The 461,373-nt window shown below is 68.3% G+C and carries 383 protein-coding genes, 5 tRNA genes, 3 rRNA genes, 1 other RNA gene and 1 pseudogene (2 of these 393 cut by a window edge); 235 read left to right on the top strand and 158 right to left on the bottom strand.

Annotated elements, in window-relative coordinates; translation table 11 throughout:
- From TA3x_RS20015 to TA3x_RS20035, 5 genes are all read left to right on the top strand, one after another.
- Positions 1 to 1,418, top strand: the 3' portion of a protein-coding gene (locus TA3x_RS20015) for a serine/threonine-protein kinase (RefSeq protein ID WP_435016437.1). The gene continues 307 nt to the left of window position 1, outside the view; only the last 1,418 of its 1,725 coding nucleotides appear in the window; the start codon falls outside the window, past its left edge; it ends in the stop codon at positions 1,416 to 1,418.
- A 52-nt stretch (positions 1,419 to 1,470) separates the two neighbouring features.
- Positions 1,471 to 3,201 (top strand): SpoIIE family protein phosphatase, encoded by a 1,731-nt coding sequence (locus TA3x_RS20020; protein ID WP_435016438.1) that lies wholly within the window; start codon positions 1,471 to 1,473, stop codon positions 3,199 to 3,201.
- An 86-nt stretch (positions 3,202 to 3,287) separates the two neighbouring features.
- Positions 3,288 to 3,704: an SUKH-4 family immunity protein gene (locus TA3x_RS20025; RefSeq protein WP_435016439.1), complete on the top strand. Its 417-nt coding sequence runs from the start codon at positions 3,288 to 3,290 to the stop codon at positions 3,702 to 3,704.
- A gap of 457 nt (positions 3,705 to 4,161) precedes the next feature.
- Positions 4,162 to 5,745 (top strand): NAD(P)/FAD-dependent oxidoreductase, encoded by a 1,584-nt coding sequence (locus tag TA3x_RS20030; RefSeq protein WP_435016440.1) that lies wholly within the window; start codon positions 4,162 to 4,164, stop codon positions 5,743 to 5,745.
- Between the two features lie 114 nt (positions 5,746 to 5,859).
- A complete protein-coding gene (locus TA3x_RS20035; RefSeq protein ID WP_435016441.1) occupies positions 5,860 to 8,952 on the top strand; it encodes a PQQ-dependent sugar dehydrogenase in 3,093 nt (1,030 codons plus the stop codon).
- A gap of 63 nt (positions 8,953 to 9,015) precedes the next feature.
- Here the strand turns inward: TA3x_RS20035 and TA3x_RS20040 are convergent, their stop codons facing one another.
- Positions 9,016 to 9,732 (bottom strand): class I SAM-dependent methyltransferase, encoded by a 717-nt coding sequence (locus TA3x_RS20040; RefSeq protein ID WP_435016442.1) that lies wholly within the window; start codon positions 9,730 to 9,732, stop codon positions 9,016 to 9,018.
- Between the two features lie 184 nt (positions 9,733 to 9,916).
- Between TA3x_RS20040 and TA3x_RS20045 the strand changes: the two genes are divergently transcribed.
- Complete coding sequence (locus TA3x_RS20045) at positions 9,917 to 10,768, top strand: alpha/beta fold hydrolase (RefSeq protein ID WP_435016443.1); 852 nt, start codon at positions 9,917 to 9,919, stop codon at positions 10,766 to 10,768.
- Between the two features lie 7 nt (positions 10,769 to 10,775).
- On the opposite strand, the gene TA3x_RS20050 is transcribed toward TA3x_RS20045, so the two are convergent.
- Together TA3x_RS20050 and TA3x_RS20055 are read right to left on the bottom strand one after the other, a co-directional pair.
- Positions 10,776 to 11,825: a dihydrodipicolinate synthase family protein gene (locus tag TA3x_RS20050; RefSeq protein WP_435016444.1), complete on the bottom strand. Its 1,050-nt coding sequence runs from the start codon at positions 11,823 to 11,825 to the stop codon at positions 10,776 to 10,778.
- 15 nt (positions 11,826 to 11,840) lie between these two features.
- A complete protein-coding gene (locus TA3x_RS20055; RefSeq protein ID WP_435016445.1) occupies positions 11,841 to 12,881 on the bottom strand; it encodes an NAD-dependent epimerase/dehydratase family protein in 1,041 nt (346 codons plus the stop codon).
- A 166-nt stretch (positions 12,882 to 13,047) separates the two neighbouring features.
- Between TA3x_RS20055 and TA3x_RS20060 the strand changes: the two genes are divergently transcribed.
- The 4 genes from TA3x_RS20060 to TA3x_RS20075 all read left to right on the top strand — a co-directional run bounded on the left by TA3x_RS20060 (position 13,048) and on the right by TA3x_RS20075 (position 17,907).
- Positions 13,048 to 15,429, top strand: coding sequence for a PSD1 and planctomycete cytochrome C domain-containing protein (locus TA3x_RS20060; RefSeq protein WP_435016446.1), 2,382 nt, complete (start codon positions 13,048 to 13,050; stop codon positions 15,427 to 15,429).
- A gap of 18 nt (positions 15,430 to 15,447) precedes the next feature.
- Positions 15,448 to 16,794, top strand: a complete 1,347-nt coding sequence (locus TA3x_RS20065) for a DUF1501 domain-containing protein (RefSeq protein WP_435016447.1) — start codon at positions 15,448 to 15,450, stop codon at positions 16,792 to 16,794.
- A 137-nt stretch (positions 16,795 to 16,931) separates the two neighbouring features.
- Positions 16,932 to 17,393 carry an SMI1/KNR4 family protein gene (locus TA3x_RS20070; RefSeq protein WP_435016448.1) on the top strand — a complete coding sequence of 154 codons (462 nt, stop codon included), beginning with the start codon at positions 16,932 to 16,934 and terminating at the stop codon, positions 17,391 to 17,393.
- 283 nt (positions 17,394 to 17,676) lie between these two features.
- Positions 17,677 to 17,907, top strand: coding sequence for a hypothetical protein (locus tag TA3x_RS20075; RefSeq protein WP_435016449.1), 231 nt, complete (start codon positions 17,677 to 17,679; stop codon positions 17,905 to 17,907).
- A gap of 222 nt (positions 17,908 to 18,129) precedes the next feature.
- On the opposite strand, the gene TA3x_RS20080 is transcribed toward TA3x_RS20075, so the two are convergent.
- Positions 18,130 to 18,609: a VOC family protein gene (locus TA3x_RS20080; protein WP_435016450.1), complete on the bottom strand. Its 480-nt coding sequence runs from the start codon at positions 18,607 to 18,609 to the stop codon at positions 18,130 to 18,132.
- A 401-nt stretch (positions 18,610 to 19,010) separates the two neighbouring features.
- On the opposite strand from TA3x_RS20080, the gene TA3x_RS20085 reads away from it, so the two are divergent.
- Positions 19,011 to 19,244 (top strand): hypothetical protein, encoded by a 234-nt coding sequence (locus tag TA3x_RS20085; protein WP_435016451.1) that lies wholly within the window; start codon positions 19,011 to 19,013, stop codon positions 19,242 to 19,244.
- A gap of 78 nt (positions 19,245 to 19,322) precedes the next feature.
- Here the strand turns inward: TA3x_RS20085 and TA3x_RS20090 are convergent, their stop codons facing one another.
- Together TA3x_RS20090 and TA3x_RS20095 are read right to left on the bottom strand one after the other, a co-directional pair.
- Positions 19,323 to 19,742 (bottom strand): hypothetical protein, encoded by a 420-nt coding sequence (locus TA3x_RS20090; protein WP_435016452.1) that lies wholly within the window; start codon positions 19,740 to 19,742, stop codon positions 19,323 to 19,325.
- A gap of 144 nt (positions 19,743 to 19,886) precedes the next feature.
- A complete protein-coding gene (locus TA3x_RS20095; protein WP_435016453.1) occupies positions 19,887 to 20,339 on the bottom strand; it encodes a hypothetical protein in 453 nt (150 codons plus the stop codon).
- Between the two features lie 183 nt (positions 20,340 to 20,522).
- On the opposite strand from TA3x_RS20095, the gene TA3x_RS20100 reads away from it, so the two are divergent.
- The 22 genes from TA3x_RS20100 to TA3x_RS20205 all read left to right on the top strand — a co-directional run bounded on the left by TA3x_RS20100 (position 20,523) and on the right by TA3x_RS20205 (position 45,299).
- On the top strand, positions 20,523 to 21,347 hold the full coding sequence (locus TA3x_RS20100) for a sugar phosphate isomerase/epimerase family protein (RefSeq protein WP_435016454.1): 825 nt from the start codon (positions 20,523 to 20,525) through the stop codon (positions 21,345 to 21,347).
- A gap of 54 nt (positions 21,348 to 21,401) precedes the next feature.
- A complete protein-coding gene (locus tag TA3x_RS20105) occupies positions 21,402 to 22,352 on the top strand; it encodes a sugar phosphate isomerase/epimerase family protein (protein ID WP_435016455.1) in 951 nt (316 codons plus the stop codon).
- A gap of 106 nt (positions 22,353 to 22,458) precedes the next feature.
- Complete coding sequence (locus TA3x_RS20110; RefSeq protein ID WP_435016456.1) at positions 22,459 to 23,418, top strand: glycosyltransferase family 2 protein; 960 nt, start codon at positions 22,459 to 22,461, stop codon at positions 23,416 to 23,418.
- A gap of 56 nt (positions 23,419 to 23,474) precedes the next feature.
- On the top strand, positions 23,475 to 24,518 hold the full coding sequence (locus tag TA3x_RS20115) for a CDP-alcohol phosphatidyltransferase family protein (protein ID WP_435016457.1): 1,044 nt from the start codon (positions 23,475 to 23,477) through the stop codon (positions 24,516 to 24,518).
- Positions 24,511 to 25,284, top strand: a complete 774-nt coding sequence (locus TA3x_RS20120) for a glycosyltransferase family 2 protein (RefSeq protein ID WP_435016458.1) — start codon at positions 24,511 to 24,513, stop codon at positions 25,282 to 25,284. The genes TA3x_RS20115 and TA3x_RS20120 overlap by 8 nt, the downstream gene beginning before the upstream one ends.
- The gene (locus tag TA3x_RS20125; protein WP_435016459.1) at positions 25,281 to 26,003 is read left to right on the top strand and encodes a class I SAM-dependent methyltransferase; all 723 of its coding nucleotides are present in this window, start codon (positions 25,281 to 25,283) and stop codon (positions 26,001 to 26,003) included. The genes TA3x_RS20120 and TA3x_RS20125 overlap by 4 nt, the downstream gene beginning before the upstream one ends.
- Positions 25,996 to 27,489 carry a hypothetical protein gene (locus tag TA3x_RS20130; RefSeq protein WP_435016460.1) on the top strand — a complete coding sequence of 498 codons (1,494 nt, stop codon included), beginning with the start codon at positions 25,996 to 25,998 and terminating at the stop codon, positions 27,487 to 27,489. Before TA3x_RS20125 ends, TA3x_RS20130 begins: the two co-directional genes overlap by 8 nt.
- 128 nt (positions 27,490 to 27,617) lie before the next feature.
- Complete coding sequence (locus TA3x_RS20135) at positions 27,618 to 28,802, top strand: glycosyltransferase family 4 protein (RefSeq protein WP_435016461.1); 1,185 nt, start codon at positions 27,618 to 27,620, stop codon at positions 28,800 to 28,802.
- Entirely contained in the window at positions 28,783 to 30,117 is a 1,335-nt protein-coding gene (locus TA3x_RS20140) for a glycosyltransferase family 9 protein (protein WP_435016462.1), read from the top strand. The genes TA3x_RS20135 and TA3x_RS20140 overlap by 20 nt, the downstream gene beginning before the upstream one ends.
- Positions 30,104 to 30,271: a hypothetical protein gene (locus TA3x_RS20145; RefSeq protein WP_435016463.1), complete on the top strand. Its 168-nt coding sequence runs from the start codon at positions 30,104 to 30,106 to the stop codon at positions 30,269 to 30,271. The genes TA3x_RS20140 and TA3x_RS20145 overlap by 14 nt, the downstream gene beginning before the upstream one ends.
- 317 nt (positions 30,272 to 30,588) lie before the next feature.
- Entirely contained in the window at positions 30,589 to 33,561 is a 2,973-nt protein-coding gene (locus TA3x_RS20150) for a serine/threonine-protein kinase (RefSeq protein ID WP_435016464.1), read from the top strand.
- 35 nt (positions 33,562 to 33,596) lie between these two features.
- The gene (locus TA3x_RS20155) at positions 33,597 to 34,151 is read left to right on the top strand and encodes a DUF4149 domain-containing protein (protein WP_435016465.1); all 555 of its coding nucleotides are present in this window, start codon (positions 33,597 to 33,599) and stop codon (positions 34,149 to 34,151) included.
- 115 nt (positions 34,152 to 34,266) lie between these two features.
- Positions 34,267 to 35,709, top strand: coding sequence for a tRNA (N6-isopentenyl adenosine(37)-C2)-methylthiotransferase MiaB (miaB, locus tag TA3x_RS20160; protein WP_435016466.1), 1,443 nt, complete (start codon positions 34,267 to 34,269; stop codon positions 35,707 to 35,709).
- Between the two features lie 11 nt (positions 35,710 to 35,720).
- Positions 35,721 to 36,482, top strand: a complete 762-nt coding sequence (locus tag TA3x_RS20165) for an SMI1/KNR4 family protein (RefSeq protein ID WP_435016467.1) — start codon at positions 35,721 to 35,723, stop codon at positions 36,480 to 36,482.
- Positions 36,483 to 36,604: 122 nt separating this feature from the next.
- Positions 36,605 to 37,537: a formylglycine-generating enzyme family protein gene (locus TA3x_RS20170; protein ID WP_435016468.1), complete on the top strand. Its 933-nt coding sequence runs from the start codon at positions 36,605 to 36,607 to the stop codon at positions 37,535 to 37,537.
- 129 nt (positions 37,538 to 37,666) lie between these two features.
- Complete coding sequence (locus tag TA3x_RS20175) at positions 37,667 to 38,002, top strand: hypothetical protein (RefSeq protein ID WP_435016469.1); 336 nt, start codon at positions 37,667 to 37,669, stop codon at positions 38,000 to 38,002.
- A gap of 64 nt (positions 38,003 to 38,066) precedes the next feature.
- Positions 38,067 to 38,540, top strand: a complete 474-nt coding sequence (locus TA3x_RS20180; RefSeq protein ID WP_435016470.1) for a S1 RNA-binding domain-containing protein — start codon at positions 38,067 to 38,069, stop codon at positions 38,538 to 38,540.
- A 40-nt stretch (positions 38,541 to 38,580) separates the two neighbouring features.
- Positions 38,581 to 38,811, top strand: a complete 231-nt coding sequence (locus TA3x_RS20185) for a hypothetical protein (RefSeq protein WP_435016471.1) — start codon at positions 38,581 to 38,583, stop codon at positions 38,809 to 38,811.
- Positions 38,808 to 39,086: a hypothetical protein gene (locus TA3x_RS20190; RefSeq protein WP_435016472.1), complete on the top strand. Its 279-nt coding sequence runs from the start codon at positions 38,808 to 38,810 to the stop codon at positions 39,084 to 39,086. The genes TA3x_RS20185 and TA3x_RS20190 overlap by 4 nt, the downstream gene beginning before the upstream one ends.
- Before the next feature lie 201 nt (positions 39,087 to 39,287).
- Positions 39,288 to 42,443, top strand: coding sequence for a bifunctional [glutamate--ammonia ligase]-adenylyl-L-tyrosine phosphorylase/[glutamate--ammonia-ligase] adenylyltransferase (gene glnE, locus TA3x_RS20195; protein WP_435016473.1), 3,156 nt, complete (start codon positions 39,288 to 39,290; stop codon positions 42,441 to 42,443).
- Positions 42,444 to 42,511: 68 nt separating this feature from the next.
- A complete protein-coding gene (locus TA3x_RS20200) occupies positions 42,512 to 44,467 on the top strand; it encodes an ATP-binding protein (RefSeq protein ID WP_435016474.1) in 1,956 nt (651 codons plus the stop codon).
- Between the two features lie 130 nt (positions 44,468 to 44,597).
- The gene (locus tag TA3x_RS20205; protein ID WP_435016475.1) at positions 44,598 to 45,299 is read left to right on the top strand and encodes a hypothetical protein; all 702 of its coding nucleotides are present in this window, start codon (positions 44,598 to 44,600) and stop codon (positions 45,297 to 45,299) included.
- Positions 45,300 to 45,383: 84 nt separating this feature from the next.
- Here TA3x_RS20205 and TA3x_RS20210 read toward each other — a convergent pair whose 3' ends face one another.
- From TA3x_RS20210 to TA3x_RS20220, 3 genes are all read right to left on the bottom strand, one after another.
- A complete protein-coding gene (locus TA3x_RS20210) occupies positions 45,384 to 46,514 on the bottom strand; it encodes an acyltransferase family protein (protein ID WP_435016476.1) in 1,131 nt (376 codons plus the stop codon).
- Positions 46,515 to 46,693: 179 nt separating this feature from the next.
- A complete protein-coding gene (locus tag TA3x_RS20215) occupies positions 46,694 to 48,118 on the bottom strand; it encodes an L-serine ammonia-lyase (protein ID WP_435016477.1) in 1,425 nt (474 codons plus the stop codon).
- A 98-nt stretch (positions 48,119 to 48,216) separates the two neighbouring features.
- Positions 48,217 to 49,953, bottom strand: a complete 1,737-nt coding sequence (locus TA3x_RS20220; RefSeq protein WP_435016478.1) for an amidase — start codon at positions 49,951 to 49,953, stop codon at positions 48,217 to 48,219.
- Positions 49,954 to 50,439: 486 nt separating this feature from the next.
- Between TA3x_RS20220 and TA3x_RS20225 the strand changes: the two genes are divergently transcribed.
- Together TA3x_RS20225 and TA3x_RS20230 are read left to right on the top strand one after the other, a co-directional pair.
- Positions 50,440 to 50,889 carry a hypothetical protein gene (locus tag TA3x_RS20225; protein ID WP_435016479.1) on the top strand — a complete coding sequence of 150 codons (450 nt, stop codon included), beginning with the start codon at positions 50,440 to 50,442 and terminating at the stop codon, positions 50,887 to 50,889.
- 78 nt (positions 50,890 to 50,967) lie between these two features.
- Complete coding sequence (locus TA3x_RS20230; RefSeq protein WP_435016480.1) at positions 50,968 to 51,915, top strand: DUF1559 domain-containing protein; 948 nt, start codon at positions 50,968 to 50,970, stop codon at positions 51,913 to 51,915.
- Between the two features lie 84 nt (positions 51,916 to 51,999).
- Here the strand turns inward: TA3x_RS20230 and TA3x_RS20235 are convergent, their stop codons facing one another.
- The 5 genes from TA3x_RS20235 to TA3x_RS20255 all read right to left on the bottom strand — a co-directional run bounded on the left by TA3x_RS20235 (position 52,000) and on the right by TA3x_RS20255 (position 58,373).
- Positions 52,000 to 53,937: an esterase/lipase family protein gene (locus tag TA3x_RS20235; RefSeq protein WP_435016481.1), complete on the bottom strand. Its 1,938-nt coding sequence runs from the start codon at positions 53,935 to 53,937 to the stop codon at positions 52,000 to 52,002.
- A gap of 346 nt (positions 53,938 to 54,283) precedes the next feature.
- A complete protein-coding gene (locus tag TA3x_RS20240; RefSeq protein WP_435016482.1) occupies positions 54,284 to 55,006 on the bottom strand; it encodes a hypothetical protein in 723 nt (240 codons plus the stop codon).
- A gap of 148 nt (positions 55,007 to 55,154) precedes the next feature.
- On the bottom strand, positions 55,155 to 56,141 hold the full coding sequence (locus TA3x_RS20245) for a beta-ribofuranosylaminobenzene 5'-phosphate synthase family protein (protein WP_435016483.1): 987 nt from the start codon (positions 56,139 to 56,141) through the stop codon (positions 55,155 to 55,157).
- A complete protein-coding gene (locus TA3x_RS20250) occupies positions 56,138 to 56,722 on the bottom strand; it encodes a DUF447 domain-containing protein (protein WP_435016484.1) in 585 nt (194 codons plus the stop codon). Before TA3x_RS20250 ends, TA3x_RS20245 begins: the two co-directional genes overlap by 4 nt.
- 232 nt (positions 56,723 to 56,954) lie before the next feature.
- On the bottom strand, positions 56,955 to 58,373 hold the full coding sequence (locus tag TA3x_RS20255) for a DUF6513 domain-containing protein (protein WP_435016485.1): 1,419 nt from the start codon (positions 58,371 to 58,373) through the stop codon (positions 56,955 to 56,957).
- A 206-nt stretch (positions 58,374 to 58,579) separates the two neighbouring features.
- Between TA3x_RS20255 and TA3x_RS20260 the strand changes: the two genes are divergently transcribed.
- Positions 58,580 to 58,912, top strand: a complete 333-nt coding sequence (locus tag TA3x_RS20260; protein WP_435016486.1) for a hypothetical protein — start codon at positions 58,580 to 58,582, stop codon at positions 58,910 to 58,912.
- A gap of 78 nt (positions 58,913 to 58,990) precedes the next feature.
- On the opposite strand, the gene TA3x_RS20265 is transcribed toward TA3x_RS20260, so the two are convergent.
- Genes TA3x_RS20265 through TA3x_RS20290 form a run of 6 tightly spaced genes read right to left on the bottom strand, consistent with a single transcriptional unit; the run spans position 58,991 to position 63,826 of the window.
- Positions 58,991 to 59,752 carry an SDR family NAD(P)-dependent oxidoreductase gene (locus TA3x_RS20265; protein ID WP_435016487.1) on the bottom strand — a complete coding sequence of 254 codons (762 nt, stop codon included), beginning with the start codon at positions 59,750 to 59,752 and terminating at the stop codon, positions 58,991 to 58,993.
- Entirely contained in the window at positions 59,749 to 60,282 is a 534-nt protein-coding gene (locus TA3x_RS20270) for a 6-pyruvoyl trahydropterin synthase family protein (protein ID WP_435016488.1), read from the bottom strand. The genes TA3x_RS20265 and TA3x_RS20270 overlap by 4 nt, the downstream gene beginning before the upstream one ends.
- A 6-nt stretch (positions 60,283 to 60,288) precedes the next feature.
- Entirely contained in the window at positions 60,289 to 61,152 is an 864-nt protein-coding gene (locus TA3x_RS20275; RefSeq protein ID WP_435016489.1) for a triphosphoribosyl-dephospho-CoA synthase, read from the bottom strand.
- Positions 61,149 to 62,042: an ATP-grasp domain-containing protein gene (locus TA3x_RS20280; protein ID WP_435016490.1), complete on the bottom strand. Its 894-nt coding sequence runs from the start codon at positions 62,040 to 62,042 to the stop codon at positions 61,149 to 61,151. The genes TA3x_RS20275 and TA3x_RS20280 overlap by 4 nt, the downstream gene beginning before the upstream one ends.
- Positions 62,043 to 62,045: 3 nt before the next feature.
- Complete coding sequence (gene mch / locus TA3x_RS20285) at positions 62,046 to 62,996, bottom strand: methenyltetrahydromethanopterin cyclohydrolase (RefSeq protein ID WP_435016491.1); 951 nt, start codon at positions 62,994 to 62,996, stop codon at positions 62,046 to 62,048.
- Positions 62,993 to 63,826, bottom strand: a complete 834-nt coding sequence (locus tag TA3x_RS20290) for a formylmethanofuran dehydrogenase subunit C (RefSeq protein ID WP_435016492.1) — start codon at positions 63,824 to 63,826, stop codon at positions 62,993 to 62,995. Before TA3x_RS20290 ends, mch begins: the two co-directional genes overlap by 4 nt.
- Before the next feature lie 221 nt (positions 63,827 to 64,047).
- On the opposite strand from TA3x_RS20290, the gene TA3x_RS20295 reads away from it, so the two are divergent.
- Positions 64,048 to 64,767, top strand: coding sequence for an MBL fold metallo-hydrolase (locus TA3x_RS20295; protein WP_435016493.1), 720 nt, complete (start codon positions 64,048 to 64,050; stop codon positions 64,765 to 64,767).
- Between the two features lie 16 nt (positions 64,768 to 64,783).
- On the opposite strand, the gene TA3x_RS20300 is transcribed toward TA3x_RS20295, so the two are convergent.
- Positions 64,784 to 65,539 carry a tRNA(His) guanylyltransferase Thg1 family protein gene (locus TA3x_RS20300; protein ID WP_435016494.1) on the bottom strand — a complete coding sequence of 252 codons (756 nt, stop codon included), beginning with the start codon at positions 65,537 to 65,539 and terminating at the stop codon, positions 64,784 to 64,786.
- Positions 65,536 to 66,000 (bottom strand): AAA family ATPase, encoded by a 465-nt coding sequence (locus tag TA3x_RS20305; RefSeq protein WP_435016495.1) that lies wholly within the window; start codon positions 65,998 to 66,000, stop codon positions 65,536 to 65,538. Before TA3x_RS20305 ends, TA3x_RS20300 begins: the two co-directional genes overlap by 4 nt.
- 142 nt (positions 66,001 to 66,142) lie before the next feature.
- On the opposite strand from TA3x_RS20305, the gene TA3x_RS20310 reads away from it, so the two are divergent.
- The 3 genes from TA3x_RS20310 (at position 66,143) to TA3x_RS20320 (ending at position 69,300) form a co-directional block, all read left to right on the top strand.
- Complete coding sequence (locus tag TA3x_RS20310; protein WP_435016496.1) at positions 66,143 to 67,807, top strand: formylmethanofuran dehydrogenase subunit A; 1,665 nt, start codon at positions 66,143 to 66,145, stop codon at positions 67,805 to 67,807.
- Positions 67,804 to 68,703: a formylmethanofuran--tetrahydromethanopterin N-formyltransferase gene (fhcD, locus tag TA3x_RS20315; protein ID WP_435016497.1), complete on the top strand. Its 900-nt coding sequence runs from the start codon at positions 67,804 to 67,806 to the stop codon at positions 68,701 to 68,703. The genes TA3x_RS20310 and fhcD overlap by 4 nt, the downstream gene beginning before the upstream one ends.
- Before the next feature lie 99 nt (positions 68,704 to 68,802).
- Complete coding sequence (locus tag TA3x_RS20320; protein ID WP_435016498.1) at positions 68,803 to 69,300, top strand: hypothetical protein; 498 nt, start codon at positions 68,803 to 68,805, stop codon at positions 69,298 to 69,300.
- Between the two features lie 59 nt (positions 69,301 to 69,359).
- Here TA3x_RS20320 and TA3x_RS20325 read toward each other — a convergent pair whose 3' ends face one another.
- A complete protein-coding gene (locus TA3x_RS20325; RefSeq protein WP_435016499.1) occupies positions 69,360 to 70,622 on the bottom strand; it encodes a formylmethanofuran dehydrogenase subunit B in 1,263 nt (420 codons plus the stop codon).
- 34 nt (positions 70,623 to 70,656) lie between these two features.
- On the bottom strand, positions 70,657 to 71,994 hold the full coding sequence (locus TA3x_RS20330) for a Gfo/Idh/MocA family protein (protein ID WP_435016500.1): 1,338 nt from the start codon (positions 71,992 to 71,994) through the stop codon (positions 70,657 to 70,659).
- 305 nt (positions 71,995 to 72,299) lie between these two features.
- Here TA3x_RS20330 and TA3x_RS20335 point away from each other — a divergent pair, with 305 nt between their 5' ends.
- Positions 72,300 to 72,470: a hypothetical protein gene (locus TA3x_RS20335; protein WP_435016501.1), complete on the top strand. Its 171-nt coding sequence runs from the start codon at positions 72,300 to 72,302 to the stop codon at positions 72,468 to 72,470.
- Between the two features lie 51 nt (positions 72,471 to 72,521).
- On the opposite strand, the gene TA3x_RS20340 is transcribed toward TA3x_RS20335, so the two are convergent.
- From TA3x_RS20340 to TA3x_RS20355, 4 genes are all read right to left on the bottom strand, one after another.
- The gene (locus tag TA3x_RS20340) at positions 72,522 to 72,743 is read right to left on the bottom strand and encodes a hypothetical protein (RefSeq protein WP_435016502.1); all 222 of its coding nucleotides are present in this window, start codon (positions 72,741 to 72,743) and stop codon (positions 72,522 to 72,524) included.
- Between the two features lie 101 nt (positions 72,744 to 72,844).
- The gene (locus tag TA3x_RS20345; RefSeq protein ID WP_435016503.1) at positions 72,845 to 73,264 is read right to left on the bottom strand and encodes a hypothetical protein; all 420 of its coding nucleotides are present in this window, start codon (positions 73,262 to 73,264) and stop codon (positions 72,845 to 72,847) included.
- Positions 73,265 to 73,359: 95 nt separating this feature from the next.
- Positions 73,360 to 74,346: a DUF1559 domain-containing protein gene (locus TA3x_RS20350; protein WP_435016504.1), complete on the bottom strand. Its 987-nt coding sequence runs from the start codon at positions 74,344 to 74,346 to the stop codon at positions 73,360 to 73,362.
- 363 nt (positions 74,347 to 74,709) lie between these two features.
- On the bottom strand, positions 74,710 to 74,862 hold the full coding sequence (locus TA3x_RS20355) for a hypothetical protein (protein ID WP_435016505.1): 153 nt from the start codon (positions 74,860 to 74,862) through the stop codon (positions 74,710 to 74,712).
- Between the two features lie 51 nt (positions 74,863 to 74,913).
- Here TA3x_RS20355 and TA3x_RS20360 point away from each other — a divergent pair, with 51 nt between their 5' ends.
- The 4 genes from TA3x_RS20360 (at position 74,914) to TA3x_RS20375 (ending at position 78,158) form a co-directional block, all read left to right on the top strand.
- Positions 74,914 to 75,120 carry a hypothetical protein gene (locus TA3x_RS20360; protein WP_435016506.1) on the top strand — a complete coding sequence of 69 codons (207 nt, stop codon included), beginning with the start codon at positions 74,914 to 74,916 and terminating at the stop codon, positions 75,118 to 75,120.
- 175 nt (positions 75,121 to 75,295) lie between these two features.
- A complete protein-coding gene (locus TA3x_RS20365; RefSeq protein ID WP_435022401.1) occupies positions 75,296 to 76,306 on the top strand; it encodes a DUF1559 domain-containing protein in 1,011 nt (336 codons plus the stop codon).
- Between the two features lie 198 nt (positions 76,307 to 76,504).
- On the top strand, positions 76,505 to 77,233 hold the full coding sequence (locus tag TA3x_RS20370) for a hypothetical protein (RefSeq protein ID WP_435016507.1): 729 nt from the start codon (positions 76,505 to 76,507) through the stop codon (positions 77,231 to 77,233).
- Positions 77,234 to 77,339: 106 nt separating this feature from the next.
- A complete protein-coding gene (locus TA3x_RS20375; RefSeq protein WP_435016508.1) occupies positions 77,340 to 78,158 on the top strand; it encodes a PhzF family phenazine biosynthesis protein in 819 nt (272 codons plus the stop codon).
- An 8-nt stretch (positions 78,159 to 78,166) separates the two neighbouring features.
- Here the strand turns inward: TA3x_RS20375 and TA3x_RS20380 are convergent, their stop codons facing one another.
- Positions 78,167 to 78,892 carry a HisA/HisF-related TIM barrel protein gene (locus TA3x_RS20380; RefSeq protein ID WP_435016509.1) on the bottom strand — a complete coding sequence of 242 codons (726 nt, stop codon included), beginning with the start codon at positions 78,890 to 78,892 and terminating at the stop codon, positions 78,167 to 78,169.
- Between TA3x_RS20380 and TA3x_RS20385 the strand changes: the two genes are divergently transcribed.
- The 6 genes from TA3x_RS20385 to TA3x_RS20410 all read left to right on the top strand — a co-directional run bounded on the left by TA3x_RS20385 (position 78,891) and on the right by TA3x_RS20410 (position 84,733).
- Positions 78,891 to 79,970 (top strand): ATP-grasp domain-containing protein, encoded by a 1,080-nt coding sequence (locus TA3x_RS20385; protein ID WP_435016510.1) that lies wholly within the window; start codon positions 78,891 to 78,893, stop codon positions 79,968 to 79,970. The genes TA3x_RS20380 and TA3x_RS20385 overlap by 2 nt on opposite strands.
- Positions 79,967 to 81,025 (top strand): hydantoinase/oxoprolinase family protein, encoded by a 1,059-nt coding sequence (locus tag TA3x_RS20390; RefSeq protein ID WP_435016511.1) that lies wholly within the window; start codon positions 79,967 to 79,969, stop codon positions 81,023 to 81,025. Before TA3x_RS20385 ends, TA3x_RS20390 begins: the two co-directional genes overlap by 4 nt.
- On the top strand, positions 81,016 to 81,618 hold the full coding sequence (locus TA3x_RS20395; protein ID WP_435016512.1) for a uridylate kinase: 603 nt from the start codon (positions 81,016 to 81,018) through the stop codon (positions 81,616 to 81,618). The genes TA3x_RS20390 and TA3x_RS20395 overlap by 10 nt, the downstream gene beginning before the upstream one ends.
- A gap of 207 nt (positions 81,619 to 81,825) precedes the next feature.
- On the top strand, positions 81,826 to 82,695 hold the full coding sequence (locus tag TA3x_RS20400) for a helix-turn-helix transcriptional regulator (RefSeq protein ID WP_435016513.1): 870 nt from the start codon (positions 81,826 to 81,828) through the stop codon (positions 82,693 to 82,695).
- A 34-nt stretch (positions 82,696 to 82,729) separates the two neighbouring features.
- Positions 82,730 to 84,157 (top strand): serine hydrolase domain-containing protein, encoded by a 1,428-nt coding sequence (locus TA3x_RS20405; protein ID WP_435016514.1) that lies wholly within the window; start codon positions 82,730 to 82,732, stop codon positions 84,155 to 84,157.
- 186 nt (positions 84,158 to 84,343) lie between these two features.
- Positions 84,344 to 84,733 (top strand): hypothetical protein, encoded by a 390-nt coding sequence (locus TA3x_RS20410; protein ID WP_435016515.1) that lies wholly within the window; start codon positions 84,344 to 84,346, stop codon positions 84,731 to 84,733.
- A gap of 16 nt (positions 84,734 to 84,749) precedes the next feature.
- On the opposite strand, the gene TA3x_RS20415 is transcribed toward TA3x_RS20410, so the two are convergent.
- Positions 84,750 to 85,202, bottom strand: coding sequence for a hypothetical protein (locus TA3x_RS20415; protein WP_435016516.1), 453 nt, complete (start codon positions 85,200 to 85,202; stop codon positions 84,750 to 84,752).
- 545 nt (positions 85,203 to 85,747) lie between these two features.
- On the opposite strand from TA3x_RS20415, the gene TA3x_RS20420 reads away from it, so the two are divergent.
- The 8 genes from TA3x_RS20420 to TA3x_RS20455 all read left to right on the top strand — a co-directional run bounded on the left by TA3x_RS20420 (position 85,748) and on the right by TA3x_RS20455 (position 91,679).
- The gene (locus tag TA3x_RS20420; RefSeq protein WP_435016517.1) at positions 85,748 to 86,551 is read left to right on the top strand and encodes a glycerophosphodiester phosphodiesterase; all 804 of its coding nucleotides are present in this window, start codon (positions 85,748 to 85,750) and stop codon (positions 86,549 to 86,551) included.
- A 98-nt stretch (positions 86,552 to 86,649) separates the two neighbouring features.
- Positions 86,650 to 88,044: an AAA family ATPase gene (locus tag TA3x_RS20425; RefSeq protein ID WP_435016518.1), complete on the top strand. Its 1,395-nt coding sequence runs from the start codon at positions 86,650 to 86,652 to the stop codon at positions 88,042 to 88,044.
- A 1-nt stretch (position 88,045) separates the two neighbouring features.
- Positions 88,046 to 89,284 carry a tetratricopeptide repeat protein gene (locus TA3x_RS20430; RefSeq protein WP_435016519.1) on the top strand — a complete coding sequence of 413 codons (1,239 nt, stop codon included), beginning with the start codon at positions 88,046 to 88,048 and terminating at the stop codon, positions 89,282 to 89,284.
- A gap of 61 nt (positions 89,285 to 89,345) precedes the next feature.
- Positions 89,346 to 89,417, top strand: a tRNA-Met gene (locus TA3x_RS20435).
- Positions 89,418 to 89,572: 155 nt separating this feature from the next.
- Positions 89,573 to 89,644: transfer RNA gene (locus TA3x_RS20440), tRNA-Met, on the top strand.
- Positions 89,645 to 89,817: 173 nt separating this feature from the next.
- Complete coding sequence (locus tag TA3x_RS20445) at positions 89,818 to 90,504, top strand: class I SAM-dependent methyltransferase (protein WP_435016520.1); 687 nt, start codon at positions 89,818 to 89,820, stop codon at positions 90,502 to 90,504.
- Positions 90,505 to 90,585: 81 nt separating this feature from the next.
- On the top strand, positions 90,586 to 91,029 hold the full coding sequence (locus tag TA3x_RS20450) for a VanZ family protein (protein WP_435016521.1): 444 nt from the start codon (positions 90,586 to 90,588) through the stop codon (positions 91,027 to 91,029).
- Between the two features lie 389 nt (positions 91,030 to 91,418).
- A complete protein-coding gene (locus TA3x_RS20455) occupies positions 91,419 to 91,679 on the top strand; it encodes a DUF1653 domain-containing protein (RefSeq protein ID WP_435016522.1) in 261 nt (86 codons plus the stop codon).
- Here TA3x_RS20455 and dcd read toward each other — a convergent pair.
- The 10 genes from dcd to TA3x_RS20505 all read right to left on the bottom strand — a co-directional run bounded on the left by dcd (position 91,676) and on the right by TA3x_RS20505 (position 101,637).
- The gene (dcd, locus tag TA3x_RS20460) at positions 91,676 to 92,674 is read right to left on the bottom strand and encodes a dCTP deaminase (RefSeq protein WP_435016523.1); all 999 of its coding nucleotides are present in this window, start codon (positions 92,672 to 92,674) and stop codon (positions 91,676 to 91,678) included. The two genes, TA3x_RS20455 and dcd, sit on opposite strands and share 4 nt — an antisense overlap.
- Before the next feature lie 155 nt (positions 92,675 to 92,829).
- Positions 92,830 to 93,066 carry a hypothetical protein gene (locus TA3x_RS20465; RefSeq protein WP_435016524.1) on the bottom strand — a complete coding sequence of 79 codons (237 nt, stop codon included), beginning with the start codon at positions 93,064 to 93,066 and terminating at the stop codon, positions 92,830 to 92,832.
- Positions 93,063 to 94,115: a DUF420 domain-containing protein gene (locus tag TA3x_RS20470; protein WP_435016525.1), complete on the bottom strand. Its 1,053-nt coding sequence runs from the start codon at positions 94,113 to 94,115 to the stop codon at positions 93,063 to 93,065. The genes TA3x_RS20465 and TA3x_RS20470 overlap by 4 nt, the downstream gene beginning before the upstream one ends.
- A gap of 44 nt (positions 94,116 to 94,159) precedes the next feature.
- Positions 94,160 to 94,528, bottom strand: a complete 369-nt coding sequence (locus tag TA3x_RS20475; RefSeq protein WP_435016526.1) for a cytochrome C oxidase subunit IV family protein — start codon at positions 94,526 to 94,528, stop codon at positions 94,160 to 94,162.
- Positions 94,529 to 94,544: 16 nt separating this feature from the next.
- Positions 94,545 to 95,342 (bottom strand): cytochrome c oxidase subunit 3, encoded by a 798-nt coding sequence (locus TA3x_RS20480; RefSeq protein ID WP_435016527.1) that lies wholly within the window; start codon positions 95,340 to 95,342, stop codon positions 94,545 to 94,547.
- Positions 95,343 to 95,353: 11 nt separating this feature from the next.
- Positions 95,354 to 96,286, bottom strand: coding sequence for a heme o synthase (gene cyoE / locus TA3x_RS20485; RefSeq protein WP_435016528.1), 933 nt, complete (start codon positions 96,284 to 96,286; stop codon positions 95,354 to 95,356).
- A complete protein-coding gene (locus TA3x_RS20490) occupies positions 96,283 to 97,272 on the bottom strand; it encodes a COX15/CtaA family protein (protein ID WP_435016529.1) in 990 nt (329 codons plus the stop codon). Before TA3x_RS20490 ends, cyoE begins: the two co-directional genes overlap by 4 nt.
- Positions 97,273 to 97,309: 37 nt before the next feature.
- Positions 97,310 to 99,160 carry a cytochrome c oxidase subunit I gene (locus TA3x_RS20495; RefSeq protein ID WP_435016530.1) on the bottom strand — a complete coding sequence of 617 codons (1,851 nt, stop codon included), beginning with the start codon at positions 99,158 to 99,160 and terminating at the stop codon, positions 97,310 to 97,312.
- A gap of 7 nt (positions 99,161 to 99,167) precedes the next feature.
- Positions 99,168 to 99,986 carry a cytochrome c oxidase subunit II gene (locus TA3x_RS20500; RefSeq protein ID WP_435016531.1) on the bottom strand — a complete coding sequence of 273 codons (819 nt, stop codon included), beginning with the start codon at positions 99,984 to 99,986 and terminating at the stop codon, positions 99,168 to 99,170.
- Positions 99,987 to 100,113: 127 nt separating this feature from the next.
- A complete protein-coding gene (locus TA3x_RS20505; protein ID WP_435016532.1) occupies positions 100,114 to 101,637 on the bottom strand; it encodes a c-type cytochrome in 1,524 nt (507 codons plus the stop codon).
- A 375-nt stretch (positions 101,638 to 102,012) separates the two neighbouring features.
- Here TA3x_RS20505 and TA3x_RS20510 point away from each other — a divergent pair, with 375 nt between their 5' ends.
- From TA3x_RS20510 to TA3x_RS20520, 3 genes are all read left to right on the top strand, one after another.
- Positions 102,013 to 102,849, top strand: a complete 837-nt coding sequence (locus TA3x_RS20510) for a CPBP family intramembrane glutamic endopeptidase (RefSeq protein ID WP_435016533.1) — start codon at positions 102,013 to 102,015, stop codon at positions 102,847 to 102,849.
- A 24-nt stretch (positions 102,850 to 102,873) separates the two neighbouring features.
- Positions 102,874 to 103,788, top strand: coding sequence for a metallophosphoesterase family protein (locus tag TA3x_RS20515; RefSeq protein WP_435016534.1), 915 nt, complete (start codon positions 102,874 to 102,876; stop codon positions 103,786 to 103,788).
- A gap of 94 nt (positions 103,789 to 103,882) precedes the next feature.
- Entirely contained in the window at positions 103,883 to 106,903 is a 3,021-nt protein-coding gene (locus TA3x_RS20520) for a PVC-type heme-binding CxxCH protein (RefSeq protein ID WP_435016535.1), read from the top strand.
- Between the two features lie 37 nt (positions 106,904 to 106,940).
- Here TA3x_RS20520 and TA3x_RS20525 read toward each other — a convergent pair whose 3' ends face one another.
- The 4 genes from TA3x_RS20525 to TA3x_RS20540 form a co-directional block, all read right to left on the bottom strand.
- Positions 106,941 to 107,270, bottom strand: a complete 330-nt coding sequence (locus TA3x_RS20525) for a hypothetical protein (RefSeq protein ID WP_435016536.1) — start codon at positions 107,268 to 107,270, stop codon at positions 106,941 to 106,943.
- Positions 107,267 to 107,977 (bottom strand): RraA family protein, encoded by a 711-nt coding sequence (locus tag TA3x_RS20530; RefSeq protein WP_435016537.1) that lies wholly within the window; start codon positions 107,975 to 107,977, stop codon positions 107,267 to 107,269. Before TA3x_RS20530 ends, TA3x_RS20525 begins: the two co-directional genes overlap by 4 nt.
- Positions 107,978 to 108,051: 74 nt before the next feature.
- Entirely contained in the window at positions 108,052 to 108,732 is a 681-nt protein-coding gene (locus TA3x_RS20535; RefSeq protein WP_435016538.1) for a DUF2293 domain-containing protein, read from the bottom strand.
- Positions 108,733 to 108,849: 117 nt separating this feature from the next.
- Positions 108,850 to 109,437 (bottom strand): DUF2239 family protein, encoded by a 588-nt coding sequence (locus TA3x_RS20540; RefSeq protein ID WP_435016539.1) that lies wholly within the window; start codon positions 109,435 to 109,437, stop codon positions 108,850 to 108,852.
- Positions 109,438 to 109,892: 455 nt separating this feature from the next.
- Here TA3x_RS20540 and TA3x_RS20545 point away from each other — a divergent pair, with 455 nt between their 5' ends.
- Complete coding sequence (locus TA3x_RS20545) at positions 109,893 to 112,271, top strand: PPC domain-containing protein (protein ID WP_435016540.1); 2,379 nt, start codon at positions 109,893 to 109,895, stop codon at positions 112,269 to 112,271.
- Between the two features lie 47 nt (positions 112,272 to 112,318).
- Positions 112,319 to 113,695: a c-type cytochrome domain-containing protein gene (locus TA3x_RS20550; protein ID WP_435016541.1), complete on the top strand. Its 1,377-nt coding sequence runs from the start codon at positions 112,319 to 112,321 to the stop codon at positions 113,693 to 113,695.
- Positions 113,696 to 113,697: 2 nt separating this feature from the next.
- Here the strand turns inward: TA3x_RS20550 and TA3x_RS20555 are convergent, their stop codons facing one another.
- The gene (locus tag TA3x_RS20555) at positions 113,698 to 114,930 is read right to left on the bottom strand and encodes a polysaccharide pyruvyl transferase family protein (RefSeq protein ID WP_435016542.1); all 1,233 of its coding nucleotides are present in this window, start codon (positions 114,928 to 114,930) and stop codon (positions 113,698 to 113,700) included.
- Between the two features lie 194 nt (positions 114,931 to 115,124).
- Between TA3x_RS20555 and TA3x_RS20560 the strand changes: the two genes are divergently transcribed.
- Positions 115,125 to 115,661 (top strand): NUDIX hydrolase, encoded by a 537-nt coding sequence (locus tag TA3x_RS20560; protein ID WP_435016543.1) that lies wholly within the window; start codon positions 115,125 to 115,127, stop codon positions 115,659 to 115,661.
- A gap of 7 nt (positions 115,662 to 115,668) precedes the next feature.
- Here TA3x_RS20560 and TA3x_RS20565 read toward each other — a convergent pair whose 3' ends face one another.
- Positions 115,669 to 119,403 carry a hypothetical protein gene (locus TA3x_RS20565; RefSeq protein WP_435016544.1) on the bottom strand — a complete coding sequence of 1,245 codons (3,735 nt, stop codon included), beginning with the start codon at positions 119,401 to 119,403 and terminating at the stop codon, positions 115,669 to 115,671.
- 218 nt (positions 119,404 to 119,621) lie between these two features.
- On the opposite strand from TA3x_RS20565, the gene TA3x_RS20570 reads away from it, so the two are divergent.
- Positions 119,622 to 122,672, top strand: a complete 3,051-nt coding sequence (locus tag TA3x_RS20570) for a PVC-type heme-binding CxxCH protein (RefSeq protein WP_435016545.1) — start codon at positions 119,622 to 119,624, stop codon at positions 122,670 to 122,672.
- A 181-nt stretch (positions 122,673 to 122,853) separates the two neighbouring features.
- Here the strand turns inward: TA3x_RS20570 and TA3x_RS20575 are convergent, their stop codons facing one another.
- Both TA3x_RS20575 and TA3x_RS20580 read right to left on the bottom strand, forming a co-directional pair.
- Positions 122,854 to 124,989 (bottom strand): family 16 glycoside hydrolase, encoded by a 2,136-nt coding sequence (locus TA3x_RS20575; protein WP_435016546.1) that lies wholly within the window; start codon positions 124,987 to 124,989, stop codon positions 122,854 to 122,856.
- Between the two features lie 134 nt (positions 124,990 to 125,123).
- Positions 125,124 to 125,603: a hypothetical protein gene (locus tag TA3x_RS20580; protein ID WP_435016547.1), complete on the bottom strand. Its 480-nt coding sequence runs from the start codon at positions 125,601 to 125,603 to the stop codon at positions 125,124 to 125,126.
- Positions 125,604 to 125,952: 349 nt separating this feature from the next.
- Here TA3x_RS20580 and TA3x_RS20585 point away from each other — a divergent pair, with 349 nt between their 5' ends.
- The 3 genes from TA3x_RS20585 to TA3x_RS20595 all read left to right on the top strand — a co-directional run bounded on the left by TA3x_RS20585 (position 125,953) and on the right by TA3x_RS20595 (position 126,828).
- Positions 125,953 to 126,207 (top strand): SRPBCC domain-containing protein, encoded by a 255-nt coding sequence (locus TA3x_RS20585; RefSeq protein WP_435016548.1) that lies wholly within the window; start codon positions 125,953 to 125,955, stop codon positions 126,205 to 126,207.
- Between the two features lie 24 nt (positions 126,208 to 126,231).
- Positions 126,232 to 126,390 (top strand): hypothetical protein, encoded by a 159-nt coding sequence (locus TA3x_RS20590; RefSeq protein ID WP_435016549.1) that lies wholly within the window; start codon positions 126,232 to 126,234, stop codon positions 126,388 to 126,390.
- Between the two features lie 138 nt (positions 126,391 to 126,528).
- Positions 126,529 to 126,828: a hypothetical protein gene (locus TA3x_RS20595; RefSeq protein WP_435016550.1), complete on the top strand. Its 300-nt coding sequence runs from the start codon at positions 126,529 to 126,531 to the stop codon at positions 126,826 to 126,828.
- Positions 126,829 to 126,846: 18 nt separating this feature from the next.
- Here TA3x_RS20595 and TA3x_RS20600 read toward each other — a convergent pair whose 3' ends face one another.
- The 10 genes from TA3x_RS20600 to nusA form a co-directional block, all read right to left on the bottom strand.
- The gene (locus TA3x_RS20600) at positions 126,847 to 129,195 is read right to left on the bottom strand and encodes a c-type cytochrome domain-containing protein (protein ID WP_435016551.1); all 2,349 of its coding nucleotides are present in this window, start codon (positions 129,193 to 129,195) and stop codon (positions 126,847 to 126,849) included.
- A 56-nt stretch (positions 129,196 to 129,251) separates the two neighbouring features.
- The gene (locus TA3x_RS20605; protein ID WP_435016553.1) at positions 129,252 to 131,702 is read right to left on the bottom strand and encodes a DUF1549 domain-containing protein; all 2,451 of its coding nucleotides are present in this window, start codon (positions 131,700 to 131,702) and stop codon (positions 129,252 to 129,254) included.
- A 67-nt stretch (positions 131,703 to 131,769) separates the two neighbouring features.
- Complete coding sequence (locus TA3x_RS20610) at positions 131,770 to 134,247, bottom strand: PPC domain-containing protein (RefSeq protein ID WP_435016554.1); 2,478 nt, start codon at positions 134,245 to 134,247, stop codon at positions 131,770 to 131,772.
- Positions 134,248 to 134,284: 37 nt separating this feature from the next.
- Positions 134,285 to 134,893, bottom strand: a complete 609-nt coding sequence (locus TA3x_RS20615) for a Uma2 family endonuclease (protein WP_435016555.1) — start codon at positions 134,891 to 134,893, stop codon at positions 134,285 to 134,287.
- Between the two features lie 149 nt (positions 134,894 to 135,042).
- Entirely contained in the window at positions 135,043 to 136,353 is a 1,311-nt protein-coding gene (locus tag TA3x_RS20620) for a DUF1501 domain-containing protein (protein ID WP_435016556.1), read from the bottom strand.
- 416 nt (positions 136,354 to 136,769) lie between these two features.
- On the bottom strand, positions 136,770 to 137,507 hold the full coding sequence (locus TA3x_RS20625) for an endonuclease III domain-containing protein (RefSeq protein WP_435016557.1): 738 nt from the start codon (positions 137,505 to 137,507) through the stop codon (positions 136,770 to 136,772).
- 100 nt (positions 137,508 to 137,607) lie between these two features.
- Positions 137,608 to 138,018, bottom strand: a complete 411-nt coding sequence (gene rbfA / locus TA3x_RS20630) for a 30S ribosome-binding factor RbfA (protein ID WP_435016558.1) — start codon at positions 138,016 to 138,018, stop codon at positions 137,608 to 137,610.
- A 49-nt stretch (positions 138,019 to 138,067) separates the two neighbouring features.
- Entirely contained in the window at positions 138,068 to 138,343 is a 276-nt protein-coding gene (locus TA3x_RS20635; protein WP_435016559.1) for a DUF503 family protein, read from the bottom strand.
- A 92-nt stretch (positions 138,344 to 138,435) separates the two neighbouring features.
- Positions 138,436 to 141,765: a translation initiation factor IF-2 gene (gene infB, locus TA3x_RS20640; RefSeq protein ID WP_435016560.1), complete on the bottom strand. Its 3,330-nt coding sequence runs from the start codon at positions 141,763 to 141,765 to the stop codon at positions 138,436 to 138,438.
- Positions 141,766 to 141,973: 208 nt separating this feature from the next.
- Positions 141,974 to 143,593, bottom strand: coding sequence for a transcription termination factor NusA (gene nusA / locus TA3x_RS20645; RefSeq protein ID WP_435016561.1), 1,620 nt, complete (start codon positions 143,591 to 143,593; stop codon positions 141,974 to 141,976).
- 377 nt (positions 143,594 to 143,970) lie between these two features.
- Between nusA and TA3x_RS20650 the strand changes: the two genes are divergently transcribed.
- Complete coding sequence (locus TA3x_RS20650) at positions 143,971 to 144,462, top strand: Fur family transcriptional regulator (RefSeq protein WP_435016562.1); 492 nt, start codon at positions 143,971 to 143,973, stop codon at positions 144,460 to 144,462.
- Positions 144,459 to 145,271, top strand: a complete 813-nt coding sequence (locus TA3x_RS20655) for a TatD family hydrolase (protein ID WP_435016563.1) — start codon at positions 144,459 to 144,461, stop codon at positions 145,269 to 145,271. Before TA3x_RS20650 ends, TA3x_RS20655 begins: the two co-directional genes overlap by 4 nt.
- 7 nt (positions 145,272 to 145,278) lie before the next feature.
- Here TA3x_RS20655 and TA3x_RS20660 read toward each other — a convergent pair whose 3' ends face one another.
- Positions 145,279 to 145,500: a hypothetical protein gene (locus tag TA3x_RS20660; protein WP_435016564.1), complete on the bottom strand. Its 222-nt coding sequence runs from the start codon at positions 145,498 to 145,500 to the stop codon at positions 145,279 to 145,281.
- 309 nt (positions 145,501 to 145,809) lie between these two features.
- Between TA3x_RS20660 and TA3x_RS20665 the strand changes: the two genes are divergently transcribed.
- The 4 genes from TA3x_RS20665 to TA3x_RS20680 all read left to right on the top strand — a co-directional run bounded on the left by TA3x_RS20665 (position 145,810) and on the right by TA3x_RS20680 (position 151,797).
- Positions 145,810 to 147,711, top strand: coding sequence for a M1 family metallopeptidase (locus TA3x_RS20665; protein ID WP_435016565.1), 1,902 nt, complete (start codon positions 145,810 to 145,812; stop codon positions 147,709 to 147,711).
- Between the two features lie 14 nt (positions 147,712 to 147,725).
- Positions 147,726 to 149,264 carry a xylulokinase gene (gene xylB, locus TA3x_RS20670; RefSeq protein ID WP_435016566.1) on the top strand — a complete coding sequence of 513 codons (1,539 nt, stop codon included), beginning with the start codon at positions 147,726 to 147,728 and terminating at the stop codon, positions 149,262 to 149,264.
- 3 nt (positions 149,265 to 149,267) lie between these two features.
- Positions 149,268 to 151,355: an ArnT family glycosyltransferase gene (locus tag TA3x_RS20675; RefSeq protein WP_435016567.1), complete on the top strand. Its 2,088-nt coding sequence runs from the start codon at positions 149,268 to 149,270 to the stop codon at positions 151,353 to 151,355.
- Between the two features lie 175 nt (positions 151,356 to 151,530).
- Positions 151,531 to 151,797: a hypothetical protein gene (locus TA3x_RS20680; RefSeq protein WP_435016568.1), complete on the top strand. Its 267-nt coding sequence runs from the start codon at positions 151,531 to 151,533 to the stop codon at positions 151,795 to 151,797.
- Positions 151,798 to 151,867: 70 nt separating this feature from the next.
- Here TA3x_RS20680 and TA3x_RS20685 read toward each other — a convergent pair whose 3' ends face one another.
- A complete protein-coding gene (locus TA3x_RS20685; RefSeq protein WP_435016569.1) occupies positions 151,868 to 152,857 on the bottom strand; it encodes a YgfZ/GcvT domain-containing protein in 990 nt (329 codons plus the stop codon).
- A gap of 33 nt (positions 152,858 to 152,890) precedes the next feature.
- Complete coding sequence (locus TA3x_RS20690; RefSeq protein WP_435016570.1) at positions 152,891 to 154,045, bottom strand: lactate racemase domain-containing protein; 1,155 nt, start codon at positions 154,043 to 154,045, stop codon at positions 152,891 to 152,893.
- A 267-nt stretch (positions 154,046 to 154,312) separates the two neighbouring features.
- Between TA3x_RS20690 and TA3x_RS20695 the strand changes: the two genes are divergently transcribed.
- The 21 genes and pseudogenes from TA3x_RS20695 to TA3x_RS20795 all read left to right on the top strand — a co-directional run bounded on the left by TA3x_RS20695 (position 154,313) and on the right by TA3x_RS20795 (position 178,047).
- The gene (locus tag TA3x_RS20695; RefSeq protein WP_435016571.1) at positions 154,313 to 154,954 is read left to right on the top strand and encodes an RNA polymerase sigma factor; all 642 of its coding nucleotides are present in this window, start codon (positions 154,313 to 154,315) and stop codon (positions 154,952 to 154,954) included.
- Between the two features lie 46 nt (positions 154,955 to 155,000).
- Complete coding sequence (locus tag TA3x_RS20700; protein WP_435016572.1) at positions 155,001 to 156,158, top strand: anti-sigma factor family protein; 1,158 nt, start codon at positions 155,001 to 155,003, stop codon at positions 156,156 to 156,158.
- Positions 156,159 to 156,180: 22 nt separating this feature from the next.
- Positions 156,181 to 157,161, top strand: coding sequence for an ABC transporter ATP-binding protein (locus tag TA3x_RS20705; RefSeq protein WP_435016573.1), 981 nt, complete (start codon positions 156,181 to 156,183; stop codon positions 157,159 to 157,161).
- A 2-nt stretch (positions 157,162 to 157,163) separates the two neighbouring features.
- The gene (locus TA3x_RS20710; RefSeq protein WP_435016574.1) at positions 157,164 to 157,928 is read left to right on the top strand and encodes an ABC transporter permease subunit; all 765 of its coding nucleotides are present in this window, start codon (positions 157,164 to 157,166) and stop codon (positions 157,926 to 157,928) included.
- Between the two features lie 9 nt (positions 157,929 to 157,937).
- Positions 157,938 to 159,749 carry a Gldg family protein gene (locus TA3x_RS20715; protein ID WP_435016575.1) on the top strand — a complete coding sequence of 604 codons (1,812 nt, stop codon included), beginning with the start codon at positions 157,938 to 157,940 and terminating at the stop codon, positions 159,747 to 159,749.
- Between the two features lie 37 nt (positions 159,750 to 159,786).
- The gene (locus TA3x_RS20720; RefSeq protein WP_435016576.1) at positions 159,787 to 162,168 is read left to right on the top strand and encodes a DUF4340 domain-containing protein; all 2,382 of its coding nucleotides are present in this window, start codon (positions 159,787 to 159,789) and stop codon (positions 162,166 to 162,168) included.
- An 89-nt stretch (positions 162,169 to 162,257) separates the two neighbouring features.
- Positions 162,258 to 162,863: a peptide deformylase gene (def, locus tag TA3x_RS20725; RefSeq protein WP_435016577.1), complete on the top strand. Its 606-nt coding sequence runs from the start codon at positions 162,258 to 162,260 to the stop codon at positions 162,861 to 162,863.
- Positions 162,864 to 162,880: 17 nt separating this feature from the next.
- The gene (gene fmt / locus TA3x_RS20730; RefSeq protein WP_435016578.1) at positions 162,881 to 163,846 is read left to right on the top strand and encodes a methionyl-tRNA formyltransferase; all 966 of its coding nucleotides are present in this window, start codon (positions 162,881 to 162,883) and stop codon (positions 163,844 to 163,846) included.
- Positions 163,847 to 164,086: 240 nt separating this feature from the next.
- On the top strand, positions 164,087 to 165,259 hold the full coding sequence (locus tag TA3x_RS20735) for a GtrA family protein (protein ID WP_435016579.1): 1,173 nt from the start codon (positions 164,087 to 164,089) through the stop codon (positions 165,257 to 165,259).
- Positions 165,260 to 165,546: 287 nt separating this feature from the next.
- A complete protein-coding gene (locus TA3x_RS20740; protein WP_435016580.1) occupies positions 165,547 to 165,837 on the top strand; it encodes a hypothetical protein in 291 nt (96 codons plus the stop codon).
- Between the two features lie 114 nt (positions 165,838 to 165,951).
- A complete protein-coding gene (gene gltX / locus TA3x_RS20745) occupies positions 165,952 to 167,421 on the top strand; it encodes a glutamate--tRNA ligase (protein WP_435016581.1) in 1,470 nt (489 codons plus the stop codon).
- A 29-nt stretch (positions 167,422 to 167,450) separates the two neighbouring features.
- Positions 167,451 to 167,990: a hypothetical protein gene (locus tag TA3x_RS20750; protein WP_435016582.1), complete on the top strand. Its 540-nt coding sequence runs from the start codon at positions 167,451 to 167,453 to the stop codon at positions 167,988 to 167,990.
- Between the two features lie 81 nt (positions 167,991 to 168,071).
- Positions 168,072 to 168,974: a PfkB family carbohydrate kinase gene (locus TA3x_RS20755; protein WP_435022403.1), complete on the top strand. Its 903-nt coding sequence runs from the start codon at positions 168,072 to 168,074 to the stop codon at positions 168,972 to 168,974.
- A 46-nt stretch (positions 168,975 to 169,020) separates the two neighbouring features.
- Positions 169,021 to 169,632, top strand: a complete 612-nt coding sequence (gene thpR / locus TA3x_RS20760; protein ID WP_435016583.1) for an RNA 2',3'-cyclic phosphodiesterase — start codon at positions 169,021 to 169,023, stop codon at positions 169,630 to 169,632.
- A gap of 74 nt (positions 169,633 to 169,706) precedes the next feature.
- On the top strand, positions 169,707 to 170,813 hold the full coding sequence (gene recA / locus TA3x_RS20765) for a recombinase RecA (RefSeq protein WP_435016584.1): 1,107 nt from the start codon (positions 169,707 to 169,709) through the stop codon (positions 170,811 to 170,813).
- 131 nt (positions 170,814 to 170,944) lie between these two features.
- Positions 170,945 to 172,348 carry a trypsin-like peptidase domain-containing protein gene (locus TA3x_RS20770; protein WP_435016585.1) on the top strand — a complete coding sequence of 468 codons (1,404 nt, stop codon included), beginning with the start codon at positions 170,945 to 170,947 and terminating at the stop codon, positions 172,346 to 172,348.
- 150 nt (positions 172,349 to 172,498) lie between these two features.
- Positions 172,499 to 175,117 carry an alanine--tRNA ligase gene (gene alaS / locus TA3x_RS20775; RefSeq protein ID WP_435016586.1) on the top strand — a complete coding sequence of 873 codons (2,619 nt, stop codon included), beginning with the start codon at positions 172,499 to 172,501 and terminating at the stop codon, positions 175,115 to 175,117.
- A gap of 24 nt (positions 175,118 to 175,141) precedes the next feature.
- Positions 175,142 to 175,861 carry a Uma2 family endonuclease gene (locus TA3x_RS20780; RefSeq protein WP_435016587.1) on the top strand — a complete coding sequence of 240 codons (720 nt, stop codon included), beginning with the start codon at positions 175,142 to 175,144 and terminating at the stop codon, positions 175,859 to 175,861.
- Positions 175,862 to 175,957: 96 nt separating this feature from the next.
- Positions 175,958 to 176,380, top strand: a pseudogene (gene rplM / locus TA3x_RS20785) (50S ribosomal protein L13); the annotation flags it as partial.
- Positions 176,381 to 176,671: 291 nt separating this feature from the next.
- Complete coding sequence (rpsI, locus tag TA3x_RS20790) at positions 176,672 to 177,076, top strand: 30S ribosomal protein S9 (protein ID WP_435016588.1); 405 nt, start codon at positions 176,672 to 176,674, stop codon at positions 177,074 to 177,076.
- Positions 177,077 to 177,417: 341 nt separating this feature from the next.
- Positions 177,418 to 178,047, top strand: coding sequence for an alpha-ketoglutarate-dependent dioxygenase AlkB (locus TA3x_RS20795; RefSeq protein ID WP_435016589.1), 630 nt, complete (start codon positions 177,418 to 177,420; stop codon positions 178,045 to 178,047).
- Between the two features lie 71 nt (positions 178,048 to 178,118).
- Here the strand turns inward: TA3x_RS20795 and TA3x_RS20800 are convergent, their stop codons facing one another.
- Together TA3x_RS20800 and TA3x_RS20805 are read right to left on the bottom strand one after the other, a co-directional pair.
- Positions 178,119 to 179,204 carry an ABC transporter permease gene (locus TA3x_RS20800; RefSeq protein ID WP_435016590.1) on the bottom strand — a complete coding sequence of 362 codons (1,086 nt, stop codon included), beginning with the start codon at positions 179,202 to 179,204 and terminating at the stop codon, positions 178,119 to 178,121.
- 139 nt (positions 179,205 to 179,343) lie between these two features.
- Positions 179,344 to 180,402 (bottom strand): substrate-binding domain-containing protein, encoded by a 1,059-nt coding sequence (locus TA3x_RS20805; RefSeq protein WP_435016591.1) that lies wholly within the window; start codon positions 180,400 to 180,402, stop codon positions 179,344 to 179,346.
- 269 nt (positions 180,403 to 180,671) lie between these two features.
- Between TA3x_RS20805 and TA3x_RS20810 the strand changes: the two genes are divergently transcribed.
- From TA3x_RS20810 to TA3x_RS20845, 8 genes are all read left to right on the top strand, one after another.
- A complete protein-coding gene (locus tag TA3x_RS20810) occupies positions 180,672 to 181,568 on the top strand; it encodes an HD domain-containing protein (RefSeq protein ID WP_435016592.1) in 897 nt (298 codons plus the stop codon).
- Positions 181,569 to 181,898: 330 nt separating this feature from the next.
- On the top strand, positions 181,899 to 183,419 hold the full coding sequence (locus TA3x_RS20815) for an oligosaccharide flippase family protein (protein ID WP_435016593.1): 1,521 nt from the start codon (positions 181,899 to 181,901) through the stop codon (positions 183,417 to 183,419).
- A 147-nt stretch (positions 183,420 to 183,566) separates the two neighbouring features.
- Complete coding sequence (locus tag TA3x_RS20820) at positions 183,567 to 184,886, top strand: glycosyltransferase family 4 protein (protein ID WP_435016594.1); 1,320 nt, start codon at positions 183,567 to 183,569, stop codon at positions 184,884 to 184,886.
- Between the two features lie 48 nt (positions 184,887 to 184,934).
- Entirely contained in the window at positions 184,935 to 187,358 is a 2,424-nt protein-coding gene (locus tag TA3x_RS20825) for a hypothetical protein (RefSeq protein ID WP_435016595.1), read from the top strand.
- 554 nt (positions 187,359 to 187,912) lie between these two features.
- A 16S ribosomal RNA gene (locus TA3x_RS20830) occupies positions 187,913 to 189,422 on the top strand.
- Positions 189,423 to 190,021: 599 nt separating this feature from the next.
- A 23S ribosomal RNA gene (locus TA3x_RS20835) occupies positions 190,022 to 192,829 on the top strand.
- A gap of 192 nt (positions 192,830 to 193,021) precedes the next feature.
- A 5S ribosomal RNA gene (rrf, locus tag TA3x_RS20840) occupies positions 193,022 to 193,130 on the top strand.
- Together the 16S, 23S and 5S rRNA genes form the textbook arrangement of a ribosomal RNA operon.
- Positions 193,131 to 193,451: 321 nt before the next feature.
- Positions 193,452 to 193,970: an OsmC family protein gene (locus TA3x_RS20845; protein WP_435016596.1), complete on the top strand. Its 519-nt coding sequence runs from the start codon at positions 193,452 to 193,454 to the stop codon at positions 193,968 to 193,970.
- Here TA3x_RS20845 and TA3x_RS20850 read toward each other — a convergent pair.
- The 6 genes from TA3x_RS20850 to TA3x_RS20875 all read right to left on the bottom strand — a co-directional run bounded on the left by TA3x_RS20850 (position 193,967) and on the right by TA3x_RS20875 (position 196,969).
- On the bottom strand, positions 193,967 to 194,893 hold the full coding sequence (locus tag TA3x_RS20850; RefSeq protein WP_435016597.1) for a lactate/malate family dehydrogenase: 927 nt from the start codon (positions 194,891 to 194,893) through the stop codon (positions 193,967 to 193,969). The two genes, TA3x_RS20845 and TA3x_RS20850, sit on opposite strands and share 4 nt — an antisense overlap.
- 86 nt (positions 194,894 to 194,979) lie before the next feature.
- Positions 194,980 to 195,279: a Sec-independent protein translocase subunit TatA/TatB gene (locus tag TA3x_RS20855; RefSeq protein WP_435016598.1), complete on the bottom strand. Its 300-nt coding sequence runs from the start codon at positions 195,277 to 195,279 to the stop codon at positions 194,980 to 194,982.
- Positions 195,280 to 195,336: 57 nt separating this feature from the next.
- Entirely contained in the window at positions 195,337 to 195,555 is a 219-nt protein-coding gene (locus TA3x_RS20860) for a Sec-independent protein translocase subunit TatA/TatB (RefSeq protein WP_435016599.1), read from the bottom strand.
- Positions 195,556 to 195,613: 58 nt separating this feature from the next.
- Complete coding sequence (locus TA3x_RS20865; RefSeq protein ID WP_435016600.1) at positions 195,614 to 195,811, bottom strand: Sec-independent protein translocase subunit TatA/TatB; 198 nt, start codon at positions 195,809 to 195,811, stop codon at positions 195,614 to 195,616.
- Between the two features lie 63 nt (positions 195,812 to 195,874).
- Complete coding sequence (locus tag TA3x_RS20870) at positions 195,875 to 196,135, bottom strand: hypothetical protein (RefSeq protein WP_435016601.1); 261 nt, start codon at positions 196,133 to 196,135, stop codon at positions 195,875 to 195,877.
- A gap of 153 nt (positions 196,136 to 196,288) precedes the next feature.
- On the bottom strand, positions 196,289 to 196,969 hold the full coding sequence (locus TA3x_RS20875; RefSeq protein ID WP_435016602.1) for a class I SAM-dependent methyltransferase: 681 nt from the start codon (positions 196,967 to 196,969) through the stop codon (positions 196,289 to 196,291).
- Between the two features lie 142 nt (positions 196,970 to 197,111).
- On the opposite strand from TA3x_RS20875, the gene TA3x_RS20880 reads away from it, so the two are divergent.
- Positions 197,112 to 199,337: an FTR1 family protein gene (locus tag TA3x_RS20880; protein ID WP_435016603.1), complete on the top strand. Its 2,226-nt coding sequence runs from the start codon at positions 197,112 to 197,114 to the stop codon at positions 199,335 to 199,337.
- A 37-nt stretch (positions 199,338 to 199,374) separates the two neighbouring features.
- Positions 199,375 to 200,016, top strand: coding sequence for an iron transporter (locus TA3x_RS20885; RefSeq protein WP_435016604.1), 642 nt, complete (start codon positions 199,375 to 199,377; stop codon positions 200,014 to 200,016).
- A gap of 54 nt (positions 200,017 to 200,070) precedes the next feature.
- Here the strand turns inward: TA3x_RS20885 and TA3x_RS20890 are convergent, their stop codons facing one another.
- From TA3x_RS20890 to TA3x_RS20900, 3 genes are all read right to left on the bottom strand, one after another.
- Entirely contained in the window at positions 200,071 to 200,877 is an 807-nt protein-coding gene (locus TA3x_RS20890; protein WP_435016605.1) for a glucosamine-6-phosphate deaminase, read from the bottom strand.
- 44 nt (positions 200,878 to 200,921) lie between these two features.
- Complete coding sequence (locus tag TA3x_RS20895) at positions 200,922 to 201,872, bottom strand: PIG-L deacetylase family protein (RefSeq protein WP_435016606.1); 951 nt, start codon at positions 201,870 to 201,872, stop codon at positions 200,922 to 200,924.
- 215 nt (positions 201,873 to 202,087) lie between these two features.
- Positions 202,088 to 202,639: a Crp/Fnr family transcriptional regulator gene (locus TA3x_RS20900; RefSeq protein ID WP_435016607.1), complete on the bottom strand. Its 552-nt coding sequence runs from the start codon at positions 202,637 to 202,639 to the stop codon at positions 202,088 to 202,090.
- A gap of 295 nt (positions 202,640 to 202,934) precedes the next feature.
- On the opposite strand from TA3x_RS20900, the gene TA3x_RS20905 reads away from it, so the two are divergent.
- A complete protein-coding gene (locus tag TA3x_RS20905; protein ID WP_435016608.1) occupies positions 202,935 to 204,458 on the top strand; it encodes a hypothetical protein in 1,524 nt (507 codons plus the stop codon).
- A 58-nt stretch (positions 204,459 to 204,516) separates the two neighbouring features.
- Here TA3x_RS20905 and TA3x_RS20910 read toward each other — a convergent pair whose 3' ends face one another.
- Together TA3x_RS20910 and TA3x_RS20915 are read right to left on the bottom strand one after the other, a co-directional pair.
- Entirely contained in the window at positions 204,517 to 205,986 is a 1,470-nt protein-coding gene (locus tag TA3x_RS20910; protein WP_435016609.1) for a sulfatase family protein, read from the bottom strand.
- A gap of 47 nt (positions 205,987 to 206,033) precedes the next feature.
- Entirely contained in the window at positions 206,034 to 206,426 is a 393-nt protein-coding gene (locus tag TA3x_RS20915; RefSeq protein WP_435016610.1) for a nucleotide pyrophosphohydrolase, read from the bottom strand.
- 317 nt (positions 206,427 to 206,743) lie between these two features.
- Between TA3x_RS20915 and TA3x_RS20920 the strand changes: the two genes are divergently transcribed.
- Positions 206,744 to 207,772 carry a WD40 repeat domain-containing protein gene (locus TA3x_RS20920; protein ID WP_435016611.1) on the top strand — a complete coding sequence of 343 codons (1,029 nt, stop codon included), beginning with the start codon at positions 206,744 to 206,746 and terminating at the stop codon, positions 207,770 to 207,772.
- Between the two features lie 21 nt (positions 207,773 to 207,793).
- Here the strand turns inward: TA3x_RS20920 and TA3x_RS20925 are convergent, their stop codons facing one another.
- A complete protein-coding gene (locus TA3x_RS20925; RefSeq protein ID WP_435016612.1) occupies positions 207,794 to 208,135 on the bottom strand; it encodes a hypothetical protein in 342 nt (113 codons plus the stop codon).
- Between the two features lie 326 nt (positions 208,136 to 208,461).
- On the opposite strand from TA3x_RS20925, the gene TA3x_RS20930 reads away from it, so the two are divergent.
- Genes TA3x_RS20930 through TA3x_RS20945 form a run of 4 tightly spaced genes read left to right on the top strand, consistent with a single transcriptional unit; the run spans position 208,462 to position 213,230 of the window.
- A complete protein-coding gene (locus TA3x_RS20930) occupies positions 208,462 to 209,436 on the top strand; it encodes a hypothetical protein (RefSeq protein ID WP_435016613.1) in 975 nt (324 codons plus the stop codon).
- 18 nt (positions 209,437 to 209,454) lie between these two features.
- Positions 209,455 to 211,029 (top strand): cytochrome c3 family protein, encoded by a 1,575-nt coding sequence (locus tag TA3x_RS20935; protein WP_435016614.1) that lies wholly within the window; start codon positions 209,455 to 209,457, stop codon positions 211,027 to 211,029.
- A gap of 29 nt (positions 211,030 to 211,058) precedes the next feature.
- A complete protein-coding gene (locus TA3x_RS20940) occupies positions 211,059 to 212,384 on the top strand; it encodes a DUF1570 domain-containing protein (RefSeq protein WP_435016615.1) in 1,326 nt (441 codons plus the stop codon).
- A 27-nt stretch (positions 212,385 to 212,411) separates the two neighbouring features.
- Positions 212,412 to 213,230 carry a hypothetical protein gene (locus tag TA3x_RS20945; RefSeq protein WP_435016616.1) on the top strand — a complete coding sequence of 273 codons (819 nt, stop codon included), beginning with the start codon at positions 212,412 to 212,414 and terminating at the stop codon, positions 213,228 to 213,230.
- Positions 213,231 to 213,287: 57 nt separating this feature from the next.
- Here the strand turns inward: TA3x_RS20945 and TA3x_RS20950 are convergent, their stop codons facing one another.
- Positions 213,288 to 214,874 carry a 2-isopropylmalate synthase gene (locus TA3x_RS20950; RefSeq protein ID WP_435016617.1) on the bottom strand — a complete coding sequence of 529 codons (1,587 nt, stop codon included), beginning with the start codon at positions 214,872 to 214,874 and terminating at the stop codon, positions 213,288 to 213,290.
- A 447-nt stretch (positions 214,875 to 215,321) separates the two neighbouring features.
- On the opposite strand from TA3x_RS20950, the gene TA3x_RS20955 reads away from it, so the two are divergent.
- Positions 215,322 to 216,128 carry a 2OG-Fe(II) oxygenase gene (locus TA3x_RS20955; protein WP_435016618.1) on the top strand — a complete coding sequence of 269 codons (807 nt, stop codon included), beginning with the start codon at positions 215,322 to 215,324 and terminating at the stop codon, positions 216,126 to 216,128.
- Between the two features lie 46 nt (positions 216,129 to 216,174).
- On the opposite strand, the gene TA3x_RS20960 is transcribed toward TA3x_RS20955, so the two are convergent.
- Positions 216,175 to 216,639: a hypothetical protein gene (locus TA3x_RS20960; protein ID WP_435016619.1), complete on the bottom strand. Its 465-nt coding sequence runs from the start codon at positions 216,637 to 216,639 to the stop codon at positions 216,175 to 216,177.
- A 256-nt stretch (positions 216,640 to 216,895) separates the two neighbouring features.
- Between TA3x_RS20960 and TA3x_RS20965 the strand changes: the two genes are divergently transcribed.
- The gene (locus TA3x_RS20965; RefSeq protein WP_435016620.1) at positions 216,896 to 218,452 is read left to right on the top strand and encodes a hypothetical protein; all 1,557 of its coding nucleotides are present in this window, start codon (positions 216,896 to 216,898) and stop codon (positions 218,450 to 218,452) included.
- Positions 218,453 to 218,536: 84 nt separating this feature from the next.
- On the opposite strand, the gene purD is transcribed toward TA3x_RS20965, so the two are convergent.
- Entirely contained in the window at positions 218,537 to 220,075 is a 1,539-nt protein-coding gene (gene purD, locus TA3x_RS20970; protein ID WP_435016621.1) for a phosphoribosylamine--glycine ligase, read from the bottom strand.
- Positions 220,076 to 220,671: 596 nt separating this feature from the next.
- Here purD and TA3x_RS20975 point away from each other — a divergent pair.
- The 3 genes from TA3x_RS20975 (at position 220,672) to TA3x_RS20985 (ending at position 225,712) form a co-directional block, all read left to right on the top strand.
- Positions 220,672 to 224,340 (top strand): hypothetical protein, encoded by a 3,669-nt coding sequence (locus TA3x_RS20975; RefSeq protein ID WP_435016622.1) that lies wholly within the window; start codon positions 220,672 to 220,674, stop codon positions 224,338 to 224,340.
- Between the two features lie 17 nt (positions 224,341 to 224,357).
- A complete protein-coding gene (locus tag TA3x_RS20980; protein WP_435016623.1) occupies positions 224,358 to 224,837 on the top strand; it encodes a diacylglycerol kinase in 480 nt (159 codons plus the stop codon).
- Between the two features lie 182 nt (positions 224,838 to 225,019).
- Entirely contained in the window at positions 225,020 to 225,712 is a 693-nt protein-coding gene (locus tag TA3x_RS20985; RefSeq protein ID WP_435016624.1) for a PEP-CTERM sorting domain-containing protein, read from the top strand.
- Positions 225,713 to 225,770: 58 nt separating this feature from the next.
- Here TA3x_RS20985 and TA3x_RS20990 read toward each other — a convergent pair whose 3' ends face one another.
- The 8 genes from TA3x_RS20990 to TA3x_RS21025 all read right to left on the bottom strand — a co-directional run bounded on the left by TA3x_RS20990 (position 225,771) and on the right by TA3x_RS21025 (position 233,083).
- The gene (locus TA3x_RS20990; RefSeq protein WP_435016625.1) at positions 225,771 to 226,199 is read right to left on the bottom strand and encodes a molybdopterin-dependent oxidoreductase; all 429 of its coding nucleotides are present in this window, start codon (positions 226,197 to 226,199) and stop codon (positions 225,771 to 225,773) included.
- A gap of 21 nt (positions 226,200 to 226,220) precedes the next feature.
- Positions 226,221 to 226,562 (bottom strand): hypothetical protein, encoded by a 342-nt coding sequence (locus TA3x_RS20995; RefSeq protein ID WP_435016626.1) that lies wholly within the window; start codon positions 226,560 to 226,562, stop codon positions 226,221 to 226,223.
- Between the two features lie 92 nt (positions 226,563 to 226,654).
- The gene (locus TA3x_RS21000) at positions 226,655 to 227,683 is read right to left on the bottom strand and encodes a CPBP family glutamic-type intramembrane protease (RefSeq protein WP_435016627.1); all 1,029 of its coding nucleotides are present in this window, start codon (positions 227,681 to 227,683) and stop codon (positions 226,655 to 226,657) included.
- 88 nt (positions 227,684 to 227,771) lie between these two features.
- Positions 227,772 to 228,959, bottom strand: coding sequence for an exo-beta-N-acetylmuramidase NamZ family protein (locus TA3x_RS21005; RefSeq protein WP_435016628.1), 1,188 nt, complete (start codon positions 228,957 to 228,959; stop codon positions 227,772 to 227,774).
- On the bottom strand, positions 228,956 to 229,900 hold the full coding sequence (locus tag TA3x_RS21010; protein ID WP_435016629.1) for an N-acetylglucosamine kinase: 945 nt from the start codon (positions 229,898 to 229,900) through the stop codon (positions 228,956 to 228,958). The genes TA3x_RS21005 and TA3x_RS21010 overlap by 4 nt, the downstream gene beginning before the upstream one ends.
- Position 229,901: 1 nt before the next feature.
- Complete coding sequence (murQ, locus tag TA3x_RS21015; RefSeq protein WP_435016630.1) at positions 229,902 to 230,816, bottom strand: N-acetylmuramic acid 6-phosphate etherase; 915 nt, start codon at positions 230,814 to 230,816, stop codon at positions 229,902 to 229,904.
- Between the two features lie 37 nt (positions 230,817 to 230,853).
- Entirely contained in the window at positions 230,854 to 231,165 is a 312-nt protein-coding gene (locus TA3x_RS21020) for a CPCC family cysteine-rich protein (protein WP_435016631.1), read from the bottom strand.
- A gap of 118 nt (positions 231,166 to 231,283) precedes the next feature.
- Complete coding sequence (locus TA3x_RS21025; protein WP_435016632.1) at positions 231,284 to 233,083, bottom strand: Hsp70 family protein; 1,800 nt, start codon at positions 233,081 to 233,083, stop codon at positions 231,284 to 231,286.
- A 203-nt stretch (positions 233,084 to 233,286) separates the two neighbouring features.
- On the opposite strand from TA3x_RS21025, the gene TA3x_RS21030 reads away from it, so the two are divergent.
- Entirely contained in the window at positions 233,287 to 234,315 is a 1,029-nt protein-coding gene (locus tag TA3x_RS21030; protein ID WP_435016633.1) for a GlxA family transcriptional regulator, read from the top strand.
- 24 nt (positions 234,316 to 234,339) lie between these two features.
- Positions 234,340 to 234,981, top strand: coding sequence for an HD domain-containing protein (locus TA3x_RS21035; RefSeq protein WP_435016634.1), 642 nt, complete (start codon positions 234,340 to 234,342; stop codon positions 234,979 to 234,981).
- A gap of 6 nt (positions 234,982 to 234,987) precedes the next feature.
- On the opposite strand, the gene TA3x_RS21040 is transcribed toward TA3x_RS21035, so the two are convergent.
- Complete coding sequence (locus TA3x_RS21040; RefSeq protein WP_435016635.1) at positions 234,988 to 235,650, bottom strand: methyltransferase family protein; 663 nt, start codon at positions 235,648 to 235,650, stop codon at positions 234,988 to 234,990.
- A 367-nt stretch (positions 235,651 to 236,017) separates the two neighbouring features.
- Here TA3x_RS21040 and TA3x_RS21045 point away from each other — a divergent pair, with 367 nt between their 5' ends.
- On the top strand, positions 236,018 to 236,713 hold the full coding sequence (locus TA3x_RS21045) for a CmcI family methyltransferase (protein ID WP_435016636.1): 696 nt from the start codon (positions 236,018 to 236,020) through the stop codon (positions 236,711 to 236,713).
- Positions 236,714 to 236,747: 34 nt separating this feature from the next.
- On the opposite strand, the gene TA3x_RS21050 is transcribed toward TA3x_RS21045, so the two are convergent.
- Positions 236,748 to 237,224, bottom strand: a complete 477-nt coding sequence (locus TA3x_RS21050; protein WP_435016637.1) for a DUF2760 domain-containing protein — start codon at positions 237,222 to 237,224, stop codon at positions 236,748 to 236,750.
- A gap of 148 nt (positions 237,225 to 237,372) precedes the next feature.
- Here TA3x_RS21050 and TA3x_RS21055 point away from each other — a divergent pair, with 148 nt between their 5' ends.
- A complete protein-coding gene (locus TA3x_RS21055; protein ID WP_435016638.1) occupies positions 237,373 to 240,303 on the top strand; it encodes a hypothetical protein in 2,931 nt (976 codons plus the stop codon).
- A 7-nt stretch (positions 240,304 to 240,310) separates the two neighbouring features.
- Here TA3x_RS21055 and TA3x_RS21060 read toward each other — a convergent pair whose 3' ends face one another.
- Positions 240,311 to 240,511 carry a hypothetical protein gene (locus tag TA3x_RS21060; RefSeq protein WP_435016639.1) on the bottom strand — a complete coding sequence of 67 codons (201 nt, stop codon included), beginning with the start codon at positions 240,509 to 240,511 and terminating at the stop codon, positions 240,311 to 240,313.
- A gap of 221 nt (positions 240,512 to 240,732) precedes the next feature.
- Here TA3x_RS21060 and TA3x_RS21065 point away from each other — a divergent pair, with 221 nt between their 5' ends.
- Both TA3x_RS21065 and TA3x_RS21070 read left to right on the top strand, forming a co-directional pair.
- Positions 240,733 to 241,095, top strand: coding sequence for an STAS domain-containing protein (locus tag TA3x_RS21065; RefSeq protein WP_435016640.1), 363 nt, complete (start codon positions 240,733 to 240,735; stop codon positions 241,093 to 241,095).
- A 304-nt stretch (positions 241,096 to 241,399) separates the two neighbouring features.
- Positions 241,400 to 243,247 carry a hypothetical protein gene (locus tag TA3x_RS21070; protein WP_435016641.1) on the top strand — a complete coding sequence of 616 codons (1,848 nt, stop codon included), beginning with the start codon at positions 241,400 to 241,402 and terminating at the stop codon, positions 243,245 to 243,247.
- Between the two features lie 93 nt (positions 243,248 to 243,340).
- Here TA3x_RS21070 and TA3x_RS21075 read toward each other — a convergent pair whose 3' ends face one another.
- The 5 genes from TA3x_RS21075 to TA3x_RS21095 form a co-directional block, all read right to left on the bottom strand.
- Positions 243,341 to 243,586, bottom strand: coding sequence for a hypothetical protein (locus TA3x_RS21075; protein ID WP_435016642.1), 246 nt, complete (start codon positions 243,584 to 243,586; stop codon positions 243,341 to 243,343).
- A gap of 65 nt (positions 243,587 to 243,651) precedes the next feature.
- Complete coding sequence (locus tag TA3x_RS21080) at positions 243,652 to 244,671, bottom strand: beta-ketoacyl-ACP synthase III (protein ID WP_435016643.1); 1,020 nt, start codon at positions 244,669 to 244,671, stop codon at positions 243,652 to 243,654.
- Positions 244,672 to 244,930: 259 nt separating this feature from the next.
- On the bottom strand, positions 244,931 to 245,335 hold the full coding sequence (locus TA3x_RS21085; RefSeq protein WP_435016644.1) for a hypothetical protein: 405 nt from the start codon (positions 245,333 to 245,335) through the stop codon (positions 244,931 to 244,933).
- Between the two features lie 113 nt (positions 245,336 to 245,448).
- Entirely contained in the window at positions 245,449 to 246,858 is a 1,410-nt protein-coding gene (locus TA3x_RS21090) for a sigma-54-dependent transcriptional regulator (RefSeq protein WP_435016645.1), read from the bottom strand.
- On the bottom strand, positions 246,855 to 248,225 hold the full coding sequence (locus TA3x_RS21095; RefSeq protein ID WP_435016646.1) for a sensor histidine kinase: 1,371 nt from the start codon (positions 248,223 to 248,225) through the stop codon (positions 246,855 to 246,857). The genes TA3x_RS21090 and TA3x_RS21095 overlap by 4 nt, the downstream gene beginning before the upstream one ends.
- 162 nt (positions 248,226 to 248,387) lie before the next feature.
- On the opposite strand from TA3x_RS21095, the gene TA3x_RS21100 reads away from it, so the two are divergent.
- The 3 genes from TA3x_RS21100 to TA3x_RS21110 are packed head-to-tail and all read left to right on the top strand — an operon-like array spanning position 248,388 to position 253,169.
- Complete coding sequence (locus TA3x_RS21100; protein WP_435016647.1) at positions 248,388 to 250,082, top strand: M28 family peptidase; 1,695 nt, start codon at positions 248,388 to 248,390, stop codon at positions 250,080 to 250,082.
- Position 250,083: 1 nt separating this feature from the next.
- Positions 250,084 to 251,424: a hypothetical protein gene (locus TA3x_RS21105; RefSeq protein ID WP_435016648.1), complete on the top strand. Its 1,341-nt coding sequence runs from the start codon at positions 250,084 to 250,086 to the stop codon at positions 251,422 to 251,424.
- Complete coding sequence (locus tag TA3x_RS21110) at positions 251,421 to 253,169, top strand: glycosyltransferase family 39 protein (protein WP_435016649.1); 1,749 nt, start codon at positions 251,421 to 251,423, stop codon at positions 253,167 to 253,169. The genes TA3x_RS21105 and TA3x_RS21110 overlap by 4 nt, the downstream gene beginning before the upstream one ends.
- On the opposite strand, the gene TA3x_RS21115 is transcribed toward TA3x_RS21110, so the two are convergent.
- Complete coding sequence (locus TA3x_RS21115) at positions 253,115 to 254,269, bottom strand: glycosyltransferase family 4 protein (RefSeq protein ID WP_435016650.1); 1,155 nt, start codon at positions 254,267 to 254,269, stop codon at positions 253,115 to 253,117. The two genes, TA3x_RS21110 and TA3x_RS21115, sit on opposite strands and share 55 nt — an antisense overlap.
- A 171-nt stretch (positions 254,270 to 254,440) precedes the next feature.
- On the opposite strand from TA3x_RS21115, the gene TA3x_RS21120 reads away from it, so the two are divergent.
- Positions 254,441 to 255,238, top strand: coding sequence for an HpcH/HpaI aldolase family protein (locus tag TA3x_RS21120; RefSeq protein ID WP_435016651.1), 798 nt, complete (start codon positions 254,441 to 254,443; stop codon positions 255,236 to 255,238).
- 17 nt (positions 255,239 to 255,255) lie between these two features.
- Here the strand turns inward: TA3x_RS21120 and TA3x_RS21125 are convergent, their stop codons facing one another.
- Positions 255,256 to 255,444, bottom strand: a complete 189-nt coding sequence (locus TA3x_RS21125; protein ID WP_435016652.1) for a hypothetical protein — start codon at positions 255,442 to 255,444, stop codon at positions 255,256 to 255,258.
- A gap of 29 nt (positions 255,445 to 255,473) precedes the next feature.
- The gene (locus TA3x_RS21130) at positions 255,474 to 255,974 is read right to left on the bottom strand and encodes a MaoC family dehydratase (protein WP_435016653.1); all 501 of its coding nucleotides are present in this window, start codon (positions 255,972 to 255,974) and stop codon (positions 255,474 to 255,476) included.
- Between the two features lie 219 nt (positions 255,975 to 256,193).
- Here TA3x_RS21130 and TA3x_RS21135 point away from each other — a divergent pair, with 219 nt between their 5' ends.
- From TA3x_RS21135 to TA3x_RS21145, 3 genes are all read left to right on the top strand, one after another.
- Positions 256,194 to 256,793, top strand: coding sequence for an ANTAR domain-containing response regulator (locus TA3x_RS21135; RefSeq protein WP_435016654.1), 600 nt, complete (start codon positions 256,194 to 256,196; stop codon positions 256,791 to 256,793).
- 220 nt (positions 256,794 to 257,013) lie between these two features.
- The gene (locus TA3x_RS21140) at positions 257,014 to 257,280 is read left to right on the top strand and encodes a hypothetical protein (protein ID WP_435016655.1); all 267 of its coding nucleotides are present in this window, start codon (positions 257,014 to 257,016) and stop codon (positions 257,278 to 257,280) included.
- 88 nt (positions 257,281 to 257,368) lie between these two features.
- Positions 257,369 to 257,614, top strand: a complete 246-nt coding sequence (locus TA3x_RS21145) for a hypothetical protein (protein WP_435016656.1) — start codon at positions 257,369 to 257,371, stop codon at positions 257,612 to 257,614.
- A gap of 51 nt (positions 257,615 to 257,665) precedes the next feature.
- Here the strand turns inward: TA3x_RS21145 and TA3x_RS21150 are convergent, their stop codons facing one another.
- The 14 genes from TA3x_RS21150 to TA3x_RS21215 form a co-directional block, all read right to left on the bottom strand.
- The gene (locus tag TA3x_RS21150) at positions 257,666 to 258,364 is read right to left on the bottom strand and encodes a sensor histidine kinase (RefSeq protein ID WP_435016657.1); all 699 of its coding nucleotides are present in this window, start codon (positions 258,362 to 258,364) and stop codon (positions 257,666 to 257,668) included.
- A gap of 65 nt (positions 258,365 to 258,429) precedes the next feature.
- On the bottom strand, positions 258,430 to 259,686 hold the full coding sequence (locus TA3x_RS21155) for an NPCBM/NEW2 domain-containing protein (RefSeq protein WP_435016658.1): 1,257 nt from the start codon (positions 259,684 to 259,686) through the stop codon (positions 258,430 to 258,432).
- A gap of 19 nt (positions 259,687 to 259,705) precedes the next feature.
- A complete protein-coding gene (locus TA3x_RS21160) occupies positions 259,706 to 260,839 on the bottom strand; it encodes a prenyltransferase/squalene oxidase repeat-containing protein (protein ID WP_435016659.1) in 1,134 nt (377 codons plus the stop codon).
- 4 nt (positions 260,840 to 260,843) lie between these two features.
- Positions 260,844 to 261,830, bottom strand: a complete 987-nt coding sequence (locus tag TA3x_RS21165) for a hypothetical protein (protein WP_435016660.1) — start codon at positions 261,828 to 261,830, stop codon at positions 260,844 to 260,846.
- Positions 261,831 to 261,832: 2 nt separating this feature from the next.
- Entirely contained in the window at positions 261,833 to 265,846 is a 4,014-nt protein-coding gene (locus TA3x_RS21170) for a DUF4175 family protein (RefSeq protein WP_435016661.1), read from the bottom strand.
- 78 nt (positions 265,847 to 265,924) lie between these two features.
- Positions 265,925 to 268,327, bottom strand: a complete 2,403-nt coding sequence (locus TA3x_RS21175) for a VWA domain-containing protein (RefSeq protein ID WP_435016662.1) — start codon at positions 268,325 to 268,327, stop codon at positions 265,925 to 265,927.
- 42 nt (positions 268,328 to 268,369) lie between these two features.
- Positions 268,370 to 270,583, bottom strand: coding sequence for a BatA domain-containing protein (locus TA3x_RS21180; protein WP_435016663.1), 2,214 nt, complete (start codon positions 270,581 to 270,583; stop codon positions 268,370 to 268,372).
- A 61-nt stretch (positions 270,584 to 270,644) separates the two neighbouring features.
- Positions 270,645 to 271,508, bottom strand: coding sequence for a DUF58 domain-containing protein (locus TA3x_RS21185; protein ID WP_435016664.1), 864 nt, complete (start codon positions 271,506 to 271,508; stop codon positions 270,645 to 270,647).
- Positions 271,501 to 272,583: an AAA family ATPase gene (locus TA3x_RS21190; RefSeq protein WP_435016665.1), complete on the bottom strand. Its 1,083-nt coding sequence runs from the start codon at positions 272,581 to 272,583 to the stop codon at positions 271,501 to 271,503. Before TA3x_RS21190 ends, TA3x_RS21185 begins: the two co-directional genes overlap by 8 nt.
- An 86-nt stretch (positions 272,584 to 272,669) precedes the next feature.
- Positions 272,670 to 277,151 (bottom strand): PQQ-binding-like beta-propeller repeat protein, encoded by a 4,482-nt coding sequence (locus tag TA3x_RS21195; protein WP_435016666.1) that lies wholly within the window; start codon positions 277,149 to 277,151, stop codon positions 272,670 to 272,672.
- 436 nt (positions 277,152 to 277,587) lie between these two features.
- Positions 277,588 to 278,397: a carboxypeptidase regulatory-like domain-containing protein gene (locus TA3x_RS21200; RefSeq protein WP_435016667.1), complete on the bottom strand. Its 810-nt coding sequence runs from the start codon at positions 278,395 to 278,397 to the stop codon at positions 277,588 to 277,590.
- 121 nt (positions 278,398 to 278,518) lie between these two features.
- Positions 278,519 to 278,740 (bottom strand): hypothetical protein, encoded by a 222-nt coding sequence (locus tag TA3x_RS21205; protein WP_435016668.1) that lies wholly within the window; start codon positions 278,738 to 278,740, stop codon positions 278,519 to 278,521.
- 27 nt (positions 278,741 to 278,767) lie between these two features.
- Positions 278,768 to 280,519: a phosphoenolpyruvate--protein phosphotransferase gene (ptsP, locus tag TA3x_RS21210; RefSeq protein WP_435016669.1), complete on the bottom strand. Its 1,752-nt coding sequence runs from the start codon at positions 280,517 to 280,519 to the stop codon at positions 278,768 to 278,770.
- A 70-nt stretch (positions 280,520 to 280,589) separates the two neighbouring features.
- Entirely contained in the window at positions 280,590 to 282,284 is a 1,695-nt protein-coding gene (locus tag TA3x_RS21215; protein ID WP_435016670.1) for a permease, read from the bottom strand.
- Between the two features lie 237 nt (positions 282,285 to 282,521).
- On the opposite strand from TA3x_RS21215, the gene TA3x_RS21220 reads away from it, so the two are divergent.
- Entirely contained in the window at positions 282,522 to 285,320 is a 2,799-nt protein-coding gene (locus TA3x_RS21220; protein ID WP_435016671.1) for a hypothetical protein, read from the top strand.
- Here TA3x_RS21220 and TA3x_RS21225 read toward each other — a convergent pair.
- Positions 285,238 to 287,466, bottom strand: a complete 2,229-nt coding sequence (locus TA3x_RS21225; protein ID WP_435016672.1) for a hypothetical protein — start codon at positions 287,464 to 287,466, stop codon at positions 285,238 to 285,240. The genes TA3x_RS21220 and TA3x_RS21225 overlap by 83 nt on opposite strands.
- 272 nt (positions 287,467 to 287,738) lie before the next feature.
- On the opposite strand from TA3x_RS21225, the gene TA3x_RS21230 reads away from it, so the two are divergent.
- The 3 genes from TA3x_RS21230 to TA3x_RS21240 all read left to right on the top strand — a co-directional run bounded on the left by TA3x_RS21230 (position 287,739) and on the right by TA3x_RS21240 (position 290,567).
- Positions 287,739 to 289,394 carry a recombinase family protein gene (locus TA3x_RS21230; protein ID WP_435016673.1) on the top strand — a complete coding sequence of 552 codons (1,656 nt, stop codon included), beginning with the start codon at positions 287,739 to 287,741 and terminating at the stop codon, positions 289,392 to 289,394.
- A 62-nt stretch (positions 289,395 to 289,456) separates the two neighbouring features.
- Positions 289,457 to 289,957 (top strand): hypothetical protein, encoded by a 501-nt coding sequence (locus tag TA3x_RS21235; RefSeq protein ID WP_435016674.1) that lies wholly within the window; start codon positions 289,457 to 289,459, stop codon positions 289,955 to 289,957.
- A 76-nt stretch (positions 289,958 to 290,033) separates the two neighbouring features.
- Positions 290,034 to 290,567 (top strand): hypothetical protein, encoded by a 534-nt coding sequence (locus TA3x_RS21240; RefSeq protein WP_435016675.1) that lies wholly within the window; start codon positions 290,034 to 290,036, stop codon positions 290,565 to 290,567.
- 89 nt (positions 290,568 to 290,656) lie between these two features.
- Here the strand turns inward: TA3x_RS21240 and TA3x_RS21245 are convergent, their stop codons facing one another.
- From TA3x_RS21245 to TA3x_RS21265, 5 genes are all read right to left on the bottom strand, one after another.
- Positions 290,657 to 291,058 carry a hypothetical protein gene (locus TA3x_RS21245; protein WP_435016676.1) on the bottom strand — a complete coding sequence of 134 codons (402 nt, stop codon included), beginning with the start codon at positions 291,056 to 291,058 and terminating at the stop codon, positions 290,657 to 290,659.
- Positions 291,059 to 291,340: 282 nt separating this feature from the next.
- On the bottom strand, positions 291,341 to 291,613 hold the full coding sequence (locus TA3x_RS21250; protein WP_435016677.1) for a hypothetical protein: 273 nt from the start codon (positions 291,611 to 291,613) through the stop codon (positions 291,341 to 291,343).
- The gene (locus TA3x_RS21255; RefSeq protein ID WP_435016678.1) at positions 291,610 to 292,047 is read right to left on the bottom strand and encodes a hypothetical protein; all 438 of its coding nucleotides are present in this window, start codon (positions 292,045 to 292,047) and stop codon (positions 291,610 to 291,612) included. Before TA3x_RS21255 ends, TA3x_RS21250 begins: the two co-directional genes overlap by 4 nt.
- Complete coding sequence (locus TA3x_RS21260) at positions 292,047 to 292,367, bottom strand: hypothetical protein (RefSeq protein WP_435016679.1); 321 nt, start codon at positions 292,365 to 292,367, stop codon at positions 292,047 to 292,049. The genes TA3x_RS21255 and TA3x_RS21260 overlap by 1 nt, the downstream gene beginning before the upstream one ends.
- Positions 292,368 to 292,948: 581 nt before the next feature.
- The gene (locus TA3x_RS21265; protein WP_435016680.1) at positions 292,949 to 293,170 is read right to left on the bottom strand and encodes a hypothetical protein; all 222 of its coding nucleotides are present in this window, start codon (positions 293,168 to 293,170) and stop codon (positions 292,949 to 292,951) included.
- 101 nt (positions 293,171 to 293,271) lie between these two features.
- Between TA3x_RS21265 and TA3x_RS21270 the strand changes: the two genes are divergently transcribed.
- From TA3x_RS21270 to TA3x_RS21290, 5 genes are all read left to right on the top strand, one after another.
- Positions 293,272 to 293,691 (top strand): hypothetical protein, encoded by a 420-nt coding sequence (locus tag TA3x_RS21270; RefSeq protein ID WP_435016681.1) that lies wholly within the window; start codon positions 293,272 to 293,274, stop codon positions 293,689 to 293,691.
- A gap of 286 nt (positions 293,692 to 293,977) precedes the next feature.
- Complete coding sequence (locus TA3x_RS21275; protein ID WP_435016682.1) at positions 293,978 to 294,193, top strand: hypothetical protein; 216 nt, start codon at positions 293,978 to 293,980, stop codon at positions 294,191 to 294,193.
- Entirely contained in the window at positions 294,190 to 294,438 is a 249-nt protein-coding gene (locus tag TA3x_RS21280; RefSeq protein WP_435016683.1) for a hypothetical protein, read from the top strand. The genes TA3x_RS21275 and TA3x_RS21280 overlap by 4 nt, the downstream gene beginning before the upstream one ends.
- A gap of 169 nt (positions 294,439 to 294,607) precedes the next feature.
- On the top strand, positions 294,608 to 297,580 hold the full coding sequence (locus TA3x_RS21285; protein WP_435016684.1) for a hypothetical protein: 2,973 nt from the start codon (positions 294,608 to 294,610) through the stop codon (positions 297,578 to 297,580).
- A gap of 638 nt (positions 297,581 to 298,218) precedes the next feature.
- Positions 298,219 to 298,587, top strand: a complete 369-nt coding sequence (locus tag TA3x_RS21290; RefSeq protein WP_435022405.1) for an HNH endonuclease — start codon at positions 298,219 to 298,221, stop codon at positions 298,585 to 298,587.
- A 554-nt stretch (positions 298,588 to 299,141) separates the two neighbouring features.
- Here TA3x_RS21290 and TA3x_RS21295 read toward each other — a convergent pair.
- Positions 299,142 to 299,525: a hypothetical protein gene (locus tag TA3x_RS21295; RefSeq protein ID WP_435016685.1), complete on the bottom strand. Its 384-nt coding sequence runs from the start codon at positions 299,523 to 299,525 to the stop codon at positions 299,142 to 299,144.
- Between TA3x_RS21295 and TA3x_RS21300 the strand changes: the two genes are divergently transcribed.
- From TA3x_RS21300 to TA3x_RS21315, 4 genes are all read left to right on the top strand, one after another.
- Complete coding sequence (locus tag TA3x_RS21300; RefSeq protein ID WP_435016686.1) at positions 299,525 to 299,953, top strand: hypothetical protein; 429 nt, start codon at positions 299,525 to 299,527, stop codon at positions 299,951 to 299,953. The genes TA3x_RS21295 and TA3x_RS21300 overlap by 1 nt on opposite strands.
- A gap of 159 nt (positions 299,954 to 300,112) precedes the next feature.
- Positions 300,113 to 300,331, top strand: a complete 219-nt coding sequence (locus tag TA3x_RS21305; protein ID WP_435016687.1) for a hypothetical protein — start codon at positions 300,113 to 300,115, stop codon at positions 300,329 to 300,331.
- Complete coding sequence (locus TA3x_RS21310) at positions 300,328 to 300,585, top strand: hypothetical protein (protein WP_435016688.1); 258 nt, start codon at positions 300,328 to 300,330, stop codon at positions 300,583 to 300,585. The genes TA3x_RS21305 and TA3x_RS21310 overlap by 4 nt, the downstream gene beginning before the upstream one ends.
- Positions 300,585 to 301,154: a hypothetical protein gene (locus TA3x_RS21315; RefSeq protein ID WP_435016689.1), complete on the top strand. Its 570-nt coding sequence runs from the start codon at positions 300,585 to 300,587 to the stop codon at positions 301,152 to 301,154. The genes TA3x_RS21310 and TA3x_RS21315 overlap by 1 nt, the downstream gene beginning before the upstream one ends.
- 337 nt (positions 301,155 to 301,491) lie before the next feature.
- Here TA3x_RS21315 and TA3x_RS21320 read toward each other — a convergent pair whose 3' ends face one another.
- Positions 301,492 to 302,175 (bottom strand): recombinase family protein, encoded by a 684-nt coding sequence (locus TA3x_RS21320; RefSeq protein WP_435016690.1) that lies wholly within the window; start codon positions 302,173 to 302,175, stop codon positions 301,492 to 301,494.
- Between the two features lie 362 nt (positions 302,176 to 302,537).
- On the opposite strand from TA3x_RS21320, the gene TA3x_RS21325 reads away from it, so the two are divergent.
- Positions 302,538 to 303,032 (top strand): hypothetical protein, encoded by a 495-nt coding sequence (locus TA3x_RS21325; RefSeq protein WP_435016691.1) that lies wholly within the window; start codon positions 302,538 to 302,540, stop codon positions 303,030 to 303,032.
- Between the two features lie 53 nt (positions 303,033 to 303,085).
- A complete protein-coding gene (locus TA3x_RS21330) occupies positions 303,086 to 304,081 on the top strand; it encodes a zinc-ribbon domain-containing protein (protein ID WP_435016692.1) in 996 nt (331 codons plus the stop codon).
- On the opposite strand, the gene TA3x_RS21335 is transcribed toward TA3x_RS21330, so the two are convergent.
- The gene (locus TA3x_RS21335) at positions 304,078 to 305,412 is read right to left on the bottom strand and encodes a terminase large subunit domain-containing protein (RefSeq protein WP_435016693.1); all 1,335 of its coding nucleotides are present in this window, start codon (positions 305,410 to 305,412) and stop codon (positions 304,078 to 304,080) included. The genes TA3x_RS21330 and TA3x_RS21335 overlap by 4 nt on opposite strands.
- 256 nt (positions 305,413 to 305,668) lie before the next feature.
- On the opposite strand from TA3x_RS21335, the gene TA3x_RS21340 reads away from it, so the two are divergent.
- The 18 genes from TA3x_RS21340 to TA3x_RS21425 all read left to right on the top strand — a co-directional run bounded on the left by TA3x_RS21340 (position 305,669) and on the right by TA3x_RS21425 (position 321,213).
- On the top strand, positions 305,669 to 307,126 hold the full coding sequence (locus tag TA3x_RS21340; protein WP_435016694.1) for a phage portal protein: 1,458 nt from the start codon (positions 305,669 to 305,671) through the stop codon (positions 307,124 to 307,126).
- Positions 307,127 to 307,134: 8 nt separating this feature from the next.
- Positions 307,135 to 307,746: a hypothetical protein gene (locus TA3x_RS21345; RefSeq protein WP_435016695.1), complete on the top strand. Its 612-nt coding sequence runs from the start codon at positions 307,135 to 307,137 to the stop codon at positions 307,744 to 307,746.
- 121 nt (positions 307,747 to 307,867) lie between these two features.
- A complete protein-coding gene (locus TA3x_RS21350; protein ID WP_435016696.1) occupies positions 307,868 to 308,794 on the top strand; it encodes a P22 phage major capsid protein family protein in 927 nt (308 codons plus the stop codon).
- Between the two features lie 92 nt (positions 308,795 to 308,886).
- Complete coding sequence (locus tag TA3x_RS21355; RefSeq protein ID WP_435016697.1) at positions 308,887 to 311,022, top strand: collagen-like triple helix repeat-containing protein; 2,136 nt, start codon at positions 308,887 to 308,889, stop codon at positions 311,020 to 311,022.
- 23 nt (positions 311,023 to 311,045) lie between these two features.
- The gene (locus TA3x_RS21360) at positions 311,046 to 311,366 is read left to right on the top strand and encodes a hypothetical protein (RefSeq protein WP_435016698.1); all 321 of its coding nucleotides are present in this window, start codon (positions 311,046 to 311,048) and stop codon (positions 311,364 to 311,366) included.
- A gap of 9 nt (positions 311,367 to 311,375) precedes the next feature.
- A complete protein-coding gene (locus tag TA3x_RS21365; protein ID WP_435016699.1) occupies positions 311,376 to 311,663 on the top strand; it encodes a hypothetical protein in 288 nt (95 codons plus the stop codon).
- Between the two features lie 250 nt (positions 311,664 to 311,913).
- Positions 311,914 to 312,765: a hypothetical protein gene (locus TA3x_RS21370; RefSeq protein WP_435016700.1), complete on the top strand. Its 852-nt coding sequence runs from the start codon at positions 311,914 to 311,916 to the stop codon at positions 312,763 to 312,765.
- 83 nt (positions 312,766 to 312,848) lie between these two features.
- Complete coding sequence (locus TA3x_RS21375; protein WP_435016701.1) at positions 312,849 to 313,268, top strand: hypothetical protein; 420 nt, start codon at positions 312,849 to 312,851, stop codon at positions 313,266 to 313,268.
- 8 nt (positions 313,269 to 313,276) lie between these two features.
- Positions 313,277 to 313,627, top strand: a complete 351-nt coding sequence (locus TA3x_RS21380) for a hypothetical protein (protein ID WP_435016702.1) — start codon at positions 313,277 to 313,279, stop codon at positions 313,625 to 313,627.
- A gap of 35 nt (positions 313,628 to 313,662) precedes the next feature.
- Entirely contained in the window at positions 313,663 to 314,064 is a 402-nt protein-coding gene (locus TA3x_RS21385) for a hypothetical protein (protein ID WP_435016703.1), read from the top strand.
- Between the two features lie 101 nt (positions 314,065 to 314,165).
- Entirely contained in the window at positions 314,166 to 314,741 is a 576-nt protein-coding gene (locus TA3x_RS21390) for a hypothetical protein (RefSeq protein WP_435016704.1), read from the top strand.
- Positions 314,738 to 314,965, top strand: coding sequence for a hypothetical protein (locus TA3x_RS21395; RefSeq protein WP_435016705.1), 228 nt, complete (start codon positions 314,738 to 314,740; stop codon positions 314,963 to 314,965). The genes TA3x_RS21390 and TA3x_RS21395 overlap by 4 nt, the downstream gene beginning before the upstream one ends.
- Position 314,966: 1 nt before the next feature.
- Complete coding sequence (locus TA3x_RS21400; RefSeq protein WP_435016706.1) at positions 314,967 to 317,162, top strand: hypothetical protein; 2,196 nt, start codon at positions 314,967 to 314,969, stop codon at positions 317,160 to 317,162.
- A 17-nt stretch (positions 317,163 to 317,179) separates the two neighbouring features.
- On the top strand, positions 317,180 to 317,980 hold the full coding sequence (locus TA3x_RS21405; RefSeq protein ID WP_435016707.1) for a hypothetical protein: 801 nt from the start codon (positions 317,180 to 317,182) through the stop codon (positions 317,978 to 317,980).
- 23 nt (positions 317,981 to 318,003) lie between these two features.
- The gene (locus TA3x_RS21410) at positions 318,004 to 318,405 is read left to right on the top strand and encodes a hypothetical protein (RefSeq protein ID WP_435016708.1); all 402 of its coding nucleotides are present in this window, start codon (positions 318,004 to 318,006) and stop codon (positions 318,403 to 318,405) included.
- A 137-nt stretch (positions 318,406 to 318,542) separates the two neighbouring features.
- Positions 318,543 to 319,370 carry a hypothetical protein gene (locus tag TA3x_RS21415; protein WP_435016709.1) on the top strand — a complete coding sequence of 276 codons (828 nt, stop codon included), beginning with the start codon at positions 318,543 to 318,545 and terminating at the stop codon, positions 319,368 to 319,370.
- Complete coding sequence (locus tag TA3x_RS21420) at positions 319,367 to 320,233, top strand: DUF3431 domain-containing protein (protein ID WP_435016710.1); 867 nt, start codon at positions 319,367 to 319,369, stop codon at positions 320,231 to 320,233. The genes TA3x_RS21415 and TA3x_RS21420 overlap by 4 nt, the downstream gene beginning before the upstream one ends.
- The gene (locus tag TA3x_RS21425) at positions 320,230 to 321,213 is read left to right on the top strand and encodes a glycosyltransferase family 4 protein (protein WP_435016711.1); all 984 of its coding nucleotides are present in this window, start codon (positions 320,230 to 320,232) and stop codon (positions 321,211 to 321,213) included. Before TA3x_RS21420 ends, TA3x_RS21425 begins: the two co-directional genes overlap by 4 nt.
- On the opposite strand, the gene TA3x_RS21430 is transcribed toward TA3x_RS21425, so the two are convergent.
- Complete coding sequence (locus TA3x_RS21430) at positions 321,214 to 322,296, bottom strand: hypothetical protein (RefSeq protein WP_435016712.1); 1,083 nt, start codon at positions 322,294 to 322,296, stop codon at positions 321,214 to 321,216.
- Positions 322,297 to 322,522: 226 nt separating this feature from the next.
- On the opposite strand from TA3x_RS21430, the gene TA3x_RS21435 reads away from it, so the two are divergent.
- The gene (locus TA3x_RS21435) at positions 322,523 to 323,314 is read left to right on the top strand and encodes a sugar phosphate isomerase/epimerase family protein (protein WP_435016713.1); all 792 of its coding nucleotides are present in this window, start codon (positions 322,523 to 322,525) and stop codon (positions 323,312 to 323,314) included.
- A 13-nt stretch (positions 323,315 to 323,327) separates the two neighbouring features.
- Here TA3x_RS21435 and TA3x_RS21440 read toward each other — a convergent pair whose 3' ends face one another.
- A complete protein-coding gene (locus TA3x_RS21440) occupies positions 323,328 to 323,954 on the bottom strand; it encodes a hypothetical protein (protein ID WP_435016714.1) in 627 nt (208 codons plus the stop codon).
- A 369-nt stretch (positions 323,955 to 324,323) separates the two neighbouring features.
- Between TA3x_RS21440 and TA3x_RS21445 the strand changes: the two genes are divergently transcribed.
- On the top strand, positions 324,324 to 325,967 hold the full coding sequence (locus TA3x_RS21445) for a hypothetical protein (protein ID WP_435016715.1): 1,644 nt from the start codon (positions 324,324 to 324,326) through the stop codon (positions 325,965 to 325,967).
- Between the two features lie 185 nt (positions 325,968 to 326,152).
- Here the strand turns inward: TA3x_RS21445 and TA3x_RS21450 are convergent, their stop codons facing one another.
- Together TA3x_RS21450 and TA3x_RS21455 are read right to left on the bottom strand one after the other, a co-directional pair.
- Complete coding sequence (locus TA3x_RS21450) at positions 326,153 to 327,304, bottom strand: citrate/2-methylcitrate synthase (protein ID WP_435016716.1); 1,152 nt, start codon at positions 327,302 to 327,304, stop codon at positions 326,153 to 326,155.
- A gap of 493 nt (positions 327,305 to 327,797) precedes the next feature.
- Positions 327,798 to 328,370, bottom strand: a complete 573-nt coding sequence (locus TA3x_RS21455; RefSeq protein ID WP_435016717.1) for a GbsR/MarR family transcriptional regulator — start codon at positions 328,368 to 328,370, stop codon at positions 327,798 to 327,800.
- Between the two features lie 308 nt (positions 328,371 to 328,678).
- Here TA3x_RS21455 and TA3x_RS21460 point away from each other — a divergent pair, with 308 nt between their 5' ends.
- From TA3x_RS21460 to TA3x_RS21470, 3 genes are all read left to right on the top strand, one after another.
- On the top strand, positions 328,679 to 328,843 hold the full coding sequence (locus tag TA3x_RS21460) for a toxin-antitoxin system HicB family antitoxin (protein WP_435016718.1): 165 nt from the start codon (positions 328,679 to 328,681) through the stop codon (positions 328,841 to 328,843).
- Between the two features lie 106 nt (positions 328,844 to 328,949).
- Positions 328,950 to 329,022: transfer RNA gene (locus TA3x_RS21465), tRNA-Asn, on the top strand.
- Positions 329,023 to 329,593: 571 nt separating this feature from the next.
- Positions 329,594 to 331,816 (top strand): PEP-CTERM sorting domain-containing protein, encoded by a 2,223-nt coding sequence (locus tag TA3x_RS21470; protein WP_435016719.1) that lies wholly within the window; start codon positions 329,594 to 329,596, stop codon positions 331,814 to 331,816.
- Positions 331,817 to 331,843: 27 nt separating this feature from the next.
- On the opposite strand, the gene TA3x_RS21475 is transcribed toward TA3x_RS21470, so the two are convergent.
- Positions 331,844 to 332,764: an NAD(P)H-binding protein gene (locus TA3x_RS21475; RefSeq protein WP_435016720.1), complete on the bottom strand. Its 921-nt coding sequence runs from the start codon at positions 332,762 to 332,764 to the stop codon at positions 331,844 to 331,846.
- Positions 332,765 to 332,868: 104 nt separating this feature from the next.
- Here TA3x_RS21475 and TA3x_RS21480 point away from each other — a divergent pair, with 104 nt between their 5' ends.
- From TA3x_RS21480 to TA3x_RS21500, 5 genes are all read left to right on the top strand, one after another.
- The gene (locus tag TA3x_RS21480; protein WP_435016721.1) at positions 332,869 to 333,507 is read left to right on the top strand and encodes a DUF1990 family protein; all 639 of its coding nucleotides are present in this window, start codon (positions 332,869 to 332,871) and stop codon (positions 333,505 to 333,507) included.
- On the top strand, positions 333,491 to 334,222 hold the full coding sequence (surE, locus tag TA3x_RS21485) for a 5'/3'-nucleotidase SurE (protein WP_435016722.1): 732 nt from the start codon (positions 333,491 to 333,493) through the stop codon (positions 334,220 to 334,222). Before TA3x_RS21480 ends, surE begins: the two co-directional genes overlap by 17 nt.
- A 138-nt stretch (positions 334,223 to 334,360) precedes the next feature.
- A complete protein-coding gene (locus tag TA3x_RS21490; RefSeq protein ID WP_435016723.1) occupies positions 334,361 to 334,939 on the top strand; it encodes an FKBP-type peptidyl-prolyl cis-trans isomerase in 579 nt (192 codons plus the stop codon).
- A 148-nt stretch (positions 334,940 to 335,087) separates the two neighbouring features.
- Entirely contained in the window at positions 335,088 to 336,293 is a 1,206-nt protein-coding gene (locus TA3x_RS21495; RefSeq protein ID WP_435016724.1) for a glycosyltransferase, read from the top strand.
- Positions 336,294 to 336,450: 157 nt separating this feature from the next.
- Complete coding sequence (locus tag TA3x_RS21500; protein WP_435016725.1) at positions 336,451 to 337,560, top strand: redoxin family protein; 1,110 nt, start codon at positions 336,451 to 336,453, stop codon at positions 337,558 to 337,560.
- 85 nt (positions 337,561 to 337,645) lie between these two features.
- Here the strand turns inward: TA3x_RS21500 and clpX are convergent, their stop codons facing one another.
- The 5 genes from clpX to nth form a co-directional block, all read right to left on the bottom strand.
- On the bottom strand, positions 337,646 to 338,938 hold the full coding sequence (gene clpX / locus TA3x_RS21505; protein ID WP_435016726.1) for an ATP-dependent Clp protease ATP-binding subunit ClpX: 1,293 nt from the start codon (positions 338,936 to 338,938) through the stop codon (positions 337,646 to 337,648).
- Positions 338,939 to 339,052: 114 nt separating this feature from the next.
- Positions 339,053 to 340,030, bottom strand: coding sequence for a DMT family transporter (locus TA3x_RS21510; RefSeq protein WP_435016727.1), 978 nt, complete (start codon positions 340,028 to 340,030; stop codon positions 339,053 to 339,055).
- Between the two features lie 94 nt (positions 340,031 to 340,124).
- On the bottom strand, positions 340,125 to 341,270 hold the full coding sequence (gene queG, locus TA3x_RS21515) for a tRNA epoxyqueuosine(34) reductase QueG (RefSeq protein ID WP_435016728.1): 1,146 nt from the start codon (positions 341,268 to 341,270) through the stop codon (positions 340,125 to 340,127).
- Complete coding sequence (gene metF, locus TA3x_RS21520; protein WP_435016729.1) at positions 341,267 to 342,175, bottom strand: methylenetetrahydrofolate reductase [NAD(P)H]; 909 nt, start codon at positions 342,173 to 342,175, stop codon at positions 341,267 to 341,269. Before metF ends, queG begins: the two co-directional genes overlap by 4 nt.
- 58 nt (positions 342,176 to 342,233) lie before the next feature.
- Complete coding sequence (gene nth, locus TA3x_RS21525; protein WP_435016730.1) at positions 342,234 to 342,920, bottom strand: endonuclease III; 687 nt, start codon at positions 342,918 to 342,920, stop codon at positions 342,234 to 342,236.
- 208 nt (positions 342,921 to 343,128) lie between these two features.
- Between nth and TA3x_RS21530 the strand changes: the two genes are divergently transcribed.
- The 3 genes from TA3x_RS21530 to TA3x_RS21540 all read left to right on the top strand — a co-directional run bounded on the left by TA3x_RS21530 (position 343,129) and on the right by TA3x_RS21540 (position 347,736).
- Positions 343,129 to 343,809, top strand: a complete 681-nt coding sequence (locus TA3x_RS21530; RefSeq protein WP_435016731.1) for an LON peptidase substrate-binding domain-containing protein — start codon at positions 343,129 to 343,131, stop codon at positions 343,807 to 343,809.
- Positions 343,810 to 343,940: 131 nt separating this feature from the next.
- A complete protein-coding gene (folE, locus tag TA3x_RS21535) occupies positions 343,941 to 344,594 on the top strand; it encodes a GTP cyclohydrolase I FolE (protein ID WP_435016732.1) in 654 nt (217 codons plus the stop codon).
- A gap of 151 nt (positions 344,595 to 344,745) precedes the next feature.
- On the top strand, positions 344,746 to 347,736 hold the full coding sequence (locus TA3x_RS21540; protein WP_435016733.1) for an FAD-binding and (Fe-S)-binding domain-containing protein: 2,991 nt from the start codon (positions 344,746 to 344,748) through the stop codon (positions 347,734 to 347,736).
- A gap of 26 nt (positions 347,737 to 347,762) precedes the next feature.
- Here the strand turns inward: TA3x_RS21540 and TA3x_RS21545 are convergent, their stop codons facing one another.
- A complete protein-coding gene (locus TA3x_RS21545) occupies positions 347,763 to 348,221 on the bottom strand; it encodes a carboxymuconolactone decarboxylase family protein (RefSeq protein ID WP_435016734.1) in 459 nt (152 codons plus the stop codon).
- A 13-nt stretch (positions 348,222 to 348,234) separates the two neighbouring features.
- Positions 348,235 to 349,146: an RNA polymerase sigma factor SigJ gene (gene sigJ / locus TA3x_RS21550; RefSeq protein ID WP_435016735.1), complete on the bottom strand. Its 912-nt coding sequence runs from the start codon at positions 349,144 to 349,146 to the stop codon at positions 348,235 to 348,237.
- A 336-nt stretch (positions 349,147 to 349,482) separates the two neighbouring features.
- On the opposite strand from sigJ, the gene TA3x_RS21555 reads away from it, so the two are divergent.
- The 3 genes from TA3x_RS21555 to TA3x_RS21565 all read left to right on the top strand — a co-directional run bounded on the left by TA3x_RS21555 (position 349,483) and on the right by TA3x_RS21565 (position 352,063).
- The gene (locus TA3x_RS21555) at positions 349,483 to 350,334 is read left to right on the top strand and encodes a manganese catalase family protein (RefSeq protein ID WP_435016736.1); all 852 of its coding nucleotides are present in this window, start codon (positions 349,483 to 349,485) and stop codon (positions 350,332 to 350,334) included.
- A gap of 112 nt (positions 350,335 to 350,446) precedes the next feature.
- The gene (locus tag TA3x_RS21560) at positions 350,447 to 351,628 is read left to right on the top strand and encodes a DUF1501 domain-containing protein (protein WP_435016737.1); all 1,182 of its coding nucleotides are present in this window, start codon (positions 350,447 to 350,449) and stop codon (positions 351,626 to 351,628) included.
- Between the two features lie 54 nt (positions 351,629 to 351,682).
- Entirely contained in the window at positions 351,683 to 352,063 is a 381-nt protein-coding gene (locus tag TA3x_RS21565; RefSeq protein WP_435016738.1) for an SPW repeat domain-containing protein, read from the top strand.
- An 898-nt stretch (positions 352,064 to 352,961) separates the two neighbouring features.
- On the opposite strand, the gene TA3x_RS21570 is transcribed toward TA3x_RS21565, so the two are convergent.
- A complete protein-coding gene (locus tag TA3x_RS21570; protein ID WP_435016739.1) occupies positions 352,962 to 356,057 on the bottom strand; it encodes a carboxypeptidase regulatory-like domain-containing protein in 3,096 nt (1,031 codons plus the stop codon).
- On the bottom strand, positions 356,033 to 356,416 hold the full coding sequence (locus TA3x_RS21575; protein WP_435016740.1) for a hypothetical protein: 384 nt from the start codon (positions 356,414 to 356,416) through the stop codon (positions 356,033 to 356,035). The genes TA3x_RS21570 and TA3x_RS21575 overlap by 25 nt, the downstream gene beginning before the upstream one ends.
- Positions 356,417 to 356,676: 260 nt before the next feature.
- Here TA3x_RS21575 and TA3x_RS21580 point away from each other — a divergent pair, with 260 nt between their 5' ends.
- Positions 356,677 to 356,940 (top strand): hypothetical protein, encoded by a 264-nt coding sequence (locus TA3x_RS21580; protein WP_435016741.1) that lies wholly within the window; start codon positions 356,677 to 356,679, stop codon positions 356,938 to 356,940.
- Between the two features lie 568 nt (positions 356,941 to 357,508).
- On the opposite strand, the gene TA3x_RS21585 is transcribed toward TA3x_RS21580, so the two are convergent.
- From TA3x_RS21585 to TA3x_RS21600, 4 genes are all read right to left on the bottom strand, one after another.
- Positions 357,509 to 357,581: transfer RNA gene (locus tag TA3x_RS21585), tRNA-Met, on the bottom strand.
- Between the two features lie 96 nt (positions 357,582 to 357,677).
- Entirely contained in the window at positions 357,678 to 358,706 is a 1,029-nt protein-coding gene (locus TA3x_RS21590) for a ThuA domain-containing protein (protein WP_435016742.1), read from the bottom strand.
- An 80-nt stretch (positions 358,707 to 358,786) separates the two neighbouring features.
- Positions 358,787 to 360,100: an MFS transporter gene (locus TA3x_RS21595; protein ID WP_435016743.1), complete on the bottom strand. Its 1,314-nt coding sequence runs from the start codon at positions 360,098 to 360,100 to the stop codon at positions 358,787 to 358,789.
- Between the two features lie 121 nt (positions 360,101 to 360,221).
- Positions 360,222 to 361,211 carry an aldo/keto reductase gene (locus TA3x_RS21600; protein ID WP_435016744.1) on the bottom strand — a complete coding sequence of 330 codons (990 nt, stop codon included), beginning with the start codon at positions 361,209 to 361,211 and terminating at the stop codon, positions 360,222 to 360,224.
- A gap of 504 nt (positions 361,212 to 361,715) precedes the next feature.
- On the opposite strand from TA3x_RS21600, the gene TA3x_RS21605 reads away from it, so the two are divergent.
- The 3 genes from TA3x_RS21605 (at position 361,716) to TA3x_RS21615 (ending at position 369,014) form a co-directional block, all read left to right on the top strand.
- Complete coding sequence (locus tag TA3x_RS21605; protein WP_435016745.1) at positions 361,716 to 364,106, top strand: serine hydrolase; 2,391 nt, start codon at positions 361,716 to 361,718, stop codon at positions 364,104 to 364,106.
- Positions 364,107 to 364,378: 272 nt separating this feature from the next.
- A complete protein-coding gene (locus TA3x_RS21610; protein ID WP_435016746.1) occupies positions 364,379 to 367,501 on the top strand; it encodes a DUF1553 domain-containing protein in 3,123 nt (1,040 codons plus the stop codon).
- Positions 367,502 to 367,544: 43 nt separating this feature from the next.
- A complete protein-coding gene (locus tag TA3x_RS21615; protein WP_435016747.1) occupies positions 367,545 to 369,014 on the top strand; it encodes a DUF1501 domain-containing protein in 1,470 nt (489 codons plus the stop codon).
- Positions 369,015 to 369,029: 15 nt separating this feature from the next.
- Here the strand turns inward: TA3x_RS21615 and TA3x_RS21620 are convergent, their stop codons facing one another.
- Positions 369,030 to 369,332 (bottom strand): putative quinol monooxygenase, encoded by a 303-nt coding sequence (locus tag TA3x_RS21620; RefSeq protein WP_435016748.1) that lies wholly within the window; start codon positions 369,330 to 369,332, stop codon positions 369,030 to 369,032.
- Positions 369,333 to 369,765: 433 nt separating this feature from the next.
- Here TA3x_RS21620 and TA3x_RS21625 point away from each other — a divergent pair, with 433 nt between their 5' ends.
- The 6 genes from TA3x_RS21625 (at position 369,766) to msrB (ending at position 379,810) form a co-directional block, all read left to right on the top strand.
- On the top strand, positions 369,766 to 370,980 hold the full coding sequence (locus TA3x_RS21625; RefSeq protein ID WP_435016749.1) for an efflux RND transporter periplasmic adaptor subunit: 1,215 nt from the start codon (positions 369,766 to 369,768) through the stop codon (positions 370,978 to 370,980).
- A 48-nt stretch (positions 370,981 to 371,028) separates the two neighbouring features.
- A complete protein-coding gene (locus tag TA3x_RS21630; RefSeq protein ID WP_435016750.1) occupies positions 371,029 to 374,481 on the top strand; it encodes an efflux RND transporter permease subunit in 3,453 nt (1,150 codons plus the stop codon).
- 12 nt (positions 374,482 to 374,493) lie between these two features.
- Positions 374,494 to 377,904, top strand: coding sequence for an efflux RND transporter permease subunit (locus tag TA3x_RS21635; protein WP_435016751.1), 3,411 nt, complete (start codon positions 374,494 to 374,496; stop codon positions 377,902 to 377,904).
- 236 nt (positions 377,905 to 378,140) lie between these two features.
- Positions 378,141 to 378,389, top strand: a complete 249-nt coding sequence (locus TA3x_RS21640; protein ID WP_435016752.1) for a hypothetical protein — start codon at positions 378,141 to 378,143, stop codon at positions 378,387 to 378,389.
- Between the two features lie 112 nt (positions 378,390 to 378,501).
- The gene (locus tag TA3x_RS21645) at positions 378,502 to 379,368 is read left to right on the top strand and encodes a tetratricopeptide repeat protein (RefSeq protein ID WP_435016753.1); all 867 of its coding nucleotides are present in this window, start codon (positions 378,502 to 378,504) and stop codon (positions 379,366 to 379,368) included.
- Positions 379,369 to 379,399: 31 nt separating this feature from the next.
- Positions 379,400 to 379,810 carry a peptide-methionine (R)-S-oxide reductase MsrB gene (msrB, locus tag TA3x_RS21650; protein ID WP_435016754.1) on the top strand — a complete coding sequence of 137 codons (411 nt, stop codon included), beginning with the start codon at positions 379,400 to 379,402 and terminating at the stop codon, positions 379,808 to 379,810.
- Here the strand turns inward: msrB and TA3x_RS21655 are convergent.
- The 3 genes from TA3x_RS21655 to msrA form a co-directional block, all read right to left on the bottom strand.
- Complete coding sequence (locus TA3x_RS21655; RefSeq protein WP_435016755.1) at positions 379,789 to 381,174, bottom strand: DUF1501 domain-containing protein; 1,386 nt, start codon at positions 381,172 to 381,174, stop codon at positions 379,789 to 379,791. The genes msrB and TA3x_RS21655 overlap by 22 nt on opposite strands.
- A 104-nt stretch (positions 381,175 to 381,278) precedes the next feature.
- The gene (locus tag TA3x_RS21660) at positions 381,279 to 382,550 is read right to left on the bottom strand and encodes a threonine synthase (RefSeq protein ID WP_435016756.1); all 1,272 of its coding nucleotides are present in this window, start codon (positions 382,548 to 382,550) and stop codon (positions 381,279 to 381,281) included.
- A 15-nt stretch (positions 382,551 to 382,565) separates the two neighbouring features.
- Positions 382,566 to 383,039: a peptide-methionine (S)-S-oxide reductase MsrA gene (msrA, locus tag TA3x_RS21665; RefSeq protein WP_435016757.1), complete on the bottom strand. Its 474-nt coding sequence runs from the start codon at positions 383,037 to 383,039 to the stop codon at positions 382,566 to 382,568.
- A 135-nt stretch (positions 383,040 to 383,174) separates the two neighbouring features.
- Here msrA and TA3x_RS21670 point away from each other — a divergent pair, with 135 nt between their 5' ends.
- From TA3x_RS21670 to TA3x_RS21685, 4 genes are all read left to right on the top strand, one after another.
- On the top strand, positions 383,175 to 384,545 hold the full coding sequence (locus tag TA3x_RS21670) for an aspartate aminotransferase family protein (RefSeq protein ID WP_435016758.1): 1,371 nt from the start codon (positions 383,175 to 383,177) through the stop codon (positions 384,543 to 384,545).
- Entirely contained in the window at positions 384,542 to 385,606 is a 1,065-nt protein-coding gene (locus tag TA3x_RS21675) for a hypothetical protein (RefSeq protein ID WP_435016759.1), read from the top strand. The genes TA3x_RS21670 and TA3x_RS21675 overlap by 4 nt, the downstream gene beginning before the upstream one ends.
- On the top strand, positions 385,593 to 385,718 hold the full coding sequence (locus TA3x_RS21680) for a hypothetical protein (protein ID WP_435016760.1): 126 nt from the start codon (positions 385,593 to 385,595) through the stop codon (positions 385,716 to 385,718). Before TA3x_RS21675 ends, TA3x_RS21680 begins: the two co-directional genes overlap by 14 nt.
- A gap of 130 nt (positions 385,719 to 385,848) precedes the next feature.
- On the top strand, positions 385,849 to 386,964 hold the full coding sequence (locus TA3x_RS21685; protein WP_435016761.1) for an aminopeptidase: 1,116 nt from the start codon (positions 385,849 to 385,851) through the stop codon (positions 386,962 to 386,964).
- A 67-nt stretch (positions 386,965 to 387,031) separates the two neighbouring features.
- Here the strand turns inward: TA3x_RS21685 and TA3x_RS21690 are convergent, their stop codons facing one another.
- Entirely contained in the window at positions 387,032 to 391,747 is a 4,716-nt protein-coding gene (locus TA3x_RS21690; RefSeq protein ID WP_435016762.1) for a beta strand repeat-containing protein, read from the bottom strand.
- A 702-nt stretch (positions 391,748 to 392,449) separates the two neighbouring features.
- Between TA3x_RS21690 and TA3x_RS21695 the strand changes: the two genes are divergently transcribed.
- From TA3x_RS21695 to TA3x_RS21705, 3 genes are all read left to right on the top strand, one after another.
- Positions 392,450 to 393,628, top strand: a complete 1,179-nt coding sequence (locus TA3x_RS21695) for a potassium channel family protein (RefSeq protein ID WP_435016763.1) — start codon at positions 392,450 to 392,452, stop codon at positions 393,626 to 393,628.
- A gap of 217 nt (positions 393,629 to 393,845) precedes the next feature.
- Complete coding sequence (locus TA3x_RS21700; protein ID WP_435016764.1) at positions 393,846 to 394,325, top strand: thioesterase; 480 nt, start codon at positions 393,846 to 393,848, stop codon at positions 394,323 to 394,325.
- A gap of 554 nt (positions 394,326 to 394,879) precedes the next feature.
- On the top strand, positions 394,880 to 397,126 hold the full coding sequence (locus tag TA3x_RS21705) for a cellulose binding domain-containing protein (protein WP_435016765.1): 2,247 nt from the start codon (positions 394,880 to 394,882) through the stop codon (positions 397,124 to 397,126).
- Positions 397,127 to 397,172: 46 nt separating this feature from the next.
- On the opposite strand, the gene TA3x_RS21710 is transcribed toward TA3x_RS21705, so the two are convergent.
- The gene (locus TA3x_RS21710) at positions 397,173 to 398,099 is read right to left on the bottom strand and encodes a glycerophosphodiester phosphodiesterase (protein WP_435016766.1); all 927 of its coding nucleotides are present in this window, start codon (positions 398,097 to 398,099) and stop codon (positions 397,173 to 397,175) included.
- Between the two features lie 177 nt (positions 398,100 to 398,276).
- On the opposite strand from TA3x_RS21710, the gene TA3x_RS21715 reads away from it, so the two are divergent.
- From TA3x_RS21715 to TA3x_RS21775, 13 genes are all read left to right on the top strand, one after another.
- Positions 398,277 to 399,230, top strand: a complete 954-nt coding sequence (locus TA3x_RS21715; protein ID WP_435016767.1) for an NHL repeat-containing protein — start codon at positions 398,277 to 398,279, stop codon at positions 399,228 to 399,230.
- Between the two features lie 19 nt (positions 399,231 to 399,249).
- Positions 399,250 to 402,366 carry a glutamine amidotransferase gene (locus tag TA3x_RS21720; protein WP_435016768.1) on the top strand — a complete coding sequence of 1,039 codons (3,117 nt, stop codon included), beginning with the start codon at positions 399,250 to 399,252 and terminating at the stop codon, positions 402,364 to 402,366.
- A gap of 36 nt (positions 402,367 to 402,402) precedes the next feature.
- Complete coding sequence (locus tag TA3x_RS21725) at positions 402,403 to 403,092, top strand: Uma2 family endonuclease (protein WP_435016769.1); 690 nt, start codon at positions 402,403 to 402,405, stop codon at positions 403,090 to 403,092.
- A 38-nt stretch (positions 403,093 to 403,130) separates the two neighbouring features.
- Complete coding sequence (locus tag TA3x_RS21730; RefSeq protein ID WP_435016770.1) at positions 403,131 to 404,159, top strand: AAA family ATPase; 1,029 nt, start codon at positions 403,131 to 403,133, stop codon at positions 404,157 to 404,159.
- A gap of 16 nt (positions 404,160 to 404,175) precedes the next feature.
- Complete coding sequence (locus TA3x_RS21735) at positions 404,176 to 404,598, top strand: hypothetical protein (RefSeq protein ID WP_435016771.1); 423 nt, start codon at positions 404,176 to 404,178, stop codon at positions 404,596 to 404,598.
- Between the two features lie 100 nt (positions 404,599 to 404,698).
- Positions 404,699 to 405,103, top strand: a complete 405-nt coding sequence (locus TA3x_RS21740; RefSeq protein WP_435016772.1) for a TIGR03067 domain-containing protein — start codon at positions 404,699 to 404,701, stop codon at positions 405,101 to 405,103.
- 20 nt (positions 405,104 to 405,123) lie between these two features.
- Entirely contained in the window at positions 405,124 to 406,017 is an 894-nt protein-coding gene (locus TA3x_RS21745) for a DUF58 domain-containing protein (protein ID WP_435016773.1), read from the top strand.
- Positions 406,014 to 406,520: a hypothetical protein gene (locus tag TA3x_RS21750; RefSeq protein ID WP_435016774.1), complete on the top strand. Its 507-nt coding sequence runs from the start codon at positions 406,014 to 406,016 to the stop codon at positions 406,518 to 406,520. The genes TA3x_RS21745 and TA3x_RS21750 overlap by 4 nt, the downstream gene beginning before the upstream one ends.
- 13 nt (positions 406,521 to 406,533) lie before the next feature.
- Entirely contained in the window at positions 406,534 to 406,665 is a 132-nt protein-coding gene (locus tag TA3x_RS21755; protein ID WP_435016775.1) for a hypothetical protein, read from the top strand.
- 36 nt (positions 406,666 to 406,701) lie between these two features.
- The gene (locus TA3x_RS21760; RefSeq protein ID WP_435016776.1) at positions 406,702 to 408,777 is read left to right on the top strand and encodes a vWA domain-containing protein; all 2,076 of its coding nucleotides are present in this window, start codon (positions 406,702 to 406,704) and stop codon (positions 408,775 to 408,777) included.
- A complete protein-coding gene (locus TA3x_RS21765; RefSeq protein ID WP_435016777.1) occupies positions 408,744 to 409,730 on the top strand; it encodes a hypothetical protein in 987 nt (328 codons plus the stop codon). Before TA3x_RS21760 ends, TA3x_RS21765 begins: the two co-directional genes overlap by 34 nt.
- A gap of 213 nt (positions 409,731 to 409,943) precedes the next feature.
- Positions 409,944 to 412,883 carry a reprolysin-like metallopeptidase gene (locus TA3x_RS21770; protein WP_435016778.1) on the top strand — a complete coding sequence of 980 codons (2,940 nt, stop codon included), beginning with the start codon at positions 409,944 to 409,946 and terminating at the stop codon, positions 412,881 to 412,883.
- A gap of 60 nt (positions 412,884 to 412,943) precedes the next feature.
- Positions 412,944 to 413,615 (top strand): PEP-CTERM sorting domain-containing protein, encoded by a 672-nt coding sequence (locus TA3x_RS21775; RefSeq protein ID WP_435016779.1) that lies wholly within the window; start codon positions 412,944 to 412,946, stop codon positions 413,613 to 413,615.
- Between the two features lie 112 nt (positions 413,616 to 413,727).
- Here the strand turns inward: TA3x_RS21775 and TA3x_RS21780 are convergent, their stop codons facing one another.
- Both TA3x_RS21780 and TA3x_RS21785 read right to left on the bottom strand, forming a co-directional pair.
- A complete protein-coding gene (locus TA3x_RS21780; RefSeq protein WP_435016780.1) occupies positions 413,728 to 414,819 on the bottom strand; it encodes an Ig-like domain-containing protein in 1,092 nt (363 codons plus the stop codon).
- Positions 414,816 to 415,916 (bottom strand): hypothetical protein, encoded by a 1,101-nt coding sequence (locus TA3x_RS21785; protein WP_435016781.1) that lies wholly within the window; start codon positions 415,914 to 415,916, stop codon positions 414,816 to 414,818. Before TA3x_RS21785 ends, TA3x_RS21780 begins: the two co-directional genes overlap by 4 nt.
- A gap of 425 nt (positions 415,917 to 416,341) precedes the next feature.
- On the opposite strand from TA3x_RS21785, the gene TA3x_RS21790 reads away from it, so the two are divergent.
- Together TA3x_RS21790 and TA3x_RS21795 are read left to right on the top strand one after the other, a co-directional pair.
- Positions 416,342 to 416,560, top strand: coding sequence for a hypothetical protein (locus TA3x_RS21790; RefSeq protein WP_435016782.1), 219 nt, complete (start codon positions 416,342 to 416,344; stop codon positions 416,558 to 416,560).
- A gap of 94 nt (positions 416,561 to 416,654) precedes the next feature.
- Positions 416,655 to 417,755 carry a DUF1559 domain-containing protein gene (locus TA3x_RS21795; RefSeq protein ID WP_435016783.1) on the top strand — a complete coding sequence of 367 codons (1,101 nt, stop codon included), beginning with the start codon at positions 416,655 to 416,657 and terminating at the stop codon, positions 417,753 to 417,755.
- A 231-nt stretch (positions 417,756 to 417,986) separates the two neighbouring features.
- On the opposite strand, the gene TA3x_RS21800 is transcribed toward TA3x_RS21795, so the two are convergent.
- Positions 417,987 to 418,382, bottom strand: a complete 396-nt coding sequence (locus TA3x_RS21800; RefSeq protein ID WP_435016784.1) for a response regulator — start codon at positions 418,380 to 418,382, stop codon at positions 417,987 to 417,989.
- A 286-nt stretch (positions 418,383 to 418,668) separates the two neighbouring features.
- On the opposite strand from TA3x_RS21800, the gene TA3x_RS21805 reads away from it, so the two are divergent.
- The 4 genes from TA3x_RS21805 (at position 418,669) to TA3x_RS21820 (ending at position 422,623) form a co-directional block, all read left to right on the top strand.
- Positions 418,669 to 419,775 carry a hypothetical protein gene (locus TA3x_RS21805; protein ID WP_435016785.1) on the top strand — a complete coding sequence of 369 codons (1,107 nt, stop codon included), beginning with the start codon at positions 418,669 to 418,671 and terminating at the stop codon, positions 419,773 to 419,775.
- A gap of 182 nt (positions 419,776 to 419,957) precedes the next feature.
- Positions 419,958 to 420,941, top strand: a complete 984-nt coding sequence (locus TA3x_RS21810; RefSeq protein ID WP_435016786.1) for a hypothetical protein — start codon at positions 419,958 to 419,960, stop codon at positions 420,939 to 420,941.
- A gap of 287 nt (positions 420,942 to 421,228) precedes the next feature.
- Entirely contained in the window at positions 421,229 to 421,552 is a 324-nt protein-coding gene (locus TA3x_RS21815; protein ID WP_435016787.1) for a hypothetical protein, read from the top strand.
- A 318-nt stretch (positions 421,553 to 421,870) separates the two neighbouring features.
- Positions 421,871 to 422,623: a BON domain-containing protein gene (locus tag TA3x_RS21820; protein WP_435016788.1), complete on the top strand. Its 753-nt coding sequence runs from the start codon at positions 421,871 to 421,873 to the stop codon at positions 422,621 to 422,623.
- An 81-nt stretch (positions 422,624 to 422,704) separates the two neighbouring features.
- On the opposite strand, the gene TA3x_RS21825 is transcribed toward TA3x_RS21820, so the two are convergent.
- Positions 422,705 to 424,792, bottom strand: coding sequence for a prolyl oligopeptidase family serine peptidase (locus TA3x_RS21825; protein ID WP_435022407.1), 2,088 nt, complete (start codon positions 424,790 to 424,792; stop codon positions 422,705 to 422,707).
- A gap of 229 nt (positions 424,793 to 425,021) precedes the next feature.
- Between TA3x_RS21825 and TA3x_RS21830 the strand changes: the two genes are divergently transcribed.
- The 3 genes from TA3x_RS21830 to TA3x_RS21840 all read left to right on the top strand — a co-directional run bounded on the left by TA3x_RS21830 (position 425,022) and on the right by TA3x_RS21840 (position 433,616).
- A complete protein-coding gene (locus TA3x_RS21830; protein WP_435016789.1) occupies positions 425,022 to 426,299 on the top strand; it encodes a dipeptidase in 1,278 nt (425 codons plus the stop codon).
- A 65-nt stretch (positions 426,300 to 426,364) separates the two neighbouring features.
- Positions 426,365 to 429,157 (top strand): M16 family metallopeptidase, encoded by a 2,793-nt coding sequence (locus tag TA3x_RS21835; protein ID WP_435016790.1) that lies wholly within the window; start codon positions 426,365 to 426,367, stop codon positions 429,155 to 429,157.
- A 352-nt stretch (positions 429,158 to 429,509) separates the two neighbouring features.
- A complete protein-coding gene (locus TA3x_RS21840; RefSeq protein ID WP_435016791.1) occupies positions 429,510 to 433,616 on the top strand; it encodes an AsmA-like C-terminal region-containing protein in 4,107 nt (1,368 codons plus the stop codon).
- 94 nt (positions 433,617 to 433,710) lie between these two features.
- Here the strand turns inward: TA3x_RS21840 and TA3x_RS21845 are convergent, their stop codons facing one another.
- On the bottom strand, positions 433,711 to 434,550 hold the full coding sequence (locus TA3x_RS21845; protein WP_435016792.1) for a hypothetical protein: 840 nt from the start codon (positions 434,548 to 434,550) through the stop codon (positions 433,711 to 433,713).
- Between the two features lie 253 nt (positions 434,551 to 434,803).
- Between TA3x_RS21845 and TA3x_RS21850 the strand changes: the two genes are divergently transcribed.
- On the top strand, positions 434,804 to 435,979 hold the full coding sequence (locus tag TA3x_RS21850; protein WP_435016793.1) for a HEAT repeat domain-containing protein: 1,176 nt from the start codon (positions 434,804 to 434,806) through the stop codon (positions 435,977 to 435,979).
- Between the two features lie 344 nt (positions 435,980 to 436,323).
- Here the strand turns inward: TA3x_RS21850 and TA3x_RS21855 are convergent, their stop codons facing one another.
- From TA3x_RS21855 to TA3x_RS21890, 8 genes are all read right to left on the bottom strand, one after another.
- The gene (locus TA3x_RS21855; RefSeq protein WP_435016794.1) at positions 436,324 to 437,475 is read right to left on the bottom strand and encodes a hypothetical protein; all 1,152 of its coding nucleotides are present in this window, start codon (positions 437,473 to 437,475) and stop codon (positions 436,324 to 436,326) included.
- Positions 437,476 to 437,599: 124 nt separating this feature from the next.
- Positions 437,600 to 438,799 carry a molybdopterin-synthase adenylyltransferase MoeB gene (moeB, locus tag TA3x_RS21860; RefSeq protein ID WP_435016795.1) on the bottom strand — a complete coding sequence of 400 codons (1,200 nt, stop codon included), beginning with the start codon at positions 438,797 to 438,799 and terminating at the stop codon, positions 437,600 to 437,602.
- Between the two features lie 45 nt (positions 438,800 to 438,844).
- Positions 438,845 to 440,095, bottom strand: a complete 1,251-nt coding sequence (gene fabF, locus TA3x_RS21865; RefSeq protein WP_435016796.1) for a beta-ketoacyl-ACP synthase II — start codon at positions 440,093 to 440,095, stop codon at positions 438,845 to 438,847.
- Positions 440,095 to 440,328 carry an acyl carrier protein gene (gene acpP, locus TA3x_RS21870; RefSeq protein WP_435016797.1) on the bottom strand — a complete coding sequence of 78 codons (234 nt, stop codon included), beginning with the start codon at positions 440,326 to 440,328 and terminating at the stop codon, positions 440,095 to 440,097. The genes fabF and acpP overlap by 1 nt, the downstream gene beginning before the upstream one ends.
- A 302-nt stretch (positions 440,329 to 440,630) precedes the next feature.
- On the bottom strand, positions 440,631 to 441,410 hold the full coding sequence (gene fabG, locus TA3x_RS21875; RefSeq protein WP_435016798.1) for a 3-oxoacyl-[acyl-carrier-protein] reductase: 780 nt from the start codon (positions 441,408 to 441,410) through the stop codon (positions 440,631 to 440,633).
- Positions 441,411 to 441,506: 96 nt separating this feature from the next.
- Positions 441,507 to 442,421, bottom strand: coding sequence for an ACP S-malonyltransferase (gene fabD, locus TA3x_RS21880; protein WP_435016799.1), 915 nt, complete (start codon positions 442,419 to 442,421; stop codon positions 441,507 to 441,509).
- A 37-nt stretch (positions 442,422 to 442,458) separates the two neighbouring features.
- Complete coding sequence (plsX, locus tag TA3x_RS21885; protein WP_435016800.1) at positions 442,459 to 443,490, bottom strand: phosphate acyltransferase PlsX; 1,032 nt, start codon at positions 443,488 to 443,490, stop codon at positions 442,459 to 442,461.
- Positions 443,491 to 443,675: 185 nt separating this feature from the next.
- Positions 443,676 to 446,351, bottom strand: a complete 2,676-nt coding sequence (locus TA3x_RS21890; protein WP_435016801.1) for a M16 family metallopeptidase — start codon at positions 446,349 to 446,351, stop codon at positions 443,676 to 443,678.
- Positions 446,352 to 446,548: 197 nt separating this feature from the next.
- Between TA3x_RS21890 and ffs the strand changes: the two genes are divergently transcribed.
- From ffs to rpoN, 5 genes are all read left to right on the top strand, one after another.
- Positions 446,549 to 446,646: signal recognition particle sRNA small type (ffs, locus tag TA3x_RS21895), an RNA gene on the top strand.
- Positions 446,647 to 446,733: 87 nt separating this feature from the next.
- Entirely contained in the window at positions 446,734 to 448,482 is a 1,749-nt protein-coding gene (gene dnaX / locus TA3x_RS21900; RefSeq protein ID WP_435016802.1) for a DNA polymerase III subunit gamma/tau, read from the top strand.
- A 59-nt stretch (positions 448,483 to 448,541) separates the two neighbouring features.
- On the top strand, positions 448,542 to 448,895 hold the full coding sequence (locus TA3x_RS21905; protein ID WP_435016803.1) for a YbaB/EbfC family nucleoid-associated protein: 354 nt from the start codon (positions 448,542 to 448,544) through the stop codon (positions 448,893 to 448,895).
- A 3-nt stretch (positions 448,896 to 448,898) separates the two neighbouring features.
- The gene (gene recR, locus TA3x_RS21910) at positions 448,899 to 449,504 is read left to right on the top strand and encodes a recombination mediator RecR (RefSeq protein ID WP_435016804.1); all 606 of its coding nucleotides are present in this window, start codon (positions 448,899 to 448,901) and stop codon (positions 449,502 to 449,504) included.
- Positions 449,505 to 449,697: 193 nt separating this feature from the next.
- Positions 449,698 to 451,122, top strand: a complete 1,425-nt coding sequence (rpoN, locus tag TA3x_RS21915) for an RNA polymerase factor sigma-54 (RefSeq protein WP_435016805.1) — start codon at positions 449,698 to 449,700, stop codon at positions 451,120 to 451,122.
- Between the two features lie 106 nt (positions 451,123 to 451,228).
- Here rpoN and TA3x_RS21920 read toward each other — a convergent pair whose 3' ends face one another.
- Positions 451,229 to 451,723: a helix-turn-helix domain-containing protein gene (locus TA3x_RS21920; RefSeq protein WP_435016806.1), complete on the bottom strand. Its 495-nt coding sequence runs from the start codon at positions 451,721 to 451,723 to the stop codon at positions 451,229 to 451,231.
- A gap of 253 nt (positions 451,724 to 451,976) precedes the next feature.
- Here TA3x_RS21920 and polX point away from each other — a divergent pair, with 253 nt between their 5' ends.
- The 11 genes from polX to TA3x_RS21975 form a co-directional block, all read left to right on the top strand.
- Positions 451,977 to 453,710, top strand: coding sequence for a DNA polymerase/3'-5' exonuclease PolX (gene polX, locus TA3x_RS21925; protein ID WP_435016807.1), 1,734 nt, complete (start codon positions 451,977 to 451,979; stop codon positions 453,708 to 453,710).
- A gap of 229 nt (positions 453,711 to 453,939) precedes the next feature.
- The gene (locus TA3x_RS21930; protein WP_435016808.1) at positions 453,940 to 454,395 is read left to right on the top strand and encodes a DUF2203 domain-containing protein; all 456 of its coding nucleotides are present in this window, start codon (positions 453,940 to 453,942) and stop codon (positions 454,393 to 454,395) included.
- A 164-nt stretch (positions 454,396 to 454,559) separates the two neighbouring features.
- Positions 454,560 to 455,240 carry a (d)CMP kinase gene (gene cmk, locus TA3x_RS21935; RefSeq protein WP_435016809.1) on the top strand — a complete coding sequence of 227 codons (681 nt, stop codon included), beginning with the start codon at positions 454,560 to 454,562 and terminating at the stop codon, positions 455,238 to 455,240.
- Positions 455,237 to 455,998, top strand: coding sequence for a lysophospholipid acyltransferase family protein (locus tag TA3x_RS21940; RefSeq protein ID WP_435016810.1), 762 nt, complete (start codon positions 455,237 to 455,239; stop codon positions 455,996 to 455,998). The genes cmk and TA3x_RS21940 overlap by 4 nt, the downstream gene beginning before the upstream one ends.
- A 134-nt stretch (positions 455,999 to 456,132) precedes the next feature.
- Positions 456,133 to 456,525: a hypothetical protein gene (locus TA3x_RS21945; protein WP_435016811.1), complete on the top strand. Its 393-nt coding sequence runs from the start codon at positions 456,133 to 456,135 to the stop codon at positions 456,523 to 456,525.
- Between the two features lie 20 nt (positions 456,526 to 456,545).
- On the top strand, positions 456,546 to 457,385 hold the full coding sequence (locus tag TA3x_RS21950) for an SDR family NAD(P)-dependent oxidoreductase (protein WP_435016812.1): 840 nt from the start codon (positions 456,546 to 456,548) through the stop codon (positions 457,383 to 457,385).
- Between the two features lie 48 nt (positions 457,386 to 457,433).
- A tRNA-Val gene (locus TA3x_RS21955) sits at positions 457,434 to 457,507 on the top strand.
- 86 nt (positions 457,508 to 457,593) lie between these two features.
- On the top strand, positions 457,594 to 458,268 hold the full coding sequence (gene modB, locus TA3x_RS21960) for a molybdate ABC transporter permease subunit (RefSeq protein WP_435016813.1): 675 nt from the start codon (positions 457,594 to 457,596) through the stop codon (positions 458,266 to 458,268).
- The gene (locus tag TA3x_RS21965) at positions 458,265 to 459,362 is read left to right on the top strand and encodes an ATP-binding cassette domain-containing protein (protein ID WP_435016814.1); all 1,098 of its coding nucleotides are present in this window, start codon (positions 458,265 to 458,267) and stop codon (positions 459,360 to 459,362) included. Before modB ends, TA3x_RS21965 begins: the two co-directional genes overlap by 4 nt.
- Positions 459,363 to 459,652: 290 nt before the next feature.
- Positions 459,653 to 460,312 carry a bifunctional 4-hydroxy-2-oxoglutarate aldolase/2-dehydro-3-deoxy-phosphogluconate aldolase gene (locus TA3x_RS21970; RefSeq protein WP_435016815.1) on the top strand — a complete coding sequence of 220 codons (660 nt, stop codon included), beginning with the start codon at positions 459,653 to 459,655 and terminating at the stop codon, positions 460,310 to 460,312.
- Positions 460,313 to 460,523: 211 nt separating this feature from the next.
- Positions 460,524 to 461,373 carry the 5' portion of a hypothetical protein gene (locus tag TA3x_RS21975; protein ID WP_435016816.1) on the top strand. Its footprint extends 746 nt past the window's final position, so the window shows 850 of its 1,596 coding nt (coding positions 1-850); the start codon lies at positions 460,524 to 460,526; its stop codon lies beyond the right edge, outside the window.

Genomic DNA, 461,373 nt, shown 5'->3' on the forward strand with positions numbered 1-461,373 from the left:
CGCTGGGGAACGTCGAAGGGATCCGGTTCATCGCGATGGAATACGTCGCCGGGACCAACCTCCGCGAGTACCTCCTGCGCAAGGGGCCGCCCGACCTGGCGCTGGCCCTGTCGATCATGCGGCAGTCCGGCGCGGCGGTGGGGGCGGCCGGCGAGGTCGGCCTGGTCCACCGCGACATCAAGCCGGAGAACCTGCTGCTGACCAAGAAGGGGCAGGTCAAGGTCGCCGACTTCGGCCTGTCGCGCAACCTCGACGACGACACCCACCACGTCACCCAGCCGGGCGTGACGATGGGCACGCCCCTGTACATGAGCCCGGAGCAGGCCCGGGGCCGGGCCCTGGACCACCGCAGCGACCTGTACTCGCTGGGCGTGACCTTCTACCACATGCTCAGCGGGTCGCCGCCGTTCCGGGCCGAGACGGCGCTGGCGCTGGCCATGAAGCACGTGTCGGACACCCCGATCGACCTGTCGGTCCACCGCCCCGACCTGCCGATCGACCTGACCCGGCTGGTCATGAAGCTGATGGCCAAGAGCCCGGACCACCGGTACCAGTCGGCCGCGGAGATGCTCCGCGACCTGACCCGGATCCGCGAGACGATCGCCGTCGCCTCGATGACCAACATCCCCGCGACTCCCGGGACCGGCTCGAACCCTTCCGTCCCGATCACCAACCCGGCGCCCGCCGCCGAGGCCCCCGGCCCCGCCGCCGAGGCACCGCCCCGGCCGCCGTTCCGGCTGCCGATCGCCCGGCCCGGCAAGAAGGCCCTGGCCCTGGCCTCGGCGCTGGGGCTGCTGGCGGGTGCGGGGGCCGGCTGGCTGGCCCGCCCCCGCGACCTGCTCTCCGCGAAGGCTGGCACCCAGGGCCCCGCCCACCCGGCCGGATGGCTCGCCCCGGGCTGGCGGGACGTGCCCCGGAGGGGGAACGCCCTGGCCCAGTATCGCCACGCCCAGCTCCTGCCCACGGCCGGGGAGCGGATGCCCGCCTGGGTGGCCGTCCCGGGCTTCTTTCCCAACGACGAGTCCCTGGCCTATCGTTCCTATGGCCAGGTTGCCCGCGAGCTGTTCCGGGCCCGCGACCGCGACCGGCTCGTCGGGCTCGCCGCCATCCTGGACAACCTCCCGGCCCGGTCCCGCGGCCAGGCCCAGGCCCTGGCGCGGGTGATGCGGCTCGGCGTGCTGGCCCTGGACGGCGACGCCGAGAAGGTGCTCGGCGAGCTCTCCGCGGGCGGCCCCGGCGGCCTCGGCGGCCTCGACGACCCCGGCCTGGCCGATTTCGCCCTCGAAATCGTCCTACGTTTGGGGCGAGACGAGGCCCGGCTGAAGCTGTCCCCGGCGGCCTCCGCCAGGCTCCGGGACGCCCGGGACCGCCTGGCCCGGCACCTCGTCGAGCTCAGGAAGAAGGACGCCCAGGGCTGATCCCGCCGTCGGAACCCGCTGTCGTGGTGGCCTCGATCATGGAGCAGAGCGCATGGCGGTCCTGAAGAAGGTCGGGCCCGAACCCGCCGGCCAGATCATCGAGATCAAGGGCGATCCGTTCGTGATCGGGCGCCTCCAGGATTGCCACATCATCCTCGACTCGACGGGCGTCAGCCGCAAGCATGCCGAGATCCGCCGCGACGGGGACCGCTACGCCCTGGTCGACCTCCACTCGCGCAACTTCACCTTCCTGAACAACCAGAAGGTCAACCCCGACCAGCCCGCGCCCACGCTCTCGGCCAACGACCGGATCAAGATCTGCGAGGTCGAGTTCGTCTTCTACCCCCAGGCCCCGGCGGCCCGGCCACCGCAGCCCACCCCGCCCGGCGACGAGATGATCGTCACCGAAGGCAAGGACGACCTGTCCAACGCCGTCCACACGCTGGACGCCTCGCGCACCAGCAGCATGGCCAGCGCCGTCCGCCCGGAGGTCAAGCTCAAGGCGATCCTGGAGATCTCGCGCAACCTGTCCAGCGACCTCAAGATCGAGACCGTCGCCCCCAAGATCGTCGATTCCCTGATGGAACTCTTCCCCCAGTCGGAGCGGGGGTTCCTGATCCTGATCGACCCGGCCAGCAAGAAGCTGGTCCGCAAGGCGTTCAAGTATCGCCCCAACCGCCGATCGTCGCTGGCCGCCCCGTTCGCCGACGAGGTGCCCATGAGCATCAGCCGGACGATCGTCAACCACGTGATCGAGCAGAAGAAGGCGATGCTCAGCCAGGACGCCGGGGCCGACTCCGACCTGAAGATCACCGACTCGATCACCGAGCTGAAGATCCGGTCGGTCATGTGCGTCCCGCTGGTCACGCCCGACGGCGAGGTCCTGGGCATCATCCAGCTGGACACCAGCGACCGCCGCCAGTTCCTCCAGGACGACCTCGACGTGCTGGCCGCCGTGGCCGGCCAGGCGGCCATCGCGGTCCAGAACGCCGCGATGCACGAGAAGCTGCTCAAGAGCGTGGCCCTGGGCCGCGACCTGGCGATCGCCGAGACGGTCCAGAAGCGGTTCCTCCCGCACGACGTCCCCAAGATCCCCGGCTTCGAGTTCTTCGCCTTCTACCAGCCCACCTACGAGGTGGGGGGCGACTACTACGACTTCGTCCCGCTGCCCGACGACCGGATCGGGATCGCCCTGGGGGACGTGGCGGGCAAGGGGGTGGCCGCCGCCCTGATGATGGCCAAGTTCTCCGGCGACACCCGATTCTGCGTCTCCACCGAGCCGACGCCGATGGCCGCGATCGCCAAGCTCAACGGCCTGATGTGCGACGCCGGCATCGACGAGAAGTTCATGACCATGAGCCTGATCCTCCTGGACATCGGGGCGAGGAAGATCACCCTCTGCTCGGCCGGCCACCCCCCGCTGATGATCCGCCGCGCCAACGGCGAGGTGGAGGAGATCGGCGAGGACATCAGCGGGTTCCCGCTGGGCATCATGCCCGGCTGGCAGTACAAGTCGGCCGAGGCCACCATCGAGCCCGGCGACGTGGTGGTCGTCTACTCCGACGGCGTGACCGACGCCCGCAGCCCCTCCGAAAAAATCTACGACTCCCGCGAGCACCGCCGCCTCATCAAGCGCATCGCCGACTCCCCGGGCGGCCCCGAGGCCGTCGGCAAGTCGATCCTCCAGGAGATCCGCGAGTTCTCCCTCGGCCAGAAGCAGGCCGACGACATCACCCTGGTCTGCTTCGGGCCGAAGGCGGGCAAGAACGCGAAGTCGACCTGAAGTGGGTAGCCCGCCACTTCGGCTCGGACAGGTGGGCGGTGCTCACCCTACAGAGGCTTCGATGACAGGGTGCCGGGGGTGATTCGATGGATCTGGCGGCAATTGGAGCTGAGGTTGCCCTGAAACTGCCCGAGCAATACGAGCCGCTCTTGCTGACTTTCTATGGCGTCAGAACCCGGACGAAAGGGCAATTCGCAGTCATCGGGGATGACGAGGGCACAGAGTTTTGCATCGAACCTTCGACCGGCTCGGTCCTATCCATCGACTTCGAAGGCCAGGTGCCGACTCGCTTCGTCAATTCGAGCATCGGTCAACTATCGCGGTTCGTCGATGGCTACGCTGACTACGCGAGACGGGTAGGTCTGGTACAATCCGAGGAAGAAGCCGCCGCGATGGTTCGCGAACTACGCGAACGCCTCTTGCTGATCGACGCTGGAGCATTTGAGACCCCTGAATGCTGGTGGACACTTGTGCTGGAGCAGGCGGAAGACGGCCTGCTCTAGCCTGGGTAGGGTGGGCACCGCCCACCACGCCGACTCAAGCAGGTGGGCGGTGCCCACCCTACCTAGACTGGTCTGCTTCGGGCCGAAGGCGAGCAAGGCGTCAAGTAATCCGGATGGGGGCATCTCTCTCGCGAAGCCAGACTCTCGTCGATATCCCGCCGATTGTGTGTGGCCTCTGCGAGGCCGCCGGGAGTGCGGCAGGCCGATCGGTGATTGCCGCGCCACACGGCCCGTGGCTCGGCCGGCTTCCGGCCTCGAAGAGGCCAGCTACAAGAAACGCCGACCTCCAGACTTGATCCCTACCGTCCTTCGATGCCCGATGATTCTGCGGCCGATCAGGCTGACTTGACCCGGATCGATGACCGGCAACAATTGTCATCCCGCGCCGCGAACAACATCCATGACGGTCCCGCCTGCGAGCAACGGCATCCCCAAGCCCCAACCCTGAACGGTCATCATGTCCTGGAAAGTCGCCAACATCCGCCTGGAACTCGACGAACCCGAGCAGGCGCTGCCGGAGAAGCTGGCCGCGCGGCTGGGCGTGGGGGCCGGGGGGATCGCCCATTACCGGATCCTGCGCAAGAGCCTGGACGCCCGCAAGCATGACGACCTCCACTTCGTCTACGCGGCCGAGGTCGACCTGCCCGACACGCCGATCCACCCGGCCGGTCCGGGGCTGGCGGAGTACGTGCCCGAGCGGTTCGTCTGGCCCGCGCCCGGGGAGGCGGCGCTGGAGCATCGGCCGGTCATCATCGGCGCGGGGCCGGCGGGATTATTCGCCGGATACATGCTGGCGCTGGAGGGGTATCGGCCGCTGATCCTGGAACGGGGCCGCGACGTCAAGGATCGCGTGGCCGACGTCCGGGCGTTCGACAAGGGGGGGCCGGTCGACGCCGAGAGCAACTACCTGTTCGGCGAGGGCGGGGCCGGCACGTTCAGCGACGGCAAGCTCACCAGCCGGGGCACCGGGCCCGACGTCCAGCGCGTCCTGGAGATCCTGGCCGACTGCCATGGCAAGCCGTCGATCCTCTACGAGGCCCGCCCGCACCTGGGGTCGAACCGGCTCCCCTTGATCGTCCGGACCTTGCGGCGGAAGTTCGAGGCGCTGGGCGGGGAGATCCGGTTCTCGTGCCGGGTCGAGGACCTGGAGATCCGCGACGGCCGGGTCCGGGGGCTGATGACCAGCTCCGGGCACGTCCCGGCCGACGCGGCGGTGCTGGCCATCGGCCACAGCGCCCGGGACACGTACGGGATGCTCCTGCGCCGGGGCGTGCCGCTGGAGGCCAAGGCGTTCCAGTTCGGCGTCCGGATCGAGCAGCCGCAGACGCAGGTCAACGTCGCCCGCCACGGGGCGTTCTCGGAGCACCCCGCGCTGGGGGCGGCGGACTACAACCTGAACGTCCGCGCGGGCAGCCGGGACCTGTTCACCTTCTGCATGTGCGCCGGCGGCTACGTGATGGGCAGCGTGAGCGAGCCGGGCTACTTCTGCACCAACGGGATGAGCGAGAGCCGGCACGACTCCCCCTATGCCAACAGCGGCCTCGTGGTGACGATCACCCCGGAGGACATGGGCAGCCGCCACCCCCTGGCGGGCGTCCACTTCCAGCAACGGGCCGAGCGGCTGGCCTACCTGGCGACCGACCGGACCTACAAGGCCCCGATCCAGTGGGCCCGCGACCTCCTGGGCGGCCGGGCCAGCCGGGGCAAGCTGCCGTCGAGCTACGAGCGGGGCACGAAGCCGGTCGACCTCGGGACGATCCTCCAGCCCGTCGTGATGGAGGCCCTGGAGCGTGGCCTGCCCGCCATGGATCGCCGGTTCCGGGGGATGTTCCTGCGGGATGCCACTTTGGTCGGCCCCGAGTCGCGCGGCAGCTCGCCGGTCCGCATCCCCCGCGACGATGCCTCGCGCCAGCACCCGGCCGTGGCCGGCCTCTACCCCTGCGGCGAGGGGGCGGGCTACGCGGGCGGGATCATCAGCGCGGCCGTCGACGGCCTCCGCACCGCCCGCGCGATGGTCGCCACCTTCGCCCGCCCGGCGTAGGCGTAGGCGGGCCTCGGCTTGCCCCGGCCGACGCCATGAGCTATCGTCATCCTTGTATCCCCCAATGATGACGGGGCAGGAGGCCCGCCGATCCCGACCCGGTCGAGGCCCTCCATGCCCATCCCGCGCCGATCGCCCACGCGTCGCCCCCGGCTCGAATCGCTCGAAGGCCGCCGGCTCCTGGCCACCCTGCCGGCGGGGTTCTCCGAGGTCGCGGTCGCGGCCGGGGTCTCCAACGGCTCGGCGATGGAGATCGCCCCGGACGGCCGGCTCTGGGTGCTGGGGCAGGGGGGGACGGTCCAGGTCTTCCGCGACGGCAGCACCGCCGGGGCCTCCGCGCTGACGATCCCGGGCTCGGCCATCGACTCCCGGGGCGAGCGGGGATTGCTGGGGATCGCCTTCGACCCGGCCTATGACGTGGCGAGCCCCGCCCCCGACTACGTCTACCTGTATTACACCTCGACCGCCGGGGGCGTCCACAACCGGATCAGCCGGTTCACGGCCGACAACACCAACCCCGACCGGCCCACGCTCTCGGGCGAATCGGTGCTCGTCGAACTCGACCCCCTCTCCACGGCGACCAACCACAACGGCGGGGCGATCCACTTCGGGCCCGATGGCAAGCTCTACGTCGCCGTAGGCGAGAATGCCCGGGGCGCCAACGCCCAGGACCTGACCAACCGCCTGGGCAAGATCCTCCGCTACAACGCCGACGGGTCGATCCCCTCGGACAACCCGACCAGCTTCCCGGGCATCACCGGGACGACGACCGGGGCGAACCGGGCGATCTGGGCCGTCGGCCTCCGCAATCCCTACACCTTCGCGTTCCAGCCCGGCACCGGGCTGATGTTCATCAATGACGTCGGCCAGGCGGCTTTCGAAGAGATCAACGTCGGCCTGCCTGGCCTGAATTATGGCTGGCCGACCACCGAAGGGAATTTCGACCAGGCCACCTATCCCAACTTCACCGAACCATATTACGCCTATGGGCATGGTTCCGGCACCGACGAAGGGTTCGCGATCACCGGCGGGGCCTTCTACAACCCGTCCCCCACGGCCACGGCCCAGTTCCCGACGTCGTACCAGGGCGATTACTTCTTCGCCGACTTCGTGAATAGCTGGATCAACGTGATCGACGCCGGGACCAGGGGGGTGACCCGGTTCGCCTCCGACGCCGCCTCGGTGGTGGACCTGCGGCTGGCCCCCGACGGGAGCCTGCTCTACCTGTCCCGGGGCAACAGCGGCGTCTACCGGGTCTTCCCGACCCCGGACCAGTTGCCGAACATCACGCAGCCTCCGCAGGATCAGGTCGCGACGATCGGCCGGCCGGCGACCTTCTCGGTGGTCGCCACCGGGGCGGCCCCGCTGGCCTACCAGTGGGAGCGTGCCGGGGCCGGCTCCGATGCCTTCGCGCCGATCCCCGGCGCCACCGGGCCGGGCTATACCCTGGCCAACGCGCAGGCCGGGGACGACGGGGCCCGATTCCGGGTCGTGGTGTCCAACGGCCTCGGCTCGCGGACCTCGCCCGCCGCGACCCTGACGGCCACGGCCAACCAGGCCCCCACGGCGACGATCGCGATCGACTCGGGGCTGACGAACGACCGGTTCATCGCCGGCCGGGCGATCAGCTTCACGGCGACCGCGACCGACCCCGAGGACGGGGCCCTCCCGGCGTCGAGCCTGTCGTACCGGGTCGAGTACATCACCAGCATCGCGAGCGGCAGCCCGGCGGTCCGCCCGTTCGTGCCGGAGACGGCCGGGACGGCCTCGGCGAGCTTCACCCCGAGCACGACCGGGCCGTATACCCTGACCGACGTGGCCTACCGGATCACGGTCACGGCGACCGACTCCGCCGGCCGGACCACGGTCGTCACCCAGGACATCAGCCCCAACGTCGCGACCCTCACCGTGACGACCCGGCCGGTCGGCCTGACGGTCACGGTGGACGGCCAGCCGTTCCGCTCCCCCCGCACGTTCGACAGCGTGGTTGGGTTCGAGCGGATCATCGGGGCCGACGCCTCGCAGGCGGCCGGCGGGCGGACCTACACCTTCGCCGGCTGGTCCGACGGCGGGGCGGCGACCCACGCGATCGCGACCCCCGCGACCGCCACCGCCTACGTCGCCGCGTTCAACCCGCCGATCCCGATCGGCGGCGGGGTGCCGGCCGACTACGACGGCGACGGCCGGACCGACATCGCCGTCTACCTGCCCGTCGCCGGCGCCCTGGCCTATCGCCCCTCGTCCGGTGGGGAGGGCGTCCTGGTCCCGTTCGGGTTCGCGGGGGAGGGGCAGACCCTCCCGGCCCAGGGGGATTACGACGGCGACGGCCGGACCGACGTGGCCGCCTTCCTGCCCGGGCCGGCGATCTATGCTTATCGCCCGTCGTCGGGAGGGCCCGACGTGCTGATCCCCTTCGGAGCGGGCGGCGCGGGCGGGTCGATCCCGGTGCCGGGCGACTACTTCGGCACCGGCCGCGACGAGGTCGCCGTCTACCTGCCGGCCTTCGGCCAGTTCGCGATCCGCCCGGCCTCGGGGGGCCCCGACCGGATCATCCCGTTCGGCTTCGCGGGGTCGGGCCTCACCCTCCCGGCCGTCGGCGACTACGACGGCGACGGCAAGGACGACATCGCCGCCTACCTGCCCACGCTCGGCCTGATGGCGATCCGGCCCTCGTCCGGCGGGGCCGATCAACTGATCCCGTTCGGCGCGCCCGGGCTGGAGGCCGTCCCGATCACGGGGGATTACGACGGCGACGGCCGGGCCGACCTGGCCCTGTTCTTCCCCGGCTCGTCGATCTTCGCCTACCGGCCGTCCGGGGGCGGTCCCGACGTCCTCGCGGCGTTCGGCTCGGGGGGGGATGCGACCATCCCGGTGCCCGGCGATTATTCGGGTTCGGGCCGGACCGAACTGGCGTTCTTCTACGCCCCCACGGCCGACTTCGCCTATCGGCCCGCGGGCGGGGGGGCCGACGTGATCGTCCGGTTCGGCTCGGCCGGCGCCTCGCTGCCGGTCGCCGAGACGCCGGGCTCGCAGGCCGCCTCGTTCGTGTCGATCGCCCGTGCCCCGGGCGCCTCGGACGCGGCCCCTCCGGCCCGGAAGAACACAACGACCGTTTCCAGGCGGGCCGACCTGCCCCGCCGTCCGGTCGTCTCCGCCCTCCAGTCCGCGAAACGGGCTGGAGTTGATGGGAATCCGGGGACGGCCTGAGCGGGACGGAATCCATCCCGGGATCGATCGGGGGGCCGGCCTGGCGGGCCGGCCCCTTCGATGTCAGCGGGCGACGGCCTGGCCCTGGCGGGCCGGCGACCCGACCTCGGCGAAGTGCGGGGCCGGGATCGCCGAGGCGGGGGCGACCGCCTCGGACAGGAGGAACGGGGCCAGGCCCCGGTGGACCTTCTGGGCGACGCCTTCGAAGCCGGCCGCGGCGTACAGGTCGCGGATCCGGCGGGCCGAGGCGTGGTGGACCTCCCCCTCGATCCCGGCGACGCAGACGTCGTAGATCAGCCAGCCCCAGGGGCGGTCGCGATAGCCGTCGATCAGCATCAGCCGACCGCCCGGCTTGAGCACGCGCCGCATCTCGGCGACGGCCCCGGCCTGGTTCGGGTAGTGGTGGAAGCTGTTGGCGCAGGTCACGACGTCGAACGTCCCCCGCGCGAACGGCAGGCGCTCGCTGTCAGCCTGCACCGGGAACACCTTGTCGGCGTGCTGCTTCCAGCGGGCCTTGCCCTTGGTCAGCATCCCGGCCACGAGGTCGATGCCCACCACCTCGGCCCGGGGGAACGCCTCGCGGATCCGGCCGGCGAACACGCCCGTGCCGCAGCCCACGTCCAGGATCCGGAGCGGCTTGTTGTCGCCGTGTTCCCGCTTGATCTTGGCGATGATCGCCCGGTGCGACGGCCCGAACAGCATCCACTGGAGGACGCTCCGGTCGTAGCTCTCGCTCCAGCGGGTGAACTCGTGCGTCGCCTGGTGCTTGTCGTATCCCATCGGAGCCTCCTTGCCCGTCATGGAAGTCGCGTCTTGGTTGTCGGCGAACGGCTTATAAAGCGCGTCCCCGATCTCCGCAAGGCGAACTTTCCCGGATTCTCGATCTCGGGCGTCCGAAACCGGCCGGGCCCGCGAGGGGTAAGCCGGGGAGAGAACAACAAAGACGGAGCGGGGACGAACATCGATGAGACGACGTGCGATCTTGCTGGCGGCGGTGACCGGGATCCTGGCGGTCGGGGCCGCGTGGGCCCGGGCCCGGCAGGCGACCGTCCCGGAGGGGGTCGCGTTCGAGCCCGACATCACCTATGCCACCGCCGGCGGCGAGGCGTTGCGTCTCGACCTGGCCCGTCCCCAATCCGGCGACGGCCCGTTCCCTCTGGTCGTCTGCATCCACGGAGGGGGCTGGCAGGCGGGCAGCAAGGCCGACTTCCGCACCGCCGCCTTCGGCCTGGCCCAGCAGGGGTTCGCGGCGGCCTCGGTGCAGTATCGGCTCGCCCCCAGGCACCCCTTCCCGGCGCAGTATGACGACGTCAAGGCGGCGGTCGCGGCGCTCCGCGAGCGGGCCAAGGAGTGGAAGATCGACCCCGACCGCGTCGCCGTGCTGGGCGGGTCCGCGGGCGGCCACCTCGCCCTGATGCTGGCGACCGACCCGGCCCTCAAGATCAAGGCCGCCGTCTCGCTGGCCGGGCCGACCGACCTGACCCGCTCGTTCCCGGAGGAGACCGACCGCATCGTCCGTACCCTGATCGGCCCGGACGCCCCCGACCCGGCCGAGGCCCGCCGCCTGGCCAGCCCGATCCGCCGGGTCGGCCCCGGCGTCGCCCCCATCCTGATGATCCACGGCGACCAGGATGAGATCGTCCCCTACGACCAGTCGACGACGATGCGCGACGCCTATCGCGGCGCCGGGCTCGACGCCGAACTGCTCACGATCCGCGGCGGCAAGCACGGCGGAGGGGGCTCGGCCGAGGACGGCGCCTCGGCCATCCTCAAGGCCGTCGAATTCCTCCGGTCGCACCTCAAGGCCGGCCCCTGATTCCAGCTCAACCCCCGAGCCACGCGTCGCGATGCTCGGCCACGAAGGCGTCATCGTTGAGGTGCGGATAGGCCCGGTAGACCCGGTCGATCTCCTCGGCCTGCCCGGGGCTCAGGCCCTCGGCCGGGTCGAGGCACCAGATCCCCTCCAGCAACCCCTGGCGGCGCAACACCTCGTGCAAGCCGGCGATGCAGCCGGCGAAGCCGTTCGCCGCGTCGAAGAAGGCCGCGTTGCAGTCCGTGACTTCCGCCGCCCTCCGCAGCATCTCGGCCGGGATGTCCGATCCCGACTCGGCCAGGCTCCGGCATTCGTCGAGCAACGCGACGGCCCGGCGGGTCCACACCGACCAGTGGCCCAGCAGGCCGCCGACGATCCGCCGGGCGGGCTCGCCGAAGGGGAAAGGCGTCAGCAGGTCGGCCACGATGGCGTCGTCGTTGCCGGTATAGAGGGCGATGTCGTCCCGGCCCGACTCCGCCACGGCGCGGACGACGTCCAGGGTCTTGTAGCGGTCGAACGGGGCGATCTTGATCGCCACCACCCCCGGGATCTCCGCGAACTCCCTCCAGAATCGATAGGACAAGGGCGGCCCGCCCACCGCTCTCTGGAGGTAGAAGCCGACCACGGGGATGACTTCCGCGACCGCCCGGCAGTGGTCCAGTAGGCGTTCATCCGATTGCCCGTCCAGGGCCGCCAGGCTGAGCAGGCCGGCATGATAGCCGAGGTCGCGGGCCGTCCCGGCCTCGGCCACCGCCTGGCGGGTCGGCCCGCAGACGCCGGCGACCCGGATCAGCCGTTCCTGGCGATGGCGGTCGGCCCGGCCCATCTCCTCGGCGGCGAGCCTCAAGATGGGCTCGAACAGGCCGTGCTTCGGGTCGCGGATGGCGAACTGGGTGGTGTGGACGGCCACCGCCAGCCCGCCCGCGCCGGCCGCCGCATAGTAGCGGCACAGGGCCCGCTGCCGCCGCTCATCGAGCTTGCGACCGGCGGTGAGGGCCAGTGGCACCGCGGGAAGGGCCAGGCCCCGGTGTAGGGCAAAGCTGATGTCGGGCGGGATCATGGGGGCGGATCCTGTTCAGAACTGTCCGTCGCGGACCTCGAAGTGGGTGGGCTTGTCCAGCGACGGGCCGCCGCGCCGGACCCAGTCGGCGATCCAGCCGATCATCCGATCGGCGTCGACCCGGGGCGGGCCGAACAGCGAGATCGCCTTCCCGGCGTCGCTCAGGAGGGCGTCGGCCGCCTCGGTCCCCCGGAAGATCGGCTCGCGACCGATCAATGATCCGAACCGTCGGGCGACCTCGCGCACGCCCAGGTTTTCCGGGCCGGTCACGTTCAGGACCAGCGGCGGCGACTCCGCGTGCTCCAGCGCCCGGAGGACCATCGCGTTGGCGTCCGCCTGCCAGATCGCGTTGAGGCGGCCCATCGCCAGCCCGATCGGCTCGCCCGCCGCCACGGCGCGGGCCAGGTCGACCAGCACCCCATAGCGCATCTCGGTCGCGTAGTTGAGCCGGATCAGGGCGACCGGGATGCCGAGCGAGCGGCTGAAATGCTCGAAGATCCGCTCCCGCCCCAGGCAGCTCATGGCGTACTCGCCGCGAGGGTCGGGCCGGTCGGTTTCCCGCGATCCCGGGCCGTCGGCCGGGGACAGGCCGTAGACGTTGCCGGTGGACAGGGCCACGATCCGCGACCGGCGGAACTTCCGGCAGACCTGGCCGGGCAGGAAGGTGTTGATGGCCCAGGTCATCGCCTCCTGGCCGGTGGTGCCGAACTTCATCCCGGCCAGGTAGATGACGTTGGGCATCTCCGGCAGGGCCTGGATCTGGTCCGGGTCGAGCAGGTCGCAACGGATCGCCTCGACGCCGTGGGCCTCCAGCCGGGCGGCCTGGTCCCCCGAGCCGAACCGGGCCACGCCCACGATCCGCCGCGACACCCCCGCCAGGTCGGAGGCTCGCCGGGCCTGCCGCGCCAGGGTCGGCCCCATCTTGCCGGAGACGCCCAGGATCAGGATGTCCCCCCGGATCCGGGCCATCGCCTCGACCAGCCCCGGGGCCGGCTCGCTGAGCAGGTCTTCGAGGTGTTCGACGTCCCGGATCGATTCGACGGCGTTCGAACTCATGGCAACTCCCCCGGCCGGTCGGCTTTGAGGTTGCCAGTAGACGGCCCGGATATGATAAAATCAATGGATCGCCTCGACCTTCCCGGGTCCGGGCCGGGCCATCCCTCTCGGCCCTCCCCACCCGACGTCCAGAGCCCGCCGGCCGACCCTCGTCGAACGGAGCCCGATGCGACCCTCAAGCGTAATCCTCGCGTGCTCGTGTGCGCTCGCCCTGATGGCGTCCCGATCCGGGGCGGCCGAGGGGCCGGGGCACGAGTTCTTCGAGACCAAGATTCGACCCGTGCTGGTCGAGAAGTGCTACCAGTGCCACGCCGCCGGACCCAAGAAGGCCAAGGGCGGGCTTTTGCTCGATAGCTCGGCCGGCATCCGCGCCGGGGGCGACTCCGGCATGGCCGTGGTCGCCGGCCACGTCGACGACAGCCTGCTGGTCGAGGCCATCGCCCACGGCGACGGCGTCTCCCCGATGCCCCCCGACAGCAAGTTGCCCGACCGCGTGGTCGACGACTTCCGCGCCTGGATCGCCGGCGGGGCCCCCATGCCCGACCACGGCGCGACCGCCGGGGACATCAAGCCCCAGAAGGGGATCGACCTCGCCGAGGGCCGCCGCTTCTGGTCGTTCCTCCCGGCCGTCGAGCAGGCGTTGCCCAACGTCTCCGACCCCGCCTGGACCCGGAACCGGATCGACCGCTTCGTCCTCAAGAAACTGGACGACAAGGGGATGCGGCCGACCGCCGAGGCCGACCGCCGGACCCTGATCCGCCGCGTCACGTTCGACCTGACCGGCCTGCCCCCCACGCCCGAGGAGGCGGACGCCTTCGCGGCCGACGCCGACCCGGCCGCGTATGAGAAGCTGGTCGACCGCCTGCTCGCCTCGCCCCGATACGGCGAGCGCTGGGGCCGGCTCTGGCTCGACGTGGCCCGGTATGCCGAGGACAACCCGACCGGCGAGGCGACCTGCAAGCCGCCCCGCAACCCGCACACCTACCGCGACTGGGTCATCAAGGCGATCAACGACGACCTCCCCTACGACGAGTTCGTCCGCCGCCAGCTGGCCGCCGACCTGATGCCCGGCCTGCCCCGGTCCGAGGTCGCCGCCACCGGCTTCCTCGGCCTCGCCCCGGTCTACCACAAGGAACCGAAGCTGTCGGCCGAGGTGATCGGCACGATCATCGCCGACGAGTGGGACGAGAAGGTCGACACGGTCTCGCGCGGGATCCTCGGCCTGACCGTGGCCTGCGCCCGCTGCCACGACCACAAGTTCGACCCGATCGCCGCGGCCGACTACTACGCCCTCGCCGGGGTCATGGCCAGCACCCAGATGGTCGAGCGCCCGTTGGCCGAGGCCGACCCCGCCGTCGTCGAGGCCCTGGCCAACCACCGCGACCGCCAGGTCCACCTGGAACTGAAGCGGGGCTTCCTCCAGGAGCAGAAGAAGGGGGCCGAGCGCGACAAGACGGACCCATCCGGGTTCGCCCGCCAGCTGGATGAGGTCGAGAAGGAACTCAAGGCCCTCAAGGATGCCCCCAAGTTCGACGGCCCGACCGCCCCGGCCGTGCGCGACGCCGGCCTCTGGGTCGACGGCTCGGACCCGTCCTGGACCGCGATCGACTATCGCCCCGGCCAGCCCCGCGACCTCCCTTTGTTCGTCCGGGGCAGCATCAGCAACCCCGGGCCGATCGTCCCCCGGCGGTTCCTGTCGGTCCTCTCCCCGGGCGACCCCGCCCCGTTCGGCTCCGAGGACAGCGGCCGGCTCGACCTCGCCGACCGGATCTTCGGCGACGCCGCGTCGCTCGCGGCCCGGGTGATCGTCAACCGGGTCTGGGGCTGGCACTTCGGCACCGGGATCGTCTCCACGCCCAGCAACTTCGGCAAGCTGGGCGACGCCCCGACCCACCCCGAACTGCTGGACGACCTCGCCGCCCGGTTCATCGCGTCGGGCTGGTCGCTCAAGTGGCTCCACCGCGAGATCGTCGCCTCGGCCACCTATCGCCATGGGAGCAAGGTCGACGCGGCGACCGTCGCGGCCGACCCGGGCAACCGCTGGCTCGGCCGGGGCCACCGCCGCCGCCTGGACGTCGAGTCCTGGCACGACGCGATCCTCCAGGCGACGGGGATGCTCGACACCACCATGGGCGGGCCGTCGGACAGCCTCGACCGCTCGATCTCCTATCGCCGGGCGGTCTACGGCAAGGTCAGCCGCCAGCGCCAGGCCGACCTCCTCAAACTGTTCGACTTCCCCGACCCGACCCGCCACGGCGAAAGCCGCGACCAGACGACCACGCCGTTGCAGCAGTTGTACTTCCTCAACAGCCCGTTCCTGCTGTCCCAGGCCGACGCCCTCGCCGGCAAGGCCCTGGACGGGGACCGGACCGCCGAGGACCGCGTCCGCTTCCTGTATCGCCGGATCCTGCTCCGCACGCCCAACGAGGCCGAACTCGGCCGCTCGGTGGCGTTCGTCGAGGAGAACGGCGGCGTCCCGGATCGCCGGGCGTGGGAGCTGCTGACGCAGGTCCTGCTGATCGGCAATGAAGCCTTGTTCGTCGACTGACCCGGAGCGGACCTCGCCATGACTCCTCCCAACCGTCGTCATTTCCTCCGGACCCTGTCGGCCGGCGTGGGCGGGCTGGGCCTGGCCAGCTTCCTCCACGCCGACGGCGTGCTGGGGGCGGACGGGTCGATCCCGGCGCCGCACTTCCCGGCCAAGGCCAGGCGGGTGATCCTCCTGTTCATGGGGGGCGGGCCGTCGCACCTGGACATGCTCGACCCCAAGCCGATGATCCAGCAGTACGCCGGGCAGAGGCCCGACGGCGTGGCCCTGCGCACCGAGCGCGTGACCGGCGGGCTCCTGCCGTCGCCGTTCGCCTTCGAGAAGTGCGGGGAAAGCGGCATCGAGGTCAGCGAGCTTTTGCCGCACCTGAAGCAACGGGTCGACGACCTGTGCGTCCTCCGGGGCGTCCACGGCAGCAACCCCAACCACGGCCCGGCGACCAACTTCATGATCTCGGGGCGGATCGACATGGTCCACCCCACGATCGGCTCGTGGGTCTCCTACGGCCTGGGGACCGAGAACCGGAGCCTGCCCAGCTTCATCTCCCTGGGCAACTACTTCAACGTGGCCCGCAACGGCTACCTGCCCGGCCAGCACCAGGGGACCCCGGTCGACGTCGGCCAGGACAGCCCGGACAAGATGATCCGCCACCTCCGCAACCCGCGGATCGACCGCGACCGCCAGGCCCGCCAGCTCGACCTCCTCCGCGCCATGAACGCCGACCACCTCGCCGAGCGCCCCGAGGACGCCCTGCTGGAGGCCCGCGTCCAGGCGATGGAGACCGCCTTCCGGATGCAGGCCGCCGCCCCCGAGGTGTTCGACATCCGCAAGGAGTCGGCCGAGACCCGCAAGCTCTACGGCGAGGGCCGGTTCGCCGACACCTGCCTGCTGGCCCGCCGCCTCTCCGAGAACGGGGTCCGGTTCGTCCAGGTGGTCAACTCGGGCTGGGACCACCACGACAAGATCAACAAGAACATCCGCGAGAAGTGCAAGGAGATCGACCAGCCGATCGCCGGCCTGATCGCCGACCTCAAGGCCCGGGGGATGCTCGAAGACACCCTGGTGATCTGGGGCGGCGAGTTCGGCCGGACCCCGGTTTCCGAGGGGGGCGACGGCCGCGACCACAACCCGTTCGGCTTCACGATGTGGATGGCCGGCGGCGGGGTCAAGGCGGGCCACGTCCACGGCGCCACCGACGACTTCGGCTTCCGCTCGGTCGACGGCCGCGTCGGCGTCCACGACCTCCACGCCACGATCCTCCACCTCCTCGGCCTCGACCACGAACGCCTCACCTACCGCTACTCCGGCCGCGACTTCCGCCTCACCGACGTCGAGGGCACCATCGTCCGCGACATCCTGGCCTGATCCGGGCTTCATCTTGTAGCTGGCTTCTTCGAGGCAGGCCGGTGTGCAGTCGGCCCGTACAGGTCTTCGCAGGCTTCGGCGATACAGGCCGCCATCAGCGAGGGTCCCACTCTCAGGCCAGTTCGGATCCTGGATTAATGATCATCAATGATGTCCTGGACAAAGAGGCGTTCGGCTTCCTCGAGTCGCTCCCCGCGGAATGGGGGGCGACCGAGGAGGAACTCCGCGAGGTCGAGGATCAACTTGGCGTTCGCCTCCCCGCTCCTCTCCGGGAGCTGATGCTCCGCACCGGTCGCGGGATGCATATGCGATGGCTCTTCTCGGACGACTCGATCCCGCCTCTGGGTCGGCTCGTCGGCTTGCAGGACTTGGCCGTCGAGATCATCGAAGGTGAGCCGCTTCCGTTGCGCCCGACATTCCCGTTCGTGACGCTCGATGTTTCCGATGGGGGTGGGTTTGCATTCGCCCGAGCCGGGCACTCCGAGGATGACGCCGAAGTCTTTTGGTATCAGGAGTTGCATGGTTTCGATTGCGGTGCGGGCTGCTCTCTGAGGCGGACCATCGTCGAGGCCGTGTGGCGGGTCTTGCATCGCGTCTAACCTGATCAGCTAAGGATCGTCCGGGCTTGTTGAGTGGCGCAGGTTCTGCTGTCGACCGACCGCCTCGAAGTGAGCGGCTCGTATTTCTCTCCGCACCCCGGCCCGGCCTCGATCCCCGCGGGCCCGGTCGGCCGTATCTGCAAATCGGAGTGACCCCGACGCCGTAGCGGGAACCTCGTGAATTCCCGCTCAGGGAGACATGACCCGTCCAATATCAGACGGGAAGACGCCGAATGTCCCGAGAAGCGTGATTCCACAAACTCAGAGGCGGAGGATTCGCCCGATGTCCCGAACCGCGGAAATCGATGACCTGGCGGCGGGAGAGGTCGGCCGCAAGCCGGACCTGCCCTGCCATCTTTGCGGTGGCCGAGACTACTCGTGGGGCGATCTCTACGCCGCCGGCCTCAACTTCATCCCCGATAGTGCCCCCCGACTGACCAGGATCCTCCGGATCGGCAACAAGCTGAGGGGCCGGCGGTGCGAGTCCTGCGGCAACGTCCAGATGTTTGCGTGATCCTCAGCCCCCGGACGGACCCAATCTCATGCCTCGGGTGGGTCGCTTCGAGAAAGAGAAAACGAACCCATCGCCAGGGTTCGGGCCGGTTTGCCGTCGTGGGTGGGCGTCCGCGTGTCGTAACCGACCTGCTGAGTGTCGATCGTGTCGGTCTCCGGGCGGGTGGCTTTGGTTGTCTTGCCAATCAAAACCACCCGGTCGCGAGGATATGCTTTGACGCCATCAGCCCCGGCGGGCCGCCTCGATCGCGGCGATGTCGATCTTCACCATGTTCATCATGGCTTCCATGGCCCGCTTCGCGGCGGCGCGATCCGGGTCGGTCGTCGCTTCGAGCAGGACGCGGGGCGTGATCTGCCAGGAGAAGCCCCAGCGATCCCGGCACCAGCCGCAGGCGTTCTCCGCGCCGCCGTTGCCGACGATGGCGTCCCAATAGCGGTCGGTCTCCTCCTGGGTCTCGGTCACGACCATGAAGCTGACCGCCATGCTCGGCTGGAAGTCCGGCCGGCCGTTCAGCCCGACATAGGGCCGGCCGAGGATGGTGAACTCGACGATGAGATCCTCCCCCTCCTTCGCCGACGGGTTGTCCACGATGGAGGGGTGGGCCTTCCCGACGCGGCTGTCGGGGAACACGCTCGCGTAGAACTCGGCCGCCTCGCGGGCCTGACCTTGTTCGAACCACAGGCAGGTGATCATCTTGTCCATATCCAGTCCCCTTGCAATCCGTTGGCGATCCCGACATCGCGGGCGATGGCCGTGCCCGGGATCCGGGCCGGCCGGGCGCATCCGCCCCCATCGGTCGGGCGACGTCCACCCGTCCGAGGAATAACGAACCCAACGGCGGTCCCACGCCGACCGCGATGCGGGGCGGCGCCGGACGAAGGCCGATGGATCGCGTTGGTCGCTTCCATGCATCTCATCGGCCGAATGACCTGTCCGCTTGAACAGGAATCCATCGCCGATCGCCAGGATGGCGTGGGCCATGAATCGGTGCGGGATCGCGTGAATTCCTGTCCGGGAGCCTGGCCCGCCCAATATTCGATGCCAAGGTCCCGAATGCCCGAAGAAGTGACACTCCACAAAACCAGAGCCGGGGGGATCGACCGATGTCCAGGACCGGGGTCATCAACGAGTTCGCGGCGGCGGACGAGGTGGGCGGCAAGCCCGAAATGCCCTGCCATCTTTGCGGCGACCGGGATTATGCCTGGGGCGACATCTACGCTAACGGCATCAACTTCATCCCCGAAGATGACCCGTGGTGGTCCAAGATCCTCCGGCACGGCAGGAAGCTCCGGGCTCGCCGCTGCGAGTCCTGCGGCAACGTCCAGCTGTTCGCCTGAACCCGGGAGCCATACGAAACGAACCCAACAATGCGGCCTGAGTTCGGCCGAACAATCGACCCACAAGAGAGTTCCGACTCAACGGTCGATGCCGCGGAGGCTCAGGTCCCAGCTCTTGCCGTCGTGGGTCGCCGTCCCGGTGTAGTAGCCTGGGTTTTGCATGTCGATCGTGAAGGTCCCCGGGAACTTGCTCTTGTCGTTGAAGGTGACCTTCGCGGCCCTCTTGCCCGCGTTCTCGGTCTTGCCGATCGTTTCCCCCGTCTCCGGGTCGTAGAGGGTCAGGTTGGTCGCCCGGTATTTGAAGGTGATCTCCTTGCCCTCGCGGGTCGTCGCCCGGAACTTCCAGAGGGCGCCGTCGATGGTGTCCTTGGTGTCCTTCTTGAGCACCGCCCTCTTCTTCTTCTGGAGGGGCTCGGCGTGGCCGGGCGTGGCCCCGCCCGGCAGGAAGCTCATCAGGAGGACGGCACACACCGACGCCAGGATCGCGATCCGCCGCATGGTTCCGCTCCGATCTCCGGGCCGCGCGCTTCGTGACCCGCCCCGGGCTGGGGCGGTCTGGCCGGCCGATGCATCGGTCAGAATGGCAGATGCGCATCTCAATGGCAAGTCGATCCAACCCGGATCTCCGGGTCGGCCGGGGGCTTACTTGGCCGGGGCGGGCGCGGGGGCGGTGACGGGGCCGATCGGGCGGCGGATCGGCTTGTTGAGCGTCCGCGTCGCGGTGGTCTCGGCGGGCTTGGGGGCCAGCATGCTGTCGACGGCCAGGGTGGCCAGGCCGGTGAGGATCAGCATCGCGGGCAGGCCGATGCCGGCGGCGTGCCAGGGCTGGAACCGGAAGATCAGGGTGAAGACGGCGAACCAGACGATCGCCTGGAGGGTGGTCCAGATGATCTCGTCGGTGAACATCGTGAGGAAGTTGGTCCTCGTCCAGGTCAGCAGGCCCGCCAGGATCGCCGTCCCCACGCCGATCTTCAGCCCCAGGGCCGGGGTCGACTCGTCGTACAGGTAGTTCTGGCCGTACTCGGTGATGATGTAGCAGGCCGCGAACAGGATCAGGTAGTTGACCAAAAACGGCCAGAGGAGCGTGGCCAGCATGGGGGCACCGGGGCGATGGGAGGTTCGGGGGAGATCGGGGCCGCGAGCCCCCGCATCGTAACCGGAGGGGCCCGCTTTGGCCACCGGCCGCTGGCGGTTTCCCCGGACGGTGGTAGGATGGCGATCCCGATCCCTCGCGATCTCACCGAGCCTCCCCAGCGTCCGCGAACCGAGACGAGTCCCATGATCCGCATCAGCGCCTTCGCCGACGAGATCGCCGCCGACCCGGTCGAGCAGATCGACGTCCTGGCCCGGCACGGCATCCGTCACATCGAATTCCGCTCGATCCACGGCATCAACGTCCTCGACCTCGACCGCTCCCAGCACGAGGCGTTCCGGTCGCTGCTGAAGGAGCGCGGCGTCGGCCTCAGCGCCATCGGCTCGCCGATCGGCAAGATCAAGGCGAACGAGCCGTTCGAGCCCCACCTGGAGCGGTTCAACATCGCCCTCGATCTGGCCGACTTCTACGAGACGCCCCGGATCCGGATCTTCTCCTACTACATCCCGGCCGGCGACGAGCCCTCCGCCCACCGCGACGAGGTGGTCCGCCGGATGGCCGAGAAGGCCCGCATCGCCGCCGACCGGGGCATCACCCTGCTCCTGGAGAACGAGAAGGGGATCTACGGCGACACCGCCGACCGGGTCCTCGACTTGCTCCGCGCCGTGGACTCCCCGGCTTTGTCGCACGCGTTCGACTCGGCCAACTACCTGGAGGTGGGGCAGGAGATCGACGAGGCGTGGGACCTGCTCCGGCCCCGGACGACCCACATCCACGTCAAGGACTTCGACACCAAGACCCACAAGAACGTCCCGGCCGGGGAAGGGCAGGGGCAGATCCCCCGGATCATCGCCGAGGCGGTGTCCGACGGCTTCGACGGCTTCTGCACGCTGGAACCCCACCTGATCGTCGCCGCCCAGAGCCACGGCTTCACCGGCCCCGAGCGGTTCGGCGACGCGGCGCGGGCCCTCCAGGACGCCCTGGACCGCAAGGGCATTGCCTACGCCTGACCGCCCATCGAAGATGGCCCGATCCCCTCGCACAACCCCCGGAGAGAACGACCCATGCGCATCAATTCGATGAACCGCCGCGATGCCCTCCGCCTGGCCGTGGCCGGCGCCGCCCCGCTCGTCCTGGGCTCGCGGTTCGCCCTCGGCGCCGAGAAGTCCGGCCAGCCGGCCGCCGGCAAGATCGGCGACTTCAAGATCTCGCTGGCCGAGTGGTCGCTCCACAAGGCCCTGCAGAAGAAGGAGATCGACAACCTCGACTTCCCCAAGATCGCCCGCGAGCAGTATGGCGTCGACGGCGTCGAGTTCGTCAACCAGTTCTTCAAGGACAAGGCCCGCGACGAGGCCTATCTCAAGGACCTCAGCACCCGCGCCAAGGACCACGGCGTGGCCTGCGTCCTGATCATGATCGACGGCGAAGGGGACCTGAGCGCCGCCGACAAGGCCGCCCGCGACAAGGCGGTCGAGAACCACAAGAAGTGGGTCGACGCCGCCGCCGCCCTGGGCTGCCACGCCATCCGGGTCAACACCGGGTCCAACTACAGCGCCACCAAGCTCGACACGATCGTCGAGAGCTGCTCGAAGCTGACCGAATACGGCGACTCCAAGAAGATCCACATCATCTGCGAGAACCACGGCGGGCCGTCCAGCGACCCCGACGCGCTGGTCGCCCTGATGAAGGGGGTGGGCAAGCCCGGGTTCGGCACCCTGCCCGACTTCGGCAACTTCCCCAAGAACAAGCAGGGCGCCTACACGATCGACGTGTATGACGCGATCGCCCGCCTGATGCCCTACGCCAAGGGCGTGTCGGCCAAGAGCTACGACTTCGGCTCCGACGGCCGCGAGACCAAGCTCGACTTCGCTCGGATCATGAAGATCGTCACCGACGCCGGCTACAACGGCTTCGTCGGGATCGAGTACGAGGGGAGCCGCCTCACCGAGCCGGAGGGGATCAAGGCCACCAAGAAGCTCCTCGAAAGCCTCCGGGGCGCCGCATACACCGGCTGATGGCCGCCACGGCCCGGCGGTCGGGGTTGACCCGCCCGCCGGGTTGGCCGTATGGTACGCCCCGATCCCGGCCAGGCGGGCCGGGGCGAACCGAGGGACGGACCCCGTGGCCGGCGACCCGAAACCTGGCAAGACCCGAATCCTGGTCCTCCACTACAACGGGCTGGACCTGCTCCGGGAGTGCCTGCCGTCGGTGGTCGAGGCCGCCCGGCGCTCGCCGGTCCCCTGCCCGGTGACGGTGGTCGACAACGGCTCGACCGACGGGTCGCTGGACTACCTGGCCCGCGACTGGCCAGGCATCGGGGTGATCCGGGAGCCGAACCGGGGCCTGGCGTCGTTCAACGCGGTGCTCGCGCGGATCGACGAGCCGGCCGTGCTGCTGCTCAACAACGACGTGAAGCTCGACCCCGACGCCGTCGGCCCCCTGCTGGCCGCGCTCGACGCCCACCCGGATGCCCTGTTCGCGGCCCCCCAGTGCTGGACCTTCGACGGGTCCGAATACGAGGGGATGCGGACGATGGTCCGCTCGCGGTTCGGGCTGGTCCAGGGGATGAGCCGGGTGCCGGGCCACGAGCGATGGGTCGATCGCCCCGACCTGACCGCCGCCGCCGGGCCGGTCCTGGCCGTGGACCGGGTGCGGTTCCTGGCCCTGGGCGGGTACGACCCGATCTTCTTCCCCGGCCGGATCGAGGACCTGGACCTCGGTTTCCGGGGCTGGATGGCCGGCTGGACCGGCCGCTACGTCCCCGAGGCGCTGGCCTACCATCGCGGCTTCGGCTCGTTCGGCCCGGCCTTCGGGCAAAAGGGCTGCGACCGACTGGCGGCCCGGAATACGCTGATCTTCGCCTGGAAGAACCTCACGGGACCGAGGCTCCTGGCCCACCTCCTCTGGCTGCCGGCCCGGCTGTTGTTCGCCCTGGCGGCGTGGCGGGTGGAGTTCCTGCTGGCCTTCGCCGAGGCCCTGGCGCGGCTCGGGGCGGTGACCCGGGCGCGGCGGGCGTTGCTGGCGGGGGAGGCCGGGTGGCTGGGCCGCCAGGAAGCTTTCTTCCGACGCTTTCGCTGGTGAGCCGAGGACGACCGACCGGGCCACGCGGCCCGCGACCGGCGCAAGGAGGCGCCCCGATGATCCGACCGACCCCGCACGTCGTGATCGACGCCCGCCCCCGCGGCCCGCGCGGCCCCCTGACCGCCGAGCGCGTCCTGGGCCGGCCGGTCCTCGACCACCTGATGGACCTGGCCGGGGCCCTCGCACCCGCCGGGCCCGTCGCCATCCACGCCCGGATCGACGAGCATGAGGGCCTCCGCTCGGCCCTCGGCGGCCACGTCGCGGGCCGCTATCGCCTGGCGACCGGGCCGCCCCCGGAAGGGGCCGCGATCCTCCGGTCGGACCGGCTCTACGACCCGGCCCGTTTGCGGCGGGCCGTGCTGAACGGCCGCGACCCCGAGACCGCCGTGATCTGGCGGCTCGACCGCCCGCGCGGGCTGGATGGGGCCGACGCCGAGCTGATCCGCCGCCGGACCTACCAGCCGATCGGCCGGTTCTGGGCCCTGGGCCCGGCCCGGCTCCTGGCCCGCCTGCTCCGGCCGACCCGGGTCCGGCCCAACGCCCTCACCCTGGGGGCGGGCGGGCTGGTGCTGGCGGCGTCGGCCCTGGTCGCCTTCGCCCCGATGCCCTGGGCCTCGCGCTGGTTGGCCGCCGGGTTCCTGGCCGCGGCGCTGGTGCTGGACACCGCCGACGGCCACCTCGCCCGGCTCCAGGGGACCGCCTCCGAGTTCGGCCGCTGGCTCGACGCCGTGCTGGACGAGATGGGGGACATGGCCCTCCACGCCGGGATCGCCTACGCCGCATTCGTCCGCGACGCCCACCCCGCCTGGCTGGGCGCGGGGATGCTCTACGCGATGGGCAAGTACGTCTTCATGGTCAGCAACCAGGACGCCCCCGCGCCCAAGCCGACCGCCGACGCCCCGGCCGCCCTGGCCCTGCCGGAAACCCCCGGCCTCTGGCGCGGGCTGCTCCTGCTGGCGGGGCACGCCGACATCCGCTGGCACCTCTGGATCGTCCTGGCGGCGGTCGGGCGGCTCGACGCGGCCCTGGTGTCGTATAGTCTCTACTTCCCGCTGCGGGCGATGGCCGGCGCGGCCCGGAAGGTGGCCCGCCATGCCTGATCGGCCCACCCTCTCCGCCCTGATCGTGGCCAAGAACGAGGCGGCCACCCTGCCCGAGTGCATCGCCGCCCTCGACTGGGCCGACGAGGTCGTGGTGGTGGTGGACGCCTCCAGCACCGACGCGACCGAACGGGTCGCCCGGTCGACGCGGGCCCGGGTCCTGGTCCGGCCGTTCGACGACTTCGCCACCCAGCGCAACGCCTCGCTCGGCCTGGCCACGGGAGACTGGGTCTTCGCCGTGGACGCCGACGAACGGGCGACGCCGGAACTGGCCGCCGAGATCCGGGCCACGCTGGCCGACCCCGCCCGGACCCACGCCGGCTACCGGGTGCCGATCCGGAGCGTGGTCCTGGGCCGTCGTTTCCGCTTCTCGGGCACGCAGCACGACCTGCCTTTACGCCTGTTCCGCCGCGACCTTGGCCGCTGGGTCGGCACGGTCCACGAGACCGTCGACCTCGCCGGCACGTCCGGGCAACTCGATTTTCACCTGGAGCATCGGACCATCCCTGATATGCAGACCTTCCTCTCCAAGATCAACCATTACACCAACCTGGAAGCGATCCGGTTCCACCGCGAAGGGCGGCCGTTCCGCGTCGTCGACCTCGCCGTCCGGCCGTTCTGGACGTTCGCCAAGCTCTACCTGGGCAAGCAGGGGTTCCGCGACGGCGTCGAGGGGCTGGCCTTCTGCGCCCTGTCGGGGCTGTCGGTGGCGGTCCGGCACTGGAAGCACCGCGAGCTGATCCGGTCGGCGGGGGGGGCGTCATGACGATCCTCCACGATGCCGAGGTCGGCACCCGGTTCGACATCCACGCGGCGCGATTCAAGGCGGCGGTCGCCCCCGACGACGTCCGCCTGCGGGCGGTCACGCGGGCCCTCGGGCCCTTGGCCGGCCGGCTGATCCTCGACCTCGGGTGCGGCAAGGGGCGGTTCGCCGCCCACCTCCGCGACCAGGGGGCCAACGTCGTCGGCGTCGACCTGTCGGCGGCCATGCTCGCCGAGGCGTCCGGCTTCCCGCGGGCCCGGGCCTCGGCCCGTCGCCTGCCGTTCGCGGCGGGGACGTTCGACGGGATCGCCGCCGTGGAGGTGCTGGAGCACGTCGGCGACGTCGGCCCGGTGCTCGCCGAGATCCGCCGGGTCCTCCGCCCGGGCGGCCGGCTGGCGATCGTCGACAAGAACGCCGGGGCCCTGGACGCCCGCCGCCCCTGGCTGCCGAGTTCGCTGGTCAAGCGGATCGACGAGCGGCGCGGCCTCTGGATGTACCCGGCCGACGGCCCGGTCCGCGAGCGCTGGTTCTGGCCGGGCGGGCTCCGCCGTGAGCTGCGCGAGACCGGATTCCGGGACGTCCGGGTGTCGCACCTGCTCCGGCCCGAGGAGGCCCGGCGGCGGATCTTCCGCGCCGTGCCCACGGCCCGGTTGTGGACCCTCTGGGCGGCGCGGACGCCGGCCGAGGCGATCGCGGTCGGATCGGACTTCGGCCATGATTGACCCGTCGGGCGGCCCCTTGCCGCCGCTGCCCTTGCTGTTGTGGGAGGCCCCGCCGGGGCTGGAACTGGCCCTGGGTCAGGAGGGGGTGCCCTTCGTCGCGATCCGCGACCGCCACCCCCTGGCGTTCCGGTCGGGCCGGTTCGTCCTGTTCGACGGCCGCCGCACGCCCGCGTCGCGGGTCCGGGAGCTGCTGACCCCGGATCAGGTCGTGATCGACATCGACGACTTCCGCCGGGGGGAAGCCGTCGACCCGTTCCTGGCCCTGATCGACGCCGAGTCCGCCCCCGCGTCGTGGGAGGTGGACGGCCTGCGGCTGGTCGAGCGGGTCGGGCGATACGACAAGGCCGCCATCCGCGCCCGCCTGATCGCCGGGCTCCGCGAGGCGGTCCGGCGCGAGGACGGGATCTGGGCCCGGCTGGCCCCGTTCCCGTTCCCCTACCGTTCGGCGTTCAACCTCCGGCTCGACCTCGACGAACCCTACCCCGATGACCTGGCCCGGTTCGCCGAGGCCCGGCGTCCGCTCGACGATTGCTCGACCCACTTCGTCAGCACGGCCGCGTATGGCGACCGGCCGGACGTCCTGGAGGCCCTCAAGCCGGTCGATGCCCAGTCGCACGGGCACCACCACTTCGTCTACCGCGACCCCGCCGCGAATCGGGCCAACCTCCGGCGGGCCCACGACCGGCTCGCGGCAGCCGGGATCCACCCCGAGGGGTTCGCCGCCCCGCACGGCCGCTGGAACCCGGGGCTCGACGACGCCCTGGAAGGGCTGGGGTACGCCTATTCGTCGGACTTCCAGCTCGGCCACGACGACCTGCCGTCCTTCCCCTGGCGCGACGATGCCGGGCGATTCTCGCGGGTCTTGCAGGTTCCGGTGCACCCGATCTGCGAGGGGCTGTTCGACGAGGCGGGCGGGCAGGGGCGGCAGATCGGGGCCCACTGGATCCGCACGGTCCGGGCCAAGATCGACGCCGGCGAGCCGGCCTTCGTCTACGGCCACCCGGAGCGGAGGCTGGGCCGATACCCCGAGGTCGTCTCGGCGCTGGCCGAGTCGATCGAGGGGGAAGGGCTGCTCTGGCGGACCACGCTGACCGAATACGCCCGGTGGTGGCGGTGGCGGTCCGAGCGGGCCTGGTCGGTCGAGGACCGGGGCAACGGCCGGTATGAGATCCAGTTCGCCGCCTGGGACGACCGCCACCCGCTCGGCCTGGAGATCGTCCGGGGGGACCTGGTGGCGACCATCCCCCTGGCCGGGCCGCGGACGCCATTCTCGTTCTCCGGGCTGGCCTACGAGCGGCGGCGGGTGCGGGCCGACCTGCCCGGGCCGACGATTTTGAAGGGGCCGAGGGGCCTCCGCGAGGCGGTGCGGTCGGCCCTGGACTGGGAGACCGTGACGCCGGTCGAGGACCTGCCGGCCGGGTCGTTGCCGGCCCTGGTCAAGCGGGGGCTGAGGCGGTGGAAGGCGCGATCCGGGGCGGGGCGATGACCAGGTTGGGGTTGACGGGACGGGCGAAACCGGCCAGATGTAGGCACCGATCATCCTGATCGGTCGTGCGACGCGCGAGGTGCCATGGATGGCGCCGTGACGCGAACCAGGGAAGGACGGGCGAACGCATGGCGACCGGAGTCGTGATGGCGAAACGGCACGCCCCACCCGCGCCGGACAGGCTCGGGGCACGGGGCGGCGTCGCGCGGACGGTGGCGCCCCCGATCGCGGCCCGGCACTGGCTGGCCGAGCGGTCGCGCGGGGAGATGGCCGCCGGTTCGGTGGTCTTCCACGCCCCCTCGACGGCGTTCCAGTCGCCCGGGGGCGGCGAGAATCAGCTCGTCCAGACGGGCCGCTACCTGGAGGCCCGGGGGCAGGCGGTCCGGCCGTTCATCCCCTGGACCGACCGGCTCGACCGGGCCCGGCTGCTCCACCTGTTCGGGATGTCGCGCGAGGGGCTGCAGCTGGCGAAGCTCGCCCGCGCCCGGGGGATCCCGGTGGTGGTCTCGCCGATCTGCTGGATCGAGCCCCGGGCGATGGCCGCGCTGGCGGTCGACCCCCTGGGGCGGCTGGCCAACCGGGCGAAGTGGCGGCTCAAGGCGCTGGCCCCGCGCTGGCCGTCCTGGCGGCGCGACCTGCTCCGGTGCGCCGACGCGATCCTGCCGAACTCCGAGGCCGAGGGCCGGCAGCTGGTCCGCTGGTTCGGGGCCGACCCGGCGAAGATCCGCCCGGTGCCCAACGGCGTCGAGGAACGGTTCGCCCAGGCCGACCCGTCGGCCTTCCACGCCGCCCACGGGCCGGACCGGTTCGTCCTCTACGTCGGCCGGATCGAGCCCCGCAAGAACGTGCTGGGGCTGGTGGAGGGGGTCCGCGCCGCCGGCCTGCCGCTGGTGGTGATCGGCGACGCCCTGCCGGGCTACGAGCGCTATGCCGCCGACTGCAAGAGGGCCGGCGCCGCGTTCGCCCGCTGGCTGCCCCGGGTCGACCACGACGACCCGATGCTCCAGTCGGCCTACGCGGCGGCCCGCGTCCTGGCCCTGCCCAGCTGGTTCGAGACCCCCGGGCTGGTGGCCCTGGAGGCGGCGCTGGCCGGCACGGCGGTGGTGGTGACGCCCCACGGCTGCACCCGCGAGTACTTCGGCGACCGGGTCAACTATGCCCGGCCCGACCGCCCCGACGAGATCGCCCGGGCCGTGTCCGAGGCCTGGCGCGACGGGCCGGGGCCCGGCCTGGCCGACCACGTCGCGGCCCATTACCCCTGGTCCGAGGTCGCCCGACGCACGGCGGAGGCCTATGACCAAGTCGCCCGCTAGCCCCCGGCCGGTCCGCACCGGGCGCTATCGCTACACCAAGTGGCGATGGCGGATCTCGGTCGGCCTGCTCGACGCCCTCGGCGGCCTGATCGTCGCCCTGTGGGGTCGGCTGCGCCCCCGCGCCGAGGCCGGCCCGACCCGGAAGATCCTGGTCGTGCAGCTCGACCACATGGGCGACGCGATCCTGTCGAGCCCGATCTTCCCGAGGCTCCGCGCCCTCTACCCGGGCGCGACGATCGACGTCCTGGCGTCGCCCAGCAACCGCGAGGTCTTCGAGGCCGACCCCGAGATCGATGAGGTCCACCTGGCCGACCGCAACTGGTTCGACCGCCGCCCCGGCCGCCGCGCCCTGGGGTCGGCGGTGTGGGCCCTGGGCCGATCGCTGCGGGGCCGGGGGTACGACCTGGGCATCGACGTGCGGGGGGATGTCCTCACCGTGTTCGTCCTGGCCCTGGCCGGCATCCCGCGCCGCCTGGGGTGGGCGATGGGCGGGGGGGGCTTCCTCCTGACCGACGTGGCCGACTGGGTGCCGGGCCGGCATGAGGTCGAGTCGCGGCTGGCCCTGCTGGCGAAGCTCGACGCCCCGGCCGACCTCCCGGCCCGGGTCCGGGTCCACGCCACCGACCGCGATCGGGCCCGGGTGGCCCGCCGGCTCCGCGACGCCTGGCCGGTCGCCCGCGCGGCGTCCCGCGTCCCGGCCCGGGTCGGGCGCAAGGGCACCTCGGACTTCCGATCGCACCCCAACCTCCCCGACGACGACGCGCCCGGCTGGCTGCACGCCGGCCGGTTCGGCGAGGCCGCGCCGATGCTGGCCGTGCACCTGGGCGCCGGGGCCGCCGCCAAGAGGTGGCCGGCCCGGCACTGGCGCGAGCTGATCGGCCGGTTCCTCCAGGACGGGTGGCGGGTGGTGATGGTGGGCGGGCCCGACGACGTGGCGACCGCCGCCACGGTCGCCCCCCACGCCGGCCTCCGCGACTGGACCGGACGCCTCGCCCTGGCCGAGACCGTGGCCCTGATGGAAAGGGCCGACCTGTTCATCGGCTCGGACTCCGGCCCGGCCCACCTGGCGGCCTCGACGGCGCTGCCCTCGGTGATCCTGTTCAGCGGGACCAACCGACCCCGGCAGTGGCGGCCCTGGTCGAGGCGGGCCCTGGTCCTGCGCCAGAAGGTCGCCTGCCGCCCGTGCCACCACAAGGCCTGCCCGCTGGCCGACCACCCTTGCATGTCCGGGCTCGCCCCGGATCGGGTCCACCGGGCGGCCCTGCGCTGGCACGCCCGGCTCCGCCGAGCCGAGGTCGCCCATGCCCCGGCCTGACCCGACGCCCGGCCCCCGGCCGTCCCCGGACTGGCGGGGCTGGATCGCCCTGGCCTGGGCCGCGGCCGCCGGCGTGCTGTATGCCCGGATGGTCCTGGAGGAGCGGGCCCCGGGGCTGCTCCGCTCGATCGGGCGGCTGGCCGGGGCGGGCTGAGCGGCCTGCGCCCTTCGCCGGTGGTAGCGGTGCCCCCGGAACCGGGCGACGTGCCGGGCCTCCCCGATCGGCAGGTCGGACGACGCCGATCAGGGCGAGCGCGGCGGAGCCGATCGGGAAGGCCGCCGGCGCGAGGTTGAAAATCAGGGCGGGGCCGGACAGGGACGGCACCTCCCGGCGTCGGATCGGGGTGCATCGCGGGATGCCCGCCCATCCGAAAATCGATTGCGAGCCTTCGGATCGCTCCGTTATCATCCATCATAGCGGACGATGGCGGTCCTCCATCCCCCAACCTCGCGTGCGCGGAGGGACCACCCATGCTTCAATCGAACGACCCCGGCTTGAAGCAGGATGGGCCCCCCTCCGGCCCGGGCGGGGCGTCGGCCGATCCCGGCGGCGCCGGGGATCCGCTCGATCCGCTGGCGACGATCCGGGACCGCCCCTCGTCGGCTGATCGTGCCGGGAGCCTGTTCACCGAGGTCGACCCGGGCGGGTGCCCGCCCACGACGCCCCCGCTGGACGAGACCTGCCAGGCGTCCATCCCGACCTGGGCCATGGACCGGACCCGATCGCACAACCCGGGGCCCCCGCCCACCTTCCACGACCTGCCGGCGGGCGAGTCGCGGGTGGGCACGCGGCTGGGCGACTACGAGATCGTCCGGTACATCACCAAGGGGGGCATGGGCTACGTCTACGAGGCGGTCCACCTCAAGCTGAGGCTGCCGGTCGCCCTGAAGACGATCCGCCCGGAGCTGACGACCAAGGCCGACGTCGACCGATTCCTGGCCGAGGCGCAGGCCGTCGCGAAGCTGCACTCGCACCCGAACATCGTCAAGATCCACGGGATCAACTTCGACCTGGACGAGCCGTACTTCGTGATGCAGTACGTCCGGGGCGGCAGCCTCCGGGGGCGGCCGGAGTTCCAGGCCGACCCGAGGCGTGCGGTCGAGGTGATGATCAAGGCGGCCGAGGCGATCACCCACGCCCACCGCAAGGGGATCCTCCACCGCGACCTGAAGCCCGACAACATCCTGATCGACGAGGACAGCACCCCGTTCGTCACCGACTTCGGCCTGGCCAAGCGGGTCGACCCGACCGAGGGGGGGACCGTGGCCCTGGCCCCGACCCTGGCCGGGTCCGCCCCCGGCGGCGGGTCGCGGATCGCCGGGTTCGACACCGGCCAGGAGCAGGAAGGCTCGCGGCTGGGGACCCCGTCGTACATGCCGCCGGAGCAGGCGCTGGGGCGGCAGAAGGACGTCACGACGCTGTCCGACGTGTATGGCCTGGGGGCGACCTTCTTCGCCCTCCTGTGCGGACGCCCGCCGTTCGTCGGCTCGGGGGTCGCCGACATCCTGACCCAGGTCGTCGAGGCGGAGGTCCCCTCGCCGCGGGCCCTCAACCCTCTGGTCGACCCGGACCTCGACGCGATCTGCCGCAAGTGCATGGCCAAGGACCCGAAGGACCGATACCCGTCGGCCGACTCCCTGGCCCACGACCTCCGGCGCTGGCTGGAGGGCAAGCCGGTCCACGCCCGCCCGATCGGCATGGCCCGGCGGGCCGCCCGGTGGGTCCGCCGCGAGCCCGCCAAGGTCGCGGGCATCGGGCTGATCGCCGCGCTCGGCGGCCTGGCCGGCTACCTGCGGTACGAGCATTACCTGGACGGCCTGGCGACCGACCTCAACGAGCGCAAGGTGGTGTCCGCCTTCCGATCGGCGGGCGACGCGGTCGCCAAGCTCACGGATACGTTCGAGCGGGAACTCGGCTCGGACACCCACCAGGACCCGATTCGGGTGAAGGTCCTCGACGCGGCCCGGAAGTACTTCGTCGGCGTGATCCAGGAGCACAAGGGCCAGCTCGAACAGAGCCCGCGCGGCCGGATCGAGCTGGCCAAGGCCTACATCAACGTCGCCGAACTGGGCAACAAGACGTCCGACTCGGGCGCGGCCAGCGACCCCAACTTCGACAGCGCCATCTCGGTGCTGGCGCCCCTGGACGGCGAGGCCGGGGTCGACCCCGCCACCCAGCGCGAGGCGATGTGGGAGCTGGGCCACGCCTATCACGAGTACGGGATCCTGCTCACCAACCGGGGCAACGACCACAAGGCCGTCGAGCAGTTCGAGCGGGGGCGCAAGACCCGCGCGGCGATCTGCGAGCCGTGCCCGGCCCACGAGGGCCGGAGGGATGGCTGCGTCGGGGACTTCCGGGCCCGGAACGCCCTGGGGCAGAGCCACGGCTGGATCGGCGACTATTACTCCAGCATCGGCGACTCCAGGACGGCGCTGGCGGAATATTCCGCCTCCCACCGGATCCGCCGAACGCTCCACGACGACCTCGCGAAGAATCTCGCCGGGGCGAAGGCGGCCCGGGCCGAGGCGGCCGCCGCGGGCGGTGCCCCGACCCTGGACGACGCCGCCTGGAAGGCGCTCGTCGAGGAGGAGGTGGACGCGGCCCTCCAGCTTTCCCGCAGCTTCGGCAACCTGGCGATGCAGGCCCGCTATGACGGCAAGCTGGGCGAGGCCATCGCCAGCCGGGAGGAAGGGAACCGGCTCCTCCGGGGCGAGCTCGCCGACCCCGAGGGACTCGGGGAGATCTCCGACAAGCTCCGGCGGGACCTCGCCGAGGACATGGCCCGGGGGCACCACCAGCTCGCCGAGCTGATCTACGAGGACGAACTCTACAAGAAGGCCGGGGACCTGTCCGCGGCCTTCGCCTCGGCCGGGGCGGCCATCAAGGGCTTCGAGGATCTGGTCCGGGCCCGGGGGGGCGTCGAGGAGTATCGCTTCCTCCAGGCCACGTCCGAGGTCCTGAACGCCACGCTCCTGTTCCACGCCGGCCGGGATGCCGAGGCGTCCGCCGCGTGCGACCGGGCCGAGGCCCTTTTCGGCATCACCCCGCACAGCCAGGAAGACAGCGAACGCCGGCTCGCCCTGGCCCGGCACCTCCTGCTCCGGGGTCGCCTCGACCTGCGGGGCGGCCGGCCGCAGGCCGCACTCGATCGGGTCCGGGCCTCGATCCAGGAACTCGACAAGCTGATCGAGCGCAGCCGCCACGTCAACGAATACCTCAGCCAGAGGGCCGAGTCCCTGTTCACGCTCGCCATGGCCTACCGCGCACTCGGACGGCCCGATGACGCGTGGCAGAACCTGATCGCCGCGATCGACGAGCAGGACAGGGTCTACTCGAAATCGAACATGACCAACCTCTATTTCGACCGGCTCACGAGCTACAAGGAAGCGCGCCGCGAGATGGAGAGGCCGCGCCGGCCCCAGCCTCCGGCCGCGACGGACTGACGCCCCCCTCCTCGAACCCCGGCGGAACGCGGCCCATGTCAGACCGGTCGATGCTGGCGATCCTCGATAGCATCTACCTGTTCGCGCTGGCCGCCTGGGTGGGCGGCATCGCCTTCTTCTCGTTCGCCGTGGCCCCGGTCATCTTCGCGGTGCTGGGGGCGGAGCAGGGGGGGCGGTTCGTCCGGGCGTTGTTCCCGAGGTACTATGCCTGGGGCGTCGTGAACGGGGCGGTGGCGCTGCCGGCGCTGGTGGGGGTGGCGTTCTGCGTGCCCGGGCTCCGCGGGCCGATGGTCGGGCTCCAGGCGGGGCTGATCCTGGCCGGGACGCTCACCATGATGTACTGCGGCAACACGCTGACCGGCCGGATCAACGCGGCCCGCGACCGGGGGCCCGAGGGCGCCGCGCGGTTCGACCGGCTCCACCGCCGGTCGGTCCGGCTGAACGGCATGGTCCTGGTGATCGGGATCGTGCTGCTGGTCCTGTTCGCGACCCGGCCCCGGCCGCCGATCCCCGGGGCCGCCCCGCCCCCGGGCGACGGCCGAATGCCGGCGCGAGCCGGTAGCCAGGCGGGGCGGGGGTTGGTAGAGTAGAACGCCCGGAGGGGGCCGGCCGGGATGCCCAGGCCCTCGACCGATGCGCGACGCCGATCAACCTCCTCCCGCGACCGCCGCTTTCCCATCGCAGGCCGGTCCAGGAGCCCCATTCATGCCGGACGCCGCCCCGCCCCGACCGAAGAAGCTGTACATCGAGACGGTCGGCTGCCAGATGAACCTGCTGGACAGCGAGCTGGTGGTGGGCAAGCTCCGCAATGACGGATACGTGCTGACCGACGACATCGACCAGGCCGACACGATCCTCTACAACACCTGCTCGGTCCGCCAGCACGCCGAGGACAAGATCTACAGCGCCCTGGGCCGGATCCGCCAGATCAAGAAGGATCGGCCCGACGTGGCCATCGGCGTCCTGGGGTGCATGGCCCAGAAGGACCAGGGGCAGATCCTCAAACGGGCCCCGCACGTCGACATCGTGGTCGGCCCCGGCCAGCTCGGCCAGGTGTCCGACCTGCTGGCCGAGGCCAAGGCCGACGGCAAGCCCCGCATGGCCGTGAGCCTGCCCCGCAACGCCGGCGCCCGCGACGCCATCACCGCCAGCTTCGCCGAGTACGACCCGCTCCGCGAGCCCGCCATGCGGCCCAACCCGTTCCAGGCGTTCGTGCGGATCATGATGGGGTGCGACAAGTTCTGCACCTACTGCATCGTCCCGTCCGTCCGCGGCCCCGAGCAGAGCCGGCCGCCCTCGGTGATCTGGGATGAGGCCCGCACCCTCGCCGACCAGGGCGTCCGCGAGATCACCCTGCTGGGCCAGACCGTCAACAGCTACAAGTTCACCGCCGGCGACGGCCGCACCTATCGCCTGTCCGACCTGCTGGCCGGGCTCCACGACATCGCCGGCATCGAGCGGATCAAGTTCATCACGAACTATCCCAACGACATGACCGACGACCTCCTGCGGGCGATCCGCGACCTGCCCCGGGTCTCGCGCTACCTCCACGTCCCGGCGCAGAGCGGGTGCGACGACATCCTCAAGCGGATGAAGCGCGGCTACACGGTCGGGCTCTACGAGGACATGATGGCCCGGATCCGGGCGATCCTGCCCGACGCCGCCGTGACCAGCGACTTCATCGTCGGCTTCTGCGGCGAGACCGAGGCCTCGTTCCAGAAAACGATGGACCTCGTCGCCCGGTCCCGGTTCAAGAATAGCTTCATCTTCAAGTACAGCCCCCGGCTCGGCACCAAGGCCGATACCCTTTTGATCGACGACGTGCCCGAGGACGTCAAGAAACGGCGGAACGCCGAGCTGCTCGCCCTCCAGACCCAGATCACCCTGGAGGAGAACCGGGCGTTCGTCGGCCGGACCGTCGAGGTGCTGGTGGAAGGGCCGAGCAAGGCCGCCCCCCGCCTCGATCCCGACGCCGACCCGCACGGCCCGGCGCAGCTGGCCGGGCGGACCGCCTGCGACCGGATCGTGGTGTTCGACGGCCCCGGGCGGCTGATCGGGCGGTTCCTGCCGGTGGAGATCGAGTCGGCCAGCGGCGTGACCCTGTTCGGCCGGGCGGCGACCGCCGAGTTCGCGGCCCCGGTCGCCTGACGGGAGTTCGGATGGGACACGAGCTGGCGAATCTGGTCGGGCGATGGTGCGACGCCGTGGGCGTCGATGCCGCGAGCCGGCCCACGCTCGCCCAGCTCGCGCTCGGCTTCCCCGGCGGCCTCGAAGACCGCCCCTGCTGCCGGCCCGGCACCACCCCGGCCAAGCTCCTGAGCTGGGAACGGCGCTACGGCTTCCTCCTCCCCGGCTCGCTCAAGGCGTGGCTGCTCCTGTCCGACGGCCTCGGCGGACCGAACGGCCCGTACATCCACCCGCTGTCGGGCATCGGCCCGATGGTCCCGTTCGCCCGGGTGCCCGGCCTGGTGATCCAGCCGGAGAGCTGGTTCGAACTGGGCAATCCCCACGTCGAGACGGTGTGCATCGACCTCGCCTATCGCTGGCCGGGCGGCGACTCCCCCCTGTTCACGTCGGGCGACGACGAGACCGGCAGCGCCCCGCGGATCATGTCCTCGGGCTTCGCCGACTGGTTCCTCCGCCTGCTCCGGGGCGGCGGGGCCGAATACTGGTTCGCCCCCGGCTTCGTCCCCCTGGGCGACCCCTGGGCCGAGCACCGGCTCCGCGCCCCCACGCCCCCGCTGGCCGAATGGCTCCGCCGCAAGCTCCCCGACGCCCTCCCCCTGGTCACCCGCGGCCTCGACGACCGCGCCCTCGCCGAGGCCCTGGGCATCGGCTTCGAGGACGCCGAGGCCATCGTCCGCCACCTCCAGCACGCCCCGCTCGGCCTGGCCACGATGGGGGCCGGGCTGGAGGACTGAATCCGTTCCATCGGGGCGGGCGGCCTATGCAGCGGGGTTGGCAGTGATCTGTCGATCAGGACGAGCGGAATCGATTGATTCCCGAGGCGATGTGCAACGGCCCTGACCTCGTGGGGTGGCGCATGAACCGAATCCCGAGGAAGGGCCTTCTCATCGCGGCTTGCGCCGTCGCCGGTCTCGCCCTCTGGTTCTGGGCAAACCTCGAGGTCATTCCGAAGCCGACCGCCTTTACGCCCAGCCCGCCCGGGCCCACGTCGCCCGATCCGGAAGGCCCGGAGCCGTCGATCGGGCCCGCCGAGGCGGATGCCGCCGGGCGAAAGCGGGACGACAACGGCCTGCGGATCGGGTTCCGCTACTGCCCGCCCGGGTCCTTCCAGGCGGGGAAGGGTCCACGGGCGACCCGGATCGTCCTGGATCGGGGCTTCTGGATCGGCGAGGCCGAGGTGACGCAGTCCCAGTGGCAAGCCGTCATGGGGACGACCCTTCGCCAGCAGCGGGCGAAGGACCCGGGCCAACCCCGGCCGGTCGGCGACGGCTCGATGAGGGAGCACGTCGGGGAGGGTCCCGACCACCCGATCTATTTCGTCAGCCAACCCGAGGCCCAGGAGTTCTGCCGCCGACTCACGGGGACGGAGCGTGCGTCGGGGCGTCTCGCGCCCGGCCTCGAGTTTCGGCTCCCGACCGAGGCCCAGTGGGAGTATGCATGCCGCGCCGGGACGACGACGGCGACGGCGTTCGGCGATCGCCTGGGCGGGGACGACGCGAACATCGACGGGACCAAGCCGTACGGGGGGGCGAAGCCCGGGCCGTATGTGAAAGAAACGACTCCGGCCGGCCGATATCGGGCCAACGCCTGGGGAGTGCAGGACATGCACGGCAACGTCTGGGAATGGTGCGGCGACAGCACGGGCGGCGAGGCCCGGCCTGCCGCCCGCGGAGGCTGCTGGCACAACTCGGGCGTCCAATGCCTTTCGACTTCGAGGTTCGAGAGCGATCCCGATACCCGGGGCTCGGGGCTGGGATTCCGCGTGGCCCTGGTCGTCGCGAAGTCCTAGTCAAGCAGGGTGGGCACCTCCCATCGTGCTAGATGGCCGGCATGGAAAGGTGGGCGGCTCCCACCCGGCGGAACTCCGGAGGTCCGGGATGGTATGGCGGTGCCCGCCTCGCAGACCTGACGGGTCGTCATGAGCCAACGTCGCCGCGAGCCGACCAACCTCGAGTTGCTCGATCAGTTCTGGCGTCGCTCGCCGTTTCACGACGAGTCGATCCAGGAGGTCATCGCGCTGAATCGGCGGGTCGTGATCCGCCTCGAACGGATGACGCTCGTGATCACCGGCGCGACGGGCCTGACGCGTTGCGACCTGCCCTGCCTCTGGCTCGACCAGTCGGTCGTCCCGAAGGGGGATCGGTTCGTCCTCGATGTGGAGACGGACGACGGGCACCTCATCGTCGCCGGGCAGGACATCCGCCTCATTCGAAACAGCGACCTTGCCGTGCTCATCCCGCCGCTCGATGCTTGACCCGTGGATGCCGGTGGTGGTGCCCACCCGGCGAGGATGGACCGTCGATCGAGGGAGATGTCGCGTGGAGGAACTCGCCCCGGGGTCGATCATCGATGCGGTCGTGGTCCAGATCGAGCCTTACGGGGCGTGGGTCGACCACGGAGGGCAACGCGGGCTGATCACCATCCCCGAGGTCTCGTGGTCCCGGATCCGCCACCCGGGCGAAGCGTTGAGCGTCGGGCAGCGGGTCAGGGCGAAGGTCCTCGGGGTGGCGGCGGGCGAGTTCTCCGCGTCGATCCGGGCCGCCCACCCCGAACTGGACCCCTGGCGCGATCCCGAGTCGTTCGGCGTGGGCGCGACGTTCGTCGGGCCGGTGGTGCTGGTGACGGACTACGGCTGCTTCGTCGAGCTGCGCCCGGATGTCAGGGGCCTGCTGCGTCGGGAGCGATGCCCGGAGGGGGTCTGCGTGGGGGACAGGCTCCGGGTCGCGATCCTGTCGGTCGATGCGGTGCGAGGGATGATCGAACTGGACCGATTGCCCCTCGACGCGGCCTGATCTGACCCACCGTCGCGGCGGACAGGCATGGGAGGGGAGGATGAACGATCACCATCAGGCCGACGACATCCCGCCGCATCGGCCCCAGAACCGATCCTCGGCGACATCGAAGCTGAGGCGTGGCCGGCGTCATTGCCCGATCTACCTGGAGCCGCTCGGCAAGGTCGCCGGCCGAACGCGGCTGATGCGGTCCTGCTCGGCCTGCCTCGCCCATCCCTCGCCATCGAAGCGTTGCCTCCGCTGCGGGGCGTCCGACGGTACCGAGCCATGAAAATACCTCGTTCGAAGCTCACGGTGCGGCGGATCATGCTCGCGGTGGCGATCGTCGCCGTGATTTCCGGCGGAGTGGCGTGGTGCGTCAAGATGCGCCGTCTTTTGCGGTCTTATCTGTCAAAATCCGCGATCTATGAGTTGCGTTACGACGCCAGCCCGAAGAACCCATCGGCCGCCGTGCGGGACTGGGAGTACGAGATGATGATGAAATACCAACACGCAGCCATGTTTCCCTGGTCTCATCTTGAGCCCGACCCGCCCGAGCCGAAATAAATGGAACGGCCGAGTCTGTGCACGCCTGGCGATTATGCTCCTTGCAACAGTCGAGATCAGGGTTCCTGGGCGGGGTCACGCAATTGTGGCCGAGCGACATGACCCCCGTTCGCCCCGGCGGGCGTCCTCGGTATGATGGGGCGAGCCGCCCAGCTTGCCCATCCCGACGGGCCCCGGATTCTACCCGAGGCAAACTCCCCGATGCCGCCGAACTTCCCGTTCGCGACCGCTGAGCGATTCTCCTCGCTGCTGGAGAACCCGCAGATGGCGGGGTTGTGGCTGTCGGGCCTGGGGGTGCGGGATGCCGAGCGGGGGCTGCGCGACCTCCGGGACCTGGTCCGGCGGGGGCTGCCGGTCGGGCTGGTCGCGCGGATGGCGGAGCAGCTCGACGAGATCCTGCCGCGATGCCCCGACCCGGGGATGGCGCTGACCAACCTGGAGCGGTTCGTCGCGGCGGCGCCCGACCCCGAGGCGATGCTCCGGTCGCTGGCGACGAACCCGCGCGCCTCGGAGATTGCCGTCCAGCTGTTCAGCACCAGCCAGTTCTTCACCGAGCTGATGATCCGCGACCCCGACCTGCTCGACTGGCTCCGCTCCGGCTCGCCGCGGCTCGACCTGTCGGAACTGATCGAGGAGCTGTGGGGGCGTTTGATCGAGGCCCCGACCGCCGAGGACCGGAAGATCGCCCTGCGGCGGTTCCGGCTCCGGGAATTGCTGCGGATCGGCTACAACGACATCGTCCGCGACCTCCCCCTGGAACTGGTCACGCTCGACCTGTCGCACCTGGCCGACGCCTGCGTCGAGGGGGCGTATCGCCTGGGCCGCCGCCTGCTCGACGAGAAGCACGGGACGCCCGTCGACCGCGACGGCCGGCCGGCCCGGTTCGTGGTCCTGGCCCTGGGCAAGCTCGGCGGCGAGGAGCTGAACTACAGCTCGGACATCGACCTGATCTTCGTCTATGACGTGGAGGGGCAGACCGCCGGGCCCCGGCCCCTGTCGCACGCCGAGTACTTCGCCCGGCTGGGCGGGGAGATCGTCCGCACCCTGTCCGACCACACCGCGCTGGGCATGGCCTATCGGGTCGACATGCGGCTCCGCCCCGAGGGGGACCAGGGCCCCCTGGCGCGGTCGCTGGCGTCGACCCTGGGCTACTACCAGAACACCGGCCGGACCTGGGAGCGCCAGGCGCTGATCAAGTGCCGTCCGATCGCCGGGGACATCGACCTCGGCGACGACTTCCTGGCCGCGATCACCCCGTTCGTCTATCGCCGCTACCTGGGGGCGGCCGAGATCGCCGAGATCAAGGCGATGAAGCGGCGGATCGAGCAGAGGACCGTCTCGGCCGGCACCTCCGGGGTCGAGGTCAAGACCGGGCGCGGGGGGATCCGCGACGTCGAGTTCGTGGTCCAGTTCCTCCAGCTCCTCCACGGCGGCGAGTTCCCCGAGGTCCGCCACGCCAACACCCTGGTCGCCCTGTCAAAGCTGGAGATCGTCGGCTGCCTGACCGCCGAGGAACGCGGGATCATGGTCGACACCTACCGCTTCCTCCGCCGGGTCGAGCACCGGCTCCAGACCATGTTCGACCGCCAGACCCACGAGATGCCCCGCGACCGCGAGGAGCAGCGCGTCCTGGCGATCCGGATCGGATACCCGCCCGCCAGCGTGTGGGAAGACCGCACCGGCCCGGCCCAGCGGTTCCTCAACGACTACCGCTCCAAGACCGAGCAGAACCGGGCGATCCTCAACCACCTGATGCACGACGCCTTCCTCGGCGGGGGCGATGAGGACGGCGTCGGGGCGATGGCCGCCGACCCGGCCGTGGACCTCGTCCTGGACCCGATCCCCGGCCCCGACCTGATCGCCTCGGCGCTGGGCCGGTATCCGTTCCGCGACCCGGTGACCGCCTACCACAACCTGATGGCCCTGTCGCGCGAGGAGAGCCCGTTCCTGTCGCGGGCCCGGTGCCGCCACTTCCTGGCCGGGATCGCCCCCCGGCTGCTCCAGGCGGTGGGCCGCGCCCCGGACCCGGACATGGCGCTGACCAACCTGGAGAAGGTCTCGGCCTCGCTGGGCGCGAAGGCGATGCTCTGGGAGCTGTTCAACGTCAACCCGCCGACGCTCCGGCTCTACGTCGAGCTTTGCTCGACCAGCCAGCTGTTGTCGGAGATCCTGATCACCAACCCGGGGATGATCGACGACCTGATGGACTCCTTGGTCGTGGACCGGTCTCAGCCGGCCTCGGCGATCCGCTGGGAGCTGGCCGAGCTGTGCCGGCACGCCGAGGAACTGGCGCCGATCCTCCTGGGGTTCCGCAACAAGGAGTGGGTCCGGATCGGCACCCGCGACATCCTCCGCCGCGAGCCGATCCGCGACGTGACCCGCGAGCTGGCCGACGTGGCCGAGGCGGTCGTGGACCAGATCGCCCGCGCCGCCTGGCGGATGAAGGTCAAGAAGTACGGCATCCCCCGCCGCCAGGCCGACGGCCGCCGCGCCAACTGGGCGGTGATCGCCCTGGGGAAGCTGGGCGGGCGCGAGCTGAACTACCACAGCGACCTCGACCTGATCTTCGTCCACGAGGGGGAAGGCCGGACCGACGGCGGGCCGGGGCGTGAGTCGGTGCCGATCGAGCAGTTCTACGGCGACGCCGCCCGCCGGGTCCTGCGGATGCTGACCGCCCCGCCGGAGACCGGGCGGATCTACGCGGCCGACGCCCGGCTCCGCCCCTACGGCAACGCGGGGCCGCTGTCCGTCCCGCTGCACATGCTGGCCGACTACCTCCGGGATCGCGCCCAGCCCTGGGAGCGGCTGGCCCTGACCCGCGCCCGCGTCATCCACGCCCGGGGCGGGTTCGGCCGGGCCGTGACCCGGGCGATCCGCGAGGCGCAGGTCATCCCGACCGACCCGGACGCGCTGGCCCGCGAGGTCGTGGCGATGCGGCGGAAGCTGGAGGAATCGCGCGGGCCCAACGACCTGAAGCGCGGGCCGGGCGGGCTGGCCGACATCGAGTTCCTGGCCCAGTACCTCCAGCTGGTCCACGCCGCCGAGGACGGCCCGGCCCGCGCCAACGTGTGGGAGGCCCTGGACGCCCTGACCCGGGCCGGCCGCCTGGCCCCCGACGACGGCCGCGACCTGCTGGAGGCCTACGAGTTCCTCCGCACGGTGGAGGCCCGGCTCCGGGTCGTCCACAACCGGGCCGCCGGCGACTGGCCCGAGAACGTCGACGACCTGGCCCGCCTGGCCCGCCACCTCGGCTATGATCGGCCCGACCCGGCCGAGGCCGGCGCCTCGATCCGGGCCGACGCCGCGAGGCTGGCGGTGCGCACCCGCTCGCTGTTCGCCCGCTATCTCGGGGCCTGAGCGGCCTCGCTGCCCCCACGGTTGTGGTAGGATGATCCCCGACGAATCGGCCCGGCGGGACCCCGGCGATGACACGCGCGACGCGGCTGAAACTGGTGATCGGCTTCCTGCTGGCGACCTCGCTGCTCGGGGCGATGTCCGCCCTGGCGCAGCTCTCGACCGCCCGGCTGGCCGCCGACGGGCGGCTGGTCGCCCAGACCCTCGGGGCGCTGGCCTCGCTCGAAGAGACGCTGTCGCTGACGCTCGACGCCGAGACCAACCAGAGGGGCTACCTCCTGGCCGGCGACCGGGCGTTCCTGGACGACTTCGAAACCTCCGCCGCGCTGGCGATCGACCGGGCGGCCGTGCTGGCCCGGATGGTCGCCGACAACCCCGAGCAGGCGAGGCGGGCCCGGCTCCTCGCCGCGGCGATCGGCGAGCGGATCGCCCTGATGCGAAGGGCGATCGCGACGGCCGGCGAGGCCGATGGCCAGGCCCGCGGCCGGGTCATCTCCGGCGAGGGCCGCGACCGGATGGCCCGCTGCCGCGCCCTGGTCGCCGAGATGCGGGCCGCCGAGCGCCAGCTCCTGGCCGACCGGATCGTGGTGTCCGAGCGGAGCACCCAGTTCGTCGCCGCCGCCCATGCCGGCCTGGTGATCGTGGTCCTCGGCCTGCTCGGGGTGGTCTACCTCCTGATCCGCCGCGAGTTCGCCGGCAGGGTGCGGATCGAGGAAGCCTTGCGCGTCAGCCGCGAACGCTACGCGGTGGCCGTCCGGGGTTCGCGCGATGGCCTGTGGGACTGGGACATCGTGACGAACCAGAGCTACTTCTCCCCCCGATGGAAGCAGATGCTCGGCTATGAGGACGGCGAACTGTCCGACGACTATGCCCAGTTCCTCGACCTGCTCCATCCCGACGACCTCGGCCGGGCGCAGGAGACGATCCGGTGCTACCTGGAAGGGCAATGCGACGAGTACGAGCAGGAGATCCGGCTCCGCCACCGGGACGGGACCTATCGCTGGATCCTGACCCGGGGGGTCGCCCTCCGCGACGGCGACGGACGCCCGTATCGCATGGCCGGGTCGCACACCGACATCAACGCCAGGAAGGTCGCCGAGGGGCTGCTCTCCGAGCAGAACCGCCGCCTCGAAGCGGCCGTCGCCTCCGAGCGCGAGGCCCACGACGAGCTGAAGCTGGCCCAGAGCCGGTTGGTCCAGTCGGAGAAGCTCGCCGGCCTGGGGCAGATGGTCGCGGGCGTGGCCCACGAGATCAACAACCCGCTGGCCTTCGTGATCAACAACGTGGCCGTGCTCGACCGCGACATCGCCGACCTCAATGCCCTGGTGGCGCTCCACGAGGAGGCGACGCCCCTGCTGGCCCGCGAGGCCCCCGACCTGCTGGCCCGGATCCGCGAGTTCCGCGACCGGGTGGACATCGACTACACCCTGGAGAACCTCCCCGGCCTGCTGGCCCGGTCGCGCGACGGCCTCTCGCGGATCGAGCAGGTGGTCAAGGACCTCCGCCTGTTCGCCCGGCTCGACGAGGGGGACATCAAGGAGGCCGACCTCAACGACGGCATCCGGACCACGATCACGATCATCCGGGGCAACGCCCGCCGCGACGACGTGGCCCTGGAGGTCGACCTCCGGCCCCTCCCCCCGGTCGCCTGCCACCCGGCCAAGATCAACCAGGTGGTGATGAACCTCCTGAGCAACGCCGTGGACGCCAGCCCGGCGGGCGGGACCGTCTCGATCCGCTCGTGGCCCGAAGCCGACGCCGTGGCCATCGCGGTCTCGGACACCGGGCCCGGCATCGACCCCGCCATCCGCGGCCGGATCTTCGACCCGTTCTTCACCACCAAGCCGATCGGCAAGGGGACCGGCCTGGGCCTCTCGATCAGCTACGGGATCATCCAGGAGCACGGCGGCACCATCGAGGTCGCCACCGCCCCCGGCCGGGGCACCACCTTCACCATCCACCTCCCCCTGGCCCCCTCCGTCCCCGCCCACCGCGACGAGCCCTTCGAGCCGGCCTCCACGGCGTGAATTCGGAAGGCCTCCGGCGGCGGCCAAATCCGCCTTGCCGGGCCGGGCAGAGCCCGTATGATGGCCGCGCCCTCGGGGCCGGGGCCAACGGTCCGGCCGTCCCGCGGGGATCACACCACCGGAGTCATGGATGATGAAGCGCCTTCGCCCTCGCCTCGCCCTCGCCTCGATCGCCCTGGCCGCGGCCCCGTTCGGATGCTCCGAGGAGGCCCCGGTCCCCGCCTCGGCCACGCCGGTCGCGACCGCCGCCCCGAGGGACGCCGAGCCCGTCTCGGCCCCGGCCCCGGCCCCGGCCCAGGTCGCCGCGGAGATCGAGCCCCTGGCGCCGGTCGAGTCCGACGAGGCGATCCGCCGGGCCGGGCTGGCCGCCGAGCGGCGTGCCGGCGAGATCAAGGAAGACCTTGAGCGGGGCGCCGGCGAGATCCGGCAGGGCGTCGAGCACGAGGCCGGCCAGATCAAGGCCAGCGTCGCCCAGGCCGCCACCGACGCGAAGGAGAAGGTCGAGGGCATCTCCGGCGGCGTCCGCGACCAGGCCACCGCGGTGGTCGAGGAGGTCAAGGGGGGCGCGACGAGTGCTTACGGCGAGGTCAAGGACGGCGCCACCAGCGTCCTCGGCGAGGCCAAGGACGAGCTGCGCCGGGCCGCCGACACGGCCAAGGGCCGCGTCCAGGATGCCGCCGATCGCGTCAAGGACGAGGCCCGCAGCTCGGTCGAGGAGGCCAAGGCCAAGGCCCGCCGCAAGGCCAAGGCGGCCCGCGAAGGGGTGAGCAAGGCGGTCGACGACCTGGGCGAGAAGGCCCTGGACGGCATCTTCGGCCCGTCCAAGCCCTGAGTCGCGCCGGCAATAAAACAGGCCACGCGGGCATCATCCCGCGTGGCCTTCTTCGTTTCCGGGCCGTCGAACCAGATCGATCGCTCAGGCCGTCGCCGCCATCCGCGCCTCGATCGGGACCACCCGCGGGCGCCTCTTCCAGAGCGTCTCGCCCAGCCGGACGCCGCTCTTCTCGAACAGGTGGTACGAGATCCAGGAGCCGAGCAGCAGGGCCGAGGCCAGGCCGACCCAGGCCAGGGGGGATCCCACCCGGGCATCGAGGGCCCGCTTCAATGGCACGACCAGGGGCTGGTGCCAGAGGTAGAGGGAATAGCTGACCAGCCCGATCGAGCCCAGCGGTCCGGCCAGGGACGATCTCCGCCACTCGCGCCGGAGGGCCGCATCGAGGACCACCGCCGCGATGCCCGCCGCCAGGGTGAAGCTGAACAGGGTGGCCGGCCGGTAGAGGGTGCTCGCCACGAACGCCGGGACCAGCACGGCCAGCCAGGCGCCGGGGGACCGGAACGCGGGCCGGTCGGCGAAGAATCGCTCGGCGACGTAGGCCCCGAGGATCCAGTCGAACCAGCACGTCAGGGGCGAGGCGAACACGGCCGAGATGACGTGATCGGGCAGCCCCCAGGCGGCGACCGCGATCCCCCGCCAGGCGCACCCGATCAGGAAGGCCACGACCAGCGCCCCCTTGGTCCCGAACCGCGAGCGGATCGCCAGGAACGCCGGGAACAGGAGGTAGAGCTGGACCTCGGCCGCGATGCTCCAGAACGACGGGTTGATCCCGAACAGGGTCTGTTCGCTGACGTTGTGCAGGAACAACGCGTGGGTCAGGAATTGCTTCGACCCGTCGGCCGTGCCGAGGTCGAGCTTGCCCAGGCAGGCGAACGCGACCAGCGCCAGGAAATAGGCCGGGTAGATCCGCCAGAACCGCCGCCAGAAGAAGTGGCCCCATCGCGTCTCGCCCGCCCGGAGGGTCGAGAAGTGGATGCAGAACCCGCTGAGGACGAAGAACAGCGACACCCCGGCCCAGCCCAGGCTGAGGGGGTAGAACGCCAGGGTCGTCGGGCTCGGCGACGGGCCGAAGTCGCGGGCCATCCCCGCCCAGGGGAAGGAGATGCCGAACAGCGAGCTGAAGGCGGCGTGATAGCCGACCACCATCAGGATGGCGACGCCCCGGAGGACGTCCGCCCCGTGGGTGTTCCTGCGCGAACGGTTGTCATCCATGACGGGGTCCGGTCATCCGGGGTGCCCCGGGCCGAGCGCGGCCCGGATCGATGGTGTGGATCGGGTCGGACTTCGAAGTCCGGGCCGGGGGACATCCTCGTCCCAGGGGCCGCGCCCAGGATCTCCGACACGCCCCGCGATGTCCAGCCCAATCTGTCAACCCTGGGCGCGGGGAGATTTCAGCATTCGGCGAGGCTGACGGGGACCTGGACCGCGAGGCCCCCCTCGGACGTCTCCTTGTACTTGGTGCTCATGTCCTGGGCGGTGGCCCACATCGACCGGATCACGGCGTCCAGCGAGACGCGGGCCTTGGCGGGGTCGCCCCCCAGGGCGAGGTCGCTGGCGGCGATCGCCTTGAGCGCCCCCATCGCGTTGCGCTCGATGCACGGGACCTGGACCAGCCCGCCGATCGGGTCGCAGGTCAGGCCCAGGTGGTGCTCCATGGCGATCTCCGCGGCCATCATGACCTGGGCGGCCGACCCGCCCGAGGTCTGGCACAGCCCGGCGGCGGCCATGGCGCTGGACACGCCGATCTCGGCCTGGCAGCCCCCCATCGCGGCCGAGATGGTCGCCCCCTTCTTGAAAAGGCTGCCGATCTCGCCGGCCGTGAGGAGGAAGTCCTCGACCAGTTCCGGCCCCCCCTCGACGAAGGCGACCCGGTACATCAGCACGCTGGGGATCACCCCGGCGGCGCCGTTGGTGGGGGCGGTGACCACCCGGCCGAACGCGGCGTTCTCCTCGTTCACGGCCAGGGCGAAGCACGACACCCAGCGCATCACCTCGCCGAACGACCGGCCCCCGGACCGGATCGCGGCCAGCGCCTCGGCCGGGTCCTCGGGCATCTCGCGCCCGCCCAGCAACGACCGGCTCATCGCCGACGCCCGCCGGGTCACGTTCAGCCCGCCGGGCAGGGTCCCGCCGATCCGGCACCCCCGGACCACGCACCGGAGCATCGCATCCCAGATCCGGGCCAGCCCGTCGGAGATCGCGGCGTCGTCGCGCCAGGCCCGTTCGTTGGCCCGGACCACCTCGGGGATCGACAGGCCATGCTCCCGGACGTGGCGGAGCAGGTCCTCGGCGGTGGCGATCGGCATCGGCAGCGCGACCTCCTGCGCGGCCGAGTCCGGCCCGCCCTCGCGGACCACGAACCCGCCGCCCACCGAGTAGTACGTCTCCTCGAATGTCGATCCGTCCCCCATCTCGGCCAGGAACCGGACCGTGTTGGGATGCCCCGGCATCGTGACCTTGCGGTGGAACAGCAGGTCGGTCTCCGGGTCGAACCGGATCGGCCGGACGCCGTCCAGCTTCAACTCGCGGCCGGTGCGGATCGCCTCGACCTCGGGGTGGATTTGCTCCGGGTCGCAGGTCACCGGGTCCTCGCCCGCCAGCCCCATCAGCACGGCGATGTCGGTGCCGTGGCCCTTGCCGGTCTTGGCCAGCGACCCGTAGAGGTCGACCTGGACCCGCGCGATCGCGTCGAACCGCCCCCGGTCCCGGCACGAGGCCAGGAACCGCTGCGCGGCCCGCCACGGCCCCATCGTGTGCGAGCTGGACGGCCCGACGCCGATCTTGAAGATGTCGAAGACGCTGATCGATTCCGCCATGGCGACCTCCCTGCCGGATCGTCCCGGGGGGAGTCGCCCGATGATCTCGGGCGTCCTCCCCATCCCTCCAGCCTATCCGGGATCCCGCCGGGCGTCGATCAGGGCCGGGCCTCCTCCTCGGGCTTCGGCGCGTCCTCGGCGAGATAACGCTCCAGGGGAGGGCGTTTGAGGTGGTGGCCGCCGGCGCGCTGGATGGCGTCGGCCACGGCCAGCAGGGTCGTCTCGTCGTAGAGCCGGCCGGTGACGGCGATCGAATCCGGGGCCTCGCGGCCGTCGCGGTCGCGGAGCGGGCCGGGGAAGACGGCGGTCGGGTGCCCGGTGAGGTTGGTGATGGTCAGGTCCTGGCCGGAGTGGACGTAGGCATCCACCGTCTCCATCAGGTCGGCCATCTTCCTCATCAGGAGCGTCCGCACCCGCGAGGCCCGGAGGTACTCCACGGCCGGGACGAACTGGGCCTGGCGGAATGAGCCCGGCCAGCTGTTCAGACCCTCGGACACGTGCGCCCGGGTCAGCGGGTCGAACACGGCGGCGGCCTCCACGCCGAGCATCAGCGAGACGGCCGACGCGGGCAGGTCGGCGGGCAGGGCGATCGGGACGACCTCGGCCCCGAGGTCGCGCAGGGCCCGCAACTCCTCGCGGTCGGCCGCGGGCCGCTTCTCGTCCTCGATGTAGCCGACCTTCAGGCCGCGGACCGTCCTCGGCGAAGGCCAGGCGAACGGGCGGTCGACGGCCGACGCGTCCAGGCCGTCGGCGCCGTGGATCGCGTCCAGGATGAGGGCACAATCCTCGATGGACCGGGCGATCGGCCCGAGCTTGTCCATCGACCACGACAGGGTCATGCAGCCGTGGCGGCTGACCCGGCCGTAGGTGGGCCGGAGGCCCGAGGCCCCGCACGCCCGGCACGGCGAGACGATGCTGCCCAGGGTCTCGCTGCCGATGGCGAACCCGACCAGCCCCGCCGCCACCGCCGACGCCGACCCCGCCGACGACCCGCTCGACCCCCGGCGCGGGTCCCAGGGGCTGCGGGTCTTGCCGCCGTGCCACACGTCCCCCATCGCCAGGGCGCCCAGGGTCAGCTTGGCCACCATCACCGCGCCGGCCTCCTCCAGCCGGGCGGCCACCGTGGCCTTCACGTCGATGGTCCGGTCCTTGAACGGGGTCGCCCCCCAGGTGGTCGGGTATCCTGGGTAGCTGATCAGGTCCTTGGCCCCCCAGGGGATGCCGTGCAACGGCCCCCGATAATGGCCCGCCGCGATCTCGCGGTCGGCCCGCTCCGCCTGTTTGATGGCCAGGTCGGGCGTCAGCGTCACGACGCACTTGAGCAGCGGGTCGAACCGTTCGAGCCGGGCCAGGTAGAGCCTGGTCAACTCGACCGAACTGACCTGCCGGTCGCGGATCAGGGCCGACAATTCGCTGACGGGCAGGAAGGCCAGTTCCTCGTCGGAGTCGGGCCGCTTCGGCGCATGCCCCTCGGCCGCGACCGCCTGGTTGCGGCGGACCGGGGCGGACGGGGCGGCCGCGCCCGGGTCGGGGACGAACGCCAGGCAGGGCGCGACGTCGTAGCCGACCTCGACCTTGCGGAGCGCCTCGAACCGGGCGAGCGAATTCCGGACATCCTTGGCCGCCTGGTCCCGCTCCTCGTCGGAGAGTTCGAGCCCGGAGATCCACTCGGCCTGGCGGATCATCTCGGGCGTCACCCGGCCCTCGTCGGCGGCGCGGGCGGCCAGGGCGCGGCGGAACGTGGCCGTGCCCAACCCCAGGGCCAACAACCCCCGGAGGATCGCCCGCCGGGTGGGGTGGGTAGCGGTCGCATCGGTCGGGATCGGTTCATGCATCGGTGGGCACTCGTCGGGGGCGGGGCGGGCGGCGAGAGGTCCGACCAGGATCGCCGATCGGCCGACGATCTTCAATCCGGCCCGGCCCTACCGGGCTCGACGCTCGACCCCGGCCCAAACCCGGTCGCGCCTCCGTGGGATGACACGGCTGTTCCGGGCATGACCGCATGGATCGTCAGCATTCGCTGACAGATCCTCGATCGAATTCCGGGAAAAGCCCTGTAAAACATCTGTACTGCCTCCGGAGCGGGCGGCAGATTCGCCCTCGACCCTACGAAATCGGGGGGTGAATACGTGGGGACTTGACAGGGATCGCCCACGAGAGCAGTTTTGAGGAGCCTGGTCCGGGATTTTGCCAGTAATGGCATTGAGGGGCACGATCGCCCCGTCTCCGGATCCCCATCGGCACGCCGGGCCCCCAATCCCTGGGGGCCCTCGTCTGCGACCTTCGGATCGATAATCCGCTGCACAGGAGGGCACTGCGCGTTGCGACACACTGATGTTCGCGGGCTGCGGCTCGGCGCGACCATCGCCGTCTGCCTGGCGTTGGCCGGTTGTACCACGGACGAATCCGGCGACTCGCTGGACCGGGAGGCCGTCTCGGGGAAGGTCACCCTGGATGGCCAGCCGCTCGACTCCGCGGTGATCCAGTTCATCTCGACCGACCCGAATTCCCAGGGGGGGACGTCGGGCCCGATCAAGGCCGGGGCCTACGAATTCGGCACGGATCGCGGCCCGGTCGCCGGCTCGTACAAGGTGGCCATCTCGTCCGTGGAGCCCACGGTCGAGGAGGCGGAACCCCCGCCACCGGGCGAGGTGCCGAAGCCGAAGCCGGATCGCATCCCCAAGAAATACAACGTCCAGACGACCCTGACGGCCGAGATCAAGGCGGGCGAGTCGAACGCCATCGACTTCGCGCTCGACTCCAAGAAATAGGCCGTCCCGGGCCGCCGACCACCAGCCCTTCGCCCCGTCCCGTCCTCGCCTCATCCCATCCCCATCGGAGTCGATCCCATGTCGAACCGCCCTCGACGCGGCTTCACGCTCATCGAACTGCTGGTCGTCATCGCCATCATCGCGGTGCTGATCGCCCTTCTCCTGCCGGCCGTCCAGGCCGCGCGCGAGGCCGCCCGGCGCTCGCAGTGCATCAACAACCTGAAGCAGATCGGCCTGGCCATGCACAACTACGAGAGCACCAACAGCTCGTTCGCCCCCGGCAAGAAGGGGTGTTGCTTCGGGACCTGGACGGTGTTCGTCCTCCCCTACATGGAACAGTCGAACTCGTACAACGCCTGGAATTTCGTCGGCGACCCGACCAACGCCGCGACGGACATCTTCCGCTACAGCGGCGTGGGCAATTCCACGGTGGCCCGCAGCCGGATCATGGCCTACACCTGCCCCAGCGACACGCCCAATGCCCCGTCCGGCGGGGTGCACTCGTATAATTATGCGGTGAACTTCGGCAACACCGGCCAGATCCAGCAGACCATCTCCGTCGGCGGCATCGATTACACCTTCGGCGGCGCCCCGTTCTCCGACATCATGAAGGGGACGACCTCCCAGGTCGGCGTATCGACGATCGCCTCGGTCACCGACGGGACCAGCAACACGATGATGCTGAGCGAGGTGATCCAGGCCCAGGGGGTCGACCTCCGCGGGTTCGTCATGTGGGGGGACGCCGCCGCCTTCGAGGCCTTCCTCGCCCCGAACAGCCCCCGGCCCGACGTCATCTACACGCCGAACTATTGCAAGTACCCCTTCCAGAACAACCCCCCGTGCACCGGCACGCCGACGGCCACGGAGCCGGCCATGTTCGCCTCGCGGAGCCGCCACCCGGGCGGGGTGAACTCCGTGTTCTGTGACGGTAGCGTCAAGTTCGTCAAGAACACGATCAACATCAACACGTGGCGGGCGATCAGCACGTCCAAGGGGGGCGAGGTCGTGTCGTCCGACGCCTTCTGAGCGCCGCCCGCCGGCCCGGATGCGGGATCCATGCGGCCCCCCGATCGCCCCGGCTTCCGGGGAGGTCGCGGGGCCGTCCCGCGTTCAGGGGACCGGCGAGTCGATCACCGGGATCTCGGGCGCCTCTTCGAGCGCCGCGGCCCGGGCCTCCGCCCCGCTCATGCCGATGTGTTCCAGGAGGATCCGCCGCAGCTCGCGGGTCACGCGGGGGTCCTGCTGCGAGAAGTGGGTGCCGGGGAAGGTCATCTCCGAGCCCGCCCCGTCGACGTGGGCGCTGGCGCGGGAGACGACCCCGTCGCTGTCGATCCGGCCGCCCACCAGCGGGATGATCGAGTGGTAGGGCACGCCGGGCCGGATCGGGATCGTGTCCAGGGCGCGGAGGATCGGGCTGTCGGTCCGGAGGTTGCCCACGGCGTTGAGCGGGGCGCGGCGGATCTCCGGGGCGATCAGGTCGGGGCCGTTCAGCTTCTCCAGCTCCTTGCCGATGGCCGTCTGCTCGTCGGAGTGCTTGACCAACGAGGCGATGGTCCGGCCGAACCACTGGTCGGCGATCGGGCTGCCCCGGTGCGGCGTGGCGATGAAGACGACCCGGGCCACCGACGCGACGGGCCGGTAGAGCAGCGCCTGCTCCAGCACCTGCCGGGTCTCGGGCGAGGCGTTGAGCCGGTCGATTGGCCGGCGGAACGCCGCTTCCCACAGGGTCGCGCCGCTGTCCTGGGCCATCATCTTGGACAGGAGCCCGCCCATGCTGTGGCCGATCAGGACCATCCGATCCAGCGCCGGGTCGGCGTGGTCGGGGTCGAACGCGTGGCGGGCCTTCTCCAGCGAGGCGCGGAGCGTGGCCGCCGAGGCCGGGATCGGCCGGCCGGTCGGGTAGAGGAAGACCCAGAACTCGAACCGCGAGGTCAGGGTCGGGTCGCTGGCCAGCTCGTTGATGGTCTGGGTATAGGCGCGGGGGCTGGAGAACAGCCCGTGGACCAGCACCACCGGGATCTTGCCCGGGACGTGGGGCCGGAACAGGTAGAGGCCCGCCTCCGCCCCTTCCCGGCGGAAGTCGGACTCGAACAGCCCGCTCATCTCCAGGTCGGAGAGGTTGCTGACGGCCAGCTGCACGGCCAGGGGCGTGGTCAGGTCCCCGGCCAGGGGGAGGTCCCGGTGCCCGACCCGGACCGCCTGGTCGACGAATGGGTCGAACAGGGCGAGCGTGGCCGGGTTCCGCCGCCACTCATAGCCCGCCAGGCCCCCGCGCGCCGAGAGGATGGCCGTGGCGGCCGTGCGGAGGTGGCGGGGGTGGAACAGGTCGAGCGGGTCGGGCGACTCGGCGGGGTCCACGGCCCGGTGGGCGACCAGCGGGACGCCCAGCCCGTCGGTCCGGTGGATCCGGTCCATCCCGGTCACGCGGATGTCGGAGGCCACGCGGAGGTCGGCGAACCGGTCGGGGGCGAGGTACGGCGCGGAGCTGCCCAGGGCGATCCCCTGTTCGCCCAGCACGTCCTGCCAGCGGACCTTCGCCGACTTCCCCTCGTCGTGGGCGATCCGGATCAGCCGGGCCACGGCCCGGTTGTGGAGGTCGAGCGCCGCCACGGGCGGGGTGCCGCTCGGCTCGGCCAGCCCCATCGAGGCCAGGGCCGCCGCGTCGCGATACCAGGCCATCGCCTGCCGGGGTTCGCCCCGCTCGCGGGCCAGCCCGGCGCGGTAGGACAGCTCGGCCAGCGCCAGGGCGCCGGCCGGCTCGGGATGGCTAATCAGGTGATCTTCCAGCGCCCTCGCGGCGCCGGCCGGGTCGTCCTGCGCCGCGTCGAGCAGCCCGAGTTGCCCGAGCAGGCCGCCCACGGGATCGGCCGGCGCCCGGCGTTCCTGGCGCCGCTCGACCCGGTCGCGGACCAGGTTGCGCAATGGGGCTTCGTTCGCCCGGAGCCCCACGCAGCCGGCCGACGCGGCGACCCACGGCAGGCACGCCAGCCAGATCGGCCAGGCCCGCAACCCCTTGCGTCGATCCGTCCCCCGCCCCGATCCGGCCATCGCACCCACCCCCCGGCCCGGTGGTCGCCCCCCGGCCGGGGATGGTATCAATTCGCCAGGATTCGGGAAGGGCGAAACCAGGCCCGGGTGTGCCCATTGATTTTGGCATGTGGCTCGGCGGTCCTGGGTGGCTGTGGTTGGCTTGCCAACCACGGCGCCGGCGCCACGATCGCGGTGTGCTGACCATCGCAGCTCCGGGCCGAGGATCATCGACGCCGGCCATCGATCGCCGGGCGGGCTCGCCGGCGCCGTGGTTGGCAAGCCAACCACAGCCACCCGAAGACCACATCGCCAAGATCAAGGGACATACCCCGGGCGTCCCGGGCGACCCGGGTCCCGCCGCCGCTCACCGGGCCCGGCCGATCGTGATCGGGATGTCGCAATGGCCGGGCAGGGCGGCCGGGCGGGCCTTCGGGGGCGTCGCGCGGGGCAGGGTGGGGGCCGGCGTCGTCAGGGCGGAGGGGGCGATCGGCCGGGAGGGGGAGGGGAAAATCGAAGCCAATTCGGCCGCTGGGGCCGGCGACTCGGCGGGCAAAGGCGCGCCGGTGGGGGCCTCCTCGGCGGCACGCAGGGACTCGGCCCGCATCCGCCGCAACTCCTTGAGGCACCGATGGAAGCCGCGTTCCGAGGCGGCCTCGTACTTCCGCGCCAGGATCGCCTCCCTCGACGCGTCGAACAACGCGCGGTTGGCCGCCTCGTTGCGGAGCGTCCGCGCGTTGTCGGCGTAGCGATCATCGGAGGCCATGAAGGCTTCCTTCGCCTCCCGGACGTGGGTGGACAGGGCGGCGGACTCCTGCACGACCGCGCGATCCATGCGGACGACGTGCACGGCCATCCGGCGGACCAGGGCCTCGCCGACTTCCCCCTCGGGATTCAACTCGGAGCGGAAGGCGTCGGCGAGGCGTTCGACCTCGGCGGCGTCCTCCTTGGGCAGGACGATCCCGGCGCCGGTCATGCCGTGCTTCAGGCTGTTGGCCCGCGAGCGGGCCTTCCCCTCCTCCGTCACCGGCCCCGTGCTCCGTGTTGCGTTCTTGCGGTTGGCCTCGATCTGCGCGGGGGTGGCGGGCATCGGCGGCGTCCTGGTGCGGGGGATGGCGGATCGGGATGGGTCTCCGCCCGATATATTCAGGACCGAGGGGGCGGCTTAAGCATAGTTTTTCCTCGGGTCGTCCAATTTTGTCCCGATCCAGGGATTCATGCCGTCCCCCGACGCCGTTTCAGGCCGGCTGCGGAGGGGGTTCGTCCGCGACCTCGGCGCCCCTGGTGCTGGCGTGGGTCCAGAATGCCTCGTCGGCCGCGAGTCGGAAACGGTCGCGGAGCCGGGCGAGGATGGCGGCGCGATCCGCCTCGGAGGGCGCATCGGCGAAGCCGTAGAGCGTGGGCCCCCACGAGCTTTGGCCGACGCCCCGGAGGCCCTCAGCCCGCAGGTGGTCGAGGATCGGCGCCGCCTCGGGACGGGCGTAGATCCCCCCCTGGGCCGGGGCGAACCCCTCGCCGACCCGGCGTTGCAGCTCGTCGAGCGCCGCGCCGAAGGCGTCGAGGTCTCGCTCCACGACGGCCGGGAGCATCCCGAGCAGGACCAGCCGGCAGAGGCGGTCGGTCAGGGATTCGGGGAAGGGGGGCAGGTCCGCGAACGCCCTTCGCTCCCCCTCGCCGTGGAGCCCGGCGGCGTGCCGGGGCACGACCAGCAGGACGAGCCAGTCGGCCGGGAACTCCAGCCGGGCCAGCAGGGGAGGGATTCCTTCCGAAGACCGCCGGCCGCCGTCCACGATCAGCCCGCCCTGGGCGAACCCGTGCAGGCCGATGCCCGAGCGGAGCCCTCGGCCGGCGAGCCGCGCCAGCTCCTCGGCGGGCGGGTCGGCCCATCCCGCCGCCCGGCAGATCAGCCGCGCCACGCCCAGCCCGACCTGGGTGCCGAGGCCCAATCCCACGTGCTCGCGGGCGACGCCCCGGACCGCGAGGTCGAGCGGGGGCGCCTCCATCCCCCGGGCTTGCAGGAGGCCGGAGACCCGCGCGGCCGTCTCCAGGATCCGGCCGGACAGCGGGCCCGAGGACGACCACGCCGGGGCGGGCGTGGCGACCAGTTCCAGGCCGGGTTCGGCGACCATCAGGCCCACCCCGCCGAACTGGCGCGGGGCGTCCGGGCCCCAGGCGAGGAGGCCGAAGTGGAGCCGGCTGGGGGCGTGGAGCGTGAGGCGCGTCATGGGCGGGCGCCGCCGTCCGGGCCGGGGTGGGCCCGGGCGTGGGCCTCCAGCAGGGCGAACGCCTCGCGCTCGGCGGGGCCGCCGGTCTTGTCCACCAGCACCGCGAGCCTGCGGAAGTCGTCGAGCACCGATTCGCGGGGCAGGAACGCGAGCCGGGTGGCCAGGATCGCCGCCTCGACCACGGCGTGCTTGCCCCGGTTCAGCCCGAACAGGTCGCGGAGCCGCCCCTCGGCCACGGTCTCGACCACGATCCGGGTGCGGTCGTTGTGGTCGTCGAGTTCGACCACCCGGAACTCGTGATACCGGGCGGCCGAGGCCAGGATCCGCCCCCGCACGACCCGCGTGGGCAGGGTGGGGGCGTCGGCCACCGTCCCGATCGCGGCGCGGGCGATCAGGAGGACGTCGTCGGAGACGTGGAGCACCCCCTCGCCGGTCGCCTTGAGGTTGCGGTAGGTGGTCGACGTGCGGAACGGTTTCAGCGTGAACCGGCGGAGGTCGCCGGGCTCGACCTCGGGGCCCATCGGGGCGACGTTCAGGGTGCCGTCTTCGGCCAGGGTGGTGACGATGCCTTCCAGGATCACGGCCGGTACGCCCCCTGATTTTGGCGATAGACTCGACGGCTCCGGGTGGCTGTGGTTGGCTTGCCAACCACGGCGCCGGCGCTACGATCGCGGGGTGATGGCCGTCGCGGCATCGGTCCGGGAATCATCGACGCCGGCCGACCCTCGCCGGATCGGGCTCGTGGGCGCCGTGGTTGGCAAGCCAACCACAGCCACCCGGAGGCCGGAACGCCACGCTCCATCGGTAAACCCATCACGGACGGGCCTCGTCGGGGTCGGCCGGAGGCTTGATCCGGGTGGGCCGGTGCGACACCTCGGGCTCGGTGAGGAAGCCCCAGTCGAGCGCCTGGTCCTGGCGGTAGTCCTTGTGGAGGGTCAACGCGGTCTTGGCCTTCATCAGTTCCAGGCCCAGGTAGAAGGCGTGCGACGGGTCGTCCACGCCCATGCCCTGGAAAATGAGGGTCGGGTCGGTGCCGACGAGGTGGTGGTCCCGGTTGAAGGCGTGGATCCGGCCGTCCTCGGCGTAGATCCGCCAGTTGGGGTCCTTCACCCGCCGGGCCATCTCCGCCAGGGCCTCGGGGCCGAACCGGTGCGGCCGGGGGCCCCGGAGCATCACCAATCGCGGCTCGACGTGCTTGGGCAGCGTCCGGTTCGTCACGGCATGATACGCCAGGCGGCGGGCCAGGTCGACCTCGCGCACCGACGACCGGGCCCAGTTGATGACCGCCGTGGTCAGCACGCTGCGGATCTCCATCTCCTGGCAGAAGCCGATCAGGAGGGTGTTGATCCCGGCCGAGTCGGCGTCGGTCAGCTCGGTCAGGTTGCCGATCCCCATCAGGATCGGCACCTCGGGCCAGCGCCTCCGGGCCTCGACGTACCGGGCCATCGAGTGGGCGAAGCCGAAGCCGATCGGCTCCAGGATCGGGTCGATCCGGAACGGGACGCGGTGGCGGTCGAGCCATTCCACCGTGTCTTCGAGCCCATCCAGCGTCCCCGGCGTGTCGGGCAGGGCCACGACCTCCGCCCCCCAGTCCACGGCCCGCTCGCGGTTGCTCGCGTTCACGCTCAGGACCAGATCCGCCCCGGCGCGGACGGCGTCGGCCACCTCGGCCGGGTCGAAGCTATCGACCGAGCACCGGATCCCCTCGTCCCGCAGCGCCCGGACGTAGTCGCCCACCCCCGCCCACGGCCCGCCGGGGTCGCAGCCGATGTCGATCCGGTCGGCCCCCTCGGCGACGAACCGGCGGGCCTGCGCCAGGAAGTCATCCAACTCCAAACGTGGGGCGTGGTTGATCTCGGCGAGGATCTCGATGTCGAACCGGCCGTAGTCTGCGGCCGGCCCGCCCTTCTGGCCGAGCGACCGGGGCAGGTCGCGCAGGTCCTCGGGCCCGAGCGCGACCGGCACCCCGGCCTTGGCCTCGACGGCGGCCAGATCCCCCCGGCAATGCCCCGGCAGGACCACGCGATCGATGCCCGGCGGGACGTCCAGGTGCCGCGCCACCCACTTCGGCGTCATCAGCGCGGCCACCGAGATCGGCAGCACGGCGACCTCGGCGGCGATCCCCGCTCGAGGCGCCACCTCGTCCAGGACGCGCCGGAGCGAGAACTCGGCCAGCCGGCCGGTCACGAACAGGACGCGGGGGATCGTCGGCGCTTCTTCGGTCGGGGCCACGATGGCCGGTCCTCGGAGGAGGGGCTGGGGATGATCCCCCGATTCTAGCAGGAACCGGGCCTCGACGGCGTGGCCGGGCGGCCAGTCCTTCTGCTAGCCTTGGTCCCGATCCTCCGTGATTCCTGGTCGGGTGGCCGCAACTCGCTTGCTGACCACCGCCACCCAACGGAAGTACGGTTTCATCGACCCTGCCAAAGCCGAATCCCATGAAAGTGTCGGACGCTCACCTCCTTGGAAAGTCGTTGGTCGGCACAACGATCGATCTGCAAGGATTGCTGCTGGGCGGGAAGGACCTTTACATCGCGGATTCCATCGAGGCATTTGATCAGGGCGTCGCCATCCCACTCCGCGTCGGGATTCTCCATGAGAACTTGGTCGGAAGTGGGATCTGGCCTGTGGCAGGGGGTCCGTTGGGGTACAGCTACCGCTGTCGAGTCATCGGCCGGCTGGGGCATGACGATGGCCCACACGGTTATTCCCTGGTCGATATCGTGTCGATGGTCGTTCTGTATGACGGGGTCGAGGTCGACGTCTTTTGATGGGACGTGGCGCTGCGGTTGGGTGGCCGGGGAGGGGGCTAGGGGCGATCCCTTCCAAATATATCCAGGCGGAGCCATTCAGCGGACGGCGCCGCCGTTGATGCGGACGATCTGGCCGGTGAGGAAGGCGGATTCGGGGGCGACGAGGAAGCGGGCGGCGTGGGCGACGTCCTCGGGGGTGCCCCAGCGGGCGAGGGGAGTCTCGCGGATCACGCGGTCCTGCCAGGTCTGGGAGGCGACGTCGCCCCACGCCGTGCGGATCCAGCCGGGGGCGACGGCGTTGACGCGGACCTCGGGGGCGAGGCTCAGGGCCAGGCTCCGGGTGAAGCTCATGATGGCCCCCTTGGTGGCGGCGAACAGTTCGCCCGAGTCCCCCTCCATGCCGGTCTCGGCCTGGTCCCAGCCCATCGTGACGATGGAGCCGTGGCCCTGCTCCTTCATCTTCCGACCGATGGCGCGGCAGAGCCGCATGGTGGCCACCACGTCCACGGCCCAGAGGCGATCGAGCTTGCGGTCGAACGGGAGCCTGGCGGCGTCGCCGGTCAGGGTGTCGGCGCCGGCGATGTGGAGCCAGGCATCGAGCCCGCCCCAGGTATCCCAGGCCTCCGCGACGAGGCGGTCGCCGGCGTCGCGGTCTTCCAGGTCGGCCATCAGGACGGCCGAGCGGCGGCCCATGGACCGGATCGTCGCGGCCAGTTCCTCGGCGGCGTCCTTCGACGATCGGCCGTGGACGATGACGTCGGCCCCCGCCTCGGCCAGGGACAGGGCCGTGGCGCGGCCGATGCCCGAGGTCGAGCCGAGGACGATGGTCCGCAGGCCGTGGAGGTTTCCCTGGCTCATGATCCCGTGGCCCCCGTCGGGTGGTCGTCGCGGCGCCACTCGGCGGTGGCGGTCTGGCCGAAATTCTCCTCGACCTCGACCCGCATCACGCGGGGCAGGGGGATGCCCCGGGCGGATAGCTCGGCGCGGAGCCGGTCGCCGATGTGGTCGGCGAGGAGTTCGGTGGTGGTGTTGGCGATGGGCAGGAGGACGCACTCGTCGCGCGGGAAGCTCCAGTAGCGGTCCTGGTAGCGGGCCCGGACGTTGTTCGGGCCGTCGTCTTCCAGGAGGATCAGCGGGGACCGCGTCGGCAGGAGCATCCGGTGGTCGAGGTCCAGCGCGATGGCCTTGGTGAGGTCGCGCAGGGCGATGAAGTCGAAGACGTAGTGGTTTTCGTCGAGGTCGTCCTCCACCTCGACGGCGGTCCGGTAGTTGTGGCCGTGGACCCGTTCGCACAGGCCGCCCGCGAAGGTGATGAAGTGGCCGGCGCTGAAGACCAGCTCATCCTTGGTGACGCGCACCTGATATCGCGCGTGGGGCACGGCGGGCATCCTCTCTCATCCGGCTTCGAATCGGTCGATCGGGAGGGCGATTGTCCCATCTCCCAGGGCGACGAACAAGGCGGCCGTCACCAGGTCGGCCGTCGCGCCGGGGTTGCGGGCGTGGCCGTCGGCCCGCAGCCAGGCGTCGAAGTCGGCGATGGCGGATGCCCCAGAATCCGTATCGGGCCAGCCCGAATCGAGGACGTCGGCCGCCCTCCGGGAAGCTTCCTCGGCGACGGCGAGGCCCCGCTTGCGGGCGATCAGGGTGTCCGGCACGCGGGCGAGGAGGCCGAGATGGGCGGCGATGATCGCGGCCTCGACCGGCCGGCCCTCGGCGATCCGAGCTTGCAAGGCGGGGACGGCGATCTCGAAGACCTCGGCATAAACATCGGCGTATTGCCGGGCCACGGCGTCGCGGTCGGCGGCGAGTTGCATGGCCTCGCGGAGGGTCACGGTGGGCTCGGCGGCCACGTCCTGATCGTCGGCCGAGCCGAGCCCGCCCGGCTGCGCGAGCCGGATCGCGCGATAGACCAGCGAGGCGTCGCGGACGGTCAGCCCTTCCAGCAAGGAGGCGATCCCTGCCCGGACCGGAACGCCCTCCGGCACGGCCGCGAGCGGGGCGAGCAGGAGGATCATCCCCAGGTTGGTGTTGCTGGCCACGAGTCGCCGCGTCGCCTCGACGCTCGCCAGGATGGTGCCGCCCACGCCAACTTCTCTCGCCCGGTCCATCGGCCCGGCGATGGCCGAGGCGCTCAGGAGGAAGTCGAGGTAATGGGTATCGGCGAAGTCCCGAAAGCGGTGGACGTTGCCCGGCTTGCGCGCGGTCGCTTCGAGCAGGCACGCCAGTTGGGCCCGGTTTCCCGGGGAAAGGGGATTCATGAGCATCCATCCCGAAGATCGGCCAGGATCGCGCCGGCGGCGTCGATCCCGGTGGTGGCCGCCAAAGCCTTCCAGCCCGGCACGGCGTTGACTTCGAGGATCACCCAGCGGCCCCGGTCGCGGTCGTACAGGAGGTCCACGCCCGCCATCCTCGCCCCGACCGCCGACGCCGCCCGGAGCGCGAGATCCTCGGCATCGGGCTCAAGCCGATATGCTTCTGCCCGGCCTCCCACGGCGACGTTGGTCCGCCACTCCCCGGCCGGGGCATGGCGACGGAACGAACCGAGGATCCTCCCGTCCAGGACGAAGGCCCGGACGTCGTGTCCGTCGTTGGGGATGTGCTTCTGGACGTAAAGCACGGCGGCCATCCGCTCCAGCGTCCGGAACGTCCGCAGGGCGAGTTCGGCGTCGGAGACGCGGACCAGCCCCCGCCCCTCCGACCCGAACAGGGGTTTGACCACCACGTCGCCCCCGAGTTCATGGAAGACAGCCTGGGCGTCGCGGGCCGATTCGCCGGCCCAGGTCGCGGGGACGGGCAGGCCGCGCGCGGCGAGCAGGCCGAGGGCCAGGTACTTGTCCACGGCGGCCTCGACGGCCCGGGGCGGGTTGAGGACCGGGACGCCCGCGCGCTCCAGCAGGTGCAACGCGTCCATCCGGAAGATCACCTGCTCCAGGCTGCCGGGGGGCATCATCCGGACCAGCACGCCGTCGACCTTGAGCAGGTCGAGCCCGCCCGCCTCGACCCGCGCCGGGCCGTCGCCGACCCGGCCGACCAGCCGGGGGAAGGGGACGGCGTCGAGCCGGACGCCGACGCGGTCGGCGGCGAGGCGGAGGTCCTGGACGTGCCAGCCCATGCCGGAGACCAGGGCGACCAGGTGCCGCTGGGCCACGGCTCAGGCTTCCAGGAACGAGCGGATGAGGATCTCGGGGGCCAGCTGGCCGAAGGCGTGGACCTTGCCCGTTTCGAGATTGTGGAACGCCACCTCGGCCGGGCTGAACAGGTGGGGGTCCACGGCGTAGAAGTCGTGGTTGTAGCGGGCGAAGATGGTGGCGAACGGGTCGCCGTAGTCGTGCGAGGCGACGGCCGGCACCTTGGGGCCCACGGCGTCCAGGCTGTCGTCGTCGCCGGTCACGAACAGGACCACCCGGGCCCCGTAGAGGATGGCGTCGTTGGTCCGGCCGATGGCGGCCATGTCGTCCTTGGCGACCGGGGGCAGGGGGGCCACGCCGTGCCCGGAGACGATCCGCGACAGGTCGAAGCCGAGCCCGTGGAGCTTGTGCAGGGCCGTCTCGACCGACCGCGCCACCACCTGGGTCCCGCCGGCCAGGCTGGCGGTGGGGGCCCCCAGCAGGGTCACGGCCGAGGGGGCGACGTTGCACGCCCGGGCGATTTTGGCCACGGCCTCGGGCGTGGGGGGCTTCCGCCCTTCCAGGACGCCGACCACCGAGTCGGGGGTCTCGCCGATGCCGAGTTCCCCGAACAGCTTCTCGGACTTGGCGGCGGCCCGCATCGGGCCCGACCCCATCGCGAAGTACTTGCCCTCGGAGATCGCCCAGCCGGCGTACTGGCTGCCCAGGCAGGCCCGGGCGGGGTGGTCGCACACGACCTGGACGCTGGGGAACGGCCGCCCGCCGACGTCGCCGGGGACGATCGACACCTCGGCCAGGTCGGCCAGGCAGATCCGGGCCAGGTCCAGGCCCGCCAGCAATCCGCCCGGGGCCTTGATCCCGCAGTCGATGAACCGGCCCCCGCCCTCGACCTCGGCGACGGCGACCCGCCGTTCCTCGGCCCGGGCAACCAACGACTCGACCAGCCGCACGGCTCGCGCATTCAAATCGATCACGGCGTCTCCAGCCCGACCACGAGGATTTCCCCCTGCCCCCCCTCGACGAGGTCACCATTGTACCGCCGCACCCCCGCCGAGGAAGCCGTCTCCGGCACGGCGAACCCCCACGCCGCCAGCTGCCGGAGGTAGATGGACAGGGTATGAGGGCAGAACGTCCCGCTCGGGGCGAAGGTCGGCAGCAATCCGCCGTCGGGGTCATCCCCGCCGAACAGGGCCAGCGTCCCCCGTTTCATCCCGGCCCCGGCCGCCCGGCCGATCGGCCCGAACGCGAAGATCGACCCCGCGATCATCGACCGCCCCAGCCCCGGCCCGGTCCGCCCCCCGACCGCGATCAGCCCCCGGCGCATCGCCAGGCCGACGTCCTCGCCCGCGTCGCCATCGACCAGGATCACCCCGTCGCGCATCCCCAGCCGGCTCCCCGGCAGGGCCGCGCCGAGGCAATCCCCGGCATCCCCCCGGATCCGGATCGATCCCCCCGCCATCTCCGCCCCGGCCCAGATCCCGGCCGAGCCGGTGACCTCGATCTCTCCCCCCGTCATCCCCGCGCCCAGCCTCGGCCCGACGTCGCCCCGGACCTCGATCCGCCCCGACGCCATGCCGGTGCCCAGCCCGGCCACCCGTCGCAGATCCCCTTCGAAGATCAGGACGCCGTCGGCCCCGTCCCCCTCGACCCGGGCGAGGTCGCCCAGAGGGGCCATGCGGTTGCCCGCCCCGACCTCCACCCGCGCCGCGCCGGCCGCGTCGAGCCCGGCGAACGCCTCGGGCCGGATCGCATCGGCGTCGATGGGCGGCCCGCCCGCGTTTTTCCACGTGAACCGCAACGCCATGATCTCGCCCCACGCCTCGGATGTCGTCGCGGCCTCTGCCCGGGTCGCCGTGGTTGGCAAGCCAACCACAGCCGCCCAGATGATCGGTCGGGCTCCACCATAGCGGGTCGCGGCATGGAGTGGTATGGCGGTCGGAACAACCCAGGCAGGGGACGCCGGCACGCCGGTCCGGTATGATCGGTGGGGCGTGGGGGCGAGGATGGGTCGGGGGAGGATCGACGATGGGCGTGAAGCCGGTGGTGCCCGATCTTTGGCAGGTGTCGCTCGGCCCGGTCAACGCGTTCCTGCTCGAAGCGGGGGACGGGCTGACGCTGGTCGACACCGGCGTGGCCGGCTGCGGCCCGAAGATCGCCGAGGCCGTCCGCGAGATCGGCCGCGAGCCGTCCGACATCCGCCACATCATCGTGACCCACTGCCACGTCGACCACGCCGGCAGCCTGGCCGAGATCAAGCGAATCACCGGCGCCACGGCGACCATGCACCCCCTCGACGCCGCGATGGTCCGGAAGGGCGAGGGGGCGCGGCCCCTCCACCGGACGCCCGGCCTGGCGAACGCCCTGATCTGCCGGTTCCTGATCGGGGCGATGCCCACCACGGTCGAGCCGGCCGAGGTCGAGCACGAGGTCGGCGACGGCGACACCCTGCCGGGCGGCCTCCGCGCGATCCACGTCCCGGGCCACTGCGCGGGGCAGATCGCCCTGCTCTGGACCCGGCACGGCGGGGTCCTGTTCGCCGCCGACGCCGCCGCGCACGCCTTCGGCCTGGCACTCAGCCCGATGCACGAGGATCTGGACGAGGGCCGGGCGAGCCTGGCGAAGCTGTCCGCGTTCGATTTCGAGGTCGCCTGCTTCGGCCACGGCTCGCCGATCCGCTCGGGGGCCTCGGGCCAGTTCCGCCGCAAGTGGCCGGCACGCCGACCCGAGGCGGCCCCGATCGGATGAACGGGGCCGGCGACGGTCACGCGGCTGTCGCCAGGATCCGCCCCAGCCACTCGTCGTAGGCCGCCTTGACCGGCAGGTCCCGGTCGACCTTGAGGCGGCGGCGGATCGCCTCGACGGGCTGGCGGCGGATCGGGTCGAATCCGAGCTTCGCGACGCTCTCCCAGTAAAGGCCGGTCCCGCGCCGTTGCCAGGCGGGGAGCCGGGCGAAGTTGATCCCGTGGCGGAACAGGAGGTCGTGCTTGAACGACACGGGCCGGCCGTGGAGGGCCGCGGTCGCCTCCGTCTTGTTGCGGCCGGCCCCGCGCAGGGTCCAGTAGCACCAGCCGTTCAGGGCGCATCGGCCGGCGTCGGCCTGGCGCCAGCGGAAGTAGTCGACCACGTCCTCGTCCCGCGCCCCGACCCAGACCCGGCCGTCGAAGTGGGCCGAGGCCCCGCACGCCAGGGTGAAGGCGGAACTCGCCAGCCCGGCCGACAGGCTCACGACCTTCTCGACCTCGCGGTCGTACAGGTCCCAGTCGCGGGGCAGGAGGAGCGAGATCTCGTCGCTCTCGGTGTAGGCGTAGAGGGCCTGGAACCGATGGACCAGCTCCCGGGCGGCGGCGATCATGTGGTCGTGGAAGGCCGGGTCGAACGGCTTGGCGAACCGGTCGGCGGTGAACCGGGTGAAGCCGTGGCCGTCCACCCGGAGGATCGCGTAGCACCCCGGAGGGATCCGGAGCCCGTGGAACGACTCGCCCGCCCTCATCCGCCTCTCGAATCCCGTCGGCTTCATGACCCCTCCCCCTCGACCTCCTCGGTCGCGAACCAGCCCGTCGCCGCGATCGTCGCCCGGACCACCCGGTCGAACCCCTCGGCCCGGCCCGGCGCGACCAGCCGGGCCCTGATCGCGAACAGGGCCACGTCGGGCACCCGCTCCCGCCCTTCCCGCTGCCGGTTCCTCGCCAGGCAATCCCCGATCGGCTCGTCGAACCAGACCGCGACCGCCCCGGCCCCGAACTCCCGGGCGATGGCGACCAGCGGGGCGCGATCCTCGGGCGTCGGGTTGGTGTTGTCGACCACCACCGACCGCCCGGTTCGGAGCGATTCGGCGATCAGGTGCATCTGCCTGCGCCGGGGCCGCCGGTTGTTCCGGAGCCGATCCAGGCTGACGAGGTCGTGCGTCGCCGCGTAAGCGAGCCGGTAGAACGTGCTCTTGCCCGAACCCTGGAGCCCGACAAAGACCACCACATCCATCGCCGATCTCCTCGCATGGCCCGGTGATCGGACACCCCGGCCGCATCCGGGTTCGCCCAGAACCTCGCGAGGCCGCCGACGCCCGGTTATGCTGGACGCCCCGGGCCGGATCGCCCGGCCGGTCGGCAGAGAGGCGGGGTCGATGACGCGGTTGCGGATCCGGGGCGGGCATGTGATCGACCCGGCGAACGGGGTCGACGGGGTGGCGGACGTCTGGATCGTCGATGGCCGGGTCGCGCCCGCGCCCGACGACCCGGGGATCCGGGCGGATCGCACCATCGATGCGCGGGGGTTCGTGGTGATGGCGGCGGGCGTGGACGTCCATTGCCACATCGCCGGGACCAAGGTCAATGCGGCGCGGGCCATGAGGCCCGAGGATTATCGGGGCTCGGCGATGCCCCGGGCCGAGGGGGGGCGGTCGGGCGTCCTGGGGGGCGTGCCCTCTACCTTCACGACCGGGGCGAAGTATGCGGGCCTAGGGTACGGGACGGCCGTCGATGCCGCGATCGCGCCGCTGGGGGCGCGGCCTGCGCACCACGAGTTCCGGGACACGCCGATCATCGACAAGGCGTTCCTGGTGCTGATGGGGAACCACCACTACGTTTTGGAGCGGGTCCGCGACGGCGACCGCGATCGCCTGAAGGCGTTCATCGCCTGGATGCTGGGGGCGACGCGGGGGTTCGGGGTCAAGGTGGTGAACCCCGGCGGCATCGAGCGTTGGAAGCAGGGCTACGGCAACGTGTCGACCCTGGACGACGTGGTCGAGCACTTCGGGGTTACGCCCCGGCAGATTTTGGGCGAGTTGGCCCGCGCCGTGGACGAGCTGGGGCTGCCGCACCCGGTCCACCTCCACGGCCAGAACCTGGGCCTGCCGGGGAACTGGGCGACCACGCTGGAGACCATGAAGGTGATCGACGGCCATCGCGCCCACCTCGCCCACATCCAGTTCCACAGCTACGGCGGGGACCCCGGCAACCTCGCCGCGTTCGACTCGCAGGTCGCCCCGCTCGCGGAATATCTGGACGCCCACAAGAACCTGACGGTCGACGTCGGGCAGGTGATGTTCGGGTCGACCACCAGCATGACCGCCGACGCCGCCGTGGGGCAGTACCTCCACAAGGTCACCGGCCGGAAGTGGCTGTCGCACGACGTCGAGTTGGAAACCGGCTGCGGCGTGGTGCCGATCACGTATGAGGACAAGAACGCCGTCCACGCCCTCCAGTGGGCGATCGGCCTGGAGTGGTATCTCCGCGTGTCCGACCCCTGGCAAGTGGCCATGAGCACCGACCACCCCAACGGCGGGTCGTTCCTGGCCTATCCCCAGATCATCGCCTTGCTGATGGACCGGGGGCATCGCAACGACACGCTGCAACGGCTGCCCGACCGGGTCCGGGCCCGCTCCGGGCTGGGGGACCTTTCTCGCGAGTTCTCCCTGAGCGAGATCGCCATCATCACCCGCGCCGGGCCGGCGCGGATGCTCGGGATGGCCCACAAGGGGCACCTGGGCGTGGGCGCCGACGGGGACGTGACGATCTATGCCCCGGACGACGACAAGGAAAGGATGTTCTCGCTGCCCCGCTACCTGATCAAGGCCGGGGAGATCGTCCTGGACGACGGCGACCTCCGCACCTGGCCCGAAGGCCGGACCCTGCACGCCGACCCCGAGGCCGACACCGACGCCGAGCCCGACATTCATGCCTTCCTCGCGAAGCGGTCGTCGATCCGCCCCGGGAACTTCCCCATGACCGACGCCGAGCTGACCAACCCGAAGGCCGTGGCCTGCCGCCCCGGGGGGACCCCGGCATGAGCACCGAACAGATCAACGGCGTCGCGATCGTCGACACCTTCGCCGAGGCGTTCCCGATGACCGCGGCGCGGGCCATCGTCACGGCCGACACCCCGCGCTGGGCCGAGATCGCCGGGCGGACCATGACGGGCTACGCCACCAGCGTGATCGGCTGCGACGCCGAGGCCGCCGTGGAGCGCGTCCTGTCCCCCGACGAGACCCCCGACGGCCGCCCCGGGCTGTCGATCCTCCTGTTCGCGTTCAGCCGCGACGCGCTGGAGAAGGCGCTGGTCAACCGCGTGGGCCAGTGCGTGATGACCTGCCCGACCACCGCCTGCTACAACGGCCTGCCGATCGGCGAGAAGACGGTGGTGGTCGGCGGCAAGCTCCGCTACTTCGGCGACGGCTGGCAGATCAGCAAGAAGCTCCTCGGCCGCCGGTTCTGGCGCCTGCCGGTGATGGATGGCGAGTTCACCTGCGAGGAGACCTTCGGCACGACCAAGGGCGTGGCCGGCGGCAACATCATCCTGGTGGGCACAGGCCGCGCCGCGACCCTCCGCGCCGCCGAGGCCGCTGCCGACGCCATGCGGCTGGTGCCCGGCGTGATCCTGCCGTTCCCGGGCGGGATCGCCCGATCCGGCTCCAAGGTCGGCAGCAAGTACAAGGCCCTGCGGGCCAGCACCAACACCGCGTTCGCCCCGACCCTGTTCGGCCTAGTCCCCTCGGAACTCCCCCCCGACGCCGCGTGCGCCTACGAGATCGTCATCGACGGCCTCACCCTCGACGCCGTCGAGGCCGCCACCGCCGCCGGCCTCCGCGCCGGGGCCCTCCCGGGCGTGATCCAGATCTCCGCCGGCAACTACGGCGGCAAGCTCGGCCCGTTCCACGTCCGCTTGCGGGATGTCCTTGGCCGATGACCTTCGGAGAAAAATGGTGATCGCGGCCCGGCCCGGTACTTTCCATCGGACCTCGGCCCCGTCATCGAGTTCAGGATGCCGGCCGAAGGAGCGACGACGATGTCTCGACTTCAAAGGGAGATCAGCAAAACCCTTCGGTCGATTCTGCTGGGGCTTCCGATCAATGCAGATATTCCGGATTCGGGAGAGTTTGGCTATGTCCTGGGGAATCTCGAATTCTTCCTCCCGGCGGTACTCAAGACCAAATATGCGGAATGGCAGAATGAGAGTTTAGATGGGGTGTGGCCTCTTGTCGCGACGAAGCGTGGCGAGCAGGAAATCGAGCTTCTCGGCCTCTGCATGATCATCACCAGCCAACGATATACGCCTATCCATTTGCGAATCCAGATTCACCCGAGTTCGGATCGAATCGTTTGGCTTGAATGCGAACTTGGCGAGAATGGCCCCGGCGGGATGCAAGTCACCCCTCGTCGATTCGTCGACTCGTTGAGAGGACGGATACGCGGCTTGGGCGCGAACATCGACTCGATCGATTGGGCTTATCGCGTGGGCTTCGATTATCGCAATGAAGTGGGTGATGCGCATGCGGGAATGTGAGTAGCTTGTAGGCTGGGTCGAGACCCAGCATACGCCCACAAGCTGGGGCTCGACCCAGCCTACGATTTCCGGACTCGATCTCCGATCGCCCGCAACACGTCCCGATCGGTCGGCCTCGGCCCCGGGGCCAGGGGGGGGCGGAGCGGGAGCATCACGCCGTCGGGGCGGGAGATGGTGCCGCCGGACTCGATGCCGGGGCGGGCGACGTCGATGGCGACCGATGTACGGGGGAGGTCGGGGCGGGTGGCGCCGGGGCCGATGAGGATGGTGGGGAGGCCGGGGAGGTCGATCGCGGGCGGGGCGGGGGCCACGACGAGGAGGGCGTCGATGGCGTCGCGGCGGGCACGGAGGGTGGCCTCGCCGGGGAGGTAGCGGGGGTAGCCGCGGGCGAAGTCGAGCGCGGTCGGGGCGCCGGCCTGCCAGGTGGCGACCGCCCCGACGCCCGATGCGTTGCCCGGTCCGCCCGGGTCCATCAGCACGAAGCGGCGGCCTTCGTTGAGGTCGCGGACCAGGGTGAGGACGGCCTCGGCCTCGGCGGCGTCGGCGACCTCGCCCCCGGCGAAGAACACGCCGTAGCGGGCGCCGAGGAGGCGGTCGGCGAGGTCGCGGATCGCGGCGAACGGCCAGCCGACGGCCCGCTCGACCCGGGAGGGATCGAGGGCCTTGCCCCGGACGAGGCCCCGGAGGATGCGGAGGAGGTCGCCCCGGCATTCGGGGGAGACGATCAGGGATAGGTCGGCGCGGGCGGAGGTCGCCGTCGGGGCCGTGCCGATCGCGATCACCGTTCGGCCGGATCGGCCGCCCGGGATGAACTCGCCAGATGCTTCAACGCATCGGTCCCAGAGCCGGGCGTGGGTGCCGATCGGGTCGCAATGCCAGAAGACGACGAGGTCGGCGCGGTCGCGGACCTCGCCGAGCGTTGCCGAGACCTTGCCGACCCTCTGGAACGCCGAGCGGCGATGGTCCGAGGAGCGCGAGCCGCCGAGGTCGACCGCCGCGCCGATCGCGTCGGCGATGGCGAGGGCCTCGCGCATGGTTTCGACCGTGGTGCCGGTCAGCCCCCGGATCAACGGCGACCGGGCCCCGCCCAGGATCTCCGCCGCGCGGGCGATGGCCTCATCGAGACCGACAGGGCGGCCGTCGATGGTGGCCGGGGGATGGCCGTCGCCGGGGTGGGGGGCGGCGAACCAGTCGCGGGCGACCGGGCAGGCGTCGCCGGCCGGGGTGGCCCGGCCGGCGACGACCTCGACCCGGAGGTCGTCGCACAGCCCGCCGCAGGCCAGGCTGGTCACGTCCTCGACGATGTTCGGCGTCTCGTGCATGGGGGCCTGGCCTTCGGCGACGGTGGGGATGGGGTCAGACTTCCAGCTTCCAGGGGGAGCGGTACTCGCGGGCGATCATGCTGTTGCCCTTGTCGGCGTCGGGGCCGGTGAAGCGCTCGGCCCTGGGGTCCCAGCGGAGCGGGCGGCCGATCCGGAGGGCGATCGAGCCGAGGTGGCAGACGTTGGCCGAGTGGTGCCCGACCTCGACGTCGCAGATCGGCCGGACGCGGGTCCGCACCCCGTCCAGGAAGTTGCCCATGTGGTCGGTCGACTTGTAGAGCCGAGTGGCGTCGGCGGGCAGTTCCTGGGCGAGGATCGCCGGGTCGCTGGCCTCGATCCTGGTCCGGCTGACGAAGATCCAGCCGTCCTCGCCGATGAAGCGGTTGCCGTTCTCGCCCAGCGACGAGGTGATCAGGCGGGTGCCGTCGGCGTACTCGTATTCGACCGAGAACTGGTGGTGGCAGTCGTACGAGTTCTTGTCCTTGGGCGGGGCGAGGCCGACCGCCGTGACGGCCACCGGGCCGGAGTCATCCATGCCCAGGGCCCACTGGGCGATGTCGTTGTGGTGGGCGCCCCAGTCGGTGAGCTTGCCGCCGGAGTAGTCGTACCACCAGCGGAAGTTGTAGTGGCACTTCTCCCGGATGTAGGGGACGTCGGGCGTCGGGCCCTTCCACAGGTCCCAGTCGAGGCCCTGGGGCACCTCGGACACCTGGAACGGGCCGCCGACGGGGTTCTCGCCGATCCGGGCCTCGACGGTGTGGACCTTGCCGATCCGGCCGTTGCGGATCAGCTCGCAGGCCAGGCGATAGCGCCCGAAGGGGTCGGACCGCTGCATGTTGCCGGTCTGGAAGATCCGGTCGTACTTGCGGGTGGCCTGGACCATCGCCTGCCCCTCGGCGATGGTCAACGCCAGGGGCTTCTCGCAGTAGACGTCCAGCCCGTCGCGCATCGCGTAGATCGAGGCGAGGGCGTGCCAGTGGTCGACCGTGCCCACGGTCACGGCGTCGAGGTCGTCGCGGGCGACCAGGCCGCGGAAGTCGTTGTACTCGGCGACATCGGCCCCGGGCTTGATGCCCTGGACCTCGGCGACGGCCTTCTTCCGCCGTTCGGCGTCGACGTCGCACACGGCGGCCACCCGGACCCCCGGGTGCCGGAGCGCCGCCTTCATGATCCCGACCCCCTGGCCGCCGACGCCGATGGCCCCCAGGGTGATCGTGTCGTTCGGCCCGATCTTGCGCCGGGATTCGGCCGCCTTCTTCTCCTGGTCGTCGGCGATCGCCCGCCGGGCGAACCAGGCGGGGATCCCGGCGGCCATCATGGCCCCCGTCGTCCGGTTGAGGAAACCTCGGCGAGACTCGTATCCCTGGCTCATCGTCTTCGGTCCTCCGTGAAGGGGCGGGCGGCGGGCGGGGCGGGGTCGTCGCACTCGGCCCCGCGCCCGCCCATGATACCACCCGGGGCGGATGCGAGAACCCCACCGGGCCGGCCGCCCGGGGCGAGGGCATCGCATGATGCGGGATTTCCCGAACTTCACTTGAATCGGCCCGCTCGATCGCCGATCCTGTGGGGCATCGGACGGAGGACGATGGGGCTCTCCCCCCCGGCCCGCAGGGATGACGGAGGTGGATCGACCGGGCCGACGCCGCGAATGCGTCGGCCGATTCGAGGGAGGCTTGGATGAGCGACGAGATGAACCGAGATCGGGCCGCCGACCGGCGCGAATTCCACCGGGACCTGCTCAGGTCCGGCCCGGCGGGCAAGCCGCCCGGCCGCTGGCGCAAGGCGAAAATCGCCATCGAGGACGTCGTGGCGACGGTGTTCGGCCGCCTGAGGCGGGCCCTCGGCTGATCCGGCCCGGGATCGAGGCGGGCGAGGATCCGGCCTCGCCCGGCCCGCCGGTCAATCGTGATCCTCCAGGAAGTGATCTTCCCGGGCCACGATGACCTTCTTCCGGGCGATGGCGTGCCGGAGGCTCGCCGTGGCGAACGCCACCAGCGCCATCTCGATGCCGTCTTCCCAGCGGCGGGTCCAGCACTTGTAGGCGGCCAGCATCAGGAAGCCGAGCGCCGCCAGGTAGGTCTTGTAGCCGTCGAGGCGGTCTCCGAGGCTCAGGTCGGACATGGCTGGCCTCGTCGGGGACGGGCTTCGGGGTGGAGGGCTCCGGCGGGGCAGGGTGCGATCGCGGGGGACGCTCGCCGGAGGCTCCCCCCGTCCGCCGGCCGTCAAGGGGACCGGTCGGACATCGTCGGAGGGTTGGAGGCGGGGGTGTTGTAGAGGACGGACCCCAGCCCGATCGGCATCAGCAAGGCCGTCACCAGCGCCACTTCCTCCCAGGTCCCCGCCGTCAGGGCGCCGATCATCGGGATGGCGAACAGGGCGGCGAAGAACGCCCGGATGAACCACGGCGGCACCCCACGCCCCGTCCAGAGCGAGCAGGACAGCCAGGCGAGCGTCCACCCGGCGATCAAGGCCGCGGCGGCGCCCCCGGCCTCGCCCCAGCTCCGATGCCGGATCGCCGCGGCGACCGCGACCGGCGCCGCGAGGAGCGTGATCAGGCCGAACGGGAAGAGGATGGCCGCGAGGCTCCGCGTGAGGAGCCTGTCGTCGCGGGGGCGGGCCGGTTCGGCGTGGGGGTGGGGCATCGCGGGGCCTCGCGACCGGGTGACGATGATTCCGGGACGAGCATAGCGGGCGCCGTCCCGGAAGTCTCGCACGCGGATCGACCCTCCGCCGGATCTCAGAAGGAATCGGCCGAGATGATCTCGCCCCCGGCGCGGGAGATCAGGTTGGCGAAGACCTGGATGGCGGTGGTCTCCTTCACGAACCGGACCGACCCGTCGGCGAACACGTGGTTGGCCCCGCCGGGGTGGAAGCTGAAGACCTCGTTCCGGTTGGTGCAGTTGGTGTGGCACGGGCCGGGGGTGGCCTTGCCATCCAGGGTGAACCCGTGCAGCCCGTAGGGGCTCTCGCGGTCGGCCCATCCCCCGCCGTCGACGTAGATCCGGCCCGGGGTGCCCGGCGGCGAGGAGCGTTCGAGCTTGTAGCCCCGGCTCCAGCGGTCGGGCCGTCCGGCGTCCTCGGAGATGACCAGCGTGTTCGAGGTCCCGTCGGTGATCTCGGCGATCGTCCGGACCACGTTGGCCTGCATCACGCCTTCGTAGTTGCCCGGGGCGACGAAGCCTTGATTGATCAGGGGCGCCTGAACGCTGTTGTTCGGGGCATAGTCGCCGCAGGCGGCCGTCCAGTTCGTGAAGGCACCGGACGTCTGCGTGTCCATCCGGTTGGGGTTCGGGGTGGACGGGCAGGCCATCACGTTCAGCTGCGTCCTCAGGAGCGTCGAGTTGCCGACGTCCCGGTAGTCGCGGGCGAAGTTGTAGGTGTTCGCCAGGCCCGACTGCTCCATGTAGGGGAGCAGCAGGACCGACCACCCGTGCAGCGTCAGGGGCTTCACGGCATTGCCGTTGGCGTCGACGTTGATGCTCAGCCGGGGGAAGGCCGCGGTGACGGCCGCCGGGGTGAAGAAGCCGTTGGCCGACTCGAAGTTGTGCATCGCCAGGCCGAGCTGCTTCAGGTTGTTGGTGCACTGGATCCGCCGGGCGGCCTCGCGCGCGGCCTGGACGGCGGGCAGGAGCAGGGCGATCAGCACGGCGATGATCGAGATGACCACCAGGAGTTCGATCAGGGTGAACCCCGGGCGGCTCGCGGAGGTTGGGGGCTTGGTCACGTGGGATCCTTCGGGGCGGTGGGCGACGGGGACGACCTGAAAACGCCGGCCCGCAGGCTAGCCCGTCGCCGAGAAGGCGCGATGAAGATCCCGCCAACTTCGTGGGGAGGTTTCGCGGCCGTCGCCCCGCCCGTCCTCCCCCGCCGATCGGGGTCGCCTCGGGCGGGCCGATCTGCGAGGGGGGAGGGGGGGCCGACGGTCGAGCGGCCGGCCGGATCCCCCCCGCCGCGACGCACGGGGGGGCCCCGGGAGGCCGGCCCGCGATCCCCCATGAGGTCATGCCGATTCCGGCCTGATCTTTTTAGGATTTAAGTTGTTGATTCCCCTCATCCAGGGCGATACTTTGTGAAGATTCCCTGAAGATCAAGTTTTGTGGATCATGCCCTCCGGTCCCTCATCCGCCGCGTCGCCGACGACGGCCCCGGACGCGTCCGCGCGCGACGTCGCGTCAACCAGGAAGACGATGGAATCCATCGATTTCGATGCGATGCCTCGATCCCGGTGCGCGTCGCCCACGGCCCCCGCTCCCGCCCTGCCTCATCGCATCCCTCGCGAGGAATCCCGCCGATGTCCATGCTCCGCCCATCCTCGGCCCTGATCCTGTCCCTCGTCCTCGGCTGCGTCGCGGCCGGGTGCGGGGGGCGTCCGACCGGCGACATCGGCGTGGCCGGGGTCACCCCGCCCGACGTCCCGAAGGATTCGGAGGCCGCCATCCAGCAGTCCCAGAAGGCGGCCGAGGAAGAACTCCGCAACGGGACCAAGAAGACGGACTGATCCGGCGGCCGGCCGGCCCTGCTCGTTCTCATCACGCCCTCATCGTCCATCCGCATCCGACGTCGCACCCCGGGGGCGGGAAGCCGCCCTCGCGGTGCATCCGGGCCGGACTAGCCTCCCTTGGAATCCCCCCATCGCCCTGATCTCATACGGAAAAGAAGGTAATCCGATGGCCATGAAGCGTCGCGGTTTCACCCTGATCGAGCTGCTGGTGGTGATCGCCATCATCGCGGTCCTGATCGCCCTCCTGCTGCCCGCCGTGCAGTCGGCCCGCGAGGCGGCCCGCCGCTCGCAATGCGTCAACAATCTCAAGCAGCTCGGCCTGGCCTTGCATAACTATGAGAGCCAGAACGGGGCGATCCCCCCGACCGGGGCCTCGGGCTCCACCAACCCCCCGACTTTCTCGATGAAGGCCCGCCTGCTCCCCGGCCTGGAGCAGCAGCCCCTGTTCAACGCCCTGAACATGAACGTCTCCTTCAGCTCGTCGTCGAGCGATGTCATCGGGCTGATGAACTCGACGGTGCGCAGGACGGCGGTCGCGACCTTCGTCTGCCCGTCCGACGACAACTCGGGGACGGCCGATCCCGACAACGTCGCGACGACCAACTACCCGAACAATCTCGGCAACAATCGCTACAACAACCCGAACGACCGGTCCGGCGGGCCGGCCTACCGGATGGGAGACGGCATCCACGGCATCCCCATCACCTTCCAGGGGATCCGGGACGGGCTGAGCAACACGGCGATCTTCAGCGAGTGGGTCAAGGGCCCGGGATCGAACTCCGGCGGGACGGGCGGGCAGACCGACGGGACCCACATGGTCTACAACGGGGGCATCGCCAACGTGAAGAACCCGGAGGCCACCGTCGCCGCGCAGTGCCAGGCCGCGACCAATCGGGTCTGGGGCTACAAGGGAGAATACTGGCTCTGGGATCACGCCGGCCGCGGCGGGGGGTATCGCCACGTCCAGACGCCCAACAAGAAGGCCTGCTTCTACAACACGGATACCGGCCCCGGCAGCTCCCTGACCACCCTGATCGGCGCCAGCTCGTATCACCCGGGCGGCGTCAATGTGCTGATGATGGACGGCTCGGTCCGGTTCGTCAAGGATTCGATCAACCCCGCCTCGTGGGTCGCCATCAGCACCATCCGCGGCAGCGAGGTGATCAGCTCCGACGCGTTCTGACCCCCGATCCGGGGCGACCTCGGATCCGGCGGCGGCCGCCGTCCCCGACCCATGAAGATGGGCCGGGGACGTGATATCCTGGTCCGACCCCCTCGCCGTCCCCGGCCCGGGATGCCGGGGCCCGGTCGCGCGGGCATCGGAGCTTGGCCCGCCCGCGCGATGATCGCGGGGCGGGCCGGACCATCGCGGGAGCCCCCCATGAGCGTCACCGAAGATCGCGACCGCCTGGTCCGGCGCGCCCGCCGCCATCTGGAGGGGCGCGGGTCGCCCCGCCTGAGGATGCTCGGGGTGCTGTCCCTGAGCATCGCCTCGGGATTCCTGGCCTCGGTCGGGCTGCTCCGCCTGGGGGTGGATCGGATGCCGGTCCGCTATCCCATCGCGGTCGGGGCCGCCTACGCGACCTATCTCGGCCTGCTCTGGTCCTGGCTCCGGGGCCAGAAGGCCGCCTACCTCGGCCCGGAGGCAGGGCAGGGGCAGGGGGGCCCGGAATCCGGCATCACGATGCTCGGGATCGCCCCCCTGCTCGACGATTCCATTGCCCCGGAGCCGAAGCGGTCCGGCAACCTCTCCTCCTCCGACGTGAGCGGGCTGGGCAATCTCTTCGAGATCGGCGATGCCGCGCCCGCGTTGGTCGTCCTCCTGCTGATCGCCGGCCTGTGTACCCTGATCGTCGGCCTCTACGCGATCGTCATCTCGCCCGTGCTGCTCGCGGAACTGCTGGTCGACGGGGTGCTCCTGGGGGCGATGTCGCGGGCCGTCGCCGCCGGCCCGGCCCCGCACTGGTCGCGGTCGGTCTTGCGCCGGACCTGGATCGCGGCGCTGGTCACGGCGATCGTCTACGGCCTGGTCGGCTTCGGGTTCGAATGCGTGGCCCCCGACGCCCGGACGCTGGGCGAGGCCTGGGCCGCCGACCAGCGGTCCCCGTGAGCCGGGAAGCACGAACCTTGACCGCACGCGTCCCGTCTGGTCCAACAGGGCCGGGGCGGGGTGCGTCGCCGGTCGTGCGCGCACTTTCCCCGGGAAGATGACCATCATGTCCGGCCCGAAAATCGTCCAGGTCGATGCCTTCACCGATCGCCCGTTCGCCGGCAATCCCGCCGCGGTCTGCTTCCTTCCGGGGGCCGTCGATGCCCGGTGGATGCAGGACGTGGCCCGCGAGATGAACCTGTCCGAGACCGCCTTCCTGGCCCCGGAGCCGGGCGAGGCGGGGACCTTCGGCCTCCGCTGGTTCACCCCCGCCGTCGAGGTCGACCTGTGCGGCCACGCCACCCTGGCCTCGGCGCATGTCCTCTGGGAGGACGGCCATCTCGCGCCCGACCTCCCGGCGCGATTCCTGACCCGGAGCGGGCCGCTCACCGCCCGGCGCGGGGACGGGGGCTGGATCGCGCTGGACTTCCCGGCCACCCCCGTCGAGCGCGAGGTCGACCCCGGGCCGGCGGCCGAGGCCCTGGGCGTGCCGGTGCGATACGCGGGCCGGGGGCGGTTCGACCTGCTGGTCGAGGTCGCCGACGAGGCCACCGTCCGGGGGCTGTCGCCCGACATGGCCCGGCTGGCGGCGATCCCGGCGCGGGGCGTGCTGGTGACCGCGCCGGCCTCGGCCGGGGGGGGCGACTTCGCGTCTCGGTGCTTCTTCCCGAGCGTCGGGATCGCCGAGGACCCTGTCACCGGATCGGCCCATTGCACCCTCGGGCCGTTCTGGGCCGGGCGGCTGGGGCGGCCCGAACTGGTCGGGCTCCAGGTCTCGGCCCGGGGCGGCGTGGTCCGGGTCCGGGTCGAAGGGGATCGCGTGATCCTGGGCGGGCAGGCCGTGACCACGTTCCGGGGCGAACTGGCCGACGGGTGCGGGCCATGATTCTCGCCTCAGCCCGATCCCCCGGCCAGGCGGCCCAGGTCGGCCCGGCCGATCCGCCCGTCGTGGAGGGCCGACCCCACCAGGGCCGCCGCCACCCCGGATCGGGCGAGGGTTCGCAACTCGTCGGGGCCGGAGATCCCGCCGCCCACCACCCACGACGCCCCGGGCACGTCCGGAGGGCGACCGGCCCCCCGCCCGGTGCCCACCCGCCCGACGTCCAGGTGGATGATCCGGCCCGCCCCCGCCGCCACGGCCAGGGCGGCGATCGCCGATGGGTCGGCGGTGCCCCACCGCTCGGCCGTCTCGACCATGGGCCGGCCGTCGCGGAGGTCCAGGCTGAAGGCCACCCGATCGGGCCCGGCTTCCGCGATGATCCCCGCCAGCGCCCCCGGCCCGGCCACGGTCTCCAGCCCGGCCACCAGCCGCGCCGCCCCGGCATCGAGCAGGCCGGCCACGCCCGAGCGGTCGCGGAGCCCGGCGTCGACCCACAGGGCCAGGCCGAGGTCGCTCAGGGCCCGGATCAGGCGGAAATCGGGACGGGCGCCGGACAGGGCGTCGAGGTCGGCGACGTACCAGGTCGACAGCCCGAGGAGGTCCCGCCCGGCCCGGGCCAGGCCCGCCGGGTCGGGACCGGGGTGCAACACGCTGCGGAGGGGGCCATAATGGGCCCGGTCGCCGCCCCGGGCGTGGACGGCCCGGCCGCCGCGGATGTCGAGGACGGGGATCACTTGCATGGCTGAGGCCGGCTCGGGAGGGGAGGGGCGGGTCATCTCGATCCTGGTCCACGAGTTCGCGACGGGGGGCGGCCTGGCCGAGCCCGACCCGCCCGCGTCGTGGATCGCCGAGGGGTCCGCGATGCGCCGGGCGATCGTCGCCGACTTCGCCGCCGTGCCCGGCGTGCGGGTCGTCTCGACCCTCGATGCCCGGCTGCCCGGCGAGCCGGACCTGCCCGGCGAGGTCGTCCGGGTCCGGGCTGACCGCGAGGAGCGGACCATCCGCGAACTCGCCGCCCGCTGCGATTATAGCCTCATGATCGCCGTGGAGACCGGGGGCGAGCTGTCCCGGCTCGCCCGGTGGCTGGAAGAAGGAGGCCGGCCGTCGCTGGGATCGAGCCCGGGCGCGATCGACCGGGCCGGCGACAAGGCCGCCCTCGGTACGCACCTCGCGGCGCTCGGGATCCCGACCCCGCCGTCGCGGGTGGTCGTCCCCGGCCGGCCCTGGGACTGCCCCTGGGGCGGGCCGATCGTGGCGAAGCCGGTCGACGGCGCCGGGTCGATCGACACGTTCGTGATCCCCGACCCCCGACGCTGGCCCGCCCCGGCGCTGGCGATGGAGAGGGCCCTGGTCCAACCCTACCTGCCCGGCGACCCGATGAGCGCCAGCTTCCTGGTCGACGCGGCCGGCCGGGCGACCCCGCTGGCCGCCGGCCGGCAGAGGATCGCGGTCGAAGGGGGGCGGGTCGAATATCGCGGCGGCTGCCTGCCGGTCGCCTGCGGCGAGGCGGACCTCCGCACGGTCGCCCGGGCGGTCGATGCGGTGCCGGGGCTCCGGGGCCTGGTCGGGGTCGACTTCCTCCGGGATGGGGAAGCGGGCGGCGTGACCATCCTGGAGATCAACCCCCGGCCCACGACCTCCTACGTCGGCCTGTCCCGGATCCACGCCCCCGGCACGATCGCCGCCGCCTGGCTCGCCGCGTGCAGCGGACCCCTGGACGGCACCCCCTGGCCCGATCGGCTCCGCCGGGTCGGGCAGGGGCCCTGCTTCCGCTTCGCCCCCGATGGCACCCTGGTCTCCGAGGAATCGCCGCCGTGAACCCCGCCCCCCGCACCTGGGTCGCCCTGGACATCGGCGGCGCCAATCTCAAGGCCGCCCACGCATCCGGCGAGACCCGCACGGTGGCCTTCGAACTCTGGAAGCGGCCGGAACGCCTGGCCGAGGAACTCCGCAAGCTGCTGGGCGGGCTGCCCCCGGCCGATGGCGTGGCCCTGACCATGACCGCCGAGTTGTGCGACTGCTTCCCGACCAAGGCGGTCGGCGTCCGCGCCGTGGTGGACGCCACCCGCGAGGCGTGCCCGGGGGACGTGCTGGCGATCTGGTGCGTCGATGGCCGGTTCCACCCGGCGTCGTACATCCGCGAGCACCCGGCCGGGGCCGCCGCGGCGAACTGGCTGGCGCTGGCCACGGTGGTCGCCCGGATGGTGCCCGACGGCCGGGGGCTGCTGATCGACATCGGATCGACGACCGTGGACCTGATCCCGTTCGCCGGTGGTGCCGTGACGGCCCGGGGCCGGACCGACACCGAAAGGCTCCGGTCCGGGGAGCTGGTCTACGCCGGCGCCCGCCGGACCCCGCTCTGCGCCCTGGCCACCGACGTCGTCTTCGGCGAGGGGTCCATCGGCCTGGCCGCCGAGCTGTTCTCGACCACGCTGGACGTCTACCTCACCCTGGGCGAGGTGGCCGAGGACCCCGACGAGCTGTCCACCGCCGACGGGCGCCCGGCGACCGTCGATCATGCCCGCGACCGCCTGGCCCGGATGATCGGCGCCGACCGCGACGGGTTCTCCCCGGAGGACGCCCGCGACCTGGCCCGCGCGTTCGACGCCGCGCTCCGGGGACGCCTGCTGGCGGCGGCGGCGCGGGCGCTGGGCGAGGCCGACTGGCCCCCGCGGGTCGTGGCCATCGCGGGTTCGGGGGCCTTCCTGGCCCGCCGGGTGGCGGAGGAGTGGCTGGCCCCCGGCGGCACGATCCTCGACCTGGAGCAGATCTGGGGACCGCACGCCTCCTCGGCCGGGTGCGCGCACGCCCTGCTCGCCCTGGCCCGCGACCGGGACGAGGCCGGCGACTTCCGGGGCGACGCATGGTCGTGATCAAGGTCGGAGGCAGCCTCCTCGACTGGCCGGGGCTGCCGGCGCGGCTGGCCGCCGAGGTCGCCGGCCGCGAGGCCGTGCTCCTCGCCGGGGGGGGCCGGTTCGCAGACGCCCTCCGCGACCTGGACCGGGTCCACGGCCTGGGGGAACGCCGGTCGCACGCCCTGGCGCTCCGCGTCCTGGACCTGACCGCGAAGATCCTCGCCGACCTGGTGCCCGGGTCGGAGGTCGTGGACGACCCGGATGCGATCTCCGATGCCCGCCGCCGCGGCCGCGTGCCGGTGCTCGCCCCCCGGCGGTTCCTGGACGCCGACGATGCCCGGCCCGATGCCCTGCCGCACGCCTGGACCACCACCACCGACGCGATCGCCGCGCGTGTGGCCGTCCGCCTCGGCGCCGACGAACTGGTCTTGCTCAAGAGCGCGGGCCTCCAGGACGGCGTCGGCCTGGAGGATGCCGCGAGGCTCGGCCTGGTCGACCCGGAGTTCCCCCGGGCGGCCGACGGCCTCCCCCTGATCCGCCTGGTGAACGCCCGCGACCCGGGGGGGACGCCGCGAACGTTCGCCGGGCGGGTCAGGGGGCCGGCTTCATGACACCGCCGCGCCCGCGATCAGAGGGGGGGGTGATCGCGGGCGGCGGCGACTCCTCGCGGTGACACGGCGGGGGGAGGCCGGGCCGATCGATGCTCTGGCTGTTCGACCCGGTTCCGGTTCAACCGCGAGGCCGTCACGATAGCCGGTCGACGGTGCCGGGGCCATTCCCTAAAATGAGGGGGTCGGATCCATCCATCGGGGTGACGCATGTCGAAATCGGGCCAACTGCGGCTGCAGGACAGCCGGGCGATCTGGCGACTCCTCGGCGAGTGCCGGGACCTCGGGGATGAGCGCGTGGCCTGGCGCGAGCGGTTGGCCTCGGGCCTGGCCGAGCTGGTCGGCGCCGACATTCTGGTGAATGGGGAGATGGGCGGCTGCCGCAAGCTGGCGCCACGGGATCTCGGGGTGACCTTCTGGTGGCGGTCCGAGGCCATCGCTCCCCCGTTCATCGCCGAATATCTCCAATCCTTCCGGATCAACCCGTCGCTGTCCCCGGCGATGATCGCCTATCACCGCTGCAACCTCGACGAGGACGGTTCGGCCCTGCGGCGGAGCGACTTCATCCGGGACGGCGAATGGTATCGGTCATTCGATTATGAGATGATCTCGCGGCCGTATGGGGTGGACGCCACGATGTGGTGCTTCCGGAAGATCGACGGGGCGCAGGGGGACGAGAGTTCGGGGATCGTGGCGCTCCGCGAGGACGGCCGGCCCGACTTCTCGCCGAGGGCCCGGACGATCATCCGCGAGACCCACCGGGCCCTATCCCCCCTGATCGGCGGCCACCTGGCCCGGTACGCCGACCCGTCCCCGGCCGACCTCCCCCCTCGCCAGCGCCAGGTCCTGGCCTGCATGCTGGAGGGGGACGGCGACAAGCAGATCGCGGCCCGGCTCGGGATCGCCCGGTATACCGTCAACGACTACACCAAGGCCATCTACCGCCACTTCGGCGTCAACGGCCGTGCCCAGCTCCAGGCCCGCTGGATCCGCCGCGGCTGGGGCGGCCAGCCCCGGTGGATCGAGGACGATTCGGCCCAATCCATCGCTTCCGGCCGTGCCTTCAGCTGGCCCGCCTGATCCCGCCCCCCTCGTCCCCCCCGGAACCCATCCCATGCCACCGATCGCCCGGATCATCACGCTTGCGGGGCTGATGGCCGCCGCCTTGCCCGCCGCGGGCGCGGAAGGACCCCCGAAGGTGTTCGACATCGCCGCCATCGATGCCTATGTCGCCGCGCAGGTCCGCGACCGCGGCTATCCCGGCCTTTCGCTCACGATCGTGACCGGGGGCGAGGTTGTGCTGTCGAAGGGATATGGCCTCCGCGACCTCGCGAAAGGGCTCCCCGTCGAGCCCGACACGGCGTTCTCGATCGGCTCGGTGACCAAGCAATTCACTTGCGCCGGGGTCCTCCTGCTGGCGGAGGACGGGAAGCTCTCGGTCGACGACCCGGTCGCCAAGTATTTCCCGGGCCTGACCCGCGCCGCGGACATCACCCTGTACGACCTGATGACGCACGCGTCGGGCTATCCCGACTACTACCCGCTCGACTTCGTCGTCACGCGGATGCGGGGGCCGATCGCCCACGACGACCTGCTCAAGCAGTACGCCGGGGGCAAGCTCGACTTCGAGCCCGGCACGCGCTGGTCGTACAGCAACACCGGCTACGTCCTGCTGGGCCGGGTGATCGAGAAGGTCTCCGGCGAGCCGTTCGGGGCGTTCCTCGCCCGGCGGATCCTCAAGCCGCTCGGCATGGACCGCTCGGCGTTCGCCCCGGCCGAAAGGCTCGCCGACAAGGCGACCGGCTACACCACGATCGCGCTGGGCCCGCCGCAGGCGGTCCGCCCCGAGGGCCCGGGCTGGCTCTATGCGGCCGGCGACCTGTGGGCCTCCGCCCCCGACCTGGCGCGGTGGGACCTGGCCCTGATGGGCGGCAAGGTGCTCCGCCCCGAGGCCTATCGCCTGATGACCGCCCCGAGGATGATCGCCGGCGAGCGGGTCCGCGACTATGGGTGCGGGATCGGATCGGCCCGGCGCGGCGGCGAGGTGGTCCTGTCGCACTCCGGGGGCGTCAGCGGGTTCCAGTCCTACAACGCGATGATCCCCCGGACGAAGTCGGCCGTGATCCTGCTGGCCAACAGCGAATATCTCGACCCGGGCTCGCTGCACGGGACGATCCTCGACCTCGTGATCCGGGGGGGGCGGCTCCCGGACGAGGCCCCGGCCGTCCCCGCCGTGGCCGGGCCGCCCCCGAAGGAGGCCGCCCTCGCCTTCTTCCGCGAGATGCAGGCGGGCCGGGTCGACCGGGCGAAGCTCTCCGACGAATTCTCCGCCTACCTGCCCGACGAGGTCGTGGCGGGGGCCGGCGAGCGGTTCGGCCCCCTGGGCAAGCCCGAAAAGGTCGAGGCCTCCCCGTCCTCCGAGCGCGGGGGATTCGAGGTGACCACGATCACCCTCACCTTCAAGGGGGGGGCGGTCCTCAAGGGGACCCTCTATCGAAGCCCGGACGGCAAGATCCAGCAACTCCTTTTCATCAAAGGGTGAAGCAGGGCCGTCGGTTCGGGGGAAGGAATTCGGTCTGGCCGGGGATTTCTCCCGGTCGCCGGGCTATCTTGGCAGGGGAATTGCCGAACAAAACGGGTCTTCAGAGCGTATGAAGCAGAACGACGGGCCAATCCACTTCTTCAACCGGCCCGAACACTCTTTCTTGCTCCCGAAAGGAGACCCGACGTGTTCACTCCAGCGCGGACGCTCATCCTCGTCGCCGCGGTCGGACTGTCCGGCATCGCATCGAATTCCGCCAACGCCCAGGGCAACGGTTCCGGATGGCAGGGCTATGCTCCCGGGTACACCTGGGGGACCTATGCCGCCCCGAACTACACGGTGGTCACGCCCGCCCCGGCACCCCGCCCGGCCGTGGGTTGGCAGGGTTATCAGCCGGCCCAGGCCTGGCAGGGTTATCAGCCGGCCCAGGCCTGGCAGGGTTATCAGCCCGGCCAGGCGGTGAGACGGGCCCCGGCGGCCCGCTCGTACTCGGCGCCCCGGGCCCCGGCGCATCACCGTGAGTTCGGCACCGGGCGGAACGTTTTCCACCACAAGCCCTGGCTACCGGGCCAGTGATCGCCCCGGCGATCGGTCACTCCGCCGCGGACCTGGACGGCCCACGGTCGGTGCCGAGTTCCACCGACTTGCCGACCTTGCCGGCCTCGTCGAACAGCCCCAGGGCGGGCGTCCCGTCGGCGCGGATGGCCAGGGCGGCCCTCAGATTCCCGTCCTCGCCGTGGATATTCACGCCGGCCGAGCCGTCATTCCCCATGTCGAGTGACAGCCTCGGCCGGTTGCCCTTATCGAACAGGCCCATGCCGGGCGTGCCGTCGGGCCGGATGGCCACCGCCGCCCTCAGGCCTTCCTCGTCGTCGAAAAGGTTCAGGCCCGGGGTGCCATCGGCCCCGAGGTCGAACGAGCAGCGGACATGCCCTTCGGGGTCCATCAACGCGAGGCCGGGCGTGCCATCGGGGCGTATGGTCAAAGCCGCCCTCGTCTTCCCGTTGTCGTCCTTGAGCAGGAACTCCTTGGATTCGATGCCCATGGACGATTGAGACGCGGCACCTGCCATGGCCAGGAGCCCGGCCCCCGCCAGCACGATCGAACCTCCGACCCGCCAACGACCTCGGCTCCTGAGCAGGCGCCGATTGGCGCATTCCAGCTTTTCAATTCGTTCCGCGAGCGATCCGATCGTTAGATGGTCCATGCCACCTCCATGGTGCTGACGGCTTGGAGAGATTCAGCGAAACGGCTAAAAGCTACCACCATGCCAAACCCCGAATCTCGAATCTGGATCGTCTTAAGTTGCTGTCTGGTTGATATTTAAGTGAACGGCGATCCGTGTCGCCCTTCTGGGTCGCCTCAAATCCATTCGCCTTGCCATCGTGCAGTGTGCCCGAAATCTCGACATGTTTTGCACGATGCCCATCGTTCCGCAGGGCTGCGCCGGCCGAGACCCACACGCCGGTCTGCCCCAAGGGTTGACCGCCCCCCGAGGCGTGGGGATCATGGCTCGATTCCCGTCGGCCTTCGCCCGCCCGCGATGGGGAGGGGAGCCGCGGGGCTGTCCGATCAGCGAGGGGATGACGCATGGTTGCTTGGATTGCCGGGGCGGCGATGGCGTGGTTTGCCGCGGGCGGGGATGTCGAGTGGGTCGCCCACCGCGGCGAGTCGGCCGACGCGCCGGAGAACACCCTCTCCGCGTTCCGCCTGGCGTGGGAGCGAGGCGTGAAGGCGATCGAACTCGACGTCCACCTGGCCAAGGACGGGACCCTGATCGTCTGCCACGACGCCGACACCCGTCGGACCACCGGCGAGCGCCACGCCATCAAGGAGAGCACCCGAGAGCAGCTCAAGGGGCTCGACGCCGGGTCGTGGAAGGATCCCAAATTCAAGGGCGAGCCCGTGCCCACGCTCGACGAGGCCCTGGCCACGATCCCCGAGGATGGCCGCTGCTTCATCGAGGTGAAGGTCGGTGCCGAGGCGATCCCGGCGCTGGTGAAGTCGATCCGCCAGTCGGGCAAGAAGCCCGGGCAGCTCGCGGTCATCAGCTTCCAGGCCGACGCCGTGGCCGAGAGCAAGAAGCAGCTCCCGGAGATCAAGGCGTACTTCCTGTCGAGCTTCAAGAAAGACGAGAAGGCCCCCGGCGGCTGGACCCCCAGCATCGACTCCCTGATCGCCAAGGCGAAGGAGCTCAAGGCCGACGGGCTCGACCTCGCGGCCAAGGGCCCCCTGGATGCCGCCGCGGTGGCGAAGATCAAGCAGAGCGGGCTGGAGATCTACACCTGGACGGTGGACGACCCGGCCGAGGCCCGGCGGCTGGCCGAGGCGGGCGTCGACGGGATCACGACCAACAAGGCGGGCTGGATGAAGTCGGGGGCGAAGGGCGAGTGATCCGGATCGCCACGGCGGCTTGACCCTCCTCGGCAACTCGCCCTACAATCAGAGTTTAGGGCGCGTCGTCGCCCTCCCCTTCCGTCGAGGAGTTTGCCGTGAACGGCGATCGCGCCATCGAGACCCTTCGCGAGGCGCTGCGCCTCTCCCCGGAGAACATCCCGCTCCGTCGGCACCTGGCGGAGAGCCTGCTCGGCCAGGGCCGCGCCGACCTCGCCGAGGTCGAGTTCCGCGAGGCCCTGGCCCTGGCCCCCGACGACGCCAGCCTGAAGGTCGGGCTGGCGGGCGCCTTCATCCAGCAGGGCAAGCACAACCTGGCGGTCGTCCTCTTGGAGGACGTGATCCGGCGGTTCGATGCCCCGCCCCGCGCGTTCGTCCTCTATGCCCGGATGCTGTTCCGGGCCGGCGACGTCGAGGAGGCGGTCGCGCAGTATCGCCGGGGGGTCGAGGCCGACCCGACCGTCGCCGACCGCGAGTTCGCCGAACGCCTGGGCATCCGCATCGAGGAGCCCGAGGACGAGGATGACGAGGACGACGAGGATGAGGACGACGAGGACCTGACCACCGACGAGATCGTCGAGGGGCGGATCCGGTCGTCCTGGGACGACGGCCCGAGCGTCCCGGGCGCCGAGGTCGAGCGCCCCTCGCTGCGGTTCAGCGACGTCGGCGGCATGGAGACGCTCAAGGAGGAGATCCGGATCAAGATCATCCACCCGATCGCCCACCCCGAGCTGTACAAGGCCTACGGCAAGGCGATCGGCGGGGGGATCCTGCTCTACGGCCCCCCGGGCTGCGGGAAGACCTACCTGGCCCGCGCCACGGCCGGCGAGATCGACGCGGCGTTCCTGGCCATCGGGATCAACGACGTCCTGGAGATGTGGATCGGCAACAGCGAGCGCAACCTCCACGCCCTGTTCGAGCAGGCGCGCGAGAACGCCCCGTGCGTCCTGTTCTTCGACGAGGTGGACGCCCTGGCCGCCAGCCGGGCCGACCTGAAGGCCAGCGGCGGCCGGCAGCTGATCAACCAGTTTTTGGCCGAGATGGACGGGATCGGCGGGCAGAACGACGGGGTGCTGGTCCTGGCGGCGACCAACGCCCCCTGGCACCTCGACCCGGCGTTCCGCCGCCCCGGCCGGTTCGACCGGATCCTGTTCGTCCCGCCCCCCGACGCCCCGGCCCGCGCCGCAATCCTGAGGCTCCTGTGCCGGGGCAAGCCGGTGCAGGACGTCGACTTCGAATATCTGGCCAAGAAGACCGAGAACCTGTCGGGGGCCGACCTCCGCGCCGTGGTCGACCTGGCCGTGGAGGCCAAGCTCCGCGACGCGATGAAGGCGGGCATCCCCAAGCCCCTGGTCACCAAGGACCTGCTCACCGCCGCGGCGACGGTCAAGCCGTCCACCCGCGAATGGTTCTCGACGGCCCGCAACTATGCCCTCTACTCGAACCAGGGCGGCATCTACGACGACATTTCCAAGTACCTGAAACTGGGTTGAGATGAGCAGCACAGCCTACGACCGCGGGGTGATCCTGCTCGGCCAGGGCCGGTTCGACCTGGCCGTCCGCGAGTTCCGCCGGGAACTCGCCCTGGACCCCGACAACGCCCGGGCCCACGCCTGCCTCTCGCTCTGCCTCGGCCGGGGCGATCAGGACGCCGAGGCCCTGCGCGAGGCCCAGGAAGCGGTCCGGCTCGACCCCGGCTACCCCTTCTGCCACTACGTCCACGGCCAGGCGCTCCACGCGCTCGGCCGCGAGGACGAGGCCGAGGCCGCCGCCATCGAGGCGATCCGGCTCGACCCGACCGACGCCGATTATCCTGGGCTGCTGGCCAGCATCGCGATCTCCCGGAGGCGCTTCGCCGAGGCGATCGCCGCCGCCGAGCGCGGGCTGGCGCTCGACCCGGAGAACGCGACCTGCGCCAACCTCCGGGCCCTGGCCCTGGTCCAGCTCGGCCGCAAGGACGAGGCGGTCCGGGCCCTCGGCTCGGCCCTGGCCGACGACCCGGAGAATGCCCTGACCCACGCCAACCAGGGCTGGGCCTACCTCCACCAGGCGGACCACCTCAAGGCGGCCGAGCACTTCCGCGAGGCCCTGCGGCTCGACCCCGACCTGGAGTGGGCCCGCGTCGGCATCGTCGAGGCGCTCAAGGCCCGGTCGCCGATCTATCGCCAGATGCTCCGGTTCTTCCTCTGGATGGGCCGCCTGGGGCCGACGGCCCGCTGGGCGGTGATCCTGGGCTTCATCTTCGGCCGGCAGGCGCTGGCCAGCCTGTCCGAGGCCGCGCCGGCCCTCCGCCCGTTCATCGTGCCCATCCTGGTGCTGGCCTTCGGCTTCCTGCTGATGACCTGGATCGCCAGCCCCTTGTTCAACCTCACGCTCCGGACCAGCCGCTTCGGCCGGCTGGCCCTGTCGCGCGAGCAGCGGGTGGAGTCGAACTGGGTGGGCGGCTCGTTCCTGGCGGCGGCGGCCCTGGGCGAGGTCTACCTGGCCACCGGCAGCCCCTTCGCCTTCGTGGGCATGGCCTACTTCGGCCTCCTGCTGCTACCCCTGGCGGTCACCTTCAACCTGCCCCCGGGCGGCTCGCGGCGGATCGCCGTGGCCTACACGGCGGCGCTGGCCCTGGCGGGCCTGGGTGTCCTGATCCCCGGGGCCCCCATCGCCACACTGGTCCAGGCCTTCGTGGCGGGCACGATCCTCTCGACCTGGCTCCCGGCCCTGATCGGCGGCCGGCGCTGATTTCCGACGAAATCCGCGGACTCGACTGGACGTGGCCGCGTCGTTCGGGTAGATTCGGAGTCGCGCCGTAGAGCACCGGTAGCTCGCCAGGCTCATAACCTGGAGGTAGCAGGTTCGACTCCTGCCGGTGCAACTCACCCGCGAAGGCCGCCCGATCCAAGTCGGGCGGCCTTCGTCGTTTCGAACGCTCCGCCTCGATCCCCCCGCGAGAATCGTGGCCGGACGCGACCCGCGACATTTCCCGAGATCAGGCTGGACACGCCCGGGGCGATCGGATAGATTCGGAGTCGCGCCGTAGAGCACCGGTAGCTCGCCAGGCTCATAACCTGGAGGTAGCAGGTTCGACTCCTGCCGGTGCAACTCACCCACGAAGGCCGCCCGATGATCCGGGCGGCCTTCGTCGTTTCGAAGATTGGCATGATTCCCGCCCGTGGGGGACCTTGGATGCGTCTTGACCAGACCCCGAGGTTGGCGTAGCCTCCGGCCGACCTTGTGGCCGGGGGCCGCATTCAAGGAGGGGAGGGATGGGCTCCATGGCGACGCTGCACGACGAGATGGGCAAGATCAACTGGTTCCACCGGATCGACCTCGGCAACGGGGTGGTGACGCCCGGTCGCGACGACACGCAGGCGAAGCTGGCGCAGGTCCACCTGCCGGCGGATCTGACCGGCAAGGAAGTCCTCGACATCGGCGCCTGGGACGGGTTCTTCTCGTTCGAATGCGAGCGCCGGGGGGCGAGCCGGGTGGTCGCGCTCGACGGCGGGGTGTGGAAGGTCGACTCGATCGGCAAGGCGGGCTTCGAGTTCGCGCGCAAGGCGTTGAACTCGAAGGTCGAAGACGTCTGGATGGAGGCGTCCGAGATCTCCCCGGAGCGGATCGGCCAGTTCGACCTCGTCCTGTTCCTCGGGGTGCTCTACCACCTGCCCGACCCCGTCTCGACGTTCATGAAGGTCGCCTCGGTCGCGCCGAAGGACATGATCATCGAGACCCACGTCGACCTGATGGAGGTCGACACGCCGGCCTGGGCCTTCTACCCCAACGACGAGTGCGCCGGGGACGCGTCGAACTGGTTCGGCCCGAACCGGGCGGCCGTCGAGGGGCTGCTCCGGCTCGCCGGCTTCCAGACCATCCGCTCGTTCCCGATGACGCCGGTCGAGTACCCGACCGTCGGCCGCCCCCAGGACCGGTTCGGCCGGATGGTCTTCCACGCCTCGCGCTGAGCCCCCGTGCCGGGGACGCGTCCCCGATCCCGATGGGATCAGGGTGATGATCGCTGCGGAGGGCAGGGCGGGGGCGATGGCATGTTCAAGCGGTTCGCGGCGGTGGTCCTGGTCGTCTACCTGGCGGTGCTGTGCCGCCTGACCCTGTTCATGTTCCTCCAGCCGGTCGCCCGGCCCAACTTCATCCCTCTCCGGACGATCCGGTTCGACCTGGCCCGGGGCGGCGAGCCGTTCGTGGTGAACATCCTGGGCAACCTCGGGGTCTTCCTCCCGATGGGGTTCCTGGTTCCGATCCTGTGGCCCCGCCGGTCGGGCTCGATGCTCACCCGGGTGGCGGCGGCTTCGTTCGGCCTCAGCCTGCTGATCGAGGTGCTGCAATACCTCTCGGGCCGGCGGATCGCCGACGTCGACGACCTGCTCCTGAACACCCTGGGCGGCATGCTCGGTTACGGCCTGTGGCTGTCGTGCCTCGGTGTGGCGAGGATCATGGGGCTCCGTATGCCGTCCCGCGAGGATTGGTCATAGGAGAAGTAAGTTGCGCATTATCCGTCTGAGGTTACTCACGCTGCTCACTGACGGAATTTTCTTGCCTGGATATCCGATCAGGCAAGACGGAGATTCTGTACAGCGAGGCTCCGGTTGGTGCCTCGTCCTGGAGGAAAGGAGATTAAGTTCCGGGGTCGGCTGCTGCCGGAATCGCTGCAATACGGTCGATAATCGAACACAATCCCGAGCAGCCTCGCGATTTTTGACCTGCCTTGAGGGCCTTATCGATACTCGCCTCTCGTGTTCAAATCGAGGTAGGATTCAGGCAAGGTAAATGAAGTACGCCAGATATCTCTGGCGTCGGGAGAGAGCTTTTCCGATATTGAGTGAGGCGGTTGAATAATCCCCCGCCAGATGAGGCATTACGAATGGCATCCATCAACGTACAACCGGGCGTCTATCGCCATTTCAAGGGCAAACTTTACGAGGTGATCGGCGTCGCACAAAAGGTCGACAGCGACGAAAGTTTCGTGATTTACCGACCACTCTACGGCGACATGCTTCTGGTCGCCCGACCCCTTGAGGAATTTTCTGGGACAGTCAAAGGCGAATTCGGCGACGAACTTCGATTTCAACTCGTCGAACTGTCGGCCGTCACTTGTGAATGCCACCCCGATTCTCAGAACTAATGCTCAGACTCGGGGTCAAGAAAATATTCGCCCGGCGGCTCAGCAAAGAACATGTAGTAAAATCCTGGCACGAGCAGAATTGCTGTGATGCTCCATAATACCCAATGAGCCCAGTAATAGGGTGGCTTTAGGAGCACGCTGATCGAAACACTCAGGGAAAAGAATGGTAGCCATTTGAAAAATGTCTGCCGTCGTGTCTTCCAATCCCTGCTATTCTTCTCTGCTACAGAAAACCGATCGATAATTTCCTGGGCATTCGTTAACTGGCCGTGAGGCAGACGTCCAAGAAACGTCGCAAATCGGTCGAGAATCCGCACGTCCTTCTTACCAAGCGTTCGTTCGAATTCGGCAAGGATGTGAGCATCAAGATCCACCTTGCCACAGGCTTCTCTGAGTTTCTTTATGCGTGCGTCCATCCAATAGCGGGATGGCTCGCCTTCTTCGTTCATGTATTTGCTGGCCAAGTCAGGCGCGTCGTAAGGCTTCGCACTTTCGCCGGTTGTCTTGACAATTAGTAACTGACAAATATCCATAAAGGGTGTAATTACGATCGGCACACGGCCGTGGTTCACTAACTGTAGTGGCATTCTACCACGCCAACCAGGGTTGATAAAATCCCCTGTGCAGTGAATCGAAAGACCAAGCCTGGCAAAAGAGCTCCGCCCTTCAAGCTTGCCTGCGAAACCGTTAGGAAGCGTAAAAATTTCGTAGGTGCGAGCAAGGATCAACTCACCGGGTTTTAGAGATATCCCCTCGCCAAGACGCATCCACCGTTTCCGGTACAAACGTTGTGTGTCGAGATGTCCAAGTGCCGGACCAAGAAAACTAATACTCTTGCCATGCGCCTTACGTGGTATCCAAAAGCAGCGATCGAGCCTCAGATCAATCGAGGCAGGTCGCACCTGTTCGTCAGGCTTGAACGGACGCTTTGCGTCTTCGGTCGCAAAGCTCATCGCCTCAAGCAGTGCGAGAATATCAGAATCGCAAAGGAGCATCTTCTATCCTTGCCGATTAAGCATCGTTCGAGCGAGCTTCGAAGAACATTTCACCTTAGTATCAGAATGCAATAAATATTCTCAAGGAGCTTTCGGAAAAACAAATTATTCAGTGGTTATCAACCTCTGTAATCCTTCTATCAGTCACAACAGCCTCACATCTCCGGCATCGCACCGCGCCGGACGGCGCGGGCGACCATCGCGACGCCCGTCCCCAGGAGGGTGAAGGGCATGGCGATCATGAACAGGATGCTCCAGGCGTAGCCGTTGGCCTGCCGGCCGGCGTCGCCCGCCTGGTTGGCCACGGCCTCGCGGCAGTTGGGGCAGGCCAGGGTGTCCGAGGCGATCAGGAGGACGACGGCCAGAATGAGCCAGGGGGTGAGGGTCTTCATGGGTTCACCGGCATCCGGTAGAGCATCCAGTAGATCACCACGCCCGTGACCGAGACGTAGAGCCAGATCGGGAACGTGACCCGGGCGATCGCGGCGTGGCGGGCGAACTGGCTGCGGATCGCATGCGTGAGGGTCAGGGCGACCAAAGGGACGACCCCGAAGGTGGCCAGGATCGTGTGCGAGAGCAGGATCGTGAAGTACAGCGTCCGCGCCGCGCCCACGCCCCGGAAGGCGACGCTGCCGACCTCGTAGTGGTAGACCAGGTAGCAGGCCAGGAAGACCGCCGAGACGACCACGGCCGAGATCATGCAGATGGCGTGGGCCTTGACCCGTTTGGTCAGGATCAGGATCCAGCCGATCACCAGCAGCAGGGCGCAGGTGCCGTTGAGCGCCGCGTTGACGGCGGGCAGGTCGCGGGCCCACGAGCCGCGCCGCTTCGCCTGCGCGACCAGCTCGGCCAGCTCGGCCTTGTCGGTCGAGTCGAACACGCCGACCACGGCGTTGCCGCGATCGACCAGGACCAGCCGGTTGCTGTGCGCCACGGCCTCGGCGCCGTGCTTCTGATCCTCCTCGGAGGAGGCGGAGACGGGGAGCTTGAATTGCTTCAGGATCAGGTCGTAGACGTCGGACTTCGGCCCGGTCAGGAACCACCAGCCGTTCGGGTCGGCCCCCAGGCCCTTCGCGTAGTCGGCCAAGACGGCGGGGGTGTCGTGATCGGGGTCGACCGTGATCGAGGCCATCCGGACCCCGGCCTGGCCGAGGGGCTGCTGCAGGCTCTTCATCACGGCCGAGATCCGCGGGCACGACGATGGGCAGCGGGTGAAGATGAACGCGGCCACCCAGACGTCGCCGGCGAGGTCGGCCTCGGTGATCGACTTGCCGGATCGCTCGTTCAGCTTGTACGAGCCCAGCGGGTAGCCGTCGCCGAGGTCGCGCCCGGCGCGGACCGAGGCGGGGCGCCGGCCCGAGCCGGCCACCACGAGCAGGAGGGAACCGAGGATCGCGGCGGCGACCAGCAGCAGTCCGAGGCGGTAGGAAGCTTTCGGCAAGGGACCGTCCGTCCGGGGCGGGGTGGGGGCGGAATTCGAAAGGTTCAGGCCGGCTTCACGACCTCGGGGGCGGCGATGCCCGCCGGGCCCTGGTCGGCGTTCTCGTGGAGGACCATGTCGGGGATCAGCCCCAGCACGACGACGATCGCCAGCAGGCAGACCGGGACCAGGATCATGTAGATCCACCGGCCCTCGAACTTCAGGTGCATGAAGTACATCCCGACCAGCGTCGCCTTGATGATCGCCATCGTCATCAGGCCCGCGACCAGCATCGTGAACGACAGGGGCAGGAACCGGGCGTAGAGGTATTCCAGCACCGTGAAGACCAGCAGGGCGTAGAACACCTTCATGTACGGGGCGTGCGACTCCACGAAGCGTTCCTGCTCGGGGGTCAGGTTCCGGGGCTCGATCATCACAGCCTCCTTCCGTTCAGATCAGGTAGACGACCGTGAAGAGCAGGATCCAGACGAGGTCGACGAAGTGCCAGTAGAGGCCGACGACCTCGATGCTGGCGTAGTTCGTCGGCGAGTACGCCCCGGTCCAGGCCCGGATCGCCAGCAGGCTCATGGCGACGACTCCCGCCGCGACGTGGGCCCCGTGGAACCCGGTCATCGTGAAGAAGCACGACGCGAACAGGCTCACGTCCGGGGTGAAGTGGCCGGTGTGGCTCACGCCGATCGGGTAATGGTGCCCGAACATCAATTGATAGTATTCGTAGACCTGGACGCCCAGGAACACCGCGCCGATCAGGGCCGTGGCCGTGATGTACTGCGCCCCCTTGCGTCGCTGGTCGCGCTGCACGGCGCTGAGGCCCAGCACCATCGTCACCGACGAGCAGATCAGGATGAAGGTGTTGACCGCCGTCAGGTCGATGCTCAGCGGGTTGGTGTCGTGGTCGTACGGGCGGGGCCAGTCGGACGCGACCAGGCCCGGCTCCTTCGCGGCCAGCATCGGGGCGATGTCGGTCGCGGGCGGATAGTGGTTGCTGTAGGAGGTCGGCGACCCGCCGGCGCGGAGGACGATGTAGGTGCCGATCAGCCCGGTGAAGAACATGATCTCGGTGGCCAGGAACAGCCACATGGCCACCTTGCCCGGCGTCAGCGGGGGGGCCTGGACCGTGGGGTGCGCCATCGACGGGCGGTCCAGCGGCAGGGCGACCGGAAACGTGGCACCATCGGCCATGACACTCACCTGGCGGCTCGGGACGAAGTTCGGTCGGATCGGCACGGCGACATCGCTCAGGCCGGCAACGGGTTGAGCAAGAGCAGCAGCAGGATGCCGGGCAGGTACAGGAACGAGGCGTAGAGCATCCGCCTGGCCGACGCGTTGGTGACGTCGAGCCAGAACCGCACGGCGGCCTGGAGGTAGAAGGCCCCCAGCGCGGCGGCCCCGGCGAAGTACCACGCCCCGGCCAGCCCGATCGCCGTGGGCAGCAGCCCGGCGGGGACCAGGGCCAGGGCATACAGGGCCGCCTGGCGGCCGGTCATCACCCCGGTGGGGTCGAAGGCCGGCAGCATCTTGTGGCCGCCCCGGGCGTAGTCCTCGCGATGGATCCAGGCGATCGCCAGGAAGTGGGGGAACTGCCACAGGAACAGGATCAGGAACAGGGCCCACGCCTCGATGCCGAGCCGGCCGGTGGCCGCCGCCCAGCCGATCACCGGGGGCAAAGCGCCCGGGATCGCGCCGATGGCCGTGTTCAGGGTCGAGACCGGCTTGAGCGGGGTGTAGACCAGCACGTAGAGGACGAAGGTGACCGCCGCCACCATCGCCGCGAGCCCGTTGGCCCCCAGCGCCAGCATGGCGACCCCGGCCACGCCCAGCGCGATGCCGAACAGCCCCGCCTCGACCACGCCGACCTTGCCGCTGGGCAGCGGGCGCCTCACGGTCCGGCGCATCAGGGCGTCGCGGTCCCTCTCCAGGATCTGGTTCCAGACGCCGGAGCCGCCCGCCACCAGCCCGGTCCCCAGCAGGGTCCAGAGCATCGTCAGCGGCGAGGCCGACTGCCGGGCCCCCAGCAGGAAGGCGGTCGCCACGGACATGAGCACCAGCATCGTCAGCCGGGGCTTGGTCATGGCGACCAGCAGCGGAAGCCGGTCCGAGAACGAGGTCAGGGTATCGCCTCCACCCGCGTCGGCGAGCATGGGGGGACCGAGAGTCACCGCCGTCTTCACGCGACCGCCTCCAGTTCGCGGCTCGGCCGGGCGGCCGGGCCTCGCTCGTCGTCGGGCGGGGCGATCTGCCCGAACGCCCTCATCGTCATCACGACCGCCGCCGCCAGCAGCAGCGCCGCGTTGGCCTGGTGGCCGGTCCGGATCAGCGCCTGGAACATGGTCACCGGCCGCAGGTTGCCGTCATACGGCCGAAGCATCCACCACGCCCCGATGCCCAGGGCCACCTGCAGGATCAGCAGGAGCCCCATCGCTCGGGCCGAGGGGATCAGCTCGCGGAGGCCCGAACCGGACCTGGCATACTTCGACGCGACCGCCCCCACATGCCCGAGGACCAGCACCGCCGCGAGCGAGTGGACCACCAGCGACATCCGCGACGGGTAGTGGCGGAGCCAGGCCCCGGCCATGATCTGCGCCGCGATCAGCCCCAGGGCCGACGCGACCATCCGCCGGGCCTTGCCGGCGCCCTCGGCCGTCCGGGCCGGGCCGAACCAGCCCCGCCCGGTCAGGACGCAGAGGGCGACCATGAAGGCGAAGAACGCCTGGCCGAAGACGCCGTGGAAGGCGGCCAGGCCGGTCCAGTTCCAGCGGACCCGCATCCCGCCCATCACGCCCTGGGCGATCACGGCCACCAGCGCCAGCACGCCCAGCCACTTGACCCGGGCCCGGCGCTCGAAGAGGAGGAAGTCGAGCATCAGGACGATCGTGAACAGCCCCACGGCCGAGGCGTAGAGCCGGTGGGCGTGCTCGCCGAAGACCCCCCAGTTGGTGTCGAACATGTTGAACAGGAACATGTTGACGCCGAACGTGGTGGGCCAGTCGGGCACGGCCATGCCCACGCGATAGGTCGTGACCAGCCCGCCCACGAACAGGAGGGGCCAGGTGAACGCCGTGGCCAGCAGGGCCATCCAGTGCGGCCCGGCGCGGTAGCCCGACCCCGGCGCGGGGCCGGCGGTCGGACTCGGTTCGGATCGGGAAGGATCGTGCATGCGGTTCTCGCGAGGCTCGGGCCCGGAGCGGATCGGGTCAGGCCATGATCGGGTCCATCGGGCCGGCGATCGGCGGCCGGGGCTCGGTCTGCGGCAGGAAGTCGCCGACCACGCCGGGGACGCTGAACTCGTAGGCGGGATGGTAGACCGTGGGGATCGTCTCGAAGTTGAAGTACGGGGGCGGCGACGCCGTGACCCATTCCAGGCTGTTGGCCTTCCACGGGTTGGCCTCGGCCTTCTTGCCGAACGCCAGGCTCCAGAAGAAGTTCAGCGCGAAGATGACCTGCACCGCCCCGAGGGCGAACGCCGAGTACGTCATGAACTCGTTCATGGCGACGGTCCCGGCCCCCTGGAGGAAGTCGTAGACCGACGAGTCGGCGGTCCGCCGGAGGAACCCGTGCATCCCGATGATGTGCATCGGGAAGAACACGGCGTTGAACGTGAGGAAGGTCAGCAGGAAGTGGACCTTGCCCCAGGTCTCGTTCATCATCCGGCCGAACATCTTGGGGAACCAGTAGGCGATCGCCGCGAAGATGGCGAACGTGCTGCCGCCGAACAGGACGTAGTGGATGTGGGCCACGATGAAGTAGGTGTCGTGGATGTGCATGTCGACCGGGGTGGCCGCCATGAAGATCCCCGACAGCCCGCCGATCACGAACATCGACACGAACGCCATGGCGTTGAGCATCGCCGTGGTGAACTGGATCCGCCCGCCCCACATCGTCCCCAGCCAGTTGAACACCTTGATCGCCGAGGGCAGGGCGATCAGCATCGTCGAGAGCATGAACGTGGCGCCCAGCGCGGGGTTCATGCCCGACTGGAACATGTGGTGCCCCCACACGATGAACCCCAGCCCGGCGATCGCGCCGATGGCGAAGACCATCGGCTTGTAGCCGAACAGGGGCTTCCGCGAGAACGTGGAGATGATGTCGGACATCATCCCCATCGCCGGCAGGATCATGATGTACACGGCCGGGTGGGAGTAGAACCAGAACAGGTGCTGCCACAGCAACGGCAGCCCGCCCCCCACGCCGGTCGAGGCGTTGGCCACCGACCAGTTGGCCGGGGTGAAGAAGTTCGTCCCCACGGTCCGGTCCAGCAGCTGCATGACCAGGGCCGAGGTCAGCACCGGCAGGGCGAACGCCTGGAGGATCGCCGTGATGAACATGGCCCACACCGTCATCGGCATCCGGAACATCTTCATGCCCGGGGCCCGGAGCATCAGGATCGTCGTGATGTAGTTGATCGACCCCATCAAGGACGACAGCCCGGCGAACAGGAGGGCGATCAGCCACCAGGTCTGGCCGTGGAGCGAACCGGGGGTCGACCAGCGGGCGGTGGCCAGGGGCGGATAGCTGGTCCAGCCGGCCTCGGGGGCCCCGCCCACCACGTAGAACGAGTTGATCAGGGCGACGAAGGCGAACGGCATCATCCAGTAGGAGAGCGTGTTCAGCTTCGGGAACGCCATGTCCCGGGCGCCGATCATCAGAGGGATCAGGAAGTTGCCGAACGCCCCGGACAGGATCGGGATGATCACGAAGAAGATCATCACCGTGCCGTGGAGCGTGAACAGCTTGTTGTAGAACTCCGGCGGCATCCGGTAGCCCTGGTCGGCCCAGAGGGCCTTGCTCAGGATCGGCATCGGCGACCACGGCCAGGCCAGCTGCCAGCGGATCGCCATCGCCAGCAGGCCGCCGAGGACGAAGAAGATCAGGCCGGAGAACAGGAACTGGATCCCGATCACCTTGTGGTCGGTGCTGAAGACGTAGCGGAGGAGGGGGTTGGACGGCAGCGCGTGGATGTGGTCCGCCTCGTCGGCGTAGTGGTGGCCCGGCGTCCCTCCGACCGGAGGATGGCCCGCGCCGGGGGTGTGGTGCTGGTGGCTCATGGTTGCCTCAATTCTCCCCGGCGGGTGCGGCGGCCGCGGCGACCTGGTCGCGGGACTGGTCCCGGGCGGCGGACCGCATCCAATCGTCGAAATCGGCCTGGGTGGCGTGCACCGTCACGTTGCCGCGCATCTTGTAGTGGCCCCAGCCGCACAGCTCGGCGCAGACCAGCTCGTACTTGCCCGCCTGATCCGTGTCGAACCAGACCGGGATGCGGAGGCCGGGGACGGCGTCCTGCTTGATCCGCAGGGCGGGCAGGAAGAAGGAGTGGAGCACGTCGGCCGACTTGAGGTAGATCAGCGTCGGCGTCCCCTTCACGAAGTGGAGGTCGTTGACCCGGTGGATGTCGTCGTTGGTGCCGATCTTCCCGTCCGGGCCGGGGTAGCGCATCGTCCACTGGAACTGCCGCCCGGTGACCTCGGCCGTCGGCGCGACCTTGGGGACGTTCCCCTTGAACTTGACGTTGGCCCACGTCCCCATCTGATACAGGGAGATGAACACCAGGACGGCCGCCGGGATGATCGTCCAGATGATCTCCAGCCGCTGGCTGCCGTGGAAGTAGATGGCCACCCGCCCGGGGGCGTCGGCGTACTTCCAGGCGGCCCAGACCAGGGCGACCTGGGTGCCGATGAACACGGCGCCGGTGATCACCAGGATGATCACGAAGAGGGCGTCGATCTCCTTGCCGACCGACGACGCCGAGTGCCAGAACCCGAGCGTCTGGTCGGGCCCGGCCGGCAGCCACCAGTCGGGGTGGAAGGGCGCGTACAGGAAGGCACCGACGCACGAGGCCGCCACCAGGGCGAAGACGAGGCTCCAATAACGCACGGAAAAAAGCTCCTCTGTCATCAAGCCCGGCGGTCGTCGGCATTCATCGGGACGACCCTGGCGACTCCCGTCCCCTGGTGGCGAAAGGGCCGGGGCCGCGTGGCCGGGTCGGGGCGGCCCGCCCGGATCATCGCGAAGCGGCCACCGACGCCTTGGCCGCTTCGGGGGCCGGGGCGGGGCGGAGCAGTTCGGGACGGTCGGGCACGGCCAGGACGAAGTTCACCACGTCCCAGATCTGATCGTCGGTCAAAAGCCCGGCGTGCGCCGGCATCTTGGCGCCGTTGATCCCCTTGGCGATCCGCCAGTAGAGATCCAGGGGGCGCCGCCCCCCCTTGTAGAAGACGCCGCGATCGGCCACGCCCACCAGGTTCGCCGGCCGGAGCGGGTTGCCCCAGGCGTCCAGCGACCCGTCGGTCCAGAGCTGGTACTTGGCGAGCAGGAACGTGCGGAACTCGGGGTCATCCAGCAGGGGCTGGGCCTTGCGGGCCGCCTCGATCACCTTGGGGCCGTTGGCCTTGGCGTACTCGGGGAAGTCCTTCGCGGCGACCTCCGGCAGCAGCTCGCGCTCCTTGACCATCTGGGCGAGCAGGGCCGGGTTCTCCTCGAAGAACTTCGCCACGCCCGCGGCGTCGGACTTGGGGGCGTGTGCGGCGGCGTGGCTCGCTTCGAGGTTCGCCCGGTAGCGCCGGGCGATCGCCTCGTCGAGCGATTTGAGGCGGAAGACGACGTCGTCGAAGATCGGCTTCTCGATGAAGCTCGGGCCGTTCCCCTCGCCGTTCGCCCCGTGGCAGCCGGCGCATTCGAGCTTGTTGCCGGTCGTGTTGGTCCCGAGGAACAGGTCCCGGCCGCGGAGGATGCTGGCGTCGGCCGCCTCGCCCCGCTTGACCGACGGGTTGACGACCTGCTCGTTGGCCTGGGTCCAGGTCGAGGCGACGGTGGCGGCGACCTCGGCGGCGACGTCCACGCCGACGGTGTTCTCGGCGTCCTCGTCGTCGGCCAGGGCGGCCTCGCCGACCAGGAACTGCTCGGTCTCGCCGCGCATCGACAGGAAGATCGTGTAGTCGATCACCTGGTCGACTTCCGACGGCGTCATGAGGGCGTCGAACGCCGGCATCGAGGTGCCGTGGAGCCCTTCATTGATCGTCTTGCGGAGGTCGTCGCGGGTCGGCTTGGCGCCGGCCGGGCTGGTCGAGGTGAATTTGAAGATCCCGGGGCGGAAGTCGCGAGGCCGGGGATAGGCCAGGAACGTCGCCGTGGGGCCGTCGCCGCCGCCGGCCACGCCGTGGCAGTGGAGGCAGTGGCGGCGGAACAGCGTATATCCCCCCTCGATCGGCCTCGACTTGCCGGTCGCGGGGTCGAACTCGGTCGCCTCTCGGGCCTTGCCGTCGGTCACGACCCGGTTGGCCAGGTAGATCCCGCCGTCGCGCAGGCCCGAGTCCTGGGGGACGTTCAGGTGGCGGATGTCGGGCCCGTACAGGGTCGCCAGCGACTTGCGGATGGCGGCCTGGAGCTTGGGCTTGCCGGCCAGTTCCCGGGTCATCCGCTCGCTGTCGCGATACGCGATCGGGCCGGGGGCATCGAAGCCGTCGCAGCCGACCAATCCCAGGAGCAGCAAGGTCGAGGGAACGAAACGTCGGAAACGCGTTGCCACGCGTCCATCCTCCCCAAGGCGGGCGAAAGTTTGGCGGCGGGCGGACTTCCGGTCGCGGATCGTCGCCGCAAGGCGGTCGGCCGGGTACGCCGGATCGATCCGGGATCGCGAGTCATCGGTCACGGAGGGGGGATCCTGCCGAGGGGCCACAAGGCCGGGATCGGGGAACGCTATTGTCGGGCGTCCGCCCCGGATCGTCAAGCGGACGCCGCCCCCCTTCATCCAGCCCATAGTATCGGCGGTACGATGCCTGCACAAGAGTTCCGACATTTCACCGATTCCGGTCGCGACAGAAATAACGACGATTTCGAAGCGGCCGTCGGAGGGCCGGGCGTTCCCCTGGAGTGGCCGCGCGGGAGGGCCGATGGAGAACGCATGGCACCCCCCAAAGCTCCCACCTCCCCCCGCCAGAAACCCGCCCGGTCGCGCTACGGCTACGACCACCGATGGTGGGGGGAGCCGGCACGGGCCGAGGGCGAGGGGCCGTCCTACTGGTCCAGCACGCGGAGGCCGATCCCGTGCCTGGTCTTCATCGCCCCGATGCTGGTCGCCTACGAGTTGGGTGTGGCCTGGCTGGGCGGGTCGTCGGCCGACAGCCTCCGGGCCGGGGCCGACGCCTGGCTGAGGCAGGGGCTGGGCGGGCTGGGGCTGACCGATCGCTGGCTCCTGCCGCTGGGCCTGGTCACCGCCCTGCTGGCCTGGCAGGCCATCGACGGGCGGGACTGGCGATTCCCGCCGATCTTCCCGGCCGCGATGCTGGTCGAGAGCCTGGCCCTGGCCTCCGTCCTGATCGGCCTGAGCCGGGTGGTCGACGCCGGCTTCTCCCGGCTGGACGGCCCCGGCCTGCTGGCCACGGCCCGCCCGCCGACCGGGCATCCGATCGCCCCCCTGATCGGCTTCCTGGGTGCCGGCCTCTATGAGGAGGCCCTGTTCCGCCTGGCCCTGGTGCCGGCGTTCTTCCGGGGCCTGCGGCTGGTCGCGATCCCGCCCCTGGCGGCCTGCACCCTGGCGATGACCGCCTCCTCGGTGCTGTTTTCGCTGGCCCATCACGCCGGGACGCCGGGCGAGGCGTTCACCTGGTTCGCGTTCATCTTCCGGTGGTCGGCCGGGGTGTTCTTCGCCTGGGTCTTCGTCGTGCGCGGATTCGGCGTCGCGGTTGGCACGCATACTGCCTACGACATCCTGGTCGGCTGGTTCGGCTGGCATCTCTGATCGACCCCTGCGTGGAGCAGGCCTTTGCGCATCATCCAACTCTCCGACATCCACGTCTGGCGATACTCCTACAACCCGATGCGCCTGTTCGGGAAGCGAGCCGTCGGGATCGCCAGCCTGATCGCCGGCCGGGCCGCGAGCTTCCGGCTGGAGCGCCTCCAGGCCGTGATGGACCGCGTCCACGGCATCGGCGCCGACCATATCCTGATCACCGGCGACCTGACGACGACCGCCCTGACCGCCGAGTTCCGCGACGCCAAGAAGGCCCTGTCCATCCTGCTGGCCGACCCGACCCGCGTGACCGTGATCCCGGGCAACCACGACCGCTACACCTCCGGCTCGGTGCGGACCCGGCAGTTCGAAGTGAACTTCGGAGCCTATGCCCCGTCGGAGCGTTTCCCGTGGCTCCGCCGGATCGACGACGAGACCTCGATCCTCGGGCTGGACCCGACCCGCTCCCACCTGTCGGCCCGGGGCCTGCTCCCGGCCGATCAGTTCCGGATGGCCCGCGACCTCCTCGCCGAGCCGTCGCTCCGGAGCCGCCGGCTGATCATCGCCTGCCACTACCCGGTGATCGCCCCGCCGACCTATGCCGAGGAGCTGTTCCCCAAGCGGATGAAGAACGCCGAGGAGGTGGCCGGATGGCTGCGGGGGATCGGCCCCCACCTGTTCTGCTGCGGCCACGTCCACGCGGCCTGGGCGTTCCAGCCGGCCACGATCCCCAACCAGCTCTGCCTCAACTCCGGCGCCCCATTGCTCCGCGACTCGACCGGGGGGCGTCCGCCGGGCTTCCTGGAGATCGAACTCGACGGCCCCTCGGTCTCCGTCAAGCATCATGCTTGGGTGGACACCGGCAAGGATACCGGCTGGGAAGTCCGCCCGTTCTACCAGGCCCCGAACCATTTTCCGGCCGCCACCTCGGCCTCCAGCCTCACCTGAGCGCCGGCCGAAGGCTTGCGTTTCCCGGCCGATCGCCAAATACTCGACCGATCGGGGTCGGATCGATCCCTCGCGAGGCGGCCGGAGAGACGAGATGCACGTTCGTAGGATGCTCATCGCCTCCGCGGCGATGATGGCGGCGTTGTCCTGCCCGGATCGGATCATGGCCCAGGGGGGGGGAGGCGACTTCGTCCCCCGCCGTCAGGACCGCCCGCCCGGGCCCGCCCTGTCGCCCGAGGAGGCGGTCCGCAAGATGACCGTCCCGGACGGGTTCACGGTCGAGGTGGTGGCCAGCGAGCCCGACCTGGTCAACCCGGTCGCCATGACCTTCGACGAGCGGGGGCGGGTCTGGGTCACGGAGAGCCTGGAGTACCCCCGGCATCCCGCCGGCCCGGGGCGGGACCGGATCAAGATCCTGGAAGACACCGACGGCGACGGGAAGTCCGACAAGTTCACGGTCTTCGCCGATGGGTTGAACATCCCGTCGGGCATCGCCGTGGGGGCGGGGGGCGTGTGGGTGGCCAATGCGCCCGACATCCTGTTCCTCCGCGACACCGACGGCGACGGCAAGGCCGACACCCGCGAGGTCGTCCTGACCGGCTTCGGCCGGGACGACACCCACGAGCTGCCCAACTCGCTTTCCTGGGGCCCGGACGGCTGGCTCTACGGCTGGAACGGGGTCTTCAACCCGGCCCACATCGTCCACCAGGGGAAGACCTATGACTTCACCTGCGCCCTGTTCCGGATCCACCCCAGGACGCGGGCCTTCGAACTTTTCAGCGAGGGGACCAGCAATCCCTGGGGCGTGACCTGGAACCAGGACGGCGACGCCTTCGCCAGTGCCTGCGTGATCGACCACCTCTGGCACCTGACCGAGTCCGGCTACTACCATCGCCAGGGCGGGCCCTATCCCCCGTTCACCTGGAAGCTGGAATCGATCGTCGGCTATCAGCACCAGCTGGCCGCCTATTGCGGCATCCAGTACTTCGACAGCGACGCCTACCCGGAACAGTATCGCGACCGGCTGTTCATGGGGAACATCCACGCCAACGGGATCAACGTCGACCGGATCGCCCGCAAGGGGGCGACCTACCAGGGGGCGCCCGACCCCGACTTCCTGCTGGCCAACGACGTCTGGTTCATGCCGGTCTCGCAGAAGGTCGGGCCCGACGGTTGCCTCTACATCCTGGATTGGTACGACCGCTACCACTGCTACCAGGACGCCAGCCGCGATCCCGCCGGGGTGGATCGCCTCAACGGGCGGCTCTACCGGGTCCGGTACAAGGACACGCCCCGGGCCCCGGCCTTCGACCTGGCCGGCGAGTCGGATGATGCCCTGATCGCCCGGCTCGGCCATGCCAACATCTATTATCGCGAGAACGCCCAGAGGATCCTCCGGGAACGCGACAACCCGGCCTCCCGGCCCAAGCTCGAAGCCCTGGCCTTCGACGCCGGGGCTTCCCGCAAGGCGCGGATGCATGCCCTGTGGACCCTGATCGGCACCGGCCGGCTCGACCCGGCCTTCCACGGCCGGCTCCTGGCCGACGCCGACCCGGTGGTGCGGGCCTGGGGCGTGCGCGCGGCCGGCAACTTCGGGGAGGTCGACCCGGCGATCCGCGACGCGGTGCGGTCGCTGGCCGCCGACCCCTCGCCGATCGTGCGGGTGCAGGTGGCCATCTCCTCGCGCAAGATCGCGGGCATCGACCCGCTCCCGACCTTGCTGGCGACCCTGTCCGGCGACGACGCGGGGGGCCTGCTCGGCCCGATCGTCTGGCAGAACCTCCACCCCCTGCTGGACGACCGGGCGGCGGAGTTCGTCCGGACGATCGCCGCGCACCCGAAGCTGGACTCGCCGATGGTCCTGGCGCTCCTGCCCCGGGCCTTCGAACGGATCCTCGCCGGCGCCCGCCCCCAGGCCGAGCCGGCCGACGCCCTCCTGGGCCTCCTCCTGGGGTTGAAGTCGCCCGAAGGCCGGGCCGCCGCCTCCCGGACGCTGCGGATGCTCGCCGACCAGGGGCGGGCCGGCCTGCCGGAGGCGATCCGACCCCAGCTCCGCTCATCGGTCGCCGCCCGGCTGGAGCCGCTGCTCAAGGGGCCGGGCGACGCCCCGATGGCCCTCGACGCGGCGATGGCCTCGATGGCCCTGGGCCACACGGCCGGGGTCGAGGTCGCCCGCGCGGCGTTCCTCTCGCCGAAGCGGCCCGAGGCCCAGCGCTCGCGGGCCCTGGTCGCTCTGATCGATGCCGGCGACCGGTCGGTGCTGGACGCCGCCGATACCCTCCTGGCCGAGAAGTCGTCCGCCTCGGTCGGGTTCCGGGGCGAGGTCATCGCTGCCCTCGGCCGGGTCGACGACCCGTCGGTGGCCGATCGCCTGCTCAAGCATTACCCCGGCCTGGAGCCGGAACTCCAGCCCCGGGTCGTGGAAGTCCTCACCCAGCGCGAGCCCTGGGGCCGGGCGCTGGTGGCGGCGATCGCGGACAAGCGTGTGCCGGCGACGGCGGTCGGGGTCAACCAGGTCCGCAGGCTCGGGGCGATCAAGGACCCCGAGACCGCCGCCCGGATCAAGGCGACCTGGGGCAGCATCCGCGAGGGCCGCAACCCGGCGCGGGAGCATGTCATCAACCGGATGAAGGACCACTTGAGCCAGGCCAGGGGCGACGCCGTGGCCGGCGCGGCCGTGTTCGCCAAGGTGTGCGGCCAGTGCCACAAGATCTACGGCGAAGGGTACGAGGTCGGGCCCGAGATCACGCGCAACGGGCGCGGCTCATTCGAGCAGCTCCTGTCCAACGTGTTCGATCCCAGCCTGGTCATCGGCGAGGCGTTCCAGGCGACCACCGTCGCCACCAGGGATGGCCGCGTCCTGACCGGGCTGGTCGCCGAGGATAGCCCGCAACGCCTGGTGCTCAAGCTCCAGGGCGGCAAGCTCGAGACCATCGCCAAGGAGGATGTCGAGGAGCGCAGCCTCAGCACGCTGTCCCTGATGCCCGAAGGGCTCGAAGAACAGATGACCCCGCGCGAGCTGGCCGACCTGTTCGCCTTCATCACCCTGGATCGGGCCCCGGCCGACCCCGAGGCCCGCCCGTTGCCCGGCACCCCGCCCGGGATCCGCAGGTAGCCGGAGGCGGGGGGCGGGGTCGGCCTCGCCGGCCGACTCAGGCCCCCCCGCCCATCTTCGGCCTCTTGGTCGACGGGCTGACCACCGGCCCGCCCGGCTTGGGCCGGTCGGTGATCTTGCCCACCGGGCCGATCGACGGCCGGGACTTCGGCTTGACCTCCTTGGTCTCCTCGGGGTCCTTCGCGGCCCTGGCCTCCTGGGCCATGCGCTGGATGGCCCGGGCGGTGTCGTCCAACTGGCGTTCGGGACGCTGGCTCGGCGGCTTGCGTTTCGGCACGGGCGGGATCTCCTGCAAGGGATGGAAACAGGACAGTATGGCGCCGGCGGCGGCGCCGGGCAACGCCATCACCCCTCGGGCGCGGGTCACTCGCGGATCCTGGCCTTCATGGCGGCGCGGAGCCGGATGTATTCCTCCAGGTCGAACCGGTCCGACCGGCAATGTTCCAGGAGCGGCCGCTCCAGCCGCTCGACCTCGGCGCAGGCGTCGGCCAGGCGGTCGGCGATGGCGATCGGGATCAGGCAGACGCCGTGCCGGTCGGCGTGGAGCAGGTCGCCGGGCCGGATCTCGACCCCGGCGATCCGCACCGGCTTGCCGAAGTCGACGATCCGGATGTAGCCGTGGCTGACGCAGGGGTTGAGGCCGAACAGGCCGAAGCCCAACGCCGACACCTCGTCGAGGTCGCGCGGGCAGCCGTCGGTCACATGCCCCACGAAGCCGAGGCGTTGGTGGATCGTGGCGGTCACCTCGCCGAACTGGGCCCCCAGGCCGGGGGGATCGTCCAGGTCCTGCCCCACGGCGATCTTGGGCCCCGGCTGCGCGGCGGCGTATCGGAAGTAGTCCGCGGCCAGATCCGGCGGGGGCCCGGCCCCGTCGTGGGGCAGCGCCCGGGTCTGCGACGTGACCGCATAGCCCACGATCGGCCCGACCTCGGGCAGGAGGCAGCGGATCTGGTGGGGCAGGAACCCGACGTGCCTCGGGCGCACGTCGAAGATCTCGATCGCGTTGGCGATCGTCGGCGTATTGTAGCGCCGCAATCCTTCCAGCGTCTCGGGCGCGAGCGGCTGCGAGGACATCGCCGGTCTCCTCAATCCGGGGTGGAGCAGGGGACCGGCCACTCTATCCGGCGCCGGCGGCCGGTGCCATCGGCTCACCCGGAGGCCAGCGCCAGCCGGAGCGGGCAGGCGGGGTCGGCCGCCGCCGTCGCGGATCGATAGCGGGCCAGGACCCGGCGGGATTGCTCGGCCAACTCGCGCCGCACGGCGCGGCGTTCCCCCTTCCGCCGGGCGATGGAAAGGTGGTCGTAGGCGGTGGTCTGGTGCCGCATCCAGGCGATCACCGCCGCCTCGGCCCTCTCCTCGACCGGGATCCGTTCGGTGCGGGCCACGGTCCCGCTGCCGATCGGCGTGGCGTGGGCGGTCACGGCGTCGGCCAGCCGCTCGGCGAGGTCGGCGTGGGCCGGGTCGAAGGCGAGGAAGGACAGCACGGACTCCCGGAACGTGCCGACGTAGGCGGTCTGCACCCGCTCGCGGCGTCGGGCCTGGGCCTCGGCCTTCTTCGCGTGGGCCGGGTCGGCCCGCTCGCGATCCAGATCGGCCCGGATCCGCGCGATCGACTCGCCGTCGGCCCACACCCCGCGCGAGAACATCCGCCGGCCCACCTTCTCCTGGACCGTCCAGGTCGGCCCCGCCGCCTTGACCCGCCGCGTGAGGGTGGCGTCCCCCGGCGGCAGCAACTCCCATCCGGCCGGGACGCGCAGGATGACGCCGCCCTCGGCCCTCACCGACCTTTCCTCGGCCCCCGGCGCGACCGTCCGCGTCTGATCGGGCATGGATCTTCTCTCCTCGTGTGCCTGCGACGGCCGATCCCGACCTCGGCCCGATCCTCCTGGCTTCGGCCCGAAGCGGGCCCAGGCTTGAATCCCGGGCCGCATCGCCGGGGGAACGATTCAGGCGGCGTCCAGCGGAACGAACGCGGCGGATGCCAGCGTCCGGGCATGGTCCCGGACGTCGGTGGGCCACGCCTCCGTCTCCGCCGCGAATCGGGACGCATCCCCCGCGAACAGGGCGCGGTTGGCCTCCTCGAAGCCGGGGAGATTGCCGCCCATGGCGGAGAGGAAGCGGTAGGCCCCCTCCTTCGCCCGGCGGACCCGGTCCTGCCCCTCGCCCGCGTGCCGGGCCTCGTCCACCAGCTTGCGGAGGGCGACCGACGCCCCGCTCGGCTGGGCGCCGAGCCATTCCCAGTGCCGGGGCAGGAGGGTGACCTCCCGCGCCACCACGCCGAGCTTGGGCCGGCCCGGGCCCCGCGGCGCCTCGGCCGGCGTCCCGGCCATCAGCCGGGCCCGGACCTCGTCCGCCGTCCCGCGCCAGTCGACCTCGACCTGCTCGCCGGTGGCGTCGTCGAAGATCAACACCGGCCCCGACTCGCCCGCCTCGACGATCGGCCGGATCGCCGTCGCCACTTCGGCCAACGACCCCGCGGCTACCCGCCGCATGCCGACAAATGCCGTACACCGCGCCCGCTCGACCTGATTCATCGTCCCGACCTCCCGAGGGCTGATCGACCCGCACGCATTCTACCCGGATGTTATTGGTCGTCAATTGACCCGGGTAAAATTCAGTGGGAGTTGGAGCCCGGAGGAGGGGGGAAAAGGTTGCGACGGGTCGCGGCATCATCGCCGCAAGCCCGTCGCCGTCCGTTCGTCGTCGGGCCCCAGATGGCGTCAGAGGGGCCGTCGTAGCGTCCTTGCTCCCGACGATCGGCATCGTTGGCGATACCGTAGCCGGGGTGCCCATGTCGTGCAAGCCCTCTTGAATGCGAATAGGGGAGGGGCCGATGATCCCGCCCCGCGACGCGGTCGGGCATCGGCTTGACAGGGGCTCCGGGGCGTGCGAGGTTGAACGGGTCGATCCCGCCCGCGTCCGTGCCCCGGTTCCCCACCCCCGCCCGGCCCTTAGAGCGTCGTGCATCCTGCCTCGGAGGCCTCCCTCCATGATCCGCCCCGTCGTCGCCCTGGCCGCCACGGCCGGGCTGGTCGTGGCCGTGGCCGCCCTGGCCGAAGCCCCCAAGATCGCCGAGATCACCCCGACCGGGGCCCGCCGCGGGGTCCCGACCGAGCTGGCCATCACCGGCACCCGGCTGGAGGGCTCGCCCCGGCTGCTCCTCCCGTTCGCGGCCGAGGTCGCGGCGATCCCCGCGCCGGATGGCAAGGCCGATGCCGCCAGATGGTCGCTGCGGATCACGCCGGCCGCCGACACGCCGATCGGCATCTACCCGGTCCGGGTCCGCACCGACGACGGCCTGTCCAACCCGTTCCTGCTGGCGGTGGGCCAGGTGCCCGAGGTGGCCGAGGCCGAGGAGAACGGATCGTTCGAGGCGGCCCAGGCCATCCCGACTCCCGTCGTGGTGAACGGCGGCGCCGCGGGCAACGACGTCGATTACTTCCGGTTCTCGGGCAAGAAGGGGCAAAGGATCGTGGTCGATGCCCAGTGCGCCCGGATCGGCTCGAACGTCGATCCGTCGATCCGCCTGACGACCGCGGCGCACGGGTTCGTCGCCTCGGCCGACGACACCCCCGGCCTGCTGACCGACGCCCGGCTCTCCGCCGAGCTGCCGCAGGACGGCGACTACGTGATCGAGCTGTCGGACACCCGCTACGCCGCCGCCGGCCGGGCCGTCTACCGCCTGCTGGTGGGCTCCGTGCCGGTGGCCGACGAGGTGTTCCCGCTCGGGGGCCGGAAGGGGGAGACGATCGGCCTGGAGCTGCGGGGCGGGACCCTGGCCGCGCCGGGCGTGATCGCCGCGACCCTGACCCCCGACCCCAAGACGCCGGAGGTCTTCCGCCCTCGCTGGGCCGGGAGCGCCCTGGGCACGGCCCTCGCCCCCGGCGACCCGGGCCTGGATGTCGAGTCCCTGATCCCGCTGGCGGTCGACGTCCTGCCCGAACTCCGCGAGCCGGCCGACCCGGCGGCCCCCCCGCTGCGGGCCACGCCCCCGGTGGTGCTCAACGGACGGATCGAGTCCAGGGGGCGGGAGGACCGCTACATCCTGGCGGTGTCCCCCGGCCAGAAGCTCCGCGTCGCGGTCGATGCCGCCGAACTCGGCTCGGCGCTCGACGGCGTGCTCCAGGTGCGCGGGCCCCAGGGCGGGGTCCTGGCCACGGCCGACGACACCACGACCCCGGCCGCGTCCAGGAAGAAGGGGGCCGCCGCCAAGAAGGCCGAGGTCACGATCTCCGCGGACCCGTCGCTGGACGTGACCGTCCCGGCCAACACCAGCGAGATCACCCTCTGCCTCCGCGACCTGCGGGGCGAAGGCGGGGCCGGCTACCCATACCGGATCACCGTCTCGACGATCGCCCCGGGCTTCTCGCTCGAACTGTCCGAATCGCAGGCCAGCATCCCCAAGGGTGGGACGTTCGTCCTGGAAGTCGACGCCGCCCGGCAGGACTTCGCCGGCCCGATCGCCCTGGCCGTGCCCGACCTGCCGGCCGGCCTCACGGCCCGCACCGGCGGGATCCGCGAAGGCCAGGCCAAGGGGGTCATCAGCCTGACCGCCGCGCCCGACGCCGCGTTCGACGTGGTGGACCTGAAGGTCGAGGGGAAGGGGGATGGCGGGCCGGCCGGGCCGCTCGCGGCGGTCGCGACCCGGGACCTCGTCTTCGCCCGCCAGGAGACGTTGCCGACCAACGTCTCGACCCAACTGGGCCTGCCGGCCGCCTCCGCCCGCCCCCTGGGCGTGACGCTCGACGCCCCGGCCGGGCCGATCGAACTGGTGCATGGCCACTCCGCGCCGATCCCGATCAAGGTGGTCCGCGAGCCGGGGGCGGAAGACGCCGCCCTCGCCATCGGCTCGCTCACGATGCCGCCCGGCCTGACCCTGGCCGCCTCCAAGATCGAGCCCAAGGCGGCGGAGGCCGCGGCCACGATCGCCTCGGCCGTCGATGGCCCGCTCGGACTCTGGACGATCGCCCTGACCGCCAAGGGGCCGATCAAGGGACGTGAGGAATTGCTGGGCATCCCCGCCGTGGCCGTGAACGTCGTCCGCCCCGCCGAGATCAGCCTGGCCGCGCCGGCCGTGGAGATCAAGGCCGGCGGCACGGCCGAGGTGAAGGGGACGATCGCCCGCAAGGGGCCGTTCAAGGACCCGGTGACGGTCAAGGTCGACGGGCTGCCTGCCGGCATCAAGGCCGATCCCCCCACGGTGGTCGTCCCGCCCGACCAGTCCGAATACACGCTCAAGCTGGTGGCCGAGCCGACGGCCGCGGTCGCCGCCGCCGAGGCCAAGGTCGGGATGGCGTTCCCGATCGCCGGCAAGGATTATCCGACGCCCCCCATACCCTTGTCGGTGAAGGTCGTGGCCGCCCCCTGACCGAACCGCCCCGCCCGACGAGATTCCCCTACCGGAGAGCCGCCGCGATGACGCGCCCCCATAGCCTGCTCGTGCTCACTTTGCTCGCGGTGGCGGCCCCGGCCCGCGCCGAGGACCCCAAGCCGGTCGGCTTCCTCAAGGATGTGGCCCCGATCCTGGCCCGCAACTGCATCGCCTGCCACAACCCGAAGAAGGCGGAGGGCAAGTACATCATGACCACCTTCGCCCAGCTGGCGAAGGGCGGTCAGCAGGGGGCCGACGTCACCCTGGAGCCGGGCAAGCCCGACGAAAGCTACTTCGTCGAGCTGCTCCGCCCCGACGGGTCGCCCCGGATGCCCTACAAGCAGGACCCCCTGCCCCAGGAGGAGATCGCCCTGATCGAGCGGTGGGTCGTCGAGGGGGCGAAATATGACGGGGCGAGCCCGACCGAGGACTGGCAGGTCGTCCTGCGCAAGAGCACCCCGGTGACGATCCCCGAGGCCTACCCGGTCGCCGTGCCGATCACGTCGCTCACGTTCAACGCCGACGGCTCGGAGATCCTGGCCTCCGGTTACCACGAATTGACCGGCTGGAAGGCCGCCGACGGCGCCCCGACGCGGCGGATCAAGGGCCTGGACGAGCGGGTCCACGACATCGCCACCAGCCCCGACGGAAAGTGGATGGCCACGGCCGGCGGCGACCCCGGCCAGGCCGGGACGGTGAAGCTGTGGGCGGTGGGCGGCGACGGGGCGCTGACGCTCTCCAAGGAACTCCTGGAATCGAGCGACAGCGTGTTCGCCGTGGCCTTCAGCCCCGACGGGGCGAAGCTGGCCGCGGCCGGCGCCGACCGGGCGGTGCGGGTCTGGGAGGTCGCCACCGGCAACGTCCTGGCCCAGATCGAGGACCACGCCGACTGGATCTTCGACGTGGCCTTCAGCCCCGACGGCAAGCGCCTGGCCACCGCCAGCCGCGACAAGACGAGCAAGGTCTTCGACGTCGAGAAGAAGGAGGCCGTGGCCACCTTCCCGTCGCACAACGAGGCGGTCTACTGCGTCTCCTTCGCCCCCGACGGCAAGGCGGTCGTCACCGGCGGGGCCGACGGGCAGGTCCGGGTCTGGAACCCCGACGAGGACGCCAAGCAGAGCAAGGCCGTCGGCGGCTTCGGCGGCCCCGTCTTCCGGCTCCAGTTCCACCCCGACGGCAAGAGGCTGTTCACCTGCGGGGCCGACAAGGGGGTGCGGATCCTGGAAGGCTACGCCATCAAGAAGGCGTTCACCGACCACGCCGACTGGGTCTATGGCCTGGCCCTGTCGCCCGACGGCAAGACGCTCGCCTCCGGGAGCTGGGACGGCGAGCTGCGGCTGTGGGACCTCGAAGCCGGCAAGCCCCTCCGCGCCATCCTGGCCGCGCCGGGCCTGACCCGGCCGGTCCAGGCGGCGAAGTAACATCACCGGGCCGCGGCGAGGGCGTCCATCATGACCTTGCCGCGGCCGGCCAGGAAGGCCCGCGATTTCTCGACGGCGGCGGCCGTCGCGTCGGGCTCGGCGTGGAGCTTGAGCAGGGCGGCGGCGACCTGGTCGCCGGTGGTGTCGTCGATGGCGAACAGCCAGTCGCCCAGGCCGGCGTCGCGCCACATCTGCCCCTTGCGGGTGTCGGTCGGCTGGCGCAGGTGGATCGCCGGGGTGTGGTTGGCGATGGCGATGATCGGCGAGTGCATCTCGCAGCTCACCACGGCCGAGGCCCGCGCGTAGGTCGAGGCCGCCTCGTCGGTCAGCCAGTAGCCGGGGCGGGCCACGACCTTCGGCTTCACGTCGTCGGGCAGCGGGTCGAACAGGAGCGGGCGGAGCAGCTTGACCTGGTAGGTCATCTCGGGGCAGAGCAGGGCCTTCTGGCCGGTCTGGCGGACCCACGCCACGATCGCGGCGCGGAGCTTGGCGGCGTCGACCTCGCGGGACTCGTCGTTGACCTTCTCCTTGCGGGCCCGCTCCTCGGCCGACACCTTCCGGCCCTCCTCCCAGTAGGGGGTCCACCGGAGGCGGGGGACGAAGCAGGCGAACCGCTTCGGCTCCAAGTCGTGGGCCCGGAGGAAGGCGTCGGCCTTCGCGTCGTCCTTGAGGTCGAGGAAGAAGGTGGCGTCCGGGCCGAACTCCATCCGGGGGCAGGGGACCTTCGCGGCCTCGGCCGCCCGGAGGGAGTCGGTGTCGCGGCAGAACAGGAACTTCGCCCCGGCGATCAGGTCGCGCTGGTTCTTGATCTGGTCATCGGTGAGGGTGACACCGCCGATCCCGTAGGGCTTGCCGGTCTTCTGCCAGCGCATCAGGTCCCGGAAGGCGACGATGCTCGGCCCCGACCCGTGCAGGCAGACGTCGTTCTCCTCCAGGGCCTTGGCCTTCTCCGCCTCGGCCTTGATGATCCGGAGCTTCGGGAACCGGGCCATGAGCATCTCTTGCACGCCGTTGTCGACGCTCGACGGCCAGAGCGTGACCTCGGCATCCGGCAGGTGCGTCTCGATCAGGGCGAGCATCCCGGGGGTGTGGGCGATGTCGCCGATGTTGATCGTCTGCCACGACGACCGGAGCAGGATCTTCCGGGGCGTCCCTTCGCGGGCCCGGGCCAGGGAGGCCAGCGCGAGCCCGAACGGGGCGGCCAGCAGATCGCGACGCGAGAGACCTTGATTCATGGGTCTATCCTTGCTTCGACGGGGAGGCGGCGAATCGATCGACATTCGCCCGGACTTTATGGCGAAATCGCGACCCATGCCACCCCCGACCGGGGATCTCCCCGGCGGATTTGGCCGGGCGTCCCCGGGACCGCTCGGCTATGCTCGTGCCGGTTGCTGGGACGACCGGCGGGCGACGATTGGGGGGAACGGACATGGTCGAGGACGCGGGCGAGGGGCAGGCCGTGCGGCGGGTGATCTATCGGGGGCGCAAGATCGACCTGGCCCTCCAGGAGATCCGGCTGCCCGGCGGGACGACCGAGGAACGCGAGGTCGTCGTGCACAACGGGGCGGTGGCGCTGGTGCCGATGGTCGACCGGGACCATGTCTGCCTGATCCGCAACTTCCGGTACTCGGTGGGCCGGACGCTCCTGGAGCTGCCGGCCGGGACGATCGACGCGGGGGAGGACCCCGACGCGACCGCCGACCGCGAACTGGCCGAGGAGACCGGCTACCGGGCCGGCCGGATCGCCCGGATCGCCGAGTGGTGGGTGTCGCCGGGGGTGATGAACGAGCGGATGTACCTCTACCTCTGCGAGGACCTGACGCCGGGGGAGACCGACCACCAGCCCGACGAGCGGATCGAGCCGGTGGTCCTGGCCTGGGACGACGCGATGGCCGCCACGAGGGACGGCCGGATCCAGGACGCGAAGACGATGCTGGCAATGCTGCTCTGCGACCGCATGCGGTGACCCCGGATCAGGCGTGGACCAGCGCCGCGAGCAGGTCGGGGGAGACCCCGAGCTTGACCTTGTTGCCCTCGCGGCAGAGTTCCTGGATCACCGTGGCGGTGTCGAGGATCGCCGAGGTGACCCGGGGGTTCATGCTTTGCCCGGCCGCCGCGGCGTGATCCCTCTGGCCGGTCAGGGCGCGGATTGCCGAGCCGTTGGCGGGGACGCCCAGGGCGGAGCATTCCTGGATCAGGCTGCCCAGGGCCCGGTCCAGGCTGGCGGCCAGCTCCCGGCGGATCTCGTCGTGGCCTTCCTTGGGGAAGGCCTCGGCCGCGTCTTGCAGGGCATGGACGATCGCCAGGTGGTTGGGCGTCTGGGCCGACGAGGCGTCGATCCAGCGGCCGTTCTCCGCCTGCCCGGGGAACAGGCCGAGGGTCAGGCGCCCGACAATCCCGCCGAGGAGCTTCTCCTGGGGCCGGGCGCGGTGCGCCAGGGAGATCAGGCGGAGCGAATATGCGTTGGCCAGGAAGTTGGGCAGGTTCGGCTGCCCCAGCGCCCAGTCGGCGGCGCGGGCGGCGGCGTCGGCCCATTCGGCCTTCCCGGTCGCGGAGGCGGCCTCGGCCAGCGCCGAGCCGCAGAAGCCGGTCTCCACCTGGGCCGCGCCGGTCGGGTCGACCGCGACGACCCACCCGTCCTTCACGGCATCGGGCTGGCGGGCGACCATCGACTCGACGACCGAGGCGAACCGGGACGCCTTGCCGCGCGGGTCGAGGAACGGGAAGTGGCCGTCGGCCTGCTGGCGGCGGGTGAGCATCAGGGCGGTGGCCTGGAGCACGCGGTCGAGCATTTCCAGGCGATCGGGCAGGTGCCGGGCCACGGCGGGCCGGGCGTCGGCGCAGGCCCCGACCAGGCAGGCATAGGTGGTCAGCGAGGTGTCCGGCGGGTTGCGGTTGGCCAGGATCGGCCGCATCAGCCAGTTCTCGCCCTCCAGGGCGTCCAGGAACAGGCGGGCGGCGTCGGCCTCGGCGATCGGGCGTTTGATCGAGGGGACGCGGCCGGGGCGGCGGATCTCCGGCAGCCCCGCCTGGTCCCCCAGGACCGTGCGCATCTCCTGGATCGACGTGCGGATCGCGTTGCGGTCCCCCTGGCGCATCGCGCGATCGAAGGCCTGGGACAGCGCCCCCAGGCTGGACAGGATCGAGGGGCTGGGCCGGAAGATCTTCAGGCCGCCGATCGACCACCCGCCCGGGTCGAGGCCGACCTCGATCTCCATGCCGCGGATCAGGGACTCCGCCAGGGTGACGTTCCGGTTGTCGATGTCGACCCGGACCTTCTCGGCCACCTTGTTGATCCGGTCGATGAGCGCCTTGTCCTTGCGCTCGCCGGCGAGCTGGCGGGCGATCCCGAGCCGGGCCTCGGCGTCGGCCCAGGTGAGCCGGGGGCCGCCCCGATCGAACATGATCCGGATGTTGGTCATGGACGCCTGGACGTCGTCGACCGATCCGATCGTCCCTTCCTCGACGCCCCTCTGGAAGTTGGAGAGCTGCTCCATCGCCTGCCGGGCCTCGGCCTCCAGCAGCTCGGCGCGGGCGTTGGCGGCCTTGAGCTTCGCCTGGGTCTCGGAGAGCCGGCGCTCGAAGTCGGCCCAGGCCCCCTTGACCGCCTCGTCCACGTCGCGGCGGCGGGCCGCCTCGGCATCGGCCTCCGCGGCGCCCGCCGGGGCGGCCGGGGCCGTCGCGATTGCCGGCGTTTGGGCCGAAAGCCGTTCGATCTCGGCCCGCAGCGCCGCCCGCTCCCGTTCGGCCTGCTCGCGGGCCTGGTTGGCTTCGTTTCGGATCTGCCCGGCCTGCTCGCGGGCTTCGTTGGCTTCGTTTCGGAACTGTTCAACCTGTGCGGCCGCCTCCGCCAATCGGGCGCGGGCCGCATCGGCCTCGCCCCGGAGTTGGTCGGCCTGCTCGCGGGCGGCGTTGGCTTCGTTCTGGAAGCGACGGGCCAGCTCTTCCACCTCAGCCAGGCGGGCCTGCGCGGCGTTGGCTTCGCCCCGGGCCTGCTCGGCCCGCTCGGCCTGCTCGCGGGCCTCGTTGGCTTCGTTTCGGAATTGCCCGGCCTGCTCGCGGGCCTGGTTGGCTTCGTTTTGGAGCCGCTCAACCTGCTCGGAGAGGTCGCCGATCCGGGCCCGGGCCTCGTTGGCTTCGTTTTGGAACTGCTGGGCTTGCTCGGCCCGGTCGCGTGCGGCGTTGGCTTCGTCCTGGAGGGCCTGGAGCCGTTCGGCGAGCCCGGCCGCCTGGTCGCGGGCGGCGTTGGCTTCGTTTCGCGCCGACGCGAGTTCGGCTTCGAGCCGGCCCACCTCCTCGGACTGGTCCCGGGGCGGGGGGCCCGCGAATTCGATCTCGGCGCGGAGCCGGGCCAGTTCGTCCTCCAGGCCGCGGGCCCGCTCGGCCTCGGCCGCCAGTTCGGCGCGGGCGGTGCCGGTCTCGGCGCGCTGGGCGGCCAGGTCGCCGTCGATCCGGGCGGCCTCGGCGGCGGCGGCCTGGCAGCGGGAGGCGAGTTCGTCGGCCTCGGCGCGGGCGCGGTCGCGTTCCTCGCGCAGGGACTTGCGGGTCTGTTCCAGCTCGACTTCGAGGGAGCGGCGCTCGCGGAGCCAGGCCGCCTCGCGATCCCGGTCCGACGCCTCGACGCGCTCGGCCGCCTCGCGGGCCATGCGGGCCATCTCGTCGCGGAGGTCGGACTCGATCGCCTCCCGGTCGGCCAGGGCGGCCTCCTTGCGGGCGACCTGCTCGGCGGCCTCGTCCCGCTCGCGGGCCAGCGCCTCGGCCTCGGACCGGAGGCGGTCGCACTCCCGGCGAAGCTCGGCGATCTCGCGGAACGGGGCGGCCGAGACCTCGTCGATCAGGGTCGACTGGTTGATCGCCTGGTCGCCGTACTTCTGCCGGAGCGATTCGATCTCGGCCTGGAGGCGGTCGCGGTCGGCGACGGCCGCGTCGTGGAGCATGCGGAGCGCCTCCGCGTCCCGGGCGGCGTCCCCCCCGGCGCGGAGCGATTCGACCTCCTCGGCGTGGCGGCGGCCGGCCTCCAGCGAGGCCATCTCGACCTCCTGGCGGAGCGTTTCGGCCTCCCGGGCCTCCTGGCGGGCGCGGTCGCGTTCCTCGCGGAGCGATCGGGCCTCGGCGCGGAGCCGTTCGACCTCGGCCGGGTCGGGGACCGGAGCGGCCTCGGCGCGGGCGCGCAGCTCGGCCAGGGAGGCGGCCATCGACCGTTCCCGCTCGGAAGCGATCAGGGCGCGGGCCTCGGCCTCCCGGATGGCCTGGTCGCGGTCCTCGCCGGCGCGGCGCAGGGCCTCGGTCGCGGCGTCGAGCCGGAGGCGGGCCGCCTCCAACTCGAGGAGCAGGGCCCCTTCGCGATCGGGGCGGGGCTCGGCCAGCCGCCGCTCCAGGTCGAGGATCAGGGCCTGGGCCGCCCGGAGCCGGTCGGCGGACTCGGCCTCGCGGGCGTCCCGCTCGCTGCGGAGCGACCAGAGCTCGGCCTCCAACGCCTCGACCCGCCGGTCGGACGACGAGGTCAGGGTCGACGACGACGGCGACGGCGCGGGCTGGGCCGCGAACGGATGCCCGGCCGACGAGGCCTCATCGTCCGCGCTGGGCTGGGCCCGGAAGATGTGGGTGCAGTGCTTGCAGGCGACCCGTCGGCCCAGCAGCTCGGCGCGGGCCTTGCCCTCGGTCCCGCAGTTCGGGCAGCGGAACTGAATCCTCTGGTGGCTGTCCACTCGCTCGATCCTCCGAGGCCCTCATCGGGCGGATTCCCGGGGTGCCGTATCGCTCGGGCCCGCGAAACAGCCATCATACCCGCGACGGCCTTTCACGCATCAACCATACGACGGGGATCGTGAGGTGACGAGGGGCCGGGGCCGGGATGGGGTTGTTTTCGCCCCGCCGAGTGCCGATCATGCGGGGATTCACCCATCCGACACCCGGGAATCCATCGATGCTCCCGACGCCGATCCGCGTCCTCGCCGCCTTCGCCTCGCTGGCCTGGCCCGCCATCCCCGCGTGGGCCCAGGCCCCGCCCGCCCCGAAACTGGTGGCCGAGACCGAGGCCCGCACCCCCGCGGAGGAGAAGGCCGGGTTCCGCCTGCCTCCCGGGTTCGTCATCGAGCTGGTGGCCTCCGAGCCCGAGATCAACAAGCCGATGAACCTGGCCTTCGACGACCGGGGCCGGCTCTGGGTCACCTCGACCGTCGAGTATCCCTATCCCGTGACGGACGGCCGGCGCCCGCGTGACAGGGTGGTCATCCTGGACGACTTCGCCGACGACGGCCGCGCCCGCAAGGTCTCCACCTTCGCCGACGGCCTCCACATCCCGATCGGGGTCCTGCCGATGGGGCGGGGGGACTCGGCCCTGGTCCACTCGATCCCCGACATCCTCCGCCTGTCCGACACCGACGGCGACGGCAAGGCGGATAAGACCGAGGTCGCCTACGAGAAGTACGGCTTCCGCGACACCCACGGGATGACCAACGCCTTCACCTGGGGCTTCGACGGCTGGATCTACGCCTGCCACGGCTTCAACAACGACAGCACGGTCCAGGGGTCGGACCGCCGGCCGATCACCATGCAGTCGGGCAACGTCTACCGGATGAAGCCCGACGGGTCGCACGCCGACTATTACTCGCACGGGCAGGTCAACCCGTTCGGGCTGGCGTTCGACCCCCTGGGCAACCTCTACTCGTGCGACTGCCACAGCAAGCCGATCTACCAGCTCCTGCGCGGGGCGTATTACCCCAGCTTCGGCAAGCCGGACGACGGCCTGGGCTTCGGCCCGACGATGATCGACCACGACCACGGCTCGACCGGGATCGGCGGGATCAGCTTCTACGCGGCCGACCACTTCCCGCCCGACTATCGCGGCACGATCTTCATCGGCAACGTGGTCACCAGCCGGATCAACCACGACAAGATCGAATACGCCGGCTCATCGCCGAAGGCGATCGAGCAGCCCGACTTCGTGGTGAGCGACGACCCCTGGTTCCGCCCGGTCGACATCGAACTGGGGCCGGACGGGGCGCTCTATGTCGCCGACTTCTACAACCGGATCATCGGCCATTACGAGGTCCCGCTCACCCACCCCGGCCGCGACCGCGAGCGGGGCCGGATCTGGCGGATCCGCTACGCCGGCGAGGGGCAGGCCCCGCCCAAAATGCCCCGGCCCGACTGGTCGAAGGCGAGCGTGGCGGAACTGGTCGAGGACCTCGGCCACCCCAACCTCGTGGTCCGGACCAAGGCGACGAATCAGCTCGTGGAACGCGGCGGCCAGGAAGTCATCGAGGCGCTGTCGGCCCCGATCGCGGCCGAGGCACCGGCCATGCGGGCCGTCCATGCCCTCTGGGCGAAGCATCGTTTGGGGGCGCTCGACGACGCAGCCTTGCGGGCGGCCACGCTTTCGCCGCGCGAGGAGGTGCGGGTCCATGCCTTCCGGGTGCTGGCCGACCGGGCCGCGGCGAGGGGCGAGGATCTCGAACTCATGCACACCGGGCTGGACGACACCTCGCCTTTGGTCCGCCGCGCGGCGATCGAGGCACTGGCCCGCCACCCGAACAGCCGGTCGATCCAGGCGCTCGTCGATCAGGTCGCCGAGGCCGATCCCAAGGACACCCACCTGGCCCACGTGGCGCGGATGGCCCTGCGCGACCAGCTCTCGTCGCCCGGCGCCTGGCTGGCGGCGAAGCGAGCCGGCCGGACGGATCCGCATCGGGCGATCCTGCTCAACGTCGCCCTCGGCGTGCCGACGGCCGAGTCGGCCCGGTTCCTCGCGTCGTACCTGCCGGCCTTCTTCGAGACGCCCGTGCCCGGCGGCGCCGCCAAATTCTTGCGACATGCCGAGCGGCATGGCGGCGAGGCGGTCGAGCCCGAACTGGCCCGGTTCCTCCGCAGCCGCCAGGATCAGTTCCGGAACGCCGTCGGCCTGTTCAAGGCGGTCCAGCAGGGGGCCCAGGAGCGCGGGGCATCGCCCGGCGAGGAGATCGTCGACGTGGCCGGCGTCGTCGCCGCGGCCGCCCTCGCCTCGGACAAGCCCGAGGATGTCCGCGCCGGGATCGAACTGGCCGGCGCCTACAAGCTGGAGCCGGCCCGCGATCGCCTGGCGGCCCTGGCCGACGACGGGAAGGGGGACGCCGGGCTGAGGTCCGCCGCGCTGGCCGCGTGGGCGGGCCTGGACCCGGCGAAGGCCGTCGCCCGGCTGACGCAGGCCCTCCGCGACCCGGCCGAGCCGATGCCGATCCGCGAGCAGGCCGCCCAGTTGCTCGCCGGGGGCGGCCGGCCCGAAGGCCGATCGGCCCTGGTCGAGGCCCTGGCCACGTCGCCGTCGCAGTTGCAGGCGGCCATCGCCGCCGGGCTGTCCGGCAGCCGCCCGGGCCTGGAGGCGTTGCTGGACGCCGTGGCCGCCGGCAAGGTCTCGGCCCGGCCGCTCCAGATCCCCGCCGTGGCCCTGCGGCTGGCGGCCAGCGGCATCCCCGACGTCAAGGACCGGGTGGCGAAGCTGCTCAAGGACCTGCCCGCCGCCGACGCCGCGACCCAGACGTTGATCGACGCCCGCCGAGCCGGGTTCGCCGACAGGCCGGGCGACGTTGCACGGGGCGAATCGGTCTTCGCCAGGACCTGCGCCGCCTGCCACCAGATGGGCGGGAAGGGGGCCCGGGTCGGCCCGCAGCTCGACGGCGTGGGGGTACGCGGGGCCGACCGCCTGCTGGAGGACGTCCTGGATCCCAACCGGAACGTCGACCAGGCGTTCCGCGTCACCAACCTGGCACTCAAGGACGGCCGGGTCGTCTCCGGCCTGCTGCTCCGCCAGGACGGCCAGGTCTTCGTGATGGCCGACGCCCAGGGCCAGGAGGTCCGCATCCCCGAGGACTCGGTCGAGGAACGCACCACGGCGCAACTCTCGCCGATGCCCGCCAACTTCGGCGAGCAGATCCCCGAGGCCGATTTCCGCGACCTCCTCGCCTACCTGCTGTCCCAGAAACCGGCCGACCGGCCCTGATTCGACCGCGGGCGGCGAGGCATCACGCCTCGCCGCCCGTCGTTGTTTGGCCACGTAGGCTGGGTCGAGACCCAGCTCCGGGGCGTTTGCTGGGTCTCGACCCAGCCTACAGGATGGCTGGCTGATCGACTCTGGTCGGACCACGGGCGGCTGGGTTTCCGGCCTTGCCGCCCGGTCCTGGTTACTGGGCCTTCTTCTTCACCGCCGAGATCAGCCAGTCGATCACGAACGGGTCGGTGTAGGCGCGGTCCCAGCTATTGTGGGGGACCGAGCGATACTCGGTCTGCCGGGGCGAGGCGCCGGCGTCGCGGAGGGCCTGGGTGAAGGCCCGGATGCTCTGCACGGTGGCGTCGCGGTCCTGGTCGCCGACCAGGGTCCAGGTCGGCACGGCCTTGACCGTCGCGGCGAGTTCCGGCTTGCCCTGGCCGCAGATCGTGACCAGCGAGGCGAACCGGTCGGGCTGGGCGGCGGCCATCTGCCACGAGCCCGAACCGCCCATCGACAGGCCGGTCAGGCTGACCCGGTTGCGGTCGACCTTGTAGTTCGCCAGGACGTCATCCAACGCGGCGAGGGCGCCCCGGGCGTCGTCGGAGTCGTAATTCCAGGTCTGCCGGGCCTGGGGGAAGACGGCGATCGCCGGGAACTGGTCGGGACGGCCGTTGATGGCCGCGCCCAGCCCCGCCTGCGCCGGCCTGATCCCGTCGCTGCCGCGCTCGCCCGAGCCGTGGAGGAACAGGACGGCCGGCACGGGCGTCTTGTCGTCATAGTTCATCGGCACGAACACGGTGTACTTCCGGTCGCCGTCGGCCGCCTTGACCGTCCGGAGGTGGAAGCCCGGGGCCTTCAGGTCGCCTTCGGCGGTCGGCCGGGGCAGGGGCTGGATGTAGAGGTCCTTGAACTCGACCTTCATCGGCCCGCCCGAGTGGATCTGGAGCCCGACCCGGCCGTCGCGGGCGATGCCGGGATCCTCCTCCTTGTAGTCGACCGACATCACCCCGTTGAGGGTCATGCGGATCTCGTTGCCGACCGCGCGGATCTCGTAGTGGTTCCAGTCGTTTTTGTGCAGCGCGGCCAGCGCCTTGGGCGACGCCTGGACCAGGGCCTTGTTGCGGCGGGACTCGTCGTAGAGCGTGCCCCAGTACCCCTCGCCGATGTCGGCCTGGTAGCCGGACATCTCGCCGCCATCAACCCGGACGCTGCGGAACTGGACGCCGCTGTTGCCCTTGCCTTCCGTCAGGCGGAAGCTGAGGCGGAGGTAGAAGTCGCCGTAACTGGCGGCGGTGGCCAGGAACGTGTTGTGCTTGATCCCGGGCGAGGTGCCCACGATCTTGCCGTCCTGGGCCGACCACAGGGCCATGTCGCCGTCCCACCCGTCGAGATTCTTGCCGTTGAACAGGGGCTGGAAGGCGGCGGTCTCCACGAACGCCGGCTCGCCGTCGAGCTGGCGGGACCAGTAGCTCACGATCGCGCAGGTGTAGGTCGCGCCCGGGTCGGCCACGCCGCCCGGCTTCGGGGCGTAGCCGCCGTCGGACTGGCGGTGTTTGGCGATGTAGGCCCGCACCTTGTCGAGGTTGGGCTTCTGCTTGAGCATCCAGAAGCCGCGCATGATCCGGTAGGTCGAGCCGAGGTCGGACGGGCCGTCCCCTTCGCCCCAGCCGCCGTCGTCCTTCTGGCCCTCGCGGAGCACCTTGAGGATCGAGGCCTCGCGGCTCTCGTCGAACTTGACCCCCATCCGCAGCAGGGCGACCGCCGCCGACCCGGTGGCGCGGGCCTGGCCGGGCCCCTTGCCGAAGGTGCCGTCGGGGTTCTTGTCGGCCTCGACCTGCTCGATCCAGCGGGGCAGGTCGGGCGAGCCCTTCTTGATCGCCTCCAGCCCGGCCACGGCGATCCGGATGTCCTCGAAGGTCTTGACGTTCTTGCCGAAGTAGCCGACCGCCGCGTCGCCATACGGGGCCGGGTCGAGCTTCAACGCGCTGATGGCCATCAGCCCGACCGCCGTGGTCGGCACGTCGGTCTTGCCGCCCGGCGTCGTGGCGAACCCGCCCGACTCCTTGTCGTGGCACGACTGGACGTACTTGATCGCCCCGGGCAGGTCCTTGATCGACCCGGCGACATACCCCAGCGTCCGGATGGCCGACGAGGTCGCCCCCAGAGTCGACGCCTTGCCCACGCCGGGCGCGAACCCGCCGTCCGGGTTCTGGAATGCCGCGATGTAGCGGGCCGTCTGGCCGATCTCGGCCGGCGTCTGCCCCCGGGCCGGTCCCGTCCCGGCGACGACGCCGAACGCCAATGCGATCGCAACAAGGGAATGCTTCATCTCGATGGAACTCCGCGACGGTGGGAGAGACGCCCGCCCATACGGGCCGGGCCATGGGCGCCCAGTCTGCCAGGCGCCGGGAGTGTGGGCAATCCGACGTCGCATTTCCGATGATCCGGGCGGGAGAGTTTTGTTTACCCTGAGATCACCTCGAAATCGATGGTCTTGATGCCCCGCTTGCCATTCTTTCGTGCCTGGACGACGACGGTCATGCGAGCCTGATCGCCCGGCTTACAAAGCTCCCGATCCCGATTCCGGCCGATGGAGAAGACGGGAGGACCCTTGCCGAACCAGTCGAGCATCGTGTCGATTTCGTGGATCCGCCAGAACTCCCGGATCTCCTCTTCATTCCGAACACGTATCCCTAGGTCCTGATCGATCGTGCCGACCACCTCGCCAAATACGGTGAGGGTGGGCTGTTGTGGAGGGTCACCGCCCGTCACGGCGACCGGCCTCGGCGGTTGGGCCGTCTTCGGTACTGGATTGGTCAAACCGAGCGGGGCCGCTTCTCCCGAGGTACTCGCCTCGGGTGGATGGGTCGCATGGTCGAATTCGACCTCGACGCCGAACAGGTTGATGCTTCGGATCCTGATCTTTCGGAACCACTCTGGCATCGGACCTCCTGGTGGCGTCTTGCCGTCAAGATGAGACGCGCGGCCGTTTTGTGGACGCACAAAACGACTTTGCCAAGATCAGATTCAAAGCAACTTAACCCATCTTTCTCAGCGTTTCACACCTCTCTGTATAAGAATCGCCCGTACTCGCCGGGCCATGAACGCCCAGCCTTCCAGCCGCCGGGGACGCGGGCAATCCGCCGCCCCGACAAGCGATGCGATCGATCCTGATCCGGGGCGTGAATCGAAGCGTGGTCAGGCGACCAGTGCTGCCGATAAGTGATGAAGATGGCCCGCATGGCGGGCATTCATGCATCCCGCACAATGGTCCTGATTCGAGGAGCCGCGGATGACGACTTTCTCGACGAAGCGGACGTTCGCCGCCAGCCCCGGCGCGATCTTCGACGCATTCCAGGATCCCGACCGACTGGCCCGCTGGTGGGGCCCCGCCGGCTTCACCAACACCTTCGAGACCTTCGAGTTCCGCTCGGGCGGCCGCTGGGCCTTCGCCATGCACGGGCCGGACGGGACGACCTATCCCAACGAATCCACGTTCGAGTCGATCGTGCCGGGTCGGGAAATCGTCATCCGCCACGCCTGCTAGCCTGTATTTACGCTCACGATCATCTTGCAGGACGACCCGGCCGGCACGCTCCTGACCTGGGATCAGGCGTTCGTCGACGATGCCGTGGCCCAAGCGATTCGGCACATCGTCGAACCCGCGAATGAGCAGAACCTCGACCGGCTGGACAGCGTATTACAGGGGGAGATTTTGCCCGTAACCTGACGGCTCATTAACGGGTTCCCCGCTGATGTGAGCCGTCGACGATTCCGGCCCTTCTCTTGCTATTTTTTGTATAATTTTGTACACTGAACGGGTCGAATTCCCGACCCCGCCAGCCATCCATCGGGGAAGTGCCGGATCATGACCCAAACCGTGCTGGAGCGAAGTGGCAAGCCGGCGGCGAAGGCCCGCCGCGTCCGGATCGACGTGACCATCGACCGGAACACCTACGAGTTGGCCCGCCTGGATTGCGACGCGTCGATCGGGCGGAAGGCGTTCCGCCTGACAAAGCGGGACGGGGTCGCGTACGACGTGGCGGAGACGGTCCACGGGCCGACCTGCGATTGCCCCGACTTCATCTTCCGCCGCGACGGCCTGGACCCGGACGGCTGCAAGCACATCCGGGCCCTGGTCGATTCCGGCCTGATCGACGAGGCCTGATCGGCCTCGCCTCGCGGGTCACTGGGCGGGCGCGGGCGTGGGGGCCGGCGCCGCGAGCCGGGTCTGGAGGAAGGCCACCTCCTCGGCCAGGGAGTTGACGCGGGCGGCCAGGGCGGCCGCGGCGGGCGCCTTGTCGGCGAGGGCCTTGGCCGCGCCGGCCGATCCGGCCTCGGCGGCGGCCAACTCCGCGGCGCGAGCCTTGGCCGCGGCATCGGCCTCGGCGGCCTTCTGCTTCGCGGCGGCCAGTCGGGCCGTCCGCTCCTGCTTGACCTTCGCGGCCTCGGACCGGGCGACGTCCGCCGGGGCGATGGCGTCGCGGGCGGCCTGGGCCTGCGCGGTCACCTCGGCGAGCCGGGCCGGCGCGGCGGCCTTGGCGGCGACGGCCTGATTCCAGGCGGCGAGGGCCGCGAGCTGCGATCGGCCCGACTTGGCGACAGCCGCGGCCAGCTCGGCCGAGCGGGCGGAGGCCTGATCCAGGGCCGTTGCGGCCGTTTCCTGGGCCTCGGGGGCGGAGGCGGCCTTGAAGGCCTCGACGGCCGAGGCCAGCGCCGGGTCGTGGCCGACCTTATCGTTGATCGCCTTATCGACGGCGGCCTTGGCCGCGGCCAGGGCGTCGGCCGCGGCCTTCTCGGCGGCCTCGGTCGCGGGGACGGCCTGGGCGGCCGCGGCCTGGGCGGCCTCGGCCTCCTTGATCTTCGCCCGGAGCGGTTCGAGGGCCTGGGTGGCCTTCGCCTCGGCGGCGGCGGCCTCGGCGACCGAAGCCTCGATCGACGCGGCCTCGGCGGCGGCCTTGCCGGCCTCGGCCGTGGCGGCCTCGGCGGCCTGCTTCGCCCGGTCGCGGGCGGCGTTCGCCGCGTCGACGGCGGCCCGGAGCGGGGCGAGGGCCTTCTCGGCGGCCTCGGCCTCGGCCCGGGATGCCTCGGCGGCGGCCTGGGCGTTCTTGAGCCGGGCGGCGACCGGGGCTGGGTTGGGATCCAGGAGGGCAAGCGCCTTGCCGTCGCCGGCGGCGGCCACGCGGACCTCGCCCGCCCAGGAGCCGGCCACGATCTTGGCATCATCCTCGACGAACGCGGCGCGGAGGGCCAGGTCGGCGAACGGCTCCAGCTCGCGCTGCTTGCCGCCGTTCTGGTCCCAGAGGCGGGCCTGGCGGTCGCGGCCGGTGGTGGCCAGGCGGCCGTCCTTGGCGAACCGGACGGAGGTGGCCCCGCCGGGGTGGGCCGCCCAGGTCTTGATCTGGGTGCCGTTCTCCATCTCCCAGAGCCGGACCGACCCGTCCTCGCTGGCCGAGGCCAGGACGTTGGAGTCGGGCCGCCAGGAGAGGTCGGTGATGGCCAGGGTGTGGCCGCGGAGGTCGAAGAACTCGCGCCCGGTCTGGGCCTCCCACACTTCCAGGCCGTTGTTGCGGTCGCCCGACGCCAACAGGACCCCGTCCGGGCTGAACTCGACGGCGGTGATCCACTCGGTGTGCTTCTTCATCTCGAACTGGAGCTGGCCGTCGGCGGTGTTGTAGACCCGGAGGACCTTGCTCGGCCCGCCCAGGGCGACCTGGCTATGATCCGGGCTGATGTCGGCGGCGAGCACCGTGTCGTATTCCTTGCCGACCTCGAAGGCCCGCTTGCCGGTCTTGACGTCGAACACCACGGCGAGGCCCGACTGCCCCCCCCGGCCCCCGCCGGCCAGGAGCAGCGAGCCGTTGCGGCTGAATTTGAGGACGTGGATCGAGCCTTCGGGGAACGGGAAGACGCCGACCAGGCGGTTGGTGCCGGACTGGTAGAGGAGGACCTGCTTGTGCCCGCCCACCGCGACCAGGGGGGCCCAGGGGCTCGCCGCCAGGGCGACGATGGGGTAAGGCCGGTGGCCGACCACGACCGGCTCGACGGGGACGGTGGCCTCGGGCATGGCCGGGGGCCCGGCCGGCTTGCCCATCGCCGACGGGTCGAGCTTGAACTCGAACTTCGGCTTCGCCTTGACCGCGACCACGCTGCCCGAGGTCTCGGGCGCCCCGGCCTCGATCCACTGCCGGATCAGGGCCAGTTCGGCCTCGGGGATCTTGGCGCCGGCCGGGGGCATCTTTGGCTCGGCGGCCTGGGTGACGAGTTCCCAGAGGTGGCTGCCGTCGACGTCGCCCGGCACGATCACCTCGCCGGAGCCGCCCCCGCGCATCGTCGACCCGTAGGTCTCGAGCGCCAGCCCGCCCTTCTGCTTGTCGGCATTGTGGCAGGAGTTGCACCGCGACTGGAAGATCGCCGCGATGTGGTCCTGATAGTTCACCTTGGGCTTGGCCGCGGCCTTCTCCTCGCCCGCGGCGGGCGAGGAGGAGGCCAGGGCGGCCAGCAGGCCGATCGCTGGGACGAGTCGTCGGGGCATGGTCGCGGGCCTCGGGAATCGGGCGGGTGTTGGGGGCGGGCTCGTGGCGGATCGGATCAGTGGTTGAACAGGAACTCGCGGCTGTTGAGCAGGGCCCAGAACAGGTCGCCCAGGGCCTTCTCCTGCTCGGCCTTGTCGCCGGCGAACATCGGCAGGAGCTTCTCCAGCTCGGTGCGGGTCGGCACGCGCGACAGGCAGCGGACGTAGAGCTCGACGATCTTGTCCTCGGGCAGGCCGGGCGCCTCCATCAGCTTCTTGACGACGCCGCCGTCCTTGATCTTCTCGTTGACCGTCCGGCCGTTGAGCAGGTGGAGGGCCTGGGACAGGGTCGGCTCCATCTTCACCTCGCACGAGCAGACCGTCTCGCGGGTGGCCCGGCCGAAGGTGGTCAGGAAGTAGGTGCTGGTGGCGCCGTCGGCGATCTGCACGGCCCGGGCCCCCAGGGGCAGCCCCTTGAACTTGTCCTTGGTCTCGGTGACCAGGCTGATCGCGTCCAGGAGGTTCTCCGCCTTGATCCGCCGGAGGCCGGCGTGGGCGAAGTTCCTCTCGTCGGTCGCGTTGCTCTCGTTCCGCTCGGTCGACCGCTGGTACGTCCGGGAGTTGCAGATGTCGCGGACCAGGGATTTGAGGTCGTAGTTGGACGCGGTGAACCGCCGCCCCAGCTCCTCCAGCAGCTCGGGGTTGCTGGGCGGGTTGGAGACCCGGAAGTCGTCCACCGGCTCGACGATCCCGACCCCGAAGAACTGGGCCCAGACCCGGTTGGCGAACGACGTGGCGAACCACGGGTTGCGGGGGGAGGCCAGCCACTCGGCCATCACCGCGCGGCGGTCCTTGCCGGCCACGTCGGGCATCTCCGCCCCGAGGAACTTGGGCTTCATCACCCGGCCGCCGACCGGGTGCTTGGTCTCGCCCCCGCCCGAGTTGAAGATGATCGTCTCGCGGTAGTCCTCGGCCTGCTTGCGGCCGATCTGGGCGAAGAACGCGGTGAAGCCGTAGTAGTCATCCTGGGTCCAGCGGTCGAACGGGTGGTTGTGGCACTGGGCGCACTGGATCCGCATCCCCATGAACACCTGGGCGACGTTCTCGGTCAGTTCGAGCTTGTCGTCGGTCCCCTGGTAGTAGTTGGTCGCCGGCTCCTTGAACGTCCCGCCGCTGGCCCCGAGCAGCTCGCGGACCATCTGGTCCATCGGCGTGTCCTTGGCGAGCTTGTCGGCCAGCCAGTTGTAGTACAGGAACATCGCCTTGTAGCTGACCCGCAGCGAGGTCTTGATCTGGAGCATCTCGGCCCAGTTCATGACCCAGACCTCGCTGAACTCCTTGCGGGCCAGCAGCTCGTCGATCAGGCGGGCCCGCTTGCCGGGCTCCGACGCGGCCAGGAACCTCCGGGTCTCGTCGGCCGTCGGCGGGATGCCGATCACGTCGAGGTAGACGCGGCGGACGAAGGTCTCGTCGGAGCAGAGGCCCGACGGGTCGATGCGGAGCTTGTCGAGCTTGGCCGCGACCAGCGCGTCGATGTAGTTCCCCTCGGGCTCCGGCTTCTTCTGGAAGGCGAGCCCCTTGGGCAGGACGATCACCTGCGAGCCCACCGTGTGGGTGTCGAACCGGGCCATCACGAACGCCTCGCCCCGCGCCCCGGCGGTGACGAGCCCCTCGGGGCTGACGGCCGCCGAGGTCTCGTTGTTGGTGAGGAAGACCGCCAGCGAGGTTACGTCGCGGTCGGTCCCGTCGGAATATTTGGCCCGGACGGTCATCTGCTGGGTGGCCTTCTCGCCGTCGAGGACCGCCTTGTCGGGCGACAGCTCGACGGAGACGACCGTGGGCAGCTTGCTGACGTCGTCGTCGGGGACCCCGGCCTCGATCCAGGCGCGGAGGGTCTGGTAGGGCTCGCTGCCCGGCTCGATCTTCTTGCCCCCGGTGTGCGGCACGGCGCCGGTGGCCTTCTCCAGCAGGGTGCTCTCGGCGGGCACGGCCAGGTTGATCCGGCGGCCCACCATCTCGCGCGTCAGCCGGAACAGGTCGCCGGCGGGGTCGTAGCCGAACAGGGACAGGCGGAACCCGTCCTTGCCCCGCGCCGCGCCGTGGCAGCTGCCGGTGTTGCACCCGGCCTTCATGAAGACCGGCATCACGTCGAGCCGGAAGCTCAGGGGCGGGTGGGCCCCGGCGTGCTCGACCTTCACCGGCACGGCGACCGTCTGGCCGCCGAAGGCCACGCTCAGCGTGGTCTCGCCGTCGGCCGCGGGGTGGAGCGTGGCGCCGTCGAGGCGCACCAGGGCCGGGTTGGCCGGGGTGATCGCCGCCTCGGCCGTCACGTCGCGGGTGATCCCGTCGGCGTAGGTCGCCCGGGCCACGATCATCTGGCGGTCGCGTGCGTCGGACAGGTGGATCGAGGCCGGGAAGGCGTCGAGCTTCACCGGCTTGGGTTCGTTCTGCTCGGCCCGGGCCCCCGGGACGGCCGGACCCAGCATGGCCAGCGTTGCCAGCAGGATGATGTTCCGAATACGGGTCATGATGGAGGTCCGGTCGGCCGTGGTTCGGGGTGGGATGGATGCGGAGGTCGGGCGGAGGTCGCGGGCATCAGGGCTGGGCGGGCGGGGCGGCGGCCGCCGCGGCGGCACGCTCCCGGCTCTCCTGACGCAGTTTCTCGAGCCGGCTCACCCGCTTCTCGGCCGGGGCGGCCGGCGCGGCGGGCGGGGGCGGCGCGGCGGCGGCGACCGGGGCCGCCGGCGCCGGCTTGGGCGGGAGCGGGGCGTCGATCCGGAGCTGGCCCGAGCCGAGGTTGTGGAGGATCGGCTCGCCGTCCTGGACGATGACGACCTGGCAGAACAGGTTCTGGTGGTTGCCGGCCGGCGAGGCGGGGTCGGTCTTGAGCTTGAACGTGACTTCCTTGGTGTCCTTGGTCACGGTCGCCGGCTCGGTCGTCACCTTGTTGGGCAGGCCGATCAGGCTGACCTTGGCCTCGCCGGCGAACGGCACCGCCTGGTTGACGGCGACCACGTAGTCGACCTCCTTGCCCTGCTCGACGCTGGTCGGGGGGAAGGCCAGGGTCAGGAACTGCGCCGCGACCGTGATCTTGGCCAGTTGCGACGAGACGACCAGGGGGCCGGTGGCGGTGTCGGCCTGGCCGTTGACCACGACCCGGTTGGTCTTGAACTCGGCCGAGCCGTCGGCGTTGACCGGGATCTCGGCGGAATCCGCCCCCTCGGGGATCGACACCCCGCCGGAGGCGCTCACGCCGGGCGGCACCCAGGGCAGCGACAGGGCGATCGGGGCCTTGAACCCTTCCTTCCGCCTGGCGACCACCTTCAGGCCCATCGACCCGCCCCGGACCAGGGGGACCTTGGGCTCGACGACCTCGATGGTGAACGGGGCCTCATCGGTCACGGCCACGGCCAGGCGGTCGACGTACCGGGACCAGTACGGGACGTTGTTCTGGCCCAGGGTCATCTCGTTGGACTGCCGCAGGTCGGTCGGGACGGGCGGGGCGGCGGGGTCGGCCGGCTTCCCTTCGATGGCGACCAGGGCGCCGGCCGGCTCGGCCTGGGGCGTGGCCGTGAACAGGATCGGGAACGAGGTCTGGCCGTTGGCCACCGGGTCGACCTCGGCCGCCATGCCGGCCGGGAGGCCGTCCACGCCGATGTTGATGGCCCCGTTGAACTCGACCCGGCGGGCATTGACCACGATCGCGTGGCGGCTGCCTCTGGGGACCGACACCTGGGTCGGCCCGATCCCGCGGACCAGCGATTCCTCGGGCAGGCTCAGCCCGAGCCGGGCGGTGATGGGCGCGACCTCGATCCGGTAGAAGTACTCGGGGCCCCCCTTGCGGAGGTGGTCGGTGATCCCGATCACGTATTCGCCGTCGTCGGGCACGGCGAACCGGATGTTGCTGTCGGGCGAGTTCCGGGCGTCGTCGTTGGAGGCCAGGTTGCCCCCGCCCTTCTTGGCGATCGTCAGGACCGAGTCGAGCGGCGAGCGGATCGTGCGGGCATGGACCCGGATGTCGAGGGTCTGCCCCTTCTTCGCCGCGAACACGAAGTGGTCGACGTCCCCGGCCTTCTCGATCGCCCCGTTGAGGGCCAGAGGGGCCTCGAACTTCGTCGCGTCGGCGGGGGCGTCGTTGGGCTCGGCCTCGATCACGTTGCCGAAGGTCGTCAGGCGGAAGGCGTTGGGGTGGGGGGCCGAGCCCAGGTCATCCTGCGCCAGCAGGCCGAAGTCGCGGGCCGGGACGCTCGGCAGGGTGACGGTGGTCGTCCGGTCGCCGAGGATGTCGCCGATCCAGCGCACCTGGAGGGTGTCGCCGAGCTTGCCGCCGGCCGGGATGATCGCCCGGGGCCGGGGGTAGTTGCCGACGTGGAGCCGGTAGAGGCACGACCCGTTGCCGTTGTACGAGGTCTCGCGGACCTGGATGATGTAGGTCCCGTCGGCCGGGGCGATCACCGAGGCGAAGGCGTCCTGCCAGATCAGGGCGGCGTCGTCGCTGGCGGTCAGCTCGAACCGCTTGGCGTCCATGATCGCGACGTAGGGGTCGAAGGTGGTGATCCCCAGCCGGGCCCCTTCGACCTCGGCCGTGATCCGGTCCCCCTTCTTGGCCTCGAAGGCGTAGTAGTCGACGTCTTCGTTGCCGGCCACGCCGTTGACCACCGAGCCGAACTTGATGGGCTGGGGCTTGGCGAACTCGTTGTTGGGCTCGACCTCGCCCGTCTCGGGATAGGCCCCCACGCTGAACGTCCGCAGGGCGCTCAGGCCGGTGGCGGTCCGGACCCGGATGTCGTGGATGCCGAGCGGGCAATCCGCCGCGATCGCCAGGGTCGCCTTGACCTGCTTCGCGTCGATCGGCTCCAGCTTCTTGGTCGTGATCCCGTCCTGGTAGAACAGGATCTCGCGGGCGTCTCCGAGCCGGTCGCCGCCGAGGATGACCTCGACCTCCGTGCCGCGCTGCCCGCCGACAGGCCGCACCGAGGCCAGCGCGGGCGAGGCGGCGTGCGCCTGCGATTCGGCCAGGCCGAGCCATCCGAGACCGATCAGGAGGAACCGACCGAAGGCGGGAATCTTCATGCGAGGGCTCTCGGGCGGGGGTAGGAGGAGGGCGGGCTCAGAAGGCCCAGCGGCGTCCGTCGATGGTCTGGTCGACGAGGATCTTGGGCGTGGGGGTGTCGGCGGTCAGGTTGAATCGGAGCGGAAGGACCCGGCTCATCAACGACCCGTCGGCGATCGCATCGACCCGTTCGAAGTGATCGCCATCGAGGCGGTAGAGTTCGAGGGCCCAGGGGTCGCGATCGACGAGGAGCAACTCGCGGACACCGACGGCGGCATAAAAGTCGAGCTTCTGGCGGGAGCGGTCGCGATGGCTGACCACCTCGACGACGAAGTCGGGCCCGCCGTGCCAAAAGGCGTCCATGTCCTCGGCGGGATTCCCGGGCAGGAACACCGCGACGTCAGGCACTCGGTAGTTTTTTTGCCACTTGACTTTGCGATCACTGACGTTGGTTCCGGCAAGCACGATGGCATTGATCTGCGGTTTCAACGCCCCATCGATGGCTATGACGAATTGCGATGCGAGCCGTTGGTGATTGTTGTCGGCGATGGGCGACATCACATAAACCCCGTCCCAGACCTCGTCGTATCGATCCGCTCCGGTTTTGCGACGACGACGGATGATCTGCTTCAGGTCTTCGGGGTCCAGCACGACCAGCTTGTGCATCGGTGATTCTCCTCGCCGCGCCATCGCTCGGGTGATCCGGGGCCGACCATCATCGCCGCGTTGGGATGATCCACGAGCGGGCCGAAGGGGTCGAGCGCGATGGTTTCCATCGTAAACGACCCTCGACGATCCCGCACCCGTGGCCGATCTCAGCCGAGCAGCTCGGTCCGGACCTTGCCGCCGTCGACGATCTCGATCGGCCGGCCGCCGGGGGCCATGAGTTCCTTGTCGGCGACGATGCCGAGCTGGTGGTAGAGGGTGGTGGCGAGGTCTTCGGGGCCGATCGGGTCGCGCTCGGGCTCGGTGGCCGTGGAGTTGGACGCCCCCAGGACGATCCCCTTCTTGATCCCGCCGCCGGCCAGCACCACGCTGAACACCTTGGGCCAGTGGTCGCGGCCGGCGTCCTTGTTGATCTTCGGGGTGCGGCCGAACTCGCTGGACACCATGACCAGCGTCCGGTCCAGCATGCCGCTGCGGTCGAGGTCGGTGATCAGGGCGGCGAACGCTTGGTCGAAGGCGGGCATCTGCTTCTTCATGCTGCCGAAGATGCCGGCGTGGAGGTCCCAGCTGCCGTACTGGAGGGCGACGAACCGGACCCCGGCCCCGACCAGTCGCCGGGCCATCAGCATCCGCTGGCCCGCGGCGTTGCGGCCGTACTCGTCGCGGATCGCGGCGGGCTCGGCGTTGATGTTGAACGCCTCGCGGGCCTTGGGCGAGCTGATCAGGCTATACGCCCGCTCGTAGAACGAGTCCATCGCCGCCAGCCCGTCGTCGGCCTTCTCCTTGGCGGTGAAGTGCTCGTTGACCACGTCGAGGACGCGGCGACGGCTCGAAAACCGCGTGTCGTCGATCCCGCCCGGGAGGTTCAGGTCCTGGACCTTGAAACCGCCGCTGGCCGGGTCGCTCCCCAGGCTGAACGGTGAGAACGACGAGCTGAGGTAGCCCGTACCGGCGTAGACGTTGGGCATCGACGGGACGCAGACGTACGGGGGCAGGTCATTCCTGGATCCGAACTCGTGCGAGACCACGCTCCCCATGCTGGGATACTGCAGCGCCGGGCTGGGCCGATACCCGGTGAACATGTTGTGCGTGCCGCGCTCGTGGGCGGCCTCGCCGTGCGTCATCGACCGGATGATCGCCAGCTTGTCGGCGATCTGGGCCGTCCTGGGCAGGGTCTCGCTGAACGACTCACCCTCGATCTTGGTGGCGATCGACGACAGCTCGCCACGATACTCGACCGGTGCATAGGGCTTGGGGTCGAACGTCTCCTGGTGGGCGATCCCGCCCGGCAGGAAGATGTGGATGAGCGAATCGGCCTTGGGTGCGATCGCCGAGTAGTTCTTGAGGTCGGCCCGGGCGCGCATCCGGAAGAAGTCGGCCAGGCTCAGGCCGAACCCGGCCGCCCCGACCGTCAGGAATCCGCGGCGTCCGAACAGGGGGCCGGCTTTCGTCTCATGCATCGATCGAACTCCCGCGGGTAGGTATGAAGGCCCACAATTCGACTTCGAACCGTCTTCACGAATCGGATGGCAAGCGGGCTGGGGAGGGCGAGCCGCGATCGACGATCCGATGGCGAAACCCCGCCCCGTTCGGGGCCGAAGGATCTCGCATGCGCCGGAAGGGCCGGCCGGGATCGCTCACGATCGGGGTCAGGTAGGGCCGGGCGGAAGGATTCGGGCGCCCGGTCGGTTCACGCAAATGTTGAACAACCGGGCGACTCTGGACAGCTTACGTGAGAAGTCGAACCAAGTGTTGGGACAAAACGAGAGAAGTTCGAAAAAGATTTCGAGCCCGGGTGGGGCGGGGGAGGATGGCCCGACGGGCCGCCCTCGCGCGGGCGGCAGCGGCCCGCGGGCGGCGGGGCGGGTTCGTCGGATCAGGCTTCCGGCGCCTTGGATTTCACGGCCCGTGCCTTGGGGGCCTTCGAGGTCGGGAGGTTGGCCAGGCGGGCCTTGCCGGTCGGGCAGACCGCCTGCAACTCGCACCGGGGGCAATCGGGCTCGCCCGGGACGCAGGTGTCGTGGGCCAGTTCCTCGATCAGGTCGGCGAACTCGGTGCCGCGAGCCTTGGGGACGGCCCGTTCCAGGGTCGACCGGAGCGTCGCCGCGTCCATGCCCGGCTCCGCGATCCCCAGGCGATCCAGGGCCCGGTGCATCGAGGCATCGACGGGGATGGCATGCCCGCCCAGCGAGAGCCGGGTGGCGGTGGCCAGGATGTAGTCGGAGGCGAACGCCTCGTAGTCTTCGAAGGCCTTGACGGCCTCCTTCTGGGGCTTCTTGGCCTGGGCGTCGAGGTTGAACCCGTAGGTCTTCTCGAACAGCTGGCGGAGGAACCGGCGGATCCGGGTGGCGCGCTCTTCCGCGCCGGGGATCCCTTCCAAGGTCTTCTGGATCTCGGCCAGGGAGCTGACGCGGAGTTCGTTCCAGTCGAAGAAGTTCGACTGGAAGCTGGCCAGCGCCTCGACGGCGCGGGCGCGGGGGACATCCTCGTGGCAAATCCCGTAGACCACCGCTTCGAGGACCGAGAGCCGCTCGGGCGACGGCTCGGCATGGTATCGCTTCTTCAAGAGCGCCAGGATGTCGGCGATGAACTGGGCTTTGCTCTGTGTGGCCATGGGCTCGGGGCGTTCGCGGGCATCGGGAAGTCGGGTTTCTCGGGGGACGCCGATCGGGAAATTCCGGGGTCTCGGAGGATCCGGGCGTCGTCCGAACGGGTCAAGGCGTGGCATCTTCCGGGGCGTCGTCCGGGTCGTCCGGGGCGGTCGTCTCGCCTCCCTCGCGATCCTTGGCGAGGGCCTCGTCGATGATCTTGGACATCTCGATCGACTTCTTGATCCCTTCGTCGCGTTTGAACGTCAGGTGGGGCGTCGTCCGGGTCTGGAGCCGCTGGGCCACCTTCGCCTGGAGGAACCCCGAGGCGCTGGTCAGCCCGCGCATCGCCTGGGCCTGCTCGGCCTCGGTCCCCATGATCGAGACATACACCGTCGCGTTGCGGAGGTCGCCGGTCACCTCGGAGCGGAGCACCGTGATGCCGGACACGCGGGGGTCGGAGACCTCGAACAGGATGGCCGAGGACACGACTTCTCGGATCGCCTCGGCCATCCGCAGACTTCGGTGCGATGGCATGGTGGATGGGACTCGCGGGGGATGGCGGGGAGGGTCGGGATGCTCGCGATCAGTGGTCGTCCCGATCGATGGAGACCACCTCGGCCCGGGGATGCGAGGCGACGGCGTCCAGGACCCGGTCCAGGACCGAGCGGATCTCGCGCCGGCCCAGGCCCAGCGCGGCGACGCCGATCACGCTCTCCGAGGGGTGGTCGGGGTTGCCAAGCTCGATGACGGAGACGTTGAAATGGCGGTGGATCTTCTCGACGATGACCCGGGTGGTTTTCTTCTTGGACCGGAAGCCGGGGGCGATCCGGACGGTGATGCGGAGCGAAGCAATCAGCATCGACCACCCGGGTGCGAAGGCCAAAGGCCGCGATGAGGGCGGGCGCCGTGGGGACGGCGCCCGCCCTCATCGCAGGCCCTCGGGTCGGTCCATCAGAGGGTGCGCCGGATGACGTCGACCCGGTACGCCTCGATGATGTCGTCGGTCTTGAGGTCGTCGAAATTGACGATTTTGATGCCGCATTCGAAGCCCTCGCGGACCTCCTTGGCATCGTCCTTGAAACGCTTGAGGGCTTCGAGCGTCCCCTTGTAGATCTCGCGCCCTTCGCGGATGATCCGCGCCTTGGCGGCCCGCTCGATCACCCCCTGGGTGACGAAGCAGCCGGCCACGGTGCCGACCTTGGAGATCTTGAAGGTCTGCCGGACCACGGCACGGCCCAGGTGGACCTCCTTGATCTCGGGGACCAGCATCCCCTCGACGGCCTTCTTGATCTCGTCGGTGACCTGATAAATGATGTCGTAGCGGCGGATGTCGATCTTCTTCTCGTCGGCCAGCGAGATCGCGCGATCCTCGGGGGCCACGCGGAAGCCGATGACGATCGCCTGCGAGGCGTCGGCCAGCAGGATGTCGCTCTCGCTGATCCCCCCGACGCCCTTGAGCAGGATCCGGATCGGCACCTCGGGGTTCTCGAGCTTCTCCAGCTCCTTGATCAACGCCTCGAGGGAGCCCTGCACGTCGGCCTTGAGGATCAAGTTGAGGTTCTTGACCTTCTGCTCGGCCATCTTGCTGTAGAGGTTTTCCAGCGTGATCGACTGCCGCTCGCCGAGCGAGACCCCGCGGGTCCGATCGCGGCGGATCTCGACGATCTCGCGGGCCCGGGAGATGTCCGGGATGACCCCGAACTTCTCGCCGGCGGTCGGCACCGTGTCGAGGCCGGAGATCTCGACCGGCGTCGACGGCCCGGCCTCGGTGACCGAGCGGCCCTTGTCGTCGAACAGGGCGCGGACGCGGCCGAAGCCGTCGCCGCACACGATCACGTCGCCCACCTTGAGCGTGCCGTCCTGGACCAGGACAGTCGCGACGACGCCCCGGCCTTCGGAGATGGACGCTTCCAGGCAGGTCCCGGTCGCCGGCCGGTTGGGGTTGGACCGGAGGTCGCACCGCAGCTCGGCCACGACGCCGAGCATCTCCAGCAGCTCGGGGATCCCCTTGCCCGTGAGGGCCGAGGTCTTCACGACCGGCGTGTCGCCGCCGTATTCCTCGGGGGCCAGGTCCTGCTGGGACAGCTCGCCGTAGATCTTGTTGAGGTTGACGTTGGGCAGGTCGATCTTGTTCAGGGCGATCACGATCGGCACGTTGGCCGCCTTGGCGTGGGCGATCGCCTCCTGGGTCTGCGGCATCACGCCGTCGTCGGCGGCCACCACCAGGACGACGATGTCGGTGACGTTGGCCCCTCGGGCCCGCATCCCGGTGAACGCCTCGTGGCCCGGCGTATCCACGAAGGTGATCTTCTGGCCTTCGTGGGTGATCTGGTAGGCCCCGATGTGCTGGGTGATGCCGCCGCTCTCCGTGTCGACCACGTTGGCGTTGCGGATCTTGTCCAGCAGCGACGTCTTGCCGTGGTCGACGTGGCCCAGGATTGTGATGATCGGCGGGCGGGGCGCCAGCCCTTCGACCTCCTCGCCGCGGTCGCTGCTGCTGACGTAGTCGTCGAAGAGGTCATCCTCGGCGGTCCGCTCGTGGACGACGTTCAGCTCGACGCCGAACTCCAGGGCGAGCATCTGGGCCGTATCGTCGTCGAGCGACGCGTTGATCGTGACCATCTGGCCCATGCTGTTCATGAGCCGGCGGATCAGGTCGTTGGCCCGGACGCCGATCGCCTCGGAGAGGGTCCGCAGCGTGATCGGCGGCTCGATGTCGGCGTGGCTCTTGCGAACGATCTGGGGCTGATTCCGGCCGCCCTTGTGGCCACCCTTGCGGCCCCCGCGACGACCCCTGCTGTCATCCTCCGACTCCCCGGTCAGGGCGGAGGCCGGCTGGGGGCCCGTGGTCCGGCGTTCGTTGGCCCGTTCGTTCCGCTTGGCGCGGCGGCCCGCGCGGTCGGCCGGAGAGCCGATCCGCCCGGCGGCCTTCTTCTCATCCTCATCGGTCGGGGGCGGCGTCATCGGCGGCGGGGCGAGCATCCCCGGCCCGCCCGGGCGACGCAGGCCCGGAGGCCCGCCGAGGCCCGGAGGCCCGCCGGGACGGGCGGGGGCCGGGGGCCGTCCGAACTGCGACGAGGGCGGCTGGCCGGGCCGGGCGGGCGGGCCGCCGGGGGCGCGGCCTTGCATGGGCGGGGCCTCGGTCTTGCCGAGCTGCCCGCCCTGCATCATCCGCCGCATCTCATCCGGGGTGAACCGGCGCTCGGGGCGCTGGGTCTTCACCTCGGGGCCGCCGGGTCCCGGGCGGGGACCATCCGGGCGGCGGGGTTGGGGCGAGCCGGTCGGCGTGGCGACCGGGGGCAGCGGGCGACGCGGGCCACCGCCCATCGATCCGCCCGGACGATTCCCATAATCGCCGCGGGGTTCGGCCAGGGGCTGGCGGCCTTCGCCGGCGGCCGGCGTGGCCGGGCGATTGCTCAGGTTCCGCACGCCGGACGGCGAGATGTAGTCGGTCGGCTTGAGCGGGGCCGGGCCGGTCGGGTTGGGCCGATAATCGGCGCGCGGCGGGGGCGCCGGCCGGTCGCTCGGGGGGCCCGCGGGGCGGGGCCCGGGCGGCGGGGCTCCCGGGCCGGTCCGATGCGGGGTATGCCGCGACAGGGGGCCGCTCCCCGCGCCCAGCCGGGGCGGCGAGGTGAGGTTGCCCGGGCGGACAGGCGCCGCGGGCTGCGAGCCCGGACCGGCCTGCGGCGGAGCCCCCAGCCCGGTCGTGGCCTGGGGGCGTGCCGGCGGCGCGGGCGACTCGGGGCGGGCCGCGGGGGCCGGGGCCGTCGCGCCGGAGGCGGCGGGCGCCGGGGTCGTCGGCGGCGCGGGTTGTGTTGGGGGGGCCGGGCGTGCCGCGGCGACGGGAGCGGGGCTCGTCGGTGCGGCTGGGGCCGGGGTATTGGGCTCGCGGGTCGCGGTCATCGGGGCGGGCTCGCTACGGGCGGGAGCCTTGGGGGCCGGGGCCGGGGCGATCGTGGACGAGCTGGCGGATGCCGGAGGGGCGGCTTCGGTCGGGGCCGGCGTGGGGGCCGGGGCCTTCTTCGCGGCGGGGGCTGACGGACTGATGGCGGACGTCTCCGGAGGGGTGGGGCTGCTGGGGCGCGCCGGCGGCTGGGAGGCCGGGGCGGGGGCCGACTCACCACGCTCGGTGTAACGGCTCCGTATCGTATCGATCTGATCGGGGGCGAGGCCCGCGAAGATGCTCGGCTTGACGTCGATCCCCCAGGCCTGGATTCGGTCGAGCAGATCCTGACTCTTCAGCCCTAATTCCTTCGCCAACTCGTGGACGCGCGTGGACAACGGCGACTCCTCCTGGAATGGCCCCCGGCCGATGATGGCCGTTCGGACCCGATCGGTATTTTGGTCACTCCCGACCGATCGTGCCAAGGCCATTTCTCAGGAACCCCCAAGTTCGTCGATCCTCGCCGAGGGGCGAGGCGGCGTTCTCAGGGGGGAGAGTTGACGCGAGCAGTGCGGCCGGGACGCAGGGGACGCCCCCATGGGGGCCTCATGGCTGGTGCATTTCCGGTTCTCTCGGTTCGTCGGCCTCTTCGTCGGTCGTGAAAGGTTCCGTGGGGGGCAGGGGGGGGGTATTGGGTCCTTCGCCCGCGGGGTTGGCCTCGGCCTCTTCCGGCGAACCGCCCGATTCCACCGCTTCGGTCACAAGCCGGTCGGTCTCGTCCTGGTCGTCATCGCTGGGGGCGGAGGTCACTTCGTGGCCGCGGTCCGAGACTTCGGCGGCCAGGGCCAAGTCCCGGGGTTCTTCGCCGGGACGGTCGGCCTCGTCCTGTTCCTCGTCGGCCGGCAGGGCATCGGCGGGGGCGGTGCCGTCGTCGCCCTCGGCGGGGCCGTCGTCGAACAGGTCGGCCAGGGTCGTCTTCGCGGGGGAATCGCCGTTGGCCGGGGCGGTTTCGGCGGCCGGCTGGGGCGGCGTGGGCGCGGCCACCGGGCGGGCCCCCTTGCGGCGGGGCATGTCGTCGGCCTGCTCCTCGGCGAGCACCTCGGCCCGCTCGACGATGGCGACGGCCAGTTCTTCGTCGAGGCCTTCGATTGTGTTCACCAGGTCGGCGATTTCCATCACCGACAGGTCGTCGTAGCTGAGGATCCCCTGCTCGACCAGCTTCTCGGCCAGGGCGGCATCCACCCCATCGATCCGGGTGAAGGTGCCGACCGCCTTCTCGATCAGCTCGTCGAGCTCCTCGCTGGTCATGATCTCGATGTCCCAGCCCACCAGCTTGGAGGCGAGCCGGACGTTCTGGCCGCGCCGGCCGATCGCCAGCGAGAGCTGATCCTCGCGGACCAGGACGATGGCCCGGCCCAGCAGCTGGCAGAGCATGACCTCGTCGATCTCGGCCGGCTGGAGGGCGTTGGGGATCAGGACCTGGAGCGACTCATTCCAGCGGACGATGTCGATCCGCTCGCCGCCCAGCTCGTCGACGATGTTCTTGATCCGGGTGCCGCGGACGCCGACGCAGGCCCCGACCGCATCGACCTTCGCGTCGATCGAGGTCACGGCGACCTTGGACCGATAGCCGGCCTCGCGGGCCAGGGCGCGGATCGAGATCACCTGGTCGGCGATCTCGGGGATCTCCAGCTCGAACAGGCGGCGGACGAAGTCGGGGTGGGTCCGGCTCAGGATGATCTTGACCCGCTGGCCGACCTTGCGGACGTCGAGGATCACGGCCCGGACCCGCTCGCCGGGGTGATGGCTCTCGCCGGGGATCTGCTCGGACCGGGGCAGGAGCGAGTCGCGCTCCTTGCCCAGGTCGACGGTGACCGCCCCGCCTTCGAACCGCTTGACGGTGCCGGTGATCAGCTCGCCGCGCTGGGTGTCGAACTCGTCATAGGTGCTGTCGCGCTCCGCCTCGCGGATCTTCTGGATGATCACCTGCTTGGCGGTCTGCGCGGCGATCCGGCCGAAGTCGGGCGGGACGACGGGCTTGCCGTCGGTGAGCGTGCTGATCTTGCCGGTGTCCTGGTCGATGGTGACCGTGATCTCTTCGGCATCCGGATAGTGCTTCTTGGCCGCGGTGGCCAAGGCCGACTCGATCCCCTCGAACAGGACATCCTTGGGGATGTTCTTGTCGCGGTGGATGCTGTCGACGATCCGGACCAAATCGACGCTCATGCGACTTCTCCGAGGCGTACAAGGCTCAGCACGAATGCGAAGCGAAACGGATCAATCAATGGGACGAGATAAGCGGAGCGGGAGCCGCGTCCGGTCGACGCCGCTCCCGGATTGATCGGTCCCGTCTCGTTCGGGCCGATACGCGAGCCAGCCTCGGCCAGGGCCGATGGCATCGGACATCGTCGATCGGCCAGCACGGTCGCGCATGCCGCGAGGAATACGGCCCCGTGCTCAAATTTAGCCGCGAGTTGACTCGACTGTCAAGGGACCCAACAATACGTGAGGGGTAATCCCTTGGCGGGGCCGACGATCGGTCGGCCCCCGCGATGAGATCGGCGGGATGCGACGGCGGCATTCCCGGAGGACGGCCTGGCCCCATGAATGCCCCCAAGAAGCCCGACGCCCCCGACATGACGGAACTCCGTTCGGCCCTGGAATCTTCCGGCCGCCGGCTCACCCGGCAACGGGCCGCCGTGTTCGCCCACCTCCAGGCCGCGGACCACCACCCGACCGCCGAGGACGTGTACCGGCGGGTCCAGGAATCGATCCCCTCGATCAGCCTGGCCACCGTCTACAAGGCCCTGGAGGCCCTGGTGGAGAGCGGCCTGGCGACCCGGCTGGCCGGGTCCCAGGGCTCGGCGCGGTACGACGGGCGGGGGGAGCATCATTATCACCTCCGCTGCCTCCGTTCCGGGCTGGTCCGGGACCTCCCCACCTCTTATGATCCGGACCTGATCGCCAGGCTCGACCCGGAACTGGCCCCATCGCTGCGGCGCGAGGGGTTCCGCGTGACCGGGTATCGCCTGGAACTGCTCGGCTACTTCGAGGAAGCCCCGGCCGGCGACGGCGGGGACGTCGACCCTTCATGAATGCCGATCTCGCCTGGGTGGACACCCACGCCCATCTCGCCGACCCGCGCCTCCGCGGCCGCCTCCCCGAGGTCCTGCGGTCGGCCCGGGAGGCCGGGGTGACACGGATCGTGGCCATCGGGACCACGGCCGAGGACAGCCGGATCGTCGCCCATCTCGCGGCCGAGCATGCCGGGATCTCGGCCGCCGTCGGCATCCACCCGAACGACGCGGCCGAACAGGGCGACGATGCCTGGAAAACCATCGTCGCGATGGCCGATCGGCCGGGGGTCGTGGTCGCCCTGGGGGAGACGGGCCTGGATCGCCACTGGGACCGGACGCCGTTCCCGGTCCAGCAGGACTTCTTCGGCCGCCACCTCGCGCTGGCCGCCGACCTCGGCCTGCCGGTCGTGATCCACGCCCGCGAGTCCTTGCCCGACGTGATCGACCAGCTGGCCGGCCTGGCCCGGCCGGTCCGGGGCGTGCTCCACTCGTTCGTCGGTGGGTGGGAGGAGGCCGAGACGCTCCTGGCGCTGGGCCTGCACCTCTCGTTCGCGGGGATGCTGACCTTCGCCAACAAGACCCTCGACCCGCTCCGCGAGGTCGCCGCCCGGGCGCCCCTGGACCGGATCCTGGTCGAGACCGACTCCCCCTATCTCAGCCCCCACCCGTTCCGGGGGAAGCCGAACGAACCGGCCCGGTCCGCCATCACGGCCATCCGGCTGGCCGAGATTCGCGGGCTCCGCCCCGAGGACCTGGCGGAGGCCACGACGGCCAATGCCCGCCGCCTGTTCGGCCTGGGGGCCGAAACGATCGCCCCGCCCGCCTGAGGTCCGCTCAGAACCGGGGGCCGACGAATTGCTGGATGGCGGCCAGCGACGCGCCCCATCCCGCCAGCGTGAGCAGGGCCTGGGTGATCGTGTCGATGGTCCTGCGCCATGGGTGTTGGCGATCCGAGGACGTTTCGAGGCCGCTGCCCAGGACGATCGCCAGCCCGAGCACGATCAGGCCCAGGATGCTGGCGACCACGAAGATGTCTTTCACCGGCATTGGCGACATGGCCGAATTCCTGTCCTGACAAGTCGTGGGTCCGTCAACGTGGTGACTCTTGAAGCAAAATGAGTGCCAGAGGGTTTTCTGGCCGCACCATCCGTATGACCGTCAAAATCGGGCCGATCTACGGTGTTTCGTGGCGACCGTGACGGCCGTCGGCGATTGCAAGAAACGGCAGGGCTGCCTTTCGGATTGACGAAAACGGCCGGGGGCCACGGCCACGAATCTCCCGGACGGCCGGCGACAACTGGTGGACCCGATCTGGCCCGGTTAAAGTCGAGCCTCGGCCGGGGAACGAGGTCGCGAGGCTCATCGATGCGATTCAGGAAGCGGGTTGGATTCGCGGGCATCCTCCTGGGTGCCTCGCTGGCGATGGGGCACGGGATCATGCGTGCGGACGAGGCGAGCCCAGCGGATCGCGATGGCCACTCCTTCTCGCGCCCGGAGGAAGTCCAGGTGCGTGACCTCGACCTCGACCTCACGGTCGACTTCGACCGGAAGGAACTCCGGGGCACGGCGACGCTCGGCATCGAGAGGCCCGCGAACGCCCGGCCCGACGCCCCGCTGATCCTCGACGTCAGGGGGCCGGTGATCGAAGAGGTCGCGGCCGGACGTGACGGTGCCTCATGGGCCCCCGTCGAGTTCGACCTCTCGCAGGGCGACGCGATCCGGGGCCAGGCCCTGACCATCCCGCTCCCCCCGGGTGCGGACCGGGTGCGGATCCGCTATCGCACCCGCCCGGACGCCGGGGCCCTCCAGTGGCTCGACCCGGCGCGGACGGCGGGCAAGGCCCACCCCTTCCTGTTCACCCAGTCCCAGGCGATCCAGGCGCGGACCTGGATCCCGATCCAGGACACGCCCGGCGTCCGGTTCCCCTACACGGCGACGATCCGCGTCCCGTCGGGCCTGAAGGCGGTGATGGCCGCCGATCACCTCCCCGCCGACGCCGATCCGACCGTCTTCCGATTCGCCATGAGGGAGAGGATCCCCGCCTACCTGGTGGCGCTGGCGGTCGGCGACCTGGCCTTCCGCCCGCTCGGCAAGCGGACCGGGGTCTACGCCGAACCGTCGATGGTCGAGAAGGCCGCCGCCGAGTTCGCCGACACCGAGGCGATGATCGAGGCGACGGAGGAGCGGTTCGGCCCCTATCGCTGGGGCCGCTATGACCTGCTGGTCCTCCCGCCCAGCTTCCCGTTCGGCGGGATGGAAAACCCCAAGCTGACGTTCGCCACGCCGACGATCCTGGCCGGCGACCGCTCGCTGGTGTCCCTGGTCGCCCACGAGCTGGCCCATTCGTGGTCGGGCAACCTGGTGACCAACGCCACCTGGCGCGACTTCTGGCTCAACGAAGGGTTCACCGTTTACCTCGAACGGCGGATCATCGAGGCGGTCTACGGCCCGGATCGGGCGAAGATGGAGGCCCTGCTCGGCTTCCAGGAACTCGGCCACGAACTCGCCGAGTTGAAGCCCGCCGACCAGATCCTCCACATCAACCTGGACGGCCGCGACCCGGACGACGGGATGACCCGGGTCCCCTACGAGAAGGGGGCCCTGTTCCTGTCCGAGCTGGAACGCGTCTTCGGCCGGGATCGGTTCGACGCCTTCCTCAAGGGCTACTTCGATCGCCACGCCTTCCAGAGCATCACCACCGCCGTCTTCGTGGCCGACCTCCGGGACCGCCTGTTCCCGCTCGACCCGGAGAAGGCGGCGAAGATCGACCTGGATGCCTGGATCGAGGCGCCTGGGCTCAAAGCGGCGTTCGTCGCCCCGACCTCGGACCGGCTCGACGCCGTGGACCGCGCGGCCAAGGAATGGATCGAGGGGAAGACCCCCGCCTCCCGGATCGCCGTGCAGGGCTGGACCACCCAGGAATGGCTTCGTTTCCTCCGGGCCCTGCCGGCCGAGGTCGGGGCCGATCGGCTCGGCGAACTCGATGCCGCCTTCGGGATCACCCGGCGAGAGAACAGCGAGATCGCCGCCGAATGGCTGGTCATCGCCATTCGCAACCGCTATGCGGCCGCCGACGATCGGCTCGAAGCCTTCCTCACCTCGATCGGCCGTCGTAAGTTCATCCTGCCGATCTATGCCGAGTTGATTCGCACCCCCGAAGGGGCCGAGCGGGCGCGGGCCATCTATGCGAAGGCCCGGCCCGCCTATCATCCGATCGCGATCGATTCCGTCGATCGCCTCCTCTCCACCACCAATCCGGTCCGCTGACGGGGGTTCGTTCCTTGAGCGTCACGCTGGGCATCGACATCGGGACATCCGGGACCAAGACGATCGCCATCGACGAGACGGGGGCCATCCTCGCCTCGTCGTCGGCCGAGTACCCCTGCGAGCACCCCCGGCCGGGCTGGTCGGAGCAGGACCCCGAGCACTGGTGGAGGGCGACCGTCGCCACCGTCCGGGATGTCCTGGACAAGGGGGGCTTCCGGCCGGCCGACGTGGCGGGGGTCGGCCTGAGCGGCCAGATGCACGGCTCGGTCTTCCTGGACGCGTCGGGCCAGGTGGTCCGGCCGGCCCTCCTGTGGAATGACCAGAGGACCGGGGCGGAAGCCGCCGAGATCGAGGCCAAGGCGGGAGGGCGGGAAGGGCTGGTGCGGCTGGTAGCCAACCGCGCCCTGACCGGATTCACCGCGCCGAAGCTGCTCTGGCTCCGGAAAAACGAACCCAGCCAGTGGGACCGGGTCCGCCAGGTCCTCCTGCCCAAGGACTATATCCGGTATCGCCTTTCGGGCACGTTCGCGACCGAGGTCAGCGACGCGGCGGGGACGCTGCTCCTGGACGTGGCCAACCGCCGCTGGAGCGACGAGCTGCTGGGCCTGCTCGACCTCGACCGCTCGCTCCTGCCCGACTGCTTCGAGAGCCCCGAGGTCTCGTCGGTGGTCTCGGCCATCGGCGCCAAGGCGACCGGGCTGGCGCCCGGGACCCGGATCGTCGGCGGCGGCGGCGACCAGCCGGCCGGCGCGGTGGGCAACGGCATCGTCCGGGCGGGGGCGGTCTCGGCCACGATGGGGACCTCCGGCGTGGTGTTCGCCCACACGGCCGAGTCGGGCTTCGACCCGCTGGGCCGGCTCCAGCGTGGCTGCCATGCCGTGCCGGGGGCCTGGTGCGTGATGGGTGTCGTCCTGTCGGCGGGCGGCAGCCTCCAGTGGTATCGCAACCAGATGGCCCAGGCCCAGGTCGATGCGGCGAAAAGCCTGGGGATCGACCCCTATTACCTGCTCCAGGACGAGGCGGCTTTGGCCGGCCCGGGCTCCGAGGGGTTGTTCTTCCTCCCCTACCTGACCGGGGAGCGGGCCCCATATTACGACTCCGACGCCCGGGGCTCGTGGGTCGGCCTGAGCGTCCGCCACGGGCGGCCCCACCTGGTGCGGAGCATCATGGAGGGGGCGTCCTACGCCATGCGGGACAGCTTCGAGCTGATCCGCGAGATGGGCGCGTCGATCGAGCAGGTCCGCCTGTCGGGCGGCGGGGCGCGGAGCCCGCTCTGGAGGCAGATCCAGGCCAACATCTACGGCGTGGACGTCCACACGGTCAACGCCTCCGAGGGGCCGGCCTTCGGCGTGGCCCTGCTGGCGATGGTCGGCGCCGGGGTCTTCTCCAGCGTCCCCGAGGCGTGCGACGCCACGATCCGGCTCGTCGACGCCACGTCCAGGGAACCGGAAGTCGCCGCGTTCCATGATCGCGGCTTCGCGATCTACCGCAAGCTGTACCAGGATTTGCGCGAATCCTACGCCGCGATCGCCCGGCTGGTCGAGGGATCCTGAGTCATGGCCCGATCGCGACCGCCCCGGCCCCGGACGCCTCCGCCCGCCCCGGCCTCGGCCCCGCCGGCGACGGTCGTCGAGCCGTCGCCGCCCCGTCCGGCCTACTGGACCCGGCCCAAGCTGGCGGTCGCGGTGGTGCTGCTGCTCGCCCTCCAGTTCGGGCTGGCCGCCGCCAGCCTGATCCAGGAGAACCCGACGATCGACGAGACCGCCCACCTCCCGGCGGGGGTCTCGTACTGGCAGACGGGGACGTTCAAGCTCTACCACCACAACCCGCCCCTGGTGAAGCTGGTCGCCGCCTTGCCGGTCGTCCTGGCGAATCCGGTCACGGCCCCGCTCTACCAGTCCGGGTTCTGGGAACAGAGTTCGCAGTCGACCTTCGGCGAGTACTTCACCCTCGTCAATGCCGACCGTTATTTCGAGCTGTTCGCCTCGGCTCGGATGATGATGCCCCTGTTCACGCTCCTGGGGGGGCTGGCGGTCTTCGCCTGGTCGGCGCGGCTGTACGGCGGGGCGGGGGGGCTGATCAGCCTGGCCCTGTGGACGCTCTGCCCCAACGTCCTCGCTCATTGCCGGCTGGTGACGACCGATGCCGCCGCCGCCTCGTTCGCCGTCGCGGCGACCTATCTGTTCTGGCGCTATCAGAACCGGCCGACCTGGGGGCGCGCCGCGTTGGCGGGGATCGTGCTCGGCCTGGCCCAGCTGACCAAGTTCTCGGCCCTCATCCTTTATGGGCTGTGGCCGACCCTGGCCGTGGTCCGGTTCCTCCTGGGCCGGGATTGGGCGGGCTGGCCGCGCCGGCTGGGCGTCGGGCTGGGGCAGGGGGCGCTGATGGTCGCCCTGTCGATGCTGGTCATCAACATGGGCTACGGGTTCGAGGGCTTCGGCCAGCCGCTCGGCCGCTTCGAGTTCGCGAGCCGGACCCTGACCCGGCCCACGCAGCCGGGGATGGCCCGGCCGACCAGCCCGAACGCGATCCTCGCTGGGGCCTGGCGCTATCGGATCAACCGGTTCCGGGGGACGCCGCTGGCCGCCCTGCCGGTGCCGCTGCCCCGGCATTATGTCCTCGGCTTCGACGAGCAGAAGATCGAGACCGAGGGGATCCCCCGGCACTTCCTCAACGATAACCTGCCGGTCGACGACAGCAAGCTGACCGGCTACCCGGTCTACCTCAACGGCGTCATGAAGCGGTCGGGCTGGTGGTATTACTACCTGGCGACCCTGGCCTACAAGGTGCCCGAGGGGACCTGGATCCTGGTCGTCCTGGCAACCGGGGTATTGCTCGCATCGCCGAGGTCGCGGGCCCTCTGGGCCGACGAGATCGCGGTGCTGGCGATCCCGGTCGGGATCCTCCTGGCGATGACCTTCCTGACCGACATCTGCCTGGGCCTCCGCTACATCCTGACCGCGTTCCCATTCGCGTTCGTCGCGACGGGCAAGCTCGCCCCCTGGGCGATCGGCCAGGCGACCGCCGTCCGGAGGAGGCTGTCCCTGGCGTCGGTGATCGGCCCCCTCCTGCTCACGGCGGCCGCCACCGCCTCGATCCATCCCCATTACCTGGCCTACTTCAACCAGGTCTCGGGCGGCCCGGGGCGGGGCTCGGAGCACCTGATCGACAGCAACCTCGACTGGGGGCAGGACCTGGTCAAGCTGAACCGATGGCTCAAGGCCAACCACCCCGGGGAGCGGGTCGGCCTGGCGTACTTCGGCCAGATCAACCCGAGCGTCTTCCGCGTGCGGGGCGAGGGACTCGACTGGTTCCTGCCGCCCACGCTGCCCGGGACGATGCACCCGATGGCGAAGCCCCCCTCCTACTGGATCGGCCCGGCGCCCCGGCTCACCCCGGGCCTCTACGCGGTGAGCGCCAACCTGGTGCGGGGCCTCCCCTGGCGATTCCACGACAGCTCCTCGCTGACCTCCCCGAGCACCGCCTGGTCGAGTTGCTGGAGTTCCGGCGAAGGGGCGTTCGCCTATTTTCAAAGCATGGAACCGGTTGCGAAGATCGGCTATTCGATCTTCGTTTACCGGGTCACGGCCGAGGACTGCGCGCGTATCAACCCCTTGTGGGAGGCCAACGTCCCCGGGAGATGAAAGCCATGTTTCATCGATCCGCTCAAGTTCGGTATGGGTTGACCCGAATCCATCGAGAGGCGATGATTCGGCGACGGACGCCGGGTTGCCGGCCGGGCCCTGTCTGCCCGCGGTCGCGCCGCCACGTGTGGGTGGCTACCGACCACCCCGCACTCGGTCTTCAGGAGGAAAACCGATGACTTTCGAGCAGTGCCAGGCGAACTTGATGACGATCCGCAACCGCCAGGGGACCCAGTGCCCGGTGGTGAAGGTCGCCTACAACGGGACGTTCTACCAGGGTCGTTTGACACGAGCCGACAGCGATCCCGAGAACCGCGGCGACTCCCCGTCGCCGTTCGGGCTCCTGGTCCTGGAAAGCCTCGGCCTCGGCCGGGGGCCCGAGACCATCCTCCAGATCGCCGACATCCCGGCCGACGGGATCCGCGACATGAGCGCCGCCTGATCGCGGCCCCAATTCACGATCGACGCAACGCGGCGGCCCCGACTCGGACGAGTCGGGGCCGTTCTTCGTTTCATCCCCCGGCGGGCGGGGTCATGGGCAGGTCGGCGACCACCGCCGCCACGGTTTGGCCGCCCACCTCCACGGCCAGCGACGTGCCCGGGTTCGCGTGGGCGACCCGCACATAGGCCAGGCCCACGACCGCACCCCCGCCGATCGCGGGGGCGGCCGAGGTCACGGTGCCGGCCGCCTTGCCGTCGGCGCCGACCAGCGACGCGCCGGGGGCCGGCGGCGTCGACCCCTCGATCCTCAGCCCCTTGAGGATCTTGTTGACGTGGCCCAGGGCATCGAGCCGGGCGACCGTCTCCTGGCCGAGATAGCAGCCCTTCACGAAGCTGATCGTCGCCCGGTCGCGGCCGACCTCCTGGGGCAGGTTGTTCGGGGTCACGTCCCGGCCGGAGATCGGCGTGCCCGCCTCGATCCTCATGGCCTCGAACACCGCCGGGTCGAGCGAGGCCGTCCCGGACGCCCGCCCCAACGCCGTCCGCACAGAGTCCGCCGCCGCGAGCGGCCCGATGAGCGTCAGTCCCGGGACGCCCGCCGGGGCTTCCCGGACGAATCGCAGCGAATGGCCGGCCCATTCCGCCTCGGCGATCGATTGGTCGGCATTGGCCAGGCCGTCCAGCTTCGCGTCATGCACGATGTCCTCGGCCAACCGGCCGAAGGCGTGGATCTCGAACGTCTGATCGGTGATCTCCTCGATCGCGACATCGTCGAAGATGCTGTATTTCTGGAGATGGCCGAGGAAGACCGTCGACTCGCCGACGTCGCTCCGAAGCAGGGTCGAAGCTTTGAGAGCGGAGAGGGCGACGTAAGCGAGCGTCTTCCCTTGCGGCGTGGTGATGAACGCCTCGCAGCCCTGGCCCTCGACCAGCTTCTTGATGTCGTTGGTGACCAGGTTGTGGAGGAACTTGGCGCGGTCGGGGCCCTGGACCTCGATGCGGACGCGGTCGGATCGGTCGATCCAACCCGACTCGGGGCGGCTGGCGGCGGGCGTGGTCATGGTGGTGGATCGATCAGTCGAGGGTATGGGGGGTTAAGCCGGCTCGTCCTGGATCACGACGCGGGCCCGCTCGGCCTGGCCGATGAAGATCGACGACGGGGAGCGATCGGCGAGCTTGCGGGCATCCTCGCGGCGGTCGACGGCGATCAGGCCGAGGTCGTCGACGAGGTCGGCGTCGAGGTTCGAATGGAGGTAGACGTCGGCCCAGGCGACCGCCGAGGCGATCCGGCGGGCGGCCAGATAGTCGGGCTCTTTTTCCAGCCCGCGCAGGCTTGCGGTCGCGGCCCGGGAGTCGTCGGCGGCGGCCATGCGTCGGATCGCGACGCCCGGCTCGTCGTCCACCCGGGCCAGGGCCACGATCTTCCCCCCCCGGCGGACCGAGCGCGAGGCGGCGGCCAGGCCGAGCGTCAGGTCGTCGATCGTGGAGGGCCGATCCGGGGTGCCGATCCCGACCACCACGAGGTCGGCGCGATCGGGGAAGGGGCGGGACCAGGCGGCATCCACGGCCTCCGGGCCGCGTTCTCGGACTGACGCATCCAGCCCGGCCACCACGGCGATCGGCCCGGCCGTCCCGGCCACCACGCCGACCTGGAACTGCGAGCCTAGCAGCCAGCTGACCTCGACCGACTCGGCGAACCCGGGGCGGGGGCGGTCGCGATCGGGTGGGTCGTCCACGGCCAGCGACCGGAATCGGGCCTGGGTGTCGCGGTCGCTCAGGCCGGGATAGAGGGTCGACCAGGGCCCGCTGTAGCCGAGCGCCGGGTCGTAGCCCATCGGCCCCAGGGCCACCACGATGTCGGCGTCGGTGAGGATCCGGTTGAGGTAGACGCGATGCCCTTCCTTGGTGCTGGCCAGGTAGGCGATCCCGTTCCGGTCGTCGGGGTCGTGGACGACCCAGTTGACCCCCTCGGTCGGGCCGACCTGCGGGCCGGGCCCGGTGGCCACCACGGTCACGTCCTCGGCGCCGGCGGAGCGGGCCGCCTCGACCAGGACGTCCAGGACCGTCGCCAGGCCGGGCATCGCCGGGTCGACCGGGATGGCGACGTGGTCGCCCGGCACGATGGCGCTGGCCATCGGGGGGAAGTCGATCGGCCGCTCGATCGCCGACCGGGTCGCGTCCGCCAGGTCCGGCGCGGCCAGCCCCTCGGTCGGGCCGTTGCCGTGGCCGACCACGCGCTCGTCGTCCACCGTGAATTCGAGGGGCCCATCCCGAGAAACGACCGCGATCCTCATAGCCCCGTCCGCCCCCGATCCCGCGCAGCGATGGCCGGCCGACCCGGCCGTCCCCGATGCGGTCATGATAGGTCGGTGGCCCCTCGCGGGGCAAGGCGTCGCGGCGGGCCGCGCCGTGCGTTACAATCGAAGCTCACATCGAACGACTTCGTCGAGATCATTTCGGGACGGTTGCCGGACGATCCGGGAACTTCGCGCCGGGGCGAGCGTCAAAGGGTTCTGATGACCGGGTGCAACGACGACAACTCCCTCATCGAGGCGTGTCGGGCAGGTCGGACGGAGGCGTTCGGGGTGCTGATCCAGCGTTATCAGGATCGGCTCTACCCGACGATGCTCCGGCTGACCGGCGACGCCGAGGATGCGCTCGACCTGCTCCAGGACGCGTTCCTTCGCGCCTTCGAGAAGCTCGACCGGTTCCACGGCGACAGCTCGTTCTACACCTGGGTGTACCGGATCGCCGTGAACCTGGCCCTGAGCGGGCGACGGCGTCGCCGCCTGGTCATCCGATCGCGGGGGGGGGCGCAGCACGACCCGGCCGAGGTGGCCGACGACCTCGACCAGTCCGACCCGACCCTGCCGATCGAGCGGAGGGAGCGGGAGGACCGGGTCCAGCGGGCCCTGGACTCCCTGGCCCCCGACCATCGCGCCGTGGTGGTCATGAAGGAATTCGACGGGCTCCGGTACGAGGAGATCGCCGCGATCCTGAACGTCCCGGTCGGCACGGTGAGGAGCCGGCTGCATCGGGCCCGCCTGGACCTCCGCGAGAAGCTTATGGGCGTCGCCGTCGAGGACCACAACTCGCCCGCGTCGGCCCGACACGCCGCCCGGCCCCTGCTCGGATCGCCCGGACCCGCGAACGGATGAGGCACGAGGCCCCGACCCCACCCCTGGCCTTCGACCATTCAATCCCATGAATCTCGACGACGACACACTCCTGTCCGCCTACCTCGACGACGAGCTCGACCCGGCCGACCGCATGGCCGTGGCCTGGTCGATCGAGTCGAGCCCGCCCCTGGCCGGCCGGCTGTCCGACCTGGCCGCGACCCGGGACGCCGTCGCCGGGCTCGGGCGGCCCGGGATCCCGCGCGACCTGGCCCCGGACCTCCTGGCCCGCATCGCCTCCCGCCAGGCGGCGCGGCCCCGGGCCGGGTCGCGGGCGGCCTCGGTGCTCCTGGCCGGGGGCTTCGTCTCGATCGCCGCGAGCCTGCTGGCCGCGATGTTCTTCGTCTACCGGGCCACGCACGACCTCGACCGCCCGACCCTGTTCGCCTTCTTCCCCAAGGCTACCCCGGCCAAGGCCCCGGCGGCCCCCCGGGCCAAGCCGCCGACCGTCCCCGAGCAGCCAGCCTCGCCCGCGGACGGCGCCCCGATGCTGGCGAGGCTGGCCGCCCCCGCGACGGATGCCGCAATCCCGCCGCCCCCGGCCTCGCCGACGCCGACGCCGGTGGCCCTGATCCGGGAGGCCGCCGATCGCGGCAAGATCGCCGGGATGCTCGAAAGGCCCGACGTCCATCGCATCCTGATCGTGACCGACGTGATCGACGCCGGGGACCGGGTCCGCTCGCTGATCCAGCGGGACATCCGCAAGCACCCCGACTTCGGCCGGATCACCGTGTCCGAGGGGATCGTGATCGACCCCCGCCACCCGGGCGAGGCCGACGTCTTCACCCTGGTCATGGACGGGCGCGAGTCCGAGCCGTTCCTGGGCAAGCTGGCCCGGGCGTTCCCCCGGACCGACGTCGTGGTGGAGCCCCGGCCCGACCCGTTCATCCTGACCCAGTTGGCGGAGGTGGGCGAGGCGTCGGTGCTGCCCGGCCTCGCGCCCAACTCGCCGAGCCTGCCCCTGGTCCTCGCCATGGAAGACACGCCGGGTACCCGGGCGTCACGGGAGGACGGGCGGGGGTCGTATACCTTGCCGGACATGGACACCATCGCCGGGATCGACGGGTCGCTGGTGGTCCAGGATCCCGACGGCGATTCGCCCCGGGGGGCCCCGACCCGGTTCCCGACCAGCCCCGGCCCGGCGACCTACCTGGTCTGGGTCGCGCGGACCACGGCCCGCCGATAATTCTCCCAGGGGACGCGACGCGATGAGCGACGGGCCGACCATGATCGATGTCGAGCGGCTGAGCAAGAGCTACCACGCGACCCGGGCCGTGGACGGCCTGACGTTCCGGGTGGGGACCGGCGAGATCGTCGGCCTGCTCGGCCCCAACGGCGCCGGCAAGACCACGACGATGCGGATGCTGACCACCTTCCTGGCCCCGACCAGCGGCCGGGCCGTGCTCGCCGGGCACGACGTCCTGGATGACCCGCTCGGGGTCCGCCGCCGGGTCGGCTACCTGCCCGAGAGCGTGCCGCTCTACGGCGAGATGCGGGTCCGCGAGTACCTCGACTTCCGCGCCCGGCTCAAGGACGTCCCCCGGTCCAAGAGGCGCTCGGCGATCGACCATGTCCTGGACCGCTGCCAGGTCCGCGACGTCGAGCGGAGGACGCTGGGCCACCTGTCCAAGGGGTATCGCCAGAGGGTCGGCCTGGCCGACGCGATGGTCCACGACCCGGACATCCTGGTGCTCGACGAACCGACGGCGGGCCTCGACCCGATCCAGATCCGCGAAGTCCGCGACCTGATCCGCGAGCTTGGCGACCGCCACACGATCCTGCTTTCCACCCACATCATGTCGGAGGTGGAGGCGGTGTGCGGCCGGGTCCTGATGATCGTCGGCGGCCGCCTGGCGATCGACGAGAAGCTCGACCAGATCGACGACGGGACGACCGTGGTCCTGGAAGCCCGGGGGCCCGCCGCCGCGATCCGCAAGGCGATCGAGAAGGTCGACCGGGTCCGCAAGGTCGCGGTGATCGAACAGGATGAGGGGCTGGTCCGAATGGAAGTCCAGGGGCGCGACGGGGCCGACGTCCGCGAGGCGGTCGCCGCGTGCGTGGTCCGGGGGGGATGGGGCCTCGCGATGCTCGACCAGAAGCGGTCCACGCTGGAAGAACGATTCGTCCGCGCCGTCCACGAGGCGAGCCTCGCCGATGACGCCGCCGCCCCCGCGATCGAGGCCGCCTGACCATGCGCCACGTCCCCACCCTGCTGCGTCGCGAGCTTTCGAGCTACTTCCTCGGCCCGATGGCGTTTTTGATCCTCCTGGCCTTCCAGGTGGTCGCCTGCCTCAACTTCTGGAACCTCGTCGATGCCCTGTCCGTGTACGGCCGGTCGTTCTCGGGGATGCGCGACCCGCTCAACTCCTACGTGACCGAGAGCATGCCGTTCTGGATCGGGATGATGGTGGCCATCCCCGCGCTGACCATGCGGCTGATCGCCGAGGAACGGCGGGCCGGCACGCTGGAGCCGCTGCTGACCGCCCCGGTGACCGAATCCGAGGTGGTGGTGTCCAAGTGGCTGGCGGGCGTCGGGATGTACCTGATGCTGCTGGTCCCGTTCGGGATCTACCTCCCCTTCCTCTATTACCAGGGGAACTATCGGTTCGATCTGGGGCCGGTGATCGCCCTGGTGATCGGGCTGACGACGATGGGGATGATGCTGGTGTCCATCGGCCTGTTCTTCAGCAGCCTGACCCGCAACCAGGTCGTGGCGGCGATCAGCACGTTCGCCGCGTTCTTCCTCCTGATCGTCCTGACGGCGATCGGCCACGGCTATGCGGTGGCGCAGAGGGCGAGCTGGGCGGACGCCATCCAGTATGTTTCGGTCCTGGACCAGGTTCGCGGCTTCGGCAGCGGCCAGCTCGACCTGCGGTTCCTGGTGCTCCACCTTTCGGCCTGCGTCCTGATGCTGTACCTGACCGTCAAGGTCGTGGAATACCGCCGCGAGGGGTGATCGTCGACCATGATGTTCCTGTCACGCATCGAAGTCTGGGCGAGCTTCCTGGGTCTGGCGGCCTTCCTCGCCCTGTTCTGGATGATCCGGGGCGCCCCCGTGGGCCAGAAGGCCCGCGACGAGCCCGACGCCGACGCGCCCGGGCCGGGCTACCGCGATCGGCTCATCGTCGCCACGGTGATCGGCTTCCTCCTGATCGTGGCCGGGGCGTTCCTGTTCGTCGCCTCGGGCGTGCCGGCCTCGCTGGCGGCGTTCACGCTCGGGTTCGGGACGATCCTCGTCGTGATCCGGACGGCCCATCGCCATCGCCACAGCAGCCCAACGATCCGCCGCGTCCTCCGGTTCTCGAACACGGCGCTCACCGCGTCTCTGCTCGGCGGGATCCTGGTCGTGGCCAACGTATTCGCCTTCAAATACGGCGGGCGGGCGATCGACCTGACCCGGGACCGCGCCTATAGCCTGGAATCGCTCACGCTCAACCAGCTCACGACGCTGGAGAAGCCGGTGACGATCATCGCCTTCCACGGCAATTCGGAGGGCTCGGTCCGCCGCCTGGAGCGGATCATCCAGCTGCTCGACCAGTTCAAGACGGCGAACCCCCGCGACGTAAGGGTCGAGACCCTGGACGTGATCCAGGACGCCCGCGAGTTCGAAGCCCTGGTGAAGCGCTATCCCGACGTGGCGGCGACCCCCGGCGACGGCGTGGTCGTGATCTACGGCGAGGGGGAGACCGCGCCCCACGCGGTGCTGGGCACCGGCGAGCTGTTCGAGCGGTCCGCCTCGCGATTCGATGCCAAATCCGACCGCTTCGTCTCGACCTTCCACGGCGAGGACGCGATCACCTCGGCGATCGTCCGGCTGCGCGAGGGGAAGCGGTCCAAGGTGGCGTTCGCGACCGGCCACGGCGAGGCCTCGATCCAGGATGTGGACCCGCGCCAGCCCGGCCCGGGGATCTGGAAGGGGCGGATGAGCGCGATGGGGACCGACGCCGTCGAGGTCAATCTACTCCACGACGACATCCCGGTGGACGCGGGCATCGTCGTGGTCGCGGGCCCGAAAACGCCGTTGCAGACCGAGGAGGTCGACCGGATCAAGGCGTTCATCGGCCGGGGCGGGTGCCTGATCGTCCTGGTCGGCAACGCCGGGCCGAGCGGGCTGGAAGAACTCCTGCGCAACTACAATGTGGAGGTCGGGCCGGGGCAGATCGTCGACCCGACCCACTGCCTGGAAGGGCGTCCGGGCCTGATCTACGCCCCGATCCTGGCCGGCAGCAACCACCCGGTCGTCGACACCCTCCAGACCCGATGGGCCCTGCTGCCGGGCGCGGCGCCGCTGTCGATCATCGGCCCGGAGGCCGTCCTGGGCCAGCCCGGTTCGGGCGCCAAGGCCAACCCGGGCGTCTCGACCGTGCCCCTGATCCGCACCACGCCCGACTCGTGGGCCGAGTCCGACCCGGTCGGCCGCCCGGCGCGCGACCCGTCCGAGAAGGCCGGGCCGCTGATCGTGGGTGCGGCCGCGTCGATCAAGCCGGCCGCCGGCGGGGAGAAGCCGACGCCCCGGCTGGTCGTGTTCTCCAGCCCGCTCCTGGCCGACAACCCGTACCTGGCCCGCAACCCGACCAATCTCGACCTGCTGATGAATTCCGTCTTCTGGCTCCGGGGCCGCCCCGAGCTGCGCGGGCTGCCGGGCAAGACGCACGAGAGCCTGATGTTCTCCGCCTCGCCCAACCTCCGAGGCCGCCTGGTCCTGGTCCCGACCCTGATGGCGATGGTCGTGGTCCTGGGGTTGGGCGTGACCATCTACCTGTCGCGGCGGGACTGACCGGGCCGCCCCATCCCAAGATTCGGACACCTTCGCGATGAAGAACCGCGGCAACCTGCTGCTGATGGGCGTGTTCCTCGCCGGGATGCTCGGCCTGTGGTGGGCCGACCGCGCCCGCATCCCGACCCGCGTGGACCGGGCCCGGGCCGAGGGCCGGGTCCTCCCCGCGCTGCTGGACACCCGCCCCGAGGAACTCCGCCGGATCGAGATCGTCGGCGGCCCGGCCCCGATCGTCCTGGAACGTCGCGGGGCGAACAACGACCGCTGGCAGATGATCTCCCCCCTGGATGTCGCGGCCGACCCGTCCAAGGCCGAGGCGCTGGCCTTCAACCTCAAGTCGTTGGCCCGCCGGCCCGAGACCGAAGCCCGCCAGGCGGGCAGCCCGGACTCGTTCGGCCTGGCCCCGCCCGAGCGGACGGTCCGGCTCTGGGGCACGGCCGCCGACAAGCCCCTGGCCACCCTGGACATCGGCCGCATCAGCCTCGACCGCCGCTTCGTCCGGCCCGGCGGTTCCGGGACGGTCGAGGCCGTGGACGCCCGGATGCTCGGCCTGGTGGACATCCCCCCGGCCCAGTGGCGGGACCGCGAGATCTTCCGCGTCCCGTCGTTCGAGGTCGACGCCGTGACCATCCAGGCGTCCGACCGGCCCGAGGCGCTGAAACTCCGCCGCGACCGCGACGCCTGGCGGGTCGTGGCCCCGATCCGAGCGCTGGCCGACGGGAGCAGGATCGACGGCCTGGCCGCCGACCTGGCCGCCCTTCGGGTCATCGACGACGGCCGATTCGTGGCCGACAACGCCAGGGACCTCGCGAAGTATGGCCTCGACAAGCCCGCCCTGACGATCACCGTCGAGGCCGGGCGCGATTCCCTCCGCCGGACGCCGCAGATCCTCCACGTCGGCAAGCCGATCCCCGGCGCGCCCGGCCAGGTCTACGCCCGCCGCGACGACCAGGACGACGTGATCGCGCTGGACGACCGCACCCTGAAGGGAATCGTCGCCAACCCCTCCGCCTTCCGGGACAACCACGTCGCGGACATCGACCCCAACCGGGTCGACGCCATCGAGATCGAGGCCAACGGCCACACGTTCGCGCTGGGGAGGCACGGCAAGAGCTGGACCCTGACCGAGCCGCAGACGGCCCGGGCCGACATCCCGGCCGTCGCCGCGTTCCTCAAGTCGCTCGACGAGTTGCAGACCGCCGCCTTCCTGCCCAAATCGAGCGTGCCCGACCCCGGGCTCGATGCCCCGTCGGTGGTCCTGCGGGTCTGGCAGGCGCCCTTGCCCGGCGCCTCGACCGATTCGGGTTCGTCCGGATCGTCCTCGCCGCCGCAACTCACGCTGAAGCTCGGCCGCCGCGACGCGGCCCGGAAGACGGTCTATGCGATGACCGAGGATGATCCCAACTCCGTGCTGGCTCTGCCGGATTCCGCGGTCGACTTCATCCCCCGGAACTCGCTCGGGTTCCGCAATCGGCTGGTGCTGGCGATCGCCCCCGACCAGATCGACCGCGTGGCCTTCGAGTCCGAGGGGAAGACGACGGTCATCAACGCGCCGATCTTCCGGATGGACGGGCCGGGCAAATCGCTGGGGTCGTGGTGGATGGGCCAGCCGATCACGGCTCCGGCCGACATGGAGTCGGTCGAGCGGCTCCTGAAACTCTTTTCCGGCCTCCAGGCCGATAGCCTGGTCGCGGACCAGGCCGACGACCCGAAGAAGTACGGGTTCGACCGCCCCTTGCTCAAGGTCACCGCCTCGCGACCGGCCGCCTCGGCCGGTGGCAAGAACCCGCCGCCCGGCGTCGGCCCGCTCCGGGTCGTCCCGGACGAGCTGACCCTGCTGATCGGCAAGGCGGTGCCCGACCGACTGGGCGTCCATTATGCGATGATCGTCGGCGAGCCGCTGGTCTTCACGGTCGGCGGCAACGTGCTGGTGGTCCTCGACTCCGAGTGGCGCGACCACCGGATCATGGCCTTCTCGGCCGACGAGGCCCGCCGGGTGAATGTCGCCTGGCCCGATCGCCGGATCGACTTCGTGGGCAACGGGGAGCCGAAGGCGGATGCCCGCGTCTGGGGCTTCGCCGGCGCCGTGGACGCCCCGGACTTCGACCCGACCCAGGCCAAGGCGCTGGTCGCGGCCCTGTCGGACCTCAAGACGACCCGGTATGTCCAGTATGAGGGGCCGATGCCCGCCGCCATGCGGCTGAATCCGCCCCTGGCCGAGATCCGGGTGGACGTGGCCGAGGGGGACGACCCGCCGCCGCTCCGGCTCGGGGCGCCGACCTCCGACGGCAAGCGGCTGGCGACCGTCGCCCCGGGCGATTCCGGCGCGGTCTTCCTGGTCCCCGAAGCCCTGTTCGGCCCCTGGGCCAGGTCCCCCCGCCACCAGGACGACCTGCCCGAAGACGTGTTCGCCCCCTGACCCGCGCCGGACGGATGGGTTGGCGGCCGGGGCCTCGGGGTTTTATACTGGGCCATCCCATTCGACCGGTTTCGCGCTGGAGTCCCCTCGTGTTGCGGATCGTCCCCTATCCTCACCCCGCCTTGCGCCACGAGTCGCGCCCCGTGACCAGCATCGACGATGCGCTCCGGGCGAGCGTGCGCGAGATGTTCGAGCTGATGTACGAGGCGAACGGGATCGGTCTCGCGGCCAACCAGGTCGGCATCCCCCTCCGGTTCTTCGTCCTGAACCTGTCGGCCGACCCCGAACAACCCGACCAGGAGCAGGTCTTCATCAACCCCGAGATCGTCAAGCGGCACTCGTCGACCGAGGGGGAAGAGGGCTGCCTGAGCTTCCCGGGCATCTATGCCAAGGTCAAGCGGGCCCGCAAGATCAAGGTCCGGGCCTTCGACCTGGCGGGCAATCCGATCGAGGTGGAGGCCGACGACCTGTACGGCCGGGCGATCCAGCACGAGATCGACCACCTTGACGGCGTCCTGTTCATCGACCACCTCGGGCCGGCGACCCTGAAGTCGATCGAGGGGAAGATCCGCGACATCGAGCTTGGATTCCGCAAGGATCAGTCCGAGGGGACCTATCCCGACGATGCGGCGATCCGGGCCGGCCTGGAAGCCCCGGCGGCCGAGCCGTCGAACCGGGCCACCGCCGAAGCCTGAACGAGGCCGATCCGACCATGCCGCTCCCGCCTCGCCTCATCATGCTCGGCACCGGCGACTTCGCCCTGCCCACGTTCGAGCACCTCCACGACGCCGGGCTCGACGTCGCCGCCCTGATCACCCAGCCCGACCGCCCGCAGGGTCGTAAGCAGGAGTTGATCCCGAGCCGCATCAAGCAATCGGCGCTGGCGCGGAGCGTCCGCGTCGAGCAGCCGGAGGACGTGAACGCCCCGGCTGCGCTCGACCTGATCCGCTCCATCGGCCCCGAACTGCTGGTGACGGCCGCCTATGGCCAGATCCTCTCGGCCGACCTCCTGGCCCTCCCGCCGCTGGGCGGGATCAACCTCCACGGGTCGATCCTCCCCGCCTATCGCGGCGCCGCCCCGGTGGCCCGGGCGATCCAGAAGGGGGAGGCCGAGACCGGCGTGACCGTGATCCGGATGACGCCCAGGATCGATGCCGGGGGGATGATCGCCTTCGCCCGGACCCCGATCGCGCCCGACGAGACCTCGGGTGAGCTGGAAGCCCGCCTCGCCGCGATCGGCGCCCCGCTGGTGGCCGAGGCCATCGCCGCCATCCTCGACGGATCGGCCCGGATCATCCCCCAGCAGAAGGCCCGCGTCACGAAAGCCCCCAAGCTCCGCAAGGAGGATGGGCGGATCGACTGGACCCAACCGGCCCAGGCGGTCCACAACCTGATCCGCGCCATGCAGCCCTGGCCGATCGCTTCGACCACCTGGCACCGCCCCGATGGCCCGACCCGGCTGATCGTCCACCGATCGGAGCTGGCCGAGGGGTCGGGGCGACCCGGCCAGGTCCTCGAAGCGATGGGCGACCGGCTGGTCGTGGCCGCCGGGGAGGGGGCCGTCCGCCTGCTCAAGGTCCAGCTCGAAGGGAGGAAGCCCAGCCCCGCCGCCGAATTCCTCCACGGCCACCACCCGCTCGGCGATTTCCTGGGTGATGCCTCGGCGGAACGCCCCTGAACCGGGCCCGGGCGGGGGCGGGATCCTCGTTTGACGGATTTTCACGCGTTCACTATGATTGGGCCGGGTCGAACAGGCCCGGGCCCTGGATGCGATCCGCGACCATGACGTCGCGACGCAGTCCGGGTCGACCGATCCGACCCACGTCCCTTCGGGGACGCCCTCCGCCCCGACGGATCCGCGGCATCCGACCGTCGGGCCTCCACCCTCATCGCGCCGCACCTGGGAGCCCATTCCCCGATGACCCGAGTCACTCTGATCGTCGTGTGCGAACCCGGGGCGAGTTGTGCCTCCGATCGACTGCCCGAATGCCGCGACGCATTGCAAGACCTCGGGTATTCGGTCGAGATCCTGGCGTCCGCGGCGGTCCTCGACGGGTTGAGGGAGCAGGATCCCAACCTCCAGGCGCGGCCGATCCCCGGCGACTTCAATGACCTGGCCGGGTCGGCGATCGCCGGGCTGCGCGAGGCGAGCGGGGACCTGCGGATCCTGCTGGATGCCGGGATGACCTACACGTCGGACGACCTGGTGGCCGTGGTCCGCCGGCTGGCGGTCGGCGACGTCCAGATCGCGGTGGCCAGCCGCAACCTGGCCGGCTCGGGGTCGATCGTGGGGCGGCTGTTCGGCGCCTTCGTCCGGCCGCTCCTCGGATCGACCGATCCGTTCTCCGGCCTGATCGGGCTGAAGTCATTGGGGGCCCGGCGGGCGGAATCGGCGTTCCGGCCGGTCGGGTCGCGGTTCGCGCTGGAGATCCTGGCGCGCGTCGAAGGTCCCCGGGCCGACGTGGCGGTCGGGGGGAGGATCGCCTCGACGTCGCGGTGGTCGTTCGACCTGGGGGAGATCCGCCAGGCGAAGCGGCTGTCCGACGATCGATTCGGCAACGTCTCCCGCCTGCTCCAGTTCTGCGTCGTGGGCGCCTCCGGGATGGTGGTCGACCTGACCTTCTACGCCCTGTTCCAGATGATCTTCGCGGCCACGCCGATGGCCGGCCGGGTCGCCCCGCTGGTGGGCGGGCCGCTGGCGCCGGCCGCCGCGGGGGTGGTCGCCGTCGCCCTGGCGTTGACCTGGAACTTCGCGCTGAATCGCCGCCTGACGTTCAACGACGCCAAACGCGGCTCGATCGTCCGGGAGTATGGCCGGTACGTCGTGAGCAATCTGGCGGGCATCATCCTCAGCCTGACGCTCCGGCTGACGCTGCCCAACCTCTTCGGCTTCTTCCGCTCGCACCGGCTGGCGGCGGCCGTGGTGGGGATCGTCGCGGCCACGGGCGTCAGCTTCACGCTGACGCGCTGGTTCGTGTTCGGCCGCCGCGCCGCGCCGGCGCTGTCCGACGCCCCGATGGCCGGGCGGGTCGGGCTGGCGGGCCTATCCCCGGCCGAGTCGACCGGGCATGAGCTGGCGCGCTCGCACTGAGCGTGATTGGGCGCGATCGGGGCGGTGATCCGACGGCCGGGGCGCCAATCTCTCGTTTTTTTACGCGCCTAGCCGACCTCGGCCGCCGCCGCGGCCTACATTCTCCTCCGGACGCCGCGACGCGTGATGGCCCCGCCCGAAGGGGCCGTCGTGCGTGATCGAGGCTGAAGTCCGGCTCGTCGCATCCGGTCGAGGACCGCCCGATTCCTGCGACACGGCGAGCCCGCCGGGCTGATAACTGTCGGCCGCCATCGGCCGTTCGGTACCCGATTGAGGAGCGCCACACCATGAATCCTTCCACCGCCTCCAGCCGAAAGACCGCGGCGACGAACCCCGTCGAGGCCCAGGACTGGACCGACCGCCGGGCCACCGCCCAGGCGCATCGCGCGGCCTCCGCCCGGAATAGCAGCTCCCGACGTCGATTCGTCGATCCCACCACCTGCGAGCGTGATTACACCCAGGCCGAACGCGAGTTCATGCAGGCGATGCAGGAATACAAGCAGAGGAGCGGACGGATGTTCCCGACCTGGAGCGAGGTCCTCGAAGTGCTCCGCGAACTCGGTTATCAGAAGCCCTGAGCCCGGCCTCGGCCGGGGTGGGGGACGGTTGACAATCCGGGGGTCGATCGCCTATCGTGGCACCTTAATCCGTTCTCGGTAAAAGGTTTCGACCACAGGCCCGGCCCCGTTATCATGAGCGTTCGCACCCGATTCGCCCCCAGCCCGACCGGTTTCCTCCACATCGGTGGGGTCCGGACGGCCCTGTTCAACTGGCTCCTGGCCCGCCACTTCGGGGGCCAGTTCGTCCTCCGGATCGACGACACGGACCAGCAACGCCACGTCGATGAGGCCGTCGGGATGATCCTCGACGGCTTCCGCTGGATGGGGATGGATTGGGACGAGGGCCCCGAGGTCGGGGGCAACTTCGGCCCCTACTTCCAGTCGGCCCGCAAGGACTTCTACGACCGCGCCGCCGCGTCGTTGGTCGCATCGGGCCACGCCTATCGCGATTATAGTACGCAGGAGGAGCGTGACGCCGACCGAAAAGCGGCCGATGCCGCCAAGGTCGCCTACCGCTTCCGCGAGAAGCCGGTCTCCGACGCCGATCGCGCCCGGTTCGAGGCCGAGGGCCGCCCGTTCGGGCTCCGGTTCCGCGTCCCTCCGGGGCGGACCCTGGTCCTGCACGACCTCATCAAGGGGGACGTGTCGCAGAAGACCGACGACATCGGCGACTTCGTGATCGTCCGGCCCGACGGCACCCCGCTTTACAACTTCGCCACGACGGTCGACGACGCCGAGATGCAGATCACCCACGTGGTCCGCGCCGAGGAACACCTGACCAACACCTTCTCGCAGTTGCTGGTCTTCGAGGCCCTGGGCCGCGAGCTGCCCGCCTTCGCCCACGTCCCGTACGTGGCCGAGCCGGGGTCGAAGAAGAAGCTCTCCAAGCGGTTCGGCGCCGTGGGGCTGGACCACTTCATCGCCAAGGGCTACCTGCCCGACGCCATGATGAACTACCTGGCCCGGGTGGGCTGGAGCCTGGACGGCAGCCAGGAGATCTTCACCCGCGACGAGCTGATCGAGAAGTTCACCCTCGACCGCGTCAATAGCTCCCCGGCCAGCCACGACCCCGACAAGCTCTACTGGATCGAAGGGGAGTGGATGAAGGCCCTGCCGATCGACCAGAAGGTCGACGGCGTGATCCCCTATCTCCAGAGGGAGGGGCTCGTCCCCGACCCGGTCCCCGCCGAGACCCGGACGAGGATCGCCCGGGTGGTCGAGGCTTTGGGCGATCGGCTCAAGGTGTTCGAGGACATCCTCACCCTGGGGCGGTACTTCTTCACCGAGACCCTGACCCACGACCCCGACGCCGTGAAGAAACGGCTCCGCAAGGAAGGGGTCGCCCAGACCTTGCGCGGGCTCGACGCCGTCCTGGCGGAGACCGAGCCCTACGACCTGGCGACGCTGGAGAAGGCGGTCCACGACTTCGCGGAGAGCAACGCGATCCCGATGGGCCAGGTGGTCAACCCGCTCCGGGTCGCGACGACCGGGCAGGGGGTTGGACCGGGCCTCTACGATTGCCTGGTCATCCTGGGCCGGGACTCGTGCCGCGCTCGGATCGCGGCGACCATCGCCATGATCGAGGCCGCCCCGGCCACCTGACCGGCCCGATGCCCGGGGAACCCGCCTCGATGTCGAAACGCAACAAGAACCGGCCCGCCAAGGGGGGAGCCCCGCTCGCACCGATCCCGACGCCCCTCGACCCCGAGGCGCTGCGGCGTCGGAGGCGGAGGCGGTGGATCTTCCTGCTCTCGATCCTGGTCGCCGCGCCGATCGTGGAAGCGATCGCCTACCAGTTCCGCTCGATCACGGTCGCCCTGGTCAATCGGACCGAGATGCCTCTGCACGGCATCCGGATCGAGTTCCCCGGGGGGGTGGTCGAGCGGGCCGAGCTGGCGCCCGGCGCGGCGGACGTCCATCAGATCCGCCCCGACTTCTCGTTCTCGCTCGCCGACTTCTCCAGCTACCGGACCATGATCCGCTTCGGGACCGGGGCGGGGATGTTGTCCCGGCACAACATCAAGATCACCTCGATCGACTACTCGTCACGCGAGACCTACACCATCCGGCCCGGCCCGCCCGGGATGCCGCTGGTCCTGGACCACACCACCGAGCCGGGCTTCCCGCTCGGCCAGATCCGGGACCTGTTCCGGAGTTTAGGGCTTCGTTGACTCGCCGCCCCTTGATGAAACGAGGGGCCCATGGATACCCTGGCCCGGGTCCGTTCGTTCGATCCCCCGGAGATAATGCGGATGTCGCTGCTGGTCGTCGGTTCGATTGCGTTGGATTCGGTCCAGACCCCGCATGGCGTCGTCGAAGATGCTTTGGGCGGCGCGGCCACCTACTTCTCCTATGCCGCCAGCTACTTCTCGCCCGTCCGGCTGGTCGGCGTGGTCGGCGAGGACTTCCCGGCCGAGCACCGTGCGCTGCTCGAAGGCCGCAACATCGACACCACCGGTTTGGAAGTCGAGAAGGGCGGTTCGACGTTCCGCTGGCGCGGCAAGTACGAAGGGGACATGAACTCGGCGGACACGCTGGAGGTCCACCTCAACGTCCTGGGCACGTTCAACCCCGACCTGCCCCCCAGCTACGTCGATACCCCGTTCGTCTTCCTGGCCAACGGCAGCCCGACCACCCAGCGCAAGGTGCTGGCCCAGGCCACCAACCGCAAGCTGGCCGTCGCCGACACCATGAACCTCTGGATCGAGATCCAGCGCGACGAGCTGAACGCCCTGCTCAAGGAGATCGACGGGCTGGTCCTCAACGACGGCGAGGCCCGGATGCTGACCGAGGAGATCAACCTCGTCCGCGCCGGCCGGAAGATCCTGGAGATGGGGCCGAAGTTCGTCATCATCAAGAAGGGGGAGCATGGCGCCATGTTCCTCAGCGCCGACGGCACGTTCGTGGTCCCCGCCTTCCCCGTGGCCGACGTGGTCGACCCCACCGGCGCCGGCGATAGCTTCGCGGGCGGGTTCATGGGCTACCTGGCCTCCACCGGCCGCACCGACGCCGAGGCGCTCAAGACCGCGATGGCCTACGGCACCGTGGTCGCCAGCCTCAACGTCGAGGACTTCAGCCTCCGCCGGTTCCAGCGCACCGACAAGGCCGAGATCGACCGTCGCCTCGGCGAATACCGCCAGATGATGAGCTTCTGAGACCCTTCCACGATCCCCCGCCGGGCGGGAGAGGACCAACGCCGCGATGGCGCACGCCACCCGGACCTTCGTCGCCGTCGCCATCCCCCCCGCCCAGCGGACCCGTTTGGCCCGGCTCCAGACCCTGATCGCCCCGGACCTGCCGAGCGCCCGGTGGGTCCTGACCGAGCAGTTCCACGTCACCCTCGCCTTCCTGGGCGACATCCCCGACACGGACCTCAACGGCCTGTGCCGGGCGATCGCCGCCGCCGTCGAATCCCATCGCCCCTTCTCCCTGACCCTCCAGGGACTGGGGATGTTCCCCGGCCCGGTCAAGCCCCGCGTCGCCTGGGTCGGGCTGGTCGGCCCGGAACTCGACGCCCTGGCGGCCCTGCGCGCCGACATCGTGGCGGCCGTCGCCTCGGTGGGCTACCCGCCCGAGGATAATCGCTTCACGCCCCACGTCACGATCGGCCGGATCAAGGCCACCCGCGGCGACGAGGTGGATGCCTCCGGCTTGGTGGCCCACTTCCGATCCTGGCTGGCCGGGGCCGTGCCGGTCGCCGAGGTCGTCACCTACGCCTCGACCCTCACCCCGGAGGGGCCCGCCTACATGCCCCTGGCCCGCGCCCCCCTCAAGGGGAAGGGCGGAGGCCGCGTTCGTCGCGACGACACTTGACGATACGGCATCCGGCGCGGTAGATTAGTGTCCTAACGTACAGAAGTTTCCGACGATCTTGCGGGAGAGACGCCGTGGCCAAGAAGCAGGCGGTCGAGACCAGCGGCAAGGCCGGCGCGGCCCAATCGGCCGGGGAACGGGCGCTGAACCACACGGTCAGCCAGATCGAGAAGGCGTTCGGCGCCGGGGCGATCATGCGGCTGGGCGAGGGGAGTTCGCTGGTCGTCGAGGGGATCTCGACCGGGGCGATCTCGCTGGACCTGGCCCTGGGCGGGCATGGCCTGCCGAAGGGGCGGATCATCGAGCTGTTCGGCCCCGAATCCAGCGGCAAGACGACCATCGCGCTTCACGCCGTGGCCAACGCCCAGAAGAACGGGGGCGTGGCCGCGTTCATCGATGCCGAGCACGCGCTGGACCCGTCGTGGTGCAAGAAGCTGGGCGTGAACATCGAGTCGCTGCTGGTCAGCCAGCCGGCCAGCGCCGAGGAAGCGTTGCAGATCGCCGAGATGCTGGTCCACTCCGACGCGGTGGACATCATCGTGGTCGACTCGGTGGCCGCCCTGACCCCGCGCGCCGAGATCGAGGGGGAGATCGGCGACAGCCACGTCGGCCTCCAGGCTCGCCTGATGAGCCAGGCGCTGCGGAAGCTGACCGGGCGGGTGTCGAAGTCCAAGTGCGTGATGATCTTCATCAACCAGATCCGCGAGAAGATCGGCGTGATGTTCGGCAGCCCGGAGACCACCCCCGGCGGCCGGGCCCTGAAGTTCTACAGCTCGTGCCGGATCGACGTCCGCCGGATCGGCCCGGTCAAGGAAGGCGAGGACATCGTCGGCTCGCGGGTGAAGGTCAAGATCGTCAAGAACAAGGTCGCGCCCCCGTTCCGGGTCTGCGAATTCGACATGATGTACACCGGGGGGATCTCCCGCGAAGGTGACCTCATGGACCTGGCCCTCGCCGACAAGCTGATCGAGAAGTCGGGCTCGTGGTTCAACTACGGCGACCTCCGGCTGGGGCAGGGTCGCGAGAACGCCAAGCAGTATTTCCGCGACCATCCGGAGATTGCCGAGGAGCTGACCAACAAGGTCATGGCCTCCCGGGGGGCGGCCGCGGCCGCCCAGATGACGCTCCCGGACGGCCCGGATGAGGAAGAGGAAGACGACGAGGACGATCTGGACGCCTGATCGTCGGAGGGGGCGGCCGCCGTCGGGTTGCCGTCCCGGCCCGATCCGGCGAAAATGAGGGCGGGATGAAGGAATGAATCCGGCCCGCCCCCTGGGGAGCGAGGGCGACACCCCGTCCGGAGTGACCGACGATGCCGCATCTGGCCCCCGTGGTGTTCGCCCTGCTGGCGTTCTCGGCCGACACGCCCCCCCCGTCCGATCCGGTCGCCGCCCTGGAAACCGCCCTGTCCGATGCGATCGCCGCGGCCGAGCCCTCGGTCGTGGCAATCGCCCGCGACATCGGCAAGAAGGGGGAGCCGACCGTCGCCATCCGGGGCCGCTTCCCGGCGCGTCCCCGGGCCATCGACCTCGACGAGATCCCCGACTACATCGCCTCCGACTATGCCTCGGGGGTCGTGATCGGGGACCGCAACCAGATCCTCACCACGGCCCACGCCGTGAAGGGGGCCACCCGCCTGGTCGTCCGGTCGATGGGCCATCCCGACTTCGATGCCGAGATCATCGCGTCGGACCCCCGGAGCGACCTGGCCGTGATCGCCCCGCGTGTTGGGCCGGATCAGCCCCCGCTGAAGCTCAAGCCGATCGCGATCGCCCCCCCGTCGAAGATCCGCAAGGGGTCGTTCCTCCTGGCGCTTGGCAACGCGTTCAACACCGCCCGCGACGGCCAGGCGTCGGCCAGCTGGGGCATCCTGGCCAACACCGCCCGGAGGATGAACCCGGCCCAGCCGGAAATCCCCAACGAGCAGCAGCTCCGCCATTTCCCGAGCCTGTATCAGCTCGATGCCAAGCTCAACCTGGGCATGAGCGGCGGGGCCGTGATCAATCTCAAGGGGGAGTTGATCGGCCTGACGACCAACGCCGTCAACGCCGGGGGCTTCGACGTCCAGGCCGGGTATGCCATCCCCATGGATGCGATCGCCCGCCGGGCCATCGAATCGCTCCGCGAGGGGAAGGAGGTGGAGTACGGCATGCTCGGCATCGGCCTCGATAACGAGAACCGAACGAGCCGGATCAAGAACGTCCAGGCCGGGACCCCGGCCGGGGAAGGGGGGCTGATCGTCGACGACCAGATCCTCTCGATCGGCGGCCTGCCCGTGACCGATGCCGACTCGCTGGTCACGACGGTCAACAACTTCCCCCCCGGGACGCCGATCAAGCTGCGGATCTCCCGGGAGGGCCAGGAGATGGAGAAGACGGTCGTCCTGTCCAAGCTGCCGGTCTTCGGCGAGGTGATCGCCACCAATCGCTCGGCCTTGTGGCGTGGCCTGCGGGTCGACTTCGTGAGCGTGATGGCCGGCGGCCTGCGCGCCGATGGCGTCCTCGAAGCGATGGCCCGGGGCGGGGTCCGGATCGTCGAGGTCCAGGCCGGGTCGCCCGCCGACGAGGCGGGCCTGAAGCCGGGCCAGATCATCGTCGGGGTCGAGGACAGGCGGGTCACCAACCCGTCCGAGTTCGCCCAGGCGGTGGCGTCGCTCCCGGGGCCGGTCACGCTGACCCTGGAAGCGAACCAGACGGTTTCCGTGCCGGCCAGGTAGGCCATTTCCTCCGCCGGATCCCTGGTGGGCCGGTGCGCGATTTTCGGGTATCCTGGAGACCTGGACGCCCGGCCCCTCGCCCCCGCGCGATGGCCGACGACGTCCCGTCGCCCCTTTCGCCCAAGACGACCGGAACGGCCAAGTCCACCCATGACCACCGACGAACTCCGCGAAGCCTACCTCGATTTCTTCGTCTCGAAGGGCTGCCTCCGCAAGCCGAGCGACGTGCTCGTGCCCCGCGGGGACGATACGGTCCTGTTCACCCCGGCGGGGATGAACCAGTTCAAGCGGGAGTTCATGGGGCTGGGCGATCCGAACTTCACCCGCGCCACGACCTGCCAGAAGTGCATCCGCACCGGCGACATCGAGAACGTCGGCCGGACCCCCCGGCACATGACCTTCTTCGAGATGCTGGGCAACTTCTCGTTCGGCGACTACTTCAAGCGCGAGGCGATCCACTGGGCCTGGGAGTTCCTCACCGATCGCCTCAAGGTCCCGGCCGAGCGGCTGACCGTCACCGTCTACCTGGACGACGACGAGGCCTTCAACATCTGGCACGACGAGATCAAGCTCCCCGCCAACCGGATCACCCGGATGGGCGAGGATGATAACTTCTGGCCCGCCGGCGCCCCGACCCACGGCCCCGACGGCGTGTGCGGCCCCTGCTCGGAGATCTTCTACCACGGCGACGGGATCGAGGAGGTGGAGATCTGGAACCTGGTCTTCACCCAGTTCAACCGCGTCGGCCCTGGGCAGCTCGAACCCCTGCCCAAGAAGAACATCGACACCGGCATGGGCCTGGAGCGGATGGCCGCCGCGCTCCAGAAGGTGCCGTCGAACTTCGAGATCGACATCCTCCGCCCCCTGGTCGCCTCGGCCGCCGATAACCTCGGCATCGCCTACGACCCCTCGACCCTGGACGGGATCCGGATCCGGCGGATCGCCGACCACTCGCGGACCCTGGCCTTCTGCATCCACGAGAACGTCGCCCCGTCCAGCGAGAAGCAGGGCTACATCGTCCGCCGCCTCCTCCGCCGCGCCGTGCTGGACGCCTACCGGATGGGACGCCGCGAGCCGTTCCTGTCCCAGATCATCCCGACCGTGGCCGAGGTGATGGCCAAGCCGTATCCCGAGTTGGCCGGCAGCGTGCCCCGGATCAAGACCGTGGTCAAGCAGGAGGAGGAGCAGTTCCTCCGCAACCTCGAAAACGGCATGGGCCGGCTCGAAGACGTCTTCCGCAAGACCAAGGCGGCCGGGTCGGACACGGTCTCGGGCGACGACGCCTTCAACCTCCACTCGACCTACGGGCTCTACTTCGAGATCACCGAGGATCTCGCCGCCGAGCAGAACCTCCAGGTCGACCGCGCCGGGTTCGCCCGGCGGATGGAGGAGTTCGGCAAGGTCTCCCGGGGCAACCAGAACGCCGCGGCCGTCTTCACCACCGGGCCGCTCGACATCCTCAAGACCTCGTATCATCACGGCAGCGCCTTCCTCGGCTACGAGACGACGGCCGCGGACGCCCAGGTGATCGGGATCGTGGCCCGCAATCACCTGGTCGACTCCGAGACGGCCAACCCCGACCTGGACGCGCCGGTCGTCCTGGTCCTGGACCGGACCCCGTTCTACGGCGAGAGCGGCGGCCAGGTCGGCGACCTGGGCACGATCCGGGGCGACGGATTCGCCTTCCAGGTCTCGGACACCAAGAAGGACAACGACTTCACGCTCCACATCGGCCGGGTCGTCGAGGGGACCGTGGCGGTCGGGGCCTCCTGCCGGGCCGAGGTCGACTCCGATCGCCGCGATGCGATCCGCCGCGCCCACTCGGCCACGCACGTCCTCCACCACGCCCTCCACCAACACCTGGGCCACCACGCCCAGCAGGCCGGCAGCAAGGTCGAGCCCGACCGGCTCCGGTTCGACTTCGCCAACCCCGAGGCCGTGGGCCGCGAGCGGCTGCGGAAGATCGAGGAGACGGTGAACCGCCGGGTCCTCCTGGGCGAGCCGATCTCCTGGACCACCATGCCGATCGCCGAGGCCAAGCAACTGGGGGCGATGGCCCTGTTCGGCGAGAAGTATCCCGAGGTCGTCCGCGTCGTTTCCATGGGCGAGTTCTCCCGCGAACTTTGCGGCGGCACCCACCTGGACAACGTCGGCAAGGTCGGCCTGTTCAAGGTGATCGCCGAGGAGTCGGTCTCGGCCGGCACCCGCCGGATCTCGGCCCTGACCGGCCAGGCCGCCCTCGACTATGTCCGCCAGGAAGAGGACGCGCTCGCCGAGGTGGCCGCCGCCCTCCGCGTCCCCGCCCCCCAGGCCGTGGCCCGTGTCCAGGCCCTGCTGGAGGAGGTCAAGACGCTCAAGAAGCAGGCCACCCAGCGCAAGGCCGACGACCCCAAGGTCGCCCCCGACGACCTGCTGGCCGGGGCGACCTCGGTCGGCGATATCAAGGTTGTGACCGCCGCAGTCGGTTCCGCCAACCCGGACGAGATGCGGCAGTTGATCGACGTCCTCCGCCGCAAGATGGCGACCAACCTGGCCGTCCTCCTGGCCTCGGCCGCCGAGGACAAGGTCACGCTGATCGCCGGGCTCACTCCCGACCTGGTCGCCCTCGGGCTCCACGCCGGGCAGTGGCTCAAGGACGTTGCCCCGGTCGTCGGCGGCGGCGGCGGCGGCCGGCCCGACCTCGCCCAGGCCGGCGGCAAGAAGCCCGACCAGATCCCCGCCGCCCTCGAACGCGCCCAGGCGTTCATCCAGCAGAAGGCCCAGGCCTGATCCGCTCGATCCGGGAGGACGACCATGGCGACCGCCAACCGCGACGAGGCCGGACGGGTTGGGATTCATGAAACGCCGGTTTTGTTCGATGGCCAACGCCTCGACCAGCCGACGTTTCATGCCCTCTACCTGCAGACCCCCGAGCACTTCCGGGCCGAGTTGATCGAAGGGGTCGTCCGCGTCATGGCATCGCCGGTTCGGTATCCGCATGGGAGCTTCGACGCTTTGATGGCCTGGTTTCTCGGCTGTTACGCGGCCGATACCGCAGGGACGGCCGTCGGCACCAACGTGACATTCAAGCTCGACCCCTGGAATGAACTTCAGCCGGATGTCGCCTTGCTGATCGAACCGGACCAGGGGGGCCAGACCCTCCTGGATGCCGGTGATTTCCTCGTCGGCGCCCCCGAGTTTGCCATCGAGGTGGCCGTCAGCAGCCTGGCCCATGACCTGAAGAGCAAGAGGCAGATTTACGAGGCGGCCGGGGCTCGCGAATATCTCGTGATCGATGGCGTCCATCGGGCCGTCCACTGGTTCTTCCTGCGAGAGGATCGCTTCCTCGACTTGCCCGTCGGGCCTGATGGAGTCTATCGATCGATCACGTTTCCGGGCCTTTGGCTCGATGCCCGAGCCTATTTTCGAGGGGACCGGCGGGGTATGCTGGCGACTCTTCGTCAGGGCCTTGATACCCCGGAGCATGCCGCGTTCGTCGCGCAGATCGAGCAAAGGCGGTTAAACCGACCTTGACGGGCCGGATGGCGTTATTAGAATGGGCGTTTCGCCTTGGGAAGAGGAAGTCCGCCAAGGCCGACGCTCGGGACACGAAGGTTAGGTAGCTTGTCCATGAATTGTTATCAGGCGAAGGCCGGCGAACTCTCCGCCCAGTGGTACATCATCGACGCAACCGACGTGGTCGTGGGCCGGCTCGCCGCTCAGATCGCGCCGATCTTGATGGGCAAGCATCGGCCGACCTACACGGCCCACATCGACACCGGCGATTATGTGATCGTCACCAATGTCGATAAGGTCGTGTTCACCGGCAACAAGTGGCAGCAGAAGTTCTACCAGCGCTACTCCGGTCACCCCGGCGGGCAGAAGGAAGAACAGGCCTGGAAGCTGTTCCAACGGCATCCGGACCGGATCCTGCGCCTGGCCATCCAGCGGATGATGCCGAAGAACAAGATCGGCCGCCACATGATGGCCAAGCTGAAGCTGGTCTCCGGCAGCCTCCACGAGCACCAGGCCCAGTCGCCGATCCCGCTGGAGGCCGTGAACGGCCGCCCCGCCTCGGCCGGCGCCCTGTTCGCCCCCAAGCCGGTCGCGAAGCCGTCGAAGTCGCGCCGCAAGCCGACCGCCAAGGTCGAGTCGGCCGCCCCGGTCGAGGCCACGCCGGCCGCCGGTACGACCGCCCCGGGCCTGGTCGAGCCGAACGCCGTCAAGGCGACGGAGTCGACCGAGACCGCCGCCGAATAATCGGCACCGTACATTCCTTCTTATTGACTGAATCACCAGACACCCCACCCGGGCCCTCCGGGTGGGTCGAGGATCGAACCAACGATGGCCACGGCCGTGAACAACCCGTACATCTGGGGCACTGGTCGGCGCAAGACCGCCGTGGCCCGCGTCCGCATCCAGGAAGGCACCGGCAAGTTCGTCGTCAACAAGCTTGACGTCGACGCCTACTTCGTCGAAGAGACCCACCGCAGCGACGTCCGGTCGCCCCTCCAGGCCACCGAGATGGGCGGGCGGCTCGACGTCTTCGTGAACGTCGCCGGCAGCGGCAAGTCGGCCCAGTCCGGCGCCGTGCTGCTGGGCATCGCCCGCGCCCTGGCCGAGTTCCGCCCCGACCTCCTGCCGGCCCTCCGCGATGGTGACTTCCTCACCCGCGACGCCCGCATGGTCGAGCGTAAGAAGTACGGCCACAAGAAGGCCCGTCGCAGCTTCCAGTTCTCGAAGCGCTGATCGATCGCGACCGCCTTCGACGTCCGAAACTTGGACCACCCGACCAATGGCCTCACGGCTTGTGGTCGGGTGGTTCTCTTTTCATGGGCCTCGACCCATCACTCGGTTGCAGCAAAGAATGCCGGCCGCCGATTGGATGGGGTCACCCCGTCGTTGGGTTCGTTTGGGCGCGTCCGATCCGCCGCGCCATCTTCGGGCGTTGGGTTCGTTTGGGACGCCCCTCGCCACTGATCGCGGCGCGGGTTTGGGTTCGTTTCGAGCCGTGTCCGAGCTCGACCGCCCATCGATCCGGTTGCATGGCGGAACGTCTTCGGAGGGAGCCCCGACGGGGACCGCGAGCCATGACAGTCCGGTATGCCGGCTTCGAGGATTATCTCCTGGACGATGGCCACCACTTCTTCGCGGGCCGATTGCCGGAACATCTCCGGTTAGACGAGGTTGGGTTCGAGTCCCTCTGGGCGATCCACCCGGACCAGTACCACGTCATCCAGATGCACGGTCGCCCGGTCGAGACGCCGCGATGGCAGCAGGCGTACGGCGTCGACTACCACTATTCGGGGCGGATCAACGCGGCGCTGCCCGTAGCCGAGGACCTGGCACCGTTCCGGGATTGGGCCCGCGTGGCCATTGACGAGCGGCTCAACGGCCTGCTCATCAACTGGTACGACGGCGGGCTCGGGCATTACATCGGCCCGCACCATGACAGCATCAAGGGGATGGCCCCGGGGACTCCGATCGTGACCGTGTCGCTCGGGGAGGAGCGTGTCTTCCGGCTATCTCATCCGGAGAGGAAGCTGACACGCGACTTCCCGGCCGCCTCGGGGACGGTCTTCGTCATGCCGTATGACACGAATCTCGCCTGGAAGCACGCCGTCCCGAAACTCGCCCGCCACAAGGGGCGGAGGATCTCGCTGACCTTCCGCGCGTTCCTCGAATCGGGCGCCGAGGGTGAGTCGACACCCTCGGCCTGAAACACCGGGGATGGGGCCCGTCCGAGCCGGGCCGCGGAGATCGCGACCCGCTCACTTCGGCGCGGCCGACCTCAGGATTTGACCCGGAACCGCTGGTTGACGGCGACGGCGATGAGAATCACGGAGCCGAGGACAAGGCCTTCGACCTGGGTGCTGTTCAACTCGATCAGGACGCGGGTCTGGCCGATCATGAAGTCGATCTTCTTGACGACCAGGGCCGTGCCCTTGATGAGGGTCTGGAGCAGGACCAGGCCCAGGACGGTGCCCCGGACCGAGCCGACGCCGCCGGACAGGCTGCAACCGCCGACCACGGCCGCGGTGATCGCGTAAAGCTCGTAGGAGATGCCCATCTTGTAGTCGGCCTGCCCGCTCCGGCCGGTGAACAGGATGCCGGCCAGGGCCGCCAGCATGCCCGACAGGCCGTAGGCGAACATCTTGAGCCGGTTGATCTTGAGGCCGCTCAGCCGCGCCGCGGCCTCGTTGCCGCCCATCGCATAGAGGTGCCGGCCCAGCACCGTGGCGCCCATCGTGATGGCGACGGCGATGGCGACGACGCCGAAGGTCGCGAAGGTCTTGTATTCGCCGCTGCCCAGGGATCGGAAGGCCGGGTAGGGGACGTTGATCTGCTTGTTGGAGCAGATGATCGACGCCAGGCTGCGGAGCCCCGACATCGAGGCCAGGGTGGCGATGAACGGGGGCAGGCGGAGGTGGTTGATCAGGAACGCGTGGCCGAGCCCGATCGCGAGGCCGAGCAGAAGGGTCAGGGCCATCGCGGCCACGACCACGGCGGTCGACGGCGGGATCGCGGGATTCTCGCCATTGCGGAGCCACTCGGTCAGCAGTTTGGCGCTGACGACCGAGGTCAGGGCGACCACTGCCCCCACTGAGAGGTCGATCCCGCCCGAGATGATGACCACCGACGCGCCCAGCGCGAGCACGCCATACAGGCCGATCTGCTGGACCAGCGAGTTGAGGTTGTATTCCTGGAAGAAGGCGTGCGAGGGGTCGAGCAGGTAGATCAGGCCCAGGATCGCCGCGATGCTGGCCACCAGCCCCCACTCGGGGGTCCGGAACCAGTCGACCATCGACCCGCCGCCCGCCCCCCGAGTCCCCGCCGGTCCGGCGAAGTCGTCGTCACGCTTCGGGGATCCCGGCACCGATCCGGCGTCCGCCCGTTGATTCTCGTCCATAGCCTCGTCTTTCCCCGCGGGGCGCCTGCCGATCGATCGGACGGATCGAAGGGGGGTGGCCGCCGGCTCGGCGACGGCCACCCCCCTCCGGGAGATTCCTGGGTCTTCAGGACGACTTCAGTCCCTTGCTGGAGAGCCATTCCTTCATCTTCTCGATGGTGAGGACGTTGTCCCCCTTCACCGGCGAGTCTTCGCCCGGGACGATCACCCGGACGCCGGTATCATAGGTCGTCGCCTTGTTGGGGAGCATCTCGTCGATCGTCTTCTGGTCGTCCTCGATGTACGCCTTGAGCAGGTGGACCGTCTGGTAGCCGATCTCGTAGGGATTCTGGACGACCGTGACGTCGATGTTCTTCTTTTCGAGGTGGGCGATCGCCTGCTCGTCGAGGTCGAAGGTCACGACCAGGACCTTCTTGCGGATCTCGGGGGAGCGGGAGACTTCCTCGGCGATCCTGGGCCCGTTGTACGAGTAGAGGCCGAGCAGGACCCCGACGTCGGGATACTTGGTCAGGGCGGTGCCCACCAGGGTCTGGGCCTTGTTCATGTCCGCGCCGTCTTCGAACGTCTCGATCTTGGCGAACTTGGGGCCGGCCGCCTCGAAGAAGCCGGTCATCCGCTCGATGGCGTTGGTGGCGGAGGAGGTGGCCACGAAGATGGCGGTCTTGCCGCCGTCCGGGCGGATCATGGCGGCGGCCTTGCCGGCGGCCTCGCCGGCCTTGGTGTTGTTGGTGCCGATGTAGGCGAGGCGGGAGTCCGCGGCGCTCGGGGTGAGGTCGGAGTCGATCGAGATCACCTTCTTGCCGGCGTCCTTGAGCTTCCGCAGGGCGTCGGCGATGCCGACCGCCTCGGCTTCGATCGGCGAGACGGCCACGCCCTTGACGTCGGGGATGCTCAGGGCCTCCTCCAGCAGGCGGATCTGGCCTTCGGTGGTGCCGTCGTTCCGCTTCATCTCGACGTTGGCGCCGAACTTGGCGGCGCCATCATTGAGGCCCTTCTCGACGGCGCTCCAGTAGTCGGAGTTGCTGTTGGTGACCAGCACGATCCGGGGGCCGGACGCGGTGGGGGCACCCTTCGAAGAACCCGGCCCCTCGGTCGACCCGCCGCAACCCGTCAGGGTCGAGCCGACCAGGGCCGCCAGCGCCCCGATCCCAAATCCTGTCCGCAATCGATTCACGGTCTTGCCCCTCCGCCCATCGGGCGTGCCGGCCTCTTCGAACTCGTCTGAATGTTGGGGATCCGACTCGACCGCTCGATCGCGGCGACCCGGAACCATCTTAGCGGAGCCGAATGCCGGTGGGAACGGGCGTGTTCTCGCCAATCATCGTCAATCTCCGGTCAGCGTTGCGCCGTTCCCCTTGCAATGAAGGCGGCCGGGATCGATCATCGATGGGGTCGGATCTTGGGCCGGGATCGAGGCGAAGGGGCAAGGCGTCGATGCATTGGAACGACCGGGTTTATGGCGATGTGCGGATCGATGATCCCGGCGTCCTCGCGTTGATCGAGTGCCCGACCTTCCGGCGACTCCGGGGGATCCGCCAGGCGGGCCCCTCGGCGCTGGCGTTTCCGTTCAAGGCGGTGACGCGGCACGAGCACAGCCTGGGGGTGTATCACCTGCTCGGGCGGCTCGGGGCCGGGCATCGCGAGCGGGTGGCGGGGCTGCTCCACGACATCTCCCACACCGCCTTCTCGCACGCGGTCGACTTCGTGTTCGCCACCGAAGAGCAGGACCACCACGAGGGGCTCAAGCCCGAATTCCTGACCCGGCCGGACATCGTCCAGGCCCTCGCCGCGATGGGGTACAGCCCGGAGGAGTTCTTCGACGACTCGATCTATCCCCTCCTGGAACGGCCGCTACCCTGGCTTTGCGCCGACCGCATCGACTACTTCCTCCGCGACAGCCTGGCCTGCGGCGTGACCGGCCCCGGCGACGTGGCCCGCTATCTCCGCCACCTCACGGTGCAGGACCGGACCATCGCCTTCGACGACGAGGCGGTCGCCCGCGAGGCCGCCGAGCGATTCGGGGTGATGAACCGCGACTGGTGGGCCAGCCCGACCGAGGCCTACATCTATAATGAGTTCGCCGGGGCGCTGAACGAGGGGATCGAGGCGGGCGTGCTCCGCCCGTCCGATTTCCTGGAGGACGACGCCCACGTCCTGCGGCTGCTCCAGGGCTCGGATCGCCCGAAGATCGTCGAATCCCTGGCCCGGATCACCGGGTTCCGGCCCGAGGCGGTGGCCGGATATGAGCCCAAGGTCCGCCCGAAGACGCGGTGGCTCGACCCCCCGGTCGCCGATGCGTCGGGGATCCTGCGGCTCTCGGAAAGGAATTAAGAGTGGCTTCCCCCGGCGGACTTGGGCTCAAGTCGGCGGAGGAGGGCGGTCGATCCTCTGGATTGACAGGCTTTTAACCCGCGACTAGGATGCCCGCGCCTTCGCCGACTCGCCCCGACCGGGCTGTTGACGGGGGCGGGAGAAGACGGGTCGCGTGTTTGGGCCGGCCTTCGGGCCGGAAGATGGACCGGGACGCCCCGCGGACGGAGCGACGCACCGATCAGGTCGAGCCGCCCCGCGACGGGCGAGTCCGGCGGGTCGGGTCGAGGGCGAATCGAGCGGGGGGCCCAGGACGACGGCCCGCCGATCCCCAGGGAAGTGCGTTTCCGCATGGCCATCACCGCCCCACCGATCCCCTCGCGAAGTCGGATCCGATCCCAGCATCGGCGGCCCGCGTCCCGGCCCGCCCCGGCCCCCTCGAAGCCGCCGCTCGGCTCGCCGATCGCTCCCCGGCGGATCGCGTCCAACTTCTTCTCGCTGGGCGCCGCCGAGGTGGCCTGCCGGGCGACCTCGGTCGTGGTCACGCTGTCGCTGACCGACAACCTGAAGCGGTCGGGCTACGGGCGGATCGAATTCGCCTTCAACGTGGTGTTCTGGCTGGTGCTGCTGGTCCGCAACGGGAGCGAGGTGATCGCCGCCCGCGAGCTGGCACGGCATCCCCGGCTGGTCCGGCCCCTGGTGAACCACCTCCTGTTCATCAAACTGGTGATCGCCTCCGCCCTGTTCGCCGGGCTGCTGGCGGTCGCCTCGTGGACGATGACCGATGCCGCCGACCGCAACCTCCTCTGCCTGTATGGGCTGATGTTGCTGACCACGGCGATGGGGCTCGACTTCGCCTACCGGGGGCTGGAGCGGATGGGCCTGGTGGCCATCTCGCTCTATGTCCGGACGGCCGTCTACGCCGTGGGGGTCTGGCTCCTGGTCGCCGATCCGGGCCGGATCGCCTGGGTCCCGGGTTGCCTGGCGGCCGGCGAACTGTGCGGGATCGCCCTGGTGTGGGCCCATTACGTCCGCCATTACGGGATGCCCCGGCCCCGGTTCGGCGGGCGATTCCTCCGGGTCTTCCTCCGCCGATCGCGCCCGGTCATGCTGATCCAGATCTCCCAGACGGTGCTGGGCTCGGTCGACCTGATGGTCGTGGGGCTGGTCTTCCCCTGGGATGAGGTCGGCCTCTACAGCGCCCCGCATCGGATGATCACGGCGGCCCTGACCTTCGGGATCATCTTCCAGCAGGTGGTCTTCCCGGCGCTGGCCCGCTCATGGCGGGACACCCCGGAGGCGAGCCGCGCGGCCCTGGATGCCCTGGTCCGGGTCCTGGCCCTCGGGCTGATCCCGGTGGCCATCGGCACGACGATCCTGGCCCAGCCGCTGGTCAAGCTCCTCCTGCCGCTGAGCTATGCCGATGCCAGCCCCTTGCTGGCGGTGGGGATCTGGCGGACGCCGCTGCTGACCCTGGCCTTCCTCTATCACACGACGCTGATCGCCCTAAACCGCGAGACCGCGGGGGTCCGGCTCCTGACCCTGGGAGCGATCGGGTCCGGTCCCCTGGTCTGGGCGATGCTGTCCCGGTTCGGCCTGGTCGGGGCGTCGGCCGCCGTCTGCGCGGTCGCCCTGATGCTGGCGGCGGCCGGCTATCGGTGCCTGGCCCGCGAAGGTCGGGCGCCGGCCTGGCATCACCACCTGGGCCGGCCGTTCGCCGCGTCGCTGGTCATGGTCCCGGTCAGCCTGGGCCTGCTCCGCTGGCACGTCCTGGCCGCCGTCCTGGGCGGGGCCATCGCCTACGTGGCCGCACTCGCGGCCCTGGGTGGGCTCCGCCGCGAGCACCTCCGGCTCCTGCTGGTCCGGGGATGATCCGGCCTATTCGAGCCGGTCGAGTCGAACTGGTACGATCCGGCGAAACCTGATACAAGGTCGTCGATCGCCGGGTGCGCACGGAACGGGATGTCCGGCGGGCCCGGCCGAAGTCGCTTGCGACGGGCCGGAGACAGGAGGTCACCGATGAAATTCTGCATGGTCACCACGTTCTTCGGCGCCCACAGCTTCGGAGGGGACGCCGCCTACGTGGATCGCCTGTCCCGGGCCCTCTGCCGCCGGGGCCACGAGGTCCACGTCTTCCACTGCGTGGATGCCTTCAACTCGGTCCGGGGCAAGCACCCGCTCCGCGAGTACACCCCGCCCCCCGGGCTCCACGTCCACCCGCTGGAGAGCGGCCTGGGCATCCTTTCCCCCCTGGCCACGCAGGTCACGGGGCGGCCGGTCTTCAAGGCCGAGGCCCTCCGCAAGGCCCTCGATGCCGTCGACACCGACGTCGTCCACTTCCACAACATCTCGCTGGTCGGCGGCCCCGACGTCCTGAAGCTGGGCAAAGGGGCGGTCCGGATCATGACCGCCCACGAGCACTGGCTCATCTGCCCGATGCACCTGCTCTGGAAGTACGACCGCAAGGCCTGCGACGGCCCGAACTGCATCCAGTGCTCCCTGGCCGGCGGCCGACCGCCCCAGGCCTGGCGTGCCACCGGCAAGATCGAGAACGGGCTCCGCGAGATCGACGCCCTGGTCTTCCCGTCCCGCCACGCCCTCGAAGAACACCGACGCCGGGGCATCGGGGCGCCCCTGGTCCACCTGCCGTACTTCCTCCCCGACGACTACACTGACGGGATCGAGGACGAGGAGCCGGCCCCCCTGGAACGCCCCTACCTGGCCGCCGCCGGACGCCTGGTCCGCATGAAGGGGTTCCAGCGGCTGATCCCGCTGATGCGGCTCCTCCCGGAAGTGGATCTCCGGATCGCCGGCACCGGCCCGTATGAGGCCAAGCTCCGCGCCCTGGCCGCGGACGTCCCCAACGTCCACTTCGAAGGGCTGATGGGCGGGTCGGACCTGGCCCGACTGTTCCACGGGGCCCGCGCCGTGGTCGTCCCCTCGCTGTTCCCCGAAACCTTCGGCTATGTCGTCCTGGAGTCGTTCGCCGTGCGGACGCCGGTCGTCGTCCATCGCGGCGGCGGGGCGATCTACGAGACCGGGGTCCTCAGCGGCGGCGGGCTCGGCTACCAGACCGACGGAGAGCTGTTGCTGGCCCTGCGTCGGATGGTCCACGACGACGCCCTGCGTGACGAGCTGGCCGACCAGGGCTACGCCATGAGGATCGGCGAGTGGTCCGAGACCGCCCACCTCGACCGCTACTTCGGGCTGATCCACGGGATCCAGGCCGGACGCGCCACGGTCGCCCCCCCGGCGCCCAAATTTGCGACCGCCGCCAGGGGCCAGGACCGGCCCGCCGGGCTGCGATCGATCCCGGGCGATGAGTTCGAATCGGCCTGATCCCCCTTCGACTGCCCCCGCCCGGAATACTGGAAGGGCCGCACGCTGATGACGCCACGCCGGCCAGGTCGCGTCGGGCCCGTCGCGATCCTGCTCCCCCTGTTGCTCCTGGCCTGCTTCGGCCGGCTCGTCGCCCGGCCTTCGGGCCTGATCGTCGACGCGAACCGGCCGAGCCTCGATCATGCCCGCCGGGCCGACGATCCCCCTTCGATCGGCAATGACGCCACCCGCCTGTTCATCCCCCACCACGCGGCCATCGCCGGCCACCTGGCGCGACTCGGCCGCGTCCCCGCCTGGGACGACCGGGGGTTCGGCGGCCGACCCCTGGTCGGCAACCCCCAGGCCGGGTTGTTCTACCCGCCGACCTGGCTGGCCTGGCGCTTCTGGTTTCCAGGGATCCTGGGCTGGATGACCGCCCTTCATCTTCTCTGGGGCGGATTCGGGACCTATGGCCTGGCTCGCATTTCGGGGATCGATCGCTGGGGATCGGTCGTCTCCGCGGGGTGCTTCCAGGCGTCGCCATACGTCCTCGCCCAGGCGTTCGAGGGGCACTATCCGCACGTCTGGTCTGCGTCCTGGATGCCCTGGGCCTTCCTCGCGATGTCGGGCGCCCGCCGGGGGCAGATCCTGCCCGGCCTCATGCTGGTGCCGATCCTCGCCGGCTCGGCCCTGGCCGGCCACCTCCAGGAGGCCTATCTCCTGGCGGTGGCCCTCCTCGCCTGGTGGCTCCACGACCTCATCGCGCTCGGCCGAACCGGGCCGGGCCTCACGGCGGTCGGCCGTTCGGCGGCGGCCTGCATCGGGCTGACCCTCCTCATTGTCGGCGTAACCGCCAACGAATGGCTCCCCGACCTCCTGGTGAGCCCCTATACATTGAGGAACGCGGCGCTGCCCGCGGACCAGGCGGGCCGCTATCACCTGTTCCCGATCAATGCCCTGCAACTCCTCAGCCCGTTCGCCCTGGGCCGACCCGGCGACTACTTCGGCCACGACAACTACTGGGAAGCGCTGACCTCGATCGGCCTCATCCCCCTGGCGCTGGCCGTGACCGGGCTCGCCCTGGCCCCCGACCGCCGGGCCGTCCGGGGATGGACCATCCTCGTCCTCGTCTCGATCTGGGTTGCGGCCGGTCGGCAACTGGGCCTTTTCACCATCCTCTATGAGGCGCTCCCCGGCTTCGGGCGATTCCGGGTCCCCGCCCGCACCCTATTCCTGGCCAGCCTCGGCGCATCATTACTGGCCGGCTTCGGCGTGGACTCTTTAAGGAGGATCGCCGGCCAACCCGACGCCTGGGCCGCCTGGTGCCGGGTGACGGCCCGAATCACCCTGATCCTGGCCGGCCTGGTCCTGGCCGGGACCTGGGCCCAGGCGTTCGCGTCCCCCGCCGATCCAACGATCCGGCGAATCCCCGATTACGCCCGAATTTTGCCCGCTATATCTCAGGTGGGCCACCAATGGATCTTCTGGCTCGCCCTGATGGGCCTCTGGGTCGCGAGTCGTTTCGGACGAAGCTCCTCGCTTCTTCGGGGCTCGCTCGCCACCTGGCTCGGCCTTTGGGGGCTCGCGGAACTCGGGGCCTACGGAGCTTCCTTGATTCTGGTTGCCCCTCCTGGTGCCTTTCTTGGTCCCGACCCGATCAGCTCGGCCATTGAAAGGGACCGGGGGCCGGGCGTGAATTCGGCCGTCATGATTCGCGCCGTGGATCCGTTCTATGACGACCTGCGTGCCGGAGCCCACGGCTACAGGAAGACCAACGTCAACGACTCGTTCCAGATCCGCCATGCCGCCACGATCTACGAGCCGTTGTATCGCACCTTCACGCCCGAGCCGTGGCAACTCGACCGGCCGATGGATTCCGCCGTGAGCGATCATCGCCGCGCGATCCGCCAGCACAACCTCGATCGCATGGGCGTACAGTATCTGATCGGCGACACACTGCGTCTCGACCCTCGGTGGCCGATCGTCGTGTCCGGATCGTGGAAGGGGCGGCCCTTCTCGGTCTGCCGCAACCCGACGGCATACCCGCGAACCTATTTCATCCCCGACGACCCGCCAGATGAGGTTCCCAGCCGGGAGCCATCAATTGGTCACAAGCAACCAGCGAGAAGTCTCCCCCGTTGGATGGGCCATTCGCCCGACCTCATCGACATCGAGATGGTGAACCAGGGGCGAGGCCAACTGATCGTCACCGAGACGTGGATGCCGGGGTGGCAGGTGTCGGTGAACGGGCGACCGGCAAGGATGAGACGGACTATTGAAGGTCAGATGGCCGTGGACATCAGCGGATCGGGGGGCCAAAAGGTACGATATGAATACAAGGCGCCGGGAAAGCAAGCAGGGCTGCAAATCTTTTGGACGTCATTATTGGTTTGGATCTTGTTGTGCGCGAATGAGTTGCGAAGAGGACGAAGGCAAAGACTCGAAACAAGCGAGACTAAGCCCTTGATCGAGAGCGATTGCCCGGTATTATAGCCCTTGTCGCCGGTGAGAACGGTGACGACGCGAGGCGGGGGCGAGAGTCGCCGCGGAGCGGGCCGAGAAGAAAAAAACGAAGTGATTGACTTCGCGACATCTTCCCGGTAATATCTCACTCGTCGCCGACACAAACCGAGTCATGCGAATGACTTGCGAGTGAAACCGGCGACAACCACCACCGAAGCCCTCGAATAGGGCGGCCCGCGAGGGTCGCTTGCTGCGTCTCAGGGCGGGTGGAAAAAGCGAGGTCGCGGGGAGTCCATCGGACGAGCCGCGGTCGCGTGGGTCGGGGGGAAGCTCTCCCGGTCCCTTCTTTGACAATTCGGTCGATCGTCTGCAAGCAGACACACGCATGTGAGCGGGCCCTTGAGGGGAGCCGGCGTGGGAGGATCGGGATGAGCAGGGTGGGGCCTCGGCCTCGCCGTGTTGTCCGGGTCGGATCACGCAGCACTCGGTGGCGAGGTCGGGTTCATCTCCGACCGATCGGACCGGGGCGACCAGTTAGTTTTTCCTCGACCCGAGGAAATGGGAGCGGACTCGTCCGCTCTCCCATCTCGAAGGGTTTGATCCTGGCTCAGAATGAACGTTGGCGGCGTGGATTAGGCATGCAAGTCGAACGCCCCGCAAGGGGAGTGGCGCAAGGGTGAGTAAGGCGATGGTAACCAACCTCGCGGACGGGCATAGCCGGGGGAAACCCCGGGTAATTCCCGGCGACGCGGCGAACCGGCATCGGTTTGCCGCCAAAGGCTTCGGCCGCCGCGAGACGGGCCGTCGTGGTATTAGGTTGTTGGTGGGGTGACGGCCCACCAAGCCTGCGATGCCTACCGGGTGTGAGAGCATGGCCCGGCACACTGGGACTGAGACACTGCCCAGACTCCTACGGGAGGCTGCAGTCGAGAATCTTCGGCAATGGGCGCAAGCCTGACCGAGCGACGCCGCGTGGAGGACGAAGGCCTTCGGGTTGTAAACTCCTGTCGAGGGGGAGGAAGGCGAAGCTTGACCGATCCCTGGAGGAAGCACGGGCTAAGTTCGTGCCAGCAGCCGCGGTAAGACGAACCGTGCGAACGTTATTCGGAATTACTGGGCTTAAAGCGCGTGTAGGCGGGCCGGCACGTCCGACGCTGAAATCCCCCGGCTCAACCGGGGAAGTGGCGGGGATACGACCGGCCTCGAGGGGGGTAGGGGGACCTGGAACTTCCGGTGGAGCGGTGAAATGCGTTGAGATCGGAAGGAACGCCCGTGGCGAAAGCGAGGTCCTGGACCCTTTCTGACGCTGAGACGCGAAAGCCAGGGGAGCGAACGGGATTAGATACCCCGGTAGTCCTGGCCGTAAACGATGAACACTGGGTAGGGGGCTCGCCGATGGGCTCCCTGCCGTAGGGAAACCGTGAAGTGTTCCGCCTGGGGAGTATGGTCGCAAGGCTGAAACTCAAAGGAATTGACGGGGGCTCACACAAGCGGTGGAGTATGTGGCTTAATTCGAGGCTACGCGCAGAACCTTATCCCGGGCTTGACATGCACGGATTAGCCGGCGGAAACGTCGGTGAGGCCGCAAGGTACAACGTGCACAGGTGCTGCATGGCTGTCGTCAGCTCGTGCCGTGAGGTGTTGGGTTAAGTCCCCTAACGAGCGCAACCCCTGTGTCTAGTTGCCAACGGGTCATGCCGGGAACTCTAGACAGACCGCCGGCGTTAAGCCGGAGGAAGGCGGGGATGACGTCAAGTCCTCATGGCCCTTATGCCCGGGGCTGCACACGTACTACAATGGGCCGGACAGAGCGTCGCCAAGCCGCAAGGCCGAGCTAATCGCATAAACCGGCCCCCAGTTCGGATTGCGGGCTGCAACCCGCCCGCATGAAGCCGGAATCGCTAGTAATCGCGGATCAGCATGCCGCGGTGAATGTGTTCCTGAGCCTTGTACACACCGCCCGTCAAGCCACCAAAGCGGGGGGCATCCGAAGTCGCCGGAGCCGAAAGGCAGGCGCCGAAGATGAAACCCGTGATGGGGACTAAGTCGTAACAAGGTAACCGTAGGGGAACCTGCGGTTGGATCACCTCCTTTCTAAGGAAACTTGGAAAATCTTCATCCACGCCGGAGTACACGCCGCACCGAGGATCCCGTATCCTCACCGCGGTGCCGGGCCGTGAGATGACATCGGCCCGTCCCGGACACGATCCCCGACGCCGGCCCCCCTTGCGGGCCCGACTCGATAGAACGTGGTCTACGCTTGCAGCAGATCGATCGAATCCCGGGATGCCGGGGGTGGGGTTAATACCCCTTCCCCGGCCCTCCCGTCGCTTCCCTCTCCGCTCCCCCACCGGGTGCGGGGCGGTGCAGGTCCCCCAGGGATGCTGCGTCGCCCCCTGGCCGGTGGCCAGGTGCCCGGGGCGTTGGCCCCGACGCATCGGATCTTTCACAATTCGGCGGTTGGTCACACACACGCAAGCGAGTGCAAACTCGAAAGTGGTAGTGGCACAGAATCATCCACGAACGTGGACCCTTTTGGATCCGCATGGGGACTAAACCATCCCATGCGAGGATCGTTACTCCGAGGGAAGGAGCGTCGCGAGACGCGCCGGCCTCGAATCGATGGGACTCAAGATTCATGCGATCACGGCCTCCTGATCCTTCACGGGATCGGGGCGGGCACGGGTCGGAGTGGTCAAGTCCTTAAGGGCACGGGGGGGATGCCTAGGCGTCATCAGATGACGGGCGTGTTGGCTGCGATAAGTCCGGGGGAGCTGCCCAAAGAGCGTCGATCCCGGAATGCCCGTCGGAGACCCGGGGAACTGAAACATCTCAGTACCCGGAGGAAAAGAAATCAACCGAGACTCCCTCAGTAGCGGCGAGCGAACGGGGACCAGCCTAAACCGGGTGGGACACCACCCGGGGTCGTGGGGCCGGAGCCATGGAATGAGCCAGCGTCAGCCGAAGTCCGCTGGAAAGCGGCACCAGAGCGGGTGACAGTCCCGTAGGCGACGATGCGAACTCTCCTATCCGGTACCCGAGTAGGGTCGGGCACGTGAAACCCGGCCTGAATCGGCGGGGACCATCCCGCAAGGCTAAGTACTCGATGACGACCGATAGCGAACCCAGTAGGGCGACCGAACGGTGGGAAGAACCCCGATAAGGGGAGGAGACTGAACCTGAAACCCCGTGCCTACGAGCGGTGGGAGGGCGTCTGGCCTCGGCCGGCCTGACCGCGTGCCTTTTGCATAATGATCCGGCGAGTTACTGTGTCCGGCTTGGTTAATCCCTTCAGGGGAGGAGCCGCAGCGAAAGCGAGTCCTAACCGGCGACGATGTCGGGCGCAGTAGACGCGAAACCAGGTGAACTACCCATGGGCAGGTTGAAGCGGCCGTAACAGGCCGTGGAGGACCGAACCCACCGATGTTGAAAAATCGGGGGAGGACCCGTGGGGAGGAGTGAAAGTCTTATCAAACCTGGAGATAGCTCGTTCTCTCCGAAATGGCTTTAGGGCCAGCCTCGGGCAGTACCTGACGGGGGTAGAGCGACGGAATTCGGCCGGGGGGCTTCCCGCCTACCCGCCGAAACCCAACTCCGAATACCGTCAGGCGGACCCCGGGAGTCAGAGCGTGGGGGATAAGCTTCACGCTCGAGAGGGAAACAACCCAGACCGCCGACCAAGGCCCCCAAGTTGACGCTCAGTGGCAAAGGAAGTGGGATCGCGGTGACAGCCGGGATGTTGGCTTAGAAGCAGCCACCATTTCAAAAGTGCGTAACAGCTTACCGGTCGAGCCATCCCGCGCCGAAAATGACGGGGACTCAAGCGTCACGCCGCAGTCGCGGGTTCGAGAAATCGAGCAGTAGGAGAGCGTCGCCATCCGCGGCGAAGCCGTACGGGGACGAACGGTGGAGCGATGGCGAGTGCGTATGCCGGAACGAGTAACGATAAGACGGGTGGGAAGCCCGTCCGCCGAAAGCACAAGGTTTCCTGGGGAAGGTCAATCCGCCCAGGGTCAGTCGGGACCTAAGTCGAGGCCCAAGGGCGTAGACGATGGGCAGGCGGTTAATATTCCGCCACCCGGTGGTGAGGTTGAAGCGGCGAGGACGCCGGGAAATGAGGGGTCGGGGCATTAGATTACCCCGTCCCGCAAGGGCGACGGCATTCGATCCGGAAGCCCCTCTTCACCCGGCCACGAAAAGCCCGCCGTGGACGATCCATCGGCCCGTACCGCAATCCGACACAGGTGTGCTAGGCGAGCATCCGAAGGCGTTCGGGAGAACCCTCGTGAAGGAACTCGGCAAAATGACCCCGTACCTTCGGTATAAGGGGTGCTCATCCCGCGAGGGGTGAGCCGCAGAGAATCGGCTCTAGCGACTGTTTATCAAAAACACAGGACTCTGCCAACTCGCAAGAGGACGTATAGAGTCTGACGCCTGCTCGGTGTCGGTAGGTTAAGGGAGCCGGTTAGCGAAAGCGACGCTGGCGACCGAAGCCCCGATAAACGGCGGCCGTAACTATGACGGTCCTAAGGTAGCGAAGTTCCTTGTCGGGTAAGTTCCGACCTGCATGAATGGCGTAACGACTGGAGCGCTGTCTCCACGAGGGACCCGGTGAAACTGTAGCCGTGGTGAAGATGCCACGTACCCGCGGTCAGACGGAAAGACCCCGTGAACCTTTACTGCAGGTTGACACTGGCCCAGCGTCGGTTTTGTGTAGCATAGGTGGGAGGCAGCGACCCGGCGGCGCCAGCCGTCGGCGAGCCATCGGTGAAATACCACCCTGAACCGACGTTGGTCCTCACCGATCCGTGGCCCGGATCGGGACCGTGTTCATCGGGCAGTTTGACTGGGGCGGTCTCCTCCCAAAGCGTAACGGAGGAGTGCAATGGTACCCTCGGCCCGGTCGGCAATCGGGCAACATGAGCGCAAAAGTACAAGGGTGCCTGACTGCGAGACCCATCAGTCGAGCAGGGACGAAAGTCGGCTTTAGTGATCCGGCGGTGCTGGATGGAAAGGCCGTCGCTCAACAGATAAAAGGTACTCCGGGGATAACAGGCTGATCTCCCCCGAGCGTCCACAGCGGCGGGGAGGTTTGGCACCTCGATGTCGGCTCATCGCATCCTGGGGCTGGAGAAGGTCCCAAGGGTTTGGCTGTTCGCCAATGAAAGCGGTACGCGAGCTGGGTTCAGACCGTCGTGAGACAGGTCGGTCCCTATCTGCCGTGGGCGTTGGAAACTTGCGAAGGGTCTCCCCTAGTACGAGAGGATTGGGGAGGACCGACCTCTGGTGTTCCGGCTGTCCCGCTCGGGGCATCGTCGGGTAGCCAGGTCGGGAAAGGATAAGCGCTGAAGGCATCTAAGCGCGAAGCCCTCTTCAAGACGAGGTTTCCGGCAGCGATATGCTGCGAAGGCTCCTGGAAGACGACCAGGTCGATAGGCCGGGAGTGCACGACGGGCGACCGTCGCAGCCGACCGGTCCTAACAGCCGAGCGGCTTGACCACCCCGACTCGTCGCCGCCCCCAACAGGGCCGCGATCATTCGGGATCTCAGGCCCATCGACGACGATCCGCGATCCTCCGCGGGTCCGCGACCGAGATGATCCCGTCCGCCATCACGACGCGTGTGTGCGACCACCCTCCGCGGACGATCCGAACCACCGCGGCCGCGGGGAGCTGACCCTCCCCCGGCCGACTTCCGGCGACGATACTGGCGGGGCCCCACCCGTTCCCATCCCGAACACGGCCGTTAAGCCCGCCAGGCCCATGATAGTGCCCTTGGCGCGAAAGTCGGTCATCGCCGGATCCCACACCAGCCGCCGCCCGACATCCCCCACCAGGGATGCCGGGCGGCGGCTTTTTTCGTTTCGAAATCGACCGACTTGTCCCGGCCGGCCGGATCTTGATTCAACGAGGTTGGGACTAATCGACTCTGCGATCCCATGATCGGCACCAAGCTATCAGACTAGTGGAAATACAGCCTCGGGCCGGGAGTGGACTGGCGTAAGACCTGAGTCCGACGTGAGGATGTCTTGCCGGCCGGATCGAACGGGTGAGAAAGGCTGTTGTCGTCCTGACTGGGTTGTTCGTTGTCGAACGCCAAACGCCCAGCGATGGAGGTAAGTTCATGGATTCGGATGAGCTACGCGCCCTCCAGGCTCCCCTCAAGGCGAAGTATCGCGATGATCCGGCATCGGCCCAGGTCGTCCTCCGTGCCGAGGGAGTTTTGGGAGAGGAAGCGATCACCTGCCGGGTGGAGACCGGCCGAGGCCAGATCGAGGCCGGATTGCACCCGGCGACCGGCGGGGACGGGATGGCATTCTGCTCCGGCGACCTGCTGCTGGAGGCCCTGGTGGCCTGCGCGGGGGTGACCTTGCGGGCCGTGGCCACGGCGCTCGACATCCCGATCCGGGGAGGCCGGGTCCGGGCCGAAGGGGACCTGGATTTCCGCGGGACGCTGGCCGTCGACAAGGGAGCCAACGTCGGGTTTTCGGCCATCCGACTGGCTTTCGACCTCGATTCCGACGCCAGCCCCGACCAGCTCGCCACGCTGATGAAGCTGACCGAACGCTACTGCGTCATCTACCAGACCTTGCGGAACGCGCCTGCGGTCTCGGCCACGATGAGCACGACACCCACCGGCTAGGCTTGCGGGGCCGAGGGTGGCTCTCCGATCTCGTCGAGGACCTTGCGGAGGACCGAGGCGCTGGCCCGGAATCGCTCGACCTCGTCGGCATCGAGCGTGACGGGCAGGATGCGGTCGACGCCGCGCCGGCCGATCACGCAGGGGAGGCTCAGGCAGACGTCCTTCACTCCGAGGAATCCGTCGACCAGGGTGCTGACGGGCAGGACCGTCCGGGCGTCTTCGGCGATGGCCTGGCCGATCAGGGTGGCGGACAGGGCCACGGCATAGTTCGTGTAGCCCTTCTCTCGGGCGACCTGATGGCCGCCACCCCTGGCCTTGTCGGCCAGGGCGCGGGCATCGACGTCCTCGGTGCGGAGCCGCATCCCGCCGGCGCTGGCGACGGAGAGGGCCGGGAACTGGGTCTCGCCATGCTCGCCCAGAATGTAGGCCCGGATGTCGATGGCATTGATGCCGATCTCCCGGCTCAGCAACGAGCGGAATCGGGCGGTGTCGATCAGCGTCCCGGTCCCCAGGACTCGGCCGGGCGGGAAGCCCGAGGCCTTCAAGGCAACGTAGGTGCAGATATCGACGGGATTGGACAGGACGACGATCACGGCCTCCGGCGAGGCCTGGGCCAGGGGCGGCACGAGCTCTCGGAACAGGCGTGCATTGACCTCGGCCGCGTCCAGCCGGTCGCCGTGGGCATCCTTGGCGGCGCTCGCCGCGAGGAAGATGATGTCGCTCCCGGCGGTGTCGGCCAGCTCCCCGGCCCGGACCCGCATCGGCCGGACCAGGGCCGCGGCGTGCATCAGGTCGTTGGCGTCGCCGAGCACCTTGTCGCGGGTCCGGCCGACCACCACCAGCTCGTGGGGGACCGCCCGCAAGACGAGGGCGAAGGCGAGCGCGCCGCCCACATGGCCCATCCCGACCACGCTGATCTTCATCCGAGGCCCCCGGGAAATGCGGAGGGCCGGGCAACGCGGCGTGTCGTTGCCCGGCCCGTCCGAGATGGTTTGGTATGAGCGTCGGATCAGTCCGGGAAGGTCAGATTCGGGACGTCCGGCTGGCGGACGGGGGCGGAGGTCGGGGGCTCGAACTTGGGCACGGACGACTCATAAACGTCGGAGGACGTGTGCGTCGGCGTGGAGACGGGGGCCGTGTAGGACGGGGCATCGAACCGGAACTCGTCCTCGATGCCGCGGATCCCCTTCTTGAATTCGACGATCCCCTTGCCCAGGGTCCGGCCCACTTCGGGGAGGCGTTTGCCGAACAGGAGGACGGCCACCCCGAACACGACCATCATCTCCATCGGATTGAGATTGGGGAACATCGCGTCGCGGTCTCCTGTCGGAGGAGGGGAGGGCCCCATGTCAACGAGGCGGGCGGGTCAGTCGAGGTCGCGGGTCGTGGTGGCGGCGGGCTTCTTGTCGGCGGTCACGGCGGCGTCGAGGTCGTCCTCGATGCCAGCGACGCCCTTCTTGAACTCGGTGACGCTCTTGCCCAGCGACTTCATCACGCTCGGCAGGCGGTTGCCGAAGATCAGGAGCGCCACGAAGGCGACGACCAGGAATTCGTATCCGCCGGGGAGGCCGAAGGCGAGGGGCATGGGTGAGACTCCTGCAAGATCGAGCGGACCGAGTTCGGGCGTGGGTCGGGACGGCGGGTCAGGCCGTGGGGGTCTTGGCGGGCGTGGTGGTGGTGTCGGTCTCGTCCTCGATCCCGTTGACGCCCTTCTTGAACTCGGTGATGCCCTGGCCCAGGGACCGCATCACGCTGGGGAGGCGGTTGCCGAAGATCAGCAGGGCGACGAAACCGACGACCAGGAACTCATAACCGCCGGGGAGGCCGAAGGCGAAGGGCATGGGAGAGGCTCCAGGTGGGTCGGGTTCGGGGGCGAGGCGAAGTCGAGGGGCAAAAAGGAGGGGTCAGGGCGTTCGCGGCGGGCCGGACTGCATCCAGGTCATCAGGGAGGCCGTGAGGGCGGCCGTCACGACGGCGACCAGGATCAGGGTCCGGGTTTCGGGGATCCGGTCTCCGTCCCGCCACGGGCGGGCCCAGCGGACGGCCCGCCTTCGCAACGACGGCGAGCGGCCGAACAGGACCAGCGTGACGATGGCCATCAGCGCCCATTCGCGGGAACCCGGCAAGATCGCCCAGATCCAGCCCCAGATCATCGGGATGTTCATGGGCAGGCCGGAGGACCACGAAACGGACGAGGATGCGCCTCCGTCGGGAAGACGCCGCGCGTGAAGACCCCTTGTCCATCCAATCGTATCGCAGCGCCCCGGCCAGTCAACCATATTCTCGCCCTTCGGCGGGCCCCGGGCGGCCTCGGGTGACTATCCCTTGCGGGTGACCCGATAGATCGTGCCCTTGAGCGGGCCCAACTCCTCGGACTCGGCCCGGGCCGCCTGGGACTCGCATCGGAGGTCGAAGCCGGCCAGGGTCGCCGCGAATCCCTCGGCCGGCGACCGGCCGGGGTCGGAGATCAGGGCCACGCCGTCGGGGGTGAGCATCGCGGCCAGGACCCCGGCGACCAGGGGGATCAGCCGGCGCTCATAAGTGACGTCCGCGCCGAGGATCAGGGGGTAGCGCTCGGCGGGTGGCTCGCGCCAGTCGAGCAGGGCGGTCGAATAGGTCGCCGGGTCGAACCCGTTGGCCTGGGCGCTCCGCTCGACGAACCGGAGCGGGGTCCGGTCGTGGTCGGTGAAGCAGACCTCGAAGCCCATCGCGACCGCGACCAGACCGGTCAAGCCCAACCCGCAGCCGATCTCCAGGGCCCGGGTCCCCTCCGGCCAGTTCCCGGCCGCCAGGGCCTCGCCGAGCAGGAAGGCGCCGGGCCAGAGGTAGCCCCAGTAGGGCATGTAGTCGTCTTTTTCATTGAATGCGGCGATCTCGGGATCTTCCAGCAAGCGATCGGGCTCGGCGGGCCGGATCAGCCGGATCGATCGGCCGGCCACCGTCGTCACCCCCTCGCGGACCGGTCCATGATAGGGGCTTTCGACGTAGAGATTGGACATCATCGCCACCCTGGGGAAAACGCCGCGGCCACGACTCGATGATTGACGGTGCCACGCGCCGGGATTAGAATAAAGGCCGACTGAGACTGAATCTCAATGCGTGGCCTCTCCGCTCCGCCCGCCGCCTTCGAGACCCTCGAACATGCTCGCTCGCCCCGCCTGCCGGCTCCTGGCGCTGTTCGGCCTCTTGATCCCGATGTCCGCCCGTGCGGACGTCCCGGCGGTGACGGGGCGGGTGATGATGCCCGATTCTTGCTCGCCGGCGATCAGCCCCGCCGTGGTGACGCTGGAGCCGGCCTCGGGCGTCAAGCCGGCCGCCGAGGATGCGGCGAAGCGTCCGGCGCGGGCGGTGGCGCTGGTGAATCAGCGGGGGCTCCAGTTCGAGCCCCGGGTGCAGGTCGTCGCCACCGGGCAGACGATCCGGTTCACCAACGAGGATTCGGAGACGCACAACGTCCACATCTTGACGCCCGGCTTCCCGTTCAACAAGAGCATGGCCCCCCGGGTTCCGGCCCTGTTCGTGCCCGAGAAGTCCGGGGTGATCCGCCTGGTGTGCGACATCCATAGCCACATGCGCGGGTATGTCGTGGTGACGGATTCCCCCTGGGCCAAGGTCTGCCGGGGCGGCGGCTCGTTCCGCTTCGAAGGCGTGCCGGACGGCGAATACACGCTCAAGGCCTGGCACGAGATGGGGCCGGCCCTGGAGCGCGTCGTCGAGGTCAATGGCGGGGCGGCCGACCTGGGCACGATCACGCTGGAAGGGTTCCCGGCGGTCGCGACGGCCCGTGCCGAGACGCCCATCCGGACCTGGCCCGAGGTGACCGACCGGATCGGCCTGCTGCTGGCCGAGGCCCGCGAACTGGCCCGCAAGCCGGAAGGGCTGGCCCGGGCCCGGAAGCTGGCCGAGGATGCCTACTGGAGCGAGTTCGAACTATCGGACATGGAAACCGCCGTGCGGCGGTCGCTCGGATACAAGCGGGCCGGCGAGATCGAGGGTCAGTTCCTCAAGTTTCGATCGGCCCTCACCAAGGTCAGCGAAGGGACCTCTTCGCCCTCCCTGCTAGTGGACAAGACCCGTCAGTTGCTGCTGAGCTTGTCGCACGCCTCCGAAGACCTCAATCGCATGGGGATCACCGATCGGACCAAGGTGGGAGCCTCGACGGCCAACGCCCCGGTCGAGTCGACCGAATCCACCGAGGCCCCGACCGACCTGGCCGGCCAGCAGCAGGCTTTGAAGGCTTCGTTTGACAGGGTGCGGGACCTGGCCGACGCGGGCAAGGCCGGCGATGCGGCTTCCGCCATGACCGACGCTTACTTCCAGGACTTCGAACCTCTGGAGCGGGTGCTGACCGTCCGCAGCCCCGGAGAGGTCAAGCCCCTGGAGGCCCGATTCAACACGATCCGGGGCCGGATCGACGCCGGGCTGGCGGGCGAACCCCTCCGCGTCGAACTGGCCGCGCTCCGCTCCGAGGTCGCCGCGGCGATCGCCCGGACCGAGGCGGTGAAGGTGGGTTCGTTCGGCGCGGCGTTCGTGGTCTCGCTGGCGACGATCCTCCGCGAGGGGGTCGAGGTCATCCTGCTCCTGGCGATGCTGATCGCCCTGGTGGCCAAGTCGGGCCAGCCGGGGGCGATGAAGGCGATCCGCTGGGGCGTCGGGCTGGCCGTGGCAGCCAGCGCCCTGACCGCCGTCGGCCTGAACTCGCTGATCGCCGCGACCCAGGGCCAGACCCGCGAGATCATCGAGGGGGCCGTCATGCTGCTGGCCACCGTCGTCCTGTTCTACGTGAGCTACTGGCTGATCTCGCAGACCCAGGCCAAGCGATGGGCTGACTTCCTCAAGCAGAAGACGATGCAGGGGGCCGCCAACGGCGGGGGGCTGGGCACTCTGTGCGTGACGGCTTTCCTGGCCGTCTACCGCGAGGGGGCCGAGACCGCGCTGATGTACCAGGCGATGATCTCGGGGCAGGGGGGCTCTCGCCCCGGCCTGATCGGCCTGGCGGCGGGGCTGGGCGTCGGGCTGGTGGGGCTGGCGGTGATCGTGCTGATCGTCCGCAGGACCAGCGCCCGGCTGCCGATGCGGCCGTTCTTCAAGGTCACCGGCTCGATCCTGTTCGCGATGTCGGTGATCTTCGCCGGCAATGGCGTCTTCGAGTTGCAGAGCGCCGGGATCATGAAGGTGACCCCGCTGTCCTGGACCACCTGGAGCCTGCCCCTGCTGGGCCTCTATCCCAACGTCCAGTCGTTGTCGGTCCAGGGCCTGCTCCTGCTCGGTGCGGCGATCGCCCTGATCTCCCCGGCCCTGGAAGGCCGGGGCCCGTCGGCCAAGCCTCCGGTCGCCCGGACCACCCCGGCGCGGGTCGGGGTCTGACCCGATCGCGTCCCGACCTCTTTCAGGGAGCTACAACGTGGCCCAGTCGTGGAAAGGCCCTCTGATCGCCGGGACGATGATCCTGGGGATCGTGGCCATCCTGATCGCGAACTTCCAGTCCGGTCCCCGGCCCGGGCCCGGGACCGACAAGCCCGCCGCTTCGCCCGGGGCGGTCGCCGAACCCGCCCAGGGGACGGCGGTCAGCAAGGGGGCCCGCGAATATCCGATCGGCGACGAGGTGATCAAGAATCACATCCAGGTCGTCGCCGTGTGGCTCGATGCCGTGGCCATGGAGGGGATGTCATCGTCCGGGGGGCCCGGCCTGATCCACCTGGAGGCCGACATCCGCGCCACCGAGGACAACCCCAACGGGTTCGCCAAGGACGAGTTCGTCCCCTACCTGAAGGTCCGCTACTCGCTGATCCCCGCCAAGGGGGACACGCCCACGGTGACCGGCGAACTGCTGCCGATGGTCGCCTGGGACGGGCTCCACTACGGGGCCAACATCGCCATGCCCAGGCCGGGCCAGTACAAGCTGGTGTACGACATCGAGCCGCCGTCGGCCAACGGGCTCGGACGCCACAGCGACCCCGCCACCGGCGTCGCCCCGTGGTGGGCGCCGTTCCAGGTGACGTTCGACTGGCAGGTGGACCCGGTCACGGCCACGGCCGGGCTCTGATGGGTCAGGAATAAGAAGGGTTCGCCGCGTCCTCGCGGCGAACCCCTTCGTCGCTCAGGACAGGCCCTGGGCGGCTTCCTGGTCGATGAACCAGTGGACCCTGGATCCCGCCGTGCGGAGCAGCGACCCGGGGACCTCGGCCGTGATCGGGCCGAGCAGGGAGCGGGACACGGCATCGGCCTTGTTGGGGCCGAAGGCGAGGACCAGGATCGAGCGGGCGGCCAGGATCGGGGCCGTCCCGACGGTCAGGGCCTGGCGCGGGACCAGGGCCTCGCCGCCGAAATCCTTGGCGGCGTCGGCGATCGTGGTCGGATGGAGCTTGACCATCCGGGTCGGCAGGGCCAGGGCCTCCGGGGTGGCCAGGTCCGACGGCTCGTTGAAGCCGATGTGGCCGTTGCGGCCGATGCCCAGGAGTTGGAGGTCGAGGCCCCCCTCGGCGGCCATCCAGCGGTCGAAGTCGGCCGCGTGATCCGAAGCGAACGCCTCGGGGACCGAGCCGTCGAGCAGGTGGGCGCGATTGGCGGCGATGTCGACGTGGCCGAGCAGGTGCCGGTGCATGAACGCCCGGTAGCTGTTCGGGTCGGCCGGGCTGATCGGGTAATACTCGTCGAGGTTGTAGGTCGCCACGTCGCGGAACGACACTTCGCCCGAGCGATTCGCGGCGACCAGGTGTCGATAGACCGGGATCGGCGTGGAGCCGGTGGCCAGGCCGAGAACGGCCCGCCCCCGGGCCGCGACCGCATCGGTGATCGCGCGGGCGATCTGGCGGGCGGCGGCCTGGCAGGCGGCTTCGGGCTCGGCGAAGACCTGGACGGAGGCCCCCGAGAATTCGAGGAGGCGGGGCGACTGGGAATCGGGCATGTGCGGGCAAACCGAGAGGGCCGGGGTGGATCGAGATGGGGATATCAGACGCCGGCGGCGGTCGAGGCGGTCGACGCATTGGCCGCGGCGCACGCGGGATCGTGGAGCATCCCCAGGGCGATCTGGATCGGATCGTTGGGGTTGACGTCGATCCGGGCCGGGTCGGGGCTCTCGATCTGGAACAGCTCCACGCCGACGAACCGGTCATCGATCCGGGCGGCGCGGCCGGAGAGGCTGTGGCCTTCGGACCATTCGCGGGTCAGGGCGGCATAGGCTCGCCCCAGGTGGGAGCAGAACTCGGTGTAGTCGGTGAGCAGGACCTGCGAGGCGTGGCAGTGGATGGCCCATTCCTTGGTACGCTCGGCCTCGCCGTCGTAGGTGAAGTAGGCGTTGGGCCGGGGCAGGGGGCCCCAGGGGGTCCAGCCGGTCAGCACCAGGGTATCGGCGAGCCCGGCGCCGAGCAGCCCGACGGCGGCCAGGGCGCGGGTCATGCGGTGGGCCAGGTGGGCATCGGTGGCCGGGGGGATGATGACGGCGCCCGGCTTCTTCTCGGCGAACCAGCCGACGATCTTGTCGATGTCCTTGGCGCTGGGGTGGTAGCCGGGGGTGCGATAGGCGTCCAGGTTCCAGCAGACGGCCTCGGCCCCAAGGACGTTGCATTCCAGGCGGAACTCGGACTCGCGGACCGAGACCTTCTTCTGGTCGTTGAGCCAGGGGGCGGCGACGTTCCGCTCGCCGGCGAAGACCAGGACCTCGATCACGGGCAGGCCGCGGCGGACCGCATATTCGTGGAGCAGGCAGGCGGCGGTGATCGCCCCGTCGTCGGCGTGGGGGCAGAGCATGACCAGCGGCCGGGTGGCGCTGATCTTGACCCGGAGGGCTTCGCGGATATCGGTCAGGTGCCCGTGCGTCCCGCTGTCGCGGACGGTCCTGAGCAGGCCCTCGAAGGCGGGCTGCCAGTGGGTACAATGGGTGGAGTCGTGAGATTGAGCCATGGACAAAGGACTCCGACGATCCGCAACCGGCGAGGGGGCCGGGACGGCAAGACGCCCCAGGGGTGCCGGGAGCGGGCGTGGGGCGGGCGATTTCAAACCACCGATGCGACGATGGTCGCTCCGGCGTTGACGCGGCGAACCATCGGATCAGGCGACTTCCTATTGTGAAGTCCCGAGGTCGCCCCGTCAACGCGCAGATCCATCGCCCGGCCCGATCAGAGGCCCGGTTCTTCGAATAAACGGCTGCGGAATGCGGCCAGCTCGCTGGCCGGGCGGGGACGGTTTCGCGCCGGATCCGGGCCGGCCATCAGCCCGGCCAGGCGGCGGTCGAGCAGGTCGAACCGCTCCGACAGGATCCGGATGATGGCGGTGGCCAGCGCCTCGGCGGCCTTCGGCTCGTCGTCCCGCAGGCGGTCCTGGGCGGCGTGGTCGAGGGTCCAGAGGTGGAGGTCGGTCTCGGCCCGGATCGTGGCGCTGGCCGGCATCTCCGGCCGGTAGAAGGTGGTCGTCCCGAAGACCGAGGGGGCGGGCAGCGAGGCCAGGGTCTCGGCCCGGCCCCCCGGCGCGGCCCTTTCGATGGCGACCGTCCCTTCCACGACGAACCAGAGCCGGTCGTTGGGCTGCCCCTGGGGCATCAATTCCGTCCCGGCCGGGACCCGCTCCTCCTCGATGAATCGGGCCAGGATCGCCCGGAGGTCGTCGGGGATCCCATCGAGGAAGGGCATCCGGCGGGTGGGGTCGGCATCCGTGTGCGGTGGCGTCGGCATCAATCCAATCTCCGTCGGTCCGGGGCCGGGCGATCCGGGGGCCGATCGCTTCTCGCCCCATCCGCCGCCATCCCGGACCAACCTACCCTTCCTACGTCGGTCGCCGCCCGAGGGTGGGGAGATGGCCCGACTTTTCCGAACGAATCGGTCGTGGGCCCGGCCCCCTGTCAAAACCCTCGGAATCGGCGCACGGCGGGCGACCCGTCGTCGATCCCATTCTTCAAGGACCGCGCCGATCGAGGACCGGGAGGACCGGGTCCACTCCGTGTCGGGCGCATAGGCGGAAGGATTCGCCATGAGACGATTCAAGGTTCTGGCCCTGCTCGCCCTCGTGGCGGGCACGACCAGCGGATGCGCCACCGCGACCCGGAGCGGCAACGGCCTCGCCTCGATCCGATCGCGGCCCCGGCCGGAAATCGATGCGCCGCCGCAACATCTGGTCACGACGACCCGGCCCGACGCGGCCGCCTCCGCGGATCATGCCGGGGTCTTCGCCCGCCCCGATGGGCTTTCCCGGTTCTTCCCGGGCCTCCAGAAGAAGGAGGCCCCGAAGGACGCGGCCGAGGCCCCCCAGGTCGCCAAGACCGTCCCCAAAGGCTCTTGGCTCGGCCGACGGCTCCGGGGGATGGGGCAGGGGACGCCGACCAGCCTCACGTATTCGACGGCCCCGCGGACCGGCGGCAATCGCAAGCTTGAGCCGGGCGAGGTCTCCATCCTCCCGGTGGCGCTGACGCTCCCGAAGGATCATCCCCGAGACGGGGAGGTCACCACCGCCCGGGCCGAAACCGAAGCCTCGGACGAGGCCGAGGGAGGGAGCCCGCCCGCCGACTCGCCGGCCACCGAGGCGCTCACGCCGCTCGAACCGGCCAACCCGGAATCGTTCTCGACGGCCGCCCGCGAGGCGTCCCCCGATCCGGCCCAGGCCCCGGCCGACCAACCCCAGCCGGCCGCCCCTCCGGAGGAACCGTCCGCCCAGGCCCCGGCCCCGGCCCAGGCGGCGCCGATGCCCGAGCCGACCCTGCCCGAGCCGAGCCTCCCGGAACCGACCCTGCCCGAGCCGACCTTGCCCGAGCCGAAGGTCGAGACGCCGCCCGTCGTCCCGGAACCCGCGATCCCGGAACCGAAGCGTCCCGAACCGGCGGCGACGCCCGCCCCGGAACCGGCCGCGACCCCCGACCCCGCGCCGGCCCCCGCCCCGGAGCCTGCGCCCGCCGAGGCGGCCCGGCCCTCGGCCCCGGATCCTCGCCCGACGGCCGCCGCCCCGGCCTCCGAGGCCGCCGCGCCGGCCCCCGATCCCCGGGAACGGCCTCGCCTGCCGTCGATCCGTCCTCGGCCGGTCACGTCCGGGGCTTCCCCCTCGGCCGGGCCCAGGAAGCTCGCCCCGCCCCCGGTGGCCTTGCCGGCAGCGGCCGCGCCGGTGATCCCGTCCAAGACGATCCCGGTGGCGGACCGCGGCAAGTCCGCGGGGACCGGGAAGCCCGCAGGGCAGGGGGAGCGGGCCGCGACGGTCGTCGCCGCGAAGGCCCGGGTCCAGGATCGACACGTCCGCGCCGCGAAGGTCCAGGCGGAGGCCTCCCGGGCTCTGGGGTTGCCCGACCCGACCCTGCCCTCGTCGTACTATCGGAGCGACGCCCCGCCGGTGCAGGGGGATGGGACGGTCGTGGAGACGGCGGCGACGGTGGCCCCGGTCGATCCGGCGGTGGCCCAGGTCAACGGCCCTTGCCCGCACTGCGGCCACGACCCGCACTGGCGGCCGTCGCTCCAGCGGTTCGGCCGCCGGGTCTTCGGGCTGGGCGAGTTCGCCTCACCCCAGCCCTGAGCCTCCCGACCGGGCGGCGTGGGAGGCCCCTCCCGCGCCGCCCGCCCCGGCTCTTGCCTCAGCCCTCGGATCGGGCGATGTCGCGGAGCGGCGGGACCTCGTCGATGGCGTCGCGGCCGACCGCATCGGCGAACCGCCGGAGCGTCAATTCCAGGTGCTCGGCGACCTCGGGATTTTCGGCTGAGACGTCGTTCTGATCCCAGCGGTCCTCGGGCTTGCGATAAAGCTCGGGGGGGCGGGGGGGATCGTCGGGATCGACCTCGATCGGCACGATCAGGTGCCAGTGCGGGGTGCGGATCGCGAACTCCTCCACGTCCATCCCCAGGCAGGCGTAATCCCGGACCCGGGCGACCTCGCCCCGGATCAAGGGCAGCAGGTCGCGGCCGTGGGCCTTCTCGTCCGGGGGCAGCCCCAGGGCCGAGAGGACCGTCGGCAGCAGGTCGACCGTCTGCACCAGAGCGGGCTGGCGCGACCCGCCGAACTCCCCGCCGGGCATCCGCACGATCAGGGGGGTGTGGATCAGCTCCTCGTAGAGCCAGGGGCGGAACCGCCGGACGTAGCCGTGCTCCCCGAGCGGCTCCCCCTGGTCGGACGTGAACACGATCAGCGTGTCGTCGAACCGGCCCCGGGCCTTCAGGGCCTCAAACAGGACGCCGAGCTGCTTGTCCAGGAACGTGACCGCGCCGGCGTAGGTCCGCCGGAGCCGGAGCAGTTCCTCCTCATCGATCACGTCCCCCACGGCGCCGGCGGGGACGTCGATCAGGACGCGGACGTCCTCCAGGGTCAGGTCGTCGTCCTCCTCGACGAGATCCCCCTCCTCGCCGGCCTCGAACTCGTCGGGCTCGTTGGCGGCGTACAGGTCGCGGTAGGCGGGCGGGGCGTCCCACGGACCGTGGGGGCTGAACAGGTCGAGCCAGAGCAGGAACGGGGCCGGGTCGTCGCCGCGTCCGTCCAGCCAGGCGACGGCCTCGCGGACGGCCCGCGCCGCCCCGGCGTTCTCCGGGTCGTCGCGGGTCAGCACCGCCCGATTGCGGAGGAACTGCTCCCACCGCTCTTTCCATAACCCGTAGTCGGGATCGTCCTTGGGCGGCAGGCGGAGCCCCGGCTCGTCGGCCACGCGGATCCGTCCCGCCCTCGGATCGCCGGGGGGGACCAGGGGATCATACCCCAGCCCCCGGATCCACCGGACCTCGTCCCAGCCCCGGCCGAACCCCTGCCCGGCCTCGCGGAGGAGCGGGACGTCGGAGATCAGGGCCGACCGAACCCCTTGGTTCCAGAGGAGATCGGGCAAGATCGCCTCGTCGTGCCGCAGCGCCGTCCATCCCGAATCGGGGTCGGGAAATCCGTAGCGCCCGGTCCACCAGCTGCGACGTGTCGGCAGCGTGGTCAGGTTCTCGGGGAAGTGATGATCGAAGACGACCCCCTCGGCGGCGAGCCGGTCGAGATGCGGCGTCTCGATCCAGCTGTTGCCGTAGGCCCCGAGGAAGCCGAGATGGAGCCCATTGCAAGCGACGACGATGACATTCATGCCCCCGATTGTATCGCGATCCGCCCCGGGCGAAAGCCGAGCCCAACTCAGTCCCGGCGATCGGGCTCCGGGCCGTCCCGATAGGCGGTGTACTTGTCGGCCCGGCCCCGCGAGCGTTCGATCGGGTACTTGATCGCCGCTAGGTCCACCTTCTCGATTATCGCCGACGCCAGGTCGACCCCGCAGACGTCGGCCAGCCTCAGGAGGACCCACAGGCAGTCGGCCATCTCGTGGGCGACTTCGCGCCGGGCGTCCGGGTCGGCGAGGTCCGCCCGGATCGCGGCGTCGGGCCGATACCGGAAATGGTCGAGCAACTCGCCGACCTCGCTGGCCAGGGCCAGCCCGAGATCCTTGGGCGAGTGGAACTGCTCCCAGTCGCGTTCCCGGGCGAACCGCAGGACCAGGGCCTTCAACGCGCCGATCGTCGTCTCATCGTCCATGTTCGCTCCGCATCCCACCGCCCGAACCACCCGAATCCGAGCCTTGCCGCACAAAGAATGACATAACTCCCATTATCGGACGTAGGTTCTCCCGCATGATTCCGCCTATGGGCCCTCGCATCAAGGAATTTTCCTGAAATCATCGGATGAGGAGTTAGGTTGATCCGAATCGAGCCGACTTGTCACGGAGGCTATGGTCGCAAGCATGAATGTTACCCGCCACGGAAAGGTCCCCCCCTCCGATGCGACATGCCGATTGCGAGCCCACGGGCCGGAGAATCGTCCAGAAGCTGTCCTTTCAAGTCGCTGCGGGAGTCATGGTCGCCCTCGTGCTCCACCTAAGTTATGAACAGTACCAGCACGCCACACGAGGCCGAAATCGGCAATATGAGCTGCTCGCCGGAATCCGCTCGCTGACCAATGTCGCCGCCGTCGCCATCTCGGGCGATGGCCGGCTGATCGTCCTGGCCAACTACGACGGCTGCATCAGGCTCTTCCGGTGCGAAGGTCCCGCCGAGCTTCCGCCGCCGCCGAAGCAACGAGGTCGGGCCATCATCGACCTCTCGCCCGACGGGCGGATGCTCGCGATCTCTGGCCAGGGGCCACGCGTCCTGATCTGGTCGATCGATCGGGGCGAGGTGGCCCTGGAGATCGACGCCGGGGAGGTTGAGTCCCCTCGGGTGAAGTTCTCCCCCGATGGCAAGCTCCTGGCCACGGTGGACGGGCCGCGAGGCGTCGTCGAGATGTGGGATCTCCGCTCGGGCCTCCTGAACGGTCGGATCCGGGGCCCTCGCGAGGGGGTTAAAGCCTGCGAGTTCTCGCCCGATGGTCGCGTGATGGCCCTGGCGGGCCGGGACGGCTCGGTGGCCCTGCATGCGGTCGCCGGAGGGCTCGAATGCTGGCGAGTCCAGGGGCAGCCTTCATTGGTCATGTGCCTGGCATTCTCGCCCGACGGATCGCGCCTGGCTTCGGCCAGTTCCCTGGAGGGATGCGTCCGTCTCTGGACGGTCGCCGATGGGAGGCCCGTCGGGACGATCGGGGAACGCCTGGTGCGGATCCGGGCGATGGGCTTTTCCAGGCAAGGGACGCTCTTCGTGTCGACCGCGGAGGACGGCTCCCTGTCCTCATACCATGTCGCCTCGCGTCGAAGGCTGACGAAACAACAGGTCAATGCCGCCGTCTTCACGGAACTGAGCCTGGCGATGAACTGCGACCGCCTGGTGACGGGCCACGATGACGGCATGGTGCGATTGTGGGATACCTCGCGAATCGTCGAATCGATGGGAGACGATGGACCACTCGCCGAAGAAGCCCAGGAGGAATCCGGAGTCCTGGCGGAGATCTGACGCGGAGACGGGGCGGCCCCGTCATTGGAGTTTGATGTCGAACATCACGCCCAGCACGACGATCAACGCCAGCCAGATGTTCCGGGCGAGGTTGTGCGTCTCCTTCTGGAACTCCCGGTCGTCCTTGTCGCCGTAGGACAGGTAGCACCAGTCGTACCAGAAGAAGATGGGCGGCAGGATCGCCCATGCCCCCACGATGCCCTGCCCTAACGACTTTTGAAAGTTCGTCGGGGAAGCACTGGACTGGAAATAAACGCCGATCGCGAGCGATGCAATGCCGGCAACGGCCGCGATGCTCCCCATCCAAAGATTGAACTTTTGATGCCTGATCCGGTCTCTGTCCACCGCGGGATCGATTGCCATCCGTCCCTCCTTCGATGAATGGTCGGACGAGGATCATGGAACCGGCGGCCATCGTCCCGGCGGCAATCCATCGGTCGGCCGCGATACGTCTTCGGGCTTCGATGGTGGCCTGGCGGTCGGCGGATTGCAATCAGTCGATCTGGGCTCGCGGATGATGCTACGCCGCGCCCGCCGTGCCCCCGGCCGGGCCCCCTGATCTCCGATCGCCCGAGCCCGGCTTATTGAGGCACCGGCATCGTTGACACGGGTCGGCCGGGGTGTTAGATGTTCACCGGCCGGATCGATCGACGAGGCCGCGGTATCTCCGGCCCGGGAAGGGTGTTGTCGTGCTGCTCGACGGTCGGAACTCGCTGAAGCATCGGCCCTGGATCGTCTCCGTGGTCGCCGCGTCATTGATTGCGGCGGCCTGGTATGCTTTCGAAGGCTATCGCACGCGGCGATGGCCGAGCGGCGGGAGCCTGCCGGGCCTGACGCTGGGCATCGTGGGCGGGCTCCTGATCCTCTTCGAATTCTCCCTGTGGGGGCGGAAGAAGGTCCGGGCCTGGCGGATCGGCCGGGCCAGGACCTGGATGATCGCGCACATCTGGCTGGGGCTGCTCACCGTGCCGATGCTGGTGCTGCACAGCGGATTCCGCTGGGGCGGCAGCCTGAGCACCGTGCTGATGGTGCTGTTCCTGGTCGTGATCGCCAGCGGCGTCTGGGGGCTGGCGATGCAACAGATCCTGCCGGGGCGGATGCTGGAACGGGTCCCGGCCGAGACGATCCACTCCCAGATCGGCCTGGTGGCCAAGGCCCTGGAACGGGACGCCCAGAGGCTGGTGGCGGTGACCTGCGGGCCGGCCCCGGGCGAGGAGCCGGAGAAGCCGTCGCCCGAGGAGGTCGCCGCCGGCGCCCCGATCTCGCACCTCACCGTCGGGGCGGTCCAGACCGTGGGCGAGGTCCAGGGGAAGACCCTGATCACCAGGGTCCAGCAGGCCGCCGTGCCCGGCGCCGGGCCGCTCCGCGACATCTACCGCGACACCATCGGCCCGTTCCTGCTCCAGGGCAAGGCGATCCGGTCGCCCCTGAATCGCCCGGCGCTGGCCAGGTCGGTGTTCGATGATCTCCGGGCCAAGCTGCCGGCGGGCGCCCACGAGGCGGTCGGCATCCTCGAGAACTCGTGCGAGCAACGGCGCCAGCTCGACCTCCAGGCCCGGTATCATACCTGGCTGCACAACTGGCTCGCCGTCCACCTGCCGCTGTCGGTCGCCCTGGTGATCCTGATGTTCGTCCATATCTGGGTCGCCCTCCAGTACCGCTGAGCCGAGGCATCCCCCGCCATGACCATCGAGCGTGAGAGCGGCAAGGACCGATGGCAGCGGATGCCGAAGGACTACTTCAAGCATCCGGACCCGCTCCGCCGCGCCCGGCTCCGGCTCTCGGCCGTGGCCGCCGTGGCGGCCCTGGCGTGGTGGGCCAGCGGGCTCGACTGGTCGCGCGGCGGGACCGCCTCCAACGATGCCGGGCGCTATCGCGTGTCGCGCGGGCCGGTGGCCCGGGTCCATGCCGCCTGGGATCATAAGTGCGACGCCTGCCACGTCCCCTTCGCCGCGATCGATGGCCGCCCCCTGCTCCCCGCGTTGCAAAGCGCGACGGCCGATCACTCCGGGGCCGACGGCCTCTGCTCGTCGTGCCATAAGGTCGGGGTGCATCATCAGGCCACCAACGCCGAGGAGGTCCCGAGTTGCGCCGGGTGCCATCGCGACCACCGGGGCCGCGATGCGTCGCTGGTCCGGCTGGCCGACGGCGATTGCACGTCGTGCCACGGCAACCTCGCGGCCCACACCGGCCTGAAGGGCGAACACGAGCGGCGATTCGGCAACGTCCGCCAATTCGACCAGGACCACCCCCCGTTCCGTCCCGAGGCCGCCCTGTTCGTCGAGGGGCAGCCGCCCCAGGATCGCTCCAGGCTCAAGTTCAACCACGCCCTGCACATGCGGCCGGGCCTCGTCGGTCGCGAGGGCGACACCCCCTACACCGTCGCCCGGATCCCGATCGCCGCCGAACGGCCGAGGTATCGAGGCGCCGGGAAATCCGACGCCGACCCGGTCCAGCTCGACTGCGCGTCCTGCCACAACCTCCAGGCGAGCGACGGCGGGTCGAAGCCGGGCGGCTACTATGAGCCGGTCGCCTACGAGACGTCGTGCCGGGCCTGCCACGCCCTGTCCTTCGACCCCCGCCAGCCCGACCTGATGGCCCCGCACGGGGTCCAGCCCCCGGAGGTCGCGGCCTTCGTCAGGAATGCCTACGCCTCGCAGTTCCTGGCCGATGACCCCAAGCTGCTCGACAGCTTCGTGCCGACCGCCACCATCCCGGGCAAGACGCCCGAGGCGACCCGGGCCCGCCAGAGGCTTGACGATTCGGTCGCGACCGCCGAGAGCCTCCTGTTCGAGAACACGACCAATTGCCGCGAGTGTCACCACGTTGCCGGCACTGACCACGGGGTCGTCCCCGCCCAGGTCGAGCCGACCAACGTCCCCAAGGTCTGGTTCGGGCACGCCCGGTTCGACCATTCCGCCCACCGCGCGGTGTCGTGCCGCGACTGCCACGCCCGGGCCTATGCCGTGGGCCCGGACGGCAAGCCGGTCGACGGGGCCTCGACCGTCAACACCGACGTGCTGTTGCCCGATATCGCCAACTGCCGGGCCTGCCACAACCAATCTTCCGCCGAAGGGGGCTGGTTCGCCCGGGCGACCTCGGCTTCGGGCGGGGCTTCGCAGGACTGCGTCGAGTGCCATCGCTATCATGGGGGCGATCGGCCCGCGCACGGGGCCGGATCGTTCGCCCATGACGAGACGCCGGGCCGCTCGATCGCGGAGTTCCTGTCGGGTGTCACCGCCCGGCCGGGCCCCTGATCGGGCCGAAGGCGCACGGAGGCTGCCCGATGCGACGGATTGCCTGGATGGCGTTGATCCTGATGATCCCCGGCCCGCTCCGCGCCGACCTGCTGGTCTTCGCCCAGGGCGGCCGGGTGCAGTTGCCGGCGACGGTCCGGGGCGACCGGGTCGAACTGGCCACGCCCGACGGCCCGAAGACGTTTGCTCGATCCGACTTCCAGTCGATCACGCCCGGGCATGACCCGGCCGCCGAATGGCCGGCGATGCGGGAACGTGCCCTACAAGGAGACGCCGCGGCCCGGTTCGAGGCGGCCTGGTGGGCCCTGGAAAACGGGCTGACGCCCGAAGCGGTGGCGATGCTCGACGCCTCGCGCGCGGACGGCGCGGGCCATCCGCCCACGCGTCGGGCCCTGGCGATGCTCGACGCCCTGCGGGCCCCCTGCCCCCCCGCCGATCTCGGCCCGGTCCGGGAGGCGCTCCGTCCGGGGCGGTTCGAGGTCCTGGAGGGCGAACACGTCGTCCTGCTCCACCAACTCGACGCCGCGACCGCCCGCGAGCGGCTCGACGTGGCCGAACGCGTGGTGATGACCTTCTGCCTGACCCTGGCCGCGCAGGGGCTCCCGGTGGCGACGCCCTCGCGGCGGCTGATCTCGGTGTGCTTCGCCGATCGCGGCGAATACGCCGGCTTCCTCCGGCGTGCGGAGGCGTCCGGATTCGCCGATACGCAGGGGTTCTACCACCCGACGTTGCGGGCCGTATTCGCCTTCGATGCCCGGGGCGGGGAGGACCAGAAGACGCGGCGGAGGGCGCTGGCGAACCGGGCGCGCGAGGGGGCCCCGGCATCCGAGATCGATCGCCTGACGCTGCTGCTCGAACTCGACCGGCGGGCCATCGACCTGGGCATCCTCGCCCACGAGACGGTCCACCAGCTCGCCGTGGCGACCGGCATCGAGCCGAGGCCGGATGCCTTCCCGACCTGGCTCCACGAAGGGCTCGCCGCCCAGTTCGAGGTGGTCCGGGGCGGACGGTGGGCGGGCGTGGGCCGGGTCAACGACCTCCGCCTGCCCGACTGGCGGGCGATCCGACCGGCCCCGCGGCTGGCCCCCCTGCTCCGCGACGCCGGGCTCGGCCAGGGGTATCGCCGGGACCTGTACGCCGAGTCGTGGGCGCTGGTCTACTTCCTCCGCAAGACCCGGCCCGACGCGTTCCGGGCCTACCTGGACCTGCTCCGCGCCCCCGGGTCCGGGGCCGATCGCCACGCCTCCGCGTTCCGCTCGGCCTTCGGCCCCGACCTCGCGGGGCTCGAAACGGCCTGGCATCGCTACCTGGCCGAACTCAGAACGCCCTGGGAATCGGACAGCACGCCGAGATGAACGGGTCGTACCCCCAGGAACCGTCTCATGGCCAAGGCCAAGCCCAGGAAAGCTGTTTGGGAAACCGTTTCGTTCTCCGGATTCGCCGGGATGGCCTACCCGACAGACGACGGGCGATGGCTCCGCGTCGATTCCGATACCAAGGTCATTGCAGCTCTGACGATCCGAAATGAAACACGCTACGCCGAGAAGGTGGGGACTGCCGATGAGGACGGAGATTTGCCGACCGACATCCTGTCCGCCGATTTGCGACTGGCCGACCAGGACGGGCAGTTGTGGCAGGCGACTTCCACATTCGACGCCAGCCTATTCGTCGCCCAGATGATCGACCTGACCCGCATCGACACCCTTCCCTTTCGCGAGTTCGTCGCCAGGAAGCGGCGGTCGAGAACCAGGAAAATCACCGCCAACCCCGACGCTCAGCTCGCCGCCGTCGTGTTCTCGAGCGACGACCGATTCATCCGCGAGTTCGCCATCCAGACGCCGCGGGAAGAGACCGGCAAGTCGGATGGAGTCGATCTGGTGACGAAGGTCGTCCGGTTGCAATTCAAATACACGACGCTATTCTTCGACGTCTCATTCACGAGGCCGCATGCCGGCATCGAGATGTTGGAACACATGCTCGACTTGACCGTGCGCCTCCATGAGGGATGCGCCCACGATTACGAGACCTTCGAGGACATCGGCCCGCTCGTCTTCACGTTCGGCTGGGAAGTCCTCTTTCGTCATCATCTCTATGCCCGGACCCCCGCAGGCGACTGGCATGGTTCGGGGCTTCCCCTTCCCCTCATCTTCCGCTCGGTCAAGGGATCCGAGGCGGTCCAGGCACACGTCTGCGTTTCCTGACGACCGGCCGGGAGGGGATCGGCGATGCCGAATCCCCCCGGCCTTGCGTCGCGTCGCTCAGGCCCCGGCGCCCGGTCGGCCGATGACCTCGCGGGGCTGGTTCCGCTCGCGGCGGGCGAGGATGGCGTTGACGGCGTTGAGGTAGGCCTCGGCCGACGCCTCGATGATGTCGGTCGACGCGGCGCGGCCCCGGAAGGACCGGTCATCGCTCTCGACCTCCAGTTCCAGGGTCACCTCCCCCTGGGCATCCTTGCCGGCGGTCACGCCCCGGACCACGTAATCCTTGAGCGTGGCCTTGATCCCGGTCACGCGCTCGACCGCCTTGAAGATCGCGTCGACCGGGCCGTCGCCGATCGCCGCATCCTGGACGACCTCGCCGTCCCGGCGCTTGATCGAGATCGTGGCGGTGGGCACCACGCTGGTGCCGGCCGTCGTGTGCAGGCTGACCAGCGACCAGAACGCCGGGGCGTCGTCCTGGATGTGCCGCTCGATCAGGACGATCAGGTCCTCGTCGTAGACTTCCTTCTTCTTGTCGGCCAGCGCCTTGAAGTCGTCGAACAGGACGCCCAACTGGGCCTCGTTCAGGTGGTAGCCCAGGGTGTCGACGCGGTCGCGGAGGGCGTGGCGGCCCGAGTGCTTGCCCAGGACGAGGTCGGTCTTGGGGACGCCAACTTCCTCGGGGGTCATGATCTCATAAGTCGATCGGTTCTTGAGCATCCCGTCCTGGTGGATGCCCGACTCATGCGCGAACGCGTTGCGGCCGACGATGGCCTTGTTTCTTTGCACGGCCATGCCGGTGATGGTCGAGACCATCCGGCTGACCGGGTAGAGGCGGTCGGTCTTGATGTTGGTGGACAGGCCGAAATAGTCGTGGCGGGTCTTCAACGCCATCACGATCTCTTCCAGCGCGGCATTACCGGCGCGCTCGCCGATGCCGTTGATCGTGCACTCGACCTGGCGGGCGCCGACCTCGCACGCGGCCAGGCTGTTGGCGACGGCCATGCCGAGGTCGTCGTGGCAATGGACGCTGATCACGGCCTGATCGATGTTGGGCACCCGCTCGCGGAGCGACCGGATCACCCCGGCGTACTGGGTCGGCGTGGCATAGCCCACGGTGTCGGGGATGTTGACCGTGGTGGCCCCGGCCGCGATAGCCGCCTCGACGACCTCGCACAGGAAGTCGATCTCGGTCCGGGCGGCGTCCTCGGGGCTGAACTCGATGTCGGCGCAATAGCTCCGGGCGTGCTTGACGCTCTCCACCGCCTTCGCCACGACCTGCTCGCGGGTCATCTTGAGCTTGTGCTCGCGGTGGATCGCCGAGGTGGCCAGGAACAGGTGGATCCGGGGTTTCTGGGCGTACTTCAGCGCCTCCCCGGCCCGGTCGATGTCGCGGGGGTTGCAGCGGGCCAGGCCGCAGATCGAGGCGCCGGCGATCTCGCCGGCGATGGCGCGGACCGCCTCGAAGTCGCCGGGCGAGGCGATCGGGAACCCGGCCTCGATGATGTCCACGCCGAGCCCCGCGAGCGCCCGGGCCACTTCGAGCTTCTCCAGATGGTTCATGCTCGCGCCCGGCGACTGCTCGCCATCGCGCAAGGTGGTGTCGAAGATCAGGATCCGGTTCGGGTCGGCGACGACATCGGCCATGATTGGGGCTCTTGGGAACGGCGTGTCACGATCGTTCGGAAAGGACGGAGAGTCAACGAAGAAAGCCCCGAGGCCCACCGGCAGGTGGATCTCGGGGCTTCATGACTCGGTCACGCGACGGTGGCCGGACGACGAACCCTAAGACCCCACCCGGCCGGCAAGGCCGAGGGACGACCGAAGTCGAAGGTCGGAGGGAATGCGAATCATCCGGGCCAATCCAAATGAGACCATCGGGCGTGATGGTTTTCATCATAGGGGCGTCCCGGCCGGGTCGTCAAGGGGCATCGTCCCGAGGCCCGCCCGGGCGGGCGAGTTTCGATTTTGCAACGGGACGACGATTCTTCACGAGTCGGTTGGTCGTCGGCGTCGCACGTCGTTATGATCGGGATCCGTGGTGCATGCCGATCTGATATGGTGAACATCCCACGCTAATTCAGGTTGCTATCGATGAAATATATCAGTCCCATCGACCGCGAAGTGCTGCGCGACCGGGTGAAGAATTCCCATCCTGTGCAGAACTTTTGCATCGACAATTTCCTGGAGCCCGACTTCGCCGAGAGCGTCCTGGCCGCCTACCCCTCCTTCGAGGACGCCATGAAGGTCGGCAAGTCCTTCAAGGCGGTGAACGAACGGGGCAAGGTCCAGGTGACCGACTCGTCCGCCTTCGCCGAGCCGGTCGCCGAGCTGAATCGGACCCTGGCGTCGCCCGAGTTCACCGGGCTGATGTCCTACGTCTTCGACATCCCCAACCTCCTGCCCGACCCGGACCTGGTCGGCGGCGGGATCCACCAGACGGGGCCTCGCGGGCACCTGGACGTCCACGTCGACTTCAACTACATCGAAGAACGCGCCCTGCACCGCCGCCTGAATATCCTGATCTACTTCAACAAGGACTGGAAGCCGGAGTACGGCGGCAACATCGAGCTGTGGGACGCCGACGTGAAGGAGTGCCACCACTCGTTCATGCCGATCTTCAACCGCTGCGTCGTCTTCGAGACCAACGAGGTCAGCTACCACGGCGTGACCGCGGTGAAGTGTCCCGAGGGCCGGTCCCGCAAGTCGTTCGCCGCCTACTACTACACCTCCGAGGCCCCGGCCCACTGGACGGGCGAGGCGCACTCGACGATCTTCCGGGCCCGGCCCGACGAGGTCCTCAAGGGCAACGTCATGATGCCCCTGGAGAAGGCCCGGCGGCAATTCTCCTCGGTCGTGTCCGGCCTGAAGGCCGGGATCAAGAGGACGATCATGGGCTGAGGCCGACCCACCTGCCCCGCCCCGGCGACCGACGCCCGCCCGGCGATCAACGGCCGGGCCTCTTCCGCGGCCGCCGGGCCGGGGCGACCTTGGGCTCGACGACCGCCCGGTAGATCTCGGCGAGCCGGGCCGCCGCCTCGCCGGGATGCCGCGCAAGCTCGGCCATCTCCGCGAAGCTCAGCTGCGGGTTGGGGAACGGCATCCGGGCCTCGGCCTCCGCCACCGTGGCGCGGAGGCGATAGCTCGACCCTTCCCGCTCGACCCGGATCTCGCAACGCTTGAGCAAATCCAACTCGCGATAGAATGTCCGGAGCCCGAACGCCAGCCGGGCGATCAGGGCATCCCGGGCGATCGGCCCCTCGGACAGCAGCGTCACCAGGCGATGGAGCCGGGTCGCGCGCCCCATGGTGATCTGGATCGACGGCCGGCGCCGCCGATTCTTCGCATTCCGCTCCATCTCATCCTTCTTCCGCCGGCCCGGGCAGGCCTTGCCGGCCGATCGAGCGAACATCCTTGCTTGCGTGGTTGATTGATTGTCCCGTCCTTCCCTTCTAATTTGTCGGATTTTTCCGAATGGTTCAAGGGTGCGGGTTGGATCGACGATAACCAGGAAAGGTTCGTTGGTCGGTGGAGAGGTTCGCGATCCGAGGCAGGGGGCGGGCGGGTGGCCGGTTTTTGGCCTGGCGGGCGTGATCGCCGCGAGGTCGCCATCACGCCCGGCTCGCACCCGATCCGGGCCGCGATCTCGAGGAAGGGAGTCTGTTCCGATGTCGAAGTGGAATCACCCCATGCGCTCTCGGGCCCTCCGACCTTCGGCGGAAAGCTTGGAGGGTCGGCAACTGCTGGCGGCCTCCTTGACCGGCATCAACAGCGCCGGGGACCGCTGGACCCTCGACCTGAAGGGCCCGGGGACGCTGCAGGTCGTCAAGCAGGATGACGCGTCGGGCAATCCCGGGGCGTTGGATTCCGCGACCGAAATCAAGTCGATCACGATTTCCGGCACCGACAGCCTGAAGACGAAGCTGATCGGCCGGGTGGATAAGTCCGGGGTCGGGGATGGCCGGGTCTTCTTCCAGGAGTTGAACCAGAGCCCCAACATCGACCCCCTCACGTCGATCCCCCAGGGCCTGCTCTCGATCAAGATGCCCGACTTCTACCTGGGCGTGACCGACCCCACGGTGCCGAGCACGGCCACCCAGCCGGTGGCCGCCATCAACATCCCCAACGGCATCAACTCGCTCCGGTTCGGCGGGGTGGATGCGACCAAGTTCTTCGGCACCGACCCGGCCCAGGGTCCGGCCCTGAACGGGACCTCGGACCAGTTCCGGGTCACGCTCGGGCTGCCGGCCCAGAACGGCACGCGGATCGTGGTCAACACGGTCACGTCGAACGGCCAGGCCGGGACGGCCGGGACTTCGGGGGCCACGAACCCGCCGACCCAGGACAGCGTCATCTTCAACGTCTCCGGCCGGATCAACCTGTTCCAGGCCGATCAGATCAACGGCAACACCGCGGTCGCCCCGGAAGCCGCCGCGTTCCTCGGCGGCACCATCGTGGCCTCGCTGCCCGACCCCACCGGGGCGATCACCGGGCAGATCGGCTTCATCCGGGTCGGCGGCGATGCGACCAACTTCACGACGTTCACCAACGACAAGATCTCCGATTTCTACGTCGGGGGCGAGACCAACAACCTCACCGTCCTGGCCCCGAACGGTTCCCGCAACCTCAAATTCGGCCGGGGGTTGGATACGGTCTCGATCTTCTCCTCGGCGATCGAGAACCTGTACGCCAACCGGGGCGCCTTGAGCTCCCGGGTCGTCTCCGACCGGATGATCGGCAACCTGTCGATCGGCGGCGACGTGGCCAACTCGCAATTCCTCTCCGGCTACGTGCAGAACCTGACCTCGATCCTGTCGACGGCGACCACCAACCTGACGCAGCCGAACTTCGCCTCGGCCGCGACGATCCCCACCCCCACGGCCCAGAACCGGGGGCAGATCACCGCGTTCATCGCGGGCGACATCACCGACTCCGTCTTCGCCGCGTCGGTCCAGCCCTATGCCCAGGTCATCGATCCCACGGACACCACCCTGACCGCCTCGGACCAGGATGCATTCCTCCCCGGCGGCCGGATCCTGGCCAAGGTGGAGGGGGTGATCGACAACACCCTGGCGACCCCCGAGCGGCCCAACCGGGCGTTCTACGCCCAGACGGTCAAGCTGAAGAACGGCCCGGTCTCGCCGCCCAACGTGACGGAGCGCCCCTTCGGCCAGCCCACGCCGAGCCGCCTGCCCGGCATCCGCCGGCTCTACCGTCGGGGTTGAGCCCCGACCCGAAAATGGCGCACGACACGGCCCGCCCCTCGACCCGACAGGTCGAGGGGCGGGCCGTTGATCATCGGGTGCGGGTCAGGCGTCCGGGGCGGCCGTCGGGGGCGTCGCCGCCTTCAGGGCGCGGTCGGCGATGTCGCGACGATACCAGGCCCCGTTGAACCGGATCGCGCGGGTGGCCTCGTAGGCGCGGGCCTGGGCCTCGGCCAGGGTGTCGCCGATCGCCGTCACGTCCAGGACGCGCCCGCCATCGGTCACGGCGCGGGTGTCGCGGCCCAAAGCCAGCGTCGGGTCGTTCCGCAGGGACGTGCCCGCGTGGAAGACCTTGACGTCCTTCATCCGCTCGGCCTGCTCCAGGTTGTTGATCATCCGGCCCCGATCGTACGAGCCCGGATACCCCTCCGAGGCCATCACGACCGTGACCGACGGCCGCGGGTCCCATTCGAGGTTGATCCGATCCAGGGTCCCGTCGACGACCGCCTCGAACACGTCGAGCAGGTCCGACTTGAGGCGCATGAGGATCGCCTGGCATTCCGGGTCGCCCAGCCGGACGTTGAATTCGAGGACCTTGGGCCCCTGGTTGGTGAGCATCAGCCCGGCGTAGAGGACCCCCTTGAACGGCCGGCGGGCCCGCTTCAGGGCGTGGACGATCGGCACCAGGATCTCGCTCTCGACCTGCTCCATCAGCTCGGGCGTGACGATCTCGGCCGGGGAGTAGGCCCCCATCCCGCCGGTGTTGGGCCCTTCGTCATGGTCGTAGGCCCGCTTGTGGTCCTGGCTGGAGACCAGGGGGATGATCGTGCGGCCGTCGGTGAAGGCCAGGATGCTGGTCTCCTGCCCGTCCAGGCGTTCTTCCAGCAGGAGCTTGTCGCCCGCCTTGCCGTAGATCCGGCGGACCATGATGTCGTCGATCGCCACGAGCGCCTGGCGGAGGTTGTCGCAGACGTAGACCCCCTTGCCCGCAGCCAGCCCGTCGGCCTTCAGGACCAGGCCCAGGGGGCGGCCCAGGACGTAGTCCTTGGCCTCGCCCGCGGTGCTGAACGCGCGACGCTTCCCCTTCTCCTCCAGCTCGACCTGGACGCCCGGCCCCATCATCTCGCGCGGGTCCATGATCCGGTCGATCGCGTCGAGCGTCTCCTGGGCCGTGCGGCAGGCGATGGCGCTGCGGATCGTGGACCGGCCCTTGGACCGGACCACCAGGGAGACCTCGCGGGAGAGGATGTAGTGCTCGGCGTCCGGGGCCTGCCGGAACAGGCGATAGTCGGCCGTGGGGATGCCCGCCTGGCGCATCATCTCCTTGGCGAAGACCTTGCTGCCTTCCAGCTCGGCGGCGTCCCGGCGCGGGCCGAAGATCCGCAGCCCTTCCTTCTGGAAGGCATCGACGATGCCCAGGGTGAGCGGCTCCTCGGGGCCGACCACGGTCAGGCCGATCCCCTCGCGGCGGGCGAACTGGATCAGGCCACGCGTGTCGGTCGGCTCGATCGCGACGTTCTGGGCATCGGCGTGCGTCCCGGCGTTCCCCGGGGCGCAGAACACTGCGGTCACGCGAGGCGACTGCTTCAGCTTCCAGCAGATGGCATGCTCACGCCCGCCCCTGCCAATCACGAGGACTTTCAACTGCTTCGACCCCCGATGTCACCCGACGTTGCCCGACCATCCGTATTCCGTCCATTCTAATGAATCGGGCGTCTCGCGGACAGGTGCTAACCCCGCGGCCACGCCTCCTGCGGGCCGTTCCGGGCGTCGGTGGAGCCGGTCGGGCCGCGACCCGGGGCCGATCGACCGGTTCAGGAATGACCAGTCGCCGACGCCCGGCGCGGTTCGAGCCGGGCCGGCGGATCGACGTCGAACGGGGAAGCCAGCGGCCCGGCCGGACCTGGTGGGGGCCGGCCGGGCCGCTGATTTTCGCGGTCGGCGATCCGTTCGCCGGGGCGGGGCCCAGAGGGATTCCCGGCTCACGGCTTCCTCGCCGGCGGGCCCCCGATCCTCGCCCTCCCCTTTCCCCGGGGCCTGCCCGGCGGGCCGGGGCTCGCCCGGTGGGCTTCGGACTCGGGTTGACGGTCCCGGGGCATCCGGCTACCTTGCCCGCCGACTGCCCCCGACCGTCGACACACCTCCGACGTACTCCCGAGACAAGCGATGCGGGGCGATCGATGGGCCTGCCAAGGACGGCGGGCCCTTCGGGCTTCGGACGTTGGTTGTAGGGAGGTGCCGTGCCGGGTCACGACCAGACGGATGACCGCCGACTTCGTCGCGCGATCGCCTGGCTTCTCCCGATCGCCCTCGTGCTCGCATCGGCGACCGCACGAGGTGAGGACGAGTTCGCCCCCGCGGCGCCTCCATCCTCCTGGAAGGGAAGCATCGGCGATCCGGTCCGGCTGACCGCCGATCGCGTCCAGTGTTGGGATGGCGACGAGGGCGACCGCTGGGCCTTGCTCGAAGATCAGGCCGAGGTGGCCCAGGGGGCCTCATCGCTCCGGGCCGATCGGATCGTGGTCCGCATCGGCAACGGGGACGACCCGGGCTCGATCCGGCGGGTCTCCTACTATGCCGAGGGGTCGGTGCGCACGCCCGAGGTCCGGGGCTCGACCCGGCCCGACGACCAGGCCACCCTGGCCACGTCCGCCGAGGTCCACATCGACGCCCGGGTGCCCGACGGCCTCCACAAGCTGGCCGTCCCGCCCCGGGGCCTGCCCCTGCTGGCCCGGGCCTTCCCGAAGCAGGAGGCCGCGCCGGCCATCGACCCGACCGGGGCCGCGCCCCCCGCCCCCGAGCCGGCCGTCGACGTGGCCGGGATGGAGCCGGCGACCCCCGGGACCCCGGCCGCCCTGCCGGTCGCGGAGCCGGCGGAGGCCGCCCCCGCCCCCGCCGACGCGTCGATCCTGGCGACCCAGTTCTCCCAGGACCGGGGCTTCGCCGACGAGAAGGGGTTCGCCGACGACCTGGGGTCCCCGCCCCAGGTCGAGCTGCCCGCCGAGGGCGAGCCGCTGCCGGGCCCCGCCCTGGTCCCCGAGGGGGAGCCGTTCGGGCCGTCGTCCGAGCCGCCCACCATCGAGCCGTTCGCCCCGGGCACGACCCTGGAGCCCCTGCCCGACGGCACCCCGGCGCCGCGACCGGCCCCCGAGGCCGCACCGGACACGCCCGTGCCGATCCAGCCCGGATCGCAAAGGGTGACGACCGTCCGGCCCCTGGGCACGGGCCAGATCGAGATCGAGACCCTGCCCGTCCAGGCCGACGGCTCGCAGATCGTGATCATCCGGGGCGGGGTGAACCTCCAGACCCGGTCCCCCGAACGCGGGATCAACGACCTGGAAGCCGACAACGTGGTGATCTATCGCCACCCCAAGCCCGACCGGCCGGCGCAGAGGCTCGACCTCAACAACCAGTTCATCGACAACGACGCGGACCCGATGGAGGTCTACCTCGAAGGCCACGTCATCGTCCGCCAGGATGCGCTCCGGCTCCAGGGCAAGAGCGACCAGAAGACCTTCGAGGGCGAGCGGGCCTACTATGACTTCGGCCGCGACCGCCTGCTGGCGGTGAACGCCCAGGTCGAGGTCTTCGCCCCGGGCTTCGTGGCCCCGATCAAGTTCAAGTCGCCCCGCGTCCTCCAGTATCACCCCCTGGTGGCGGCGGCCAACGGCCAGATGATCGAGAGCGCCCTGCCGGAGATCAACACCGAGCAGTCGGTCACCACCGGCAGCCGGTTCGCGAAGCCGGGCTATCGCTTCACCAGCCGGTCGCTCGACCTCCGGCAGGTGGTCAACGCCCAGGCGATCCCCGACGAGGAGAACCCCGACAAGCCGTTCGGCAAGGAAGACCTGACCTGGCTGATCGACGCCCGGCAGAACTTCTTCTTCTTCGGCCCCGTCCCGGTCTTCTACTTCCCCCGGTTCTATGCCGAGGCCGACGACCTCGACCCGCCGCTCCAGGGGCTGTCGTTCGCCACCAACAACTTCTTCGGCCAGCAGGTCCGGACCGACTGGAACGTCTTCAAGCTGCTGAACATGCGGCGGCCGCCCCAGTTCGACAACTGGAACCTCGACGTCGACTATCTCAGCGCCCGCGCCAAGAAGACCGGCTATGGCATCGCCCTGGGCAGCGAGCTGGGCTGGTACGGCGGGGACCTCATCAATGACATCAAGGATCCGTTCAATCAGCGCAAGAACAAGACCCCCTCGCGGCTGACCAACTACGCCGGCTATTTCGACCTGTACGGGCTGTTCGACGGGGCGCGCGACGTCCTCGGCGGCGGGCCGGCGATCATCACCAACGGGCCGAACGACAACGCGGCGGGCAAGGCGGGCTTCTCCCGGATCTCCAACCCCACCTACCAGGACTTCCGGGGCCGGGTCACGCTCCGCCACATGCAGTCGTTCCTGAGCAAGGACGCCCCGCTCGACGAGGACTTCCGGCTCAACGCCGAGATCGGCTTCACCTCCGACCGCAACTTCCTGGAGCAGTACTTCAAGCGGCTGTTCGACACCGGGCTGGACCAGGAGAATTTGCTCTACCTGATCAAGCAGAAGGAGAACACCGCGATCACGGCGCAGGCCGAGGTCAACCTCCAGAAGTTCCAGACCGAGACCCAGTGGCTGCCGAAGCTCGACTACTACCGGCTCGGGGACTCGCTGTTCGGCGACCGGCTCAACTACTTCCAGCACACCGGGGTGGATTACGCCAACGTCCACACGGCGGCCGAGGTCAACAACCCGACCCTGTTCGCCTTCCTGCCGATCGACCCGGTCACCAACACCAGCGGCCGGTTCGAGAGCGGGCGTATCTTCACGGCCCACGAGCTGGACGCGCCCCTGAAGTTCAACTTCCTCCGCGTGACCCCCTATCTCCAGGGGCAGCTGGTCGGCTGGAACAACCAGATCAGCGGCAACGCGGTCGGGCGTTACTGGGGGGCCGGCGGCGCCCGCGCCGACATCATGGTCTGGAAGGCGTTCCCCACCGTGGAGAGCGAGCTGTTCAACCTCCACGGCCTGAACCACAAGATCGACTTCGTCGCCAACTACCGGACCTCGTACTCCAACGTCGGGCTCAACAGCATCGGCGTCCAGGACGACCTCGACGACAACACCTACGAGTACACCCGCCGCTACTTCGCCCTGACCAACTACGTGGGCGGGCTCCTGCCGGCCCAGTACGACCCCCGGAACCTGATCCTCCGCCGGGGCCTCTCGCCGATCACCGGGACGACCGACGTCCAGGCGTCGATCCAGACCCTGAACCTCGGCATCCACCAGCGGCTCCAGACCCGGCGCGGGCAGGAGGGCAAGCGGCACATCACCGACTACATGGTCTTCGACCTCGACACGACGTACTTCCCCAACGCCGCCCGCGACAACTTCAACAAGCCGTTCGGGCAGAACTTCTACAACTACGAGTGGTACATCGGCGACCGCACCAGCTTCGTCTCCTACGGCTGGTTCGAGTTCTTCAAGATCGCCGGCACCCCGTACGTCAACAACCCCACGGAAGGCAAGAACGACCCGTTCGGCCTGCGGATCATCACCTCGGGCGTGTCGATCACCCGGATCCCCAAGGGGAACATCTTCGTCGGCTACTCGATCGTCAACACCGGGCCGATCGCCACGTCGGCCCTGAACGCCTCGTACACCTACTGGCTCAGCCCGAAGTGGTACGGCACGGCGGCCACGACCTACGACTTCGGCAACAAGCTCCTGCTGGGCGCCAGCGGCTCGCTGACCCGGATCGGCGCCGACTACCTGACCTCGGTCGGGCTGGCGGTCAGCCCCCTGCAGAACATGTATCAATTCGTGTTCGAGATCTCGCCCCGCCTGAGCCCGAACATGCGGGTCGGGTCGGCGTCCGGCCTGTCGCGGGTGGATACCCGCTTCGCCCCGGTCGAATAACCCTGACGCGATCGACCATGAGAACCAAATACGCCGAACCGGCCCCCGCGCCCACCGAGCCCCTCGACCCGCTGCTCGACGACCTCGCCGCGTTCGACGCGTCGGAGGCGTGGCGGGCCCGGGCCGGGCGGCGGACGCTCCGCGAGAAGCTCCTGGCCGGCCTCAGCGGCCTGAAGCACGCCTCGCGGGGGGATTCCAGCTTCTTCGCCCACGGCTACCGGGTCCTCCTGGTCTCCGTGACCGCCGCGTTGCTGGGGGTCTCCCCGCACGGCTGGTGCCTGCTGGTGCTGGCATTCTCCCTGATCGTCCTGGCCGAGCTGAACCACAGCGCCGTGGACACCCTGGCCCGCGCCATCGGCGACCCCGACGAGCCCCGGCTCAAGGTCGCCCGCGAGATCGCCGCGGCCGGCGTCCTGCTCGCCGTGGTCGCCTCGGCCGCCGTCGCCATCGCGATCCTCACCCTCCGCCTCGGCGACCTGCTCGGCTGGTGGCGCTGAACAATCCAGCCCCACGCCCCGGCCGATGTCGTCCCCGCCGAGGAGCGATCGCCCCCGGGCGTATCGGGGCACGGGGATGATCCGCAACTCGACTTGACCGCCCGGCCCGCAACGGGAAAAATCCCGCTCGCCTTGCCGTCGCCTGCGACTCCCACGCGATCTCGCCCTTCGAGGGAACGTCCATGAACCTCCGACGAGCCCGAACGATCCTCCCTCTGGTCGCGTCCCTGCTGATCGCGTCGGCGGCCCACGCCTCGCCCATCTGGATCCGGGTGCGGATCGAGGATGGCGCCCAGGGGCGCATCATCGACCTGCCGGCCGACGGCCATTTCGCATCCACTTATGTGACCGGGCAAGGCGAGGTAGTCGGGTCGGGAATCTCGTTGCCCCGGGTCGAAGCCGGGCCTGTAACCTCCCCTCCCGAACCGGGCCGGCCATTTACCTCGGCCGTGGACGTCACCTTCAAGATCCCCACCCCGGCCGAGATCGCCGACCCGGCTAACTGGTCCTGGCAGCGCGACAACCGCCCCGCCGATGTCATCCTCTCCGGCACCGCCTCGGGCGTCTATGGATGGGGCGGTGATCCCTTCAGCACACACGTCTCGCTGGACGGGATGCTCCAAGAGGGCCGGATCGCCTCCTACCCCGGCTCTGTCGCCGACCCGATCCGCGAGCTGCCGCCCGAACTCATCGATCTGGCCGCGCATCCCGAGCGGGTGCAGGTCTCCGCCTCGGCGACCGGCCGGCGGACCGACCAGTTGGTAATGGTGAACGTCCAGATTCAACCGGCGATCCCCACCCCCGAGCCGACCGGGATGGCGATGTTCGGGCTCCTCATGGGCGGCCTCTGGCTCGTCCACCGGCGATCCCGGTGATCGATGCCCTCGGCCGTCGCTCCCTCCCCGGATCGGACGCCCTAGGCCGGGCGGCAAATCAGGCGATCTCCACCCGGCTCAGGTACTTGACGTTGGCGCACTCGTCCAACTCGTCGGTCCCGCATGCCTCCGCGTCGCGGACCATGACCCGGAACGGGCCCCCCTTCCCGGCCGGGAGCGGCCCGCCGTCGAGCCGGTAGATCACGATCGCCCGCACGAGCATGGCGGCCAGGGGAAGCGCGACGTGGAAGTCATCCTTGTCGGCGTGGAGGATCACCCGCGAGGCGCCCGGACTCGGTCCGGCCGGCGCGATCAGGGCGTCGAGCGTCACCCCGTCGCCCTTCCGTGCCGGATTGAGCCGCGAGACGTCGAGGATCTGGTCGGATTCGGGCAAGCTCGCCAGGTCGGCCCACGTGAAGCCGATCGGTCGGGAGACGGCCCCCTCGATGAGCAAGCGATCCGCGCCGGTCGCATCAGGCCCTTCCATCGCTTGCAACCTCCAGTGGGCTCAATCGTCGGACGAGAAGAGCGCGATCAAGAAAGCGAACGCGGACAGGATCCAGGACAGGGCCAACGTGCCCGAGACGGTCAGCCTGGCCAGCGCGGCGACGGCGACCGTGGCCCCGATGATCGACAGGTCCACGGCAAGGAAGGCCAGGGCATCCTCTCTGTAGCGGTGATGGATCCGGATCACGAAGCCCGCATCGCAGGCCACGATCCCGACCAGGATCGCCAACGTGCGGACGGAACCGAGCCGGAACGGGCCGCACAGGTTCTTCGCATCCACGGACCGGAGTACGAAGAAAGGGATGCTCGCGTAGAAGCCGAGGCAGGCCCAATAGAGAAACATGGACGGCTCGCCCCTCGCCATATCGATCGGGCACGACGAGGATTTCCCCGAGCTGATCGAGGGATCATGCTAGCCGGCCCGAATGACGCCGGTCAACGATGCCGCTTCGTCGTGGGGGCCTCGGCGATCGGCGTGCCTTCGTAGATCGCGGCGTACTCGTCGCTGGCCAGGAAGAACGAGGCCAGCTCGTCGCGCGACGGCTTCTTGGGCCGGGTCATCCAGAAGGTGATGTCGGCCTGGGTGGCCGGGCGGCCAAGGATGTCGCGGTACAGCCCGCGGATGTAGCCTGCCTGGGTGCCGCCCTGCCGGTCGAAATAGGCCTGCGACGAGAATCGCCGCAGGTCGGCCCGGTGGACCTTGAGCCGGTAATTGATGGCCCGGACCTTCGGGTCGTTCAGGTTCTCGAACCGCTTCATGTCGACGGCGGCCGAGATGCCGACGCGGAGGTCGTAGGTCAGCCGCTCGGGCAGGGCGCCGTGGGCCAGGATCGCCAGGATCATGTGCGAGGCCACCAGCGGCGCGATCCGCCCGATCCGCTGGTACAGGGCGATCCAGGCCACCCCGGCCAGGAACGTGATGGCCACCAGGGTCGGGCTCGGCAGGTGGATCAGGCCGAAGATCGCCCCGGCGGCGATCGCCCCGGAGGCCCGCCCTCGCGTCAGCTCGAAGCAGACCGGCCACAGGAACAGCTGCAGGGCCAGCTGCTGCCCCAGGGCCGCGAGGAACTTGCCCACGCCCCATTCGAGCAGCTTCATCGGCGGCTTGTCGAGGAACAGGAACTCGTAGGTCTCGTTGCCATCCCCCACGAACTGGGCGGCGAACAGGAGGATCGCCGACAGGGCGAGGCAGACGGCCAGCGTCGACCCCCACGCCTTCAGGGCCGGGATCGGCGGGGTTGGAACCACCGATCTCGACCTCCGGCGGCGATCCCACGACCACCAGATCGCGGCCACCGCCAGGACGTGGGCCGCGGTGTTGAGCCAGGCCGGGCCGGCCTCCCGGAGGTGCCACAGCGACGCCTCCAGCGACCCCACCACGATCAGGAGTTCGAACCCGGGCCGGATGCGGTCGCGGACCGCCGCGAAGGGGATATCACGGTTCGCAATCGCGAGCGCATCCATGCGGGACCTCCGGGATCAACCTCGACCGAATCGGGTGCCGAAGGTCTGATATCGACGATCCTCGCGAAAACATCCAGGCGAACTTCGCTCAGCCATACAAGAGGAAGGGCTCGCGCCTGGCGCGAAACTCCGATTCGTCAAGTCCCCACTCCCTCCGGAGGTCGGCGATGTCCCCGGCCGAGGGGCCGGACTCGATCAGCAACCGCTCCCGGTCCGACCCGTAGAGCAAGTCGATGGCGATCGGGTCGGACACGAACTCGTAGGCCTCGGTCCGCCAGGCGAACAGGTCGGGCCTTTGGCGGCGGACCCCGGCCAGGAACGCGGTGTAGCAGGCGACCGGGGCGAAGGCGGCCGGGTCGTGGACGTGCGGCTGCACGCCGAAGCATGTCTGCCCGGCCTGCTTGTGGAACACCGGCCGGAACGCCGCCGGCCGCGGGTAGGCCCCGGCCATCGTCGCCGCGTCGGGGTCGGCCAAAGGATCGGGGTCGATCCACGGCGCCCCCCACCACTCGAACGGCCGGGTGGTCCCCCGCCCCTCCGACAGGTTGGTCCCCTCGATCAGGCACCCCCCGGGATAGACCAGGGCCGTGTCGGGCGTGGGCATGTTGGGCGACGGGGCGACCCACGACAGCCCGGTGTCGGCCCAGAGCATGCCGCGCGACCACCCCTCGCACGGAACGACCGTCAGGTCGATGTCGATGGCGAGGTCGGAGCGGAACAGCCGGGCCAACTCGCCGACCGTCATCCCGTGGCGGATCGGCATCGGATGGGCGCCGACGAAGCTCTCGTACCCGGGGCGGATCGTCGGCCCCTCCACCTGCGTCCCGCCGATCGGGTTGGGCCGGTCCAGGACGAAGAACCGCAGCCCCAGAGGCGCCGCGGCCCGCATGGCATAGAGCATCGTGGCGGCGAACGTATAGTAGCGGCTGCCGACATCCTGGACGTCGAACACCAGGGCGTCCAGGCCCGCGAGTTGCTCGGCCGTCGGCGTCAGGCTCTCGACGGCCGAGCCGTAGAGGGTGTGGACCGGCAGGCCGGTCTTGCCGTCGGTCGACCCTTCGACGCCGATCATGTCCTGGGCGTCGGCCCGGATGCCGTGCTCGGGGCCGAACAGGGCGGACAGGGTGACGCCCGGCGCGGCGGCCAGCAGGTCCACCAGGTGCCGCATCCGCCGGTCCACCGAGGTCGGGTTGGCGATCACCCCCACCCGCAGCCCGCGCAGGTCCCGGAACTGGTCGGCGGCCCAGACGTCGAGGCCGGTGGCCGTCCGGCTCATGATTCCAATCCCCGGCGGGCCAGCACCAATGCCCCCTCCACGGGCTCGCGGACCGGCGTGGCCTGGACCTCGTAGCCCCACTCGGTCAGGCGGTGGATCAGCACGCGGGAGACGGCCTTGCAGGTCAGCAGGAACCCCCCCGCCATCGCCAGGGGCAGCGGGCCCGACCGCGACCCCAGCCGCCGGGCCACGGCGGCGACGATCCGCGCCAGCTCGACGCCGGCCGGCTCCAGGATGTCGGTGAATACGGCCCGATCCTCCTCGGCGGCCTCGACCACCGCGCGGGCCAGCGCGGCGATCCGGGTGCGGTCGACGTCGGGCCGATACACGGCCGACACCAGCTCCGAGGGGTCGGCGATGCCCAGCGCCTCGCAAAGGCGGATCGACAGCGGGTCGCGCTCGAACGCCTCGACGGCGCGGCCGTCGGCGTGCTGGGCGACCCGGCGGAGCCCGGCCAGGGCCACCGCGTAGCCGCTCCCCTCGTCGCCGAACAGCGGCCCCCAGCCGCCGGAGCGGGCGGTCCGGCCGTCCGGGGTGCGGCCCACGGCGATCGACCCGGTCCCGGCGATCACGGCCACCCCCCAGCCCTCGGGCGTCCCGGCCGCGACCACGAGGTCGCCGTCGTTGACCAGGATCAGCTTCTGGGCCCAGGCCGTGCCCCGGGCGTAGTCGTCGAGCCACTGCCGGTCCTCGGGGCGGTCGAACCCGGCCAGGCCGAGGCACGAGACCGCGACCGGCCCGACCTCCAGCCCGGCGTCGTCGAACGCCCCCCGGATCGAGCGATCCAGGGCCGCCCGGGCGGCGTCGGCCCCGATCGCCTTGATGTTGGAGGCCCCGGCCAGGCCCCGGCCGATCACCCGGCCCTCGGCGTCGGCCAGCCAGGCCGACGTCGATGTCCCTCCGCCGTCGATCCCGAGCAACGCGGGCGCGGTCGTCCCCATCTCAAACCTCCCCGCCGGTCGCGGCCCGGACGGCGTCGCGGACCAGGCCATGATTCTGATCCAGCAACTCCCCGGCCCGGTCGGGCTCCACCCCGGCCAGGGCGGCGACCAGCGCGACCTTGAGCTGCCCCCCCGATCGCGCCAGAAGCGCGCCGGCCGCCTCGTCGTCGATGCCGGCCAGCTCCCGGAGGATGCGGCGGGTCCGGATCCGGAGCTTCTCGTTGCTCGGCCGCAGGTCGATCATCCGGTTGCCGTAGGTCTTGCCGATCAGCACCATCGCGCCGGTGGTCAGCGTGTTCAGCACCAGCTTGGTCGCGGTGCCCGCCTTGAGCCGGGTCGAGCCGGACAGGACTTCCGGGCCGACCACCAGGGCGATCTCCAGGTCGGCGGCATTCCCCAGCAGGCTGGGCCGGTTGCAGGCGATCCCCACCGTGAACGCCCCGACCCCCTTGGCCGCGTCGATGGCCCCCAGGACGTAGGGCGTGCGGCCCGACGAGGCGATGCCGACGACCACGTCGTTGGCCGACACCTTGAGGTCGGTCAGCTCGGTGCGGCCCCGTTCGCGGTCGTCCTCGGCCCCTTCCACGGCGGTGGTCAGGGCGGTGTGCCCCCCGGCGATCAGGCCGACGACCATCGACGCGTGGGTGTTGAACGTGGGCGGGCACTCCGAGGCGTCCAGCACCCCGAGCCGGCCCGAGGTCCCGGCGCCGACGTAGATCAGCCGCCCCCCCTTCTGGAACCGATCGGCGATGACCTCGACAGCCCGGGCGATCGCCTCGGACTCGGCCCGGACGGCCGCGATCACCTTGGCGTCCTCGTCGTTCATCAGGGCCACGATCTGCGCGGCCGTCATCGCGTCGAGCCCTTCGGAGAGGGGATTCCTCGCCTCGGTCGTCAGGGTGTCTTCCAAAGCCATGCGAAAATTCGTCCTTATCAAGAGATCTAGTGCGACTTCAGTTCGCGTCTGTGTTCTCAAAATCCTGCGGCTCCTCCGCTGGCGGATCGAAAGGCCTCCAGGCGGGGTCCTTGATATCATCCGGCCCGGGAGGATCGGGCTTATCTGCAAAGGGTTCTTTGATGACGCCAAATTTCTGGAAATTATGCTGCGCCTCGCGGAGCGAAATGCGATTTGCGCTCCCCACGAGATCAGGATCCAACTCGGTCGGATCATACAGCCATTCGCAAATATGGCAAAAGTCCCAGTAGTTCTCGATTGATAGATAGCCACAACAAGGGCAAGTACCTATAAATCGGTCTTTGGACATGCCGTACTCCGCAAGGCACAAATCGCTGGTTGAACCCAGGCAAGGGTTATAGCAGCATCCGTCAAACACATTAAAGTATTAATGTGAGAACTTGCTTTGAGATAATTCACCAACTCGATCAGCCCTCGGCCGGGTCGCGGACGTTGTATTCGAGCTTCCAGCGCCGGTCGTCGGCGAGGCTGGCGCACCAGAGGTCGAGCGTGCCGACCTCGGTGACGTGGGCGTGGAGCTTCACCGGCACGGCGTCGCCGGCGCGGGCCCCGTCCTCGGCGACCAGCGCGGTCTCCAGCGGGGCGAGTTCCTGCAACTCCTCGGGCGACCAGCGGTCGAGCACCGTGCCGGGGGCGTCGTCGCGGCGGGTGGTCGAGCCCAGGAACCGGAACTCGGCCGGCTCGCCCACGACGAGGCCGAAGCCGGAGCCGGGCACGTCGGCCTCGGTCCCCTCCTCGGTCCCCATCTTGACCACGCACAGGGCCTTGATCGGCGGCGCGACCCCCGGGACGGCCGGGGCCGGGGTCTCGACCCCGACGTAATAGGCCCGGGGCACCCCGCCCCGGATCCGGATCCCCTTCCCTTGCCGGGCCAGACCGTAATAGGCCGCCCCCTGGGCCACGGCGAGGTCGAGGTCGTGGTCGGCGGCGTTGAGGTCGGGCACCGGCGACCCGACCCAGCCCGACAGCACCTCGATCACCCGGGCCCGCAGCTCCTTCGCCTTGAACACCCCGCCATTGAACAGGATGGCCGATGGCCTGGCGAGCGGCCCCCCGGTGTGGAGCGACGCGGCCTGGCGGTGGAGGAACCGGGCCAGGTGGCGGGTCACGGCCGGGTCGGAGGCGTAGGGCAGGCCGATCTCGGTGAACCCGAGCCGCCGCGCCCGCGCCGGCTCGTCGGTCGGGGCGCAGGGCGGGAAGAAGCCGTCCAGCAGGACCGAGTCGAGCGTCTTGCGGGCGAGTTCCGCCTTGAGGGTCCCGCCGATCACCTTGGACCCCCGGCCCAGCACCGCCACCGGCGCCGCCTTGGCCGAGGCATCGGCGAACAGGGTCTCCTTGGCGATCCGGCAGGAGTGGCCTAGTGCCGCCCGCCGGACGGCATCCAGCCCGTCCATCCCTCCGGGGAGGGTCGCCCCCACGGCATGCGCCAGGGCGAGGTCCATGTTGTCGCCGCCCAGCAGGATGTGGTCGCCCACGGCCAGACGGGTCAGGCCCAGCTCGCCCCCCTGGTCGGTCACGGCGATCAGGGTGAAATCGGTGGTCCCGCCCCCCACGTCGCAGACCAGCAAGAGGTCGCCGACCTTCACCTGCTTCCGCCAGCCGTCGCCCCGGGCGGCCAGCCAGGCATAGAAGGCGGCCTGCGGCTCCTCCAGCAGCGTGACCTTCTCCAGCCCGGCGGCGCGGGCCGCTTCGACGGTGAGGTCGCGGGCCGCCGCGTCGAACGATGCCGGCACGGTGAGGAACACGGCCTGATCGGCGAGCTTGTCGGCCGGGTGGGCGGCGTCCCAGGCCGATCGGAGGTGGGCGAGATACGCGGTGGACGCCTCGACCGGGGAGATCCGGGTCACGTCGTCGGGGGCGTCCGGCGGCAGGATCGGACCCCGGCGGTCGACCCCGGCGTGCGACAGCCAGCTCTTGGCCGAGCCCACCAATCGCGCAGGGACCTTGGCCCCCTGATCGCGGGCGAACGAGCCCACGGCCCGGCCCGGGGCCTTGGCCCAGGGGAGGTCGAGCGCCCCGGCGGGGAACTCCTTAGCCCCCGGCAGGTAGAGGAACGACGGCAAGACCGGCCGATCGCCCACCTCGCCGGATGCGACCACCTGGGGGATCGGGAACGGGCGGATCGACGGCGTTTCCGACCCGGCCTCGGCATACGCCAGGGCGGAGTTCGTGGTCCCCAGGTCGATGCCGACGACATAGCGAGACATGGGGCCTTCTCCCGTCCGGGGCGTCCTCCGAAAAAATGGGACGCGCGTGCCGCCCGATCCCGCCAGTTTACCACGATTTGCCGCGCGTTTCCCGATTTCGTTGCGGGACGACCACGCCGGGATGGCAGGATTCGTCGGATTCCTGTCATTGCTGACAGCATCCGGGCCCCTATCATCGGGATGTCATCGAGAGGGCTGGATCCATGAGCGATGCGAAGGTCGGCCCCGAACGGGTCCGGAGGGTGGTGATCGTGGCCTTCCCCGGCGTCAACCTGCTGGACGTCTCCGGGCCGGCCGAGGTGTTCTCCTCGCTGGTCGAGGCGACCGGCGGGGAGGAGGAGGCCGCCTATCGCGTAGAGCTGGCCTCGACCACCCCCGCCAACTCGGTCGTCACGTCGAGCGGGCTGGTGCTGGCGACCGGGGGCCCGATCGCGGGGTTTCGCGGGGAAATCGACACCCTGCTGATCCCGGGCGGGGTCGGGGTCCGGGAGGCGTCGCGGGACCCGTCGTTCCCGGGGTGGCTCCAGGACCTGGCCCCCCGGGCGCGGCGGGTCGGGTCGGTCTGCACCGGGGCGTTCCTGCTGGCCGGGGCGGGCCTCCTGGATGGCCGGAAGGCGACCACCCACTGGCGCTGGTGCAACCGGTTGGCCCGGGAGTACCCGTCGATCACCGTCGAGCCCGACGCGATCTTCGTCCGGGACGGCCACGTCTCGACCTCGGCCGGGGTGTCGGCGGGCATGGACCTGGCCCTGGCGATGGTCGAGGAGGACCTGGGCCGGGCCTCCGCGACGGCGATCGCCCGCCATCTCGTCCTGTTCGTCCGACGGCCGGGAGGGCAGTCGCAGTTCAGCCCCTTGCTCGAACTGAACTCGGCCGACCGCCGGGCGTTGCGGGATCTCCAGGACTGGATCGCCGGGCACCTCCGCGACGACCTGTCGGTCGAGGCCCTGGCCGCCCGTTCGCACATGAGCCCGAGGAACTTCGCCCGGGTGTTCGCCCGCGAGATCGGGTCCACCCCGGCCCGATTCGTCGAACGCCTCCGGGTCGACGCCGCCCGCCGCCGGTTGGAGGAGACCGACGCCGGCCTGGAACGGGTCGCCAGGGAGAGCGGATTCGGCTCCGCCGACGTGATGCGGCGCTCGTTCCTCCGCACGATCCGCGTCGCCCCCCACGACTACCGGGGCCGGTTCCGGACGACCTCCGGCTCGGCCGCACCCTCCCCCGTCCCCTGATCCCAACCCGAAGGAGCCCGACCCATGTTCCCGACCCATGTGGCAGGCGTTGCGATCCCCGACAGCAAGATGGCCCGCGAGGCGACGGAGCTGGTCCGCGACACCGAGTCGCAACTCCTGTTCGACCACTCGCTGCGGGTCTTCCTGTTCGGCTCGCTCCGGGGCCGACGGCTCGGCCTGGTGCCAGACCCGGAGCTGCTCTACATCGGCGCCATCTTCCACGACATGGGCCTGACCCCGAAGTACAGCAGCAAGACGGAGCGATTCGAAGTCGACGGGGCCAATGCCGCCGCCGCGTTCCTCCGCCGCCAAGGCGTGCCCGAGGCGTCGGTCGACCTCGTCTGGGACGCGATCGCCCTGCACACCACGCCGGGCATCCCCCGCTGGAAGAAGCCCGAGGTCGCCCTGGTCCTGGCCGGGGTGGAACTCGACGTGGTAGGCCATGGCTACGACGAGATCACGGACGAGGCCCGGGAACAGGTCCTGGCGGCATTCCCGCGTGTCGACTTCAAGCGGGGGATCATCGACGCCTTCGCCGCGGGGATCATCCACAAGCCGGAGACCGCCTTCGGCAACATCAAGGCCGACGTGATGGCCCGGAAGCTCCCCGGCTACGTCCGCCCCGACTTCTGCGAGATGATCGCCGCCTCCCCGTTCCGCGATTGAGCCGGATCAGCGGTCGTCAGGGACGGCCGTCGCGGAGGGGACGTAGAACGGGACGCCTTTCGCCCGGTACGCGTCGTAGCGGTCGCCGAACGTGGCCCGCATCCGGGCCTCCTCGATGGCCGAGCCGAGGAGGAGGTAGGCGTGGCCCACGAGGTTGAAGGCGAGGTAGTTGGTCGTCATCCTCGGGTTCAGCCACATCACCAGGGGCATGGCCACGTTCATCGGGTGCCGGGTGTGGCGGAACGGGCCGGTCGCGGGCAGCGCCCCGCCGAACTCGGGCGTCGGGCCGTGCCCCTCGGCGGGCGGGGGGACGGGCCCGCCGTGCGCCATCGCGGCCAGCCCATCGAGGCCGGTCAAACGACCCGGGCCGATGTGCGCGGCGGTCCAGGCCATCCCCAAGAGGCCGGCCGCCTGCCCGGACCGGAGCAGCAGGGCGAGCGGGCCCCGGGCCCGGTAAAGCTCCCGGTTCGGCAGGCCGCGGATGTAGACGATCAGCAGGGCCAGGGTCGCGCACGACTGGGCGTTGTAGAACCCCCGGTACAGCCCGGCCTCGGCGCGGGGGCCGAGCCACTCGGCCGCCTTCCGCTTGGCCCGGGGGGTGGCCAGGGCGCTGTGGACCACGCTCCAGAGGGCCGTGGCCGCCGCCGTCTTCGCGAAACCTCTCCACATCGCCACGCTCCCATCCCGGACCCCGGCCCGCATCATCCCAGCCCAGGCCGGATTATAGGCCGACCGGGGACCATCGGTCAGGTGAGGACTGCCGACCAGCTTCGGCCTCGGATGATGGCGATCGGCCCGAGGCCACCCGCGCGCGAGCGCGGACCAGGGGGCCGGGATCGTGGATCATTGGGATCCGCACATGGCCGAGACATGGTTGATCAGGGGATGTCCGCACGATACATTGTGCTTCCGCGACAGGCGCATGCCGAAGATGACCTGGGATCGTTCTGATTCTCATCGGTGATCCCGGACCTGATCCCTCAGGCCGAGATTCGCGGTCCATCACCTCCTGCCAATCACACCGTCGGGAACCCGCATGTTCAACCCTGTGAGATTGATGCCGAAACGGGCCCAGCAGGGACTGCGAGACTGGCAGGATGCCCGGACGATCGAACGGTTCCATAAACTCTGGTACCACTCGCCGGACACGTGGGCCGCGAACAAGTTCCTGGGGAAGCGCATCCTCCAGAACCCGTTCGACCTCCAGCTCTACCAGGAGCTGATCACGGAGCTGAGGCCGCCGTTCATCCTCCAGACCGGGATCTTCGGCGGGGGCTCGCTCCTCTATTACGCCAGCCTGCTCGATCTCCTCAAGGCGGATCCGTCGCAGATCGTGATCGGCATCGACATCGAAATCTCGGCCGAGGCGCGGACCATCGACCATCCCCGGATCCGGCTCGTCGAGGGCTCGTCCACCGACCAATCCACAGTCGATGCCGTCCGGGCCCTCTTGCCGGTGCCGCAGGGGATGGTGATCCTGGATTCGGACCACTCCGAGCCCCATGTCACCCGGGAACTGGGGATCTACCCGGAATTCGTGGCGATCGGCTCATATCTCGTGGTCGAGGACACGAACATCAACGGGCATCCGGCCCTGGATTGTCACGGGCCGGGGCCGATGGAATCGGTCCAGAAGTTCCTCGCGAAAGACTCCCGTTTCGTCTCGGACGATCGCTGGAAGCGGAACCTATTCTCCTTCCACCAGCACGGGTGGCTCAAGCGGGTGCACTGAGGCAACCCGCTCCCGGACCGGTCCGGCCCGGCCGTCAGCCGATCTCGACCTCGGCCGGTGCCAGGACCGAGGAGTCGTCGCGGGCGCCGGGCAGCGCGGGCAGGTGGACCTCCTCGACCCGCCAGCCGTGGTGCTTGAGCACTCCGGTGAACGGCGGGCCGCCCTGGACGTTGCCGGTCAGTCGGATCGCCGCGGGGTCGAACTCGGGGGTGACCGTGACCGTCTCGTCCTCGATCCCGGGCAGGATCGGCATGATGGTCAGGTAGTCGCGGAGCGCCTTGCGGCAGCCCCGGTGGATGTCGCGGACCGCCGCCCCGATCTGGTCATCGGGGTAGGGGTCGATGTCTTCCTGGAGGAAGTCGATCAGGCGGCCGTCACGCTGGAGGACCGCCAGGACCCGGAGGTCGGGGCCCTTGGGCTCGGCCGCGAGCAGGCTTTCGGCCCGCCCGGCGAACACGGCATCGGTCCAGCTCATCCACAGGAGCTTGAAACCCAGGACGAATCGATTCACCGCCGACCTCCCGCGCCCGCTTCCGCCCAACGATTGCCGTCGCACGCCCATCGGAGGTTAATATAACGCCGGCCCGCCCGGGGGGGAACGGCCGGGCGGATTCCCGGCCGCCCCTCGGCGCACGCATCGCCGCCCGAGGACCCCGCGGATGAGACGCCTTGCCCTGCCGATCCTGATCGCCGCCTGCCTGGCGGCGCTGGTCTCCGCCTGCTTCGGCCGGGTCCTGTTCCGGGGCGAGCAGTTCTCCTTCCGCGACGCCGGGATGTACTACTATCCGCTCTATCACCGCGTCCAGGCGGAATGGGCGGCCGGCCGCTGGCCGCTGTGGGACGACGGCGAGAACGCCGGGATGCCCCTGCTTGGCAACCCCACGGCGGCCGTCCTCTATCCCCCCAAGCTCCTGATCTTCGGGGCTCTCCCCTACCCGACGGCCGTCCGCATCTACGCGGTGGCCCACGTCGTCCTGGCCTTCGGCGGAATGATGGCGCTGCTCCGGGGATGGGGGGTGAGCCCGGCCGGCGCGGCCGTGGGGGGGCTGGGCTATGCCTTCAGCGGGCCGGTGCTGTCGATGTCGTGCAACATCATCTATCTGGTCGGGGCCGGCTGGATCCCCTGGGGGCTGCGGGCGGTCGACCGCTGGGTGCGCGAGGGCCGCCGCGACGGCCCGCCGTGGCTGGCCGCGGCCCTGGCGATGATGGTCCTGGGGGGCGACCCCGAAGGGGCTTACCTGATCGGGCTCTGCGCCGGCGGCTACGCGCTGGGCCTCGCCTGGGCCGGGTCGATGTCCCGATCCCGGGCTCGGTCGATCGCGATCGCGGCCGGCGTCCTGGCTGCGTTCTGGGGCCTGGCGGCGGTCGAGTCGTCGCATCGCCTTGCGTTGTACGAGGCGTCCACGCGGCCGGACGGGATGCCCGGGCCCGCGGACATCTCCTCACCCCTGGCCCTGCTGGCCCGGGCCGGGGCGGTCGTCGCGCTGGTGGTTGCGGGGTGGCGGGGCCGGAAGTCGGAGGCCTCATCGCGGCTCCTGGGACTGGCCGGCGCGGCCTTCCTGGCGGCGCTGATGGCCGGCGCCCAGCTCGTGCCGGTCGCCGAGTTCATGGCCCAGACCGATCGCGCGGCGCGGGTCAACGAGCAGCACGAGGCGTTCGACCTGTCGATCGAGCCTCAGTATCTCCCCGGACTGGCCTGGCCCAACGTCGCGGGGGGGATCCACCGAGGGAGCCGGGCCTGGATGGATGCGATCCTGGACCTGAACGGGACCAACCTCCAGTGGTTCCCGTCGCTCTACCCCGGGGCCCTGGTGCTGGTCCTGGGGCTGGGGGCGATGGGGTTCCGGGGCGGGCCGGCCTGGCGGGGCTGGCTCACGGCGATGGCGGCGGTCGGGCTGGTGGTGGCCCTGGGCAAGTTCGGCGGGCCGTTGTGGTGGATCCGCTGGATCCCCGGGGTATCGGGCCGGCTGGGACCCCACGACCCCCCCGACATGGCGGCGTTCCGGGCCGACGGGCGGTGGCCCGACGCCTGGGGCTCGCCGTACTGGGCGATGGCCCACGCCCTGCCCGGCTTCGGCCAGTTCCGGTTCCCGGCCAAGGCCTTCCCGATCGCGCTGGCGGGGCTGGCCGGCCTGGCGGGCCTGGGGTGGGACCAGCTCGCCACGGGGCGTTCGGGCCGCGCGGCCCGGATCGCCGCCGTCCTGCTGGCGGTCACCCTGGTCGGGCTGGCTTCGGCCGTGGCCTTCCGGTGGCCGATCATCGGGCTGATCGCGGCGAAGGCCTTCCGATCGGGGCCGATGGGGCCGCTGGACCCGGCGGGTTCGTTCGCCGAGATCCGCGACGGGCTGACCCATGCCGCGGTTGCGCTCGCCCTGGCGATCGGCCTGGCGTGGGCGGCCCGGTCCCGGATCGGTCCGGGTCGGGTCGCCGCGGTCGCCCTGATCGGCCTGACCCTGGACCTCGCCCTGGCCAATGCGCCCGCGGTGGTCTCCGCCCCCCAGGCGACGTTCGACGCCAAGCCCGAGGCGGCCGGGGTGATCGAGGAGGCCGAGCGCCGGGACCCGAGCCCTGGCCCGTTCCGGATCCATCGTCTCCCGCTCTGGAACCCGGGAGAATGGATGAGGCGCACGGCCCCCGACCGGCTGTCCACGATGGTCCGGTGGGAGGCCGATACGCTGATGCCGAAGTACGGGCTGCTCTGGGGGCTGGAATATGCCGAGACCTTCGGCGTGGCCGAGGTCAACGAATACCACTGGTTCTTCGCGCCGTTCCGCCGCGCCGTCGATGCCGGGGGGGCCGAGATGCTCGGCATCGAGCCCGGCCGGCGGATCGTCGTCGCGCCCCGTCGCGGGTTCGACCTCTGGAACGCGCGCTACTTCATCCTGCCGACCCGGCCCGACGGCTGGGCCGATGCGACGCGGGGGTACGCCTCGCTCCTGGAAGGGACCGACCAGATCTATCCCCCGCCGGAGGCGTTCCGAGGCCCCGACGGCGCCCGGCGGATGGAGGATTACGTCGAGCGCCGCGATTTCCAGGTCCTCCGCAACCGCGACGCCTTCCCCCGCGCCTGGGTGGTGCACGATGCGAGGTTCGTGGAGCCACTGGCCGGGCGGCCCGAGGCCGACGCCGCCCGCGACTTGCTGGAGATGCTCTATCGGGGCGACAAGATCTGGAACATCCCGGGGCGTCCCGTGGAGGATCTCCGCCGGGTCGCCCGGTTGGATCGGGCGGACCGGACGACGCCGGGCGTCAACCTATCGAAGGGGCCGACCCTGCCGACCGAGACGCCCATCATTACGCACCACGAGCCGGGGCGGGTCGAGATCGACGTGACCATGCGGAGCCCCGGCCTGGTCATCCTGTCCGACCTGTACTACCCCGGCTGGCACTTGACCATCGACGGCCGCGAGGCTCCGATCCTCCGCGCCAACTACCTGATGCGGGGCGCGGCGGTCGGCGAGGGCCGGCACCGCCTGGTCTACACCTACCGGCCGGCCTCGTTCCGCGCCGGGGCGGCGGCCTCGATCCTGGGCCTGCTGGGGTTCGCGGGCCTGCTCATCCGGGCCGGGAGGGCGGGCCGGGCGGGGTGATCGCGGCTCAGTCGTCCTCGGGCTCGATCCCGTCGATGTCCAGGGTCGGCTCGCGGGCCGGGACCTGGACGTCGACGAACGGGGCGCGGACGCGGACCCCCTTGGTGGTGTCCACCCGGACCGGGGCGCCGGGCCTGCCCGGATAGTGGATCTGGCGGCGATGGGCGCATCCGTAAACGCTGATGGGAATGGCGAGGAAAGTCAACATCAGGGCCATCCGTCGACGGCTAGGGCTCATGGCAACCGGCTCCCGGATCGGGTAAGATGTGCGGCTGGGGCGTCTCCCTCATCCGCCGACGCGGACGAGCCCTCTTCCCGTCCTGATCGGCGAAACGTCGGGCGGAACTTGGGAGATTCCTCGCCGACCGGGAGATTGCCGGACGGCCCCACCGCCACGACCGCCGACGACGCCTCGGAGGGCCCTCGACGATGCCTCCCCCCAACACGCGCGAGCAGGATGGCGTCCTCATCCTCAAGCTCGATGACCTCGCCACCGTCAACGACGGCCAGGCCATCGCCCCCCGCCAGGCCATCTACCAGGTCGCCACCGAAGGCGACCCGCCCCGCGTGGCGATCGACCTGACCGACATCGATTTCCTGTCCAGCTCCGGGGTTGCGATGCTGATCGGCCTGAAGCGGCGGGTCGAGGCCAAGGCCGGACGCCTGGTCCTGTTCGGGCTCCATCCTTATGTCATGGACCTGTTCCACGTGATGAAGCTCGCCGAGCTGTTCCAGATCGCGCCGGGGGAAGCGGATGCCATCGCCCTGCTCTCGTCGTCGCCAGTGCTCTAACCGTCACCCCTGATTTCCTCTGCACCCCCGCCCGCCCATCTCCCCGCATCGCATGAAGTCGGGGAAAGCCTCTCGTCGAAGATGAGATCGTTACCTCGTCTTGCCGTCCCCGGCGGGCATTGGCGACGGCGCGTCCGCGCCGTCCGGCCCTTGGATCGGCGACGCGGGGCGGTTTCCCGGTCGGTCCATCCGTGTCACGGACGACGGCCCGGCGGCCGTTCGAGCCCGCGCCGACCCCGCATCGGGGCCCCGGCCGGCCTGCTCGCGCGGCGCGATCCGGCGACGTCGGCGAAGGGAGTCTTCCATGAAGTTCAGACGTCGGAGAACCTCCCGACTGAGCCCGGCCCTGCCGGGGATGATGCCGGAGGCCCTGGAAGGGCGCCAGTTGCTCACGCGGACGCACGCCAGCGTCCTGCCGTTTTCCAACGTCGATAATACGAAAGCCCCGACCCTCACGCCTCTGACCCCTCTGGTCAAGATCTCCCACCCGATCGGCACCGATCCGGCGATCCTGTCGACCTACGACAACCAGGGGAAGTTCCTCAGCGGCGAGGACCGGCAGGGGAACCGCTGGACGCTGACGCTGACCGGCCCCGGCACGATCATCGTCACCGACACAACGCCCAATGACGGGTCGCTCGACGACGACCTGAACACGATCCAGCTGGTCGGCACCAACCTGGCGAAGTCCCGCCTGGTCGGCACGGTCCAGCCCTCGGCCCGGATCCCGACCGACCCGAGCCTGGTCGCCACCCAGGGCCAGGTCAAGTTCAACCGCCTGATCGCCGATCGCGGCGTCCACGCGGTCGAGCTGAACGGGTTCGTCCTGACCGACACCCTGACCACGCCGGACGCGGTCGGGCGGAACAGCACCACCGGCATCTCGCTCCACGGCGGGACCTACCGGCTGTCGTTCCAGGCGATCGACGCCACCAACACCTACGACGTGAACCCGGCGGTGACCAACACCCTGTCGCCGATCACCGTGGCCATCGGCGACCCCACCAACCCGCTGTCGTTCCGGCCCAGCGTGTACATCGACCGGATCATCAACACGACCCGGGTGATCAACACCGACCCGACGCAGACGATCGAGACCAACCCGGCGTTCCCGTACTACGTGCCGCCCACCTCGCCGATCACCGAGCTGCACAACCTGACGCCGTCGGTCGTCCTGTCGATCAACGCCGAGGCCACCAACCTCGACTTCGTGTCGATCACGCAGGAGACCGACCTCAGCAAGATCGAGACCCTGAACCGGCTGACCACGGTGGCGGTCCCCTCGATCATCCTCCCGTCGGACACGGCGGCCACGGCGTACCGCTTCCCCTACGTCGCGACCACCGGGCGGACCTCGATCCAGGTCAAGGGCGTGGACAGCGTCAAGATCAACGGGTCGGCGGTCAACGTCACCGTGTCGCGCTCGGCCACCCCGTTCCAGAACAGCCTGACCGGCGTGACCAAGGTCCGGCACCTGAACGTCGGCGGCGTCAACGACGCGGTCGGCATCGACTCCCGCGGCAGCATCGGCCGGATCCGGCTGGGCAAGGGCCTGGGCAACCCGACCAACAACAAGCGGCTCGCCACCAACTACGGCATCCCCAACGATCAGAACGGCTACGCGGCCAACGGCTACGTCGGCGGCCAGATCGTCACCGAGGGGAACATCACCGAGATCATCGCCGCGCCGGCCACCAAGGTGCTGCTGGTCCCGCAGGACCCCAACAACGTCCAGCCGGGCCAGAACGGCACGGTCAACTACGGCGTGGTGCCGGGCACCACCTTCACCACGTCTTTGATCACGGCCGCCGGGTCGATCGGCAAGGTCACGGTGGTGGGCGACAGCTTCAACACCGAGATCCGCTCGGGCTTCAACTACTACTCGTCGGTCGGCGGCGTCGAGGGCGTCACCGGCGCCAGCGCCATCGGGCCGGTCTCGGTCCGCGGCAGCCTGGTCGACTCGGTCTTCTCGGCGTCCTTCCGGGCCGTCGACGGGATCTACGGCAACAACAACGACCTCGCCGGCCCCGGGACCATCGTCGGGCATACCAACGGCGTGGCCATCCAGACGCCCAACGGCGCCACCCCCCTCGGCAACAAGGGGGCCGGCTACTTCGCCCGCAACAAGTCCAGGGGCCTGCCGTCCGTCTGACCGGCGGCCCCGACCCGAGCCGCCGGGCCAACTCCTTCCCCAACGGGAAGGGGCGGGCCCGGCGGTTTCGCATTCCCGGATCGAACGGGCGGGTCACCCGGGAGGATCGCCGCCCTTCGGGGGAGAAACCGGGGCGTCCACCGGGGCCTCGGCCGCGCCCGGATGGGGAGTCGATCCGCCGCTCTCGTTGTGCATCGCTTCGCCGCGAGCCTTGAGATCATCCACGATCTGCTGGCGACGGGCTTGCCGGGCTTCCTGCTGGCGTGCAGCGGCGTCGCAGCCCATGCAAAGCAAGGGCGCGGCGGTCAATGCCAGTGGTATCAGCGAACGTTTGAGCATCGTCGATGGCCCTCCATCGGAAAGGCACGCGACCCGACCTCCCGGCCCGCGCCGGGTCGCCGACTTCACCAGCGCCAGAGCGCCGTGCCCCAGTTCAGGCCGGCGCCGAAGCCCGAGGTGAGGATCAGGTCCCCCTCGTTGACCTGCCGTTCCTCGACCAGCTCGTCCAGCGCGATCGGGATCGAGCCGCCCGAGGTGTTGCCGTAGCGTTCGAGGTTCTTGTAGACCACGTCGCGATGGAAGCCCAGGACGTCGCTGGCGGCGTGGATGATTCGGACGTTGGCCTGGTGCGGGATGAACCAGCGGACGTCGTCGATCGTCCGGCCGGCCTTGTTCAGGACCGCCATCGACGAGTCGGCCAGGATCCGGACGGCCCACTTGAAGACGGCCCGGCCGTCCATGGTGAGATAGTGGAGCCCCTCGGCCAACGCCTCGGCCGACGGCGGCATCCGGCTCCCGCAGGCGGGCCGGTTCAGCAGGTCGCCGCCCGCCCCGTCGGACCCGAGCTGGTAGGCGAGCATCCCCTGCTCCGGGGTGCCGGGGCCCAGGAGGACCGCCCCCGCTCCGTCGCCGAACAGCGGGAAACTCTTCTGGTCGCCGGGGTTGATCACCCGGCTGTTGCAATCCGCCCCGATCACCAGGGCCCGCTGGCTGGTGCCGGCCGCGACGAACTGGGCGGCGGTCACCAGGGCATACATGAACCCGGCGCACGCGGCCTGGAGGTCGAAGGCCGGGCAATTGAGCTTGAGCCGATCCTGCACCAGGCAGGCCGCCGACGGGAAGCACATGTCCGGCGTCATCGTGCCGACCACCAGCAGGTCGACCTCGGAGGGGGCCACCCCGGCCGCCTTCAGGCAGCGGGTCGCGGCGTGCGCGGCGAGGTCGCTGGTGGCCTGGTGCGGCAGGGCGAACCGTCGTTCGTGGATGCCGGTCCGGTTGACGATCCACTCGGGATCGAACCCGTGCGAGGCGAGGAGGTCGTGATTGGTGATCACGTTATCGGGCAGGTAGCGGCCTGTCCCCAGGATCCGGACGCCGGTCAGCGTCCGAGTCCTCGCGTCGGCGTGCAATGGACCAATGCTCATGGGCAATCCGCGACGGTCTCGTTACGGGTTACGGTGCATCGTCCCGCCCGCAACGTCGCGTCGGGGTCTGGCTGGCCGGGCGACTCGACCCGAGGGGACACGGTGAGGCGATTTCGGGGGGCGGATCCAGGCGCGAACGACCCTCGCCGGGGGCATCCGAGCATGCTCCGACTATAATCGGTCGCCCCGGCGCTGAACAGGTCAAAGCCCGTCCGTTCCCCGCCCCCCGGCCGCCGGCCGTCCCCACGCGCGGGCCGGATCAGCGGAGCGAGAAGGCCGGCGAGGTGGCCGTGGGCCCGGGGAAGAACCGCGCGAGGAGGGCGGCGACCCGCTGCCGGAACGGCGCGAAGGCGCGGGCGGGGGGCCGGGCCAGCTCGCGGCGGACGGCGGCGGGGCGCGGGGCCTCGATCACCTTGTACAACGCCACGAACGACCGGAGCTTGGTCTCGTCGAAGCTCACCTCGATCAGCGTGAGCCGGGGGCCCGGGGCCGCCGGGCGGGCCTGATAGACCCGGAACGTCGGCGTCCCGCCGAATCGGGCGAGGTAGTCCGACTGGGCGGCCCGGATCGCGGCCTCCTCGCTGGGATACTCGCCGGGCAGGGTCGCGAAGGTCTGATAGCCGTCCCCGGAGAGGACTCCGAGGAGGTAGGGGGCTCCACCCATGACGCTCACCTCATCATATCCCGGCCCGACGTTCTCCCCGACGACAGCCAGAGTCTCGCAGATGGAGGGTTGGTTGTCAAGTGTACAGTGGTCATGAAATGGCGAGATCGGGCTCAGGAGTCGCGAGGGTTGGCGTCTTCGAGCTTGCGGTAGAGAGAGGAGAGGCCGAGGCCGAGGAGGCGGGCCGCTTCCTTCTTGTCGCCGTCGCAGCGGTCCAGGACGCGGCGGATGTGCTGGCGCTCGAAGCGGTCGAGCGCGGCGCGGAGGTCGTCGCCGGGGTCGTCGGCGGCCGGGTCGGCGATCAGGTCGGCGGGGAAGTCGTCGGCGATCAGGGTCGGGTCGTCGGCCAGGATCACGGCGCGTTCCAGGGCGTTGTCCAGCTCGCGGACGTTCCCCTTCCAGGGGGCGGCGGACAGCCGGCGGACGGCGGCGTTGTCCACCCCGTCGATCCTCTTGCCGAGTTCGCGGGCGTGGCGTCGGAGCAGCACGTCGATCAGCGCCGGGATGTCGTCGCGGCGGTCGCGGAGCGGCGGGAGTTCGATCGACACCACGTTGAGCCGGTAATACAGGTCGGCGCGGAACCGGCCCGCCTCGACCTCGGCGGGGAGGTTCTTGTTGGTCGCCGCCACCACCCGGGCCCCGACCGGCGACGGCCGGGTGGCCCCGACCGGCAGGACTTCCTTGATCTCGATGGCGCGGAGGAGCTTGGCCTGGGTGGCCGGCGGGATCTCGCCGATCTCGTCCAGGAAGACCGTGCCCCGCCCGGCCGCGACGAACAGCCCGGCGTGGTCGCGATCGGCCCCGGTGAACGCCCCCCGGACGTGGCCGAACAGCTGGTTTTCCAGCAGGTCGTGGGGGATCGCGGCGCAGTTCACGGCGAGGAATGGCTCGTCGGGCTCGGCCCCCTGGTTGTGGAGGGCGCGGGCGACCAGCTCCTTGCCGGTGCCGCTCTCGCCGGTGATCAGGACGTTGCTCCGGGTCGGGCCCAGCTTGCGGATCAGGGTCTTCACCGCCAGCATCGGGGCGCTGCGGCCGACCAGGGTCTCGATGTCGACCGGGGCGTGGACCTGGCGGCGGAGCGCCTGGTTCTCCTGGGTCAGCCGACGATAGCGGATCAGCCGGTCGAGCTTGGCCAGCAGCTCATCGAACAGGACCGGCTTCATCAGGTAGTCGTGGGCCCCACGCCGGAACGCGGCCACGGCGCTCTCGACGGTGGCGTAGGCGGTGATGATCATCACCAGGGTCTCGGGCCGGGCCAGCAGGAGGCGGTCGAGCAGCTCGATCCCGTCCACGCCCGGAAGCTGGATGTCGCACAGGGCCACGTCCGGCTCGAACGCCTCGGCGGCGACCAGGGCCGAGGCGGCATCGGAGGCGACGGCGGCCTCGTAGCCCTCCCCCTGGAGGAACTCCTGCATGGTCGAGGCGATCACCTCCTCGTCGTCCACGATCAGGACCCGTCCCCGCGCGGGGACCCGGGGCCGGGCGACGGAGGCGGATGGGCGAGGCGAGGCGGCGCGGGTCATGGGCAATCCTCCCCGATCTCGGCGGGACGGGCGGAGGCGGCGGCGAACGCGGGGCGGGCCAGGCGATCGGCGGGCAGGCCGACCAGGAAGGTGGTCCCCTGGTCGGGGCCGCACTCGTAGTCGAGCGTCCCGCCCATCTCCTCGATGATCTGGCGGCTGACGAACAGGCCGAGCCCGGTGCCCCGGGGCTTGGTCGTGAAGTAGGGCTGGAACAGGCGCGAGCGGTCGGCCTCGGCCACGCCCCGGCCGTCGTCCTCGACCCGGAGGACGACGCGCCCGCCCGATTCGCGGGCCTCCAGGTGGATCCGCCCCCCCTGCTCCGTCGCGTCGATCGCGTTCAGGACCAGGTTCAGGACGACCTGCGTGGCGTGGTCGCGGACGGCCCGGGCCGGGGGGAGGTCGTCGGGCACGTCGGTCGTGATGGCCCGCCCCTTGGTCCTCTGGTAATACTTGGCGATGCCCAGGGCCTCGTCGATGATCTCCGAGGTCCGCACCCGCGCCAGGGCGGTCGAGGCGGGCCGGGAGAAGTCGACCAGCTCGCGGACCGTCCGGCGGATCCGGCCGATCTGGTTCTCGGCGAGCTCCAGCTTGGTGGCGGTGTACGGGTCGGGGTCGCGGCGGCGGAGCATCTGGATCAGCGAACTGAGCCCGGCCAGGGGATTGCCGACTTCGTGGGCGATCCCGGCCGCGAGGAGGCCGAAGGCGGCCATCTTCTCCTGGTGGATCACCCGGGCCTGGGTCGCCCGCAAGGTGGCCGACCGCTCGGCGACCCGTTCTTCCAGCTCGGCCCGGTTCCGCTCCAGGGCCTTGTTCACCCGCTCCAGCCGGGCCCCTGTGGCGCGGAGGACCTCGGAGAGCGAGGCGCTGGCCCAGGCCACGCAGACCAGGATGGTGACCATCTCCAGGACCGAGGCGCGGGCCTGCCGGTCCGGCCCGAGCAGCCAGGCGAGCCCGGCGAAGCTCAGGCAGTGGAGCCCGCAGGTCGTCCACGCGACCGCGCGGCGGTAGCGGATTGCGCAGCAGATCAGCGACAGGAGGTAATACCAGCGGAACGGGCTGTCCAGCCGGGTATCGTGGTAGCAAAGGAGGGCGATGAACACCGTCTCCATCAGCGACACGAACAACGGCCAGCGGCGGAGGAAGACCTGGCCCCGTCGGTGGTGGATCGCGTCCAGCGCCGCGTACACGGCCCCCAGCGCCAGGAAGACGCGGACGGCCATCGGGTCGTGCAGCCCGGATCGGCCCTGGATCAGGATGCCCCCCATCAGGACGCCGAACCAGCGGATCTTCAGGACGATCGACTCGGTCGCCAGCTCCCAGTCCAGCCGGTGATTCTCCTCCGCTTCCATCCGTCCTCCGGTCCGCATCGCGGCGATCCAGGCTTCGTCGCCTTCCCCAATGATTATAGCCGGGGGGCGCCCGATCGGCCCCCGGGATCGCGAAAAGGATCGCCCTCGGGTGGCCCCGGCCGTATCATGGCAGGCTCGGGAAGCGACGGGCCGGATCGGCAAGCACGCGAGGGGATCGGGATGCGTGGACGATGGGTGCGGACGCCGTGGGCCCTGCTGGCGGCCCTGGTCATGATCTCCCCCGGATCGGCGCGAGGTGAGGATCCGCCGCGGGCCTGGGCCGACATCAAGGCGGACAACATCCTGGGCCACATCAAGGTCCTGGCCTCGGACGACTTCGAGGGCCGCGGCCCCGGCACGGCCGGCGAGGACAAGACCGTCGCCTATCTGGTCGACCAGTTCAAGGCGATCGGCCTCAAGCCCGGGAACCCCGACGGCCGGTACGTCCAGGACGTGCCCCTGGTCGGCTTCCAGGCCACCTCCACCTCGGGGTCGATCCGGGTCGGCGGCCAGTCCCTGCCCCTGGCGACTTCCGAGGACTGGGTCGCGGTCTCGCGGCGGTCGCAGCCCGAGGTCCGGGTGAGCGGGTCCGACGTGGTGTTCGTCGGCTACGGCGTGGTCGCCCCCGAGTTCGGCTGGGACGATTACAAGGGGCTCGACGTCCGCGACAAGACGGTGGTCATGCTGGTCAACGACCCCCCGGTGCCCGACCCCTCCGACCCGGCGAAGCTCGACCCCAAGGCGTTCGGTGGCAACGCGATGACCTATTACGGCCGCTGGACCTACAAGTACGAGACCGCCTCGTCCAGGGGGGCCGCGGCCTGCCTGCTGGTCCACGAGACCGGGCCGGCCGGCTATCCGTATAACGTCGTGGTCGGGAGCTGGGGCCGGGAGAACTTCGACCTCGCCTCGCCCGACGGCAACCCCGGCCGGGTGGCCGTGGAAGCCTGGCTCGCCCTGCCGACCGCCCGGAAGCTGTTCGAGGCGGCCGGGCAGGATTTCGAGGCGCTCAAGGGGAAGGCCGCCCGGAAGGACTTCCGGCCCGTGCCGCTCGGGGCCTCGGCCAGCTTCGAGGTCCGCAACCAGGTCCGCAAGGTGGCCTCCAAGAACGTAGTCGCCCGCCTGGAAGGAACCGACCCGAAGCTCAAGGACGAGACGATCGTCTACACCGCCCACTGGGACCACCTGGGCCGGGACACCTTCCTGCCCGGCGACCAGATCTTCAACGGGGCGGCCGACAACGCCTCGGGCACGGCGGCGTTGCTGGAGCTGGCCCGGGGCTGGGCCGTCCATGCGGAGAAGCCGCGCCGGTCGATCCTGTTCCTGGCCGTGACCGCCGAGGAGAAGGGCCTGCTCGGGGCCAAGCATTACGCCGAGAACCCGCTCTATCCCACGGCGAAGACCCTGGCCAACATCAACATGGACGTGATCAATCTCTGGGGCAGGACCCGCGACATCGTCAGCGTGGGCCAGGGGTTCACCACCCTGGATGACCTGCTGGCCGACGTGGCGAAGTCCCAGAACCGGACGGTCGCCCCCGACCCCGAGCCCGAGAAGGGGCTGTATTACCGCTCCGACCACTTCGAGTTCGCCAAGGTCGGCGTCCCGGCGCTCAACGGCAAGGGGGGGATTGACTACATCGACAAGCCCGAGGGCTACGGCCGCCAGAAGCGCGACGAGTACACCCAGAAGGACTACCACAAAGTCTCCGACGAGGTGAAGCCCGACTGGGACCTGAGCGGCGCCGTCGAGGATAGCCGGCTCCTGTTCGAGGTCGGCCGGCTGGTCGCGCAGGGGGACCGCTACCCCGAGTGGAAGCCGGGCACCGAGTTCAAGGCCCGCCGCGACGCGGCCCTCAAGGCGGCGGGGCGCTGACGTGGGAGACGCCTGGGGGACATGGCCGATCGTCCGGCCGGTGGCGGCGTGGCGGCCGTGGCTTCTGGCCGCGATCTACGCGGGGGCGTTGCTGCCCCTGACGTATCTGCCCCGGCACAGCGGCAACGTCTTCTCGCGGTACATGGCCATCGAAGCGATGGTCGAGCGGGGGGAGTTGGCCGTCGAGCGGTCCCCCCTGCTGATCCCCAGCGGCACGCCCGACCTGGTCATGTTCGGCCCCCACCTCTACTCGGACAAGCCCCCGGTCCTGCCCGCCATCGCCGCCCCGCTCTATGCGGTCCTGTATGGGTGCGGGCTACGATTCGCCGGGCGGGGCAACGCCTTCGTGTGGGCGAACCTGGCGATGACCTGGGGCGTGGCCGGGCTGATCTCCGCCTGCGGCGTGGCCTGGGCCCGCCGGCTGTTCCAGGCCGTGCCGATCGCGCCGTGGGTTTCCGACCTGCTGGCGCTCGCGCTCGGGTTCGGCACCCAGATGCTGACGTATGCGGTGACGTTCAATAATCACAGCGTCGGGGCCGCCGCGCTGATCGGGGCGTTCGCGTTCGCGGTGCTGGAGCCGGCCGGGGAGGCTCGGCATCGGGCCCGGTTCGGGTCGGGCCTCCTGGCCGGGCTGGCGGCGACCGTCGACCTGCCCGCCGGGTGCTGGATGCTGGCCGGGCTGGGGCTAATCCAGGCGATCCGGGTTCGGTCGGTGCCGTGGGCGTTCCTGCTCGGGGCCCTCGGGCCGCTGGCGTTGCACTGCGTGCTCCAATCCCGGGTCACGGGCACGCCGTTGCCCGCCGAGATGTACCCCGAGGCGTTCAACTATCCCGGCTCCTACTGGGCGACGCCCGAGGGGACCTGGAAGGAGCGCGGGCCCCGGGGCTGGTTCGCCCTGGAGCTGCTGGTGGGCCCGCAGGGGTGGCTGACCGTCACGCCGGTGCTCGTCGTCGGGCTGGTCGGCGTGGCGGCGGCGATGGCCCGCCGGGGCGACCCGATGCGGCCGGCGGCGTGGCTGGTCGGCTCGTCGGCCGTGGTCCTGGTGGCCTACTACACCTGGGGCGTGCGCCGGCTCGACTTCGCCGGGGCGTCGTTCGGCACCCGGCACCTGCTGGCGATCTCGCCGCTGGTGTATGTGTTCGCCGTGGTGGCCGCATCGCGGCTCCGGGCGTGGTGGGCCGTCGCGTTGATGGCCCCCCTGCTCGCGGTGGGTTTCGTCTATGCTTATGCCGGGATGAAGGATCCGTGGAGCCGGATCGAGAAGCGCGAGGCGACCGAGCCGGCCCTCCGCGCCCTCCAGCGGTTCACGCCCTATCGGCCTTCCGGGGATCGCCGACCATGACCGAACGCATCCCCCGGTGGGCCTGGGCCTCGCTGGCCCTGATCCTCATCTTCGACGTCTGGTGGCGGTGCCACACCATCGCCCCGACGATCCGGGACGCCTGGGGCGTGGCCCCCTGGCCGGTGGTCGCCGGCGAGGCCGAGCCGCTCGACTGCGACGAGGCCGCCTACGGCTACATCGGCCGGGAGATCGCCGAGGGGGCGGTCATGTATCGCGACCTGTCGGAGAACAAACCGCCTTTGGGCTACTGGCTTTATGCCCTGGCGGCGGCCGTCGGCGGGGCCGAGGAGACCCCGATCCGCCTGATGCCGATCCCCTACGTCCTGGCCACGATCGCCCTGGTCTGGCGGATCGGCGTCCGGATCGGCGGGCCGTGGGCGGGCGCGCTGACGGCGTGGCTGTTCGCGATCCTGAGCACCGACCCGTTCCTCTACGGGAACGGGGCCAACATGGAGCACTTCTTCAACCTGTTCTCGGTCGCCGCGCTCGGGTCCGTCGTCCTGGCCCTGGACCGCCCCGCCGCCCGGTGGCCGATCGCCCTGGCCGGGGCCTGCCTGGGGGCCGCCGTGCTGGTCAAGCAGGTGGCGGCGGCGCAGGGGCCGGTCTACCTGCTGGCCCTCCTGCTGGCCGGCCCGAGGCCGGGGTGGCGGGCGAAGCTCCGCGATGCGGCGGCGCTGGCGCTGGGATTCGGGGCCGTCGTGGGGGCGGCCGTCCTGGTGGTCGTCCTCCAGGGGGCGGGCGCATCGGCCTTCGAGGACATCATCCGCTACGGCTCGGCGCTGGCCACGCTCAAGGTCCGCGACCCGAGCCAGCCCTCGGGCTGGGTCCGCTGGCTGACCGGCAACGCCGATCCCGACGGGAAGCTCCCCTGGCCCTGGACCTGGGTGAATGGCCGGACCGATTACCTGGTCTGGTGGGGCACCGGGTCTTGGCCGGCCTGGCTGGCGGCCGCGCCCGCCCTGCCCTGGATGCTGCTCGGCAAGGGCTCGACGCCGGCCCGGCGGCTGGTCGCGGCCTGGACCGTCGCGGCGGGGGTCGAGACCGTGGCCCCCGGCCTGTACTGGCAGCACTACTATCTCCTGCCCACGCCCGGCCTGGCCCTGATCGTCGCCGTGGCGGCCGTGGATGCGATCCGCGCGGCGGTTCGGACCGGCCCGCCGGCCGGGAAGATCATGCCCGGGCTCGTGGCCGTCTTCCTGCTGGCGGCGATCGGGTGGACGGCCCGGATCCAGGTCCGCGAATACCTGATGGTCGAGCCCGAGGAACTGACCGCCCGCGACAAGGGGGGGCGGCAGTGGATCGCCCTCCGGGGGCTGGGTCGCGAGCTGGCCCGGCGCACTGAAGGTTGGCCCTCGCCAACGCTTTACGTCTGGGGCTGGCAGAGCCCTTTGTTCCTCTACTCCGGGCTCGACGGCGTGACTCGCCAGTTCTTCGCCGACCCGTTGCTGGAGGACTATGCCCGGGGCCACCATCGGGACCATCCCGCCGTCCGGCCCCGGGTCGAGCGGATCATGGCCGACCTGCGGAAGACGCCGCCGTCGCTGGTCCTTGTGGCGAATCAGCCCTTTCCCGAACTCAAAGCGTTCCTGGACGACGGGTACATCCGGTCGAGCCTGGGGATGCGGACGCCCGACGGCAGGGGATTGTGGGTCGAGCGGTCGCGCTATGCCGCGTTCGAGGCCGCCCGGCCTCAGCCCGCCGCGACGGCGACCGGCTCCGGCAACCGCCCGGCGGCGGCGAGGTAGCGGTCGCGGAGCCGGCCCATGATCGCGTCCCAGGACTGGTCCAGCGCGTAGTCGCGGGCGGCCTCGGCCATCCGCCGGCGCCGCGTCGGGTCGTCGACGAGGTCGATCAGCGCCTCGGCCATCCGGCCCGGCGGGGCGTCGGGGGGGATGAGACAGCCGGTTGCGCCGTCGCGGATGATGTCCGCCACGCCTCCGGCGCGGATCGCCACGGCGGGCAGGCCCGAGGCCAGGGCCTCCAGCACGACGTTGCCGAAGGTCTCGGTGCGGCTGGCGAAGGCGAACAGGTCGGCCGCCGCATAGTGGTCCGCGAGGTCGGCCCCGGTGCGGTAGCCGACGAACCGGGCCCCGTCCCCCATCCTCCGTTGGAGGTCGATCCGCGCCGGGCCATCTCCCACGAACAGGAAGCGGACTGCCGGCCGGGCCCGACGCACCGCGTCGAGGGCCTCGGCCAGCTCGCCCACGTTCTTCTCCGCCGCCAGCCGGCTGACGTGGCCGATCACCGCGTCGTCGGGGCCGAACCCGAGTTCGGCCCGCACCCGATCCCGGCCCGGCCGGTCGGGGCGGAACAAAGTCCCGTCCACGCCCCGGGGCCAGAGCACCAGCCGCTCGAACCCCCGGCGGTCGAGGTCGGCGATAGTGGTACGGGACGGGACGTAGGTCTCCCGGGTCCGGTTGTGGAACCGGCGGAGGTAACGCCAGATCAGGCTGGTGGCCCAGCCCAGGCCGTAGTGGGTGCCGTACTGGTCGAAGTTGGTGTGGAAGCTGGACACGACCGGGATGCCCCGCCGGAGCGCGTATCGCAGGGCGCTCAGGCCCAGCGTGGCCTCGGTGGCGACGTGGATGAGGTCGGGCCGGAACGCCTCGATGGCGCGATGGACCCGGCCGAACGGGGGGAGGGCCACGCCCACCTCGCGGTAGAACGGGAGGGCCCGGGTCCTCACCAGCACGTCGCGATCCCCCCGGGGGGGCTGGCCGTAGTCCGGGTGGACCACCTGGACCTCGTCGCCGGCCTCCTCCATGTGGCGGACGAGCTGGCCGAGGGTCCGGGAGACCCCATTGACCTGGGGGGCATAGGTTTCGGTCACCAGGGTCAGTCGCATGGCCGGTCCCCGCGTCCGCCGCCCGACCCGCGCCGGCATCGGCCGGGTCGGCATGCCCTGATCTTACCTTGCGCCGGCTTGCCGGTCCGTGAAGATCGTGTCAAACTCCGGGGAAATCGCGAAGGACGGCCGCGTCGACCGCCGTCCGACCTGCCCCTCGGGACCCGATCGTTGAAGCCCAATCCCGTCAAGAAGGCGTTGCGCGAGGGGAAGCCGCAGGTCGGCACCTGGCTGTCCCTGGGCAGCGTGGTGGCCGCCCGCTTCATGGCCCGCACCGGCCTGCCCTGGCTGACCGTGGACATGGAGCACACCCACACCGACATCAACACCGCCGCCCTGATGTTCGGCGCGATCGCCGACGCCGGGGGCGTGCCCCTGGCCCGCGTCCCGACCGGCAAGCACGAGTGGATCAAGTCGGTCCTGGACTGCGGAGCGATGGGGATCGTCGCCCCGATGGTGATGGGCCCCGACGAGGCCCGCGACGTGGTCGCCGCCTGCAAGTACCCCCCGAAGGGGACCCGGTCGGTGGGCGGGGCGTTGCATGCCATGAACTACGATGCCACTCCGGACGACTATTATCGCCGGGCCGACGACGAGATCCTGGTCGTGATCCAGACCGAGCACATCGCCGCCGTCGAGGTGGCCGACGAGACCTACGCCGTTCCGGGCGTGGATGCCGTGTTCGTCGGGCCCAATGACCTGGCCGCCTCCCTGCGCGGGCCGGACGGGTCGCCGCCGTCGGCGGAGCTGCTGGAGAAGACCCTGACCCGGATCCGCGAGGCCGCCGCCCGCCAGGGGATCGCCGCCGGGCTCCACGTCTTCTCGATCGCCGACGCCCACCGCCGGGTCGCCGAGGGCTGGCAGTTCGTGGCCGTGAACAGCGAGCTGAAGTTCATGACCTCGGGAGCCCTGGAGGTGGCCCGGGCGCTCCACCCGTCGGACGCCCCCAGGTCGGTCGCGAAGTACTGAGCGGCCGGCGCCCGGCGTCAGTCCTCGTCGGCTTCCCACCACTCGATGTCGTCGCGGTCGTCGTCGAAGTCGGCGTGCCGGTCGTCCGGCTCGTCGGCCTCGACGAACGTGACCGTGACCATCGCCTTGCCGCGCGGGACGAAGTCCGGCAGCTGGAGGCAGATGTAGCCGTCGTCGGCGACGTGGATCTCGGTCCGGTAATTCAAGGCGAGGTTCCCCGGGGTCCGATGCGGTGTCAGGATTCGGGCGTCCGGTCGCCTGCCGCCGGCGGGGGCAACGCAGCCCGGCCGCGGACCAGGGTCCGGGTCCGCCCCTGCTGGACGACCTCGCCGCGCTGGTTGAGCAGGGCCCGGTGCCAGATCACCTCGGCGCGGCGGCCCCGCGACCGGGGCTCGATCGACTCGACCCGGGACAGGACGTGGACGGTGTCGCCGAACGCGATCGGCCGGACGAATTCCCATTCCAGGATCGCCAGGAAGGCCATCGTGTCCACCCGGGGCGAGGCCGAGCCCAGCCCGCTGACGAAGGCCAGGCCGAGCAGCCCGTGCGCGATCGGGTGGCCGAACGCCCCCTCCTTGCACGACTCGTGATCGACGTGGATCGGGTTGTAGTCGCCGGAAAGCCCGGCGAACGCCACCACGTCGGATTCGGTCACCGTCCTCGCGGGGCTCTCCCACTCGTCGCCGAGGGTCAGATCGTCGAAGAAGAGCGTCGCGACAGAATGCCTGGCCACCATCCACCCCACCAACCAAGAACGACCCCCGCTGCCCGAGTGCGGGAGGATCTCGTTTGATTGTTCTGCTTGGGAACGGATTATGCAAGTGGAATGTCGAAACCAGGATGCACGCCGGTCCTGGGTAGCGTGGTACGCTTGCGCGGATGGGCGTCTTCCGCCTCGCTGGTGAGTCGGGCAGTGTGACTTCGGTCTGGACCGTCGCGAAGGGAGATTGTTTGCATGAATCGGCCCATCAGAATCCTCGTCGCCGACGACGAAAGGCCGGTGGCCGCCGGCATCCAGGGGCAGCTCGATGCCTTGGGCTACGACGTGGTGGCCGTGGTGCATGACGGTCACCACGCGATCGAGATGTGCCGTCGGGCCATGCCCGACCTCGTCCTGATGGACATCGAGATGCCGGGGCTCGACGGGCTCTCCGCGGCGCGCCAGATCGCGCGCGACCCGGGCACGCCGGTGATCATCCTGACGGCCCACGGCCACCCCAACCTGATCGATCAGGCCGTCGAGGGGGGCGTGGTCACCTACCTGCTCAAGCCGGTCACCAGCCCGAGCCTCCACGCGGCGATCCAGGTGGCCGTGGCCCGGTCGCGCGAGGTGAAGACCCTGCGCGATAACGTCAATACCCTGGAGCTGACCCTCCGCGAGCGGAAGCTGATCGAGCGGGCCAAGGGGATCCTGATGACCCGCCGGAGCATGTCCGAGCCCGAGGCCTTCCGCTTCCTCCAGAGGCAGAGCCAGGACCGCCGGATGCCGATGGCGAAGCTGGCCGAGTCGATCGTCCAGGCCGACGAGCTGCTGGAACCCCCCGCCTCGCTGTGATCGGAGTGTCAACCCCCGGCCGCCGATCGCGGGCCGGGGAGTTGACCCGCATCGGGCCCGATCGGTATGTTTGATCGGGTCGCGGATCGGCTTCGCGGCGATGGGATCATCCGGCGTCGATGCCGGCGCCCGCGGTCGCCGATCCGCCCCTCGCCGGCCCCTTCGGTGGCCGGCGAAGTCCCGCCGTCTCGTCGCTGATGCACAACCCGGGGACAGGCCAATGACCACGCATGGAGCAGGGTCGGAGCCGCTGCGAATCGGGCCGACCCAGGGGGATTCCCCCCTGGCCACACGCATCGAAGACCGGATCACAGCCCGGGCGAACGGGAGGATTCGCGACCTCCACGTGGTCTGCTCCGGGGATGTCATCATCCTCCACGGATGGTCGCGGACCTATCATGCCAAGCAACTGGCCCAGGAAGCCGCCCTCGACCTCCTGGATCATCATGGGCTCCCGTCGTTCCTGAATCAGATTGTGGTGGCCTGAACTCGGCCGTGAATGTGGGCCGATATCGACGCGATCCGGCCCTTCGCCGCGCGCGGCGGACGCCCGACGCTGGGGGTGACTTGCGCCGATGGAAGAGAAACCGAGCGGCCCCGAACTGAAGGCCGTCCTCGCCGCCTTGGGCCAGGAGTTGAAGCGGCCCATCGATGCCCTCCAGGGGGAAATCGACCGGCTCCTGATCGACCCCACGCGGCCGATCACCGACGCCCAGCGGTCCCACACCCAGACCATGCTGGCCCTGTGCCGCGAGTTGCGCGAGCTGACCGAGGAATGCCTGGGCGGCCGGCTCCCGGGCGATTCGATCACGCCGGACTGAGCCCGGATGGCCCGCACCGGCCGCCGGACCCGCCCGGCGGCCCTGAGCGGATCAGTTGATGCTGGGCTCCACGCACAATCGCAGGGTCGTCCCCGCGCCGGGCTGGCTGCGGAGCGAGAGCGTCCCCCGGTGTCGCCTCCAGATCCCGTTGGCCACGCTGAGGCCGACGCCGAGGTGGCCGCTCTTGGTCGAATAGAACGGCTCGACGGCCCGCTCCAGATCCTCTGGGGTCATCCCCTTGCCGGTGTCGGCGACCTCCAGCGTGACCCATCCGCGCGGGTCGACGCTCATCCGGAAGGTGATGGTGGTAGCGCCGTCGATCATCGCCTCGGTCGCATTCTCGACGAGCAGGTCGAGCATCGCCCGCAGGTGGCCGGCGTGGCCCCGGATCGGCGGGACCGGCGGCACGATCTCGGCCTGCCAGGTGACGCCCTCCGGGCCCTTCGAGCGGCGGTCCTCGACGTACTCGGTGATGAGCCGGTCGAAGGCGAGCTTCTCCTCGCCGATGCCCGTGATCGGCCGGGTGAAATCGATCAGCCTCCGGGCCACCGACGCCGCGTCGACGGCCGTCTGGATGATGATGTCCGCCTGCTTGGTCGGGTCGGTCGCCGAGGGGTTGTTCAGGCGGAGGATCTCCGCATTGCTCACGATGGCGCTCAGCGCGTTGATGACGTGGTGGCCGATGCCCGAGGATAGATGGCCCAGCTCGTTCAGCGAGTGGGACAATTCTTCCGCCTTCTTCTCATCCATGGGCTTGATCCGCTGTGTCTCGGCCCGGCCGTCGCTCGGCCGAGGAAAGTGGAGGGGGGGAATGTTCAGCGGATGATCCGGGCTTCGGCCCAATCCGCGTGATCCTGGACGTCGCCCCGATCGCCGAACTCGGTGATCAGGATCAGGAGACGCCCGCCGGTGATGTCGACGTCGATGGCCTTCGGGGCCTCCCGAGCGGACATCGACGGCGAGGCGAACAGCACCTTGTCCGTACCATCCAGCAGCACTTTGAAGGCCACACTTCCCAGCGGGCCCGCCAAATCGTCGACGCCCACGCTGGCCTGGAACCGGCGGGCCCCCGGCTCCAGGCGATAGGCCAGCAAGGTCCGGCTCTGGGTGCCGATGCCCCGGTCGTAGACTTCCCCGCCCAAACGGATCGGATGGCCGTCCACGTTGAGGTCGCGGCGATAGGGGCGGGTCGGCCCGAGGTAGGACTCGTATTGCACGCCGGTGGCCTCGCGGTCGGAGAGGTAGGTCACCGGCCCCCCCAGGACGTGCACGCTCGCCAGCTCGGCCAGCGGCAGGCGGAGGTCCGATCCGAACCGGGCCTGGCCCACGACCTGCCCCCGCTCGATCCGGACGCCCGAGGCCCCCAGCCGGGACCCGTCGACCAGGGTCAGTTCGAGGTAGATCCCCTCGGGACGCGGGTAGGAGACCAGCCCCGGGTCGAACCCCAGGGCCGTGACGCTGGACCGGTCCAGCTCGGTCTTCCCGGCGGCGGCCTGGAAGGAGATCGCCTTCTCGTCGAACGCGAGCAGGCCGCCCGAGATCCGGTCCCCGTTGGACATCCAGAGCGACTCGCTCTTGCGGGGATCGGCCCGGACCTGCGCGACGAGGGCCTCGGCCGCGTCGCGCTCGGTCGGGATCGCGAGGATCAGCCCGAGGATCCCGTCCTCGGGGATCGCCAGGGCCCCGAGCGCGAACGACTGGACGTCCAGGCCCTTGTCGCCGATCCCGCCGATCACGCACCGGGTGAGGCGATCGCCGTCGGGGAAGAGGACCAGGCCCCCTTCCCTCTGGGGCGGCCCGCCCAGCCCGCCCCGGGCCAGCTTGACCAGCCGATCCAGCGGGATCGCCCGCTCCTGGCCCGGCCCCTCGACCAGCACGGCCCCCGGCCCGGTCCCGAGCTGCCGGAGCCGGCCGGTCGCCTGCGTCCCGTCGATCAGGACGGCGGTGAAGACCGGGTCGGACGGGATCGTGGCGCCGGGCGAGGGGGGCTCCTGGGCCGGGGCGGGCCGCGCGATGGCGATCGCCGCGAGCGCAAGCAAGGGGAGCCGGGATCGGCGGGCCGGGGTCATCATCGGGTCACATCCCTCGGCGTCAGCGTTGGAAGATCGGCAGGTAGTTGTTGGGCATCTGCATGATGATCAGGGCCATCGCCGTGCCATATTCGTTGCAGACCCCGCTTTCCTGCCAGTAGCCGCCCGGGAGCTGGCGGCGGATCAATTCGTCGCGGATCGCCGGGAACCAGACATTCCAGTCCTCGCCGCCCCGGATCCACATCGCCTGGGCGGCGTAGTAGTGGCCGTAGAAGTAGTGATTGTAGCGCTGGCCGAACTTGATCTCGGGCATGAACTGCTTGAGGTAGCTGATGCCCTGGTCGACCTCCTTGGCGTCGTAGACCGCGGCGCTGTACAGGGCGACCACCCCCGCCGCCGAACGGGGGAACGCGCTGGGGCCGGACTGCGACATGTAGCGGAAGCCGCCGTCGGGGTTCTGGGCCTGCTTGACGTACCGGATGCAGCCGTCCACCGTCTCCTTGGGGACGTACAGCCCGGCGTTTCGGGCGGCGCGGAGGGCGTTGATCTGGCAGATCGTCACCGAGATGTCGGCGTCGTTGCGCACCGGCTGGTAGCGCCAGCCGCCTTCCTTGTTCTGGGTGTCGATGATCAGGCGGATCGACTTGGCCAGCTTCTCGCGCAGCTCGGGCCGGCGCGACATGCCGTAGGCCTCGGCCAGGAACAGGGCGCCGAAGCCGTGCGAGTACATCGGGCCGTGGGTCGCGGCGTTGGGCACGGCGATGAAGCCCGACCGGGGGTCGGTGTTGTCCATGATGTACTGCAACGCCTTGTCGACGTGCGTGCCGAACGGCCCCCGGCCCGGGCTCGAGCCGTTGCCCATGAAGGCGAGCCCGGCCAGGCTGGTCACGGCGATGCTGCCGCGATAGGCCCCGCTGCCGAACGACCCGTCGGCGTTCTGCTGCTTGGCCAGCCAGGCCAGCCCGGAGTTGATCGCCTGGTCGGCCTCGGGCGTGACCTGCTCGGCGGCGCCCTCGGGCACGTCGCCGCGGCGGGGCTCGGTGAAGCCCCCCTCCTCCTTGACCGGGCCCGCCGCCTTGGGGGCCTGGGCCTTCGCCTCGGTCGGCGCGGGGGCCGGGGCCGGATCCTGGGCCGGGGCCGCCTGGCCGGCGAGGAGCAGGAGGAGGGTGGCCGATGCCAGTCGGGGCGTCGTCATCGGGTCATTCCTCGCGGGCCGTGGTCTTCTTGCCGAGCGACAGGTAGTACTGGCGGATCAGGTCGAGCTTGTTGGGCAGCGGGCCTTCCTTGAAGACGTTGCCCATCTCCTCGCGGAGCGCCGCGGGGAGCTGGCCCCACACATCCTTGTCGAGCGCGATCGGGGCCTGCCCCTTGGGCGAGGCCGGGCGGCTCGGGGGCGGGCCGTTGGCCTGGGCGCCCTGCTGCTGGCCTTGCTGCTGGCCCTGGCCCGGCTTCTGTCCCTGGCGGAGCATCTTCATCGCCTGAGACTGGCTCTTGGCCTGGTTCATCTGCTCGATCAAGGTATCGAGATTCTTGACGATCTCCGCCTGCTTCTGGCGGGTGCCTTCTCCGGTGTCGGGCTGGCCCAGCCGCTCCTCGACGTCGCGCATCTCCCGGATGACCTGGTCGAGCGGGCCCTGTTCGCCCCCTTCCTGGCTCTGCCCTTGCCCCTGGCCCTGCTGCTGCTTCTTCTTGGAGGTGTCGCGCTTGCCGGTCAACTCCCGGAGGTGCTCGTCGAGCTTCTGGGATTCGCCTTCCAGCGGGTCGGGCTTCTTGGAGGGGTCGCCGGGGGGCGGGGGCTGGTCGTCCGGGGGCATGCCGCCTCCCCCGGCCGGGGGCTTCTCGTCGGCCCTCGGCTTGTCGACGGTGGTGCCGAGCTTCTCCAGGAGGCTGTCGAGCGACTCGTCCTGGGGGGCGACCGTGCCGGCGGGCTTGCCCTTGTCCTCGGCCTTGGCGTCCTTGGGCTTGTCCTTCTCCCGGGGCTTGTCGGCGTCCTTGGGCTTCTCCTTCTCGGGCTCCTTGGCGGGCTCGGCGGGCCTGGGCTCGTCGAGTTTCTTGAGGAGGTCGTCGAGCGACTGGTCCTTGGGCGCGGGCGTCCCGGGGTCCTGGGCGACGGCGGGGGCGCCGGGGGCCGCGAATGCGGCCAGGGCGAGCGTGGCGAAGATCCACGGACGCAGCAACGAGGTCATGTTCATTCCTCCCCGTCGTCTTTCTTGGGCTGGGTCAGGTCGCGCACGAGGTCGGCCAGGGAGCCCTGATCCTGGTGGAGCTGGTCGATCTCGGCGGTCTGCTCCGGGGTCAGTTCCTTGTGGCGGCGGAGGAGCTCGTCGAAGAAGTCGGTCCGCTCGTTGATCTCCTGCTGGAGCATCTTGAGCATCTTGATCTGGGCGGCGGGCGGGAAGCCGTCCCCCCCGCCCTGCTGGCCCCCTTGCTGGCCCCCGCCCTGCTGGTCCCCGCCCTGCTGGCCCCCCTTCTTGCCTTGCTCCTGCTTGAGCGAGTCGAGGAGCTGGCGGAGGCGGAGGGCGGCGAGCTTCTGGGCGCGGACGGTGCCCTCGTCGGTCTTCAAGGTCTGCAACCGCTGGGCCGCCGTCTCCATCCCCTCGGACGCCTTCTTGATCGCGAGCTTGAAGACCGGGGCCCCTTCGCCGAGGCGGTCGCCGAGTTCCCCGGCCTCGTCCTTGAGCCCGGCCTGGACCCGGCCGAGTTCCCGCACGCCGGAGCGCTGGGCGAGCGTGAGCTTGCCCTCGGCGTCGGCGCGTGTCTTCTCGTATTTGCCGGTCTCCTCGGCCATCTTCTCCTGGCGCTCGTGGATCGACTTGAGGGAGTCGGCCATCTTGACGATCTGCTCGGCGGCGAGTTGTTCCTCGGCCTCGCGGCGGGCGGCGGCCACCTCCTGCTGGGCCTCGCGGAGGTTCTGGAGGGCCTCCTCCTGGTCCTGCTCGGCCTGCTCGCCGTCCCCCTGTTCCATCTGCTCGCCCGCCTTGGCCATCTGGCCGGCCGCCTGCTGCCCGGCGCGGGCGGCGGCCTCGGCGGAGAGCTTGGCGAGCTTCTGGACCTGACGCTTGGTCTCCTCCTGGATCTGCTGCTGCTCCTTGGCGAGCTTCGCCAGCTCTTCCTTCCGATTGGCCTCGTCGGGATTCTTGCGGGCCTCGGCGGTCTTCTTGAGGTTGGCCGCCTGGCGGTCGCGGAGCTTCTTGAGGTCGGCCTCGGCGTTCTTGAGCTCCTTGACTAGGTGGGACAGTTCGCGCTCGCGGCGGTTCTGGATCGCGTCGGCCAGCTGCTTGAGATCCTCGGTCGCCTTCTGCTGGTTCTCGCGGGCCTGGCCCATCTGGTTGCGGCCGAGCTGGTCGGCCCCCTCGCCCATCCTGGCCGCGGTCTGCTTCTTGCGGCTCTGCTCGGCCGCCTCGCGGAGCCCGGCCGCGGCGAGGGGGTCGGTGGCTTCGAGGTTCTTGGCCGCCTCGTCGAGCTTGGCTTCGAGGTTCTGGAGCCCCTTGGCGATCTCGTTCTGCGCGGCGGCCTGGTTGCCCCGTTCCGCCTTCTGCTCGGGGGAGAGGGCGTCCTGGTCCTTGCCCGCCGTCTCGGGGTTGCTGGCGGCTTCGGCCGCCTTCTTGTTGGCCTGCTCCTGGGCCTGGATCAGCGACTTCGCCTCGCGGGTGAGGTTGCGGACGTTGTTGAATTCGCTCATCCCCGCGAGCATCTTCTCCAGCTCGTCGACGATCGCCTTCTGGTTCTTCTCGGCGTCGGCCAGGGACGCCTTCGGGGTCGTTGGCTTCGTTTCGCCGGCGTCGGGCTGGCCGTCCGGGGTTGGCTTCGTTTCGCCGCCCGCCGGCTGCGGGGCGGACTGGCCCTGGGCCTTCGGCTCGGCGCCCGACTTGGACTGGGCCGATTTGGACGACTCGCCGCCCTGGGGCTGCCCGGACTTCGAGGTGTCGCCCTTGTTGGGTTCGTTCTTGCCGGCCTCGCCCGGGTCGCCCTTGGGGGTGCCGCCCTTGTTGGGTTCGTTTTGCCCCTTCGACTTCGGCTGACCCTTGGACTCGCCTCCGGCGTTGGGTTCGTCTTTGCTCGCCACGTCCTGGCCCCTGGCGGACTCGCCGGCCTTGGGTTCGTTCGGCTCGCCGGCCTTCGGGTCGCCCTTGGGGGTTCCGCCCGATTTGGGCTCGTTCTTGCCGCTCGCCTTGGAGGCGGCGTTGGGTTCGTTCTGGCCGTCGGCCCTGGGCTCGGCCTGATCGGCCGGGTTCGGTTCGTTTGGCCCGGCGTCGTCCTTGCCGTCGGCTTGGTCGAGGGCCTTGGTGGCGCGGGTGAGGCCCTGCTCGGCGGGGGTGAGGTTGCGCTCGCGGATCCGCTGGACCGCGTCGCGCATCTCGGCCATCTGCTGCTCGGCGTCGGGGTTCTTGATGTTGAAGTTGGCCCCGTCCTCCAGGAACTTGCGGATCTTCTGGTCCAGGCCGTCGGACTTGTTGGTGATCCGGTTGGTCACCTGGCGCTGGATCATCTCCGCGTCCTTGAGCCGGGCGCGGGCGTCGTCGGGGAGCTTGGGGGTCTGATCCAGGGTGCGGAGGGCGTCGGCCACCGGGGTGCGGGCCTGCTTCTGCATCTGGAGGGCGCGGTCGATCTCGTCGTGGATCGCCTTCTGCTGCTCGTCACGCTGGCGCTGGATCTCCTCGTCGGAGGCGATCCGGAGCCGGATCTCGCGGCTCTTGCCGATGTTGGGGCCCTTGAGGTCGTCGAAGTCGCGGGCATCGGCGAAGAACGTGATCGTGGATCCGGGCTGGAGGCCGGGGATCGGCTTCAGGTCCCAGCGGTAGGCGACCTCCTGCGGTCCCTTGGCGCCGGGGGCGGGGGCTTCCCACAGCGGGACGACGACCTCGTTGGCGGGCTCGGAGTCGCCCGAGGCGACGCGGTAGATCAAACGGACGAGGTGGGTGCCGAAGTCGTCCTCGACCGTGAACCGGAGCGGCACCGTCGCGCCGACCGGCACGTCGCGGTCCTGCGAGGGGTCGTCGACGTTGACGCGCGGGGCCTCGTCGCGGGTGGCCCGGACGTCGAACCGGACGATTTCCTGGCTGCGGAACCCCTCGGTATCCAGGAGGTCGAACCAGAACGGCCGGGACTCCTTGACCGTGAAGCTCGCCGCGAGGGCCTTGCCGCCGGGGGCGAGCTTGACCGCGTCGTTGAGAATGGCGTCGCCGACCCGGAGGGTGGCTGAGGCCAGGGCCTTGTTGGCCTCGGCCTCGATCTCGACCCGCGACCCTTCCACGACCCGGACCTGGGTGTTGCCCGGGGCCAGGGTCTGGGGGGGCAAGCCGGTGTAGGCCGGGGCGGTGAGCTTGACCACGTTGCGGGTGAGCGCCGGGGGCGGGACGACCTCGACCTTGCGGCGGTCGGTGATGTCGTCGCCGGCCTCGACCCGGAAGGTGAACGGCTGGGTGACCGTCTCGATCCGGCCCCGGAAGGTGTTGTCGGCGGCCGGGCGGAGCGGCTCGGAGGAGGTCTCGCCGTCGGCGTAGCGGTAGGTCACCCGGGCGGTGGCCGGCATCCGCTCCCCCTCGCCGATCCGCACGGCCAGGGCGAAAGGCATCCCCTTGGCGATCTTGCGTGGGGTCTCGTCCAGGATCGTCAGGTGGGTGTTCCGGGGCCAGGCGTCGGGGCCGTAGGGGCGGAATAGGCGGAGGGCGCCGATCCGGGCCAGCCGGGGCTCGGCCAGGGCGATCATGCCCACCAGGGCCAGCGCGGCCAGGGCCCAGGCCGCCGCCTTGCGGGCCGGGCGGGGGTCGACCGCCTGGCGGAAGTCGATGTCGCGGATCTGCTCCAGGGTCTGGGCGACCGTCGCGTCGCGCAGGGCCCGCGAGCCGAACTCGGACTCGGGGGCGGACTCGGCCGCGCGGAGGAACTGCACGGTGCTGGCCAGGCGGTCGTTGAGGCCGGGCCAGCGGTCCTCGATCCGCAGGGCGATGTCGAGGTCGCGGAACCGGACGATCAGGGGCATCAGCACCCGCCGGACCAGCAGGTAGCCGGCCAGCCCGATCACGCCCATGAGCAACGCCAGGCGGATCTCCGGGGCCAGGTGGACCAGGTAGTCGGCCAGGCAGGCGACCACGATGGCCAGGAGGGTCCCGGCCACCAGCCAGCTCAAACCGTGGAGCGCCAGCAGGCGCCGCACGCGGCCGCGCAGGGCGGCGATCCGAGACTCGACGGGTCCACGCATCGCGGCTGACTCCCTTTCCCGGAGGCCCCGGGGCATCCTGGTCCGCCGGGCCGACGCCGGCCCGGCCCATCCTCTTATTTATACCATTTGGCCGCGTTTCCTGAGAATCCACTCCGACACCAGCAGGGTGAGGAACAGGGCCAGCACCGGCCAGGTGTTCCACAGGGGGATCGGCGGGTCGGTGTCCAGCGGCACCTTCTGCGGCAGGGGCAGGCTCGCCCCCAGGCCGGTCAGGTCCCGGGGGGTGTAGAACTTGCCCCCGGAGGCCGTGGCCGCCCGGATCAGCTCGGGCTCATTCATCTGGGTCTGCTCGCTTTCGCCGGCCGGCGGGTCGACGCCGAAGGTCGCGGTGGGGATCCCTTCCAGCGTTGGTGGCGGGAGGAGGCGGACCTCGTACTCCCCCTCGGCGGCCTGAGGCAGCACCCCTTCGAACACGTTCCGCGAGCCGGCCGCCGGCTTCAGGGACAGCTTGCGGCCCGCCTGCCCCTTGCGGCTGACCCGCACCGTGACCTCGTTGTTGGCCGGGACGAGCGCGGGGTTGGGGAACCGGACCCGGACCTCGATCGGCTGGTTGCGCTGGTATCGCTTGCGGTCGGTCTGGACCTCCGCCTGCTTCTGGCCCAGGAGCTTGGACCGGGCCAGGAACCGGATCGTCTGGGTCCAGAACCGGCCGAAGTAGCGGTCGCCGACGCGGAACCGCCACCGCCAGGTGTCGTCCACGGCGTGGAACATCGACTTGCCCGAGCCGACGAACTGGTAGGCGATCAGCGGCAAGGGGCCGTCGGAGCCGGCCTGGGTCGGGTGCTCGGCCAGCACCAGCGCGGCGGGCTTCTTGCGGGGGGCTTCGAAGTACCAGAACAGCTGGGGCAGGCCCGCCCAGATCCGGGCGTTCTGCACCTCGTCGTCGCCGAACCGGAAGATCGGGTTGGCCCGTCCCTCGACGGTCAGGCTGGGGCGGAACCCGGCGATCGAACCGGCCACGGCGGTCGGGTTGCGGGCCTCGGCCAGGTCCACCGGCAGGAGCATCTCCAGGGGCGTGCCGCGATAGCCGAGCGGGTTGAAGTTCTCGCCCGCCACGAATAGGACCCCGCCCCCCTTCTCGGTGACGAACTCGACCAGGTGGTTCATCTCCGTGGCGCTCAGGAAGCCAGGATCCGCGTCGCCGATGATGACAACGTCGTACTCGAACAGGTCGTCCTTGCTCGCCGGGAAGGTGGGCAGCGCCGCGCGGTCCTGGTTGCTGAACTGGGGGTCCGACGCCTGGAGCACCACGTTCAGGCTGATCGTCTTCTCGCGGTCCAGGAACGTCTTCAAGTAGCGGAACTCATACCGGGGCTCGCTGTCGACGTAGAGGACCTTGAGCTTCTCCTCGCGGACGTTGACCAGCTTCTCCAGCCGGTTGTTCTCGGCGCGAAGCTCGCGAGGCTTGGCGTCGACCTCGACGATGTACGTCACCTGGCCGACCTCGCGGGGGCGGTGGCTGATGTCGACCCGGGTCGGCTGGCCGTCGGGCGGGGCGACGATCTTGACCGTCTCCAGGTCCTGGACCGCGTCGGGGTTGCCGGCCGAGGGGACCTTGCGGCGGAGGTGGACGGTCAGCTCCTGGCCGGCGTAGCCGCGCGAGGCGAGCCGGGGCTGGAACCGGACCAGGTCGTCGACGAACACGACGTCGTCGACCATCAGCTCGGACAGTTCGATGTCGCGCGGGGGCTCGGGGTCGCCCAGGCCGATCGGGTAGAGCGGCACCCCCTTCTTGGCGGCGAACTCGGCCGCCTTCGCCAGCGTCTCCCCCTCGGTGGTCTGGCCGTCGGTCAGCAGGACGATCGCCGTGGGGGGCATCCCCCGCAGCTCCCCCAGCACCTGCCGGACGCCGGTGCCCAGCCGGGACTGGTCGCCGCTGGGCTCGACGTTCTTGAGCTTCTCCAGGGCCGGCGCGATCTGCTCCGGCTGGTCGATCGAGGCGAACGGCACGGCCGACGACGAGACCAGATACAGCCGGACCCGGTGCTGCTTCTGAAGGTCGCGGAGGAACTTGCCGTCGTCCTTGTACAAGAACCCCTTGGCCAGCGCCAGCCGGGTGGCGTCGGCCTGCCCCGAGGCCCTGGCGAGGTCGGCGGCGGCCTCCTTGGCCTTGGGGTCGGCGTACTGGTCGACCACCCGCTGGCTGGCCGAGTCGTCCACCATGACCACGAAGTAGGGCAGCCCGGTGCGGTCCACCGACAGGACGGCCTCGGACAGCATGAACAGGGCCAGGATCACCAGGGCGATCCGCAGCGAGGCCAGGAACATCTTGTAGGGGAGCGAGGCCGAGCCTTCGCGGCGGTAGAGCCAGATGATCCAGGCCGCCGCCAGGCCGACGATCAGCACCGTCATCCCTTGCGAGAGCGGGTGATCGGGGCGGATGCGGGGGTCGAACGACTCGCCCGCCCCCGGGGGGGCCACGCCCATGCGATCGGCCAAGCGTCGGAGCAGCCAGTCCATCGGGGTCTCGTCTCGCGGGGGGTCGATCGGTCGGGGGTGGGTTCAGGCGCGGGAGTGGTGCCCGAAACGCCAGGCCAGGGTCGATTCGATGAGCAGGAAGGCGAGCAGGGCATACAGCAACGGCCGATGCAGCTCCCCCCGGCGGCCCACCGCCGACGCGTTGTCGGTCAGGTCGCGCCAGTTGGTCAGGTAGCTGAACGACCAGCCGGGCACGGCGTCGGCCAGCCCGGCGCGGTCGAGCTTGGCGGGGTCGCTCTCGGCCGATCCGGGGTTGGCGGCGAACAGGGCTTCCGAGGCGGGCGGGTTGCCGAACCGGGCGCGATAGGCGCCGCTCAGGTCGGTGTCCTCGAAGTGGAACGTCCCCACGTCGCCCGAGGCCGCCACCTGCGCCGCGACCTTCACCTCGTCGGGGCGGATCACCTCGACCGGCGAGCCGATCGTGGTGGCGGGCAGCGCCTGGTCGAGCGGCTGGCCGACCCGGACGTTCCGCTCGGCGAGCCGGCCCGAGGCCGCCTGGAGGACGACCTGTTCCATGACCGGGGGGTAGCTCTGGTGCAAAGGCCAGGTGGTCCACCCGGCGTCGGCCGAGGTCGCCACCTGGATCACCGTGCCGCGATGGCGGGGGCTCTCGATCACGGCCGGGTCGCCGCCGTCGAAGCCCAGGGCCACCTTGGCCGGGGAGTCGGGCGGGAGCTTGAGCCGGTGGTACTGCCAGGTCTTGGCCCCGGTCAGGCCCGCCACCACGTTGGCCGCGGCGCCGTTGAAGGCACTCACGATCGGGTGGCGGAAGCCGAGGGGGTCGAAGTCGAACGCACCTTTTTTGGTCGCGGCGTCGCCGGCGATCCCCACCAGGGCGGCGGGCAGGATCCCCTTCCCCTCGTCGTGGAACAGGCGGTTGTAGTTCTCGGCCACGACCTGATCCCCGCCGAAGACGACCAGCCCGCCCCCCTGCTTGAGGTAGGCGTCGAGCGTGGCGACCTCGGCCTCGGTGACCTGGGCGATGTTGCACAGGACCACGGCGTCGAAGGCGGATAACTCGCGCTGGCCGAGCTGGGATTCGGCGATCACCGTGGTCTGGATCGTCGACGGCATCCCGGCCGACTTCACCTCGGGGCTGAGCGCCTGGGCCAGGTAGTCGGTCTCGGCCTGGAACGGCTCGGCCTTGGGGTGGCCGTCGACCAGGAGGACGGAGACCGCCTCGCGCACCGGCACGGCCAGGCGTCGGCGGTTGTCGAGCTTGAGCGGGTCGTCGTCGATCTGGACTTCCAGGAGGTGGTCGCCGGGGGTGGCGAACTCGGGCGAGAACGCGAACGTGGCGTCGGCCCCGACCGCGATGTCCTGGGGCGCCCCCTCGGGCCCGAGCTGGCCGTCGACCAACAGCCGCGCCTTGGCCGCCGTCACCGGGTTCGGCCCGTAGTTGTGGACCGTGGCCGAGACGATCGGCGGCGGGCCGACCCGGGTGACGATCGGCGTGTTGAGCCGGAGGTCCACGACCGCCCGGTTCTCGCCGCCGTCTTTGCCCAGGTCGATCACGGTGGACTGCGCCTGGCGGGCCGCGAGCTTGGCCACGGCCGACTTGAGCGCCTCGGCCTGGCCGGGGGCGGTCTGCCAGCTCGCCGACTGGAGGTCGGACAGGAAGACCACCTCCTTGCGGGGGATCGGCGACACGTCCAGGACCCGGTCGATCGCGTTGAAGCTGGCCACCAGGTCGGTCCCGCCGTGCGGCAGCGTGATCGACTCGATCTCCTTGAGCAACTCATCGCGGTTCGACGACGGGGCGGCGTCCCCCACCACCACGCGGGGCGGGTCGGCCATCAGCACCACGCTCAGGGCGTCGCCGCCCCGGGCGTCCTGGACCAGCCGCGAGGCCAGCGCCTTGGCCTGGCCGAACCGGGTGGCGTCGCCCGCCGTGTAGTCCATGCTCAGGGACCCGTCCAGGACCAGCACCCGGTGGGTCCGCTGGCCGGGCAGCAGGGGCAGCGCCCCCAGGCTCTCCAAAAACGGCTTGGCCATCGCCAGGACCGCCAGCAGGACGACCATGGTCCGCACCGCCAGCAGGAGCCACTGCTCGACCTTCACCCGCCGCTTGTTCTTCTGGAGCGCGGCGATCAGGAACCGCATCGCCGCCCAGCGCATCTCGCGATGCTTGCGGCGGTTGAGCAGGTGGATCAGGATCGGCAGCGCGGTCGCCGCGATCCCGAGCTGGAGCAAGGGGAGGTTGGCGAACCCGATCGCCCACAGTACCGGAACGTCCAACGTCGATTCCTCCGAGGAACGGCCCGATCCGGCCCGAGTGGTCCACGCAAGCGGGGGTCGATCAGCGGGCCCGGAGCCCGCGCATGGCGAGGTAGCTGGTCAGGGGGCCGTCGAGATCCTGGTCGGTCCGCAGGGGGACGTAGTCGATGTCGATCGACTGGCATCCCCGCTTGAGGTCGTTGAGGTAGGTCCGCAACTCGTCCTGGTAGGCCCGCCGGAGGGCGTGGGGGTCGGCCAGCACGTCGGGCAGCCCTTCCATGCCCCGGAACAGGGTGGTCTCCCGGAACGGGAAGTCGACCTCCGCCGGGTCCAGGATGTGGAACACGATGACCTCATGGCGGCGGTGGCGGAAGTGCTTCAGCCCGGCCAGGATCCGCGGCACCTCGTCGAGCAGGTCGCTGAGGATGACCACCACCCCGCGCTTCTTGAACCGCTCGGCCAGATCATTGAAGACCATGCCGAGGTCGGACTTGTCGCGGGCCGGCGTCACGTCCATGACCCGGAGCAGTTCCTTGAGGTGCGACGGCTGGCCGGACGGCCGGACGAAGCGGCGGACCGCATCGTCGAAGGTGGCCATGCCGACCGAATCCTGCTGGCGCAGGACCATGTACCCCAGGGCCGAGGCCACGAACTGGGCGTACTGCATCTTGCTCACGTTCGAACCGGAGGCGTAGGCCATCGACTCGCTCGTATCCAGGAGCAAGTAGGTGAGGAGGTTCGTCTCCTCCTCGTACTGCTTCAGGTAGAACTTGTCGGTCTTGGACCACACCTTCCAGTCGACGTGGCGGACGTCGTCGCCCGGGACGTATTCCCGGTGCTGGGCGAACTCGACCGAGAAGCCGTGGTAGGGGCTCGCGTGCTGCCCCGCCACGTACCCCTCGACGATCATCCGCGCCTGCAGGTCCAGCCCTTCCAGGCTAGCCAATGTTTGCGGATTTAAATATCTTTGGTAGTTTTCCACTCTGCTCCGCCTCGCGCTCGTCGACGGGGACGTGCTTGATCAGCCGGGCCACGATGTCGTCGGGGCGGAGCCCCTCCGCCTCGGCGTTGAAGTTGGTCACGATGCGGTGCCGGAGGATCGGGACGGCCACCGCCCGGATGTCCTCGGTGGAGACGTGGTAGCGTCCATACAGCACGGCCCGGGCCTTGGCCGCGAGCACCAAATACTGGCTGGCGCGGGGGCCGGCCCCCCAGTTGACGTAGTCGCGGATGAACTCGGGCACGTCGTCGGTGGTGTTCCGCCGGGTCATCCGGGTGAGCCGGACGGCGTATCGGGTGACGTGGTCGGCCACCGGGACCTTGCGGACGATCTCCTGGAGTTCCAGGATGTCCGCGCCCGAGAGGATCTTCGAGACGCTGGGCCGGGTGGTCGAGGTCGTCAGCCGGACGATGTTGAACTCTTCCTCGGCGTCCGGGTAGTCGACCGAGATGTTGAGCATGAACCGGTCGAGCTGGGCTTCCGGCAGCGGGTAGGTGCCTTCCTGCTCGATCGGGTTCTGGGTGGCCAGGACGAAGAACGGGTCGGGCAGGCGGTGGCGTTCGCCGCCGACGGTGACCTGGCGTTCCTGCATGGCTTCCAGGAGCGCCGCCTGGGTCTTGGGCGGGGTCCGGTTGATCTCGTCGGCCAGGACGATGTTGGCGAAGATCGGCCCGCGGAGGAACTTGAACTGGCGGAGCCCGGTGGCCTTGTCCTCCTGGATCACCTCGGTCCCGGTGATGTCCGAGGGCATCAGGTCGGGGGTGAACTGGATCCGGTTGTAGCTGAGGTTCAGGGCGTCGGCCAGGGTGTGGATCATGAGCGTCTTCGCCAGGCCGGGCACGCCGACCAGGAGGCAGTGGCCCCGCGCGAAGATGGCGATCATGAGCTCTTCCAGCACGTTCTGCTGGCCGACGATCACCTTGCCCATCTCGGCCTTGAGGCCGGCGAACGCCGACTTGAGCCGATCGACGGCCTCGAGATCCTCGTGCTTCAGGGGTTGTCCGGCGTTCTCTTCGCCCACGCTCGTCTCCTTGGGGCTCGGGACCTGCTCGCAGGGCCGGGGCAACCGGGGCATCGTGCCGATGCCGGCCACCCCATCCGGTTAGGTTACTCGGGCATCCGGCCCCCGTCCATGACCCGACGATCCCCCAGGGCCCACAGCCCGCCCCGGGTGGCCACCACCGCGCCGAGCGGCGAGGGGAGGAAGGTCAGGTCGGCGGCCGGGGCCTGGAACACGAAGCGTTGGATCAGCCCGCCGTCCTCGCGGCGGTGGAACGCCAGGGGGAGCGACCCCAGGGCCTTGTCGGTCAGGCGGGCCGGGTCGGGATAGGCGGCCACGTCCCGGTCGATCGGCGCGATCGACCAGCCGGAATCCGGCCCGGTCAGCGGCCGCCTCCACAGGACCGCCCCCTCGGCCATCGACAGGGCGAACAGGCTCGGGTCATTCGGGATGCCGCCGCGCCCGGAGGCGACGAACACGCGGTCGCCGGACATCGCCAGCGAGTCGGGGTGCTCGCTCAGGTCCTCGCCGCCCAGGAACCGCGACCAGAGCCGGGCCCCGGTCGCCGGGTCGACCCGGACCAGTTCGCGGCCGTCCAGGAGCACCAGGAGCCGGTCGGCGTCGCCGATCAGGCGGGTCGGCCCGTTCTTGGGGAGGTCCACCGGCTCGCGCAGGCTCCAGACCCGGACGCCGCGGTTGGTGTCGAACAGGGCCACGCTCATCCGGTCGACCACCAAGGCGACGTGGTCCTCGTCGATCGGCAGGGGGTCGATCGGCCAGGCGTCCTCGTCGCCCGCGGCGAACTCGGCGCGGCGGCGGCCGGTGGCGGTGTCCAGCACCAGGGTGGCGTTGGCGTTGGGCTTGCGTGCCTGGAGCACGATCCGGCCCGGGCCGACGTGGAGCCGGGGGTTGATGCGGCCCCCGTTGGCCGGCGTGTACGACCAGTCGACCAGCCCCGAGTCGCCGTCGACGGCCAGCAGCCGGCGGTCCCCCTCCAGGCAGAAGACCCGGTTGCCGACGATCCGGAAGTCGGCCAGGGGCCCCGAGGTCTCGGAGTCGTCGCGGGGCGTCCCCGGAGGGGCCGGCCCGAACGGCGCGGCGTCGGTGGCCGGGGCCGGCCCGCCGAGGTCCTGACGCCACTGGATCTGGCCGTCGTCCAGGGCCAGCGCGACCAGGCTGCGGGGCGTGGCGGCGATGATCCGGTCGGCGAGGTAGCCGACCCAGATCGGCTCCCCTCCCAGGTCTCGGATCCACCCCGACGCCCCGGTCGCGGGGTCGACCGGGCGGATCGTCGGGCCCTGGGCCAGGAAGACCCGCCCTGCCTCGGCCGACGGCGGGACGCCCGCGGCGCCGATCGGCCGGATGTCCCCGGCCGGGTGGAGGTCCCAGCGGCGGCGGAGCGGCACCGGAACGCCCGGCCCCGCCCGGTCGCCCCGCATCCGGTCGAACGGCGCCCGGGCCAGCCGCGCGGCCACGGCCGGGCCGACCCGATCGCCGGCGCCGAGGGGCTGCTCGGCGAACCGGGCCGAGGCCTGCAGGTAGGCGTCGCGGGCGGAGACCCAGAGCTTCTGGGCCTCGTAGGACCGGGCCAGGCCCCACAGGGCGCGGGCCCGGAGGGCGTCGTCCGGGGCGGCGGCCAGCAGCTTCTTGTAGGCGCGGGCCGCGTCGGCGGGGTGGCCGAGTTCGTCGGATAGCTCGGCCAGGGCGAGCCAGGCATCGGGCACGACCCGCGCCGCGGGGTAGGCCCGGCCGATATCCTCCAGGAGGCGGGGGTCCCGCTCGCGGCGGCCCCGGTCCAGCAGCGACTCGGCTTCGCGGTCGTAGGCGGCGTAGAGGTCGCGCCCCCGGTCGCGGAGCAGGGCCGCCAGGCGGTCGGCGATCAGGAGGTCGGCGCGGATCGACCGGTGGCCGTCGGGGGCCTCGGTCGCGACCGTCCGGAGCTGGGCATCGGCCAGCACGCCCTGGAGCGTGTCGATCGCCTCGGGGGCCCGACCCGCGTCCACCTGGACCCCGGCCAGGTCGAGCCGGGCCTCCAGCCGGTCGCGGTCGGTGCGGGCCACCTCGGCGGCCTGGCGGTAGCGGCGGGCGGCCTCGTCCCAGGCCCGGGCGGCCCGGGCCTTGCCGCCCAGCTTCATGAGGATCCGGCGCTGCTGGTCGCGGGCCACGTCGGCCAGGAGCAGCCCGTCGATGATCTCCGACGGCCGGGCCCGCGACGGGACCATCTCCAGGCTGGCCAGGGCCTCCTCGTCGCGCCCGGTCGCCTCGGCGGCCCGGGCCAGCAGGTAGTAGTTGGACGCCTTCTCGGGGGACCGGGCGATCTCGACCTTGAATCGTTCGATCAGCCGGCTGGTCTGGCAGAACACGATCAGGGCGTTGGCCTGGGCCACCACCAGGTAGCCGTCGCCGACCGCCAGGTTGCCGCCCCCCTCGCACTGGAAGCTCTCCCGGAGCTTGATCGACGGCTCGGGGCGGAGGCCCGTCTCCGGGTCCAGGACGTGGATCTCCGACCGGGTGGGCCAGTAGATCCGGTCGCCGGCGAGCAGCCCCCGACCGAACCCCTGGGTGGCCTGATTGCTGTCGGGCCAGGACCGGGCCATCTTGCCGGTCTTCGCGTCGAACAGGAGGACGCGGTCCCCGGTGGCGACCAGGTGCCCCTTGGCCACCCCCAGCAGGTGGGCCAGGTGTACCTCCTCGGGGATGTCGCCGGTCTTCCAGGCGAGGCGGCCGGTCGCGGCGTCGAAGGCGTAGATCGCCGGGGCATCGTTGGGGGCCACGATCACCAGGCCGTCGTGGACGATCGCCGGGTTCAGGTCGCGGTCCGCCCCGGCGCCGGGCCGGGTCGGGTAGGTCGCCAGCCAGCGGATCGCCCCGGTCTCCGGGTCCAGCGCGGCGACCGCCCCCAGGTTGGTCTGGAAGTACAGGGTCGAGCCGTCGTGGGTGAGCAGCCGGAGGCCGACCTCGGGCCGGCCGTTGGGGTCGGTCCCGGCGCTGGACCGGCAGATCCAGCGGATCCACCGGACGTTGCCGGTGTCGGCATCCAGGCAGGCGACGTGGGCGTTGGTGTTGACCGAGCGCTCGGTCAACGCCACGTAGACGTTGCGGGCGTCCGCGACCGGCGTGCCTTCGAACACGACGTTGCTGCCGGGCTCGTTCTCGAGCTTTCGCGGGGTCAGGTTGATCTCCGAGGCGTCCTTCTTCCAGAGGCGCTTGCCGTCGGCGCCGCGGTCCAGGGCCACCACGAAGCTAGGGGCGGACGACGCCTGGAAGTTGATGTTGCCGCGGCCGGCCAGGAAGAGCGTCGAGGGGGGGGAGCCCATCCTCGCGTAGATCCGGTCGCCGAAGGCCGTCAGGGTGTAGCGGGGGATCCCCTGGAAGCCCCGGTTGGCCATCGGCCCCGAGCCGGGGGGGGACTTCTCGGACCGCCAGGCGGGCTCGATCGGCCCGGACGGGGCGATCCCCTCGCCGGGCCGGCTGTTGAGGTCGTAGGCGAGCACCTGCCGCTCGTCGTCGACGATCACCTGATCGCCCACGACGATCGGGAAGTAGGCCAGGAGCCGCTCCGGCGGGATCGGCAGCGCCATCGGCTGGGAGAAGGTCCGCATCCGGCTGGGGTAGAGGGACATCCGCGCCGTGCTGGACGGGATCGGCTCCAGGTCCACCCTCCACTGGAGCGAGCCGACGTCGATCGGCGACGGGGCCACCTTGGTCCGCGCCTGGGCCCCGGCGAAGGTCGGCCAGCGGCCGTCGGGCTGGGCGGGGGTGGCCAGGTGGTCGTTGCGGATCGCCTGGGCCAGGGCCTCGGCCAGCGGCCCGCGGCGCCCGGCGAACGGGCCGGCGGCCCCGGGATAGGCGGCGGCGAAGGCCTTCAGCTCGCCCTCGGTGGGGGGGCGTTCGCCGATCGCGGCCCGGGCGAGCAGCTTCTTGGCGGCCAGTCGGGCCGGGTCGACGCTCGGGTCGGGGTGGGTCATCGCGGCGCCGGGACCGCCGTCGGGGGCGTCGGGCATCAGGGCGACGTATTCGGTCAGGGCCTCGCCGAACCGGCCGTCCTGGAAGGCGAGGTCGCCCAGCAGCTCCAGCGCATCGTCGCCCCAGGAACTGCAGAAGGCCTGGTCGACGATCCGGCGGAGCGGGGCGCGGTCGCGATCCGACCGGCCCTGCTGGAACCACCGCTCGGCCTGCCCGTCCACCCGGGCCCGGTACAGGGCGCGGGCCTCGGGGGGGAGGGCCGCGATCCGGTTCTGGCACTCGCGGCGGACGCCGATGGCCAGCCGGGACAGGCCGGCGAGGGCCGGGTCGGCGGGCTCGTCGGTGGTCTCCACGACGAAGTCGCCGAACTGCTGGATGATCCTCTGGTAGATCTCGACCGCCTCGGCGTGGTGGCCGCCCCGGGCATGGTTGGCGGCGCTGCGGAGCAGGGCGTCGGCGGTGAAGCTGGTTTCGAAGTAGACCGGGGTCTCGGCCCGATCGCCCCCCTCGATGGGCCCGAACTGGGCCTGCACCGGGGTCCCGGCCAGGGCCGCGATCGCCAGCGCCGCAAGCCAACCGAACCGCCGCCGGGCCCGGCGGATCCCCCGTTCTCCCTGTGCCATGACATCTTCCTCCGCGTGCGATCGGAGCGAGGCGGGGACGCATGCGCTCGGACGTCGGGATGCGTCAATCGACCCGGGATGGAGTGGCACCGCGGGGCGAACCGTCATGTGTGCCGATCGGACTGGTGGCGGCGGGGTGGACCCTCGGCCGACCTCCGGTCGATCGGAAGCCATCGCGGACGGGCGGGTCCGATGCGGGGACGCCTCATGCAATCCTCGGGCCGCGGCCCGCCGCCGGGTTTTCCCGGGGGATCTCCTCAGGCCCGGCCCGCCATCCTGCCTTGATTGTGGGCATCGCCGCCGCGGGATTCAAGTCGGCGTCCCCGGGGGACGCCGGGCGGCGGCGTGGATCCCGGATCCCGTTCGGGGGATCGGGCGGCCCGGAAATCGGCCGCCCGAACGTCGTCGCCGGGTGCGTGGACCCGGCCGTGGCGGCTTATTCGCCGAGCTTGATGCTGCCCAGGTCGGTGGCCTCGCCGGCCTTGACCTCGACGGGCTGGCCCTTGGCCTTGCCCTCGTTGATGTAGCCCTTGGTCGAGTGGAAGACGATCAGGTTCTGGGTCCCGGCGGGGACGCCCTTGATCTCGAACGAGCCGTCCGCCTTGGTGACGGCGAAGAACGGGTGGTCGAAGACCTGGAACTGGCCCTTCATCCAGGGGTGGATGTCGCAGACCACCGGGATGACCCGCTTGGGGGCTTCCTTGAAGGTCTTGGTGATCTTGCCGTTGGCCGGCAGCATCGTGTTCATGCCCGGGGCGCCGAACACGGTGTAGTGGACGTTGTGGCCGACCGGGTCGCTCGACTTGAAGGTGATCTTCTGGCCGGTGTGGATCGCCGTGGTGTACGGCACGTACTCGCAGTTGATCTGGTCCATGATGACCTCGGGCGTCTTCTCCAACAGCGCCTTCTCGGCCTCGGGATTGGTGCCGGTCGGCTTGAGGATGTAGACGATCGCGTCGGCGACGCCGAGCGAGGCCGCGTCGACGGTCAGTTCCTTGGACTTCAGCTCGGTGGCGGCGCAGACCGCGGCATCCTTGACGCCTTGATCGCCCTTCTTGACGAGCACCTTGGCCTCGGGGATCCCCTTGCCGCCCCAGACCACGTGCCCCGTGATCGTGCCGTACTTCTCGGCGGCGGGGGCGGGCGGGTTGGCGACCAGCGCGGGGGTGATGGCCACCAGCGAGGAGACCGTCACGGCAACCAGGCGGGAGATGCGGGAGCGGGACAGGCGGCGGGCGTTCTTCACGATCGTGATCCTTGAGCGGGGTCGGAGAGTCGGCAACCGGCGGCCCTCGGCATTGCCGCGCGGAGGCGGGGGAAGGACGTTCACTCTAGCACGTCGGATCGTCGCTTGGAAAGTTGCCGGTTCAGGGCGCCGGCTTGGCCTCGGCGGGCGCGGCCGCCGGGGCGGGGTCGGCGGGCGCGGCCGGCTCGGCGGCCGGCATGGGGCTGGTCGGCGTCGGCTCGATGGGGCCTTGCGGGGTCTGGACCTCGGCCGTGTCGACCTCGGCGGGCTTGCCGGAGCAACCGGCCAGGGCCAGGAGCGCGGTGAGGGCGAGGGGCGCAAGCGGGCGGGGGTGAAGCGACATCGATGATCTCCGGGGGGTTCGGCGCGATCAGCCGGCGTCGAAGACTTCCAGGGCGCTGGAAACCTCGTGGAGCCGGGCGGTGAGGTAGGAGCGGATCTCTTCGCTGGTCTTCAGCTGGAGGATCTGGTGGGCGTAGCGCTCCGCCTGGGTGCTGGTCACCGAGGCGAGGAGGGCCTTGATGGTGGGGACGAACGCCGGGCTCATGCTGAACCGGCGCAGGCCCATGCCGAACAGGGCGAGCACCGACCGGGGCTGGCCGGCCATCTCGCCGCAGACCGTGACCGGCGTGCCGGTGCGCTGGCAGGCATCGAAGACCATCTGGAGGACGCGGAAGATGGCCGGGCTGAGCGGCTCGCACAGGTGGGCGACCTTGGGGTTGTCGCGGTCGGCGGCCACCAGGTACTGGATCAGGTCGTTGGAGCCGACCGAGATGAAGTCGGTCTCGCGAAGGATCGCGTCGATGCAGACGGCGGCGGCCGGGACCTCGACCATCACCCCGGTCTTGACGTCCTCGCCGAACGGGACCCCCTCGCGGCGGAGGTTCCGCCGGGTCTCCTCGACCAGCCGGTTGACGTGCCGGAGTTCCTCCAGCGTCGTGATCATCGGGAACAGCATCGAGACCTTGCCATGCCGCCCGGCGCGGAGGATGGCCCGGATCTGCCGTTCGAAGAGGCGCGGGTGTTCGAACGACAGCCGGATCGACCGCCAGCCCATGAACGGGTTGGCCTCGTTGCGGCGGCCGAGGTAGGGCACCGTCTTGTCGCCGCCGAGGTCGAGGGTCCGGATGGTCACGACGCGGTTGGGGGAGTCCTCGATGATCTGGCGATAGTGCTGGTACTGCTCTTCCTCGTCGGGGACGTCCTGGTGGGCGAGGAACAGGTATTCGGTCCGGAACAGCCCGACGCCGGTGGCCCCGACCTTCTGCGAGGCCTGGGCGTCGGCCGGGTTGTTGATGTTGGCCAGCAGCTCGATCGAGACGCCGTCGGCGCTGCGGGCGGGCTGGTCGCGGTTGAGGACCAGCCGGTCCTTGAGGTCGAAGAACTCCCGCTGCATCTTGCGATAGGCGGAGGTCGTCTCCGCGTCGGGGCGGACCAGGACGATCCCCTCGCGGCCGTCGACGATGATCAGGTCGCCGGATCGGACCTCGCCGCTGATGCCCAGGACGCCGGAGACGGCGGGCAGGCCGCGGCTCCGCGCCAGGATCGCGGCGTGGCTGGTGCCGCCGCCGGTCTCGGTGACGATGCCGGCGATGGGCAGCGAGCCGAGGCTCATCGCCTGGCTGGGCAGCAGCTCGTGGGCGACCAGGATCACCGGCACGTCGCCGTCCACGCCGGGGGAGAGGTGCGGGGCCATGCCCGGCGTCGGCGTGGTCAGGTGGGAGCCGATCCGCGAGACCACGTCGCGGAGGTCCGCGGCCCTCTCCCGGAAGTAGTCCTTCTCGATCCGGGCGAAGCTGGCGGCATAGCCCTGCATGACCACCTGGATCGCCGACAGGGCGGTCATCCGCTGGGATTCGATCAGGGCCCGGACCTTGGAGAGCATCGCCTCGTCGTTGACGATCTGGAGGTGCGTCTTGAAGATGTCCGCCTCGGCAGGTCCGAGCTGCTCGGCCACCTTCAGGACGATCCCCTCCAGCTCGAGGGCCGAGGTCGCCACGGCGACCTCGAACCGCTCGATCTCGGTGCCGATCGCCTCGTGCTCGGAGAGGAACTGGGTGTCGGCGCCGCCGAACACTGAGTCGACCCGATAGGCCACGCCGACCACAACGCCCGGACTCACCGCGATGCCTTTAAACATAAGACGCACAGTCTATCAAGTCGGTGGTGGGCATGACAATTGCCGGAATTCCCTAACCGACCGGGCCCGTCCATGGGACCGGCACATTCGGATCGTCCTCGCGGCCGGCGTGCCTCCCCAGCGCGGCCACGACCAGAAGCGCCGCCGCCGAGGCCCAGTAGGCCGCCGCCCAGTGGTAGGGCGTCTGGTGGGCCGACGCCCCGAGGCGACCCTGCTCCTTGAGCCGGGCCATGGCCTCGGCCGGGGCCACGATCGGGCCTTCCGGCAGCCCGGAATGGATCACGCCGAACCAGGCGAACCCTCCGGCGACGGCCAGGTAGATCGCCGCCGCACGCATCCGCCCGTCGATGAGCATGGCCAGGGCCGAGCCCCAGATCAGGCTGGTCACGATGAACCCCCCGGCCATCATCGTGACGGTCTGGATCAGGTGCTGCGTCCCCGGCGCGAGGTCGGCGAACGGCTTCGACTCGCGGAGGATCGCATTCAGGGCGAACAGGGCCAGGTAGGCCAGGGCCGGAACGCAGGCGAAGGCCACCGCCGGGTAGTGCCGCGTCGGCGTCGCCCGGAACGACTGCGCCGTGATCTCCAGGCCCACGAAGATCAGGATCGGGAAGACGGCCGCCTTGGGCAGCAGGTAGAAGATCCAGTCGAAGAAGCCGAACACCCCGGCCGCCCCCACGAACAGGGCGGTGGCCAGGGTGTAGCCGGCCCGCGCCCCCATCGCCTTGTAGGCCGGGTGGCCGATGTAGGGGGTGGACTGGATCACCCCGCCGAACAGCCCCGCCACCAGCGTGGCGAACCCGTCCACGGCCACGACCGGCCCGGTCGGGTATTCGTCGCCCACCGCCGCGGCGCTCTCGGTGCAGTCGATCCCCCCGACCACCGTGGCCAGCGTCAGCGGGATGGCCACCGGCAGGTAGCCCAAAGCCTCGCGCCACGACGCCCGGAACCATTCGAGCCATTCGGCCATCGGCAGCGGCAGGGAGGCCCGCAACGCCAGGTCGGGCCGGGAGACCCCCTCGCCGCCCCCCATCCCCGGGCCGAGGCCCAGGGCGTGCAGGCCATAATAAAGGAGACATCCCACCACCAGCGCCGCCAGGGCCCCGGGCGTATCCCCCCGCAGCCGCCAGTGGGCCGTCATCGTGGCCAGGATCATCATCAGGACCACCATCCCCACCACCGGGGTGGACACGATGTCCAGCAAAGGCAGGAAGCTGATGATGACCAGCGCAATCGCCGTGAGCGACCCGAGGAGCCCCGCCCGGGGCAGGACGCGGCGGATCAGGCCGCTGAACAGCGAGCAGGAAAATTTGAAGATCGCCGCCGCCAGCATCATGCTGATGCCGATGAACCAGGCATGGCGTGCCGCGCCCGCGTCATCCAGGCCGGTCGACCGGGCGTGGAGGAACGCCGGCCCGAGGATCAGGATCACCGACCCGAACGTCGACGGGGTGTCCAGCCCCAGGGGCATCGCCGTGGTGGTCGGCCGGCCCGACCTCCGCGCCAGCCAGAAGGCCATCCCGGTGAAGATCAGGTCCCCGGTCAGGACGCCCAGCGCGGTGCCCGGGATCATCTTCGTGAGCACGAACGCCCGGGGAAAGCCGAACGAGACCAGCAGGCCGGCCATCAGGATCATGTCGCCGATGTTGTCGAGCATCAGCCCGAAGAAGGCGTTGATGTCGCCGCGGCCGGCCCAGGCGTAGGGCGTGCGTTCGGGCGGTGCGAGGCTCGGATTCGTCGTGGTCACCGGCGGGACACTCCGGGCGGGCAGGGTGGCGAGGACGGCGGGTCGGGACGACTGGTCGCAATCGGGGCGCCGGAACCGATTCGGGACGGCCCCCGATCCTGGGTGATAAGGGACGGCCCCGGCCGTCGCAAGCCGGCACCCGCCTTCGAATAAGAAAATCGGGGGGACCTGCCGGGACGGGCCCGAGGTCGGGATCGCGGGCCCCCTGCTCCGCCCCGGGCCCGAGGATCGCGCACCATGCCCGTTCACCCCCGCCCGATCGCCTCGTCCTGGTTCAAGGCTAGCTTACTCATCGCCTTCGGGTTGGGCCCGATCGGGACCGCGCGGGCCATCGACTTCCGCTGGATCGGCCAGGACGGCCACGACTCGATCGGCGGGCACCCGGGGCCGGCCCCCAACGACTTCCAGGACATCCACCTGGTCGTCCGGGGCATCCCGCCCCGCCGGCGGATCGTCCATGTGGTGATCCGGGGCCACGGCAGCGGCGAGTGGGCCACGGACAAGCAGCGCGGCAACGACCTGATCGACATCGTTCGCAAGCCGGGCGCCACCACGGCCGACCTCTACATCGAGCCGTTCGGGCCGGAGACCGGCCGGGAATTCGAGGTCCACCTCCGCTACGACACCGGCGAGGAGGTGGTGGCCTACACCCGGGGGGGCAAGGCCGACCCCAACCTCCGGGTGGCCGGGCGGGGCCTGGAAATCGCCTGGCTCGGCCCGGACGGATCCGACCGAGTCGGGATGACGGCGGGCGTCGGGCCCGACGGGGTCGAGGATGTGCGGATCGCGGTCGCGAAGCTGACGGCCGGGGCCGCGATCCGGTCGGTGGCCGTGGCCGGGCCGGAGGGCCTGGCCTGGTCGTCGGGGCTGAACTCCAACGCCCACCGCAACGCCGAGTTCCTCCGCGACCCCGCCGACCCGACCCGGGGTGTGCTCGCGATCGGCGTGGACCGCGACCTCGCCGGGCAGGCGTTGAAGGCCTTCGTCGATTACGAGGACGGCCGCACCGACTCCCGCGATTTTCGAGCGGGCGGCGGCCGGCCGCCCCGGCCCCTGCCCACCCCCGCCCTCCCGGATCTCGGCCCGGGGACGCTCTCGGCCCGATGGCTCGGCCAGGATGGGGCCCCCGCCGGGCCCGGCGCCGTCCACGTCGCGGTCGACGGACTGGAGCCGGGCCGGACGATCGTGGCTGCCGCGCTGACCGACTCGATCGTGGGGAACTGGACGACCCACGACGAGTCACACCCCGGCTTCCCGCTGCCCGGCGATCCGGATCGGCTTGCCATCACCCGGGGCGGGCCGGATCGGGCCGACCTCGCCTTCCCCCCGTGCCGGGACGAATCCGACACGACTATGATCCTCCGGGTCCGCGACGACCGGGGCCGCGAGTCGATCCTCCGGTTCCCGGGCGGGGCCTGCGACCTGGCGAAGCAGACGCCCCCCCTGCCCCCGGGCTCGGCCACGGCGCATCCCGGCGACGACCTCCAGGCGCTGGTCGACCGGGTCGGGACGGTGACGCTCGCCCCCGGCACCTACCCCCTGCCCCGCCCCCTGATCCTGAACCGCCCGACGCGGATCGTGGGCCAGCCGGGCGCGATCCTCCGGTTTCAGCAATCGGCCGACCAGCCGGCCTGGACCACCGCCATCAAGATCCACAAGGGGGGGACGACGCTGGAAGGGTTCGCGGTCCGGTTCGCCGGGCCGGTCCGATGGGACTGGGACGTGAGCTTCGGCCCGGCCCTGATCGGGACGACCGACAATCGCGACCCGAACCCGCCCGAGCGTCGGCACGGCGTCGTCCTGGCCCGGCTCGACCTCGAAGCCCCCCCGAGTTCGTCGGACAAGTGGTCTCCCTGCGTGAACCTGACCCGGCTCCTCGCCGCGAACAGCGGTCGCGTCGAGGGTTGCACGCTCCGGGGGGGCGGCATCGTGTTCGCGGGCGGGCCCTGGACGATGTCCGACAACCTCTACCGGGGGGCGATGCCCCGGACCTTCGCCTATGACCTGTTCTCCGGGCGGTATTCCCACGACGCGGTCGTGGCCCGCAACCGGGTCGAGATCGCGCCCGACTCCGGCAAGACCTGGCGGTTCCTGGTCCTCACCCAGCGCGGCACCCGCGACGAGATCGCCGACAACGTCGTGGCCGGCATCGGGGCGCGGGAGGATGACCCGATCCCCCACCCCAACGCCCCGGAGGTGATTCTGACCGAGGCCTATCGGCTCCACTTCGAGGGGAAGCCGGCGGCGATCTCGGCCGATGGCCGGGTCGTGGCGATCCCCGAGCCCCAGGGCTCCCCGGCGATCGCCACCGGGGACGCCCTGGCGATCCTGGCGGGCCCGCAGGCCGGGCAGTGGCGGACCGTCGCCCAGCCAATCGGCCCGAGGGTCTTCCTGCTCGACGGGCCGATCGACCCGGCCACCGAGGCGATCTCGATCGCCACCGGGTTTACCCGGGAAACCGTCTCGGGCAACACCGTGGACACCCGGGGCAGCGGGCAGGCCGCCAACCTGGTCCTGGCCGGCAACCACTTCGGGGTGCGGGTGGCCGGCAACCACCTGATCGGTGGCGCCGAGTCGGTCCGATTGGTCGCCTCGGCCACCGAGGATCCGGTCTTCTGGGGCTGGTCCCACGCCCCGTTCCTGGGGGCGACGATCGAGGAGAACGTCCTGGAGGATGCCATCTCCGGAGGGATCGGCATCGAGCACAGCCCCCACGTCAAATCCAGCCAGGGGCGGGTCTATGCCTCGGCGACCCTGTCCAACAACGTCCTGCGGAGGACCGATCGTGCCCCGAAGGCGGGCGGGCCGATGCTCCGGGTCGGGTATGGCCCGGCCCGGGACGCCGGCGCGATGGTCGTGACCGAGTCCGGGACCCGGTTCGAAGGGGCCGCCCCCGAGCCGGCGGCCCGGGCCACGGCCCGGATCAACGGCCGGATCGTCCACGACGCCCCGCTCAGCGGCGAGGCGGCGGGCCGGGGAGATCGGCCACCGCCGGGGCCTCCGGCCGGATCGAGACCCCCCGGACCCAGAGGCTGAACGGGGTGGAGTCCCCCTCGACGTGGGCCGCGTTGGGCAGCGGCGGGTCCGCCGAATCGCTCTCCAGGGCTAGTTCGCTGAGCCCCTGCGGGAGGCGGAAGGCCGGGGTCTGCCAGGCGTCGCGGGTGCTGGGCGCGGCGTCCCAGGTCGCCAGTTCCTTCCCCTCGGCCATGAGCCGGACGGTCCGCCGGGTCCGGTGGCCGGAGGCATCGAGCGTGAGGGTCAGCGGCCGGGCGTCGTCGGGGTTAAAAACGTACAGCTTGCCCGAGGCCCCGACCATGCAGGACCGCTCGCCCCGGCGCATCAGGCGGTGGCTCCACCCCTGGGCGTGGAGGATCGTGGTCCGGCGCGGGGGCGGCAGCCTGTCGCGGTCGTACACGACCGCGTCGGCGTCTTCGTAGACCTTGGCGTCGGCCAGCTCGGCCTTGATCCGGTCGAGGTGGACCGGGAATTCGGGGAACGACCCCGGCCGCTGGTGCAGGACCACGTAGCGGAGCTCGTGGACCGTCAGGTAGAGCCAGGCGTAGTCGCGGAAGTCGGCGTCGCGGACGAGGTCGAAGTCCTGGTGGCGGGGATCGGCCAGGTAATCCGCCCGGCCCAGCTTGAAGGCGTCGAACGGCGAGTTGTGGTAGACGAGGTTGTCGTAGCCGACGTTGAGGAACGAGGTATAGCCGGCCGAGGTGGTCCCGCCGTGGATCGACTGCCAGTAGGTCGTCAGCGCTGGGAGTTCAAAAGCCCCCGAGTTGAACTGGGGGGCGTCCAGGAAGGTGGCCTGCGGGTCGCGGTCGAGGATCGCCCGATAGGCGGCCGGCATCGGAGGGACCGTCACCGTGATGTAGGGGTTGGTGCTCAGGTCGGCCAGGGCGACCGCTGACAGCACGCTGAAGACGGCGACCCGGCCGGCGCGGCCGGGAAGCCGGTCGAGCAGGTGCTTCAGCGCGGTGGCCGCCACCAGGGCCGCGACCACCGAGGCATAGAGGTTGAACCGGGCCGGGACCCGGATCACCCGGAAGCCGACGAACCATTTCTTGAGCCAGTAGGCCGGCAGGGTGATCTCCAGCGACCCGACCTTGGCGTGCGAACCCATCGACAGGACGACCAGCATCGCCAACGCCGCCCACCAGTACGCCCGCCGCTCGAACCGGACCCGGAAGGCCGCCGCGTAGGCGATCAGCCCCAGCGTGACCACGCCGAGATACGACGGGATCGACCCCGGGTGGATCATCACGTCGGTGTTGAACGGCAGGAGCTGGCCCAGCCGGTGGACCGGTGAGGGGACCAGATACCCCCAGAGCGGGGCCCGGAACATCCAGAACTCGGAGTCCGGCCGCGACATGACGTAGCCGTTGGCCACGGCCCAGACCTGGTTCGAGAACAAGAGCACCATCGCCGGCCCGGTGATCGCCGAGAAGGCGGCGAACCAGCGACACCGGGCGAGCAGCCAGTCCCCGATCCCCGATCGCCCCGCGCCGATCGCCCGCCACGCCACGTACAGGACTGCCGGGAAGATCGCGAATAGTCCGGCATAGGGCGAACTCATCGCGACCAGGACGTACAGGAGTGCGGAAACCGCCAGGCCTTTCCGCGTCGGCGTGTCCACCCATCGCGTCCATGCGACCAGGAACAGGGGGAACCAGCCGATGGTGATCTGCTCCAGCTCTCCGCGGGAGAAGAAGATCATCGGCATCCCCAGTATTGCGGTCATCCCGGCCAGGCAGGCCGCGGGTCGGCTCCGGGTGACGTTCCAGGCCAGCGTGAAGGTGCCGATGCCGGTCAGCCAGAAGGCGAACGTGCGGATCAAGTTGTAGCAGAGGATGTCGTTGTCGAAGAGGAGCGACAGCGGGATGAAGAGCAGGGTCTGGAAGTGCATCGGCGGGAGCGTGCCCAGCGCCGCGCCGACCGGGGCCTGGATGTTGGGGCAGAAGAATGGGAGCTTGCCCTGGAGCACGCATTGCATGTTCCAGCGCATGGTCCAGATGTGGGCGATCGGGTCGACCCGCCAGGGCAGTGTCGATCCCATCGTCAGCATGGCCGGATAGGTGGCCACGAACACCGAGGCCAGGTACAGGGCCGAGACCGCCGCCAACGTCGACCATCCCGGCGACCAGGCGGAGGTCGGCGGGGCCGGAGAGCGATCATCGGACATGGACGGTTCCATCCCTGTGAACCGGTGGATGAGGGCTTCCTGGCCCGGTACGCGAGGCCACGCATCCTCATTGGATCGGTGATCGAAGCCTCGGGACTTCGGTCTATTCTTGCGTCAACCCGACCGTTCGGGGACATTACCCCAATCCACCTTCCTCAACAAGAGGTACTGATCCGATGCTTCAACTGGGTTCCAACCTCTAGCGTTTTAGCAAGGTGTACGTTAATATCCTGGTTTTGGGGATTTTCGCTTCAAAACCAGGGGATTTTCGAGTGCCAAGGATTTACAGCTACGCCAGATTTTCTAGTGAACGCCAGAGTTTGGGTGATAGCACCAGACGCCAACTTGACGCCTCCAGGGCGTGGTGTGAGCGGAATAATTTTGTCCTAGATGAATCCCTACGGATAACAGATTCCGGGGTTTCAGCCTATCGCGGGAAGAACGTCAAGGAAGGAGCATTGGCTGGATTCCTGAAGCTGGTGGAGGATGGAAAGATTCCAACAGGGTCAATCCTGATCCTCGAATCGTTGGACCGATTGACTCGGGAAGAAATTCCAGAAGCGCTGACGTTGTTTATGAAAATCTTGTCAGCAGGTGTGACGATTCAAACTCTCACACCAGAGCGGACCCACACGCGATCTTCCATCGGAGACATTGCAGGGATTATCGAGCCGATCATTATCTTTTCGCGTGCCAATGAAGAATCTGCGATGAAGTCTAGCAGGAGCAAAGCCAACTGGACGCAGAAGAGGAAATTAGCAAGGGAAGGAAAACAAGTTACCACCCATTGCCCGTGGTGGCTGGAGATGGGACACAAGGGATTTCAGGAAATACCAGACCGCGCAGATGTCGTTCGGAAGATGTATGAAATGCGATCGTCAGGATTGACGATTCCCGCAATCCAGAAATGGCTGAACGAAAGCGGCGTCAAACCACGGTTCGCTAAAGCGTGGAATGCGTCGATGATTTCGCACATCCTGAAAACCAGGACGGTGCTGGGAGAATATCAACCCACCAGGACGATTGATGGCAAGAAGGTGGATGAAGGGGAGCCGATCGCAGGATTCTATCCTGCTGTCGTTCCGCTTGACGTCTACCACAGAGCACAAAAGATCAAGGTTAAGAAGGGACGCACTGGGGACAAGTTCTGCAATATCTTTCGAGGGGTCTTGGTATCGTCGCTGACTCACTCGCCATTCATCGTCCACGGTCAGGTGGAGACATACGCAGACGGAACGCAGGTCACCACACGCCGTCTCATTACGTCTGGGTTCATCAGTCAAGTTCCTGGTGCCGATCCAGCTAGAGTTCCCTACTTCCCTTTTGAGAAGGGATTTCTTCAGGGGTTACAGGAACTTGATCCTGCTGATTTCGCACCGAAGGACGAAACCGATATCTCCCGTCAACTGGCGTCACTGTCAGGGGAGATTGCGGAAGTGGACGCGAAATTAGCAACGATTCAAGCCAGGATCAAAACTGCCAAAGCGATTGAACCATTGCTTGACCTGGTGGAGACTTTGACGGAAGACCGCCAGAGTTTGCAGGGTCAGCTAGAAGTTCTTCAAGACCAGGTCAGCAACCACAGGATGGAAGTTGTCGGAGAGATTCAGAGTCTATCCAGGATGATTGCGAATGCGAACGAAGAAGACGCCCGAATCCTTCGGATGCAGATCCGTGGAAGGATGGGGACCCTGATCAACAAAGTTTTTCTTACCGTGGAAGAACTGGATGGGAAGGTTGGCAAGCGGAAGAAGTGGGAAGCACGATGTCTGGTGTTCTTCGCAGGTGGTGGGATTCGCTTCTTTGCCGTCAATCACGATGGGGAAGTATCGTCCGGCAACTGGCGATGGGATGACCTTCCAGAGACCGCAGAAGCCTTGATTGAAGGTCCGGTTTATTTCCGGGTTGATAGGGACCTTGACAGCTAGAACTTGGTACGCGAAAACTATAACCCAGATGATTTTCTCGTTCTTGACCTGGGAGCCTTGCCATGTCTGCCCGCGCCGCTGCCAAGATTGCCGACACTCCGGTTGAAGTGGAAGCAGAAGATATCAGCCAAGAAAATCCTGATAGCGATTCGGACATGGTTCAGGAAAAACGCAAATCCAATTCCGCCATCATCCGCGAAGCGGTCGATGAAGGATACGATTCGCCAAAGGATGGCTGTGCGTGGATTTTGGAGACTTACAAAAGGAAAATCACTCCGCAAAACTATTCCCAAATCAAAGCACAATACAAGAAGAAGACTTCTAACGATGGGGCGAGCGACGACAAGCAGTCCCGATCTGTCCCGACGACATCCACGGCTGCCACTCCGAAGATTCCGCAACTTCCGAACACTTTCGGCGAGGACATGAAGGAAATCAATCTACTGATCCAATCGCAGGGTGGTCCCGCCAAGCTGAAGGATCTATTGGGACAGATCAAGGGATTGATTGGTCGATACGGGACGCAAAACCTGGAAGCGATGATTGACGCTTTCAGCGTTTGAACTCCCCTGCCCTGGTTCACCATCTTCAATCCCGCAACGCCCTACGTTGCGGGATTTTTCTTTTACCGGAGTGACGATGCGACTTTATCATTACACAAGCTGGGTTCATGGCTTCTACATTGCGAAGGAAGGCATTACGCGGGGCGAGTGTCCGGTTACGAAGGATCTCGTCTTGGACTTCCCGAACCTGACTAGTGATACCAACGTCGGGAACCAGAAGTGGAACGCGGGCGGAATGCTCAACAAAGGTGCCCTGCGTTTCCCTGTGGACATCCCTGATGGGGACGACAAGCTGATTAGCTGGAGGGACCTGACCACACGCCACAAGATGGACAAAGCGACGTATCGGCACTATGACGCCCTGGGTGGCTACGGGGCGAAAAACTGGTGGATCTACCAGGGCGCCATTCCCAAGGAGTGGCTTTCGGATGTTGAGATCCTTTCTCGGGATCACAATTCAATGGAAGCGTTCCTATGTTCCCAGTGCCAGGACTTCGCAACCTATGAAGAACTTCTTCTGGGGAACGGATTCTTCAAGAATTCGTTGGGGTTGTGGTCCGTGGATACGATCGCGTTTAATGCGAGGGTCCGGAAGTGGAAAGCTGGCTGATCCATCCTAGATAGTTCGATCACTGTTTTCAGGAAGTAAAAGCCAACGGGTTGATGCCTGTTGGCTTTTCCTTTTGGTGGCAAAGCGATTCAATCGCAGTTGCAGGTTTTGTCATCGTTAAGACATTCTTGACACACGACATTGCCACATCCCGAGCAATGTTCCCAACCGCAAGATTTGCAAACATCCTCTCCGCATGCATTGCAGGTTGCAACTGCTTCTGCGTCGTCATCTTCGCACTGGAAGCATCGCTGATAATCATCTAAATCATCATCGTTTCCACAAAGTTCATCTGCAATTTCGTCCACCTCTTTAATTTCGGTGATTTCGTCGTCGCAGAAAATCTCCTCCCAATCCATGTCCTGATCACAATATTCATCAAGCTCGAAATCATAGATTTTGTCTTTAATCTCTTCTTTCGAATCCGCTTCCACAATCGTCCACGCGGTTTCAATGATGACTCGCTTTAGTTGGACATTATACTTTGGCATTGGTTCGGCTCCTGGTAAAGCACCGTACAGCGTGAATCGGCGACACAGGATCTTTATCCCGGCGTGTCGCCGATCTGTAAAATTCTTTTTGTCGCGAAATTTTTGTTACCAGTGCCACTTTTTGAACTGGTGACAGAAGCAACCAGGAGTTGCACAGCCATCAAGGACAACGCCCATCGTCTCGTCTGGGACTTCGTAGACTTCGGATGCGTCATACGACAGGTAGCCAACAGCTATGCTTGCTGCCGCCAAGAAGAAGATTAAACGCATGACGTCTCCAGTTTAGATGTTTTGGTGGCTGACAAGAACTTGATACCGTGGTTCGGTCGGGATTAAAGGACTTTCTTTTACGTCTCGAAATTCGTAGATGCATGGTTCGGTCGCCAATGCCGTTCCTATCTTCTCCACCACCAAGTCGGGGGGACGATACTCCACCCAGGTGCCGTTCTTCCATGCGTCATAAGGGAACGTCAGCTTGGCTTGCGTTTCCGATTCAGCGGCAATCACTCCCTTCCACTTCTTGGGTCCCATGCGAGTCACCAGGTATAGGTTCATTGCGGCTCCTTCTTCTCACGATGATACTTTAGCAACCTGGAAACCCTTGCTTGCGAAACTCCATACATCCTGCCGATTGACGTCTGCTTGAAACCTCCCTTGATGAGTTCTTCAACCACGTCAATGCCTGGAAGAAGCTTCGGAGTTTTTGCGTTCTTCGGAATGCCTATCTCCTGTAAACGATTGGAAACAGTGTCAATGCTGACGCCTAAACGATGGGCAATCATCTTGCGTGAAATTCCATCGTTGAAAAGTCTTGCAACCTCGAATGGATCAGCAGGACGGTAAAGCGTAACAGGATGACGTTTGGTAATTTCGTAAAGAATGTGAACTGGGACTTTTCCATGTCGGGCAATCTGTGCTAGTGACATTTCCCGATCACACAATCGCTGCACAGTCTCCGGAGTTATTTTCGCTGGCTTGTGGTGGAGCATTAGATTTCATTCGCTCTCTGCCGAAAGCATTCACGGCAATAATCGTTGTATTCTTCTCTCTGATGGATTTCCGACAAGAACGGATCAGCCAAATACTGCACAGGGCGAGTTTTTCCGCAATGCTCGCAGTCCCTTATGGAAGTCTTGAAATCATCCTCGTTCCATTCTTCTTCGATATAAACGTCGTCATGATCTGGCGAGGGATCAGACATGGACCAGACTTCAACATAGTTCTGTTGCATGTGGATGGTTCCATCGTCGTCCACAAAAGTTTCCCAGTTTGACGGTATTCTATTGTTTATCACCAGTATCCTTTCCATGTTGCGGCATCTTCTTTATAGCGTTGCCAAAATATCATCGTCGATTTCTCGCCCTGGAGGCGGTCGATTGCCTCCAGGACCATTCGCCAGTAATCGTGGCTGACTGTGGTGGTCTTAGGCATCCCAAGGACCAAAATCGGCGACAATCAAATTATCTCTGTCAATTGTTACAAGGTGATGTTTTGGAATCGCGTGAAGGAATGCGTTCAAGAGAGGTTTGACTACAACGGCTCCATTTACGACGAATGATCCATTGCCTCTACCAAGATCAGTCTTCAAACGACACGGAATTAATTCTTCTGTTTTTGCTAATGTCATTTTTCGTCCTTTGCTTCCTATATTAGAGTGGACCTTGAAATTGAGCATTTTTTCCTTGAAGCGGCTCCAGGCTCGGTAATGCCTGGAGCCGCTTTCGTGTTATGGATTAGGCAATGAGATTGTATGGATATTGCAGTTGCAAGACATCTCGGACGGGATAAATTGAATCAAAAGAACTGCAAACAGAAACAGCAGTCCAAATCCCAATACTGGCAGAATTATAATATCTGAAAAGTCGGCTCCATAATTGTCATTACTCATTTTTATTCCTCATTCTTGGCGTTACTCTTTCTTGACCAGCGGCTACCTTTAAAGCTGGCAACAATCTTCTTGAAACTATCCTCGCTCCAGAAATACTTCCCATTGCCTGCCACGCTATCAAAGGCTGGCAATTTTCCTTCCTTTGCATGTCTCTGAACTGTTGCAGTGCATACGCCACTGGCAACAGCAACATCAAACATCGTAAACAACTTTTCTGCCATCATTACACCTCCTGAATAATATAGTAAGCTTTTTCATTTTCTTGCCAAATACCATAAATAAATTTTGTGGCACTAACGCAAGGAGATGTATGACAAGAAGAGGAATGGCGGAAGAACTTGGCTGCGATGTTTCAACGCTGGAGATATTTTTGCAATCGATCGATGATTTCGCTGGGATCGGTAAGAAGATCAGCGACAAGGAAGCGGAAAGGATTTCCGCTAGGTGGTATTCCAGTGGGGCTGCCGCCCAATACGAAGAGGAAGGCGCCCTGGTGCCTCTCCAGCAGCCCGTCAGCTACCAGAGGCACGTTCGGGAGTCTGACGCCGATTGGCTGCGTGTGAGACTCGCCAGACACATCCTGGACGGTTGGTCCTGCGTCATCTGTGGCAGCAAGGATGAACCAGGTGGACTTCAAACCCATCACACGGACTATTCCGCCATGTCGCGTGGTGACCTGGAAGGAGAAGTTCTAGCTTCCAGGTCTTTTTGTGAACGTTGCCACAAGAAAACGCATGGCATTTAATTCATTCTGGTTTTCGCTGCGAAAAACCCCATTTAATCCATCGGTCGGAAATGAGAAGGTTTTGTTCCTCGGAAAAGAACTCTCCTTCTATAAGATCGGGTCCGTTGGGGAATAGCCTATCAAGAAAGGCTCCCCAGCGGCGTGTGTTCGTGGCGTTCAACTTCTCCCTGATTTGCTTGGCTGTAATTTTTTGTGTCATACCGTATGTATGACAAACTTTGAGAAAATTCGGTATTGGTTCTGAAAAACGTTTTGACTATTCTATATAAGACAGGAGGAACAAACGATGGGCAGTGATAAGTTCTACACAATCGACGAAGTTTTGCACGCGGTGGGGCTGAAGCGTAACACCTTCGATTTTCACAAGCGAAAAAAGTATATCCCAGAACCAACCCAATGGTGTGCGAGGTTGGTTTACAATCAGCGTGATTTCGATGAAATCCGACGCTACTTTGCCAACAGAAACAAATTCCAAAGACACGCAAAGAAAGAGGTGGTGTGATGTGGATTGAAACTGAAGATGGCATCATGAGAAACTTAGAGGCATTTCAAGAACTTCGATACACTGATGATTCCATCTATGGCTTCCCAAAGGGCAGTTCGGAATCAGACGATTTGTTTAATTCGTGTGATCCCTCTGTTGTAAAAGCCGCATGGAGAAAATTTACACAAGCAATTAGAGACAAAAAAGAATACTTCTCCTTTGACGAAGCATGTGACGAATATCTCAAGTCAATAGATTTGTAGGAGCATGAAATCGAGAAACCCCGGGGTGGTAGCCCCGGGGTCCCTCTCAAACGCAGTCGCAGTGTTTAACGCCTTACCTGGTATCTATAACATGAGTAGTGTAAATCAGAATTCAAACGCAAACAATAGCAAAATCAGCCAAGTTTCCGCAAACGAGCCTAGCATCAAGTTGATTCGCCAGACCTTGTCCACGTTGTGTGTTCCAGGTCAAGTCTACGAATTGCGTGTCATCGAATCGTCAAATGGAACTATCAGTGGTTATTTTGATGACCTGGATAGGATGACAGATGCCGCAGTCAACTTGACATTGGGTTGCATCAAGGTTGACACGCAGTATGGTCCGAAACAAGTTTTCGATTGCAAAGCCGTTTACATGGTTGCGAACCCTGTGAAGAAGTCCTTGCTGTCTAGGGCTTGCAATCGGGTCAAGGCAATTCCAAAAGGTGGAAAGACCACGGAAGATGTCCAGGTCATTCACCGCAACAGGTTGTTCATCGACCTGGATTCGATCTGCGAAGATGAAGATATCAATGCGACGGACGCAGAACATGATTATGCTTGCTCCACTGCTGCTAAGGTCAAAGATTATCTCAGCGGATTGGGATTCCCCGATCCTTGCTACTGCTCCAGTGGCAACGGCTCGCACCTAATCTATGGGATTGATCTTCCAAACGACGCAGCTACCGAAACGATGATCGTTTCGTTCATCAATTCTTTGAAACTTCGCTTCACGGATGACAAGGTCAAGATTGATACCGTCGTTGCCAATGCGGCGCGGCTGATTCCGATCTATGGGACATGGAAAAGAAAATCCGACCACACAGAAGATAATCCCCAGAGGATCGCCAAAATCCTGGACTCCCCTGCCGTCCTGGAGGTTGTCCCGCCCGAACTCCTGCAACTGGTCATTGATGATGCTCCAGTGGCTCCAGACGCCCACCAGGAGCCGCTAAAGGAAGATCCGAAGGACAAGCCAAGCGATGTCCGCGCCGTCATGGAAGAACGCCTGAAAGCGGCTGGAGGCGGCAGCTTCAAGGGCGAAGGATCGGAATGGTTCAAGGCATATTATAATCTTCGCACCTTGGATGTCATGGCGTTCTGTGAAGCGGCAGACTTGGACCCGACCGATAAGGGTGGGAAATTTGAAGTACTCTGCCCTTGGACCGACGAACACAAGAATGGCAAAGGAAACGGCGCCTGCTTCTACAAAGCAGAAGGTGAATTTCCAAGGTTCCACTGTCTTCACGAAACTTGCAATAATAACAAACGCGATATGGAAGCGGTCTGCGCCCGATATGGGAAGGAGATGATTAACAAGTTCTGCGAGGAATACAAGATATCTGATAACGAATATCCCCACACGGAATCTGCGAACGGCATTCGTCGAATCTTTGTCGCAGGGCGCCAGCTTTCGGACATGGTTAATGATGCCGTTGACGCAGTTACAGAATTCAACAATCCTCCCATCCTGTTTCGACGTGGTGGAACCTGCGTGCAACTGGTGGAAGATGAGAATGAACGTGGTGACGTAAAGTTGATGGCTAAGACCGTGGTGCGAAACGCCTTGCTGGGTTTCCTTGCTAAAGCCGCAAACTGGGTTAAGACTGACCAGAAAGGAAAACTGGTCAATGTCTGCCCACCACAAATGGTCATCGATGCTGTTCATGCCACTGATATCAAGTTTCCGATCCTTTCCGGTATCGTTGAAACCCCGGTCTATACGGCGAAAGGAACGCTCCTGACCACGCCTGGTTATGATCCCGTGTCCCGTCTCTGGTATCGCCCTAGCGAAAGTCTCAAAGGCTTGTCCGTGCCTGCAAAGCCAACTGCATCGGAAATCACGAAAGCCAGGGATCTTCTCTTGAAGGACCTGGTTCTAGATTTTCCTTTCGTTGATCAATGCTCCCTGGCAAACGCTATCGGGCTGCTGTTGATGTATTTCGTGCGGGAAATGATTCCTGGTTCAACGCCCTGGCATATCGCGGATGCTCCTGATAACCGTGTTGGTAAGACGCTGATTATGGATCTTATCGCATACATCTGGACGGGGCGGCAGGCGTCAACCACTCCTGAATGTCACAGCGAAGAAGAATGGAACAAAACCTTGACGTCTCTGTTGATGGCAGGTTCGCCTTACATCTTCATTGATAACATCAACAGGGCGATTGCGTCCGGGACCCTCGCGTCAGTTCTCACAACGGGATGGCATAAGGCTAGGGTCCTCGGGACCAACCGAATGACCGATATGCCCGTACGGTCAATCTTCATGGGATCTGGAACCAATCCTAAGTTCAGCAAGGAAAATGCGAAGCGTATCGTGAAATTCCGTCTTGATCCTGGCGTGGAAAATCCTGAACTGCGATCCGGTTTCAAACATCCCAACATCAGGAAGTGGACCGCAGAGAATCGCAAGGATCTTGTTCAAGCTTGCTTGACCCTCTGCTCTGCTTGGATTGCCGCTGGGAAGCCAGTTGGAAAGCAGACGATGGGAGGATTTGAAGATTACGTTCAGGTCGTTGGCGGAATTCTTGACGTTGCTGGTATCCCGGGTTTCCTCGGAAACTATATCAATGATCTGGCTGATTTGAATAGCGTGGACGAAGGATGGGGGGAACTCATTACATTCTGGTCCAACATGCTAAAAGGCAAGGCTATGACGGCTGGCAAACTTTTAGAACTCCTGGAATATCACAAGATTGAAACGCCTTTCTTGGATGGAAAATCGCAGCAATCCAAGAAGGTTGCGATGGGTCATGCTCTTTCGCGTCAAGTTGATCGTATTATCGGTGGATTCAAGATCACAAGGGCTAAGGACGAACACGGGAAGCCAAAGAAAGATTGTCATGGAACGGCACTTTATTGCTTGATCAATGTTGCAGCAGAAACGGAAACGACCGAACAAGAAGGTGTTCAAGAGAAGGAGCCGCTAGATAACCTCCAGGTTGGGGACCAGGTGGTCATTGAAGAAGGTGGAGAATCCTACAAGATTGTTTCCATACGCCCGTATTCGGAGTTCGCTTCCTTCTATCGTCTGTCTGTTCCAGAAGATTGGATTCCGCCCGATGGATTGACAACCCAGGTCATGGATGGTCAGCGGACTGTGTCCGTAGAAATCGACCGAATCTTGTCCAAAGCGAGTTGAAACATACCGAACTCATACCGAATTACCGAGTTCGGTATGAGTTCGGTATGAGTTCGGTATCGAGTTCGGTAACTACAAGCCCTTGTATAGCAATGGGTTATGTCAATATACCGAACTTACCGAACTAGGTGGGGGGGGTTGTGGGGATTCTTATATTACCTTCAATAACCTAGAGTATTCTTTTATTTTGAGTTTTGTAGGAGAGAGATAGAGTGATTGCATAGAAAATCCCAGCGACCCCCCCCACCTAGTTCGGTAAGTTCGGTATCCACGCCATAAGTGCCTATTGTGTAAGGGAAAATCGACTACCGAACTCGATACCGAACTCATACCGAACTCATACCGAACTCCCGAGTTCGGTATCCTGCCCTGTGCGGCTCCTGGATCGGCTCCAGGGCGATCTCCCCTTGCCTGATTTTCTCATGACAATAGCAATGACTTAACCTAAGATGCAGGTATAACTTAAGTGAAATTTTTTTAAAGGGCGATTAATGAGAAGCAAAGAACAACGTGATTCAAGAAGACTAGCTGGACTATGCACTGAATGCGGAAAACTTCCCCCAATTTCAACATCCCGATGTTGCGAAGATTGCAAACGAAAACATCGGGTGAGAAAGCAAGTCAAAGCTTTGAAGGTGATGGGATGTTGTATCGTATGTGGAAAAGAACGTGACAATAAATCGGTAACTTGCGAAAAGTGCATCAAGAAGAATTACGCAAAGAGCATACTTGGTTCAACCAAGAAAGCACATGTCATAGAAGAACTATTTAACTCACAGAACCGCAGGTGTGCATACACTGGCTTACGACTTGAATTAGGAGTCAATGCCTCATTGGACCATATCATCCCCCGATCTCAGGGTGGTAGCAATGATCCATCCAATTTGCAGTGGGTTCACAAGTGGGTGAATTACATGAAATCAACCACCCCCTCCGATGAATTTCTAGAACAGCTTAACAGATTCGTTTACGCTCTATTGCTAAATGAATCCGACATGATCGCCTGAGACTCCACCACGGGCATTCTGGGAGCTTCCCGCCCGAATCCCCCTCCAGCCGTCGCCGATCGCTGGAAACGCCCCCTGGAGCCTCTAGATAACCCGAAGGCATCAACGGCAAAGACGCAGTGCCGATGCCGTTGGATCACCAAAATCCAATCAACTGCGTCAGCAAGGAAAATTTGGTCCCTTGCCGGTGTGTTGTCAGGCACACCAAACCCTTGTTCTTTTGACGAACAAGTCTGCGAAAATGACAACCATTTGCCGTGGTTGTCATTTTTCGTTTTCGGCACTCTATCTAAACTATCGAGGATTGGGATATCAGGCGTGAGTGATCCCCTTCCCTGGCGGTTTTCCATATGCACCGCCCGAAACCACGCCTGCAAGATGATGTTTAATACGCCGTCAGTCTTGTATGATAAAATCCTGGAGACAACCCCAGGATTTTGTCATGTACCGAACTAACTATTTTCTGACATCTTCCGATAGTGACCTATAATGCATACGCATAGTTTTCACAGTCGAGTAAGGGCAGGATGATCGTAGCGTCATCCTGCCCTTGTTCATTTCAGTGCTAACCGCCAAATCAAGTAGGCGGTTAACACACCTAACGCCAACTGAAAACCGAACGAGATAATTCCAGCCCATTTCCCATTTTCTTCTCCTTGCTTGTGTTTCAGCAGCGAAATTTCTTGCTCTTGCTGAACCGATTTTGCTTTGCAGTATTCCAGATCAGCTTTGATATCATTTTTCAGGGAATTCTGTTCCACCTTTAAAACCCTCAAAACTAACATTTGGATGTTCGTTCCAATCAATCCTAACAGATCGTCTTGCTTTTCGTACCTGTGGACAATCTCTTTCAATCTTTCGTCCAACCTTGCTGCGCGATCCCGAACCAGGTCAACTTCGCTTTCAATCAGTGGGATGTCACGCAGAATGTTAGGCATTGCCCTTATATAACTTCATGGGACTTCGTAATCTATTCCGCAAGAAAAACACATCCGTCGAAATCAAGGACCAGATTTCCGGCGATCGGCTCGCCCTGGCTACCGCTCGCGCCGGTGGCGTCGGCGCCATCGTCCTAGCAGTCCTGGAAGGTCTCCAGCCACATCTAGGCGAATTCCTGGATAGTCGCTGGGTGGGAATCGCCAGTGCCGCTGTGACGCTCCTGGTGCTGATCCTGCGAGACCTCCAGCGTGGTGCCGACGTCGTCCAGGAGCCGCTAGAGAAACATCCAGAGAAGGTTGCAATTCTCGCAATCCCCACCCTTCCCCCCGACAAGTCCCAGGTGGGAATCACCGAAACGACGCAGCCAGAGGACCGATACCGCACCTTTGACATCATCGAAAAGGAACACATTGATCGACTATTCTAAACTTTATGTCATGTTGGAAGATATCAAGTCACAGTTGAATGGCGTCCAGAACAACGTCACAACCTTGACGCAGGATATCAATCGATCGTTGTCCAACATCGAAACCAGACTTGCCAAGCTGGAGCCACCACGGAAACCGGCGCGTCAGGTGGTTTCTAAGTGAAAGAATTCATCAAGGTCACCATCATGATTGACACCTGCTATAACCCCTATATGGAATCGGAGCCGATGTCAGCAGAAGAAGTTGTCAAAGCGGAACTTTGCCCTTATCTGACTAGGAAGAAATTCAACCGTAAATCTTTGACTGAAATTAAAGTTGGTGAAGTGGTGGACCTGGAGTGTAGCGAAATTCTCATTCGCTTGAAGGATTCAGAATGAACTTCGCCACACCTTATAGGGTGGAGCGAATCGCACAATGGGTCCAAGTGTTCGTTGCCGCCCTGTTCAAAGAATATCCAGACGCAACTTTGATGCAAGCCGTGGAATATACCATGCATGTTGCAGATAGGAAGTTCTGGGTTCATACGGTGGACGACGAACAATACTTTGACTGGATGGAGTTGATTTACAAGATTGCCACTGATGTGGCACATAGCATTTTGGGTGGTTGGGAACCGAACGAGGAATCTTGATGGCAGAACGGAAGAAACCCAAGGAGAAGATGCCGCAAATCAGAAAGGTTGGCAGACCCCGTGTCAGGAAGAATCCCGAGACGAAAGGGACTGGAACCTATAAATTGACTCCTGCTATCAGCAAGAAACTTTGCGGTCTAGTTCGTATCGGCGTTACCATAGAACAAGCTGCCGCAATCTGTATGCTACATGAATCTACCGTCCACAACTGGATCAATGATGGCATGGCAGAGAAGACGCCTGAACTTCTTGATTTTGCATTACGGATCAATCAGGCAATCAATCTTTTCTACGCAGACAATTTGATGGGGATCAAGAAATCAGCTAAAGGACCAGATGGTAAACGCAACTTCTTTGCTTATGCCTGGCTCCTGGAGCGAGTGCCCAAAGGACAACCCTTCGCCATTCAGCGGCAGAAATTAGAAATCAATGACGTTACGGTGAAAGACGCTGCCGCCAAGATCAGCACAGCAGAGGACAACGCCATTGCCTCTAAGATGCTGCAATTGACAGAACAAGAGACTGTGATTGACGTTACGCCAGAAGCAGAGAGAGAAGAAGTTGATTAGGACTGCACCTGCAAAATTTCGTGTTTACATAAATGCAAAAACATATAACATTTCACTTATCATCATTTCGCAGCCAAAAACAAGGCATTTTCGAGCATAACCAATAATACATACATTAATACTCATTAGTTGGGGTTAAGCTCTACGATAATCCCGTGCCATAAATCTCTCCTTATGCACAGTCCGAACATATAAATCATACCATATATCTTATTGTCTTATTAATGACTGTACAATGATGATAATGTTATAGATGTACATGCATAAAGGGCAGCAGAAGGAAATCTTCTGCTGCCCTTTACGTTTTCGCTATACGCTGGAACGGTTTACGTCGGAATTATGCCATACGCTGTAGGACCCTTGACACTTGTCCTTGGCTCCAGGATTTCCCGGACCTGGTGGTGTGTCCCTCCAGGGTCAATCTTTCTGCAATCTGGGATTGGGTCATCCCCCCTGCCCTCCAGGACAACATCATGGGCGTCAGGTCCGCATAGGCGGCAGCCGCTTCAGCCGATCGCCGCTTTGACGCCACCCTGGAGCCTTCCAGCCGGGCTTCCTGGGTGATCTTAACCCCGTTGGGATGGGAAGCACCTAACAGCCCCCCTCTGGCTTTATAGGCGGCAAGTGCGGCTTTCGTCCTGGAACTAATTGCCTTCCGTTCGTATTGGGCAAAGGCTGCCATGAGATGGAGCGTGATTTCCGATGCTTCTGGCATATCGCAGCAGACGAAGGGAACCTTGGTTTCCATGAGGTTTGCCAAGAACGCCATGTTTCTGCTAAGACGATCCAGCTTGGCAATGCAGAGGGTAGCACCTGCCCTGCGAGCGTGTGCCATAGCCTTCATGAGTTCAGGACGGTCATTATCCTTGCCGCTTTCCGTCTCCTGGTAAGCCTTGATAACTTCCTTGCCGTATGCTTTGGCATAATCGGCAACGGCTGTTTCTTGTGCTTCCAACCCTAGACCTGAACGACCTTGTGCCAAAGTTGAAACACGATAGTAAGCAATGAGTTTCCCATTCATTGGACACCATCCCCACCTAGTGAACAAGATCCATCCCAGAGATACTATCATCGCATATCAGGTCCGGTCAGTCCAGGTGGCGCATACCGTATTTCCTTAGAACGTATAGAGGTTGTGGAAATTCTTTACGCTGGACGCCCACCCATTCGCATAAGCAGAAATCGTATGTGATAGATCGTTATATGTAATATGCATTACAATGATGCCCACTTATATGTGTCATAATTAGAGCGCTACATATAAGTGGTGATGCATGGGTGGGGGGCGGTGCAAACCAGGCGGCAACTTCCAAAAGACCCTTATCCAAATAACAACTTCTTCAGCGGCAGCGAAATTATCAAAAAAGGGTCTCTCAATAGGGAATGGATACAAGTGAAGTTGCAAAGCTGGCAGAAAAACATGCCAAACCTATCATGGAATTTCTCGGAATAAGTTATTGGCAAGTCAAATTTCAATGTTGCAGGCTCCCCAGCACAGAAGATGGTCAAGTTGCAGGAGATTGCACACCGTTCATCGATTACGAAACCGCGACGATCAAAATTGACCCTGAAGCGGTAGAAAACGAGGAAGGATTGATTGACCTGCTTCATCATGAAGCATGTCATATCCTCGTCTCGCCCTTCTCCCGTTACCTGGATGCCGTGGAAACGGTCCTTAGCAATGAGCAGACGGCTATCACACGACAAGTCTATCATTCCGCGAATGAAGCTGCCGTTCTGCTGCTTCATCGCAACTGGCTTCATCAGATGAGACAGGTTTACCTGGACAAGATCAAGGACCAGGGCGTCAAAGAGCAGCCCAAAGAAGTAAAAAAAGAGCTAGATTTCGGGTTGGATGGAATTAGCATGGGAAAGTAGAATATTGTTCAGCTTCGGTTGAATAACATGATGCCAGGTTTCGTCTAATCGTTATGCCAAACCAATTTAACTACATTCCCCTTTCAGATTTCCTAATTCAACAATTGCATCCATCAAAGAACGGTGATCTTGATGCCGCAAAGATAGGTGCAGGATCATCAAAAAAACTCTGGTGGAAATGCATCAATGACGCTTCCCATGAATGGCAGGCACAGCCTTGCGCTAGGACAAGGGGTCAAGGCTGTCCTTACTGTGCGGGGAAGAAGACCGATAAGAACAACTCGCTTGCCACGTTATTCCCTGATCTTGCAAAGGAGTGGCATCCACTAAATGATAAAACTCCTAATGACGTAGGAAAGGGCAGCCGCTACAAAGCGTGGTGGATATGTCCTCGCAACGCACATCATGATTATCAAGCAAAGGTAAGTCATAGAACAGGTAAAATGTCCAGCGGATGCCCGTTTTGCGTAGGAAAGAAGGTAAATCATACAAATTCTTTTGCCGCAATGAATCCTGAATTAGCCAAGGAGTGGCACAAGACACTCAATGGGTTATTGACTCCACATGATATTACTGAATGTAGCGGCAAAAAAGTCTGGTGGCAATGTCCGCGTTTCGAGCATCACGTCTATCGGGCTTATGTCAATAATAGATATAATGGTCAAAATTGCTCGATATGCAAGGAAAGCAAGGGCGAAAGAGCGATTGATAATCATCTTCGATCGCTTGGTTTCCATTACGTTAGGCAATTCAAAATCCGGACTTGCAAACACGTCAAGAATTTACCTTATGATTTTGCTGTGTGTCCAGATGGGATGATGCCCTTGCTCCTGGAGTTCCAGGGGATTCAACATTTCAGCCCGGTGAAATTGTTTGGTGGCAATGATCTTTTCATCAAGTTGAAGATTCGCGACGAAATTAAACGCAAGTGGGCGGAAGATCATGACATCCCTTACCTGGAGATACCATTTTTCCGCGTTGACGATATACCACAGTTGATTGACGAAGCTATTGGAAAACTTCCGAAGCAAAGGTCATTGCGAAATTAGCTCCAATAGAATGACTGTATAAGGCAATCACTATAGTTTGGCGATCTTCCCAAACGATCCCTGTAATCCTCCGCATTCTCCAGGTGGATCTTATCGGTCGCGGTTTGTTCGTATCGCAACGATTGGAGTTCATGGCGAAGTTTCTGCATTAGGTGTTCAGGGATTGCGAAAGTTGCATCTTTCGTCCTACGAAGTTGGGGCTGCTGATTGGTCCACAGGATTCGTGGTCCCGTCCGCTCCAGAACCGGGACTTCTTCCAGCTTCTCCCTGGAGGGGTCCAACCGCCTCGCTAAAGCCCATGCCGCGCAGGTCCGGTAATTCGTCCCCACTGCGTCCCTGGAGGCTCCAAAGGACCCCTTGTAGGCACGGCAACCAGTCAAACCTTGTCCCTGGAGGAATTCCCCGAAGGAAGACCCGGTTCCACCTGCGTCCCAACTGATCCGGGACGGGTCCACCTTGTATTGTCTGGCGTATGCGGCAACTCGTCTGGAGAGTTCTTCAGGCTTCCACTGGTTTGACCCCTCCAGTTCGTAAAGTCCTCCATCGTCCCTGACGCCTATGACAGCCTCGTCCCCCTTCCCTCCACCTTCCGCATAGTCGACGGCAATCCTGGTGAAGCCACTGGGGATGTGTTCTGCGTTGACGCAGGCGTCTAGCCATTCCTTCCTGAACAGCGATGCAGAAGATTCTTCCGGGAACTCTGCAAGGACATGAGAAAGCCACCACAATGATGCTTCACCATATTTCTCGCGATTGGTTGCTAGCCATTTCTGTGAAGCGAGTCCTGTTTCTGAGTTCCATTTGTTGATGTCGGGGGATTCCATCGAAGAAATTCTCATGAATCCCATCATGGAACCAGGCATCTGCGCCTTTTGCACTAGCTGATAGAACTGATTGTCGCATCGTAGGGGATTGCCTACGGCAATGATGCGATCCGCCGCAAGGGAGTCGATAGCGCTCCAGACCTCCGATGATATACCAGAAGCTTCATCCAAACATGCCATGACTGATTTCCCGTGGAAACCTGATAGCTTTTCCGTTTTTGTGGTAGAAATCCCCAGGGCGAGCCAATTTTCATCTAATTTCAGCATTTCATAGGGTGATGCCGTGATTTTGCCGCCCAAAGGATGCATTGAATTGTTGAAAGCGTCTCGGATATATCGCCAAAACACCGATGATAAGGAAGTTTGTGTTGGTGCGGAAGTTAGAATGATGCTATTTGGTCTGGTGAACAGATACCAGAGGACAATTCCTGCAATCCAAAATGATTTTCCGAGGCTATTCCCCGAAACAATCAGTGAAGTGTCATGGTCTGCTACCAGCTTGCACATGTCCTCCTGGCGATGCCAATAAGGCGAACGTCCCAGCACAAGAGAATTGAAAATTGAGGGGTCATTATAAGAATACCGAAGAATCGTCTGGAAATATTCTAACTTGTGCTTTCTGGTGTCATTTAATTCTTCCTGAAAAGTCTCCACATCTTTTCTGGTGCGGAGTCTAGGGTATTGATTGTTATTCAAAAACTGGTTTAAGACGGGGTCCATTCTATTATGTAGCGAAATCCAAGCAAATGGACTACATAATGATATGGGACTCGATATCGATGCGATTCATGGGGCTGTTGTAAAGGGTTTGCCAGGGGATGCAAGGAGATTGCATCTATCCAAGGTCAATCTGGATTACTATCGTGGCGATTACGAACAATATCGATATCGCATCAAGGATGACCCGAATAGCCGTTGCAATCGATCATCGCTCCTGATGAAGAAGATTGTGGATACGCTGACGTCCTACCTGTATCGAGATAATCCAGTCAGGGTTATACCGGATCAAGAGCAAGCGACGGACTTCTTGCAGAAGGTTTATACGCAAAATTCCATGTTTGCGAAGTGGCAGGCGGCAGACCGTCTTTCCGTCATCGGATCTGGTGGAGCGGTTGCATTCCAGGTTGCTGCGACGGACGACGAAAACAACCCCATCAAGATTCATGTGTGGTCCGAAGATTCTTTTGCGATCTTTCGGGACCCTGATGATCCTTTGAAGGTGGTCGCAGTTGTGACGATGGATTGCGTCGGTAATCAAGATCGCTGGAGATTATACACAGCCGAAACGGTCAGGTATTATCTGCGTGAATCCAACAGCATGAAGGAATTTGTGCTGGATGACGAAGAAGATAATACCTATGGGGTCCTGCCCTTCTCCTTCGCCCACTTCGAATCTCCGGTTTTGGACTTCTGGAGCGGATCACCAGGAAATGTCCTGCGAGAAATGCAGGACTATATCATTTTCCGTCTGACTAGCCTTGCGGATGCCATTAAGTATCTTGCACTCCCTAAAGTTGTTATCAGCGGACATGATCCAACATGGAAACCACCTGGTGAATGGAGTCCAAGCGAATGGATGACGATTACTGCCGCTCCTGGTGGTGCTGGTGGACCAAATGGCAAGGTGGATATCAATCAAATCGTCGCACCATTGAACTTCGTAGATTCCATTTGGGAAGATATCGATAAGTTTAACGAACATAGCATGGAATGTGCTGGTGTGCCGCTCGCAGCAGTCCGCATGGTCCAGAGTGTTGCCAGGAGTGGCAGCAGCATCGCGCAGGAGCAGGCGCCCTTAGTGAATTATTCCAGGGGGCGCCAACGGGCATGGCATCAGTATGAAACGGATCTTGCTCGGGTTGTTCTCCAGGTGGCGGTTGCCCATTTGGGCGACGAGGTGGATTACCTACGTCCCGCCCTGGAGAACTTCCAACTCTCCGTTAGATGGACCAGCAATTTCAACAGCATCCCAGGACCCGAACGGGACCGTGCCGACGCATTCGGAATTGAGCATGGATTCACGAGTGTTCTCCAGGTCATTCAGGATCGCGAGGGATGCGGCAGGGAGGAAGCAATTGCGAAGCTGGAGGCTATCGCCAGGGATCGCGAGATCGAATCCAGACTGATGCCTTCCGTCGCCACGAACCAGAGCAAGGACGTTCTGGGTGGAGTGGTGACAACGTCGGAGGATGTCGGTTTAACCCCAATCAGTGAAATATGAGAGACAACATGGAAACAGAAACCAAGAAAACATCTGGTAGAAGCGATGCCCTGGCAACCATCAATCGTTTGACGCAGCAATTAGAAGCTGTGAAGAGTGAAGCCAAGGGATATCGTCAAGCAAAACGATCTGCTTCAGAAGAAGCTTTGCAATATAAAGTTCAGATTGAAGACCTGCGTAAGAAGCTGGACGAACTCCAGAACAAGAAGCAGCCAAGTGCTGACGAACGTCTGGAGGAACTAGAAAATCTTCGCAATGAAGTTCGGAAGAACAAGCATAAGGATGCATTCAGCAAGGTTGCCAAGGAACTTGGTATCAGGGAAGACGCCCTGGAAGACGCCTATGCCCTTTCTGGTTACGCTCCCAACGACGATGAACCCAACGATGAAGCGATCAAGGAAACGTTGTCCAGCGCTCTCAGCAGCCGTCCTTATCTAAAAGTAGAGGCACCGAAGGAAAAAAAACTGGCTCCTGGTCCTGGTGCAAGCCGTGGAAATAGTTCCAAGAATGTTTTCTATGTCACTGAAGCACAGATGTCTGACCCCCAGTGGATGTTCCACAACCAGAGCAAGCTTGCGGAAGCGACGTTGAATGGAACCGTAAAAATCGAAAGTAACTAACTAGATATTTTATATCGGTGTTGTAAACACCAGTTCGGGCGTGATGCCCAAAGTTCGCCAACTTCATTCACATGGGGAGGGCAGTGATTGCTAGTAGGAAGTTGAATTTGTAAGAGGATACATGGCTAATTCTTATCCTTCAGAGTTTTTCTCATACCTTCCCGTCGCCGTAGAAGACGCCGCGAAGAACAAGGCTTCCCAGCACTTTATGCTGGATGCAATCTCCCGTAATTTCTCGGGTGCCATTGGCGACGACAATGACGCCATTGCCTTCTATAAGGCAACTTCCGGTTACACTGTGACCAATGTTGGCGCCGGTGAATTGACCGTTTCGGACGTTGCCGCAACGAAAGTCAACATCGCAATGGACCAGCATCCCGCTATCTGGTTCAAGATTCCTGATTTTGATCGGGTCAGAACTGCCGTGGACCTGCGTGGCTTGTTCTTGGATGAAGCCATTTACAAGGTTGCTAAGTTTGGTGCCGATCGTCTTTCGACTTACGTCACTGGCACCAACTTCAACGTAAACACAGCTATTCCCGCTGAAGGTTCGGTGGTCAATACCATCACTGATAACCAGATGGGGCTTGCATGGCAGAAGTTGGCTGATACCGGATTGGACATGAGGGATGGTAATTTATTCCTCGCTACGCCAACGGCTGTATATGCCAACCTGGTAAACACTCCAAGCTGGAATCAGGTCGTTTCCCAGGGCAATCCTGCTCCTTACATCCGATCCAGCGCGATTCTTGGACGCCAGTGGAATGCCTATGCTGACTATCAGACTGGCTTGCCGCTTTCGGCTGGCGGAAACATGCAAAGCATCTTGTTCCACAAGGACGCTTTCGGTTTTGCCGCCCGTGCTTTGCCGACTCCCCAAGCTGGTGGCGTAAAGTCCAGAACCGTTTATTACAACGGACTGCCGATCCGTTTCGCTATCGATTGGAATCAGCAGAAGTTGGCTGAAATGATTTCGGTTGATGCCCTTTTCGGCGTCGGCGTGGTCGATCCTGCCAAGGCAGTATTGATCATCAGTGCGAAAGCCTAATCGATAACACCAGGACCATGCTGGTAATCACGAAAAGCCTAATCAACATGGAAGTTGATTAGGCTTTTTTCGTTCCCATACTAAATAACTTCATGGCTATCAACCCGCTACCAGATCCCGTGCTAACCAAGGTGCTGAACGACGCCTATTCTTCCTTGACGCAGGCGTATGCCCCTGGTGATACCACGGTCAGGATCAGGGCGGCAGACCTTTCTAGATTCGGCTCCCCTTCCCCTTCCGATCCCCTGCGTATCGGAATCGGCAAGAAGAATTCCAATGCCGAAATTCATTTAAAGGTCATAGGGATACAGGCTCCAGACCGTTTGGTGATTGATGGTGTCATGGATGATTATCCTGACGCCCCCTTCCCCATCGGCTACCAGGTGGGAGTTCTGATCAGTGCCGAAACCTTCGACGAAATTTTCGCAACGCTGGTCATCCAGACCGACGTCATCAATCAGCTTGTCGCCACAGATCCCGTCCCAGGTCCGCAAGGCGTCCAGGGTCCTCCAGGAGCCGCCAGCACCGTTCAGGGTCCTCCAGGTGGATTGGGACCCCAAGGACCCCAGGGCGCGTCCATCACGGGTCCCCAGGGAAGTCCTGGAGTGCAGGGAGTCCAGGGAGCCACAGGAGCCGCTTCCAACGTCGCTGGTCCCCAGGGCGTCCCAGGTGTTCAAGGGAGCCAGGGACCCCAGGGATTGTCCATCACTGGTCCCCAGGGTGGTCCGGGCGTCCAGGGAGCCACAGGAGCCGCTTCTACCGTCCCAGGTCCGCAAGGCGTCCAGGGAGTTCAGGGAGTTCAGGGAGTTCAGGGCAGCCAAGGAACGGCATTGCCTACGCCTTCGGTTTCGATCGTCAAGCCCTACCTGTCCAGCCAATCTGGAACGCCAATTTGGTTCGATCTGAATCAAGATACGGTCAGGATTACGGGCGGAAGCGAGATCACAACGGGTGCCAACAATGTCCCGGGATTGTTGATTAAAGGCAGTGGAACTTTTGATGGTAGCCAATTTGTCAGCACACAGACTGCAAATCTACTCTGGGCTTATCAGTATGGTTTCGCAAAGCAATTCATCGTTGATGCAAATTGCAATGTGACTGCCACATCGTTTAGTGGCGTTGGAACCGCATTGACCGCCCTCAATGCTTCCAACTTGTCAAGCGGGACGGTTGCAACCGCTCGTTTGGGTAGCGGCACGGCATCGAATACAACCTACCTTCGAGGTGATGGCACATGGGCAACCCCAGCCGGTGGGGGATCTGTAGCCATCGGTTCGCCGGTATCGGGTGCCTTAGCGAATGCAATCCTATACACATCGGGCGGAAACCTTGCTCAGAATAGCAATATTGTTGTTAACGGTGGTAAGCTCGGTATAGGATTGAACAATCCAACCTCGCTCCTGGATATGCGGCTTGCTGGATCGATGGGGACAACCGTTGGCAGCACACAGCCAGCACTGACGTTGAGGACAACCGCAAACAACGATCTCCAATTCAAGATTTTCTCTAATCGTCATACCGCTGGATCTGATTTTGCGGGAACGGAATGGGTATTACAAACCGTTGTTGATAATAGTGTATTCGGGCAGATGAGGATGGGGCAATCTGGATTCAATCCTTATGTTGCGTTTGATGCTCAGGTCAACACGAATAACACATTGCAGGTGCGGGATTGCGGCGGAACCATAAACGAATCGATCAACTTCGGGGGATACGGCGAAACTTATATCTCATGCGGAACTAACCGTTACGGCATGGGCGAAGTCGGCGGGCAATTGAGTCTCTCCACTCAATCCGGCGACATGATGCTTTATACTTATTCGAATGCCGGGTATCGACTGCACTCCTCACAGAATAAACTCCACACATACATCAACCGGAATGGGGTCAATCTGTATTCGGACTCGTCGACCACGAACGGACGGGCAACGGGTGCATTGTCTCACGGCTGGATCGATAACACGGACGCCACTCGCAAGGGATACGTTGCACTATCGGCGACCGATTACATTGGACCTCGCGAGGGCATCAGGGTTATTGCCGATGGAACGCAAACCAAGCTTGGTTTCTTTGGATCTACGCCAGTTGGAAAATCCACTGGATGGACCATCCCAGCTTATACGCCGACGAAAACCATCACACCTGGTGTGTCAAGCCTGGTGGATACTCAGAACTTCTTGCTGACGCTCGCAGATACCATCAAGTCATTGGGGGTAATAGGATCATGAACTTCGGGGAGATACCAGCTAACATGGTATTGGAAGAGATGGGACCCAAGGTGATACCGACTCCGGTTGCAGGTCCCGTGATGAACCTGGATATTACAGCAGGAAGCAATGCGTATTGGGTTGTGAAACAGAATACCACGATCAATGCCGTAGGAGAACAGCAGCCCTTTAAGCAATTGCTTATCATTCTAGATATATCTGCCCTTGCAACGGTGACATTCGGCACGGGTTTCAGGACGGCTGGCGCTCTGGTAGGATTATTGAACAAGACGGTTACTTTCTCGTTCCGTAGCGTGAATGGAAAGTTTGTGGAAACCAATAGATACCCTATCCCCTTGATTTAAGGAAATATTATGGCAATAGACCAGACAAGCCTAGCGATGAATCTTTGCACGAAAATTCAGACTGCCGCCGACGAAATTATGCGTGGTGTTACGTCGCTGGCTGCATTGAAAGAGCAGAAGGAATCGGCAGGCGTAGATTTCACGGCAGTTGCATTTGAAACTGCACTTTCAAATTCTACATTGAAACACGCCAATGGTGATGCGTTTAATTCTGTCATTTCAAGTGGGACCTTGCTGAAGGCATGGCTTGAAGAAAATTACCATGATGACAACTTCCAGAAGGTTCGTGGAGGCTAATGAACAATTTCGACAACTGCATTCTGAACCGTTTCCCATTCGACATTTTTCCACAAACTGTGGGAGTATTCGACGGGATTACATGGATAGCCAGTTCATCTTCGCAGATTGCATCAGGTGTTGCCGACGCACGATGGACATCGTCGGTCGCAACATCGGAGATACGATCGACCACCAGGACACTAGATATCATGGCTGATCCGGTTCAAACGACGGTCAGGGTTTACAAACAGCAGGAACAAGGAGACTAATGGACATACGGATGGGGACGGATCGGGCTTGGGAAATCACCATCAAGGATGTGGATAACAATCCTATTGCCTATGATCCTGATAACGATGTCCTCTCCGCTGTGGTATGGGCTGGAGGATCGGATCAATCGGTCATCTTCGAACCAACCGTGGAATGGACCGACGCCCCGAATGGCAAGGTTGGATTACGGATCAATGCCGACGATACGACGCCGACGATAGGCGTCACTTCGATGGATCAGGTTGCCGCACTGGTGGAGCCAGGACGATACAAACTCCTGGTTTTCGTGACTCGCACCAATCCCGAGACGCAGGAAACCCGCAAGGAACAGGTCCATGCCGATGACTTGAACCTGCTGGAAGTCCCTGGGACTGGGACCAGGCTCCCCAGCTACGTCCGATATCGGGATCTTCTCAGCTACAGCCAGGCGATCAAGAAAGCAGAAGCGGACAGCGACGAAACCGGATTCGCATATCAACAGTTTCTTGCAAGCCAATGGTTCAACGATCTGATTATCAGCCGGATTCCTGAAGGCTACTCCAGCTTTGACCATCCTGGGACGTCCTACGGGTCATCCAGGGCGACGGTCAAGGGATACCTGGACGCTGGGAAGCTGGTAGTGACTCCAACCGTGGTGGAAATCGTGGCGCGTCGGGCTGTGTCCCAGATCCTTGGGAGCCTATCGGACCAGAAGACCATGATTGCCATGTCGGCAAATATGCAAGCCAGGGCGAATGCCTTGATTTCTTCTTACGTTGCCGAATTCGATCTGAATGGGGATGGTTACGTTGATTTCTCTGTCCCAGTAAATGTTTTGTCGTCCCGATATCCAACCCCAACCGCGTGGTAACTATGGCAACATCCCCCTTCCCTCCCAGCACAAGAGGAAAAGCTTATCTTGCACTGGTTTCGATTCTCAAACGGGACCCATACTTGTCCAAGGTAAAACTTTGGCGAACGTGGAATGGTGATCCGCAAGATAACAGCCCGATCAATGAATCGAACTGCCCTGCCCTGCGATTGACTCCTTACCAAGATGGTGCAGGTCCCATTGATGATTTCTACGATGCCGCCGATCTGATGATCCGATATGAAACGTTTGTCTCTGGAAACAACGTCGCGGATCTGATGGACCTGGACGAAGCTGTTTACCGTGCAATCTATCCGATTGATCCAGTCAGAGCGAAGAAAAATGAAACGATCTGGGATGAACTCCAGACTGATGTCACATTCGAGCAATATGGAATTTGGGATAAATCTTTCGACGTCCGTAAGGAGATGGGCGAGAACGCAGAGAAGCCTATCCTGCGTGGTGAAGGACTGATCAGAATGCAGTTCAACCTTGAACGATAAAGGATTCGATGAGTCTCGCAAAGAAGCTTGAAGCCAGGATCAAAGAAATCAACGACAAGTCAAAATCCAACTTGGATAAGGCTGCCGATGAATTTGAACGGACACTGATCAAGGTTCTTTCTGTGCCAGGCACTCGGGACAATCCTAGCCGTCCTGGAGAAGCACCACACAAGGTGACTGGCAAGCTGGTTGGTAGCGTCCAGAAGTTCGTGAACAGGGCGGCTGGCGTGGCTGCGATCGGTCCAACGATCTACTACGCGGCTATTCTTCGCAAAACCCGAGACTCTTATCAGATCGCAATCAAGCGTTGTCGCAAAGATATTGCGAAAATCATCTTCGATTTCAAAGGAAGAGGATAAATAACAAGACGGATTTCACACAAAAGGATTGAAACATGGCTAAATTGGCTCGCAAATACGCTCCTGGTTATACCGGACACGTTGAATTGGATGAAGAACGAGTTGCTATGCAGGGTTGGACTTCGGACGATTCCGTTGATGAACTTGACATGACAACCGACGAAGATAACGGCTGGAGCCTGACCGAAGGTGGCGTTCGCACGACGACTTTCAAATACACTATCCCCATCAAAGCTGGTGCGACTACATCCCCCATTGTTCCTGGCGATATCTACCCACATGCTTTCTTGATTGGTAGCGTGGCTAAGTTCAATGGTCCCTGCATCTGCACCAGTGCTACCGTGAATAGCAAGGTCAAAGAAGGTGCCACCCTTGACGTTACCGTCAAGAACTATGGCGATGTCTCGATTGAAACTAATCCCTACACTGCTCCCTAATCACCATGAGTATCCTATCCGTCATCCCGAGACCGATCCTCGCAGAATTGGGGGATCGGTCTTTTCTGTTCTCCGAACTTCGCACGAATGATCTTGCGGACGTGGTCGCCTACATCAATTCCCTTTACCCTTCCCCCTATGACGTCGCTGAACCATTGCTGCTTTCGCTTGACGCCAGATCCAGGGCATTCAAAGAATTGCTGGGAGACACGATCGACCAACAGGAAGAATATCCTTACGGTTTATTGTCGGATGTTTCCACGCAACATCTAAACACGATGAACGGTTTGGCATTCCTGCTGTGGATTTCCCTACGTCGGGAACATCCAGCCATTGACCTGGTGCAAGTCCATGAGATTTTGCAATCTGCCAAAAGGATTCAGGTTGATCGAATCAAACGTATCTTGTGGGCGGATGATCCAATGGTTCATCTGATGAATTTCATTCCTGCTGCAAGGAAAGAATCGGATGGTATCAGGGAAGAGAATGATTGGCGAAGTCTCTGGTATAAGTATTCCACAACATGTCGCAACGGTCCTCCATTTGAGGAATTGACCCTGACGCAATTAGGTGTTTTCCTTCATCAAGGTGAACTTCCCGACGCATCTTCCATGTCCGGACCCGCCGATAGTTTCGACTTTGAACGTGATAACAAAATTAGGGAGTTTTTCCAATGATCCAAGAACAGATCAAAGAACTATATCGCAAGCAGTTGGACGGGGAAATCACGGAAGAAGAATGTATGTCCCAGTCCTTGGAACTTGCCAAGAATCTTTCTGCACAGCCAGAATCACACATAATCAAGATTGTGGACTACGTCGAAAGCAATCCCAAGATGGTGTTAGCGATTGTCGCTGGTATCTGTCATGGTGTCCGGCATCACATGAACGACAAGGAGTAACATGGCAGGGCAGAACGACGAACTTTTCAACATTATCCTGAAAATTCAGGGTCAAGCGGATGTTGACAATGCGGTTAAGAAGTTAGAAGAAGCAGAACGAGAACTTCAAGACGTTGTTTCGGCTGCTGCCCTTCTAGGTCAATCCGTCCCGACCGCTGAACTTGCGAAATTTGCACAGAACGTAGCGACCATGAAGGGTCGATTGGCGGAAGCTGAAAGCAATCTCGCCCGATTCGGCGCGGCTGAACGCAAGGCTGCTGCCGATGCCGTGGCGGCAGCCAACCAGGTGGCTGAAGCGGAAGCCAAGAAGGCTGCTGCTGCGACGGCAGCCGCCCATGCGGCTGAATCTGCCGCTGACCGTGCGGCTGCTGCTACGGTCATGCAGGCGGCTGCGGAAGAAGCCTCTGCGACGAAGCAGATCGCAGCCCGTGCGAGGGTCCAAGCTGCCCTGCGTGATGCCATCGACAACCCGACGAAATCGGGCATCGGTGCCACCCTGGTTTCCAGCACCACGGGCAATCAAGCCCAGAAGATTGTGATGCAGGTCCAAGGGATCGAAAAAGTTCAACTTCTGAACCAAGCGATCCAGCAAGAAACCGCAAACATCAATGCCCTGAATGCTCAACTCCAGCGTGGTTCCATCTCGCAGGCGGCATTTGGAGCCAGTGCTGGACGTTCGGCTATGAACATCGCTGCCGCACAGCGTGAAATCAAAGCCATTGGATCATCCACGGGGATATCAGCCTATAAGATGCAACAGTTCGCAGGCACATTAGATGACTTGCAATATGTTGGCGAAATGGGTCTGCGCCCCATCATCAATAACTTGATGCAGATTGCTCCGGTCGCAGGTATCGCCGCATTGGGCGTGGATCTTCTGTGGCGACACTGGGGATCTCTCATGAGGTTGATGGATGTTGGAATGCCACAACCCGCTCTGGAGGGTCCGGAACTTCTTGCTGCCAATCTGAAGAAGGCAACGGAAGAAATGGAAGAGTTGATGAAGAAAACTTCATTGACCTGGGTTGAAATACAGAAACTTCAAAAACTACAGGCTGACGTCAAGGAGATGAAGCAGCAGGAGAAAGATGAATCCGAAGTTCAAGGAATGCTGGATGGACAATCCGAACGGGAACGGGAAGTTGGTGGTGGAGTCAAGAAAGCTCTAGATGAAGCTGGTGGGAAAAACGCCCTAGATGAACTTATAGGGAACCTTGCAGAGAACAAGGACGCAAAAGGTAACGTCTTCAATACTGTGAATCGCAAGATGACCAGTCCTGAACAGGCTGCCAAGGATCTGATACGCACAGCGGGAAATGGTGATGAAGCATCCAGGGCAGAAATTCTGGCTAACCTGAAGCCAGGATCTAACTTCGCAAAACAATTGAATGCAAATTCTCCCGAGACGAAATTAGCAAAAGATCGGGAAGAAGCCAGGGATGCAGCAGAAGAAGAAGAACAGAAGGAGAAAGACCAAAGATACGAAAAGCGGAAAGATCGGGACAAGAAACAAGCTAAGGATATCGCCAACGACATCTTGAAAGGCAAAAATGCTAACAAGATGTTGGATGGTGATGTCAGCGATGATGACATAAAGAAAGAACTTGCCGCCCGGGGACTTCGCACAGATGATCCTACGCTTCTTAAAAGGGTCAAGGGAGCGACCGAAGCTAGGGCAAATGAACTAGGTGCTGATCAATCCACAAAGGAGGGATTGGGGAGCCTGGATGCTGGCAAGAAATCCTTGATGGACGAAAATAACAAGAAGGCTGCTGACGATCGAAAGAAAGAACTTGATAAGAAAGTTGATGCAGCAGAAAAGGCAAATCCTGGTATCGCGGACCTGTTCAAGAATTCTATCAAGGGAGCGATGCAAATTGATGGAACTCCTTTGCGTGATGCCCAGAATGATTTGTTGTATAAGTTTGCGGACCAGCTTGGACCCGATGTTGCGAGATCGTTGATTGCCGACGCTGGTGGTAAAGCTCAAGAAGAAATGATCTCTGATTACACAGGCGAGAAAGTAGCACAAAGCGAGAACGCGACGATCATCAATGGTGCCTCTGCCCTGCGTGATTCGATCCAGGGATCAGTCAAGAGTCCTGAAGTGGATGAACTTCGCAAGCTTCATCAAGAAACAGTTCGTTCCAATGAATTCTTAGCGGAAATTGCCCGCAAGGGTGGAGGACTCGCATAACGTCGCATAGATAGGTAATGAGTAATGTTTCGCAACTTCCTGCATCCGCCAAGATCCTCGCTAATCCACAAGGAAAAGGTGGATACACAGGTGTTGAAGATCCTGGCAATCGGCAAGAAACCATTATCTGGAAGTGTGCTTGGGAAGATCGTAATGCATTCCGGAATGTCGTAGTTGGTTTTCCTGAAACATTTGTAATTGGAGGTGTGACGGTCACCAGGAACGTCACGCTCCAAAGTCCATATACTCCATCTCTATATGCCTCCAGCCTGTCATTTGAGTCGCAGGGAAAAGCAGGAACAACAAAATCAAATCCATACAATTGGGCAATCTTCAAGGTTGGTTTCTCGATTCCCACTATAGGCAATGGTGGCGAAGATTCGCCTTACTACTCCATCTCGGAACAAGCTTCTACCCGTTCTATCACGATTCCGAACCGAAAGAATAAGTTTGCCAACGGTGAAGAACTTGATAGCAACGTCGCTTTAATCTTCCCCGGTGTCAGTTTTTTACTTCAGATATTCCAAGTAAATGACATTGTAGGGTTCCGCAATGCGATTTTGCCAATGTTAAAGACTCCGGTGAATTCATCCGCCATCACCATTGACGGTTTGAATGTTCCAGCAGGAGAAGCCTTGCTGGAATCATATTCCACGGAATCTTCTGTGTCTGGATTAGGTGTAAGGCAACACTCTGCATCGATGGTTATCAATGTCAGTTCTTTGCCCTGGAATTCGTATGTTAGAAGCGATGGTCAAATCGATGAATTAGAAGAACCGCCTTACAAGACAGGAAATTTGAACTCCCTGATTCAGTGATAAAGGACCCCGTGAAGATAAAGTTGCACAAATTTGAGGTTGGAGAAATTCCAAAGGCATCCGATCTGAACAAGATGGTGGAGTTGCTGGAAAGGCTTTGCAATATTACGGTTACCGAAGGTTCTGGATTGGAGATGTCGGAGTCTGCCACTGGGATTGTATTAAATGTGACAAACCCAAAGATTCCAAGATTTGCCAAGGTAACATCAAGAATTGAACCTTTCAATGCACAGGATTCAAGTTTAGGAAGCGGCAAGGCAAAAATGCTTCGCGGGTCGCGGGAAGATGAACTGGTGGAAGAGGAACCTAATGTTGTTGTGGATGTTTATAATGACATCGTTGGTAGCATAGAGGTCGGCGTCCAAATCAAAATTATATGGATGGATGGACGTTGGGTGGTCTTCAACGCAGGGTGCGGTTCGTAATGGCAAACTCATACGGGTCTTCATGGAAATCAATGGGAAATCCCATTTGCAGTAATTGTTGCACTGCAACTTTGTGCCTCAACACGGAATTTTGGAGATACAATCGCGACCCGGTTACTGGCGTAAGAGATCCTAATTTGAGTCGAAGACCGGCACCCAACATCACCTTCCGTGTCAATCACTATAAGAACGGCGTTATCGATCACTATGAGGAGTACAACACCGGACCTGATGCAAGGATTTGCATAAAAGTGCCAAAGGGTCAGCCAGGTTCGATCAGTTCGGGATATAACATTTCGGCGACCTACAATGATACGGGATACACCGGTTCGTTATACCTCAACTCGTATTTCGAGCCGGGGACGACGCACGAGGCTTGGATCTACTGGCAAGAGCTATATGTGATCTGTTCCACTCACGATCTTTGCGGATGGGCTCAACAGGGCAGCGTTACGGTCAAGAATCATGCCGGCACATGGTACACCTTCCAAGGTGGTAGCAGGCAATTCGGCATATTCGGTGCCCTCAATGGAATCAATGGCTCTGCCACAGGCGAAACGACTTGGATACCACACAATAATATCGGACCACTCAAGATCGACGTGAACACGTCTGGAGCTTTCACCGACCAAGTGATTATTTCGGGCGTATTTCAGAAACAATGGCACCAATGTCTTGCGATCGGCACCGGCGTCAAGAGAGGACTTGCACCAGCAGGGCAGCAGAATAGTAGCGCGTCATGCAATTGGACCCCAACTCTTATACCGACTGAGGAAGGACCGCCGGGATGTATGCCCGGTTATATGTGGGTCAAGTATAGGTATGAGGACTTGGTTGGCGAAGTATATGCAATCCTTATCCAGCACGAAGGTGAGTATTACGATTGTTACGATGCGTTCTTCCCGGTTGGGGGAACAAGTATGCGGTATGAGTGTGGAGCTAATCCTGGAGGATTCTGGGGATGATATGTCATTGCCCATTGGGAGCCGATTGCAAAGGTGAATATCCTGCACTTTGTGAAATGTTTGCACCGGGATTTGTTCGACTACCTATCCACCCCAGTCTCTTGACGGACTTACTGAATTCTACGCCACCTCCTCTTTTCGAAAACTTCGAAAACGAGGATCATTTTATTGGTCGTCCCAACAACTTGACTCGTGAACTTGTTGTCGCCTGTTTCAACGAGGATTTGTCATGGACTTCGGAGATTCCCGAAGATATCCATGTAACCGTTTACAACAAAGGTCATGTTCCTGTTGCTAGTTCGGTTGTTATAATCAACGAGGGAAGGGAAGCAGGAACCTACCTTCATCATATTGTTCGCAATTTCAGCAGTCTTGCCAATATGACATTTTTTTGCCAGGGAAAGAATCATTCCGACGATATCTGTGGCAGGCTAAAGATTGATTATCAGGAGCCTGCAAGTTTAACGGCAGAGTATATGCCCTATTTCCCTTCCCCAGAGGTCAAGGCACTGGATAGGGTCGATTACCATGAAGGTTTGCAATCTCGTTATGGATGTGCTGCATATCACGGCGATAGGCAACCAGTAGATAATGCGGCTTGGTTGCAATCGGTATGGTCCCATTGGTTCTCCTGCGATCCACCAGAAGATTGGGTTTTCGGCTATGCCGCTGAATGGGCAGTTCCGAAGGAATCAATCTTGGCTCGCCCATTGTCCTTCTGGAAGTATGCTTTAGAGCAGGTGCAATCTGCCACCACGGATTCTTCCTTGTGGGATAGCGATCCAGCAACAGCATGGGGGTTGGAACTTATCTGGCTATACCTGTTCAGTGATCCCAACACTTACCCTACAAAGGTGTCATGAAAATTATCATCAGGTGCTATCTGGAAAATGTTAGCGGAATCGGTCAACACATCTGGCATCTTGCCCACCAGCTTGAACGGCTAGGACATCAGGTCAAGTTCGATTCAATGTCGAACTGGTCATGGTTGCCAGATTATTTCGTGGAACGCATTGCAGCCTATGGCGAACAAGGTCAAGTCATACAGGTATGCGGACTGTGGGAGCCATGCCCACCAGGTGCGATCTATTGGGCACAATGGGAAGCTGATCAACTGTGTGAAGAATATGTTGCTAACCTGAATGGTGCAAGAATGGTAATCACATCTTGCGAATTCGCGAAACAAGCATTTCTTCGCTCTGGCGTCATTGTCCCTATCGAAGTGATTCCATTGGGCGTCGATCTAGAAGAGTTTCATCCTATCATTGAACCTGGTGAAGAATGTCGTTTCGGCGTGATTGCCAACATGATATCAGGACGCAGGAAGAACATCGAAGGTGTCATTGACGCATTCCGCACTGCATTTCATGGGGACGAAGTCCATTTGCAATTGAAGATCAATATCCAGGATCGTATCCCACCGATTTCGGATGTTGGTATATCCGTGGTGAAGGGAATGTTTTCTACGGAACATCTAAGGTGGTGGTATAACTCCCTGACTTGCTTGGTATCAGGAGCATTGGGAGAAGGATTCGGACTATGCCCACTGCAAGCGATGGCGTGTGGGAGACCCTTCATCGGCGTGTTGGAGCATGGTCACCGTGAATACTGCGATGAAACGACCGGATATCCTGTGACCTATACCACGCAGGCATGTCCTTGGTATTTCAATGGAGGGAACATGATGGTGCCTGATATTCCTTCGATGGCTGCTGCCATGCGTCAAGTTTATGAGGATCGGCAGACGGCTATAGAGAAGGGCAAGGCATCGTTGGAGCGTGCCAAGGAATTTACCTGGGAGATTATGGGAGCTAGGGTGGACAAGGTGCTAATGAGTCTTTGATTAGAAGTTTCTAGCATCTTGCATGTGGATCATAACCCTTTCAGTGACGTTGAAAATGCCATAGGACTTATAAATTTCCGTCATTTCGTCCCATGTAATCTGCTTTGAACCAACCATGCCATACTCGAATAGCTCACCAAATGTCCTGTGTGATAGTGATCGATTCCGAACATACTCTCTTTTTATAGATTTCCCCTTGTTCTTGTTTGGTTGCCAAGATTCGTTCATGACGCAGATTGGTATGTGCAGGCTGCTAGAAACTGTCTTGGATGTTGGTTCCTTCAGTCTGTCTGTGGGGCGAACAAAAGCCGCACAGTTGGGGAGCCTATACGATGTATATGCCACATTGTCCATGCTGCAAAGTCGGTTCTTGCAAGCCGCGTTTGTCATTCTGTTAATCTGGTTGTTGTCTCTTTCATTATGATGAATGACATCATCGTAGGGTTCCCATAGTTTGTATTGGACCATGACAAGTCTAGCGGTTTTCTCCTTGCAGTTTAGATTTTCGTAAACCAAATCGCATCCAATCTTTTCTTCTAATGCCATAAGGTGTGCCGCTCTGACCCTTAAAATTCTTCCTTCGTGAAGCTGATAGTCTTTGTAATCGTTTCCGGCACCGCATTCTGGTAAACCAAGACCAGACGCAATTGCATCTCCCCAAATAAGTTGAGCTTCACGATTTTCTCTAGGTTCAAGTTCTTGCCTTACATCCTGATACCTTGCAATCTTGTTTTCCAATAGATGGCGGTCTTCATCATCATCCAATGCGGCAATCTGAAGTTGCATCTTCTTGATTTCAGCCGTGATATATTGAACAGGAGTTATTTCAATCCTATCAACCGCAGATTGTGCGTTAGCATGTTGCCGAATTTCCTGTGCAAGTAGGGTTTCATTCGGTTTGTCCAGCAAACGGTTTACGTTTAGAAAGATTTCTGGTGCCACTTCCCTTCCCAATGCTTCCGCCTGCTTATAGGTAATCTTGTGTCTTCCACGACCTGACGCTATCTCCATTCCGTCCCGTAACGCGCTGGCGGTCGCCCACTCGATGTCCAATTGAATCCGCTGATCTTCGGTAAGTTCCATGTCGCCTCTGTCTCTCGATTCTGGTTCGCTCCGATCGTCAGTTCAATTTTACCTGATAGGTGAACCACGGATTCAGCGATTCGGCGATTGCGAAAATTCCAAGCTGCCCTGACCTACCTGGGACTGGGAACATCTTCTTCCTGGCGATCCCCTGCCCTGCCCTGTAAGCTGAAATTCCCGCTACAAAACAAGCAAAATGACGAAAACCAGTGAAAGGGCGTTCATTATGTCAGGACTGCAACTGGGTTCCATCACCTACAACATCGCCAAGGATTGGGACCTGCCCACGATCCTCAAGAAGTTCGAGGCCCTGAAGTATCTCGGCGTCGAGCTGCGGACCGGGCACAAGCATGGGGTCGAGGTCGGGCTCAGCAAGGCGCAGCGGGACGAGGTGAAGAAGAGGTTCGACGACTCGCCGGTCGACCTGGCCGGGATGGGCAGCGCCTTCGAGTTCCAGTCGGCGGACCCGGCCCAGGTCCGCGAGAACATCGAGGGGACCAAGGCCTACGTCCGCCTCGCGCACGACATCGGGGCGCCGGGCGTGAAGGTCCGTCCCAACGGGTTGGCCAAGGGGGTCGATCCGGAGGCGACCTACGCCCAGATCGGCAAGGCGCTCCGCGAGGTCGGCGAGGATGCCGCGGACTTCGGGGTGGAGATCCGGGTCGAGGTCCACGGGTCGGTCACGCAACTGATCCCGAACTTCGCCAGGATCATGCAGCACGCCGACCACCCCAACGTCTACACGTGCTGGAACAGCAACCCGACCGACGTGGTGGACGGGTCGATCCGCGAGAACTTCAAGCTGCTGGCCCCGAAGATCCGCGAGGTCCACCTCCGCGACCTCACCGACGAGGCGTACCCCTGGCGCGACCTGTTCGCCCTGCTGGCCGAGTCGGGCTATCAGGGGTACACCCTGGCCGAGATCCCGGAGAGCCCCGACCCCGAGCGCGTGCTCCGCTACTTCCGCTCGCTCTGGCTGGCCTACCAGCCCACCCCGGCGGCCACCGGCAAGGGCTGAGGCCCGCGTCTGGTCACGGCACCCGGCGGAGAAGCCAGCCCAGGGCGGTCAGGGCGTATGCGACCAGCGGCCCGAACAGGACCAGGAGGATGGCGGCCTTCAGGACCGTCCTCCGCTTCTCGCCGGGCTCCGGGGCCAGGTCGTCCCAGGCGTCCTCGGTGTCGTCCTCGGGCTTGGCCGGGGCCCAGGTCTGGTCGATCAGGATCCGGGCCTGCGAGGCCAGGTCGGCCGGGACCATGAGCCGGACCCCCCCGGTCGCGACCTGGTAATAGATGTTGCCGGCCATCCGCTCGCCATCCAGGAACGTCGGGATCCCCTCGGCCTCCAGACGGATCCGGGGGGCATTGGCCTGATTCGGGTGGGGATAGGTCGCCACCGTGACCAGCTTCGATCGGTCGCCGATGAACTCGTCGCGGGGCGGATCGTCGAGGAGTTCGACCTCGTGCTTCGGGCAGGGGTATCCGGCGTGCAGCTTCCAGAAGTCCTCGCACGTCGGGCAATAGCCTTGATTGGCCAGCCGGTCGCCGCACTGGGGGCACAGCTCCGGGTCCGTTCCGGGCTTCGCCCCGGCGCCGCAGCGAGGGCAGAATCTAGGGATCGCGTCGGAGTTCGGGCCGGCGGCCGGATCATGGGTGGTCATGGAAACCTCGTCGTCCCGATCCCGGATCGACCCCCGGGCTGGCTCAAACATGGTATCCTGGACCGATCGGATCGGGAAAGTCCATTCGATCGCCGAACCATCCCGGTTCGCCGATCGAAGGAATTTATCGATCTTCCGGAACGTTCGAGGCGGCCCTGCGTCTAAATGACATGGCCGGCCGGATCGGAATGGGCGGCACCCTCGCCCGCTGATGAACCGGTCCATCCGGCGACCTCGCATGATCGTCGCGGTCAGGCCCGAAAACTTGCGGTCCTTCCCGTCCCCGCACTCCCCGTGTGACATATTATCTGCAAACCGACGGACCGTGCCCTCCATTCGGAGCCGGTTCGTCGGTGGGAGTCTCCACCCATGGCCGCTTCGTCGAATGAGTCGTTCGGGTTGAAAGTGACCACCGCCATCTGCATCGCCCTCACGGTGGTGATGCTGGTCGGGGTGTACTTCCTGAACTCCAGCTACAATGAAGAGTACGCTCGACGCACCGACGCCGAGAAGAAGGCTGCGGACGCCGGCAACTCGCTCCGCGAGGCCACCAATCAGGCCAACGAATATCGCAAGCTCCTCGGCTACGAGACCCTGGAAGATTTCGAGGCCGCCAAGGCCCAGATCAAGAAGGATGAGACCCAGCTCAAGGCCGACATCCAGAGCATCACCAACGAAGTCACCGCGATGGTGACGGACTTCCAGAAGAAGGCCGACGCCAAGTCGATCGACACCGCCCAGTTCGAGGCGATGAAGACGAAGGTCAGGGAACTGACCGATGCCTTCCTGAACAACGCCGACCAGTCGGCCAAGGCCAACATGGTCCGCCTCAAGGACCTGATGGCCAACCTCTCCCGGACGACCTCCGCCCTGAGCCTCAACTACATCGACCTGCGCAACCAGCTCGAGAAGTCCAACGAGGTGAACAACAAGGCGCGTTCGGTGCTCGAAGAGACCACCCGCGCCGCCAAGGCCGAGCTGGAGGCGACGATCAAGGGCGGCGAAGAGGCCCGGGAGGAGCTGGTGGCGGCCAACCGCAAATACGCGGATGATATCGCCATCCTGGAATCCAAGATGACCAACATGGCCAACGAGCTGACCGCCAAGCTCGAAGGCAAGACGAAGACCGTCGCCGACCTGTCCAACGTCCTCCGCGACCTCCGCGACGAGATGTCGAAGAAGGAAGACGTGATGGACAAGCCGGGCGGCCGGGTCACCTTCGTCGACTACGCGTCGAACATCGTCCGCGTGAACGTCAACCGCTCCATGGGCGTCCGCCCGCTGATGCGGTTCACGATCTTCGACAAGAACGCCTCGGGCATCCCCAGCGACAAGCCCAAGGCGACCGTCGAGCTGGTCAAGGTCGGCGACCCGCAGAAGGGTGAGACCGACAGCCTGGCCCGGATCATCAGGACCGACAACCCGACCGACCCGATCCGCTACAACGACTACATTTACTCGGTGGGCTGGAGCTACGACCGTCCCCAGCGGTTCGACCTGATCGGCAAGATCGACATGAACCGCGACGGGAAGGACGACCGCGCCGACCTGATCCGGATGATCGAGCAGGCCGGCGGCGTGATCGAGTTCGACCTGCCCCCGCCCAACGTCGATCGCGAGCCGGGCAAGGCCGCCGTGGCGCGGACCTACGCCCGCCTGAACCAGCCGGTGCCCACGCCCACCGGCCGGGCGGCCGGGCGGATCACGGGCCTGTCCTTCGCCTACGTGACCGACACCCTGCCCCCCCTGGTCAGCAACGCCAACAAGGAAGAGGAAGCGACCAAGGAAGAGTCCGCCTACCTCGCGGAGCAGTCCCAGGCGACCAAGGAGGCCCGCGACAATGGCGTGCGTCCCCTCCCCCTGGAGAAGCTGCTGGTGTACCTCGGCTACAACCAGGCCGCGCCCAGCTCGTCTCGCCGCGAACTCTACGACAAGAACGGCGTCGAGGATCTCCTGAAGCCGCGGCAGAACTCGGCCCAGCCGGCGGCCCCGACCGCCGAGTCGCCCCAGTAATCCCGGGTCGATCCGACCCCGCGGTCGATCCCATCCCGAACGCCCGCCCCGGAGCCACGGCCCCAGGGCGGGCGTCCTCGTTTCGAAAGCCCGACTTGGCGGCACCGTCTCAACTTCGAAATGAAGAGAGGCGGCCGCGATGGGCGGCCGCCTCGTCGGGCGATGCTCGGAGGTTGCGTCGGGGCTCAGACGCGATCGGCCAGGGCCGTGACGGTCCGGGTGGGCGGGCCGGTGTAGCGGGCCCGGGGGCGCATCAGGCGGTTGTTGTCGAGCTGCTCGATGATGTGGGCCGACCAGCCGACCACGCGGGCCATGGCGAAGATCGGCGTGTAGAGGTGGATGTCCAGGCCCATGTAGTGGTAGAGCCGGGCGCTGGGCCAGTCGACGTTGGGGGGGAGCTGCTTCTGCTGGGTCACGGCCCGCTCGATCGGCTCGGCCATCCGCTCCCAGCGGTCATCGCCGACCTCGGCCGCCAGCTTCACGCAGTGGGACTTGAGGATGCGGGCCCGGGGGTCGCCGGTCTTGTAGACGCGGTGGCCGAAGCCCATGATCCGCGTCTTCTTGGCCAGCGCCTCCTGGATCCAGGCCTCGGCCTTCTCCGGGGAGCCGACCTGCTCCAGGACTTTCCAGGCCTCCTCGTTGGCCCCGCCGTGGAGCGAACCCTTGAGGGTGCCGATCGCGGCGACGATCCCCGAGTAGATGTCCGACAGGGTGGAGACGGTGACCCGGCCGGCGAACGTCGAGGCGTTCAACTCGTGCTCGGCATAGAGCACCATCGAGAGGTCGAATGCCTTGCGCATCTCCTCCGACGGGGCCTTGCCGTTGACCATGTAGAGGAAGTTGGCCGAGAAGTCGAGGCTGGGGTCGGGGGCGATCGGCTCCAGGCCCCGGCTGATCCGCTCGCGGGCGGCGACCGCCGTGGGCATCTGGGCCAGCATCCGCTCCGCCTTGCGGACGTTGGCGGCGTGGTCGGTGGGCGGGGCGTTCACGTCGGGGTCGAAGTGAGCCAGGACGCTGACCGACGTCCGGAGCACGTCCATCGGGTGGTTGGTGCCGGGGATCTGGCCCAGCAGCGAGACCAGAGGCGCGGGCAGGGCCCCGGCCTTCTTGATCCGCCCGTCGAACTCGGAAAGCTGGGCCTTCGTCGGCAATTCGCCGTGGAGCAGCAGGTGGGCGACTTCCATGTAGGAAGCGTTGGCGGCCAGATCCTCGATCGTGTATCCGCGATACTCGAGCCCGCCTGCGCCATGCTTGCCCTCGACGTTGGAGATCGCCGTCTCGTTGGCGATCACGCCCTCCAGGCCGGGGTAATATTGATCGACCGACGCAGTGCTCATGGCGGACTCCGCTCCAATCCAACAAGGTAAGCCAGGCCGAAGGCAGGGCCGGCGGTATCGAGCCTCTCGTCTCGCCCGCCGGGGGCGTCTTCGCCCCCGACCGCCGACCGCGGTTGAGATCCCGTTTGGTTTCCTTGAACACTAACCGACACAAGGCCCATGGTCAAAGGATGAGGCCGGGATGTTGGCCGAGAATCCCCGCGCCCGAGACACGGCGGCCGGGCGGGGATCATCGAATTTGACGCAGTCGGCCCGGGAAAACCGAACGGGGCCGGGACCCGTCGTCGACGAATCCCGGCCCCGCGTTGAATACGGCCCCGACAGGCTCCCACCTCCAAGGTGAGTTGTCCACGCCTTCCGCCCAGATTGCGCGGACGGCCTGCGGGGTCGTCTGCTCGTGGATCGCGGCGGGCGTCGTTCCACCCGCCGATCCTGTTTTAGTCCGCCGACACCGATTGGAAAGGGAGGCGGGCAAAAATTTCTCGGGGGCCCCTCAACCGGGCGGCTTGGCCGGCTCGATCAGGCCCCGGAGCACCTCCAGGGCCTCGGGCTCGATGGTCAGGAGCTGCTGGGCCAGGGAGTTGATCAGGGCGAAGAAATCCTGCAACGCCGCGACCCGCTCGGCCATCACCGGGCGGCCCGGCGAGCCCTCGATCAGCGCCATGGATCGCTGGAGCACGATCAGGGTCGGGTCCAGCTCGCGCCGCTTCCGCTCGCGGAGGATGCGGCGGAACAGCGTCCAGACCTCCCCCTCGGCCCGGTAGTATTCCCGACGCTCCCCCTGGCGGTGGACCTTGTGGACGACCCCCCAGGCGATCAGCTCGCGGAGGTTCATGCTGACGTTGCCGCGCGAGACCTGCAGGCGGTCCCGCAGGTCCTCGGCCGTCCAGTCCTCGCCGGTGATGTAGAGCAGCGCGAACATCTCGCCCATGGAGGCGTTGATGCCCCAGGACCGGGCCATCACCCCCCAATGCTCGACGAACTGGCGCACCAGGTCGGCCTCGCCCCCGCCGCTCGGGGCTGCGGCGGGCGGGTCCGGTTCCGGGATCGTCTCGTCGTCTTCCATATGCCACGCCGACCGGGGGTGAGCGGGAAACTTGACGCCGGAGGTGCTTGCCCGCAGGGGTTGTTCCGGCGATCATGGGGCGGTCTCGAATGGCCCGCCCCTCGTGTTGTAAGCCAATCCCTCGCCGCGGACAACCGGATTCGCACATCCGAACGGCCGGCGATCGGATTCTCCGCCGAGGACGGTTTTTTTCGAGTACAATGGAGTCATCCCCGCGGGTCCTTCCCGATCCCCCCCTCGGATGTATTGCGAGCCCCATCCGACCCGCCTCGGCGCGAGTTCGCCCATGCTGCAGAGGAGATTGATCGATGCCTGAGACCGTGGTCCACTTCCAGATCCGGATGCCACCGATGCTCCATGAACAGCTCGCGACCTGGGCCAAGGACGAGAAGGCCTCGCTGAATGCCCTCATCGTCGGCATCCTCGAGAAGGCCATCGCCGATCACTCCGCCAAGCCCGAAGCCAAGGAATGAGCCGGCCGCCCCGGCACGGGGCGGGTCCTCGGGCCCCTTCGAGATTTCTCGAGAATCGGGCTTGAGTCTCGCGGCCATGCCGGGTATCTTCAGCCCACCGAAAGAATCCCCGATAGCTCAATCGGTAGAGCGAGCGACTGTTAATCGCTAGGTTCTAGGTTCGAGTCCTAGTCGGGGAGTTTGCGTCAGACCTGACGCAGTCGGTTGAAAAGGCCTGCGGCTTTTGCCGCAGGCCTTTTTCTTTGGTCACGATCCGACCCTGGCCGCCCCGCGGCCCCCGACTTCGGCGATCGTGAACGACGAGGGTTCGTCGCTTTCGCGACAAGGTCCGTTCCGTCGATGGCCATGCCTCCGGGGCAGGATCTCGACGCCAGCCGATCCCGGCGTCCGACCATCGATCGCGCCCGGGACGATGACTCTGGCCCCGGGTCGGCTTTTCGGATGACCCAGCCACCCGGGGGTGATCGAAAGGTCATCGGCATCCGTGGTCAATGTCGTGCTCGTCGCCCTTCTCGCCATGCGTGAGGGGTGATTGGGCCGATGCCTCGCCTCGGGCCGAGATCGCGTCCCCACCGGCCCCCGGCAGCGTGGGGGATGGGGCGACGATCGCCGCCCCCATTCGCGAATCGGCGAAGCGACGCGACGGTGGTCAAGTCCACTTGTGGAGATGGGCGAGTCCTGCTACAGAACGCCGCAATGCCTGGATGCACCCATACGCCTCGCGGTCGCACCCCCCGGAGAATCGCGAAGATGCCCCCCCTCTCCCGGAATGGATTCTCCCTTCGGACCCTCGCCCCCGTCGCCCTCCTGGCGATTGTGGGATCGGCCGAGGCCCAGACCTATCGCGTCACCAGCGTGGCCGATGATGGGCCGGGCACGCTCCGCAAGGCCATCGAGTCGGCCAACGCCGCGACCAACCCGGCGACGATCCAACTTGCAGATGGGCTGGGGACCATCCGCCTCCAGTCCGCCCTGCCCTCCATCACGCGCGGGGTGACGATCAACGGCGGGGTGGGCAACGCCGTCAGCGGCGCGGGACATCAGCGGATCTTCTTCGTCGACGCCCCGGGCTCGTCGGTCGCGATCAATCAACTCCTGCTGCTCGACGGGCGGGCCAAGGGCGGGGACGGCGTCTCCGGGGGAGGCGGCGGGGGCGGACTCGGCGGCGCCATGTTCGTGAATGCCGGCACCGTCACGGCGTCGGGCGTGCGATTCGCCGGCAATGCCGCGATGGGCGGCTTCGGCGGGGTCGGCGTCAGCGGCGGAGGGGGCGGCCTCGGGGGGAATGGCGGATCCGGAAATCCGACGCCGAACAACTACTCCACCACTTCGGGCGGCGGAGGGGGCGGCGGGATCAACGGCCAGGGGGGCGCCGGCGGATTCAGCGACAACATCTGGCAAGCCCACACCGCCACCGGGGGCGGCGGCGGAGGGGTCGTCGGCAATGGCGGTGCCGGGGCGACCACGCCGACCTGGACGAAGGAGCCGGATGCGGGCGCCGGAGGCGGGGGCGGCCCAACCGGCCCCGGTGGCGATGGGAAGTCCGGAGTTGCCGGGTCGGGGAACGGCACGGGCGGCGCGGGCGGCCTGACCAACATCGGACCCGCCACCGTGACCTACGACCCCGTCACGGAGAGATATGTGACCGCCTTGGCCAACGGCGTGGCCGGAGGCAATGGGGGGGGCGGCGGGGGCGGAGGCGACGCCGCCGAGGGCGGCAGTGGCGGGGATGGGGGTCGCGGGGCCGGCGGCGGGGGTGGCGGCTCTGCGGCCATCGGTGCCAATGGCGGGCGGGGCGGATTTGGGGCGGGCGGCGGTGGCGGTGGCCACGCCGCCGTGGGTGGCAATGGCGGTGCGGCCGGATTCGGCGGCGGCGGCGGGGCCGGCGGCGGCGCGGCGCAGGGGGCGAATGGTGGTGCGGGAGGCTTCGGCGGTGGCGGCGGCGCGGGCGGGGGTGCGGCCACCGGGGGCGTAGGCGGAGCGGGAGGGTTCGGCGGCGGCGGTGGCGGTGGTCGCGCCTGGGCCGGCGCCCAATTCCAGGGAGCGGGCGGCAAGGGGGGATCGGACGCCTCCTCCGGTTTGGATTACGCCAATGCCCAGGGCGGCGGCGGTGGGGCCGCCCTCGGGGGCTCCGTCTTCGTCCGCGCCGACAACGGCGCCTCGCTCCGATTGATCGACTCCTCGATCGACCAGGGGAGCCTCGCCGCCGGTCGCGGCGGCGCGAACGGCGGCGATGGCCTGGCGGCGGGCTCCTCGCTCTTCCTGGCCGGAGGGCGCCAGGAAGTCTCCGTCACCGGGTCGCAGGTCCAGACGATCGCCGGATCGATCGCGGAGTCGGCACCCTCCGGCCTGACGAAGCTCGGGAGCGGCACCTTGATCCTCTCGGCGAACAACGGCGGGGCCTTCGGCTACTCCGGCGGCACGAAGGTCGCGGAAGGGACGCTGCTGGTCGACAACGCCTCGGGGAGCGGCACCGGCTCGGGCGCCGTGACGGTCCTCGCCAACGCGCTGCTGGGCGGGTCCGGGACGATCGCCGGGGACGTCACGATCCAGGCTGGGGGACAACTCCAGATGTCCCGGGACGGACTCGAATCGCTGAAGATCGGCGGCAACCTGATGCTCCTGCCGGACTCCGTGATCCACGCGGCCCTGGGCGGATCCTCCAGCCCGATCGATGTCGGCGGCCTTCTGGATCTGGCGGGCCAGCTCGACCTCACGGATGACGCGTCTATCGGCGTCGGGACCTACACCTTGTTCCACTACGGGAGCCTGGGCGACGAGTCGCTGTCCGTCGCGGGCGGTCGCGGCGATTACCTGTACTCGATCCGGGCCGATGCGGAGAGGAAGGCGATCGACCTGATCGTCTCCTACGCGGAGACCGTGCCCGAGCCCGCGACCTGGATGGTCCTGGTGCTGGGGTCGGCCGCGGGCCTCGTGGCCCGCCGACGCGGGCGTGGTGTCGCCGCGAATTGACGACCGGCGGAACGCCGCGGCGACGCCTCAGGATGGCCTGACGTCGCCGCCGCGGATCGCCAACTCCAAAGATTCGGCGACCCCCTTCGGCCGGATCGGGAAATCGTCCAGGGCGGCCGTGTCCCGGACGATTGTCGGATTGATCAGCCCTTCGATGAGATGCCGGCCGACCGCGAATCGGCTCGGCGTCACCAGCGCCAGCCAGAGCCCGGAATACCAAGGGGTGAGGAATGGCACCGGGATCAGGACCCGTCGCAGGGATTTCTGGCGGGCGTACTCCCGGATCAGGTCCATGAAGGTGACGACGTCGGGGCCGCCCACCTCGTAGACCCGGCTCCGGCCGGCGGGCCGGTCGCGGGCCGCGACGAGGTAGCCGAGCACGTCCTCCACGGCGATCGGCTGAGTCTTGGTGGACAGCCAGCGCGGGCAGAGCATCACCGGCAGGCGCTCGGTCAGGTCCTTCAGCATGTCGTAGGAGAGGCTGCCGGCACCGATGATCATCGAGGACCGGAACTCGATGACCTCCGCATCGGATTCCCTGAGGATCTGGCCGACCTCGTGCCGACTCCGGAGGTGCGGGGAAAGCCGGGGATCCAGATCGTCGCCGAGTCCCCCCATGTAGACGATCCGCCGGACACCGGCGCGGCGGGCGGCCTCGGCGAAGTTGCGGGCGGCTCGCCGATCGTCCTCCTCGAAATGTTTCGAGTCGGACATGAGATGGACGAGATAGTACGCCGTGCCTACACCGGAGAGGGCGCGATCCAGGGAGCCCGGGTCCCGGACGTTCCCGGCGACGACCTCGACCCCCTCCGGGCGGGACTTCATCGCGGCGGGATTGCGGGCCAGGCATCGCACTTGCGACGACCCGCCCGCCAGTCGGGGGATCAGGCGGCTCCCCACATAGCCGCTCCCCCCCGCGATCAGGATCGTTTCCGGATGGTCGGGCATGGGCTTGGCTCGCGTCGATGTCGGTGGGACGGGGTGATCCGTTCAACCCCGCCGGATGCACGAAGGATCGGGGGCGTCGGCCGGGCCCCCGTCGGGAGTCTTCGATGAGATCGTTCCGCAACCCGGCCCGCGAAACGATCCGGACCTTCCTCGATGCCCAGGGAAAGCTCGGCTTCTCCTACGCATCGGTCGGCGCCACGGCGGGGGTGCCCCCGTCGGGTTATATTCTGGATCACACGAGAATCAAGCTAGGAGACGGCGAGGCCGTCTTCGACCGGGCCCGGTCCGCCCTCCGGCACTGGGACCAGTTCCGCCTGGGCTGGGTCCGCATCGAGCCCGAAGACGCCCCGATCGAGGTCGGCACCCTGGTGGCGGTGGTCGCCCGGAAGCTCGGGCTCTGGTGGTCGAACGCCTGCCGGATCATCTACGTGATCGACGACGATGGCCCGGTGCGTCGGTTCGGCTATGCCTACGGGACCCTGCCCGACCACGCCGGGACCGGAGAGGAACGCTTCCAGGTCGAGTGGGACACGGCGACCGGCGAGGTTTACTACGACATCCTGGCCTTCTCGCGCCCCCAGCTGTGGATCATGCGGATCGGGTATCCTTACTTGAGGTGGTCGCAGAAGCAGTTCGGCCGGGAGTCGTCCGCCGTGATGAAGGCCATCGCCTCGGGCGCCGACGGCACGGGCCGGCCGGCGACCGCTGCCCCGGAAGATGCGAAGGATGATCGCCGTGACTGACTCCGAGCCGACCCTGATCCTGACCAACGATGACGGGATCGATGCCCCCGGGCTGGCCGCCCTGGAAAAGGCGGCCTCGGGATTGGGCCGCTGCCTGGTCTTCGCCCCGTCGGGCCCCCAGTCCGGGTGCGGCCACGTCGTCACCACGCATGCCCCGATCGCGGTCGATGATCGGGGGGCGAGCCGGACCGCCGTGGGCGGGACGCCGGCCGACTGCGTGAGGATGGCCTTGCATCGCGGCGGGACTCGGATTGACTGGGTTTTGTCCGGGATCAACGCCGGGGGGAACCTCGGGACCGACATCCACCACTCCGGCACGGTGGCGGCGGTCCGCGAGGCGACGATCCACGGGATCGGCGGGATCGCCGTCTCGCACTACCTCAAGAAGAATCGGGCCGTCGACTGGGATCGCGCGGCCCGCTGGTGCCGGGCCGCGTTCCGCGAGCTGATGGCCCGGCCCGCCCTGCCCGGGACGTTCTGGAACGTCAACCTCCCCCACCTCGAACCGGGCGACCCGGAGCCCTCGCTGGTCTTCTGCGAGGTCGACCCGGCCCCCCTGCCCCTGGCCTTCCGCGACGGGGCCGAGGGGCTGGTCTACTGCGGGGACTACCAGGGGCGGAGCCGCCGGCCGGGGGCCGACGTCGCCGTCTGCTTCGGCGGGCAGATCAGCGTGTCCCGGGTCCACGTCATGACCTCGGTCGGCCCCGAAGCCTGAAGGACTCGGGGTCCCGGTCTGGCCTCCCAGCGCCCGGCCAGGCCATAATGGGAGGATACGGGCCCGCCATGGGCTCGCGGTCAAGTTCCAGGGATCGATCGGAAATGCAAGCGCCGGGCCCGGCGCCGGGGGTGATCGTTGAAGACGTCGATGATGGGGGCCTTACTCGCCGCGGCCGGATTGATGGTCGCCGGATGCCAGGAGCCGACGGGCGTCGTCCCGGTCTACCCGCCGGGGATGGAGCCGTCGCGGATGCCCAACATCCCGGCCGGCGAGGGGGCCCAGGCGCTCGGCGAGCAGGGGGTGGCCGCCACCAACCAGAACAAGGTCGCGTCCGGAGGAGAGGCCACCTCCCCCCCGACGCCGATCGGCCAGCCCCGGACGACCCCGTCGGGACTGGTTTATGAGACCCTCAAGGAAGGCGATGGTCCCCAGGCCCAGACCGGGCAACGGGTCCAGATGCACTACACCGGCACCCTCGAAGACGGCACCAAGTTCGACAGCTCGCGCGATCGGGGCACGCCGTTCGAGGTCCGGATCGGGAATGGCGAGGTCATCAAGGGCTGGGATGAGGGCGTCCCCGGCATGAAGGTCGGGGAACAGCGCAAGCTGACGATCCCCGGCAACCTGGGCTATGGCCCGGCCGGTTCGCCCCCGAAGATCCCGGGCAATGCCACCCTGATCTTCGACGTCGAGCTGATGCGGATCCTCGACTGACCGGGGTGCGGGGCGGCGGGGCGATCCGCCTCGTCCTGAGTCGCCCCGCGACCCGCCTTGTCGGCCCGGGCCATTACGGGTAGCCTCCCGCCTTGATGATCCGGGGGAAGGTTCCCCCGGCCGGGGCATGAAGCCAAAGGGGGCCGGCATGGATGCCAGCATCCGGGGTGAAGTCGCGTCGATACGCCGCGTGGCGGCGAATCCGCTGGCCGGGCTCCGGGTGGCCCTGGTCCACGACTGGCTGACCGGGATGCGCGGCGGCGAGAAGTGCCTGGAAGTCCTTTGCCAGGCCTTCCCCGACGCCACTCTGCATACGCTGATCCACCGCCGGGGTGCGCTCAGCCCGAGCATCGAGGCGATGGACATCCGCACGTCGCCGCTCCAGCGACTGCCGCGAGTCCACGACCACTACCGCAAGCTCCTGCCGATCATGCCGATGGCCGCGCGGTCGTGGCGGCCGCGCGAGGTCGACCTGGTGGTCAGCCTGAGCCACTGCGTCGCCAAGGCGGTCCGGCCCCCGGCGGGGGTGCCGCACGTCTGCTACTGCTTCACGCCGATGCGGTACGCCTGGGACGGCCGCGACGCCTACCTCGAGTCCTGGGCCGATCGCCCGATTCGCCGAGCCCTGGCGGGGTCGCTGCTCGACGGCCTCCGCTCCTGGGACCGCGCCACGTCGGAGCGGGTGTCGTACTTCGTGGCGATCTCCGAGACGATCCGGGGGAGGATCGACCGCTGCTACGGCCGCGACTCGCGGGTGATCCCGCCCCCCGTCGACGCCGACTTCTACACGCCCGCCCCCCTGCCCCGCGAGCCGTTCTACCTCGTCGTGTCGGCGCTTGTGCCGTACAAGAAGGTCGAGCAGGCCGTGGCGGCATGCACCGCGACGGGCCGCGAGTTGGTCGTGATCGGGTCCGGCCCCGAGCGGGCCCGGCTGGAGAAGGACGCCGGGCCGACCGTCCGGTTCCTGGGCTGGCAGCCCGACGAGGTGATCCGCGACCACTATCGCCGCTGCCGCGCCCTGCTGTTCCCGGGCGAGGAAGACTTCGGCATCGTCCCGGTCGAGGCGATGGCCTGCGGGGCCCCGGTCATCGCCCTGGACGCCGGCGGGGCGGCCGAGACCATCGACCCGGCCGCCGGCCGACTCTATCCCGAACCGACCGCGGGTGGATTGCTCGCCGCGATCGCCGCGTGGGAGGCGGAGGGATGCCCCCACGACCCCGCCCGGGCCCGGAGCCGGGCCGAGGGGTATGCATTGCCGGTCTTCCGCCGCCGGCTGCTCGGCCACCTCGCCGACGTGCTGGCCGAGAAGGGCCGGGGCCACGGCGCCATCCCCGCGCCCCACATCCCCCGCTGAACGCGGCGGTTGCTCGCGGGCGTCGCGCGGTCGGACCCTTGTCGCATGCGTGTGGATGCCTTATCGTGTCGGGTGCAGGTCCGGGGCGAATCCCGGGCCTGACCGTCGACCGACTTCCCTCGGTCGTGGCCGTTCCACATCCTCCAGAGGTGACAACATGGGTAGGATCTTGCCGCGACTCGGGATGGTGGCCTTGGTGTGCGGCGGGCTGGCCTGGCCCGCCGCCGACGCGGCCCGGGCCGAAGATCGGACCGCCGATCAGGTCGTCGCGGAACTCGACGCGATCAAGTTCCCCGAATTCGACCGCGCGAAGATGAACGACCGGGCGGCCATCGAGAAGTACATCGGCCTGCGTAAGGAGGTCGCCGCGAAGCGGGCGGTCCTGATCGAGGAACTCTACAAGATCAAGCCTGAGGATGCTCGGCTGGTCAAGCTGATGAAGGACCATTGGCGTGAGAAGCTGATGACCGCCAATCCCACCAAGAATAAGGGCGAGGCCGACGAACTGGGTGCCCAGGTCCAGAAGATCATCGCCGACAACAAGAACGAGACCCTCGTCGCCGAGGCGGCCTATTTCCGGGCCTCCCGCGCCCTCATGGAAGCCGGTCGCGACGCGGGCCCCGATGCGATGATGGCCATCGTCGAGGAATTTCAGAAGGCAGTCCCCAAGGACCCCCGCGCCGCGACGCTGCTGTATCAGATCGCCAATGCGACCCAGGATACGGATCGGAAGAAGGAGCTGTTCGACCGGATCGTTCGGGATTACCCCGATAGCCCGACGGTGAAGCGGATCGAAGGGGCTCGCCGCCAGATCGAGGGGATCGGCAAGCCGTTCAAGCTCGAATTCACCGATGCCATCAAGGGCTCGCCGGTGTCCATCGAGGGCCTGAAGGGCAAGGTCGTCGTGATCGACTTCTGGGCGACGTGGTGCGGCCCTTGCATCGCCGAGATGCCGAAGATGAAGAAGCTCTACGCCGAGTACAAGGACAAGGGCGTCGAGTTCATCGGCGTCAGCCTCGACCAGGCCAAGGAAGACGGCGGCCTGGACAAGCTCAAGGAATACGTCGAGAAGAACGACATCCAGTGGCCCCAGTATTATCAGGGTAATTACTGGGAGAGCGAGTTCTCGATGGGCTGGGGCATCAATGCGATCCCCTGCGTCTTCCTCGTCGATGCCGAGGGCAATCTGGCCTCCGTCCAGGCTCGCGGCAAGCTCGAAGAGATGATCCCCGAGTACCTCTCCAAGGCCAAGGTCGCCAGCCAGTGATCCAGGCCAACGGCGAATGAACAGGGCTTCGCGGGCCGATTCGGCCCGCGAAGCCCTTCGCGTTGGACGATCGATCCAGTCAGCGTCAGGCGGCGGCCTGGTTGAACAGCGACTCCTCGCCGCGGACGATCTTGTCGGTGATCGTGTAGTGCTGGCCGGCGACGCGGTCGGGCAGCTCGTACATGATCTCCAGCATCAGCTTCTCCATGACCGACCGCAGGGCCCGCGCCCCGGTGCCCCGGGCCTTGGCCAGGGACGCGATCTCGCGGACCGCCTCGGGCGTGAATTCGAGCGTCGCGTCGTCGTGGTGGAACAGGACCCGGTACTGCTTGAGCAGCGCGTCCTTGGGCTCGGTGAGGATCTTGGCCAGGTCCTCGACGGAGAGCTGGTCGAGCGTGGTGATGACGGGGAGCCGCCCCACCAGCTCGGGGATCATGCCGTAGCGCTCCAGGTCCTCGGGGGTCACGTGGGCCATGATCTCGTTCCGCTCCAGCTCCTTGTCGGGGGAGCTGGCCCCCTGGCCGAAGCCGATCAGCTTGCGGCCCAGCCGCTTGCCGATGATCTCCTCCAGCCCGACGAACGTGCCGCCGCAGATGAACAGGATCTGGCTGGTGTCCACCTGGAGGTATTCCTGCTCGGGGTGCTTGCGGCCCCCCTGGGGCGGCACGTTGGCCACGGTCCCTTCCAGGAGCTTGAGGAGGGCCTGCTGGACGCCTTCGCCCGAAACGTCGCGGGTGATCGACACGTTCTGGCTGGTCTTGCCGATCTTGTCGATTTCGTCGATGTAGATGATCCCGCGCTCGGCCAGCGAGACGTCGAAGTCGGCCTCGCGGACCAGCTTGAGGATCAGGTTCTCGACGTCCTCGCCGACGTAGCCGGCCTCGGTCAACGTGGTCGCGTCGCCGATGGCGAACGGGACGTTGAGCCGCTTCGCCAGCGTCTGGGCCAGGGCCGTCTTGCCGCAGCCGGTCGGGCCGATCAGCAGGACGTTGCTCTTGGAGACCTCGACATCCTTGAGGGCCGGGTCGGTGATCGGCTTGGAAGGGGCCCAGACGCGCTTGTAGTGGTTGATGACGGAGACGGCGAGCGTCCGCTTGGTCTGATCCTGGCCGATGATGTAGTCGTCCAGGTGGGCGACCAGTTGCCTCGGGGTCGGCAGCTTCTCGACCGGGGTCTGCTTGCGGTCGCGGCGGCGGAACAGCCCCTCGCAGGCCTCGACGCAGTCGGAGCAGACGTGGGCGTCGTGGTTGCGCAGGCTGCGCTGGACCAGCGCGTTGCCGGCGACCATGGGGCCCGCCTCGGCGGTGGTCCGTCCGCAGAAGTCGCAGTGGGTGGCATTCGGCCCGCCGTTCGGGTCGCCTTCATTTCTCGCCGTCAAGTCGATCTCTCCCCTCGGCACGGAACGGATGCGGGGCGCGGGCGCCGTCGGGGGCGTCGCGAGTCCCTCTACTTTAACATAGAGAAGTCCGTCCCGTCGCACAATGCGGACGGATCAGCCCGGCTGCGCCGCCGCCGATTCGAGCGGCAGGGAGGCCGGCCGGGCCATCGCGGGCGGGACGTCGGCCGGCGCGGGTGCCGGGCGGGGCCGCCACCTCGGGGCCGATCGCGCCGACAGCCAGGTCGCCGGGGCCATGACCAGGGCGAACCCGGCCAGGGTCGTCGGGGTCAGGGCCCGGTGCCAGAGCACGACGTCGAATCCCATCCCGAAGACCACCTGGGACAGGCCGACCACGGCCACCTTGGCCGGGGAGCCCGAGGCATACGCCTTGGTCAGGGAGACCTGCGCCAGGGTGCCCGACGCCCCCGCCCCCAGCAGGAGGGCCAGCGTGGCGGGGTCGTACAACCCCGCCAGCGAGACCGACCGCCAACGCAGGGCCATCCAGGCGATCGAGAACAGGCTGGCCACCCCGGCGAAGTGGACCACCACCGCGCGGGCGTCCACCCCCTTCAGGCGGTTCAGCCCCAGCATGGCTGTGGCCGTGGAGAGGGAGCTCAGCAGGGAGACCATCACCGCCAGGCGGTCGCCGCCCAGCTCGGGCCGCTGGATCAGGAAGACCCCGGCCAGCCCGCACGTCACGCCGATCGACTCGGCCGGTGTGGGCAGGCGCCGCTTCACGAACGAGGGGAGCAGGACGATCCAGAGCGGGTGGACGTTGAACAGGGTGATCGCATCGGCGACCGGCAGGTGCGCCAGCGCGTAGAAGTTGCAGACCAGGCTGAAGCTCCCGGCCAGGCTCCGGATCCAGAGCGACCTCGGCCGCCAGATCGCCAGCTTCGTCCCCGAGGCCCGGGCCAGGACCAGGGCCGTCGCCAGCATGATCAGGGCCCGCACGGCCGCGACCAGGAGCCAGTCGCACCGGTCGCCCAGGGCGTGGACGAACGCCCCCATGGTCGCGAACGAGATGGCGCCGAACAGCATCCAGGCCGAGGCATGATCGATCCGCCCGGGTCGGGGAGCGGGGTCATTCATCGCGATCTCTGCGGTGAGAGGGGTGGGACGAGGCCGGGCGAGGGGGGCATCGAAGGGTCTCGAAGGCGGGTCGACGGGCGGATGCGTCATTCTATCACGGAGCCCCCCCGGAGGCGATCCCCAACGCTTCCAATGCCGCCAGGATCGAGGTCCGCGCGGCCGGGTCGGGGTCGCCCGCGGCCAGCAGCAGCGCCGGCGCGGCGGACGCGTCGCCGATCCGACCCAGGGCCCAGGCCGAGGCCCCGCGAACCACCGGGTCGGCGTCGCCGAGCCGGGCGATCAGCGACGGGACCGCCGCGGGCAACCGCTTCCCGCCCAGGACCAGGGCCGCATTGCGGACCATCCCCGATCGCTTGGTGCGGGCCAGCGCCGTCCCTTTCAGAGACCGGGCGAACGCCGCAGGTTCGGCGTCGAGCCAGTCGATGAGGTCGGGATCCTCCCACTCCGGCCGGGCGTCCAGGCCCGGTTCCCGGCCGGGCGGGGCCTTGCGGTTCCAGGGGCAGACGTCCTGGCAGATGTCGCAGCCGAACGCCCAGTCCCCCAGGGATCCGGCCGCCTCGTCAGGGATCGGCCCCTTGTGCTCGATCGTCCAGTAGCTGATGCAGCGGCGGGCGTCGAGCTGGTAGGGCGCGACCAGCGCGTCGGTCGGGCAGGCGTCGAGGCAGCGGGTGCAGGTCCCGCAATGGTTGGCGGCCAGGGGCTCGTCGTAGCGGAGTGGGAGGTCGACCAGAAGCGCCCCGAGAACGGTGAAGCTCCCGGCCCGACGGTCGATCAGGCAGGTGTTCTTGCCGATCCAGCCCAGCCCGGCCATCTGGGCGAAGTCCCGCTCCAGCAGCGGGGCCGTGTCGGCCACGGCACGGCCGACGACCCCGGGCGACTCGGCCCGGAGCCAGTCGAGCAACTCGCCGAGCTTCCGCCAGAGGATCTCGTGATAGTCCCCGCCCCGGGCATAGCGGGCGACCTTGCCGCCGGTCGGGCCGGTCGGGCCCGGCGCGGGGTGGCCGTAGATGAGCCCGACCATCACGACCGATCGCACCCCTTCCAGGACGTGGCGGGGATGCACCTTGGGCGCGGCGTGGCGTTCCAGGTAGCCCATCCCCGCCGCGTGGCCCCGTTCGAGCCAGTCGAGATACCGGCCGTGGCCGGGCGGGGCGACGGCCGGGGCGATCCCGACAAGATCGAATCCGGCCCGACGAGCCTCGGCCTTGAGGCGGTCGGCGAGGCCGGCGTCCGCGGTCATCGGACGCGGAGGGCGAGCGAGTCCTTGACGCCCAGGTTCTCGTAGATCCTCCGGGTCGCCCCCGACTTGTTGAGGGTGTAGAAATGGATGCCCCGGACGTTGTTGTCGAGCAGGTCGCGGCACTGCTCGGTCGCCCAGTGGATGCCCACCCGGGACACGCCTTCGTCGTCATCGCACCGGCCGACGGCCCGCAGCAGGGCGGCCGGGAACTTGGCCCCGAGGGCGAGTTCGGCCATCCGGATCATCCCGCCCTTGGACACCACCGGCATGATCCCGGCGAGGATCGGCACGGTGATGCCGGCCAATTCGCAGCGCTCGCGGAAGTCGTAGAAGTCCCGGTTGTCGAAGAACAACTGGGTCACGATGTAGTCGGCCCCGGCGTCGACCTTGCGGCGGAGGTACTCGATCTCCTTGAGCCGGTTGGGCATGCCCGGATGTCCTTCGGGGAACCCGGCCACGCCGATGCCGAACCCGCGAGGTTGGGGCGGGCTGGGGTGATCCTTGATGAACCGGACCAGCCCGTCGGCGTTGCAGAACGCATCCTTGTCGGGGTCGTAGTTGGTCAGGCTCTTGGGCGGGTCGCCCTTCAGGGCCAGGATGTTCTCGATCCCCGAGGCGGCGTAGCGGGCCAGGATCGCCGAAAGCTCGTCGGTGGTGTGGCAGACGCAGGTGAGGTGGGAGACGGCGGTCAGGTCGGTCTCGCGCTGGATCCGGACGATCAGGTCGTGGGTCCGCTCCCGGGTCGAGCCGCCGGCCCCGTAGGTGACCGAGACGAACGAGGGGTGGAGCCGCTGGAGTTCGGCGATGTTGGCGAACAGCTCCTCGGACGCCTCGTCGGTGCGCGGGGGGAAGAATTCGAAGCTGAAGGTCGTGGGATGTTCCTGGAAGATGTCGAGGATGTGCATCGTTGAAAATCCCATCGGGCGGCGGAGTCGGGCGGCTTTGTGGCGATCCGAATGTGTCTCAGGCGGTCCGGCCCGGCGCCGGGGCCTTGACCCCGACGCGGGGGCAGAGGGCCAGGAGCGGGCAGGCGTCGCAGCGGGGCCGGAGGGCGAGGCAGGTCGACCGCCCGTGGGCGATCAGGCGGTGGCTGAAGTCGATCCACTGGTCCTGGGGCAGCAGGGCGGCCAGCTCGTGCTCGATCACCGTCGGCTCGGTCTTCTTCGTCAACCCGAACCGGAATGCCAGCCGCTTGACGTGCGTGTCGACCACGACACCGGAGGGGATGGCGAAGGCGTTGCCCAGCACGACGTGGGCGGTCTTGCGGCCCACCCCTGGCAGGCAGGTCAGGGCGTCCAGGTCGGCGGGGACCTGGCCCCCGTGGTATTCGACCAGCTTTTGCGACAGGGCGACGAGGTTCTTGGCCTTGGCCCGGAAGAACCCGGTCGAGTGGATCAGGGCCTCGACGTCCTCGACCTCGGCGACGGCCAGGTCCACCGCCCCGGGGTAACGGGCGAACAGGGCGGGCGTGACGCGATTCACCCGCTCGTCCGTGCATTGGGCCGACAGCACCGTCGCGACCAGGAGTTCGAAGGCATTGCGATGGTCGAGGGCACAACGGACGGTGGGATAGGTCTCGATGAGGGCCCGGGTGAACTCGGCGGCCTTGAGCTTGAGCGATCGGGGCGTGGAACGAGGCCGTCGGCTCATGGAGGCCCGTCCGGGTAGGAGGTATCAGTCCACCACGACGATGGTACCAGGACGGCGTGGACAGTCAACCTGGATCGCCCTTGTCGCATAGGCCCGCCGAACTACAATGTCGTCTCAGGGCCGGTCCCCTGCCCAGGATCGTCGCTATCACGCATCGTCCCCGGGCCCGGCCAGCCCCGGCCGGTCGCTTTTCTTCGGTGGGATGCCCATGGACGACGATTACGACCTGAAGAATTTCGACAATGTGTGCCGGCTCTTCCCGCTCCCGGGGGTCGTCCTGTTCCCGCATGCCGTCCTGCCGCTGCACATCTTCGAGCCGCGCTATCGGCAGATGACCGAGGACGCCCTGGCTTCCGACGGCCTGATCACGATCGTCCAGCTGCGCCCGCCCGAAGAATGGGCCTCGCCCGACCGGCCCGCCCTCGAAGAATACGGATGCCTGGGACGCATCGTCAAGCACGAACGATTGCCCGACGGCCGGTTTCGCTTCCTCCTGCTCGGCCGCAAGCGGGTCCGCCTGGGGCGCGAGATCCCTTCCGAGAAGCTGTACCGCTCCGCCGAGGTCGAGATCGTCGAGGATGTCGAGCCGGAGGAGGCCGACCTGTCGCGGCGGATCGAGCTGATCGGGCTGTTCCGCCGGATGCTCGGCGACCGGATCGACCCGGACCTGAACAAGCTGTTCGACGCCAACCTGTCCCTGGGGATCCTGACCGACATCATCGCCCAGGCGATCGGCCTGTCCCCGACGATCAAGCAGTCGCTCCTGGAGGAGCCCCTGGTGGCGGCCCGCGCCGCGGAGCTGGTCGGGCACCTCGAAGAATGGCGGCAGCGCCAGGGGGACCCGGGCGATCGGCCCGCGCCGTTCCCCCCGCCGTTCAGCCGGAACTGAGTCGGTCGCCGGGGGCCGGCTTGATCTTCGGGGCCGGTCGATCTACCATTCCTCTTCCCGAAACCTCGCCGATCCGGTTCGAAGTCGATCGGCGGGAGGCCGGGTCGACCCCGCGCGACGAGACCGCATCCATGTCCCAGGGCCATCAGGCGGGCCGACCCGCCGGTTTCAATCACGCCGACCACGCCGAGCTCGATGACGATTCGCCCGTCTCTCCCAAGGTCGATCTGGATCGCATCAAACGGGCTGTCCGAGAGATCCTGATCGCGGTCGGCGAGGATCCCGACCGCGAGGGTCTGCTGGAGACGCCGGACCGCGTCGCCCGGATGTACGCGGAGATCTTCCGCGGCCTGCACCAGGACCCGAGCGTCCACCTGACCAAGGTGTTCACGCAGAAGTACGACGAGATGGTCCTGATCAAGGACATCCGGTTCGAGAGCACCTGCGAGCATCATCTCCTGCCGTTCATCGGCACGGCGCACGTCGCCTACATCCCCAACGGCAAGGTCGTCGGCCTGTCCAAGATCCCCCGGGTCATCGACGTCCTCTCCAAGCGTCCGCAGCTCCAGGAGCGGCTGACCGAGGAGATCGCCGACCTCCTGATGAGCGAGCTGAAGGCCAAGGGGGTGGCCGTCGTCATGGAGGCGACCCACAGTTGCATGACGATCCGGGGCGTGCACAAGCCCGGGGCCGCCTTCGTCACCAGCGCCCTGCGTGGGGCCTGCAAGGATCGGTCGGCGACGCGGGCCGAGGTCCTCTCCCTGATCTACGGCGGGACCAACTGATCCACGGGCCGATTCGGGGCGATTCGTCGATCCTCCCCTTCTGAAACCCCGCCGACCGCGGTATCGTGGGAGGGATGGGCCGGGCCGTCCCGAGCGTCGCGCCGCGATCGCTCGCGCCCGACCGATGCCGAGGAAAGGCCGCGACCCCACCGTGGAAGAACGCCGAGCGCGCATCCATGACGACCTCCGCGACCTGATCGGCGGCGACCTGCTGTTCGAGCCGATCGCCCGCGCCCCCTACGCGCACGACGCCAGCCTCTACGAGATCGACCCGCTGGGCGTGGTCGTCCCCCGGACCCAGGACGACGTGGTGTCGCTGGTCCGCTATGCCTCGGAGAACGCCATCCCCCTGCATGCGCGGGGCGCCGGCACCGGCCTGGCGGGCGAGACCCTGGGCCCCGGCCTGGTGATCGACTTCAGCCGCCACTTCCGCCGGGTGGTCGAGATGGGCCCCGATCGGGTGGTGGTGCAGCCCGGCGTGGTCCTGGACGTGCTCAATCAGAGGCTGGCGATGTTCGGCCGGCGGATCGGTCCCGACCCCAGCCACGGCGAGTCCCGCACGATCGGCGGCATGGTCGGGGTGGACGCGGCCGGGATCCGCTCGCTCCGCAACGGGACCACCGCCGACCACGTCGAACGCCTGTCCGTGGTCTTCGCCAACGGCGACGCCGGCGACGTCGGGTTCGAGCCCTGGCCCTCGGCCGATGACGAGCCCGAGGGGTTCAAGGAACTGGTCGTCCGCAAGCTCGGGAGCCTGTATCGCCGCCAGATCGAGCCGCTCGCCCGGCGTCGGCCCCGGTCCCCCCGCCACAGCGCGGGGTATGCCCTGGAGGCGGCCACCTCGCCGGCCGGGATCGACCTGGCGCGGCTGATGGTCGGGTCCGAGGGGACGCTGGCCCTGGTGACCGAGGTCGCCATGAGGACGGTGCCGATCCCCGGCGCCCAGGCGGCGGTGGTCCTGCCGTTCGGCCGGCTGGTCGACGCGGCCGAGGCGGTGCCGAGCTGCCTGGAGGCGACGCCCTCGGCCTGCGAGCTATTCGACTGGCGGTCGCTTCGCCTGGCCCGCGACGTCCTGCCCGCCATGCGCCCCTGGATCGCCGAGGCCGCCGAGGCGGCCCTGATCGTCGAGCTCGATGGCGACGACCCCGACGAGGTGGCGGCCCGGATGCGCCGGCTGATCGGCCGGATCCAGCGGGCGGGCCGGCTCGTCGCCGATCCGGTCGAGGCGACCCGCCGGGTCGACTGCGAGTTCCTGCTCGGCCTCCGCCGCGCCGTCCTGCCCCCGCTGATGCGGATGACCGGCCCGGCCCGCCCGATCCCGTTCGTCGAGGACGTGGCGGTCCCGCCCGCGGCCCTGGCCGAGTACCTGCTCCGGCTCCAGGATCTGTTCAAGAGGTTCGAGGCGAGCTGGACGGTCTACGCTCACGCCGGGGACGGGCAGCTCCACATCCGGCCGTTCCTGGACCTGTCCGACCCGCGCGACGTGGCCAAGCTGGAACCTTTGGCGGCCGAGGTGGTCGACGCCGCGCTCGACCTGGGCGGGTCGATCTCCGGCGAGCACGGCTGCGGGCTGGCCCGGACCCAGTTCCTCCGCCGCCAGTACGGCGACCTGTTCCACGTCCTCCGCGAGGTCAAGGACGCGTTCGACCCGCACAACATCCTCAACCCGGGCAAGGTGGTCGGCGACGACCCCCACCTGATGACCCGGCACCTCCGCCCCCGTCCGGCGGAGGCCGCGCCCGAGCCGTCGTCGGCCGACGTCGAGGCGGAGGCGACGCCGGACCTCATCACCACGACCGCCCCGGCCATCGAGCCGGCCCTGCGATGGGGCGAGCTGACCATGCTCGACCAGGCGTCGGCCTGCAACGGCTGCGGCTCGTGCCGGTCGCAAGAGCCGTCCCTGCGGATGTGCCCGACCTTCCGCGCCTCCCGGTCCGAGGCGGCCTCGCCCCGCAACCAGGCGAACCTGATCCGCCAGATGGCCACCGGCGCCGTCGATCCTCGCCTGTGGGGCTCCGAGGAGATGAAGGCCAACGCCGACCTCTGCATCCACTGCACGATGTGCCGGTCGGAATGCCCGGCCGGGGTCGACGTGTCGAGCCTGATGATCGAGGCCAAGGCCGCCTACGTGGACCTGCACGGCCTGGCCCCCGACGACCGGACCCTGTCGCGGGTCGACTTCTGGTCCGGGCTCGCCAGCCGATTCCCGATCCTCTGCAACGCCCTGGTCACCAACAAGACGGCCCGCTGGCTGATCGAGCGGACCTTCGGCCTGTCGCGCTACCGGAGGCTCCCGAAGGCCCATCGGACCCCGTTCGTCCGCCGCGCCGAGCGTCTCGGGCTGACGAAGGCGCGGCCGCAGGCGACGGGCCCCCGGGTGGCCTACTTCGTGGACATCTTCGCCAATCACTTCGACCAGAAGCTGGCCGAGGCGGTGGTCGGCGTCCTGCGGCGCGCCGGGGTGAACGTGTTCGTCCCCAGGCGGCAACGCGGGTCGGGGATGCCCGCCCTGGTGGCCGGGGACCTGGACCGGGCGCGCGAGATGGCCGCGGCCAACCTCCGGGTGCTCGGGGATGCGGTCCGCGACGGCTACACGGTGGTCTGCTCCGAGCCGACGGCCGCGCTCATGCTCCGCCACGAGTACACCCGACTGACCGACGACCTCGACGCGGCACTGGTGGCCGAGAACACGATGGACGTCGGCCAGTATCTCGCGGGGCTCTCGGCCCGGGGCCAACTCCCCGAGCCCAAGATCCCGCTCCACGCCCGGGTCGGCTACCACCAGCCCTGCCACCTGCGGTCGCTCGACGTCGGCACGCCGGGGCTCGACCTGATCCGGTCGATCCCGGGCCTCGACGTCGAGTTCATCGACCGGGGCTGCTCGGGCATGGCCGGCACCTTCGGCATGTCCAAACGCAACTTCCGGAACTCGCTCCGCGCCGGGCGGGGGCTCCGGTCCCGGCTCCAGGACGACGACATCGAGGTCGGCTCGACGGAGTGCGGGGCCTGTCGGATGCAGATGGAACAGGGCGTGACCAAGCGGACGATCCACCCCATCAAGCTGCTGGCGCTGAGCCACGGGCTCGACCCGTCGTTGCTCCGCGTCTTCCGCGAGCCGAAGCCCCGCCACGAGATTTCCTGAGGATCGGTCGTCGGCCCGCCCTCGGGTCAGTGCGACTTGGCCGGCTGATAGGTGCCGGGCACGGCCCGGAAACTGATGGCGATCCGGTTCCAGCCGTTGATGACGACGATGGCCCAGGTCAGGTCGGCCAGCTCCTGCTCGGTGAAGTGGGGGCGGACCTCCTCGTAGACCGCGTCGGGGACGCCCTCGGACACGCGGGTCACGGCCTCGGCCCAGGCCAATGCCGCCCGTTCCCGGTCGGTGAAGAAAGGCGTCTCGCGCCAGGCGTTCAGGGTGTAGATGCGTTGCTCGGTCTCCCCGGCGGCGCGGGCGTCCTTGGTGTGCATGTCCAGGCAGAACGCACAGCCGTTGATCTGAGAGACCCGGATCTTGATCAGTTCCTGGAGGCCCATCTCCACGCCGCACCGGGCCAGGTAGCCGCCCAGGGCATGCATGGCCTTGATCGGCTCCGGGGACAGTTTCTGGTAGGCCATTCTCTCGTGCATGATGGTTTGCCTTTCAAGAGGGGACCGGGGCGGGCTCGCCCGCCGCGTCCGGGGGTTGGGTGGTCCAGAGGTGGAGCTTCTCGGGGTTCAGGACGGTGTACAGGGCGGTGATCTGCCCCTGCTTCGCGGCCAGGGTGGTCACCAGGCGGGGGCGGCCCCCGGCCGAGAAGACGATGCCCGGCTGGCCGTTGACCGTGGCGCGGGCCATGTCGTACTTGCCCCGGGCCTTGCGGTAGACGACGGAGAGGAGGTTGGCGATCCGATGGAGGCCGGTGAGCGGTTTGGGCGCCGCGTGGACCTTGCCGCCGCCGTCCGAGTAGTAGACGGCATCGGGGGCGAGCATCGATTCGATCGCCCGGAGGTCGCCGGAGCGGCAGGCCTCGAAGAAGCGATTGGCAAGGTCCTCGGCCTCGCCGGCCTCGGCGTCGAATCGGCGGTCCTGGCCTTCCAGCCGCTTCCGGGCCCGGGTCGTGATCTGGCGGACGTTCACCGGTGTCTTGTCCAGCAGCGCGGCGATCTCGTCGAACTCGTACTGGAAGACATCACGGAGCAGGTACGCCGCGCGTTCGGCAGGCGAGAGGGTTTCCATCAGGACCAGGAACGCCATCGACAGCGACTCGGCCAGCTCCGCGCGGTCGACCGTCGCGCCATCCCAGGCGTCGGTGGTCGGCTCCGGCAGCCAAGGGCCGACGTAGTCCCTCCGGCGCCTCGCCGTTCGGAGCCGGTCGATGCAAAGGCGGGTCGTCGCCTTGACCAGCCAGCCTTCGGGCGACCCGATCGGCCCGGCCTGCTGGAACCGGAGGTAGGCATCCTGGACCGCGTCTTCGGCGTCGGTCACGCTCCCCAGCATCCGATACGCCAGGGCCAGCAGCCTCGGCCGCATCCCCAGGGCGTCGTCCCAGGTCTGTCGCGTCGCATCGGTCATCGGACCCTCCAACTCGTCAGGGGCGGTCGCACCTCGCCGGGCCCGCCCCGTTCAGGACCAAGGACGTTCGAGCCGTCTTCTGGGTGACAAGGGCGGCCCGGAATCGGGGAAATCCCAACCCGGCCTCCGGTGCCGATCCATCCGCGAGGGCGGGCGGCGAGCCCCGCGATGGATTTCCTCCCGGATCCATCCCTGCTCGGATTCGGATGGATTCCCGTCGGAAGGGGCACCCCATTTGCGGGGCCCGGGCGGCCGACGTCACGAACCGCGATCGACCCATCGGGAAATCGAGGGCGATCGTCCCACCTCGAACGACGCGACCAGAGGAGGCACCCGGTGTTCTATCACATCAAGCAGCTCCAGTATAACGCCAAGCCCGAGCGGCCCGACCCGCTGTTCGCCCGCAAGCTCCAGGAGGTGCTCGGCGGCCAGTGGGGAGAGATGTCGGTCGCGCTGATGTACCTGTTCCAGGGGTGGAACTGCCGCGGGCCGGCCAAGTACAAGGACATGCTGATGGACGTGGCCACCGAGGAACTGGCCCACGTCGAGATGCTGGCCACGATGATTTCCCGACTCCTGGAAGGGGCCCCGGTATCCCTCCGCGACGCGGCCGTCGAGCAGCACCCGGCCGTGGCGGCGGTCATGGGGGGCATGGACCCGCAGCACGCCATCGTCTCCGGCCTGGGGGCCACGCCCAACGATAGTCAGGGCTTCCCCTGGACGGCCCGCTACATCACCGCCAGCGGCAACCTCCTGGCCGACTTCCGGTTCAATGTCACGGCCGAGTCGCAGGGCCGGCTCCAGGTCGCCCGACTCTGGAACATGACCGACGACAAGGGCGTGCGCGACATGCTTTCGTTCAACATGGCCCGCGACACGATGCACCAGAACCAGTGGCTCGCGGCCATCGAGGAACTCAAGGCCGACGGCCTGGAAGATACCCCCTGCCCGAGTTCCTGGCCCATCGAACTCCAGCGCAACGAGAACGCCTACCAGTTCTTCAACTTCTCCCAGGGCAACGAGAGCCAGACGGGCCGGTGGGCGGCCGGGCAGGCCCCCGACGGCAAGGGCCAGTTCTCGTTCGTGGCCGAGCCGAGGCCGCTGGGCACGGACGCGACGGTCGCCCCGCCCGCCGATCCCCGGCTCTACGGCACCCCCGCCGCCCCCCTGCCCCCCCGGGCCAAGTAAGCGCCGACCGCGGGCCAAGTTCGCCGCACATCCGAGTCGGACGTCGCGGCCCCGGTGCCCGGATCCGGGGCCGTGAGCGGCCGATGATCATCCCCATCGCGGGAGGAATTCCATGAACGGACGGAGATGCCCACCGTCGTCGGGCCGTCGCCTGGCGACCCGACGCGACGCCTTGCGGCTGGGCGGGCTGGCGGGCCTGTCCTGCCTGACCGCCTTCGGGGCCGGGCCGGTCGCGGCCCGACCGCGGGCCGATGCCTGCCTGATGATCTTCCTGGGGGGCGGTCCCTCCCACCTCGACACGTTCGACCCCAAGCCCGACGCCCCCGCCGAGTTCCGGGGCGAGTTCGGATCGATCGCCACGCGGGCCCCCGGCGTCCGGCTCGGCGAGCACCTGCCCGGGCTCGCCGGTTGTGCCAACCTGTTCACCGTGGTCCGGTCCCTGACCCATGAGGACGATGGTCACGCCGGGGCTATCCATCGCATGCTCACGGGCGAGCCCCTCCCCGGTGGGCAGTCCGGATCCCCTTCGTGCGAATCCCGCCCGCACATCGGGGCGTCGCTCGCGGCCTCGGCCTCGCCCGGCGGAGAAATCCCGGCGTTCGTGACCGTCCCGTCAAGGCTCGACCCGCTCGGGGCCGTCCGCCCCGGCGAGCACGGGGGCGACCTCGGCGTTGCCCATGATCCCGTCGTGCTCTCCGTCACGCGTGAGCCTTCCCTGGGCCGGACGGCCTCGGATCGGCGGGACGACCCCCTGGGCCGGGCGGCCGACCTGCGGAATGAACCCGCCCGGATGCGCGAGCGATACGGCCGGAACCTGTTCGGGCGATCGGCCCTGTGCGGGCGGCGGCTGATCGAGGCCGGGGCGAAGTTCGTCCAGGTCAACTGGGTGCGCCATCTGGACGGCGGCTGGGATACCCACGCCGACGGATTCGCGTCGCTCAAAGATGACCTGCTGCCGACTTTCGACCGGGCCGCCTCCGCCCTGCTGGGCGACATGGCCTCGCGCGGCCTGCTCGACCGGACCCTGGTCGTGATCGCGGGGGAGTTCGGCCGGACGCCCCGGATCAACCCGGAAGGTGGCCGCGATCACTGGCCGGGCGCATTCTCCGCCATCCTGGCCGGCGCGGGGCTGGCGGGGGGGCGTGCCTACGGGGCGACCGATCGCCTCGGGGCCCATGTCATGGATCGGCCGGTCACGCCGGCCCGGCTGGCCTCGACGATCCGCCAGGCCCTGGGCTCGACTTCAGGGGTCGAGCCGCCCATCGCCGAACTTTGGGACGACCCGATCGCCTGAGCAGAAAAACGCCCGACTCCGAGACGACGAGACCTCGAACCAAGGAGCCTCCCGATGCGATTCCTGCCCACCGCGATCCACGGCATGATGGACTACCTCATGGGGATCGCGCTGATCGCGGCCCCCTTCCTGTTCCGATTTCCCGAGGGGGCCGCCCGCTGGGTGCCGGTCGTCCTGGGGGCCGGGGCGATCGCCTATAGCCTGTTGACCGACTACGAACTGGGCGTGGTGGGCGTCTTCAGCATGCCGGCCCACCTCGGGATGGACACGATGAGCGGGCTGCTGCTGGCCGCCTCGCCCTGGCTTTTCGGGTTCGCGTCCGCCATGTGGATGCCCCACCTGATCCTGGGCCTGGTCGAGGTCGGGGCCGCGCTCACCACCCAGACGGTCCCCGGGCACGGCCCCGGCCGTTCCCGGTCCACCCCGCTCGCCTGATCCCCCGCAGGCCTGGCCGGCCGATTCAGGTTGAATGCCACCCCGCCGGGGCGTTTCAACAGGCAACTGTTGCGCGTCCCGGTGCCGATTGTCCCTCGGATATTTATTAACATCGCCCAGACCGATCGGTTATCCACGAATCTTGACGGACCGACGCATGTCCCCCTTGGCTCGCAATGCCAGCCATGCGAACGACGTGACGTAGCAGGCGATTCATACCCGGACTTCTCATCCGGCCTCCGATCCGACGCCCTGGAGGGGCGTCAACTCTCCGCGATGATGTTTTATTCGGTGACCAGCCCGCCCCACCCCAAGCCATATGCTTATTGGGCCGGGGCCACCAGCTTCGCCCAGGGCCGGAACCGGTTTGGGTGCCGATGACGGAAACGGTAGTGATCTCAGCAACAATTCATTCAAGGGTGATGGCGGTTCCTGGCAATCTTCGGCGGTGACCTTCACAGGTGCCCAGAATTTCCAGGTCGCGTCCAACTTCCTCGTCAATGAACTTTCGGGATTGTCGGCCTTGGGCCGCGGCCGTTTTCACAGTTTACGACGATCCGCCACATCGACGCTTGACGCATAACCACCTCAGGCCGGGACGCTCGTGGACCGGGCGACCTGATGAGAGGCGGATGACGATGATTATGTATGCATCAAGATCGTTCCGTGCTCCTCGGTCGTGCCAGCGGTTTGTTGTCCTCTTGGGCGGATCGATGCGATCGCGGCAATCCTCGCCGACATCGGCGGTGCGATCTCGGGACGACCTGCGGAATGCCCAGCAAGGGCCGCGTCCGTCGTCCTGAGCCGGTAGATGCGATCTTGGCGAGCGGAAGAGGAGCGGCCCCGGACCGCATCATGACGACGCCCACCTCGCCGGTGATGGGGGGCGTCGCGTCGTTCATCTCAGAATTTCAACGACCGCCTTCCGGATCGCTTCGCCACGAAGATCCTTCGCGATGATCCTGCCATCGGGCCCGATCAGGAATGTCGCAGGAATTGCCGTGGCCCCATACTCGGCGGAGACGGGCGAATCGGGGCCGGCGAGCCCCTGCGGCCATGCCAATTTCATCGATTTCACCATCGCCGCGACGTCGCTCGCACGCTCATCGACGTTGATGCCGATCACGGCAAAACGCCCGTCGGCCGAGAACTCCTGATGCACGCGGAGGAGGTTCGGCATCTCGGACACGCACGGGGCGCACCACGTCGCCCAGATGTCGAGGAGCACGAACTTGCCGCGAAGGTCGGCCAGCTTCAGGTCATGGCCATCGAGCGTGCGAAGCTGGAAATCCGGTGCCACGTCCCCCACCTGCAGGGGGCGGCCCCCGGTCGAGATCGGCTCCAGGACGCCCAGGTCGAGCGGCCCTTCGCCCGAATGTGCCCCGACCGGGACGGTGAAGTCTTGCCGGAACTCGCCCAGCAAACGTCCCCAGCCGCACGCATCGGTCGGCGGCGGCTCATGGATCGCGACCTGCAAGGTATAGGCACCCGGCCGGACGTCGAGGGCCCGGAGTCGCCCCTGTTCGAGCACCTCGACGCCGACCCTCTCGGCTGTCCCTGTGCCCACTCCCCTCGGCACGATCTCCGCCTTGCGGATCATCCAGACGTCGTCGGGTGGGAGTTGGACCCGCCCCGTGACGACTCGGCCGCTCTCCCCGATCTTCAAGTCATAGGTCTGGCCGCCGACCACATCGAGCGAGGCACGGATGATGGGCCACCTGCGGCCCTGGACGCCGTTGAGCACCGACTGGGACAGGATCAACCTGCCCGGCAGGATTCGGTCCAGCTGGAAGCGGCCCTCATCGTCGGTCTCCGCCCAGTATCGGCGAGACAGGCGAGGCTCCCCCTCGACCGGGGCCGGCTCGTCCGGGTCGTAGGAATCGAGTCGGATCTTGCGGGCGGGCTTGCCGTCGATTGTGACCCTCCCGGCGACGCGTGCCCAGGGTTGGAGCACCAATCGGTCTTGCCCACGCAACTCCTTGCTGGGGACGAGCAGGGAGCCCGCATCGGCCAAAAAGAGGAGGGAGACGTTGTCCCGTTGCGGCGGGATCGAGAACCGGCCGTCCGGATCGATCCTCATGCCGGCGGCGCGTTGGCCCTGGGCTTCCTCGACATCTCGAGGATAATCGAGATAGTCGATCCATCCCTCGCGATGGACCGGGACGAGGTGCACGGTCCCCGACCTTACGGCCGAGCCATCGGGATGGCTGATCGTGCCGCGGAGGGGCTCGCCCCCGGTCAGTCGAAAAGTCAGGTTGTGCGGCAGGCCATCCGTCGCGAAGGCCTCGGAATCCTCGGCGAAGTAGCCGTCGGCCTGGACCCGGATGATGTAGCGGTGGGCGGGGGTCGACAGTGTCGTCCGGAACGAACCCGGCGCCCGCGATGCCTCACCCGCGAGATCCATCCCTCGCTGCCAGATGAGGGGGGAACCCTCCTGCCAGGCGGCCGCGAGGCTCAGCGAAAAGCCCTCGATGGGGGCTCCGGTCTCGCGGTCCACGACGGTGCCCGAGACGGGCGTTGGCGGGATCAGCGCGATCTGTTGTTCGAGATCCGAGGCCAGGGCCGAGTTGTTTTTGTCGGCGAACCCATTGGCGGTGACGTCGGCCCGCACGCCGCCGCGGGGGGAATCCTTCCACTCGAATCGCCCATCGCCGTCGGTTTTCAATCGGCGGGCGGCCGCCGAGCCGAAGTAGGATCGGGGGACGTTCCCGTCGCCGGACCAGTACAGGGAGACCAAGGCATTCGCGATCGGCTTGCCGGAGGGGTCCACGATGCGGCCCCGCACGGAATGGGCTTGCGGGAGCGTCAGGTACACCCGCGATGTGCCGTCGCCGACCTTCACCTCCTGGAGCGTCGGGCCGAATCCCGGGGCCTGGGAGATGATGTTGGCGATCGTCCCCGGCTTGATCCCGAAGGTGAACCGACCCTCATCGTCCGCCTTGATGGGTGGGATGGCGTTGGCGTACCCCCGGCCCTCGCCGTAGGCGACCTCGGCCTTGGCCACGGGCTGCCCGTCGGGCGAAAGCACCGTCCCCTCAACGCGCGTGCCGCGCCGGAGCCGAAGGACCGCCGAACCATCCTGCAGCGAGGCCAATGGCCGGAACGGCCGCAGGTGGTAGGAGATGCCCTCGTCGAGGCAGAGGTAGTGATAGGCCGCGATCTCGATCGATTCCGACTGCTCCGGGGCGCCCCTCAGCGACCATCGCCCTTCCGCGTCGGTCCGGACGGACGCGTTGATGATCCCGACCGTTTGCTTCGACCGGGGGTAGGTCTTCTTGACGCTCACCACGACGACCGCGTCGGGCAGAGGGCGACCCTCCTCATCGAGGACCTTCCCGCCGATGACCGTCGCCTTCTCCGTCAGCAACAGGATGCGGCCCGGTGGCGTGGGGCTATCCGCCGTTTTCGACCATCGGTAGGACAGGGGGACCAGGCCATCGCGGCCGGCCGAAAGGGAGAAGTCACTTCGGCTTCCGGAGGAGAGCTTGAAGCGGGCCTCCCCGTTCACATCGGTTGTCGCCCGCAGCTCCTCGCTGCCCGTCGACACCAGTTTGATCGACAAGTCGGGGACGACCGCGTCGCCGAGCAGCTCCCTCACCTCGACGATGAGCGTGTGCACCTCGGTGGGAGGCGGGGATTGGGCCGTGAAGGATAGTGCCGCGGCGATCGCCAATGTGAACATGGGCCGTCTCTCCTCGACGCCGGCCCGGATGGCCGGAGGATCACCTCGGTCGGATTTGAGGATGATACCAGGTCGATTTTCCTCGGCGAGCAAATTCCCGGCGATCCATCCGCCGATAGGCCCCCGGCCACGCGCAGGAAAGCATCCTAACCCCCCGACGACTCCCGGGGCTGGGTCGATTAGTGGCGATGCCCGCCTCTCCGGCGATGAGGGGGCGGTCGTTTTGTGTTTTCGACGGCCGAGTCCGCGAGGCTCGCAAAGGCCTGATTCGATGCATCGACCGGATGCTATTCGATCCAGGTCGGCATCCACGGCCTGGTGACCGCTCGCTCATGCTCCCGCGCCAGGGCGTGATGCCGCTTCACCCGATCCCCGTAGAGTCGGTTGTACTCGTCCGCCAATTTCATCGAGTAGCTCATCTCGAATTTGTGGGCGGGCTCGGTCAACGGCACCGTGTCGCGGTTCCTCCACATTTTCGTCAGCCTTTGGCTCTCCAGGTAGGCCGGCGAGACGAGCATTTCTTCGTAGACCCGGCTGGCTTCCGCCTTGTGCCATTCGGCCCGCTTGAGGTGATGCCTGGGGACGACCGTGGGGATGGAGATCAGGAGGGCGACGATCGCCACCACGACCATCAGCCGACGCACCGTGAAACGCACTCGGGGCAACGTCATATAGGGTCTCCTCTCATCTCGGTGAGACTTCCGCTCGCCACCATCTTCCCATCCGGCGAGAATGAGGTGATTTCGGGTGCGATCGATGCGGCGAAGGAGAGCTTCCAGTCGGCGGCTTTGATCAGGAAGAATCCAGGCAAGGTCGTCGTTCACGGTCCGGAGCGGCTGGTCTAGCCGGACGGGTGCTTGTTCAAGCCAGCGGAGATGGGAGGCGCCTTCCGGCTTGCTTCGCCTGAAAGCACGCGGCCAGGTAAGTCGCCATGCACCGGCCTCGCTGGCGGCAGGCCTCGATCACCGACAGCAACCCCTCGGCGAACCGGCTGCCATCCTCGCTCGCGGACCCCAGGCTCAGCTTTCGCCAGATCACCCCGTGCCTCAACGCCCGCTCCGCCGCGTTGTTGCCGGGAGGCTACGCCCTCGACCTCGGCGAAGCCCGACAGGTGATTCTCGGCTTCGAGGATCTTCCGGCAGCCTTCGCCGTCCACGCGCAACCGCACGCCGCAACCTCGGGGGCAGGTGACTGATCACGCCCTTCAGGCCCGACAGATTGGATCGCACCGTCACCCCGACGACGACCACCGCGTCGGCCTCGGGATTGTCGGCCCGCTTCGCTGCCCCCAGCAGGTCGAGAGAGAGTCGGTCCCTGATCCCGGCTTCCTCCCAGGACCGGGGCCGACGTTGGGCGGCCATGCCCGTAAGCCCAAGTCCTCGGGGACGTCCTCCCGGCGGCAGCCGCCGGTCAGCGCGAACCAGCTCACCCGGACGACGATGCGATGGCTGATCCGGGGTCGACCAACCAGGACCCCCACCGGTTGTTCCGGCGGGAGGTGATGGGCCAAGGCGGCGAAGAACTCACCGGGCATGCGGGACGTGGCCCTGACGACGATCCGCGGGTGCGGAGGGTGCGTCAGGCCGAGGCACAAGGCTCACGCCAAGTTGGTTTCGTCCCGGCTTATCAAACCAGCGTCGCACCGGAGTCGGAATCGATGGACCCCGGGGCAGCATCTCGAAGAGCCCAGGCACCAACGAAAAAACCCCCGCAAAGCCTGATTTTACAGGGCCAAGCGGAGGTTTATGGATATCAGGCCGTAATAGCGGCGGAGGGACTCGAACCCCCGACAAGCGGATTATGACTCCGCTGCTCTACCAACTGAGCTACACCGCCATCGATTCGCGTTTCCGCGTGCCGAGGTTGGATCTTACGATGCCGCGTCGGGAAATGCAACCGCAACGCGGCGTCGCCGGGGCATTTTTCGCCGGATCAGTCGAGCTTGGCGTGGTCGGCGGGGCGAAGGCCCTTGGTGAAGTTGTAACCGAACGGGGTGGGCTGGTAGGTGCCCACGATGTCGACGTTGGCAACCTCCGGGATCGCGCCTTCGAGGCCGACCGCCCAGTAGCAGGCGTTGACCAGCAGGCGACGGAGCCCGGCGCTGAGGAGATCCTGCGACGAGCCCATGGTGGTGGTGAAGATCCGGGCCGGCTTGCCGGCCTTGCCGACGTAGGTCCGGGTCCATGCCACCGGCATCATCGGGTCGTTGGGCTTGCCCTCGGCGGGGGCATCGTCGGGCTTCATCCCCCGGAGGACCTGGCCCATGACCAGCGGGGCGCAGCCGTCCGGGGCCGGCAGCTTGACGGTGTAGACGTCGGTCGGGCCCCAGATGTCGCCGTCGGCGATCCCCCGGACGATCGGGTTGCTGCGCTGATCGGGGGCGATCAGCCCTCGGGTGCTCTGTTTGCCATGATTGCCGTGGTGGCTGACCCAGGTCTCGCCCAGCACCTGCCGGCCGAACCCGCCGTCCCACTTCTTGTTGTTCCAGGACCAGTCGCTGTACGTCTTGCCGGGCTTGATGTCGAAGGCGTGGGTCGAGGTCCGCAGGGCGACGATCGGCTTGCCGGAGTCGACGTAGTCGACGATGTGCTTCATCTGGTCGTCGGGGAGGTTGCGGAACCGGGCCAGGATCACCATCAGGTCGGCGGAGTCGAGCTTCTCCAACCCCGGGATGTTGTCCTTGATGCCGGGGTTGATCGTGCCGTCCTTGGGGTCGATCGCGAACAGGACCGTGCACCGGAACCCGTGGCGCTGGGACAGGATCTTGGCGAGCTGCGGCATCCCCTCCTCGGAGCGGTACTCGTCGTCGCCGCTCACGAAGACGACGTGCTTGCCCTTGCCGGGCCCTTCCCCGCCGGGGAACTCGATCCACTCGTCGGCGGCGTGCGACCGCGCGGCCAGGCCCAGGGACAGGAGCATCGCGAGCGAGAGCGTGGTGCGGACGGCTTGGGACAACCTCATGACGATCGACCTCGACGGGAGAGAGGTGGGCCAGGGTGCGAGATCGCATCCTAACGCCGCCCCTCGCCCGGCGAAACGGGTCAGGCCGGCTCGATCGCCGCGATCGCCCCGGCGACCTCGTCGGGGTCGGCCCTCACCGGGTCGGCCAGGGCCTCCTTCGCCGTGAGCAGCCGGGAGGCGAACCACAGGCTCGCCGCCGTGGCCGCCACGCCGATCAGGCCGACCGCCGGGAAATGGAGCAAAGAGCCGTCGGCATCCTTGGTCACGATCAGCCCGGCGACCATCGAGCCGAGCCCGGCGGCGATGTGCTGCACGGCCGAGTTGGCGCTCATGAACCCGCCCCGGAGCCGGGGCTCGACGCTGCCGGTGATCATCGCCATCGCCGCGACCATCCGGCCCGCGTTGGTGACCATGAACACCCCGACCACCGCCACCGCCGCCAGCAGGCCGACGCGGGGGAGGTTCGTGACCACCAGCATCAGCACGGCCGTCATCGGCGCGATCACCCGGTAGACCGGGAACTTCCCGTAGCGGTCGGCGAGCCGGCCCACCACCGGGGCGCCCACCAGCGTGAGGGCCCCACCCGCCACGTAGATCCAGGGCAGCTCGATCTCGGTCAGCCCCACGTTGGCCACCATGTAGGGGCTGATGTACGGCACCACGGCGAATCCGCTGATCATCAGCGTCGAGATCAGGGCGAACGCCCGCAGGTGGTTGGGGTGGGTGTAGGTCTCGACCATCGTTTCCCAGGGACCGTGCAGCGGGGCGGTCTCCAGGTGGGCCCGGAGCCTCGGCAAGGCCTTGAACCCCGCCGCCAGCACCGCGAGGCCGACCCCCACCAGCAGCAGGAACGGCGTGTGCCAGCCGTAGAGCGTCCCCAGGGTCAGGCCGAACGGCACCCCCAGGACCGACGCCAGAGCGAACGCGGACATCAACGACCCGGTGGCGCGGCCCCGCCGCTCCTCCGGGAACACGTCCCCCACGATCGCCATGGCCATCCCGCCCAGCACCCCGCCGAACGCCCCCGTGACGACCCGCGCCACCAGCAGGGTCGCATAGGTGGGGGCGAGCCCGCAGAACAGCGTCCCGATCAGGAAGCCCACGTAGAGCCAGAGGAACGCCGTCTTGCGGTCGAACCGATCCACCAGGGAAGACGCCAGGAGGCCCGTCACGCCGGCGCTCAGGGTGTAGGATGAGACCACGAAGCCGAACCGCATCGGGCTGATCGCCAGGGTCCGCATCAGTTGCGGGCCGAGCGGCATGATGAGCATGAAGTCGACGATCGTGGTGAACTGGACCGCCGCCAGGACCATCAGGATGGCCCGCTCCCGGGCCGCGACCGATTTCTTCACGAGCCCCGGGCCGTCGAACTCCGCGTCGGCAACACTCATCATGCACCCTCGAACCTGGGGGAAGCGGGCCGACGCGCGTGGGCCGGGCCGTCCGCGATGATCCGCATATCGTAGGGGGGACCGGCGGGTCGTCAAGCGGACCCGCCGGCCCCACGGCCCGGCCTCACCGGTTCACGCTCCCCATCATGTTCGCGGGATAGCGGTCCCCGGCCGCGGCCCCGCGCGGGGCGATCTCCTCGATCCGGGACAGTTCCTCGGGGGTCAGCTTGATGTCGACCGCCGCCGCGTTCTCCTCCAGGTAGGCCCGCCGCTTGGTCCCCGGGATCGGCACCAGATCGTCCCCCCGGGACAGGACCCAGGCCAGGGCCAGTTGCGACGGCGTGCAGCCCCGGGACTCGGCCATCGCCTTGAGCCGCTCGACGAGTTCCAGGTTCCTGGCGAAGTTCTCCCCCTGGAACCGGGGCGAGTGGCGGCGATAGTCGTCGGCCGCGAAGTCGTCGATCGACCGGAATTGCCCGGTCAGGAATCCCCGACCGAGCGGGCTGTACGGGACGAACCCGATCCCCAGCTCGCGGCAGGTCGGCAGGATCTCGTCCTCGGGGTCTCGGCTCCAGAGCGAGTACTCGGTCTGAAGGGCGGCGATCGGGTGGACCCGGTGCGCCCTGCGGATCGTGTCCGGCGCCGCCTCGGACAGCCCGAGGTGGAGGACCTTGCCCGCCTTCACCAGTTCGGCCATCGCCCCGACCGTCTCCTCGATCGGCACGTCGGCGTCGACCCGGTGGAGGTAGTAGAGGTCGATGTGATCGACGCCGAGCCGGCCGAGCGAGCCGTCGCACGCCGTCTTGACATACTCGGGGCGCCCGTTGAAGCCGCGGACCGTGGGGTCCTCGGCCGACCGGACGATGCCGAACTTGGTGGCCAGCACGACCTCGTCGCGACGGCCGGCCAGCGCCTTGCCCACCAGGGTCTCGTTGGTGAACGGACCGTACATGTCGGCCGTGTCCAGGAACGTGATCCCCAGCTCGATCGCGCGATGGATCGTGCGGATCGACTCGGCGTCGTCGCGGGCGCCGTAGAAGTCCGACATCCCCATGCAGCCCAGCCCGATCGTGGAAACGATCGGCCCCGCCTTGCCCAATGTTTGCTGTTCCACGAGCGTCCTCCTCGGAAGCGCGGCCGTTTGCCTCGCCGATGTCCGCGTAAGTGTAGCAGGGAGGAGCAAGCCCTCCCCCCATCCGGCGATGCCCCGGCCGGCTCGGGCCGACAGGACCGCTCGTTGGGAGGAGTCGAATCGGTCGGCTCCGACAAGCCTTCGCGGGGCCGGGTGCCCGGGGCGGAACATCCCGTCAGGATCTCGCAGGCGTCCATTCCGCGAGATCGAAATGGCTAATTCGCCTAGAGTTGCGTCCGGTGGCTTCGTTTATGGTCTTGCCCTCGGCCCTGGGGCCCATCCCGATGGCCGGGGCCCAAGACATTACTGGATCGGACGGATCTGTCTGATTGAAAATTTCATATTAAATGTGAAGACGTATTGGTTATTCTGGTTGCCTCCCGTTCGATGGCTCGTCGGGAGAGTTGCCCGACGCCGGGGGCCCGAATACGATGGCCGCATCTTCGAAGGCCACCCACCCGGTACGGCACCCCACGGAAGACTCCGATGCCGCACGCCTCGCCCGCTCGCCTTGCATTCCTGGCCCTGCTGCTGTCACCGGGATTGGTCATCGGCCAGGACGTACCGGCCCGCCACGCCGAGGCCATCCGCTCGCTCGACGCCTTCATCGGCCGCGAGGTGGCCCTCAAGGACGTGCCCGCACTGTGGATCGCGATCGTCGATGGACCGACGGTCATCTGGAAGAAGGGGTTCGGGACCGACGATCGGGCGAAGCAGAGATCGGTGTCGCCTTCGGCCTTCGTCCCGCTGGGCTCGATGACCCAGCTCTTCACCGACCTCGCCGCGATGTGGCTGGCCGACCGGGGGAAGATCGACATCGACGCCCCCGTGACCACCTACCTCCCCGACTTCAAGCCGGTGAATCCGTCGGGCATCCCGATCACGCTCCGCCAGTTGATGGCCCATCGCTCGGGTTTGGGGCGCGAGACCCCGGTCCGCAGCACCTTCGAGCCGGCCGGGCCGCTGCGTCCTGAGTCGCACCTGGTCGATGCGGTGGCCAGCCTGAACCGCACCACGCTGGTGCACGCCCCGCTGGCCCGCGCCCACGAATCGCTCGCCGGGATCGCGGTCGTGGGCCTATCGCTGGGGCGGGCGCTCGGCTCCCCCTTCGAAAACGCGGTGGACGCACCCATCTCGCATCTCCCGGGGATGACCGGCCTCCGATTTTACGAGATTCACGGCAGGTACAAGAGGCCTGATTTCGATCGGGCCAGGGGGTGGGTGAAGACGGGGTTCGGCCGGGAGTTTCTGGCCCCGGACGATATGCCGGGCCCGGGCCCGGCCGTCGGCTTGATGGGCCGATTCGAGTCCCTGGGGAGTCTGCTGATCGCGTTGATGGATGATTCCCGGGTCCCGATCACCGGCCTGCCGAAGCCGGACACCCTGGCGATGATGATGACCCCTCAGTTCGTCCCGCCGGGCACGCCCGAAGGGAACGGTCTGGGGTTCGTCATCTCCCGATTCCAGGGGCACAAGCGGGTCGGCATCGGCGGGGGCACCCTCGGCTTCGCGTCCGAGATGGCCTTCCTGCCCGACGCCCGGCTCGGCGTGGTCGTGATGGCCTCGCGGGATTCGGCCCGCGGCTTCGTCTCGCGGGTCGCCGACGTCGCCCTCGGCCAGTGCCTCGCCGCCCGGGACGGGCGGAGCCTCCCGCCGATCGAGGCGACCGCCCCGCTCCCGCCGGGCCTGGCCGGGGAACTGGCCGGCCGGTATCGGTCCGGGGACGATTGGTTCGACCTGGTCGCCGATGGCGGCGCGTTGCGGATGGATCCGGCCCAGGGCCTATCGGTCGATCTGAGGAAGGCCCCGGACGGCTCGCTCCTGGGAGATGACGCGATTCGCTTCGGACCCAGGTTCGTGCGCGAGGGGGATGTCCTCCGCATCGGCGACAAGACCTATCACCGCGAGGCCGTCCCCCTGCCCCCGCCCGCCCCCGATCGCTTCGCAGGGCTGATCGGCGAATACGGTTGGGACGACCAGATCCTCTACATCCTGGAACGCGATGGCCGGCTCAACGCGGTGATCGGCTGGCACGAGAGGGATCCGCTGATCGAACGCGAAGCCGACGTCTATGAATTCCCGGAGGGGAGCATTTACGCCGGCGAGACGCTGCGTTTCCGTCGCGACCCTGCCGGCAGGGCGGTCGAGGTCGTGGCCGCGTCGGTCCCCCTGGCCCGGCGGGCCATCGACGGCGAAGGCGGCAAGACCTTCCGGATCAAGCCGACGCGGCCGGTGCCCGACATCCTCCGCGACAACGACGCCCGTGGCGACAAACCCCCGGCCGAGGCCGGCGACTTCCGCGCCCCGGACCTGGTGGACCTGGCCACCGTCTCCCCCACGATCCGCTTCGACATCCGCTATGCCACCGACAACAACTTCCTGGGGGCGGCGGTCTATCCGGCGGCGCGGGCCTTCTTCCAGAGGCTCGCGGCCGAGGCCCTGGGCCGGGCCCACGCGAAGCTGGCGGCCCGGGGCTATGGCCTTCTGATCCACGACTCCTACCGGCCGTGGCGGGTCACCAAGCTGTTCTACGACGCGACCTCGGGCACCGACCGCGAATTCGTGGCCGACCCGTCGAAGGGGTCGAAGCACAATCGCGGGTGCGCGGTGGACCTGTCGATGTACGAACTGGCGACGGGCCGGCCGGTCGAGATGGTGGGGGGATACGACGAATTCTCCGACCGGTCCTACCCCCACTATCCGGGCGGGACCTCGCGGCAGCGGTGGCTGCGGGACCTGCTCCGCGAGGCGATGGAGGCCGAGGGCTTCTCGGTCAACGACAACGAGTGGTGGCACTTCGATTTCAAGGACTGGCGCAGCTATCCGATCCTCGACATCCCGTTCTCCTCCATCGATGCAAGGCCGGATGCGCCTTAAGAGGATGCACGACACCCGCACGGATGCCCAGGGCCGGTGCGCGACCGGCTTGACCCGGTCATCGGGTTGAACATAAGCTAGTGGGTGTCGGACCTCGCTCATAGACCTCGCCATCGAATCCTCGCTCTGATCTCCATCCCGCGATGCCATCCGCGCCCGCGCGACGTTCGGTCGCCGGTCGGCTCGGTCGCGTTTTCGATCATTCGACGGCAAGGACGAGGTCCCGCCTCGCACGGTGTGCGGGCGGTCGCATCCGGGTCGGGAGGCATGGCATGTTGGCTTGTCAGACGGGACGCATCGGGAGTTCGATCGCCGGGCGGCGCGAGGGCGCGGCGGCCCTGTGGGGGGCGATGCTGATCGTCGTCGCGGCCGGCGGGGTCGCCGTCGCCGGCGACGTCGAATACAACCGCGACGTCCGGCCGATCCTGTCGGAGAACTGCTTCCGTTGCCACGGCCCCGACAGCGGGGCCCGCAAGGGGGACCTCCGGCTCGACCGCCGCGAGGACGCGGTCAAGGCCGAGGCCATCGTCCCGGGCGACGCCGGGGCGAGCGAATTGGTCGCGCGGATCATCTCCGACGACCCCGACGAGATCATGCCGCCGCCCGACGCCAACAAGGTGCTGACCCCCGAGCAGAAGGATGTCCTGAAGCGGTGGATCGCCTCGGGCGCCGAGTACCAGCCCCACTGGTCGTTCCTGGCCCCGAAGCGCCCCGAGCCGCCCGCCGTGGGCGACGAGGCGTGGTCGAAGAACCCGATCGACCGGTTCCTCTACGCGAAGATGGTCGAGAAGGGGCTCAAGCCCTCGCCCGAGGCGGATCGCCGGACCCTGGCCCGCCGCCTCAGCCTGGACCTGACCGGCCTGCCCCCCGACCCGGCGATGGTCAACGCCTTCGCGGCCGACCCCGCCCCCGACGCCTACGAGAAGCTCGTCGACAAGCTGATGGCCTCGCCCGACTACGGCGAGCATCGCGCCCGCTACTGGCTGGATGCGGCCCGGTATGCGGACACCCACGGGATCCACTTCGACAACTATCGCGAGATGTGGACCTATCGCCAGTGGGTGATCGAGGCGATCAACGCCAACATGCCGTTCGACCGCTTCGCCACCGAACAGCTGGCCGGCGACCTCCTGCCCAACCGGACCCTGGAACAGCAGATCGCCTCCGGGTTCAACCGGTGCAACATCACCACCAACGAGGGCGGGGCGATCGCCGAGGAATACCTGGTCCTCTACGCCCGCGACCGCACCGAGACGACCTCGCAGGTCTTCATGGGCCTGACCACCGGCTGCGCCGTGTGCCACGACCACAAGTACGACCCGTTCAGCCAGAAGGAGTTCTACGAGCTGTCGGCCTTCTTCAACAACACCGTCCAGAACGCGATGGACGGGAACGTGAAGGACACGCCGCCGACGGTGTTCGTCCCGGTCATGGGCGACCGTCCCCGCTGGGAGGCCCTGGCCGGGGAGATCGACGTGGCCCGCAAGAAGGTTGAGGCACGCAAGGCCGAGGTCCGGCCCGAATTCGAGAAGTGGCTGGGCTCGGCCACCCGCGAGTCGCTGGCCCCGTCCATGCCCGCCGAGGGGCAGAAGCTCCGGGCCCGCCTCGATGACCGCGACACCCCGCCCGAGGCCCAGCACAAGTGGACCGGCGAGGAACTGGTCGTGTCCGACGCCGGTGACTTCGAGAAGGACCAGGCGTTCTCGTATGGGGCCTGGATCCGCCCGGGCAAGGCCCCCCTGAACGGGGCCCTGTTCGCCCGCATGGACGACAAGAAGGACTTCCGGGGCTGGGACCTCTGGTTCGAGAACGGCGCCCTCACGGCCCACATCATCCACAAGTGGCCCGAGGATGCGCTCAAGGCGACGTCCGACGCGAAGCCGAAGCCGGGCGTCTGGACTCACGTCCTGGTGACCTACGACGGGTCCGGCAAGGCCGAGGGGATCAAGTTCTTCGTCGACGGCGAGCCCCGGATGACCCGGCCGCAGACCAACACCCTGACCGGTTCGATCCGGACCACGGTGCCGCTCAAGGTCGCCCAGCGCGATTCGTCGTCGCGGATCGGCGAAGTGCTGATCCACGACCTCAAGGTCTTCGGGCGGGCCCTGTCCGCCGAGGAGGTCGAGAACCTGGCCGGGGTCGATCGGGTCCTGTGGCTGACCTCGCGGCCGGCGGACAAGCGGCCGGAAGCCGACGTCGAGGCCGCGTTCCGCTACTACCTCTCCCGCCACGACCCGGTGGCGCGCGACCTGGCCGGCGCGGTGGCCTCGCTGGTGCGCGAGCAGGGGGAGATCAAGGCCCGGGGCAGCATGGCCCACGTCATGCAAGAGAAGTCCGATGAGGCGATGGCCTACCTCCTGTTCCGGGGCGACTACGACAAGAGGCGCGACCCGGTCAAGGCGGACACCCCCAAAGTCCTCCCGCCGATGGCCTCGGACCTGCCCAGGAACCGCCTCGGCCTGGCCAAATGGCTGGTCAGCCCCGAGCATCCCCTGACCGCCCGCGTGACCGTCAACCGGTTCTGGCAGGAGCTGTTCGGCAACGGCTTGGTCCGCACCGCCGGGGACTTCGGGGTCAGCGGCGAGTTGCCGTCGCACCCCGAGCTGCTCGACTGGCTGGCCGTCGACTTCCGCGAGTCGGGCTGGGACATGAAGGCGTTCTTCAAGAAGCTGGTCATGACGGCCGCCTATCGCCAGTCGGCGGCGACCACGCCCCAGGCGATCGAGGCCGACCCGTCCAACCGCTACCTGGCCCGCGGCGCCCGCTACCGGATGGACGCGGAGATGGTCCGCGACTATGCCCTGGATGTGGCCGGCCTGCTGGTCCGGAAGATCGGCGGCCCCAGCGTCCGCCCCTACCAGCCCGACGGGGTGTGGGAGGCGGTCGCCATGCCCGAGAGCGACACCCGGTTCTATCGCCGCGACAACGGGGATCGGCTCTATCGCCGGAGCATGTACACGCTCTGGAAGCGGGCCGCGCCGCCGGCGTCGATGGACATCTTCAACGCCCCGGCCCGCGAGGTCTGCACGGTGAAGCGGGAGCGGACCAATACCCCGCTCCAGGCGCTGGTCACGCTCAACGACGTCCAGTTCGTCGAGGCGGCCCGCAACCTCGCCGAGCGGGCGATCAAGGCGTCCGGGGAGGACGTGGAGGCCCGGCTCGACTACCTGGCCCAGCGGCTCCTGGCCCGGCCGTTCCGCACCGAGGAGGTGGACATCCTCCGAGGATCGGCCGACGCCCTGCTCGCCCACTACCGGGAGAAGCCCGACGACGCGGCCCAGCTGATCAAGTACGGCGAGTCCAAGGCCGACCCCGCCCTCGACGTGCCGACCCTGGCGGCGTGGACCATGCTGGCCAACGAACTGCTGAACCTCGACGAAGTGCTCAACAAGTGATCGCCGACGGTCGCATCCCCCACGATTCCCGAAAGGTCGGATCATGAACCCGTTCCAGGAATTCGTCCAGGGCGAGACCCGTCGCCAGTTGCTCGGCCGGGGCGTCAACGCGGTCGGCTGGGCCGCGCTGGCCTCCCTGTTCGACGCCGGCAAGAGTGCCCGCGCGGCGGCGGGCCCCGCCGAGGGGGGCAAGATCCCCGAGGCGTTGACGCACTTCGCCCCCAAGGCCAAGAAGGTCATCTACCTGCACATGGTCGGCGGCCCATCGCAGATGGACCTGTACGACTACAAGCCGGTCATGAATGACTTCTACGACAAGGACCTGCCAGACTCGGTCCGCAACGGCCAGCGGCTGACCGGGATGACCTCCGGGCAGAAGCGGTTCCCGATCGCCCCGTCGATGTACAAGTTCGCCCAGCACGGCCAGAGCGGCATGTGGGTGAGCGAACTGTTGCCGCAGACGGCCAAGCTGGTCGACGACATGTGCTTCATCCGGAGCATGCACACCGAGGCCATCAACCACGAGCCGGCCATCACCCTGATGCAGACCGGCAACATGGTGACCGGCCGCCCCTGCCTGGGGTCGTGGGTCTCCTACGGCCTCGGGGCGCTGAACCAGAACCTCCCCACGTTCGTGGTCATGGTCGCCCGGCCGACCAACACCGAGCAGATCCAGGCGATCTCCGCTCGGCTGTGGTCGTCGGGCTACCTGCCGGGCGAGCACGCCGGCTGCTCGTTCCGCTCGGGCGGGGACCCGATCCTCTACATCAACAACCCGCCGGGCGTGTCGACCGACGTCCGCCGCCGCACCCTCGACGGGCTCCGCGCCCTGAACGAGATGAACTATCAGGCGGTGGGCGACCCCGAGACCCGCACCCGGATCGAGCAATACGAGCTGGCCTTCCGGATGCAAGCCAGCGTCCCGGAGCTGACCGAGATCGTCAACGAGCCGGAGTCGACCTACGAACTCTACGGCGAGGAGGCCCGCAAGCCCGGCTCGTTCGCCCACTCGGCCCTGATGGCCCGGCGGATGGTCGAGCGCGACGTCCGGTTCGTCCAGATCTACCTCAACAACTGGGACCACCACGGCAACATCGCCGCCCGCCTGCCCAGCCAGTGCAAGGACATCGACCAGCCCTGCTACGGGCTGATCCAGGACCTCAAGGCTCGCGGCCTGTTCGATGAGACCCTGGTGATCTGGGGCGGCGAGTTCGGCCGGACCATCTACTCCCAGGGCGGGCTCTCCCGGGAGAACTACGGCCGCGACCACCACCCGCGCTGCTTCACGATGTGGATGGCGGGCGGCGGGTCGAAGCCGGGGGCGATCTACGGCGAGACCGACGACTTCTGCTACAACATCGTGAAAGACCCGGTCCACATCCGGGACTTCCACGCCACGATCCTCCACCTCCTCGGCTTCGACCACAATCGCTTCACCTACCGCTACCAGGGCCTCGACCAGAAGCTCACCGGGGTGGAGCCGGCCCGGGTGATCAAGGAGCTGATGGCCTGATGCGATGCGGCCGGGTCAGGGCGTCGGGATCTCCTCCAAGGGGACGTAGATCTCCGGCGTCCGGCTGGCCAGGATCTTCGCCATCCCGTTGGCGACGTGCTCGATGAAGTGGGGCGAGGCCCGGTGGGCGTCGAGCGCGGCCTGGTCGTCGTACTGCTCGTAGAGGAAGAATCGGAGCGGGTCGGTCGGCGAGCGGTGGACCTGGTACATCCGGCAGCCCGGCTCGGCCCGCGTCGCCGCGGTGAGTTTGGCCAGGCGGTCGAAGGCCTCGGCCTCGTGGCCGGGTTGCAGGATATAGGTCACGGCAAGGCAGATCATCGCGGCGTCCCCCTCCGAGATCGTTTGGGCTGGTCATCCGGGTGCCATCCTACGCCGAGTCCCGCCCCGCCGCCATCAACCCGAAGGCCCAGGTGTCGGAGTAAGTGGTTCTGGACGATTGACTCATTATCGATAATGCCTAGAATGAACCCGGACCCCGGCGACCCGAATTCGCCGAAACTAGCTAATTCATTGCTGTAAAACGACTTCGGCCCGGGATTCTCGGGCCAATCGGGGACGGATTGTCGCTCCTTGTGGCATGAGATCCACCCCCCGATCCCCGCCTCCCCGCCCGAACCGCTCGTCCTGGCCATCGGCCGGGGCGGGATGCTGATGAGATGTCGGCCCTCCCCGGGCCGGCCGGATGGCTCCACGATCGAGACGACCCTCCCCCCTCGATTGATCGACGGGTTAACCCCAGGCGGAATCTCGCATGCTTCGTCGCGACGGCTTGCTGGCGGCCCTGATGGCGGGATCCCTGATGGCCCCCGGGTGCGACCGGCCGGTCGCGAAGCCCGCCGAGAGTAAGCCCCCCGAGGTCCTGGTCAGCCTGCCGACCACCGAGGAAGTGACCGACTACGAGGAGTTCATCGGGCACGTCGACGCGGTCCAGTCGGTCGAGGTCCGGGCCCGCGTGACCGGCTACCTCAAGAAGGTGAATTTCGTCGACGGCGATGAGGTCAACCAGGGGGACCTCCTGTTCGAGATCGACGACCGTCCCTACCGGGCCGAGCACGACCGGGCCCTGGCCAGCCTCGAACAGGGGAAGGCCCACCTGGGCCGGCTGTCGCGCGACCACTCGCGTGCCGAGGTCCTGCTGTCCCGCAACGCGATCGGCCGCGAGGAATACGACCGGATCCAGGGGGATTACGCCGAGGCCATCGCGCTGGTCGGGGTCGCCCAGGCGGAGGTCGACAAGACGCAATTGAACCTGGAGTTCACCCGGGTCACGGCGCCGATCTCGGGTCGGCTCAGCCGCCGCATGGTCGACCCCGGCAACCTGGTCCAGGCCGACACCACCCCGCTGACCTCGATCGTGTCGCTCGACCCGATGTATGTCTACTTCGACGTCGACGAGCGGGTGATGCTCCGGTTCCGCCGACTGATCAGCGAGGGGAAGATCAAGTCGCGGCAGGAGGAGGAGCGCCCGGTGCTGATCGGGCTGGCCGACGAGGGGAACACGTTCCCGCACGTGGGCAAGATCAACTTCAGCGACAACAAGGTGGATTCAAGCACCGGGACCCTGCGGGTCCGCGGGTCGATCGACAACCCCAAGCCGCGCATACTTTCGCCCGGGATGTTCGTCCGTGTCCGCCTCCCGGTCGGCTCGCCCCACAAGTCGATCCTGATCTCGGAGCAGGCCCTGGGGGCCGACCAGGGGAAGAAATTCGTCTACGTGGTCAACGACAAGGACGAGGTGGTCTACCAGATCGTCGAGGTCGGCTCGCTGAGCAATGGCAAGCGGGTGATCGACAAGGGGCTGGCCATGGGCGACCGGGTCGTCGTCAGCGGGCTCCAGCGGGTCCGGCCGGGGATCAAGGTCGTCCCGCGCTCGGAGGAGGAGTTCCGCAAGCAGGCGGCCGATGCCGCGGCGAAGCCGATCGACCCGGCCAAGAGCAAGGCCCCGACCCACGCCTCGATCCACTGACGCCCGCCCGCCCGACCGACGGCCCTTGACGCACCGGGAGGAGAGGCCGTGATCTCTCGCTTCTTCATCGATCGCCCGATCTTCGCCGCCGTCCTGTCGATCGTGATCACGCTCGCCGGGGGGATCGCGCTATTCACCCTGCCGGTGGCGCTATATCCGCCGATCGCGCCGCCGGTCGTGCAGGTGAGCTGCACCTTCCCCGGGGCCAGCGCCCAGGTCGTATCCGACTCGGTCGCCACGCCGATCGAGGAGCAGGTCAACGGCGTCGAGGGCATGATGTACATGGCCTCGCAGTGCACCAACGACGGCGGCTACAACCTCACCGTCACGTTCAAGCACGGCGTCGACCTCAACATGGCGCAGGTCCTGGTCCAGAACCGGGTCAACCTGGCCACGCCCAAACTGCCCGACGTCATCAAGCAGACCGGCGTCACGACCCGCAAGAAGGCCCCCGACATCCTGCTGGCGATGGCGCTCAACTCGCCCGACCCCCGCTACGACCAGCTCTACCTGAGCAACTATGCCCTGATCCACCTCAAGGATGAGATCCTCCGCATCCCGGGCGTGAGCGACATCGGCATGCTCGGCCAGCGCGACTACAGCATGCGGATCTGGGTCGACCCCGAGAAGCTCGCCTCCCGCGACATGACCGCCAGCGACGTGGTGGCGGCCATCCGCCGCGAGAACATGCAGGTCGCCACCGGCCAGATCGGCCAGCCGCCGGTCCCCTCCGGCCAGCTCATCCAGGTGCCGATCAGCCTCCTCGGGCGCCTGGAGGATGTGGAACAGTACGAGAGGATCATCGTCAAGAAGACCGCCGACGGCCGGATCGTCCGGGTCCGGGACATCGCCAAGGTCGAGCTCGGGTCCAAGAACGAGGACCTGAGCTGTTCGGTCAACGGCAGGCCATCGATGTCGATGGCCATCTTCCAGCTCCCCGACGCCAACGCCCTGGAAACCGCCGACCTGGTAAAGGCCAAAATCGAGGAGTTGAGCCACTCGTTCCCCGTCGGCATCGGCTACGAGATCCGCTACGACACCACCCCGTTCATCCGCGACTCGATCAACGAGGTGTTCAAGACCCTCCGCGAGGCGGTGATCCTGGTGGCGATCGTGGTGCTGTTGTTCCTGCAGAACTGGCGATCGGCGATCATCCCGCTGGTGGCGGTGCCGGTGGCCATCGTGGGGACCTTCGCGGTGATGGCGGGGATGGGCTTCTCGCTGAATAACCTGACCCTGTTCGGGCTGGTGCTGGCCATCGGCATCGTGGTGGACGACGCGATCGTGGTGGTGGAGGCGGTGGAGCACCACGTGGAGCACGGGATGGCGCCGCGGGACGCGACGATCCGGGCGATGGAGGAGGTGAGCGGCCCGGTGATCGCCATCGGGCTGGTGCTGACGGCGGTGTTCGTGCCGTGCGCGTTCATCACGGGGATCGTGGGCCAGTTCTTCCGGCAGTTCGCGCTGACGATCGCGACGTCGACCTTGATCTCGGCGTTCAACTCGCTGACGCTGTCCCCCGCACTCGCCGCTCTCCTCATCCGGCCGAGGACCAACACCAACCGGGTGGCCCTGCCCAAGCCGGCCTATGCCCTGTTCGGCGCCTGGCTGGCCTATCTCTACCTCGGCCCCGAGCTGGCGGCCCGCATGGGGCCATACAAGGCCGGCGCGAACGTGCTGGCTGGGCTGATCGGGATGGTGGCCGGGTGGGCGATAGGGATCGGCTTCGACAAGCTGCTGGTCTGGTTCTTCGGGATCTTCAACCGGGGCTTCAACCTCGCGACCGACCTCTATACCTGGACGGTCGGGATCTTGCTCCGGCTCGCCGCCGTGAGCCTGGTGGGGTACGTCGCGCTGCTGGCCCTGACCTACGTCGAGTTCAAGCGGGCCCCGTCCGGCTTCATCCCGTCGCAGGACATGGGCTACCTGCTCTGCAACGTCCAGCTCATCGACTCGACGTCGAACGAGCGCACCAAGGAGGTGATGGACCGGATCGAGGCGATCGCCAAGAAGATGCCCGGGGTTAGGCACACCCAGGCGATCACCGGGCAATCGCTGCTGCTGGGCGCCAACGGGTCGAACTTCGGGTCGATGTTCTGCGTGCTCGATCCGTTCGAGGAGCGGCCGACGGCGGACCTGTACAGCGACGCGATCATCGCCAAGCTCCGCAAGGCGTTCGCCGACCAGATCCCCGAGGCGATGGTCACGGTGCTCGGGCCGCCCCCGGTCCGGGGCGTGGGCCGCGCCGGCGGGTTCAAGCTGATGATCGAGGACCGGGGGGACAACGGGGTGTCGGTCCTGGAAGGCCAGACCGAGAACGTCCTGGACCTGGCCAAGAAGGACAAGCGGCTGGCCAACATGGCCTCGACCTTCCGGGCCAACGTCCCCCAGTACTTCGTGGACGTGAACCGGGCCGAGTGCATGACCAAGGAGGTCCCGCTCAAGGACCTGTTCGACACCCTGCGGATCTACCTGGGCTCGCTCTACGTCAACGACTTCAACAAGTTCGGCCGGACCTGGCAGGTCGTGGTCCAGGCCGACCCCCAGTTCCGCAACGCCATCGAGAACGTGAAGCGGCTGAAGGTCCGCAACGCCCGGGGCACGATGGTGCCGGTGGGCACCCTGGCCGACTTCCAGCAGATCAACGGCCCCTTGATGATCCCCCGGTACAACATGTACCCGGCCGCGCCGCTGAACGGGGCGGCGGCCCCGGGCACCAGCACCGGCGACGCCATCGCGATCATGGAGAAGCTGGGCCGGGAGAACCTCCTGGACTCGATGAAGTTCGAGTGGACCGAGCTGGCCTACCTGGAACTCCAGGCGGGCAACACCGCGATGCTGGTCTTCGGCTTCGCGGTGGTCATGGTCTTCCTGGTGCTCGCCGCCCAGTACGAAAGCTGGTCGATGCCGCTGGCGATCATCCTGGTGGTGCCGATGTGCCTGCTGAGCGCCATCATCGGCGTGAACCTGGCGGGCCAGGACATCAACATCTTCACCCAGATCGGGTTCGTGGTGCTGGTCGGGCTGGCCAGCAAGAACGCGATCCTGATCGTCGAGTTCGCCAAGCACCAGCGCGACAAGGGGATCAGCCGGCGGCAGGCGACGCTGGACGCCTGCCGGCTCCGGTTCCGGCCGATCATCATGACCTCGCTGGCGTTCATCCTCGGGGTCCTGCCGCTCCTGTACGGCCACGGGGCCGGGGCCGAGATGCGGCGGACCCTGGGGACCACCGTCTTCAGCGGGATGCTCGGCGTGACGATCTTCGGCGTGCTCCTGACGCCGGTCTTCTTCTTCGCCATCGACTGGCTGGGCGAGACGCGGCTGTTCGGCTCGCCCGCCCTGCAGAAGATCCTGAAGTTCCCCCTGACGATCCTCTCCGGGCGGCTGTTCCGCGAGATGATCGCCCGCCGGAAACGGCCCGCGAAGCGTCCCCGGGTTGATGAGCTAGCGGTGCCGGTCGCGATCCAGGATCGCGAGGGCGAACTCGTCGAACAGAAGTGAGGCCCCCCGCCCATGTCGCGATTCTTCATCGATCGGCCGATCTTCGCCTCGGTGCTCTCGATCATCATCACCCTGGCCGGCGGCATCAGCGTCGGTGCGCTGCCGGTTTCGCAATATCCCGACATCACCCCGCCCACCGTCGAGGTGTCCGGCTACTACCCCGGGGCCAACGCCAAGGTGGTGGCCGACACCGTCGCCGCGCCGATCGAGCAGCAGGTCAACGGCGTCGAGGGGATGATGTACATGTCATCCCAATGCACCAATGACGGGATGTACACGCTGACGGTCACCTTCCGGATCGGCATCGACCTCGACATGGCGCAGGTGCTGGTCCAGAACCGGGTGAGCCTGGCCGAGCCGATCCTGCCCGAGCTGGTCAAAAGGCGCGGGGTGATGGTCAAGAAGAAGTCGCCCAGCATCCTGATGATCGTCAACCTGTTCTCGCCCGACGATTCGCAGGACAACCTCTATCTCAGTAATTACGCCACCATCCAGATCCGCGACGAGTTGTCCCGGCTCGACGGCGTGGGCGACATCACCTACCTGGGCCAGCGCGACTACAGCATGCGGGTCTGGCTCGACCCCGGCAAGATGGCCTTCCGCAACCTGGCGGCGACCGACGTGGCGGCGGCGATCTCGCAGCAGAACACCCAGGTGGCCGCCGGCCAGATCGGCCAGCCGCCGGTGCCCACCGGTCAGGTCTTCCAGTACACGATGACCACCCTGGGCCGGCTGGTGGACGCCGACCAGTTCGGCGACATCATCCTCAAGACCGACGCCGCCGGCCGGATCGTCCGGCTCCGCGACGTCGCCACCATCGAGCTAGGTGCCCAGGGCTACGACCAGACCTGCACCCTGGACGGCAAGCCGTCGGTCGCCCTATCGATCTACCAGAGGCCGGGCTCCAACGCCCTGCAGACCGCCGAGCTGGTCCGCAACAAGATGGAGGAACTCAAGAAGGAGTTCCGCAAGGGCGTCGACTACGCGATCGTCTACGACACCACCCCGTTCATCAAGGAGTCGGTCCACGAGGTCGTCAAGACGTTGCGGGACGCGGTGATCCTGGTGGCGATCGTGGTGCTGTTGTTCCTGCAAAACTGGCGATCGGCGATCATCCCGCTGGTGGCGGTGCCGGTGGCGATCGTGGGGACCTTCGCGGTGATGGCGGGGATGGGCTTCTCGCTGAACAACCTGACGTTGTTCGGGCTGGTGCTGGCCATCGGCATCGTGGTGGACGACGCGATCGTGGTGGTGGAGGCGGTGGAGCACCACGTGGAGCACGGGATGGCGCCGCGGGACGCGACGATCCGTGCGATGGAGGAGGTGAGCGGCCCGGTGATCGCTATCGGGCTGGTGCTGACGGCGGTGTTCGTGCCGTGCGCGTTCATCACGGGGATCGTGGGCCAGTTCTTCCGGCAGTTCGCGCTGACGATCGCGACGTCGACCTTGATCTCGGCGTTCAACTCGCTGACGCTGTCCCCCGCGCTGGCCGCTCTCCTCATCCGGCCCAAGAATCGGGAGAAGCCGGAGGCCCTGCCCGGCCTGGCCTACGCCCTGATCGGCGCCTGGGCCGCCTTCGCGTTCCTGACCCCCCAGATTGAACCCCCGATGCTGGCGCACCAGTGGCCGGCCTGGTCGGCGGTCGCCGCGTCGCTCCTGATCGGGGCGGTCGCCGGGTGGGCCGTCGGCCTGGTGCTCGACCGCGTCCTGGTCTGGTTCTTCGGCGTCTTCAACGCCGGGTTCGAGGCGGCGACCAACGCCTACACCCGGGTCGTCGGCTGGATGCTCCGCGGGAGCATCGCGGTGCTGGTCCTGTACGCCGGCCTGCTCTACCTGACCTATGACACGTTCCAGAGGACGCCGACCGGCTTCATCCCCGCGCAAGACAAGGGCTATCTCCTGGTCAATGTCCAACTCCCCGACGCGACCTCGGTGGAGCAGACGCAGAAGGTGATGCGGAAGGTCGAGGCGATCGCCAGGGAGACGGAGGGCGTCGAGCACACGGTGGCCCTGGCCGGGCAGTCGATCCTGCTCAACGCCAACGCGCCCAACTTCGGCGCCGTCTACGTGATGCTGGAAGAATTCCACCACCGCCTGAAGCCCGAGCTGCACGGCGAGGCGATCGCCGCGACGCTCCAGGACCGGCTCCAGCACGAGATCCTGGACGGGCTGGTCAACGTCTTCGGCGCCCCGCCCGTGGAGGGTCTGGGCACCGCCGGCGGGTTCAAGGTGGTGATCGAGGACCGGGGGGACAACGGGCTGGAGGCGCTCCAGGCCGCCGCCGAGAAGACCGTCTCCGAGGGCGGGGCCGACCCGGGGCTCACCGGCCTGTTCACCAGCTTCCGCGCCAACACCCCGTGGATCTTCCTGGATATCGATCACGACAAGGTCAACGCGATGGATGTCGGCATGGACGAGCTGTATAACAGCCTCCAGGTCTACCTCGGCTCGCTCTACGTCAACGACTTCAACCGCTTCGGCCGGACCTGGCAGGTGAATGTCCAGGGGGCGGCCGATTTCCGCAAGCAGACCGAGGACCTCAAATCCCTGAAGATCCGCAACCGGCGGGGGGGCATGGTCCCCTTCGGCGCCATGGCCGCCGTCCGCCCGGTGAGCGGGCCGGTCCTGATCATGAGGTACAACATGTACCCGTCGGCGGCCGTCAACGGATCGCCGGCCCCCGGCAGCAGCTCGGGCCAGGCCATCACCTCCGTCAACAACCTGATGGAACGGGACCTGCCCCCCTCGATGCGGACCGAGTGGACCGAGCTGGCGCTGCTCCAGCTGGAGACCGGCTCGACGGCGATGTACGTCTTCATCCTGGCGGTGGTCCTGGTCTTCCTGGTGCTCGCCGCCCAGTACGAGAGCTGGTCGCTGCCGTTCTCAGTCATCCTGGTGGTGCCGATGTGCCTTCTCTGCTCGGTCGCGGGCGTGCAGATGGCCCGGATGGACATCAACATCTTCACCCAGATAGGCTTCATCGTGCTGGTCGGCCTGGCGTGCAAGAATGCCATCCTGATCGTGGAATTCGCCAAGGCCCGCCGCGAGGAGGGGGTGCCCGGCTACCAGGCGACGCTGGACGCCTGCAAGCTCCGGCTCCGGCCGATCATGATGACCTCGCTGGCCTTCATCCTCGGCGTGGTACCGCTGGCCCTGTCCGAGGGGGCGGGCTCGGAGATGAGGCGGGCCCTGGGCACGGCGGTCTTCGCCGGCATGCTCGGCGTGACCCTGTTCGGCATCTTCCTGACACCGGTCTTTTATTACGTGATTCAGGGGTTCAACAACCTCATCTCCCGCGTGCGGAGGCGGATCGACCCCGCCTCGGCCCCGGGCCCCGATGCGGACTTCCACGACGGGATCGAGGGGGGGCCGGATGGTAAGGGGGGCCCGAACAAGGCGGAACCCGCCTATTCCGGGGCCTGAAGCCCGGATCGGGGGCCGGGGTCATGCCGCGCGTATGTCCGCGGAGGTTATCCATGAATTCGATCGATGCATGGCTCCATCCCTGCTTAAGAATGGCCGTTATCTAAAGAAATCGATGATCTCAGGTCGGCTTCGTGGTAGTATGGAAAGAATCAAGGCCGAAATAATCCCGGATGATCGTCATCCGGGTCACTTTTCAAGAGTTGTGACCAATGGTTGATCACACGACGCGGACGATGGCTGTCCGCCTGAAAGTCAAGAACGCCTCATCCCATCCCAGTCGCGGGCTGGCGATGCTGTGCATGGGATGCGGTTCGCCGCTGGAGATCCATCAGCCCGACCAGGCATTTCCCGACAGGATCCTGGGGACCTGCGAGGACTGCCATGGCTGGGTCGTGGCGGACTTCGCCCCGGGCCGGGATGATCAGCTGATGCTGTTCCTGCCCGGCACCCCGCTGGCGGAGTGCGTGGGCCTCGCCCACTGACCGCGCCGGCCCGGGCCGACGCATTGCCACTCCGGGTCGCCGTTCCTACCATGAGGGTAGCGGGGCGACGTGGGGTGATGCGTCCTGGCCTGCAAGCCGAGGTGTGGTGGCGATGTCCGAGATCCTGCCGGTTGGTCGTGTGTTCGATGTCACGGCCGAGACGTTCCTCGACGATGTGGTCGAGCGCTCGGCCACCATCCCTGTCGTCGTCGATTTCTGGGCCGAGTGGTGCCAACCGTGCCGCACCCTGGGCCCGATCCTGGAGAAGCTCGCCCACGAGTACGACGGGGCATTCCTGCTGGCGAAGGCCGACACGGCCAAGCTGGGCGACATCGCGGCCGGGTTCGGCGTGCGATCGATCCCGGCGGTGTTCGCGGTGCGCGACAAGAAGATCGTCGACTCGTTCGTCGGGGCCCAGCCGGAGTCGATGATCCGGGCGTGGCTGGCCCGCGTCCTCCCCTCCCCGGCCGAGATCCTGTCCGCCGAGGCGTTGGGCCTCGAAGCCGGCGACCCGGCGGCCGCCGAGGCCAGGTACCGCGAGGCCCTGGCGGCCGCGCCGGACTTCGTGCCCGCGAAGGCCGGCCTGGCCCGGCTGGCGCTGGCGGGGGGGCGGATCGACGAGGCCCGCGAGATCGTCGAGGCCCTGGCCCGCCGCGGCTATCTTGAGCCGGAGGTCGAGTCGATCCAGGCCGAGTTGGCCCTGAAATCGAGCGGGGCGTCCGCCGGCGACATCCCCCGGCTGCGCGAGGACCTGGCCGCCGCCCCGGGCGACCTGCCCCGCCAGCTCGCGCTGGCCGAGGCCCTGGCCGCCGCCGGCGAGACCACCGAGGCGCTCGACCTGGCACTTGACCTCGTGGAGCGCGACCGCCGCAACACCGGCGAATCGGCCCGGAAGTTGATGATCTCCCTGTTCCACCTGCTGCCGGCCGATTCCGAGATCGTCACGGATTATCGACGCCGACTCTCCTTCGCCCTGTGACCCGGGGCGGGCCCAACCCGGAGGATCCCCGATGGCCGATGCGGTCGAGAAGACGGAAAAGGAATGGCGCGAGCTGCTGACGCCCGAGCAGTTCCGGATCATGCGCGAGAAGGGGACCGAGCCGGCCTTCCGCGGCCAGTACTGGAACACGAAGACGCCGGGCACCTACCGCTGCGCCGGATGCGGCGAGCCCCTGTTCTCGTCGGACGCGAAGTACGACTCGCGCTCCGGCTGGCCCAGCTTCTACCAGGCCCTGGACCCCTCGAAGATCGCCGAGCACGCCGACCGATCCTACGGGATGATCCGGACCGAGGTCACCTGCCGCAGGTGCGGCGGCCACCTGGGGCACCTGTTCGACGACGGGCCGGCCCCGACCGGGATGCGCTACTGCATCAACTCGGCGTCGCTCGAGCTCCAGGGTCAGGCCACCGACCCGGAGTAGAGGCCGGCGATCTCCTCGCCGATGCAGAGCTGGATCGGCCGGTTGAACCGGTCGCGCAGCTCGGTGGTCGGGTCGATGCCCAGGGCCCGGTAGATCGTCGAGGCCAGGTCGGCCGGGGCATACGGCCGGGTCGAGGGGTACGCCCCGATCCGGTCGGTCTGGCCGATCACCTGGCCCCCCTGCACGCCGGCCCCCGCCAGGGCCACGGAGAACGCCTTGGACCAGTGGTCGCGGCCGTCGGGGCCGTTGGCGTTGCCCGTCGAAGCCCCGATCCTCGGCGTGCGGCCGAACTCCCCGGCCAGCACCACCAGGGTCTCGTCGAGCATCCCCAGCGACTTCAGGTCGTCGAGCAGGGCCGACACCCCCCTGTCCAGGGGCGGGAGCAGGTCGTTCTTGAGCCTCTTGAAGTTGCCCGAGTGGGTGTCCCAGTTCTGCACCCGGCCCATGTTGGCCTGGACGATCGGCACGCCCGCCTGGACCAGCCTCCGGGCCAAGAGCAGCGACTGGCCGAACATGTGGCGGCCGTAGCGGTCGCGGACCTCGGCCGGTTCCCGGTCCATCTCGAAGGCCCGCGCCACCTTGCCCGAGAGCAAGAGGTTGTAGGCCAGTTCCCGCTGCTCCGACATCGGATCCTTGCCGGAGACCGATTCGGCCAGTTGGTCGCGGGTGGCGGCCAGTTCATCCAGGAGCGATCGGCGGCGATTCATGGTCTCGACGCTGAACCCGGCGGGGGGCGACAGGCTTTCATCGCGGAAGTCGGGCTTGTTGGGGTCCTGGCGGATCTGGAGCGGGTCGAACTTCGGCCCGAGGAAGCCGGCGTGCTGCCCGGGCCAGGTGAGCGGGCCTTCCATCAGGTAGGTCGGCAGCAGCACGCCCGACGGGACGCCGTCGCCCCGGGGCCGGATGTAGTCCAGGGCCGAGGCGTAGTTCGGGTAGTCGTCGCGCGAGGCGACCTTGTCGAAAAACGCCCCCGGCTGCGGGTGGCCGGTCAGGAGTTGATGGGTCGCATTCAGGTGATTGGTGTGGGCGTGCGACATCGACCGCACGACGGCCAGCAAATCGGCGTGGCGGGCCATCCCGGGCAGGTGCTCGCAGTAGCGGACCCCCGCGGCGCTCGTGTCGATCGGCTTGAACTCGCCGCGGATCCCCTCGGGGGCATCCGGCTTCATGTCGAACGAGTCGAGATGGCCCAGCCCCCCGGTCAGGAAGACCAGGATCATCGACTTCGCGCGCGGGGATGGCGACGGGGCATCGGCGCGGGCCCTGCCGGCGAGCAGGTTCGGCAGCCCCAGCCCCAGGTAGCCCGAGAACCCGACCTGGAGGAATTCGCGACGGATCATGCCGGGGCCGTTGGTTTGGAACATGATCCCATCGTTCTCCCGTCGTGAGGATGCGCCCGGGGTCCCGTGCGCATTTCGAGCTTACCCCTCGCCGGGGCCCGGGACAAGCGATGACGCGGACTTCCAGGTCACAGCCCTCCGTCGAACAGGTCGCGGATGGTCGGTAGGTATTTCTCGGGGGAGGCGGTGTTGACCAGGACGACGCGGTCGCCGGGGCGGATCGTCCCGCGATCGGCCAGTTCCGGGAGCGCGGCCAGGGTGGCGGCCCCCTCGGGAGACCAGGCGAAGCGGCGGTCGCGCCACTCGGCGCGGATCGCGTCGCGGATCGCGGCGTCGGACACCGCCACGGCGCACCCGCCCGTGTCGCGGATGATCCGCAGGACGTTGATGTGCCCGACGTTTTTGGCCACGTTGAGGCCGGTGGCCACGGTCGATCCCGGCTCGCGCGGGGTGATGTCGGTGTCCCCGGCGTCGAAGGCGCGGACGATCGGGGCGGTGGCGTCGCTCTGGACGCAGACCATTCTCGGGCGCTTCGGGCCGACCAGCCCGAGGACCTCCAACTCGTCGAACGCCTTGGCCATGCCGACCACGCCGGTCCCGCCGCCGGTGGGGTAGACGATCACGTCGGGCAGGCTCCAGGTCCGGTCGGCGAGGCGGTCGCCCTGGGGCTCGGCCATCTCCAGGCCCAGGGTTTTCTTCCCCTCGGTCCGCCAGCCCGGCTCCTGGAAGGTCGCGACGCTGAAGAACCCGCGCGGGACGTAGTGGTCGCGGACCCTCGCGGCGCAGTCGACGATCGTCCCGGCGACGAGTTCCAGGCCGATCCGGCCCGGGTGGAGCGCGGCCAGAGCGGCGACGTTGCCCAGGACCGGGCGGTCGGTGTCGGGCGACATCACGATGGCGGCCTCGACGTCCGGGGCCGCCGCCGCGTAGGCCGCCAGCGAGTCGCCGGCGTTGCCCTGGGTGGGCACGGCCAGCCGGGTCAGGCCCAGGCTGCGGGCCATGGCCACCGTCATGGCCATGCCGCGATCCTTGAACGACAGGGTCGGATTGCCGCCGAACCCGGCGTGGTGCCGCCCTTCGTCCTTGACCTCGAACCGGCACCCGAGCCGATCGGCCCAGGGGTGGGGGTAGTCGAGACTCGGGGTCCCCCCGCCGCCGATCGGGACGATCCAGCGGCGGTCGGCCGGGTCGGCGATGTCGAGCGGCAGGAGGCCGCCGAACCGCCACAGGTCGCGCCGGGACGGATCCCAGCCGCCGTCACGCCCCCGCGCGGCGGCCAGCCGCTCCAGGTCGAGCACGACCTGAACGGGGCGGCCGTCCTTCTCGCACAGGTTCATCGCCCGATCGCGGGGATAGGTCGCTCCGCAGGTCGGGCAGGCCAGGTGAGATACGAAACCCATCGCCACCCTTTCGGATCAGTGGATGGCGCAGCCGGATCGGCCGTTCTTCTCGTCGTAGCGCTGGTGGTATTCCTCGGCGCGATAGAACGTCGAGGCCGGGGTGATCTCGGTCACGATCGGGCGGCGGAACCGGCCCGAGGCGTCGAGTTCGGCCTTCCTGGCCTCGGCCGCCGCCTTCTGCTCGTCGTCGTGGGTGAACACGGCCGATCGGTACTGCGTGCCGATGTCCGGCCCCTGGCGGTTGGGCGTGGTGGGGTCGTGGATCTGCCAGAAGGTGTCCAGCAGGCGGTCATAGGAAACCTGCGACGGGTCGTAGTCGACCTCCACGACCTCGGCATGGCCGGTCCGGCCGGTGCAGACGTCGCGATAGGTGGGGTTGGTGTAGTAGCCCCCGGCATAGCCCACGGCCACGTCCACGACGCCGGGGATCTGGCGGAACGCCGACTCGACGCCCCAGAAGCAGCCTGCACCGAATGTCGCCTTCTTCATCGCTTCCTCGCCTCCGGCCAATCAACCCGTCATCTCCCCCTATTTGTAGGCGGGCGATCGGCGCCGATCAACTTGTCGGCCGGGCCGACTCCGGGCATCATGGGCCGGACGGCACGAATCGACGGAGATCCGCAGATGATCGAGACGACCAAGGTGGCACGGCTCCCCGATACCTCGCACCGGCCCGAGCCCTACGACGGCCCGAGCCGCGACGAGGTGCTGGCCCTGCGCCGGGAGTACCTGACGCCGGGGCTGGTGACGTTCTATCGCGAGCCGTTGATGGTCGTCGAAGGGCACATGCAGTACCTCTGGGACGAGACCGGCAAGCGGTATCTGGACGCCTTCGCGGGGATCGTCACGGTCTCGGTCGGCCATTGCCACCCGGAGGTCGTGCGGAAGGTCCGCGAGCAGGTGGGCAAGCTCCAGCACACGACCACGATCTACCTCCACCCCACCATCGCCGAGTTCGGCAAGAAGCTCGCGGAGCACATGCCGGAGGGGAGCGGGCTGTCGGTCAGCACGTTCACGAATTCCGGGAGCGAGGCCAACGAGGTCGCGATCCTTGCCGCCCGCGAATACACCGGGAACGCCGAGGTCATCAGCCTCCGCAACTCGTACCACGGCGGCACCCAGGGAGCGATGGGCTTGACCGCGGTCGGGACCTGGAAGTTCAAGTCGAGCCCGGTCGTCAACGTCAAGCACGCGACCCCGGGCTACTGCTATCGCTGCCCGTATGGCCTGACCTACCCGAGCTGCGACGTGAAGTGTGCCCGCGACGTGGAGCCGTTGATCCGGCACGAGACACCGGGCGAGGTCGCCTGCTTCATCGGAGAGCCGATCCAGGGGGTGGGCGGGGTGGTCACTCCGCCCCCCGAATACTTCGGAATCGTCTACGACATCGTCCGCAAGCACGGGGGATTGTGCATCGCCGACGAGGTCCAGACCGGGTTCGGCCGGACCGGCGCGGCGTTCTGGGGGTTCGAGAACTGGGGGGTCACGCCCGACCTCGTCACGATGGCCAAGGGGATCGGCAACGGCGCCCCGCTCGGGGCCTGCGTGGCCCGGCCCGAGGTCGCCGCGATGATGAAGAACCGGATCCACTTCAACACCTTCGGCGGCAACCCGATCTCGATGACCCAGGGGCTCGCCACCCTGGAGGTCATCGACGCCGAGGGGATCCAGGAGAACGCCCGCGTGGTCGGCGCCCACCTCAAGGGGCGGCTTGAGGAGCTGACGGGCCGCCATCCCCTGATCGGCGAGGTCCGGGGCCTGGGGCTGATGCTGGGCGTGGAACTGGTCCGCGACCGCATCTCCAAGGAGCCGGCCACGACCGAGACGGCCGACGTGATGGAGCTGTGCAAGGAGCGGGGCTTGCTGCTCGGCAAGGGCGGCTTGTACGGCAATGTCCTCCGGATCAAGCCGCCGATGTGCCTCTCCCGCGACGACGCCGACTTCCTGGTCGACTGCCTCGACGAAGTGCTGTCCGCGGTCGGGAGGGGGGATTGACCGGCGCATCAGGGTCGGGAGATCCCCGGTTCGCCGAACCTCCCCCTGCCCCCGAACCCTGGGCGGCGGAGTATGCCGCCTGGCGGACGCGGGCGCTGTGCTGGACCTGTGCGGCGGCGGCGGCCTCGTATGCCCTGAGCTTCGCCGGCGGGGCCGAGCCGGCCTCGGTGCGGTTCGGGCTCAGGGACCCCGCGCCGTCGGTGGTGATGCTGGAAGCGGGGCTGAATTGGTATCTCCGCGGGGTGACGGCCGCCTTCGTGCTCTCGCTCGTGGCCGCGACGTGGCTCGGGCCCCGGTTGCGATGGTCCTGCCTCCTGGCGCGCCTGGCCTGGGCCCTGGGCTTTTTCGGCATGATGCCGCTGTTCCTGATCCCGTTCCCCCGCGTCCTGCACCAGCACGGCGTGGAGGCGGTCCTCCTGGCCACCAACGTGATCCGGGGGATCCTGGGCTTCTACGTCCCGTCCCTGTTCTCGCTTCTGCCCGCCCTGTCGAGGGCTGCGCGGGTGTTGAAGCGGGTCCTCCCGGAGTCGACGCTGCCCGGGTTGCTGGTGGTCGTGGCGTCGCCGCTGCAATCGCTGGTCACCTTCGTGCTGCTGGCCATTTTGGTCCAGGTGGTGCCGCATCGGGGCCTGATCCTCGGCGTCCTCTGCCTGTCGATCGCCCCGCTGGTCTGGCTGCCCCGGGCCGGGGCGCTGGTCCGCCCGTGCGGGCGTGACGAGGCGGTGCGTCGGCTCAGGGGCGTCGGGGCGATCGCCCGGGGTTTCGCCCTGCTCGGCGTGGGGCTGATCCTCCGCGAGGCCTGGGGCGAACTCGACCTCGACTGGCTGCTCGGCGAGGACGTCGACCTGTGGTACGCCCTGAACTTCCTCCTCGGCGTCCTGGCGAACAGGACGCTCCTGTCCGTGGTCCTGGTCGACGGCCTGCTCTCGCTGCTGTTCCACGCCGAGCGCGTCGAGGCCGAATGCTACGACCACGAATCCATCGATCGGCTGCATCGGAAGATCCGGGCGATCGGTGCGGCCCTGGTCGATACACGAGGCGAGTCTGATGCCCCCCGATAATCGTTGGTCCATCAAGGATTGGATGATCGCGGTCGCCTCGATCGCGATCATCTTCTACACCGCGGTGGAGTTCTATAAGGGGTACGTCTGGATGGTGAAGGCCGGGTGGTGACCCGCCTCGCAGCACTCATCTTGCTCGCGGCCACCCTTCGGCCGGGCTCGGCGATTGTGCGGAGGGGCCGGCGCCCGGATAATCGGCGTCCCGACACGCCGCCCCGACCCCTGAATGCGAGAGCCACACGATGCCCGACCCGCGCTGGGATGTCCTCGCCGAGATCCTGATCGGCCACTCGACGCGACTCCAGGCGGGCGAGTCGGTCCTGATCGAATGCTTCGACCTGGAAGACAGCACCCTGCCGCGCCTGCTGGTCCAGAAGGCCGCCCGGCGGGGGGCCTCAGCCCTGGTCGAGACCAAGGACACGCGGATCACCCGCGAGCTGATCCGCAACGCCTCCGAGGCGCAGATGCGGCTGATCGGCGAGTGCGAGCTGCACCGGATGGGCCGGGTCCAGGCCTACATCGGACTGCGGGGCGCCCGCAACATCAACGAGATGGCCGACGTCTCGCCCGAGAAGATGAACCTGTACAACACCCACTTCTTCAAGCCGGTCCACATGGACTGCCGGATCCGGAAGACCAAGTGGTGCGTGCTCCGCCTGCCCAACGCCGGGATGGCCCAGCAGGCCGGGATGAGCACCGAGGGGTTCGAGAACTTCTACTTCGACGTCTGCAACCTCGATTATCCCCGGCTGGCCAAGGCCCTCGTCCCGCTGGTCGAGCGGATGCGGGCGGCCAGCGAGGTCCACATCACCGGGCCGGAGACCGACCTCCGGTTCTCAATCGCCGGCATCCCGGTCGTCCCCTGCTCGGGCGAGATGAACGTCCCCGACGGCGAGGTCTTCACCTCCCCGGTCCGCGACTCGGTCGAGGGGCACGTCCGCTTCAACACCCCCACGGTCTACCAGGGGACGTCGTTCGACGGCGTGAAGCTGGTCTTCGAGAAGGGGAAGATCGTCGAGGCGGATTGCTCGGGCGGGGATCGCAAGAAGCTCCGGCGGATCCTCGACTCCGACGAGGGGGCGTCCTACATCGGCGAGTGGTCGATCGGCTGCAACCCCCGCATCCTCCACCCGATGCGCGACATCCTGTTCGACGAGAAGATCGCCGGCAGCTTCCACCTGACGCCCGGCAACGCCTACGACGAGGCCGACAACGGCAACCGCTCCAAGGTCCACTGGGACCTCGTCCAGATCCAGCGGGCCGAGTACGGCGGCGGCACGATCTCGTTCGACGGCGTGCCGATCCGGGTCGACGGCAAGTTCGTCCCGGAGGAACTCCAGAACCTCGACCCCGAATGAAAGAAGGCGGCCCCGGGCTGTTCTCGCCCGGGGCCGCCCTCGTGGTTTCCTGCCGGATCCGACCCGCTCAGAACGAGCGGGGCCGGACCGGGACGGACCGGGACACGATGGCCGCCCGATTGAGGTTCGGGCCACGCAGGATGGGCACCCCGCCGTTGCCGCCGCCCTGGTTGGGGTTGTTGGAGAGGGTCTCCCCGTTCACGCTGACCGGGGCGAACGAGGCGAAGAACGGGGCGGTGGTCAGGTTGCTCCGGACGTCGCCGAAGCGGCGGAATCCGGTGATGACCCCGATCTGGACCCGGCGGCTGGTGCTCTGCTTGGTCCGGGTCACGCTGCCGTTCAGGATGCTGCGGCGCGGGACGATGTTGGCCAGGTTGATCACGGACGCGTTGCCCGAGGCGTCGCGGGTGATCGTCATGGTCCCGCCCCGCGTCAGCGAGATGGTGACGAGGTTGCCGTTGGCGTCGAGGTAGCGGAGGCGGTTCCCCTGGCCGATCGTGGTCAGGTAGTTCTGCCCCGCCACGCCGGTCCCGGTGCCGTCCAGGGGGTTGCCCGACAGGTCCACCAGCGGCAGGCCGACCGAGCCGTTGAGGTTGAGCTGGTAGAACCGGTTGGCCGGCAGCGTGTCGGCGGTGGTCAGGGTGACGGTGCGGGTCGCCGGATCATAGGTCGCGCCGGTGATGCTCACCGCGTTGCCGGCACCTCGGCCCGGGTCGCGGCCCGAGATCGAGACGGCGTAATTGGTCAGCAACTCGGCCCGGGCCCGGTCCATCGCCTCGTTGAAAGTGATGACGAATCCGGTGATCCCCTGCTTGGTCTGGATTGGGACGATGCTGGAGACCTGCGGGGCGACCGAGTCGCGGTCGGTGTTGACCACGGTGACCACCGCCGAGGCGTTGCCGAGCGAGGCGTCGCCGCCGGGGTTGGACAGCGTGAGGGCGAAATCCAGATTCTCGCCGATGATCCCGTCATTGAGGACCGGGATGGTGATGGTCTTGCTCTGCTCCCCTTCGAGGAAGGTGAGCGTGCCCGAGGTCGCGACGTAGTTGACGCCGGCGCGGGCCGTCAGGTCGGAGGTCGCGTACTGGACCGTGACGGTCCCCTGCGTCCCCAGGACGCGATTCACCGTGAAGGTGATCGAACCGGCATTCTCGTTGACCGAGCCGACCGTGGCCGTCAGCCCGAGCGTGCCCGGCTGGTTGAATCCGGGGAAGCTCGACGTGGCCGAGTTGTTGGCCGGGTCCGGGTCGAAGTTGTCGGAGGTGACCGACGCCGAGTTGACGATCGGGCCGACCGAGGTCGGGGCCACGATCAAGGTCAGGATTGCCGAGGCGCCCGGGGCGAGGTCGCCCGGGTTGAAGGTCAGCACGCCGACCCCGCCGACCGTCCCCTGGCTGACGAACACGCCGAGCAGGCGGGCGTTGGCCGGCAGGATGTCGGTCACGACGACGTTGGTAGCCGTCGCGGGGCCGTTGTTGGCGACGATCACGGTGTAGGTGGACGGGTCGCCCACCAGCACCGGCGCCGAGGAGACCGTGCTGGTGATCGCCAGGTCGGCGGGGGCCACCACGGTGCTGGACGACGCGACGTTATCCGACCGGTCGGGCTCGTAGCCGTTGGTGGCCACGGCGACGCTGTTGGTCAGCACACCGGATCGGGCCGGCAGGACGGTGATCGTGACGTCCCGCTGCTCGCCGGGTTGGAGCGTGCCGAGGCTCACGGTCAGGCTGTTGCCGCTGATCGTGTAGCTGGCCCCGTCCGGGACGACGACCCCGGCGAACGAGGCGATCTGACCCAGGTTGTCGTTGAGCGTCACGTCCTGGGCCGCGCCCACGCCGGTGTTGAAGACCCGGAACGTGTAGGAGGTCGGGGCGTTCAGGGCGATCGGCCCGGTCGGGCTGATGATCGACACGCTCAGGGCGGACGGGCTCACCGAGACCGCCGTGCTGGCGGTCAGATCCTCCGGCGTGCGGTCGATCTGTGCCGTATTGGCGATCGTCGCCGTGGCGGTGAACATGCCGGCGACCGTGGGGATGAACCTCAATGTGACCGTCACCTGCCCGCCGTCCGCCAACTCGTTGAAGGTCACGGTGGACCCATCGGCCGAAATCGTCCCGATGCCGCCGACGCTCAGGCTCCCCGAATCGAAGACCATGCCCGCCGGTGCGGCAAAGTTGAGCACCGCGGCGGTCGCGGAGAACGGCCCGGCGTTGGCTACGAGGATCTTGAATTCCAGGGGGCTGCCGATCAGCGCCGGGGCCGGCGATGCGGCCAGGGTTACCGACAGGTCGGCCGCCTCCAGGACGGTGATCGAGGCGGGCGGAGTGGTGTTGTTGGACGGGTCGGGGTCGGCCTGGCCGGTGCCATCGAAGACGGTGGCCTGGCTGGTGAACGTGCCGACCTCGCCGGCCGTGCCCCGGATGGAGACGGTCCTCGAGAAATTCGCGCTGGGGAAGTTGCCCAGGTCGAAGGTGAGGGTGTTGCCCGACCGGGTGAAGGGGGCGTCCGCGGTCACGTTGATGATGCTGGCCGGGAGGTCGATCGTGAACCGGGCGTCGGCCGCGATGCTCGGGCCGGCGTTCAGGACCGTCACCGCGAAGATCACGTCCTCGCCGATGGCGAGTTCCTCGGGGACCGGCGTGAGGAAGATCTGGAGGTCCGAGCTGAGCCCGATGGTCGGGCTGGTCAGCGTCGAGACGTTGTTCAGGAAGTTCGGCTCGTACTGGCGGGCGAAGATCCCGTTGATGAACGCCCGGCCGTAGGCCGAGGCCGTGTTGGTGAGCTGGACGCCGGACGTCCGGGGCCGCACCACGATCTGCACGTCGGTGAACAGGCCCGGCCCGATGTTGGGGATCGACAGGGTGATGTTGGTCACCGCCCCCAGCGTCTGGGGCGCGGCATTGCCGATCTGGTAGGAGACCGGCGTGACGTTGGAGGGCAACGTCTCGAACAGCTGGATGTTCGTCGAGGTGCTGACCCCGAGGTTGCGGATCCGGATGGTGTAGGTGTAGTCCTGGCCGATCAGGGGGACCTGCGGGGTGGCGGTCGTCGTCACCTCCAGGTCGGGGTTCAGGGCCTCGGCCACGACCAGGCTCTGCGAGAACTGGGAGGTGCCCGGAGTCGCGCCGATCCGCGTGACGGTCGCCGTGATCGAATCCCCGAGGTTCGCCAGCAAGGGGGTGACGAAGTCGAAGGGGATGGTCAACGTCGGCGTGTTGCCGCTCTGGGCGTCGATGAAGAGCTGGCCCAGCGGGGTCGTCCCGTCCAGGCCCGAGCGGGCCGCCGACGTGTTGGTGAAGAACTGGATCAGATACGGCGTGTTGACCGCCCCCTGGAACGTCCCCGCGACGTGGGTCACGGTCGAGGAGGCCTCGGCGACCGCGAGCAGGGGGGCCGTGATCCCGGCGTTGCCGTTGTTGGTCAGCACGATCCCCCGGCCGTTGTAGACCGCATCGCCCGATGCCCGGGCGACGTTGGAGTAGATCGAGTTGGACAGGATCAGGGACCCGGGGGAGGTCGACGTGGTCCCGCCGTCGACGACGACGCCCGCCCCGAGGTTGAAGGCGATGATGTTGCCGGGGTCGGTGGGCGAGGGCAGGACCTGCTCGGCGGCGCCGAGGAAGTTGCCGATGAAGACCGAGGGGGCCGTGTTGAGCAGCCGGATCCCGCCGAAGCCGGCGGCGCTGCCGTTGCCCAGGGCCGTCCCGTCGCTCTTGATGCCGATCGAGTTGTTGTAGATCTGGGTGGTGGTCGTCGTCGCGCCCTGGACGAAGATCCCGGCCAGCGTGTTTCCGGAGATCAGGTTGCCTTCCGGATCATTGATGCCGCCGATCAGGGTGCCGGTCGGGCCCGTGACGTAGATGCCATATTGAGCGTTCGGGATGGCGGCCAGGCCGGCGGCGTTGGTCCCGATGTAGTTGCCCGAGACCGTGTTGTTGTTGGCCGTGGTCGCGGCGATGTTGATCCCGGTGGAGTTGCCGGAGATGACGTTGGCCTCGCCGGCCAGGCCCGTGCCGATGCGATTGCTCTGCGAGGCGACGTCCACCCCGACCGGGGTGTTCGCCGCCGGCGGGAGGGCCGCCGTCCCCGCGGCATTGATGCCGATGAAGTTGTTGCGGAGGGTCGTGTTGTTCGCCGTGGCCCCGATCGAGACCTGGGCCAGTTGATTGCCCGTGATCACGTTCCGGTTGACCCGGTTGTTCGCGGTGTCGTCGGCGAGGCCGATCAGGTTGTTGATCCCGACCACCTGGATGCCGTTGGCCCCGTTGCCCAGGGCCGCGACGCCGTCCCGGCCGGTCCCGATGTAGCAGCCGATGATCGTGTTGCCGGTCCCCAGCAGGGCGATCCCGCTCCCCCGGAACCGGTTGATCGCCAGGTTGCTGATCGTCGCCCCCGTGGCGGTCACGTTCAGGCCGTTGCCGCCGGTCAGCAACGCCCCGCTGATCTCCACCCGGGTGGTGTCGTTCGGATCGGGCGTGGCATCGTTGGGGATGGTCCCGTCCACGATGAGGTTGGCCCGGTCGATGTTGGGCAGCTGGCTGGCCGGCGTGATCGTCTGCGATGACGTCAGGTCGAAGACGATCCGGTCGATCTGGCTCCCGGTGCTGGCGTTCGCATCGAGGATCGCCTGCCGCAGGGAGAAGGGCCCGCTGTCATTCGTGTTGGACACCGTGAAGACCGCCATCAGGAGGCGATCCTCGCACTGCTCCAGGGAGAGCCGGCGCGGCCCCGGGCGGGAATGCCGCCTCGCGAACAGTCCGGCCGAGCCACGTCGTCGTTTCATGGATCCGATCTCCACCGGCGAGTCGCGGACCGGGTCCGGTCGGCCGGGATGATTGCGGGGATGGTAATGGCAATCTGGGCAGAATATTAAAGACAGTTTACCCGCGGGCCAACGCTTGTCAAAAAAACACCTCGCATCGCGTCGCCCGATCATCAGGGACAATCGAATGTGCAAAGCATTCCAACGAAAGGCATGTGTTGGATTGGGATGATTCTGCTCATTCCAATGCATGCTTGCAATCAAAAAGATAGCTGTTTCGCGAAATCAACATGCCCGGGGCGTGGATGGGGCGGGTGGGATCGTCGCATCGTGGCGGATCCAATGAGCGTTGGCGTGGGCCCGGCGTGCAGCCGCTCGATTCCCGGGCGGTGTGCGCCGAAAGGCGAGCCGGTGCGGTCGGGGAGCCAGGATGTTGTATTTCTTGGCACAATCGCTCACACTGGAGGCGTCACCCCAACGATGGTGCGCGCGGGCCCCGGCCCGGGCGCGATGAGATCGGGGTCCTCTCCGCTTGCGTGGGCATGGCCGGCGTCTGCTGGTTCGGTCGCATTGTAGGGTCGTGCCTCGCGGCCTCGAGCCGGGCACCGTCCGCGACCATGCCCACGCAAGCGAAGACGATCGGCCGCGACAGGCCCCCGGCCCCGCCGGCAGCCGGGGCGGCGACGCCGCGATACATGATCTGCGACCCGGCATCGAGGCCCCATGAAACGTAGTCGGAAGTCGAGAGTCCCTTCCGTCGAGCAGCTCCGCGCGGCCCTCTCCCAGCCCGACCTCGCCCACAAGGTCTGGGCCGCGATCCGACGCAATCAGGTCCTCCGGCTCATGGCGGCCATGTCGATCCTCTGGATCCTGGGGGCGATCGGCATCGGCCTGGCCGAGGGCAAGGACAACCCGGACTTCAACACCTGGACCGAGTCCTTCTGGAACGTCTGGGTGATGCTGTTCAGCGGCCTGGAAAATCCGCCCCAGACGGCGATCGGCCGCCTGATCTCGATGCTGTTGCTGGGCCTGGGCGTCGGCCTGGTGGGCCTGTTCACCGGCTCGGTGGCGTCGATCCTGATCGACCAGAATATGCGGAGGAACGAAGTGGCCAATTTCGAGATGGACGATCACCTGGTCCTGTGCAACTGGGGCCCGCGCGGGCTGGAATGGATCCGCGAGGTCCACAGCAAGATCATCCAGGACAAGCGGCCCGTGGTCATCATCCACGACAGCCCCGAGGAGATCGACCTCCCCGACAAGCAGGATGATGCGGCCTTCAACGACGTCTACATCGTCAAGGGCGACCCCACCAACGAGGTGATCCTCCGCCGCGCCAGGGTCCCCAAGGCCCACTCCGTCGTGATCCTCTCCGACGCGAGGCAGGGGGAGCACACCGACGGCAAGACGATCCTGACGTGCATCGCCATCCGCAATATCTGCCGGGGGGAGGCCGTCCCCAACGTCTCCGTCGAATGCCACAACGTCAATAATCGCCATCATCTCATGAAAGCGGGTGCAGACGAGATCATCTCATCGGATGAGCTGGGATTGCGCCTGCTGGCGCGATCCGCATTATTCCACGGCATGACCCAGGTCTATCAGGAATTGCTGACGGTCGGGCGCGATGCCAATGAGATGTATCTCTATCCGATCCCGAAAAGCCTGGTGGGCCGCGATTTCGCCGAGATCGCCAGCATGTTCGTCCGCAATCGGGATGACAAGCGTTCCTGCCTCCTGATCGGCATCCAGCGCGGCGACGAGATGAACCTCAACCCGGTCGGCAAGGAGTCCGGGCCCCTCGCCAAGGGGGACCAGCTCATCCTCCTGAGCCGCGTCTTCCTGTCGCGCAACCAGCCCCTGCCGACCATCCCCCCCATCGAGCCCGATCCCGAAGAATGATCGCGGCCGCCGCGGGGCCGCCATGCCCGGCGATGATCGGTGTTCCTTCCTGCCCCCCCGACTGATGTTTGACGATTGTGGCGGCATCATCGCATCATGACGATGATAGGGGCGGAATATTCATGACATGCACAGCGAGTGGATTGCATTATTCATGATCTAGGGATAAATTGTAGTCAATTCAATTCGCCTGCGTCATCATATTGGAGAGTTTGAGATGGCACGTTCGCGCCCCTCCAAGGCCGAAGCGGTCGAGGCCGACGTCCCCGAGGTCGAGGAGCCGGAGGTCGACGACTCGGACGATGAAGGCGATGCCGATCCCGCGGGCTCGGCCGGGGGCCGGCCGATGTCCAAGGCCAAGGCGGCCCGCTCCGCGATCGAGCGGGGGATCGAGTCGCCGCAGGAGGCCAGCGAGTTCATCCTCCGGGAATACGGGATCGTCATGGCCCCGCAGCATTTCTCGGCGGTGAAGTCCCAGCTCCGCAAGAAGGAGCGGGAGGCCGAGGAGGCCGGACGTCCCGGCACGCCGCCCCGCCGCGGACGCCGCCCCGCCCTCGATTCCTACCTCGCCCCGCCCCCGCGGCAGCCCGCGTCGGCCGTCGAGACGGACCTCCTCGACGCGATCGAGGCCATCAAGCCGCTCGTCGCATCGCTGGGCGCGGAGAAGGTCAAGCGGATCGTCGAATTGCTGGGCTGATCGTCCGAAGGGTCCGATCCAGCCGGTAGGCAGGGATGCCTCCCTCGCATACGCCCCCCCCCGGCGTTGCCCGGCCGCCACCCGATCGTTGCCGCAGGACGACACGCAGGGCCCGGCCGGCTCGGGCGAGGGCGTGATCGGTGAGGAGGGGCCACCGCCCGTCCCGCCCTGGTTTTCCCGCGAAATCGAGGGGATCCTCGCGTCCCGCCGCCGGCCCGTGGGCGCCAACGGCGATCGCGGCCGCCTGCGCAACGCCCGCGATTGGGGCGATCGATCAAGCCCGGCGTCCGGTCGGACTTCGTACGGGTATTAGGTTCGTGAGCGAGGGTGTTGGCCGGGGTCTCGACGCCGCGGCCGGCCTCGCCCAAACGATCCGGGTCGCCCCTATCACTGCGTGATCGATGACCCAACGGGGCGGGGAGGCCCGCCGCGTGGGGGAGTCGTCCGCCTCTCGCGAGGTCATGATGCCCACGTCTTCGTTCTGGTCGAAAGTCCGTGCAGAACGTCAGGCTCCGAAGCGCCGCGCCCGGGTCGCGAGGCCATCCCCGGAGGCCATGGAGGCGAGGATCGTCCAGGCGGGCGGCCTCGCGGCATCCTACGCCCTGGCCTCGGATTGGGGGTCGGGCTTCCAGGGGGCGTTCCGGATCGACAACTCCCAGGCCGAGGCGGCGCCGGGGTGGCGGCTCGAATTCGACCTGAGCACGCCGATCACCTCGATCTGGAACGCCACGGTCCTCAGCCGGGTCGGCAACCATTATGTCGTCGGCGGGGCGAGCTGGAACGCGACCATGGCGACCGGTTCGTCGATCGAGGTGGGATTCGTGGCGACGGGACAGTCCGCGACGCCGGCCAACATCAAGGTCGGGGCGTCCACCCCGCCGACGGCCCTGCCCTCCGTCTCCGTGGCCGATGCCCGCGTGGCCGAGGGGAACACCGGCAAGACCATCCTCCCGTTCGTCGTCTCCCTGTCCAGGCCCGGGACGGCCCCGATCTCGGTCGACTACGCCACGGCCGGCGGGACGGCGACCCCGGGCGCCGACTTCATCGCGAAGTCCGGCACCCTGACGTTCGCCCCCGGCGAGACCAGCAAGACGGTCGGCGTGGAGATCATCGGCGATGCCGCGGTCGAGGGGGACGAGACGCTCTCGCTCGTCCTGTCCTCCCCCTCCGGGGCCACGCTCGGCACCGGCCGGGGGACCGGCACGATCGTCGACGATGACACCCCGGCGCCCCCGGCCGGGAATGTGAGCATCTCCTACGCCACGACCAATGACTGGGGCTCGGGCCTGAATGGCGAGGTGACGCTCAAGAACGGGACGGCGAAGGCCCAGTCCGGCTGGACGCTCGCGTTCGACTTCCCCGGTTCGATCACCTCGATCTGGGACGCGCAGGTCGTGGCCCATGTCGGCACGCGATACACCGTGACCGGCGCCAATTGGAACGGCTCGATCGCCGCGGGCGGGACGGCGTCATTCGGCTTCACGGCCAACCCGGGCGGCAGTTCGCTGAAGGCGACCAACTTCGTTTTCCGGGCGACAGAGATAGACGGCGGGCCCGCCAACCGCGCCCCGGTCGGGGTCGGCGATTCGGCGATCGCGACCCAGGACACGCCGATCACCATCCGGGTCCTGGCCAACGACACCGACCCCGACGGCGATGCGCTGTCGGTCGCCTCCTTCACCGCCCCGGCTCACGGGACGGTCGCGGCCAACCCCGACGGCACGCTGACCTACACGCCGACCCCGTCCTATCTGGGGGCCGATTCCTTCACCTACGTTGTCTCCGACGGCAAGGGGGGGACCGCCACCGCGACCGTGGCGGTCGCGGTGGTGGCGCCGACCCCGGCGGGAATCTGGCCCGACCGCGTCTATGCCCCCTATGTCGACATGGGCCTCCACCCGACCTACGACCTGGCCGCCGCCAGCCGGGCCACCGGGGTCAAGTTCTTCACCCTCGCGTTCATCACCGCCGACCCGGCGGGCCACCCGAGTTGGGGCGGGTTCGCCTCCTACGGGGTGGACGGGGGTGAGTTCGATCGGGGCGTCCGTTCGCAGATCGGGGCGGTCCGGGCTTTGGGCGGCGACGTCATGGTCTCGTTCGGCGGGGCCAGCGGAAGCGAGCTGGCGCAGTCGATCACCGACGTGGGCCGGCTCACCGCCGCCTATCAGAAGGTGGTCGACGCCTACGGCCTGACCCGGCTCGACTTCGACATCGAAGGCGCCGCGGTCGCCGACCGCGCCTCGATCGACCGCCGGTCGCGGGCGATCGCCGCCCTGCAGCGCAACGCCGCGGCGGCGGGCAGGACGCTCCACGTCGAGTTCACCCTCCCGGTCCTGCCCACCGGGCTGACCGCCGACGGCCTGAACGTGGTCCGATCGGCGATCAACGCCGGCGTGCAGGTCGGCGGCGTGAACGGGATGGCGATGGACTACGGCGACTCCGCCGCCCCCAACCCGTCGGGCCGGATGGGCGACTATGCGATCCAGGTCGCCCACAGCCTGCATGACCAGTTGCTCGGCCTGTATGGCAACTCCAGGACCGATGCGCAGCTGTGGAAGATGGTCGGCATCACGCCCATGATCGGGCTCAATGACATCACGACCGAGGTCTTCGACCAGCAGGAAGCCCGCGAGGTGGCCGAGTTCGCCCGGCAGAAGGGCATCGGCCGGCTCTCGATCTGGTCGCTCAACCGCGATCGCCAGAGCCCGTCCGGCCGGCTCAATTACGTCGACCTCAATTCGAGCAGCCTGGTGCAGTCCCCCTACGAGTTCTCCAACATCTTCAAGGGGTTCCAGTCCTGACGAGGATCGAGGGCCCGGCCGGCCGACCACGGCCGGGCCGCCGGGATCACTTCCGGTCGTAATATCGATTCACGGCCGCCCAGGTCACCTCGGGATGGTCGGTCGCGAATGACATGAAGCCGAGGTCGAGCAGCTTCGTATAGATTTCGGGCGTCGTCCCGCCGTAGGGGAGGGTCTGCACCAGGATGTTGTGCTGGCGCAGCTCGTCGCATCGCGCCGACAGGAAGGCGTCGGATTCCTGGAACGGGTTCGGCGTGTCGGCGCGGATCTCCTCGGCGGGCCTCGCCAGGTGGGTGTGGATCTGGACCTGATCGACGCCCGCGAAGTTCGCCGCGCGGAGCTTCTCGAACCGCCCGTTCAGCACGGCCTCGGTCCCCCCCATCCAGAGGAGGGTCCGCGATTCGGGCAACAATTCCTTCCACCGCTTCACGATCTCATCCTTGGTGGAGGCCAGGATCACCTGCCGGGCCACCCCGGCCTCCTGGACCTCGGCGGCGAGCTTTTGCAGGTCCACCTGCTTGATGTCGAGGTAGAGCCGGCGCGCGGGGTCGTCCCGCATCAGGCCGAAGGTGTCCTTGAGGCGGCCTACCTTCCGGCCCGAGAACTTCTCCCCCTTCCAGGATCCGACGTCCAGCGCCTGAAGTTCGGCGAATGAAAGGTCTTTGACGCCCTTCTTCGCCATCTCCGGCGAAACGCCGCGGACGACCCGGGCGAAGTCGGCGTCGTGGAACGCCACGATCACGCCGTCCTTGGTGGTCCGGACGTCGGCCTCGGGGATGCAGCCCAGCTCCCAGCCGAGTTCGAACGCCTCGCGGGTGTTCTCCTCGGCGAGTTCCCCGGCCCCCCGGTGGGCCTGGACGATGAACTGCTCGCGGGGCAGGTGGCCGCGGACCGTCCAGCGGGCGAGCTCCTGGGCGGGGGCCGGCGCGGACGCCGCCACCAGGAGGATCGAAGCGAGGCAGATGATACGCATCGGAAAGTCCCATCAAAGTCGGTGCATCCCGACCGGAGAGCCCGGGGATCGCCCCGCGATCGTCGCGCGGGGCCGGCATCCCGTCAAGTTCCCGGCTCCCCGATGATTCGCGTCCGACTTGCGTCCGACCTTCCGGCTCCGGTAGAGTGGATCGGCGTCCCCAAGGCGGGGGCCCCGATGGTCGAAGGTCGGACCTTGATGCGTGGCTGGCGGACCCTCCGGACGACTTGGGCGTGGGCGATCGCGGTCGCCTGCCTGGCGGGGGCCGGGTGCGGCGGCGGCGCGTCCCCGTCGCCCGAGCTGGTCTGGGGCATCCGGGGTTCCAAGCCCGGCTGGATCAACAAGCCCCGCGCCGCGGCCTATGACAAGGACGATCATCTTTATCTGGTCGACCTGACCGACCGGGTCCAGGTGTTCGACCGCGAGGGGAGGTATCTCCGCGGCTGGCGGATGCCCGACTTCAACGTCGACGGGCCGAGCGGGGTGAGCTTCGATCGCCAGAATCGCCTGCTGGTGGCCGACACCCACTTCTACCGGGTGCTGGTGTTCTCGGCCGAGGGGAAGCTCCTGCTCCAGATCGGCGACGGGGTCCAGGGCTCCACGCCGGGGCGGTTCACCTACCCGTGCGACGTGGTGACCGACCGCGCCGGGAACTTCTACGTCGCCGACTACGGCGAGAACGACCGGGTCCAGGTCTTCTCGCCCGAGGGGAAGTGGCTCCGCCAGTGGGGCGGGCACGGGTTCGAGCCCGGCCAGTTCCTCCGCCCGCGGGCGCTGGCGATCGACGACCAGGACCGGATCTACGTGGCGGATAGCGGCACGCACCGGATCCAGGTGTTCGACACCGAGGGCAAGCTCCTCCGGGCCTGGGGCACGCGCGGGGACGGGCCGGGCCAGCTGGCCTACCCGTTCGACGTGGCGGTGGGGCCGGACGGGTGCCTCTACGTCTGCGAATACGGCAACCACCGGGTCCAGAAGTTCGGCCTGGACGGCACCCCGATGGGGAGCTGGGGGGACGCGGGCCGGGGGCCGGGGCAGTTGTTCAACCCCTGGGCCCTGGCCGTGGACAGCCGGGGCTCGGTGTCGGTCGTCGATTCGAGCAATCACCGGGTCCAGCGGTTCCGGCTGTAACCTTTGGGGAGGCGGAAGGATGCCGAGCTGGATGGGCAGCTGGGGCGGTTCGTTGGCGGTGGGGCAGCCCTGGTGGCTGATCCTCCTGCCGTTGCTGCTCCTGCCCCTGCTTGGGTTCAGCTACCGGAGCCTGGCCGGGCTGGGCCAGGTCCGCCGCTGGGTGGCGATCCTGCTCCGCGCGGCGGTGGTCGCGGCGCTGGTACTGGCGATGGCCGAGGTCCAGACGGTCCGCCGCAACGAGAAGCTGACGACCATCTACGTCGTCGACGAGTCCGAGAGCATCCCGCTCGAATATCGCAAGCCGATCCTGGAGTACGTCACCGAGGACGCCCGCAAGCGCGACGCCCGCAAGGGGGACCTCGCCGGCGTGGTCGTCTTCGGCCGGTCGCCGAGCGTCGAGGCCCCCCCCGCCCCCACCGAGCCCAACCTGACGATGGGGGTGGAGAGCACCATCGACGGCCAGTACACCGACCTCGGCGGGGCGATCAAGCTGGCCCTGGCCACCTTCCCCGAGGACACGGCGCGGCGGATCGTGGTCATCTCCGACGGCAACGAGAACCGGGGCAACGCCCTGGAACAGGCCCTGGCCGCCAAGGCCCTCGGCGTCCAGGTGGACGTCCTGCCGGTCGACTACTTCTACGACCAGGAAGTGCTGGTCGAGAAGGTTTCCATCCCCCCCGACGTGAAGAAGGGGGAGACGGTCAACATCAACGTGGTGGTCCGGGCCAGCGGGGCGTCGCGCGGGTCGTTGCAGATCTTCCAGAAGGACAGCGAGAACCGGAGGGTCGCGGCGACCGGCAACGAGAAGCCGATGCCGGTCGAGCTGAAGCGCGGGATCAACGTCTTCACGCTCAAGCAGCAGATCGCCGAGCCCAGCTTCTACACGTTCACCGCCGAGTACGTCCCCGACCAGGGGACCGGGGACCGCCGGGCCATCAATAATGTGGCCAGCGGCTTCACCTATGCCCGGGGGATCGCCCAGGTCCTCCTGATCGAGGGGACGCGCGGCGAGCACGCCGAGCTGGTTAAGGCGCTCCGCGAGAAGCAGATCGAGGTCAAGGTCCTGGTCGCCCCCAGCGTGACCGGCGGCGGCAACGAAGGGGGCGACCCCCTGCCCGACGACCTCTCCCAGCTCCAGCCGTTCGACGCCGTGATCCTGGGCAACGTCCCCAAGGACGCGTTCACCGAGAACCAGCAGAAACTTCTCGAAGCCAACGTCCACGACATGGGCGCCGGGCTGATCATGCTGGGGGGCGAGAACAGCTTCGGCGCCGGCGGCTGGATGAACACGCCGGTCGAGAAGGCCCTGCCGGTGGACATGCAGATCAAGGCGCTGAAGGTCCAGGGCAAGGGCGCGCTGGTGCAGATCATGCACGCGACCGAGATCCCCGAGGGGAACTACTGGATGAAGGTCGTCGCCCAGGAGGCGATCAAGACCCTGTCCAGCTACGACTATTGCGGGATGGTCCACTGGGCCGGCCAGGAGGCGTGGCTGTTCACGATCCGCCCGGTCGGCAGCGGCAAGCCGGCGATGCTCCGGGCCATCGACCGGATGACCCCCGGCGACATGCCCGCCTTCGAGGGGACCTTGCAGATGGCCCTATCCGGCCTGATGAAGATCCCCGACGCCATGACCCGGCACATCATCGTGATCAGCGACGGCGACCCGTCCCCGCCGTCCGGGCCCCTGCTCAACCGCCTGATCGCCAACAAGATCACGGTCACCACCGTGGCCGTGGCCGCTCACGGCAACGACCCCGCCGCCCTGAGCACGATGCGCGACCTCGCGGTGAAGACCAAGGGCCGGTTCTACAACGTGACCAACCCCAAGGCCCTGCCCCGGATCTACCAGAAGGAGGCGCGGATCATCTCCCGCCCCCTGATCTTCGAGCAGCCCAAGCCCTGGCTGCCCAACCTCAAGTATCCCAGCGAGCCGGTCGTCGGCCTCGGGCCAAACTTGCCCCCGCTCACCGGGATCGTCCAGACCAGCCCCAAGGAGAGCGAGCTGGTCGAGGTGCCGATCGTGTCCCCCCTGCCCGCCGAGCAGCCGCCCCCCCTTCTGGCCCACTGGACCTACGGCCTGGGGCGGTCGGTGGCCTTCACCTCCGACGCCGGACGCAAGTGGGCGACCGCCTGGCCCGCCTGGGACAACTACGCCGCGTTCTGGTCGCAGGTCGTCCGCTGGGCGATGCGCCCCGTCGACAACCGGAACCTGGCGCTCAACGTCCGCCGCGAGGACGGCAAGATCAAGGTTGTGGTCGATGCCCTGGACAAGGACAGCCAGTTCCTCAACTTCCTCCAGATCCAGGGCTCCGTCCTCAGCCCCGACCTCAAGCGCAGCAGCCTGGAACTGGTCCAGACCGCCCCCGGCCGGTACGAGGGGACCGTCGACGAGGCGGAGGCCAGCGGCAACTACTTCGTGAACCTGGGCTATGCCGGCCCCGGCGACGTGAAGGGCGTGGTCTCCACCGGCGTGTCCGTCCCCTACTCCGATGAGTACCGCGAGCTGAAGGGGAACCCCGGCACCCTGGAGACGATCGCCTCGATCACCGAAGGCGAGACCCTATCCTGGAAGCGCCGGACCGACGGCTCGCTCGACCTGGCCCGGACCCTGGAGGAAAGCCGCCCGTTTCGCCGCGACAAGTTTACCCAGACCCCGCGCGCCCTCACGCCGCTCTGGCCGACGCTGCTCTGGCTGGCGGGCGTCCTGTTCCTGGGGGACGTGGCCGTGCGGCGGGTCTCGCCCGACTTCGCCCGGATGCGTCGCCAGCTCCTCGCCCAGTGGGAGAAGCTCAAGGGGCGCGAGGTCGCCCCGCCGGTCGAGTACATGGAGAAGCTCAAGGGCCGGAAGGCCGAGGTCGCCGACCAGATCGACCGCTCCCGCGCCGCGACCCGGTTCGAGGCCCCGCCCCCCTCGTCCGGCCCGCCCGTCGTGGTCGACGAACCCCTGCTGGGCGGGCAGGCCGGCACCTCCCGCCCCGCCGACCGGCCCCGGCCCCAGTCCCAGGCCCCCGGCATGGCCCCCGCCGGGCCCCAGCCCGAGCCCGAGAGCTACGCCAACCGCCTCCTCAAGGCCAAGCAGAAGGTGTGGGAGGAACGCGAGAAGGAAAAGGAGAAAGATAAGGACAGGAAGTAATCGCCCGCTCGGATCATCTCGCAGGGAGCCGCCACCATGTCCAGGACCGAAACCCACTCGCCGATCGTCCCAGGCCGGGATTTCGACCAAACCTTCCCGAGCGATCCGGGAGCCTCGGCCCCGGAACCCTCGAATGTCGAAGTCCCTGCCCGGCCGGAGGGCGTGCCCTATCGGTTCCACGTCGACGACTTCTACCGGATGATCGAGCTGGATTTCTTCGCCCGCGAGAGCCGGGTGGGCCTCTGGGACGGGCAGGTCTACGAGAAGATGGCGAAGAAGTATCCCCACTCCGCATCCTCGATCGAACTTCTCACCAACCTCTCGCGCGTCGTCACTCCCGGATGGTGCATCTCCGTCGAGAACCCGATCACGATCGCCCCGGACAAGGCCCCGCTGCCCGACCTGGCCATCCTCCGGGGCCGCGGGCGAGACTATTTCACCCGACGGCCCGGCGTGGCCGACGTTGGCCTGATCGTCGAACTCGCCGATTCGAGCCTGAAGATCGACACCGGCGTGAAGCTCGCGGCCTATGCTCGCGCGGGCATCCCGGCCTACTGGGTGGTCAACCTCGTGGCCAACGTCGTCCAGGTTTATGAGCGACCGATCCCCGAAGAAGGTCGGTATGATGTGTCGGAAAGCTACGCCCCGGGCGCGCTGATCCCGCTCCAGCTGGACGGCGTGGCGATCGGGCCGATTGCCGCGAGCGACCTCCTGCCGGCCCCCTGATGTCGCCGATCCCCCTCCCCGAAGGAAGCCGCATCGCCATGAGCACCGACCTCGCCTCGATGGAAGCCCGTGCCGCCGAGTTCCGCGACGCCTACGGCAAGGTCAAGGCCGAGATCGGCAAGGTGATCGTCGGCCACGAGGACATCATCCACGGCGTGCTGACCTGCCTCTTCGTCGGCGGCCATGCGCTGCTGGAAGGGGTGCCGGGGCTGGGCAAGACCTTGCTGATCCGCACGCTGGCCGACGCCATCGCGCTGGACTTCAACCGGATCCAGTTCACCCCGGACCTGATGCCGGCCGACATCATCGGCACTAACATCGTGATGGAGGGGCCCGACGGCCGCCGCCAGTTCGAGTTCCAGCGCGGGCCGTTGTTCTCGCAGATCGTCCTGGCCGACGAGATCAACCGGGCCACCCCCAAGACCCAATCGGCGTTGCTGGAGGCCATGCAGGAGCACTCGGTCACCGTGGGCGGGACGATCCACACGCTCAAGGAGCCGTTCTTCGTCATGGCGACGCAGAACCCGATCGAGCAGGAAGGGACCTACCCGCTGCCGGAGGCCCAGCTCGACCGGTTCCTGTTCAAGCTGGTGGTCGGCTACGCGACCCGCGAGGAACTGTCGATCGTCCTCGATCGGACGACCCGCGGGGAGAAGCCCCGGGCCACCAAGGTGATCGACGGCGAGACCCTGATCCGGATGCAGGCCCTGGTCCGCGACGTGATCGTGGCCCCGCACGTCCAGGATTATGCGATCCGCCTGGCCCTGGCCACCCACCCGGACGGCCCGTTCGCCGTGCCGATCACCAACCAGTACGTCCGCTGGGGCAGCAGCCCCCGAGGGGCCCAGACCCTGGTGCTGGCCGCAAAGGTCCGCGCCCTGCTCGACGGCCGGTTCAACGTCAGCTTCGAAGACCTCCGCCGCGTCTACCTGCCCGCCCTCCGGCACCGGACCCTCCTCAACTTCGAGGCCCAGGCCGAGGGGATCGACTGCGACGACGTCCTGCTCAAGATCCTCGACGCGGTCCCCGAGAAGGCCGACGATCGCGTCGCCGCCCGCGCCAGCTAACAAAGAGGAAGGGGCGATGATCGGCCCCGCCCCGGTCCGATGGTTGGACCGGGTTCGCATCAAGGAGTTCCCCACCATGCACGACATCTACGACCCGCCCCCCGCCCCGATCCCCTGGGCCCCGCCCGAGGCCGAGCCTTTGCACTGGACGGCCGGCGACCTTACCGTCCTGGCGTCCCTGGGCGTCCTGGTCGTCGTCGGCTCGCTGCTGGCCTGGCGCGTCGAGCCCACCCTGGCCCTGCTCATCCTGATGGGCGGCGCCCTGGTGATCGTGGAAAGCTGGTTCACCGCCCTGGGCTTCCTCCACCGCCGGCCGATCGGCGAGCTGGGCGCCCGCTGGAAGATCTTCCTCGCCGCCCTGCTCCCCTGGCTGTTCGGCCTCGGCTTCGCCGCCGCCCTGATGCTGGGCCTGTTCCAACTGTCCGACTGGGCCGGCTGATGCTGGGGAACCGAAGGATGACGCGAGAATCTCCGGGCCGGGCAGGGATGGTTATCGCCTACAGGGCTGGGCATCCGTCGTTCACATCCCGGAGGTTGTCATGTTGATCCTTCTGCTCGCGCTCTGCATCGGCCCGGATGATCTGGGACCGGATGCGCAGAAACTCGAAGGTCGATGGGAACTCGACTCCCTGAAGTTTGCCGGCGAGACCTACACCAAGGTCCAGATCCAACGACAGCTCAAGATCGAGGGCCGGGAGGCCACCTACTTCGCCGGCGATTCGAAAATGTTCTCGATGAAGATTACGCACCTGGATCCGTCCGCCGTGCCCGGGACCATCGACTTGACGAGTGACCGGGACGGGCAGACCATCTGGGGGATCTACAAGGTCGAGGGCGACACGCTGACGCTCTGCACCTCGTCGCGTGGGGGACGGCCGGCCGATTTCACGTCCGGGCACGAAAGCCCGAATCAACTCAACGTCTACAAACGAGCGAAGCCCTGATCTCCCGGAGCCCGACCCCGATGCCCGACGCCGCCTCGCCCCCCCTGCTCGACCCGACCTTCCTGCACAAGCTCGAACAGCTGGAGCTGGTCAGCAAGAAGATCTTCGTCGGCCGGATGAAGGGGGAGCGCAAGAGCAAGCGGCGCGGGTCGTCGGTGGAGTTCGCCGACCACCGCAACTACTCGGTCGGCGACGACCTCCGCCACATCGACTGGAACATCTACGGACGGCTCGACAAGCTGTTCCTCAAGCTGTTCCTGGAGGAGGAAGACCTCCACTTCTACACCCTGCTGGACACCAGCCTGTCGATGGATTTCGGCGAGCCGACCAAGCTCCACTACGGCAAGCAGGTAGCGGCGGCCCTGGCGTTCATCGGCCTGGTGAACCACGACCGGGTGATGCTCGACGCCTTCGGCACCGGGCTGGAGCCGGGCATGCCCAGCGTCCGGGGCCGGTCGCAGATGTACCGGGTGGTGCAGTACCTCGACGGCCTCAAGGCGTCGGGCGGCAGCGACCTCGCGGCGGCGGCCAAGTCGTTCGCGATCAAGCATTCCGGCAAGGGCGTGGTGATCCTGATCTCGGACTTCCTCGACAAGCGCGGGTACGAGCCCGCGCTCCGCTACCTCCTGGCCCGGAACATGGACATCTACGTCGTCCACGTCCTCAGCCAGGAGGAGGTGGAGCCCGAACTCGTCGGCGACCTCCGCCTCGTCGACGCCGAGGACGACGACATGGCCGAGATCTCCGTCTCCGCCCCCCTGCTCCGCCGCTACAAGGAGAACCTCAACGCCTTCGTCGGCGGCCTCAAGGAGTTCTGCTCGAAGCGCGGGATCACCTACATCTTCACCACCAACCAGGCCCCGTTCGACAAGCTGGTCCTCAACTACCTCCGCGAGCGGGGGCTGGTGCGATGAAATCGACCACCGAGAAGGGTTGCACTCCGGGGCGCCCGGGATGGATCGAGCGGCTTTACGTGATCGTCGTTGCCGTCATCGGGTATTCGATGACGATGGCCTCGGTCTTCGGCCTGGTGGCCCTGGGGATGTCCACCAGGCAGGTCGTTGGGGCCTACCTGATCGTCTCGCTGGCGAGTGCCCTCGCCTGGCTGATCCCGCGGGCCTGCCTGGGCAAGTTCCGCCCCGGCTGCGCGCCGGCCGTCGTCCGTTTCGGTTGGGGGCGAGGCATCGATGCCGCGGCTTGCGCCCAGGCGATGGTCGGTTTCTGGGGCCTGATCATCCGGGCGGTCCAGTCCCAGATCATCCACGACATCACGTTCCCCCTGATCGTGGTGGCATTCGTGATCAATAGCACGGCCGTCCGATGGATCACCGAGATCGAAGAGGGCCTGATCGCGGGGATCGGCAAGAAATCACCGATGGCCGTCGGGTCGTCGTGGGATGGCGAGACGGCCGGTTGAACGCAAGGATTAGATGATGGTCATCACGAATATGTACGTGTTCTTCGGCATCTCGGCGATGCTGTTCGCCTACCTCCTCTACACGATGATCCGCAAGCGCAAGGGCGAGCGGCCGGGGTTCGAGGATCACGACGCCGGCCTTTGACGGGCCGATCCGCACGGAACGGGAGAGGGTGACGCGATGGGTTCGGGGTTCCCGGTGCAATTCGTCCCGCAACTGGGCGCGGGGATGTGGGCCGCGCTGGCGGCGGTCCCGCTGGGGATCATCGCGCTCTACTTCCTCAAGCTCCGACGCCGACCGGTGCAGGTGCCCAGCACCCTGCTCTGGCGGAGGAGTGTGGAAGATCTGCGGGTCAACAGCCTGTTCCAGAGGCTGCGGAAAAGCCTGCTGCTGATCCTCCAGTTGCTGGTGGCCTTCCTGGTGATCCTGGCCCTGCTCGGGCCGAGGATGCGGGGGACGGTGACGCAGGGGGGCCGGTTCGTGCTGGCCATCGACAACTCGGCGAGCATGAACGCCACCGACGTCAAGCCGACCCGGCTGGCCGCCGCCAAGGCCGAGGCCAAGAAGATCGTGGCCGGGATGAGCGGCGACGACGTGGCCATGGTGATCTCGTTCTCCGACCGGGCCCGGGTCGTCAGCAACTACACCGGCAACCGCTCGCTCCTGAACCAGAGGATCGACGGCATCGCCCCGACCGAGGCCACCACCTCGCTCCGCGAAGCCCTGCAGGTCGCCGCCGGGCTGGCCAACCCTCAGAAGGAGGTCGAGGGGGTGGCCACCGCCCCGTTGATCCCGCCCAAGCTCAAGATCTACACCGACGGCGGGTTCGCCGACGTCGAGGGGTTCAGCCTCGGCAACCTCGAACCCGAGGTGATCGTGATCGGCACCGCCCTGGAAAGCGCGAAGCCGGCCGAGGGGGAATCCCGCGCCGATCCGGCCTCCAACAACGTGGCCATCCTCGCCTTGCAGACCCGCCGCAACGAGGAAAAGCCCGACATCTACCAGGTCTTCGGCCGGGTCCACAACTACCGCGCCGAGGACGTCGCCACCGAGGCCCAGCTCCTCCGCCACGACCCGGCCAGGCCCGGCGCGGCCCCAACTTTGATCGACGCCGTGGCCCTGACCGTCGGGGCCAGGTCGGACCAGTCGTTCAACTTCGACTTGCCCGACACCGGCGCGGCGGAGCTGGAGGTCCGGCTCAAGGACGTGGGCGACGACCTCCCGCTCGACGACCGGGCCTTCACCCTGATCGGCTCCCCGCGCAAGGCGCAGATCCTGGCCGTCACCGCCGGCAACCGCTACCTGGTCGATACCCTGCGGACCCCCCTGGCCCAGTCGCGGGCCGACGTGGTGGTGGTCACCCCCGCCGACGCCAAGGGGGACGACCTCCGCCGCGACGTGGCCGCCGGCCGGTTCGACCTGGTGATCTACGACCGCGTCCGCCCCGACCAGCCGCCCGAGGCCAACGCCCTCTACTTCGGGGCCCTACCCCCCGGCCCGGCCTACGAGAAGGCGTCGGCGGTCGAATCGCCGGTGATCCTCGACGTGAACGGGTCGCACCCCTTGATGCAGTACATCCGCGACCTGTCGGTGGTCCGCGTCGCCAAGGCGACGGTCGCCGAACCGCCCCCGGGCTCGACGGTCCTGATCGAGGGGGATTCCGGCCCCCTGGCGTTCGTCGCCCCGCGCGGCGGGTTCGCCGACGCGGTGGTCGGGTTCGCCCTCGTCGACGGCTCGACTTTCAACACCGACTGGGTGACCAAATACAGCTTTCCCCTCTTCCTGCTCAACGCCGTCCAGACGCTGGGCAACGCGGTCGAGTCGGCCGGCGAGGAGGTCCACGCCCCGGGCCAGCCGGTCGTCCTCCGGGCCGAGGCCTCGCCCGACGCCGTGACCGTCACCGGCCCGGCCGGGAAGCCGACCCCGCTCGCGAAGACCCCGCAGGGGACGTTCCTCTACAACGACGCCAACGCGACCGGGCTCTACCGCGTCGCCTGGGAGCCCGACGGGCGGAGGGTCTTCGCCGTCAACCAGTTCGACGCCCGCGAGAGCAACCTCGCCCCGCGCGGGCTGGTGCCGGAGGGCGTCCCCGCCGACCAGGCCGAGGGCTACAAGATCAAGATCGGCTACAACCCCGTCGTCGGCACGGCCCGGTCGATCCAGACCCCCCGCGACTGGTGGAAGCCGCTGGCCCTGCTGGCGCTGGGCGTGGTGGTCGTCGAGTGGTACGTCTACAACCGGAGGGTGACCATCTGACCGCCCTGCGATGGGGATGGCTGATCCTGCTCGGCCCGGCCCTGGCCTCGGCCGACGACGGCCCCGAGGACCGGGCCCTGGCCTACCTGGCACGCGAGGTGCCACGGTGGTCGGCCGAGCATCGCTGCTTCTCGTGCCACAACAACGGCGACGCCGCGCGGGCCCTGTACGCGGCGATCCGGCTCGGCCGGCCGGTCCCGGCCGAGGCGACCGCCGACACCGACCGCTGGCTGTCCCGCCCCGAGGGCTGGGAGAAGAACGGGGGCGACGGCCCGTTCAGCGACAAGCCGCTGGCCCGGATCCAGTTCGCCTCGGCCCTGGCGGCGGCCATCGACGCGGGCCGGGCCCGCGACCGATCCGCCCTCCGGCGGGCCGCCCTCGATCTGGCCGAAGACCAGGCGGAGGACGGTTCGTGGCCGGTCGAGGACGGCGGCCGGGTCGGCTCGCCCGCCGCCTACGGCCGCCCCCTGGCCGCCGCGATGGCCATCGCCTCGCTCCGCGCCGCCGACCCGGATCGCCATCGCGCCCGGATCGAGCGGGGGGAACGCTGGCTGCTCGGGCTCACGCCCCGCAACATCCCGGACGCCTCGGCCCGGCTGATGGCGCTGGCCGGCCGCGACCTCCCCGGAGCGGCCGAGGCCCGCGTGCATGACCTCGACCTGCTCCGTCGCGGCCAGGCGCCCGACGGCGGCTGGGGCCCGTTCGCGGACGCCGCCCCCGAGCCGTTCGACACGGCCATCGCCCTGCTGGCCCTCGATCGCCATCGCGGCGAGCCGGGCGTCCCGGCGATGCTCGGGCGGGGCCGGGCCTTCCTGGTCGCGGCCCAGGACGAGGACGGGAGCTGGCCCGAGACGACCCGTCCCGCCGGCGGCGAGAGCTACGCGCAACGCCTGTCGACGACGGGCTGGGCCGCGCTGGCCTTGGGACGCTCCCGCATCGGCCGCGACGATTGACCCGTCCGGCCGACGTCCCTACCGGCGAAGGACGCTCCGCGTGGACGGCGACCCTGGCCGTCATGTTGACATTTATCACCATTCGCGGCGGCGATGGCCGTCGGGCGATGGAATTCGTTTGAACCAGACCTCGGACGCCCATAAAGTATCAAATGTTCTGCATTTAATTAATTAAGCCGCACATCAAGCTTTATTAGCCCGAGAGGCTCCCCCATGTCCCATCGGAATCGCCGCCTCGCCCCGGCCCGCCGCGGCGGCAACCCCGCGACGCGACGGGCGATCCGCATGATCCCGGGCGTCGAGGCGTTGGATCGGCGCGACCTGCCGGCCGTGGTGGGCCCCTGGGCGACGCTGGACGTCGCCTCGACGATCGCCGCGGGCCAGGGCCAGGCACTCGCCGTGGATGCCGGGCAGCTCCGGGCGATCCTGGACCGGGCGCCGATGGAGTTCACGGCCGGGGCCGCGACCTCGCCGGCCCTCCTGCCGATCCCGATGCCCGACGGCACCTTCGACCGATTCACGATCGTCGAGGCGCCGATCATGGAGCCGGGGCTGGCCGCGCAGTTCCCGGACATCAAGACCTATCGCGGCCAGGGGATCGACGACCCGACCGCGACCTTGAGGCTGAGCCTCACGCCGCTGGGCCTGAACGCGTCGATCATGGGGCCGTCGAGCACCATCCTGATCGGCCCCGACGGCGGCGCGGGCTCCGGGCTCTACGTGAGCTACGACGCCGACGCGCTGCCCGCGGGCGACCCGATGGATTGCGACATCCTGGATGCCCACGGCGACGAGGGGCACGCGCACCTCGGGGGCGGATCGGCCTCGACGGCCTCGTACGGCCTCGACCCGGCGGCCCCCCATTCCGGATGCGACTGCCCGCTCTGCCGGGGGGCGGTCGCCCTCGCCGAGTCGGACGGCTTCAATCCCCTGCCCCTGTCCGACGTTGTGCCGTTCCAGTCGGGCTCGCAGCTCCGCACCTACCGGATGGCGATGGCGGCCACCGGCGAGTTCACCGCCAGCTACGGCGGGACCGTGGGCGGCGGGCTGGCGGCCGTCACGGCGCTGCTGAACCAGGTCATCCAGGTCTACGAGAACACGCTGGCCATCCGCTTCGTGCTGGTCGCCAACAACGCCTCGATCATCTACACCAACGCCGCCACCGACCCCTACACGGGGACCGACGTCGGCACCATGCTCGATCAGAACCGGACGAACCTGAACGCGGCCATCGGCGTGGCCGGCTATGACATCGGCCACGTCGTCACCACGGCCGCCGGGGGCGGGGTCGCCTACCTGGGCGTGGTCGGCAATTCGAGCTACAAGGGGGGCGGCGCGTCGGGCTCCCAGGGCATGGGCGTGGACGGCACCGCCAACTTCTACTACCGGGTCGCCCACGAGATCGGCCACCAGTTCAGCGCCAACCACACGTTCAACTACGTCGACGCCCAGCGCAACGCGAACACGGCCTATGAGTACGGCTACGGCACGTCGATCATGTCGTATGGCCACCTGAACCAGGGCCGCCACCCGACCCTGCACCACGAGTCGCTGCGCGAGATCATCAACTACGCCGATACCGTGATCCCGAACGTGGGCACCCGCACCTCCACCGGCAACGCCGTCCCGACCGTGGACGCCGGGCCCAACTACGTCATCCCCGCCAATACGCCGTTCGTCCTGACCGCCATCGGGTCCGACCCCAACGGCGACCCGCTCACCTATTCCTGGGAGCAGCGCGAACTCGGGCCGGCGCAGAATCCGGGCTCGGCCGACAACGGCGACAGCCCCTGGATGCGGGTCCGCCCGCCGACGTCCTCGCCGTCGCGCACCTTCCCGACCCTGAACACGCTGATCAACAACACCGCCCCCGCCGACGACGAGAGGTACTTCACCGCCAACCGAACCACGACCTTCCGCGTGGTCGCCCGCGACAACCGATCCGGGGGCGGCGCCGTCAACTGGGACGACATGACGCTGACCGTCGTCGCCACCGGGGCCGCGTTCGCGGTCACCGCGCCGAACACGGCCGTCACCTGGACCGGCAACACCTCGCAGACCGTCGCCTGGAACGTGGCCGGGACGAACGCGGGGCCGGTCAACACGCCCCTGGTGAACATCTTCCTCTCCATCGACGGCGGCTTCACCTACAGCCTGCTGCTGGGCAACACCCCCAACGACGGCTCGGAGGGGATCGTGGTCCCCACCGGCATCGACACCAACCTGGCCCGGATCCGCATCCAGGGGGCCGGTAACATCTTCTTCGACATCTCCAACGTCAACTTCGCGATCCGCCCGGCGGCGGCCCCGACGACCGTCACCGCCGTCTCCTCGACCGCCTCCAACGGCGTGTACGGGATCGGCGCGACCATCCCGATCACGATCCAGTTCGCCGCCGCGGTGAACGTCGCCGGGACCCCGGTCCTCGCCCTGAACTCGGGCGGCACGGCGACCTACGTGAGCGGTTCGGGCACGAACACGCTAACCTTCGCCTACGTCGTGGGGTCCGGCCAGTCCAGCCCCGACCTCGACTACGCGTCGGCCTCGGCCCTGACGCTCTCCGGCGGCTCGATCGCGTCCGGGGGCGTCCCGGCCAGCCTGACGCTGCCGGCCGTCGGAGGCCCGGGCTCGCTCGGGGCGAACCGGAATCTCCGGGTCGACGGCGTCGCCCCCGTCGTGCTCGAATACCGCGTCCTGTTCGGGTCGCGGTCGTATCGCCTCACCTCGGCGGACCGGATCCTGCCCTGGGAGATCACCGGGATCCAGGTCGTCTTCAGCGAGGCGATCTCCTCCGGCGACGTCGCCAGCCTGGCCGGGCTGTCCGGCACCTCGTTCTCGGGCCTCGGCGGCGACACCCTGACCTGGGGGATCGGCGCGCTGACGCAGGGCGTCTTCGCCACCTCGCTGCTGGGCTCCGGGGCGTCGGCCCTGAGGGATGCCGCCGGCAACCCGCTGCTGGGCGGAGGCTACGCCCAGGGCTTCCGGGTGCTGTTCGGCGACGTCGACGGCGACGGCTTCGTCAGCAGCGCCGACATGACCACCGCGCTCAACTTCGTCGGTCTCGCCGACCCGTTCGCCGACCTCGACGGCGACGGGGACGTCGACCTCGCCGATGCCCGGATCGCACGCCGTCGGATCGGCGCCCAACTCTGACCGTCCCCCGACCCCGACGCGACCTCCTCAACCCGACCCTCGACCCATCCGGGAGATCTCATGGCCTTGTACCCCCACGCCGGTGCCGCCCCTCGCCCCCGCCCGGCCCGCCTCGCCTTCGCCGCGGCGTTGCTGATCGCGGCCTTCGGCACGGCCGCCGCCCCCGCCCGAGCCGCCCTGGTCGTCGACGTCCAGTCGATCACGGTCGCGCCGGGTTCGTCGGGCAACGCGCTCGGCATCACGCTGACCAACACCGGGCCGGGCTCCGTCACGATCGCGGGCTTCTCGTTCGGCCTGACGACGAGCCCCGGGATCACGTTCACCGAGGCGGACACGTCGGTCGCCTCGTACATCTTCGCGGGCCGCTCCCTGTTCGGCCCGATCATCTCGATCACCCCCCCCGGCACGACCCTGGAGGCCTCGGACAACTGGGACACGCCGAACGCCGGGGTCGTGCTGGCCTCGGGCGCGACCGTGGGGCTGGGGCGCGTGCTGTTCAATGCCGCCGCGGCCGGCCAGTTCCCCGTCGCGCTCCAGGTCTTCCCGACGACCAGCCTGTCCGGGCCGACCGGCGCCAACATCCCGATCACGACGCGCAACAACGGGGTGATCACGGTCGGCACCCAGGCCGTCCCCGAGCCGTCCTCGGCGGCCCTGCTCGGCCTCGGCCTGGCCCTGGTCGCCCGGGCCCGGCGGCCGGGGAAGCGACGCCCCCCGCGCCGGGCGGCCTGACGCGGCACCGCCGATCCCGGCTGCCCGAGTGCAGCCGGGGCGGCCGGCCGGCGGCGTCGCGGAACGTCATCAAGGCCGGGGCCGGCCCGCAGCCCGCGACGCAGGGCGGGCGTCAGCGGATCGGCACCGGCACCCGGACCGTCCCGGACTCGGGCCGGGCCGTGATCGGCCGGGCGGCGTCGACCTCGAACGGGCGGCGGACGCTGTTGCCGGCCAGGTCTTCCAGGTCGTCCTCGACCTGCAAGGCATGTTCGCCGGCCGCCCAGGGCCGATCCGGGGCGAACCGCCAGGCGGTCGCGCCGTCGTCGACCGTCGCCCGGCCGGCGACCGGGCCGCCCCGGGGATCGACGAGCGCGAGGCCGCTTTCGAGCATGGCCCGGTCCAGGGGCTCGGGGAAGCGGACCACCAGCGGCCGGCGCGTCCCGGCGGCCGGGGCGTCGATGGCCCAGGTGCGGGGATCGGGCTGGACCGCGTCGGCCGGGCCGACCGCGAACCGCTTGCGGGCCCCCGCGGCGAGCGGCTCCCCCTCGGCATCGCGCCACGCGGGCAGGACTTCAAGCGTGTAGGATCGGCCGGCTTCCAGGATCGGGCCCAGGTCCTCGCGGGGCTTGAGCCCCTGCTTGATCCGGCCGGGGTCGAGCAGCAGGGTGATCCGCGTGCCCGACCGATCCCACAGCTCCTCGCCCAGTTCCAGGAACGGCAGGTCGAGCGGATGCCCCTCCCCGTCCAGGATGCGGACCCGGGTATACGCCTCGCCCCGGGCCATCGGGGCCGAGAAGTGGACGTAGAACTTGAGCAGGTTCTCGGGCACCCGATCGGCGGCCGGGTCGATCCGGGTCACGCTCGTCGCCGGACGGGCCGGCTTCGGGACGAGGTGGGCGGACTCCCCCTCGGACCCGGCGACCCGATAATTCGCCCGGTAGGTGCGGCCCCGATCCAGCGGGAACCGGGGCTCGAACCGGAGCACATCGCCGACGACCCGGCACGTCCCCAGCATCGGTCGGGCCGCCCCCTCGATGCGGACGGAGAGGGCGTCCGGGCCCGGCGCGGCGTCGAGGGATCCGGCGGGGAGGCCGATGACCTCGACGGCCACGATCCGCCCCGACGCATCATCAACCCAGCGCACGGACGGCCCGGGCCCGTCGGCGGCGATCGCCGAGAGGGCCAGGGCCGAGAGCATCCAGGCCAGGTGCGGCCGGATCACGGCAGGGGGATAGTTTCGAGGTCCTGCGCACCCCCCTCGCGCTCGACCACGACGAGGGCGAAGTCCTTGTCGAGCGAGTCGAGCTGGGTCACGCCCTTCAGGCCGTCGACCGCCTGGTACGGCTGGCCTTCGGTCTTGCCGTCCTTGACGCGTTCGGTGATCGAGGCGGCCTTGTCCAGCCCGTCGGCGGGGATCTTCATCACGCCCCGGCTGTTGTTGGCCATGAGCAGGAAGTCCTTGCCGTCCTTCCGGTAGACGATCATGTCGAGCGGGCGGTTGCGGTTGCCCAGCTCGGCCACGGTGGTCCCCTTGAAGTGCTGGCCCGGCTTCAGAGCGGCGACCGGCACCTTGACCAGCGGCGTGCAGGTGTAGGCGGCCATCAGGTAGGGCTCGCCGTCGATCTTGTACGGGGCGAAGGTGCGGACCGGCGACTTGGTCTCGAACTGGCCGTGGGCCCCGTGGTAGATCTCGACGCTGGTCCCCTCGCCCGCCTTGCCGGTGAACGGATAGGGGATGGCGACCAGCCGCGAGGAGAACTCCTCGTTGGACAGGCCGGCGACGAACACCTGGCCGTCGACGTAGGCGAGGTCGGTGATCGACTCGTTGCGCGGGCTCACGCCCCTCTTGGCCGGGGCATTCGCGGCGGGCGGGTTGGCCAGGGCGGCCTTGCCGAAGGCGACGTCCTTCATCTCCAGGACGTCGATCTTGCCCGTGCCGTCGACCCGGACGATCACCGGCGAGGCGTCCGGCCCGCGCCCGCGCGACGCCGACAGGTAGGCCTTGCCCGAGGCGGGGTTCACCGCCAGGTCATTGATCAGGATCTCGCGGGGCTCGGTCCCCAGCAACTCGGCGATCTTGGCGGACAGCCCCTCGACCTTGATCGATGCGCCGGGCGAGCCCGGCGCCTGGTCGCCGGTCTCGACGGCGAAGATGGCCGCCCCCCGGGTGTCGCCGATGAACAGGAGCCCGCCCGGACCGAACGCCAGCGGCCCCGCCGACTGGATGTCGGGCGTCCCCCGGCTCAACCCCGCCCCCTGCGCCGGGGCCGCCAGCGCGAGCCCCACCACCGCCGCCCACTTCCATCGAGACTGAATCATGCGACCTGCCCCCTCTTGGAGTCCACGATGCGATCCGACGATGCTCGGCCCGCGACGATCCGGGGCGAGAGGGCCCCGACCCGCCATTATCTGCCGCGCGTCGGCGGATGCAATCGGGTCGCGAGAAAGGCCGATTCGGACGCCCCGATCGCCGCGATATCGGAGAATTTGACCGATTCCATCCAGGCGGATGAGGGATCCGATCACCTCGGGAAAATCTTCTCAAGGTTCTCTTGACGAGAGGAGTTGGGGTAAATGTAATGACGCTGCGAGATTTTCCCCCCGCCCTCATAACAGCTGTTCGCCATGGCCCCCAGCGGCCCACACCAGCGATTTCGCGCGCCCGTGGTGGCCTGGAATCCATCCAGCGTCGATCGTCGGGATCGTGGGCGCATTCCGTCCCATATGATGTTGCAGGTGATTCCATGAGCATGTGGTCTCGCGCCGGAAGGCTCCGGCGATCGGTCGTCGCGGGGTTGCTCGGCCTGATGTTCTCCGTCATGGGCCTCGGCTGCAATCAGGGGACGCAGATCCCCCTGGCCGACGTGCCGCCGCCCCCCGCCGTCGATACGACCCAGCGCAAGAAGGTCGCAACGCCCAATGGCGGCAGCCCCGACGTCCTCGTCTATCCGGCAAGCAATTGAACCCCGCCCCGGACGGCGGTTCGCCTCTCCCGCGAATCCTCCGATCGTTCCTCGATGTGTCTTCCGCCTCGATAAATCCGACCAAGGAAATTACATGAATCTTCCGCTCCTCATCCCCTCCAGAAGCCGATCGCGCGGCTTCACGCTGATCGAACTGCTGGTCGTCATCGCGATCATCGCCGTCCTGATCGCCCTGCTGCTGCCGGCCGTGCAGGCGGCACGCGAGGCCGCCCGCCGCTCCCAGTGCGTCAACAACCTGAAGCAGCTGGGCTTGGCCATGCACAACTACCACTCGACCCAGGGGGCATTCCCCATCGGGGCCGGGTATCCGACCGCGGTGGGCGGCGGCATCAGGAACGGGTGGGGGACCTGGAGCGCCCACTCGATGATGCTCCCGTACCTGGAGCAGACCGCCCTCTACAACACGATCAACTTCTCCCTGCCCAACCTGAGCAATACGGGCGAGGGGCAGGAGATGAACACGACCGCGGTCACCGTCATCGTCTCCGGCTTCCTCTGCCCGTCGGCTCTGCCCTATCCCGGCGGCAACAACTTCTTCGGCAAGGCGTCCCCCGGGCTCAACTACTTCGCCTCGCTCGGCAGCAGCATGAACCAGTACGACTCCAGGGGCTCGGCCAGGCCCAACGGCGTGTTCCGCAACGGCGGGTCGGCCATCGGCGAACGCGACATCAAGGACGGCACCTCCAACACGATCGCGATGAGCGAGTGGCGGACCGGCGACAACGACAACAACCGGCTGTCGGTGCCGCAGGACATCGTCGAGAACAACTCGTGGCCGACCGGCGTGGCCGATCGGAATTCGGGCAACCTGAACATGCCGGGCGGCGGCGGCGGGCTGAACGCCTGGTTGACCACCTGCGCCGGCCTGGCCAGGACCGGCCCCCACCGGAGCTTCGTCGGCCAGTTCTGGTGCCAGGGCCTGATCGGGCGCTCGCTGGGCAACACCCTGGTCGCGCCCAACTCGAACTTCCCGTACTGTGCGTACTTCGAAGGCGGGGGCGACACCGACCAATCCTCCGGCAACTACGGGATGAGCAGCTATCACCCGGGCGGGGCCAACGCCCTGTTCGCCGACGGCTCGGTCCGCTTCCTCAAGGCGACCACCAACCAGATCGTGATCTGGGGCCTCGGCTCCCGCGATCAGGGCGAGGTGATCAGCTCCGACGCTTATTGATCGCCCGGGCCCGTCCCGAGCGAACGACAGGGCCAGGATCGATGGCGTCACCCCGACGCGTCGGTCCTGGCCCTCGCGCATTGATGGTCGGCCGTGCCGTCCGGCGAGCCCGGCGCGACACCTGGCCAACGCCGGGCCCGGCGACCCGGCCCAAGGGCCGGGGGCGGGGTCGGGCCGAAGGCCACTCGGCCCCGGCACGAAGGTGCCGGGGTGATGGGGGCGGGCGCCGGCTCAGGCGTCGGCGGGCCGGGGGGAGGTGGCCTCGAAGACCTGCTCGATCGACTTGACGAGCTTCTCCATCGCGAACGGCTTGCGGATGTAATCGCGCACGCCCAGCATCTCGGCGTAGGCGCGGTGCCGGCTGCCCTCATTGCCGGTGATCATGATGGTGGGGATCAGCCCCCCCGGCCGCCCCTTGAGCTTCTCCAGGACGAGGAAGCCGCTCTTCTTGGGCATCATCATGTCCAGGATCAGCAGGTCGGGGCTGTCGCGCTCGGCGATCGTCAGCCCCGAGTTGCCGTCGCGGGCCACCATCACCCGGTATCCCTTGGCTTCCAGGACGGTGCGCATCGATTCGAGGATCTCGTTGTCGTCATCGACGAGCAGGACCGTCTTCTGTGCGGGCATCGCGTGCCTCTCCCGTCCATCTTCGCGGCCGAACTGAACCCGGATCTCGGCCCCATGATAAGGCGTGTCACGGGCCCGGGCAAGGGTTGGACCGGAGCCGCCTCGCGCAGCGATCGGCGCCCCTCGCGGATCATCGGCCCATCCCGCACCGACCGGCCGGGGGGCGTCCGGTGAATTTTCCCGATTCGGGGTAAAAACTGTGCTTAAAGGTCTCCCCCGACTCTGAATATGTAGGCGACGCCTCGACCCCGCACCCGGCCCAACGCCCGCCGCACCGGAGCCCCCCATGACCTGCAGCCCGGCCCGACTCGAAGCCAACCGCCGCAACGCGGCCCGGAGCACCGGGCCCCGGACCCCGGCCGGCAAGGAGAAGTCGCGGAGGAACGCCCTGAAGCACGGCCTCGCCGGCGACGGCGTCGTCCTGCTGCCCGAACAGACCGCCGAGGTCGATGCGCTGGCCGCCACCCTCGAATCCGAGTTGCAGCCCTCCGGGCCGATGGGCCGGATCCTCGTCCGGCGCATCGCCGTGATGTCCAACCGACTCGACCGCTGCGAACGCCACGAGGCGGCGATGACCGCGCGTCGGGTCCGCGACGCCCTGAAAGCCCGCGACGATGCCCGATATGCCGAAACCGACGCGATCGCCCTGAACCTGGCCAACGACCCCGACATCACCGTCCGGCGGCTGATGCGGACGCCGGAGGGGATCGACGGCCTGATCGAGTGCTGGCACCAGCTCCGGGGCCGCCTGGTCCTGCCCCGGCGCTTCCGCTGGACCGACGCCGACGAGCGGAGGGTCGATCACCTCCTGGGCCGACACCCGGGCATGCACCCGCCGACCCCGTTCGACCCGCTCCTGCGCGCCATCAAGGGGAACTTCTCGGCCCTCGGCGACGACCAGGGCGCGGGCCTGGACCGCAAGGAACGCAAGGCCTGGGCGCGGGAGGAACTGGCCCGGCTGATGGACGGCGAGGTCGAGGCCCTGCGCGAGCTGCGGGGGGAGGTGGACGACGAGGCGGAGGCGGCGGACCGCGCCGAGGCGGCGGAGCGTGCCCTGTTCGACGAGACGGCCGAGGGTCAGACGGCCCGGAAGTATGAGGCGGCGGCGGAGCGGGCGATGTTCCGCGCCCTGCGCGAGTTCCGCGAGGTCGAGCGGCGGGCCGCTGAGCAGGCCGCCGAGTCGATCGGATCGCCGCCCGGCCGGCGGTCGAGCGGCTCCCGCCCTGCGCCGCCCGCCCCCGCTCCGACCCCGTCCCGAACGAAGCCAACGGCCGGGCCTTCCCCGGCGACGATCGGGGGCCGGGGCCGGGCCGAGGCGGGTCAATGCGGCGATCCGACGGCCGGGTTGGGCCGTCCCGGAGGCTCGGAGGTGGCCCGCACGCAACCCGGCTGATGCGGGGGCGCGGCGGCCGGGCGAGCTTCCCGACCGACCCCTTTCCTGCCAGGGGCCGGGACGACATACTTGAGGGATTGCACGGGGATGCAAGGGGACTCCACGCCCGGCGTCGGGGACGCTGCGCGGGGCCTCGCCCCCAATGGCAGCACGAGAACCTGGGCGAAAGGATCGGGATCACCATGAAACCGCTTGAGCAGTGGTTGGGCCGCGTCGTGGTGGCCGGGATCTGCGCGTCATTCATCGGATGCGGCGGCAGCGACGTCCCGGACCCCGATTCCGATTCCAGCGCCGTCGCCGATACCCCGGTCCAGATCGTCGATCAGGGGGCGGCGCCCGGGGCAGCGCCCGCCCCGGCCGAGGCGGCCCCCGCCGCGGAGGCCGAAACGGCACCCGGCGCCGCGGCCCCGGCGGCGACCCCGGATCCGGCCGCCGTGGCCGCGACCCCGGACCCCGCCCCGGCCCCGGCCGGCGAGGAGGCCGCCGCCCCCGCCGCGCCTGCCCTGAAGGGGGACGCCTCGGGCACCGACGAACTGGCCCGGATGGTGGCCGCGCCGCCCGCCCCGACCGAGGCGGCTCCGGACCCGGCCGCGACCCCGGGCGCCCCGGGCGCCGCCGACCCGACGATGGCCATGGCCGGATCGCCGACCGGCGCCCTGCCGCCCGTCGAAGGTTCGATCCCGGGCGATCCGTCCATGACGGTCCCCGGCGCGCCCGGGGCCGAGATCCCCGGCTCGGGCGGCGACAACGGTGATGGGATCGGGGCGAACGAACCCGCCGACTTCAGCGGCCCCTGGTCGGGCGCGGTCGCCTTCCTCAGCGCCCTGAAGGCCAAGGACAAGGATCGGCTGGCCCAGGCGGTCGCCCGCCGGGCGCCGACCGAGGCGGCCGAGAAGTATCGCAAGATCTTCCTGTCCATCTCCGACGTCAGCATCTCCGACGAGGAACTCGACGAGATGGCCAAGGCGTTCGAGGGCTACAAGCCGGTCCAGCAGATGCCGGCCGTTAGCAGCGGCCGCATCGACATCGTCCTGGGGAACAACACCGGGCCCGATTATCGCCAGCGCAAGGTGACGATGCGGAAGGAAAAAGAAGGCTGGAAGCTCCTGGACATCGGCAAGATCTTCGAATTCAAGCGGCCCAAGATGCCGAGCCGCCGTCGTTGAACCGGATCCGCCGGGCCGGGGCATCTCGCCGCCGGCCCTCCCCACGCCCGATTTGTAGATTCCGCCGCCCGGCCCGTGTAAGAATTCCCGATCGACCTCCAAAAACCTTCCCGCGAATCCGAATTTTCCAAAGAATCGCTCAAGTACTGACATTGATCCGTCGATACTGACGGATTTTCCCGTTTTGGTCCCGGACCTGCATCTTCCTGAAAACCGTCAAACTCGACGCGGATTGACAACGACGTCAATCAACAGCCCCCCATACAGCTTCCAAGGAAGGAGCCTGCATGGCCTGGTCTAACCTCCGCACCGACGCGGTCCTCGAAATCGCCGTGATGATGTTCCAGGTGTTCGGCGTGGCGATGCTCTGCCTCACCCGCCTGATGCCCGCCACCCGCTGGGCCGAGAAGGGCCGGGTCGGTTTCGTCCTCGCGATGATCGGCCTCGGCGTCGCCGGCGCCTGGGTCGGCCGTCATGACTCCGAATTCGCCCTGTTCGCCGGGGGGACGATGACGTTCCTCCTGATCGGCATGATCGTCGGCAACTGCACGACCGATGCCGCCCACCCCGTCAGCGTCCGCCTTGCGGGCGAGCCGAGGCTGGTCGGCTGATCATTTTCCGGACGCAAGTCCAGACCATCATTGTGGTTTCATTCTCGGGGCCGTCGGGCCCCGATTTTTTTTCGAACCGCGATTTGACCCCCCTCGGATCGTGGGCCATAGTTCCGTCGACTCGGAGCCACGGACGGATTCGGCCCTCGACCCAGCTTCCCAGCTTTACCCCATTTCGCCTGATCTGGACGGGGAAATCACCCGATAAGGTGACCTCCGGAAGCGAGCTTCCACCATCCTCCGACCCGGACGCCGCGATCCCGCTCGGCGTCCCCAAGTTCGGTCACGGTCGGCTTCAGGCGGGAGAAGGATAAAGCCATGATGGTTGGTCTGAAACGGATTTCGGCCTCGTTGGGACTGCTCGCCCTGGTCAACGCCTCCGCCCTGGCGCAGGCCCCGGCCCCGGCCCCGGCCCCGGTCTCGCAGAATCAGGCCACGGCCAATGCGGTCGCCTCGGCCCTGAAGTCCAACAAGACGCTCTCGGCCTACCGGATCGAGATCGAGACCCGCGAAGGCGTGGTCACGCTGACCGGCACCGTCCCCAACGCCTCGCAGAAGCAAGAGGCCGTCGCCCTGGTCGGCCGGATCCCCGGCGTGACCGGCGTGATCGACCAGATCAAGCTGGTCGATGCCCGGGTCCGCCCGGCCCAGTACCAGGTCGCCATGGGCGGCCACGGCCACGGCCACAATCATGGCGGCGGCGCCGGCGAGATCGTCTCGTCCCCGTCCTATGAAGGCCAGGTCGTCTCGTCCGGCCCGGTCGGCGCCCCGGACGGCAGCCCGATCCCCGAAGGCCCCGGCGGCGGCCCGGCGGTTGGCAGCACCAACATGCCCAACTACGCCTGGCCCAGCTACGCCCCGAACCAGAACTTCTCGGCGGTCGGCTACCCCACGGCCTATCCCTGGCAGGCCTGGCCGAACATCGGCCCCTTCTACCCCTACCCCGAAGTGCCCCAGGAATGGCGTGCGGTCACCCTCCGCTGGGACGACGGCATCTGGTGGCTCGACTTCAAGAAGAACTACACCCGCCCGTTCTTCACCCCCTACCCGTTCGGCCTCTTCGCTTACTGAGCCGAACGAGTCGACTTGATTCCCCGGAGGGCCGGCGTGGATGCAAATCCATGCCGGCCCTCCGGCCGTTTCGAAGGGGCGTTACTCGGCCTTCAGCGACCGGAGCAGGAAGGCCCAGCGATCGGCCGCCTCCTCGATTACCTTGGAGGTCGGCTTGCCGGCGCCGTGGCCGGCCTTGGTCTCGATCCGGATCAGGATCGGGTTGTCGCCCGTTTGGGCGGCCTGCAATGCGGCGGCGAACTTGAACGAGTGGGCCGGGACCACCCGGTCGTCGTGGTCGGCGGTGGTGATCATCGTCGGCGGGTAGGACGTGCCCGGCTTGATGTTGTGCAGGGGCGAGTAGGCGTACAGGGCCTTGAACTCCTCGGGGTCGTCCGACGAGCCGTAGTCGTCGATCCAGGCCCAGCCGATCGTGAACTTGTGGAACCGGAGCATGTCCATCACCCCGACGGCGGGCAGCGCGGCCCCGTACAGGTCGGGCCTCTGGGTGATCGAGGCCCCGACCAGCAGCCCGCCGTTCGACCCGCCGCCGATGGCGAGCTTGGGCGTGGACGTGACCTTGTTGCCGATCAGCCACTCGGCGGCAGCGATGAAGTCGTCGAAGACGTTCTGCTTCTTGAGCCGGGTGCCGCCCTGGTGCCAGGCCTCGCCGTATTCGCCGCCGCCCCGGAGGTTGGGCTGGGCGAACACGCCGCCCCGTTCCATCCACACCAAAGTGGCCGGGCTGAACGAGGGGGTCAGGGAGATGTTGAATCCGCCGTAAGCGTAGAGGTAGGTCGGGTTTGACCCGTCGTACACCAGCCCCTTCTTGTGGCTGATGAACATCGGGATCTTCGTGCCATCCTTGCTCTGGTAGAAGACTTGCTTGGTCTCGTAGTCGTCCGGGTTGAAGGCGACCGTCGGCTTGCGGAAGACGGTGCTCTCGCCGGTCCGCATGTCATAGCGGTAGATAGTCGTCGGCGCGGTGAAGGTGGTGAAGGCGTAGAACGTCTCGGTGTCGGTCCTTTTGCCGCCGAAGCCCGAGGCCGTGCCGATGCCGGGGAACTCCACGTCACGGAGGTGCTTGCCGGTCAGGTCGAACAGCTTGACCGCCGTGCGGGCGTCCTTGAGGTAGGAAGCGACGAACTTCTCGTCGACCAACCCGACGCCGTTGAGGGTGTCGGTCGACTCCGGGATCAGCTCAACCCAGTCCTTGGGCTCGGGCTTGCGGGTGTCGATGGCGATCACCCGGCCGCGCGGGGCGTCCTTGTTGGTCTCGAAGTAGAAGACCGGGCCGTCGTGGTCGATGAACGAGTAGTTGGCCTCGAAGTTGTCGATCAACTCGACCGGCTTGGAATCCGGCTTGGTGAGGTCCTGGTAGAGGATCCGGTACTTGTCGTCGGTCCCCTTGGAGATGGTGATGATCAAGTAAGTGCCGTCGTCGGTCACGCCGCCGTGGAACTGCCATTCCTTCTGGTCGGGCCGCTCGTAGACCAGGGTGTCCTGGTCCTGGGTCGTCCCGAGCTTGTGGTAATACAGCTTCTGGTAGTAGTTGGGGGCCTTGAGGCTGGCGCCGGGCTCGGGCTCGGGGAAGCGTCCGTAGAAGAACCCCTTGCCGTCCTTGGTCCAGGAGGCGCCGGAGAACTTGATCCATTTGAGGTGGTCGGGCCGGTCCTCGCCGGTGGCCACGTCGCGGACCTTGAACTCGACCCAGTCCGACCCGGCCGACGACAGGCCGTAGGCGATCAGGTCGCCGCCGTCGCTGATCGCGGTGGCGCCCAGGGCGACGGTGCCGTCGGCCGAAAGGGTGTTCGGGTCGATCAGGACGCGGGGTTCGGCGTCGAGGCGGTCGGTCGTATAGAGGACGTACTGGTTCTGGAGCCCGGAGTTCCTGGAGAAGAAGTAGCGCGAGCCTTCCTTGCGGGGGGCGCCGAACTTCTCGTAGTTCCAGAGCTTCGTCAGCCGATCCTTCAACTCGGCGCGGGCCGGGATCGACTCCAGGTAGCCGAAGGTGACCTTGTTCTCGGCCTCGACCCAGGCGCGGGTCTCGGGGGAATCCGGGTCTTCGAGCCAGCGGTAGGGGTCGGCGACCTTGACGCCGTGGTAGTCGTCGACCACGGCCTCCTTGCGGGCGGCCGGGTAGTCGAGGTGGCGCGGGGGCTCGGCGGCGGGCGCGGGGCCGAGGTTCATCAGGGCGACTCCGGCGAGGCTGGCCAGGGAGGCGGCGAAGGGGCATCTCATGGGGCACGTCGCTCCGATTCCGGTCCGGGGGCCCCCGCCCGGGGCGGACGGCGCGACCCGGGCCGCCATTCTACGGCCGGGATGCCCCGCCTTCCAGGCGCCCCGCCGATCGCTCGGCGGTTGCCCCGAGAGCTTTGGGCGAACAGAATGGGGGCCGCGATCGAATCGATCCGAGTCCATGCACCTCGCCGGAGCCGAACCGCCCGCCATGATCCGAAACGTCGCCCGCCTCCTCGGCCTGTCCCTCCCCCTCCTGCCCCTCGCGGCCTTCGCCGCCGACACGCCGGCCCCGCCCGTCTCCGAGCGAGCCCGGAAGGTCCACGCCTCCGCCATCCTGTTCGACGGCCACAACGACCTGCCCTGGCACCTCCGCTCGGTCGGCGACATGGCCTTCGGCAAGGTCGACCTGAACCAGAGGTTGCCGACCGGCCACACCGACATCCCCCGGATCCGCGAGGGGGGGCTCAAGGCCCAATTCTGGTCGGTCTACATACCCAGCGACCAGCCCAACCCGGCCCGGACCGTGCTCGACCAGATCGACCTGGTCTACCGGATGGTCGAGCGGTACCCGGACACCTTCGCCATGGCCTTCTCGGCCGACGACGTCGAGCGGATCGCCGGGGAAGGCAAGGTCGCCTCGCTGATCGGCATCGAGGGGGGCGTCGCCATCGAGGACGACCTCGCCATGCTGCGGATGTTCGCCAAGCTCGGCGCCCGCTACATGACCCTGGCCCACAACAAGACCCTGGACTGGGTCGATGCCGCCACCGACGAACCGAAGCACGACGGCCTCTCCCCGTTCGGCGAACGGGTCGTCCGGGAGATGAACCGGCTGGGCATGCTGGTGGACATCTCGCACGTCTCCCCCGCGACCATGGCCGATGCCCTCCGGATCAGCAAGGCCCCGATCATCGCCAGCCATTCCAGCGCCCGCGCCCTGGCCGACCACCCGAGGAACGTCCCCGACGAGATCCTCAAGGAGTTGCCCAAGAACGGCGGGGTCATCATGGTCAACTTCTACTCCGGGTTCATCGTGCCCGAGGCCGCGAAGGCCGGCGCGGCGGCCCGCCGTGAACTGCGTGCCAAATACCCCGACCCGGCCGAGTACGCCAAAGCCTACGAAGCCTGGGCCGACGCCCACCCGTCCCCCCGGGGGACCCTGAGCATCGTGGCCGACCACATCGAGCACATCATCAAGGTGGCCGGGATCGACCACGTCGGGATCGGCTCGGACTTCGACGGGATCACCTCGACGCCGGTCGGGCTGGAGGACGTGGCGTCCTACCCCCGCCTGACCGAGGAACTGCTCCGCCGGGGCCACTCCGACGACGACGTCCGCAAGATCCTGGGCGGCAACGCCCTCCGCGCCTTCCGCCGGGCCGGCGAGGTCGCCGCCGAGCTGCAAAGGACCACCTCCCCGGAAGTGGACCAGCCCACGCCCCGCAAGAAAGACTGACTACACCGCAGGGCGGAGGCCCCCCGCCCGGGCCGCCGCCCCCCCCTCTCACGGAGGTCGCTCGCATGACGGTCCGCCGCCTCGTCGCCTGCCTCGCCCTGCTGCTCGGATCGTCGGCCGCCTTCGGCCAGCAGACGCCGCCGATCCCCGACCTGCCGATCGAGAGCTACCGCCTGCCCAACGGCCTGAAGGTGGTGCTCCACCGCGACCCCGCCGTCCCCCGCGTGACCGTCTGCGTGGCCTACCACGTCGGGTCGAAGAACGAGCGGGCCGGCCGCACCGGGTTCGCCCACTTCTTCGAACACATGATGTTCCGGGGCACCAAGAACGTCCCCAACTACGACATCCCGCTCCAGGAGACCGGGGCCCAGTCCAACGCCTTCACCACCGAGGACGTGACCGTCTACTTCGAGAGCGTCCCCTCGACCTTCCTGGAGCGGGCGTTGTACCTCGAAGCCGAGCGGCTGGCCTTCCTGCCCACGGCGCTCGACCAGGAGAAGTTCGACACCGAGCGCGAGGTCGTCAAGAACGAGCGCCGTCAGTCCTACGAGAACGTCCCGTACGGGCTCGCTGAGGAAAGCCTGCTGGCCCACGTCTTCCCCAAGGGACACCCTTATTCGTGGTCGGTCATCGGCTCGATGAAGGACCTGGACGCGGCGACCCTGGACGACCTCAAGCGGTTCTTCGCCGAGTTCTACCATCCCGGCAACGCCTCCCTGTGCGTGGCCGGCGACTTCGACCCGGCCAAGGCCAAGGAGATGATCGCCGCCTACTTCGGCCCTTTGGCCGCCGGCCCCGCGATCAAGCCGGTCGTCGCCCCAGCCGGGACGCTCAAGAAAACGGAATCCCTCACCCTGGCCGACCGCGTCAGCCTGCCCCGGATCTACTGGGCGTGGCCGACGGTGCCCGACGACCACGCCGACGCCCCCGCGCTCGGCCTGCTGGCCTCGATCCTCGCCGACGGCGAGGCGTCCCGGCTCCATCGGGCCCTGGTCCGCGACGCCCGCGTGGCCACCGAGGTCGACGCCTCCAGCCTGACCAATGAGGCCTCCGGGATGTTCACCGTCGACGCCACGGCCGCCGACGGCAAGACCCTCGACGACGTGACCAAGACCCTCGATGCCGTCTTCGCCGAATGGAAGACGAAGCCCCCCACCGCCGACGAACTCGCCCGGGCGCTGGCCAAGTTCGAGAAATCGACCTTCCAGGGCCTGACCTCGCAGCTCCGGAGGGCCCACCTGCTGGCCATCGGCTTCGTCCAGAAGGATGACCCGGCCTATTATCGCAAGGACTTCGCCCGCTATTACGGCGTGACGACCGACGACCTCGTCCGGGTGGCGAAGACGTACCTGACCCCCGAGAAGGTCACGCTCGCCATCCGCCCGGTCAAGGAGGGGGAGGCCAAGAGCGAGGCCGAGATCGTCGGCCCCCTACCCGGCCCGGCCGCCGACGCGGCGTTCAGCCCCCGGCCTCCGCAGCCCGGCCCCGACTGGACCAAGATGCCCGGGCCCGACCTCGCCCGGTCGTTCCTGCCCCCCCGGTTCGTCCGCAAGCGGATGAGCAACGGGCTCGACGTCTGGGTCGCCCCCTGGCACACCCTGCCGGTGGTCCAGGCCACGCTGGTCGTCCCGGTCGGCACCGCCGACGATCCCGAAGGCAAGTCCGGCGTCGCCGCCCTGACCGCCGCCCTGCTGGACAAGGGGACCAGGGCGCAGACCAGCACCGAGCTGGCCGAGTCGCTGGAGACCCTGGGCGTGACCCTGGGCGTGCGGCCGGGGTCGGACTCCACCTCGGTCGGCTTCTCGGTCCTGGCCCGGAACCTGAAGCCCGCCTTCGAGAAGCTCGGCCAGGTTTTGACCTCCCCCCGGTTCGACCCGGCCGACTTCGACCGCGAGCGGAAGCTCCAGCTCGACGACCTGCTCCAGGGGCCGGATAGCCCGTCCTGGATCGCACGCCGGGCGTTCCCGACCCTCCTCTACGGCCCGGGGCACCCCTACGCGAACCCGACCCAGGGTCGGGTGGAAACGGTCGGCAAGCTGACCATCGACGACGTCCGCGCCTTCCACGACCGCTTCGGCGCCAACCAGTCCACCCTGATCGTGGTCGGCGACGTCGAGCCCGACGCCCTGATCGAGACCCTGGAAGCGACCCTCGGCGCCTGGAAGACGACCGCCGAGCCGCCCAAAGATCGGCCGTCGGTCCGGACCCAGCCCGAGCCGGGCGTCGTCTACCTGGCCGACAAGCCGGGCGCGGTCCAGAGCATCCTCGCGGTCGGCCGCCGCTGGGAGGACCGCAACAGCCCGAAGTACTTCGCCAACGTGATCGGCAACCACGTGGTCGGGGCCGACTTCCTCAGCCGGCTCAACGCCAACCTCCGCGAGAAGAACGGGTACACCTACGGCGCCGGGTCCGGGTTCAGCTACCGCCGGGTGGGCAGCGTGTGGCAGGTCTCCACCCAGGTCCGCGCCGACGTGACGGCCGAGGCCCTCAAGGAGGTGCTCGGCGAACTCGACGCCCTGGGCAAGGACCGTCCCCTCTCCGCCGAGGAGATCGCCACCGCCCGCGACGCCGAGATCCGCTCGTTCCCGGAGACGTTCGAGGACCCCTCCGGCATCGCCGGCGCCCTGGCCGAGCTGGCCCAGTTCCGCCTGCCGATGGACTACTTCGACGCCTACCTCAAGCACCTGGCCGACGTGCCCGACGCCGCCATCCGGGCCGCCACCGTCGAGGTCGCCTCGCCCGACTTCCGCACGATCCTGGTCGTGGGGGATCGGGCCTCGGTCGAGCCCAAGCTCAAGGCGATGGGCTTCCGCGAGATCCGGGTCATCAACCCCGATGGACTCCCGGTGGCACGTTGATTGCACCAACCCCCGATGTCGCCGCGCCGGCGTGGCGCGGCGGCATCGCGGTGGGTTTCACGCCTCGCCTTGACTCGTCGTCAACGCCCTGAAATCGAGCAACTTGCGCACTTGTTCTCCTCCCAAGATCCGCCAACCGAAGACGCCCGGCTCGTCCCCGTCGTGAAGCCCGTCGCCGCCCGTCCGACCGGCGGCAGCCCGCATCCCCGGAATCGTCTCGTCGCGGGGTTGCCGCTCCCATCCGCGTGATCTCCCCGGGCCATCGGCCCCGCTCCGGCGCGGGCGGATGGCGTCGGATGTCTTGGATTCCAGACCTGGGACGGCCCGTCCGTCTTCGATTGAGGTGGTCCTGATGCATATCCCCCGGAAGCTCTGGCGATGGGCCGGCGTCGGCCTCATTTTGTCCGTGGCGGCCTTCTTCGTCGTCCGCACCTGGGTCGTCCCGGCGGTGATCGTCCGCGCGATCCAGGCCCAGTATGGCGGCAAGGTCGTCGTCCGGAGCTGGTGGCTCGGGCGCGACTCGGCGGGCCTCCTCGGCGTCGCCTTGCTCGAGGGCCCGACCGCCGACTCCCCCGTCTGGATCACGGCCGACCGAATCAGCGTCGACACCTCCCTCTCCTCGATGATCCGCGGCCGGTTCATGCCGACCCGGGTCACGGTCGAATCCCCCAAAATTTCGCTCCGGTTCGATGCGAAGAACCAGCTGGTGACCAAAATCCCCCTGGTGCCGCAGCCCGACCCGAAGCCGGGGGAAACCCCCGCCCCCCTGCCCGAGATCGCGGTCGTCGATGGGTCGGCGACGTTGACCCAGGACGGGCGGGAGCCGCTGGAGGTCCGCAAGGTCGCCGGCACGATGGTCGCGAAGGACGGGCGTGAGGTCGTCAAGGCGACCACCGACGACCCGACCTGGGGCCGGTTCGACATCGCCGGCGAGTTCGACCAGAACTTCCAGGTCGGCGAGGTCCGCCTGGCCACCGACCCCAAGCTGGTCGTGGACAAGGACAAGATCGTCCGGCTGCCGTTCGTCCCGACCGAGATCTGGGAGAACGTCGAGCCGTCCGGGCCCGTCGATGCCCGCGTCAAGATCGCCTACAAGCTCAAGGACCCGACCCCGATCCACCTCCACACCGAGATCGACCTGAAGGGCGTCACGGCGAAGCTCCCGACCATGGGCGTGACGGCCACCGGGTCCACGGGCAAGATCGTCGTCGACGACGATCAGGTCACGGTCCAGAACGTCGAGGGCCGGACCCTGGGTGGGTCGATCGGCGCGGGCGGCCGGCTCGTCTTCGGGCCGGGGACGCCGAAGTTCGACCTCGACATGACCCTCAACCAGATCGACATCACCCAGGCCCCGAAGTCCTGGCAGCTGGAGAAGGTCGGCGCGGACGGGCAGCTTTCCGGGGACGTGGCCCTGAAGGTGGCCCTCGCCAAATCCGGGCCCGACCTGACCGGCACGGTCGGCCAGGCGGTCATCGAAGGCGGGAGCTTCCAGGGGATCCCGATCAAGTCGCTGTCCGTTTCGATGAGGGCCGAGGGCCAGAACCTCCAGTACGACACCGCCCTCACCGCCGCCGCCGCGCCGAAGATGCGGCCGGACGGGACGCCCGCCGATCCCAACGATCCTTTGCTGCCCGAGAACGCCCTGTGGAGTTCGCTGGAGGAGGCGGTCCCGCTCCTGACGGTCTGGAACGGCGGCAAGACCGTCTCCGGCTGGATCGCCTCGGAGATGCGGAAGCAGCCGCCGCCCCCCCCCGGCAAGCCGGGCAAGGGCGGCATCACCCTGCCCAAGACCATCTCCACCGAGGTCGAGCTGGAGGACGTCGACCTCAACATGATCCTGGACAAGGCCCGGGCCTACGGGATCAAGATCCCGGTGCCGATCGCCGGCAAATTCACGCTCAAGGCCAACGCCACGATCCCGATCGCCACGCCGGGCGACCTCCGCAAGTACAAGTTCCACGGCGAGTCGTCGCTCAAGGCGGCCTCGATCAATCACATCGACATCGGCCGGATCGACGCCAAGCTCGACCTGATCGATGGCGTCCTGGAACTCTCCGACTTCCGGGGCCAGTTCGTCGACCACCCGATCGGCGACGACGCCCATCCCCCGGCCGCGACCGACCTCCCGCCCAAGGAGGGGGCGCTGGCCGCGGGCGGCTTCCGGGGCGGGGTCCGCGCCCAGATCGCCCCGCGCGGCCGGCTCTCGGCCCGGTTCGAGGCCCTCGACCTGCCCATCGGCGAGTTGTCCGCGCCCTTCTTCCCGGTGCCCAACCCGCTGTCGGGGCTGTTCTCGATGGGGGTCGAAGCCTCGGCCGACGTGGCCAGGCTCGGCGACCCGGCCGCCTGGCTGGTCGCGGCCAACGCGGATAGCCGGCGGATCACCTACCAGGGGGCGGTGCTCGACCGGATCGCGACCCGCGTCCGCCTGGAGGCCGGCAAGCTGGACGTCCCCGAGTTCACCGCGAGCCTGGCCGGGCATCCCCTGCAGGCCTCCGGACAGCTCTCCGTGGCCGCCCCCTACCAGTACAGCGGCCGGATCGACGTCAAGGAATGGGAGCTGGCCCAGATCCTCGCGTTCGTGCCGACCGTCCCGAAGCCCGCCCCCGTCGCGGGCGTGATCGATGCCCAGGGCGAGGCGGGCGGCAGCCTGTCCCCGTTCGCGATTCAGACCCGCGGCAGCGCCCGGGTCTTGCGGGCCCGGACCGAGGACTCGCCGCTGGGCAACCTGGTCCTCCAGTGGACCACCGACCGCGACGTGATCGCCATCACCGGGCTGGAGGCCCAGACCTTCGGCGGCCGGATCACGGCCGAGGCCCGGATCCCGACCCGGCCCGGCACCAACCTGGACGCCTCGGCCAGCTTCAAGGGGATCGACACGGCCCGGCTGGCCTCCGCCTTCCTCGGCGACGAGCTGAAGCTGACCGGCATCGCCGAGGGGCGGGTCAAGCTGGCCATGCCGATGGATGCCTCCTCGATCGAGGCCAACGTCCAGGTCAACGCCCCGGACCTTACCGTGCAGGGGGTGCCCGCCGAATCCGCCCAGATCACGGTGAAGGGGCACCAGGACCGGATCGATTTCGCCGTGACCGCCGACAGCCTGGGCGGGAAGATCCGCTTCAACGGCTCGGCCCCGATCGGCGTCGAGCGGTCCAAGGCGGTCGTCAACGCCGAGCTCCAGGCGGCCGGCTTCCAGATGCTCGGCCTGTGGCGGGGGCTGGGCCTGACCGGCGAGATCACCCGGATCGACGGGCTGGCCGCGCTGGTCCTGAACCTCCGCGCCACGGTCAAGCCGTTCGCCTGCTGGGCCCGGGGCGCCTTCGAGCTGCGCGACGTCCACCTGGAGTCCCCCCGCGTGCCGATCGGCGGGCTCCGGGGCAACATCACCCAGACCCCGACCGCATGGCAGCTGGACGACCTGGCCGGGGACGTCTTCGGCGGGACCGCCTCGGGCCGGGCTCGCGGCGAGTTCCGGCCCAAGCAGCCGCCCACCGCGGAATTCGACGTCAAGGTCGACCACGCCTCGATCGGCCGGATGCTGCTGGCGGCCCCCTCGATGATGCACCTGGTGGAGGGCACCGGCTCGGTCCGGGTCAACGGGCGGCTGGATGGGATGCTCCAGGCCACCACCGCGGTCACCGTCCCCAACGCCAAGGTCAGCAACCTCCCGCTGACCAACCTCAGGTTCCCCGGCGAGGTCTCCTGGAACCCGGCCACCGGCAACGGCTCGTTCACCTGCCGGCAGTGGACCTCGAAGATCGCCGGCGGGACGCTCCGGGGCAGCGTCATGCTCCGGCTCGGCAACGACCGCTCGTTCCAGACCGAGACCCAGGCGACCGACTTCGACATCGAGCTGCTGTCGCGGCTGGAGAGCGACTCCAACAAGGCGGCCTCGGGCAAGCTGACCGGCAAGGTGGTGGTGACCGGCCACGACCTGTCCCAGCCGGCCACCTATCGCGGGCGGGTGGACTTGAACCTCGCCGACGCCTCCCTGGTCGAGGTGCCGGTCTTCCGCGAGATCATCCGGCTGGCCAGCGTCGGCGGGGCGGGCGGCGGCCTGTTCGACGTCGGCGAGATGCACGGGGCGATCATGAACCAGACGCTGAACATCAGCGAGTTCATGCTGGAGGGCAAGGTGATCCAGGTCCACGGGACCGGCACGGTCACCTTCGCGGGGAACCTGAACCTGGAAGTCCTGGTGAACACCAACCGGCTGATCCCGGAGTCAGGCCAGAACCTGATCGGGATCATCCCGGGGCTGGGCGAGGCGATCGGCCGGGGCCAGGACGCCGTCCTGAAGGTGGCCAGCTTCCTGTCCAACCGGCTCCTGAAGTTCCGCGTGACCGGGACGGTCAAGAACCCGTCGGTCGCCCTGGATGCCGGGGTCGCCGTGGGCGACTCGGCCGTGGGGTTCTTCTCCAGCGTGCTCCGGCTGCCGGTCGGCGGCCGGTCCCGCTGAGGAGCGGGGGCGCCGGGAATGGGACGAGGGGAGGGGCCGGCCGCGGCCGACGCCTCCCCTCGCTCCGCCCGCGCGGCGGGCCCGGTTCACCGGGTCATCGGCGGCGGGTCGCCTCGTTGGCCTGGGCGTCGGCGGTCAGGGTCGGCCGTCCGGTGAAAGCGCCGGGGCGTTTGTTCTGGACCACCACGTCGCGGAAGTTGACGCGGGTGGTCGGGTCGATCTGGCCCTTGGTCCCGACGACCTGGCAGGCCCAGTTGGGGTAGGTTTCCACCAGCCGGCCCATCAGCGAGACGAACCAGCCGGCCTCCTGGACCTGGTCCTCCAGCACCTTTTCGAGGATCGGCCGGACCGTCTTGGCGAGGGCCTTCCAGCCCTTCGAGTCGACCTTCACGAAGGCCTCGACGTCGTGCTGGACCCAGGGCTCGCCGTTGACCTCGCGGTAGAACCCGGAATGGACCACCAGGACGATCCGGCCGGTCAGGTGGGCCGCCCCGCGCGGGCTGGTGTAGTCGAGGTCGCTGAGCAGGACGTGCAGCTTGGGGGATCGATAGACGAACTCCCAGGTGGCCGTCGCCCCGTTGCCGTCGGTCCCCTGGTAGCGGTTCGCATCCAGCTGCGTCAGCCGCACCGGGGAAGAGGCCAGGTCCTGCCAGAGGGCCAGCGTCACCGCGGGCTCGTTCAGCAGGCTGAGGTAGACCTTGGAGTTGCAGGGGAACGTATCGGCGGGCGCCTTCCGGTGGATCGTGTGGTCGCGGATGACCTCGGACACGGCTTCCCGGTGGTGGGCGGGGATCTTATCGAGCGGGACGACCTGGGCGGGGTCGATGGCCCGTGTCCCGGCGGGCAAGGCCGTCGGCGTTGCCCAGCCGAGCGCGATGCCGACCAGTCCCAGGGCGAGGATCGCCTTTCGCCGGCGAGTCGCAGGGGGGATCATGAGTGCTCCCTTGGGTTTCGGGCGGTCCCGTCCTGCCGTCCCCGGGGCAATCCTCCCCCCGGGGCGACGCGGCCCGCTCCTATTTGATCGGCCGATCGGGGCGATTTCCCCAGCCCGACGGCAGATTGCCGCGATTCGGCCGATCCTCGGGCCCCTGCCGCCCGCGCGAAATGCTCTTGTCGGTTCCCGGCCCCGGATTATGATGTCGCGCCATGGGGCCTTTCCCTGGAGTTCGGTACGCAAGGAGGCAACTATGACCGAGCGACGATGGATCAAGGGTGCGGTGGCCGGACTTCTGGCCGTGGCGATCGGCGGCGCGGGCTGGGCCTGGAAGGGCCGGACCCCGGCCACAACGGCCAAGCCGGCCGAGGCGGCTTCCGCCCCCACCCTGAAGACCCTGGCCGAAGGGCTGAAGGCGAGCGATCCCCAGGCCCTGGCCCTGGTCTATCGGATGACCGAGCCGGAGACCGGGACCGCGCAATCGCCGATCCCCCCGGCCGAGGCCAAGGACTGGGTCGCGATCCTGGACGGCCTCCGCGCCGGCTACGTGAAGTCCAGCCCGGTCGCCCGCGTCACCTCGATCCTGGCCACCACCCGGATCCTCAACCGGTTCCGGATCGACCCCACGCCGTCCGCCTGGGTCGACGCCCTCCACCCGTCCCACGCGCTGCTCACCTCGGGCATCGCCGACGGCCACGTCGAGGTGCGGGCCACCGCCATGACCGAGATCGCCCAGCTCTGGAGCTGGCTGCCCGGCCTGACCATGACCCCGGCCGAGGAACTGCTCCTGGCCGACTGGAAGGATTCGTTCCGCGAGCCCTCCGCCCGCCACCTGGGCGACCGCGACCCCCGGTCCCGGGCCGCCGCGGTGATCTGCCTCGGCTCCTCGCCGGTCGACGGGATGGCCGCCCTGGCCGCCCCCTACATCGAGGATCCCGAGAACGGCGGCGTCCGGTTCCACGCCCTCAAGACCCTGGCCACCCGCACGGCGATCCTCGGCGACGAGGCGGTCCTCCGCCGCCTCCACGACGCCGAGCCCGGCGTCCCCGAACTGGCCGAGATCGTCCTGAAGGCCCGCGGCCTGTCCCCGGACCAGATCATGCTCGGCAAGCAGCTCTACCACCCCAAGCCCGAGAACCGCGTCTCGATCATTTCCCTGGTCTGTTCCCGCACCGACATCGACCCGGTGATCTGGCTGCTCCAGCTCACCCACGACAAGGATGAGACGGTGCGGACCAAGGCCGCCGAGGCCCTCGCCGGCCGGATGAACCCCGACGCGGTCGAGCGGCTCCGCGAGATGGCCGAATCCGACGCCTCGGCCGCCGTCAAGGCCGCCGCCGGCAAGGTCGTCGCCACGACCCTCGCCGAGGCCACCTCCTCGCTGCCCCCCCTGCCCGGCTCGCCCAGCCTGAACCTCAAGGCTAACTGAGCGCGGCCGCCTCGCATCGAGCCACATTACCGGGCCGATGGTCATTTCGATGGCCATCGGCCCGTCGCCATGCGCCGATCGAAAAGTTCAAGCTCCCCGATCTCATTCCGTCACTGGGTGCCTGAGGTTAGCTTACCCCCTGACGGCGCCGGTGAGTCCGCTTTGCCCAAGGGTATCCCTCGCACAAGTTCCGTAATCGGCCGATTCGAAGCTCCGCCTCGACGGGACATACCGGGTCTCAGGCTAGCGTCCCCGAACCTCGATCCTCCCTGGGCGACGCAAAAAGGCCGGATCGATTCGATCCGGCCTCGATGGCTGACCAGGGATGTCCGGCGAACGTCGGGTCAGGTGCTGCGCTTGCGGGCCGCCAGCTCGACGTTGATGATCACGATCGTCTCGGTCCCGGTGGGGACCGTGCCGGGGATCCGCATGTTGAACAGGCCGCCCTTGTCCTGGAGGATGCCCGGCTGGATCCCGGCCGAGATCACCAGGGCCTGGCCCAGCGGCCAGTTCTTGATCGGCTTGTTGAGCCGGGTCTCGGAGACCTCCGGGACGTCGATCGTCTGCTCACCGGGCCCGATCTGGCCCGGGGCCAGGACCTTGGTGGCGTGGAGCTTGCGGACCGCGTTGGTGGACAGCTCGATGGCGGCGTCGAGCCCGTCCCCCTCGTAGGTGAGCAGCGGGCTGAACCGGAGGACGATCCCCTCTTCGAGCCGGTCGGTCTTGGGCTGATAGCCCTGCCCGGCCGCGTTCTCGCGCTGGAGGCCGCCGGCGAAGGTCCGCTTGTCGGTGTGCGAGACCAGCAGGGTGAGGCCGTTGACCATCTCGTGCTTCTGGTCTTCCAGGAGCCGGAACCCCTGCCAGGCTTCCATCTGCCGCAGGGCCATGTCGGCGTCGGCGGGGTTGGCCTGCCAGATCTGCTGCCCCTGGGGTCCGCTGCCGACGGGGGTCAGCCGCTGGTGGACGACGTACCGCCAGCGCGAGTCGGTGGCCGCGGCGAACCGGACCCGCACCGAGAGGATGTTCTCGTAGGCGTCGGTGAATCGGTCGATGACCTCGGCCACCTGCTCGATGACCTTGGGGCTGTTGTAGGCCCGGATCTGGGACCGGCTGGCGCTCAGGACGGCGATCTTGTCGCCGTGCCAGGGGGCCGTGTCGGTGCGCCGGAAGATCCAGTCGAGGATCGCCGTCTGCGGATTGCTCTGGTTGGGGTCGAGCGCCGAGTAATCGGCGATCGGGAACGTCTTCCAGATGTACCCGGCCTGCTCGGGGAAGTTGGCCGGGATCGACTCGGCGTGGGACGGGGCCGGTCCGCGATCGGGGACCTCCGGGTCCTCGGCCACGGCCGCCTTGGTCAGTCGCTTCGCGGGCGGGTCGCGATCATCCTCGGAGATGGTGCGTCCCCGGGCCGATCGCGATCGGGAGGCGGGCTCCTGAGCGAACAACCGCCCCGGGATCGCGAGCAATGAGAGCATCAGCATCGAGCGGCGTTTCATGCCAGGGGCCTCCTTGCCAGGCTGGCGGCGGGTCGAACGACCCCCCATCGCGCGGATTGTGGACGATGAGGGCGATTCCCTCAAGTCCAAACCCGCCAGGCCCCGTGCGGCATGATGCCCCGGATCAATACTTCGGCAGCGACGGGTCGACCTCTTCGATCCAGGCCAGGATGCCGCCGGTCAGATTGGACAGCTTCTGGAACCCCTGGCCCTTGAGCAGGTCGATCGCCTTCTGGCTCCGCATCCCGCTCTTGCAGTGGACCACCATCGGCGTGGCGGGGTCGAGCTCGCCGATCCGCTTCGGCAGTTCCGGGAGCGGGATCACGATCGAGCCGGCGATCCGGCAGATGTCGATCTCTTCCGGGTTGCGGACGTCGAGGATGAACGGCTTCTCGCCGCGATCGATCCGGTCCTTGAGCTCGCGGGGGCTGATGGCGGCGTCGAGCGACTTCGAGGCGGCGTCGTTGGTGTCGGGCACGCTCGGGACTCCGCAAAAATGCTCGTAGTCGATCAATTCGGTGATGGTCGGGTTCGGCCCGCAGATCGGGCACCGCGGCGACTTCCGCACCTTCATCTCGCGGAACGTCATGTCCAGCGCGTCGTAGAGCAGCAGGCGGCCGATCAGCGGCCGGCCCACGCCCAGGATCAGCTTGACGGCCTCGGTCGCCTGGACCACGCCGATCGCCCCCGGCAGGATCCCTAGCACGCCCCCCTCGGCGCAGTTGGGCACCAGGTCGGGCGGCGGCGGCTCGGGGTAGAGGCAGCGATAGCAGGGCCCATGCGGCGGGAAGAAGGTCGAGGCCTGGCCGTCGAACCGGAAGATCGAGCCGTAGACGTTCGGCTTGCCCAGCAGCACGCAGGCGTCGTTGACCAGGTAGCGGGTCGGGAAGTTATCCGTCCCGTCCACGATCACGTCGTAGTCGGCGAAGACATCCAGCGCGTTTTCGCTGGTGATCGGGAACTCGTACTTGTGGACGACCAGCGCCGGGTTCAGGGCCTTGAGCTTGGCCTCGGCGCTCTCGATCTTCGGCTTGCCCACATCGGAAGTGAAGTGGATCACCTGCCGCTGGAGGTTGGAGACGTCGACCACGTCGAAGTCGACCAGGCCGATCGTGCCCACGCCGGCCGCCGCCAGGTAGAGCGTGAGCGGGGCGCCGAGCCCCCCGGTGCCGATGCAGAGGACCTTGGCCGCCTTGAGACGCTTCTGCCCGTCCATCGCCACCTCGGGCATGATGAGGTGGCGGGCATAGCGGCGGATTTCATCGGGCGACAGGGGATCGGCGACGTCTCGACCCGCGAGGAGGTCGAACGGGGGCAAGCTCATCGGTGCGGTCTCGATGGGAGAGGAGGTCGGGGACGGGCGGCCGGGTCAGCGGCCCTGTCCATTATACCGACCGATCAACAGGCTGGCGTTATGCCCACCGAAGCCGAAGCTGTTGGACATCACGTGGTCGACCTTGACCTCCCGCGCGACGTTGGGGATGTAGTCCAGGTCGCATTCGGGATCGGGGTTGTCGAGGTTGATCGTCGGGGGCAGGACGCCGCGATGGATCGCCAGCGCCGAGGCGACGAGTTCCACCCCGCCGGAGGCCCCCAGCAGGTGCCCGAGCTGGCTCTTGGTGCTCGACACCTGGAGCCGCTTGGCGTGCGGCCCGAAGACCGACTTCATCGCCTTGGTCTCGGCGACGTCGCCCAGCCCGGTGCTGGTGCCGTGGGCATTGATGTAGTCGACCGAATCCTTGGGGCACTTCGCGTCTGCCAGGCAAAGCTCCATGGCACGCTTGGCGCCTCGGCCTTCCTCGTCCGGGGCGGTGATGTGCGTCCCGTCGGCCGACATCCCGTACCCGAGCAGCTCGGCATAAATCCGGGCGCCGCGGGCGAGGGCGACTTCCTCGGCCTCGATGATCAGGATCCCGGCCCCTTCGGAGAGGACGAATCCGTCGCGATCGCGGTCGAACGGGCGGCTGGCCTTGGTCGGATCATCGTTGCGGGTGGACAGGGCACGCATGGCGGCGAACCCGCCGAGGCCCATCCGGGTGATGGCCGCCTCCGACCCGCCGGTGATCATCACGTCGGCATGGCCGTTCTGGACGTGCTTGAACGCGTCGCCGATGGCGTTGGTCGCCGAGGCGCAGGCGGTGGCCACCGCCGTGTTCGGGCCCTTTAGCCCCCATCGGATCGAGACCTGGCCGCTGCCCGCGTTGACCATCAGCTTGGGGATGGTGAACGGGCTGATCTTGGCCGGGCCGCGGGTCAGCATCGTCTCGTGCTGGGTCTCGAACTCGTTGAGCCCGCCGATGCCCGAGCCGATGATGACGCCGACCTGCTCGGCGGGGAGGGTGGAGAAGTCGATCCCCGAATCCTCGACCGCCGACTCGGCGGCCGCCAGGGCGAACTGGGCGAAGCGGTCGAGCCGGCGATTGGCCAGCACGCCCCAACGCTTGTCGCCGTCGAAGTCATGGACCTGGCCGCCGAAGTGGACGCGGAAGTGCGTTGTGTCGAACAGGGTCAGGTTGGTGACCCCGCTCTTCCCCTCGCACAGGGCCGTCCAGAACGGGTCCAGGTCATTGCCCAGGCCCGTAACCACGCCCAGGCCCGTGATGACGACTCGCCGTGGCATTACTTGCTATGTTCCTCGATATACGTGATCGCCTGGCCGACGGTCTGGATCTTCTCCGCCTCTTCGTCGGGGATCGTGATGTCGAACTCTTCCTCGAACTCCATGACCAGCTCGACCGTGTCGAGCGAGTCGGCGCCGAGGTCGTTGACGAAGGAGGTCTCGCGGCTCACCTGGTCCTTGGCCACACCCATCTGCTCGCTGACGATCTCGATAACGCGTTCTTCCACGGACACGGGCGAACCTCCTCACGCGGGCGTCGGAACGGGCTGTGGTGGGGTCCGAACAAAATCGGTCGTCGCCCATCCCAATCCGGCTCGGCCCTCGTCGGCGTACTAGATCCTGGGCCAATTCCCGACCGCAACCGCCGGCCCGAGCCGACGACGCGTGAACCTTCCCGCTTGCGATACGGGAATAGAAGTCGGACGATTCGCCCCGGGGGCATGAGTCGAAAGTCCCGGGGCGAACGTGAAGTGCTCAAGTTATCAGCCGGGACCGGTCTTGTCTACCGCGACCGTCCCGAAACGACGCGAAGCGCTCAGGCCGTCATGCCGCCGTCCACGGCGATCACCTGGCCGGTGAGATAGCTGGCCGACGGGCTGGCCAGGTAGGCCACCAGATCGGCGATATCCTCGGGGTTGCCGAGCCGCTTGACGGGCACGCGGTCCTTGACCTCGGCCTTGACCTTGTCGGGCAGGACGTCGGTCATGTCGGTGGTGATGAAGCCCGGCGCCACGGCGTTGACGGTGATGCCGCGCGACGCCAGCTCGCGGGCGATGGTCCGGGTGAAGCCGATCACGCCCGCCTTGCTGGCCGAGTAGTTCGCCTGGCCCGGGTTGCCCACCAGGCCGGACACGCTGGTGATGTTGATGATCCGCCCGTACCGCTGGCGGAGCATGACCGCCCCCACCGCGCGGCAGAACAGGAACGTCCCCTTCAGATTGGTGTCGATCACCTGATCCCAGGCGTCGTCCTCCATCCGGAGCATCAGGCCGTCGCGGGTGATCCCGGCGTTGTTCACCAGGACCTGGATCTTGGGGAACCTGGCCTCGACCTCGGCCAGGACCCGGGTCACGTCGGCCGGGTCGGCCACGTCGGCCGCGAACCCTTCGGCGGTGCCGCCCGCCTCGCGGATCGCCGCCAGGGTCCCTTCCAGGGCCCCGGCGCTGCGGGCGATCCCGGCCACCGTGGCGCCGCAGCGGGCCAGGTGGACGGCGATCGCCCGGCCGATCCCGCGCGAGGCCCCCGTGACCAGGGCCACCTGGCCGTTGAGGTCCACCTGGACGCCGGCTGGGCTGGTCTTCTCGGCATCGGCCATGATCGTCGAATCCCTTCTTGGGGGGGCGGCGTTCCCGCCCCCCGGTCAGTCGAAATGGGAATCGGATCGCGGAGCGTCCGCGATCCCGTCGCGTGTTCAGCGTGCCGGGATGCTCGTGCACGGCACCTTGCGGTCGATCCGCTTCATCAGCCCCGTGAGCACGCGGCCCGGGCCGATCTCGTAGAACGTGTCGAAGCCGTCGGCCATCATCCGCCGCATCGAGTCGTCCCAGCGCACCCCCTGGATGACCTGCGCGACCAGGGTCTTGCGGAGGTCGTCGGGGGTGGAGTGGGCCTGGGCATCGACGTTGGAGTAGACCGGGATCCGCGGGGCGGCCATCTCGGCCTGGCCCAGCACCTCGGCCAGCTGCTCGTCGGCCGGGTGCATCAGCGGCGAGTGGAAGGCCCCGGCCACCTTCAGGGCGATGACCCGCGAGGCCCCGAGTTCGGTCGCGACCCGCTCCACCTCGGCCAGCGCGGTGGTCTCGCCGGAGACGACGATGTTGCCCGGGCCGAGCAGGTTGGCCTTCCAGAGCTTCCCCTGGTCGGCGACCTGGCGGCACAGCTCGTCGACGGCCGCCTCGTCGAGCCCGAGCACGCTGGTCATCCCGCTCGGCGAGGCGACGGCGGCGGCGGCCTGCATCGCCTGGCCGCGCCGGCGGACGATCTTGAGGCAGGTCTCGAAGTCGAACGTGCCGGCGAACGCCAGGGCGGTGTACTCGCCCAGGCTCAGCCCGGCCGCCCCCTCGCAGGCGGCGACGACCTCGGGGTTGCTGACCTTCAGCCCTTCCAGGGCCGCGAGGCTGGCGACGTAGATGGCCGGCTGGCTGACGTCGGTCGATTCCAGGGCCTCGGCCGGCCCGTCGAAGCAGACCGCCTTGAGGTCGAAGCCGAGGATCTCCCCGGCGCGGTCGAACAGCTCGCGGGCGGCGGGGAGTTCGTCGTACAGGGCCTTGCCCATGCCGACGGCCTGGGCCCCCTGGCCGGGGAAGAGGAACGCGATTTTGGGCATCGGGAGGATCTTTGCGAATGCGGTGGAGGGACGGGGATCAGCCGCGAGGGACGGCGTTGACCGCCGCCGTCAACTGGCTCACGAGCTGGGCGTTCACCTTCTCCTCGGCCATCGTCCCGGCCACGCGGAGGGCGTTCTGGATCGCCCGGGCGCCCGACGAGCCGTGGCAGATGATGCACGAGCCGCGGAGGCCGAGCAGGGGCCCGCCGCCGAACTCGGCGTACTCGAAGCGGGTCTTGAGCCCCTTCAGGCTCATCACCAGCTTCTGGCCGACCTCGGGGGGCAGCTCCGGCAGGAGCGGGCCGAGTTCCTGCTTCAGTGCGGTGAACAGGAAGTCGACGGCCCCTTCGCCGGCCTTCAGCAGGACGTTGCCGACGAACCCCTCGCAGACGACCACGCGGGCGTGGCCCTCGTAGATGTCGCGGCCTTCCACGTTGCCGTGGAACTTGTCGGCGTGCGGCCCCTCGACGAACAGGGTGCGGGCCGCCTTGGTGAGGTCGTTCCCCTTGTCGTCCTCGGCCCCGACGTTGAGCAGGCCGATCTTGGGGCTCTCGATGTTCAGGACGTGCTCGGCGTAGACCGCGCCCATGATCCCGTAGAGGTAGAGGTCCTCGGGCTTGGCGTTCATGTTGGCCCCGACGTCCATGATGACGATCGGGCCGCGATGCGACGGGAAGATGGCGGCGATGCCCGGCCGGCGGACGCCGGGGAGGAACATCTTGGCGTTCATGAGGGCCGAGGCCACCATCGCCCCGGTGTTGCCCGCGGAGACCACGGCGTCGGCCTGGCCTTCGGACAGGAGGCCCCAGGACTTCGAGATCGAGTTGTCCCGCTTCTTGCGGAGGGCCTCGACCGGCTTCTCCTCCATCCCGACCACCTGGCTGGCGTGGACGATCGGCAGCCGCGAGCGATCGGCGTCGGCGATCGAGGCGAGCTCGGCCTCGATGCGCTCCTGGTCGCCGACCAGCAGCACGGTCAGGTCCGATCGGTCGCGGACGGCTTCCACGGCGCCGGCCACGATCGGGCCGGGCGCGTGGTCGCCGCCCATCGCGTCCAGGGCAATCCGCATATCGATCAGTCTCCGGTAGGTCGAGGGGGAACTGGGGCCGGGGGTCGGATCGGCCCGAAACGCGTCGCATCACGAACCGGGGATGGACGGGCCCACGCATCCTAGAAAAGGCCCGGGAACGATGTCAAGCCATCGTCCGGTCCGCAAGTCGTTCGCCGATCGTGGATACCGGTTCGGCCCCCCGATCAGGCGCACTCCACGTCGGCGGCCCGCCCCGGTCGGCGGATCGGCCCGTATTCCACCCGCGTCAGGGCCTCGGGGTGGAGATGGCGGGCGGCCGCGTCGCGGGCCTCGTCCGGGGTCACGCGGGCGATCCGGTCGGGCCAGCGGATCGGGTCGTCCAGGGGGAGGCCGAACCGCTCCAACTCCAGCAACCGCTCGGCCCTTTGCTCGACGGTCTGGAAGTCGAACACCCAGGAGCCGGCCAGGTAGGTCCGGGCCCGTTCCACCTCGTCGTCGCCAAACGCCCCCCGGTGGATCAGGCGGACCTGGTCCTGGACGGCGGCCACGGCGCGTTCCACGTCGTCGGGGTTGGTCCCCAAGTAGACCCGGAACTGCCCGGGCCCCCGGTCGGCCGAGTCGGTCATGCCCCCCCCCACGGAGTAGGCCAGGCCCATCTCGTCGCGGATCACCCGGCTGAGGCGGTCGGTGAAGCCGGGGCCGCTGCCCAGGATGTGGTCGACGACCGTGAGGGCGTCGAAGTCGGGGTCGAGCCGGTGGACTCCCAGGTGCCCCATCAGGACGTGGACCTGCTCGCCGTCGTGGTCGACCCGCCGCACCCGGGGTCTTTTGCCGAGCGACTGCGGGGGCAGGATCGGGAACGGGGCGCGATCCGCCTTCCAGCCCCCGAAGCGGGCCTTGACCAGCCGTTGCAAAGCCTTCGGGTCGAAGTCGCCGACCGCCACCAGGATGGCGTTCTCGGGGACGAAGTAGCCGGCGTGGTGGGCGACGACGTCCTCGCGGGTCAGGCGGGCGATCTCGCGGGCGGTCCCGCGCGGGTCGCGAGCATAGGGGTGGTCGCCGTGGATCAGCCCCCGGAACAGGAGGTCGGCGCGGAACGCCGGGTCGTCGCGGTCGGACTGCAACTCGGCCGCCATCTTGCGGCGGTTCCAGGCCACGGCGTCGGCCGGGAAGGCGGGGCGGATGGCCAGGTCGGCCAGCCAGTCCAGGGCCATCGGCAGGTCCTCGGCGCGGACCCGGAGCGAGGCGCCGGTCGCGCCCACTTCCAGGGCCCCGCCCACGTCCTCGATGGCCTCGGCCAGCTCCTCGGCGGAGCGGGTCGTCGTCCCTTCTTCCAGGAGGCGCCCGGTCAGGTGGGCCAGGCCCGGCTTGGCCTCGCGCAGCAGGCCGGCGTCCGCGTAGAGTTCCAAAGCGATCACGCCGGTGTCGGGGCGATGCTCGGTGATCAGCCGCACGCCGTTGCGGAGCACGTCGCGGCGGGGCTGGAAGTCGGCCAGCCGGGTCGGCATCGGGGTGAACTGGAGGTCGAGGTCGGCAGCGTCCGCCCCGGGGCTGGGGGCCGGCCGTTCGACCGGGGCGCGGGCCTCGGTCGGCAACAGCACCGTGACCGACTGGGCCGGCCGGGGGAGCGACCAGCCGACGGTCAGGTTGGATTCGCCCAGGTAGGTGGAGGCGACGCGACGGATGTCCTCGGCCGTCACGGCCATCGCGGCGCGGTGGTCGGCCTGCCAGGATCGCCAGTCGCCGGTGAGGGCGAACTGGCCCAGCCCGGCGGCGAGCCCGGCGAGGTCCTCTTGCTCCCACCGCCAGGCGGCTTCGAGGCGGCTCCGCGACCGATCCAACTCGGCCGGGGTCGGCCCCTCGTCGGCCAGGGTGGCGATGACCTCGGTGATCGTCCGGTCGACCCGGTCGACGTCGACGCCCGGCACCACCTCGACCTGGAGGAGGAACTGGCCGGCGAGCCGCGCCCCCTCCTGCCCCGCATCGACCCAGGTGGCGACCATGTCGCGCTCGACCAGGGTGTCCCAGAGCCGGGATCGGCGCCCGCAGGTCAGCAGGTCGGACAGGACGTCCAGGGCCGGGCCGTCGGGGTGGCCGATCGGGACGGTATGCCAGCCCAGGATGCCCCGGGCCACGGCCTCGGATTCGACCTGGCGGAAGTCGCGCCGGCCGTTCTGGCGGGGCTCGTCGATCGGTTGCGCCGCCGGGCGGGCCGGCCCGGGCGCGATCCCGGCGAATTGCCGCTCGCAGGCGTCCAGGCACCGGTCCGGGTCGACGTCGCCGACCACCACCAAGACCGCGCCGTCGGGCCGGTAATGGTCGCGGTAGAACCCGCGCAGGTCATCGACCGTGATCCGGGCCAGGTCGTCGGGCCAGCCCAGGACCGGGTTGCGATACGGATGGCGGAGATAGCTGAGGGCCAGGTGGGTCTGGTCGAGCCGGACGAACGGCGATTCCTGCTCGCGGGCCCGCTCCTCGATGATGACCCGGCGCTCGGACTCGACCTCGTCGGGGTGGAAGTTGGCCCCCCGCATCCGGTCGGCCTCGATGGTCAGGGCCAGCTCCCAGCGATCGGACGGGAACGCGAACCAGTAGTGGGTCGTGTCCTCGTCGGTCTCGGCGTTGGTCTGTCCGGAGGCCACGAAGGCGAGCTGGTCGATCCGCCCCTTGGGGAACCGCTCGGTCCCCTTGAACAGCATGTGCTCGACGAAGTGGGCCAGCCCGGTGCGGCCGGCGGGCTCGTCGCTGGAACCGACCGGGTAGTAGAGGTCGCAGACCACGGCCGGCGCATGGCGACGCGGCAGCACGAGCGTCTTGAAGCCGTTGGCCAGGGTCCGTTCGAAGACCGGGAGGTCCCCCGCCCAGGGTGGAACGGGGCGGTCGGTCGATCTTCGGGCCATGTCCGCCCCTCATCCTGGGAATACCCCGCGACCGGATCGCGCGGCGGATCGGACCATTCTAGCCGATCGACCGCCGGAGGGTCCACGCCAGCCCGGAGGTTGGGGATTGCGGAAGGTTGGACTTGCTTTGGGGACGCCGATGCCCGACAATGGTCCTCCTTGGCCGACTGCCCAGGATGAGGGGGTCGGGGCGAGCCGGGGGGGACCCGGGCAATGGGTGCTTGCGAACCTGGTCAGGACGGGAACGGAGCAGCCATAAGCATCGCCTCCATGTGCCCGGGAGAACCTCCCCGGCTCACCCCGGCCCCTTCCGGGCCCGGCCAAAGCGATGAATCGCGGCCCAGGGGACTTCCCCGGCCGCAGGCCCGATGGAGCGTGCCACGTGTCCCGATCTCCAGGGACCAGCCCGGACCTGCCCGGCAGCGACCCGGGTGGCTACACGGTGGTCGCCCGACGCTATCGGCCCCAACGGTTCGAGGATGTCGTCGGCCAGGACCACGTCGTCCAGGCGCTCCGCAACGCCATCCGGCTCAATCGTGTCACGCACGCCTACCTGTTCAGCGGCACCCGGGGCGTCGGCAAGACGTCGATCGCCCGCATCTTCGCCAAGTGCCTGAACTGTGCGAAGGGGCCGACCGACGAGCCCGACCTGACGTGCGACATCTGCCAATCGATCGCCGTCGGGCAGGACGTCGACGTCATCGAGATCGACGGTGCCAGTAATAACGGGGTCGAGGCGGTCCGCGAACTCCGCCAGAATGCCGGCCTCCGGCCCAGCCGTGCCCGGTTCAAGATCTACTACATCGATGAAGTCCACATGCTCTCGACCTCCGCCTTCAACGCCCTGTTGAAGACGCTGGAGGAGCCGCCGGCCCACGTCAAATTCTTCTTCGCCACCACCGAGCCGAACAAAATCCCGGTGACGGTGCTGTCGCGGTGCCAGCGGTACGACTTCGCCGGGATGTCGCCCGAGCAGATCGTCGCGACCCTGGGGGAGATCTGCGAGAGCGAACGCGTCGCCGCCGACCCCGACGCGCTGGCCGTCGTGGCCCGCCGAGCCGGCGGGTCGATGCGCGACGCCCAGTCTTTGCTGGAACAACTCCTCTCGTTCGGCGGCGAACGGCTCACCGTCGAGCTGGTGCAGCAGCAGCTCGGGATCGCCAGCGACGACCGGACGCTCGACCTCCTGGATGCCCTGTCGAAACGCGACGCCGCCGAGACCTTGCGGATCGTCGAGGAGACCTCGACCTCCGGCGTCCAGCCGGCCGACCTGCTCGGCGCGTCGATCGACTTCCTCCGCGACGCGATGGTCCTGGCGGCCGGGGCCAAGATCCCGATGATGGCCGCCACGCCCCGCCAGCGGCCCCGGCTCGCGGCGATCAGCGAACGCTGGCCGCTCGACTCGATCCTGGCGGCCCTCCAGATCCTCGACGAGTATCGCCGCCGCCTCCGCGGCAGCGCCTACGGCCGGCAGCTCGTCGAGGTCGCTCTGGTCCGCATCGCCCGGCTCGAAAACCTCGGCGACCTGGGCGAACTCGTCACGCGGCTCACCGCCCTGGAAGCGGGCGGCATCGCCCCGGCGCCAGCCCTCGAAAAAAAAAAGTCCCTAGTCCCTGAGCCGCCGGGTGCGTCGCGCCCGGGCCCGCCGGAATCGGAACTGGTCTCGGAGCCCGGGCTTGAGGGTCTGGCGGATCCGGGGACGGTGGCGGCGCCGGGCTTCGACGTGGAATCCCTCTCCGCGGGCTGGGCCCGGTTCGTCGAGGGGCTCCCCCCGGAGCTGGCTGGTAAGATCGGCAAGCTCCGCCCGGTGGCGATCCCCGGCCCCGACGTCCTGATCGTCGAGCCGATCGCGGGGTACAACTGGATCGTGGATGCGGTCGAGACGGCCGAGACCCGGGCCCGCTTCGAGGCCGCGCTGCGGGAGTGGCTCGCTCGTCCGCTCGACATCCGCCTCCAAAGGGCGGCGGACGAGCCCGCCCCGACGCCATTGGCCCGCAAGTCCGGGATCGGCCTGAGCAGCGACCTCGATCAGGAACCGCTCGTTAAAATGATCGTCGAGCGCTTCGAGGCACGATTGGTGCGTGCAGAATCCGATGATGAGGAACCACCGGTCCCCGCCCCGTCGGGTTGAAAGTGTGCCGGCCCTCCATCCTGGGACATGATTCAACCTCCCCACTTCCGAGGGATGCCGTGTTCAACAACCTGGGCCAGATCGCCGACCTGATGAAGAACGCGGGGAAGATCCGCGAGGGGATGGAGAAGGCGGCCGAGACCCTGGCCAAACTGGAGGTCGAGGGGACGGCCGGGGGTGGGGCCGTGACCGCCAAGGTCAACGGGAAGATGGAAATCCTCACCCTCAAGATCGACCCCAAGCTGGTCGCCGACGGCGACGTCGAGCTCCTGGAAGACCTGGTCGTGGCCGCCATCAATCAGGCGCTGACCAAGGCCCGCGAATCGGCAGCCCAGTCGTTCTCGTCCCTCGCCGGCGGGTTGCCGATCCCAGGATTGTCGGGATTCCTCGGCCCCGGAGCGGGGGGGCCCTGAGCGATGGCGAGCACCGCGACGGCCGTCGAACGGCTGGTGACTGCCCTGGGCCGCCTGCCCGGCATCGGCGCCAAGTCCGCCGAGCGGTTGGCCTACCACCTCATCAAGGCCCCGGCCGAGGAAGCCCTTTCCCTGGCCGAGGCGATCCGCTCGATCAAGGACGGCGTCCGCCACTGCGAGGTCTGCTTCCACCTGACCGAGGTGGCCGAGCCGCTCTGCGAGATCTGCCGCGACCCGCGCCGGGACACCGGGCTGATCTGCGTGGTCGAACAATCGCGCGACCTGCTGGCCCTGGAAAAGTCGGCGACCTATGCTGGGGTCTATCACGTCCTGCTCGGCCGCCTGGCACCCCTCCAGGGGGTCGGCCCCGACCAGCTGACCGTCGATGCCCTGGAAGCCCGCGTCCGGGCCGGCGGGGTCCGGGAAATGATCATGGCCACCAACCCCAACCTCGAAGGGGATGGGACCTCGCTCCTGATCGCGAACCGGATTGCTGATACGGGAGTCGTCATCACCCGCCTGGCCCGCGGCCTCGCCTCGGGCAGCGTCCTCGAATTCGCCAATAAGGAGATGCTGGCCGACGCGATCACCGGGCGGCAAAAATTCTAGATCGTCAACCCCCTTGCCTGTTCGGCGGGTTCGTGGCATAATTTTTGCTGTGGCAAGGGCAGCGATTGCCCCTCCCGTCCCCTCCCCACTTCTCCGCGATCCGGCTCCGGACGGCCTCCCCGACGAGACAGCCTCGCGGATTCACCGGCGATGGGACCCACGACAAACAATACTCGCGGCGGAAACCAGGACCATGCGACTCGATACGTCCCAGCAGATGCGGACCGACATGCGGCTCCGCATGGCCCCCCGCATGATCCAGTCGATGGAAATCTTGCAATTGCCGCTGATGGCCCTGCAAGAGAGGATCGATCAGGAGTTGATCGAGAATCCGATCCTGGTCGACCTTCGCGAGTCGTCGACGCCGGGCGACGCGGAAGCCGAGGCCCCGACCTCCTCCGCCGAGGAGGCGCCGAGCCCCGAATATGATGATGGCGATGACTGGCAGGACAACTTCAGCGAATCGCATCGACTGAGCCGGGCCGCCCTCAGCGAGGAGTCGGACCGCAAGCACGACGCGATGCAGAACATGGCGTCGCGGCCGGAATCCCTCCACGACGACCTCGCCCACCAGCTCGGGTATCTCGAATGCGACCCGGTCGTCCGGGGCCTGGCCGAATACCTGATCTACAATCTCGACGATAACGGCTTCCTCCAGGCCGAGTTGCACGACCTGGTGCGTGACTACGGCGGCGATGCGGTCTATGCCCAGGCCGAGGAGGCATTGGCGCTGGTCCAGCGGCTCGATCCCCCCGGGGTGGGGGCCCGAAATCTGCGGGAATGCCTCCTGCTCCAACTCACGCCGGACATCCCTTGCCGCGATGTCCTCCAGGTGCTGATCTCCAGCCACCTGGACGACATCCAGCAGAACCGTCTCCCGACGATCGAGAAGCGGACCGGGATCCCGATCGACGTCATCAAGGAAGCCATCGAGCAATTGCGTCGGCTCAACCCCCGGCCCGGCGCCCGCTACCTGGCTGCGAACTCGCAATATGTGATGCCCGACCTGATCGTCGAGGCCAACGATCACGGCGAGTATGAGGTCCGGCTGGCCGACGATCACACGCCGCAGCTGGCGATCTCGCGGCAATATCAGAAGATGCTCAAGAACAAGTCGTCGGACCCCGTGACCCGAGAGTTCATCCAGAAGAAGATCCAGTCGGCCCGGTGGCTGATCGAATCCATCGAGCAGCGGCGGAGCACCCTCCTGAAGGTCGCCCGGGCGATCATCGAGCACCAGAAGGATTTCCTGGACAAGGGGCCCGAGTCGATCGAGCCCCTCAAGATGCAGCAGATCGCCGACCGGGTGCACGTCCACGTCACGACCGTCAGTCGGGCCGTGGACGACAAGTGGGTTCAGACCCCCCGCGGGATCTTCTCGCTCAAGCGATTCTTCGGGGGCGGGACCACGACCGCCGACGGCGAAGAAGTCGCCTGGGACACGATCAAGCAGAAATTGCTGGAAATCATCGCCAAGGAAGACAAGCAGAATCCCCTCTCGGACGAGGAGATCGTCGAGGAGTTGGGGAACCACGGCTTCCCGGTGGCCCGGCGCACCGTCACCAAGTACCGCAAGGCCCTCCGCATCCCTTCCAGCCGCCAGCGCAAGCAATTCTGACGCTCTTCCCGCGTCGCGATCAGAATCGGACTCATTCAACGCGTTGGCCCGGGGAGTCTCTCGACTCGCCCGGGCCCATTCGTTGGCTCGCCTGGGGCCGACCTCGTCAGGCCGAGTTGACGCGATTCGCGGCGGGGATCGGGGTGGCGACCGGACGCTGGGCGGTCTCGCCGCCCGGGGCGATGACCGGCTTGGCATCCAGGAGGCGATGGAGGGCCATCTCCGGGCCGAGATAGCGGGCCGTCCTGAGGATGTAGGTCGCGTCCGCGTGGCCGATCTCGCGGGCCAGGCGGAGGATCTCCGCATCCTTGTCGTCAATCTGGCTGCTGGCCTTCGCCTGGCTCGGGTCGATGTCCATGCTGTCATCCGCGAGGTAGTCGAGGGAGACCTCGACGGCTCGGGCCAGCGAGATGGCGTTCTCCAGGCCAGGCAGGGACTTGCCGGTCATGATCCGGGAGATTTCCGAATCGCTGACGCGCGACTTGCTGGCCAATTTCTGCTGGTTTAATCCCAACTGAAGAAGCTTTTGTCCCAGCTTTTCGCAGAAGCGATTGCTGTTCTTCCATTGCTTCTTTTCGGCCACGTTGTTCTTTTCGCTCATATCCGCTCCTCGCCAGGATGTCTTCACGGAGTATACAACATCAGGCATCGGATTCAGTAGTGCTAAAATCCCTGTTCCGCAAGAAAATCCCGCTTGGTAAAAATCCGATCAGTGCGGCGCCGGAGCGGTAGGCGGGCCTTTTGAGCATGCGGGACGCCCTCCAGGTCGACTTGCGGAGACGGGGACTGCCGGCCACTCCCGGTGTCCGGGCTGCCGACATCTTAATCTTATCTCGACATCCCGGGGGAATGCCATGGAAACCGCAAGGATTGCTAGGATCTTGTCGGAAATGGGGACTTTACTGGAGGTGCGGGGCGAGAACGCCTTCCGATGTCGCGCCTACCATACAGCGGCGCAGGCGCTCAAAGGCCTCCCTTCCGACCTCCGCGAGATGATCTCCGACGGTTCCCTGTCCCGTATCCCCGGGATCGGCGAGACCATGCTCGCAAAGATCTCCCAACTTGCGACGACGGGACAACTTCCCTCGTTCGATGAGTTGAAGAAGGCGACCCCGCCCGGACTGGTCGCGTTGCTCCGGGTCCCCGGGCTCGGACCGAAGAAAATCAAGCAACTCCACGACGAGTTGAAAATCCAGAGCCTGGCCGACCTCCGCGAGGCGGGCCGATCGGGCTCGATCGCCGCGCTCAAGGGCTTCGGCGCCAAGACCGAGGCCAAGATCCTGGAAGGGATCGACTTCATCGAATCGGTCGGGGATCGGTTCCTGGCGAGCACCGCACGCCGGCTGATCGAGCCGCTGCTCCGGGTCGTCCGCGAGGACCCCGACGTGATCCGGGCCGAGGCGTGCGGCAGCTATCGGCGGCGGGCCGAGACGAGCGGCGACCTGGACATCCTGTTCAGCGCCGAGGATCCGGCCCCGGTGCTGGCGAGGTTCGTCGCCCTCCCCGAGATCGCCGCGGTCCTCGCCCACGGCCCGAGCAAGGCGAGCGTGCGGCTGGCCGACGGGGTGCAGTGCGACCTCCGGGGCGTCTCCGAGGAACAGTTCCCGTTCGGGTTGCACTACTTCACGGGATCCAGGGAACACAATATCGCCATGCGACGCCGGGCGATCGACCGGGGCCTCAAGCTGAGCGAATACGCCCTGGAAGGCCCCGACGGCCCGATCCCCTGCCGGAACGAGGAGGATCTCTTCGGGGCGCTCGGGCTGGCCTACATCCCCCCCGAACTTCGCGAGGACCGCGGGGAGATGGAATGGGCCGCCTCGGGGCCGATCCCCCCCCTGGTCGAGCGCGGCGACCTCGCCGGGACGTTCCACTGCCACACCACCTGGAGCGACGGCGGCGCGACCCTGGAGGAGATGGTCGAGGCGGCCCGGGCGGCCGGCCTCGGCTACCTGGGGATCGCCGACCATTCCCGGGCCGCCGCCTACGCGGGCGGCCTGACCGTCGACCGGGTGCATCAGCAGTGGGCGGAGATCGACGCCCTGAACGAGAAGCTTGCGGGATCCTTCACGGTCTTCAAGGGGACCGAGTGCGACATCCTGGCCGACGGTTCGCTCGACTTCCCCGACGAGGTCTTGGCGGGGTTCGACTACGTGGTCGCCAGCGTCCATTCCGGGTTCGGGATGGGCCGCGACGAGATGACCGAGCGGATCATCCGGGCGGTCCGGAACCCGCGCGTCACGATGCTCGGCCATCCCACCGGGCGGCTCCTGCTGGCCCGCGACGCCTACGCGGTCGACCTCGATGCCGTGATCCGGGCCGCGGCGGAGGCGGGCACCATGATCGAGATCAACGCCAATCCCCACCGGCTCGACCTCGACGACATCCACGCCCGCAGGGCGAAATCGCTGGGCATACCGATCGCCATCAACCCGGACGCCCACGCCGCGAGCGGCTTCGGCGACCTCGACTATGGGATCGGCGTGGCCCGCCGCGCCGGATTGGGCCGTGCCGATGTGTTCAATACCCGGCCCGCCGCCGAGGTGTCCCGCCTCCTCGCCGAGATGCGGGAGCGGGCCTCGTCCTGAGCCCCCGATGCGCGACGGCTCGCCCGATCCCTTGCGGGGGATCGACGCTCTCCTATAATGAAGTTCCAGGGATCCTCCCGCCGGCCGGTCCGATCCGTCCCCGGCTCGAAATGCGCCCGCTTCGATTCGCCGGGACCGCCGGATCGGCCCTCCCGGCCGATTCGACGAGCCCTGGTCCCGTCGCCGCATCGGGGTTCAGCCCATTCCTTACCGATCGAGGATCACCGCCATGGCGTCCAGCAACCCGGTCGAGGGAAAGCGCAAGTTTTTCAGCGTTGAGGACGCGAACAAGGCGCTGCCCCTGGTCAAGGTGATCGTCGATGACATCGTCCGGCAGTTCGCGGTCGTCAATGAACTGAAGGCCCGGCTCGCTTCGATCCAGGTCGGGCGTCGCCCTTCTTCCAATGACCTGTACTCCGAGGAGTCCGCCCAGAGCCAGTCGCTCCTGGAGGCCGAGGAAGCGACCCTGATCTCCTACATCGAGGAGCTGACCAAGCTGGGCGTCGAGCTGAAGGGGCCGGATGGCCTGTGCGACTTCCCGAGCCTCCGCGACGGCCGCGAGGTCTACCTGTGCTGGCGGCTGGGCGAGCCCCAGGTGGCCTACTGGCACGAATTGAACGCCGGTGTGGCCGGGCGGATGCCCCTGGAACGCCTCTCCGCGAAGTCCGGATCGGGCATCGTCTGAGGGTTGCCCGCCCCCCTGCCCCGCCGCCCGGTGGCCGCGTCTGATCTGCCGTCCGGGCACCGGGTTCGTTTTGTTGCGGGCCGCGCGTTGGACCGGGGCGATTCCTCTCGCTAAACTCGGGGGGCGTCGCGGCGGCTTCGTGGGGTTTGTGGGACGGGACGAGCATGCGGGTAGTGACGATCGATGGCCCGGCCGGGGCGGGCAAGAGCACGGTCGCCCGCCGTTTGGCCGAGCGGCTCGGCTGGTGCCTGCTGGACACCGGGGCCATGTACCGCACGGTCGCGCTGGCCGCCCTCCAGTCCTCCGTCCCGCTCCAGGACGACGCCGCGATGGGGCGGTTGGCCAGCGGCCTGGATGCCCGGTTCCTGCCCGGGCGGGTCTTCCTCCAGGGAGAGGACGTGACCCTGGAGATCCGGCGGATCGAGATCACCCGCTCGACGAAATACGCGGCCGATAGCCCGAGCGTCCGCAAGCAATTGGTCTCCTGGCAGCGCGAGTTCGCCCGGACCCAGGGCCCGATCGTCACCGAGGGCCGCGACCAGGGGACGATCGTCTTCCCCAACGCCTTGCGAAAATTCTTCCTGACGGCCACCGACGAGGAGCGGGCCCGCCGGCGGCACGCGGAACTCGTCGCCAAGGGGGAGACGATCGCCGTCGAGGACGTCCTCCGCGACGTCCGCGAGCGCGATGCCCAGGACCGGGCCCGCGCCATCGCCCCGATGGTCCCGGCCGACGATGCGTTGATCGTCGATAGCACCGGGCTCGAACTCGATCAGGTGGTCGACCTCCTGGAACGGGAGATCCCTCGCACGCCCGACCACTCGCCAGGATCGTCATCCTCATGAATGCCGCAGTCCCGACCGAATCGGCCCCGTCGCCGCCCCGCCCGGCCGGCCGCCGGGCCGCCCCCGCCCCCGCCGCCGACCGCTCCCGCGCGTCCGTGCTCTGGTATCGCATGGTCCAGTGGTTCTTCAGCACCCTCCTCGCGGCGACCTATAGCCTCCGCGCCACGGGCCGGGAAAACCTGCCGGAATCCGGGGCGGTGATGCTGGTCTCCAACCATCTGAGCCATCTCGACGTGCTGGTCCTGGGGATCCTGCTCCGGCGTCCCTTGAACTATGTGGCCCGATCGACCCTGTTCTTCCCCCCGCTGGGCCTTTTCATCCGATCCCTGGGAGCGTTCCCGATCCAGCGCGACGGGATCGGGGCCCAGGGCCTGAAGGAGACATTGAAGCGGCTCAAGAGCGGCGGGATCGTCACCCTGTTCCCGGAAGGGACCCGGACCGAGGACGGCGATCTGGGCGAGATGAAGGCGGGGATCGCCCTGCTCGCGACCCGTGCCAAGGTCGCCATCGTGCCGGCGGCCGTCGCCGGGACCTTCGAGGCCTGGCCCAAGACCCGGTTCTTCCCGGTCCCGCATCCCCTCCGGGTCCATTTCGGGGACCTGATCCCGGCCGAACAAGTCGTCTCGATGAGCGGGGATGACCTCAATGCCTTGATCCGGACGCGGGTCCTGGAGTGCCAGAGGATCGCCCGACGGGGGATCGCCCGCGACCTGGATCTCCCGGAAACTGCGGTTGGCGACCCGGACGACTTGGTGTAAGTTCCGCCGGACCCACGATCGACACCTCGGCCGCACACCCGCCCCTTGCCACGAAGCTGCGTGAGCCGCCCCGCCCGACCGGCCGTCAAGGACGGCCCCGGGCGCAGGACGACCGCGGCCTGAGGAGGATCGACGTGTATCGCGCCCACCCCCATCGCAAAGCGCTCTGGATCATCCTGGCGGGCTGGGCCGGGATCTCGGGCTGCACCCATAATTATTATTACACCAATCCGAACTGCGTCTCCGGCGAGACGGTCACCACCCAGGTGGGCTCGGTGTGCGACGTGCCCTCGGGGCAGGTCATCGCGGGGTCTTCGACGCCGAGCACGGTCGTCGCCCAGCCGCCGGCCCGCCGCGTGGCCTCCTCCCCGCCCGGATCGTCCCGCGTGGTCATCAGCCAGCCCGGCACGTCCGCCCAGACGGGACGCGCGGGGAACAGGCTCGCCGGATGGCGGCGTCCGGACCCGGATTCGATGGCGGTGACTCGCGTCGAGGGCGCCCTGGACGCCGGGTCCGTCAACCGCTGAGATTTGAGGTGAGGAACGGGATGGGAGTCTCGCGCCGTCGGACGTTTCGGGGGGCCCGCTGCCTGGTCACGGGGGCCTCATCCGGCCTGGGCCGCGCCCTGGCCGAACACCTGGCGCACTCCGGCGCCCGCGTCCTGCTGACCGGCCGATCGACCGAGCGCCTGGAGGCGATCGTCGCGTCCCTGGTCGCCTCGGGCATCCCGGCCGACTCCGTCCCGACGGTCGCCGCCGACCTGACCGAAGCGTCGGGACGCGACCGGGTGATCGCGAAGGCGGGGGAATGCTTCGGGGCGCTCGACCTGGCCATCAATGGGGCCGGGGTGGGGGCGACCGGCCATTTCGACACCCACGACCCGTCGGTCTTCCGCACGGTCTTCGAAATCAACGTCTTCGCACTGGTCGAGATGACCCGGGCCATGCTGCCTCTGCTGAGGCGCGGCGAGTCGCCCTCCCTGGTGAACATCGGCTCGATCGTGGCGCGGCGGGGCCTGCCCGGCCGGTCCGAGTACACCGCGAGCAAGTTCGCCGTCGCCGGCTTCACCGAGGCGATCCGGGCCGAGTGGGTCAAATTCGGGATCGACGTGATGCTCCTGAATCCGGGATTCACCGCGACCGAGTTCGAGCAGAATCTGGTGGTGGACACCGCGAAGGTCTCGGTCACCCACAAGCGGGTGATGACCGCCGACCAGGTCGCACGCTCGACCCTCCGGGCCGTCCTCCGCAGGCGTAAGGAACTGACCCTGACGGCCGAGGGCCGGATGCTCCTCCTGGTCAATCGCCTCGCCCCCCGGATCGTCGATGCGGGGCTCGCCCGGTTCACCCGCCGGGTCTTCGGAGTTTCGGTATCCGCCCCGGATTGATTGCACCGGCCGGGCCTCCCGGCTTACAATCCATCCCCGAGGCCGTTCGGGCGATTAGCTCAGTTGGTTAGAGCGCCTGCTTTACACGCAGGATGTCGGGGGTTCGAGTCCCTCATCGCCCATGCTTCCCCCCGGCCACGATGAATGATGCGGGCGGCCCCTCCGGCGGGAGCGCCGAGGCCGGGCCGACGAGGAGCGGGGAACGGCGATGAGTCCCGCCGAGTTGGGTCCGTTCTGGCTCTCGCTCCGGGTCGCGGGGCTGGCGACCCTCCTAATCGTCGGCCTGGGGCTGCCGATCGCCTATGGGCTGGCGCGGTCGCGATTCCCCGGCAAATCCCTGGTGGCCGGGGTGGTGGTGCTGCCGCTGGTGCTGCCCCCCACGGTGCTCGGGTATCTGCTGCTCCAGGTGTTCGGGCGGCGGACCGGGTTCGGGATGTGGCTGGAATCGACCTGGGGAATCTCGATCGTGTTCCACTGGTCGGGGGCCGTCCTGGCCTCGGCGATCGCGGCGTTCCCGATGTTCCTGATCCCGGCGCGGGGTGCCCTGGAAGGGGTGGACCCGGCGTTGGAGGACGCCGCCCGGCTGCTCGGCCGGGGCGAGACGTCGGTCTTCCTGGCGGTGACCATCCCCCTGGCGTGGCGGGGGCTGGTCGCGGGGGCGGCGCTGGCGTTCGCCCGGGCCCTGGGGGATTTCGGGGCGAGCCTGATGGTGGCGGGAGACCTGCCGGGGCGGACGACCACGGCCTCGATGGCGATCTATGACGCCGTCTACTCCGGGAACCCGGCCCGCGCCGGCCGGATGACGGCGCTGGTGGCCGGGGTGTCGATCCTGGCCCTGATGGTGGCCCAGAAAGCCGTCCCGGTCCGGGGCTCGGGGCGGTGAGCGTCGTCGGTGAGGTCCGGCTGTCCCGGCAGATCCACCCCGGATTGCGGATCGACGTCGATTTCGCCCTGACCGGAGGGCCGACCATCCTGTTCGGCGCCTCGGGCGCGGGGAAGACGTCGCTGCTGCGGCTGATCGCCGGCCTGGATCGGCCCGACCGGGGGCTCGTGAGGCTCGATGATCGGGTGTTGCTCGACACGGACCGGGGGATCCGACTGCCGCTGAGGCGACGGCGGATCGGCATGGTTTTCCAGGATGACCTGCTCTTCCCTCACCTCGACGTGGCGAGGAATGTCGGCTTCGGGCTGACGCATCTGCCCAGGGCCGTCGCCGCACGCCGGGTGGCGGAAGTCGCCGAACTCTGCGGGATCGATGGCTTGCTCGGGCGGCATCCCCGATCCCTTTCCGGAGGGGAGCGGCAGCGGGTGGGGCTGGCGCGGGCGTTGGCCCCCCGACCTCGGTTGCTGCTCTGCGACGAACCCGTTTCCGCCCTGGACCTCTCGGCGCGATTCGCCCTGGTGGGCCGACTCCGGGCGATCCAGGAGAGGGAGTCCCTGCCCATCCTGACCGTCACCCACGGCGTCGACGAGGCCCTGGCGTTCGGCGACCGACTCCTGAGGATGGACCGGGGGCGGATCGTCGCCGATGGCCCGCCCGTGGAGATCCTCTCGACGACGGCCCCCGACGCAACACCCGTCCCCTGGGAAGGAGTTCGCAACGTTTTCCTGACGACCGTGGAGTCTCACCGGCCCGACGAGGCCGCCACGCTGATCCGATTGAAGGACGGGACCCCCCTGACGATCTCATCGCTCAAGGCACCCGTGGGAACGTCCCTGACCATCGGGATCGGCGCCGATGAGATCCTCCTGGCACGCGAACGCCCCGAGGGGTTGAGTGCGCGGAACATCCTCCCCGGAAGGGTGCTGAAGGTCATCGACCAGGGCCCGGACGCGGAGGTCCTGGTGATCGTCGGAGGATTGGTGTGGGTCGTCGGCGTGGTCCGCGGGACCGTGGCGACGTTGGGATTGAGGGTGGACGAAGAGGTCTGGATGATCGTGAAGGCGAGGAGTTGCCGGGTCCTGGGGGCGGGATGATCGAGGGAGACCGTTCGTCACCTTCTTCCCGATCCTCTCCCTTGACCGGATCGGCGATGAACTCCAAGATCCATGCTCCTTGCACCGCCTGAATGGCCTGCCGCCCGACAACATCGACGCGACGATCCGGGGGAGCCTGCGGGCCTCCTCGGAGAAACCCCCGAACCGATCGCGTCGGGATCGGCCCGGGACGATGGGCGGCAGGGTCCGGGCCTCGGCCGGGCATCCGGGGATCCGACCGAGCCCGGGGCCGTCGTCGCGCGCACCCCTTCCGCACGAGAGAGAGATCGATGGGACGAGACGCTACGCTGAGACGGATCCTCGACTGCGGGATCATCGCCGTCGTCCGGGCCGAGTCGCCCGACCAACTGGTCCGGGTCGTCCGGGCCCTGGCCGACGGCGGGGTGACGGCGGCCGAGATCACCTTCACGGTCCCCGACGCCCTCGACGTGATCCGACAGGTCCATCGCGAACTGGGCGACTCGGTCGTCCTGGGGGCCGGGACCGTGCTCGACCCCGAGACGGCCCGCGCGGCGATGCTGGCCGGGGCCGAGTTCATCGTCGGGCCGAGCACCAACCGCGACGTGATCACCCTCTGCCGTCGCTACGACAAGGCGGTCATGCCCGGCGCCTTCACGCCCACCGAGGTCGTGGCGGCCTGGGAGGCCGGGGCCGACGTGGTGAAGATCTTCCCGTCCGACCTCGGAGGACCCGCCTATCTCAAGGCGCTCCGGGGGCCGCTGCCCCAGGTCCGGATGATGCCAACCGGCGGCGTGGACCTCGACACCGCCGAGGCCTTCCTCAAGGCCGGAGCCTGCTGCCTCGGGGCGGGGAGTTCGCTGGTCGAGCCCAAGGCCGTCGCGGCGGGTGACTTCGGGCGGATCACCGAGATGGCCGCCCGCTTCTCCGGGCTGGTCAAACGGTTCCGCGAAGGCCAGGCCAAGGGCTGATCGGCCGGCCTCCGATCAGCGGGCGGGGCCGGAATCGCGACGACTCCTCGCTTCGCAACAACCGCAATGACCCTTCCAATCCGCACGATCGCACGGTTCGGTTCAAGAGGCTCGATCGCGAGCGTCGATACACCTCACACGAGGTCCTCGATGCGCCTCGTGACGCTCGGGCGTGGCGTGCGATCGGCGAGGGTTCTGGAAGGGGTGGGGCGTGAAGTGGCGGGCGGTGATCGGCCAAAGACTGGGACGCTTCAGCCTGGGCATCGCCTTGGGCCTTGGCTCCCTGTCCGCGCCGATCGTCCAGACCGAAGCCGCCACGCCGGCCCCGGCGAATCCGCCGACGACCTATCACAAGTACCGGGCCTTCCGCATCCCCTTCAACATCGAGCCCGCCGACCGGGCCCGTTACCAGGAGGTCCTCCTCTACGTCTCCAGCAACGGGGGCGAGCGGTGGGAGCCGAAGGCCAAGACGCGGCCCGATCAGCCGGCGTTCTCGTTCCAGGCGCCCCGCGACGGCGAATACCTGTTCGCCGTGCGGACGCGGGACACCAAGGGGCGGCTGATCCCCGGCGATGACGCCACCATCGAGCCGAGCCTCCGGGTGGTGATCGACACCGTCCCGCCCGCGGTCAGCCTCCGGCCCGGCAAGCGGCGGGGGAGCTTCGCGGTGGTCCAGTGGGAGATCGTCGAGGAGAATCTCGACCCGAAAACGATCCTGATCGAGTATCAGACCGAAGGGGCGAGGAACTGGTCGAAGGTGCCGTTGAAGCCCGCGCGGATCGGCTCGGCGGAGTGGGACCCGGGGACCGCCGAGCCGCTCAAGGTCCGGGCCTCGGCGTCCGACCTGGCCGGCAACTCCAAGACCATCACGATCGACCTGCCCGAGGGGGCGGCGACCCGCCCGGCCTCGAATCCGGCCGAATCGCCGGATGACATGGCCCCGCCGCCCATCGGCACGTTCACCGCCCGGGAAGTCGAGCGGGACGAGCTGCCCGAGATGCCCGCCGTCAACGCGGGCGGATCGGGCGCCCGGGCCCGCCCCGGACCGGCCCCGGCCGGGG

It is taken from the genome of Tundrisphaera macrotermitis (genome assembly GCF_051175315.1).
Lineage (GTDB): Bacteria > Planctomycetota > Planctomycetia > Isosphaerales > Isosphaeraceae > Tundrisphaera.

What these genes read in the sequence shown, in the direction of transcription:
- TA3x_RS20750 (WP_435016582.1), top strand. Translation starts at nt 167,451, where the DNA reads ATGTCGAAACGCAACAAGAACCGGCCCGCCAAGGGGGGAGCCCCGCTC.
- TA3x_RS21035 (WP_435016634.1), top strand. Translation starts at nt 234,340, where the DNA reads ATGTTCCCGACCCATGTGGCAGGCGTTGCGATCCCCGACAGCAAGATG.
- TA3x_RS20070 (WP_435016448.1), top strand. Translation starts at nt 16,932, where the DNA reads ATGATCATCAATGATGTCCTGGACAAAGAGGCGTTCGGCTTCCTCGAG.
- TA3x_RS21800 (WP_435016784.1), bottom strand. Translation starts at nt 418,382, where the DNA reads ATGCCCGCACAGAAGACGGTCCTGCTCGTCGATGACGACAACGAGATC.
- TA3x_RS21760 (WP_435016776.1), top strand. Translation starts at nt 406,702, where the DNA reads ATGGGTTCGGGGTTCCCGGTGCAATTCGTCCCGCAACTGGGCGCGGGG.
- TA3x_RS20395 (WP_435016512.1), top strand. Translation starts at nt 81,016, where the DNA reads ATGGTCGTGATCAAGGTCGGAGGCAGCCTCCTCGACTGGCCGGGGCTG.
- TA3x_RS20065 (WP_435016447.1), top strand. Translation starts at nt 15,448, where the DNA reads ATGACTCCTCCCAACCGTCGTCATTTCCTCCGGACCCTGTCGGCCGGC.
- TA3x_RS21660 (WP_435016756.1), bottom strand. Translation starts at nt 382,550, where the DNA reads ATGGGTTTCGTATCTCACCTGGCCTGCCCGACCTGCGGAGCGACCTAT.
- TA3x_RS21785 (WP_435016781.1), bottom strand. Translation starts at nt 415,916, where the DNA reads ATGATTCAGTCTCGATGGAAGTGGGCGGCGGTGGTGGGGCTCGCGCTG.
- TA3x_RS20855 (WP_435016598.1), bottom strand. Translation starts at nt 195,279, where the DNA reads ATGTTCCCCAATCTCAATCCGATGGAGATGATGGTCGTGTTCGGGGTG.
- moeB (WP_435016795.1), bottom strand. Translation starts at nt 438,799, where the DNA reads ATGAGCTTGCCCCCGTTCGACCTCCTCGCGGGTCGAGACGTCGCCGAT.
- TA3x_RS21245 (WP_435016676.1), bottom strand. Translation starts at nt 291,058, where the DNA reads ATGCCAAAGTATAATGTCCAACTAAAGCGAGTCATCATTGAAACCGCG.
- TA3x_RS20085 (WP_435016451.1), top strand. Translation starts at nt 19,011, where the DNA reads ATGTCCAGGACCGGGGTCATCAACGAGTTCGCGGCGGCGGACGAGGTG.
- TA3x_RS20715 (WP_435016575.1), top strand. Translation starts at nt 157,938, where the DNA reads ATGATGTTCCTGTCACGCATCGAAGTCTGGGCGAGCTTCCTGGGTCTG.
- TA3x_RS20650 (WP_435016562.1), top strand. Translation starts at nt 143,971, where the DNA reads ATGAATGCCCCCAAGAAGCCCGACGCCCCCGACATGACGGAACTCCGT.
- TA3x_RS21580 (WP_435016741.1), top strand. Translation starts at nt 356,677, where the DNA reads ATGCACCGGCCTCGCTGGCGGCAGGCCTCGATCACCGACAGCAACCCC.
- TA3x_RS20030 (WP_435016440.1), top strand. Translation starts at nt 4,162, where the DNA reads ATGTCCTGGAAAGTCGCCAACATCCGCCTGGAACTCGACGAACCCGAG.
- TA3x_RS20260 (WP_435016486.1), top strand. Translation starts at nt 58,580, where the DNA reads ATGAAAGTGTCGGACGCTCACCTCCTTGGAAAGTCGTTGGTCGGCACA.
- TA3x_RS20685 (WP_435016569.1), bottom strand. Translation starts at nt 152,857, where the DNA reads ATGACCACGCCCGCCGCCAGCCGCCCCGAGTCGGGTTGGATCGACCGA.
- TA3x_RS21850 (WP_435016793.1), top strand. Translation starts at nt 434,804, where the DNA reads ATGACCGAGCGACGATGGATCAAGGGTGCGGTGGCCGGACTTCTGGCC.
- sigJ (WP_435016735.1), bottom strand. Translation starts at nt 349,146, where the DNA reads ATGACCGATGCGACGCGACAGACCTGGGACGACGCCCTGGGGATGCGG.
- TA3x_RS21750 (WP_435016774.1), top strand. Translation starts at nt 406,014, where the DNA reads ATGAAATCGACCACCGAGAAGGGTTGCACTCCGGGGCGCCCGGGATGG.
- TA3x_RS21495 (WP_435016724.1), top strand. Translation starts at nt 335,088, where the DNA reads ATGGATGCCAGCATCCGGGGTGAAGTCGCGTCGATACGCCGCGTGGCG.
- metF (WP_435016729.1), bottom strand. Translation starts at nt 342,175, where the DNA reads ATGCACATCCTCGACATCTTCCAGGAACATCCCACGACCTTCAGCTTC.
- TA3x_RS21135 (WP_435016654.1), top strand. Translation starts at nt 256,194, where the DNA reads ATGAATCGGCCCATCAGAATCCTCGTCGCCGACGACGAAAGGCCGGTG.
- TA3x_RS20625 (WP_435016557.1), bottom strand. Translation starts at nt 137,507, where the DNA reads ATGGCCACACAGAGCAAAGCCCAGTTCATCGCCGACATCCTGGCGCTC.
- TA3x_RS21205 (WP_435016668.1), bottom strand. Translation starts at nt 278,740, where the DNA reads ATGTCGCTTCACCCCCGCCCGCTTGCGCCCCTCGCCCTCACCGCGCTC.
- TA3x_RS20165 (WP_435016467.1), top strand. Translation starts at nt 35,721, where the DNA reads ATGGGACACGAGCTGGCGAATCTGGTCGGGCGATGGTGCGACGCCGTG.
- TA3x_RS20275 (WP_435016489.1), bottom strand. Translation starts at nt 61,152, where the DNA reads ATGAATCCCCTTTCCCCGGGAAACCGGGCCCAACTGGCGTGCCTGCTC.
- TA3x_RS21025 (WP_435016632.1), bottom strand. Translation starts at nt 233,083, where the DNA reads ATGTCTCGCTATGTCGTCGGCATCGACCTGGGGACCACGAACTCCGCC.
- TA3x_RS21370 (WP_435016700.1), top strand. Translation starts at nt 311,914, where the DNA reads ATGGACATACGGATGGGGACGGATCGGGCTTGGGAAATCACCATCAAG.
- TA3x_RS21295 (WP_435016685.1), bottom strand. Translation starts at nt 299,525, where the DNA reads ATGCCTAACATTCTGCGTGACATCCCACTGATTGAAAGCGAAGTTGAC.
- TA3x_RS20615 (WP_435016555.1), bottom strand. Translation starts at nt 134,893, where the DNA reads ATGCACAAGCTGGTCGTGCTGGACCCCGAAGACCTGAAGCAGATCATC.
- TA3x_RS20665 (WP_435016565.1), top strand. Translation starts at nt 145,810, where the DNA reads ATGCGATTCAGGAAGCGGGTTGGATTCGCGGGCATCCTCCTGGGTGCC.
- fabD (WP_435016799.1), bottom strand. Translation starts at nt 442,421, where the DNA reads ATGCCCAAAATCGCGTTCCTCTTCCCCGGCCAGGGGGCCCAGGCCGTC.
- TA3x_RS20090 (WP_435016452.1), bottom strand. Translation starts at nt 19,742, where the DNA reads ATGCGGCGGATCGCGATCCTGGCGTCGGTGTGTGCCGTCCTCCTGATG.
- TA3x_RS21435 (WP_435016713.1), top strand. Translation starts at nt 322,523, where the DNA reads ATGTCAGGACTGCAACTGGGTTCCATCACCTACAACATCGCCAAGGAT.
- TA3x_RS20575 (WP_435016546.1), bottom strand. Translation starts at nt 124,989, where the DNA reads ATGAAGCATTCCCTTGTTGCGATCGCATTGGCGTTCGGCGTCGTCGCC.
- TA3x_RS20200 (WP_435016474.1), top strand. Translation starts at nt 42,512, where the DNA reads ATGACACGCGCGACGCGGCTGAAACTGGTGATCGGCTTCCTGCTGGCG.
- TA3x_RS20845 (WP_435016596.1), top strand. Translation starts at nt 193,452, where the DNA reads ATGGATTCGGATGAGCTACGCGCCCTCCAGGCTCCCCTCAAGGCGAAG.
- TA3x_RS21855 (WP_435016794.1), bottom strand. Translation starts at nt 437,475, where the DNA reads ATGAAACGCCGCTCGATGCTGATGCTCTCATTGCTCGCGATCCCGGGG.
- TA3x_RS20320 (WP_435016498.1), top strand. Translation starts at nt 68,803, where the DNA reads ATGTCTCGACTTCAAAGGGAGATCAGCAAAACCCTTCGGTCGATTCTG.
- TA3x_RS21145 (WP_435016656.1), top strand. Translation starts at nt 257,369, where the DNA reads ATGGAAGAGAAACCGAGCGGCCCCGAACTGAAGGCCGTCCTCGCCGCC.
- TA3x_RS21610 (WP_435016746.1), top strand. Translation starts at nt 364,379, where the DNA reads ATGTTGGCTTGTCAGACGGGACGCATCGGGAGTTCGATCGCCGGGCGG.
- TA3x_RS21645 (WP_435016753.1), top strand. Translation starts at nt 378,502, where the DNA reads ATGTCCGAGATCCTGCCGGTTGGTCGTGTGTTCGATGTCACGGCCGAG.
- TA3x_RS21620 (WP_435016748.1), bottom strand. Translation starts at nt 369,332, where the DNA reads ATGATCTGCCTTGCCGTGACCTATATCCTGCAACCCGGCCACGAGGCC.
- TA3x_RS20025 (WP_435016439.1), top strand. Translation starts at nt 3,288, where the DNA reads ATGGATCTGGCGGCAATTGGAGCTGAGGTTGCCCTGAAACTGCCCGAG.
- TA3x_RS20450 (WP_435016521.1), top strand. Translation starts at nt 90,586, where the DNA reads ATGTTCAAGCGGTTCGCGGCGGTGGTCCTGGTCGTCTACCTGGCGGTG.
- murQ (WP_435016630.1), bottom strand. Translation starts at nt 230,816, where the DNA reads ATGGCTTTGGAAGACACCCTGACGACCGAGGCGAGGAATCCCCTCTCC.
- TA3x_RS21100 (WP_435016647.1), top strand. Translation starts at nt 248,388, where the DNA reads ATGCGTGGACGATGGGTGCGGACGCCGTGGGCCCTGCTGGCGGCCCTG.
- TA3x_RS21160 (WP_435016659.1), bottom strand. Translation starts at nt 260,839, where the DNA reads ATGACGACGCCCCGACTGGCATCGGCCACCCTCCTCCTGCTCCTCGCC.
- TA3x_RS21825 (WP_435022407.1), bottom strand. Translation starts at nt 424,792, where the DNA reads ATGAACCTCGGCCCCGCGCCCGCCGCCGAGCCCCCGCGCCACCTCGAC.
- TA3x_RS20675 (WP_435016567.1), top strand. Translation starts at nt 149,268, where the DNA reads ATGGCCCGATCGCGACCGCCCCGGCCCCGGACGCCTCCGCCCGCCCCG.
- TA3x_RS21815 (WP_435016787.1), top strand. Translation starts at nt 421,229, where the DNA reads ATGGCCTGGTCTAACCTCCGCACCGACGCGGTCCTCGAAATCGCCGTG.
- TA3x_RS21140 (WP_435016655.1), top strand. Translation starts at nt 257,014, where the DNA reads ATGACCACGCATGGAGCAGGGTCGGAGCCGCTGCGAATCGGGCCGACC.
- TA3x_RS20475 (WP_435016526.1), bottom strand. Translation starts at nt 94,528, where the DNA reads ATGATCGAGCCCCGGAACCTGACCCCCGAGCAGGAACGCTTCGTGGAG.
- TA3x_RS20385 (WP_435016510.1), top strand. Translation starts at nt 78,891, where the DNA reads ATGGCTGAGGCCGGCTCGGGAGGGGAGGGGCGGGTCATCTCGATCCTG.
- TA3x_RS21430 (WP_435016712.1), bottom strand. Translation starts at nt 322,296, where the DNA reads ATGGAACTTACCGAAGATCAGCGGATTCAATTGGACATCGAGTGGGCG.
- TA3x_RS20150 (WP_435016464.1), top strand. Translation starts at nt 30,589, where the DNA reads ATGCTTCAATCGAACGACCCCGGCTTGAAGCAGGATGGGCCCCCCTCC.
- TA3x_RS20995 (WP_435016626.1), bottom strand. Translation starts at nt 226,562, where the DNA reads ATGTTTCTCTATTGGGCCTGCCTCGGCTTCTACGCGAGCATCCCTTTC.
- TA3x_RS20935 (WP_435016614.1), top strand. Translation starts at nt 209,455, where the DNA reads ATGACCATCGAGCGTGAGAGCGGCAAGGACCGATGGCAGCGGATGCCG.
- TA3x_RS21095 (WP_435016646.1), bottom strand. Translation starts at nt 248,225, where the DNA reads ATGCGGACCGGAGGACGGATGGAAGCGGAGGAGAATCACCGGCTGGAC.
- TA3x_RS21010 (WP_435016629.1), bottom strand. Translation starts at nt 229,900, where the DNA reads ATGGGGACGACCGCGCCCGCGTTGCTCGGGATCGACGGCGGAGGGACA.
- TA3x_RS20905 (WP_435016608.1), top strand. Translation starts at nt 202,935, where the DNA reads ATGAGACGATTCAAGGTTCTGGCCCTGCTCGCCCTCGTGGCGGGCACG.
- TA3x_RS21575 (WP_435016740.1), bottom strand. Translation starts at nt 356,416, where the DNA reads ATGACGTTGCCCCGAGTGCGTTTCACGGTGCGTCGGCTGATGGTCGTG.
- TA3x_RS20045 (WP_435016443.1), top strand. Translation starts at nt 9,917, where the DNA reads ATGAGACGACGTGCGATCTTGCTGGCGGCGGTGACCGGGATCCTGGCG.
- TA3x_RS20660 (WP_435016564.1), bottom strand. Translation starts at nt 145,500, where the DNA reads ATGTCGCCAATGCCGGTGAAAGACATCTTCGTGGTCGCCAGCATCCTG.
- TA3x_RS21250 (WP_435016677.1), bottom strand. Translation starts at nt 291,613, where the DNA reads ATGAACCTATACCTGGTGACTCGCATGGGACCCAAGAAGTGGAAGGGA.
- TA3x_RS20600 (WP_435016551.1), bottom strand. Translation starts at nt 129,195, where the DNA reads ATGCCCCGACGACTCGTCCCAGCGATCGGCCTGCTGGCCGCCCTGGCC.
- TA3x_RS20415 (WP_435016516.1), bottom strand. Translation starts at nt 85,202, where the DNA reads ATGGGCATCGAATCCAAGGAGTTCCTGCTCAAGGACGACAACGGGAAG.
- TA3x_RS21845 (WP_435016792.1), bottom strand. Translation starts at nt 434,550, where the DNA reads ATGATCCCCCCTGCGACTCGCCGGCGAAAGGCGATCCTCGCCCTGGGA.
- TA3x_RS21260 (WP_435016679.1), bottom strand. Translation starts at nt 292,367, where the DNA reads ATGGAAAGGATACTGGTGATAAACAATAGAATACCGTCAAACTGGGAA.
- TA3x_RS20130 (WP_435016460.1), top strand. Translation starts at nt 25,996, where the DNA reads ATGATTGACCCGTCGGGCGGCCCCTTGCCGCCGCTGCCCTTGCTGTTG.
- TA3x_RS21365 (WP_435016699.1), top strand. Translation starts at nt 311,376, where the DNA reads ATGGCAATAGACCAGACAAGCCTAGCGATGAATCTTTGCACGAAAATT.
- TA3x_RS20170 (WP_435016468.1), top strand. Translation starts at nt 36,605, where the DNA reads ATGAACCGAATCCCGAGGAAGGGCCTTCTCATCGCGGCTTGCGCCGTC.
- TA3x_RS20095 (WP_435016453.1), bottom strand. Translation starts at nt 20,339, where the DNA reads ATGCTGGCCACGCTCCTCTGGCCGTTTTTGGTCAACTACCTGATCCTG.
- TA3x_RS21560 (WP_435016737.1), top strand. Translation starts at nt 350,447, where the DNA reads ATGAACGGACGGAGATGCCCACCGTCGTCGGGCCGTCGCCTGGCGACC.
- TA3x_RS21030 (WP_435016633.1), top strand. Translation starts at nt 233,287, where the DNA reads ATGAGCGATGCGAAGGTCGGCCCCGAACGGGTCCGGAGGGTGGTGATC.
- TA3x_RS20140 (WP_435016462.1), top strand. Translation starts at nt 28,783, where the DNA reads ATGACCAAGTCGCCCGCTAGCCCCCGGCCGGTCCGCACCGGGCGCTAT.
- TA3x_RS20825 (WP_435016595.1), top strand. Translation starts at nt 184,935, where the DNA reads ATGACGCCACGCCGGCCAGGTCGCGTCGGGCCCGTCGCGATCCTGCTC.
- TA3x_RS21115 (WP_435016650.1), bottom strand. Translation starts at nt 254,269, where the DNA reads ATGCGACTGACCCTGGTGACCGAAACCTATGCCCCCCAGGTCAATGGG.
- alaS (WP_435016586.1), top strand. Translation starts at nt 172,499, where the DNA reads ATGACCACCGACGAACTCCGCGAAGCCTACCTCGATTTCTTCGTCTCG.
- TA3x_RS21500 (WP_435016725.1), top strand. Translation starts at nt 336,451, where the DNA reads ATGGGTAGGATCTTGCCGCGACTCGGGATGGTGGCCTTGGTGTGCGGC.
- TA3x_RS21175 (WP_435016662.1), bottom strand. Translation starts at nt 268,327, where the DNA reads ATGGACTGGCTGCTCCGACGCTTGGCCGATCGCATGGGCGTGGCCCCC.
- rpsI (WP_435016588.1), top strand. Translation starts at nt 176,672, where the DNA reads ATGGCCACGGCCGTGAACAACCCGTACATCTGGGGCACTGGTCGGCGC.
- TA3x_RS20960 (WP_435016619.1), bottom strand. Translation starts at nt 216,639, where the DNA reads ATGTTCGCTCGATCGGCCGGCAAGGCCTGCCCGGGCCGGCGGAAGAAG.
- TA3x_RS20345 (WP_435016503.1), bottom strand. Translation starts at nt 73,264, where the DNA reads ATGCCCCACCCCCACGCCGAACCGGCCCGCCCCCGCGACGACAGGCTC.
- TA3x_RS21565 (WP_435016738.1), top strand. Translation starts at nt 351,683, where the DNA reads ATGCGATTCCTGCCCACCGCGATCCACGGCATGATGGACTACCTCATG.
- TA3x_RS20540 (WP_435016539.1), bottom strand. Translation starts at nt 109,437, where the DNA reads ATGAATCAGGTCGAGCGGGCGCGGTGTACGGCATTTGTCGGCATGCGG.
- TA3x_RS20020 (WP_435016438.1), top strand. Translation starts at nt 1,471, where the DNA reads ATGGCGGTCCTGAAGAAGGTCGGGCCCGAACCCGCCGGCCAGATCATC.
- TA3x_RS20695 (WP_435016571.1), top strand. Translation starts at nt 154,313, where the DNA reads ATGACCGGGTGCAACGACGACAACTCCCTCATCGAGGCGTGTCGGGCA.
- TA3x_RS21745 (WP_435016773.1), top strand. Translation starts at nt 405,124, where the DNA reads ATGCCCGACGCCGCCTCGCCCCCCCTGCTCGACCCGACCTTCCTGCAC.
- TA3x_RS20945 (WP_435016616.1), top strand. Translation starts at nt 212,412, where the DNA reads ATGGCCAAGGCCAAGCCCAGGAAAGCTGTTTGGGAAACCGTTTCGTTC.
- dcd (WP_435016523.1), bottom strand. Translation starts at nt 92,674, where the DNA reads ATGCTCCTTTGCGATTCTGATATTCTCGCACTGCTTGAGGCGATGAGC.
- TA3x_RS20120 (WP_435016458.1), top strand. Translation starts at nt 24,511, where the DNA reads ATGCCTGATCGGCCCACCCTCTCCGCCCTGATCGTGGCCAAGAACGAG.
- recR (WP_435016804.1), top strand. Translation starts at nt 448,899, where the DNA reads ATGGCGAGCACCGCGACGGCCGTCGAACGGCTGGTGACTGCCCTGGGC.
- TA3x_RS21420 (WP_435016710.1), top strand. Translation starts at nt 319,367, where the DNA reads ATGATATGTCATTGCCCATTGGGAGCCGATTGCAAAGGTGAATATCCT.
- TA3x_RS21790 (WP_435016782.1), top strand. Translation starts at nt 416,342, where the DNA reads ATGAGCATGTGGTCTCGCGCCGGAAGGCTCCGGCGATCGGTCGTCGCG.
- TA3x_RS21310 (WP_435016688.1), top strand. Translation starts at nt 300,328, where the DNA reads ATGAACTTCGCCACACCTTATAGGGTGGAGCGAATCGCACAATGGGTC.
- TA3x_RS21005 (WP_435016628.1), bottom strand. Translation starts at nt 228,959, where the DNA reads ATGAGCCGGACGGCCACCGGCCTCGACGTCTGGGCCGCCGACCAGTTC.
- TA3x_RS21320 (WP_435016690.1), bottom strand. Translation starts at nt 302,175, where the DNA reads ATGAATGGGAAACTCATTGCTTACTATCGTGTTTCAACTTTGGCACAA.
- TA3x_RS21020 (WP_435016631.1), bottom strand. Translation starts at nt 231,165, where the DNA reads ATGTCCAAAGACCGATTTATAGGTACTTGCCCTTGTTGTGGCTATCTA.
- TA3x_RS20210 (WP_435016476.1), bottom strand. Translation starts at nt 46,514, where the DNA reads ATGGATGACAACCGTTCGCGCAGGAACACCCACGGGGCGGACGTCCTC.
- TA3x_RS21445 (WP_435016715.1), top strand. Translation starts at nt 324,324, where the DNA reads ATGGCCGCTTCGTCGAATGAGTCGTTCGGGTTGAAAGTGACCACCGCC.
- rbfA (WP_435016558.1), bottom strand. Translation starts at nt 138,018, where the DNA reads ATGCCATCGCACCGAAGTCTGCGGATGGCCGAGGCGATCCGAGAAGTC.
- TA3x_RS21820 (WP_435016788.1), top strand. Translation starts at nt 421,871, where the DNA reads ATGATGGTTGGTCTGAAACGGATTTCGGCCTCGTTGGGACTGCTCGCC.
- nusA (WP_435016561.1), bottom strand. Translation starts at nt 143,593, where the DNA reads ATGAGCGTCGATTTGGTCCGGATCGTCGACAGCATCCACCGCGACAAG.
- plsX (WP_435016800.1), bottom strand. Translation starts at nt 443,490, where the DNA reads ATGCGGATTGCCCTGGACGCGATGGGCGGCGACCACGCGCCCGGCCCG.
- TA3x_RS21085 (WP_435016644.1), bottom strand. Translation starts at nt 245,335, where the DNA reads ATGGGTGGAGCCCCCTACCTCCTCGGAGTCCTCTCCGGGGACGGCTAT.
- TA3x_RS20240 (WP_435016482.1), bottom strand. Translation starts at nt 55,006, where the DNA reads ATGCCCGCCACCCCCGCGCAGATCGAGGCCAACCGCAAGAACGCAACA.
- TA3x_RS20870 (WP_435016601.1), bottom strand. Translation starts at nt 196,135, where the DNA reads ATGAACATCCCGATGATCTGGGGCTGGATCTGGGCGATCTTGCCGGGT.
- TA3x_RS20915 (WP_435016610.1), bottom strand. Translation starts at nt 206,426, where the DNA reads ATGGACGATGAGACGACGATCGGCGCGTTGAAGGCCCTGGTCCTGCGG.
- TA3x_RS20985 (WP_435016624.1), top strand. Translation starts at nt 225,020, where the DNA reads ATGAACCTCCGACGAGCCCGAACGATCCTCCCTCTGGTCGCGTCCCTG.
- TA3x_RS20230 (WP_435016480.1), top strand. Translation starts at nt 50,968, where the DNA reads ATGTCGAACCGCCCTCGACGCGGCTTCACGCTCATCGAACTGCTGGTC.
- TA3x_RS20965 (WP_435016620.1), top strand. Translation starts at nt 216,896, where the DNA reads ATGTCGAAGTGGAATCACCCCATGCGCTCTCGGGCCCTCCGACCTTCG.
- TA3x_RS21795 (WP_435016783.1), top strand. Translation starts at nt 416,655, where the DNA reads ATGAATCTTCCGCTCCTCATCCCCTCCAGAAGCCGATCGCGCGGCTTC.
- TA3x_RS21225 (WP_435016672.1), bottom strand. Translation starts at nt 287,466, where the DNA reads ATGTCCGATGATCGCTCTCCGGCCCCGCCGACCTCCGCCTGGTCGCCG.
- TA3x_RS21635 (WP_435016751.1), top strand. Translation starts at nt 374,494, where the DNA reads ATGTCGCGATTCTTCATCGATCGGCCGATCTTCGCCTCGGTGCTCTCG.
- TA3x_RS21475 (WP_435016720.1), bottom strand. Translation starts at nt 332,764, where the DNA reads ATGCCCGACCATCCGGAAACGATCCTGATCGCGGGGGGGAGCGGCTAT.
- TA3x_RS20795 (WP_435016589.1), top strand. Translation starts at nt 177,418, where the DNA reads ATGACAGTCCGGTATGCCGGCTTCGAGGATTATCTCCTGGACGATGGC.
- TA3x_RS21440 (WP_435016714.1), bottom strand. Translation starts at nt 323,954, where the DNA reads ATGACCACCCATGATCCGGCCGCCGGCCCGAACTCCGACGCGATCCCT.
- TA3x_RS20035 (WP_435016441.1), top strand. Translation starts at nt 5,860, where the DNA reads ATGCCCATCCCGCGCCGATCGCCCACGCGTCGCCCCCGGCTCGAATCG.
- TA3x_RS20940 (WP_435016615.1), top strand. Translation starts at nt 211,059, where the DNA reads ATGCGACGGATTGCCTGGATGGCGTTGATCCTGATGATCCCCGGCCCG.
- TA3x_RS20595 (WP_435016550.1), top strand. Translation starts at nt 126,529, where the DNA reads ATGACCCAAACCGTGCTGGAGCGAAGTGGCAAGCCGGCGGCGAAGGCC.
- TA3x_RS21700 (WP_435016764.1), top strand. Translation starts at nt 393,846, where the DNA reads ATGGCACGTTCGCGCCCCTCCAAGGCCGAAGCGGTCGAGGCCGACGTC.
- TA3x_RS21240 (WP_435016675.1), top strand. Translation starts at nt 290,034, where the DNA reads ATGCGACTTTATCATTACACAAGCTGGGTTCATGGCTTCTACATTGCG.
- TA3x_RS21735 (WP_435016771.1), top strand. Translation starts at nt 404,176, where the DNA reads ATGATCGGCCCCGCCCCGGTCCGATGGTTGGACCGGGTTCGCATCAAG.
- TA3x_RS21070 (WP_435016641.1), top strand. Translation starts at nt 241,400, where the DNA reads ATGAAGTTCAGACGTCGGAGAACCTCCCGACTGAGCCCGGCCCTGCCG.
- modB (WP_435016813.1), top strand. Translation starts at nt 457,594, where the DNA reads ATGAGTCCCGCCGAGTTGGGTCCGTTCTGGCTCTCGCTCCGGGTCGCG.
- TA3x_RS21325 (WP_435016691.1), top strand. Translation starts at nt 302,538, where the DNA reads ATGGATACAAGTGAAGTTGCAAAGCTGGCAGAAAAACATGCCAAACCT.
- TA3x_RS20100 (WP_435016454.1), top strand. Translation starts at nt 20,523, where the DNA reads ATGATCCGCATCAGCGCCTTCGCCGACGAGATCGCCGCCGACCCGGTC.
- TA3x_RS21275 (WP_435016682.1), top strand. Translation starts at nt 293,978, where the DNA reads ATGGGCAGTGATAAGTTCTACACAATCGACGAAGTTTTGCACGCGGTG.
- TA3x_RS21755 (WP_435016775.1), top strand. Translation starts at nt 406,534, where the DNA reads ATGATGGTCATCACGAATATGTACGTGTTCTTCGGCATCTCGGCGATG.
- msrB (WP_435016754.1), top strand. Translation starts at nt 379,400, where the DNA reads ATGGCCGATGCGGTCGAGAAGACGGAAAAGGAATGGCGCGAGCTGCTG.
- TA3x_RS20290 (WP_435016492.1), bottom strand. Translation starts at nt 63,826, where the DNA reads ATGGCGTTGCGGTTCACGTGGAAAAACGCGGGCGGGCCGCCCATCGAC.
- TA3x_RS20770 (WP_435016585.1), top strand. Translation starts at nt 170,945, where the DNA reads ATGCCGCATCTGGCCCCCGTGGTGTTCGCCCTGCTGGCGTTCTCGGCC.
- TA3x_RS20755 (WP_435022403.1), top strand. Translation starts at nt 168,072, where the DNA reads ATGTCGCTGCTGGTCGTCGGTTCGATTGCGTTGGATTCGGTCCAGACC.
- TA3x_RS21345 (WP_435016695.1), top strand. Translation starts at nt 307,135, where the DNA reads ATGGAAACAGAAACCAAGAAAACATCTGGTAGAAGCGATGCCCTGGCA.
- TA3x_RS21090 (WP_435016645.1), bottom strand. Translation starts at nt 246,858, where the DNA reads ATGACCCGCGCCGCCTCGCCTCGCCCATCCGCCTCCGTCGCCCGGCCC.
- TA3x_RS21165 (WP_435016660.1), bottom strand. Translation starts at nt 261,830, where the DNA reads ATGACCTCGTTGCTGCGTCCGTGGATCTTCGCCACGCTCGCCCTGGCC.
- TA3x_RS20875 (WP_435016602.1), bottom strand. Translation starts at nt 196,969, where the DNA reads ATGTCCAATCTCTACGTCGAAAGCCCCTATCATGGACCGGTCCGCGAG.
- TA3x_RS20545 (WP_435016540.1), top strand. Translation starts at nt 109,893, where the DNA reads ATGATCCGCCCCGTCGTCGCCCTGGCCGCCACGGCCGGGCTGGTCGTG.
- TA3x_RS20535 (WP_435016538.1), bottom strand. Translation starts at nt 108,732, where the DNA reads ATGCCCGATCAGACGCGGACGGTCGCGCCGGGGGCCGAGGAAAGGTCG.
- TA3x_RS21170 (WP_435016661.1), bottom strand. Translation starts at nt 265,846, where the DNA reads ATGCGTGGACCCGTCGAGTCTCGGATCGCCGCCCTGCGCGGCCGCGTG.
- TA3x_RS21270 (WP_435016681.1), top strand. Translation starts at nt 293,272, where the DNA reads ATGGCGGAAGAACTTGGCTGCGATGTTTCAACGCTGGAGATATTTTTG.
- TA3x_RS20370 (WP_435016507.1), top strand. Translation starts at nt 76,505, where the DNA reads ATGAGCGTCACCGAAGATCGCGACCGCCTGGTCCGGCGCGCCCGCCGC.
- TA3x_RS21075 (WP_435016642.1), bottom strand. Translation starts at nt 243,586, where the DNA reads ATGCTCAAACGTTCGCTGATACCACTGGCATTGACCGCCGCGCCCTTG.
- TA3x_RS21715 (WP_435016767.1), top strand. Translation starts at nt 398,277, where the DNA reads ATGGTCGAAGGTCGGACCTTGATGCGTGGCTGGCGGACCCTCCGGACG.
- TA3x_RS21400 (WP_435016706.1), top strand. Translation starts at nt 314,967, where the DNA reads ATGGCAGGGCAGAACGACGAACTTTTCAACATTATCCTGAAAATTCAG.
- TA3x_RS20050 (WP_435016444.1), bottom strand. Translation starts at nt 11,825, where the DNA reads ATGATCCCGCCCGACATCAGCTTTGCCCTACACCGGGGCCTGGCCCTT.
- TA3x_RS21970 (WP_435016815.1), top strand. Translation starts at nt 459,653, where the DNA reads ATGGGACGAGACGCTACGCTGAGACGGATCCTCGACTGCGGGATCATC.
- TA3x_RS20220 (WP_435016478.1), bottom strand. Translation starts at nt 49,953, where the DNA reads ATGCATGAACCGATCCCGACCGATGCGACCGCTACCCACCCCACCCGG.
- TA3x_RS21930 (WP_435016808.1), top strand. Translation starts at nt 453,940, where the DNA reads ATGGCGTCCAGCAACCCGGTCGAGGGAAAGCGCAAGTTTTTCAGCGTT.
- folE (WP_435016732.1), top strand. Translation starts at nt 343,941, where the DNA reads ATGTCCCAGGGCCATCAGGCGGGCCGACCCGCCGGTTTCAATCACGCC.
- TA3x_RS20310 (WP_435016496.1), top strand. Translation starts at nt 66,143, where the DNA reads ATGACGCGGTTGCGGATCCGGGGCGGGCATGTGATCGACCCGGCGAAC.
- TA3x_RS21720 (WP_435016768.1), top strand. Translation starts at nt 399,250, where the DNA reads ATGCCGAGCTGGATGGGCAGCTGGGGCGGTTCGTTGGCGGTGGGGCAG.
- TA3x_RS21685 (WP_435016761.1), top strand. Translation starts at nt 385,849, where the DNA reads ATGCCCGACCCGCGCTGGGATGTCCTCGCCGAGATCCTGATCGGCCAC.
- TA3x_RS20490 (WP_435016529.1), bottom strand. Translation starts at nt 97,272, where the DNA reads ATGCACGATCCTTCCCGATCCGAACCGAGTCCGACCGCCGGCCCCGCG.
- TA3x_RS20610 (WP_435016554.1), bottom strand. Translation starts at nt 134,247, where the DNA reads ATGAAGATTCCCGCCTTCGGTCGGTTCCTCCTGATCGGTCTCGGATGG.
- fhcD (WP_435016497.1), top strand. Translation starts at nt 67,804, where the DNA reads ATGAGCACCGAACAGATCAACGGCGTCGCGATCGTCGACACCTTCGCC.
- TA3x_RS20055 (WP_435016445.1), bottom strand. Translation starts at nt 12,881, where the DNA reads ATGAGTTCGAACGCCGTCGAATCGATCCGGGACGTCGAACACCTCGAA.
- TA3x_RS21615 (WP_435016747.1), top strand. Translation starts at nt 367,545, where the DNA reads ATGAACCCGTTCCAGGAATTCGTCCAGGGCGAGACCCGTCGCCAGTTG.
- TA3x_RS20325 (WP_435016499.1), bottom strand. Translation starts at nt 70,622, where the DNA reads ATGCACGAGACGCCGAACATCGTCGAGGACGTGACCAGCCTGGCCTGC.
- TA3x_RS21805 (WP_435016785.1), top strand. Translation starts at nt 418,669, where the DNA reads ATGACCTGCAGCCCGGCCCGACTCGAAGCCAACCGCCGCAACGCGGCC.
- TA3x_RS21530 (WP_435016731.1), top strand. Translation starts at nt 343,129, where the DNA reads ATGGACGACGATTACGACCTGAAGAATTTCGACAATGTGTGCCGGCTC.
- nth (WP_435016730.1), bottom strand. Translation starts at nt 342,920, where the DNA reads ATGAGCCGACGGCCTCGTTCCACGCCCCGATCGCTCAAGCTCAAGGCC.
- TA3x_RS20445 (WP_435016520.1), top strand. Translation starts at nt 89,818, where the DNA reads ATGGCGACGCTGCACGACGAGATGGGCAAGATCAACTGGTTCCACCGG.
- fabF (WP_435016796.1), bottom strand. Translation starts at nt 440,095, where the DNA reads ATGCCACGGCGAGTCGTCATCACGGGCCTGGGCGTGGTTACGGGCCTG.
- TA3x_RS20270 (WP_435016488.1), bottom strand. Translation starts at nt 60,282, where the DNA reads ATGCCCGCCGTGCCCCACGCGCGATATCAGGTGCGCGTCACCAAGGAT.
- TA3x_RS20075 (WP_435016449.1), top strand. Translation starts at nt 17,677, where the DNA reads ATGTCCCGAACCGCGGAAATCGATGACCTGGCGGCGGGAGAGGTCGGC.
- TA3x_RS20955 (WP_435016618.1), top strand. Translation starts at nt 215,322, where the DNA reads ATGAAATATATCAGTCCCATCGACCGCGAAGTGCTGCGCGACCGGGTG.
- TA3x_RS21625 (WP_435016749.1), top strand. Translation starts at nt 369,766, where the DNA reads ATGCTTCGTCGCGACGGCTTGCTGGCGGCCCTGATGGCGGGATCCCTG.
- TA3x_RS20780 (WP_435016587.1), top strand. Translation starts at nt 175,142, where the DNA reads ATGGCGACCGCCAACCGCGACGAGGCCGGACGGGTTGGGATTCATGAA.
- TA3x_RS20330 (WP_435016500.1), bottom strand. Translation starts at nt 71,994, where the DNA reads ATGAGCCAGGGATACGAGTCTCGCCGAGGTTTCCTCAACCGGACGACG.
- TA3x_RS20895 (WP_435016606.1), bottom strand. Translation starts at nt 201,872, where the DNA reads ATGGCTCAATCTCACGACTCCACCCATTGTACCCACTGGCAGCCCGCC.
- TA3x_RS20205 (WP_435016475.1), top strand. Translation starts at nt 44,598, where the DNA reads ATGATGAAGCGCCTTCGCCCTCGCCTCGCCCTCGCCTCGATCGCCCTG.
- gltX (WP_435016581.1), top strand. Translation starts at nt 165,952, where the DNA reads ATGAGCGTTCGCACCCGATTCGCCCCCAGCCCGACCGGTTTCCTCCAC.
- TA3x_RS21680 (WP_435016760.1), top strand. Translation starts at nt 385,593, where the DNA reads ATGCCCCCCGATAATCGTTGGTCCATCAAGGATTGGATGATCGCGGTC.
- TA3x_RS21130 (WP_435016653.1), bottom strand. Translation starts at nt 255,974, where the DNA reads ATGGTGGCCAGGCATTCTGTCGCGACGCTCTTCTTCGACGATCTGACC.
- TA3x_RS21330 (WP_435016692.1), top strand. Translation starts at nt 303,086, where the DNA reads ATGCCAAACCAATTTAACTACATTCCCCTTTCAGATTTCCTAATTCAA.
- TA3x_RS20860 (WP_435016599.1), bottom strand. Translation starts at nt 195,555, where the DNA reads ATGCCCCTCGCCTTCGGCCTCCCCGGCGGATACGAATTCCTGGTCGTC.
- TA3x_RS20720 (WP_435016576.1), top strand. Translation starts at nt 159,787, where the DNA reads ATGAAGAACCGCGGCAACCTGCTGCTGATGGGCGTGTTCCTCGCCGGG.
- TA3x_RS20295 (WP_435016493.1), top strand. Translation starts at nt 64,048, where the DNA reads ATGGGCGTGAAGCCGGTGGTGCCCGATCTTTGGCAGGTGTCGCTCGGC.
- TA3x_RS21480 (WP_435016721.1), top strand. Translation starts at nt 332,869, where the DNA reads ATGAGATCGTTCCGCAACCCGGCCCGCGAAACGATCCGGACCTTCCTC.
- TA3x_RS21110 (WP_435016649.1), top strand. Translation starts at nt 251,421, where the DNA reads ATGACCGAACGCATCCCCCGGTGGGCCTGGGCCTCGCTGGCCCTGATC.
- TA3x_RS20815 (WP_435016593.1), top strand. Translation starts at nt 181,899, where the DNA reads ATGGCCATCACCGCCCCACCGATCCCCTCGCGAAGTCGGATCCGATCC.
- TA3x_RS20420 (WP_435016517.1), top strand. Translation starts at nt 85,748, where the DNA reads ATGGTTGCTTGGATTGCCGGGGCGGCGATGGCGTGGTTTGCCGCGGGC.
- TA3x_RS20530 (WP_435016537.1), bottom strand. Translation starts at nt 107,977, where the DNA reads ATGTCCTCGCAGCCGCTCGCGCCCGAGACGCTGGAAGGATTGCGGCGC.
- TA3x_RS21545 (WP_435016734.1), bottom strand. Translation starts at nt 348,221, where the DNA reads ATGCACGAGAGAATGGCCTACCAGAAACTGTCCCCGGAGCCGATCAAG.
- TA3x_RS20300 (WP_435016494.1), bottom strand. Translation starts at nt 65,539, where the DNA reads ATGAAGCCGACGGGATTCGAGAGGCGGATGAGGGCGGGCGAGTCGTTC.
- TA3x_RS20850 (WP_435016597.1), bottom strand. Translation starts at nt 194,893, where the DNA reads ATGAAGATCAGCGTGGTCGGGATGGGCCATGTGGGCGGCGCGCTCGCC.
- TA3x_RS21405 (WP_435016707.1), top strand. Translation starts at nt 317,180, where the DNA reads ATGAGTAATGTTTCGCAACTTCCTGCATCCGCCAAGATCCTCGCTAAT.
- TA3x_RS20175 (WP_435016469.1), top strand. Translation starts at nt 37,667, where the DNA reads ATGAGCCAACGTCGCCGCGAGCCGACCAACCTCGAGTTGCTCGATCAG.
- TA3x_RS20400 (WP_435016513.1), top strand. Translation starts at nt 81,826, where the DNA reads ATGTCGAAATCGGGCCAACTGCGGCTGCAGGACAGCCGGGCGATCTGG.
- TA3x_RS20060 (WP_435016446.1), top strand. Translation starts at nt 13,048, where the DNA reads ATGCGACCCTCAAGCGTAATCCTCGCGTGCTCGTGTGCGCTCGCCCTG.
- TA3x_RS20105 (WP_435016455.1), top strand. Translation starts at nt 21,402, where the DNA reads ATGCGCATCAATTCGATGAACCGCCGCGATGCCCTCCGCCTGGCCGTG.
- TA3x_RS20585 (WP_435016548.1), top strand. Translation starts at nt 125,953, where the DNA reads ATGACGACTTTCTCGACGAAGCGGACGTTCGCCGCCAGCCCCGGCGCG.
- fabG (WP_435016798.1), bottom strand. Translation starts at nt 441,410, where the DNA reads ATGGCCGATGCCGAGAAGACCAGCCCAGCCGGCGTCCAGGTGGACCTC.
- TA3x_RS20510 (WP_435016533.1), top strand. Translation starts at nt 102,013, where the DNA reads ATGGCACCCCCCAAAGCTCCCACCTCCCCCCGCCAGAAACCCGCCCGG.
- TA3x_RS20635 (WP_435016559.1), bottom strand. Translation starts at nt 138,343, where the DNA reads ATGCTGATTGCTTCGCTCCGCATCACCGTCCGGATCGCCCCCGGCTTC.
- TA3x_RS21195 (WP_435016666.1), bottom strand. Translation starts at nt 277,151, where the DNA reads ATGGCACAGGGAGAACGGGGGATCCGCCGGGCCCGGCGGCGGTTCGGT.
- TA3x_RS20215 (WP_435016477.1), bottom strand. Translation starts at nt 48,118, where the DNA reads ATGGCGGAATCGATCAGCGTCTTCGACATCTTCAAGATCGGCGTCGGG.
- TA3x_RS21770 (WP_435016778.1), top strand. Translation starts at nt 409,944, where the DNA reads ATGTCCCATCGGAATCGCCGCCTCGCCCCGGCCCGCCGCGGCGGCAAC.
- TA3x_RS21220 (WP_435016671.1), top strand. Translation starts at nt 282,522, where the DNA reads ATGCCCGTTCACCCCCGCCCGATCGCCTCGTCCTGGTTCAAGGCTAGC.
- TA3x_RS20235 (WP_435016481.1), bottom strand. Translation starts at nt 53,937, where the DNA reads ATGGCCGGATCGGGGCGGGGGACGGATCGACGCAAGGGGTTGCGGGCC.
- TA3x_RS21730 (WP_435016770.1), top strand. Translation starts at nt 403,131, where the DNA reads ATGAGCACCGACCTCGCCTCGATGGAAGCCCGTGCCGCCGAGTTCCGC.
- queG (WP_435016728.1), bottom strand. Translation starts at nt 341,270, where the DNA reads ATGACCGCGGACGCCGGCCTCGCCGACCGCCTCAAGGCCGAGGCTCGT.
- TA3x_RS21315 (WP_435016689.1), top strand. Translation starts at nt 300,585, where the DNA reads ATGGCAGAACGGAAGAAACCCAAGGAGAAGATGCCGCAAATCAGAAAG.
- TA3x_RS21695 (WP_435016763.1), top strand. Translation starts at nt 392,450, where the DNA reads ATGAAACGTAGTCGGAAGTCGAGAGTCCCTTCCGTCGAGCAGCTCCGC.
- TA3x_RS20920 (WP_435016611.1), top strand. Translation starts at nt 206,744, where the DNA reads ATGGTCGCCCTCGTGCTCCACCTAAGTTATGAACAGTACCAGCACGCC.
- TA3x_RS21080 (WP_435016643.1), bottom strand. Translation starts at nt 244,671, where the DNA reads ATGAGCATTGGTCCATTGCACGCCGACGCGAGGACTCGGACGCTGACC.
- TA3x_RS21255 (WP_435016678.1), bottom strand. Translation starts at nt 292,047, where the DNA reads ATGCTCCACCACAAGCCAGCGAAAATAACTCCGGAGACTGTGCAGCGA.
- TA3x_RS20155 (WP_435016465.1), top strand. Translation starts at nt 33,597, where the DNA reads ATGTCAGACCGGTCGATGCTGGCGATCCTCGATAGCATCTACCTGTTC.
- TA3x_RS21060 (WP_435016639.1), bottom strand. Translation starts at nt 240,511, where the DNA reads ATGTTGACTTTCCTCGCCATTCCCATCAGCGTTTACGGATGCGCCCAT.
- TA3x_RS20980 (WP_435016623.1), top strand. Translation starts at nt 224,358, where the DNA reads ATGAGAACCAAATACGCCGAACCGGCCCCCGCGCCCACCGAGCCCCTC.
- TA3x_RS21395 (WP_435016705.1), top strand. Translation starts at nt 314,738, where the DNA reads ATGATCCAAGAACAGATCAAAGAACTATATCGCAAGCAGTTGGACGGG.
- TA3x_RS20245 (WP_435016483.1), bottom strand. Translation starts at nt 56,141, where the DNA reads ATGACGCGCCTCACGCTCCACGCCCCCAGCCGGCTCCACTTCGGCCTC.
- TA3x_RS20125 (WP_435016459.1), top strand. Translation starts at nt 25,281, where the DNA reads ATGACGATCCTCCACGATGCCGAGGTCGGCACCCGGTTCGACATCCAC.
- TA3x_RS21155 (WP_435016658.1), bottom strand. Translation starts at nt 259,686, where the DNA reads ATGATGACCCCGGCCCGCCGATCCCGGCTCCCCTTGCTTGCGCTCGCG.
- thpR (WP_435016583.1), top strand. Translation starts at nt 169,021, where the DNA reads ATGGCGCACGCCACCCGGACCTTCGTCGCCGTCGCCATCCCCCCCGCC.
- TA3x_RS20950 (WP_435016617.1), bottom strand. Translation starts at nt 214,874, where the DNA reads ATGGCCGATGTCGTCGCCGACCCGAACCGGATCCTGATCTTCGACACC.
- TA3x_RS21455 (WP_435016717.1), bottom strand. Translation starts at nt 328,370, where the DNA reads ATGGAAGACGACGAGACGATCCCGGAACCGGACCCGCCCGCCGCAGCC.
- TA3x_RS20340 (WP_435016502.1), bottom strand. Translation starts at nt 72,743, where the DNA reads ATGTCCGACCTGAGCCTCGGAGACCGCCTCGACGGCTACAAGACCTAC.
- TA3x_RS21340 (WP_435016694.1), top strand. Translation starts at nt 305,669, where the DNA reads ATGGGACTCGATATCGATGCGATTCATGGGGCTGTTGTAAAGGGTTTG.
- TA3x_RS21590 (WP_435016742.1), bottom strand. Translation starts at nt 358,706, where the DNA reads ATGAGGTTGTCCCAAGCCGTCCGCACCACGCTCTCGCTCGCGATGCTC.
- TA3x_RS21460 (WP_435016718.1), top strand. Translation starts at nt 328,679, where the DNA reads ATGCCTGAGACCGTGGTCCACTTCCAGATCCGGATGCCACCGATGCTC.
- TA3x_RS21150 (WP_435016657.1), bottom strand. Translation starts at nt 258,364, where the DNA reads ATGGATGAGAAGAAGGCGGAAGAATTGTCCCACTCGCTGAACGAGCTG.
- TA3x_RS21470 (WP_435016719.1), top strand. Translation starts at nt 329,594, where the DNA reads ATGCCCCCCCTCTCCCGGAATGGATTCTCCCTTCGGACCCTCGCCCCC.
- TA3x_RS20910 (WP_435016609.1), bottom strand. Translation starts at nt 205,986, where the DNA reads ATGAATGTCATCGTCGTCGCTTGCAATGGGCTCCATCTCGGCTTCCTC.
- TA3x_RS20185 (WP_435016471.1), top strand. Translation starts at nt 38,581, where the DNA reads ATGAACGATCACCATCAGGCCGACGACATCCCGCCGCATCGGCCCCAG.
- TA3x_RS20365 (WP_435022401.1), top strand. Translation starts at nt 75,296, where the DNA reads ATGAAGCGTCGCGGTTTCACCCTGATCGAGCTGCTGGTGGTGATCGCC.
- TA3x_RS20560 (WP_435016543.1), top strand. Translation starts at nt 115,125, where the DNA reads ATGGTCGAGGACGCGGGCGAGGGGCAGGCCGTGCGGCGGGTGATCTAT.
- TA3x_RS21360 (WP_435016698.1), top strand. Translation starts at nt 311,046, where the DNA reads ATGGTATTGGAAGAGATGGGACCCAAGGTGATACCGACTCCGGTTGCA.
- TA3x_RS20115 (WP_435016457.1), top strand. Translation starts at nt 23,475, where the DNA reads ATGATCCGACCGACCCCGCACGTCGTGATCGACGCCCGCCCCCGCGGC.
- TA3x_RS20360 (WP_435016506.1), top strand. Translation starts at nt 74,914, where the DNA reads ATGTCCATGCTCCGCCCATCCTCGGCCCTGATCCTGTCCCTCGTCCTC.
- TA3x_RS20740 (WP_435016580.1), top strand. Translation starts at nt 165,547, where the DNA reads ATGAATCCTTCCACCGCCTCCAGCCGAAAGACCGCGGCGACGAACCCC.
- TA3x_RS21065 (WP_435016640.1), top strand. Translation starts at nt 240,733, where the DNA reads ATGCCTCCCCCCAACACGCGCGAGCAGGATGGCGTCCTCATCCTCAAG.
- TA3x_RS20605 (WP_435016553.1), bottom strand. Translation starts at nt 131,702, where the DNA reads ATGACCCGTATTCGGAACATCATCCTGCTGGCAACGCTGGCCATGCTG.
- TA3x_RS21710 (WP_435016766.1), bottom strand. Translation starts at nt 398,099, where the DNA reads ATGCGTATCATCTGCCTCGCTTCGATCCTCCTGGTGGCGGCGTCCGCG.
- TA3x_RS21840 (WP_435016791.1), top strand. Translation starts at nt 429,510, where the DNA reads ATGCATATCCCCCGGAAGCTCTGGCGATGGGCCGGCGTCGGCCTCATT.
- TA3x_RS20190 (WP_435016472.1), top strand. Translation starts at nt 38,808, where the DNA reads ATGAAAATACCTCGTTCGAAGCTCACGGTGCGGCGGATCATGCTCGCG.
- TA3x_RS20990 (WP_435016625.1), bottom strand. Translation starts at nt 226,199, where the DNA reads ATGGAAGGGCCTGATGCGACCGGCGCGGATCGCTTGCTCATCGAGGGG.
- TA3x_RS20900 (WP_435016607.1), bottom strand. Translation starts at nt 202,639, where the DNA reads ATGCCGACGCCACCGCACACGGATGCCGACCCCACCCGCCGGATGCCC.
- TA3x_RS21690 (WP_435016762.1), bottom strand. Translation starts at nt 391,747, where the DNA reads ATGAAACGACGACGTGGCTCGGCCGGACTGTTCGCGAGGCGGCATTCC.
- glnE (WP_435016473.1), top strand. Translation starts at nt 39,288, where the DNA reads ATGCCGCCGAACTTCCCGTTCGCGACCGCTGAGCGATTCTCCTCGCTG.
- TA3x_RS20810 (WP_435016592.1), top strand. Translation starts at nt 180,672, where the DNA reads ATGCATTGGAACGACCGGGTTTATGGCGATGTGCGGATCGATGATCCC.
- TA3x_RS20820 (WP_435016594.1), top strand. Translation starts at nt 183,567, where the DNA reads ATGAAATTCTGCATGGTCACCACGTTCTTCGGCGCCCACAGCTTCGGA.
- TA3x_RS20620 (WP_435016556.1), bottom strand. Translation starts at nt 136,353, where the DNA reads ATGCATGAGACGAAAGCCGGCCCCCTGTTCGGACGCCGCGGATTCCTG.
- TA3x_RS20520 (WP_435016535.1), top strand. Translation starts at nt 103,883, where the DNA reads ATGCACGTTCGTAGGATGCTCATCGCCTCCGCGGCGATGATGGCGGCG.
- TA3x_RS20735 (WP_435016579.1), top strand. Translation starts at nt 164,087, where the DNA reads ATGACCCGAGTCACTCTGATCGTCGTGTGCGAACCCGGGGCGAGTTGT.
- TA3x_RS21510 (WP_435016727.1), bottom strand. Translation starts at nt 340,030, where the DNA reads ATGAATGACCCCGCTCCCCGACCCGGGCGGATCGATCATGCCTCGGCC.
- TA3x_RS20680 (WP_435016568.1), top strand. Translation starts at nt 151,531, where the DNA reads ATGACTTTCGAGCAGTGCCAGGCGAACTTGATGACGATCCGCAACCGC.
- rpoN (WP_435016805.1), top strand. Translation starts at nt 449,698, where the DNA reads ATGCGACTCGATACGTCCCAGCAGATGCGGACCGACATGCGGCTCCGC.
- surE (WP_435016722.1), top strand. Translation starts at nt 333,491, where the DNA reads ATGATCGCCGTGACTGACTCCGAGCCGACCCTGATCCTGACCAACGAT.
- TA3x_RS20430 (WP_435016519.1), top strand. Translation starts at nt 88,046, where the DNA reads ATGAGCAGCACAGCCTACGACCGCGGGGTGATCCTGCTCGGCCAGGGC.
- TA3x_RS20080 (WP_435016450.1), bottom strand. Translation starts at nt 18,609, where the DNA reads ATGGACAAGATGATCACCTGCCTGTGGTTCGAACAAGGTCAGGCCCGC.
- TA3x_RS21640 (WP_435016752.1), top strand. Translation starts at nt 378,141, where the DNA reads ATGGCTGTCCGCCTGAAAGTCAAGAACGCCTCATCCCATCCCAGTCGC.
- TA3x_RS20925 (WP_435016612.1), bottom strand. Translation starts at nt 208,135, where the DNA reads ATGGCAATCGATCCCGCGGTGGACAGAGACCGGATCAGGCATCAAAAG.
- TA3x_RS21385 (WP_435016703.1), top strand. Translation starts at nt 313,663, where the DNA reads ATGGCTAAATTGGCTCGCAAATACGCTCCTGGTTATACCGGACACGTT.
- TA3x_RS21705 (WP_435016765.1), top strand. Translation starts at nt 394,880, where the DNA reads ATGGAGGCGAGGATCGTCCAGGCGGGCGGCCTCGCGGCATCCTACGCC.
- miaB (WP_435016466.1), top strand. Translation starts at nt 34,267, where the DNA reads ATGCCGGACGCCGCCCCGCCCCGACCGAAGAAGCTGTACATCGAGACG.
- TA3x_RS20710 (WP_435016574.1), top strand. Translation starts at nt 157,164, where the DNA reads ATGCGCCACGTCCCCACCCTGCTGCGTCGCGAGCTTTCGAGCTACTTC.
- TA3x_RS21950 (WP_435016812.1), top strand. Translation starts at nt 456,546, where the DNA reads ATGGGAGTCTCGCGCCGTCGGACGTTTCGGGGGGCCCGCTGCCTGGTC.
- TA3x_RS20550 (WP_435016541.1), top strand. Translation starts at nt 112,319, where the DNA reads ATGACGCGCCCCCATAGCCTGCTCGTGCTCACTTTGCTCGCGGTGGCG.
- TA3x_RS20705 (WP_435016573.1), top strand. Translation starts at nt 156,181, where the DNA reads ATGAGCGACGGGCCGACCATGATCGATGTCGAGCGGCTGAGCAAGAGC.
- cmk (WP_435016809.1), top strand. Translation starts at nt 454,560, where the DNA reads ATGCGGGTAGTGACGATCGATGGCCCGGCCGGGGCGGGCAAGAGCACG.
- TA3x_RS20495 (WP_435016530.1), bottom strand. Translation starts at nt 99,160, where the DNA reads ATGAGCCACCAGCACCACACCCCCGGCGCGGGCCATCCTCCGGTCGGA.
- TA3x_RS21425 (WP_435016711.1), top strand. Translation starts at nt 320,230, where the DNA reads ATGAAAATTATCATCAGGTGCTATCTGGAAAATGTTAGCGGAATCGGT.
- TA3x_RS20555 (WP_435016542.1), bottom strand. Translation starts at nt 114,930, where the DNA reads ATGAATCAAGGTCTCTCGCGTCGCGATCTGCTGGCCGCCCCGTTCGGG.
- TA3x_RS20455 (WP_435016522.1), top strand. Translation starts at nt 91,419, where the DNA reads ATGGCATCCATCAACGTACAACCGGGCGTCTATCGCCATTTCAAGGGC.
- TA3x_RS21605 (WP_435016745.1), top strand. Translation starts at nt 361,716, where the DNA reads ATGCCGCACGCCTCGCCCGCTCGCCTTGCATTCCTGGCCCTGCTGCTG.
- TA3x_RS20880 (WP_435016603.1), top strand. Translation starts at nt 197,112, where the DNA reads ATGCTCGCTCGCCCCGCCTGCCGGCTCCTGGCGCTGTTCGGCCTCTTG.
- TA3x_RS21655 (WP_435016755.1), bottom strand. Translation starts at nt 381,174, where the DNA reads ATGTTCCAAACCAACGGCCCCGGCATGATCCGTCGCGAATTCCTCCAG.
- TA3x_RS21055 (WP_435016638.1), top strand. Translation starts at nt 237,373, where the DNA reads ATGAGACGCCTTGCCCTGCCGATCCTGATCGCCGCCTGCCTGGCGGCG.
- TA3x_RS21775 (WP_435016779.1), top strand. Translation starts at nt 412,944, where the DNA reads ATGGCCTTGTACCCCCACGCCGGTGCCGCCCCTCGCCCCCGCCCGGCC.
- fmt (WP_435016578.1), top strand. Translation starts at nt 162,881, where the DNA reads ATGCCGCTCCCGCCTCGCCTCATCATGCTCGGCACCGGCGACTTCGCC.
- TA3x_RS21350 (WP_435016696.1), top strand. Translation starts at nt 307,868, where the DNA reads ATGGCTAATTCTTATCCTTCAGAGTTTTTCTCATACCTTCCCGTCGCC.
- TA3x_RS20655 (WP_435016563.1), top strand. Translation starts at nt 144,459, where the DNA reads ATGAATGCCGATCTCGCCTGGGTGGACACCCACGCCCATCTCGCCGAC.
- TA3x_RS20145 (WP_435016463.1), top strand. Translation starts at nt 30,104, where the DNA reads ATGCCCCGGCCTGACCCGACGCCCGGCCCCCGGCCGTCCCCGGACTGG.
- TA3x_RS21725 (WP_435016769.1), top strand. Translation starts at nt 402,403, where the DNA reads ATGTCCAGGACCGAAACCCACTCGCCGATCGTCCCAGGCCGGGATTTC.
- TA3x_RS20405 (WP_435016514.1), top strand. Translation starts at nt 82,730, where the DNA reads ATGCCACCGATCGCCCGGATCATCACGCTTGCGGGGCTGATGGCCGCC.
- polX (WP_435016807.1), top strand. Translation starts at nt 451,977, where the DNA reads ATGGAAACCGCAAGGATTGCTAGGATCTTGTCGGAAATGGGGACTTTA.
- TA3x_RS21355 (WP_435016697.1), top strand. Translation starts at nt 308,887, where the DNA reads ATGGCTATCAACCCGCTACCAGATCCCGTGCTAACCAAGGTGCTGAAC.
- TA3x_RS21810 (WP_435016786.1), top strand. Translation starts at nt 419,958, where the DNA reads ATGAAACCGCTTGAGCAGTGGTTGGGCCGCGTCGTGGTGGCCGGGATC.
- TA3x_RS20700 (WP_435016572.1), top strand. Translation starts at nt 155,001, where the DNA reads ATGAATCTCGACGACGACACACTCCTGTCCGCCTACCTCGACGACGAG.
- TA3x_RS21890 (WP_435016801.1), bottom strand. Translation starts at nt 446,351, where the DNA reads ATGGCCCGAAGATCGACCGACCGCCCCGTTCCACCCTGGGCGGGGGAC.
- TA3x_RS21670 (WP_435016758.1), top strand. Translation starts at nt 383,175, where the DNA reads ATGATCGAGACGACCAAGGTGGCACGGCTCCCCGATACCTCGCACCGG.
- msrA (WP_435016757.1), bottom strand. Translation starts at nt 383,039, where the DNA reads ATGAAGAAGGCGACATTCGGTGCAGGCTGCTTCTGGGGCGTCGAGTCG.
- TA3x_RS21040 (WP_435016635.1), bottom strand. Translation starts at nt 235,650, where the DNA reads ATGTGGAGAGGTTTCGCGAAGACGGCGGCGGCCACGGCCCTCTGGAGC.
- TA3x_RS21335 (WP_435016693.1), bottom strand. Translation starts at nt 305,412, where the DNA reads ATGTGCAAGCTGGTAGCAGACCATGACACTTCACTGATTGTTTCGGGG.
- TA3x_RS20040 (WP_435016442.1), bottom strand. Translation starts at nt 9,732, where the DNA reads ATGGGATACGACAAGCACCAGGCGACGCACGAGTTCACCCGCTGGAGC.
- TA3x_RS20580 (WP_435016547.1), bottom strand. Translation starts at nt 125,603, where the DNA reads ATGCCAGAGTGGTTCCGAAAGATCAGGATCCGAAGCATCAACCTGTTC.
- TA3x_RS21380 (WP_435016702.1), top strand. Translation starts at nt 313,277, where the DNA reads ATGAGTCTCGCAAAGAAGCTTGAAGCCAGGATCAAAGAAATCAACGAC.
- TA3x_RS21235 (WP_435016674.1), top strand. Translation starts at nt 289,457, where the DNA reads ATGTCTGCCCGCGCCGCTGCCAAGATTGCCGACACTCCGGTTGAAGTG.
- TA3x_RS20305 (WP_435016495.1), bottom strand. Translation starts at nt 66,000, where the DNA reads ATGGATGTGGTGGTCTTTGTCGGGCTCCAGGGTTCGGGCAAGAGCACG.
- TA3x_RS20135 (WP_435016461.1), top strand. Translation starts at nt 27,618, where the DNA reads ATGGCGACCGGAGTCGTGATGGCGAAACGGCACGCCCCACCCGCGCCG.
- TA3x_RS21740 (WP_435016772.1), top strand. Translation starts at nt 404,699, where the DNA reads ATGTTGATCCTTCTGCTCGCGCTCTGCATCGGCCCGGATGATCTGGGA.
- TA3x_RS21595 (WP_435016743.1), bottom strand. Translation starts at nt 360,100, where the DNA reads ATGATGAGTGTTGCCGACGCGGAGTTCGACGGCCCGGGGCTCGTGAAG.
- TA3x_RS21920 (WP_435016806.1), bottom strand. Translation starts at nt 451,723, where the DNA reads ATGAGCGAAAAGAACAACGTGGCCGAAAAGAAGCAATGGAAGAACAGC.
- TA3x_RS21265 (WP_435016680.1), bottom strand. Translation starts at nt 293,170, where the DNA reads ATGATGGCAGAAAAGTTGTTTACGATGTTTGATGTTGCTGTTGCCAGT.
- TA3x_RS21835 (WP_435016790.1), top strand. Translation starts at nt 426,365, where the DNA reads ATGACGGTCCGCCGCCTCGTCGCCTGCCTCGCCCTGCTGCTCGGATCG.
- TA3x_RS20380 (WP_435016509.1), bottom strand. Translation starts at nt 78,892, where the DNA reads ATGCAAGTGATCCCCGTCCTCGACATCCGCGGCGGCCGGGCCGTCCAC.
- TA3x_RS21290 (WP_435022405.1), top strand. Translation starts at nt 298,219, where the DNA reads ATGGGATGTTGTATCGTATGTGGAAAAGAACGTGACAATAAATCGGTA.
- TA3x_RS20570 (WP_435016545.1), top strand. Translation starts at nt 119,622, where the DNA reads ATGCTCCCGACGCCGATCCGCGTCCTCGCCGCCTTCGCCTCGCTGGCC.
- TA3x_RS21450 (WP_435016716.1), bottom strand. Translation starts at nt 327,304, where the DNA reads ATGAGCACTGCGTCGGTCGATCAATATTACCCCGGCCTGGAGGGCGTG.
- TA3x_RS20335 (WP_435016501.1), top strand. Translation starts at nt 72,300, where the DNA reads ATGAGCGACGAGATGAACCGAGATCGGGCCGCCGACCGGCGCGAATTC.
- TA3x_RS21000 (WP_435016627.1), bottom strand. Translation starts at nt 227,683, where the DNA reads ATGGATGCGCTCGCGATTGCGAACCGTGATATCCCCTTCGCGGCGGTC.
- TA3x_RS21830 (WP_435016789.1), top strand. Translation starts at nt 425,022, where the DNA reads ATGCACCTCGCCGGAGCCGAACCGCCCGCCATGATCCGAAACGTCGCC.
- TA3x_RS21940 (WP_435016810.1), top strand. Translation starts at nt 455,237, where the DNA reads ATGAATGCCGCAGTCCCGACCGAATCGGCCCCGTCGCCGCCCCGCCCG.
- TA3x_RS20265 (WP_435016487.1), bottom strand. Translation starts at nt 59,752, where the DNA reads ATGAGCCAGGGAAACCTCCACGGCCTGCGGACCATCGTCCTCGGCTCG.
- TA3x_RS20890 (WP_435016605.1), bottom strand. Translation starts at nt 200,877, where the DNA reads ATGCCCGATTCCCAGTCGCCCCGCCTCCTCGAATTCTCGGGGGCCTCC.
- TA3x_RS20865 (WP_435016600.1), bottom strand. Translation starts at nt 195,811, where the DNA reads ATGCCCTTCGCCTTCGGCCTCCCCGGCGGTTATGAGTTCCTGGTCGTC.
- TA3x_RS20375 (WP_435016508.1), top strand. Translation starts at nt 77,340, where the DNA reads ATGTCCGGCCCGAAAATCGTCCAGGTCGATGCCTTCACCGATCGCCCG.
- TA3x_RS20465 (WP_435016524.1), bottom strand. Translation starts at nt 93,066, where the DNA reads ATGAAGACCCTCACCCCCTGGCTCATTCTGGCCGTCGTCCTCCTGATC.
- TA3x_RS21045 (WP_435016636.1), top strand. Translation starts at nt 236,018, where the DNA reads ATGTTCAACCCTGTGAGATTGATGCCGAAACGGGCCCAGCAGGGACTG.